411 protein-coding genes, 11 tRNA genes, 1 other RNA gene, 29 pseudogenes and 3 riboswitches (2 of these 455 cut by a window edge) are annotated in these 461,373 nt (G+C 65.0%); of the genes and pseudogenes, 168 read left to right on the forward strand and 284 right to left on the reverse strand.

The annotated features are described in order from the left end of the window. Together FCN77_RS14535 and FCN77_RS14540 are read left to right on the forward strand one after the other, a co-directional pair. Positions 1–571, forward strand: a pseudogene (locus tag FCN77_RS14535) (alpha/beta hydrolase) (it extends 439 nt beyond the left edge of the window). Beyond that, positions 568–1,653 (forward strand): alpha/beta hydrolase, encoded by a 1,086-nt coding sequence (locus FCN77_RS14540; RefSeq protein ID WP_137322848.1) that lies wholly within the window; start codon positions 568–570, stop codon positions 1,651–1,653. The pseudogene FCN77_RS14535 and the gene FCN77_RS14540 overlap by 4 nt, the downstream one beginning before the upstream one ends. On the opposite strand, the gene FCN77_RS14545 is transcribed toward FCN77_RS14540, so the two are convergent. The 3 genes from FCN77_RS14545 to leuA form a co-directional block, all read right to left on the reverse strand. Beyond that, positions 1,641–2,480 carry an isoprenyl transferase gene (locus FCN77_RS14545; protein ID WP_137322849.1) on the reverse strand — a complete coding sequence of 280 codons (840 nt, stop codon included), beginning with the start codon at positions 2,478–2,480 and terminating at the stop codon, positions 1,641–1,643. The genes FCN77_RS14540 and FCN77_RS14545 overlap by 13 nt on opposite strands. 2 nt (positions 2,481–2,482) lie before the next feature. Beyond that, positions 2,483–3,238 carry a DNA repair protein RecO gene (recO, locus tag FCN77_RS14550; RefSeq protein ID WP_137322850.1) on the reverse strand — a complete coding sequence of 252 codons (756 nt, stop codon included), beginning with the start codon at positions 3,236–3,238 and terminating at the stop codon, positions 2,483–2,485. 94 nt (positions 3,239–3,332) lie between these two features. Further along, positions 3,333–5,072, reverse strand: coding sequence for a 2-isopropylmalate synthase (gene leuA / locus FCN77_RS14555; RefSeq protein WP_137322851.1), 1,740 nt, complete (start codon positions 5,070–5,072; stop codon positions 3,333–3,335). 254 nt (positions 5,073–5,326) lie between these two features. Here leuA and FCN77_RS14560 point away from each other — a divergent pair, with 254 nt between their 5' ends. Then, positions 5,327–7,279, forward strand: coding sequence for a M13 family metallopeptidase (locus FCN77_RS14560; protein ID WP_137322852.1), 1,953 nt, complete (start codon positions 5,327–5,329; stop codon positions 7,277–7,279). A 121-nt stretch (positions 7,280–7,400) separates the two neighbouring features. Here FCN77_RS14560 and FCN77_RS14565 read toward each other — a convergent pair whose 3' ends face one another. The 5 genes from FCN77_RS14565 to FCN77_RS14585 form a co-directional block, all read right to left on the reverse strand. Next, positions 7,401–8,972 (reverse strand): LCP family protein, encoded by a 1,572-nt coding sequence (locus FCN77_RS14565; protein WP_254678565.1) that lies wholly within the window; start codon positions 8,970–8,972, stop codon positions 7,401–7,403. A gap of 109 nt (positions 8,973–9,081) precedes the next feature. Beyond that, a complete protein-coding gene (gene era / locus FCN77_RS14570) occupies positions 9,082–10,041 on the reverse strand; it encodes a GTPase Era (protein WP_137322854.1) in 960 nt (319 codons plus the stop codon). After that, positions 10,025–11,368, reverse strand: coding sequence for a hemolysin family protein (locus FCN77_RS14575; RefSeq protein ID WP_137322855.1), 1,344 nt, complete (start codon positions 11,366–11,368; stop codon positions 10,025–10,027). The genes era and FCN77_RS14575 overlap by 17 nt, the downstream gene beginning before the upstream one ends. Then, positions 11,365–11,838: an rRNA maturation RNase YbeY gene (gene ybeY / locus FCN77_RS14580; RefSeq protein WP_137322856.1), complete on the reverse strand. Its 474-nt coding sequence runs from the start codon at positions 11,836–11,838 to the stop codon at positions 11,365–11,367. Before ybeY ends, FCN77_RS14575 begins: the two co-directional genes overlap by 4 nt. After that, positions 11,835–12,923: a PhoH family protein gene (locus FCN77_RS14585; protein WP_137322857.1), complete on the reverse strand. Its 1,089-nt coding sequence runs from the start codon at positions 12,921–12,923 to the stop codon at positions 11,835–11,837. The genes ybeY and FCN77_RS14585 overlap by 4 nt, the downstream gene beginning before the upstream one ends. 435 nt (positions 12,924–13,358) lie before the next feature. On the opposite strand from FCN77_RS14585, the gene FCN77_RS14590 reads away from it, so the two are divergent. Both FCN77_RS14590 and FCN77_RS26965 read left to right on the forward strand, forming a co-directional pair. Continuing rightward, positions 13,359–14,261, forward strand: a complete 903-nt coding sequence (locus FCN77_RS14590) for a GerMN domain-containing protein (RefSeq protein ID WP_175417268.1) — start codon at positions 13,359–13,361, stop codon at positions 14,259–14,261. A 24-nt stretch (positions 14,262–14,285) separates the two neighbouring features. Continuing rightward, positions 14,286–14,450: pseudogene (locus FCN77_RS26965) on the forward strand (SAM-dependent methyltransferase); the annotation flags it as partial. A 49-nt stretch (positions 14,451–14,499) separates the two neighbouring features. Here the strand turns inward: FCN77_RS26965 and FCN77_RS14600 are convergent. The 3 genes from FCN77_RS14600 to hrcA form a co-directional block, all read right to left on the reverse strand. Beyond that, the gene (locus FCN77_RS14600; protein ID WP_137322859.1) at positions 14,500–15,324 is read right to left on the reverse strand and encodes a 16S rRNA (uracil(1498)-N(3))-methyltransferase; all 825 of its coding nucleotides are present in this window, start codon (positions 15,322–15,324) and stop codon (positions 14,500–14,502) included. A gap of 2 nt (positions 15,325–15,326) precedes the next feature. Next, on the reverse strand, positions 15,327–16,454 hold the full coding sequence (gene dnaJ, locus FCN77_RS14605; protein ID WP_137322860.1) for a molecular chaperone DnaJ: 1,128 nt from the start codon (positions 16,452–16,454) through the stop codon (positions 15,327–15,329). 108 nt (positions 16,455–16,562) lie between these two features. Further along, the gene (hrcA, locus tag FCN77_RS14610) at positions 16,563–17,576 is read right to left on the reverse strand and encodes a heat-inducible transcriptional repressor HrcA (protein WP_137322861.1); all 1,014 of its coding nucleotides are present in this window, start codon (positions 17,574–17,576) and stop codon (positions 16,563–16,565) included. A gap of 247 nt (positions 17,577–17,823) precedes the next feature. On the opposite strand from hrcA, the gene FCN77_RS14615 reads away from it, so the two are divergent. Continuing rightward, complete coding sequence (locus tag FCN77_RS14615) at positions 17,824–18,675, forward strand: DUF3097 domain-containing protein (protein WP_137322862.1); 852 nt, start codon at positions 17,824–17,826, stop codon at positions 18,673–18,675. 142 nt (positions 18,676–18,817) lie between these two features. Further along, entirely contained in the window at positions 18,818–19,237 is a 420-nt protein-coding gene (locus FCN77_RS14620) for a DUF4870 domain-containing protein (protein WP_137322863.1), read from the forward strand. A 50-nt stretch (positions 19,238–19,287) separates the two neighbouring features. Here FCN77_RS14620 and hemW read toward each other — a convergent pair whose 3' ends face one another. Then, on the reverse strand, positions 19,288–20,517 hold the full coding sequence (hemW, locus tag FCN77_RS14625) for a radical SAM family heme chaperone HemW (protein WP_137322864.1): 1,230 nt from the start codon (positions 20,515–20,517) through the stop codon (positions 19,288–19,290). Between the two features lie 36 nt (positions 20,518–20,553). Further along, positions 20,554–22,407 carry a translation elongation factor 4 gene (gene lepA, locus FCN77_RS14630; RefSeq protein WP_175417269.1) on the reverse strand — a complete coding sequence of 618 codons (1,854 nt, stop codon included), beginning with the start codon at positions 22,405–22,407 and terminating at the stop codon, positions 20,554–20,556. A 224-nt stretch (positions 22,408–22,631) separates the two neighbouring features. Here lepA and FCN77_RS14635 point away from each other — a divergent pair, with 224 nt between their 5' ends. Both FCN77_RS14635 and rpsT read left to right on the forward strand, forming a co-directional pair. Next, positions 22,632–23,201, forward strand: a complete 570-nt coding sequence (locus FCN77_RS14635; RefSeq protein ID WP_137322865.1) for a type II toxin-antitoxin system PemK/MazF family toxin — start codon at positions 22,632–22,634, stop codon at positions 23,199–23,201. Between the two features lie 206 nt (positions 23,202–23,407). Further along, positions 23,408–23,668 (forward strand): 30S ribosomal protein S20, encoded by a 261-nt coding sequence (rpsT, locus tag FCN77_RS14640; RefSeq protein WP_108598327.1) that lies wholly within the window; start codon positions 23,408–23,410, stop codon positions 23,666–23,668. 185 nt (positions 23,669–23,853) lie between these two features. Here rpsT and holA read toward each other — a convergent pair whose 3' ends face one another. The 5 genes from holA to FCN77_RS14665 all read right to left on the reverse strand — a co-directional run bounded on the left by holA (position 23,854) and on the right by FCN77_RS14665 (position 28,911). Next, positions 23,854–24,867: a DNA polymerase III subunit delta gene (gene holA / locus FCN77_RS14645; protein ID WP_137322866.1), complete on the reverse strand. Its 1,014-nt coding sequence runs from the start codon at positions 24,865–24,867 to the stop codon at positions 23,854–23,856. Further along, complete coding sequence (locus tag FCN77_RS14650; protein WP_368074340.1) at positions 24,801–25,847, reverse strand: ComEC/Rec2 family competence protein; 1,047 nt, start codon at positions 25,845–25,847, stop codon at positions 24,801–24,803. The genes holA and FCN77_RS14650 overlap by 67 nt, the downstream gene beginning before the upstream one ends. Positions 25,848–26,092: 245 nt before the next feature. Continuing rightward, positions 26,093–26,365, reverse strand: a complete 273-nt coding sequence (locus FCN77_RS14655) for a hypothetical protein (protein WP_137322867.1) — start codon at positions 26,363–26,365, stop codon at positions 26,093–26,095. 1,676 nt (positions 26,366–28,041) lie between these two features. Beyond that, positions 28,042–28,374, reverse strand: coding sequence for an ATP-binding cassette domain-containing protein (locus FCN77_RS26370; RefSeq protein WP_217496151.1), 333 nt, complete (start codon positions 28,372–28,374; stop codon positions 28,042–28,044). A 309-nt stretch (positions 28,375–28,683) separates the two neighbouring features. Then, positions 28,684–28,911 carry a hypothetical protein gene (locus FCN77_RS14665; RefSeq protein WP_254678566.1) on the reverse strand — a complete coding sequence of 76 codons (228 nt, stop codon included), beginning with the start codon at positions 28,909–28,911 and terminating at the stop codon, positions 28,684–28,686. 683 nt (positions 28,912–29,594) lie between these two features. On the opposite strand from FCN77_RS14665, the gene FCN77_RS27740 reads away from it, so the two are divergent. From FCN77_RS27740 to FCN77_RS26375, 4 genes and pseudogenes are all read left to right on the forward strand, one after another. After that, complete coding sequence (locus FCN77_RS27740; protein WP_368074341.1) at positions 29,595–30,026, forward strand: response regulator; 432 nt, start codon at positions 29,595–29,597, stop codon at positions 30,024–30,026. Then, positions 30,023–30,415 carry a LuxR C-terminal-related transcriptional regulator gene (locus tag FCN77_RS14680; RefSeq protein WP_254678567.1) on the forward strand — a complete coding sequence of 131 codons (393 nt, stop codon included), beginning with the start codon at positions 30,023–30,025 and terminating at the stop codon, positions 30,413–30,415. The genes FCN77_RS27740 and FCN77_RS14680 overlap by 4 nt, the downstream gene beginning before the upstream one ends. A 548-nt stretch (positions 30,416–30,963) precedes the next feature. Beyond that, complete coding sequence (locus FCN77_RS14685; protein ID WP_137322871.1) at positions 30,964–32,286, forward strand: nicotinate phosphoribosyltransferase; 1,323 nt, start codon at positions 30,964–30,966, stop codon at positions 32,284–32,286. 19 nt (positions 32,287–32,305) lie between these two features. After that, positions 32,306–32,455, forward strand: a pseudogene (locus FCN77_RS26375) (TetR/AcrR family transcriptional regulator); the annotation flags it as partial. 206 nt (positions 32,456–32,661) lie between these two features. Here FCN77_RS26375 and FCN77_RS14695 read toward each other — a convergent pair. Next, positions 32,662–33,342, reverse strand: coding sequence for a hypothetical protein (locus tag FCN77_RS14695; protein WP_137322872.1), 681 nt, complete (start codon positions 33,340–33,342; stop codon positions 32,662–32,664). Between the two features lie 230 nt (positions 33,343–33,572). Between FCN77_RS14695 and FCN77_RS14700 the strand changes: the two are divergent. Continuing rightward, a pseudogene (locus FCN77_RS14700) lies at positions 33,573–34,685 on the forward strand (IS1634 family transposase); the annotation flags it as partial. Between the two features lie 413 nt (positions 34,686–35,098). Here the strand turns inward: FCN77_RS14700 and FCN77_RS14705 are convergent. Then, the gene (locus FCN77_RS14705; protein ID WP_137322873.1) at positions 35,099–36,247 is read right to left on the reverse strand and encodes a hypothetical protein; all 1,149 of its coding nucleotides are present in this window, start codon (positions 36,245–36,247) and stop codon (positions 35,099–35,101) included. Between the two features lie 651 nt (positions 36,248–36,898). Then, positions 36,899–38,135 (reverse strand): annotated as a pseudogene (locus FCN77_RS14710) (IS110 family transposase). Positions 38,136–38,528: 393 nt separating this feature from the next. Here FCN77_RS14710 and FCN77_RS27405 point away from each other — a divergent pair. From FCN77_RS27405 to FCN77_RS14725, 3 genes and pseudogenes are all read left to right on the forward strand, one after another. Then, the gene (locus tag FCN77_RS27405; RefSeq protein WP_302645318.1) at positions 38,529–38,663 is read left to right on the forward strand and encodes a hypothetical protein; all 135 of its coding nucleotides are present in this window, start codon (positions 38,529–38,531) and stop codon (positions 38,661–38,663) included. A 206-nt stretch (positions 38,664–38,869) separates the two neighbouring features. Next, positions 38,870–39,144: pseudogene (locus FCN77_RS14720) on the forward strand (MFS transporter); the annotation flags it as partial. Positions 39,145–39,323: 179 nt separating this feature from the next. Beyond that, positions 39,324–40,145, forward strand: a complete 822-nt coding sequence (locus FCN77_RS14725) for a glycosyltransferase family A protein (RefSeq protein ID WP_254678568.1) — start codon at positions 39,324–39,326, stop codon at positions 40,143–40,145. A gap of 72 nt (positions 40,146–40,217) precedes the next feature. On the opposite strand, the gene FCN77_RS14730 is transcribed toward FCN77_RS14725, so the two are convergent. The 10 genes and pseudogenes from FCN77_RS14730 to FCN77_RS14765 form a co-directional block, all read right to left on the reverse strand. Next, positions 40,218–41,096: an alpha/beta fold hydrolase gene (locus tag FCN77_RS14730; RefSeq protein ID WP_137322876.1), complete on the reverse strand. Its 879-nt coding sequence runs from the start codon at positions 41,094–41,096 to the stop codon at positions 40,218–40,220. Positions 41,097–41,118: 22 nt separating this feature from the next. After that, entirely contained in the window at positions 41,119–42,192 is a 1,074-nt protein-coding gene (locus FCN77_RS14735; RefSeq protein ID WP_254678569.1) for an alpha/beta hydrolase, read from the reverse strand. A gap of 271 nt (positions 42,193–42,463) precedes the next feature. Continuing rightward, on the reverse strand, positions 42,464–42,802 hold the full coding sequence (locus FCN77_RS25995) for a hypothetical protein (RefSeq protein ID WP_175417088.1): 339 nt from the start codon (positions 42,800–42,802) through the stop codon (positions 42,464–42,466). 2 nt (positions 42,803–42,804) lie between these two features. After that, entirely contained in the window at positions 42,805–43,293 is a 489-nt protein-coding gene (locus FCN77_RS14740; RefSeq protein WP_254678570.1) for an erythromycin esterase family protein, read from the reverse strand. Continuing rightward, positions 43,290–44,627 carry a phosphoribosyltransferase gene (locus tag FCN77_RS14745; RefSeq protein WP_137322877.1) on the reverse strand — a complete coding sequence of 446 codons (1,338 nt, stop codon included), beginning with the start codon at positions 44,625–44,627 and terminating at the stop codon, positions 43,290–43,292. Before FCN77_RS14745 ends, FCN77_RS14740 begins: the two co-directional genes overlap by 4 nt. Further along, complete coding sequence (locus FCN77_RS14750) at positions 44,627–44,971, reverse strand: CU044_2847 family protein (RefSeq protein ID WP_137322878.1); 345 nt, start codon at positions 44,969–44,971, stop codon at positions 44,627–44,629. Before FCN77_RS14750 ends, FCN77_RS14745 begins: the two co-directional genes overlap by 1 nt. 625 nt (positions 44,972–45,596) lie before the next feature. Next, positions 45,597–45,814: pseudogene (locus tag FCN77_RS26970) on the reverse strand (IS3 family transposase); the annotation flags it as partial. A 16-nt stretch (positions 45,815–45,830) separates the two neighbouring features. After that, positions 45,831–46,922 (reverse strand): IS110 family transposase, encoded by a 1,092-nt coding sequence (locus FCN77_RS14755; protein WP_137322130.1) that lies wholly within the window; start codon positions 46,920–46,922, stop codon positions 45,831–45,833. 291 nt (positions 46,923–47,213) lie between these two features. Next, positions 47,214–48,427 (reverse strand): annotated as a pseudogene (locus FCN77_RS14760) (DDE-type integrase/transposase/recombinase); the annotation flags it as partial. Between the two features lie 323 nt (positions 48,428–48,750). Continuing rightward, positions 48,751–49,770, reverse strand: coding sequence for a glycosyltransferase family 4 protein (locus tag FCN77_RS14765; RefSeq protein WP_137322879.1), 1,020 nt, complete (start codon positions 49,768–49,770; stop codon positions 48,751–48,753). A gap of 360 nt (positions 49,771–50,130) precedes the next feature. Here FCN77_RS14765 and FCN77_RS14770 point away from each other — a divergent pair, with 360 nt between their 5' ends. Beyond that, positions 50,131–50,481 carry a hypothetical protein gene (locus FCN77_RS14770; protein WP_137322880.1) on the forward strand — a complete coding sequence of 117 codons (351 nt, stop codon included), beginning with the start codon at positions 50,131–50,133 and terminating at the stop codon, positions 50,479–50,481. Between the two features lie 952 nt (positions 50,482–51,433). Here FCN77_RS14770 and FCN77_RS27745 read toward each other — a convergent pair. Then, positions 51,434–51,583, reverse strand: a complete 150-nt coding sequence (locus FCN77_RS27745; RefSeq protein WP_137322881.1) for an ANTAR domain-containing protein — start codon at positions 51,581–51,583, stop codon at positions 51,434–51,436. Between the two features lie 87 nt (positions 51,584–51,670). Between FCN77_RS27745 and FCN77_RS14780 the strand changes: the two genes are divergently transcribed. Then, a protein-coding gene (locus tag FCN77_RS14780) for an IS3 family transposase (protein WP_137322882.1) occupies positions 51,671–52,854 on the forward strand; the annotation gives its coding sequence in 2 pieces (ribosomal slippage) (positions 51,671–51,932 and positions 51,932–52,854; 1,185 coding nt in all). 41 nt (positions 52,855–52,895) lie between these two features. On the opposite strand, the gene FCN77_RS14785 is transcribed toward FCN77_RS14780, so the two are convergent. Then, positions 52,896–53,732 carry a GAF domain-containing protein gene (locus FCN77_RS14785; protein WP_137322883.1) on the reverse strand — a complete coding sequence of 279 codons (837 nt, stop codon included), beginning with the start codon at positions 53,730–53,732 and terminating at the stop codon, positions 52,896–52,898. Positions 53,733–54,082: 350 nt separating this feature from the next. Between FCN77_RS14785 and FCN77_RS14790 the strand changes: the two genes are divergently transcribed. From FCN77_RS14790 to FCN77_RS14800, 3 genes are all read left to right on the forward strand, one after another. Next, entirely contained in the window at positions 54,083–54,556 is a 474-nt protein-coding gene (locus FCN77_RS14790; RefSeq protein WP_137322884.1) for an Hsp20/alpha crystallin family protein, read from the forward strand. 4 nt (positions 54,557–54,560) lie between these two features. Beyond that, positions 54,561–54,923, forward strand: a complete 363-nt coding sequence (locus tag FCN77_RS14795) for a hypothetical protein (RefSeq protein ID WP_137322885.1) — start codon at positions 54,561–54,563, stop codon at positions 54,921–54,923. Positions 54,924–55,182: 259 nt separating this feature from the next. Next, positions 55,183–56,280, forward strand: coding sequence for an IS701 family transposase (locus FCN77_RS14800; RefSeq protein WP_254678996.1), 1,098 nt, complete (start codon positions 55,183–55,185; stop codon positions 56,278–56,280). Positions 56,281–56,452: 172 nt separating this feature from the next. On the opposite strand, the pseudogene FCN77_RS14805 reads toward FCN77_RS14800, so the two are convergent. Continuing rightward, positions 56,453–57,350, reverse strand: a pseudogene (locus tag FCN77_RS14805) (IS5 family transposase). Between the two features lie 158 nt (positions 57,351–57,508). On the opposite strand from FCN77_RS14805, the gene FCN77_RS14810 reads away from it, so the two are divergent. From FCN77_RS14810 to FCN77_RS14835, 6 genes and pseudogenes are all read left to right on the forward strand, one after another. Beyond that, positions 57,509–58,456, forward strand: a complete 948-nt coding sequence (locus tag FCN77_RS14810) for a response regulator transcription factor (RefSeq protein WP_254678571.1) — start codon at positions 57,509–57,511, stop codon at positions 58,454–58,456. A gap of 109 nt (positions 58,457–58,565) precedes the next feature. Beyond that, positions 58,566–58,922, forward strand: a complete 357-nt coding sequence (locus FCN77_RS14815; RefSeq protein ID WP_137322886.1) for an SPW repeat protein — start codon at positions 58,566–58,568, stop codon at positions 58,920–58,922. Between the two features lie 404 nt (positions 58,923–59,326). Next, positions 59,327–60,073, forward strand: a complete 747-nt coding sequence (locus tag FCN77_RS14820) for a glucose 1-dehydrogenase (protein WP_137322887.1) — start codon at positions 59,327–59,329, stop codon at positions 60,071–60,073. Between the two features lie 64 nt (positions 60,074–60,137). Further along, complete coding sequence (locus FCN77_RS14825) at positions 60,138–60,593, forward strand: universal stress protein (RefSeq protein WP_137322888.1); 456 nt, start codon at positions 60,138–60,140, stop codon at positions 60,591–60,593. Positions 60,594–60,790: 197 nt separating this feature from the next. After that, a pseudogene (locus FCN77_RS26975) lies at positions 60,791–60,954 on the forward strand (LysR family transcriptional regulator); the annotation flags it as partial. Between the two features lie 281 nt (positions 60,955–61,235). Continuing rightward, positions 61,236–61,538, forward strand: coding sequence for a DUF4193 domain-containing protein (locus FCN77_RS14835; protein ID WP_137322889.1), 303 nt, complete (start codon positions 61,236–61,238; stop codon positions 61,536–61,538). 447 nt (positions 61,539–61,985) lie between these two features. Here FCN77_RS14835 and FCN77_RS14840 read toward each other — a convergent pair whose 3' ends face one another. The 13 genes and pseudogenes from FCN77_RS14840 to FCN77_RS14890 all read right to left on the reverse strand — a co-directional run bounded on the left by FCN77_RS14840 (position 61,986) and on the right by FCN77_RS14890 (position 76,811). Then, positions 61,986–62,858: a universal stress protein gene (locus FCN77_RS14840; protein WP_137322890.1), complete on the reverse strand. Its 873-nt coding sequence runs from the start codon at positions 62,856–62,858 to the stop codon at positions 61,986–61,988. Between the two features lie 623 nt (positions 62,859–63,481). Continuing rightward, positions 63,482–64,063 carry a hypothetical protein gene (locus tag FCN77_RS26380; protein WP_217496152.1) on the reverse strand — a complete coding sequence of 194 codons (582 nt, stop codon included), beginning with the start codon at positions 64,061–64,063 and terminating at the stop codon, positions 63,482–63,484. Then, positions 64,056–64,652, reverse strand: a complete 597-nt coding sequence (locus FCN77_RS26385; protein ID WP_217496153.1) for a hypothetical protein — start codon at positions 64,650–64,652, stop codon at positions 64,056–64,058. Before FCN77_RS26385 ends, FCN77_RS26380 begins: the two co-directional genes overlap by 8 nt. Before the next feature lie 382 nt (positions 64,653–65,034). Continuing rightward, positions 65,035–65,203, reverse strand: a pseudogene (locus FCN77_RS26980) (DNA polymerase III subunit delta); the annotation flags it as partial. Between the two features lie 328 nt (positions 65,204–65,531). After that, positions 65,532–66,266, reverse strand: a pseudogene (locus FCN77_RS26985) (ComEC/Rec2 family competence protein); the annotation flags it as partial. Then, on the reverse strand, positions 66,215–67,240 hold the full coding sequence (locus FCN77_RS26990) for a hypothetical protein (RefSeq protein WP_254678572.1): 1,026 nt from the start codon (positions 67,238–67,240) through the stop codon (positions 66,215–66,217). The pseudogene FCN77_RS26985 and the gene FCN77_RS26990, both read right to left, overlap by 52 nt. A gap of 1 nt (position 67,241) precedes the next feature. Beyond that, positions 67,242–68,195: a helix-hairpin-helix domain-containing protein gene (locus FCN77_RS14860; protein WP_137322891.1), complete on the reverse strand. Its 954-nt coding sequence runs from the start codon at positions 68,193–68,195 to the stop codon at positions 67,242–67,244. A gap of 89 nt (positions 68,196–68,284) precedes the next feature. Next, complete coding sequence (locus FCN77_RS14865) at positions 68,285–68,470, reverse strand: hypothetical protein (RefSeq protein ID WP_137322892.1); 186 nt, start codon at positions 68,468–68,470, stop codon at positions 68,285–68,287. 73 nt (positions 68,471–68,543) lie between these two features. Beyond that, positions 68,544–69,563 carry a DegV family protein gene (locus tag FCN77_RS14870; protein WP_137322893.1) on the reverse strand — a complete coding sequence of 340 codons (1,020 nt, stop codon included), beginning with the start codon at positions 69,561–69,563 and terminating at the stop codon, positions 68,544–68,546. A 68-nt stretch (positions 69,564–69,631) separates the two neighbouring features. Then, a complete protein-coding gene (leuS, locus tag FCN77_RS14875; RefSeq protein WP_137324782.1) occupies positions 69,632–72,163 on the reverse strand; it encodes a leucine--tRNA ligase in 2,532 nt (843 codons plus the stop codon). 337 nt (positions 72,164–72,500) lie between these two features. Further along, positions 72,501–74,015, reverse strand: a complete 1,515-nt coding sequence (glpK, locus tag FCN77_RS14880) for a glycerol kinase GlpK (protein WP_137322894.1) — start codon at positions 74,013–74,015, stop codon at positions 72,501–72,503. 61 nt (positions 74,016–74,076) lie between these two features. After that, positions 74,077–74,826: an MIP/aquaporin family protein gene (locus tag FCN77_RS14885; protein ID WP_137322895.1), complete on the reverse strand. Its 750-nt coding sequence runs from the start codon at positions 74,824–74,826 to the stop codon at positions 74,077–74,079. Between the two features lie 162 nt (positions 74,827–74,988). Beyond that, a pseudogene (locus FCN77_RS14890) lies at positions 74,989–76,811 on the reverse strand (glycerol-3-phosphate dehydrogenase/oxidase). A gap of 125 nt (positions 76,812–76,936) precedes the next feature. Between FCN77_RS14890 and FCN77_RS14895 the strand changes: the two are divergent. From FCN77_RS14895 to FCN77_RS14910, 4 genes and pseudogenes are all read left to right on the forward strand, one after another. After that, a complete protein-coding gene (locus FCN77_RS14895; protein WP_137322896.1) occupies positions 76,937–77,899 on the forward strand; it encodes a sugar-binding transcriptional regulator in 963 nt (320 codons plus the stop codon). Between the two features lie 101 nt (positions 77,900–78,000). After that, a pseudogene (locus tag FCN77_RS14900) lies at positions 78,001–78,875 on the forward strand (aldo/keto reductase). An 11-nt stretch (positions 78,876–78,886) separates the two neighbouring features. Continuing rightward, complete coding sequence (locus tag FCN77_RS14905) at positions 78,887–79,816, forward strand: alpha/beta fold hydrolase (protein WP_137322897.1); 930 nt, start codon at positions 78,887–78,889, stop codon at positions 79,814–79,816. Next, a complete protein-coding gene (locus FCN77_RS14910) occupies positions 79,813–80,889 on the forward strand; it encodes a glycosyltransferase family 1 protein (protein WP_137322898.1) in 1,077 nt (358 codons plus the stop codon). The genes FCN77_RS14905 and FCN77_RS14910 overlap by 4 nt, the downstream gene beginning before the upstream one ends. A 6-nt stretch (positions 80,890–80,895) precedes the next feature. Here FCN77_RS14910 and FCN77_RS14915 read toward each other — a convergent pair whose 3' ends face one another. The 13 genes and pseudogenes from FCN77_RS14915 to pyrR all read right to left on the reverse strand — a co-directional run bounded on the left by FCN77_RS14915 (position 80,896) and on the right by pyrR (position 96,132). Beyond that, positions 80,896–83,043, reverse strand: coding sequence for a primosomal protein N' (locus tag FCN77_RS14915; protein ID WP_175417271.1), 2,148 nt, complete (start codon positions 83,041–83,043; stop codon positions 80,896–80,898). Between the two features lie 187 nt (positions 83,044–83,230). Further along, complete coding sequence (gene metK / locus FCN77_RS14920; protein ID WP_137322899.1) at positions 83,231–84,466, reverse strand: methionine adenosyltransferase; 1,236 nt, start codon at positions 84,464–84,466, stop codon at positions 83,231–83,233. Positions 84,467–84,545: 79 nt separating this feature from the next. Next, entirely contained in the window at positions 84,546–85,781 is a 1,236-nt protein-coding gene (coaBC, locus tag FCN77_RS14925) for a bifunctional phosphopantothenoylcysteine decarboxylase/phosphopantothenate--cysteine ligase CoaBC (RefSeq protein ID WP_137322900.1), read from the reverse strand. 38 nt (positions 85,782–85,819) lie between these two features. Further along, the gene (gene rpoZ / locus FCN77_RS14930) at positions 85,820–86,080 is read right to left on the reverse strand and encodes a DNA-directed RNA polymerase subunit omega (RefSeq protein WP_011692102.1); all 261 of its coding nucleotides are present in this window, start codon (positions 86,078–86,080) and stop codon (positions 85,820–85,822) included. 39 nt (positions 86,081–86,119) lie between these two features. Next, the gene (gene gmk / locus FCN77_RS14935) at positions 86,120–86,692 is read right to left on the reverse strand and encodes a guanylate kinase (RefSeq protein WP_137322901.1); all 573 of its coding nucleotides are present in this window, start codon (positions 86,690–86,692) and stop codon (positions 86,120–86,122) included. Beyond that, positions 86,689–87,039 (reverse strand): integration host factor, actinobacterial type, encoded by a 351-nt coding sequence (gene mihF, locus FCN77_RS14940; RefSeq protein ID WP_175417441.1) that lies wholly within the window; start codon positions 87,037–87,039, stop codon positions 86,689–86,691. Before mihF ends, gmk begins: the two co-directional genes overlap by 4 nt. A gap of 112 nt (positions 87,040–87,151) precedes the next feature. Then, entirely contained in the window at positions 87,152–88,024 is an 873-nt protein-coding gene (gene pyrF, locus FCN77_RS14945) for an orotidine-5'-phosphate decarboxylase (protein WP_137322902.1), read from the reverse strand. Further along, positions 88,017–91,345 (reverse strand): annotated as a pseudogene (carB, locus tag FCN77_RS14950) (carbamoyl-phosphate synthase large subunit). Before carB ends, pyrF begins: the two are co-directional and overlap by 8 nt. Continuing rightward, positions 91,345–92,640 carry a glutamine-hydrolyzing carbamoyl-phosphate synthase small subunit gene (gene carA / locus FCN77_RS14955; protein ID WP_137322903.1) on the reverse strand — a complete coding sequence of 432 codons (1,296 nt, stop codon included), beginning with the start codon at positions 92,638–92,640 and terminating at the stop codon, positions 91,345–91,347. The pseudogene carB and the gene carA overlap by 1 nt, the downstream one beginning before the upstream one ends. Next, positions 92,621–93,142 (reverse strand): hypothetical protein, encoded by a 522-nt coding sequence (locus FCN77_RS14960; RefSeq protein WP_137322904.1) that lies wholly within the window; start codon positions 93,140–93,142, stop codon positions 92,621–92,623. The genes carA and FCN77_RS14960 overlap by 20 nt, the downstream gene beginning before the upstream one ends. Next, positions 93,142–94,464, reverse strand: a complete 1,323-nt coding sequence (locus tag FCN77_RS14965; protein WP_254679027.1) for a dihydroorotase — start codon at positions 94,462–94,464, stop codon at positions 93,142–93,144. Before FCN77_RS14965 ends, FCN77_RS14960 begins: the two co-directional genes overlap by 1 nt. Positions 94,465–94,522: 58 nt before the next feature. Beyond that, positions 94,523–95,551: an aspartate carbamoyltransferase catalytic subunit gene (locus FCN77_RS14970; protein WP_137322906.1), complete on the reverse strand. Its 1,029-nt coding sequence runs from the start codon at positions 95,549–95,551 to the stop codon at positions 94,523–94,525. Next, complete coding sequence (gene pyrR / locus FCN77_RS14975) at positions 95,548–96,132, reverse strand: bifunctional pyr operon transcriptional regulator/uracil phosphoribosyltransferase PyrR (protein WP_028269121.1); 585 nt, start codon at positions 96,130–96,132, stop codon at positions 95,548–95,550. Before pyrR ends, FCN77_RS14970 begins: the two co-directional genes overlap by 4 nt. Before the next feature lie 402 nt (positions 96,133–96,534). On the opposite strand from pyrR, the gene FCN77_RS14980 reads away from it, so the two are divergent. From FCN77_RS14980 to FCN77_RS14990, 3 genes are read left to right on the forward strand one after another with little or no spacing between them, the layout of a single operon-like run. Then, on the forward strand, positions 96,535–96,963 hold the full coding sequence (locus tag FCN77_RS14980; RefSeq protein WP_137322907.1) for a hypothetical protein: 429 nt from the start codon (positions 96,535–96,537) through the stop codon (positions 96,961–96,963). Continuing rightward, a complete protein-coding gene (locus FCN77_RS26000) occupies positions 96,924–98,276 on the forward strand; it encodes a PKD domain-containing protein (RefSeq protein ID WP_175417272.1) in 1,353 nt (450 codons plus the stop codon). The genes FCN77_RS14980 and FCN77_RS26000 overlap by 40 nt, the downstream gene beginning before the upstream one ends. Positions 98,277–98,296: 20 nt before the next feature. Then, a complete protein-coding gene (locus FCN77_RS14990) occupies positions 98,297–99,553 on the forward strand; it encodes a PrsW family intramembrane metalloprotease (protein WP_137322908.1) in 1,257 nt (418 codons plus the stop codon). 124 nt (positions 99,554–99,677) lie between these two features. Here FCN77_RS14990 and nusB read toward each other — a convergent pair whose 3' ends face one another. From nusB to FCN77_RS15065, 15 genes are all read right to left on the reverse strand, one after another. Further along, entirely contained in the window at positions 99,678–100,088 is a 411-nt protein-coding gene (gene nusB, locus FCN77_RS14995; RefSeq protein WP_137322909.1) for a transcription antitermination factor NusB, read from the reverse strand. Next, on the reverse strand, positions 100,088–100,651 hold the full coding sequence (efp, locus tag FCN77_RS15000) for an elongation factor P (protein WP_137322910.1): 564 nt from the start codon (positions 100,649–100,651) through the stop codon (positions 100,088–100,090). The genes nusB and efp overlap by 1 nt, the downstream gene beginning before the upstream one ends. A gap of 143 nt (positions 100,652–100,794) precedes the next feature. After that, positions 100,795–101,313: a tetratricopeptide repeat protein gene (locus FCN77_RS15005; protein ID WP_137324785.1), complete on the reverse strand. Its 519-nt coding sequence runs from the start codon at positions 101,311–101,313 to the stop codon at positions 100,795–100,797. An 11-nt stretch (positions 101,314–101,324) separates the two neighbouring features. Next, the gene (gene aroB, locus FCN77_RS15010; RefSeq protein ID WP_137322911.1) at positions 101,325–102,416 is read right to left on the reverse strand and encodes a 3-dehydroquinate synthase; all 1,092 of its coding nucleotides are present in this window, start codon (positions 102,414–102,416) and stop codon (positions 101,325–101,327) included. Continuing rightward, a complete protein-coding gene (locus FCN77_RS15015) occupies positions 102,413–102,952 on the reverse strand; it encodes a shikimate kinase (RefSeq protein ID WP_137324786.1) in 540 nt (179 codons plus the stop codon). Before FCN77_RS15015 ends, aroB begins: the two co-directional genes overlap by 4 nt. Before the next feature lie 56 nt (positions 102,953–103,008). Beyond that, positions 103,009–104,208, reverse strand: coding sequence for a chorismate synthase (gene aroC, locus FCN77_RS15020; RefSeq protein WP_137322912.1), 1,200 nt, complete (start codon positions 104,206–104,208; stop codon positions 103,009–103,011). A 26-nt stretch (positions 104,209–104,234) separates the two neighbouring features. Beyond that, the gene (locus tag FCN77_RS15025; RefSeq protein WP_137322913.1) at positions 104,235–105,095 is read right to left on the reverse strand and encodes a shikimate dehydrogenase; all 861 of its coding nucleotides are present in this window, start codon (positions 105,093–105,095) and stop codon (positions 104,235–104,237) included. After that, positions 105,092–106,609: an endolytic transglycosylase MltG gene (gene mltG, locus FCN77_RS15030; RefSeq protein WP_254678573.1), complete on the reverse strand. Its 1,518-nt coding sequence runs from the start codon at positions 106,607–106,609 to the stop codon at positions 105,092–105,094. Before mltG ends, FCN77_RS15025 begins: the two co-directional genes overlap by 4 nt. A 166-nt stretch (positions 106,610–106,775) precedes the next feature. Next, the gene (gene ruvX, locus FCN77_RS15035; protein ID WP_137322914.1) at positions 106,776–107,375 is read right to left on the reverse strand and encodes a Holliday junction resolvase RuvX; all 600 of its coding nucleotides are present in this window, start codon (positions 107,373–107,375) and stop codon (positions 106,776–106,778) included. Between the two features lie 7 nt (positions 107,376–107,382). Then, positions 107,383–110,061 (reverse strand): alanine--tRNA ligase, encoded by a 2,679-nt coding sequence (alaS, locus tag FCN77_RS15040; RefSeq protein ID WP_137322915.1) that lies wholly within the window; start codon positions 110,059–110,061, stop codon positions 107,383–107,385. 167 nt (positions 110,062–110,228) lie between these two features. After that, entirely contained in the window at positions 110,229–110,459 is a 231-nt protein-coding gene (locus FCN77_RS15045; protein WP_254678574.1) for a DUF6167 family protein, read from the reverse strand. Between the two features lie 19 nt (positions 110,460–110,478). Next, positions 110,479–110,853 carry a DUF948 domain-containing protein gene (locus FCN77_RS15050; protein ID WP_137322916.1) on the reverse strand — a complete coding sequence of 125 codons (375 nt, stop codon included), beginning with the start codon at positions 110,851–110,853 and terminating at the stop codon, positions 110,479–110,481. A gap of 144 nt (positions 110,854–110,997) precedes the next feature. Then, positions 110,998–111,624: a 30S ribosomal protein S4 gene (gene rpsD / locus FCN77_RS15055; protein ID WP_137322917.1), complete on the reverse strand. Its 627-nt coding sequence runs from the start codon at positions 111,622–111,624 to the stop codon at positions 110,998–111,000. Between the two features lie 255 nt (positions 111,625–111,879). Then, on the reverse strand, positions 111,880–112,278 hold the full coding sequence (locus FCN77_RS15060) for a cupin domain-containing protein (protein ID WP_137322918.1): 399 nt from the start codon (positions 112,276–112,278) through the stop codon (positions 111,880–111,882). A 225-nt stretch (positions 112,279–112,503) separates the two neighbouring features. Then, complete coding sequence (locus FCN77_RS15065) at positions 112,504–113,931, reverse strand: replication-associated recombination protein A (RefSeq protein ID WP_137322919.1); 1,428 nt, start codon at positions 113,929–113,931, stop codon at positions 112,504–112,506. A gap of 52 nt (positions 113,932–113,983) precedes the next feature. Between FCN77_RS15065 and FCN77_RS15070 the strand changes: the two genes are divergently transcribed. After that, a complete protein-coding gene (locus FCN77_RS15070) occupies positions 113,984–114,631 on the forward strand; it encodes an acVLRF1 family peptidyl-tRNA hydrolase (RefSeq protein WP_137322920.1) in 648 nt (215 codons plus the stop codon). A gap of 14 nt (positions 114,632–114,645) precedes the next feature. Here the strand turns inward: FCN77_RS15070 and FCN77_RS26390 are convergent, their stop codons facing one another. Further along, positions 114,646–114,798, reverse strand: coding sequence for a hypothetical protein (locus tag FCN77_RS26390; RefSeq protein WP_217496154.1), 153 nt, complete (start codon positions 114,796–114,798; stop codon positions 114,646–114,648). Between the two features lie 17 nt (positions 114,799–114,815). After that, positions 114,816–116,378, reverse strand: a complete 1,563-nt coding sequence (locus tag FCN77_RS15075; protein ID WP_217496155.1) for an FAD-dependent oxidoreductase — start codon at positions 116,376–116,378, stop codon at positions 114,816–114,818. A gap of 132 nt (positions 116,379–116,510) precedes the next feature. Between FCN77_RS15075 and FCN77_RS15080 the strand changes: the two genes are divergently transcribed. The 6 genes from FCN77_RS15080 (at position 116,511) to FCN77_RS15105 (ending at position 121,954) form a co-directional block, all read left to right on the forward strand. Continuing rightward, the gene (locus FCN77_RS15080) at positions 116,511–117,296 is read left to right on the forward strand and encodes an IclR family transcriptional regulator (protein WP_137322921.1); all 786 of its coding nucleotides are present in this window, start codon (positions 116,511–116,513) and stop codon (positions 117,294–117,296) included. Between the two features lie 119 nt (positions 117,297–117,415). After that, positions 117,416–118,177, forward strand: a complete 762-nt coding sequence (locus FCN77_RS15085) for an SDR family NAD(P)-dependent oxidoreductase (protein ID WP_137322922.1) — start codon at positions 117,416–117,418, stop codon at positions 118,175–118,177. A 102-nt stretch (positions 118,178–118,279) separates the two neighbouring features. Beyond that, the gene (locus FCN77_RS15090) at positions 118,280–119,968 is read left to right on the forward strand and encodes an FAD-dependent oxidoreductase (protein ID WP_137322923.1); all 1,689 of its coding nucleotides are present in this window, start codon (positions 118,280–118,282) and stop codon (positions 119,966–119,968) included. 1 nt (position 119,969) lies between these two features. Then, positions 119,970–120,299 carry a Dabb family protein gene (locus FCN77_RS15095; RefSeq protein WP_137324789.1) on the forward strand — a complete coding sequence of 110 codons (330 nt, stop codon included), beginning with the start codon at positions 119,970–119,972 and terminating at the stop codon, positions 120,297–120,299. A gap of 78 nt (positions 120,300–120,377) precedes the next feature. Then, positions 120,378–121,721 carry an MFS transporter gene (locus FCN77_RS15100; protein WP_254679028.1) on the forward strand — a complete coding sequence of 448 codons (1,344 nt, stop codon included), beginning with the start codon at positions 120,378–120,380 and terminating at the stop codon, positions 121,719–121,721. 29 nt (positions 121,722–121,750) lie between these two features. Beyond that, positions 121,751–121,954, forward strand: coding sequence for a hypothetical protein (locus FCN77_RS15105; protein WP_137322925.1), 204 nt, complete (start codon positions 121,751–121,753; stop codon positions 121,952–121,954). Here the strand turns inward: FCN77_RS15105 and FCN77_RS15110 are convergent. Both FCN77_RS15110 and aspS read right to left on the reverse strand, forming a co-directional pair. Continuing rightward, positions 121,951–122,724 (reverse strand): GNAT family N-acetyltransferase, encoded by a 774-nt coding sequence (locus FCN77_RS15110; RefSeq protein WP_137324790.1) that lies wholly within the window; start codon positions 122,722–122,724, stop codon positions 121,951–121,953. The two genes, FCN77_RS15105 and FCN77_RS15110, sit on opposite strands and share 4 nt — an antisense overlap. Before the next feature lie 114 nt (positions 122,725–122,838). Further along, the gene (gene aspS, locus FCN77_RS15115; RefSeq protein WP_137322926.1) at positions 122,839–124,644 is read right to left on the reverse strand and encodes an aspartate--tRNA ligase; all 1,806 of its coding nucleotides are present in this window, start codon (positions 124,642–124,644) and stop codon (positions 122,839–122,841) included. 99 nt (positions 124,645–124,743) lie between these two features. Here aspS and FCN77_RS15120 point away from each other — a divergent pair, with 99 nt between their 5' ends. Further along, positions 124,744–126,000, forward strand: coding sequence for an APC family permease (locus FCN77_RS15120; RefSeq protein ID WP_137322927.1), 1,257 nt, complete (start codon positions 124,744–124,746; stop codon positions 125,998–126,000). On the opposite strand, the pseudogene hisS reads toward FCN77_RS15120, so the two are convergent. Beyond that, positions 125,990–127,335, reverse strand: a pseudogene (gene hisS, locus FCN77_RS15125) (histidine--tRNA ligase). The gene FCN77_RS15120 and the pseudogene hisS overlap by 11 nt on opposite strands. Positions 127,336–127,588: 253 nt before the next feature. Here hisS and FCN77_RS15130 point away from each other — a divergent pair. The 3 genes from FCN77_RS15130 (at position 127,589) to FCN77_RS15140 (ending at position 130,868) form a co-directional block, all read left to right on the forward strand. Beyond that, on the forward strand, positions 127,589–128,389 hold the full coding sequence (locus FCN77_RS15130) for a peptidylprolyl isomerase (protein WP_137322928.1): 801 nt from the start codon (positions 127,589–127,591) through the stop codon (positions 128,387–128,389). A 61-nt stretch (positions 128,390–128,450) separates the two neighbouring features. Further along, positions 128,451–130,172, forward strand: coding sequence for a DUF349 domain-containing protein (locus FCN77_RS15135; RefSeq protein ID WP_137322929.1), 1,722 nt, complete (start codon positions 128,451–128,453; stop codon positions 130,170–130,172). A 93-nt stretch (positions 130,173–130,265) separates the two neighbouring features. Then, positions 130,266–130,868: a hypothetical protein gene (locus FCN77_RS15140; protein ID WP_137322930.1), complete on the forward strand. Its 603-nt coding sequence runs from the start codon at positions 130,266–130,268 to the stop codon at positions 130,866–130,868. A gap of 20 nt (positions 130,869–130,888) precedes the next feature. Here FCN77_RS15140 and FCN77_RS15145 read toward each other — a convergent pair whose 3' ends face one another. The 9 genes from FCN77_RS15145 to pdxT all read right to left on the reverse strand — a co-directional run bounded on the left by FCN77_RS15145 (position 130,889) and on the right by pdxT (position 140,797). Further along, the gene (locus tag FCN77_RS15145; RefSeq protein WP_137322931.1) at positions 130,889–133,282 is read right to left on the reverse strand and encodes a bifunctional (p)ppGpp synthetase/guanosine-3',5'-bis(diphosphate) 3'-pyrophosphohydrolase; all 2,394 of its coding nucleotides are present in this window, start codon (positions 133,280–133,282) and stop codon (positions 130,889–130,891) included. A 133-nt stretch (positions 133,283–133,415) separates the two neighbouring features. Continuing rightward, positions 133,416–134,438, reverse strand: a complete 1,023-nt coding sequence (secF, locus tag FCN77_RS15150; RefSeq protein WP_137322932.1) for a protein translocase subunit SecF — start codon at positions 134,436–134,438, stop codon at positions 133,416–133,418. After that, positions 134,439–136,196: a protein translocase subunit SecD gene (secD, locus tag FCN77_RS15155; protein WP_137322933.1), complete on the reverse strand. Its 1,758-nt coding sequence runs from the start codon at positions 136,194–136,196 to the stop codon at positions 134,439–134,441. A gap of 118 nt (positions 136,197–136,314) precedes the next feature. After that, a complete protein-coding gene (gene yajC, locus FCN77_RS15160; protein WP_137322934.1) occupies positions 136,315–136,725 on the reverse strand; it encodes a preprotein translocase subunit YajC in 411 nt (136 codons plus the stop codon). Positions 136,726–136,908: 183 nt separating this feature from the next. Beyond that, positions 136,909–137,997 carry a Holliday junction branch migration DNA helicase RuvB gene (gene ruvB, locus FCN77_RS15165; RefSeq protein WP_137322935.1) on the reverse strand — a complete coding sequence of 363 codons (1,089 nt, stop codon included), beginning with the start codon at positions 137,995–137,997 and terminating at the stop codon, positions 136,909–136,911. After that, a complete protein-coding gene (gene ruvA, locus FCN77_RS15170; RefSeq protein WP_137322936.1) occupies positions 137,990–138,634 on the reverse strand; it encodes a Holliday junction branch migration protein RuvA in 645 nt (214 codons plus the stop codon). The genes ruvB and ruvA overlap by 8 nt, the downstream gene beginning before the upstream one ends. Positions 138,635–138,714: 80 nt before the next feature. After that, entirely contained in the window at positions 138,715–139,293 is a 579-nt protein-coding gene (gene ruvC / locus FCN77_RS15175) for a crossover junction endodeoxyribonuclease RuvC (protein WP_137322937.1), read from the reverse strand. A 34-nt stretch (positions 139,294–139,327) separates the two neighbouring features. Continuing rightward, the gene (locus FCN77_RS15180) at positions 139,328–140,083 is read right to left on the reverse strand and encodes a YebC/PmpR family DNA-binding transcriptional regulator (RefSeq protein WP_137322938.1); all 756 of its coding nucleotides are present in this window, start codon (positions 140,081–140,083) and stop codon (positions 139,328–139,330) included. Positions 140,084–140,086: 3 nt separating this feature from the next. Continuing rightward, a complete protein-coding gene (pdxT, locus tag FCN77_RS15185; protein WP_137322939.1) occupies positions 140,087–140,797 on the reverse strand; it encodes a pyridoxal 5'-phosphate synthase glutaminase subunit PdxT in 711 nt (236 codons plus the stop codon). 91 nt (positions 140,798–140,888) lie between these two features. Between pdxT and FCN77_RS15190 the strand changes: the two genes are divergently transcribed. The 9 genes from FCN77_RS15190 to FCN77_RS15230 all read left to right on the forward strand — a co-directional run bounded on the left by FCN77_RS15190 (position 140,889) and on the right by FCN77_RS15230 (position 148,062). Continuing rightward, positions 140,889–142,178 carry a Mur ligase family protein gene (locus tag FCN77_RS15190; protein ID WP_137322940.1) on the forward strand — a complete coding sequence of 430 codons (1,290 nt, stop codon included), beginning with the start codon at positions 140,889–140,891 and terminating at the stop codon, positions 142,176–142,178. A gap of 104 nt (positions 142,179–142,282) precedes the next feature. Continuing rightward, positions 142,283–142,960, forward strand: coding sequence for a type 1 glutamine amidotransferase (locus tag FCN77_RS15195; protein WP_254679029.1), 678 nt, complete (start codon positions 142,283–142,285; stop codon positions 142,958–142,960). Positions 142,961–143,039: 79 nt separating this feature from the next. Next, the gene (locus FCN77_RS15200) at positions 143,040–143,546 is read left to right on the forward strand and encodes an NUDIX domain-containing protein (protein ID WP_137322941.1); all 507 of its coding nucleotides are present in this window, start codon (positions 143,040–143,042) and stop codon (positions 143,544–143,546) included. Between the two features lie 85 nt (positions 143,547–143,631). Continuing rightward, complete coding sequence (locus FCN77_RS15205; RefSeq protein ID WP_137322942.1) at positions 143,632–144,615, forward strand: S1C family serine protease; 984 nt, start codon at positions 143,632–143,634, stop codon at positions 144,613–144,615. A 720-nt stretch (positions 144,616–145,335) separates the two neighbouring features. After that, positions 145,336–145,620, forward strand: a complete 285-nt coding sequence (locus FCN77_RS15210) for a hypothetical protein (protein ID WP_137322943.1) — start codon at positions 145,336–145,338, stop codon at positions 145,618–145,620. Positions 145,621–145,748: 128 nt separating this feature from the next. After that, the gene (locus FCN77_RS15215; RefSeq protein WP_137322944.1) at positions 145,749–146,186 is read left to right on the forward strand and encodes a protein-tyrosine phosphatase family protein; all 438 of its coding nucleotides are present in this window, start codon (positions 145,749–145,751) and stop codon (positions 146,184–146,186) included. 281 nt (positions 146,187–146,467) lie between these two features. Next, positions 146,468–146,743: a nuclear transport factor 2 family protein gene (locus FCN77_RS15220; RefSeq protein WP_137322945.1), complete on the forward strand. Its 276-nt coding sequence runs from the start codon at positions 146,468–146,470 to the stop codon at positions 146,741–146,743. A 9-nt stretch (positions 146,744–146,752) separates the two neighbouring features. Then, positions 146,753–147,454, forward strand: a complete 702-nt coding sequence (locus tag FCN77_RS15225; protein WP_137322946.1) for an alpha/beta fold hydrolase — start codon at positions 146,753–146,755, stop codon at positions 147,452–147,454. A 56-nt stretch (positions 147,455–147,510) separates the two neighbouring features. After that, positions 147,511–148,062, forward strand: coding sequence for a GNAT family N-acetyltransferase (locus FCN77_RS15230; RefSeq protein ID WP_175417273.1), 552 nt, complete (start codon positions 147,511–147,513; stop codon positions 148,060–148,062). Here FCN77_RS15230 and FCN77_RS15235 read toward each other — a convergent pair. The 4 genes from FCN77_RS15235 to FCN77_RS15250 form a co-directional block, all read right to left on the reverse strand. Further along, the gene (locus FCN77_RS15235; protein ID WP_137322948.1) at positions 148,059–149,243 is read right to left on the reverse strand and encodes an ABC transporter permease; all 1,185 of its coding nucleotides are present in this window, start codon (positions 149,241–149,243) and stop codon (positions 148,059–148,061) included. The two genes, FCN77_RS15230 and FCN77_RS15235, sit on opposite strands and share 4 nt — an antisense overlap. Then, entirely contained in the window at positions 149,240–149,953 is a 714-nt protein-coding gene (locus tag FCN77_RS15240; RefSeq protein WP_217496317.1) for an ABC transporter ATP-binding protein, read from the reverse strand. The genes FCN77_RS15235 and FCN77_RS15240 overlap by 4 nt, the downstream gene beginning before the upstream one ends. After that, positions 149,950–151,122, reverse strand: a complete 1,173-nt coding sequence (locus FCN77_RS15245) for a hypothetical protein (protein ID WP_137322949.1) — start codon at positions 151,120–151,122, stop codon at positions 149,950–149,952. Before FCN77_RS15245 ends, FCN77_RS15240 begins: the two co-directional genes overlap by 4 nt. Positions 151,123–151,239: 117 nt before the next feature. Continuing rightward, positions 151,240–152,514 (reverse strand): CapA family protein, encoded by a 1,275-nt coding sequence (locus FCN77_RS15250; protein ID WP_137322950.1) that lies wholly within the window; start codon positions 152,512–152,514, stop codon positions 151,240–151,242. Between the two features lie 83 nt (positions 152,515–152,597). On the opposite strand from FCN77_RS15250, the gene FCN77_RS15255 reads away from it, so the two are divergent. Continuing rightward, the gene (locus FCN77_RS15255; RefSeq protein WP_137322951.1) at positions 152,598–154,610 is read left to right on the forward strand and encodes a M3 family metallopeptidase; all 2,013 of its coding nucleotides are present in this window, start codon (positions 152,598–152,600) and stop codon (positions 154,608–154,610) included. A gap of 168 nt (positions 154,611–154,778) precedes the next feature. Here the strand turns inward: FCN77_RS15255 and pdxS are convergent, their stop codons facing one another. The 6 genes from pdxS to FCN77_RS15285 all read right to left on the reverse strand — a co-directional run bounded on the left by pdxS (position 154,779) and on the right by FCN77_RS15285 (position 163,072). After that, on the reverse strand, positions 154,779–155,705 hold the full coding sequence (pdxS, locus tag FCN77_RS15260; RefSeq protein ID WP_137322952.1) for a pyridoxal 5'-phosphate synthase lyase subunit PdxS: 927 nt from the start codon (positions 155,703–155,705) through the stop codon (positions 154,779–154,781). Between the two features lie 166 nt (positions 155,706–155,871). After that, the gene (gene pgsA, locus FCN77_RS15265; protein ID WP_137322953.1) at positions 155,872–156,495 is read right to left on the reverse strand and encodes a phosphatidylinositol phosphate synthase; all 624 of its coding nucleotides are present in this window, start codon (positions 156,493–156,495) and stop codon (positions 155,872–155,874) included. After that, positions 156,488–157,078: an HIT domain-containing protein gene (locus FCN77_RS15270; RefSeq protein ID WP_137322954.1), complete on the reverse strand. Its 591-nt coding sequence runs from the start codon at positions 157,076–157,078 to the stop codon at positions 156,488–156,490. The genes pgsA and FCN77_RS15270 overlap by 8 nt, the downstream gene beginning before the upstream one ends. A 22-nt stretch (positions 157,079–157,100) precedes the next feature. Continuing rightward, positions 157,101–159,110 carry a threonine--tRNA ligase gene (gene thrS, locus FCN77_RS15275; RefSeq protein WP_137322955.1) on the reverse strand — a complete coding sequence of 670 codons (2,010 nt, stop codon included), beginning with the start codon at positions 159,108–159,110 and terminating at the stop codon, positions 157,101–157,103. Between the two features lie 132 nt (positions 159,111–159,242). Beyond that, entirely contained in the window at positions 159,243–162,743 is a 3,501-nt protein-coding gene (locus FCN77_RS15280) for a DNA polymerase III subunit alpha (RefSeq protein ID WP_137322956.1), read from the reverse strand. Further along, a complete protein-coding gene (locus FCN77_RS15285; RefSeq protein ID WP_137322957.1) occupies positions 162,740–163,072 on the reverse strand; it encodes a DUF6504 family protein in 333 nt (110 codons plus the stop codon). The genes FCN77_RS15280 and FCN77_RS15285 overlap by 4 nt, the downstream gene beginning before the upstream one ends. 166 nt (positions 163,073–163,238) lie before the next feature. On the opposite strand from FCN77_RS15285, the gene FCN77_RS15290 reads away from it, so the two are divergent. Continuing rightward, positions 163,239–163,625: a hypothetical protein gene (locus FCN77_RS15290; RefSeq protein ID WP_137322958.1), complete on the forward strand. Its 387-nt coding sequence runs from the start codon at positions 163,239–163,241 to the stop codon at positions 163,623–163,625. Between the two features lie 65 nt (positions 163,626–163,690). On the opposite strand, the gene FCN77_RS15295 is transcribed toward FCN77_RS15290, so the two are convergent. Next, positions 163,691–164,017 (reverse strand): chorismate mutase, encoded by a 327-nt coding sequence (locus tag FCN77_RS15295; protein ID WP_137322959.1) that lies wholly within the window; start codon positions 164,015–164,017, stop codon positions 163,691–163,693. 14 nt (positions 164,018–164,031) lie between these two features. Between FCN77_RS15295 and FCN77_RS15300 the strand changes: the two genes are divergently transcribed. After that, positions 164,032–164,454, forward strand: a complete 423-nt coding sequence (locus FCN77_RS15300; protein WP_137322960.1) for a VOC family protein — start codon at positions 164,032–164,034, stop codon at positions 164,452–164,454. A gap of 7 nt (positions 164,455–164,461) precedes the next feature. On the opposite strand, the gene FCN77_RS15305 is transcribed toward FCN77_RS15300, so the two are convergent. Further along, positions 164,462–165,190 carry an SOS response-associated peptidase gene (locus FCN77_RS15305; RefSeq protein ID WP_254679030.1) on the reverse strand — a complete coding sequence of 243 codons (729 nt, stop codon included), beginning with the start codon at positions 165,188–165,190 and terminating at the stop codon, positions 164,462–164,464. A 178-nt stretch (positions 165,191–165,368) separates the two neighbouring features. Between FCN77_RS15305 and FCN77_RS15310 the strand changes: the two genes are divergently transcribed. Beyond that, positions 165,369–165,626, forward strand: coding sequence for a mycoredoxin (locus tag FCN77_RS15310; RefSeq protein ID WP_254678575.1), 258 nt, complete (start codon positions 165,369–165,371; stop codon positions 165,624–165,626). A 73-nt stretch (positions 165,627–165,699) separates the two neighbouring features. On the opposite strand, the gene FCN77_RS15315 is transcribed toward FCN77_RS15310, so the two are convergent. Beyond that, complete coding sequence (locus tag FCN77_RS15315) at positions 165,700–166,473, reverse strand: lipoate--protein ligase family protein (RefSeq protein ID WP_254678576.1); 774 nt, start codon at positions 166,471–166,473, stop codon at positions 165,700–165,702. Between FCN77_RS15315 and FCN77_RS15320 the strand changes: the two genes are divergently transcribed. Further along, positions 166,466–166,855, forward strand: a complete 390-nt coding sequence (locus FCN77_RS15320) for a DUF2177 family protein (protein WP_137322962.1) — start codon at positions 166,466–166,468, stop codon at positions 166,853–166,855. The genes FCN77_RS15315 and FCN77_RS15320 overlap by 8 nt on opposite strands. Before the next feature lie 38 nt (positions 166,856–166,893). Here FCN77_RS15320 and FCN77_RS15325 read toward each other — a convergent pair whose 3' ends face one another. Then, positions 166,894–167,697, reverse strand: coding sequence for a thioesterase family protein (locus tag FCN77_RS15325; RefSeq protein WP_137322963.1), 804 nt, complete (start codon positions 167,695–167,697; stop codon positions 166,894–166,896). Positions 167,698–168,143: 446 nt separating this feature from the next. Between FCN77_RS15325 and FCN77_RS15335 the strand changes: the two genes are divergently transcribed. Both FCN77_RS15335 and FCN77_RS15340 read left to right on the forward strand, forming a co-directional pair. After that, positions 168,144–168,848 carry an endonuclease/exonuclease/phosphatase family protein gene (locus tag FCN77_RS15335; RefSeq protein WP_137322965.1) on the forward strand — a complete coding sequence of 235 codons (705 nt, stop codon included), beginning with the start codon at positions 168,144–168,146 and terminating at the stop codon, positions 168,846–168,848. 27 nt (positions 168,849–168,875) lie between these two features. Further along, entirely contained in the window at positions 168,876–170,567 is a 1,692-nt protein-coding gene (locus FCN77_RS15340) for a SulP family inorganic anion transporter (RefSeq protein WP_137322966.1), read from the forward strand. Between the two features lie 57 nt (positions 170,568–170,624). Here the strand turns inward: FCN77_RS15340 and FCN77_RS26995 are convergent, their stop codons facing one another. Genes FCN77_RS26995 through FCN77_RS15350 form a run of 3 tightly spaced genes read right to left on the reverse strand, consistent with a single transcriptional unit; the run spans position 170,625 to position 172,824 of the window. Further along, on the reverse strand, positions 170,625–171,530 hold the full coding sequence (locus FCN77_RS26995) for a DUF5671 domain-containing protein (RefSeq protein ID WP_254678577.1): 906 nt from the start codon (positions 171,528–171,530) through the stop codon (positions 170,625–170,627). Further along, the gene (locus tag FCN77_RS27000; RefSeq protein WP_254678578.1) at positions 171,506–172,345 is read right to left on the reverse strand and encodes a DUF5671 domain-containing protein; all 840 of its coding nucleotides are present in this window, start codon (positions 172,343–172,345) and stop codon (positions 171,506–171,508) included. The genes FCN77_RS26995 and FCN77_RS27000 overlap by 25 nt, the downstream gene beginning before the upstream one ends. Then, on the reverse strand, positions 172,342–172,824 hold the full coding sequence (locus tag FCN77_RS15350; protein WP_137322967.1) for a hypothetical protein: 483 nt from the start codon (positions 172,822–172,824) through the stop codon (positions 172,342–172,344). Before FCN77_RS15350 ends, FCN77_RS27000 begins: the two co-directional genes overlap by 4 nt. Positions 172,825–172,904: 80 nt before the next feature. Here FCN77_RS15350 and FCN77_RS15355 point away from each other — a divergent pair, with 80 nt between their 5' ends. Next, positions 172,905–174,368, forward strand: a complete 1,464-nt coding sequence (locus FCN77_RS15355; RefSeq protein WP_254678579.1) for a DUF5129 domain-containing protein — start codon at positions 172,905–172,907, stop codon at positions 174,366–174,368. 17 nt (positions 174,369–174,385) lie between these two features. On the opposite strand, the gene FCN77_RS15360 is transcribed toward FCN77_RS15355, so the two are convergent. Then, positions 174,386–174,580 carry a DUF1918 domain-containing protein gene (locus tag FCN77_RS15360; protein WP_137322968.1) on the reverse strand — a complete coding sequence of 65 codons (195 nt, stop codon included), beginning with the start codon at positions 174,578–174,580 and terminating at the stop codon, positions 174,386–174,388. A gap of 192 nt (positions 174,581–174,772) precedes the next feature. On the opposite strand from FCN77_RS15360, the gene FCN77_RS15365 reads away from it, so the two are divergent. Beyond that, positions 174,773–175,378, forward strand: a complete 606-nt coding sequence (locus FCN77_RS15365) for a hypothetical protein (RefSeq protein ID WP_137322969.1) — start codon at positions 174,773–174,775, stop codon at positions 175,376–175,378. Positions 175,379–175,398: 20 nt separating this feature from the next. On the opposite strand, the gene FCN77_RS15370 is transcribed toward FCN77_RS15365, so the two are convergent. Then, positions 175,399–176,073, reverse strand: coding sequence for a metal-dependent transcriptional regulator (locus FCN77_RS15370; RefSeq protein WP_137322970.1), 675 nt, complete (start codon positions 176,071–176,073; stop codon positions 175,399–175,401). Positions 176,074–176,305: 232 nt separating this feature from the next. Next, positions 176,306–177,088, reverse strand: a complete 783-nt coding sequence (locus FCN77_RS15375) for an NlpC/P60 family protein (protein WP_137322971.1) — start codon at positions 177,086–177,088, stop codon at positions 176,306–176,308. Positions 177,089–177,090: 2 nt separating this feature from the next. Beyond that, a riboswitch (cyclic di-AMP (ydaO/yuaA leader) is annotated at positions 177,091–177,289 on the reverse strand. A 266-nt stretch (positions 177,290–177,555) separates the two neighbouring features. On the opposite strand from FCN77_RS15375, the gene FCN77_RS27750 reads away from it, so the two are divergent. Then, positions 177,556–179,010 carry a polysaccharide deacetylase family protein gene (locus FCN77_RS27750; protein ID WP_217496156.1) on the forward strand — a complete coding sequence of 485 codons (1,455 nt, stop codon included), beginning with the start codon at positions 177,556–177,558 and terminating at the stop codon, positions 179,008–179,010. 25 nt (positions 179,011–179,035) lie between these two features. Continuing rightward, entirely contained in the window at positions 179,036–179,290 is a 255-nt protein-coding gene (locus FCN77_RS15385; RefSeq protein ID WP_137322973.1) for a hypothetical protein, read from the forward strand. On the opposite strand, the gene FCN77_RS15390 is transcribed toward FCN77_RS15385, so the two are convergent. Beyond that, positions 179,287–179,790 carry a DNA alkylation repair protein gene (locus tag FCN77_RS15390; RefSeq protein WP_137322974.1) on the reverse strand — a complete coding sequence of 168 codons (504 nt, stop codon included), beginning with the start codon at positions 179,788–179,790 and terminating at the stop codon, positions 179,287–179,289. The two genes, FCN77_RS15385 and FCN77_RS15390, sit on opposite strands and share 4 nt — an antisense overlap. Before the next feature lie 207 nt (positions 179,791–179,997). Here FCN77_RS15390 and FCN77_RS15395 point away from each other — a divergent pair, with 207 nt between their 5' ends. Beyond that, a complete protein-coding gene (locus FCN77_RS15395) occupies positions 179,998–180,921 on the forward strand; it encodes a ribonuclease Z (RefSeq protein WP_137322975.1) in 924 nt (307 codons plus the stop codon). Here the strand turns inward: FCN77_RS15395 and FCN77_RS15400 are convergent. From FCN77_RS15400 to FCN77_RS15420, 5 genes are all read right to left on the reverse strand, one after another. Further along, entirely contained in the window at positions 180,911–181,657 is a 747-nt protein-coding gene (locus tag FCN77_RS15400; protein ID WP_254679031.1) for a CPBP family intramembrane metalloprotease, read from the reverse strand. The genes FCN77_RS15395 and FCN77_RS15400 overlap by 11 nt on opposite strands. Before the next feature lie 74 nt (positions 181,658–181,731). Continuing rightward, positions 181,732–182,289 carry a dienelactone hydrolase family protein gene (locus tag FCN77_RS15405; RefSeq protein ID WP_137322977.1) on the reverse strand — a complete coding sequence of 186 codons (558 nt, stop codon included), beginning with the start codon at positions 182,287–182,289 and terminating at the stop codon, positions 181,732–181,734. A 71-nt stretch (positions 182,290–182,360) separates the two neighbouring features. Further along, positions 182,361–183,146 (reverse strand): amino acid ABC transporter ATP-binding protein, encoded by a 786-nt coding sequence (locus FCN77_RS15410; RefSeq protein ID WP_137322978.1) that lies wholly within the window; start codon positions 183,144–183,146, stop codon positions 182,361–182,363. Then, positions 183,133–183,798, reverse strand: coding sequence for an amino acid ABC transporter permease (locus FCN77_RS15415; protein ID WP_175417274.1), 666 nt, complete (start codon positions 183,796–183,798; stop codon positions 183,133–183,135). The genes FCN77_RS15410 and FCN77_RS15415 overlap by 14 nt, the downstream gene beginning before the upstream one ends. 36 nt (positions 183,799–183,834) lie before the next feature. Further along, positions 183,835–184,656: an amino acid ABC transporter substrate-binding protein gene (locus tag FCN77_RS15420; protein ID WP_137324797.1), complete on the reverse strand. Its 822-nt coding sequence runs from the start codon at positions 184,654–184,656 to the stop codon at positions 183,835–183,837. 180 nt (positions 184,657–184,836) lie between these two features. On the opposite strand from FCN77_RS15420, the gene FCN77_RS15425 reads away from it, so the two are divergent. The 6 genes from FCN77_RS15425 (at position 184,837) to FCN77_RS15450 (ending at position 189,998) form a co-directional block, all read left to right on the forward strand. Then, on the forward strand, positions 184,837–185,532 hold the full coding sequence (locus tag FCN77_RS15425; RefSeq protein WP_137322979.1) for a maleylpyruvate isomerase family mycothiol-dependent enzyme: 696 nt from the start codon (positions 184,837–184,839) through the stop codon (positions 185,530–185,532). A 221-nt stretch (positions 185,533–185,753) separates the two neighbouring features. Then, entirely contained in the window at positions 185,754–186,863 is a 1,110-nt protein-coding gene (locus FCN77_RS15430; RefSeq protein ID WP_254678580.1) for a cytochrome P450, read from the forward strand. 298 nt (positions 186,864–187,161) lie between these two features. Continuing rightward, entirely contained in the window at positions 187,162–187,668 is a 507-nt protein-coding gene (locus FCN77_RS15435) for a DUF2087 domain-containing protein (protein ID WP_254678581.1), read from the forward strand. Positions 187,669–188,294: 626 nt separating this feature from the next. Then, on the forward strand, positions 188,295–188,612 hold the full coding sequence (locus tag FCN77_RS15440; RefSeq protein WP_137322982.1) for a hypothetical protein: 318 nt from the start codon (positions 188,295–188,297) through the stop codon (positions 188,610–188,612). A gap of 388 nt (positions 188,613–189,000) precedes the next feature. Beyond that, positions 189,001–189,411, forward strand: coding sequence for a nuclear transport factor 2 family protein (locus FCN77_RS15445; RefSeq protein WP_254678582.1), 411 nt, complete (start codon positions 189,001–189,003; stop codon positions 189,409–189,411). A 26-nt stretch (positions 189,412–189,437) separates the two neighbouring features. Next, entirely contained in the window at positions 189,438–189,998 is a 561-nt protein-coding gene (locus FCN77_RS15450; protein WP_254679032.1) for a TetR/AcrR family transcriptional regulator, read from the forward strand. Positions 189,999–190,739: 741 nt separating this feature from the next. Here the strand turns inward: FCN77_RS15450 and FCN77_RS15460 are convergent. Continuing rightward, positions 190,740–191,366, reverse strand: a complete 627-nt coding sequence (locus FCN77_RS15460) for a TetR/AcrR family transcriptional regulator (RefSeq protein ID WP_137322985.1) — start codon at positions 191,364–191,366, stop codon at positions 190,740–190,742. A gap of 102 nt (positions 191,367–191,468) precedes the next feature. On the opposite strand from FCN77_RS15460, the gene FCN77_RS15465 reads away from it, so the two are divergent. The 4 genes from FCN77_RS15465 to FCN77_RS27015 all read left to right on the forward strand — a co-directional run bounded on the left by FCN77_RS15465 (position 191,469) and on the right by FCN77_RS27015 (position 193,614). Beyond that, positions 191,469–192,257 (forward strand): SDR family oxidoreductase, encoded by a 789-nt coding sequence (locus FCN77_RS15465; protein WP_137322986.1) that lies wholly within the window; start codon positions 191,469–191,471, stop codon positions 192,255–192,257. Positions 192,258–192,489: 232 nt separating this feature from the next. After that, on the forward strand, positions 192,490–192,819 hold the full coding sequence (locus tag FCN77_RS15470; protein ID WP_137322987.1) for an N-acetyltransferase: 330 nt from the start codon (positions 192,490–192,492) through the stop codon (positions 192,817–192,819). A 25-nt stretch (positions 192,820–192,844) separates the two neighbouring features. Next, a complete protein-coding gene (locus FCN77_RS15475) occupies positions 192,845–193,150 on the forward strand; it encodes a hypothetical protein (protein WP_137322988.1) in 306 nt (101 codons plus the stop codon). A gap of 287 nt (positions 193,151–193,437) precedes the next feature. Continuing rightward, complete coding sequence (locus tag FCN77_RS27015; protein ID WP_254678583.1) at positions 193,438–193,614, forward strand: hypothetical protein; 177 nt, start codon at positions 193,438–193,440, stop codon at positions 193,612–193,614. Positions 193,615–193,626: 12 nt separating this feature from the next. Here the strand turns inward: FCN77_RS27015 and FCN77_RS15485 are convergent, their stop codons facing one another. Further along, positions 193,627–194,241, reverse strand: coding sequence for a carbonic anhydrase (locus FCN77_RS15485; protein WP_137322989.1), 615 nt, complete (start codon positions 194,239–194,241; stop codon positions 193,627–193,629). A 354-nt stretch (positions 194,242–194,595) separates the two neighbouring features. On the opposite strand from FCN77_RS15485, the gene FCN77_RS27755 reads away from it, so the two are divergent. The 3 genes from FCN77_RS27755 to FCN77_RS26005 all read left to right on the forward strand — a co-directional run bounded on the left by FCN77_RS27755 (position 194,596) and on the right by FCN77_RS26005 (position 197,487). Further along, complete coding sequence (locus FCN77_RS27755; protein WP_137322990.1) at positions 194,596–195,558, forward strand: transposase; 963 nt, start codon at positions 194,596–194,598, stop codon at positions 195,556–195,558. Between the two features lie 78 nt (positions 195,559–195,636). Next, positions 195,637–197,202: an amino acid permease gene (locus FCN77_RS15495; RefSeq protein WP_137322991.1), complete on the forward strand. Its 1,566-nt coding sequence runs from the start codon at positions 195,637–195,639 to the stop codon at positions 197,200–197,202. Between the two features lie 12 nt (positions 197,203–197,214). After that, on the forward strand, positions 197,215–197,487 hold the full coding sequence (locus FCN77_RS26005; protein WP_175417276.1) for a hypothetical protein: 273 nt from the start codon (positions 197,215–197,217) through the stop codon (positions 197,485–197,487). A gap of 79 nt (positions 197,488–197,566) precedes the next feature. On the opposite strand, the gene FCN77_RS15500 is transcribed toward FCN77_RS26005, so the two are convergent. From FCN77_RS15500 to FCN77_RS15530, 7 genes are all read right to left on the reverse strand, one after another. Then, positions 197,567–198,982: an NAD(P)H-quinone dehydrogenase gene (locus FCN77_RS15500; protein WP_137322992.1), complete on the reverse strand. Its 1,416-nt coding sequence runs from the start codon at positions 198,980–198,982 to the stop codon at positions 197,567–197,569. 144 nt (positions 198,983–199,126) lie between these two features. Beyond that, on the reverse strand, positions 199,127–199,348 hold the full coding sequence (locus tag FCN77_RS26395) for a hypothetical protein (RefSeq protein WP_137324798.1): 222 nt from the start codon (positions 199,346–199,348) through the stop codon (positions 199,127–199,129). A 140-nt stretch (positions 199,349–199,488) separates the two neighbouring features. After that, entirely contained in the window at positions 199,489–200,376 is an 888-nt protein-coding gene (locus FCN77_RS15510) for a carbohydrate ABC transporter permease (protein ID WP_137320998.1), read from the reverse strand. Further along, positions 200,373–201,407, reverse strand: a complete 1,035-nt coding sequence (locus FCN77_RS15515) for a carbohydrate ABC transporter permease (RefSeq protein WP_137320997.1) — start codon at positions 201,405–201,407, stop codon at positions 200,373–200,375. The genes FCN77_RS15510 and FCN77_RS15515 overlap by 4 nt, the downstream gene beginning before the upstream one ends. Positions 201,408–201,414: 7 nt before the next feature. Further along, on the reverse strand, positions 201,415–202,704 hold the full coding sequence (locus FCN77_RS15520) for an ABC transporter substrate-binding protein (RefSeq protein WP_137322993.1): 1,290 nt from the start codon (positions 202,702–202,704) through the stop codon (positions 201,415–201,417). Positions 202,705–202,762: 58 nt separating this feature from the next. Then, positions 202,763–204,439: a glycoside hydrolase family 13 protein gene (locus tag FCN77_RS15525; protein WP_254678585.1), complete on the reverse strand. Its 1,677-nt coding sequence runs from the start codon at positions 204,437–204,439 to the stop codon at positions 202,763–202,765. 634 nt (positions 204,440–205,073) lie between these two features. After that, positions 205,074–206,081, reverse strand: coding sequence for a LacI family DNA-binding transcriptional regulator (locus FCN77_RS15530; protein WP_254679033.1), 1,008 nt, complete (start codon positions 206,079–206,081; stop codon positions 205,074–205,076). Between the two features lie 551 nt (positions 206,082–206,632). Between FCN77_RS15530 and FCN77_RS15535 the strand changes: the two genes are divergently transcribed. The 3 genes and pseudogenes from FCN77_RS15535 (at position 206,633) to FCN77_RS15545 (ending at position 209,529) form a co-directional block, all read left to right on the forward strand. Then, positions 206,633–206,836, forward strand: a complete 204-nt coding sequence (locus tag FCN77_RS15535; RefSeq protein ID WP_137322995.1) for a hypothetical protein — start codon at positions 206,633–206,635, stop codon at positions 206,834–206,836. Positions 206,837–207,145: 309 nt separating this feature from the next. Further along, entirely contained in the window at positions 207,146–207,520 is a 375-nt protein-coding gene (locus tag FCN77_RS26010) for a hypothetical protein (protein ID WP_175417277.1), read from the forward strand. A 128-nt stretch (positions 207,521–207,648) separates the two neighbouring features. After that, positions 207,649–209,529: pseudogene (locus FCN77_RS15545) on the forward strand (glycosyltransferase family 2 protein). A gap of 168 nt (positions 209,530–209,697) precedes the next feature. Here FCN77_RS15545 and FCN77_RS15550 read toward each other — a convergent pair. The 3 genes from FCN77_RS15550 to FCN77_RS27760 form a co-directional block, all read right to left on the reverse strand. Beyond that, entirely contained in the window at positions 209,698–210,384 is a 687-nt protein-coding gene (locus tag FCN77_RS15550; protein ID WP_254678586.1) for a M23 family metallopeptidase, read from the reverse strand. 209 nt (positions 210,385–210,593) lie between these two features. Beyond that, positions 210,594–211,160, reverse strand: coding sequence for a hypothetical protein (locus FCN77_RS15555; protein ID WP_137322996.1), 567 nt, complete (start codon positions 211,158–211,160; stop codon positions 210,594–210,596). 171 nt (positions 211,161–211,331) lie between these two features. After that, positions 211,332–211,466 (reverse strand): DUF898 family protein, encoded by a 135-nt coding sequence (locus tag FCN77_RS27760; protein ID WP_368074342.1) that lies wholly within the window; start codon positions 211,464–211,466, stop codon positions 211,332–211,334. Positions 211,467–211,820: 354 nt separating this feature from the next. On the opposite strand from FCN77_RS27760, the gene FCN77_RS15565 reads away from it, so the two are divergent. Further along, positions 211,821–212,273 (forward strand): hypothetical protein, encoded by a 453-nt coding sequence (locus FCN77_RS15565; RefSeq protein WP_254678587.1) that lies wholly within the window; start codon positions 211,821–211,823, stop codon positions 212,271–212,273. Positions 212,274–212,370: 97 nt separating this feature from the next. On the opposite strand, the gene FCN77_RS15570 is transcribed toward FCN77_RS15565, so the two are convergent. The 8 genes and pseudogenes from FCN77_RS15570 to FCN77_RS15610 form a co-directional block, all read right to left on the reverse strand. Further along, positions 212,371–212,643, reverse strand: coding sequence for a hypothetical protein (locus tag FCN77_RS15570; protein WP_137324801.1), 273 nt, complete (start codon positions 212,641–212,643; stop codon positions 212,371–212,373). 604 nt (positions 212,644–213,247) lie between these two features. Beyond that, positions 213,248–214,222, reverse strand: a complete 975-nt coding sequence (nrdF, locus tag FCN77_RS15575; protein ID WP_137322997.1) for a class 1b ribonucleoside-diphosphate reductase subunit beta — start codon at positions 214,220–214,222, stop codon at positions 213,248–213,250. Positions 214,223–214,802: 580 nt separating this feature from the next. Beyond that, positions 214,803–216,923 (reverse strand): class 1b ribonucleoside-diphosphate reductase subunit alpha, encoded by a 2,121-nt coding sequence (gene nrdE, locus FCN77_RS15585; protein ID WP_137324802.1) that lies wholly within the window; start codon positions 216,921–216,923, stop codon positions 214,803–214,805. A gap of 65 nt (positions 216,924–216,988) precedes the next feature. Then, on the reverse strand, positions 216,989–217,462 hold the full coding sequence (gene nrdI, locus FCN77_RS15590) for a class Ib ribonucleoside-diphosphate reductase assembly flavoprotein NrdI (protein WP_137322999.1): 474 nt from the start codon (positions 217,460–217,462) through the stop codon (positions 216,989–216,991). A 39-nt stretch (positions 217,463–217,501) separates the two neighbouring features. Then, complete coding sequence (gene nrdH, locus FCN77_RS15595) at positions 217,502–217,744, reverse strand: glutaredoxin-like protein NrdH (RefSeq protein ID WP_137323000.1); 243 nt, start codon at positions 217,742–217,744, stop codon at positions 217,502–217,504. A gap of 486 nt (positions 217,745–218,230) precedes the next feature. Continuing rightward, positions 218,231–219,621, reverse strand: a pseudogene (locus tag FCN77_RS15600) (class I SAM-dependent methyltransferase). 2 nt (positions 219,622–219,623) lie between these two features. Next, entirely contained in the window at positions 219,624–220,355 is a 732-nt protein-coding gene (locus FCN77_RS15605) for a DUF1365 domain-containing protein (RefSeq protein WP_137323001.1), read from the reverse strand. After that, positions 220,355–221,775 (reverse strand): annotated as a pseudogene (locus FCN77_RS15610) (NAD(P)/FAD-dependent oxidoreductase). The gene FCN77_RS15605 and the pseudogene FCN77_RS15610 overlap by 1 nt, the downstream one beginning before the upstream one ends. A 196-nt stretch (positions 221,776–221,971) precedes the next feature. On the opposite strand from FCN77_RS15610, the gene FCN77_RS15615 reads away from it, so the two are divergent. Further along, positions 221,972–222,892: a LysR family transcriptional regulator gene (locus FCN77_RS15615; protein ID WP_137323002.1), complete on the forward strand. Its 921-nt coding sequence runs from the start codon at positions 221,972–221,974 to the stop codon at positions 222,890–222,892. A gap of 83 nt (positions 222,893–222,975) precedes the next feature. Continuing rightward, entirely contained in the window at positions 222,976–223,482 is a 507-nt protein-coding gene (locus tag FCN77_RS15620; RefSeq protein ID WP_137323003.1) for a DUF2004 domain-containing protein, read from the forward strand. A gap of 141 nt (positions 223,483–223,623) precedes the next feature. On the opposite strand, the gene metE is transcribed toward FCN77_RS15620, so the two are convergent. The 9 genes from metE to FCN77_RS15665 form a co-directional block, all read right to left on the reverse strand. Further along, entirely contained in the window at positions 223,624–225,969 is a 2,346-nt protein-coding gene (gene metE, locus FCN77_RS15625; RefSeq protein WP_137323004.1) for a 5-methyltetrahydropteroyltriglutamate--homocysteine S-methyltransferase, read from the reverse strand. Positions 225,970–226,044: 75 nt separating this feature from the next. Further along, positions 226,045–227,016: a methylenetetrahydrofolate reductase gene (locus FCN77_RS15630; RefSeq protein ID WP_137323005.1), complete on the reverse strand. Its 972-nt coding sequence runs from the start codon at positions 227,014–227,016 to the stop codon at positions 226,045–226,047. Between the two features lie 386 nt (positions 227,017–227,402). After that, positions 227,403–228,296 carry a CPBP family glutamic-type intramembrane protease gene (locus FCN77_RS15635; protein ID WP_137323006.1) on the reverse strand — a complete coding sequence of 298 codons (894 nt, stop codon included), beginning with the start codon at positions 228,294–228,296 and terminating at the stop codon, positions 227,403–227,405. Positions 228,297–228,431: 135 nt separating this feature from the next. Then, positions 228,432–229,214 carry a hypothetical protein gene (locus tag FCN77_RS15640; protein ID WP_254678588.1) on the reverse strand — a complete coding sequence of 261 codons (783 nt, stop codon included), beginning with the start codon at positions 229,212–229,214 and terminating at the stop codon, positions 228,432–228,434. Further along, positions 229,211–230,254, reverse strand: a complete 1,044-nt coding sequence (locus tag FCN77_RS15645; RefSeq protein ID WP_137323007.1) for a vWA domain-containing protein — start codon at positions 230,252–230,254, stop codon at positions 229,211–229,213. Before FCN77_RS15645 ends, FCN77_RS15640 begins: the two co-directional genes overlap by 4 nt. Beyond that, positions 230,251–231,261: a VWA domain-containing protein gene (locus tag FCN77_RS15650; RefSeq protein WP_137323008.1), complete on the reverse strand. Its 1,011-nt coding sequence runs from the start codon at positions 231,259–231,261 to the stop codon at positions 230,251–230,253. Before FCN77_RS15650 ends, FCN77_RS15645 begins: the two co-directional genes overlap by 4 nt. Further along, entirely contained in the window at positions 231,252–231,719 is a 468-nt protein-coding gene (locus tag FCN77_RS15655) for a hypothetical protein (RefSeq protein WP_137323009.1), read from the reverse strand. The genes FCN77_RS15650 and FCN77_RS15655 overlap by 10 nt, the downstream gene beginning before the upstream one ends. Beyond that, complete coding sequence (locus FCN77_RS15660) at positions 231,709–232,611, reverse strand: DUF58 domain-containing protein (protein WP_137323010.1); 903 nt, start codon at positions 232,609–232,611, stop codon at positions 231,709–231,711. The genes FCN77_RS15655 and FCN77_RS15660 overlap by 11 nt, the downstream gene beginning before the upstream one ends. A 10-nt stretch (positions 232,612–232,621) precedes the next feature. Further along, positions 232,622–233,629, reverse strand: coding sequence for a MoxR family ATPase (locus FCN77_RS15665; protein ID WP_137323011.1), 1,008 nt, complete (start codon positions 233,627–233,629; stop codon positions 232,622–232,624). Between the two features lie 165 nt (positions 233,630–233,794). Here FCN77_RS15665 and FCN77_RS15670 point away from each other — a divergent pair, with 165 nt between their 5' ends. Then, positions 233,795–233,992, forward strand: a complete 198-nt coding sequence (locus FCN77_RS15670; RefSeq protein WP_104173096.1) for a hypothetical protein — start codon at positions 233,795–233,797, stop codon at positions 233,990–233,992. A gap of 9 nt (positions 233,993–234,001) precedes the next feature. On the opposite strand, the gene FCN77_RS15675 is transcribed toward FCN77_RS15670, so the two are convergent. The 20 genes and pseudogenes from FCN77_RS15675 to FCN77_RS15770 all read right to left on the reverse strand — a co-directional run bounded on the left by FCN77_RS15675 (position 234,002) and on the right by FCN77_RS15770 (position 255,073). Continuing rightward, positions 234,002–234,877: a carbohydrate ABC transporter permease gene (locus tag FCN77_RS15675; protein WP_137323012.1), complete on the reverse strand. Its 876-nt coding sequence runs from the start codon at positions 234,875–234,877 to the stop codon at positions 234,002–234,004. Further along, positions 234,874–235,755 (reverse strand): carbohydrate ABC transporter permease, encoded by an 882-nt coding sequence (locus tag FCN77_RS15680; protein ID WP_137323013.1) that lies wholly within the window; start codon positions 235,753–235,755, stop codon positions 234,874–234,876. The genes FCN77_RS15675 and FCN77_RS15680 overlap by 4 nt, the downstream gene beginning before the upstream one ends. Before the next feature lie 3 nt (positions 235,756–235,758). Then, positions 235,759–237,114 carry an extracellular solute-binding protein gene (locus FCN77_RS15685; protein WP_137323014.1) on the reverse strand — a complete coding sequence of 452 codons (1,356 nt, stop codon included), beginning with the start codon at positions 237,112–237,114 and terminating at the stop codon, positions 235,759–235,761. A 118-nt stretch (positions 237,115–237,232) separates the two neighbouring features. Then, positions 237,233–238,434: pseudogene (locus tag FCN77_RS15690) on the reverse strand (ROK family transcriptional regulator). A 205-nt stretch (positions 238,435–238,639) separates the two neighbouring features. Further along, positions 238,640–239,782 carry a class I SAM-dependent methyltransferase gene (locus FCN77_RS15695; protein ID WP_175417278.1) on the reverse strand — a complete coding sequence of 381 codons (1,143 nt, stop codon included), beginning with the start codon at positions 239,780–239,782 and terminating at the stop codon, positions 238,640–238,642. 80 nt (positions 239,783–239,862) lie between these two features. Further along, positions 239,863–241,008, reverse strand: coding sequence for an NAD(P)-binding domain-containing protein (locus FCN77_RS15700; RefSeq protein ID WP_254678589.1), 1,146 nt, complete (start codon positions 241,006–241,008; stop codon positions 239,863–239,865). Between the two features lie 38 nt (positions 241,009–241,046). Then, positions 241,047–241,397, reverse strand: coding sequence for a zinc ribbon domain-containing protein YjdM (locus FCN77_RS15705; RefSeq protein ID WP_137323016.1), 351 nt, complete (start codon positions 241,395–241,397; stop codon positions 241,047–241,049). A 112-nt stretch (positions 241,398–241,509) separates the two neighbouring features. Beyond that, positions 241,510–241,582: transfer RNA gene (locus FCN77_RS15710), tRNA-Ala, on the reverse strand. A gap of 186 nt (positions 241,583–241,768) precedes the next feature. Further along, positions 241,769–241,841 (reverse strand) — tRNA-Ala (locus tag FCN77_RS15715). 142 nt (positions 241,842–241,983) lie between these two features. Beyond that, positions 241,984–242,385 carry a ribosome silencing factor gene (rsfS, locus tag FCN77_RS15720; RefSeq protein ID WP_137323017.1) on the reverse strand — a complete coding sequence of 134 codons (402 nt, stop codon included), beginning with the start codon at positions 242,383–242,385 and terminating at the stop codon, positions 241,984–241,986. 102 nt (positions 242,386–242,487) lie between these two features. Further along, positions 242,488–243,828: a hypothetical protein gene (locus tag FCN77_RS15725; RefSeq protein WP_137323018.1), complete on the reverse strand. Its 1,341-nt coding sequence runs from the start codon at positions 243,826–243,828 to the stop codon at positions 242,488–242,490. Positions 243,829–243,835: 7 nt separating this feature from the next. Next, positions 243,836–244,453, reverse strand: coding sequence for a nicotinate-nucleotide adenylyltransferase (nadD, locus tag FCN77_RS15730; protein ID WP_137323019.1), 618 nt, complete (start codon positions 244,451–244,453; stop codon positions 243,836–243,838). A 55-nt stretch (positions 244,454–244,508) separates the two neighbouring features. After that, entirely contained in the window at positions 244,509–244,733 is a 225-nt protein-coding gene (locus FCN77_RS15735; RefSeq protein ID WP_137323020.1) for a hypothetical protein, read from the reverse strand. 80 nt (positions 244,734–244,813) lie between these two features. Then, positions 244,814–246,163: a glutamate-5-semialdehyde dehydrogenase gene (locus FCN77_RS15740; RefSeq protein WP_137323021.1), complete on the reverse strand. Its 1,350-nt coding sequence runs from the start codon at positions 246,161–246,163 to the stop codon at positions 244,814–244,816. Between the two features lie 26 nt (positions 246,164–246,189). Continuing rightward, entirely contained in the window at positions 246,190–247,362 is a 1,173-nt protein-coding gene (proB, locus tag FCN77_RS15745; protein WP_254678590.1) for a glutamate 5-kinase, read from the reverse strand. Beyond that, positions 247,352–248,941 (reverse strand): GTPase ObgE, encoded by a 1,590-nt coding sequence (gene obgE, locus FCN77_RS15750; RefSeq protein ID WP_137323023.1) that lies wholly within the window; start codon positions 248,939–248,941, stop codon positions 247,352–247,354. The genes proB and obgE overlap by 11 nt, the downstream gene beginning before the upstream one ends. 116 nt (positions 248,942–249,057) lie before the next feature. Continuing rightward, positions 249,058–249,321 (reverse strand): 50S ribosomal protein L27, encoded by a 264-nt coding sequence (rpmA, locus tag FCN77_RS15755; protein WP_009372867.1) that lies wholly within the window; start codon positions 249,319–249,321, stop codon positions 249,058–249,060. A gap of 61 nt (positions 249,322–249,382) precedes the next feature. Beyond that, complete coding sequence (gene rplU / locus FCN77_RS15760; protein ID WP_011692233.1) at positions 249,383–249,691, reverse strand: 50S ribosomal protein L21; 309 nt, start codon at positions 249,689–249,691, stop codon at positions 249,383–249,385. Positions 249,692–250,012: 321 nt separating this feature from the next. Continuing rightward, positions 250,013–251,617 carry a bifunctional hydroxymethylpyrimidine kinase/phosphomethylpyrimidine kinase gene (gene thiD, locus FCN77_RS15765; RefSeq protein WP_175417279.1) on the reverse strand — a complete coding sequence of 535 codons (1,605 nt, stop codon included), beginning with the start codon at positions 251,615–251,617 and terminating at the stop codon, positions 250,013–250,015. After that, positions 251,600–251,697, reverse strand: a riboswitch (TPP riboswitch). It overlaps the preceding gene by 18 nt. A gap of 104 nt (positions 251,698–251,801) precedes the next feature. Beyond that, positions 251,802–255,073 (reverse strand): annotated as a pseudogene (locus FCN77_RS15770) (Rne/Rng family ribonuclease). 470 nt (positions 255,074–255,543) lie between these two features. Between FCN77_RS15770 and FCN77_RS15775 the strand changes: the two are divergent. Then, positions 255,544–256,215: a vitamin K epoxide reductase family protein gene (locus FCN77_RS15775; RefSeq protein ID WP_137323024.1), complete on the forward strand. Its 672-nt coding sequence runs from the start codon at positions 255,544–255,546 to the stop codon at positions 256,213–256,215. Positions 256,216–256,299: 84 nt separating this feature from the next. Here the strand turns inward: FCN77_RS15775 and ndk are convergent, their stop codons facing one another. The 4 genes from ndk to ileS are packed head-to-tail and all read right to left on the reverse strand — an operon-like array spanning position 256,300 to position 261,940. Beyond that, complete coding sequence (ndk, locus tag FCN77_RS15780; RefSeq protein ID WP_137323025.1) at positions 256,300–256,719, reverse strand: nucleoside-diphosphate kinase; 420 nt, start codon at positions 256,717–256,719, stop codon at positions 256,300–256,302. A gap of 38 nt (positions 256,720–256,757) precedes the next feature. Beyond that, complete coding sequence (locus tag FCN77_RS15785) at positions 256,758–257,222, reverse strand: DUF4233 domain-containing protein (protein WP_137323026.1); 465 nt, start codon at positions 257,220–257,222, stop codon at positions 256,758–256,760. 2 nt (positions 257,223–257,224) lie between these two features. After that, positions 257,225–258,583: a folylpolyglutamate synthase/dihydrofolate synthase family protein gene (locus FCN77_RS15790; RefSeq protein ID WP_137323027.1), complete on the reverse strand. Its 1,359-nt coding sequence runs from the start codon at positions 258,581–258,583 to the stop codon at positions 257,225–257,227. 3 nt (positions 258,584–258,586) lie between these two features. Next, positions 258,587–261,940, reverse strand: coding sequence for an isoleucine--tRNA ligase (gene ileS, locus FCN77_RS15795; RefSeq protein ID WP_137323028.1), 3,354 nt, complete (start codon positions 261,938–261,940; stop codon positions 258,587–258,589). A 352-nt stretch (positions 261,941–262,292) separates the two neighbouring features. Here ileS and FCN77_RS15805 point away from each other — a divergent pair, with 352 nt between their 5' ends. Next, positions 262,293–263,306, forward strand: coding sequence for an endonuclease/exonuclease/phosphatase family protein (locus FCN77_RS15805; RefSeq protein ID WP_137323030.1), 1,014 nt, complete (start codon positions 262,293–262,295; stop codon positions 263,304–263,306). 8 nt (positions 263,307–263,314) lie between these two features. On the opposite strand, the gene FCN77_RS15810 is transcribed toward FCN77_RS15805, so the two are convergent. After that, the gene (locus FCN77_RS15810; RefSeq protein WP_137323031.1) at positions 263,315–264,076 is read right to left on the reverse strand and encodes an SDR family oxidoreductase; all 762 of its coding nucleotides are present in this window, start codon (positions 264,074–264,076) and stop codon (positions 263,315–263,317) included. Between the two features lie 9 nt (positions 264,077–264,085). Next, a complete protein-coding gene (locus tag FCN77_RS15815) occupies positions 264,086–264,181 on the reverse strand; it encodes a hypothetical protein (protein WP_254678591.1) in 96 nt (31 codons plus the stop codon). A 148-nt stretch (positions 264,182–264,329) separates the two neighbouring features. On the opposite strand from FCN77_RS15815, the gene valS reads away from it, so the two are divergent. Further along, positions 264,330–266,951: a valine--tRNA ligase gene (valS, locus tag FCN77_RS15820; protein ID WP_137323032.1), complete on the forward strand. Its 2,622-nt coding sequence runs from the start codon at positions 264,330–264,332 to the stop codon at positions 266,949–266,951. A 392-nt stretch (positions 266,952–267,343) separates the two neighbouring features. Here the strand turns inward: valS and FCN77_RS15825 are convergent, their stop codons facing one another. The 6 genes from FCN77_RS15825 to FCN77_RS15850 all read right to left on the reverse strand — a co-directional run bounded on the left by FCN77_RS15825 (position 267,344) and on the right by FCN77_RS15850 (position 272,640). Beyond that, positions 267,344–267,958 carry a DsbA family protein gene (locus FCN77_RS15825; RefSeq protein WP_137323033.1) on the reverse strand — a complete coding sequence of 205 codons (615 nt, stop codon included), beginning with the start codon at positions 267,956–267,958 and terminating at the stop codon, positions 267,344–267,346. Between the two features lie 68 nt (positions 267,959–268,026). Next, positions 268,027–269,316: an ATP-dependent Clp protease ATP-binding subunit ClpX gene (clpX, locus tag FCN77_RS15830; RefSeq protein ID WP_028268994.1), complete on the reverse strand. Its 1,290-nt coding sequence runs from the start codon at positions 269,314–269,316 to the stop codon at positions 268,027–268,029. Positions 269,317–269,512: 196 nt separating this feature from the next. Beyond that, on the reverse strand, positions 269,513–270,172 hold the full coding sequence (locus FCN77_RS15835) for an ATP-dependent Clp protease proteolytic subunit (RefSeq protein ID WP_028268993.1): 660 nt from the start codon (positions 270,170–270,172) through the stop codon (positions 269,513–269,515). Between the two features lie 41 nt (positions 270,173–270,213). Continuing rightward, entirely contained in the window at positions 270,214–270,825 is a 612-nt protein-coding gene (locus FCN77_RS15840) for an ATP-dependent Clp protease proteolytic subunit (RefSeq protein ID WP_137324807.1), read from the reverse strand. A gap of 282 nt (positions 270,826–271,107) precedes the next feature. Next, the gene (tig, locus tag FCN77_RS15845) at positions 271,108–272,499 is read right to left on the reverse strand and encodes a trigger factor (protein WP_137323034.1); all 1,392 of its coding nucleotides are present in this window, start codon (positions 272,497–272,499) and stop codon (positions 271,108–271,110) included. Positions 272,500–272,565: 66 nt separating this feature from the next. Continuing rightward, positions 272,566–272,640, reverse strand: a tRNA-Pro gene (locus FCN77_RS15850). 173 nt (positions 272,641–272,813) lie between these two features. On the opposite strand from FCN77_RS15850, the gene FCN77_RS15855 reads away from it, so the two are divergent. Continuing rightward, positions 272,814–272,887: transfer RNA gene (locus FCN77_RS15855), tRNA-Gly, on the forward strand. Between the two features lie 82 nt (positions 272,888–272,969). Here the strand turns inward: FCN77_RS15855 and FCN77_RS15860 are convergent. The 3 genes from FCN77_RS15860 to FCN77_RS15870 all read right to left on the reverse strand — a co-directional run bounded on the left by FCN77_RS15860 (position 272,970) and on the right by FCN77_RS15870 (position 275,532). Then, positions 272,970–273,899, reverse strand: coding sequence for an Fpg/Nei family DNA glycosylase (locus tag FCN77_RS15860; RefSeq protein ID WP_137323035.1), 930 nt, complete (start codon positions 273,897–273,899; stop codon positions 272,970–272,972). Then, a complete protein-coding gene (locus FCN77_RS15865) occupies positions 273,899–274,393 on the reverse strand; it encodes a ribose-5-phosphate isomerase (protein WP_137323036.1) in 495 nt (164 codons plus the stop codon). Before FCN77_RS15865 ends, FCN77_RS15860 begins: the two co-directional genes overlap by 1 nt. Positions 274,394–274,530: 137 nt before the next feature. Next, positions 274,531–275,532, reverse strand: coding sequence for a hypothetical protein (locus FCN77_RS15870; protein WP_137323037.1), 1,002 nt, complete (start codon positions 275,530–275,532; stop codon positions 274,531–274,533). A gap of 145 nt (positions 275,533–275,677) precedes the next feature. On the opposite strand from FCN77_RS15870, the gene pepN reads away from it, so the two are divergent. Both pepN and FCN77_RS15880 read left to right on the forward strand, forming a co-directional pair. Then, on the forward strand, positions 275,678–278,230 hold the full coding sequence (gene pepN / locus FCN77_RS15875; protein ID WP_137323038.1) for an aminopeptidase N: 2,553 nt from the start codon (positions 275,678–275,680) through the stop codon (positions 278,228–278,230). 91 nt (positions 278,231–278,321) lie between these two features. Next, on the forward strand, positions 278,322–278,801 hold the full coding sequence (locus FCN77_RS15880) for an OsmC family protein (RefSeq protein ID WP_137323039.1): 480 nt from the start codon (positions 278,322–278,324) through the stop codon (positions 278,799–278,801). Positions 278,802–278,824: 23 nt separating this feature from the next. Here the strand turns inward: FCN77_RS15880 and FCN77_RS15885 are convergent, their stop codons facing one another. After that, positions 278,825–279,826 (reverse strand): epimerase, encoded by a 1,002-nt coding sequence (locus FCN77_RS15885; protein ID WP_137323040.1) that lies wholly within the window; start codon positions 279,824–279,826, stop codon positions 278,825–278,827. Between the two features lie 108 nt (positions 279,827–279,934). On the opposite strand from FCN77_RS15885, the gene FCN77_RS15890 reads away from it, so the two are divergent. Next, positions 279,935–280,600 carry a mechanosensitive ion channel family protein gene (locus FCN77_RS15890; protein WP_137323041.1) on the forward strand — a complete coding sequence of 222 codons (666 nt, stop codon included), beginning with the start codon at positions 279,935–279,937 and terminating at the stop codon, positions 280,598–280,600. Positions 280,601–280,602: 2 nt separating this feature from the next. Further along, positions 280,603–281,064 (forward strand): globin, encoded by a 462-nt coding sequence (locus FCN77_RS15895; protein WP_137323042.1) that lies wholly within the window; start codon positions 280,603–280,605, stop codon positions 281,062–281,064. A 2-nt stretch (positions 281,065–281,066) separates the two neighbouring features. Here FCN77_RS15895 and FCN77_RS15900 read toward each other — a convergent pair whose 3' ends face one another. Further along, on the reverse strand, positions 281,067–281,732 hold the full coding sequence (locus tag FCN77_RS15900; RefSeq protein ID WP_137323043.1) for a hypothetical protein: 666 nt from the start codon (positions 281,730–281,732) through the stop codon (positions 281,067–281,069). Between the two features lie 63 nt (positions 281,733–281,795). On the opposite strand from FCN77_RS15900, the gene tesB reads away from it, so the two are divergent. Beyond that, the gene (tesB, locus tag FCN77_RS15905; RefSeq protein WP_137323044.1) at positions 281,796–282,776 is read left to right on the forward strand and encodes an acyl-CoA thioesterase II; all 981 of its coding nucleotides are present in this window, start codon (positions 281,796–281,798) and stop codon (positions 282,774–282,776) included. Between the two features lie 98 nt (positions 282,777–282,874). Here tesB and ettA read toward each other — a convergent pair whose 3' ends face one another. The 3 genes from ettA to FCN77_RS15920 all read right to left on the reverse strand — a co-directional run bounded on the left by ettA (position 282,875) and on the right by FCN77_RS15920 (position 285,823). Continuing rightward, positions 282,875–284,557, reverse strand: a complete 1,683-nt coding sequence (gene ettA, locus FCN77_RS15910; RefSeq protein WP_137323045.1) for an energy-dependent translational throttle protein EttA — start codon at positions 284,555–284,557, stop codon at positions 282,875–282,877. 38 nt (positions 284,558–284,595) lie between these two features. Beyond that, the gene (locus FCN77_RS15915; protein WP_254678592.1) at positions 284,596–285,177 is read right to left on the reverse strand and encodes a hypothetical protein; all 582 of its coding nucleotides are present in this window, start codon (positions 285,175–285,177) and stop codon (positions 284,596–284,598) included. A gap of 67 nt (positions 285,178–285,244) precedes the next feature. Next, a complete protein-coding gene (locus FCN77_RS15920; protein WP_137323046.1) occupies positions 285,245–285,823 on the reverse strand; it encodes a single-stranded DNA-binding protein in 579 nt (192 codons plus the stop codon). 220 nt (positions 285,824–286,043) lie between these two features. Between FCN77_RS15920 and FCN77_RS15925 the strand changes: the two genes are divergently transcribed. Together FCN77_RS15925 and FCN77_RS15930 are read left to right on the forward strand one after the other, a co-directional pair. Then, a tRNA-Arg gene (locus tag FCN77_RS15925) sits at positions 286,044–286,116 on the forward strand. A 231-nt stretch (positions 286,117–286,347) separates the two neighbouring features. Further along, positions 286,348–286,827 carry a lipopolysaccharide assembly LapA domain-containing protein gene (locus FCN77_RS15930; RefSeq protein ID WP_137323047.1) on the forward strand — a complete coding sequence of 160 codons (480 nt, stop codon included), beginning with the start codon at positions 286,348–286,350 and terminating at the stop codon, positions 286,825–286,827. 42 nt (positions 286,828–286,869) lie between these two features. Here the strand turns inward: FCN77_RS15930 and FCN77_RS26015 are convergent, their stop codons facing one another. The 5 genes from FCN77_RS26015 to FCN77_RS15950 form a co-directional block, all read right to left on the reverse strand. After that, positions 286,870–287,046 (reverse strand): hypothetical protein, encoded by a 177-nt coding sequence (locus FCN77_RS26015; protein WP_175417280.1) that lies wholly within the window; start codon positions 287,044–287,046, stop codon positions 286,870–286,872. 81 nt (positions 287,047–287,127) lie between these two features. Beyond that, complete coding sequence (locus FCN77_RS15935) at positions 287,128–287,559, reverse strand: SRPBCC domain-containing protein (RefSeq protein WP_137323048.1); 432 nt, start codon at positions 287,557–287,559, stop codon at positions 287,128–287,130. 144 nt (positions 287,560–287,703) lie between these two features. After that, positions 287,704–288,561: a sugar phosphate isomerase/epimerase gene (locus FCN77_RS15940; RefSeq protein WP_137323049.1), complete on the reverse strand. Its 858-nt coding sequence runs from the start codon at positions 288,559–288,561 to the stop codon at positions 287,704–287,706. After that, complete coding sequence (locus FCN77_RS15945; RefSeq protein ID WP_137323050.1) at positions 288,558–289,772, reverse strand: dihydrodipicolinate synthase family protein; 1,215 nt, start codon at positions 289,770–289,772, stop codon at positions 288,558–288,560. The genes FCN77_RS15940 and FCN77_RS15945 overlap by 4 nt, the downstream gene beginning before the upstream one ends. Further along, positions 289,772–290,941 (reverse strand): Gfo/Idh/MocA family protein, encoded by a 1,170-nt coding sequence (locus FCN77_RS15950; RefSeq protein ID WP_137323051.1) that lies wholly within the window; start codon positions 290,939–290,941, stop codon positions 289,772–289,774. Before FCN77_RS15950 ends, FCN77_RS15945 begins: the two co-directional genes overlap by 1 nt. Positions 290,942–291,100: 159 nt before the next feature. Here FCN77_RS15950 and FCN77_RS15955 point away from each other — a divergent pair, with 159 nt between their 5' ends. The 4 genes from FCN77_RS15955 to FCN77_RS27025 all read left to right on the forward strand — a co-directional run bounded on the left by FCN77_RS15955 (position 291,101) and on the right by FCN77_RS27025 (position 295,141). Then, entirely contained in the window at positions 291,101–292,198 is a 1,098-nt protein-coding gene (locus tag FCN77_RS15955) for a LacI family DNA-binding transcriptional regulator (protein WP_137323052.1), read from the forward strand. A gap of 32 nt (positions 292,199–292,230) precedes the next feature. Beyond that, positions 292,231–292,947, forward strand: a complete 717-nt coding sequence (locus tag FCN77_RS15960; RefSeq protein ID WP_137324809.1) for an alpha/beta hydrolase — start codon at positions 292,231–292,233, stop codon at positions 292,945–292,947. Positions 292,948–293,317: 370 nt separating this feature from the next. Then, a complete protein-coding gene (locus FCN77_RS15965) occupies positions 293,318–294,517 on the forward strand; it encodes an IS110 family transposase (RefSeq protein WP_254678593.1) in 1,200 nt (399 codons plus the stop codon). Between the two features lie 129 nt (positions 294,518–294,646). After that, positions 294,647–295,141 (forward strand): GNAT family N-acetyltransferase, encoded by a 495-nt coding sequence (locus tag FCN77_RS27025; protein WP_254678594.1) that lies wholly within the window; start codon positions 294,647–294,649, stop codon positions 295,139–295,141. Positions 295,142–295,176: 35 nt separating this feature from the next. On the opposite strand, the gene FCN77_RS15975 is transcribed toward FCN77_RS27025, so the two are convergent. Then, positions 295,177–296,415, reverse strand: coding sequence for an ROK family transcriptional regulator (locus FCN77_RS15975; protein WP_175417281.1), 1,239 nt, complete (start codon positions 296,413–296,415; stop codon positions 295,177–295,179). Between the two features lie 138 nt (positions 296,416–296,553). On the opposite strand from FCN77_RS15975, the gene xylA reads away from it, so the two are divergent. Together xylA and FCN77_RS15985 are read left to right on the forward strand one after the other, a co-directional pair. Next, positions 296,554–297,741 (forward strand): xylose isomerase, encoded by a 1,188-nt coding sequence (gene xylA, locus FCN77_RS15980; protein WP_137323054.1) that lies wholly within the window; start codon positions 296,554–296,556, stop codon positions 297,739–297,741. 85 nt (positions 297,742–297,826) lie between these two features. Beyond that, entirely contained in the window at positions 297,827–299,254 is a 1,428-nt protein-coding gene (locus FCN77_RS15985; protein WP_137323055.1) for a xylulokinase, read from the forward strand. Between the two features lie 6 nt (positions 299,255–299,260). Here the strand turns inward: FCN77_RS15985 and FCN77_RS15990 are convergent, their stop codons facing one another. Beyond that, entirely contained in the window at positions 299,261–300,166 is a 906-nt protein-coding gene (locus FCN77_RS15990) for an aldose 1-epimerase family protein (RefSeq protein ID WP_137323056.1), read from the reverse strand. 86 nt (positions 300,167–300,252) lie between these two features. After that, positions 300,253–301,020, reverse strand: a complete 768-nt coding sequence (gene map, locus FCN77_RS15995) for a type I methionyl aminopeptidase (protein ID WP_137323057.1) — start codon at positions 301,018–301,020, stop codon at positions 300,253–300,255. Between the two features lie 128 nt (positions 301,021–301,148). On the opposite strand from map, the gene FCN77_RS16000 reads away from it, so the two are divergent. Next, positions 301,149–301,838, forward strand: coding sequence for a DNA alkylation repair protein (locus tag FCN77_RS16000; protein ID WP_137323058.1), 690 nt, complete (start codon positions 301,149–301,151; stop codon positions 301,836–301,838). A gap of 27 nt (positions 301,839–301,865) precedes the next feature. On the opposite strand, the gene mptB is transcribed toward FCN77_RS16000, so the two are convergent. After that, positions 301,866–303,422, reverse strand: coding sequence for a polyprenol phosphomannose-dependent alpha 1,6 mannosyltransferase MptB (mptB, locus tag FCN77_RS16005; protein WP_175417282.1), 1,557 nt, complete (start codon positions 303,420–303,422; stop codon positions 301,866–301,868). Positions 303,423–303,622: 200 nt separating this feature from the next. Here mptB and orn point away from each other — a divergent pair, with 200 nt between their 5' ends. The 3 genes from orn to def all read left to right on the forward strand — a co-directional run bounded on the left by orn (position 303,623) and on the right by def (position 305,152). After that, positions 303,623–304,216 (forward strand): oligoribonuclease, encoded by a 594-nt coding sequence (gene orn / locus FCN77_RS16010; RefSeq protein ID WP_254679034.1) that lies wholly within the window; start codon positions 303,623–303,625, stop codon positions 304,214–304,216. 131 nt (positions 304,217–304,347) lie between these two features. Continuing rightward, a tRNA-His gene (locus FCN77_RS16015) sits at positions 304,348–304,420 on the forward strand. A 159-nt stretch (positions 304,421–304,579) separates the two neighbouring features. Beyond that, positions 304,580–305,152, forward strand: coding sequence for a peptide deformylase (gene def, locus FCN77_RS16020; protein ID WP_137323060.1), 573 nt, complete (start codon positions 304,580–304,582; stop codon positions 305,150–305,152). Between the two features lie 18 nt (positions 305,153–305,170). On the opposite strand, the gene FCN77_RS16025 is transcribed toward def, so the two are convergent. The 4 genes from FCN77_RS16025 to rnpB all read right to left on the reverse strand — a co-directional run bounded on the left by FCN77_RS16025 (position 305,171) and on the right by rnpB (position 308,476). Next, positions 305,171–305,968 carry an HNH endonuclease family protein gene (locus tag FCN77_RS16025; protein ID WP_137323061.1) on the reverse strand — a complete coding sequence of 266 codons (798 nt, stop codon included), beginning with the start codon at positions 305,966–305,968 and terminating at the stop codon, positions 305,171–305,173. Positions 305,969–306,060: 92 nt separating this feature from the next. Further along, positions 306,061–306,270, reverse strand: a complete 210-nt coding sequence (locus FCN77_RS16030; protein WP_137323062.1) for a hypothetical protein — start codon at positions 306,268–306,270, stop codon at positions 306,061–306,063. A 65-nt stretch (positions 306,271–306,335) separates the two neighbouring features. Continuing rightward, the gene (locus tag FCN77_RS16035) at positions 306,336–307,781 is read right to left on the reverse strand and encodes a glyceraldehyde-3-phosphate dehydrogenase (RefSeq protein WP_254679035.1); all 1,446 of its coding nucleotides are present in this window, start codon (positions 307,779–307,781) and stop codon (positions 306,336–306,338) included. A 303-nt stretch (positions 307,782–308,084) separates the two neighbouring features. Beyond that, positions 308,085–308,476, reverse strand: an RNA gene (rnpB, locus tag FCN77_RS16040) — RNase P RNA component class A. 121 nt (positions 308,477–308,597) lie between these two features. On the opposite strand from rnpB, the gene FCN77_RS16045 reads away from it, so the two are divergent. The 3 genes from FCN77_RS16045 (at position 308,598) to yaaA (ending at position 311,167) form a co-directional block, all read left to right on the forward strand. Beyond that, a complete protein-coding gene (locus FCN77_RS16045) occupies positions 308,598–309,413 on the forward strand; it encodes an SPFH domain-containing protein (protein WP_137323064.1) in 816 nt (271 codons plus the stop codon). A gap of 463 nt (positions 309,414–309,876) precedes the next feature. Next, complete coding sequence (locus tag FCN77_RS27030; RefSeq protein ID WP_254678595.1) at positions 309,877–310,347, forward strand: alpha/beta hydrolase-fold protein; 471 nt, start codon at positions 309,877–309,879, stop codon at positions 310,345–310,347. A gap of 58 nt (positions 310,348–310,405) precedes the next feature. Continuing rightward, positions 310,406–311,167 (forward strand): YaaA family protein, encoded by a 762-nt coding sequence (gene yaaA, locus FCN77_RS16055; RefSeq protein WP_137323065.1) that lies wholly within the window; start codon positions 310,406–310,408, stop codon positions 311,165–311,167. Here the strand turns inward: yaaA and FCN77_RS16060 are convergent. After that, entirely contained in the window at positions 311,164–311,901 is a 738-nt protein-coding gene (locus FCN77_RS16060) for a zinc ribbon domain-containing protein (RefSeq protein ID WP_137323066.1), read from the reverse strand. The two genes, yaaA and FCN77_RS16060, sit on opposite strands and share 4 nt — an antisense overlap. A gap of 61 nt (positions 311,902–311,962) precedes the next feature. Beyond that, positions 311,963–312,895, reverse strand: coding sequence for a Nif3-like dinuclear metal center hexameric protein (locus FCN77_RS16065; RefSeq protein WP_137323067.1), 933 nt, complete (start codon positions 312,893–312,895; stop codon positions 311,963–311,965). 99 nt (positions 312,896–312,994) lie between these two features. On the opposite strand from FCN77_RS16065, the gene msrA reads away from it, so the two are divergent. The 3 genes from msrA to epsC all read left to right on the forward strand — a co-directional run bounded on the left by msrA (position 312,995) and on the right by epsC (position 315,157). Next, positions 312,995–313,519, forward strand: coding sequence for a peptide-methionine (S)-S-oxide reductase MsrA (gene msrA, locus FCN77_RS16070; RefSeq protein ID WP_137323068.1), 525 nt, complete (start codon positions 312,995–312,997; stop codon positions 313,517–313,519). A 77-nt stretch (positions 313,520–313,596) separates the two neighbouring features. Then, complete coding sequence (gene cysK, locus FCN77_RS16075) at positions 313,597–314,532, forward strand: cysteine synthase A (RefSeq protein WP_137323069.1); 936 nt, start codon at positions 313,597–313,599, stop codon at positions 314,530–314,532. A 40-nt stretch (positions 314,533–314,572) separates the two neighbouring features. Next, entirely contained in the window at positions 314,573–315,157 is a 585-nt protein-coding gene (gene epsC / locus FCN77_RS16080) for a serine O-acetyltransferase EpsC (RefSeq protein ID WP_137323070.1), read from the forward strand. Here the strand turns inward: epsC and FCN77_RS16085 are convergent. Both FCN77_RS16085 and gndA read right to left on the reverse strand, forming a co-directional pair. After that, positions 315,154–315,987: an oxidoreductase gene (locus FCN77_RS16085; RefSeq protein ID WP_137323071.1), complete on the reverse strand. Its 834-nt coding sequence runs from the start codon at positions 315,985–315,987 to the stop codon at positions 315,154–315,156. The two genes, epsC and FCN77_RS16085, sit on opposite strands and share 4 nt — an antisense overlap. Before the next feature lie 135 nt (positions 315,988–316,122). Further along, entirely contained in the window at positions 316,123–317,559 is a 1,437-nt protein-coding gene (gene gndA / locus FCN77_RS16090; RefSeq protein WP_137323072.1) for an NADP-dependent phosphogluconate dehydrogenase, read from the reverse strand. A gap of 258 nt (positions 317,560–317,817) precedes the next feature. On the opposite strand from gndA, the gene FCN77_RS16095 reads away from it, so the two are divergent. Next, entirely contained in the window at positions 317,818–318,546 is a 729-nt protein-coding gene (locus FCN77_RS16095; RefSeq protein ID WP_137323073.1) for a FadR/GntR family transcriptional regulator, read from the forward strand. 59 nt (positions 318,547–318,605) lie between these two features. On the opposite strand, the gene FCN77_RS16100 is transcribed toward FCN77_RS16095, so the two are convergent. Genes FCN77_RS16100 through FCN77_RS16110 form a run of 3 tightly spaced genes read right to left on the reverse strand, consistent with a single transcriptional unit; the run spans position 318,606 to position 321,404 of the window. After that, on the reverse strand, positions 318,606–319,673 hold the full coding sequence (locus FCN77_RS16100) for an L-idonate 5-dehydrogenase (protein ID WP_137323074.1): 1,068 nt from the start codon (positions 319,671–319,673) through the stop codon (positions 318,606–318,608). After that, the gene (locus tag FCN77_RS16105) at positions 319,673–320,443 is read right to left on the reverse strand and encodes an SDR family oxidoreductase (protein WP_137323075.1); all 771 of its coding nucleotides are present in this window, start codon (positions 320,441–320,443) and stop codon (positions 319,673–319,675) included. Before FCN77_RS16105 ends, FCN77_RS16100 begins: the two co-directional genes overlap by 1 nt. Positions 320,444–320,456: 13 nt before the next feature. Further along, the gene (locus FCN77_RS16110) at positions 320,457–321,404 is read right to left on the reverse strand and encodes an NAD(P)-dependent oxidoreductase (RefSeq protein ID WP_137323076.1); all 948 of its coding nucleotides are present in this window, start codon (positions 321,402–321,404) and stop codon (positions 320,457–320,459) included. 70 nt (positions 321,405–321,474) lie between these two features. On the opposite strand from FCN77_RS16110, the gene FCN77_RS16115 reads away from it, so the two are divergent. Beyond that, entirely contained in the window at positions 321,475–322,539 is a 1,065-nt protein-coding gene (locus FCN77_RS16115) for a D-2-hydroxyacid dehydrogenase (RefSeq protein ID WP_137323077.1), read from the forward strand. Between the two features lie 102 nt (positions 322,540–322,641). On the opposite strand, the gene FCN77_RS16120 is transcribed toward FCN77_RS16115, so the two are convergent. Both FCN77_RS16120 and FCN77_RS16125 read right to left on the reverse strand, forming a co-directional pair. Continuing rightward, positions 322,642–323,265, reverse strand: coding sequence for an FMN-binding negative transcriptional regulator (locus FCN77_RS16120; protein ID WP_137323078.1), 624 nt, complete (start codon positions 323,263–323,265; stop codon positions 322,642–322,644). 28 nt (positions 323,266–323,293) lie between these two features. Further along, positions 323,294–324,256, reverse strand: coding sequence for a DMT family transporter (locus tag FCN77_RS16125; protein ID WP_137323079.1), 963 nt, complete (start codon positions 324,254–324,256; stop codon positions 323,294–323,296). Between FCN77_RS16125 and FCN77_RS16130 the strand changes: the two genes are divergently transcribed. Beyond that, the gene (locus FCN77_RS16130; protein ID WP_137323080.1) at positions 324,255–325,670 is read left to right on the forward strand and encodes a PLP-dependent aminotransferase family protein; all 1,416 of its coding nucleotides are present in this window, start codon (positions 324,255–324,257) and stop codon (positions 325,668–325,670) included. The two genes, FCN77_RS16125 and FCN77_RS16130, sit on opposite strands and share 2 nt — an antisense overlap. Positions 325,671–325,763: 93 nt before the next feature. Here the strand turns inward: FCN77_RS16130 and FCN77_RS16135 are convergent. The 7 genes and pseudogenes from FCN77_RS16135 to FCN77_RS16165 all read right to left on the reverse strand — a co-directional run bounded on the left by FCN77_RS16135 (position 325,764) and on the right by FCN77_RS16165 (position 330,814). Continuing rightward, positions 325,764–327,112 (reverse strand): annotated as a pseudogene (locus FCN77_RS16135) (MFS transporter). A gap of 179 nt (positions 327,113–327,291) precedes the next feature. Further along, positions 327,292–328,089, reverse strand: coding sequence for an IclR family transcriptional regulator (locus FCN77_RS16140; protein ID WP_137323081.1), 798 nt, complete (start codon positions 328,087–328,089; stop codon positions 327,292–327,294). 302 nt (positions 328,090–328,391) lie between these two features. Next, the gene (locus FCN77_RS16145; RefSeq protein WP_137323082.1) at positions 328,392–328,682 is read right to left on the reverse strand and encodes a hypothetical protein; all 291 of its coding nucleotides are present in this window, start codon (positions 328,680–328,682) and stop codon (positions 328,392–328,394) included. Between the two features lie 102 nt (positions 328,683–328,784). After that, a tRNA-Val gene (locus FCN77_RS16150) sits at positions 328,785–328,860 on the reverse strand. A 109-nt stretch (positions 328,861–328,969) separates the two neighbouring features. Next, entirely contained in the window at positions 328,970–329,890 is a 921-nt protein-coding gene (locus tag FCN77_RS16155) for an NAD-dependent protein deacetylase (protein ID WP_137323083.1), read from the reverse strand. 4 nt (positions 329,891–329,894) lie between these two features. Beyond that, complete coding sequence (locus FCN77_RS16160) at positions 329,895–330,398, reverse strand: peroxiredoxin (protein ID WP_137323084.1); 504 nt, start codon at positions 330,396–330,398, stop codon at positions 329,895–329,897. After that, the gene (locus FCN77_RS16165; RefSeq protein ID WP_137323085.1) at positions 330,395–330,814 is read right to left on the reverse strand and encodes a DUF3052 domain-containing protein; all 420 of its coding nucleotides are present in this window, start codon (positions 330,812–330,814) and stop codon (positions 330,395–330,397) included. The genes FCN77_RS16160 and FCN77_RS16165 overlap by 4 nt, the downstream gene beginning before the upstream one ends. 396 nt (positions 330,815–331,210) lie before the next feature. Between FCN77_RS16165 and aceE the strand changes: the two genes are divergently transcribed. From aceE to fabF, 6 genes are all read left to right on the forward strand, one after another. Continuing rightward, the gene (gene aceE / locus FCN77_RS16170; RefSeq protein ID WP_175417283.1) at positions 331,211–333,979 is read left to right on the forward strand and encodes a pyruvate dehydrogenase (acetyl-transferring), homodimeric type; all 2,769 of its coding nucleotides are present in this window, start codon (positions 331,211–331,213) and stop codon (positions 333,977–333,979) included. A gap of 168 nt (positions 333,980–334,147) precedes the next feature. Further along, positions 334,148–335,392, forward strand: coding sequence for a CdaR family transcriptional regulator (locus FCN77_RS16175; RefSeq protein WP_137323087.1), 1,245 nt, complete (start codon positions 334,148–334,150; stop codon positions 335,390–335,392). A gap of 87 nt (positions 335,393–335,479) precedes the next feature. Continuing rightward, positions 335,480–336,409, forward strand: coding sequence for an ACP S-malonyltransferase (locus tag FCN77_RS16180; RefSeq protein WP_137323088.1), 930 nt, complete (start codon positions 335,480–335,482; stop codon positions 336,407–336,409). Further along, positions 336,406–337,467, forward strand: a complete 1,062-nt coding sequence (locus FCN77_RS16185) for a beta-ketoacyl-ACP synthase III (protein ID WP_137323089.1) — start codon at positions 336,406–336,408, stop codon at positions 337,465–337,467. The genes FCN77_RS16180 and FCN77_RS16185 overlap by 4 nt, the downstream gene beginning before the upstream one ends. A gap of 120 nt (positions 337,468–337,587) precedes the next feature. After that, positions 337,588–337,833, forward strand: coding sequence for an acyl carrier protein (locus tag FCN77_RS16190; protein WP_137323090.1), 246 nt, complete (start codon positions 337,588–337,590; stop codon positions 337,831–337,833). A gap of 159 nt (positions 337,834–337,992) precedes the next feature. Continuing rightward, the gene (gene fabF / locus FCN77_RS16195) at positions 337,993–339,231 is read left to right on the forward strand and encodes a beta-ketoacyl-ACP synthase II (RefSeq protein WP_137323091.1); all 1,239 of its coding nucleotides are present in this window, start codon (positions 337,993–337,995) and stop codon (positions 339,229–339,231) included. A gap of 83 nt (positions 339,232–339,314) precedes the next feature. Here the strand turns inward: fabF and FCN77_RS16200 are convergent, their stop codons facing one another. The 4 genes and pseudogenes from FCN77_RS16200 to FCN77_RS16215 form a co-directional block, all read right to left on the reverse strand. After that, positions 339,315–339,818: a DUF3145 domain-containing protein gene (locus FCN77_RS16200; RefSeq protein WP_137323092.1), complete on the reverse strand. Its 504-nt coding sequence runs from the start codon at positions 339,816–339,818 to the stop codon at positions 339,315–339,317. A gap of 269 nt (positions 339,819–340,087) precedes the next feature. Then, a complete protein-coding gene (locus tag FCN77_RS16205; RefSeq protein WP_137323093.1) occupies positions 340,088–341,014 on the reverse strand; it encodes a tyrosine recombinase XerC in 927 nt (308 codons plus the stop codon). A 60-nt stretch (positions 341,015–341,074) separates the two neighbouring features. Beyond that, complete coding sequence (gene dprA / locus FCN77_RS16210; protein WP_137323094.1) at positions 341,075–342,259, reverse strand: DNA-processing protein DprA; 1,185 nt, start codon at positions 342,257–342,259, stop codon at positions 341,075–341,077. 10 nt (positions 342,260–342,269) lie between these two features. Further along, positions 342,270–343,706, reverse strand: a pseudogene (locus tag FCN77_RS16215) (YifB family Mg chelatase-like AAA ATPase); the annotation flags it as partial. A 26-nt stretch (positions 343,707–343,732) separates the two neighbouring features. Between FCN77_RS16215 and FCN77_RS16220 the strand changes: the two are divergent. The 18 genes from FCN77_RS16220 (at position 343,733) to FCN77_RS16300 (ending at position 360,896) form a co-directional block, all read left to right on the forward strand. Then, complete coding sequence (locus FCN77_RS16220; RefSeq protein WP_175417284.1) at positions 343,733–345,247, forward strand: recombinase family protein; 1,515 nt, start codon at positions 343,733–343,735, stop codon at positions 345,245–345,247. Positions 345,248–346,391: 1,144 nt separating this feature from the next. Beyond that, complete coding sequence (locus FCN77_RS26020; RefSeq protein ID WP_175417285.1) at positions 346,392–346,568, forward strand: hypothetical protein; 177 nt, start codon at positions 346,392–346,394, stop codon at positions 346,566–346,568. 236 nt (positions 346,569–346,804) lie between these two features. Beyond that, the gene (locus tag FCN77_RS16230) at positions 346,805–348,373 is read left to right on the forward strand and encodes a hypothetical protein (RefSeq protein ID WP_137323098.1); all 1,569 of its coding nucleotides are present in this window, start codon (positions 346,805–346,807) and stop codon (positions 348,371–348,373) included. A 278-nt stretch (positions 348,374–348,651) separates the two neighbouring features. After that, a complete protein-coding gene (locus FCN77_RS26025; protein ID WP_175417286.1) occupies positions 348,652–348,813 on the forward strand; it encodes a hypothetical protein in 162 nt (53 codons plus the stop codon). Between the two features lie 388 nt (positions 348,814–349,201). Continuing rightward, entirely contained in the window at positions 349,202–349,609 is a 408-nt protein-coding gene (locus FCN77_RS27765) for an HNH endonuclease (RefSeq protein WP_137323099.1), read from the forward strand. After that, positions 349,609–350,955: a phage terminase large subunit family protein gene (locus tag FCN77_RS16240; RefSeq protein WP_137323100.1), complete on the forward strand. Its 1,347-nt coding sequence runs from the start codon at positions 349,609–349,611 to the stop codon at positions 350,953–350,955. Before FCN77_RS27765 ends, FCN77_RS16240 begins: the two co-directional genes overlap by 1 nt. Before the next feature lie 221 nt (positions 350,956–351,176). Further along, positions 351,177–352,241, forward strand: coding sequence for a phage portal protein (locus tag FCN77_RS16245; RefSeq protein ID WP_137323101.1), 1,065 nt, complete (start codon positions 351,177–351,179; stop codon positions 352,239–352,241). Beyond that, positions 352,234–353,757 (forward strand): hypothetical protein, encoded by a 1,524-nt coding sequence (locus FCN77_RS16250; RefSeq protein WP_137323102.1) that lies wholly within the window; start codon positions 352,234–352,236, stop codon positions 353,755–353,757. Before FCN77_RS16245 ends, FCN77_RS16250 begins: the two co-directional genes overlap by 8 nt. A 54-nt stretch (positions 353,758–353,811) precedes the next feature. After that, entirely contained in the window at positions 353,812–354,138 is a 327-nt protein-coding gene (locus FCN77_RS16255) for a hypothetical protein (RefSeq protein ID WP_137323103.1), read from the forward strand. Next, positions 354,138–354,518, forward strand: a complete 381-nt coding sequence (locus FCN77_RS16260) for a hypothetical protein (protein WP_137323104.1) — start codon at positions 354,138–354,140, stop codon at positions 354,516–354,518. Before FCN77_RS16255 ends, FCN77_RS16260 begins: the two co-directional genes overlap by 1 nt. 19 nt (positions 354,519–354,537) lie before the next feature. Then, on the forward strand, positions 354,538–354,939 hold the full coding sequence (locus FCN77_RS16265) for a hypothetical protein (protein WP_137323105.1): 402 nt from the start codon (positions 354,538–354,540) through the stop codon (positions 354,937–354,939). 499 nt (positions 354,940–355,438) lie between these two features. Next, positions 355,439–356,980 carry a hypothetical protein gene (locus FCN77_RS16270; protein ID WP_137323106.1) on the forward strand — a complete coding sequence of 514 codons (1,542 nt, stop codon included), beginning with the start codon at positions 355,439–355,441 and terminating at the stop codon, positions 356,978–356,980. Positions 356,981–356,992: 12 nt separating this feature from the next. Beyond that, positions 356,993–357,745 carry a hypothetical protein gene (locus FCN77_RS16275; protein ID WP_137323107.1) on the forward strand — a complete coding sequence of 251 codons (753 nt, stop codon included), beginning with the start codon at positions 356,993–356,995 and terminating at the stop codon, positions 357,743–357,745. Next, positions 357,745–358,866 carry a hypothetical protein gene (locus tag FCN77_RS16280; RefSeq protein ID WP_137323108.1) on the forward strand — a complete coding sequence of 374 codons (1,122 nt, stop codon included), beginning with the start codon at positions 357,745–357,747 and terminating at the stop codon, positions 358,864–358,866. The genes FCN77_RS16275 and FCN77_RS16280 overlap by 1 nt, the downstream gene beginning before the upstream one ends. Positions 358,867–358,874: 8 nt before the next feature. Continuing rightward, positions 358,875–359,408 carry a hypothetical protein gene (locus tag FCN77_RS16285; RefSeq protein WP_137323109.1) on the forward strand — a complete coding sequence of 178 codons (534 nt, stop codon included), beginning with the start codon at positions 358,875–358,877 and terminating at the stop codon, positions 359,406–359,408. Continuing rightward, positions 359,408–359,668 (forward strand): hypothetical protein, encoded by a 261-nt coding sequence (locus FCN77_RS16290; protein ID WP_137323110.1) that lies wholly within the window; start codon positions 359,408–359,410, stop codon positions 359,666–359,668. The genes FCN77_RS16285 and FCN77_RS16290 overlap by 1 nt, the downstream gene beginning before the upstream one ends. Continuing rightward, positions 359,668–360,195 (forward strand): hypothetical protein, encoded by a 528-nt coding sequence (locus tag FCN77_RS16295; protein WP_137323111.1) that lies wholly within the window; start codon positions 359,668–359,670, stop codon positions 360,193–360,195. Before FCN77_RS16290 ends, FCN77_RS16295 begins: the two co-directional genes overlap by 1 nt. A gap of 53 nt (positions 360,196–360,248) precedes the next feature. Further along, positions 360,249–360,896 (forward strand): hypothetical protein, encoded by a 648-nt coding sequence (locus FCN77_RS16300; RefSeq protein WP_137323112.1) that lies wholly within the window; start codon positions 360,249–360,251, stop codon positions 360,894–360,896. Here FCN77_RS16300 and FCN77_RS26030 read toward each other — a convergent pair. From FCN77_RS26030 to FCN77_RS16365, 14 genes are all read right to left on the reverse strand, one after another. Further along, positions 360,886–361,023, reverse strand: coding sequence for a hypothetical protein (locus FCN77_RS26030; protein ID WP_175417089.1), 138 nt, complete (start codon positions 361,021–361,023; stop codon positions 360,886–360,888). The two genes, FCN77_RS16300 and FCN77_RS26030, sit on opposite strands and share 11 nt — an antisense overlap. After that, entirely contained in the window at positions 361,024–361,380 is a 357-nt protein-coding gene (locus tag FCN77_RS16305; RefSeq protein WP_137323113.1) for a YraN family protein, read from the reverse strand. 529 nt (positions 361,381–361,909) lie between these two features. Then, complete coding sequence (locus FCN77_RS16310) at positions 361,910–362,236, reverse strand: DUF2469 domain-containing protein (RefSeq protein WP_003806068.1); 327 nt, start codon at positions 362,234–362,236, stop codon at positions 361,910–361,912. A 73-nt stretch (positions 362,237–362,309) separates the two neighbouring features. Continuing rightward, positions 362,310–362,975: a ribonuclease HII gene (locus FCN77_RS16315; RefSeq protein WP_137323114.1), complete on the reverse strand. Its 666-nt coding sequence runs from the start codon at positions 362,973–362,975 to the stop codon at positions 362,310–362,312. Then, positions 362,975–363,838, reverse strand: a complete 864-nt coding sequence (gene lepB / locus FCN77_RS16320; protein WP_137323115.1) for a signal peptidase I — start codon at positions 363,836–363,838, stop codon at positions 362,975–362,977. Before lepB (FCN77_RS16320) ends, FCN77_RS16315 begins: the two co-directional genes overlap by 1 nt. Next, positions 363,839–364,516, reverse strand: a complete 678-nt coding sequence (gene lepB, locus FCN77_RS16325) for a signal peptidase I (RefSeq protein WP_137323116.1) — start codon at positions 364,514–364,516, stop codon at positions 363,839–363,841. An 83-nt stretch (positions 364,517–364,599) separates the two neighbouring features. Beyond that, positions 364,600–364,959 (reverse strand): 50S ribosomal protein L19, encoded by a 360-nt coding sequence (rplS, locus tag FCN77_RS16330; protein ID WP_137323117.1) that lies wholly within the window; start codon positions 364,957–364,959, stop codon positions 364,600–364,602. Between the two features lie 257 nt (positions 364,960–365,216). Next, positions 365,217–366,041, reverse strand: a complete 825-nt coding sequence (trmD, locus tag FCN77_RS16335; RefSeq protein WP_137323118.1) for a tRNA (guanosine(37)-N1)-methyltransferase TrmD — start codon at positions 366,039–366,041, stop codon at positions 365,217–365,219. Next, positions 366,042–366,635 carry a ribosome maturation factor RimM gene (gene rimM / locus FCN77_RS16340; RefSeq protein WP_137323119.1) on the reverse strand — a complete coding sequence of 198 codons (594 nt, stop codon included), beginning with the start codon at positions 366,633–366,635 and terminating at the stop codon, positions 366,042–366,044. 144 nt (positions 366,636–366,779) lie between these two features. Then, on the reverse strand, positions 366,780–367,022 hold the full coding sequence (locus FCN77_RS16345) for an RNA-binding protein (RefSeq protein WP_011692324.1): 243 nt from the start codon (positions 367,020–367,022) through the stop codon (positions 366,780–366,782). A gap of 1 nt (position 367,023) precedes the next feature. Further along, on the reverse strand, positions 367,024–367,446 hold the full coding sequence (gene rpsP / locus FCN77_RS16350) for a 30S ribosomal protein S16 (protein ID WP_137323120.1): 423 nt from the start codon (positions 367,444–367,446) through the stop codon (positions 367,024–367,026). A 183-nt stretch (positions 367,447–367,629) separates the two neighbouring features. Beyond that, positions 367,630–368,067, reverse strand: coding sequence for a hypothetical protein (locus tag FCN77_RS16355; RefSeq protein ID WP_175417287.1), 438 nt, complete (start codon positions 368,065–368,067; stop codon positions 367,630–367,632). A 101-nt stretch (positions 368,068–368,168) separates the two neighbouring features. Further along, the gene (locus FCN77_RS16360; RefSeq protein ID WP_137323121.1) at positions 368,169–369,044 is read right to left on the reverse strand and encodes a VOC family protein; all 876 of its coding nucleotides are present in this window, start codon (positions 369,042–369,044) and stop codon (positions 368,169–368,171) included. Positions 369,045–369,129: 85 nt separating this feature from the next. Next, positions 369,130–370,212: an amidohydrolase family protein gene (locus FCN77_RS16365; protein ID WP_137323122.1), complete on the reverse strand. Its 1,083-nt coding sequence runs from the start codon at positions 370,210–370,212 to the stop codon at positions 369,130–369,132. A gap of 104 nt (positions 370,213–370,316) precedes the next feature. Then, a riboswitch (TPP riboswitch) is annotated at positions 370,317–370,424 on the forward strand. Between the two features lie 15 nt (positions 370,425–370,439). Here FCN77_RS16365 and thiC point away from each other — a divergent pair. Further along, a pseudogene (gene thiC / locus FCN77_RS16370) lies at positions 370,440–372,250 on the forward strand (phosphomethylpyrimidine synthase ThiC). A 19-nt stretch (positions 372,251–372,269) separates the two neighbouring features. Here thiC and FCN77_RS16375 read toward each other — a convergent pair. Both FCN77_RS16375 and ffh read right to left on the reverse strand, forming a co-directional pair. Next, positions 372,270–373,004 (reverse strand): alpha/beta fold hydrolase, encoded by a 735-nt coding sequence (locus FCN77_RS16375; protein ID WP_137323123.1) that lies wholly within the window; start codon positions 373,002–373,004, stop codon positions 372,270–372,272. Between the two features lie 81 nt (positions 373,005–373,085). Next, positions 373,086–374,672, reverse strand: coding sequence for a signal recognition particle protein (gene ffh / locus FCN77_RS16380; RefSeq protein WP_137323124.1), 1,587 nt, complete (start codon positions 374,670–374,672; stop codon positions 373,086–373,088). 151 nt (positions 374,673–374,823) lie between these two features. On the opposite strand from ffh, the gene FCN77_RS16385 reads away from it, so the two are divergent. Next, entirely contained in the window at positions 374,824–376,212 is a 1,389-nt protein-coding gene (locus FCN77_RS16385) for a glucose-6-phosphate dehydrogenase (protein ID WP_137323125.1), read from the forward strand. Between the two features lie 102 nt (positions 376,213–376,314). On the opposite strand, the gene FCN77_RS16390 is transcribed toward FCN77_RS16385, so the two are convergent. Together FCN77_RS16390 and FCN77_RS16395 are read right to left on the reverse strand one after the other, a co-directional pair. Next, positions 376,315–376,653, reverse strand: coding sequence for a P-II family nitrogen regulator (locus tag FCN77_RS16390; RefSeq protein ID WP_137323126.1), 339 nt, complete (start codon positions 376,651–376,653; stop codon positions 376,315–376,317). Beyond that, positions 376,650–377,999 (reverse strand): ammonium transporter, encoded by a 1,350-nt coding sequence (locus tag FCN77_RS16395; RefSeq protein WP_137323127.1) that lies wholly within the window; start codon positions 377,997–377,999, stop codon positions 376,650–376,652. The genes FCN77_RS16390 and FCN77_RS16395 overlap by 4 nt, the downstream gene beginning before the upstream one ends. 344 nt (positions 378,000–378,343) lie before the next feature. On the opposite strand from FCN77_RS16395, the gene FCN77_RS16400 reads away from it, so the two are divergent. Continuing rightward, a complete protein-coding gene (locus FCN77_RS16400) occupies positions 378,344–379,489 on the forward strand; it encodes an MFS transporter (RefSeq protein WP_175417446.1) in 1,146 nt (381 codons plus the stop codon). 51 nt (positions 379,490–379,540) lie between these two features. On the opposite strand, the gene ftsY is transcribed toward FCN77_RS16400, so the two are convergent. From ftsY to coaD, 9 genes and pseudogenes are all read right to left on the reverse strand, one after another. After that, a complete protein-coding gene (ftsY, locus tag FCN77_RS16405; RefSeq protein ID WP_137323129.1) occupies positions 379,541–380,752 on the reverse strand; it encodes a signal recognition particle-docking protein FtsY in 1,212 nt (403 codons plus the stop codon). Positions 380,753–380,825: 73 nt separating this feature from the next. After that, positions 380,826–384,485 (reverse strand): chromosome segregation protein SMC, encoded by a 3,660-nt coding sequence (gene smc, locus FCN77_RS16410; RefSeq protein ID WP_175417288.1) that lies wholly within the window; start codon positions 384,483–384,485, stop codon positions 380,826–380,828. 98 nt (positions 384,486–384,583) lie between these two features. After that, on the reverse strand, positions 384,584–385,582 hold the full coding sequence (locus FCN77_RS16415) for a hypothetical protein (RefSeq protein ID WP_137323130.1): 999 nt from the start codon (positions 385,580–385,582) through the stop codon (positions 384,584–384,586). A 188-nt stretch (positions 385,583–385,770) separates the two neighbouring features. After that, positions 385,771–386,970: an MFS transporter gene (locus FCN77_RS16420; protein ID WP_137324814.1), complete on the reverse strand. Its 1,200-nt coding sequence runs from the start codon at positions 386,968–386,970 to the stop codon at positions 385,771–385,773. Positions 386,971–387,314: 344 nt separating this feature from the next. Continuing rightward, positions 387,315–388,310 carry a bifunctional DNA-formamidopyrimidine glycosylase/DNA-(apurinic or apyrimidinic site) lyase gene (gene mutM, locus FCN77_RS16425; protein ID WP_137323131.1) on the reverse strand — a complete coding sequence of 332 codons (996 nt, stop codon included), beginning with the start codon at positions 388,308–388,310 and terminating at the stop codon, positions 387,315–387,317. Positions 388,311–388,317: 7 nt separating this feature from the next. After that, positions 388,318–389,040, reverse strand: a complete 723-nt coding sequence (gene rnc, locus FCN77_RS16430) for a ribonuclease III (RefSeq protein ID WP_137323132.1) — start codon at positions 389,038–389,040, stop codon at positions 388,318–388,320. 18 nt (positions 389,041–389,058) lie between these two features. Further along, positions 389,059–389,262 (reverse strand): 50S ribosomal protein L32, encoded by a 204-nt coding sequence (gene rpmF, locus FCN77_RS16435; protein ID WP_009356569.1) that lies wholly within the window; start codon positions 389,260–389,262, stop codon positions 389,059–389,061. Between the two features lie 36 nt (positions 389,263–389,298). Then, complete coding sequence (locus tag FCN77_RS16440) at positions 389,299–389,823, reverse strand: DUF177 domain-containing protein (RefSeq protein WP_137323133.1); 525 nt, start codon at positions 389,821–389,823, stop codon at positions 389,299–389,301. Between the two features lie 175 nt (positions 389,824–389,998). Next, a pseudogene (gene coaD / locus FCN77_RS16445) lies at positions 389,999–390,498 on the reverse strand (pantetheine-phosphate adenylyltransferase). Positions 390,499–390,546: 48 nt separating this feature from the next. On the opposite strand from coaD, the gene FCN77_RS16450 reads away from it, so the two are divergent. Together FCN77_RS16450 and FCN77_RS16455 are read left to right on the forward strand one after the other, a co-directional pair. Beyond that, on the forward strand, positions 390,547–391,758 hold the full coding sequence (locus tag FCN77_RS16450) for an aminotransferase class I/II-fold pyridoxal phosphate-dependent enzyme (RefSeq protein WP_137323134.1): 1,212 nt from the start codon (positions 390,547–390,549) through the stop codon (positions 391,756–391,758). A 2-nt stretch (positions 391,759–391,760) separates the two neighbouring features. After that, positions 391,761–392,546 carry a spermidine synthase gene (locus FCN77_RS16455; RefSeq protein WP_175417290.1) on the forward strand — a complete coding sequence of 262 codons (786 nt, stop codon included), beginning with the start codon at positions 391,761–391,763 and terminating at the stop codon, positions 392,544–392,546. 64 nt (positions 392,547–392,610) lie between these two features. Here the strand turns inward: FCN77_RS16455 and rsmD are convergent, their stop codons facing one another. Genes rsmD through FCN77_RS16475 form a run of 4 tightly spaced genes read right to left on the reverse strand, consistent with a single transcriptional unit; the run spans position 392,611 to position 397,547 of the window. Continuing rightward, positions 392,611–393,186 carry a 16S rRNA (guanine(966)-N(2))-methyltransferase RsmD gene (rsmD, locus tag FCN77_RS16460; RefSeq protein ID WP_175417291.1) on the reverse strand — a complete coding sequence of 192 codons (576 nt, stop codon included), beginning with the start codon at positions 393,184–393,186 and terminating at the stop codon, positions 392,611–392,613. A gap of 39 nt (positions 393,187–393,225) precedes the next feature. Beyond that, positions 393,226–395,496, reverse strand: a complete 2,271-nt coding sequence (locus FCN77_RS16465; protein ID WP_137323136.1) for an ATP-dependent DNA helicase RecG — start codon at positions 395,494–395,496, stop codon at positions 393,226–393,228. Further along, positions 395,486–396,499, reverse strand: coding sequence for a DAK2 domain-containing protein (locus FCN77_RS16470; RefSeq protein ID WP_137324816.1), 1,014 nt, complete (start codon positions 396,497–396,499; stop codon positions 395,486–395,488). The genes FCN77_RS16465 and FCN77_RS16470 overlap by 11 nt, the downstream gene beginning before the upstream one ends. Before the next feature lie 22 nt (positions 396,500–396,521). Then, complete coding sequence (locus FCN77_RS16475; protein WP_137323137.1) at positions 396,522–397,547, reverse strand: thiamine-phosphate kinase; 1,026 nt, start codon at positions 397,545–397,547, stop codon at positions 396,522–396,524. Between the two features lie 126 nt (positions 397,548–397,673). Between FCN77_RS16475 and FCN77_RS16480 the strand changes: the two genes are divergently transcribed. Continuing rightward, positions 397,674–398,177, forward strand: coding sequence for a DUF3515 domain-containing protein (locus FCN77_RS16480; protein ID WP_137323138.1), 504 nt, complete (start codon positions 397,674–397,676; stop codon positions 398,175–398,177). A 32-nt stretch (positions 398,178–398,209) separates the two neighbouring features. Here FCN77_RS16480 and FCN77_RS16485 read toward each other — a convergent pair whose 3' ends face one another. From FCN77_RS16485 to leuC, 6 genes are all read right to left on the reverse strand, one after another. Then, positions 398,210–399,358 carry a D-alanine--D-alanine ligase family protein gene (locus FCN77_RS16485; RefSeq protein ID WP_175417292.1) on the reverse strand — a complete coding sequence of 383 codons (1,149 nt, stop codon included), beginning with the start codon at positions 399,356–399,358 and terminating at the stop codon, positions 398,210–398,212. Between the two features lie 2 nt (positions 399,359–399,360). Further along, a complete protein-coding gene (locus FCN77_RS16490) occupies positions 399,361–400,413 on the reverse strand; it encodes an NAD(P)H-dependent glycerol-3-phosphate dehydrogenase (RefSeq protein ID WP_137323139.1) in 1,053 nt (350 codons plus the stop codon). Continuing rightward, complete coding sequence (locus FCN77_RS16495; RefSeq protein ID WP_137323140.1) at positions 400,410–401,156, reverse strand: 1-acyl-sn-glycerol-3-phosphate acyltransferase; 747 nt, start codon at positions 401,154–401,156, stop codon at positions 400,410–400,412. The genes FCN77_RS16490 and FCN77_RS16495 overlap by 4 nt, the downstream gene beginning before the upstream one ends. Before the next feature lie 10 nt (positions 401,157–401,166). After that, positions 401,167–402,492 carry a UDP-N-acetylglucosamine 1-carboxyvinyltransferase gene (gene murA, locus FCN77_RS16500; protein WP_137323141.1) on the reverse strand — a complete coding sequence of 442 codons (1,326 nt, stop codon included), beginning with the start codon at positions 402,490–402,492 and terminating at the stop codon, positions 401,167–401,169. Between the two features lie 222 nt (positions 402,493–402,714). Then, on the reverse strand, positions 402,715–403,317 hold the full coding sequence (gene leuD / locus FCN77_RS16505) for a 3-isopropylmalate dehydratase small subunit (RefSeq protein ID WP_137323142.1): 603 nt from the start codon (positions 403,315–403,317) through the stop codon (positions 402,715–402,717). 68 nt (positions 403,318–403,385) lie between these two features. After that, a complete protein-coding gene (gene leuC / locus FCN77_RS16510; RefSeq protein WP_137323143.1) occupies positions 403,386–404,840 on the reverse strand; it encodes a 3-isopropylmalate dehydratase large subunit in 1,455 nt (484 codons plus the stop codon). A 112-nt stretch (positions 404,841–404,952) separates the two neighbouring features. On the opposite strand from leuC, the gene FCN77_RS16515 reads away from it, so the two are divergent. Next, on the forward strand, positions 404,953–405,672 hold the full coding sequence (locus tag FCN77_RS16515; protein WP_011692361.1) for an IclR family transcriptional regulator: 720 nt from the start codon (positions 404,953–404,955) through the stop codon (positions 405,670–405,672). A gap of 42 nt (positions 405,673–405,714) precedes the next feature. Continuing rightward, on the forward strand, positions 405,715–406,260 hold the full coding sequence (locus FCN77_RS16520; protein ID WP_137323144.1) for a DUF1697 domain-containing protein: 546 nt from the start codon (positions 405,715–405,717) through the stop codon (positions 406,258–406,260). Here FCN77_RS16520 and FCN77_RS16525 read toward each other — a convergent pair. The 4 genes from FCN77_RS16525 to FCN77_RS16540 all read right to left on the reverse strand — a co-directional run bounded on the left by FCN77_RS16525 (position 406,257) and on the right by FCN77_RS16540 (position 410,066). After that, on the reverse strand, positions 406,257–407,876 hold the full coding sequence (locus FCN77_RS16525) for a GTPase (RefSeq protein ID WP_137323145.1): 1,620 nt from the start codon (positions 407,874–407,876) through the stop codon (positions 406,257–406,259). The genes FCN77_RS16520 and FCN77_RS16525 overlap by 4 nt on opposite strands. Then, positions 407,873–409,654: a dynamin family protein gene (locus tag FCN77_RS16530; protein WP_137323146.1), complete on the reverse strand. Its 1,782-nt coding sequence runs from the start codon at positions 409,652–409,654 to the stop codon at positions 407,873–407,875. Before FCN77_RS16530 ends, FCN77_RS16525 begins: the two co-directional genes overlap by 4 nt. A gap of 137 nt (positions 409,655–409,791) precedes the next feature. After that, positions 409,792–409,867, reverse strand: a tRNA-Glu gene (locus FCN77_RS16535). Between the two features lie 127 nt (positions 409,868–409,994). Next, positions 409,995–410,066 (reverse strand) — tRNA-Gln (locus FCN77_RS16540). Positions 410,067–410,410: 344 nt separating this feature from the next. On the opposite strand from FCN77_RS16540, the gene FCN77_RS16545 reads away from it, so the two are divergent. Beyond that, positions 410,411–411,805, forward strand: coding sequence for a hypothetical protein (locus FCN77_RS16545; protein WP_137323147.1), 1,395 nt, complete (start codon positions 410,411–410,413; stop codon positions 411,803–411,805). Positions 411,806–411,868: 63 nt separating this feature from the next. On the opposite strand, the gene FCN77_RS16550 is transcribed toward FCN77_RS16545, so the two are convergent. From FCN77_RS16550 to FCN77_RS16630, 17 genes and pseudogenes are all read right to left on the reverse strand, one after another. After that, on the reverse strand, positions 411,869–412,606 hold the full coding sequence (locus FCN77_RS16550) for an HAD family hydrolase (protein ID WP_137323148.1): 738 nt from the start codon (positions 412,604–412,606) through the stop codon (positions 411,869–411,871). Continuing rightward, entirely contained in the window at positions 412,606–414,120 is a 1,515-nt protein-coding gene (gltX, locus tag FCN77_RS16555; protein ID WP_137323149.1) for a glutamate--tRNA ligase, read from the reverse strand. Before gltX ends, FCN77_RS16550 begins: the two co-directional genes overlap by 1 nt. 105 nt (positions 414,121–414,225) lie before the next feature. Then, positions 414,226–415,002 (reverse strand): fumarylacetoacetate hydrolase family protein, encoded by a 777-nt coding sequence (locus FCN77_RS16560; protein ID WP_137323150.1) that lies wholly within the window; start codon positions 415,000–415,002, stop codon positions 414,226–414,228. A gap of 122 nt (positions 415,003–415,124) precedes the next feature. Next, positions 415,125–415,907: an MBL fold metallo-hydrolase gene (locus FCN77_RS16565; RefSeq protein ID WP_137323151.1), complete on the reverse strand. Its 783-nt coding sequence runs from the start codon at positions 415,905–415,907 to the stop codon at positions 415,125–415,127. A gap of 217 nt (positions 415,908–416,124) precedes the next feature. Further along, positions 416,125–417,236 (reverse strand): annotated as a pseudogene (locus tag FCN77_RS16570) (branched-chain amino acid aminotransferase). Between the two features lie 101 nt (positions 417,237–417,337). Beyond that, positions 417,338–418,390 carry a 3-isopropylmalate dehydrogenase gene (locus FCN77_RS16575; RefSeq protein WP_137323152.1) on the reverse strand — a complete coding sequence of 351 codons (1,053 nt, stop codon included), beginning with the start codon at positions 418,388–418,390 and terminating at the stop codon, positions 417,338–417,340. Positions 418,391–418,468: 78 nt separating this feature from the next. After that, entirely contained in the window at positions 418,469–419,200 is a 732-nt protein-coding gene (locus tag FCN77_RS16580) for a class F sortase (RefSeq protein ID WP_137323153.1), read from the reverse strand. Between the two features lie 79 nt (positions 419,201–419,279). Further along, positions 419,280–419,999 carry a hypothetical protein gene (locus tag FCN77_RS26035; protein WP_175417293.1) on the reverse strand — a complete coding sequence of 240 codons (720 nt, stop codon included), beginning with the start codon at positions 419,997–419,999 and terminating at the stop codon, positions 419,280–419,282. Between the two features lie 418 nt (positions 420,000–420,417). After that, positions 420,418–421,977: a methionine--tRNA ligase gene (metG, locus tag FCN77_RS16590; RefSeq protein ID WP_137323154.1), complete on the reverse strand. Its 1,560-nt coding sequence runs from the start codon at positions 421,975–421,977 to the stop codon at positions 420,418–420,420. Between the two features lie 64 nt (positions 421,978–422,041). After that, complete coding sequence (locus FCN77_RS16595) at positions 422,042–422,797, reverse strand: ABC transporter ATP-binding protein (protein WP_137323155.1); 756 nt, start codon at positions 422,795–422,797, stop codon at positions 422,042–422,044. Then, positions 422,794–425,588: pseudogene (locus tag FCN77_RS16600) on the reverse strand (ABC transporter permease). Before FCN77_RS16600 ends, FCN77_RS16595 begins: the two are co-directional and overlap by 4 nt. 207 nt (positions 425,589–425,795) lie before the next feature. Then, a complete protein-coding gene (serA, locus tag FCN77_RS16605) occupies positions 425,796–427,385 on the reverse strand; it encodes a phosphoglycerate dehydrogenase (RefSeq protein ID WP_104175369.1) in 1,590 nt (529 codons plus the stop codon). Between the two features lie 134 nt (positions 427,386–427,519). Next, complete coding sequence (gene ilvC, locus FCN77_RS16610; RefSeq protein WP_137323156.1) at positions 427,520–428,545, reverse strand: ketol-acid reductoisomerase; 1,026 nt, start codon at positions 428,543–428,545, stop codon at positions 427,520–427,522. Between the two features lie 65 nt (positions 428,546–428,610). Continuing rightward, positions 428,611–429,123, reverse strand: a complete 513-nt coding sequence (gene ilvN / locus FCN77_RS16615; RefSeq protein ID WP_055796055.1) for an acetolactate synthase small subunit — start codon at positions 429,121–429,123, stop codon at positions 428,611–428,613. Between the two features lie 2 nt (positions 429,124–429,125). Continuing rightward, positions 429,126–431,026 (reverse strand): annotated as a pseudogene (locus FCN77_RS16620) (acetolactate synthase large subunit). A 406-nt stretch (positions 431,027–431,432) separates the two neighbouring features. After that, a complete protein-coding gene (gene ilvD / locus FCN77_RS16625; RefSeq protein WP_137323157.1) occupies positions 431,433–433,154 on the reverse strand; it encodes a dihydroxy-acid dehydratase in 1,722 nt (573 codons plus the stop codon). Between the two features lie 139 nt (positions 433,155–433,293). Next, positions 433,294–434,217 (reverse strand): LysR family transcriptional regulator, encoded by a 924-nt coding sequence (locus tag FCN77_RS16630; protein WP_137323158.1) that lies wholly within the window; start codon positions 434,215–434,217, stop codon positions 433,294–433,296. Between the two features lie 212 nt (positions 434,218–434,429). Here FCN77_RS16630 and FCN77_RS16635 point away from each other — a divergent pair, with 212 nt between their 5' ends. The 3 genes from FCN77_RS16635 to FCN77_RS16645 all read left to right on the forward strand — a co-directional run bounded on the left by FCN77_RS16635 (position 434,430) and on the right by FCN77_RS16645 (position 436,860). Beyond that, positions 434,430–435,506, forward strand: a complete 1,077-nt coding sequence (locus FCN77_RS16635) for a hypothetical protein (protein WP_254678597.1) — start codon at positions 434,430–434,432, stop codon at positions 435,504–435,506. Positions 435,507–435,542: 36 nt separating this feature from the next. Continuing rightward, on the forward strand, positions 435,543–436,718 hold the full coding sequence (locus FCN77_RS16640) for a sorbosone dehydrogenase family protein (protein WP_137323159.1): 1,176 nt from the start codon (positions 435,543–435,545) through the stop codon (positions 436,716–436,718). 67 nt (positions 436,719–436,785) lie between these two features. Then, a tRNA-Lys gene (locus tag FCN77_RS16645) sits at positions 436,786–436,860 on the forward strand. Between the two features lie 242 nt (positions 436,861–437,102). Here FCN77_RS16645 and FCN77_RS16650 read toward each other — a convergent pair. Beyond that, positions 437,103–437,594 (reverse strand): MarR family winged helix-turn-helix transcriptional regulator, encoded by a 492-nt coding sequence (locus FCN77_RS16650; protein ID WP_254678598.1) that lies wholly within the window; start codon positions 437,592–437,594, stop codon positions 437,103–437,105. A gap of 87 nt (positions 437,595–437,681) precedes the next feature. Here FCN77_RS16650 and bcp point away from each other — a divergent pair, with 87 nt between their 5' ends. From bcp to FCN77_RS16690, 8 genes are all read left to right on the forward strand, one after another. Further along, positions 437,682–438,152, forward strand: coding sequence for a thioredoxin-dependent thiol peroxidase (bcp, locus tag FCN77_RS16655; protein WP_137323160.1), 471 nt, complete (start codon positions 437,682–437,684; stop codon positions 438,150–438,152). Between the two features lie 135 nt (positions 438,153–438,287). Beyond that, a tRNA-Leu gene (locus FCN77_RS16660) sits at positions 438,288–438,369 on the forward strand. A 247-nt stretch (positions 438,370–438,616) separates the two neighbouring features. Next, positions 438,617–439,291, forward strand: coding sequence for a fasciclin domain-containing protein (locus FCN77_RS16665; protein ID WP_137323161.1), 675 nt, complete (start codon positions 438,617–438,619; stop codon positions 439,289–439,291). Positions 439,292–439,507: 216 nt separating this feature from the next. Beyond that, positions 439,508–441,181: an ABC transporter substrate-binding protein gene (locus tag FCN77_RS16670; protein ID WP_137323162.1), complete on the forward strand. Its 1,674-nt coding sequence runs from the start codon at positions 439,508–439,510 to the stop codon at positions 441,179–441,181. 78 nt (positions 441,182–441,259) lie between these two features. Then, entirely contained in the window at positions 441,260–442,765 is a 1,506-nt protein-coding gene (locus FCN77_RS16675; RefSeq protein ID WP_137323163.1) for a malate:quinone oxidoreductase, read from the forward strand. Between the two features lie 67 nt (positions 442,766–442,832). After that, complete coding sequence (locus FCN77_RS16680) at positions 442,833–446,051, forward strand: efflux RND transporter permease subunit (RefSeq protein WP_137323164.1); 3,219 nt, start codon at positions 442,833–442,835, stop codon at positions 446,049–446,051. Positions 446,052–446,242: 191 nt separating this feature from the next. Further along, complete coding sequence (locus FCN77_RS16685) at positions 446,243–447,367, forward strand: LLM class flavin-dependent oxidoreductase (protein WP_137323165.1); 1,125 nt, start codon at positions 446,243–446,245, stop codon at positions 447,365–447,367. Then, the gene (locus tag FCN77_RS16690; protein WP_137323166.1) at positions 447,367–447,828 is read left to right on the forward strand and encodes a MarR family winged helix-turn-helix transcriptional regulator; all 462 of its coding nucleotides are present in this window, start codon (positions 447,367–447,369) and stop codon (positions 447,826–447,828) included. Before FCN77_RS16685 ends, FCN77_RS16690 begins: the two co-directional genes overlap by 1 nt. A gap of 44 nt (positions 447,829–447,872) precedes the next feature. On the opposite strand, the gene FCN77_RS16695 is transcribed toward FCN77_RS16690, so the two are convergent. Both FCN77_RS16695 and FCN77_RS27770 read right to left on the reverse strand, forming a co-directional pair. After that, complete coding sequence (locus FCN77_RS16695; protein WP_137323167.1) at positions 447,873–448,679, reverse strand: transglutaminase family protein; 807 nt, start codon at positions 448,677–448,679, stop codon at positions 447,873–447,875. Between the two features lie 76 nt (positions 448,680–448,755). Beyond that, positions 448,756–449,049 carry a hypothetical protein gene (locus FCN77_RS27770; protein WP_368074282.1) on the reverse strand — a complete coding sequence of 98 codons (294 nt, stop codon included), beginning with the start codon at positions 449,047–449,049 and terminating at the stop codon, positions 448,756–448,758. Between the two features lie 255 nt (positions 449,050–449,304). On the opposite strand from FCN77_RS27770, the gene FCN77_RS27775 reads away from it, so the two are divergent. The 5 genes from FCN77_RS27775 to FCN77_RS16715 all read left to right on the forward strand — a co-directional run bounded on the left by FCN77_RS27775 (position 449,305) and on the right by FCN77_RS16715 (position 451,958). Beyond that, positions 449,305–449,604 (forward strand): hypothetical protein, encoded by a 300-nt coding sequence (locus FCN77_RS27775; protein WP_368074283.1) that lies wholly within the window; start codon positions 449,305–449,307, stop codon positions 449,602–449,604. Between the two features lie 182 nt (positions 449,605–449,786). Next, a complete protein-coding gene (locus tag FCN77_RS16705) occupies positions 449,787–450,449 on the forward strand; it encodes a DUF1684 domain-containing protein (RefSeq protein ID WP_137323168.1) in 663 nt (220 codons plus the stop codon). 99 nt (positions 450,450–450,548) lie between these two features. Further along, the gene (locus FCN77_RS27780; RefSeq protein ID WP_368074284.1) at positions 450,549–450,920 is read left to right on the forward strand and encodes a hypothetical protein; all 372 of its coding nucleotides are present in this window, start codon (positions 450,549–450,551) and stop codon (positions 450,918–450,920) included. Continuing rightward, entirely contained in the window at positions 450,878–451,378 is a 501-nt protein-coding gene (locus FCN77_RS27785) for a fumarylacetoacetate hydrolase family protein (protein ID WP_368074285.1), read from the forward strand. The genes FCN77_RS27780 and FCN77_RS27785 overlap by 43 nt, the downstream gene beginning before the upstream one ends. A gap of 31 nt (positions 451,379–451,409) precedes the next feature. Further along, positions 451,410–451,958 carry a GtrA family protein gene (locus FCN77_RS16715; RefSeq protein WP_137323169.1) on the forward strand — a complete coding sequence of 183 codons (549 nt, stop codon included), beginning with the start codon at positions 451,410–451,412 and terminating at the stop codon, positions 451,956–451,958. 32 nt (positions 451,959–451,990) lie between these two features. Here the strand turns inward: FCN77_RS16715 and FCN77_RS16720 are convergent, their stop codons facing one another. The 6 genes from FCN77_RS16720 to FCN77_RS16745 form a co-directional block, all read right to left on the reverse strand. After that, complete coding sequence (locus FCN77_RS16720) at positions 451,991–453,145, reverse strand: cysteine desulfurase family protein (protein WP_137323170.1); 1,155 nt, start codon at positions 453,143–453,145, stop codon at positions 451,991–451,993. Positions 453,146–453,151: 6 nt separating this feature from the next. Further along, a complete protein-coding gene (gene nadC / locus FCN77_RS16725) occupies positions 453,152–454,072 on the reverse strand; it encodes a carboxylating nicotinate-nucleotide diphosphorylase (RefSeq protein WP_137323171.1) in 921 nt (306 codons plus the stop codon). Further along, positions 454,069–455,787 (reverse strand): L-aspartate oxidase, encoded by a 1,719-nt coding sequence (locus FCN77_RS16730; protein ID WP_137324819.1) that lies wholly within the window; start codon positions 455,785–455,787, stop codon positions 454,069–454,071. The genes nadC and FCN77_RS16730 overlap by 4 nt, the downstream gene beginning before the upstream one ends. Before the next feature lie 92 nt (positions 455,788–455,879). Beyond that, positions 455,880–457,205 (reverse strand): quinolinate synthase NadA, encoded by a 1,326-nt coding sequence (gene nadA / locus FCN77_RS16735; RefSeq protein ID WP_137323172.1) that lies wholly within the window; start codon positions 457,203–457,205, stop codon positions 455,880–455,882. Continuing rightward, positions 457,202–457,912: an NUDIX domain-containing protein gene (locus FCN77_RS16740; protein ID WP_137323173.1), complete on the reverse strand. Its 711-nt coding sequence runs from the start codon at positions 457,910–457,912 to the stop codon at positions 457,202–457,204. Before FCN77_RS16740 ends, nadA begins: the two co-directional genes overlap by 4 nt. A 143-nt stretch (positions 457,913–458,055) precedes the next feature. Continuing rightward, positions 458,056–458,526: an Lrp/AsnC family transcriptional regulator gene (locus tag FCN77_RS16745; protein ID WP_137323174.1), complete on the reverse strand. Its 471-nt coding sequence runs from the start codon at positions 458,524–458,526 to the stop codon at positions 458,056–458,058. Between the two features lie 174 nt (positions 458,527–458,700). Here FCN77_RS16745 and FCN77_RS16750 point away from each other — a divergent pair. Both FCN77_RS16750 and FCN77_RS16755 read left to right on the forward strand, forming a co-directional pair. Continuing rightward, positions 458,701–460,085, forward strand: a pseudogene (locus tag FCN77_RS16750) (amino acid permease). Between the two features lie 338 nt (positions 460,086–460,423). Continuing rightward, positions 460,424–461,373, forward strand: the 5' portion of a protein-coding gene (locus FCN77_RS16755) for a thiamine pyrophosphate-dependent enzyme (protein WP_254679036.1). It continues 19 nt past the right edge of the window; only the first 950 of its 969 coding nucleotides appear in the window; its start codon is at positions 460,424–460,426; its stop codon lies off the right edge, out of view.

Consider the following 461,373-nt stretch of genomic DNA (forward strand, 5'->3'; position numbering starts at 1 on the left):
GTGGGTCAGCCGCCATCCGGGCGTCGCCGCCCAGCTGGTCCTTAACAGCCCGTGGCTCGAAATGCACGGCAGCTCCCTGGTCCGCCGTGCCGCCCGGACCATGGTGGGGCCACTGGCGCACTACCGGCCGGAGGCGGTGCTGCGGCTGCCGGAGCGCGGATTCTATTGGCGGAGCATCAGCAGCGAGGCTGAAGGTGAGTGGACCCTGGACAACAAGTACCGGCCGCCGATGGCATTTCCCGTGCGGGCCGGATGGCTCAGGGCTGTTCTGGCCGGGCATTCCCGGGTGGCCCGCGGGCTGCGGATCGACATCCCCATTCTGGTGCTCCTATCCGGGGCCAGTGAGACCGGGTTGTTCTGGACGGAAGCGATGCGCAGGACCGACGCCGTGCTGGATGTGAACACCATCGCCATCAGGGCCATGGCCCTGGGCCGGTCGGTGACCCTGGAACGGATCGACGGGGCGCTCCACGACGTCTTCCTGTCTCCGGCCCACGTCCGGGCGGACGCCTACGCCCGGCTGAACCGCTGGATCCGCGGGTACATCCTCGACGACGGCGGGCAGCAGTGAGCGCGCCGGCGCAGGACCCGCCAGCCTGGCAGGCGGACCTGCTGGGTGACGGTTTCGAGCACCTCGAGCTTCCCCTGGCCGATGACGACGAAGGCGGGGTATGTGCCACGCTGGTCCGGCATGTTCCCGCCGGTCCGCCAGGGCCGCCCGCCCTGCTTTCCGCCCTGCGGAAGAACGTCTTCAAGCCCTTGCCGTGGCCCGGATCCGAGGCCCGGACCCACCACGGAGCCGTTCGCCCGGGGGTGGTCCTGTACATTCACGGCTGGGCGGACTACTTCCTGCAGTCCGAACTTGCGAAGTACGTCGGCTCGCATGGACTTCGTTTCTATGCGCTGGACCTGCGCAAGTTCGGCCGTAGCCTGCGTACCTGGCAGACTCCCGGCTACGCCACGGACCTGGCGGTCTATGACGAAGACATCGCCGCCGCGCTGGCGGCAATCAAGGCCGATGTGGCCGCCCGCACCGGCCAGCCGGCGGAACCTGTAGTCCACATGCTGGCGCACTCACTGGGCGGGCTCATCGGTGCGCTCTGGGCAAACCGACACCCCGGCGCCTTGGGGACACTGATCCTGAATGCTCCCTGGCTGGAACTCCAGGGCAGCAGCCTGATCCGGAACATCGCCATGCACCTTGTGGAACCGTTGGCGCGCACGGATCCCAAGCGGCCCTTCCGTTTCCCGGAAATGCCGGCCTATTGGCAGAGCGTCAGCGACCAGGCCCACGGCGAGTGGTTCCTTGATCCGCAGTGGCGCCCGACGGCGTCGTTCCCCATCCGCGCGGGCTGGACCCGTGCGGTCCTTGCCGGACACTCGGCCGTCGAACGGCGGCTGGACATCGGCGCGCCGGTCCTGGTGATGCTCTCGGACCGCACCAGGATCCAGGCCGAGTGGTCCGAGGAACTGATGGGGATGGACGCCGTGATTGACGTCGAGCAGACCGCCCGCCGCGCCCTGGGCCTCGGCCGGCGCACGTCCGTCTACCGCTACCCGGGGGCCATCCACGACATCTTCCTCTCACGCCGTGAGGTGCGGCAGGAAGCGTACCGGGACCTGGTCGCCTGGCTGCATTCCTATCCGGGCTGACCGCTGCCGGTCGGTGCTGCTGCATCGACGGCGCCGCCGTACCGGCGGTCGCGCCGGGCGTAGATCTCGACGGCGTCCCACAGGGTCCTGCGGTCGACGTCGGGCCAGAGCGTGTCCATGAACACGAACTCCGCGTACGCGGACTGCCACAGCATGAAGTTGGAGAGCCGCTGCTCGCCGGAGCTCCGCAGGAAGAGGTCGACGTCAGGAAGGTCCGGTTCGTCCAGATACTTCTGGATGGTCCGTTCCGTGATGGCGCCGGGCTTGAGCCTGCCGGCCGCAACGTCCTCGGCAATTGCGGAGACGGCGTCGGCGATTTCGGCCCTCCCGCCGTAATTAACACACATGGTCAACGTGCAGGTGCTGTTACCCCGCGTGTAATCCTCGGCGTCCTCCAGCTCCCGGATTACCGACCCCCAGAGTCTGGGCCGCCGTCCGGACCAGCGGATGCGCACGCCCCATTCGTCCAGCTGGTTCCTCTGCCGGCGTAGCACATCCTTGTTAAAACCCATCAGGAAGCGCACCTCCTCCGGGGAGCGCCGCCAGTTCTCCGTGGAGAAGGCATACACCGTCACGTACTTAATGCCCAGTTCAATGGCTCCGGCGACGACGTCCAGGAGGGCGGGTTCACCGGCCTTGTGGCCCTCGATCCGCGGCAGCCCCCGTTGGTTTGCCCAGCGACCGTTGCCGTCCATCACGATCGCGACGTGCTGCGGTATGAATTCTTCGGGAATGGACGGCGGTACGGCCCCGGAAGTGTGCGGATACGGTGCCTGCACCGGCTCCGTCCGCTGCCGTACGGGATTCTTCTTCTTTCCAAGGGCCACAGTCAGCTACGCTCCACATGTTTGAGTGATTTCAGCACACGTTCAAGATGCCACTGGAGGTAGCTGGCAACCAAACCGGCCGCCTCCCGCCGGTTGACCGCCTGGGAGGCGTCCGCCGTCGTCCAGTCCCCTGTGAGCAGCGCACCGAGCAGGAAAACTGTTTCGGCTGCGGGTGCGGGCGATCCCGGCGGGCGGCAGTCGTGGCACACCATGCCGCCCAGCGGAGCCGAAAATGCCGTGTGCGGGCCGGGAGCACCACAGCGGGCGCAGATGGTGAAGCTCGGCGCCCATCCTCCGGTGGCCAGGGCACGCAGCAGGTACGAGTCGAGGATTAGCTCCGGGGTGTGCTCGCCCCGGCTCAGCGAGGCCAGTGCCCCCACCAGGAGGTTGTACTGCGCGGTTCCGGCCTCGCCATCCACATCAGTGAGTTTTTCGGCTGTTTCCGTCATGGCGGCCGCCACGGTGTAGCGGCCGTAGTCTGCCGCGATGCTGCCGCCGTAGGCGCCTTTGGCCACGGCCTGCGTGACGATGTCCAGGGTTCGTCCGGAAATCAGCTGCAGGTCCGCCACCATGAACGGTTCCAGCCGTGCCCCGAAGCGGCTGCTGGTGCGTCGGACGCCTTTGGCCACGGCACGGACCTGGCCGTGGTGCTTGGTGAGCAGCGTGATGATCCGGTCAGCCTCACCCAGCTTGTGGGTGCGCAGGACTACGGCGTCATCCCGGTAGGCGCGCGCTGAGTAGGAGGATTGTTGGGCCACAGTTAATCTTCGCACTGACCTTCGGGAAACCGCGGATGCAGCGCCCCCGGGGTGAGCCGGGGGCGCAACAGGTCAGCGCAACGGGTGATTGGTTTTAGGCCTGAGCGTCCCGGACCGCGCGGTTCACGGCCGAGATGACCGCCTTCAGCGAGGACGTGGTGGTGTTGGAATCAATGCCGACGCCCCACAGCACCCGCTCGCCCACAGCGCACTCAACGTATGCCGCCGCACGGGCATTGCCACCTTCAGAGAGCGCGTGCTCGCTGTAGTCCAGGACCCGCACGTCCACGCCATCCTCACCCAGGATCGCGAGCAGCGCCGCGATCGGGCCGTTACCGGTGCCGGTGCGGCGGACCTGGACGCCATCCACGGTGACCGTCGCATGCAAGGTCATGGCGCCGTCGTCGTCCGTTTCCGTGCTGAACGAGCCCAGCGAATAGCGGCCCCACTGGCCGTCCTCCTTGCTGGAGGGCAGGTACTCGTCCTGGAAGAGCTGCCAGAGCTGGGCGCCGCTGACCTCGCCGCCCACGGTGTCCGTCTGCTTCTGGATCACGCCGGAGAACTCGATCTGCGCACGGCGCGGCAGGTCCAGGCTGTGCTCGTTCTTCAGCAGGTAGGCCACGCCGCCCTTTCCGGACTGGGAGTTGACCCGGATGACGGCTTCGTAGCTGCGGCCCAGGTCCTTGGGGTCCACCGGCAGGTACGGAACCTGCCAGGTGTAGTCGGCGACGTCCTTGCCGGCGGCCGCGGCGTCCTTCTCGAGGGCTTCGAAGCCCTTCTTGATGGCGTCCTGGTGCGAGCCCGAGAAGGCGGTGAAAACGAGGTCACCGCCGTACGGCGAACGCTCCGCCACCGGCAGCTGGTTGCAGTATTCCACCGTGCGGCGGACTTCGTCGATGTCGGAGAAATCGATCATGGGGTCGATGCCCTGGACGAACATGTTCAGGCCCAGGGTGACCAGGTCCACGTTGCCGGTCCGCTCGCCGTTGCCGAACAGGCAGCCTTCGATCCGGTCGGCGCCGGCGAGGTAGCCCAGTTCGGCGGCCGCAACTCCGGTGCCGCGGTCATTGTGCGGGTGCAGGGAGAGGATGATGCCCTCGCGGGGGTGCAGGTTGCGGCTCATCCACTCAATGGAGTCGGCGTAGACATTCGGGGTGGCCATTTCTACTGTGGCCGGCAGGTTGATGATGACCTGGCTGTCCGCTGACGCCTCGAAGACATCGGCGACGGCGTTGCACACACGGACGGCGTATTCGAGTTCGGTGCCGGTGAACGATTCCGGCGAGTATTCGTAGGTGATGTGCGTGTCCGCCAGCGTTTCCTCGTACTTCTTGCACAGGCGTGCGCCCTGGAGAGCGATGTCCAGGATGCCGTCCTCGTCCTGGTTGAAGACGACACGGCGCTGCAGGACCGACGTGGAGTTATACAGGTGGACGATCGCCTGCTTCGCCCCGACCAGAGATTCGTAGGTCCGCTCGATCAGGTGCTCACGGGCCTGCGTCAGCACCTGGATGGTGACGTCGTCGGGAATGTGGTTGCCTTCGATCAGCTGCCGGACGAAGTCGAAGTCGGTCTGCGAGGCGGACGGGAAGCCGACCTCGATTTCCTTGTAGCCCATGCGGACCAGCAGGTCGAACATCTTCATCTTGCGGGCCGGGCTCATGGGATCGATCAGGGCCTGGTTGCCGTCCCTGAGGTCCACGGCGCACCAGCGCGGGGCCTTGGTGATTACTTTGTCCGGCCACGTCCGGTCCGGCAGTTCAACACTGATCTGGTCCTGGAACGGGACATAGCGGTGGACGGGCATTCCTGAGGGCTTCTGTGCGTTTCGCATTACTATCGGGGCCTTTTCTGTGATTCCTGTTTGAAAGGTGGCCGGGCAACACAAACTCCGCGACGAGGATCGGCCTTGCGCTAGATCGCGTCTGAGGCCTCGCCGCGGCAGCTAAGAAGAAGCAGTTCTGCGCGCACCATTTCACAGTAACACGGGTGCGTAAGATGAAGGAGCAACACCTCCAGCAACGTCCACTATGCAGACGCTGCCACCGGTGCCCGCGCCGGCGGCAGCCCTCACCTGAAGGAGCACTTGTGCCAATCTCCGGGATCGACCTGTCCAATATCGACCACAGCGTCCGGCCGCAGGATGACCTGTACCAGCACATCAACGGCGCATGGCTGAAGAGCACAACCATCCCGGACGACCGCGCGCTCGAAGGAACCTTTACGGCCTTGCGGGACGGTTCGGAACTGGCGGTCAGGGAAATCATCGAGGAAGCCGCCGGACGGGGCGAGGACGCCAGCGGCATCGAGCGGAAGGTCGGCGACCTCTACAGCAGCTTCCTGGATGAAGCCACCGTGGAAGCCAAGGCCATGGACCCGATCCGGGAGCGCCTCGATGCGGTCTTCGCAACAACGTCAGCGGCTGAAGTCATCGAATTGGCCGGCCGGCTGTTCCGCTCGGACGTGTCGGGCCTCTTCTACATCTATCCCGCCCCCGACGCGGGAAATCCGGACCGGATCCTGCTTTACACCGGCCAGGGCGGCCTGGGCCTGCCCGACGAGTCCTACTACCGCGAAGAGAAGTTCGCCCCGATGGTCGAGGCCTACGGCGAACACGTGCGGACCATGCTGAGCCTCGCCGGAACGGCGGACCCGGAGGGCGCCGCCCAGCGCGTGGTCGGGCTGGAGACGGCGCTGGCCGCCCACCACTGGGACAACGTCACGCTGCGCGACCCGCAGAAGACCTACAACCTGAAGACCGCTGCGGAAGCCGTTGAGCTGTTCCCCCTGATGGACACCTGGTTCGACGCTGCCGGAATCACGCCGGAAAAGCGCGAAGAACTGGTGGTCAGCACCCCTGATTTCTTTGCCGGGGCAGCCGGCCTGCTCGAATCCGAGCCGGTGGCTGCGTGGCAGGACTGGCTCGCCATGCGGGTGGTCAGCTCTGCGGCTCCCTACCTCTCCTCGGAATTCGTGGATGCCAACTTCGCCTTCTACGGCACCACCATCAGCGGCACGCCCCGGAACAAGGACCGCTGGAAGCGCGGGGTCGCCGTCGTCGAAGCCTCGCTGGGTGAGGCCGTCGGCCAGATCTACGTCTCCCGGCACTTTCCGGAAACCCACAAAGCCCGCATGCAGGCGCTCGTGGCCAACCTTATCGAGGCCTACCGGCAAAGCATCACCGGGCTCACCTGGATGGGAGAGGACACCAAACTCGAAGCCCTGAAGAAGCTTGAGGCGTTCCGTGCCAAGATCGGCTACCCCGATGAGTGGATCGACTACTCGGCAGTGCAGATCGACCCGACCGATCTCCTGGGAAACGTTGAGCGGGCCCACAACGCCGACGTCGACCGTCACCTGGACGAGGTGGGCAAGCCCGTGGACCGGAACAAGTGGCTCATGACGCCGCAGACCGTCAACGCCTACTACCACCCGCTCCTCAATGAAATCGTGTTCCCGGCAGCAATTCTCCAGGCGCCGTTCTTCACGGCGGACGCCGACGACGCCGTCAACTACGGCGGCATCGGCGCGGTGATCGGGCACGAGATCGGGCACGGCTTCGATGACCAGGGTTCACAGTTCGACGGCGGCGGCGCCCTCCGGAACTGGTGGACGGAGGATGACCGGACGGCTTTCGAGGCCCTGACCTCCAAGCTCGTGGCCCAGTTTGACGCGTTGTCGCCGCACGCTGCGCCGGGACACCATGTCAACGGCAAGCTCACGCTCGGTGAAAACATCGGCGACCTTGGCGGTCTCACCATCGCCTACAAGGCGTACCTGATCAGCCTCGACGGCGCGGAGCCGCCGGTGCTGGACGGCCTGACCGGGCAGCAGAGGTTCTTTGCGTCCTGGGCTGCGGGCTGGCGGCAGGTGATCCGCAACGAGGAGGCCATCCGGCGCCTGGCGACGGACCCGCACTCCCCCAACGAATTCCGCACCAATGCCATCGCCAAGAATTTGGATGCCTTCCATGAGGCGTTCGGCGTGGCCGAACAGGACGGAATGTGGATGCAGCCCGAGGAGCGCGTCAGCATCTGGTAACGCGTCAGCATCTGGTAACCGGATACCAGCGAAAATACTTGCGGGGCCGGCCACTGTTCGTGGCCGGCCACGCAGGTATTTGTTTCCGGACCAGCGCGTAACCGGATGTGTCCGGTGCCGGCTAGCGGGTAATGAGCTCGGGGTTCGCCTGCTGGCACACGGCGTCGCCCGCAGTCTGGTTCACGATATCGCTTGGCAGTGCCACGGCGCCCATCTTGGTGCCGGACGTGAAGTCCGTGCCCGCGTAGACCTGTACGCCGCTGACACCGGTCGCAGGAAGGACCTGCGTGGCCGGGATCTCAAGCAGAGCCGCCACGTCTGCCGCCACGTCCTCGAAGCCCGGGCCGTAATAGACCGCTGTCTTCTCGACCGGCTGCGCCGTGAGCGGCGCAGCCTGGGTGAATCCACCGGCGATCACGGCCTGGACGAGTTCCTGGGCCCGAGCCTGAACTCCCGATCCGTTGGCGACCGTGACCGGTTGCTGCGCCTTGTCATAACCGGGAACAGGCGTGGCCGGAGTGGTCGGCGACGGCGCCGCAGTGGTCTCGCTCGGTTGGGCCGTCGGGCTTGGGGTTGCCGTGGGGTCGGTGAGGTCAACGTCCTTGCGCAACGCAGCGAACAGCTGGGATGCCGCCGGCTCAGCCACGGCCAGCCTGTTGGGGTCGGTAGGCGCGGGCGTGGTGGGTACGGCAACAAACGCGACCTTGCTGATGTCGATGTTCTTGAGCCGGTTGCCGATGGTCAGCAGCGACGGCACCGAGGCCAGGCCGTCATCCACGGTGAGGTTCTGCGTGACGACGTCGGCGATCTTCAGCATCTTTTGCGGATCGCCCAGCGTGCCGTCGTCCTTGATCTTGCGGGTGAGGGATGACAGGAAGCCCTGTTGCGCCTTGATCCGGCCAAGGTCCCCGCCGTCGGCGAAGGCATGCCTGGTCCGGAGGAAGGCCAGGGCCTGTTCGCCCTGCACCTGGGAGGTACCGGCCGGAAGGCGCAGACGGGAATCGGGGTCGTAGACGGCGTCGCTGATGCAGACCTCGACCCCGCCGACGGCATTGGAGAGCTCTTTCACGGCATTGAAATCCGCCATCATGAAGTGATCAATTTCCAGGCCCGTCAGTTTGTTGACGGTATCTACGGCGCAGCCGATCCCGGCCTGCTTCATGGCCTCATTGATCATCACGCCGCTTCGTGCCGGGAACACCTGGTTGGTCTTGTGGTCCGTGCACTCCGGGATGTCCACCAGGAGGTCCCGCGGGAAACTGATGACGCTGACGCGCTTGTTGTCCGCCGAAATGTCCATCATCATCATGACGTCCGACTGGCCATATCCCGAGGACAGGTCGGCTTCCCCGTACTCCGAGTTCTTGCCGTCGCGGGTGTCCGAGCCGAGGATCAGGATCTGCATCCGGTCCTTGGAGTCATTTACGGGATCTTCGGTGCGGCTGCTGCCGGCACCAAGGGGAGCTTTGCTGATGTTCATCTGCAGGCGGATCACCCAGAAGGCAGCGAAGGCAAGGCCGCCCACCAGAAGGAGGGACACGACGACGGCGGTTGTCTTCAGCCAGGCCGGCTTGCCACGCATGGCACCCAAGTGCCGGGCGGGGCCCATCGCTTTGGTGTCCGAGTGCCGGGCGGCGGCGTCGGCAACTGGCGTACCAGCGCCTTGTCCGGGGTTGTCTCGGCGTCGCACCACGTGGTGATACCTTCCTCTATGAAACGGGGTTCGGTCCATTTTAGTGGCCGAGACTGGGAAAACGCCCGATGCGCCGGGCCCACCCTGTGGGCTGCAAAGGGGGGCCGGGCTAGAAGCCTAGCTTGACGAGCTGCTTCGGATCGCGTTGCCAGTCCTTGGCTACCTTGACGTGGAGGTCCAGGTAGATCCGTGTTCCGAGGAGCGCTTCAATGCCCTTGCGCGCGTTGGTACCGACTTCCCGAAGCCTTGCGCCGCCCTTGCCGATGATGATGGCCTTCTGGGACGGGCGTTCGACGTAGAGGTTCACGCGGACGTCGAGGAAGGGGCTGTCCTCGGGCCTGCCTTCGCGGGGAACAATCTCTTCAACCACGACGGCCAGGGAGTGCGGAAGTTCGTCCCGGACGCCCTCCAGGGCAGCTTCGCGGATGAGCTCGGCCACCATGACGGCTTCGGGCTCGTCCGTCAGGTGCCCGTCGGGATACAAGGGCTGCGACGGCGGCATGTGGCTGATGAGGACATCCGCCACTGTGCCCACCTGGAAACCGTCCGTGGCGGACACCGGCACAATATCCTTCCAGCCGTCCTCGCCGAGGACTTCGCGCCCGAGGGCAGCCACGGCAAGCAACTGCTCGGTCAGTGCCTGCCGGTCCACCGTATCGGCCTTGGTCACGATGGCGATGATGGGCTTCTTCCCGACCGCAGCCAGCTGGGCAGCTATGAAGCGGTCACCGGGGCCAATCTTTTCGTTGGCAGGCAGGCAGAAGCCGATGGCGTCCACCTCGGACAACGTGTCCGCCACAAGATCGTTCAGGCGTTTGCCGAGGAGCGTCCTGGGCCGGTGGAGGCCCGGGGTGTCGACCAGGATCAGCTGGGCATCGTCCCGGTGGACGATCCCGCGGATGGTGTGGCGGGTGGTCTGCGGCTTGGCCGAGGTGATGGCCACCTTCTTGCCCACCAGCGCGTTCGTAAGGGTGGACTTTCCGGCGTTGGGCCTGCCCACGAGGATCGAAAATCCGGCGCGGAAGCCGCCGAAGGCCTCGCCGCCGTCCGCTTTATTCTGCTTGCTCACGTGGAACTCCCTGTTGCGTTGTTTCGGCCTCGTCGAGTAGGTCTTCAAGGTCAGTTTCTTCTGGTCTGGCGCCCTTTGCAACGGGCGCCGCAATGATGTGGCTGACCCTGTTGCGGCGGCCTTCCAGCCGCTCGGCCCGCAGGGACACGCCGTGGACCTCCACCGTGCTGCCCACGATGGGAACCCTGCCGAGGGCTTTGGCCAGCAGGCCGCCCACGGTGTCGACTTCGTCGTCGTCGAGTTCCACATCGAAGAGCTCGCCGAGGTCATCGATGCTCATCCGCGCACTGACCCGGTAACTTCCGTCGCCGAGCGCAACGGCTTCCGCGCTTTCGGTGTCGTATTCATCGACGATTTCGCCGACGATTTCCTCAATGAGGTCTTCGAGCGTCACCAGGCCGGCCGTGCCGCCGTATTCGTCGATGACGATGGCCACATGCGTGGATTCCTTCTGCAGCTCACGGAGCAGGTCGCTGACCGGCTTGGACTCCGGAACGTAGCGGACTTCGCGTGCGAGTTCATCCACGATGGGCGGTTCCTCGTCGGGGCCGAGGCTGTGCAGCGCGGCTGCAACGTCCTTGAGGTACACGATGCCGAGGATCTGGTCAGTGTTCTCGCCGATGACAGGGATCCGGGAATAACCCGAACGGAGGAACAGCGACATGGCCCGGTGCAGGCTCGAGCCGGCGTCGATGCTGAGAATGTCCGTACGGGGCACCATCACGGCCCGGACCAGAGTGTCGCCGAAATCGAACACCGACTGGATCAGTTCGGCCTCGTTGTCCTCGATCATGTCCGATTCCGTGGCCCGGTCCACCAGTTCGCGGAATTCCTCTTCACTGAAGAAGGCGTCGTCGCCGCCGCGTGCGCCCGGAGCCACGGCACTTCCCAGCGCGACAAGCCAGCCGGGGATGGGGCCCAGCACCCAGCACAGGAAGCGGATGACCGGCGCCGTGAACCTGACGACGCCCGCGGCGTGTACACGGCCCAGCTGCCGCGGTGACACTCCGACGATGACGAAGCCCACCAGGGCCATGATGCCGGTGGCGGCGAGCCCGGCGAGCCAGACGCTGTCCAACAGGCTGTGCAGGAGCACCGCCACCGCCACTGCGGAAGCCATTTCGAACCAGATCCGCCAGAACCTCAGGGACCGCATGTGCGCGACCGGCTGGTCCAGGATCCGCTTCAGGGCCTGGCCGTTGCTTCGGAGGATGGCGTCCTCGGCGTCGTGACGAGGCAGGAAGTTGAACGCGGATTCGGCCGCGGTCAGGAGGGCAGCGAAGCTGAGGAAAACCAGCGCCATGCCGACCAGGATCAGTGGGGTCACAGAATCGTCTCTGACGGAGCTTCTTTGCCGGTGAAGCCCTCAAGCAGTTCGCGTTGGAGACCGAACATTTCGGCCTTTTCCTCCGGTTCGGCGTGGTCGTAGCCCAGGAGGTGCAGGATGCCATGGGTGGTGAGCAGGAGCATCTCATCCTGGGTGGAATGTCCGGCGGTCCGGGCCTGGGCTTCTGCCACCTGCGGGCAAATGGCGATGTCGCCCAGCATGCCCTGGGGCGTGGGCTTGTCCGGCGTGCCCGGAGTGAGTTCATCCATGGGGACAGACAGGACGTCGGTGGCCCCGGGCTCATCCATCAGTTCGATGTGCAGCTTCTCCATGGCGGGCTCGTCCACCAGCAGAACGGAGAGTTCCGCCTGGGGGTGGATGTAGAGCCGTTCGAAGATAAACCGGGCCAAGGCCACCAGTTGGGCTTCATCAACCTGGACGCCGGATTCGTTGTTTACTTCGATGCTCATGCGTGCTCTCCCCGTTTTTCTCTGGACACGGAGTGCTTGACCCGGTTCCTTTGTGCTTCGTCCCAGACCCCGTACGCATTGACGATGTCGCCGACCAGCCGGTGCCGGACCACGTCGGAGGCGTCCAGCACGCTGAAGTTGACGTCGTCGATTCCCTGCAGGATCTCCTCGACGATCCGCAGCCCAGACCTGGTGCCAAACGGCAGATCCACCTGTGTCACATCCCCGGTGACCACCATTTTTGAACCGAATCCAAGCCGGGTCAGGAACATCTTCATCTGCTCGGGCGTCGTGTTCTGGGCTTCGTCGAGAATGATGAAGGCGTCGTTCAGGGTGCGTCCGCGCATGTAGGCGAGCGGGGCCACCTCAATAGTGCCCGCTGCCATCAGCCGCGGGATGGATTCGGGGTCCATCATGTCGTGCAGGGCGTCGTAGAGCGGACGCAGGTAAGGATCGATCTTGTCGCTCAGGGTGCCCGGCAGGAACCCAAGCCTCTCACCGGCTTCAACGGCCGGCCGGGTCAGGATGATCCGGCTGACTTCCTTCTGCTGCAGGGCCTGGACAGCTTTGGCCATGGCGAGGAACGTCTTGCCGGTGCCGGCGGGGCCGATGCCGAAGATCACAGTGTTCGCGTCGATGGCGTCCACGTAGTTCTTCTGGTTCAGCGTCTTGGGCCGAATGGTTTTGCCTCGGCTGGAGAGAATGTTGTAGGTCAGCACCTCGACGGGATTTTGCAGCGACTGGCTGCGGAGCAGGGCCGCCAGCTGCTGCAGGACAGCAGGCGTAATGACCGTTCCCCTGTCCACCAGGCCGCGCACTTCATGCAGCAGGCGCATGATCCGGGGAACGTCCGCGGTGGGGCCGCTGATGGCAAGTTCGTTGCCGCGGACATGGAAATCCACGGCAGGGAACTGTTCCTCAATAAACCGGAGGGCTTCGTCGTGGCTGCCCAGGGACTGGACCATCTGTTCGGAGTTGTCGAAGATGACCACCTCCGTCCGGACACCTGGAAGACTATGAGGAAATTCACCTTTGGTGCGCTCGCCGGCGCTGAACCGGGGCCTTCCGTTTGTTGCTTCAGTCATGGTGCCGGCCTGCGGGCCTCTGGTCCCCTCCAGTTAGGAAATTTGTCGCTCCGCCTGGTCACTTCCCCGGCGCTGCTTCAGCGTCGGGCTCCGTGCCGGGCCGAGTCCTCTTATCTTACGCCAGTACACCGTAGCGGGGCCGCGGGGCCGGGCTTTCGGGGCCCGGCCTGCAACCGTTTCGTTGCATGTTCCCGTAATTAGGTATCAACTTCGTATCGGCCTCATATCGTTCCCGTTGCAGTTCGGCTGACCGTCGGCAAACGCCGCTGGCGGCCGCAAACCATGTGTAATGCTGGAATTCATGGCGGCATTGCGTCGCCGAAAACGACTTCAGCGACGACGTATACAGGACAGGGCGGAGGAACCCCGGGCACTATGGAGATGACGAAACCAGGACGACGCCGGACATCGGGAGGCGGGCGGACACGGTCCGCAATGCTCCTGTTTGTGCTGCCTGCCGCCATGGTGCTCTCCGCCTGCGTTGCCACGCCGCAGCCCGAATCGAACACCGCGGCCGGCACGCCGCAGGTCATGACCGGATCTGCCACCGCCGGCGTCCCGACCACCAGTGCCCCGCTGGAAACCACTCAAGCCTCCAACAAGGCCCCGGTGTACTGGATCGGCCGCAGCAACGAAAACGTATTCCTCTACCGCGAATTCCGGGACGTCCCCGAACAGGAAAACCCCGTCACGCGGGCTCTGCGCTCAATGATGTCGGAAAAGCCCCTGGACCCCGATTTCTTCACGCCGTGGCAGAACCCCAAGAAACTCACCACCTCCATATCCGGCAAGAACGTCATCACAGTGGATGTCTCGCCGGACGCCTTCAACAGCAACCTTGACGACGACATGGCCAAGCGTGCCATCCAGCAGCTGGTCTACACGGCGACTGCCGCCGGCGCCAGCTCAGGGCTGGTGGACTCCGGACAGCAGATCGAGGTGGTGATCCTGGTCGACGGACATACTGACTACGTGGCCTTCAATCACGTCAAGCTGGGCACTCCCACTGCCCGCGCCATGGGCATGGTTGCCCCCGTCTGGATCATCGATCCGCAGGAGGGTGTGAGCGTTCCGGACGGCAGTGTCAAAATCAGCGGACGGAGCACCCTTCCCGGAGGCAAACTCCGCTGGAAGATCCTGCGGGTTGCCGGCAGCAGTGACAAGACCGCCTATTTGAGCGGCGAGCTGACGGCGTCGACGGAGGCCACCCAGTCCGGGCTCTTCTCGTTGAACGTCAACCTGGCGCCGGGGAACTACGAGGTCCGCATTTCCCAGATCGACCCGGGACAGCCCGCCCGGGAAATGAATGTGGACACCCGGGGCTTCACCGTCAAGTGAGCAGGCGGCGGTTTAACGAACGGTCACCGATGCATCTGGCCCAGTGAGCTCGATCTCATGGCACGGCTAGCCGGGTTCGAGCTGGAATCCAGGTGGGCGGGCTGGGACCGCAGCGAATTCACTGCGGAATCTCGCAGCCACGTGTCGGTGTACCGGCTCACTGCACAGGTGCCGCCTCACATGCCGTAACACAATACGGACGACCGCGCAGGAACGGGCTGACAGCTAAGAGAGGGGGCTACCAGCGGCCGAGGATGTCGCTCGCGAGCACCGTGGCAGCGGGTCCCGCCGTGGATGACCTCAGCACGTGGTGGCCCAGCAGTGCGGTCACCGCGCCGGCGCTGCAGAGCTTGGTGACCTCCCGCGGGCTGATGCCGCCTTCCGGGCCCACGATGAGCAGGATTTCTCTCGGCTCGGAACTGTCGTTCCCCCCGTCGCCGTGACGCCCGCCGCCGGGAGCCCCGCCGTCGGAATTTTCGCCGTCGCCGTCGCGCCAGGCCTCCAGCACGTTGCGGAGCGGCCGGACCGCATCCTCATGGAGGATGACCGCCAGGTCCGCCGCGGACACGGCGGCCTGCAGTCCGGCACCGTCTACGGCGGCGCGGACCTCCGGGATCCAGGCCCGGCGCGCCTGCTTGGCGGCTGCGGTCACCACGGACTGCCATTTGGCGTGCGCCTTGGCCGCCCGTTCGGCTTTCCAGCGGACGATGGAGCGTTCGGACTGCCACGGGATGATCGCATCGATCCCGAGCTCAGTGGCGGTTTCTGCAGCGAGTTCATCGCGGTCGCCTTTGGCCAGCGCCTGGACCAGGACCAGCCGCAGTGCAGGGCGTTCTTCCGTCTCGAGTGCCGTGCACTCCACGGTCAGCTCCCCCGGGCCAACGGCCGCGACGGTACCGGTGAGCCGTTTGCCTGCACCGTCCGCTATGTCAACGGCTTCCCCGACCGTGAGCCGCTTGACGGTGACGGCGTGCCTGGCCTCGGGTCCATGCAGCACGAAGTGCGTGCCGGGGCCCTGCTGGTCCAGTGCTCCGGGGCTTGCGAAAAAGACGGGGTTGCTCACCGCTACAGGTTACCGAGCCGGTCCCGCAGCTTGGCGAAGACACCGCCGCTGGCGGCGAGTTTCCCCTCGGTGTACTGCTCACCGCGGAGTTTGGCGAGCTGCCGCAGCAGGTCCTCCTGTGCTGAATCCAGCTTGGCGGGGGTCTCCACCTGCAGGTGGACTTTCAGGTCGCCACGGCCGTAGCCGCGGAGATGCGTGACGCCGAGTCCGCGCAGGGTGATGACCTCACCCGACTGGGTGCCGGCCTTGACGTCGATTTCCTGCTTGCCGTCGAACGTCTCGAGGCTGAGTTCCGTGCCCAAGGCAGCGGCAGTCATGGGGATGCTGAGGGTCGCGTGGAGATCGTCGCCGTCACGCAGGTAGGTGGAGTCACTATTGACCCGGATCTCGACATAGAGGTCACCTGAGGGACCACCGGCCGGTCCGGCTTCGCCCTGGCCGCCGAGCTGGATGCGGGTTCCGGTGGCGACGCCGGCGGGAACCTTGACCGTCAGCGTCCGTCGGCTGCGGATCCGGCCCTGCCCGTTGCACTCGTTGCAGGGGTCCTTGATGACGGTGCCAAAGCCCTCGCAGGAGCCGCACGGTGCTGCCGTCATGACCTGGCCGAGGATGGAGCGGACCGCCCGCTGGACCTGGCCGCTGCCGCCGCAGATGTCGCAGCGTTCGGGGTGCGTGCCGGCGCGGCAGCAGGATCCCTCGCAGGTGGGGCAGGTAACGGCCGTGTCCACTTCAAGCTTTTTGTTGACGCCGAAAACTGCGTCGCGAAGGTCGATCCGGACGCTGATGAGGGCGTCCTGGCCGCGGCGTACCCGTGAGGCGGGCCCGGAGGAACCGCCGGCGCCGAAGAAGGTGTCGAAGATGTCCTGGAATGCGAAGCCCTGGCCCGCGTATCCCGCTCCGCCGAAACCGTTATCGGTGCCGTTTTCGTTGCCTGTGGTGTCGTACACGCGGCGCTTTTGGGGATCGGACAGCACTTCGTAGGCGTGCGTGACAGCCTTGAAGCGGTCCGAAGCGTCCTCACCGGGATTGACGTCCGGGTGCAAAGTGCGCGCAAGCTTTCGGTAGGCCTTCTTGATCTCTTCGCCCGTCGCTTCGGGTGAGACTCCAAGAACGTCGTAGTGGCTGCTCAAAGTTCGTATCTCTTCCTGGTTGTACTGCCTGTGATGCTTCTGCCATGTCCCGGAAGCCGGGACCCGGAGGCCGGGACCCGGAGGCCTGGTTGGCTGATACCGGACCGGTCACGGTCCGAGGATCCTGGAAAGGTAGCGTGCCACGGCACGGACCGCGGCCATCGTGGTGGGATAGTCCATCCGGGTGGGGCCGAGGACGCCAACCTTGGCGCTTGAACCGGGACCGTAGCCTGTGGCCACCACCGATGCCTCGGCGAGGCCGTCGTACGGATTCTCGCGGCCGATGCTGACGGTCACGCCGCGGGGATCCTGCGCCATCTCGCTGAGGAGCCGGAGCATGACCACCTGTTCCTCGAGTGCTTCGAGAACCGGACCGATGCTCAGCGGGAAATCAACGTTGGATCGTGCGAGGTTGGCCGTTCCGGCCATGACCATCCGTTCCTCGCGCGTGCTGCTGGCAAGCGAGTCCAGGCCCCGCGCCAGCGCCTGCGCGGCATGGCGGCGCGCCGGTTCGGAGCCGGCGACGACGGCGGGAAGCGCCTGCGGGAGAACGCTGAGCGGGGTGCCCGCCAGGCTCCTAAGGAAACGCGTGCGAAGGTCCGAGAGGGCATCGTCGCCGATGTCCTGGCCAACGTCGATAACGCGCTGCTCAACCTTTCCGGTGTCCGCGATCAGCACGATCAGGACCTGGCGCGGCGCCAGCAGCACGAACTCGATGTGCCGCACCAAGGCCCGGCTCAGGTGCGGATACTGCACCACGGCCACCTGGTTGGTCAGCTGCGAGAGCAGCCGCACAGTCCGTTCCAGGACATCGTCAAGGTCGTCGGACCCTTCCAACAGGGTCTGGATGGCGCGCCGCTCAGCCTGCGACAGCGGCTTGACGGCGGAAATCTGGTCCACGAAGAGCCGGTAGCCCTTGTCCGTGGGGATCCGGCCGGCACTGGTATGAGGCGCGGTGATCAGCCCCTCGTCTTCCAGGGCGGCCATGTCATTGCGGATCGTGGCGCTGGAAACGCCAAGGTGATGCCGTTCCACCAGCGCCTTGGAGCCAACAGGTTCGCGGGAATGGACGTAGTCCTCCACAATGGCGCGCAACACTTCCAGCTTGCGTGGTTCGCTCATTCTCCACCTCCGATCGGCTCTTCCCTGGCGGGGGCCGGGCATTGCACCAAGGGCAAATGCCGGTTCCCGTTAGCACTCGTCATGTCTAAGTGCTAACCAGTCTAATATGAGTCACCGCGTTGTTAGCATTGGTACCGCTCCGGGCGAAACTCCGGGCGCGGGACTGGACGTGAACATTCGCGAAGGCACGGCCGCCCTGATTCGCTTCTCCTGTTTATTTTTTCTAGCGCAAGGCTGTGTCTATCCGATGTCGTACCAGAACTGGGGCCCACAGGACATCTCGGCCCCCCGGAAAACGGAGCTACCCGAGGTGCCGGTGGAACGCGGCATGGTCCTGGAGGACGTGCAGTCCGGGTGGGTCGGCGCGGTCACCAGGGTGGAAAAGTCCGGCGGCATGCACATCGTGGCGCTCGAGGACCGGCGGGGGAAGTCACGCACCTTCAAGCTCGGCTACGGATTCCTGCTGGAGGGCCTGCCCATCCGGCTGATGCCGCCCGCCCCCCGCGCCCAGGCAGCGCCGGCAGGATCCAACAGGACTGCTTCGGGTTCCGTGCGCGTTGCAGGGCAACGCGCCCAAGTGGCCAAGGCCAGCCGGATCTGGGTGGAAGGCAAGCACGACGCCGAACTCGTGGAAAAGGTCTGGGGCGACGACCTCCGGGTGGAAGGCATCGTCGTCGAACCCCTGCATGGCATTGACGACCTCACGGCCGCCGTTGCCGCATTCGGGCCGGGACCCGGCCGTCGGCTGGGCGTCCTTGTGGACCACCTGGTGCAAAATTCGAAGGAATCCCGGATCGCCGACGCTGTTATGGCCTCGCCCGGCGCCGCGGGCAACGTCCTGATTGTGGGCCACCCCTATGTTGATGTGTGGCAGGCGATCCGCCCGGGCGTGCTGGGCATTGGGGCGTGGCCGGTGATTCCCCGCGGCGTGGACTGGAAGACAGGGATCCTCACGGCCTTCGGCTGGCCCCACGAAACGAAGGAGGACATTGGCCTGGGCTGGCAGAAGCTGCTGGGCGCTGTGCGGAGTTATGCGGACCTGGAACCGTCCCTGCTGGGCCGGGTGGAAGAGGTCATCGACTTCCTCACCGTGCCGTAGGGGAGGTACACAGCGCCGTGGGGGGCTGTTGAACTCTCCGAATGAGCCGCCGACCCAGTATTCTTGATACGGCGGTTGTTGCTCTTGGGCAGCGTCCGCTTTTCCGGCACCACCGCACTACTGCAATCCGAAGGACGACACCGTGGCAGAAGACGCACGTGAACAAAGGGACAATCAGGCCGGCCATGGCCAGCCCCAGTATCATGGTGTCCCCGCCAATGCACTGCCGCTGACGGCCAACGAAGACCGGCAATGGGCAACCCTTGCGCACTTTGGCGGCATCCTCGGGTGCGTGCCGTCCCTGCTGATCTACCTGATTTTCAAGGACCGCGGACCGTTTACGGCGCAGGAGTCCAAGGAAGCGCTGAATTTCACCCTGCCGCCCACCATCGCGGCCGTCCTCTGCAACATCCTGGTAATGCTCCCTGTTGTGGGCAACATCTTCGCCGTGCTGGCCACCCTGATCTGGATTGCAGTGACGTGTTTCTCCGTCGCCGCCGGAATCCACGTCAACCGCGGCCAGCCGCACCGCTACGACTTCAACCTGCGCTGGATCAAGTAACCGGCCGAACCGGTACCGGATAAGCCCAGCCAGGCTGAGCCCGCGCCGGCTCAGTCGGGAAGGAGCCTTCGGACCACGGCGTCGGCCAGCAGCCTGCCTTTGAGCGTGAGCACGAGCCGTCCCTTGAACGCCATGGCGGGATCCACCAGGCCATCGGCGATGAGCCCCGCGACGGCGTGCCGTCCTGACGCTCCGAGCCCGGCAACTTCGAGTCCTGTGCTGAGCCTGGCTTCGAGCATGACCCGCTCAACGTTCCGGGTTTCTGCGTCGAGCGTTTCCCGCCCGGCCGCCGGCGACGCCCCGTTTGCGAGCCTGCCCGCATAGGCGGTGGGGTGCTTGACGTTCCACCAGCGGACACCGCCCACGTGCGAATGCGCGCCGGGGCCGATCCCCCACCAGTCGTCCCCGCGCCAGTAAGCAAGGTTGTGCCGGCAGGCCTGTTCCGGGGTGCGCGACCAGTTGCTGACCTCGTACCAGTGGAGGCCGGCTTCGGAGATCATCTGGTCGGCGAGCTCATATTTGGCGGCGTGGTCGTCGTCGTCGATCCCGGGAACTTCACCCCGGCGGATCTGCGCCGCAAGCTTGGTGCCGTCCTCCACGATCAGCGCGTAGGCGCTGATGTGGTCCGGTCCGTAGGACAGGGCCGTCTCGAGCGAGTACCGCCAATCCTCAAGGGACTCCCCCGGCGTTCCGTAAATAAGGTCCAGGCTGACGGCGAGTCCGGCTTCCCGTGCCCACCGAACTACCTGCGGCACGCGGCTGGGCGTGTGGGTGCGGTCAAGCACCTTCAGCACATGCGGAACCGCCGACTGCATCCCGAAGGACACACGTGTGAAGCCGGCATCCGCCAGCAACTGCAGCGATTCCGGGGTGACGGAATCCGGGTTGGCTTCGGTGGTGACTTCCGCGCCGGGAATCAGCCCCCATTCGCCCACAGCCGCTGTGAGGATGCGCGCCAGGTCTTCTGCAGGGAGCAGCGTAGGCGTGCCGCCGCCGAAAAAGACTGTGCCCAGCCGGCGGTCCGGCAGCCCGCTGGCCTGCAGTGCCTTGGCGGCGAACTCCACCTCGGCGATGGCCGTCGAGGCGTAGGCGTCCTGGGACGCCCCGCCGCCGAGTTCGGTCGCCGTGTAGGTGTTGAAGTCGCAGTAGCCGCAGCGCACGGCGCAGAAGGGGATGTGGACGTACAGCCCGAATCCGCGCTGGTGGGCGCCGTCGGCAGCCTGCGTTGGAAGCAGGCCGTCCGACGGCGCGGGGTCACCGAGGGGCAAAGCGCTAGGCATTGCGGCGGCCTCCGGAGGTTCGGGCCACGTTCATCACTACTTCTTCGCCTTGTCCTTGGACTCGTCCGTGGTGAGCGCTGCGATGAAGGCTTCCTGCGGCACTTCGACGCGGCCCACCATCTTCATGCGCTTCTTGCCTTCCTTCTGCTTTTCCAGGAGTTTGCGCTTGCGGGTGATGTCACCGCCGTAGCACTTGGCAAGGACGTCCTTGCGGATCGCGCGAATGCTTTCGCGGGCGATGATCCGGGAACCGATGGCCGCCTGGATGGGCACCTCGAACTGCTGCCGGGGAATGAGTTCGCGCAGCTTGCCCGTCATCATCACACCGTAGGCATAGGCCTTGTCGCGGTGGGTGATGGCACTGAAGGCGTCCACCTGTTCACCCTGGAGCATAATGTCAACCTTCACCAGGTCGGCAACCTGATCGCCGTCGGCTTTCCAATCGAGCGAGCCGTACCCGCGGGTCTTGGACTTCAGGATGTCGAAGAAGTCGAAGACGATTTCGGCCAGCGGGAGGCGGTACCGGATTTCCACCCGGTCCTCGGACAGGTAGTCCATGCCGCCCATAACGCCACGGCGGCTCTGGCACAGCTCCATGATGGCTCCGACAAAATCATTCGGCGCCAGGATGGTGGCGGACACCATCGGTTCCCGGACCTCGGCGACCTTGCCCGTGGGGTACTCACTGGGGTTGGTGACATGGACAACCTTCTTGTCCTCCAGCGTCACCTCGTACTCCACGTTAGGGGCTGTGGAGATCAGGTCCAGGTTGTACTCGCGCTCGAGCCGTTCACGGGTGATTTCCAGGTGCAGCAGCCCCAGGAAGCCCACGCGGAAGCCGAAGCCAAGTGCGGCTGAGGTTTCCGGCTCGTAGATGAGGGCGGCGTCGTTGAGCATCAGCTTCTCCAACGCATCGCGGAGCACCGGATAGTCGGTGCCGTCCAGCGGGTAGAGGCCGGAGAACACCATCGGCTTGGCATCCGCATAACCGGGAAGGGACTCGGTGGCAGGCTTGGCCAGATTGGTGACGGTGTCGCCCACCTTGGACAGGCGGACGTCCTTCACACCGGTGATGAGGTAGCCCACTTCGCCGACGCCCAGGCCCTTGGAGGGGGTGGGCTCCGGGGAGCTCACGCCGATCTCGAGGAGTTCGTGGGTGGCGCGGGTGGACATCATCTGGATGCGTTCGCGCGGGTGCAGCATGCCGTCAACCACGCGGACGTAGGTGACCACGCCGCGGTAGGTGTCGTAGACGGAGTCGAAGATCATAGCGCGGGCCGGGGCGTTCGGGTCACCGACGGGGGCCGGCAGGTCTCGGACGATCTTGTCGAGCAGGACCTCGACGCCCATGCCGGTCTTGCCGGAGACACGGAGCACGTCGTCGGGGTCGCCGCCGATCAGGCTGGCGAGTTCCGCCGCGTACTTTTCGGGCTGGGCTGCCGGGAGGTCGATCTTGTTGAGGACCGGAATGATGGTGAGGTTGTTTTCCATCGCCAGGTACAGGTTGGCGAGGGTCTGGGCCTCGATGCCCTGGGCCGCGTCGACGAGCAGTACTGCACCTTCACAGGCGGCCAGCGAACGGGAGACCTCATAGGTGAAGTCGACGTGGCCGGGGGTGTCGATCATGTTCAGCGCGTAGCTGGTGCCGTCAACTTCCCAGGGCATGCGGACAGCCTGGGACTTGATGGTGATGCCGCGCTCACGTTCGATATCCATGCGGTCCAGATACTGGGCCTTCATGTCGCGGGACTGAACGACGCCGGTGTACTGCAGCATGCGGTCGGCCAGAGTGGATTTACCGTGGTCAATGTGCGCAATGATGCAGAAGTTCCGGATGATGGCCGGATCTGTTGCGGCGGGCACCGGGGCGGTGCGGGCCATGGGAGACACGCAGGGTCCTTACTGTTGGCATTTCCGCGGCTTTGATCAGGATGGCCGAAGCCATCGCGGGACCTGCCGCACGTGGACTTATAGTGTCCCACGTCCGGCACCCAGTCGGTGCATTGTTTGCGCGTCTCCGGTTCCGTGTAAGCGGTTGGCGGCGCCCACGGCGGCCGGGCGGTTGCGCCTCCCCTGCAACAGTTGTGATTCCCGTTCGGCAGTATCGTTGCAGGATGGCACTGAACCTGCGCTCCCTTGGCAACGCTGTCCGAACCGTCATCCGCTTCCTGGATGGGAACCGCACCGGCCGGCCCCCTGCCGGGTCCGGCCAGGTCAGGCCCGCCCCACACCGGCCCGGTCCGGCGGGCACCCTCCCCGCACGTGAAGTCAGAGGCCCCAGCGGAAAATACCCGGGCGACTTCAAAGGCGCCGCGACCATCAAGTACGCCCCCGCCCCCAACGGCGAGCCGGAACCGGGCGAGGTGGTGTGGACGTGGGTTCCGTACGAAGAGGACCACTCGCAGGGCAAGGACCGTCCCGTGCTGCTGATCGGAAGCAGCGGGCGTTACCTGCTGGGACTCATGCTCACCAGTAAGGACCACGACCAGGACAGCCGCAATGACGAGAACTACGTGGACATCGGCACGGGCAGCTGGGACGGGCAGCGCCGTCCCAGCGAAGCGAAACTGGACCGCATCCTGCAGATCAGCCCGCGTGACATCCGGAGGGAAGGAGCCATCCTCGACCGCAAGCGCTTTGAGAGTGTGGCCGCAGCACTCCGTGAACGGCATGATTGGAGCTGAGCCCTTCCGGCGCCGGATCTACCCGCCGTGCCGGGGATCAGGAGGATCGGCAGCATTGCATTGGGTCTGCTATTATTGACAGCTGTGTGTCCGTGCAGGTCGACGGCCACTGATGGTTGGCCGCCATAGGTATCCCCACGCCGCTCAGTCAATGGCCAACCTGAAAGCCCTCTAGACCATTTCCGCATTAAAAAGAGAGTTCACACGTGGCTAATATCAAGTCCCAGAAGAAGCGCATCCTCACCAACGAGAAGGCACGCCTGCGTAACAACGCAGTCAAGTCTGAGCTGAAGACGGCCATCCGCGCCGTCAACACCGCCGTTGAGTCCACCGACAAGGATGCCGCTACTGCTGCGCTGGTTGCTGCTGGCCGAAAGCTGGATAAGGCTGTCAGCAAGGGCGTTCTTCACAAGAACAACGCCGCAAACCGCAAGTCGGCGATCTCCAAGAAGGTCAACGCACTCTAAGGTTTTCCGGTTCAACTGAACTGATGATCGTGGCCGGCACCCTGTGGGGTGCCGGCCACATCCATTTAACACAGTTCGGGTCCATGCACTTCGCGTTCACGCATTCCGGGCTTGAGCCGCCGCGGACGGAACCCGGCCCCATTCGCGGTTCACGCTGCGCCGCACCGGCGGCGCAGCGCAGCAAGCTACCGGCGCACCGATGTCGCGATGACGGTGACGGCGTGTTCCACGGCGTACACCGGGTCCCGGGAGAGACCCTTCACCTGGGCATCGGCCTCGGCGGTGACCTGGATGGAGCGGACGAGGCCGTCGGGGGTCCAGCGCCGTACGTCCCGCTGCGCCTGTTCCACGAGCCATGGCTGCATGCCCAGCTGCCTGGCGATCTGGGCGGAGGATCCCTGCGCCCCGGCCACCTTGGCGACCGTGCGGAGTTTGGCTGCCAGTGCAGCCACCAGCGGAACCGGGTCCGCACCTGTGGCGAGGGCGTGCCGGAGGGTCGAAAGCGCCAAAGGTCCGTTGCCGGCCATGGCCGCATCGGCAACCTTGAAGGCCGTTGCCTCCACCCGGCCGCCGTAATAGCGGTCCACCATGCCCGTATCCACGGCGGTGGCGGCGTCCGCAATAAGCTGGCTGCAAGCGGCAGCGAGCTCCGACAGGTTGGCCCCCACCGCGTTGACCAGGGCGTGGACGGCCTCGGGCTCGATCCGCCGGGATGCCGCCTTAAACTCGGACACTACGAACGCCGTCTTATCCGCGTCCTTTTTCAGAGGCTGGCAATCGACCACCGGCCAGCCGGCAGTCTTGATGGCATCCAGGAGCTTCTTACCCCGGACTCCGCCCCCGTGGCGGACCACCAGCACGGCGTCGGGTTCAGGACCCGCAAGGTATTTGAGTGCATCAGCGAGGAACGCGTCATTCATCGTTTCCGCAGCCTCGACTTCGATCAGTTTGGACTCGCCAAAGAGGGAGGGGCTGACATTCATGGCCAGGGACCCGGCCTCGTAGCTCCCGGCGTTGAGCCTGGTGATTTCCACATCGGGCTCGGCTGCGCGGACCTGGGACCTGATCCGGTCCATGGCGCGGATGCCGAGGTACTCCTCGGGCCCGCCAATCAGGACCACCAGCGCCGGCGTCACATCCCTCCAGGTGGCGGTGGCCGACGTCGCAGGCCTTGATCGTGCTTTCTGCGCAGCAGCCACTCTTGGTTCCTCCCGGAGTTTGGATTAGTACCTCTAAGACTCCCACGGCGGCGGCCTGCGTCAAAGCCCGGAGACCGCCGCGGGAGACCTCTGCAGCGGTCCGCCATGCCACTCCGTCGGGATGACGCGCGAACCTGCACCCGGCGAGAGCGCGACAGCCAAGTGTCCAGGAATTCGACGGTCTTTCCATGCAGTCCAATGGCCAGGCGCCAGGTGGCGTGCGGACGGAGCCCAAGCCGCAGCACCAGCACGGTGCAGGCGGACAGCAGCACCATGGTGGCGGCACCAAGGGGCCCTTCCGGCCACTCAAGAGCCGCACCGGGAAGCGCCGCGAAGAACCTGGCAACGGCGGCGACGGCACCAGCGCAACTTCCGGCCACCGCCATGGGCACCGCTGCCGCCCATGGCGCGAGCGGCACCAACGGCACGGCCGCGGTGCCGAGGATGGTGACGGGCGCCACGAGGGGCGCTGCCACTATGTTTGCTACCAGCGCATAGGACGAAAACTGGGGCTGCAACAGCACGATCACGGGGCCGCAAAACAGCTGCGCGGAGAGCGGAACCGCAAGGCCCCCTGCCAACCAGCGCGGAACACCGGCCGGCAACCATTCCATGATCCACGGACCGGCCACCACAATGCCGAGCGTGGCCAGGACGGACAGCAGGAAGCTGAAACTGATCCCGAGGCCCGGGTCGGCCAGCAGGAGTCCGATCACCGCCAGGCAAAGGAAACTGAGCCCGCGGCCGGTCCTGCCGCCGGACAGGGATGCCAGCCCGATCGCACCCATGAGCGCCGCCCGGAGGACGCTGGCATCCGGGCCTACCATCAGGACAAACAATGCCAGCCCGGCCAGCGCGGCCGCGGCGGCCGGCGCCCGCGGAAAGCGGAGACTGCGTGCGGCCAGCAGCAGCGCGCCCAGGATCAGGCTGCAGTTCGCTCCAGTGAATGTTGAAACAGGAGGTGGGTCTCCTTGGAGCAGCGTTTTAGCTGGTCAACCGCGTCTTCGTGCTATCCCACGATGGAACTGGCGTGACGATCAAGCCCATCGTCCGGTAGTGAGCGGACGGTGATCAGGTCCTTGCGGGAGTCCATCTGATAGGAGATCGACTGACGAACGTTGAAAGGGGAGATGGGTGGCATAAGGCCCAAGGCACGGCCGCCAAGTGCTCTCGTGCCTAGGCAACCCGGCGACCAGCTGCGTAACCGCATCGCATGGGTTACTGATCACGCGTGCGTCTCGTTGATCCTCCGAGTAAGGTTCTCGAAGTTGCTCAGCGTGGACTGCGATAGCTTCTCGACTTTAGCGGGGCTGCGGAGAAGGATCTCCGCAGGACGCCAGTGATCGAACTTGCCGTCCAACGCCTCCAACCTCACGATCAGCCGATCGGGATGCTTAGGCGGCTCACTCGCCTTGCGCGAGGTGCCAAAGGCCTCGTTGTAAAGTCCCAGGTAGTCGCCGATGGTGAAGAGGACCTTCTGCCCGAGGAGGGCCACCATAGACCATAGGCGTTGAAAGGCGATGCGGTTGAATTTAGGTTCAATGTGTAGTTCCTGATCCCACTGTGAGACCTTTTGCGATAGCCGCCAAGAACACGTGCTCTTGGCGGCTATGTGCTTTTTTGCGACCGGTTGCCTGGTCAGAAGGACGCCGCCAGCATTTGCGGACTAAGGAATGACCGGCCAATGTTCGAGTGGTTCGCCGGGCGCGACACTGTCGAGCGCCAGGAAGCCCAGCCATTTCTTGGGCTACAGGAGAATGCCGCACACAAAAAGGAACAACCCCCAAGGCGCCATGATAAATGCGAAGTAGGGATTTACCATGCGCGTCCTTCCGCTGGGGGCCGTGGAGGCCCCAGCGCCCAGCTCGGCGGACCCTTTTCCACAGCAGTGTCTCCGGAACCGGTGAAGCTGGAAGATCTTGACTACTATCCGGACGGCTCCCGGGTGTTGGGCCGCTACGTGCAGTGGCAGGGACGCCTGTACGACGTGGATTCCCGTGGGAACGACGTGATGAGCCGTTACCGGGACGCCGGAGAGGTACAGCCGGGTTGGGGCGCCAACCGTGGGGCGTACGATCCCCGGTCGGAAAGGTCGACGTTCCGGCGCGTCATTCCCCGGACCGGGGCCGGAGCGTTACGGGGCTGCTGCCCTGGACCCAGATCAGCGACATCTGGCAGGAAATCAAAGAATCGCCTCTGCCCTGGTAGATGCCCCGGGAAACGATGCCGGCCGCGCCCTGCCAAACAATCTCGCAAGGGAACCGAATTCCGGCCGTCCGAGCCTTCTCTTAGGGAGATCGCGAAGGTACCTGCATGTTCTGCGGTTAGCGACCCGTGGGGTCCGCCAAGCAGAATCCTCCTGCATTCATGTGACTCACCGACACCGTTCGGGAAAGCCCGCGGCCGCGGGGAGATTCGGCTCTTGCGCCACCGAAAAACTAGGCGTATCACTGTTAATACGTTCTTCGAAAGAAGGACGGGAACGAACAACAGGGGAACCCTTGAACGCACGGTGGATCTGATCCTCCGTGGTCTGCCGGTGACGAGGCAGGAAGCGCCAGGATTCCCGCAAGTTCGGGAGATGATGTTCGTCATAACGGAATCAAGACAGTCGAAGCCCCTTCAGCATTGCTGGTGGGGCTTCCCCTTTACTGCCACGCCACGCACTTTCCATAGCCCCGTAATCCGGCATCCGCGACTTCAGGTCAATGACCTGGAGTCGAAGCGCGTTGTTTGCCTTCAGCGACCCCTACCTTCTCACCGGGCTCAGTGCGTCCGCTGCGGTGAGCCGCGAATCCGAGGGGTGCGACCGGGCCGCCATTGTCCAACGATCATGATCGCGAATGGCTGCAGGAAAGAGCCGATGGGGTTATTCGCCGGGACGGGTCGGCCCTCCTTCGGAGAGGGCTCTTTCGCCCCGCACGGCTGGCCCGGGAGGGGCGGCGGAGGCCTTTTGCTCCCGAAACCCCACGGCTTGATCAAGCTTCTCGGCGCCTGACCCTGGACCCGGCCCCGTGTCGTCAGGACATCGTGGCCACCGCGAAGAGCCCGGACACCCAATCACGTAGAGAATCAGGACGACCAACGAGTCGGTTCCCATGCCCAGGCGCTTCTTTTTCGGCCGGAAGAGGAGGCCCAGCACGTAGGTAAGGGTCAGCAGGATCGCCACGGCGGTCAGGTAGATGCCGGTGGCCCGGGCTTGGGCAGGACTGGTTTGCCGGTGATGAGGACTGCGACCAGGAACAGGGCGGGCAGGAAAGCGTTGCCCCGAAGATGTCGCTGAAGGCCAGCTTGCAATTCCCCTGCTTCACGGATGCCAAGCCGGTGGAGTCCGATGGTCGGTTCGTTGAGAACGAGCAGTTGCGGCGCGTTGACCAGGGCCTGGGCAAGTTCCAAGCGACGGATCATGCCGCCGGAGAACGTGCTGGCGGTCTCGTCGGCCTGGTCGGCCAGGCCAACGGCTTCGAGTGCTGATTGGACGACCTGGCGGCGTTGGCGGCGGGGCACATCGAACGGCCTAGCCGAAGATGGTCACGTTTCCATGGCTGTCAGTGCGCTGTCGGCGGAGAGTTGCTGTGGCACGTACCCGATGAGGCGGCGAGCCTCAAGCTTGTGCCGGGCCACCTCAATGCCCATCACCTCGATCGAGCCGATGTGAGTGGGCCGGCCCGGGCACGGCCAATCCCCCGCAGGAGTCAGCATGTCGCGTTTTGTGGTGCTTGCCGCTGTAGCGGTCTAGTCCGCCCTTGCGGGGTGGACATCTGCGTCGGAGGGGCGTGAGACCCGCTGTCCCCGGCCGTTGAGAAATGGACGGACTTAGCGGGCGGAGGATGTGCTTTGCGGCGGAACGGCGAGGCCGGAAGCTTCCGCCTTGGCGGGCTTGTGCGGGTTTCCTGCTTCCTTGGCGCAGTGGATGCAGCAGTACACGCCCGATTCACTGTCGACCGGATGCCCCATGATCCGGCAGCCGCAGTTTTCACACGCCGGCGCCATCATATGTATGGCGCATTCGAAGCTGTCGAAAGTTCCAGTCTGGTTGCCCATGGAGACGGTGAACGTCTTTCCGTCGGGGCTACCGCAAACATCGCATGCTCCCATTATCCGTCTCCTCTTTCGCGCATGGTCTAGACCCAGTTAATCGCTTGTATGAGTTTCTTGAATAGGGGCGAAGGTCCTTGCAGTACACCAGGCCCCAGCCCGCCGAGGGTCCAATGTGCTTGGGGCAGCATCTCGCATCCCTCCCCAACGCAGCCAAAATGTCTTCCCTGCCCGCTGGTAATCCTTGGCGTATGTCTGTTCTGCAGCGGCGGGCAGCTGTGCGGCTTCCCATACCTCGACGCCGCTGGACGTGGCCGTCGTCGATCTTTGCGGCGGCATAGGGTGATCGCTCAGTGTGGTTCCCTCAGTGCGCAGCAGCACTGCCGGGTCCGAACGCCAGAGCAGTGGGGCGGGAGGCCGTGGGGTCAAGTGTGAGGACACGCCCGGTCGTGGGCCGCGTGAGCGCGGGTCTAGCGGGAGAGGCTGGTGGCCTTGGGCGGGGTTCATCCCGCATCGGTGTAGGGCCCGCTTCAGCGATTCGCTAACAGCGCCTTCGAGTCAAAGGCGACAGATCGGAACAGCAATGATGACTGACCCGAAACCCGGTGCGTCCGAGGGGGCTCAAGGCGGGGGGGGTCTACGTGCTGGACGATCAAGAGGTTGTGCGGCGTGGTCTGCACCATCTGATTGTGTCGGCCGGATTGGTCGTGGCCGGGGAGTCCGGGTCAGCGCGGGAGGCGTCCCGGCGGATTCCTGCTCTACGGCCGGTGATGGCGGTTCTTGATGATGATCTTCCGGACGGTTCCGGTGTGGATGTGTGCCGGGCCGTCGCCGCGGCGGACCCTCCCATTCGCTGTATTCTGATGACCGGCGACGACGACGAGTCCGTGCTGATTGAATCTGTCCTGGCCGGTGCGTGGGGTTGCTTGTCCAAGCTGGATGACAGCGGCGAGCAGCTCAGCTTAGTCCGCCGGGTACTGGCCGGACAGACCGCTTACAGCAGTCGGTTCCTTCCAGGGCTTTTGGGCCAGGTGTCGGGGGAGCTGACCGTCCGGAGGAGACGCTCCTGCGTCTGTCGAACCGGGAAGCCTCCGTCGCCCTCGGTCTGGCCAGAGGTTTGAGCCACCGCCAGATCAGCCGGGAGATGTTTCTTGCGGAAAAGACCGTGAAGAATATGGTCGCGTCGATGCTGATGAAGCTCGGCATGGCGCGCGGGACGGAGGTCGCTGAGCTGGTCATCGGTGCGCTGAATCGTCCCGAGGTCTCCGTCGGTGCCGGTTACCGGTCCGGTCGATCCCCGGACCTGGTCGCTGAAGTCACCGTTGCCCTGGCGGACTGCACCAGCCAGGACCGCACCGGGCCGCAGACAGCGGCCCAGCGTGCCGGCGCTGCGGCCCGGCTCGCCGCTGCCCTTGACGCGACCCGGACGGAGCCGATGGGGCATGGCTCGATGCTGAACCGGCGCCGCGGATCGAGGCCTGGATCCGGAGGGTTCCTGCCTACCCGGTGAGCGGGAGTCCTGCGCCCGGGCATGGAAAGCCCCAATGTTCTTTGGCGGGAAACATCGGGGTGCCGTATTGAAACCATATTTTCGGCCGTTTTGCAGGTCAAATCGTGGTGGCCGGATGCGGGGCTCCGGTGCGGCCCGCTTAGTTTTGGGGGCGGGCCGTACCGGTTGTCGGTTCCCCCGCACCTGTCCGCGGAGTTCGTGGTCCGGGGGAGGGTTCCACGCCTACGGGCCTCGGACCCCGAGTGCGCGGCTGCAGCGCCTCTGCAACGTGGGGGGGTCTTAGGTCCCTTACCGTGGGGGTGTGGCGGGGTAATTCTGGAAAGACCACGGCGGTGCGTCTCGATGATGAGGCGGTTGAAGCCGGGGCAGGTGGCCCGGGCGCGGCGTTGGAGCGGCCCGGGCCGCCGAATCATTCCCAAGCCATCGCGAAGATTCATGCCGGCGGTTACGGCGGGCGCCTGCGGCCCCGACGGCTGCAGCGTCTGAGTTCGTCCAAACGCTGGCCCGGGCGGCCTCCTTTTCCGGACCGCCCCGCCCTAGAGTGAATCATGGACACTTCGGCCGGACCGGACGGATCCCGGACCTCACTGTTTACTGATCACTATGAGCTGACCATGTTCCAGGCGGCGCTCCACTCCGGGGCCGCACACCGCCGGTCCGTCTTCCAGGCCTTTGCCCGCGGGCTCCCGGCCGGGCGCCGGTACGGGATCGTGGCCGGCACCGGCCGACTCCTTGAAGGCATCGTGGACTTCCGCTTTAACCAGGACGACCTCGATTTCCTGGCCGGCACCGGGGTGGTTAATCAGGACACGCTGGAACACCTGTCCGCCTTCCGGTTCTCCGGTGACATCTGGGGCTACCCGGAGGGCGAGGCCTACTTTCCGCACTCCCCCGTCTTGATCGTGGAATCGACCTTCGCCGAGGCCTGCGTCCTGGAGACCTACGTCCTGTCGGTGCTGAACCACGACAGCGCCATCGCCTCGGCCGCGTCCCGAATGACCAGTGCCGCCGGCGGCAGGCCCTGCATTGAGATGGGTTCCCGCCACACGCATGAGGAAGCGGCCGCGGCGGCGGCCCGCGCGGCCGTGATCGCGGGCTTTTCCGGCACGTCCAACCTGGCCGCCGGCCGGCGCTACGGCCTCCAGACCGTCGGCACCGCGGCCCACTCCTTCACTCTGGTCCACGACTCCGAGCGCGAGGCCTTCGCGGCGCAACTTGCCTCGCTGGGGGCAAGCACCACACTGCTCGTGGACACGTACGACGTCGAAGCGGCTGTCCGCACCGCCGTCGACCTCGCCGGAGACAAGCTCGGGGCCATCCGGCTGGACTCTGGAGACCTCGTGGCGCAGGCACGCTGGGTCCGCGAACTTCTGGACAGCCTTGGCAATGTGCACACCAGGATCGTGGTGACCTCGGACCTGGACGAGTTCTCCGTCGCCGCGCTCCGGGCAGCGCCGGCCGATTCCTACGGGATCGGCACATCGCTGGTGACGGGTTCCGGGGCGCCCACCGCCGGCATGGTCTACAAGCTGGTGAGCCGGGCCGGCGACTCCGGCGGGCTCGTTGCCGTCGCGAAGACTTCGAAGGACAAGATCAACGTGGGCGGCCGCAAGTTCGCGGTGCGCCGCCTGGATGACCGCGGCACGGCCACCCATGAGGTCCTCGGCGTGGAGCATCCCCCAGCGGACGGCAAGAACGGCCGACCGCTCCTGCAGCAGTTCATGATGGACGGCGAACTCCTGCCCGGCTGGACCGGGCCGGACGCGGTGAGGCGGGCGCGGGAGCGGCACACGGCCTCCATGGCGGAGCTGCCCCGGGTCGTGGACCGGCTGCAGCCCGGCGAACCGGCTATCCCGACCATCTACGAGTGAAGCGTTCGACGTACCGCCCGGGATGGCGGAACACTATTTCCCGGAGGCTGATATCAGTGAGCTCGCCCAGCTCATCCACGGCACACTTTCCTCAAGCGCCGCCAGGGGCGCCGGGGCCAGCTTCGACGACGCCGGCCGGCCGTTGCGTCTCGCGGCCTGGCCTGGGTGACACTGGCAGGTGTCCTGACACTGATCCAGTTCTTGTGACCCCGTCGCAACGAGAATGTGGTACCGAACGAAGAGAATAGGCTACGGCCTACGACCGCTGAGCAGAGGGTATTCCGTGACGGAACGTGGTGGAGTTTCGCTTCAACGTGAAGACGAATTCCGGTCCAGCGCCAGCTCCGAGAACCCTGGCTGTGCTCTCGACACGATCTAGCGGGATCGATCCTTCGGGGTTCGAAGCTCCAAGGGGACCTTGTCATCGACCATGCCTGGGTTAGGCGACGGCAAGCGCCGTTCGTCTATGTCGACTGCGTGGCGGTGCCATCCTGACCCCGCTTGGAACCTCGCCACCCAGACTCGGATGCCCCACTCAGGGCGGCGCACTGCCCTGCCCCGGAACCATACCGAACTGAGTCCTTCGGGGAGAACCAGGTCGCCAACGGGCTCGGCCCGACCTTTGTCGAACTCGTCCGAGAGCCGGTAGAAGTAGGACTCGACCCGGTGGCTCCGACCAAAGAGGAAGAGGTGTCGCTCATCCGCCGGTTCAGCTCGGAGCTTCGCGATGTTTTCCAGCGCCCAGTCTTCCGCCAGTAATTCTGTGCAGACCTGAACGAGCTCGTTCAATCGCAGTGGAATCGAGCCGCTTTCTGACTGTGGTTCGCCATCTCTCTTGGCTTGTGCCCACTTCTTCAAAAGCTCTTTGTCCGGAGGCGAAGTGATCTCGACGATGCCGCGACGTCCCTTCGCGCCCGCACTGACCCAAGCGCCATCAGGTTTCTGGTTGCCCGCGCCTGCGTCCGCGAGGTGGATGTCGACCCCGAGGACGTTCTCCATGATGAGGAACGCGATCTCTTCCTCACGGCTGGCCTTGGCCCCGGCTGCATTGCTCATTCTTGAACTATAGCGAGGCTCAAACGCGGAACTCCTGGCATGCACGCTCAAGCAGCAGTGTAGACGTTGAGGGACTTGCCTGCCGGACGTCAGTGTGCAGTGACTGCGTCGCCATGCCGCCAGCCTGTCCCGCCCTCCGCCACTTAACTGAATGACCGAGATGCGCCCGACATGGCCCGGCCAGCTACGCGACGATGAAACGCACCCTCGGCCGGGCCGCGATGGGCAAGTACCGCGATCGGATTGCGACGTGGTGCTTCGAGCACGCCAGCACCAGCGGGGACGTCTCCCTGGTACTCTACGACGTCACGACCCTGTACTTCGAGGCCGAGAAGGAAGACGAGCTACGAAAGGTCGGCTATTCCAAGGAACGCCGCGTGGACCTGCAGATCGTCGTCGGTTTGCTCGTTGACCGCGGAGGGTTCCCGTTGGAAATCGGCTGCTTCGAAGGTAACACGGCCGAGACCGCCACCATCATCCCGATCATCAAGCAGTTCCAGGCCCGGCACGGGCTGGCCGACATGGTCGTCGTGGCCGACGCCGGCATGCTCTCAGCGGGGAACCTGCGCGAGCTGGACGAGGCGAACCTGGGGTTCATCGTCGGATCCCGGATGACCAAGGCCCCGGCCGATCTTGCCTCGCACTTCCGGTGGCACGGCGACGCGTTCAGCGACGGACAGTTGATCGACACCATCACCCCCAGGATCGGGCACCGGAACGAGAACAACCCCGACCTGCGTGCCGAACCCGTCTGGGATCCCGCCACGCACTCGGGCTCATGGCGGGCGGTGTGGGCTTACTCCCGTCAGAGAGCAGTCCGCGACGCCATGACCCTCACGGCCCAGGAGAACCGGGCCCGTGAAGTCATCGAGGGATAGAAGGCGGCCCGGACTCCACGCTTCGTCAAGACCACCGGAGGGAAACGCAGCCTCGATGAGGCGTCACTGACACGTGCCCGGCAACTGGCCGGTCTCAAGGGCTACGTGTCAAATATCCCGGCGACGGTAATGCCCGCAACGGAAGTCATCGGCTCCTACCACGAGCTGTGGCACGTCGAGCAGTCCTTTCGGATGAGCAAGACGGACCTGCGGGCCAGGCCCATGTTCCACCGAACCCGCGACGCGATCGAGGCACACCTGACGATCGTGTTCACTGCGCTTGCCATCTCCAGGACTGTCCAGAACAGGACAGGGCTTGCGGTGGCCAACGTCGTCAAACAGCTCCGGCCCCTGCGCTCGGCGACCATCGCCATCAACGGCACCACCCAGACATTCGCCCCCGACATCGCCACGGAGCAGCAAGCCATCCTCGACGCCATCCACAGCCCAAAACTCACGCACTAAGCGAATGAGCCAAGTCAGATCCTTCCCGCAACAGGTGAAATACAGACGATTGGCATCGCCATTTCACCGCGGAAGGAAGGGGCTCTCCCCGTAACGACACGAGGGAGGACAAGGGGAATCCCAGCACGCCAAGCCACACACCGTGGCCTACTGCTGTCCAAAAATGCTTGCCGCCGCTGGTCAAAACCACTGCCGCGAAGGTCAACCAGTTTTGCCGTCTCCGGTCAGTTTAAAGTTGCCGCTTACACCAAACCGCATCCAAATTGGCCTGAGCGGAAGAGGCGGGTGGATCAATGTTCCACACATCTGACAGCCGTCTGCACAAAGTGCAGACGGCTGTCAGATGTCCCGGCACGAGTCAGTAATGTGAAGCCGTTTGGAAGACGCTCCGTCTGAGGGTGTGCGGTTTTCGGTTAGTAACGCAGGAGGGCTACCGCCTCGGTTTCCGTGGGGAGTTCGTCCGATAGCATGACGTGGACGTCCCCTCCGTTTTGCAGTGTGTTCATTACAGCGATGCCTAAAAGATCCTCTCCCGAGGATTCATATTCGGGCCCTGTCACAAGACTGTCGGCCTCGCTGTCGTAACGTCCCCAGACCGGCTCGCCGTCGTGAACGAGTAGGGTGCTGACTCGCCCTTGGTGTGACGCTCGTACAATGTCAGCGATGTGGCTTGTCGCTTTGGGCTCGCCCCGGCCCAAAAGTTCAGCTGCGGTTTTTAGTGCCTCAACGCGTCCGCTATCCAGCCGATCTTTCACCTTTGAGTACGCCAGGCTGTGCAGCTCTGAGGTATCAAGTGCGTTCGCGTTAATCTCCACGACTCCTGCCAGGAGCTGGCCAAGGTCACGCGATTGCTGGAAATGCCCACCAATTTCAGCGTCCGCAACGAGTACCAGGGGTTGAGGGCTCGCGGAAAGGATGTTTTCGGTAGCCTTTGCCACTCCCGCCACGTATTCCTGGAGGCGTGCTTTCCTGAAATCGGGTGGGCTGTCCCCGTAAACCTGTGCGTTTGGTATGTTCGCTGTTCCTACATTGGGACGCGCGGGAGGGCTGGCCTGCACCGGGTTTTCATAGTCGTTTTCCACTGACTCCCTGAGGGGAAGACCTGCAGTCTTTTCCTCGACCAATCCATAGCGGGAAGCACTGAAGAGGGTAGCTCTATCAGCCGTGACTGTCAGGACGGAGAAATGGCCGTCTGCCGCCAGTAGGGGCAGCAAAGGTCTGACGTGAAATTTTCTTCCTACAACAACGAGGTCCTCGAAACTAAGCGGAACCCTATATTCACGTGTTTGATTTTCATCAATGAAAAGGACCAGTCCAGTGCTCTGGTGCTGCCAAAAATCATGGTCTTCCAGCAGGGCATTGGCCGGCGCCAGGATAACATCGGCGTCTGCTTCGGACAGGCCGTCTGCAGTGAGTTGTGACCTGGCGTCGGCCAGGAGGTTCTTCAGGCGGATGGGATCCTGCCGTACGTCTTTTCCTGTGGGATGGGTTGGCATGAAAATTGATACGGCAGTGGATGATTCGTTGGTTATCAGTCGGGTCAGATCGGTTTGAGCGAACAACTTGGGGTCCTTTCACAGAGCGTGTTTGATACCACTTCATCGGCCGGTTTGATGGGTTGAGCATTAGTTGTCTGCATTTTCATCGACCAAGGTGCACGTCCATCCGTGTGATCTGGTCTGCGAATCGAGAGAGTTTGCTACTGACAGTGGATTCGATCTCACTAGTCAATCGCTGCCCTCGACGCTGCTGTTTATGCTGCCCTCAATTGCACGGGCGTTCTCCTTTCTTGGCCTTTGATAACAGGAGGGACCAGCGGCGAGTACTGGGAGAGGCGATTCGCCGGGACTTGTCTGCGGACCTTCGCTGATATTTAGTGATCATTCGATCCTAGGACGGACGGGAGAGGGTAGCCAGCGGTTATCCATCCTTCCTCGCGGGCACAGCCATGAAGCCGCATCAAGCATCGAGATCACCGAGGGTGGCGACCCGGACTGACCCCATACGGCCTTGCCCTTGAGCGGGGTCTGTGACCGCTACATCAAGTTGCAAGTGGCGCTGCCGACGTGGGGACCGTGATGTAAGTGGTGCCGACGCGGAGCATGGCCCCGAGAACGTTGAGGCGGCCTGACTTGGCTCACGGGTCATGGCCTCGCGGCAGGCCGGGGCTCTGACGCGAAGATTCCCTTCCTCGTCAGGGGACCCGCGTTTTGTTACCCCGTCCGATCGAGGGTGACCTGGTAGCCCATGGCCTCGAGTTGGTGGAGTGCGCGGTTCTTGGCGCGTTCGGGGTGGAGACGGGTGAAGAAGTCTGCACCGGGGTCCTCGTAAAGGGTTCCGTAGCGGCCCATGTGCCAGATCGCGATGAGCATGGTGTGTTGGATCGCAACGTTGGCTTTCATGGGGCCTCGCCGCGACGCAATTCGGCGGTAGCGGGCGCCGAGGTAGGTGGCGGGGTTCTGTGCGCACGCCACCGCGGCAGCGCCGAGCGCTCCTTGGAGATAGGGGGTTTCCGGGCCGGGTCTTGGTCGACTTGACTCGTCCGGCGGACTCGTTGTGACCCGGCGTGGTCCCGGCCCACGAAGCGAGGTTCCCGGCGGTGGCGAACCTGGTCATGTCTGCGCCGGTCTCGGCGACGACGACGTCGGCGACGAGGGGGCCGATGCCGGGGATGGTGGCGATCAGGTCCCGGAATCCCTGAAAGGGTGCGATCACCACCTCGATCCGGGCGGTGATGTCCTCGACCGCCCTCGTGTGCCGGTCGATCAGGTCCAGATGTACCCGCGCCAGGAAACCGTGGTGTTCGGTGAACCGGCCGCTCAGCGCCTCGGTCAACGCCGGGATCTTCGAGCGCAGCCGCCGCTTGGCGAGGTCGGCCAATGCGGCGGGGTCGTCTTGGCCCGCGATCATCGCCTCGAGCATCGCCCGTCCGGAGACGCCAGTAATGTCGGAGGCGACCGAGGACAGTTTGATGCTGGCGTCCTCGAGCAGCTTCTCGAGCCGTTGGATCTCCCGGCCACGTTCCCGGGTGATCGCGGTCCGGGCCCGGGTCAGATCGCGCAACTGGCGGATCGGCTCCGGGGGCACGAACGACCCACGCACCAGGCCGTGTGCGCCAAGCTGGGCCAGCCACGTCGCGTCGGCGACATCGCTCTTGCGGCCAGGCAAGTTCTTGACGTGCCTGGCGTTGACCAGTATGACCTCGAACCCGGCGTCCTCAAGGAGGTAGTAGAACGGCTTCCAGTAGTCCCCGGTGGCCTCCATCACCGCACAGGTGACCTGCTCGGCGATTAGATGCTCACGCAGGGCCAGGACCTGGTTCGTGGTCGAGCCCCACGTCGTGACCGTCTCAACAGTCTTGCGACGACCAACACCGGCGACCCGGACGCAGACCTTGGCGTCCCTCTTGGACACGTCCAGACCAGCACACCGGCCATGCACCACTTCCATCACTGCCACCCGCTTCCCGTCGACGGATCATTCGGTGTCCGTCGCGGGGAGGGCAGGGAGATTCAGAAGTCTGACGCTCGGGCTCGAAGGCACCAATCCACGGTTCCCGTGGAAGCCCTCCACCCCCATGCTGACCTACAGGCTCCCAGGCACTACAGAGGATTCGGGGTCGACCGCAACGAACACGACCAGTCTCACACCGCGGGTCACCGCGTGACCACAGCAGAACGCGACGCCCCCGAATCTTCGCTCACCATGGTGAGCCGGAGGCGCCGCATTGCTGACCTGCGGTGATGTCGGCGGAATGGTGCTTTTTCACGCACTAATGGGTTTTGTTCTGTCACCGGTGTGGCGTTCATCAGGAGGGTTCGGACGGCTTCGGGAGCGACGGAAGTGCAGATCGCCGAGTATGTGCGTGGTCGCCAGCGGATCGTGGAGCACGTCGGCTCGGCGCATACGGAGGCTGGAATGCTCACCGAGAATCTGGCCGAGATGACTATTGAGGGAAGAGAAGATCGTGCTGTCTGAAACAGTCTCCGGCCTCGGCGAGGACTATCCGGAGCTTGTGGTGCACACGGCCTGGAAACCGAGAAGGAGGCGGTAATCAGGGCTTCCTCCAAATATCCCGGTACGTTTCAAGCTTGTCGGTCGCCAAGCACAAACTCACGCGTCCCACCGGCGCCCAGAATGACCTGCTCCGAAGCGACCCGTATGCAGATGCCCGGCGCATCTCCGGCATGGTGAACAACCTCTACGACGGCCCGGTCTGGGGACTGTTCCCCGCCCTCTTCGCCGCCGGCGGACTCAGCATCGAACGCATCGGCATCCTCGCCGCTGTCTACCCTGCCGTCTGGGGCGCCGGGCAACTGAACACCGGTCCCTCTCGGACCGGATCGGCCGCAAACCACTGATGGCCGGAGGCATGCTCGTCCAGGCGGCAGGCCTGGCCTTGGTCGCCGTTGGAGCGGACTTCGGAACCTGGCTTGCCGACGTCGTCCTGCTCGGCGCCTGACCCTGACCTGAATCCCAGGGTCTCCCCGGTCTCGTTCATCCAGCGGGTTTGAGCGCAAGTCTGCCCGTCAGAATATGCTCCGCCCCTTGCAGCGTTCTTCCGCTTCGCCGCTGCGGGTAGGCTCACGATACGGAACGTTGTCGAGTTCCTGATCGGACGGATCAGAGGAGGACGAAGTGGCTGCCTGGACGCTAAGGATTTCCAATCTGGCTGGCCTCCGGCTGTCGGTTCGCCGAGCCCGAAGCACCGTCTCCGTCGTGATCCCCAGCCGCAATGACGCAGCAATGCTGAAGACGTGCCTCTCGCTGCTGTCCCAACAGAGCAGGCCCGCCGACGAGATCATTGTGGTGGACAACTCAAGCAGCGATGACACGGCGGACATCTGCCGCGCGGCCGGCGTGCGGCGCATTCCCGTGGATCTGCAAGGCATCCCGGCAACAGCCGCTGCCGGCTTCGACGCAGCTGCCGGGGAAATTATCGCCCGGCTGGATACTGACTCCAGGCCGCCGGAGGACTGGATCGAGCGGGTCGAAACTATCCTCCTGGCCGCGGGGCCAATGTCCGTCGTCACGGGACCCGGCGATTTTTACGGAGGAAGCCGTTTGGTCCGCTGGGCCGGCCGGCATGTTTTCCTGGGAGGCTACTTTACATTCATCGGATTCCTGATGGGTCATCCGCCGGTTTTCGGTTCCAACTTCGCGCTTCGCCGAGCAGTCTGGCAGGGTGTCCGCGGGTCCGTCATTCGGGACAACGCCGATGTCCATGACGACTTTGATATTTCGTACCATCTCCGCCCGGAGATGACGGTCATCTATGACCGCACGCTGCGTGTTGGGGTTTCGGCCCGACCGTTCACGAACTGGTCATCCCTGCGGCGGCGCCTGGACATGTCCCTTGCGACTTTTCGGGTCGAGTTCCGGGAAGAACCGCCGCTCCGGCGCCGCTTGGACCGCTTACGGTGGCGGCGCGGGCACGCAAGGGCGGCGGACGACGGATAGGGCCGGCGCCGCTCAGCTGGCCTTCGCGTACAGAGCCAGCAGGTCGCGGCTGAATTGGTGCGGCGACGTCTTTCACGGACTGTGCCCGCCGCGGTAGACGGTGATCCGGGCCCCGATTGACTGTGCGAACAGCCGGTGCAGGCGCAAAGGCCACAAATCATGTTCGCCCACCGCAACGAACTTCGGGAGAGTTGCATCGGCCAGAAGTTCCCGGAGGTCGGGGGCGTTCTTCATCAGCGCGTAGATGTCGCGGACTGAAGCCCGGCGGGTAAAGCGGAAGCGGTAATTGACGAACCGCTGCCGGCCCGGGGGCACCCGGACAAAGCCCCTGCGGATGCCCCAGATCAGCAGGGCTGCCCCAATCCGGCCATTCACCCAGCCGCTGGCACGGCCGATCCGGCTGACGCTGCGGAAGCTTTGCCCGGGCTCCGGCGGGCAGCTCAAGAGGGTGAGTGTCTTGAACAGGTCCGGCCTCATCGAAAAGGCGAGTTGGGCAACAATCGCGGCGAAGGAGTAGGCCACTATGTGTGCAGGTTTGCCGCCTGCCTCCAAGACCGCAAGGAAATCCTCCACGAAGAGTTCGTAGTCGTAATGCCGCCTTGGCGGCACCAGGTTCTCCGGCCCCGCTGCCGCGGATTGGTACTGGCCGGCCAAGTCATAGCTCAGCACAAAATAGCCCGCAGCGGCCAGGACCGGCATCATGAGCGAAAAATCCTCTTTCGAGCCAGTGGCGCCGGGAACCAACACGATCCAGGGATCGTCGGGGTTGCCCATCGCCAAAGCTGCAAGATGGCCGCTGGGTACGGGGATGCTCATGATCACCGCGCCAGCCGGCAGCATGGACCAGTCGACGTCCCCCAACCCGGCATCCAGCAGGGCAGCGGCGTCACCACGTGCGAATCCGGACTCCTCAGGGCTAGTGCCGTACGGTTCCTGATCCTGAGCTGCCATGGACCAAAGATAACCCGGTCAGCTATGTGTGGTGAGGGATCTGGGTGGTGGGGCGCTGGGAGACACTCCTGACGAAGGCGTGCAGGCGCCGGTACACTTCCTGGGATTCCGGGTAGCGATAGTCCTGTTGCCAGGTGTGCTCGGTGTTGGCATTTGCCCACAGGTAGATCAGGGCGTCCACCGGCACGGCGTGTTCCTGAAGCCGGTCAATGAAGTTTACGTTCGCCTTGTAGAAGAAGTCGCGTTCCGAGGTAGTGAGGAAGACCGGTGGGAATTGGGCGTTCAGCCACTCAATCGGAGACACAAAACCGGCCTCAGCCTTGAGTCCTTCCAGTGCCTTGCGGGTGAAGATGCGGCCTCGAATCCGGCCCCCTGCCGTGCCGGCTGATGGCAGCAACATGCGGACGAAGTTCAGGCTCAGGACAAAGCCGCTCTCGAAGAACACGGAGAAATCCACCACGCTGCAATGCTGGACCAGTCCCTTCAGGTGCCTCCCGTCCACGGCGGGCTGCAGGGAATAGTGGCTGGCAAGCTCAGGCCGGAAGGTCGCAGCCGTGAGCAGTGCCGCGATCTGCCCGCCGGCGGAGTCGCCCCCCAAAACCACGCATTCCGGATCCCCGCCATAGTCCTGGATGTTGGCACTGACCCATGCCAACGCGGCGTTTGCGTCCTGAAGCACATGTCCCATGTGGAAACGGGGTGGCTGGCGGTAGTTGACGTTTACCACCACCATCCCGCCAACCGCCTGGTTTGCGCAGTATTTGGTCAGGGCCGCTTTGTCTCCGGACGTCCAGCCTCCCCCATGGAAATAGACGAAGACGGGGAGGGATTTTCCTTCCCCGGCCCGCCCGTCACGGCGGTCCAGGGCGGGGGTGAGTACGTCCAGCTGGTGCGCGGGGTGACTGTCTCCGACGTAGTTGATGTCATGGACGTAATCCACTTCTGTAAGGGGTTCCCGGTTGAACCTCGCCCGCTCACTGGCGCCAACAATGCGCATCAGGAGGCGCCACGTCCACACCGGTACGCGGCGCACGAATCCTCGCACCTTCCGTGCCAGCGAGAAGGCACTCCCGGCATGGTGGACCACCGTGGTCATCCGTTAATGGTACCGGGAAGGGCATGGCTGCCGGCCACTATTCGCGTATGGCATCAAAGGATCCGGGCCAGTGCAGGCACACGGCTGATCAGGAGCCAGGCCAGTACGAACGAACCCGCCACTCCCCCGGCGGCAACAATCAATGCCTTACCCTCGGCCGCCACTTCAACGGGACGCAGCACAACCGCGATGCCGATTAAGACGGGTCCTTGGACCAGAAACGCAGCGTACGAACTACGGCGAAGCGCTGGCCCCCAGCGGGGGAACCCCTTTAATCGATGTTGGGCCGTGCCGAGAATCCAAGCTGACCCAAAGATTGAAAGAATGCGGCGAATGCGAAGGCCGGCCAGTTCCAGCCGCCCAACATGTCTTGGAGTACGGCTCCCCTGTAGGCCAGGAACAGGAGACCTGCGGCCGAAATGACGGCCAGCAGCGCAAGGTCGCGGCAGCCTCGGCGGAGCCTATCCGGGATTTGGGTCAGCCAACCCCTGCCTGATGCAGCAATACCCAATCCGAAGAGTGCCAGGCAGGCCGGCCACTCCCAGGGATTGAGGTCAGTCACTGTCTCCGTGCCGAACGGGTAGGCCAGCCGCACCAGGAAGGATGCCACTGCTACGCCTGCTGCGAGCAGCAGCAGTTGGCCAAGTCCAGGTCCGCAGCTCCGTGACGCCTCGCGAGGCGGGGCGCGCTCCGTCGTCGTAACTGTGACACCGCCGCATAGGCTAGCGAAAAGATCAGCAGCACACCCACACATCCATGTCGGCCACCGCTCGAAGCGGGCGAGCAGCTGGTAGGCGTCAAGGTCCGGGTCTCCTTGCCCCTGACCCAACGGTTGATGCGCCAGCAGTCGGGCCAATCGCCCTCGACCCCAATCCAGGTGAAGCCGTGCGCTTCGATGAGCCGGCGGCTGATCACTGCCCGCCATCGGTAGTACTCGCTGGTGCCGTGGGACGCTTCACCCAGGCACACGTAACGGGCCGCGGCGGCGAGGGGGATCAGGGCATCCAGGTCCTCGGCCCCGGCCAGCCGATGTGCCAGGACGCGGATCTGAGCGAGCTCCGCCGCCAGGCCCGCGGTTGTGTACCCGGTGCTGCGGTTCACGGCTGCACCTCGGGGGCAGGTTCCTCGTTCAGGTCAGGCAAAAGGTATTGGATGAACCATTCAGCGGCCAGGGCGGCCGCCTGGGTGAGCGTTCCGGGTTCTTCGAAGAGGTGTGTGGCTCCGGAGATGATCTCCAGCCGGGTCGGTGCCCGCATCAGGGCCATGGCCTGGCGGTTGAGTGCAAGGACTTGGGGGTCGGCGCTGCCGACGATCAGCAGAGTCGGGGCACGCACGGCGGCCAGCCGCGGGCCGGCCAGGTCCGGGCGCCCGCCCCGTGAAACAATGGCGCCTATCCGTGCGCCGGGTTCGGCCGCGGCCCACAGCGCGGCACCGGCACCGGTGCTGGCCCCGAAATAGCCGACAAGACCGGATGAGGTGTCGTCCCTGGTGCCCAGCCACCGGGTTGCCGCCATGAGCCGGCGGGCGAGCAGGGCGATGTCGAACACGTTCTCCCGGTTGACTTCCTCAGCGGGGGTCAGCAGATCCAGCAGCAAGGTGCCCAGCCCGGCGCGCTGAAGGACCGAGGCGACGAACCTGTTGCGGGGGCTGTGACGGCCGCTGCCGCTGCCGTGGGCGAACACCACGATCCCGTCGCACCGTGCGGGCAGGTGCAGGTTGCCCCGGAGCCCTATGGCACCGGAGGGTATTTCCACCTCTTCTTCGACGCCGGGCCCTTCCGCTGCCAGGACTCGGTGCAGCCGCCGGGCTGCGGCGTCGAGCAGCTGCACGACCTCCTCATCCGCTACGGGGGAGAAGTCGCTGTAGTGGAAGCCGACGGCCTGGAAATTCCGGGCGGAAACCAGGCAGAACACGTCATCCGGCTCCGTCAGCGAGGCCAGCACCCCGGTCGGGGCCACAGGCACGGCCAGAATCACTCTCGCCGCACCCAGTTGCCGTGCAACCCGGCAGGCGACGCGGGCAGTGGATCCGGTCGCGATACCGTCATCGACGATTATTACTGTGCGGCCCTTCAAATCCGCGCGCACCCGCCCTTGGCGGTACCGCGCAACCCGGGACTCCAGAAGGTCCCGCTCACGCCGCTCGACCGCCTGCAGGTCGGCTTCGGTAACACCTGACAGGGAGATGACACGTGCGTCAAGCACCCGGGCGTTTCCTTCCCCGATAGCACCCATCGCCACCTCCGGCTGGAACGGCAAACCCAGCTTGCGAACCACAATCACATCCAGCGGCGCATCGAGCACCTTCGCAACCTCGAACGCGACCGGAACGCCGCCGCGGGGCAACCCCAGAACCACCACGTCATGCCCCCGCAGCTGAGCCAGCCTTTGCCCCAGCCTCCGACCTGCATCAACTCTGTCCCGGAATTCATACATCAGGCTGTCTGTTCTTCCTGCTCCATCGGGGAAACCGCCGCCGCGGACCATGACATCCGCAGGATAAAGTGGCCCTCTGCACTGTTTCTGGCGATGACCGCCCCTGCGTCCCCGGCCAGTTTCACCCCGAATTCAATTTCCAGCCGCTCGGGAGCGAGTTCCCTCATAGCCTCCGCCACTGCAACGGCGGCTGGACGGACACTGGCCAGCGCATCCTCCAGACGCCGGCCCACATCCAAAATCCCCTGTTCGTTCCGGGCAGGATGGTCCACGCCATAGCTGTTCTCATCCACTTCAACCAGTACAGTCCCGGATCCGACTTCATATCGCAGTACGTCAGTCATGCCAAGTACCTCGTCCGTTCGGCCTGATTATTGCTGCTGCTCCATACACGCCTTCAAACATGACAATTTCTCCCAACTCTGGGCAGGGAAAGCCCCGAAGAGAGGGTCGGGGTCCCTCCAGTAGATACCTGCCAGGAAGCAGGCAACAGGGACTAAGGTCCCGCTCCGGCACCAACCCGCGGCCGCCGCCATAGACTCTCCGGGAGCCGCCCGGCCCGGGGACTTTCGTCCCTGCCGCAGACCGGCCACCGGGGTGCATTCTGGAAGAGAAAGCTTCGCGGATACGCGGACCGCCTACTGGGAGTCGCGATGCTCGCCCTGGGCCTCCTTCTGGGGCGAGAAACCGACAGCGCGGGCCGCTCGAAGGTCCGCTGAGAGTAACAATTCCCAAACACAGGGCCGAAGCCTGTTTGGGCACCATCATCGTGAACAGTACTGCCGCTCCCGCACGGGCGCGGCAGTAAGACAAACCGGTTCGGGCCCCCACCACGGTCCCTGCTGACAGAATGGCAGTGCATCAGTCACATGCCGACTTCCAGCCGACGATTTCCAGCTGTCAGTTACTGAAGTCGTCTGCACCGATGTCCGAACCGGAATTTTTCAAGCTGAACGGTACCAACGGGAGTTAGGCGGCTGACTGTTCGGTGATTTCCTTGGGTTGGTTGATCCACGCGGGTCCTGGGAGCGCGAGGATTTTGGGGTCGGTGGTTGTGGTGAAGCGTTCGGGGTGTTTCGCACGGGCTGCAGCGAGCGTTACTGATCGTTCTTTGGCCACACCGGCGGCGTGACCGTAGTGGACATTGGCGGGGTGTGGAAGCCAATTCCGGAGTGCTGGTGGTGATGGACTCTTCTATGTCTGTCAAGCGGCCGCTTCGGGTACCTGTTTCACCAGTGCGGCAGCGTTCAGGGCCCGGAACACGCGCCGTGCCAGATAACGCTTGACACAGCGCCGGATCTCCTTGATGGTCTTGCCTTCGGCACGGCGTTTCTTTACGTAGTCGCAGGTCTCAACGTCATGGGTCATTCTGGTAACCGCAGCGATGTGGAGGGCGCTGTTGAGCCTTCTGTCGCCTCCTCGGTTCAGCCGGTGCCGCACCGTATTCCCTGACGACGCGGGGATGGGATTCACGCCGGCCAGGCAGGCGAAGGATGCTTCGCTGCGGACCCGTCCCTCGTGCGACCATGCCACCAAACATTTGGCCGCGGTCACCGCTTGGAAGCCCGTCTCCTCGAGCAGCGGTGCGGCCTCGCTGACCGTGACCAGCTCGTCCAACTGCTTCTCGTTGGTTTTGAGCTGCTCGTCCAGGCCCAGGATGTGCTTGGCCAGGCGGACCGCCTCGGTGCGGGCGATGCCCAAGGCCAGTTCTTCCTCACGCTCTCGCCACCGGGAGATCTCCTCGATCTGGGCCGGGGTGAGCTTCCTGCGGGCATCAATGCCGAGGTCGTTGCCGCGCACGAGGGCATTGAGTGCGTTAATCGTCCGGGTGCGGTCCTTGGTCATGGACTCGCGGGCGGTGACCAGGATCCGCAAGCCCTGGCGTATCCCGTCATTCAGGCGGGGGCGGCGGAGTTTCTCAACCGGCAGCGGCAGCACGGCCATGGCCATTCGGTGGGCGTCCAAGGCATCTGACTTACCCACGCCGCGGTTCTTCTTGGCATCCATGCGCGGCGCCTCGGCGACGGGGAATCCGTAGGTGGCTACGGTGCCGGAGAGGATCGCCCCGTACGAGGCGGCTCCCTCGACGACCCAGAGGGTATCGGCGTCGGCATTGGTGCGGCGGGCTACCCATTTGATGGCCCGGTTGATGCCGGCCGCGGTTGTGGGGAATGACTGCGTGTCCATTAGTGCGCCGTTGGCGGCGTCGAGGATGGCGTAGACGTGTTTGCGGGCGTGCGTGTCGACGCCCACGACAAATGGATGGGCATGCGCGACGATAGATGTGGCGGTCATTCGTGCCTTCCTCTTCACGGATATGGTCATGGCCGTCGCCGGCCGGCACCAGTCCGGGTAAGGGTCACAACGGAACAGCACTGTGATGGGTCACGCCCCGCAAGGGGTGGACATTCTTCTGATCAAGCTACCGTGGTGGGCCGGACGGGTGCCGGCCGACCACCGCCGTGGACGGACAAGTCCACAAAAAGACACTTTCGGGTCAGTTGTACCAAGAGTCACGTCCACGGGGCGGATCGGCCGGTCCCTATCCTGCCAGCCAGTCCCGGACCAGCTAAAACAAGTCTCACAGTTGTACCAGTCCACGAAACCGCCGATAAATGCTCCGGCGTCGTGGACTGAGGCGAAGCGTTCGGGGAATTCCGGACCGTATTTCAGGGTCTTGAAGATCGCCTCGCTGTACGGATTGTCATTGGACACCCGGGGTCTGGAGTGGGACCGGGTGACCTCCAGATCCGAGAGCAGCGCGGCGACCGTTTTGGACGTCATGGACGTTCCCCGGTCCGCGTGCACGACCTGGGGGATGCCATGGATCCCGAAGATTCCCTTCATCATTTCCACCGCCAGCGCCCCGGATTCGGTGGCGTGGACGTGCGCGCCGACGATGAACCTGGAGTGGATATCGACCATCATGTAGCAGTCGAAATACTTGCCTTTGACCGGGCCCGCGAGCTTGGTGATATCCCACGTGAACACCTGTCCCGGGGCCGTAGCAACCAGTTCTGGAACCGTCCGGGGCGGGTGTTTGGCCAGCCGGCGGCGTTCCTTGACCTGCTTGTTCTCCTCCAGCACCCGGTAAAAAGTCGACAGGGACCCCAGATAGATTCCCTGGTCCAACAGCTTCGTATAGACCTGCATCGGTGCCAGGTCCACGAACTCCGGTGAGTTCAGCGCCGAGAGTATCCCGGCACGCTCGGCGGCGCTGAGTTTGTTCTGCGGCACCATCGACATCTGGTCCCGCAGCGGTGCCGGTTTCCGGTTCGCGGTCGTCCTGGAAACACCGGTCAAGGATGCTGCCCGGCGTGTGGGGATCTTCAGTTCCAGCATCGACCGGTACGTGGCCATCAGCGTTTCTTGGACCGGGGCCCGTCCGGCATATCCTCTGAGGCGCTCTCTAAGAACGCCTGTAGTTTTCCCATCAGTTCCAGGGCTGCCTCGGTCTTCTGCAACCGGCTCTCACTCACCTCTAACTGGCGGCGCAAACGCGCGTTCTCAGCCTGGTCCGCCGAGAGCTTCCCGATCGATTCCCCGGCCTTCTTCCCGGCCAGGACGCCGGCGTCACGCAACCGCCGCCACTCGGTCATCTGCGAGGAATACAGGCCTTCCCGGCGGAGGAAGGCACCGCCCTCGCTGTTCTCGCAAGCGCTCTCGTACGAGGCCAAGAACTCGAGCTTCTGGACCGGCGTGAACGAACGGCGCGGCCGCGGTCCGCCGGCCCGGGGTCCGGAACTACTACTACTCACAGCACTATCTTCGCGTACTGCACTCAAAACGGGACTGGACATGATTACTGGATTCCTGGGTCTCGCCCCACGCGATTAAACGGACTTGCTATGAGCCGTTGGTACCGTTCCAGCCTGACACGTAGGGAACCCGTCTGCACTGGCTTTGGCCATCAAGACAACGAGCTGACGGCTTCTGCACCCTCCCAGCTGGTGCAGGCGACTTCTGTAACTGACAGAACCGGATCCGCGAGGGAGTGTCCCACCAAGGGCGTCCCGGTTCCTTGTGAGACAGGAAAGATTGCTCGGTCAGATGAGAACACGCCGAAGCCTTCGCCCCGGTGCCGTCAGGGCAAGTGTCTGAACTGCCTCCGTGTGTTTCTGGCTTAGCCGTGGTGGTTGAGAATTTCCCCATAAAGGTCCAGATGGTCGGCAACCATTCTTCGTGCGTTGAATCGTTCCTCGACCGTTGCCCTGCAGGCTGCGCGGTCGAGGTTAGCGGCCCGTGGCAGGAGCCCGGCGAGCTCCTGGACGGGTGCCAGGTATCCGGTGATGCCGTTGTCCACGATCTCCGGTGCCGCCCCCGACGCGGTACCGATGACGGGTGTTCCGGTCGCGAGGGCCTCGATCATGACCAGGCCGAAGGGTTCGGGCCATTGCAGCGGGCTAAGGAGAGCAACTGCGTTGCCCAGCAGCTCGAACTTTTCGGAGTCACCGATCTCACCCACCAACTCATCGTCAGAGCCAAGGACAGGCTTTACGACTTCGTGGAAGTATTCGAGCTCCGCAGGCTCCCGCATTTTGGCCGCTATCCGTAGAGGGATGCCGGCTGAGTGGGCTATCAGAACCGCTTCCATCACGCCTTTGTCAGGGCACATCCGTCCAAGAAAGCAGGCGTAGCCGCCCCGGCCTGTCCCGACCGGCACCGAGGAGAGGTCCATGCCGTGGTGGATCACCCTGGCAACGTGAAGATCCGCAACGTGCCGGATCTGATCATTCGAAATTGCGATGATGCTCGTATTGGTGCTCATTGCCCGGTAAATTTCAGCCACTTCCGGAACGAGCCTGCCGTGGATGGTGGCGACTGTAGGGATGGGGCCCGGACGGTGGGCGCACAGGGGCCCGATGAGTGTGTGATCGTGGATTACGTCCATCTGGCCCATGGCCCCGTAGGCCCTGATGCTGTGGCTTAATTCGGTGGGGATCGAGCCGCGCCGGGTTGAATCTGATTCCCACATTCCTGCCGCAAGAGGTACCGGGCAGCTGCTGTTGGAGGGTGCGGCGAGGAGAACGTCGTGCCCGGCCGCGGCAAAACCACGCGCGAGGGTGTCAACGACCCGCTCTATACCCCCGTAATTGGGCGGGGGGACAGGATATCCGGGGCCAACGATCAGTCCTATACGCATCGAGCCTCCTGAGCAGCTGAACCAGCAGATGGATGATGGACAGACATTTCTTGTTCCTTGGAAAGTGGTCACCGCTGTTGATATGGAATGGAAAACGGCTACCTGCGGACTGGGTCAGTCCCTGTTCCGGGCTTATGATTTCAAGCTTCACCGCCTCAATCTCTGGCGTTCAGAGGCTTTGGTCCTTTGCCCTGATCGATCCCGGGGACGGATTTGCCTGGGCCATGGCCGGATCAGGGTGAGGTCGTGATCTCGGGCTTGCGAATGGCCCATCGTTTGGCGATTTCAGCAGGCCAGCATGGCAGGCTCCAAAACACGGTCGCTCATGCCTGAGATACCCCCTGGCGATTCAGCCCACGCTTGAAGACCGTCCCTCAACCCGATACGGGCGGCCCCGGCTCCGGTGTTGACCTGAGATCGCTCTGGTCCCTGATCGACCCAGCGACGCAGCAGTGGTTCATGGACCACACCGGCACGGCGATCGTTCCCCGCACGATCACTGCCGCCCTGTGCCGGGCCTCGGACCAACCGCTGCCCCAGGACTCCCACGGCCAATTCCGGCTCACCGGGGACGACATGCTGTTCATCCGGAACCGGGCCCATAGTGCCTTTGCCGCGCACGGCACCGAACGGTTCTTCGAAGCAGTCCAGCCCAAGGACCCCAGCCAGGGTCACCCGCCCCAGAGCACAGACGTCCCGTACCGGACCTGACCGCCGTCGGGTTACCGGCGGTGCTGTGGATAAGGGGCTTGCCTTGGGGTAAGAGGGGAAGCCCCATCAGCAATGCTGAAGGGGCTTCGACTGTTTTGATTCAGTTATGACGAACATCATCTCCCGAACTTGCGGGAATCCCGGCGTTTCCTGCCTCGTCATCGACAGGCCACCCTGGATCAGATCCACGGTGTGTTCCAGGTTTCCCCTGTTGTTCGTTCCCGTCCTTCTTTCGAAGAACGTATAACCAGTAATACCCCTAGTTTGCCGGTGCCGCAAGAGCCAAATTTCCCAGTGGATGCGGGCGTTCCGGAGTGGGCAGCGTTGCATCACGCGACCGCCGGGATTCCTCTTTGAGGGCCGCACAGCGGTCGTTAAACGCAGAACCTGCAGGTACCTTCGCGATCTCGCTAAGAGAAGGCTCGGACATTCTCATGTCCTGAACAACCCGGCGTCACTTGATGGTTACCTGCAGGCGCCTTAAGTCTACGCCCGGACCTGACCCTCCGCATGGGGCAGTCCCATCCCAAGAGAACTATTCGTGAGTCTCGTCGGGTACTGGCCAGAATCACACGCCTGAGGCAGGGCCGAATTAGTTCGGCGTGACCCGTGAATTTTTGCTCCCCTCTGCCGGCTTTCAACGCCCGCTGCAGAATGCCCGTAAGCCTGTCCGCTGCCGGACACTGGCGGCTATGGCCGAGTGGATCCGCTTACCCGAATCCTGACGCGTTTCGAACCCTGCTCCGCTGCCCATTGCCAGGATCTATAGGGAAGCCACAGGTTACCGTCACTGGTTTGCCAGCCCTTTGCGTTCACGGCATCCCTTGGCGGTCCATCGGTCCGAGGCGTGCAAACCAGCGCGTATTGCAACGTCTATCCGTGCGGCGGCGCAGGACTTACGGGGAGATGCCGGATTGGGCGTCTGGGCGGTGTTTCCCGTGTTGATGGGGGTCTACGGGTCGAAGTGCACGGGGATGTTGTTCTCTCCGGAGACCGAAGAGATTAGGGATGCTGCAACGTCATGGAGTTTCATTTGTCGGGCGCTGGCGGCACGTTGGAGGATCGCGAAGGCGGCATCGTGGCTGCACCGGTTCTGGGCCATCACCACGCCGAGTGCCAGTGAGCTGCCACAGAGATCTCGGACAGTGGGCCCTCTTAAAATGGGGGTCTACCGAAAGTAGAGATCAGCATGACCGCATCACGCAAGCGATTTACCCAGGAGTTCAAGGACGAGTTGTGCCGCGAGGTGATCAACACGTCCAGGCCGATCAAGGACGTGGCCACCGCGTACGGTGTCGGCCCCGAAACGCTCCGCAACTGGCTGGTCAAGTACCGGGCGGCCAACGGCGGCACGGAGGTGGATCTGACGGTGTCGGAACGGGCCCGGCTGAAGGAGCTCGAGCGCGAAAATCAGGAGCTGCGGGCGGAGACTGCGTTCCTGAAAAAAGCCAGCGCTTACTTCGCGCGGGAGCAGCGGTAGTGAGCAAGTACGAATTCATCGATTCCCAAAAAGCTCAGCCCGCCAATCTCAATTCGGTCGTGAAAATGTGCCGCTGGTTGGCCGTCTCGACGTCCGGTTTCTATCACTGGGCCACACGCCCGCAATCGGCCACGGCGGCCCGCCGCCGGGCCCTGACGGCGCGGGTCCGGCACTTCTTCGAGGAGTCCGAGGGCACCTACGGCTACCGGCGCATCCATGCCGACCCTGCCGCGGAACAGACCGAGTGTTCTCCGGAGTTGGTGCGGCAGATCATGCGCTGCCAGGGCCTGGTGGCCTGTCAGCCACGGCCGTTCCGCATCACCACCGAGGCTGATGCTGAGGCTGCCGCGGGCATGCCCGACCTCGTCAAGCGGGACTTCACCGCGGACCGTCCCGGGGTGAAGTTCGTCGGCGACATCACCTACATCCACACCTGGCAAGGATTCGTCTACCTCGCCACCGTCATCGACTGCTATTCAAAGAAAGTCGTCGGCTGGTCCATCGCCGATCACATGCGCACCGGGCTCGTCGCCGATGCGCTCAAGAACGCCGCCGCCACAACCCGGATCGAGCCTGACGCGATCTGGCACTCCGACCGGGGCAGCGTCTACACCTCGACCGAGTTCAGGGCCCTGGTGGCCAGCCTCGGTATGCGCTCCTCGATGGGACGCACCGGCGTGTGCTGGGACAACAGCATGGCCGAATCGTTCTTCTCAGCCCTGAAAAACGAGCGTGTGTACCGGACCGTTTATGCAACTAAATCACAAGCCCGGAGCGACGTCATCCGGTACATCGAGGGGTTTTACAACAGCCGGCGCCGTCACTCCGCGCTCGGTTACCGGCGGCCTAACGAAGTCCACTATGGTTATCAACAGCCAGCCTTGGCAGCGTAGAAGAATCCACTAATTCCGCTGTCCGAAATCCCCGCAGCAGCTCACAGGTCGATGGTGGTTCTGTGGGCGAGGGCCGCGGTCAGGTTCTGGCTGGCGTCACTGAGCTGGGCGATGCGCAGTGCCAGCCGGAGGGCCCGTGATGCCTGTTCGGCAAACATTTGCGCGGTGCTGATGTCTTCATGGGAGAACGCGTTCGGGCGGTTGGCGCACAGGTTCAGGACGGCCCGGGATTCGCCTTCCGCGGGCAGCGGGACGCCCAGAATGGACCGGACGCCGTGTCCGGCGGCAGACTGCACGAACCGGGGCCAGCGGTGCTCATCGTCCAGATCAGGGGTCAGCACGGTCGTCTGTTCGGTCAAGGCTGTCAGGCACGGGCCATCGCCGAGCGTGTTTTGCAGTTCATCCATGGACCGGGCCGCGGGTTCGCTGCTGGCCAGGGTCGTGGGCTTCTTCCGGCGCGTGACGGTGATTCCGCAGGACACGCCGGTTCCGGCACGGGAGAGAGTCGTGGCGGCGAGGGTGGCCAGCCCGTCCAGAAATGCCCCCACGTCGTTGTTGTCCAGGAGAAGGTCTTGAAGTCTGGCATCCATGTTTAGCGGCGACTCAGGGATGGCCGCGGCGATCATGTGGGCGTTCCAAATCCGGAGCTTGTTCCGGCGGTAAGGCCTCCGCGGGCCAGCCGCACGCTCTTTGGACGGGATGCAGTGGTCCTGGATCAGGCCGGTGCCGGCGCATTCACGCACATCGGTGATGGCCATTGCCGCTGCGCGTTTATCCGGATAGCCCTGCGAGAGAGCCAACAGGGTCCCGTCCGGTGAGAGGAGCCGGAACCGGACGTTGGAGTGGAGATCGGTGAACAGTTCGAATATTCCGGCCATGGGAGTTCCCTTCCGGGCATGCCGTATCCGGGATTAGCGTGCGGAGATCTATTGCCGGCATGAGGGATGGTGGGGGCGCGAGGTTCCGCGTATGGATGGTGGTGTGCGGCGCAGGTGTTTTGCCCGTCGGTCTGAGAGAGGCTTCCACCCCCAGAATGCGCCTCGCGGCTGACCGGGCAACAGGGACGAAAGGCCCTCCGAAACCGGTGGCTCCCTCCGAGCGTCCCTCTTACGTCGCGTCCGCGACGAAGGGTCTTTGGTCCCTGTTACTAGCTTCCCGACGGGTATGTACTAAAAGAACACCGGCCCCTTTTTTCGGGCCATTCCCTGCCCATAGTTTGGAGAAAGCCATGTCTGATTTGCTCAAATGGTCCCCGCGCGCGGCTTCCCGATGGGCCTCACCGTTCGACAGGCTGTTGAGGTCCCCTCTGGAGCTGATGGACACCCTGGACCGCATGTTTGAATCCACCACGGCAGTTGCCCCCATCCGCGTCGAAGAGTTCGTCGACGGCAAGACCCTGGTAGTGCGGGCCGAGATGCCGGGGGTTGATCCCGACAAAGACGTCGAGATCACTCTCGCCGACGGCTACCTGCGCATCCATGCCGAACGCCAGGAAAAGGAAGAGCACAAGGACAAGGACCGCTTCCGGTCCGAGTTCCGCTACGGATCTTTCAGCCGCAGCATCCCCTTGCCCGAAGGCGTGAAGGAAGAGGACATCAAGGCCTCCTACATCGACGGCGTCCTGGAAGTCCGCACACCCCTGCCGGAAGAGGCCGCCGCCCAGACCGAGGCCCCGAAGAAGCTCCCGATCAGCCGCGGCTAGCGTGATGTCCCTGGAACAGGGCACGGGTTCCGCCGCCGATGACAGCGGCGGCGGGGCGGGTCTTGATATCCGGGCCCTCTGGAGCCGGCTGGAACCGGCAACACGGCAATGGCTCATGGACCACACCGGCACACCCATCGTGCCCCGGACGATCACCGAAGCACTCTGCCGGGCCGCGGACCGCCCTCTCCTTCAGGACCCACACGGCCAGGTCCGGCTCACCGAGGATGACCTGCTGTTCATCCGGAACCGCGCTCACAGTGCCTTCGCCGCCCACGGTACCGAACGGTTTTACGAAACCGTGCAGCCCGAGAATCCCCGGCGCCGCCGTGCCGGTCCCCGCGCCACCCCGCCGCCCCGGACCTGACGTCCGGAAACCCGTGCCCCCGGCATTGGGGGCCGGGGGCACGGCCCCCAACGTGCCCGGCCCGCCCCGGCCTCGGTCCCGGTGGATCCTGTCTTGACTGGTGCAGACCGGCACCATCGACCTAGTACTACAGTCGCGCTTAATTTGGGTTGCATCGGCGTTTTAACCGGACTTTCCGCTCGTGGCCTGTTAATCGTTGGTGGTGAGTGATGATATTTGTGTGGCGGACGTAGAAGAGTGGGCCGAAGGTCTGGAGGAAATCGGCGATCTTATTGGGCCGCGGTTTGTCCGGTCCGAACCACGGCGGAATGCTGTGGGGTATGTGCGCGGGCTGCTTTCGGATGAGGAACGCAAAAACTCCTGGACCCTGTCTGAACGCGCCGGGCACGGCACCCCGGATGGCATGCAGCGCCTGCTCTCGACCACTGACTGGGACCCGGATGCTGTGCGTGATGACCTGTTCACCTACGTCAACCGCCATCTGGGTAATCCCGACGGGATCCTGATCATCGACGAGACCGGATTCCTCAAGAAGGGCGCCGCCTCAGCCGGGGTCGCACGCCAGTATTCGGGCACCGCGGGCCGGGTGGAGAACTGCCAGATCGGGGTATTCCTGACGTACTCCGCCCCGGCCGGGCGCACCCTGCTGGACCGGGAACTCTACCTGCCCAAAGCCTGGGCCGATGACCGGGAAAGATGCACCCGGGCCGGGATCCCCAAAACCAGGGAATTCGCCACGAAACCGGTACTGGCCGCGGACATGATCGACCGCGCCCTGGATGCCGGGATCCCGGCCCGCTGGGCCACCGGGGACGCGGTCTACGGCCAGCATTCGGGGCTGCGCCGCCGCCTGGAAGCCAGAGGATTGCACTACGTGCTGGCCGTTCCCATGAACCAAAACGTCATCGCCCCCACCGCCTGGCCGGGCGAGCAATGGCGCGCGGATAAACTCATCGCTTCCCTGCGCGCCAACGCCTGGCGGACCCGCACGGCCGGGGCTGGAACCAAGGGCGACCGCCGCTACTCCTGGGCACGGACCCGCATCAACGGACCTACCGAAACCGGAGAACACTGGCTACTGGCCCGCCGCTCCCTGAAGGACCCCACCGACCTGGCCTACTACATATGCCACGGCCCGAACCGGGTCTCGCTGGCCGAGCTGGTCCGGATCGCCGGCGCCCGCTGGGCGATCGAAGAAACCTTCCAAACCTCCAAGGGAGAAACGGGGCTGGACCACTACCAGGTCCGCCAATACACCGGCTGGTACCGGCACATCACCCTCTCCATGTTCGCCCAGGCCTTCCTGACCGTGATCCGCTCCAAAAAAGGGGCGCTGCCGCCGCAGACGAGGAACTGATCCGGCTCTCACTGCCCGAAATCAGGCGTCTGCTCGTCAGGCTCGTCTGGCACCGCACCACCAGCCCGAAACACGTCCTGGAACACTCAACCTGGCGACGGAAACACCAACACCGCGCCCGATGCTGTCATTACAAGACCCGCGGACACACCCCTTAAACGCGACTGTAGTACTAGGGCATGTCTCCTAATTCCTTGAGCCAGATGGTGATGGCGCGGAGGACGACTCCGCCGCGGTAGGTCAGGGCGAGCTTGTCGTAGCGGGTGGCGAGGCCGCGCCATTGCTTGAAGATGTTGAAGGACCGTTCGACGACGTTTCGCCGCTTGTAGGCTTCCTTGTCCAGGCCCACTGGTCGGCCGCCCTTGCTGCCGCGGCGTTTGCGGTTCGCTTCCTGATCGGAGCGTTCCGGGATCACCGCCTGGATGCCGCGCCGGCGCAGAAGTTCCCTGTTGGCCTTTGAAGAGTAAGCCTTATCCGCCAGGGCCCGGTCAGGGCGGGAACGGGCTCTGCCCGGACCCAGCCGCGGAACGCTGAGGGAGTCCAGCAGGTGCGGGAACATCGGGGAGTCCCCGCCCTGCCCGGGACCGAGCAACATGACCAGCGGGCGCATCTTGCCGTCGCAGAGGTGATGGATTTTCGTTGTCAGCCCGCCGCGGGACCTCCCGATCCCGTGGTCAGGCGGTTCCTCTAACAGATTCATGTAATTCGACAGGTCCCCCTGTGTGGCGGGTGAGGTTCGTGGCGTGCTGGTGGGCCCGGTTGACCGTGGAGTCCACGGAGACCTCCCAGTCGATCATCCCGGCCGCGTCGGCCTCCGCCAGGATCCGGGAGTGGATCTTGTCCCAGGTTCCGTCGCCACTGAAGCGGCGGTGGCGTTTCCAGACTGTCTGCCACGGGCCGAAGGTCTCCGGCAGGTCGCGCCAAGGAATCCCCGCCCGGAAACGGTAGATAATGCCTTCGACGATCAGACGGTGGTCCTGGAACGGCCGGCCACGGCTCCCGTCGGAACTGGGCATCAACGGTTCAATCCGCTCCCATTGGGCATCGGTCAGGACGGCAGTACGCGACATGATTCCAGCATGCCAAAGCCGACAAGAACCAATTGGGAGACACGCCCTAGGCCCCTTCCCTGTCAGAAGACCAAAGAAGAGAAAGCCTCAGATGACTGGACTGGAAGCGCGTTCCAACTTTCCGCCGCCCGGGCAGGGCGTATACCTGCTGGACGGCCATGAACTCGTGCGTCGGGGCTTCCGCAGTCTCCTGGAACCGGAGGGTATCCCCGTGCAGGGCGAAAGCTCATCCGCGCGAAGCGGTCCGGAGAATTCCTGCCCTCCGCCCCCAACTTGCCATCCTCGATGAGAACCTCCCGGACGGCACCGGCACTGCCGTATGCCGGGCCCTCCGGACCGCCGACCCGTCCATCCGGTGCCTCATCCTCTCGGACACACCGCAGGAGAGCACCCTGATCGACGCAATCCTCTCCGATGCATGGGGATGCCTGTCCAAGCAGGACGACATTACCGAACAGCTGCGCTTGATCCGGCGGGTGCTGAACGGTTGCACGGCCTTCAGCGAGAAGTTCCAGGCCCTCCTCAACCAGGGCACGCTTTCCCTGCCGGAACCACCGCCGAGTACCGAATTGTCCATTCTGACCGATCAGGAAATGAACGTTGTCATCGGCCTCGGCAGAGGCCTGACGAACCGCCAAATAGCCCAGAGCCTGGGCCTGAAGGAAAAAACAATAAAAAACCTTGTCTCCAGCGCACTTGGCAAGCTCGGATTGGCCCGCAGGACCCAGGCCGCGGTCCTCGTCACCACCGTCACGACCCCGGAGCAACGGGCAACGGGCAACGGGCAACGGGCAACGACGGCACCCTACGGGCACAACCGGACACCGGAAGCGCTCTCCAGGGTCACCTCGACACTGCTCGACTGCACCAAAGAAAGCACCACACCGGTTGATGACGCCGCCCGGGCCAAGGCCGCCAGCGCCCTGGCCTCCGCTCTCACCAGAACCCGGACCACCCGGAAGCCCCACCTGCAACCAGCAGGAAGCACTCGGGGCACGGCCGCCACAGTGGGCAGCCTCCCTATCACCAGCGAGGGGCAGTATCCGCTGATTTCTCCTGGCCAGCCGTACCACGGGACAGCCAGCCGGAGGGTCTTTGTCCCCTAGAGGTGCCTGACAGCAGAGCGTTGACTGGGAGTGCGGGAGAGGCCACCGGCCCGCCGGACAGCCCCCATCCCGCTCCTTCCGGAACAACTGATTATGGAGAGTGGTACTCGTGAAAAAGTGGAATCGATGGCAGGACTGGGTAACCGTCGCTGCCGGAATCTTCGCCGCCGTCTCCGTCCTGTGGACGGAGCAGGAAGGCATGTCCACGACACTAATGGTCATCTTCGGCGCACTCCTGGTCGCCAGCGGACTCGTAAACCTAGCCATGCCCGGCACACCGGTCATGGAATGGGTGCAGGCAGCCCTCGCCGCCGGGCTCATCCTCTCCCCATGGATAGGGTCCTACGCCGCTACTGCCGGAGCCGCCTGGATCTCCTGGATCGCCGGGGCAGTGGCGCTCATCGTCACCGCAGCCGCCATCAAGCCCAGCACCGAAGGCCATCACCGCATCCGCATCTCGCACTAACCGAACGCCTCCGTGGCAGGAAACAGATCCGCCCGGCCGCCAAGGCACCGGGACAGAGGCCTAAGAAATCCCGCTCCCCCCAGACAAACATTCTGACATCCACAGGGGCTCTGTGATTTCGAGGTGGACATCGGTTAGCCCAGGCACGCTGCGCCGCTGCTCTGGCAAATACCTCCCGTCGTTGCCAAAGCAGCCGAGCGAGAGGGTACAACAGCTGCCGTACTACCTGTCGCGGCCAACGAAGGCCTCCACACCGGGTGAGCTCCTCCGGCCCGTACACCACCAGACCAAATGCCGCTTCCCGCCCCCGGACGGCTCGCCCGCAGGTCACGAAGCACCCTCTGTCTTGAGAACTGTTCCAACCAGCTCGCCAGTATCAGCCGACATCACCGAAGGAGCATCACATGGAACGAGTCATCGACAAAGTAGCGCTGGTCAGCGGGGGTGCACGCGGAATTGGAGCCGCGGTCGCATCGCGGCTGCATGGCGAAGGGGCGAAGGTCGTCATAGGCGACATCCTGGACGAAGAGGGAAAGGAAACAGTGGAGCGCATCGGCTCTGGCGCGCTCTACGTTCATCTCGACGTGACCAGCCCGCAGGACTGGGAGAGTGCGGTGAGCGCCGCAGTCGAGACGTTCGGAGGCCTGAACATCCTGGTGAACGATGCCGGCATTGTGAACTTCGCCTCAATCGAGGATTACACCCTGGAGCAATGGAATACCGTCATTGCCGTGAACCTGACCGGCACCTTCAACGGGATCAAGGCTGCAATCCCAGCCCTGAAGCGGTCAAAAGGCGGGTCGATAATCAATATTTCGTCGATTGCGGGCATCCGCGGCTATGAGCAGATCCCCGGATACACGGCCTCGAAGTTCGGCGTGCGTGGACTCACCAAGAGCGCTGCGCTGGACCTGGGACACAATGGCATCAGAGTCAACTCCGTCCATCCCGGAGTCATCTCCACCCCGATGACGGCCGACACACCGATGAACATGAGCCACGTGGCACTCGGCCGCATAGGCCATCCCGGAGAAGTCGCGGACCTCGTCCTATACCTGTCTTCCAACGAATCTTCGTTCGTCACCGGAGCCGAGTTCGTCATCGATGGTGGTGACACCGCGGGGACGGTAACCCCGCACGAGGAGACGTAGCGGGCGTTCACCGGCGACGTGTGAGGCCAAGGATGCTCAGTGAGGCCAGTGAAAGGAAAGACAAATGACCAGCACCGCTTCGTTCTTGATTGTGGTTGGTTTTGACGGTTCCAAACATTCCCAGACCGCACTGAAATGGGCCGTGGACGAGGCCCGCCAGCGCGACGGCCAGCTCCGCCTGATCACGGCCTGGAACAAGCCGCCGATGGCGTGGTATCCGGCCGTGCTGGAAACGGCGGCAGGTGAAATCGCCGCCGAAGAGTCTCTGGAGCAAGTCGCACGGACGCTCCAGGCTGAGGCTCTGAAGTCCGCTGCAGATGGAGGCGTGGCTGCCACAGGGCAGCTCGTTAACGGTGATTCACCTGCTTCGGCAATACTCGACGCTGCCAAGGACGCGGATCTTATCGTCGTCGGCTCCAGGGGTCATGGGGGATTTCCGGGGTTGCACCTGGGCTCCGTCTCCGCCCAGGTCGTCAACCACGCACAATGTCCTGTCCTGGTGGTCCGCTCCAAGGCATGATTTCCCTGGAGCTTCACTTTACTGGGCCCAATAGCCATGACCCTTCCAGCCGCCACGACAGGCCGCCACCAGCCACGAGGGATGCTTCGTGTCGCAGGGTTTGAAGAACCTGGAAATGCTGGTCGCGTGGAACGTCAAGGAAGGCTTCAATGTCCGCCTCTTGCACTGTCGCGTCCCCAATAAAGTGGCTCACTGTTGTGGCACTTCAGCACCCCGACGTGAAAGTGCTCAGTCTGGGTTCTGCTGCACCCAGCGGCGGGTACTTCTGGCACAGCGAGAGGACACGGTCTACGCTCCGGCAGAGGTTGCCTTCCACTCCACCCCGCTGGAAATCGCCCGCGAACGGGACGGCGACTACCTCCAGACCACACAACCAGGAGGGAATGCAGCGGCGCGCTGCCTTGCCACGGCAAAGCCGGATTTGGTCTGGCTGTCCTGGTAGAAGGGACTGTGGTACGTCCGGTCCCGATCGCTCCTTCTGAACAATGTGCTGGGCGATCTAGGAGGCTCCCGGTTCAAAGGAAGTGGAACGTGCCGGGCACTGCACGCAAGTGTCTGCCCGAACCTCCTGGCTGGGGAATTAGGTCGGCACGGCGTACGTTGCATGTCGGACAACCTCTATAAGGAAAGGGATGCATCTTAGTGGCAACTGATTACGACGAGCTCCGCAGCGAAGTCAAGGAATCGCAGAACGACTCCCTCGAGGCCCTCAAGTCAGCCAGCGCACCTGATGCCAACAGCGTGGTGCGTGAGCTGGACGCAGCGGATGACATGGACAATGTCGGGATCCCCGGCGGAGAGTTTGTTGCCGAGGAATTGGTCGTCCAGGTCGTTCCCCAACGTAACGACGAGTTCACCTGCTACTCCTGCTTCCTGGTCCGCCACCGCTCCCAAATGGCGCGGGAGAAAGACGGTCACGCCTACTGCATCGAGTGCGAGGGCTGAATTCAAGGACCGCAAAGCGGCAACTCCGTGGGAGAAGCTGGTGGGGACCGGTTCCGCCCCGGCAGGAGCCTCACACGTCACGTCGCCGGTGAGCGGGAGGGCGCAACGCTTCGGGGTGGGTGCGTACCAAGGGCGTGAGTCCGGCAGCTTCCATCGCTTTGGTGGCGGATAGAGGTACCGGGCGATGGTTGCCGCCCGCGAACTTTGCATGGTCCTGCGGTTCAGTGCACCCGGCAAGAGAGAGCGCCCGCCGGTCGGAAGGGCTTTGTACTCTATTGCGCGCAGCCGCGGCGGATGGTGTTCCTCAATGGTGCTCCTTCGGGTCCGGCTTTTCCGGGGAGCCAGGGATACGGCTTTCCCGACCGGTGGGCACATGCTGACAGCCTGCGCGGGGACGTGCCCAGGAAGTCCGCATGCTTGGGTGACCCTCACCGCCCTATGGAGGCGTCAGTCCTCGTCGTGCTTGATGTCGCGCAGCCGGGTGACGATGGTGGGGCAGGGGGCGTGCAGCAGGACGGCGTGGGCCGTGGAGCCCAGTACCAGCCGGGAAAATGCTCCGCGTCCGCGGCTGCCAATCACCAGCAGCCGGGCCTCCCGTGCGGCGTCGACCAGGGCCTGGGCAGGTTCGGTATCGGTTTCGAGCCGCTGATGGATCACCAGATCCGGGTACCTGTCCCGTAGACCCGCCACCGATTCGGCGAGGACCACCCTGTCCTCCTCGACGATGGTCTCGGCCAGCCCGCTGCCCGGCAGTTCGTTCTCGACCCACCTGGCCGGGCCATGGACGGCCAGGACCGCCGTCAGCTCGTCGCCTGCACTGTCAGCTTCGGCGGCGGCGAAGGACACGGCCTGCAGTGACTCCTCGGATCCGTCCACCCCGACCAGCACCCCGTGGCGGCCCGTGTCCGGCGTTGGCGGGACGACGGCGACCGGGCTGTCCGAGGCGGAGACAACCTGCAAGGCGCGGTCGGTCAGCGGCCCGCCGTCCAGCCAGTGCCGGTCATGCGCACCGACCACCACCATGGAGGCTTCCTTGGATGCTTCCCTGAGGGCCGCCCCCGCGCTGCCGTGCCGCAGCTGGATCTCCACTTCAACGCCGGGGGCCTGGGCACGGGCGCTGGCCTGCACCTTCTGCAGCAGTTTCATCCCCGCATCCCGGACGAGGTCCTGGTACTGGAAGTCCGGGGACACCCAGCGGTCATCCACGGCATAAACGGCGATGACCGGCAGCTTGGACCGTGACGCGCGCCGGAGCGCCCACGCCAGGGCGGTCTCGCTTCGGGCAGACCCGTTGATACCGACGACGATTGGCTTGTTCATTCCGGATCCCGATCTTCTCCACCGTGTGTGCGGTGCCTTCCGTGTGCACAACCATGCAGCAGCGTTACCCACAGTCGGCTGACGCTTCAGTGTGCGCCGGCAGTAAAGCCGCCGTCAGGGCCTTAAGCCCCTCATTCCCGGGTGGTGGTCGCCGGTACCCGGCTGCCCCTTGAAAACCGGGGGGTCAGTCTCAAACCCGGACCCAAGAGACGCCGTTAATCTCTCTTGCCTGCCTCCCAAGGAAACAGCGGCTCGCCGGACTAGCCGCTGCACGGGCCCGCGGCCGGAACGGCGGCCGCCGGCTAGTACTGGTACCTGGCAAATACTCGCAACGCCATCGTTCACGACACAGAATCGCCCGTCATGGAGCACGACGCTGCCGGATCACCGTTCCAGGGAAACCTCTTTCGTGTCGCCGAGCGGGTAACGCGCGAACTCATCAAGATCCGCCTCGCTCAGCTAGGCTTTCCGGAAGCCGCTCTCAGCCCGTCGAGCCGACATCATCTGCGCGTCGCACAGAGCCTCGGCAATCGAATAAGAACGATCCCGCCTCTGCAGCCGTAGAGGTACAGGGCGATAGGGATGGGTTAGCCCTCCATGCTGAGACACCCGGATAGCCGTTATCAGCGCTCAACGGCAGGCTGAGCCTCACGGCCAAATGCCAGAGCCTCATCTCGCAAGCCGTTCATGACTTCAATGTTGTGCAGCATGAGGCCAGGGTTGTAGTTGAAGGTCACCTGCAGCCTGTTCAAACGCTCGAGTACCTCCTCATCGCTCAGATGGTCCAGCCACGCCGCAATCTGCTGGCAACTCGGAGAGCCGTCGATCTGGCTGATTATGTCGACCAGGTCGGGCCGTGCAGATGCTGCAGTCAGGCGCTGGGTGTAGCGCTCCCCCGCCGTCGTCGTCGATCCTGCACAAATCGCTCGACGCTCGTCCTCATGCCCGACGGAAATCTCGTAGCGCGTCGGAAAGGCAGGCTCCGACGGCTCCGAATCCGTGATGAGGCGCGGCACCGCCTGCGTGCGGACCCAGTAGGCGATCTCATCGAGCTCCTGTATCAGCACCGGCCACCGGTTCGTGCCTGGCCGGTTGATCCCAACTGTCGGGAACAGGGTGACAGGGACCTTGGTGCCGAGCGGGGTCTCCGCGATGATGTCGCCAACGCGCAGCGGCTCCTCGGGCCGGGGAGCAAGCTCACGCACTGAGCGAGGTATCTGGTCGTCCTGGTACATGGCAGCCAGGCGCACCGCCGTGATCGCCGGCGTCCTGTGCTTCGCGTGATTCGTGTGAAGCACGAGCCGGGCCAAAGGGGTGTGCTTGAGGCTCGTTCCGACGGTGGAATGGCTGCAGTCGGTCGATCCGCCGCACGAGCTTACTGCCGGCCCGCAGTGACGGCGGACGGTTGCGGAGTTGCTTCTTCTTCCACTCCTCGAACTTCTCGTAAGTGTCTGACGCTGGCATCTCGACGAGCCTGGCGGCCTTCTCGTCGAGTGGCGCGCCGTCCAAGAACTCGACCTCGGCAAAGAGCGTGTGCTCGAGTGCGGCCCGGAGCGCCACTAACGCGTCTGCCACGAGGAGCGGTACCTTGCGCGGGATCGGAGCCACGCGTTCGATCACGGTCCGGCTGAACGCCCCCGCCGGAACCTGGCGAAGGCCAATCACTTCGTCGGGCTGCGTCTGGTAATTGAAGAGCAGCTCACCGACCTGCCCAATCAGCTCATCCGCGTGCGACAGTGTCGCGGCGATGCCGAGATGGCGCTCAGGGAGCCAAGCATACGTCCGATCGGTCATGAAGAAACTCTAGGGGCGAAACCCGGACAGACTACGTAACTCGCCGCGGGGTGCTCGGGCCGAGGGATCATCTGTGTCACCTCGACCCCTACACCCCGCTGACCACGTCGCGGTACCCACATCCTGGCTCCCCACCGGATCGATGATGAGCCGAAAAACATCCCGCCACGAGCAAAGAAGAAGCATCCTGGAGCACGGTGCTCCAGGACGCTTTCTGTTTCGATTAACTATTGTCGCGATTCGCCGATCAGCACGTGGAAAGACTCTCAGCGCCAAACCACATCGACTCGTTCGTGGTTGATGCCTCTCTATCCCTTCGCGTCCAATGCAACGCGATTGACGCTCGGCGTCATCCGACACGAATGACGCGACGCTTATCCGGCAATTCCATCAGGTTGGCGCCGACGGCATTCACCAGGGACTGCACCGCGTCGGGTTCGATGCGCCGTGAAACCGCCTTGAATTTCGGCCGCGACGAAAGCGGTCTTCTCGGCGTCCTTTTGCAGTGGCTGGCAGTCGACGACCGGCCAGCCCCCCGCCTTGACAGCGTCGGCCGGGGTCACATCCCGCCAGGTGGCCGCATTGGTGGCCGACGTCCTGGATCGTTGCGCGGCTGGGCAGCGGCCACTGTTGGTTCCTCCCGGGATTTGGATTACAGACGCTAAGCCTGCCACGGCGCAACGGCTGCACCAAGCCGCGGACTGTCCTGCGGGGAGGGCCGGGCCGCATGGACTTTCCTTCCAGGATCCGGTCAAGCACACAGGCCGTCTTGAAGTGGGCCGCCAGCACGAGACGGATGGTTCCGGCAGGATGGGCCGCCGCCCAGACTGCCAGAGCGGTCAGGACGGAGAACAGCACCATGGTGAGCAGTCCGAACGGGCCTTCCGGCCAGGGCGGGGCCGCGCCCGGCAGGCCCGCCATGAACCTGGCCACTCCGGCCACCCCGGCCGCGAACAGGCCCGCCACGCCGATCAGCGCGGTGGCCAGCCACGGCAGGAGCGGCACCAACGGCACGGCCGCCGTCCCCAGGATGGTGACCGGTGCCACCAGCGGGGCCACGAGCATGTTGGCCAGCAACGAGTAAGTGGCGAACTGAGGCTGCAGCACCACGATTACCGGTCCGCACAGCAGCTGGGCGGACAGGGGCACGGCGATACCCGCGGCCGCCCAGCGCGGGACGGCCGGGGGAATCCAGTCCATGATGCGCCGTCCCAGCACGATGATCCCCAGCGTGGCCAAGACAGAGAGCAGGAATCCGAAACTGGTGCCCAGCGCAGAATCGCTCAGCAGCAGGGCGATGACAGCCAGGCACAGGAAGCTCAGCCCCCTGCCGGCTCGTCCGCCGGCCAGTGACGCCAGCGCGATGGCGCCCATCAGCGAAGCCCTCAGGACACTGGCGTCCGGACCCACCATCAGCACGAACATCCCAAGCCCGGCCAACGCGCAAGCGGCGGCTGGCAGCCTGGCCAGGCGCAGGCTGCGGGCAGCCAGCAGCAAGGCACCGAGGATGAGGCTGCAGTTGGCCCCGCTCACAGCTGTCAGGTGGGTCATCCCGACAGTTTTCATGGCACTTTCCAGCTGATCGTCGAGAAAACTGGTATCTCCTGTGACCATTCCCGGGAGCAGGCCGCGGGCATCGCCGTCGATCCATCCGGCAGCCGCGGCAAAGCCGCTGCGCAGCGCCACCGGGCCTTCCTGCCAAGCCGAGGGGCTATGGTTGTTGCCGGTCCCGTTGAGGCGGAGAGGATTCCCGCCTGCGTCTGGCCATCTTCGGCCGGCCTGAGCTTCCCGGTGGTCCGGATCCGCTCGCCGGGAACTACCTGCTCCCAGTCCCCACCACCCATGATCAGCAGCCCGGCATCCGCCCGGATCAGGCTGCCGTTGGCGATGATCACTGACGCGGTGACCGGGACGGCCCACCGGTCCGATCCGGAGCGGCCGGGAACCTTGAGCTGGCGCGGCACCCCTGCAACCTCCGCCTCGACCACGACCGCCGAACGGGCGCCCACAGCACCGGCCACTGCCCCGTCATGTTTTTGCGATGCTGCCACGGCGGAATGGGATGCTGAGGCAGCGGCCAGGATCACGGCGATGCTCAGCGTGGTCAGGAAACTGCGGGGTGCTGGCGGGGTCCCAGCCGTCAGCGGCCCGCGGCCCGGCGGCCCGCAGCGAACGGACCGGCGACGGCGTAGCGCAAACAGCAGCCCGCCCGCGCTGAGGAGCAGGCCGGCAGCCACTGCGATCAGCGCCCCAACCGGCAGCCGGACGCCTGCCACGGCAGCCGCCCAGACGAGGAGGGCCGGAGGCACCAGCCGAAGGTCGGTTCTCCGCCGTGGCCCCTCCGCAGCTTCCGAAGCCGATTTGCCTGCGGCCGCCGGGTCGGCCCGGTCAGGAAGCAGGCGGTCCACCAGAAACGCCCGAAGGCCTGCGGCTGATTTCGGCACGAAGCCCCGGACGCCACCGGAAGGGATCTTCGGGCTACCGGGCCCACCCCGCGCCGTGCCCGGCGGCGCGCCGGACGGCGACGGCTGCACGCCCGGCCGGACAGCGGAGTCCACGAAGCGTTGCCAGGGGCTGGGGCCGGCCATCTCAGGACACGCTCACCAGGGGAAGCAGAGTTTCCAGCATCTTGGGCCCCACGCCGTCCACGGCATCGAGTTCCTCCACGGTGCTGAACCGCCCGTGCTCCTTGCGCCAGTCAATGATGCGCTGGGCGAGAACCGGCCCCACCCTGGGCAATGCTCCGAGTTCCTCTGCCGTGGCGGAGTTCAGGTCGATCTTGGCGCCGCCGTCCGCCGAGCCGCCGGAACCCGTACCGCCCGCTGCCGGACCGTCAGACGGAACACCGGCCGCCTCATCGACTGCTTCGCCAATCTCCGGAACGTGGATCTTCTGCCCGTCGGCCAGGACAGCGGCGAGATTCAGCCGGTTCAGGTCAGCCGCCGCCGTACTGCCGCCGGCCGCCGCGATGGCCTCATGCACGCGGCTTCCCTGCGGCAGTTCCACCACGCCCGCCGCGTTGACCGCGCCGGCGACGTGCACCACGATCTTCGCACCGGGCGTACCGCCCGCAGCCGGTACGCCGCTGGGTGGCTCACCGGAGCCTCCCTGCGGAGCGGCAGCGCCATCGTCCGGCTGCGCGCTGCCCTCCGGGCTGCGGACGTCGCTCAGGGGCGTTACCTGGGGACTGCTGGCGGCAACGTCCCACCAGAACCAGCCCCCAAGGAAGAGACCCAGGACCCCCAGCAAAACGGCCACCCGCACCCCCGTGCGCCACCTGAACCGCGCGGGAGCGGACTCACCGCCGGTTGACGGTGAGGTGACTCCGTCGCTATCTCCCGTGGCGCCCCCGTCGTACGTGAAACTCTGTCCTCCCGGATCTCCAGCGCCGTGCTCCAGAATGCCGCCACCGGCGGCAACAGACTCTCCCGGTGCCGCCTGCGGGCCGCCGCCGCCGCTGTCCGGTCCAAGAGTGGCCGCCAGACGCCGCCTGGCACGGCTGGCCGCGGCAGGGACTCCCGCTTCCGCGTTCCGGGGTGACATACCCCCACGCTAGGAGAAGGGGCCGCCGGCAGACAGCCGAAACTGCCGTATGTGGAAAGCGCGCAGTTGGCCGCCGGAAGGATGAAGACCTACTTCTGGTAGGTGATGTACGCCTCGTACTGGACCCGCCAGGCCGCCGGGGCCTTCGGATCCGGAACTGTCGTGGTGAGGAACTGCACGCTCGTCACCTGGCCCTTGAGATACTTCAACCAGTTGGTCACTTCCTCCGACACGTCCTTGTCGAACTGCGCAACGTGGTGGACCTGCATTGACATGGGAGCCTCCTTGGTCGGTGGGGAGACTGTACTACCGGCGCGGCCGCGGAACCAGAGGCAACGGCCGTGAGGGTCAGTGGCCGTCGCGCGCGGGGCCCGGCTGCGGCGTGCTGCTTTCGCCAACGATCACGGCAAGGACGCCCAAACCCGCGTGGGCGGCAAGTACGGCTGGAAGGGAACTGATCTGCGCCGGTGGTGCCTCGGGAAGCGCGGCTGCCAGCCGGGCAGCGAGCTCGCTTGCCCCGCCGGGGTTGCCGAAATGGTGGACCGCAAGCCGTGCCTGCCCCGCCGGCCGAGCCGCGGCGTCCGCGACCACAATTTCCTCAAGGCGCGCCACGGCCCTCGCCGCTGACCGGACCTTCTCCAGCGGAACGATCTTCCCGTCAACCACGGCAAGGATCGGTTTGATGGCGAACATGGTGCCCCACATGGACGCGGCCGCCCCGATCCTGCCGCCGCGGCGCAGCTGCTCCAGGCTGGGAACGTAGAAGTACACCCTGGTGCGGTCCATCCGTTCTTCCGCGAACTGGCGCACTTCCGCCGCCGGGCGCCCGTCAGCGGCCGCTACGACGGCACTCTGCACACCCATGCCCAGCGCCATGCCCACGGTTTTCGAATCGATGACTTCCACCGGGATTCCCACCCGTGTTGCCGCGAGCCGGGCGGAGTCCGCAGTGCCTGAGAGAGCACCGGAGATATGAACGGAAACCACCGCTTCGAAGCCGTGGCGCAGCGCTGCCAGATACGCGTGCTCGAACTGGCCGGGCGATGGCCGTGACGTCTTGACGGGCCTTCCGGTGGCCAGCGCCACGGCGATGATGTCGGTGATGTCGTCTTCGCCTTCGCCGTAGATCTCCTCCCCCACCATCACAGGCATGGGAACGACGGTCAGCCTCCCGCCGGCGGCGAAGTCCTTCACCCACTCCGCGGGCAGGGCGGCGGCCGAGTCGGTAACCACTGCGGTGCGTACGACGACGGCGGGCAGCCCGGCGTCTGCCGTCGCCCCCGGTGCAACTCCCGTTCGGGAGGACTGGCGCAGGCGGACCAGCCGCTCCCTCAACCACGGCCAACCGGCCGGTTCCCGGTCATTCACGGCGTCCCCCTGCTGTCCGGCCAAACATCATGGCCGGCCGCCGGCATGACCGGCGGCCGGTGCCCCTGCTAAGCCGGGACGATGTTGACCAGTTTAGGGGCACGCACGATGACCGTGCGGATCCCGCGCCCGTCGAGGGCCCGCTGGACGTTCTCCGATGCGAGGGCCAGCTCGCGCAGCTCGTCCTCGCCGATCTCCGGAGAGACTTCGAGGCGATCGCGGACCTTGCCCTGCACCTGGACAACGGCGGTCACCGTGTCCTGAACCAGGAGCGCTTCGTCGTGCGCGGGCCAGCCGGCGTTCGCCACGGAAACCGGGTGCCCCAGCGTGTTCCACATGTCCTCGGCGGTGTACGGAGCGAAGAGGCTGAGGATCACGGCGACGGCTTCCGCGGCTTCGCGGACCGCAGGATCTGCGGCCCCGGCGCCGGAGTCTGCATCTATAGTTTTGCGGGTTGCGTTGACCAGCTCCATCAGCTTGGCCACCACCACGTTGAACTTGTTGTTGTCCAGCAGCGTCGCGGCGTCGGCGATGGTGCGGTGCGTGACCGAGCGCAGGGCGCGGTCGCCCGCTGCGGTGTCCGCCCCGGGTGCGCTGGTGACGTCCTGCGCCAGCCGCCAGGCGCGGGCCAGGAACTTCGCGGAGCCCGACGGCGAAACATCCGCCCAGTCGACGTCGTCCTCCGGCGGGGAGGCGAAGATCATGGTCAGGCGCACGGCGTCGACGCCGTATTTGTCCAGCTGCTCGCCGAGGTCAACACCGTTGCCCAGGGACTTGCTCATGGCCTTGCCCCCGTTGAGGACCTGGCCCTGGTTGAGCAGGGCGCTGAACGGCTCGTCGGCGTCGATCATGCCGAGGTCGTGGATCACCTTGGTGAAGAACCGTGCGTAAAGCAGGTGCAGGATGGCGTGTTCCACGCCGCCCACGTACTGCCCAACGGGCATCCATTCGTTGATCTTGGCCGGGTCGAAGGGCCCTTCGGTGAACTGCGGCGAGACAAACCGCAGGAAGTACCAGGACGAGTCAACGAACGTGTCCATGGTGTCGGTGTCGCGTTTGGCAGCTCCGTGGCAGTTGGGGCACTCAACGTTGACCCAGGCTTCGGCGGCGGCCAGCGGAGACGTGCCCTTCGGGGACAGGTCCTCGCCGCGCAGGTCGGCCGGCAGCGTGACAGGCAGCTGCTCGTCCGGCACGGGAACCTCACCGCAGGCAGGGCAGTGGATGATCGGGATGGGCGTGCCCCAGAACCGCTGGCGGCTGAGCAGCCAGTCGCGCAGCCGGAAGTTGACGAACTTTTCGCCGGTGCCCTGTCTCTCCAGCATGGCGATGGCGGCCGGGATGGCCTCGGTCTTCGGCAGGCCGTCCAGGACGCCGGAGTTGATCAGCGTTCCCTCCCCGGCCGTGGCCTTGCCGGTAACCGCGGGATCGTCCTCGCCGGTGTCCAGCACCGCGCGGACGGGCAGCTCGAAGGTCTTGGCGAAGTCGAGGTCGCGCTGGTCGTGCGCCGGGACGGCCATGATGGCGCCCGTGCCGTAGTCGGCCAGTACATAGTCCGCGGCCCAGACGGGCAGCTTCTCGCCGTTCAGCGGGTTGATGGCGTAGCGGCCGGTGAAGACGCCGGTCTTTTCGCGCTCCGTGGACTGGCGTTCGATTTCGGACAGCGCCTTGACCTGTTCGCGGTAGGCGTCCAGGGCAGCGGCGTGCTCTTCGGTCACCAGTTCGACGGCCAGCGGGGCGTCGGCTGCAACGACGAAGAAAGTGGCACCGTAGAGGGTGTCCGGTCGCGTGGTGAAGACGGTGACATCCTTGGCCGGCTTATCGCCGTCGGCCTCGATAACGAAGTTGACGTGGGCGCCTTCGGACCGGCCGATCCAGTTCTTCTGCATGGCCAGGACACGCTCGGGCCAGTGGCCGCGCAGCTCATCCATGTCGTCCAGGAGGCGGTCGGCGTACTCGGTGATCTTGAAGTACCACTGGTTCAGGGACTTCTTGGTCACGACGGTGCCGCAGCGCTCACAGGCCCCGTTAACCACCTGTTCGTTGGCCAGCACCGTCTGGTCCTTGGGGCACCAGTTGACCGGGGAATCCTTCCGGTAGGCCAGGCCCTTCTGGTAGAAGCGCTTGAACAGCCACTGGGTCCAGCGGTAGTACTCCGGGTCCGAGGTGTGCAGCCGCCGTGACCAGTCGGCCGAGATGGCGTAGCGCTTAAAGGAGGCGGCCTGCGTGTCGATGTTCGCGTAGGTCCACTCACTGGGGTGGGCGTTGCGCTTGATCGCTGCGTTCTCCGCAGGGAGCCCGAACGAGTCCCAGCCAATCGGGTGCAGTACGTCGTAGCCCTTTTGGCGCAGATACCGCGCGACGACGTCGCCCATGGCAAACGCTTCCGCGTGGCCCATGTGCAGGTCACCTGAAGGGTAAGGGAACATGTCGAGGACATAGCGGCGCTCGCGCGAGCCGTCGTCAACGGGGGTGAACACCTTGAGGTCTTCCCACACCTGCGGCCATTTGGCCTCCATCGCGGCGAAGCTGTAGGCGCCCTCCTCGGGGCCTTCCGTCGCGACTGCTGCTGTTCCGGTCTCTGTCTCCGGCTGAACGCTCACTGCTGCCCTCTTCTGTTCTGTCATGACGCCTGTACCGTCACAACGGCCTGATCCCCTGCCTGCGGCCGGGAGATAACCCAGACACACAAAAGCCCCTCGACATGGAGGGGCGGCCGCTCGGAAATCCGTATTGGTCGGACTACCGGGCGGCTAGCTAAGCAGAAGGATCGCACGCATAGAACTACTTTAGCGCACCCGCAACAACACCTAAACGTAAGTCGCCACGAGCGGGGTGAAGCAAGGACACAACAGAGAGGGAGGCCGCACCCCGCCACGGTGTGGTGGGCACCGCGAAGCGGGCAGGGCGGGTGCGGCCTCCCTCGTCAGAGGTTGCGCTCTACTTCACGTCCTCGTCGACCCAGTCCATGGACTTCGTAACGGCCTTCTTCCAAAGCCGCATCTGGCGGTCCCGCTCGGGCGCCTCCATCTGCGGCTCCCAGCGCTTGTCCTCGGACCAGTTGGCCGAGCACTCCCCCAGGTCCTTCCAGAAGCCGACAGCCAGGCCGGCGGCGTAGGCAGCACCGAGGGCGGTGGTCTCCACAACCTTCGGCCGGATCACCGGTACGCCCAGGATGTCCGCCTGGAACTGCATCAGCGCGTCATTGGCGACCATGCCGCCGTCGACCTTCAGTTCTGTCAGCGGAACACCGGAGTCAGCGTTGACGGCGTCGAGCACTTCGCGGGTCTGGAACGCGGTGGCTTCCAGCGCCGCCCGGGCGATGTGGTTTTTGTTCACGAAGCGGGTCAGGCCAACGATTGCGCCGCGGGCGTCGGACCGCCAGTACGGTGCGAACAGTCCTGAGAACGCCGGCACGATGTACACGCCGCCGTTGTCCTGGACCGCGGCGGCGAGCGTCTCCACTTCAGGGGCGCTGCTGATCAGGCCAAGGTTGTCCCGGAGCCACTGGATAAGGGATCCGGTGACGGCGATGGAGCCTTCCAGCGCGTAGTGCGGAGCGGCGTCTCCCAGCTTGTAGCCCACAGTGGTCAGGAGCCCGTTCTTGGAGTGGACGATTTCCTCACCCGTGTTGAAGATCAGGAAGCAGCCCGTGCCGTAGGTGTTCTTGGCCTCGCCGGCCTCAAACGCCGCCTGGCCGAAGGTGGCCGCCTGCTGGTCGCCGAGGATTCCGGAAACCGGCACTTCCCGCAGCAGCTGGGAGGTGTGGACGTTGCCGTAGACCTCGGAGGAGGACTTGATGGCGGGCATCATGGAGGCCGGAACACCGAAGGCGTCCAGGATCTCCTGGTCCCAGGACAGGGATTCCAGGTCCATGAACATGGTGCGGGACGCGTTGGTGACGTCAGTGACATGCACGCCGCCGTCCACTCCGCCGGTGAGGTTCCACAGCACCCAGCAGTCGGTGTTGCCGAAGAGCAAATCGCCGGCTTCGGCCTTGGCGCGGGCGCCTTCCACGTTGTCCAGGATCCACTTGATCTTGGTGCCGGAGAAGTAGGTGGCCAGGGGCAGCCCCACCTTCTGCTTGAACCGCTCGGGGCCGCCGTCCTTGGCCAGTTCATCCACGATGTCCTGGGTGCGGGTGTCCTGCCAGACGATCGCGTTGTAGACGGCCTTGCCCGTTGTCTTGTCCCATACGACGGCTGTTTCACGCTGGTTGGTGATGCCGACGGCGGCAATGTCGTGACGGGTCAGGTTCGCCTTGGACAAGGCCGAGGCGATGACCTCGCGTGTGTTGTTCCAGATTTGGGCGGGGTCGTGCTCCACCCAGCCGGCCTGCGGGAAGATCTGCTCGTGCTCCATCTGACCGGAGGAGACGATGCTGCCGCTGTGGTCGAAGACGATGGCGCGCGTGCTGGTGGTGCCCTGATCGATGGCGATTACGTACTGGTTCATGTTGACGTCCTTGTCTGTTTTCTGAAGGGTTTGGTCAGGATGTTGGTCCGCAGTGCGGGGGTCAGGAGGCGGCTGTGACGATGATCGGGACCACGGCTGCTGCCACGCCGGCCAGGGTTCCGCCGATGAGCGGGCCCACAACCGGAATCCAGGAGTAGCTCCAGTCGCTGGAGCCCTTGCCGTGGATGGGGAGCAACGCGTGGGCGATGCGGGGGCCGAGGTCACGGGCCGGGTTGATGGCGTAGCCGGTGGGTCCGCCGAGCGATACGCCAATGCCGACAACCAGCAGGGCCACAGCCAGCGGGCCGAGGCCGGAGGGTGTGCCGCCAAGCGTCAGGATGACGAAGACCAGCACGAACGTGCCGATAATCTCGGTGATCAGGTTCCACGGCGCGGAGCGGATGGCAGGGCCGGTGGAGAACACGGCCAGCTTGCTGGCGGGCAACGGCTCAGCGTCGAAGTGTTGCTTGTGGGCCAGCCACATGACCACCGCGCCCAGGAACGCACCCAGGAGCTCGCCACCGAAGTACGTGAACGTTGACGCGAGATCGACCTTGACGCCGGGAGCATACTCCGCTTTGCCGTTGACCAGCAGGCCAAGGGTGACGGCGGGATTCAGGTGGGCGCCGGACCTTGCGGCGACGTAAACACCGGAGAAGACTGCGATGCCCCACCCCCAGGTGACCATCAGGAATCCGCCGTTATTTCCCTTGGTGCCCTTGAGCGCGACGTTCGCCACCACGCCGCAACCCAACAAGGTCAGCATCCCGGTTCCGAATACTTCGGAAAGAAAAACAATTCCAAGAGACATCTTTGACTCCTCTATTTTCTGTTGTCAGCCCTTCGCGAGTTTGAAGGGCCGTTGGGCCGGCATCCTTGGTGCGATGCCGGCCGGCTGCTGCGCCGGCTGCTCCTCCAGGGGGAACCGCGCAGCCCTTGCGCCCGGGCATTCCTGCCGGGGCACGCAAGCCTGCTAGGCGACCAGGCTGTGGACCTGAACGCGGTGGAAGCGTTCCAGCACCTCCTGGGCGTAGTGGATTTCGGCTGCCCTGGTTTCGGCGTCCCAGCCCAGCGGGCCGGCAAGCACGTCCGCCACTTCGTTGAGGAGTTCGCCGGTCACCAGACCGCGGAAGGCCAGTGATGTCCTGCGGATCAGCACGTCAACCAGGTGCCCGATCTGCTCCGTCTGTGCCATGAATTCGAGTTCGCGGACGCTTAGTTCACGGGTGGAGTGCAGGAGCCGGTCCGGACCGGCATTGAGGAAGTCCAGGACCTCTTCGGCGCGGGTTCCGTACCGCGTCAGCAGTCCGGAGATCCTGTCGGCGTCGCGGCCCGCGGACATGTGGGCCTTGATCCACTGCTGGACACCGGCCTGCGTGTCCGGGAAGCCGGCGCCGCCGCCGATGGCGAGTTTCGCCGTCGAAACTTTGCGTTCCAGGCCCAGTTCCCGGAGCACATCGTTCGTGAGGTGTTCGGCCAGCGCCCGGAATGTGGTCCATTTGCCTCCCACAAGGCTCAGGACGACGGCGCCGCTGCCGCCGGCTGCCTCTTCGTGGCCGCGGGCCGCTTCCTGCCCGCTGGCTGCGGACGCGCGACGTTCGATCCGGTAGTCCCTGCTGACGAACCCCGGCTGCGTGGCGTCATGCCTGGGGAGGGGCCGGACTCCGGAGAATGTGTAGACGATCTGGTCCCGGCTGACGGCGACGTCAGGGAAGACATGGCCGATAAGGTCGAAGAAGTAATCGATCTCGGCGTCGGTGCAGACGGCGTCCTCGGCCATGTCCGCGTCGACGTCCGTGGTGCCTACCAGGACGCGGTCCCCCATGGGGTATATGAGGACGATCCGGCCGTCGGTGTGCTCAAAGAAGATTTCCCGGCCGTTGCAGGCTTCGAGGAGTTCAGGGTGGTCCAGCACAATGTGCGAACCCTTGGTGCCGCCCATGAACGTGGACGCGGCCCCCATGGCCCCGTTGGTCAGGTCCACCCACGCTCCGGTGGTGTTGACGATGACGTCCGCCGTGAAGTCAAACACCTCCCCGGTGAGTTCATCGCGCAGCTGGACCGTGCTTCCGCCGGTGGTGGCCATTCCGGCAGCGCCGCCCATGGCCACGAGCGACAGGTAGTTGCTGGCCCGCGCATCGCTGTTGCCGCTGACACCGGCCTTTTCGCCGTCCTGCAGAACGTCGAGCGTGAGCCGCTCCGGATTGTGCACCGAGGCATCGAAGTAGGTGGCCGCGTATTTGATGCCCGGGTGCAGCCGCGGCAGTTCTGCCAGGGCACGCTTCCGGCCGCGGAACTGATGGCGCGGCACCGCGCCGCCGTCACGCGAGAAGAAGTCGTACATGCTCAGGCCGAGCGTGATCAGGAACGCTCCGCGCTCCTTGGGCTTGCCCTGCTGCTTATGCGTCAGGAACCGCAGCGGCGCCGAGAGCACTCCGGAGAACGTGCTGAAGATCGGGATGGTGGTCTGGAGCGGCTTGACGTAATGGGGGCGATCCGCAGGAGCCGGTTGCGTTCGACAACGGACTCCTGGACCAGCCGGAATTCACCATTTTCGAGGTACCGGATTCCGCCGTGGATCATGTGCGACGATGCACCGCTGGCGCCCTGGCAGTAGTCACCGCGTTCCACGAGGGCAACGTCCACTCCCTGAAGGGCCAGATCGCGGAAAGTACCTACGCCGTTGATCCCGCCGCCGATGATCAGGACCTGGGCCCGGGGCCGTTGCCGCAAGCTTTGCACCGATGCGCGCTGACGTGTGGAGGCCGGCTGGCCGGATGAATCCTTGGTGCCCAAAACTGCTCCTTTGGGGTTGGGTACAGTGCGGCGCGCCTCGCAGCGCGGCGCCGTTCAACACTATTGTTTGGAGTAATGGAAAATGGAGTCAAGCACTATGCACAAACGTGCAGAACGGATCGGCAATGCCTCGCTCACGCCACTCAGAAGCCCTCAGGGCTGCACAACTGTATTACCTCCAGGACCTCACAATGGACGCAATAGCCAGGGAGCTCAGGACCTCCAGATCCACGGTTTCCCGGCTACTTTCGGCGGCCCGTGAGACGGGGCTGGTGCAGATCCAGATCCGCAATCCACTGGACACAGGGCCCGAACTCGAGCACATGATCCGAGCCCAATATCGCGTGGATGTCCACGTGGTTCCGGTGGTCGACACGCTCAATGAGGCCGAAACCCTTGACAGGGTGGCCATGCAGGCTGCGCGGACAATCGGCCCGCTCGTCGACTCGAATGCCATCATTGGAGTGGCCTGGGGATCCACCCTGAGCGCCGTCAGCAGGCACCTCACGCGCAAGATCACCCATGACAGTGTGATCGTCCAGCTCAACGGCGCGGGCAACATGCAGACCACGGGCATTACCTATGCGAGCGACATCATGCGGAGGTTCGGAAGCGCCTACGGCGCCCGCGTTGAGCAGTTCCCGGTTCCGGCGTTCTTTGATCACGCGGCCACCAAGACCGCCATGTGGAATGAACGCAGCGTCCAACGCATCCTGGAACTCCAGTCACGCTTGAGCATCGCCATTTTTGGCGTGGGCTCCGTGGACGCCGACTATCCGAGCCACGTCTATGCCGGCGGCTACCTCGACGAAAACGACCTGAACATTTTGGCCTCCTCGGACGTGGTGGGTGACGTTGCCACCGTATTCTTCCGCGGTGACGGGTCCTCAGACGGCATCACGCTCAACGAAAGGTCCACCGGTCCCGCACTGGCACAGTTGCGGCAGGTCCGCCGCCGCATCTGCGTCGTCTCGGGGGCCTCAAAGATCAAAGGACTGCGCGGCGCGCTCGCCGCCGGGCTGGCCACGGACCTGATCCTCGATGAAGCCATGGCGCGGCGGCTGGTCAGCTCCGACGGGATGTCCTGAACGCTCCCCGAACCGGACCAGCTGTCCCGTGCCGGGCGGGCGACCCGCCCCGACGGCCTGTCCCCCGGAGTGGACCGGCCCGAGTCGGTAGAGTCAGTGCTATGAAAACCTCGCCCCGGCTAAGCCTTAACAACGGTGTGCTGATCGACCAGCTGGGCTTCGGGCTCTACAAGGTCCCCCCGGCTGACGCAGCCGGCCTGGTAACCATGGCCCTCGAAGCCGGCTACCGACACTTCGACACCGCGTCCATGTACGGAAACGAAACCGGCGTGGGAAAGGCCGTCGGCGCGCTGTCCGGTTTCTCGGGGGCGGCCCGGCCGGCGGCTCCGGCGAATCAGCCCCGTCACTTTCCCGCGAGGACCTCTTCGTCACGACGAAGGTGTGGAACGACGACCACGGCTACGACGCCACAATGCGGGCCTTCGACACGTCCATGTCCAACCTGGGCATGGAATACGTGGACCTCTACCTCATCCACTGGCCCTGCGCCCGGCGCGGGCTCTTCGCTGACAGCTACCGGGCCATGGAAACCCTGTACCGCGAGGGCAGGATCCGGGCGATCGGCGTGTCCAATTTCCAGCCGGCCCATCTGGAGCGCCTGCTGGAAAAGGCCGAAGTGGTCCCCGCCGTGAACCAGATCGAGCTCCACCCCTGGCTCCAGCAGGACGAATTACGCCAGCTGCACGACCGCCATGGCATCCGCACCGAAGCGTGGAGCCCGCTGGGCCGCGGCCAGGTGCTGGAGGATCCGGTGGTCCTGGAGCTCGCCGCCGCGCACCGCCGGACTGCGGCCCAGATCATCCTCAGATGGCACCTGCAGCTGGGCAACGTGGTGATACCGAAGGCGAGTTCCTATGCGAGGATCCGGGAGAACCTGGATGTCTTCGGCTTCACCCTCAGCGCCCCGGACATGGCCGCCCTGGCTGGGCTGGAGCGCGGCCACCGCACGGGATCCCACCCGGACAACGTCAACTAGGATTCGAAACCATGGAACAAGTGGCCACCGGGCCGGCACAGGCTCCGCCCCTCTTCAGCGGGCAGCTCGACGAAAGGACCAGGTCCGACAGCGTGGACCTGCACGGCAGCAACGTGGACTACTGGGTGTACGAGCCGGTCCGCGAAACCCCTGAAACGCGGACCATCCTGGTGATCCACGGCTTCCGCGGCGACCACCACGGCCTGCTCCGGGTTGCTGACCAGCTCCCCGAAATGCGCCTCATCATGCCTGACCTCCCCGGCTTCGGCAGCTCCGGGGCGTTCACTGACGGTGAGCACAGCGTCCGGCGCTACGGGCAGTTCATCAGCGAGTTCATGGCCGCCCTGGGCCTCGGCACGGACACGGTGCTGCTGGGACACTCCTTCGGGTCCATCATCGCCAGCCATTTCGCGGCAGCCAACCCGGGTGCTGTGTTTCCGCTCATCCTCATCAACCCCATCGCGGCGCCGGCGCTTGAAGGGCCCAAGGGCCTGATGACCAAGCTGGCGGTGCTGTACTACGAGGCGGCCGCCAGGCTGCCCCGCGCCGTCGGACTCAACCTGCTCCGCAGCCGGCTCATCGTCAGGGTCATGAGCGTGGCAATGGCAAAGACCCGGGACCGGAAGCTCCTGCGTTTCATCCACGGGCAGCACAACGCCTACTTCTCAGCTTTCGCCAACCGGGACAGCCTGCTTGAATCCTTCAAGGCGTCTGTAGGCAGCAACGTTTCCGAGGTTGCGCCGGACCTGGCGCTCCCGGTCCTGCTGATTGCCGGGGAGCAGGACGAAATCGCCATGCTGCCCGACCAGCACAAGCTCCTGGCCCTGCTGCCTGACGGCACGCTCCGGGTCATTCCCGGCGTGGGGCACCTGATTCACTACGAGACGCCCGAACCCGCTGCCGGCTTCATCCGACGCTTCCTGAAGGACCATCCTGCGTGAAAATTATCATCGACGCCCGTTTCACCCGGCTGGACCACCACGACGGCATCAGCCGGTACGGCGCGAGCCTGATCGCAGCGACGGCCAAAATCGCGGACGTCTCGATGCTCGTTAGCGACCTCCGGCAGCTGGCCCTGCTCCCGGACGTGCCCTACACGCTGATCAACAGCCCACTGTCCGCCGCCGAGCTTTTTGTGGCCGCCAAGGTCAACAAGCTGGGGGCCGACGTCGTGGTGTGCCCCATGCAGACCATGGGGACGTTCGGCCGGAAGTACGCCCTGGTGCTGACTCTTCACGACCTTATCTACTATGAGCACCCTGCCCCGCCGGGCTTCCTGCCGGCACCGGTCCGGCTGCTGTGGCGCCTCTACCACAAGGCATTCTGGCCGCAGCGGCTGCTCCTGAACAGGGCGGACGTGGTGGCAACCATCAGCCACACCACCGAGGCCCTGATCGCCAAGTACAGCCTCACCAAGCGTCCCGTCCGGATTGTGGGCAACGCACCGCAGCACGGTCACACCCCCCGGGACCCGGAAGCGGGAGCGGACAGGACCCTCCTGTACATGGGCTCGTTCATGCCCTACAAGAACGTGGAAACCATGGTCCGGGGAATGGCGGAACTGCCGGACATGACGCTGCATCTGCTGAGCCGCATCACGCCGCAGCGACGGGCCGAGCTGGAAGCCCTCGCGCCGGAGGGCTCGAACATCGTGTTCCACAACGGTGTGACGGACGGGGAGTATGAGGCACTGCTGGCCCGCACCACCGCCCTGATCAGCCTTTCACGGGCGGAGGGCTACGGCCTGCCGCTGGTGGAGGCCATGTCCCACGGAACCCCCGTCATTGCGAGCGACATCCCCATTTTCCGGGAAGTGGGGCACACCGCCGTCAGCTACGTCCATCCGGACTCCCCGGCAGAGTTTGCCGACGCCGTCCGGCGGCTGGAGGACCCCGAGCTGTGGAAGGCCCAGTCACGCCGATCCGTGGAACGTGCGGCGGAATTCAGCTGGGACCACTCCGCCCGCCAGCTGCTGCAGCTTGCCGAGGAAGCCGCCCGGATCAACAGCCGATAGTGCCCCCTACAGCACATCCACGCCGTCGAGCCTGAGCTGGACAGGATCATCGGCGCGCCGGGCCGCCGCTGCAGCCTTGACCGCCCGCATAACGCGGGTGGCCTCGGCGGCCTGGGCGTAGGGAATGAACAGCAGCGTCCGGACGTCTTCGCCGGCGTCGCGCCTGTTTGGGCGTGCGTCCGACAACAGCAGCGGCGCCGGACCCGCGGTGCGAAGGACGATGCCCTGGCGTTCCAGCTGCTGTTCAATGCCCTGCGTGAAATGCCCCACCGCGGTCCTGCCGCCGGTAACTGAAGCGATCCGGACGGCCGGGGGCAGGTGGAGTTCCTGCCGCAGCGCCAGCTCACGCTGCGCGTATCCGCCGGCGTCCCAGCGAAGCAGCGCGCCGACGCCCACCGTGTCATCGGCAGTGATGACAACGAGCCCGCCTTCGCGGGCAGGCTTCACCAGCGCAGCGGCGTTGAACCAGCGCCGTACGGCGTCCTCACCGGCCCGGAGGTTTTCGCGCCGCAGCAAGGAGTCGCCATCCAGGAGCAGCGCCGCCGCGTAGCCGCCATCGGCAACAGGCTCCGCCCCGACGGTGGCCACCACCAGGGACCTGGTGTTCGGAACGGTAGCTTTGACGTGGTCCCCGGACGAGGTGATGACAGGCTTGCCGGGAAAGGCCCGGCCCAGTTCCTCGGCGGTGCGGAGCACGCCGGTGGCGGAACGGCGCAGCCGGGGGCTGGAACAGTGGCTGCACTGCCAGGCCGGGGCGGCAGCAGAACACCAGCGGCATTGGGGCACGGCTGAACTGCCGGCGGCGCCGGCAACAGCAAGCGGCCCGCTGCAGGCCGCGCAGCGTGCCGGTTCCCGGCAGGAATCGCAGACCATGGACGGCGCGTAGCCGGAGCGGGCCACCTGGACCAGGACCGGGCCGCGCTCCAGGCCTTCCTTGGCCGCACGCCAGGCCGCTCCCGGCAGCCTGGCGACCCGTGCCAGGGGGTCGCGTTCCTGTTCGAAGCTATCCGCCGTGTTCAGGACCCGCGGTACGGTCCGGCGGATCTCCGAACGGTCGGCCTCCACGGGCCTGGCCCAGCCGGCATCCACCAGCCGCTGCAGTTCGGTGCTGCGTGTGTGCGCCGCGAGCAGGCACGCCGCTCCTTCCTGTTCCGCCCGTAGGAGGAGGACCTCGCGGGTGTGGGCGTACGGCGACCGCTGCTCGATGTGCAGGTCGTCGCCGTCGTCCCAGCACACCACCAGGCCGAGGTTACGCACGGGAGCGTATGCCGCCGAGCGTGTACCGACGGCAACGCCGGCGCTCCCCGCCAGAACCCTCAGGTAGCTTCGGTAGCGGGGGGTCTGGCCGTCGTCGGCGGTGAGCCGTGCAATGTCCTCCCTGGGCAGCAGTTCGGCCAGGGCGTCTTCGAGGCGGGCCAGGTCGCGGTAGTCGGGAACCACCACCACCGCACCGCGGCCTGAGGCACGGACGGCGGCCACGGCTTCGGCGATGAGCGCCGGCCAGCCGGCGGGGCCGTAGCCCTGCATTGCGCTCAGGACAGCGCGCGGGCACTCCCCGGCCGCGAGGTGCTGCAGGTACGCCGCACCGTTGACGTAGCGCGACCAGGGCCCTGCCGAGGGGGGAACGCGGGCCGCGAACGGCTCGGGGACCTCGGCTGCCGGGCCCTCCCCTGCGGTGAGCGCCCCTTCCGCGGCCAGCTCCTTCTCGAGTTTGGCCACCCTCGGCGGGACGGCCACGCGCAGCACATCACTGACCGTACCGGCGTAACGGGCCGCCACCCTGCGGGCGAGTTCGGCCATCCCCGGCGTGAGGACCTGCACAGGCGAGACGACTTTATGGAGCGGCACCAGGGTATGGCCGGCATCAGATTCAGCCACCCGGTCCAGGATAAAGCCGTTGAGTTCCTGGCCGTTGAACTTGACCTTCACCCGGACGCCCGGCTGCGCGGTGCCGTCCAATCCTTCCGGCACGCTGTAGTCGAAAGGCCGGTCCAGATGCGGCAGTGAAGACTCAATAAGCACCCGCGCGACGGGCAACGTTGGGGCCAGTGGAGGCCCGGCGGCAGAAATCGGCCGGGAAGACGGAAAGCCCTGGAGCAGTGACAGCTGGAACGGCTCTTCTGCGGCGGATCCGTCCATGGGGAAGGAAGCCATGCGGACCAACCTCCGTTCAGCAGCCTGCCCGTGAACCGCGGGCAATCGGTCTAGGCGCCATCAGCCGAAAAAACCTGTAGCAGGGTCACCCGGGAGAGTGCCCTGCTACAGCCAAACACATGGCAGCGACATTTTTTCCCGATGTCGCTGAACCACCGTCGGGCGGGACTGTGCGTCCGCCGTTGCCTCAGGCGTTGAAGAAGGCCTTAAGGTCGTCCACGCGGTCCAGCCGTTCCCAGGTGAAGTCGGGATCGTCACGGCCAAAGTGTCCGTGCGCGGCTGTCTTGGCGTAGATGGGACGCTTGAGGTCCAGCGCGTCGATGATCGCACGGGGCCGCAGATCGAAGATTTCCGCAATCGCCTCGCTGATCCGCGCCGGATCCACGGTTTCCGTGCCGAACGTCTCCACGTAGGTGCCGACCGGCCTGGCCTGGCCGATGGCGTAGGCGATCTGGATCTCGGCCCGCTTGGCGAGGCCGGCGGCCACGACATTCTTGGCCACCCACCGCATGGCGTACGCCGCGGAACGGTCCACCTTCGACGGGTCCTTGCCGGAGAACGCTCCGCCGCCGTGGCGCGCCATGCCGCCGTAGGTGTCAACGATGATCTTGCGTCCGGTCAGGCCGGCGTCGCCCACCGGACCGCCGATCACGAAGGCGCCAGCCGGGTTGAGGATGTTGTGAGTGCGGGAAATATCCAGGTTGGCGGCCGCCAGCACCGGATCGATCACGTGGGTGGCGAGGTCGGCGCGCAGCTGCTCGAGGCTGGCGCCTTCCGCGTGCTGGCTGGAGATCACGATGGTTTCGACGGATACGGGGCGGTCGCCGTCGTAGCCGATCGTGGCCTGGGTCTTGCCGTCCGGGCGGAGGTAGGAAAGTTCGCCGTTCTTGCGCACTTCGGTGAGCCGCTCCGAGAGGCGGTGCGCGATCCAGATGGGCACCGGCATGTACGACGGCGTCTCGTCGCTGGCGTAGCCAAACATGAGGCCCTGGTCGCCCGCGCCCTGGAGGTCGTAGTCGTCTTCCTGGCGCCCTTCGCGGGCCTCCAGCGAGTTGAACACGCCGCCGGCGATGTCGTTGGACTGCTGGCCGATGGACACCGACACGCCACAGCGGGCGCCGTCGAAGCCGTTGGCTGAGGAGTCGTAGCCGATTCCGAGGATGGTCTCACGCACGATCTGCGGAATTTCCACGTAGGCGTCAGTGGTGACTTCGCCCGCAACGTGCACCAAGCCGGTGGTGGCCAGCGTCTCGACGGCCACCCGCGACTCGGGGTCCTTCGCCAGCAGGGCATCCAGGATCGCATCGCTGATCTGGTCGCAGATCTTGTCCGGATGGCCTTCGGTCACGGACTCCGACGTGAACAGGCGAAGGGATGGCGGGGTGGCGCCATGGGATGCGGGAATGTGCAGCGGTAAAGTCACTCAACTACCTTACTGGTTGGGGTTCGGTCAGGCCTCAGCGTGTGTCCCCCTGCTAAGGAGGCCTTGCACACGCCGGCCGTTAGGCTCGCGGGAAAACACGGCTCAATTCGGAGCCGACGCGGTCGATGACGGCGGCCGCAACATCGTCCTTCGAGCCGGATGCTGCCTGTGGTTCGGAGCCGAAGCGGGAAAGGATGACCACGGAGTTGTGGTCCTGGCCAAACACCAGGCCTTCGCCCACGTGGTTGACCACCAGCAGGTCGCAGCCCTTGCGCCGCAGTTTGGCATCAGCGTAGGCCAGCACATCCCCATGGGCGTCTCCGGTTTCAGCCGCAAATCCCACGATCAGCTGCCCGGGCCTGTTCGCTGCACGGACCTCCACGAGTTCCTGCAGGATGTCCGGGTTGCGCAGCAGGCTGATCACCGGATCGGCGGCGTCGTCCCGCTTCTTGATTTTGGTGTCTGAAACGTCGGCAGGCCTGAAGTCCGCAACAGCGGCCGCCATGATCACGACGTCGGAATCAGCTGCGGCGCGCAGCGCGGCTTCGCGCAGCTGCAGCGCTGTTTCCACGGTGACCACCTCGACGCCGGCGGGCACCGGAACTTCCATGTGCGCTGCGATCAGCCGGACGGTGGCGCCAGCGTCCCGGGCGGCCACGGCCAGGGCTACGCCCTGCTTGCCGGACGACCTGTTGCCAAGGAACCGGACGGGGTCCAGGGGCTCACGCGTTCCACCGGCACTGATGGTCACTGTGCGGCCGGCCAGCGGAAGTTGCGACGGAAGTCGGCTGCCCTGGGTCAGGGCCATGGCAGCTTCGAAGATGGCCTCCGGCTCGGGCAGCCGTCCGGGACCGGAATCGGATCCGGTAAGCCTGCCGCTGGCGGGCTCAAGGACGGTCACTCCGCGGCCGCGGAGCGTCTCCACATTGGCCTGGGTGGCCGGGTGCTGCCACATTTCGGTGTGCATGGCCGGTGCCATCAGCACCGGACCGCTGGCCATCAGCAGGGTGTTGGTCAGCAGATCGTCGGCGTGGCCGCCGGCAGCACGGGCCAGGAGGTCGGCCGTGGCCGGAGCCACCACGATGAGCTCGGCCTCGTGGCCCAGGCGCACGTGGTTGACCGACGGGACGTCGTCAAAGACGCTGTTGCTGACAGGATTGCCTGAGAGGGCTTCCCAAGTTGCAACTCCTACGAAGCGGTTGGCTGCCTCCGTGGGGATGACCGTGACGTTGTGTCCGGCTTCAGTAAAAAGCCGGAGGAGCGATGCCACCTTGTAGGCGGCAATCCCTCCCCCGACTCCGAGGACTATGCGCACGTGACCTCCGTCAACAGGCAGTCTGTACTCTGCGGGAATTACTCTGCAGGTTCGATCGGCGTGGAAACGAGCTTGCCTTCGTTGATCTCGCGCAGGGCGATGGACAGCGACTTCTCGTTCAGCTTGGTGTCGACCAGCGGGCCGACATACTCGAACAGGCCCTCGTGCAGCTGGGCGTAGTATGCGTTGATCTGACGTGCACGCTTGGCACCGAAGATCACCAGGCCGTACTTGGAATCGGCTGCCTTCAGCAGCTCGTCGATCGGCGGGTTGATGATGCCTTCAAGGTTCGTGGACACGAATTCTCCAAATTCTAACGGGCCGATCCGACCCGGCGGCTAGTGCGGGTGCGGGGTCAGCCCCATGAGTGAAACAAGCTCGTCCGCTGCGCGTCGAACGTCATCATTGATGACGGTGTGATCGAACTCCGGCTCAGCGGCAAGTTCTAGTTTAGCGGTTTCCAGTCTCTGCTGCTGTTCCTCGGCCGTTTCCGTGCCGCGGCCCACAAGGCGGCGGACCATTTCCTCCCAGCTGGGAGGGGCGAGGAACACGAACTGCGCCTCGGGAACGGCCTGCTTGACCTGGCGCGCACCCTGAAGGTCGATCTCCAGCAGCACCGAGCGGCCGTCAGCAATGGCCGCATCCACGGTGCTGCGGAGGGTTCCATAGCGGTTGCGGCCATGGACCACGGCCCATTCCAGCAGTTCCCCGCCGGCCACAAGCTCGTCGAATTCCTCAGCAGACTTAAAGAAGTAGTGAACCCCGTCCCGCTCCCCCGGCCGCGGCGGACGGGTGGTGGCTGAAACGGAAAGCCAGACTTCGGGGTAGTTGTCCCGGATGTAGGTGGACACGGTGCCTTTACCAACAGCCGTCGGGCCGGCGAGGACTGTCAGTCCCGGTTTCTTGCTCACATATTCCTTTGGACGGTATTCGGATGGATCTGTTTCTCGTTCATAAAATCTACCAGCGCCCGGCGCTGGTGGACGCCGAGGCCCCGCAGCCGACGGGACAGCGCGATACCCAACTCATCCATGATGGCGGCGGCCCGGACGCGGCCGATTCCAGGCAGCGCCTCAAGCATCTCCGACACTTTCATGCGCGCGATGGCGGAATCGCCGTCGCCGGAGCTGAGGAGGTCCGCCACGGAGAGGGTGCCGGATTTCAGCTGATCCTTGGCTGTGGCCCGGGCCGCCCGTGCCGCCGCCGCCTTCGCCAGGGCTTCCGCCCGTTCCTGTTCCGTCAAGGGCCGCAGGCTCACTTGAGTCACCACCCCCCGAATCGTCAGTCAGGTCCAAGGCAACGGCCGTTGGAGTCCTCCTGAACCTACCCTTTGCCCGGCGCAGAAATCAATGGAGGCAGAAATCCATGGATCAGCTGGTCAGGAGCGGTTCCAGCGTGCGCCGAGCAGCCTCCCGGAGCCCGTCCGCGGTGGGACCTGCTGCAAGGATGTCCCTGCTGGAGGTGCCGAGGACCTGGGAGTACGCGGAGCCGAACGTTTCCCGGAGATCGGCGGCCGTGGCTCCCTGGGCACCGAGCCCGGGAGCCAGGATGACGCCCCGCACCGCTGCCAGGTCGAGTTGCAGGTCCTGTAAGGCACGGCCCACGGTGGCGCCCACTACCAGGCCGACTGACCCGAGTCCCCCTGTGTACCGGCGGTTCTCCCCGGCGGCCGCCTCGGTGATCCTGCGAGCCACGGAATCCGCGCCGCCCACGTGCTGGACGGAGGCGCCTTCCGGATTGGACGTCAGCGCCAGCACGAAGACACCGCGGCCGTATTCTGCCGCCAGGTCCAGGGCCGGCCGCAGCGACTCGAAGCCAAGATACGGGCTCAGCGTCACCGAATCCGCGGCCAGCGAAGAGCCGTCCCGCAGCCACGCATCCGCGTAGGCGGCCATGGTGGAACCGATGTCGCCGCGCTTGGCATCGGCGATCGTCAGGACACCTGCTTCCGCGGCGGCTGACAGCGTCCGTTCGAGCACGGCCATTCCCGCCGATCCGTGCCGTTCGTACAATGCGACCTGCGGCTTGACGGCGGCAGCGAGCGAACCCACCGCCTCCACGACGGTGAGCGAGAAGCGCTCCAGGCCGGCGTCGTCGTCGTTCAGTCCCCAGGCCTTCAACAGCGCCGGGTGCGGATCGATGCCGACGCACAGTGGTCCGCGTTCAGCCATGGCCCGGCCCAGCCGGGAGCCGAAGGACTCCCGGCCGGCCGTGGTCGCCGATGCAGGCACTGACTCAGGCATTCTGCGCTGCAGCGTTCTGTGAGGCCCGATTCTGCGAGGCCACCAGCGCAGCCGAGTGCTCCTGCAGGCTTGTCACCGACCATTCGTACGTACGCAGCGCTTCGATGGCCTGGACCGCGGCGTTGAACTCGGCCACTGTGGTGATGCAGGGAATGCCGATCGACGTTGCCGCGGCGCGCAGTTCATAGCCGTCGATGCGGGCCTCGCCCCGGAGGGCGTGTTGAAGACCATATCGATCTCGCCGGCGATGATGAGGTCCGCAATGGTCCCTTCGCCTTCGGCGCTGCTGCCCTCGGCGACCTTCCGGACCGGAGTGGCCTGGATGCCGTTGCGGCGCAGGACGTCGGCGGTGCCGCCGGTGGAGACGATCTCGAAGCCAAGGTCGGAGAGGCGCTTTACGCCCATGATCACCGAGCGCTTGTCCCTGTTGGCCACGGAGACGAAGATCTTCCCTTCGGTGGGCAGCGCGTTGTTGGCGGCCGCCTGGCTCTTGGCGAAGGCCGTGTCGAAGTGCTTGTCGATGCCCATGACCTCGCCGGTGGAGCGCATTTCCGGGCCGAGGAGGGAGTCCACAACCTTGCCCTCCGGGGTCCGGAAGCGGCTGAACGGGAGCACGGCCTCCTTGACGGAGACGGGTGCGTCGAACGGCAGGGTGGATCCGTCACCGGTTTCCGGCAGCATCTTGTAGGCGCTGCGGAGCTGGTTGATGGTGACGCCGGTGCCGATCAGGGCAGCCGCCTTGGCCATCTGGACGCCGGTGGCCTTGGAGACGAAGGGCACGGTGCGGGAAGCACGCGGGTTGGCTTCGAGCACGTACAGGACGTCGGACGCCAGGGCGAACTGGATGTTGATGAGGCCGCGGACGCCCACGCCTTCGGCGATGGCCAGGGTGGCGGTCCGTACACGTTCAATCACGTTGTTGCCGAGCGTGATGGGAGGCAGGACGCAGGCGGAGTCGCCGGAGTGGATGCCGGCTTCTTCGATGTGCTCCATGATGCCGCCGAGGTACATCTCGGTTCCGTCGTAGAGGGCGTCGACGTCGATCTCGACGGCGTCCTCCAGGAACCGGTCGATCAGCACCGGGTGCTCGGTGGTGATTTCGGTGGCGTTGGCGATGTAGCGGGAGAGGTTGGCTTCGTCGTAGACGATCTCCATGCCGCGGCCGCCCAGCACGTAGGACGGGCGGACCAGGACCGGGTAGCCGATTTCGTCGGCAATCTTCTTCGCGTCCTCGAAGGACACGGCCGTGCCGTTCTTGGGCGAGATCAGCCCGGCCTCGTCCAGCACGCGGGAGAAGGCGCCGCGGTGCTCGGCGAGATCGATCGCTTCCGGTGACGTGCCGAGGATCGGGACCCCGGCATCGGCGAGCTGCTGCGCGAGCTTGAGCGGCGTCTGGCCGCCGAGCTGCACGAACACGCCCATGACGCCGCCGGTGCGCTCTTCCGCGGCAATGACTTCGAGGACGTCCTCAAGGGTCAGCGGCTCGAAGTACAGGCGCGTGGAGACGTCGTAGTCGGTGGAGACGGTTTCCGGGTTGCAGTTGACCATCACGGTCTCGTAGCCGGCCTTGCGGAGGGCCATCGAAGCGTGGACGCAGGAGTAGTCGAACTCAATGCCCTGGCCGATGCGGTTGGGGCCGGAGCCCAGGATGATGATGGAGGGCTTCGCGTGCAGCGCCACCTCGTCCTCTTCGTCGTAGGACGAGTAGTGGTACGGGGTGTAGGCGGCGAATTCCGCGGCGCACGTGTCCACGGTCTTGTAGACCGGACGGATGCCCAGGGCCTGGCGGACACCGCGGACCACGGCTTCCTGGTTGTTGGTGAGAACGCCGATCTGCTCGTCGGAGAAGCCGTGGCGCTTGGCGCGCTGCAGCATTTCCTGGGTCAGGGCGGTGGACTTGCGGATCTCCTGCGAGATCTCGTTCAGCAGCTGGAGCTGGTCCAGGTACCACGGGTCGATCTTGGTGGCCTCGAAGAGCTGCTCCACCGTGGCGCCGCCAAGCAGCGCGCGCTGCACCTGGTGCAGGCGCTCGGTGGTGGGCCGCTTGGACTTTTCAATCAGCTCGGCGACTTCCCATTCGGGAACGTGGCTGAAGTCCAGCTGCGAACCCTTCTGTTCGAGGGAGCGCAGCGCCTTCTGCAGGGCCTCGGTGAAGTTGCGGCCAATGGCCATGGCCTCGCCCACCGACTTCATGGTGGTGGTCAGGGTGGGGTCCGCCGCCGGGAACTTCTCGAAGGCAAAGCGCGGAACCTTGACCACGACGTAGTCCAGGGTCGGCTCGAAGGACGCCGGGGTCTTCTGGGTGATGTCGTTGGGGATCTCGTCCAGGGTGTAGCCCAGGGACAGCTTGGTGGCGATCTTTGCGATGGCGAAGCCGGTGGCCTTGGAGGCCAGCGCTGAGGACCGGGAGACGCGGGGGTTCATTTCGATTACGACGACCCGGCCGGTGTCCGGTTCGACGGCGAACTGGATGTTGCAGCCGCCGGTGTCCACGCCCACTTCGCGGATGACCGCAATGGAGATGTCGCGCAAACGCTGGTATTCGCGGTCCGTCAGGGTCAGGGCGGGTGCCACGGTGATGGAGTCGCCGGTGTGGACGCCCACGGGGTCGAAGTTCTCGATGGAACAGACAACCACCACGTTGTCGTTCTTGTCCCGCATCATCTCAAGCTCGTATTCCTTCCAGCCGAGGATGCTCTCTTCGAGCAGGACCTCACTGGTGGGGCTGTACTGCAGGCCCTGGCCCACGATGCGGCGGAGGTCGTCCTCCGTGTAGGCCAGGCCGGAGCCGAGCCCGCCCATGGTGAAGGACGGGCGGACAACCATGGGGTAGCCCAGGTCTTCGGCGGCCTTGATGGCTTCATCCATGCTGTGGATAATGTGGCTGCGGGCGGACTCCGCGCCGCAGCGTTCCACGACGCCCTTGAACTTCTCGCGGTCCTCGCCGAGTTCGATCGCTGCGATGTTCGCGCCGATCAGCTCCACGTTGTACTTTTCCAGCACGCCGTTCTTGTCCAGTGCGATGGCAGTGTTGAGGGCCGTCTGGCCGCCCAAGGTAGGCAGGATCGCGTCGGGGCGTTCCTTGGCGATGATCTTCTCCACCACCTCGGGGGTGATCGGCTCGATGTAGGTGGCATCGGCGAACTCGGGGTCCGTCATGATGGTGGCCGGGTTGGAGTTGACCAGGATAACGCGCAGGCCTTCCTCCTTGAGGACGCGGAGAGCCTGGGTGCCGGAGTAGTCGAACTCGGCGGCCTGGCCGATCACGATGGGGCCGGAACCGATGACCAGGACGCTCTTAAGGTCAGTTCTCTTGGGCATTACTTCTTGTCCTCAGTCTTGGAGTCGGTGGAAGTCTTGGCGTCGGCCGCAGCCGCGGGGGCAGCAGCCGCGGCAGCTGCCTTCGTGTCCGCCATCAGCTCGATGAAGCGGTCAAAGAGGTAGGCGGCGTCGTGCGGGCCGGCGGCCGCTTCGGGGTGGTACTGCACCGAGAACGCCGGGATGTCCAGGCAGGAGAGCCCTTCGACGACGTCGTCGTTGAGGCTGACATGGCTGACTTCGACGCGCCCGTAGCGCTCCTCGGGAGCCCGGGTGGCGCCGTCGAGCGGGGCGTCCACGGCAAAGCCGTGGTTCTGCGAGGTGATTTCCACCTTGCCGGTGCGGCGGTCCATCACGGGCTGGTTGATGCCGCGGTGGCCGTAGCGGAGTTTGTAGGTGCCAAAGCCCAGGGCGCGGCCCAGGATCTGGTTGCCGAAGCAGATGCCGAAGTACGGGAGCTTCTCGTCCAGCACCGAACGGAGCAGCTTGACCTGGTTGTCGGCCGTGGCGGGGTCGCCGGGGCCGTTGGACATGAAGAATCCGTCCGGGTTGACGGCCTTGACGTCCGCCAGGGTTGCCGTGGCGGGCAGGACGTGCACGCGGACGCCGCGTTCGGCGAAGCGGATGGGGGTCATCCGCTTGATGCCGAGGTCGATGGCGGCGATGCTGAACCGCGGTTCGCCGTCCCAGCCCCAGTCCTTGGGCTCCACGACGTAGGCCTCGTCAACGCTGACCTCCTCGGCGAGGCGGGCGCCTTCCATCGGGGCGCTGGCCAGCACCGTGTCCACCAGTTCCTTGTCCGTGGCGCCGGCTGCCTCGCCGGAGAAGATCCCGGCGCGCATGGTCTTGTGTTCGCGCAGGTGGCGGGTGATCGCACGGGTGTCAACCCCCTGGATGCCGACGATGCCATGCTCGACCAGTTCGTCGTCCAGGGAACGCTCGGCCCGCCAGTTGGAGGGGCGGCGCGCCGCGTCGCGGACGATGTAGCCGGCCACCCAGATGCGGCGGGATTCGGCGTCGTCGCCGTTGACCCCGGTGTTGCCGATGTGCGGCGCCGTCTGCACCACCAGCTGGCGGGCGTACGAGGGGTCGGTGATGGTTTCCTGGTAGCCGGTCATGCCGGTGGCGAAAACCGCCTCGCCCAGGGCCGTGCCGGTGGCGCCGTAGCTGCTGCCGCGGAAGATGCGGCCGTCCTCGAGCACCAGCACCGCGGGCGCGGCAGTTCCTTTGTCAGGTGCAGTATCTGCGTTTGCTGTTACTTCGGTTTCTGTCACGTTGTTACTTTCCACTATCGGCATCTGCCTGAGGGGCTGCGGAGATCAATTCTTGAAAGGCTTCGAGGATGGCCGGCTTGTCGTCGGCGCGGCGGGTCCGGAATCCGGTATCCAGTTCATGGCTGCCCAGCGTCCAGCTGACCACCAGGAGTCCATCCTTTTCGACGAACTTCCCGGCCATGCCGCTATCCTGCCGGACTCCGGTGAGCTTATCCGCCGGAATGAACAGCGGTCCGGCTCCGGAACGCTCGAACAGCACGCCTTCCGGGTGGACGGTGAGTTCCGCGTTCGTACGGATGCCCAGGCCCTGGACGGCGATGCGGTCCAGCCAGTCGCCGGCCGTTGTGGTGGCAACGTACTGTCCGTCGGCGGCCGCCAGCGGCAGGCTCAGTTCCGCCGGAACCGGGGGCAGTTGTTCGACGTCGGACTGTCGCCGCAGCCGGTTACGCCACCCGATGCCAATCAGGACCAGCACAAGGGCGATGAGCGGCAGCGTGATAAGCAGCGTCACGATCTTAGTGTCCATCAGTACCCGCCGGCGGGGGCGGAAGCAGGCGCTGTTTTTTCCTGGTCGGGGCCGTGGCGGTACGGAGTGTTGAGCTCGCCGTTCAGGACGGTGGGATGGCCCCTGAAGAACGTCGCCACAACCTTGCCCGGGAGTTCCCTGCCGGCGAACGGAGAGTTACGGCCCATGGTTGCCATCTTAGAAGGGTCCACGGTCCAGCGTGCAGCCGGGTCCACCAGTGTGACGTTGGCGGGTTCGCCCACTTCCAGCGGACGTCCCTGGTCCGCGACCCGGCCGATCACGGCGGGAGCGGCGGACGTCACCCGGGCGAAGTCCGCCCAGCCCATCAGGCCGGTTTCGATCATGGTCTCCTGCACCACGGACAGGGCCGTTTCCAGCCCGGTCATGCCCATGGCCGCTTGAGCCCATTCGCATTCCTTGTGTTCGCTGGGGTGCGGGGCGTGGTCCGTGCCGACGACGTCGATGGTGCCGTCGGCCAGGGCGGCGCGCAGGGCCTGGACATCGGAGTCCGTGCGCAGCGGCGGGTTGACCTTGTAGACGGGGTCGTAGCTGCGGACCAGCTCGTCGGTGAGCAGCAGGTGGTGGGGGGTCACTTCGGCGGTGACGTTGATTCCACGCGCCTTGGCCCAGCGGATGATCTCCACCGAGCCTGCCGTGGAAACGTGGCACACGTGCAGCCTGGAACCGACGTGCTGGGCCAGCAGGACGTCCCGGGCGATGATGCTTTCCTCGGCCACGGCGGGCCAGCCCGTCAGGCCGAGCACGGCCGAGACGTCGCCTTCGTTCATCTGGGCGCCGGCGGTCAGCCGGGGTTCCTGCGCGTGCTGGGCCACCACGCCGTCGAACGCCTTGACGTATTCGAGGGCCCGGCGCATGATCACGGGGTCGTGCACGCAGATGCCGTCGTCGGAAAAGACCCGGACTTTGGCGCGGGAGTCGGCCATCGCGCCGAGTTCGGCCAGCTGCTCCCCCGCAAGGCCCACCGTCACCGCACCGACGGGGCGGACGTCCACCCAGCCGGCGGAGCGGCCCAGGGTGTGCACCTGCTCCACGACGCCGGCGGTGTCCGCGACGGGATTGCTGTTGGCCATGGCGTGCACTGCCGTGTAGCCGCCCAGAGCGGCGGCGCGGGTGCCGGTTTCCACGGTTTCGGCGTCTTCGCGGCCGGGTTCGCGCAGATGCGTGTGGATGTCCACCATGCCCGGCAGGGCTACGAGGCCGGCTGCCTCGATGACGGTGGCGCCGTCGGCTGAAAGGTCCGAGCCCCGTGCGGCGATGATGCCGTCGCGGATCAGGAGGTCTTCAGCTGCGCCGCCGAGAATGGCTGCGCCCCGGACGAGGTAGGCCCGCTGTTGGCTGCATCCTGTTGATCGTGTGCCATCAGTGGCTCTCCTTGGTGGAATAGTCGGCCGTGGAATAGGCGGCGCTGGGGGTGGCTGCTGGTTCGCGGGTGGCCCCGGAGAGCAGCAGGTACAGGGCGGCCATGCGGATGGACACGCCGTTGCGCACCTGCGCCAGCACGGTGGAACGGGGTGAATCCGCGGCTGCGGAGGAAATTTCCAGGCCCCGGTTCATGGGCCCGGGGTGCATGATGATGGTGTCCTTCAGGCCCAGCGTGTCCAGGGCGCGGAGGCGGTTGTCGTCGAAGCCCCAGCGGCGGGAGTATTCCCGCGTCGTGGGGAAGAAGGAAGCATTCATCCGTTCGCCCTGGACGCGAAGCATCATCACGGCGTCCACGCCCTTCGCCAGGGTCTCGTCCATGTTGTAGCTGACGCTGCAGGGCCACTGTCCGACGCCGATGGGCAGCAGGGTGGGCGGCGCCACCAGGGTGACCTCCGCCCCGAGCGTGCGCAGCAGCCAGACGTTCGAACGGGCCACACGGGAGTGCAGCACGTCGCCGGCGATGGCGACGCGCATGCCCTTGAGGTCCGCCCCGGCGGACGGTATCCCCTTGAGCCGGCTCCAGTGCCGGCGCATGGTGAAAGCATCCAGCAGGGCCTGGGTGGGGTGTTCATGCGTGCCGTCGCCGGCGTTGATGACGGCGGCGTCGATCCAGTCCGTGGCGGCCAGCCGGTGCGGCGCCCCGGAGGCCCAGTGGCGGATGACGACGGCGTCCGCCCCCATGGCGGCCAGCGTTTGGGCCGTGTCCTTCAGGGACTCGCCCTTGGACACGGAAGACCCCTTGGCTGCGAAGTTGATGACGTCCGCCGAGAGCCGCTTCGCCGCGGCCTCGAAGGAAATGCGCGTGCGGGTGGAGTCCTCGAAGAACAGGTTCACCACGGTGCGGCCGCGAAGGGCGGGCAGCTTCTTGACTTCGCGGTCCCCCACCGCAGCCATTTCCTCGGCGGTGTCGAGGATGCGGATGGCGTTGCCCAGGCTGAGGTCCTCGGTGGAGAGCAGGTGCTTCATGCGCCAGCCTCGATGACCACTTCGTTAACCGGAGTGCCGTCAACGGAGTCGGTTTCTTCGAGCCGGACCCGGACCTTCTCGGACGAGGAGGTGGGGAGGTTCTTGCCGACGTGGTCGGCGCGGATGGGAAGCTCGCGGTGTCCGCGGTCGATCATGACTGCGAGCCGGACGATGCGCGGACGGCCAAGGTCCACGATGGCATCGAGGGCTGCGCGGATGGTCCGACCGGAATAGAGGACGTCGTCGATCAGGACCACCACCTTGTTGTCGATGCCGGTGCGCGGCAGTTGGGTGGGATACGGGGGCCGCGTGGGCTGGTGGGACAGATCGTCCCGGAACATGGTGACGTCCAGCTGGCCTACGATGGCGGCGGCGTCAACAGTGGGATCGGCGGCGGCGATTTTCTTTGCCAGGCGAACGGCCAGCGGGTAGCCGCGGCGCGGAATGCCCAGCAGCACCAGATCCTGGGAACCCTTGTTGGCCTCGAGGATCTCATGGGCGATACGAGTGAGAGCACGGTCAATGTCCGCAGAGTTGAGCACAACCCTGGCCGGAACCGGTGCTTCTGTGACTGAAGTCAACGCTCGTCTCCCCTTTCCCCGCCTCACGGGACGGAATTAAAAAAGGAACATTTGCTCTTCAAAATTACCACACGGCCCCTCCCGGGCCGGCCGCCAGCCTGTCGCCGCGCAGGCGTTTAACATCACACCCGCAGGAGAGTGAGGCCTGCCCGCAATACCCAAACGTCTGCGGAACTCCGAGTGTTCACAACATCCCGTGGGGTGTGGTGAGCCGTGCATTCGGGTGGCCGACACTCGGGCGACCCCATAATTCGCGCCTGTATGCTCGCCGAACTATCCGTCGGCACAGAAAGGCATGCGGCAAGGACGCTACTAGTGACGGGTAGGGGCGCCGGGTTGACCGCGCCCGGAAAGACCCGCAAACCGTTCATCAGCGCATCAGCTCATTGGGGAGTCCAAATTATGAGTAGGAAAATCCTTGCTGCCATTTTGGCGGCTTTTTTGGCCGTTGCCGGCATTGTTGCCGCTCCCGCCGCGTACTCGGCGCCGAACCCTTCCGTGAAAGTCCTCGATACCGCCAACACCATCACCGACCCGGCCTGGTTTGTCCAGGCCTACAACGCCGGGTTCCGCCTCTACATCATGCATTCCACCGCATGGGGCACCTGCGATCCCTGGTACCGGACACAGACCCAACTCAAGATGGCACTCAACGCGGGGCTCATGATCGCCGTCTACACCCGTGACCCTCGCTGTTGGCAGGGCGGCATCTCGCGGCCGGGCCGTTCCAGAACCAACTCCAGTTTTTCGCGCTGGACGTCGAGACCGGAGGCGTCCCGGTCACGAGGGCTATGGTGGACGGCGTCAAGAGCATGGGCGTCAGGCCGGTGATCTACAGCGGTTCGGGGATGTGGCCCCAGATCATGAACAACAGCACGGCCTTTGCAGACGTCCCGCTGTGGGACACAAATGCAGGATCCCTTAATTACTCGACGTGGACGGCTGACTACCTCATGCCCACGCCCGTTCCTTACGGAGGATGGAACACGTCCGCAAACATGCGCATTGGTGTCCAGCAGAAATTCAATCAGACCCTGAACGGCATCGTGGTGGACCTGAACTCCTTCGACGCCACCTTCCTTGCCGCGCAGCCCCCGGCGAACCACGCCCCCTCAGCCGCCTTCACATCGTCGGCTGCAGGCTTAACGGCGTCCTTCGACGGCTCAGGCTCCGCGGATCCGGACGGCTCAATCGCCTCGTACAGCTGGGACTTCGGCGACGGGTCCGCCGCAGGCACCGGTTTGAAACCCTCACACACCTATTCCACCGGCGGTACCTACCAGGTGAAGCTGACCGTGACCGATAACCTCGGCGCAACCGGTTCCGCCACAAACCCGGTAACGGTCACTGCCCCGGCCGCCACGGTGCCCGCGGCCCCGACCGGGGTGACTGCCGTGGCCGGAGACGCCTCGGCCACGGTGAGCTGGTCGGCCCCTGATAACGGGGGGTCGGTCATTACTTCCTACACAGTCACGCCCTACGCGGGGTCAACGGCGCAGACGCCTGTGCAGGTTACCGGCAACCCGCCAGCGACGCGCACCACCGTCACGGGACTGGTGAACGGCACCCCGTACACTTTCACAGTCTCAGCCACCAACGCCGTCGGAACCTCGGCGCCGTCTGCGCCCGCCGGCCCGGTGACGCCGACTGCGCCGCAGTCCGTTGTCCTGAACGGAGGCTTCGAATCAGGTCTGGCATCGTGGATGGCAGCCGGAATATCCCCGCCGAAACCCGCGGGCACGGCACACAGCGGCACAGGCTCCGCGCTTCTTGGTGTCACCAGCGGCAGCGAGCCGTTGGGCGACAGCACGCTGTCCCAGTCCATAACCGTGCCTCCCACCGGCACGTCCACGCTGTCGTTCTGGTACCAGCCGCATACGACGGACGCCATATGCGGCGCCAAGAATAGGAAGAACTGCAAGTGGGATTGGATGGAGGGGCAGGTGCGCAGCTCCACCGGCAGCACGCTCACGTCGCTATTCAAGCTGAACAGCAATTCGGGAACCTGGACCCGCATCACAGCCGACCTTTCAGCCTTCAGAGGCCAGACCGCCACGCTGTGGTTCAATGTGCACCTCGACGGTGCGGTTCCCGCCGACAACACCTGGATGTACCTTGACGACGTGAGCGTCATCAACGGCTAAAGGGACATAGGCTCGGTCACATGACATCGAACGCGCCATGGCCGCAGCACGGTCCCCCAGGCGGCAACGGCCAGCGGCCCCTTCTGCCCCAGCAGACCAATCCCACCTGGATGGGCCAGGTCCGGCCGGGTCATTACCTGGCAGCACCGGCCAACGAGGCACCCGCCGTCAACACCGTGATTCCCCCAGGTGCGGCGGGCGGCCGCACCGCTGGCGGCGTAATCGGGCTGCTGGTCGGTGGCGTTTTTCTGGCGTTCGCCGGCCTCTTCCTGGTGCTCCCCTACCTTGTGGGCAACACGGGAGTCACCGGGTTCGTCGTCGGTTTCATCGCGTCGCTTGTGCCGCTGGGCGCCGTGCTCCTGGCTGTCTATGTCATCGACCGCTGGGAGCCCGAGCCCAAACGCCTGCTGCTGTTTGCCTTCCTGTGGGGCGCCGTCGTCTCCATTTCGGTCACGCTGATCCTCCAGCCGTTCTTTGCGCTGGCCGCAGCGCCTCCGGTGGGCATGGACTACCGGACGTTCGCCGTCACCGTCCAGGCGCCCGTGGTGGAGGAATTCGCCAAGTCCCTTGGCCTGCTGCTGCTCCTGGTGCTGGCCCGGAAGCACTTCGACGGCCCCGTGGACGGTGTGGTGTTCGCCTTCACCATTGCCGGCGGCTTCGCCTTCACGGAGAACATCCTGTACTTCGGGCGGGCCATCGCCGAGTCCGGCACACCGGGCGCCGACCTGGCGGTGGTGTTCTTCCTGAGGGGCGTCATGTCCCCGTTCGCCCACGCCATCTTCACCGGGACCACGGGGCTCATCCTAGGGTTTGCAGCCCGACGCTGGCACACCGGAATGTCCGTGGCGGCATTCTTCGTGGGCCTTGTTCCGGCGATGTTCCTGCACAGCATGTGGAACAGCATGGGCCAGGACTTCCTGGTGCAGTACATCCTGGTCCAGCTCCCCATCTTCGTGCTCGCGGTCGTCGCCATTGTGCTGCTGCGCGTCGCAGAAAACCGGCTGACCCGGCAACGGCTGAAGGAGTATGCCGCAGCGGGCTGGTTCACGCCGCCTGAAGTGAAGATGCTGGCGACCGTCAGCGGCCGCCGTGCGGCCGTCCGCTGGGCAAGGCAGTTTGGCCGGGGTCCGCAAATGAAGTCGTTCCTGAGTGCGGCCACAGAACTCGCCTTCATCCGGCAACGGATCCTGAGCGGCCGCGACGTCCCTGCCCACCAGCTGGACGAACACCGCCAGCTGGCGGAAATCGTGGCCCGGCGGGATGCGGTCCTGCGCTAAGCCGGCCGCCGGCGTCGTCACTGCTTTGGCGCTTTTTCACTGCGCTGGCGCTTTAAAGCACCAAAGGGCCGGTGCCCGCCGCGAGGCGGGCACCGGCCCTTTCCGTGATTTACACCGGCTGCGGCTAAGCCAGCAGCGAGGGCTTGAGCTGCTGGAGCCGGCCCAGCAGGCCGTTGATGAACGACGGCGACTCGTCCGTGGACAGCGTCTTGGCCAGGGCGACGGCCTCGCTTACTGCCACGCCGTCGGGGACGTCATCGTTGTAGAGCAGCTCCCAGGTGCCGATGCGCAGGATGGTGCGGTCCACCGAAGGCATGCGTTCGAGCGTCCAGCCCTGCGAATAGGTTTCCAGGAATTCGTCGATGGCGGCCTGGTGGGACACCACGCCTTCGACGATCTCGAGCGTGTAGGGATTGACGATCTGGTCGGTTTTTTCACGACGGGACCGCAGCACATCAAAGGCCGAGAGGGAGCGTTGCTCCGCCTCGAAGAGAACATCCAGGGCCCGGTTACGGGCCTTACCGCGGGCGCTCACTAGTCGTTGACCCGGCCGAGGTAGCTGCCGTCACGGGTGTCGACCTTGACCTTGGTGTTGTTCTCGACAAACAGCGGCACCTGGATCTCGTAGCCGGTTTCAAGCGTTGCAGGCTTGGTGCCTGCCGAGGAGCGGTCGCCCTGCAGGCCCGGCTCGGTGTAGGTGATTTCCAGCACGACGCTCGGCGGCAGTTCGATGTACAGCGGGGTGCCTTCGTGGATGGCAATGTTGACCTGCTGGTTTTCCAGCATGAAGTTGGTGGCGTCGCCAACGGTGGCGCCGGAGACGGTGATCTGGTCGTAGTCCTGGGTGTCCATGAACACGTAGTCCGCACCGTCCTGGTACAGGTACTGGTAGTCGCGGCGGTCAACCGTGGCGGTCTCGATCTTGAGGCCGGCGTTGAAGGTCTTGTCGACTACCTTGCCGGACATGACGTTGCGCATCTTGGTGCGGACGAAGGCGCCGCCCTTCCCCGGCTTGACGTGCTGGAACTCGATGATGTTCCAGAGCTGGCCCTCAAGCTTCAGCACGGTTCCGTTCTTGATGTCGTTTGTGGTTGCCACTGATATCCTCTGGTTTCTATCTGACTGCTTCTAGCTGCCAGCCGGTTATGTCAGGCGGGCACGCCCAAAGGCCGCCAGCGAGTATTTGTCAAAAATCCAAGATCCATTCTACCGGTAATGCCGGCAGGCTGCCGCGACGGCCCCTAGGACGCCATTTCCAGGACGTTCCGCGCCCGCTGCAGGGCGACAGTGGAGGAATAGATCAGAGCGGCATCGGCAGCCCCTGCCACGCGCAGGTCCAGGGCTTTGGCAAACTCCTCGACGGCCGCCGAAGTGTTTCCACTGGCATAGTAGGCCCGGCCCAGGTGCTGGTGCGCCAGCGCCTCCAGCTCGGTTCCCTGGACTTCGCCCAGGAGTTGGCGGAAGAGGTCCACCGCCCGGTCAAAGCGCTTGGCAACGCGCAGGACCTCGGCTTCGAAGGCACGCAGCCGGAAGGATTCGGGGTCGTTGTAGCGTGCCTCGGCGAGCAGCTCCGCAGCATCTGCCGCGTGGCCTTCCACCAGGAGGACCATGATGCGGTCAGCAGGATCGGTCGACGACTGGAGCGCGGTGCTGCACGCTTCCTCGTTCACGATCCCCGGCATCAGGGTGTCGGGGTTGATCTTGATGCCCGGGAAACCCGCGTCCGGCCACTCGCTCGTGCCGCCCATGGCATCCCTCATGATTTCGCTTATCAAGAGGCGATCTCCTGGTAGGCCGCGAACAGCAGCGAAGTGTCCGGGACGTCCAGGATTCCCGGACGGGCCACGCCGTCGAGGACCACAAAACGGAGCAGGTCCCCGCGGGACTTCTTGTCCCGGCGCATACCGTCCAGAAGGCCCTGCCAGCGGTCCTTCCGGTACGTGACCGGCAGTCCAAGGGTTTCCAGGATGCTGCGGTGGCGGTCCGCGTCGGCATCGCTGAGACGCCCTACGCTGCGGGCCAGTTCGGCCGCGAACATCATCCCCACCGACACGGCGGCGCCGTGCCGCCAGGAGTAGCGTTCCACGAGCTCGATAGCGTGGCCCAGCGTGTGCCCGTAGTTGAGGATCTCGCGCCGGCCGGTTTCCTTGAGGTCCTCGGACACCACCTCGGCCTTGACCGCGATGGCACGTTCAATCAGCTCGCGCAGGGCCGCGGACTGCGGGTCGGTGACGGCGGCGGGATCCTTTTCCACGAGGTCGAGGATGGCGGGATCGGCAATGAACCCGCACTTGATCACCTCGGCCATTCCGGAGATCAGTTCGTTTCTGGGGAGGGTGCTGAGCGTATCCAGGTCCGCCAGGACGGCGGCCGGCGGGTGGAAGGCACCCACCAGGTTCTTGCCTTCAGCGGTGTTGATGCCGGTTTTGCCGCCCACGGAGGCGTCCACCATGCCGAGCAGGCTCGTGGGCATGTGGATGACCTTGACGCCGCGGAGCCACGTGGCGGCAACGAAGCCGGCGAGGTCGGTGACGGCGCCGCCGCCGACGGCCACCACGGCGTCGGACCGCGTGAAGTCGTTCTGTCCCAGGACCTGCCAGCAAAACGCGGCCACCTGGATGTGCTTGCCTTCTTCGGCGTCCGGGATTTCAGCAGTCAGGGCGGTGAATCCGGCCGAAGCCAACTCGTCGCGGACGGTGTCACCGGTGAGCCGCAGGGCCCGGGGGTGGATCACCAGGACGCGCTTGACGCGCTCCCCCAGCAGCGCAGGAAGGCGTTCCAGCAGGCCGCGGCCCACAACGACGTCGTAATTGTCCGCGGGCGACTTGCCGGTGACCTTGATGACGGTTGATTCGCTACTCACTTTTCAACTTCCTTTGTTGCGGCCACTGGCTCCGCCGCTAGGGTGTGTACCGCCGCGTATTCACGCAGCGCATCTTCCAGCCGATGCCCGAGGTCCGTGACGGTTCCGTTGCGCACATCGAAAACGAGGTCGGCGAGCCGTTCATAGACCGGCTGCCGGGTTGCAAACAGTGCCCGCCAGCGGGCCATGGCGTCGCCAGCCAGGAGCGGGCGCCCCGAATTTCTGGCGATGCGTTCGGACACAGTCTCTGCGTCGCACTCCAGGTAGACCACGGTGCAGCGTCCCAACAGCTGCTGGGTGCCGGAGTCCAGGACAGCACCGCCGCCCAGGGAAATGACCGTGGTGGCGTGCTGGGCCTCTTCGATCACCCGGGCCACGGTCCGGGCCTCAATCTCCCGAAACGCGCTCTCGCCGCGGGCGGCAAAGATGTCGGCGATGGTGCCGTGGTTTTCCACAATCACGACGTCGGTATCGACGAACGCGGCGCCCAGCTGCTGCGCGAGCTGGTAACCTATCGCCGATTTGCCCACAGCCATGGGTCCGATGAGCGCAATGGGCCGCAAGGGCGTTGCGCCGTTCCTGCTGGCTGGCACTACTGGCCGATCGAGTCCAGGGACGCCGGAATGTTGTCCAGATAGCCCTTGATGTTGCGTGCCGTCTCCGCCACGGAGTCGCCGCCGAACTTCTCTGCGACCGCTTCTGCGAGAACCAGCGCCACCATGGCCTCCGCCACGACGCCCGCGGCCGGAACGGCGCAGACATCCGAGCGCTGGTGGTGGGCCTTGGCCGGCTCGCCGGTGCTGACGTCGATGGTCTTCAGGGCCCGGGGCACGGTGGCAATGGGCTTCATGGCCGCACGGACGCGCAGGACGTCGCCGATGCTCATGCCGCCCTCGATGCCGCCGGCACGGTTGCTGGTGCGGATGATCCGTCCGTCCGAGTCCTTGACGATTTCGTCGTGGGCAGCGGAGCCGCGGCGGGCAGCCGTCAGGAAGCCGTCACCGACCTCGACACCCTTGATGGCCTGGATGCCCATCAGGGCAGCGGCAAGGCGGGAGTCGAGGCGGCGGTCCCAGTGGACGTAGCTTCCGAGTCCGGGCGGCAGCCCGTATGCCAGGACCTCCACAACACCGCCGAGGGTTTCGCCTTCCTTGTGGGCGGCGTCCACCTCGGCCACCATGGCGTCCGAGGTTTCGCGGTCAAAGCAGCGGAGCGGATCGGCGTCGAGGGCAATCACGTTGGCCGGGACCGGCAGCGGCCGTCCCTCCGGGACCGCCACGCTGGCGATCGACACGGTGTGGCTCACCAGCTCAATGCCAAGCTGCTTGAGGAACTGCGACGCCACGGTCCCCAGGGCAACGCGGGTGGCGGTTTCGCGGGCGCTGGCCCGTTCCAGCACCGGACGGGCCTCGTCAAAGCCGTATTTCTGCATGCCGGTGAAGTCGGCATGGCCGGGGCGCGGTCGAGTCAGGGGTGCGTTGCGGGCCTGGTCAGCGAGGATGTCCGGGTCCACCGGATCCGTGGCCATGATCTGCTCCCACTTGGGCCATTCGGTGTTGCCCACCTGGATGGCCACCGGGCCGCCCTGGGTGATGCCGTGGCGGACGCCGCCGAGGACAGTCACAACGTCCTGTTCGAACTTCATCCGGGCACCGCGGCCGTAACCGAGGCGCCGACGGGCAAGGGCATCGGCGATCTGGCTGCTGGTGAGTTCAACACCGGCAGGCACGCCTTCAATTATTCCGACCAGTGCCGGACCATGGGATTCACCGGCAGTCAACCAACGCAACATACAATCCATCCTGCCACGTAGGGCGGTTAGAACACTCGTCGAGGAGCCCCGACTGCGTCACACATCACATCTATGACATCGGCCGTGACGTCGCCGCCAAGGCCGCTGAAAAACCGGACTTGCTCCACTGCCTGGTACAGCAGCATTTCCAGGCCGGGCACCACGGCGCCTCCTCCGCCCTGCCAGACGGAGGCAACCCGGCTGGGCCAGGGCTCGTAGGCTACGTCCAGCAAAACCCCGGGAGTCGCGGCATGAAGGCCGGCAAGCTCGTCCGCGAGGCCATCGGCCCCGCGGGGCGGGAGGGTGGAAATTACGACGTCGGCGGCCGCCATTGCGGTGGCTGCGCCTGACAGCGGGAGGACTCTGATCGGGAGGCCAACGCCCTCGGCAGCCGCCCGCGCTTCGGCGGCCCGTCCGGTATCGCGGACGTAGACGTCCGCCGACGGTGCGCCCAGGTCCTTGAGGGCCGCGATCGCGGCAGCGGCGGTTCCGCCACCGCCGAGGATCACCGCGGACGGCGCGGATACGACGCCGGCATGCTGCACTGCGTTAACGATGCCCGCGACGTCGGTGTTGTAGCCGATCCGGCGCGTCGACGTCCCGTTGGATTCGAACACCACCGTATTGACCACTCCCAGAATCCCGGCCACACCGCGGACCTCGTCCACTTCGGCAACCATCGCGGTCTTGAGCGGCATGGTGACGGAGAGCCCACGCCAGCCGGGCTCGGCACGGACGGCCTCCATGAACGCCGGCAGCTCGGGAACAGTCACATCGATGGCGGAATAACCGATCTCCACGCCCAACCGGGCGTAAGCAGCCCGGTGGAGCGCCGGAGACTTTGAATGGCTGATCGGATGCCCAAGAACAGCAGCCTTGAACGTCACGTGCATCGTCCCGCGTTGGCGGCGCACCAGGCGCTGTACTGCTCCACGTAGACGTTGTGCTCTGCCAGGGTCTTGGAGAACTTGGTCTCCTTGGTGTCCAGGTTAATGGTCACCCAGTACATGTAGTCGTTGGCCTTGGGCTTCGCGGCGGCGTCGATCGCATTCTTACCGGGCGATCCGATGGGTCCCACCGGGAGCCCGGGGTTGGCATAGGTGTTGTACGGGTTGGACTTGTCCGCCTTTTGATCCTCATCAATGTGGAAGCTCTTGATTCCCAGCCCGTAGGTCACCGTGGCATCGGACTGGATCAGTCCGGCGGTCTCGGTGTTGTTCGGCTTCAGCCGGTTGTAGATGGCACCGGCAACATCGCCGTACTCGGCCTGGCCGCCTTCGGCCTGGACAATGCTGGCAACCGTGACAACGTCGTACTGCTTGGCCGGATCCGTGACGCCCTGTGCCTTCAGTTCGTCCACAGTGGCGTTGACCAGGTTCTGGAGGATCTCCTTCGCCGGAGTCCCGACGGGGAACCTGTGCTCGCCCGGAGCCAGATAGCCTTCAAGGTTCTTGGCCTTCGCAGGGAGCCCGAACTGCGCCGGGGAGTCGCTGAGCGTCTTGAGTTCAGCGATCGGGACGCCGGATCCCTGGGATATGGACTGCAGCGAGTCGCCGATCCGCAGCCCCGCACTCAGGGCAAAATACATGACCTTGCCCTGTTCCTTCCCGAGCAGGATGTTCACGGCGTCGGAGTTCTTCATTTCCTGGCGGAACTGGAAGTCTCCCGGCGCAATGGTGCCGCCGGAAGCGGTGAGCTCGTGCAGGAAGGTGTCCGGGTTGGCAATGACTTTCTGGTCCGCGAGCTTGGTGGCCACAGACCGGGTGCCTTCACCGGGCACCACCGAGATGTTCACTTGTCCGGTGCCTGGTCCGGGATAGTCGGCAACGGTATCCCCGCCCAGCAGCGGCTTCAGGAACTGCGCACCCACCACCAGCGCGGTGACGAACACAGCCAGCGTCAGCAGGAGCGCCAGCCAACGCCGGCGGCGGCGCACCTTCTTTGACTTGGCCGGGACCACCGCCACGGATGAGCTGTTAGCCATCAGCGGATGCCCGGGATCGTCAAAGTGCTGCTCGGGATGCTCACCAGGTGCGTAGACGTCGGCGTCATCGTAGACATGGTGGGCCTCGTCCTCATGGTGTTCCGCGAAATCGTGGTGCCCCGCGAATTCGTGGTGCACGGCTTCCCCGTGCAGCTCAGCATGCGGATCGTAGGCGTGGGAATCGACGAGCGCCGGCTCGTCGTGGTGCACGGGTTCTTCGTGGTGTACGGGTTCTTCATGCTGTACGGGTTCTTCGGGCTGTACGGGTTCTTCGCGCTGTACGGGTTCCTCGTGGTGCAGCGGCACTTCCTGCTGCTGGACGGTGGGTGGTTCGGCAGGCATGCTGGGGGCGGCCTCGTACGCCGCTGGCGGAACGCGCGGCGTAGCGGGCGCAACTTCGGGCTCAGCCGCGGGCATGCTGGGGGAACCTGCGGCGAGTGGCCGGTTTCGAATGCCTGCGGTGGGACGACGTCATGTCCTTCGGTGGCCAGGAACTTTTCCCTGGCACGAATTTCCTTGCGCGTCAGCTGTCGTCCGGAGTCACTGAATGCGTCACCTGAGGACTCGCCGCTGTTGACCGGGCTCACTGTAGCCTTCCATCGTCTGAAGATTGCACGTTGGTTCCGGAGACTGCCTGCCCAGCGTCTGGCGCGGCGGCGTCCACGGAAAGCCGCGGCTGGGAAACCGCGAACACGCGGCGTCCTACATCCGTTCCCCTGGCTTTTTGCATGTCGATTGCGTGCTGCAGTATTCCTGCGGCGGCAACCTGATCCACTACCTTACGGTGATTCCGGCTGCTCATGCCAGCTTCGTGAAGGTTGCGGTGGGCTGTCACGGTGCTCAGCCGCTCGTCGATCAGTTGCACCGGAATGGCCGAGCCGCGGCCCGCAAGGGCATCCGCAAGCAGTTGTGCGTAGTCCGTGGCCATGCGCGCTGAGGCGTGCTCTTCGCCCTTAAGGGTCCTCGGCAGGCCGACAAAGATCTGGACAGCGTCCAGTTCGTCGGCGAGGGCGGCCAGCACACGGACATCCGTGTTCTTCTTGGCGTTGCGCTCAAGGGTTTTCAACGGCGTGGCCAGGATGCCGTCGCGGTCACAGACCGCGACGCCGACGCGCACGGTGCCCACGTCCACCCCCAGTTTGACTCCCTGGGGGTAGACGTCGGATGCAGCAGTTTGATTCACGGTTCGGTTATCGCCTTGCGATGGCGTCCACGACGGCGGTCAGCGCTGCCGGCACCTTCGTTGCGTCGGTGCCGCCGCCTTGGGCTACGTCGTCCTTGCCGCCTCCACCGCCGCCGAGGATCCCGGCCGCCAGGCGGACAAGGGCACCGGCTTTGACGCCCGCTTGGCGGGCCGCCTCGTTGGTGGCCACCAGGATTACCGGCCGGTCATTGCTGACACCGGCAACCGCAACGGCGGATGCCTCGGAGCCGAGCCGGTTCCGCAGGTCAAGGGCGAGTCCGCGGAGGTCGTCAGCGCCGCTGACCTGCCCGGCGTCGTGCGCAATAACCTTGACGCCGGCGGCATCCTTCGCGGTGCCGACCAGCTGCGCCGCAGCAGCAGTCAGCTGCTCCTTGCGGAGCCTCTCGAGTTCCTTCTCGACCGTCTTGAGCTTGGTGAGCGTCGTTGCGATCCGGTCTGCGAGCAGGCCGGACGGCACCTTCAGCATTTCGGTGAGCTCCGTTACCAGTGCACGCTCGGCAGCCAGGTGCCGGAACGCCTCCATGCCCACGAAGGCTTCCACACGGCGGTTTCCCGAACCAACGGACTGGTCGCCAAGCAGGGACAGGCTGCCGATCAGCGAGGTGTTGGCCACGTGCGTGCCGCCACAAAGCTCCCGGGACCACGCGCCGTCGATCTCCACGACGCGGACCTCGTTGCCGTAGTTCTCCCCGAACAGTGCCATGGCGCCAAGCGCCTTGGCTTCGGCGAGGGCCATGACCTTGGTGTCCACCTGGAAGTTGTTCCGGATGGCGAGGTTCGAAACTTCCTCGATCTCCGAGCGCGTTGCGGCGCTGAGGCCTTCACCCCAGGCGAAGTCGAAGCGCAGGTAGCCCGCCTTGTTGTACGAGCCGCGCTGCAGGGCCTCCGGCCCCAGGATCTGGTGCAGGGCGGCATGGACAATGTGCGTGCCCGTGTGGGCCTGCTCTGCGGAGTGGCGCCGCTCGCGGTCCACGGCTGCCTGTACGAGCGAGTCAGCACCGATTTCACCTTCGCGGACAATCGCCTTGTGCACGCTGAGGCCCTTGACGGGCCGCTGGACGTCCAGGACCTCGACGACGAAGCCGTCGCCCGTGATAAGGCCCGTGTCGGCCGCCTGGCCGCCGGCTTCGGCGTAGAACGGGGTTTCGGCGAGGACCAGCTCAATTTCCTCGCCGGTGGAGGCCTGGGAGACCCTGCGGCCGCCGGACAGGATGCCCCGGACCTTGGACTCGCCGGCCAGCTCCGTGTAGCCGGTGAAGACGGTCTCGCCGTCGGCCAGCAGTTCCTGGAAGGCGCTCAGGTCCGCGTGCGAACCCTTCTTGCCCTTGGCATCGGCCTGCGCGCGCTGGCGCTGTTCCAGCATGAGTTTCCGGAATTCGGGCTCGTCAACCTTGAGGCCGGCTTCCTCCGCCATTTCCAGCGTCAAGTCGATCGGGAAGCCATAGGTGTCGTGCAGCGCGAAGGCGTCGGCGCCGGACAGCGGCTGGCCGGCGGCTTTGGAATCCTTGACGGCGTCCTCAAGCCGGGCGGTGCCGGAGGCGATGGTCCGCAGGAACGCCTTCTCTTCGGCGTAGGCGATGCGGCTGATGCGGTCAAAGTCGGTCTCCACCACCGGGTAGACACCCTTCATCGCGTCACGGGATGCCGGCAGCAGGTCCGGCAGGCAGGCCTTTTCGACGCCGAGCAGGCGCATGGAGCGCACCGCGCGGCGGATCAGGCGGCGCAGCACGTAGCCGCGGCCTTCGTTGGAGGGGGTCACGCCGTCGGCGATCAGCATCAGCGCCGATCGGATGTGGTCGGCCACGACGCGCATCCGGACGTCGTCGGTGTGGTGCGGATCGTCGGCGGACTCCGCCGAGGTGTACTCGCGGCCGGACAGAGCCGCGGCCTTGTCGATCACGGGGCGGACCTGGTCGGTCTCGTACATGTTCTCGACGTCCTGCAGGATCATCGCGAGGCGCTCCATGCCGAGGCCGGTATCGATGTTCTTCTTCGGCAGTTCGCCGGTGATGTCGAAGTCCACCTTGGAGCGGACGTTGTCGATCTGGTACTGCATGAACACCAGGTTCCAGATTTCGACGTAGCGGTTCTCGTCGGCGATGGGGCCACCCTCGACGCCGTATGACGGGCCGCGGTCGTAGTAGATCTCGGAACAGGGGCCGGCCGGGCCGGGCTGGCCGGTGGACCAGTAGTTGTCCGCCTTGCCCATGCGCTGGATCCGATCGGCGGGCATGCCGGTGTTCTTGAGCCAGAGCTGCTCGGCCTCGTCGTCCTCTTCATAGACGGTGACCCAGAGCTTTTCGGGCGGCAGCCCGTAGCCGCCGTCGTCAACCCCGCTGGTGAGCAGTTCCCAGGCGAACTTGATGGCGTCTTCCTTGAAGTAGTCGCCGAAGGAGAAGTTGCCGCACATCTGGAAGAAGGTGCCGTGGCGGGCTGTCTTGCCCACTTCCTCGATGTCACCGGTGCGGATGCACTTCTGCACGCTGGTGGCCCGGTTGTAGGGGGCCTCTTCGCGGGCCGTCAGGTACGGAATGAACGGGACCATGCCGGCCACCGTGAACAGCAGGGAGGGGTCGCTGGAGACCAGGGATGCGGACGGCACCGCCGTGTGCCCCTTGCTGACAAAAAAGTCGATCCAGCGCTTGGTGATCTCCTGCGACTTCATAACCTGGTTACTTACCCTTCTTGGTTTACTGCGTGTAGTACGGGTGCGTGTAATTCACGCACTTCAACGCGTGGCCGCCCCGGCGTCTACGGGAAGTGCCTCTTTAATTCTCCCCCACGCCGGATGGTGCAAATTCCATCCGGGCACCGGGGTGTGGGTCGCGCCGGTCAGCGACGTGCGACATCCTGGCTGTCAATGCCCAGGGCTGCCCGCAGCTCGGTTTCGCGTTCCTGCATGCCGTCCCGCACGGCGTCCGCGAAGTCGTAGATCCCGTCCGCGAGGCGCCCCACGGCACGGTTCAGGCCTTCGGGACCCAGGGTCGACTGGGCCTCGGTGATTTTGCGGAAGGCGATAACGCCGATGGCAACGCCGATTCCCATCCAGAGAATTCTTTTCATGGTGTCTTCTCCGTGTGGCTTAGCGGCTGCGACGGCCGGTGACGGGTTTCTTGCGTGCTGACAGGGCCGTGCGCACACCGTAGCTGAAAGCCGCCACCTTGATGAGCGGCGATCCCACGGTTGCGGCCACGAGGGATGACAGCGCCGAGATGTTGGCTGAGGCGTCGGAAACGTTTGACGAGATGCCGTCAACCTTCTTCAGCTGCTGGTTGGTGGTGGAGACCGTGGCCGTGACTTCGTCCATCAGGGGCGTGGCGCCGTCGCTTATGGAGCGGATGGACGTCCGGACTTCGTCGAAAACCCGTCCAAGTTTCAGGATCGGCACGGCCAGAAGCAGCACAAGGAGTGCAAACACCCCTGCCGCGATCAGGCCGGCAATATCGCCACCAGACATAGACGTTCATCTCCTTGTGATTCCGTGGACTGCTGCGGTTCCGCAGCAGCATCATGGCCGCTACTGCGGAACTCCCCCAAGTACCTTACATACAAAGAAGCCCGCGGCGCTTGCCACGGGCTTCCTTGTAGACGCTGCTTTTATTTAGCGTGCGTAGAATTCGACGACGAGCTGCTCTTCGCAGGTCACGGGGACCTCGGAGCGCTTCGGGCGACGAACCAGGCGTGCCTGCAGGGCGTCGAGCTTGACGTCCAGGTAGGCCGGAACGATCGGCAGGACGTCGCGGTGTGCGCCGGCTGCTGCAACCTGGAACGGAGGCATGGTCTCGCTGCGGCTGTGAACGTGGACCAGCTGGCCCTCGCCGACGCGGAAGGACGGGCGGTCAACGCGGATGCCGTCAACCAGGATGTGGCGGTGCACAACCAGCTGGCGGGCCTGGGCGATGGTGCGGGCGAAGCCTGCACGCAGCACGAGGGCGTCGAGACGCATTTCGAGCAGTTCGATCAGGTTTTCACCGGTCAGGCCCTTGGTGCGGCGTGCTTCTTCGAAGGCACGGGTCATCTGGGCTTCGCGGATGCCGTACTGGGCGCGCAGACGCTGCTTTTCGCGCAGACGTACGGCGTAGTCGGAGTCCTGCTTCTTGCGGGCACGGCCATGCTCACCGGGGCCGTACGGGCGGCGCTCCATGTACTTGGCGGCCTTGGGGGTCAGAGCAATGCCGAGTGCACGCGAAAGGCGTGCGGTACGGCGAGCACGAGTGTTGTTAGCCACTTGTGTCCTTCCAATATCTGCGGTGTGTCAGTGTTACTGGCCTCCACGATGGAGAGCATCGGCCAACCGCTGCCTTTTGCTACTGGGCACAGGGCAAACCCATCACAACAGCATGCAATGCTGAAATTTGGTGGATTGTGCGTCCGTGCCTTGCCAGACAACGAACTATCCTACCACGACGCGGCCTGCGTCTCCGAGCGGCCGCAGCCAGAACCCTGCGTATTCGGATCCGTGCGCAGTCAGATCTTTCTTCAGTCAGGTCCTCGCGTGCATGCCCCGGCCGGACCGCCGCCCGAAGGACGCGGCCCCCAGGAACTCCACTGCCACGAACGGCTCGGTTCCCACTACCCACTCATCGTGGCCCGGGGGAAGCGTGTAGGTGTCGTTGGCACGGATAGTGGACCGCACGCCGTCGGCGGTTTCCACTTCCAAGACGCCGGAAACACAGAATCCGAGATGGTTGTGCAGGCAGAAGTCCGTCTTCTCGAAGGGCTTGCTGCTCTCGGACCACCGCCAGCCCGGGTTGAGGATAAGACGTGCCACCGAGTAGTCGTTGACAGTGACAAGATCGAACTCGGCCTTGTCCGGGCAATGCTTCTTGTCGGGGACGTCAAAGGACTTGACAGCCACTGCTGTGACGAAATTTACGGACATGAGACACGACCTGGGAACTGGGAAAGGGCGCATGAGGGTGATGCCAGGCTTATGAAGTGACGGCCGCCGACCTGAGGCCTAAGTATACGAACGACCGACATTTGTGCTGATGTCCCCTCATGGCACGCGCACGTTCAACAGATCTGTGCTGACGTAATTCCACGTTAGCCCTCCCCGGCCGGAAGTCAACGGGCAATGGTCCCCAGTCCGTTCCGGCGGCCCCGGTCAGCCGCCCCGGATGATCTTCCGGAGCCGCTCCAGCCGGGTGGAAATCTCGCGTTCTGCGCCGTTGGCGGTGGGCTCGTAGTAGTCCCGGTCCACGAGGTCATCCGGAGGGTATTGCTGGGTTGCAACGGCATGCGGGGCGTCGTGCGCGTACTTGTAGCCCTGTCCGTGGCCCAGTTGTTTGGAACCCGGGTAGTGCGCGTCCCGCAGGTGGGCCGGGATTCCGTTGCCCAGGCCGGCACGGACGTCGGCAGTGGCTTTGTTGATGCCCATGTACGCGGCGTTGGACTTGGGGGCCGTTGCCAGATGGACCACTGCCTCAGCCAGTACGATCCGCCCTTCGGGCATGCCGATCAGCTGCACGGCCTGGGCTGCGGCGACGGCAGTCTGCAGCGCCGTGGGGTCGGCCATGCCAACATCCTCCGCGGCCGAGATCACGATGCGCCGGGCGATGAACCGGGGGTCTTCCCCGGCTTCCAGCATGCGGGCCAGGTAATGCAGCGCGGCATCGACGTCGGAGCCGCGGATGGATTTGATGAAAGCGCTGGCAACGTCATAGTGCTGGTCCCCGGCGCGGTCGTACCTGACCGCTGCAACATCCAGGGCCCGTTCGGTGTGCCGCAGTTCCACCGAGACAGGGCCCTCGTCGGCGTCGTCGGCATCGCCGAAAGCCACACCCGCCGCTGCCTCCAGCGCCGTCAGCGCGCGGCGTGCATCGCCGCCGGAAAGCCTGACCAGATGGGCCAGGGCTTCCTCACTGAGTTCCACCTGCCCGTTCAGTCCGCGGGCATCCGACACGGCCCGCAGGATCAGGCCCTCCACGTCCGCGTCCGTCAGGGGGCGAAGCGTCAGCAGGAGCGACCGCGACAGCAGCGGGGAGACTACAGAGAAGGACGGATTCTCCGTGGTTGCGGCCACGAGGACCACCCAGCGGTTTTCGACGCCGGGCAGAAGGGCATCCTGCTGGGCCTTGTTGAACCGGTGGATCTCGTCGAGGAAAAGGACCGTGGCGGTCTTGTAGAGGTCCCGTGCCGTGAGGGCTTCGTCCATGACTCGCCGCACGTCCTTGACGCCGGCGGTGATCGCGGAGAGTTCCACGAATTTCCGGCCCGGACCCTTTGCAATGACGTGGGCCAAGGTGGTCTTGCCGGTTCCCGGAGGTCCCCACAGGATCAGTGACGTCGGCCCGGCCGGTCCGGCGGAGTCAGCGCCCGCACCGGCGGCCAGCTGCCGCAGCGGGGATCCCTGCCCCAGCAGGTGCTGCTGGCCGACGACGTCGTCCAGGGTCCGGGGCCTCATCCGGACAGCCAGGGGGCTGCGGGGCTGCGTCCGGCCGGCAGCCGGCCCGGAAACCGCCGATCCGGACGGCGCCGCTGTCCCGCCGCCGTCGTCGTCGTTATCCGGCCCTTGGCCAAAGAGATCATCCACATAGATAGGCTACTTCTAGTTCATGACGGCACTGACAACGGAGACCCCAGCGATGCCCACCCCAGAGTCCCGAGTCGCGTTCGTCCCCGGGGGGCGGCTGCCAGGCTGGGTGGAGCGCTTCGCCGCAAGCCACGGCACCCTCGCAGAGGAAGAGCTCGACGGCGGCCTGCAGCTGTCCGCGGATGACGGCGCCGTGGCGCTGCTGCAGCCGCCGTGGCCGGCGGACGGCCGGCCCGGGACAGGGACCAATGCGGTAGCACGGCTGGCGTCGCTGGCTGCGCAGTCCCGGACGCTGGGGCTGGTCCTTGTCCGTCGCGGCGGCTACTCCGTGGCGGTGGTCCGTGACGGTGCCGCGTTGGCATCGAAGACAGGCACCCGCCACGTCCAGTCCAGGACCGCGGCCGGCGGCTGGTCCCAGCAGCGCTTCGCCCGGAGGCGCGCCAACCAGGCGGATGCCCTGGTGGAGGCGGTGGCCGGGCACGCTGGCCGGATCTTCGCCGGGCACCGGATCGAGTACCTGGCACCGGGAGGTGACCGCACCCTGGCCGAGCAGGTCCTCGCCGAACCTGTCCTGAAACGCTACGCGGGACTGACCCGGCTGCCGTTCCTGGACGTTCCCGATCCGCGCGCCACGGTGCTGAAGCGGGCGGCCGCGGACCTGTGTTCCGTGCGCATCCTGGTGACCGACCCGCCGGTTTAGCCCTGACTGTGGCGCTACTCCTCCGGCACGAGGGCGACGGCGGCGGCGCGGTCCACACCCCGGCCAGCCGCGAGCCTGGCGATGTCGCGGCCCGCACGGTAGCCGAACACGAGGGCCGGCCCGATGTGCGAGCCGTAGCCCGGGTAGCCGCCTCCGAATACGCTCACGGCAGCCGCGCCAACGGCTAGCAGGCCAGGGATGGCCGTCCCCCGGCGGTCACGACTTCGGAGCGTTCGTTGACGCCGACTCCGGCGAAGGTGCCCAGGTCGCCCATCTGGATCTTCGCGGCGTAATACGGGCCCTTGCCGACCGGGGCGAGGTTCGGATTCGGCTTGTGCTCGAGGTCGCCCCGGAAGTGGTTGTACAGGGTGGAGCCGCGGCCAAACGCCGGATCCTCACCACGCTCCGCTGCCGGGTTGAACTCAGCCACGGTCGCCGTGAGGCCCGCGGGGTCGATGCCGAGCTTTCCGGCCAGTTCCGCCAGGGTGTCCGCTTTGACCAGGTACCCGGTCCTGTAGAAATAGCCGCGGGGCATCGGCCAGGGCTTGGCGTAGCCGATGCCGTATTTGTGCATCGTCTTCGCGTCGCCGATCACATACCCGAACGTCTTGTCCTCATCCCTGTTGTGGCCGATCATCGCGCCGCCGAAGTCGTGGTAGCTCAACGCCTCGTTTCCGAAGCGCTTGCCGTGACGGTCGACGGCGACCAGGCCGGGCAGGCCGATCGCCCGCAAATGCGGAAAGAGCCGCTGCTGGCCGTTGAGGTACTTGAACACGGTCACCGGCGCCCAGGAACCCACGCTGAACACGGAATCGTCGATGTGCCCGCCGGCACTCATCGCCAAGGTGGCGGCGTCCCCGCCGTGGCCCACGGTCGGCGTGAAGTGGTCGTCGCCGTCGGCGTCGTGCGGGAAATACTGCCGCCGCAGTTCCTTATTGCCGGAAAAGCCGCCGGCGGCGAGGATGACGCCAAGGCGTGCCGTCACTGTGGCGGCGTGCTCGCCGCCTATCACGGCGCCGGTGATGGTTCCGTCGTCGTCGCGGGTTAGCGAAAGGGCCGGCGAAGAATTCCACAGGCGCACGCCCAAGTCATCGGCGCTCTTGACCATGCGCGTCATCAGGGCGTTGCCGTTGGAGCGCAGGACGGGCCGCTTGTAACGGGCGGCGTCCGCCCACGTTCGCAGGAGTTTCCTCGCCACATAGACGAACGAGCTGATCGACTGGTTCACGTGGAAGAACTCGTTGATGTCGGGTCCCACCTGGGGCATGTAGCCGAAGACCGTGTAGGAGCTCATGTACGGCTGCATCAGGAGCCGCTTGTCCCCGAGGACCCGTGCGTCAACATCCTGCGGCAGGATGGCACGGCCGGACAGCTTCGCTCCCGGCAGGTCCATCTGGTAGTCCGGGGATTTTTCCGGGTACGTGAACCTGACGTCGGTTTCGTTCTCGAAAAAGGAGATTGCCTCAGGCACGGTGTCCAGGAAGTCCCTGACACCTGCTTCGTTGAACGTCTCCGGCGCCAGGTGTTTCAGGTACGTCTCGGCTTCCTCCCGGGTATCGCCCTGCGCCACGCCCTGCTTGTTGCCGGGGACCCACGCCCAGCCGGCGGAAATGGCGGTGGTCCCGCCGAAGTACTGTTCCTTCTCCGCAACAATCACGGTCAGTCCCTCCGAAGCGGCTTTCAGCGCTGCGGCCATCCCGGCCACGCCCGAGCCGATGACGAGGACATCACAGACAGTCGTGTTCATAATTCTTGCTCCGTTCAGTCGGCTGTCCGCATCCTCGCGGCAGCCGGGTGGAAGGCTAAACCCCCAGTAGACCCGGCGTCACCGATGCCCGGGAGGAGGATTACCATTGAGCGGGAATCCTGAGGAGGAAGCGTGGCCAATTCCGCATCCGGCGAGTCGATCATCGGCCGCTTCGTGAAGATCGTGAGCGCGTTTGACGACCGCCACACGTCTATGACCGTCGCAGAACTTGGGCGCCGGAGCGGGCTGCCGGTGACCACGACCTACCGGCTGGTCAACGATCTGCTGCTCGAACGGCTCCTCGAACGCGAACCCGGCGGTGAAATCCACATCGGCACGCGGATGTGGGAATTGGTTTCCCGCGGATCCAAGATGCTGGGGCTGCGGGAGGCTGCCCTTCCGTTCATGGAGGACGTCCAGGCCGTGGTGCAGCACTCCACCACCCTGGGCATCCTGGATTCGGACGAGGTCCTCTACATCGAGCGGCTGGGCTCCGACAAGACCATCGTGGACATCACCAAGATCGCCGGCAGGCTGCCCGTTCACGCAACGTCCTCGGGCCTGGTCCTGCTGGCCCACTCCCCCGCCGCCTACCAGGACAGCTTCCTGGCCCGGCCCCTGACGAAGTTCACCGAAACCACCCTGACCGATCCCGCCGTACTTCGGCGCCACCTGGCGGAGATCAGGCAGCGGGGCTTCGCTGCCATGCCGGGCGTGATCGTGCCGGAATCGAGCGGCATCGCCGTCCCCGTCTTCGGGCCCGACAACACCGTCCGCGCCGCGCTGAGCGTGGTGGTGCCAAGGAACGAGGAGAACGCGCCGGCCCGGGTGCCCGTGCTGATGGCAGCTGCACGGGGCATTTCGAGGGCCCTGGGCTGGCGGAGCGAACTGAAGGGCACTCTTAGGCAGAGTCACTGAACAGAGCCACTGAATTTCGGTTTTGCCGTTCATCGGCAATCGTGTGGTTCCTGTCGCAACTCCCCTGCCACTCTGGCTAGGACGCAGCGAAGAGGCTGCAGGAGCACGAGGAGCACCACATGAATCCCACCCTGAACCGAGTGGCCGGAAAGACCGCCGTCGTCACCGGCGGCCGCGGCGACTTGGGCAGCGCCACCGCTGCCCTACTGGCTGAACACGGCGCAGTTGTTGCCAGCCTGGACGTTGCCGCCGCCCCGGCCGCCGCGGCCCACGCCAACATTCGCGAGTACGACGTCGACGTCACCAGCGAGGCCAGCGTCGCCGACACCATCCGCCGGGTCCGCGACGAACTGGGCACGCCGGACATCCTGGTCAACGCCGCCGGAATCATCGGCCCCGCCGGTGCTTCCCACAACGCCTCCGTCACGGACTTCGACACGATCTTCAACGTCAACGTCAAGGGCGTCTGGCTGATGACCAAGCACGTGGTTCCCGGCATGATCGAAAAGGGCGCCGGGAGCATCGTCAACTTCTCCTCCATCCACGGCATCACAGGCGGCAGGAATGTGCCGCTCTACCACGCCACCAAGGGCGCCGTCCGGTTGCTGAGCAAGTCGGACGCGGCAGCCTACGGAAGCTACGGCATCCGGGTGAACTCCATCCACCCCGGGTCCATGAATACCCGGATGAGCCGACGCTCCGCCGAGCAGTCCGACATCGGCGCCGAGGCGTACTACAAGCAGCTCGTCGGTTCCAACCCCCTTTCGCGGCAGGGCGAGCCGGATGAAATCGCTTACGGCGTGCTGTACCTGGCCTCCGACGAATCGCGCTTCACCACGGGCTCCGAACTCGTGATCGACGGCGGCTACACCGCCGTCTGACCCGGCCCGCCGTCTCCGGCGGCCGCAGCCGCTGCGGACGCCGCGCCAGAGATACTCCGCAAAAATTCGGCGCAAACACTCTTCCCCCCGAAAGGCACCACCATGAAATTCGTTTACGGAAGCGCTTCGGAAAGCTACGACGTCGTCGTCGTCGGTTCCGGCGCGGGCGCCCTCACCGCGGCGGCCACCGCCGCCCGGGCCGGCAAGTCCGTCGTCGTCCTCGAAAAGAGCGAACTGCTGGGCGGCACGTCCGCCGTCTCCGGCGGCATGCTCTGGGTGGCGGACAACCACCACGCCCGTAAGGCCGGCATTACCGATTCCAAGGAAGCGGCAGCAGAGTACGTGCGTGCCGTGGCCCGGGGACGCGGCCGCGAGGAACTGCTTGACGCCGCATTGAATTACGGCGACCGGATGCTCCGCTTCGTGGAAGAGGAATGCGGCGTCCGCTTCATCTTCCTCGACAACTTCCCCGACTACCGTCAGGACCTCCCCGGCGCCCTGGAGGGCGGCCGCACGGTGGAGCCCGAGCTGTTCAACAGCAAGGAAGCACTGGGCGGGCTCAGGAAACACGTGCGCAGCGACGGCCGGGCACCCTTCACCATGCAGGAATACGAAAACTGGGGCGCCTTCACCAAGTTCCCGTGGGAGGAACTGGCCGGCCGCCAGGACGACGGGCTCGTGGCCAAGGGGCAGGCCCTTGTGTCCATGCTGCTGGCCAGCCTGGTCCGTGACGGTGCCGCGCTGGTCACCGGAGCACGGGGGCACCGGCTGCTCACCGACAGCGGCCGGGTGACCGGCGTCGAACTGGAGTCCGGCGAAACCTTCCGGGCAAATGCCGGCGTGGTGCTGGCCACCGGCGGCTTCGAATGGGACAAGGCACTGGCCGACTCCATGCTCGCTTCACGGCTGTACACCATGTGCTCGCCGCCCTCGAACACAGGCGACGGGCTCCGGATGTCGCAGCGCATCGGCGGCCAGACCCGCGGCACCCGCGAGGCCTGGTGGGCGCCGATGTCCGTCACCGGAGACACCCGCGACGGGCAGCCGGTGGGCACGCTGCTCCGCTTCGAACGCCAGGGCCCTGGATCGATCATGGTGAACCGCCACGGCCGACGGTTCGCCAACGAGTCGCAGAACTACAACGACCTCGCGCGGAGCCTGCAGTCCTGGGACTCCGCCGGGAACCGCACCCTTAACACGCCGGCCCACGTGATTGTGGACCACGGCTATCTGGAGCGCTATGGCATCCTGGCGCACCGCGCCGGCCAGCCCACTCCGGCTTACCTGGCCGAGGGAGCCACCCTCGGGGTACTGGCCGCAAAGATCGGCGTTCCGGCCGAAAACCTGGAAGAAACTGTTGCGCGCTTCAATGAGTACGCGGTCAAGGGCGAGGATCCCGACTTCGGCCGTGGCGAGAGCGCCTACGACAAGTACTGGGGCGACGACAGCAGCCCGTGGCCGAACCCTTCGCTCGGCCCGCTCCGGTCCGGACCGTTCTACGCCCTGGAGGTAGTCAACGGCGCCTTCGGCACCAACGGCGGCGTGGCAACCGACGGGCTGGCCCGGGTGCTCGACGTCGACAACCGGCCCATTCCTGGCCTGTTCGCCGCCGGCAACACCACGGAAAACGCCTATGCCGCGGGATACCCCGGCGCCGGGGCCACCCTTGGGCCGATCATGACTATGGGCTACCTCGCCGGACGCACCCTCGCCGGCCTGTCACCGGAGTACAGCTCTGCGGAACAGGCTGCCGAACAGGCTGGGCAAACCGTGGATCTGGTGGGTGCCTGAGATGATCCGCCACACAGTGCTCTTCAAGTTCAAGCCGGGCTTCCCGCCCGCCGACAAGCAGGCCTGGATCAACGGCCTCAACAACATGAGCGGCAAGATCCCCGGCATGCTCAGCCTCAGCCACGGCGCGGACGTCCTCAACTCGGACCGCTCCTTCGACTACGCCATTGTGGCCGACTTCGAAACGGTCGAGGACATCGCGGTTTACAACACGCACCCGCTCCACGAGCCGCTGAAGGCGTACTCGTTCCCCAACAGCCAGCAGATCCTGTCGGTGGACTTCCACCTCGGGGACACCTCTGCGGCCACCACTAAGACAACGAAGTCTTAAGGAGATTTCCATGCAGTCTGCATCCCCAACCCAGCCCGCAACCCAGCCGGCCCCCGGAAAACGCCGGCCAAGGCCGCCCTGGCATCCTTTCTCGGCAGCACGCTGGAGTACTACGACTTCTTCATCTACGGAACCGCAGCAGCGCTCGTGTTCCCGCACCTGTTCTTCCCCTCCGCGGACCCCGCCATCGGGCTGATCGGAGCGTTCGCCACGTTCGGCGTCGCCTACGTGGCACGGCCGATCGGCGGCATGGTCATGGGCCATTTTGGCGACAAACTGGGACGGAAGAAGATCCTGCTGCTGACCCTTGGCATCATGGGCCTGGCATCACTGGGCATCGGGTTCCTGCCCACCTATGAGCAGCTCGGCGTCTGGGCGCCCGTTCTCCTCGTGGCCGGCCGGCTGGCACAGGGCTTCTCCGCCGGTGCGGAATCTGCCGGCGCCTCCACCCTTACGCTGGAGCATTCGCCCGAAGGCAAACGTGGCTTCTTCACCAGCTTCGTGATGACGGGCTATGCCTCCGGAATGGTGCTGGCCACCCTCGCGTTCATTCCGGTCACGGCGCTGCCACCGGAAGCGATGATGAGCTGGGGCTGGCGGATCCCGTTCTGGCTGTCCATCGTGGTCCTGGCCATCGCCTACTGGGTCCGGACGCACCTGGACGAGACGCCGGTCTTCGAGGAGGCCCAGGAGAGCCGCCAGGTCGCTCCGATGCCCATCAAGGAAGTGCTCCGTTTCCAGGCCCCTGACGTGCTGCGCGTCGTGGGCATGTCGATCATGTCCGTGATGCAGACCATTTTCACGGTCTTCGGACTGGCGTATGCCACCTCCACCGCAGGTTTCGACCGGGCTTCCATCCTGACCGTCAACGCCGTCGCCATCGGCCTGTCCATGTTCGCCATGCCGCTGGCGGCAAAACTTTCGGACCGGATCGGCCGCCGGCCGCTGCTGCTCACGGCCGCCCTCGGATGCTCAGCCACCATCTTCCTTTACTTCCTTGCGCTGTCCACCGGCAACATCGTCCTGGTGTTCCTGGCCGCATTCCTGAACATGACCGTGCTCTACTCGGGCTTCAACGGCATCTGGCCCGCATTCTTCGCCGAGCAGTTCGCCGCTCCGGTCCGGTACACGGGCATGGCCCTGGGCAACCAGCTTGGACTGGTCCTCGCCGGTTTCGCGCCGATGATCGCCGGCATGCTGCTGACCCCCGGCACCAGCGGCTGGGTTCCCGTGGCCGTCTTCGGCACGGTGTGCATGCTCATCGCAGCCGTCTCGGTCTTCTCCGCCCGTGAGACGTTCAGGACGCCGATCGGGGAACTGGGGGCTCCTTACCTGACCGGTACCGCACGCCGCCGGGACCTGGCCACAGAACAAAAGCTGCAACCGCAGGCCGCGCAGAAGCCAGGCGTGCAGATCCCATGAGTCCGACCCATTGCTCGAGAAGAACCAGCATGCGGCGAAGTACCAGCCGGCGCAACAAGTACCCCAGCCACTGGCCGGTCCACGTCACCGGGCTGGCAGAAGCCTGGCAGCCGCTGCCCCAGCCCGTTACAGCAATAGCCGGACAGGCACTTGCACCCGCACACCCTGCCGGCGATGGCGAACTCACCGCCTCGCCCTGGATCGGCCTGCACTACGCGTCGGAAGGCACCTAGCAGCCGGTCAGGTGCCGCTTCGGCCGTTCCTGCCGATAGTAGTAGCGGCCGGCTTCGCGGAACCCGGCCCGGGCATACAGGTCCCGGGCACCGGAATTGGCCGCTGTCACCAGGAGCCAGTAGCCGTACAGGCCTTGTGCCGTCCCCGCCGCCAGCAGCGACCGCAGCACCTTGTTTGCGTAGCCGCGGCGCCGGGCATCAGGCCGGGTGGCCATGCCGTACACGCCGCCCAAGCCGCCTGACGCGCCGGAAGGAAGAGCAAGGCGTCCGACGGCGGCGGGCACGCCGTCGTCGTCCCTCACCAGTGCGTACAGCGACCGGCAGCCTTCGAGGATCCCGCGGGCAGTGGTGAGGGATTCCTCGTCACCGCGGCCGTCCACACTCCACCAAAGCCGCAGCCACTCGTCCGTCGGCTGTGCCGAGAGTTCGACGCCGGCGTCAGGCGCCGGCGCATCCCCGCCGGCACTTTGCACGAGGATCAGGGTCTCGGACTGGCGGGTGAAGCCTTCCTCATCGAGGACAGCGTTCAGCGCGGCACTCCGTGCATCGTCGAAGACCTGGAAGATCACGGGGAGCCGGCGGTTGCGGTACCAGGCCCGGGCATCCCGGAGCAGGGCCAGCCGCTGGGCCGGGGATTCATCCGGTTCCGAGCGCGGCCAGATCGAGTTGGCACGCTGGGTGACGCCGTCCGCGGCGCGAAGGACCCACCCGCCGGATTCCTCCCGGTCGGGAGCGGGCCAGGCGGCATCCATCGCAGCTTCAAGTTCCATTGCGGCTTCAACGTCTGGCAGGTCGGTGTTGGCCACTTTGCTCCATCCTTGGTCAACAGCAAGAGGCTCCCCGGTTGCCCGGGAAGCCTCTTGCTTTTGGTTAAGCCTGTTGGCTCAGTCGTCCTTCTTAGTGTTTTCTGCCGTTGGCGTTGCCGGCTTCTTGGCCTCAGGCTTGAAGTCCACGCCCGCCTCCTTGCGCTGCTGCGCGGTGATCGGCGCCGGAGCCGCGGTCAGCGGGTCGTAGCCGCCGCCGGACTTCGGGAACGCGATGACGTCGCGGATGGACTCCACGCCGGCCAGCAGTGCCACAACGCGGTCCCAGCCGAAGGCGATGCCGCCGTGCGGCGGGGCGCCGAACTTGAAGCCCTCCAGGAGGAAGCCGAACTTCGTCTCGGCGTCTGCCTTGTCCAGGCCCATGAGTTCGAAGACGCGTTCCTGCACGTCGCGCTCGTGGATACGGATGGAGCCGCCGCCGATTTCGTTGCCGTTGCAGACGATGTCGTAGGCGTAGGACAGGGCCGATTCCGGGTCCTGGTCGAACGAGTCCATGAACTCGGGCTTGGGCGAGGTGAAGGCGTGGTGGACGGCCGTCCATTTGCCGGCACCAACGGCCACGTCACCGGAGGCGACTGCGGCGGCGGCTGGCTCGAACATGGGGGCGTCCACAACCCAGCAGAACGCCCAGTCGGCGGGGTTGATGAGGCCGGTGCGGTGCCCGATTTCAACACGGGCGGCACCGAGGAGCGCACGGGCCGGAGCCTTCTCGCCAGCGGCGAAGAAGATGCAGTCGCCGGGCTTGGCGCCGACGGCGTCGGCGAGCCCTGCACGCTCAGTGTCAATGAGGTTCTTGGCCACGGGACCGGCCAGCTCGCCGTCTTCCTTGTACAGGACGTACGCCAGTCCCTTGTGGCCGCGCTGCTTGGCGAACTCCTGCCAGGCGTCCAGGGTGCGGCGCGGCTGGGAGGCGCCGCCGGGCATCACCACGGCGCCAACGTACGGGGCCTTGAAGACGCCGAAGTTGGTGTCCTTGAAGAAGTCAGTCAGCTCTGTCAGCTCTACGCCGAAGCGCAGGTCCGGCTTGTCCGAGCCGTATCGCGCCATCGCGTCCGCATAGGTGATGCGCTGGATAGGCGTCGGGATTTCGACGTCGATCAGCTGCCACAGGGCTTTGACGATGCTTTCGCCGAGCGAAATGATGTCATCCTGCTCCACGAAGCTCGCTTCGATATCCAGCTGGGTGAATTCCGGCTGGCGGTCTGCGCGGAAGTCCTCATCGCGGTAGCAGCGGGCGATCTGGTAGTACTTTTCGAACCCACCCACCTGCAGCAGCTGCTTGAAAAGCTGCGGGGACTGCGGCAGCGCGTACCAGGAACCCGGCGCGAGGCGGGCGGGGACCACGAAGTCGCGGGCGCCTTCGGGCGTCGAACGCGTCAGGGTGGGGGTTTCGATTTCCACGAAACCATCCTTGTGGAGCAGTTCGCGTGCGATGCGGTTGGCTTCTGAGCGCAGGCGCAGGTTGCGGGCGGGGCCCGGTCGGCGGAGGTCCAGGTAACGGTGCTTGAGCCGCGCTTCCTCACCCACTTCAACGTGCTCGTCGATCTGGAACGGCAACGGGTCGGAGGTGTTGAGGATGGTCACCTTCTCGGCAATGACCTCGATCTGGCCGGTGGCCAGCGCAGGGTTTTCGTTGCCTTCCGGGCGCTGGGAAACGGTACCGATGATCTGCAGCACGTACTCGTTGCGGAGCCCGTGGAAGACCTCTTCTTCGCGGACTACCACCTGGGCGACGCCGGACGCATCGCGAAGGTCAACGAATGCCACACCACCGTGATCACGACGCCGGCCCACCCAGCCGGCCAGGGTTACGGTTTGTCCAATGTGCTCGGAGCGAAGGGATCCGAGGTCATGTGTGCGCAGCACAGCGTACCTTTCAGAAGGAAGACAGAGATGATGTTGAATGGGACCGTTACGGGAACAGCCCCGTTCGAGTTTACCCGTTGGAGAGGCTTCCCTTCCGCCATGCAGACCCATCAGCGGCTTCAGCGCCGGCTCGGCGTGTTTGACGCCACCGCCATCGGGCTCGGATCCATGCTCGGTGCCGGAGTGTTCGTCGTCTTCTCCCCCGCCACGGCCCTGGCGGGTCCGCTGATGGTTGTCTCAGTGGTTATCGCCGGCGCCATTGCCTACTGCAACGCCGTGGCATCCGCGCAGCTGGCTGCCAAGTACCCCGCCAGCGGAGGCACGTACATCTATGGCCGGAAACAGCTCGGCGAATGGCCGGGATTCATCGCCGGCTGGGGCTTCGTCACCGGCAAAACGGCATCGTGCGCGGCCATGGCACTGACCTTCGGCCATTATCTGGCACCGGCCTACGCCACGCCCTTCGCAGTCGCTGCGGTTGCACTGCTCACCGCCGTCAACCTGATGGGCATCACCCGCACCGCCTTCCTGACGAGGATCCTGCTGGGGCTGGTCCTGGCCACACTGGTGTTTGTGACCGTGGCGGGCATCGCGGGGCCGCATCCGGAACCGGCCGGTCCCGGGGAATCCGTTGGCAGCGCCTGGGGCATCCTCCCCGCGGCCGGGCTGATGTTCTTCGCCTTCGCCGGGTACGCCCGGATCGCCACCCTGGGCGAAGAAGTCAAGGATCCGGCCCGTAATATTCCGCGGGCCATCCTTGCAGCGCTGGCGGCTGCCTTCGTGATCTACCTGGGACTGGCCGTGCTGCTGCTCTGGCACCTGTCCCCGCAGCGATTGGCCGAATCCCTGTCACCGTTACTGGACGCCGTGACCTCGTCCGGCCTGAGCGCCGGCGTCCCGCTGGTGCAGGCCGGCGCGGCCGCGGCCTGCCTGGGCGCCCTGCTGGCACTCATCACCGGGGTGGGCCGCACCGCGATGGCGATGGCGAGGGAACGGGACCTGCCGGCACCCCTGGCCCGGGTGGCTGGCCGGCACACTGTCCCGTTCATCGCGGAGCTCTCAGTGGCCGCTGTAGTGATCGCGCTGCTCCTGACGGCGGACGTGCTGACCGTGGTGGGCTTCTCGAGCTTCGGCGTGCTGATCTACTATGCCGTCACGAACGCCGCCGCATTCACCCTGGCCCAGCGGCCAGGCAGCGCGCCCAGGTGGCTGAATGCAGCCGGCTTCGTTGGCTGCCTGCTTCTGGCCGGCACCCTGCCGATCGCTTCCGTGGCGGGGATGGCCGCCGTGCTGGCAGCCGGAGTGGCCGGCCGGTTCCTTGTGCTGCGGCTACGGAAGCTGCCGCCTAGGACTTGAGGACGCGGACGTGAAGGTCCTCGTCCGACGGCGCCCAGGTGGCCGGATCGGCGTCGGCCTGTTCGCCTGAGCGGATGTCCTTGACCTGGTGCTTGCCGTCGTCGTCCGTAAACCAGACGAAAGGGATCCCGCGGCGGTCGGCGAACTTGATCTGCTTACCGAACTTCTCGGCTTTGGCGGCCACCTCCGTGGAAATCCCCCGGCCGCGCAGCTGGGCGGCAACGTCCTGCGCCGCCCCCAGCTTGCGTCGTTGTTCAAGGCGACGAGCACTGCCGTGGGCACCGAACGGGTGGCCTGGGCCAGGTCCTGGCTCAGGATCCTGGAGACGAGGCGCGTCACGCCGATGGACAGGCCAACACCGGGGAACTTGCGGTTGCCCTTGCTCGCCAGGGCGTCGTAGCGCCCGCCGGAGCAGATGGAACCGAGCTGTTCATGCCCCACCAGGACGGTTTCCACCACGGTTCCGGTGTAGTAGTCCAGGCCGCGGGCGATACTGAGGTCCGCCACGACTTTGCCGGGCGCACGCAGCACGGCTGCAGCAATGACCTGCTCCAGCTCGTTCAGGCCCTCCTCGAGCAGCTCGTCCTTGACGCCCAGGGCACGGACCTTGTCCACGAAGGACGTGTCCTCTGTGCGGATGCCCGCGAGGCTGAGCGCGGCCTGCGCCTGCTCCTCGGTGGCCCCGAGTTCGGTCTTCAGCAGTTCGGCCACCTTTGCTGCGCCGATTTTCTCGAGCTTGTCGATGCTCCGCAGCACGCCGGCCGTGTCCGTTAGGCCAATGCCGCGGTAGAAGCCTTCGGCCAGCTTGCGGTTGTTGATGCGCAGCCGGAAGTCGGGAATCGGCAGGGCGCTCAGGGCCTCGGCGATTACCAGCGCGATTTCTACGTCGTAGCGGAACGCCAGTTCGCCGTCGCCCACAATGTCGATATCCGCCTGGGTGAACTCACGCGCGCGACCTTCCTGCGGACGCTCGCCGCGCCAGACTTTCTGGATCTGGTAGCGGCGGAACGGAAACGCGAGGTAGCCGGCGTTCTCGACGACGTACCGCGCGAACGGGACCGTGAGGTCGAAGTGCAGGGCCAGGGAGTGGTGGTCGCCCTTGGCGGCTTTGGATTCTTCGCCTTCGTCGTCCTGCAGGCGGCTGAGTCCGTACACCTCTTTGTCGATATCGCCCTTACGGAGGAGCTGGCCGACCGTTTCCACAGCGCGGGTCTCGATTGAGGAGAAGCCGTGCAGCTCGAAGACGCGCCGCAGGGTGTCCAGCACATGCAGCTCCACCAGCCGCTCCTCGGGAAGCCACTCGGGGAATCCGGACAGGGAGGCGGTGCGTGCCATGGTGGATTTTCTCCTCAGGTAACAGACGGCTGGAATCCGCTGCCCAAAAATCCGATTCCGCCATGCGATCAAAAAGCGGCCGTAAAGGCGGGAGTCCAGCCAGTCATGCATAAACTATGTGCGGCAGTCAGTTTATGCTTTCGGCGGCTGCAACTCTAATGGAGCGGCCGGAGCATCACCTGCCGCTTTGCTGCCGGACACCGGACGTCGCCTTTGGCCCGTCCGATGGACGGCCCGACAACCAGGAGGACTTTTGGCGGCCAGTTCACGGAGCGCCCGCGAGGCAAAGCGGCGCATCCTGCAGATGGAAGCGAAACGCGAGTTGCGGCGGCACCAGGAAAAACGCCGCAAGCGCGACAACCTCATCGCTGCCGGTGCCGGTACCGCAGCGCTACTGCTCGCCGTCGTTCTTCAACTGACCGTCTTCTCCAGCAACCCCACGGAGGAAGAGTACGCCGCGGCGCAGGCAGGGCTGACCAGCCCGTCGGCGTCGCCGAGCACTCCGGCCACCAACGCCGCCAACATCCCCAAGCCCGAAACCGCGGCGGGCAAGGTTTTCACCGGTGAGCTGAAACTGAACAGCGCCCCGCTGGGCGTTGAGCTGGACGGGACCAAAGCCCCGCAGGCGGCCGCCGTCTTCAAGTCCCTGGCCGACGAGAACTATTACAACGGAATCAGCTGCCATCGGCTGACCACCGGCGAGACCTTCGGAGTCCTGCAATGCGGCTCCAAGACCGGTGATGGCCAGGGCGATCCCTCCTACACCTGGGGGCCGCTGGAAAACACGCCGGCGGACAACAAGTATCCTGCCGGAACCATTGCAGTGGCACGCACAAGCGGCAACGCCTACGGCAACGGCACCCAGTTCTTCATCGTCTACAAGGACACCGTCATTCCGGCGGATGAAGCCGGCGGCTACACCATTGTGGGCAAGGTGACGTCCGGCCTGGACGTAGTAACCAAGATCGCAGCCGGCGGTATTAAGACGGGCGGAAGTGCAACAGACGGCGCACCTGCGGAACCAGTCACGATAGACTCGTTCTCTCTGAAGTAACCAGCCCCGGCCTACACGCTGCGGGTGCAGGTATTTCCCTCCAAGCGAAAGACTTTTAGCGGTGACAGACAGTCAGAAATCCGACGAAACAGTAGCAACAGCTGCCGAAGAAGCCGAGACCGGGGCTCAGGTGGTTGAGGACGTCCAGGCGGCCGGCAACGACGCAGCCTCCGAGACGGCCTCCGACGCACAGCCAGAGACCCCGGAGGTTTCCGAACCGGAAACCTCCGGGGCTGAGGCTGAGCCCGCCGAGGCACCCGGCGCCCAAGAGGCACCGGCTCCTGAAGAGGAGCAGGCGGCTGATGCTGCCGGCGAGGCACCGGCTGCTGAGGAAGCACCTGCCCCTGAGGCGGCTGCTGACGACGCGCCGTCCGCTGAAGCCGAGGCTGAAGAGGCGCCGTCCGCTGGCGCCGCGCCGGCTCCCCGTCCTGCACCGCGGCCGGCCCCCTCACCGGCTGCCTTTGCTGCGCGGCCCAAGGCGGCTTCGTCCCCGGCGGCTCCTGTTCCCGCTCCGGTCTCGTCGGCGGCATCGCTGGCGGAAGCTGCACGCTGGGGCCGTGTCGAAGGGGACGGACACGTCTTCCTGACCATCGACGGCGCCGAACATCCCGTGGGCCAGTACCCGGATGTCAGCGACGACGAGGCGCTGGGCTACTTTGCCCGCAAGTTCGACGACGTCGTGGCCCAGATTGTCCTCCTGGAACAGCGGGTCAGCTCCAAGGCCCCCACCACGGACATGCAGAAGACTGTGACGCACCTGCGCGATCAGCTTGCCGAACGGAACATGGTGGGCGATCTGCGCTCGGCTGAAGCGCGGCTCGACACGCTGTCCTCGCAGATCACCGAGCTCGAGAAGGCCGAAAAGGCTGAACACGACGCCGTACGCGCCGCCGAGCTGGCAGCCCGCGAAGCCATTGTCGCGGAGGCGGAAGAAATTTCCGGCCACGATCCGGCGCAAATCCAGTGGAAAACCTCCAGCGCCCGCATGAACGAGCTCTTCGAAAGCTGGAAGGCAGCGCAGAAGAACGGCGTGCGCCTTGGCCGCGGCAACGAGGATGCGCTCTGGAAGCGGTTCCGGGCTGCACGCACGGTCTTTGACCGCCACCGCCGGGCCTACTTCTCGCAGCTGGACAGCAACAATTCTGCGGCCAAGGCCGCGAAGGAAAAGCTGATCGCCGAGGCCGAGGCGCTGTCCTCCTCCACCGACTGGGGTTTCGCCGCCGGCGAGTACCGCAGGCTCATGGACGAGTGGAAGGCTTCACCGCGCGCCAGCCGCAAGGATGATGACGCTCTCTGGGCCCGCTTCCGCGCCGCGCAGGACGTCTTCTTCACGTCGCGACAGGCAGCCAACGATGAGATCGACCAGGAATACGGTGCAAACCTGACCGTGAAGGAAGCCCTTCTGGTCGAGGCCAACGCCCTGCTCCCCATCAAGGACCTGGCCGCCGCCAAGAAGGCCCTCCAGTCCATCCGCGACCGCTGGGAGGAAGCCGGCAAGGTTCCCCGCGCGGACATGGGCCGGATCGAAGCCGGGCTGCGGAAGGTGGAGGACGCCGTCCGCCACGCCGAGGACGAGAACTGGAAGCGCTCCAACCCGGAGACCAAGGCCAGGACCAACAGCGCGCTGTCGCAGCTGGAAGCGGCGATTTCCGGGCTCAAGGACGATCTCGCCAAGGCGGAGAAGGCCGGAGACCAGCGCAAGATCAAGGCCGCCCAGGAAGCCCTCGAGGCCCGCCAGGCTTGGCTGGACCAGATCTCACGCTCAGCCAGCGAACTCTCCTAGGAGCCAACGCAGCAACGCAGGCCCCGTCCCGGTTATCCACATAACCGGGACGGGGCCTGTACGCGTTAACGGGCAGCAGGAAAAGATGGCTGAATGGCTACCCCGTCCCGAGTCACCGCAGATACCATCTCCGATGAGCTCTATTCACCCGGCGCCGTGTTCTCGTGGCCGGAGCTGCAAGCCATGGCCGCGGACGGTGTCCTGAGCCAGCTTTACCAGCGCGGGTACATGCTGCCCGGAACCGCCACTACACCCCGTTTGCGGGCCCGCGCGGCCTCGTTGGCGGTTCCGCCGGGCATCCGCCAGCGCGTGGTTGCGGGCCGGATGACGGCGGCGTGGATATACGGGTGCGCCCGGGAACCGGACCGGCTGGCGCTCCTGGTGGACGCAACGCGGCGGGTGTCCAGCCTGCGGTCCACCCGGGGCTGCACCCTGCACGAGGTCAGGCTCGGACGGTTCGACGTCGTCAGCCTTGGCGGGCTGATGGTTTCCAGCCCCCTGCGGACGGCACTGGACATTGCCCTGCACGTCGACGCGGACCGGGCCGTGCCAACGTTGCGGAACATGCTGGCAAGCCCCGAGCTGGACGTCCGGCTGCGGCTTCTCACCCTCGCCGTTGAAGCCACGCCCAGGGTGCCGCACAAGAAAGCCGCCCTCGAAATACTTTCGGCCCTGCAGCCCCAGCATGGCCAATAGCCTGGCTAGCCGCTCGGCAGCTAGCCGCGCCGCCGGTTGCCGGTGGTCCGGTAGACGTCGAACACGCCGTCGATGCGCCGCACCGCACTGAGCACGTGGCTCAGATACTTGGGATCGCCCATCTCGAAGGCGAACTTCGAAATGGCCACGCGGTCCGTCGAAGTGTGCACACTGGCGGCAAGGATGTTGACGTGGTTTTCGGAAAGGATCCGGGTGACGTCCGACAGCAGTGACTTCCGGTCCAGTGCCTCCACCTGGATTTCCACGAGGAAGACGCTGGACTGTGTTGGCGCCCAGTCCACTTCCACAATGCGGTCCGGCTGGTCCTTCAGGTCCGAAACGTTCGTGCAGTCCGTGCGGTGCACCGACACGCCCGAGCCGCGCGTGACAAACCCCAGGATGGGATCCGGCGGCACGGGTGTGCAGCAGCGGGCAAGCTTGACCCACACGTCACCCACCCCGCGGACGATCACCCCCGAATCGGAGTACTTCGTCTTGCTGACCTGGGTGGGGATGCTGATTTCCGTCAGGTCATCCTCCGGGCCCTCATTGCCGCCGAGGGTCTCCACGAGCCGTTCCATGACCGACTGTGCCGAGGTGTGGCCGTCACCCACTCCGGCGTAGAGCCCGGAAATGTCAACGTATTTGAAATGCTCGGCGACTTCGGCCAGGGCATCGTGGGTCATGAGCCGCTGCAGGGGAAGGTTCTGCTTCCGCATGGCCTTCGTCAGGAGTTCCTTGCCACGGTCGATCGCCTCTTCGCGGCGTTCCTTGCTGAACCACTGCCTGATCTTGTTACGGGCACGTGCGCTCTTAACAAAATGCTGCCAGTCCTGGCTGGGGCCTGCGCCCTCCGCTTTGGAGGTGAAGATTTCCACCCAGTCGCCGTGGTTGAGCTCGCTGTTGAGCGGCACCAGCTTGCCGTTGACGCGCGCGCCGATTGTCCGGTGGCCGACTTCCGTGTGGACGGCATAGGCGAAATCCACCGGCGTCGACCCGGCCGGCAAAGCCATGACCTCGCCCTTGGGCGTGAACACGAACACTTCGCGGGCGTTGATTTCGAACCGAAGGGAGTCCAGGAATTCGCCGGGGTCTGACGTTTCCTGCTGCCAGTCAACGAGGGACCGCAGCCAGCCCATGTCACCGTCACGGGGGCTTCCGGGACCTGCAGCCGTCCGGTTCGGCTGGTCCTTGTATTTCCAGTGCGCGGCAACGCCGTACTCGGCGCGGCGGTGCATCTCGTGCGTGCGGATCTGGATTTCAACAGGCTTCCCGCCCGGCCCGATCACGGTGGTGTGCAGGGACTGATACATGTTGAACTTCGGCATCGCGATGTAGTCCTTGAACCGCCCCGGCAGCGGATTCCAGCGCGAATGCAGTGTGCCCAGGGCTGCGTAGCAGTCCCGGACGGAATCCACCAGGACCCGCACGCCCATGAGGTCATTGATGTCGTCAAAGTCCTTGTCGCGGACGATCATCTTCTGGTAAATCGAGTAATAATGCTTGGGCCGGCCGGTGATGGTTGCCTTGATCTTGGCCGTCCGCAGATCGTCGGTGATCTGGTTCCGGATGACGCTGAGGCTCTTCTCACGCTCGGGGGTCCGGTCCCCCACCATGCGGACGATTTCTTCGTACACCTTGGGGTAGAGCGCCGCGAAGGACAGGTCCTCCAGCTCCCATTTGATGGTGTTCATCCCGAGCCGGTGCGCCAGCGGGGCGAAGATTTCCAGGGTTTCCCGGGCTTTGCGGGCCGAGGACTCGGCCGAGACGAAGCGCCAGGTGCGGGCGTTGTGCAGCCTGTCCGCCAGCTTGATCATCAGCACGCGGATGTCCTTGGCCATGGCGACGACCATCTTGCGGACCGTTTCCGACTGTGCGGCTTCGCCGAAACTCACCTTGTCCAGCTTGGTGACGCCGTCAACAAGCATGGCCACCTCAGGGCCAAAGTCCCTCTTCAGGTCGGCCAGGGTGTAGGGCGTATCTTCCACCGTGTCGTGCAGGAGCGCGGCGGCGAGGGTGGTTCCGCTCAGGCCCAGTTCGGCCAGGATCGTCGCGACAGCGACCGGGTGTGTGATGTAAGGATCGCCGCTCTTGCGTTTCTGTCCCCGGTGGCTCTGCTCGGCAACGACGAAGGCCCGCTGGATGAGGTCGAAGTCCTCTTTGGGGTTGTTGGCCCGCACAGTGCGCAGCAGGGGCTCAAGAATAGGCGAATAGGTGGCCGTTCCCCGGCCGGTCAGCCTGGCGAGCCTGGACCTGGTGCGTTCGCGGCGTCCGGGGAAGGTGGGGCGGAGCCCTGAACTGTCAACCGGCACACCGGCGTCCGGGCGCCCGGACGCTACCAAGCCGGCCTGCGGACCCTGGCCCGGACCTTCACCACCGTCGGCCGTTGGCGCCGACGTCGAACGTTCTTCCAATGAAGCACCCCTCACGACCCGTTAATTATCCCAGTCTATTCCCGCGGCAGGAGACTTCTGTAACCGGACCGGATATGCGAAGGGCCGGGCCCCGTCACGAATGACGGAGCCCGGCCCTTCAGGGCTGGACAGCTCAGGCTGTTGCGGTCTCCGGTGCAGCCGCAGCCTTCGCGGCCTCACTGCGGCGGCGCTCCACCCGTTCCGCCTGCTTGACGAGCAGGGGTTCGCCCTGCCGCAGCCAGGCGTACAGCGGGGCGGCGATGAAGATCGTCGCAGCGGTGCCGATCAGGATGCCGACGAACAGGGCCAGTGAAAGGTCGCGCAGGGTGCCTGCACCCAGGAGCCCGGCCCCGATGAACAGGATGGCGCCCACCGGAAGGATGGCCACCATCATGGTGTTGATGGACCGGACCAGGGTCTGGTTGACAGCCAGGTTGACCTCTTCCCCAAAAGTGCGGCGGGTGGACGAGTTGACGTCGGCCGTGTTTTCGCGGATTTTGTCGAAGACCACCACGGTGTCGTACAGCGAGTAGCTGAGCACCGTCAGGAAGCCGATGATGGCCGACGGCGTGACTTCGAAGTCGCTCAAGGCGTAGACGCCGGCCGTGACGAACATGGTCACCAGCATGCCGACAAGCGCCGACAGCGACATCTTCCAGGTCCGGAAGTAGAGCGCCATCAGGACCGCGGCGATGCCAACAAAGATCACCAGGCCCAGCAGCGCCTGCTTGGTCACATCAGCGCCCCAGGTGGGCCCGACGAACGTGGAGGTCACCTCGTTGTCCGTAACGCCGTAAGCGGTGGTCAGGCCTTCCTTGATCCGGAGCGTTTCATCATCCGTGAGCTTGTCGGTCTGGATCCTCATGGTGGTGCCGGCCACGTTGGCTACACGGGGGACGCTGCTGCCGGCCACCACATCCTGCACGGCCTTCTCGCCGAGCGTCGAATCGGTGGTCTTCACGTTCGAGACGGTGAACTCGGATCCGCCGCGGAACTCGATGCCAAGGTTGAACCCGCCCTTGGCCACCGGCAGGAGAATGGACAGTGCCACGGCCACGGCGGCGATCAGGAACCAGATCTTCTTGGAATCGACAAAGTTGTACGAGCGCTTGCCCGTGTAAAGCTCGTTACCGAAAGTGGCAAAACTGCTGGACATTTACTTGTCCTCCTTGGATACGCTCTTGGAGGAACCGGCTAGCTGCTCCTGCTTTTCCGCCAGGCGGCGTTCTGCAATGGTCATCCGGCGCTCGGCTTCAGCTGCGGCACCGGTGTTCTTGGCGCGAACCACGGCCGGCTTGTCTTCCGGCGTGCGGAGCCTGCCGGCCCCGCGGTACAGCGGCATGGCACCGAGGCGCTTCGGGTCGAGGCCGGAGAACTTGTGGCCCTCGCCGAAGAACTTGGTGCGGGCCAGGAGCTGCAGGGTCGGGTGCGTGAACATGAACACGACGATGAGGTCGGCGATGGCGGTCAGGCCCAGGGTGAACGCGAAGCCGCGTACGTTGCCTACAGCGACGAAGTAGAGGACCAGGGCGGCCAGGAGGTTCACTGCCTTTGAAGCCAGGACGGTGCGCTTGGCGCGCTTCCAGCCGTTTTCCACGGCAGAGACAAGCCCCTTGCCTTCGCGCAGTTCATCACGGATGCGTTCAAAGTAGACGATGAAGGAGTCTGCAGTCTGTCCGATGGCCACGATGAGGCCGGCCACACCGGCGAGGGACAGCCGGTAGTTTTCGGTCCAGCCCAGAATGGCAATCGCCAGGTAGGTCAGTGCACCGGCGACCACGAGGGAGAAAATGGTGACAAATCCCAGCGCCCGGTATTGGAAGAGCGAGTAGACCACAACCAGCAGCAGGCCAATCACGCCGGCGAGCAGACCCATCCGGAGCTGCTCCCCACCCAGGGTTGCCGAAATCTGCTGTTCGCTTTGGATGTCGAAGCTGATGGGGAGGGCGCCGAACCGCAGCTGATCAGACAGCGCTTTGGCGGACTGTTCAGTGAATCCGCCCGTGATCTGGGGACGGCCGTCGGTGATCACCGCGAGGGACCGCGGGGCGGAGATGACCTGGTCATCGAGGACGATGGCGAACTGCGCTTTGGGATCGGAGCCCGATTCGCCGCCGGCGGCCACGAAGAACTGGTACAGCCGCTCGGTGACTTCCTTGAACTTGGCGGTGCCTGCCTCATCGAACTGGATGTTGACGGCCCATTCGTTGGTGACGGCGCCCTGCGCACCCTGCTGCAGCTGGAACGAAGAGGACTTGATGTTGGAGCCCTTTACCTCCACCGGACCCAGGATGTACTTGATGGCCGGGGACGTTGCGGTTGCCGGCTCACAGGTGACCAGCGGCTTGGCGGGGTCCGAGCGCTCCTGCTTGTCCTGCGAGGGCTTGTCGCAGTCCAGGGTTTCGAACTTCTTATAGATGTCGGCAGTGACCCAGTTGATGTCGCTGCTGTTGGCCGGGGCCGCCGTTGGCTTGGGCAGCTTGTCGTCCGGTGTCAGGGACTCGGTGGGCACAGCAGCGCCCGCGCCCGCCTGAAGTACCGGCCGGAAGTTCATGTCTGCCGAGGCCTGGATCAGGGCCCGGGTTTCCTTGGAGGGTGTGCCCGGAAGGCTTACCACCACGTTGCGGCCGGACTGCGTGCTGATTTCAGCTTCCGCAACACCCGAGCCGTCCACGCGCTGGCGAATGATCGCAACGGCCTGGTTAAGCTGATCCTCGTTGATGTCCGAACCGCCCTCGACCTTGGGCGCCAGGATCATCTGGGTTCCGCCTTCGAGGTCAAGCGCAAGCTTGGGTGCCCAGCTGGCATGGCCGGACATCGTGCCGCCCGCGAGCACGGCGGTCATGACGGCGACGATAACGCCGAGCCAGACCAGCACCCTGAGTGCTGAGTTTTTGGGGCCAGTACGTGCCATTGTCGATCTTTCTATTGTTTACGGAGGAGCCGCCGGGGTGAGCTCCTGGGCTCACTCACCGGCGGCAGCCCGCGGCCGTCGTTTGTTCTACGTAGCGGGACTAGGCGAAACCGCCAGACTAGCTGTCTTTCTTGCCCTCGTCGTTGAGACGCTTCAGCGATTCTTCCGGCGTTTCGGTGACAGTCTCGGGGCGGTTGACGGCCTCGGCGCGGTCAGTTTCCGCAACGGTCAGGGACGAGGCATCGTCCGGAACAACCGTGGGCTCCTCGGCAACAGCGGCCGGCTCAACGATCTTTGTGACGGCCTGGCGGTGCACGGTAGCGAGGTTGCCGGGAGAGAGCTCCAGCACCACTTTGTTCTCTTCGTCATCCATGGAGACAATCCGGCCAAAAAGACCGAAGCTGGTCATGACCTCAACCCCAGGCGCGAACTGGGACTGCAGCGTTGCTTGCTGGTCCTTGGTCTTCTTGTTGCGGCGGAACATCATGAAGACAAAGATTCCGAGCATGGCGAACAAGACGATGTTCATTGGATCCACGGGGAAGTTTCCGATCTGTACTGGCGTATTGGTGTACGGCGCCGTCCGCTTTGAACCGGGTGGCCGGGCGGCGAACCGCCTGCCAGCCAACGGAGGCCGAAGCCGCCCACAGAAACAAAGACCCGAACGCGCCGAGCGTCTTACCAGTCTAAAGGGAAAGTCAGCCGGACGCTGCTATTGGCTGTTCGGCAGCCAATCCACAGCCGGTTCCGGGCGGATGTCGTCCTCTTCAAACAGCGCAAGCGTTTCCTGGCCAAAAACGCCGTCGGGAACCGCATAACCCAAGTGGGTCCAGGCCGGTGCCATGGCGATCCGGCCGCGGGGGGTCCGCCCCAGCAGCCCTTCGCGGACCAGGTAGGGCTCGGCCACCGTCTCCACGGTTTCGGGTTCTTCGCCCACCGCGATGGCCAGGGTGGAGAGGCCCACGGGGCCGCCGCCGAATTTGGTGATCAGGGCTTCAAGAACTGAGCGGTCCAGCCGGTCCAGGCCCCTCTTGTCCACCTCGTACATGTCCAGTGCCGCCGAGGCTGCCCGGGCATCGATCTGCTCGATGCCGTGGACCAGCGCCCAGTCCCGCACCCGGCGCAGCAGGCGGTTGGCGATTCGCGGAGTGCCCCTGGACCGGCCGGCAATTTCACTGAAGCCTGCCGAGTTGACCTTAAGGTCCAGGAGGCCGGCCGAACGCCTGAGCACCAGCTCCAGTTCCTCCACGGAATAGAACTCCAGATGGCCGGTGAAGCCGAACCTGTCCCGGAGCGGCCCCGGAAGGAGCCCGGCGCGGGTGGTGGCACCCACTAGGGTGAACGGCGGCAACTCGAGCGGAATGGCCGTGGCCCCGGCGCCCTTTCCCACCACGATGTCCACCCGGAAGTCCTCCATGGCCATGTAGAGCATTTCCTCTGCGGGCCGGGACATGCGGTGGATCTCGTCCAGGAACAGGACCTCACCTTCGGACAGGGAGGACAGGATGGCTGCGAGGTCCCCGGCGTGCTGGATGGCCGGGCCGCTGCTGATCCGCAGCGGGGCGTTCATCTCGGCCGCGATGATCATGGACAGGGTGGTTTTACCCAGCCCGGGCGGACCGGAGAGCAGCACGTGGTCCGCGCTGCGTCCGCGCATCCGGGACGCCTCGAGCACAAGCGACAGCTGCTTGCGGACGCGGTGCTGGCCCACGAAGTCGTGAAGGTTTTTCGGCCGGAGCGCAGCCTCGATGACCCGCTCCTCCGGCTCCTCTCCCCCGCCTACGAGGGTGGTTTCAGCCACGGCTGCCTACCCGGTTGCCCGCGCGTGCGCCGTCCTGCCCGAGCCAGCGGAGCGTGGCCCGCAGGATTTCGGCCACGTGGCCGGCGTCTGCCAGGTCGGGGGAATCGGCAAGTGCCTTGTCGATGCTGGAGGTGGCGTCCTTTTCGGACCAGCCCAGGCTGGTCATGGCGGCGACCACCTGCGGCTTCCACGGGGCCGGAGCGGATGCTGCGGGCGCCGCCGATGAGCCGGTACCGTGCGGCACGAGTTTCCCTGCGAGTTCCAGGACGATCCTGCCGGCGACCTTGGGGCCGATGCCCGGGACCTTGGTGAAGGCCTTGCCATCGCCCGTGTGCGCCGCAACGCGGATTGCTTCCGGATCGTGGACGGCGAGTACGGCCAGCGCCAGGCGGGGCCCCACACCGCTCACGCTGAGCAGGATGTCAAAGACCTCGCGCTCGTCGTCGCTGGAGAACCCGAACAGCGTCAGCGAATCCTCACGCACTATCAGGGAAGTAAAAAGCTTGCCCTCTTCGCCGAGGCGCAGCCCGCTGAGGGTCTGGGGGGTGGCGTTCACGCTCATGCCGGCACCGTTGAGGTCGATCACGGCGGAGGACAACCCAACGTGCGCTACGGTTCCGCGGAGAAAACTGATCAAGGCCGGGCTCCTGAAATACCGCCGGAACAAACCGGCTATCCGAACATATCTACGAATACCCTAGCAAGGAGCCCGGACATTCACCGTGCACGGCGCGCCTTGGCCTCCGCTTCAGCCCAGGCCCGCTGGGCCGGGGTCAGTGACGAGCTGCCCGGTCCGGTGGTGGCGATCGCGGCTCCGCTGCCCGCCCGCCATGCATGAGTGATGGCCAGCGCCAGGGCATCGGCGGCATCCGCGGGCCGCGGCGGTGCGTCCAGCCGGAGGATCTTGGTGACGAGTTTGGTGACGGCGTCCTTGTTGGAGGTACCGCTGCCGGTGACGGCGGCCTTGACTTCCGACGGCGTGTGCAGCGCCACCGGTATTCCCCGCCGGGCGGCGGCGACAATCACCACGCCGGACGCCTGGGCAACGCCCATCACCGTGCTGACGTTGAGCTGGGAGAAGACCCGTTCGACGGCGAGCACATCAGGTTCGTAACGGTCCAGCCAGTCATCGATGGACGTGGCAATCAGGAGCAGCCGCTGGTCCAGGCTCTCGTCCGGGGACGTGCCCACCACACCGACGGCCACCATGGTGGCCCGCCGGTTCTTCTCGACGTCCACGACGCCGATGCCGCAACGGGTGAGGCCCGGGTCGACTCCCAATACGCGGAGAGTCAAGGCCGGGCCTCAGGTTCACAGCAGGGCTGCGGGATCACTCGGCTTCCAGTGCGGCCTGCACTTCGTCGCTGAGGTCGGCGTTGCTGTAGACGTTCTGGACGTCGTCGAGTTCTTCCAGGGCGTCCACGAGCTTCATGAACTTCTTGGCGGCGTCGAGGTCCAGCGGCACCTCCATGGAGGGGACGAACTCGGCCTCGTCGGTGTCGTATTCAATCCCGGCTTCCTTGAGGGCATCGCGGATGGCCTGCAGGTCGGTCGGCTCGGAGTGGATTTCAAAGGTGTCGCCGTTGTCCTTGACTTCCTCGGCGCCGGCGTCGAGCACCGCCATCAGGACGTCGTCCTCACTGAGGCCGTTCTTGGGGAGCGTGACAACGCCCTTGCGGGAGAAGAGGTAGCTGACGGAACCCGGATCGGCGATGGTGCCGCCGTTGCGGGAAATGGCGAGCCGGACCTCGGACGCCGCACGGTTCTTGTTGTCCGTAAGGCATTCGATCAGCAGCGCCGAACCCTGCGGGCCGCGGCACTCGTACATGATCTCCGTGTAGTCCACGACTTCACCGGTGAGGCCTGCGCCGCGCTTGATGGCGCGGTCGATGTTGTCCGCGGGGACCGAGGTCTTCTTCGCCTTGGTAACGGCGAGTTCCAGGCTGGGGTTGCCGGCCAGGTCCGGACCGCCCATCCGGGCAGCAACTTCGATGTTCTTGATCAGCTTGGCGAACGACTTGGCGCGGCGGCTATCGAGGATGGCCTTCTTGTGCTTGGTCGTCGCCCATTTGGAGTGGCCTGACATGCTTTACGCTTCTCCTCTGATCATTCGAATAAACAGTTCATGCACGCGCTTCTCCCCCGTCACTTCCGGGTGGAAGGAGGTGGCCAGCAGCTGGCCTGAACGCACTGCAACAATTCTAGCCGTCCCCTGCAGGGCAGCGGCATGCGATGCATGCGCCGGGTCCGCGGGTTCCACCTGCGCCAGGACCTCCACGCCGGGTCCGACGCGTTCCACCCAGGGGCCGCGGATGAAGACCGCATGCACCGGGGCAACGCCGGAACCGGTGTCACTGAAGCCCAGTCCTTTGAACTCGAGGTCGGTTTCAAAGGATTCCCGCTGCCGGCCAAACGCATTGCGGCGGACGGTGATGTCCAGTCCGCCGAACGTCTGCTGCGGATTGCCGGCCAGGTCCGTGGCGGGGTCCGCGATCTCGTCGGCGAGCAGGATCATGCCGGCGCAGGAGCCGTATACGGGCAGTCCTTCGGCGATGAGCTTCCGCAAGGGGTCGGCGAGTTCGAAAGCCCGTGCGAGCTTGTCGATCGTGGTGGATTCGCCGCCCGGAATGATCAGTCCGTCGATGCCGTCCAGTTCGGACGGCCGCCGGATTCCGATGGCCGTGGCGCCTGTCGCTTCCGCCGCACGCAGGTGCTCGCGGAAGTCGCCCTGAAGCGCCAGCACACCGATTCGCAGGCCTGCACCCGCGCGGGAATAGTCCGTGGAAGGGGGTTTGGTCATCCAAACAGCATAGTGCTCCCCGTGGCGGCCTGAGTGCCGCAAAGGCACTGCCGGCCCGGTTCCATGCCGCGGCTGGGATATATTACAGAGCATGCTTTACTTCAGCGTTCCGCTCGGCAAGCTCGTCCGCCGGGTCTCCCGGCTCCGGGGCGGAGGCTCGGCCCTCCCCGGCCTCGTGGTCGAGAAAATCGACCCCGGATTCATGGAGCGGACATTGTCCACGCTCCCCCTGGGGGTCGCGGTGGTCAGCGGGACCAACGGCAAGACCACCACCACCAAAATGGTGGTGGAACTGCTGGAGAGCCAGGGCCTGAAGGTCTTCACGAACCGCACCGGCAGCAACTTCACCCGCGGCGTCGCTGCCGCCCTGCTGGGTGACGTGGACTGGCGGGGGCGGCTGGACGCGGACATCGCGGTGCTGGAACTGGATGAGGCCCACGCCGTGCACTTCGTCAACAGGGTTCCGCCGCGCTACAGCCTGCTGCTCAATGTCCTCCGCGACCAGCTGGACCGCTTCGGCGAGATCGACAAGACCGCGCAACTCCTGCAGCACATCGCCTCGAAAACCACCGGGACTGTGGTCCTGAACCGGGAGGATCCGCGCGTCGCCCGCATTGCCGACACGCTGGACGGCCCCGAGGTCCGGTACTTCGGCCTGGACGATTCCCTGCTGAGCACCTTCCCGAACGACGACGACCTGCGTGCCGGTCCCGGCAGCCCGGTGCCGGCTTTGCCCGCAAAGCCGCACGCCGACGTCGTGCTTCGGCGCGTCGGGACAGAGGACGCCGATTTTGAGTACGACGGCGCCACGGTCACCACCGGGATGAAGCTCCGCGGCGTCTACAACATCTTCAACGCCGCCGCTGCGCTCGTCCTGGCGCGCTGTGTTGCCGGCAACGGGACCACAGCTACGGATCATGGCGGCCTGCTCAAGGCCCTCTCCCAGGTTGCACCCGCCTTCGGCCGCGGCGAAAGCGTGGTGGTGGACGGACTGCCGCTGGACCTGGTGCTGGTCAAGAACCCGAGCGGCTTCAGGCTGGGCCTGAAGTCATTCTCCGCCGCCGGCTACGCCACCATGGTCGCCATCAATGACAACTACGCCGACGGCCGGGACATGTCCTGGCTTTGGGATGTCGAGTTCGATTCGCTGCGTGAGGGCGGAGTGGACCAGGTAACCGGTTCACGGGCCTACGATATGGCCCTCCGCCTGCAGTATGACGACGTGGCCGTCGGCGCCGTCAACCCGGAGATCGCACCGGCACTGGCCACTTTCATCAAGGGGGCCAAGGACAAACCCAAGCGCGTCTTCTGCACGTACACGGCCATGCTCGCCATCCGCCGCGAGCTGTCCAAAATCACCACTGTGGAGGTGGTCTCATGACCCCCCTATCCGAAAACGGCGAGTCCGCTGCAGGCCTTTCGGAAACCGGCAACCCGGACAGCAGCAAGGGCACCATTCGGGTCCTGCAGCTGTATCCGCGCGACATGAACATCTACGGGGACTGGGGCAACGCCCTGGTGCTCCAGCAGCGCCTCCGCTGGCACGGCTACACGCCCGAGCTGCTGGAATACAACGTGGGCGACGAATTCCCGGCCGACGTTGACCTGATTGTGGGCGGCGGCGGCCAGGACAGCGGACAGCTTGTGATCCAGGATGACCTTCTCTCCCGTGAATCGACGCTGAAGGAACTGGCCGAGGACGGCACGCCCATGCTACTGATCTGCGGGCTGTACCAGCTGTTTGGCCGGTTCTTCAAAACCCGGACGGGTGCGGTCATCCCGGGCATCGGCGTCCTGGACGTGGAGACGCACGGAACCGATGAACGCCTGATCGGCAATGTCACGGTGTCCTCAACGGAGTTCGGCGACATCCTGGGCTACGAAAACCACAGCGGCCAGACCACCCTCGGCCCCGGCGTGAAGCCGCTTGGCACAACGCCCAAGGGCACCGGCAACAACAGCAGCGACGGCAAGGAAGGGGCGCGCTACCGCAACATCGTGGCGAGCTACCTTCACGGATCCCTGTTGCCGAAGAACCCGGCCATTGCCGACTTCCTGATCCGCACCGCCGTCGAACGCAAATACGGCAGCTTCACTCCCGGCGCCCCGGACGACCACTTCGCGGTGCTGGCGCGGGAGCACGCTGCACGGCGGCCGCGCTAGTTCAGTCAAGCCCTTGGCAAGGCGGACAGGGTGTGACGGTTTGCGACAGGCAGCAAGTAGGCCGTGGCAAACTATTCCCATGGACACCGCAGCCGCCAGTCTCCCGGAACACCTCCGCCGCCCCTTGGGTCCACGCGATCCGGGGGATGCCTGGGTGGAAGGCGAGCTAGGCAGGTTCTGGGGCCGCTTCGGCTCTGCGGGCCTCCTGGTCCAAGACCTCGCCAAGGGTATCCTGCTACAGCACCGGGCCACTTGGAGTGACCAAGGCGGAACCTGGGGCCTTCCCGGCGGAGCCCTCCACGAAGGCGAGGACGCCATCACGGGAGCTTTACGGGAAGCACACGAGGAAGCCGCCGTACCGCCGGAGAACGTCGATGTGCTTTTTACGTGCGTATTCGACGTCGGTTACTGGAGCTACACCACGGTGGCAGTACGCGTCACGGACGCCTTTGAACCGGTCATTAACGATCCGGAAAGCATCGAACTTCGCTGGGTCCCCGTTGACACCGTGGACAACCACGAACTTCATCCCGGGTTCGCCACGGCATGGCCTGGACTTCGCCGCCAGTTGCTGCAGTACCGCTGATTTCTCTGACGGCGTAGGACTCACAGGAGTACGTTCGCGGGCCCGGCCGTTGACATAGGTAAGCACCATGTCAGGGAGGCGCACCATGGATACAGTCAGCACCGAAGTCGGTGGAATGAACTCTGCCGAGGACCCGCTGGATTCCTATTCGGCGACGGTCATCCGGGTTGCGGAAACGGTCACCCCGCGGGTGGCCTCGATCGAAATGACCGGGAACGGGCGCAACGGCAGGTTCCGCGTGGGCGCCGGATCCGCAGTCCTGTTTACCTCTGACGGCTACCTGCTGACCAACGCCCATGTGGTGGGCAGCGCGGGAAAGGGGCAGGCGGTGTTTGCCGACGGAACCCGTGCGGCCGTGGAAGTGGTCGGTGCCGATCCCCTGTCGGACCTTGCCATCGTCCATGGCAAGGCTCCCACCGTACCGCCCGCTGAATTGGGCGACGCCGAACTCCTCAAGGTGGGACAGCTCGTGATTGCGGTCGGCAATCCGCTGGGGCTCTCAGGCTCCGTAACGGCGGGCGTTGTCAGCGGCCTGGGACGTTCCATTCCGGTGTGGTCCGGACGCAACCGCCGGGTGATCGAGGACGTCATCCAGACCGACGCCGCCCTCAACGCCGGCAGCTCCGGAGGGGCCCTGGCCGACGCACGGGGCCGGATCGTAGGCATTAATACCGCGGTGGCAGGCGCCGGGCTGGGCTTGGCGGTTCCCATCAACGCCACCTCACGGCGGATCATCGCTTCTCTACTCGCGGACGGACGCGTCCGGCGCGCCTACCTGGGGCTCGTGAACACGCCGATTCAGCTGCCCGTCAGTTCCGTGGTCCGCACCGGGCACCGCGACGGTCTTCTCGTCGTCGAGGTTCTCTCGGGATCACCGGCCGAACGGGCCGGACTACGCGCCGGAGACGTGCTGCTGAGTGTGGGGCGAAAGTCCGTTTCGAACGCGGAGAGCCTGCAGAAACTGCTTTTCTCGGAGGCCATCGGGGCGCCGCTGGACATTTCCGCCTTGCGTGACGGCACGGAACTCCATCTAGTCGCCGTCCCCGAGGAAATGACCGAGAAGCAGTAGGTATGGCGTCCATCAACCGGGTGGCCACATCGCTTCCGGACGACGCACTTGACCGTGCCTCGTTCGTCGAGCCAGTGCGAATCCTGTCGATCACGCCGTAACAATAGGGGTCCGCCGCGAACCAGATCCGCGTGGAATGCGCGCTCCGGGCCCAAATACACACAAACCCCCGCGAGGCATGCCCACGACGCGTCCCGGGAGCATGATAGCGCGTTTCCCCAAGTAATAAACCCCCATTCCTGTTCTGAATTGCCGCCCGCCGCTATGGTTGTTGGTGAACACACCTCCGCACATCGGAGTAGCGGACGGGTGTTGTTCCACCGCTACAGTCCCGTTCGAGGCTCACCTTCCCCGAACCCGGACTGTGGATATTGGGGTAGGCACGGGGGTGCCCACATATCTGAACACCGTTCCCGAAACGCAGCATTGGCGTTGCACCAGTCGCGCAGGGTACGGGGTTTCCAGTCACAGGCGGGCTCTACGGTTCCGCAGGACTCTGCGCTTCCGGTCCTGGAACAGGACCGAGACCTTTGGTGCAGCAATTGCGCCCGCATGACCGTGCAATTTTGGGGACCATCAACCGCAGGCAAATGAGGGACAGGACTGTACGGCGGGACCGGCGTCGGACCGGCGGCTGACAGCAATTTCTACGTTCTGCCGCCGCCTGCGGCCTACACCTGGGAATGAACAAAAAGATGGGACGATCTCATGAAGAGGTCAATGGGTTTGCTCGCGTCCACACTGCTTGCCGCAGGACTCGGCATCGGAGGGACGGCCATGGCTGCCGGTCCGGCTGCAGCGGACACCGGGCTCAGGACCGTCACAATTTCGGCCGCGAGCTACACGGACCACGGCGACGACGGGAATCGCGGCGGCCATGACTGGAAGAATCACAAGAATTGGTGCGAAAACCACGGCTACTGGACGAAGGTACGCCACGGGCACCACTACGACTGGAAGTGGGTTAGCTACTGCGACGATGACCATAGGGGCGGACGCAGGTAGCCCCCAACCACAGGCCGTTGCCTGAACGACCGGCCCTGGCGTCAAGGAGGGGCATCGCTTTCGAGCGATGCCCCTCCTTTGTGCGCTTTCGCCTTCCTCTGCCGGCGATCCAGTGGCAGGGTGAGATCATGAACATGTGGGAACCAGGGACTGCCGGCGTCCTTCAGCTCCCCTCCGGCCGCCTCATCCGGGGCCGCGGACTGCGCCGGCCGCTCCCGGACGGTCCCGCTCCGGAATTCGCCGTCTATCTTCTCGGCACCAGTCCGCCCCCGGTCGCGTGGGAGCACCGCTGGCTGCGCTGGCCGGACTTCTGGTTGCCAGCCAACCAAGGCGACGCCCTGAACACCCTGCAGGAGGCCTGGCGCCGGTCCGGTTCCGAGCGCGTTGAAATCGCGTGCTGGGGCGGGCACGGCAGGACCGGTACGGCACTTGCCATTATCGCCGTCATGGACGGTGTCCCGCCGGGCCAGGCGGTGTCTTTCGTCCGGGAGCATTACGGCCGCCGGGCGGTGGAGACGCCGTGGCAGCGCTGGTACGTCAGGCACATTGCCGGCCGGATTTCCTGATGCCCCCGCCCGTGGACACGCTGGCCCGGCCTTACCCCGGAATGACCGTCCGCACATTGACCGTTCCGTTGTAGCATTCCCCTGACGACGCAGCCCGGCATGCTGGAAGGGAATTTTTCGATGATCACAGACCACAACCCGGTGCGCGGGGCGATGGATGCCTACGCCGACGCCGTTTGCGCGAAGGACCTGGAGGCGTTTGCCGCCCTTTACGCAGAAGGCGTGCACGTGTTCGATTCCTGGGGCAATGGCAGTACGACGGCATCGATGCCTGGCGCGGGATGGCCGCCGGGTGGTTCAGTTCCCTGGGCGAAGAACGCGTTGAAGTCCGTTTCGACGCCGTCAGTACCACTGTCGGTGCCGAGGTGGCATTCGGAAGTGCCGCCGTCAGCTTCTCAGGAATTTCGGCTGACGGAACCCGCCTGCGTTCCATGACGAACCGCCTCACGATAGGGCTGGAGAAAACAGCCGGAGTTTGGAAGATCACCCACGAGCACTCGTCCCTGCCGATCGACATGGCGACGGGAAAGGGCATCTTCACGCCCGGTCCGGCGTAGGGTTCCACCATGGACATCATCCTTGTTCCCGGATTCTGGCTGGACGCCTCATCGTGGTCGGAAGTTACCCCGCCGCTTGACGCGGCCGGACATCGAACAATTCCGATCACGCTGCCCGGGCTCGAGTCACAGGACGCTCCGCGCGCGGGCATTGGGCTGCGGGACCATATCAATGCCGTCGTGGCCGCCGTCGACAGCATCGACCAGCCGGTGGTACTCGTTGGCCACTCCGGCGGCGGCGCCATCATTCACGGCGTGGTTGACGCGAGGCCTGACCGCGTTGCGCGTGCCATCTACGTGGACAGCGGACCCCTTGGCGAGGGCGGCGTGATCAACGACGAACTTCCGGCGGACGGAGATGATGTGCCGCTGCCGGCCTGGGACGCCTTTGAGGAGGCCGACCTCGTGGGCCTGAACGACGGGCTGCGCGCCATGTTCAGGGAACGCGCCATCCCCGAGCCGAAGGGCGTGGCATACGACCCCCAGCACCTCCACGACGAACGCCGGTACAACGTCCCGGTCACGGTGATTGCCTGCGAGTTCCCCTCCGCTGTGCTGCAGGAGTGGATTGACGCCGGGCATCCTTACGTGGCGGAGCTCGCACGGATCCACGACGTGGAATACGTTGACCTGCCGACAGGACACTGGCCGCAGTTCACCAGACCGGCCGAGCTCGGCTCCGCGATCCTTGCCGCCCTCGACCGTGGCTAGCGTCCGCCCCCTGTAGCCTCCGACCGCCGGGCGGAAACCTTGGGAAGGACATGTGCATGACCGGAGAGTGGACCATACGTCCGGCATCAGCGCGCGATGCAGCCGACGTGGCGCTGTCGCAGTTCCTGGCGTGGCAACGCGCCTACAAGGAAATACTGCCACCGGAATTCCTGGCCGCGATGGATCCCGGACGGATGACTGAGTCATGGCGGAAAGCCCTGGCGGACCCCGTTCCGGGCGTCCGGCATCTGGTGGTCTGCGTGGCCGGCAAGGCCGTGGGCTGGTCCGGATACGGCCCCGCCCGCGACACAGCTGCCTCCGGCACGGGTGAACTGCAGGCGATCAACCTTCACCCGTCCTACTGGTCCAGGGGCCTGGGGTCGGTCCTGTTCCGCGCGTCGGAAGCGGGCCTCGCGGAGCTGGGATACGAACGCGCCTACCTGTGGGTGGCGGACGGCAACGAGCGCGCCGCGCGGTTCTATCGCCGGCAGGGCTGGTCCGCGGATGGAGTCTCCAAGGAGGACGGGCGTCTTGCGCCCGCGCTCCTGGAGCACCGCTTTTCCAGGGTGCTCAACGTACCTCCGGCACCAGCCAGGGACGCCAGCTAGAATCGGATGGCGTCAATCACTTTGACGCGGACGGCCACCAGCGCGGGTATTGCGCCGGCCAGTGCGCCCACGAGCACTGCCGAGCCAAGGCCCAGCATGGCGGCTTCAACCGGAAAGGCCGGATACTCGGTGAGGCCCGGCGCTATCTTCGACTCAATCCACGGATGCTTGACGACGGCGACGGCAAGCATGACGCCCACCGCGCCGGCCACTGCTGTGGCAACCACGGATTCCATCATGACGCCGAGGAAGATCCTGCGGGACGTTGCCCCGAAACTTCGCCGGATGCCGATCTCGCGAACCCGGTACCGCACGGTCACCATGGAGATGTTGAGCATTCCGACGGCCCCGAGCAGCAGGACCAGCCCGGCGATGCCGGCGACGGCCAGCTGAACGGTTGCGAACGGATCACCGTTGCTCGCATAGTCCATCCTCTGCGCCTGGGCATGCAGGCCCGGGAACTGCCGTTCAAGGTCGGAGGTGATCGCGGCCTCCAGGGCCTTGGCCTGGTCGTCCTGGACCCAGAGCTTGAACTGCCCGGCACCCGGGCCGGGAACACCCGCCCGCTCCGCGGCGCCCGTCAGCATAAAGGCCGACGGCGGCATCTCCGGGTACTGGTCCGGAACCACACCGATCATCACCGCCGTGGTTTCCTGGGTGCCAACCAGTTTCACCTTGGGGTGGCTGACAAGGTTCGGCCGGCCGGCGGCATTGTAAAAGGCCTCCGAAACGACCACCGCAGGGGCAAGGCGCTGTTCGTCGTCGGCCGCGAACCAGTTGCCCTGGCTGACCTCCACCCGGTGGATCACGCCGTAGCCGGGATCCACAACCTGCATCTGCACTTGCTGCACGCCGTACGGAAACTGAAATTGCTGCTGTGTCTGGCTCACATGGGTGTAATGGGTGATTCCATACCGCTCGATGATGCCCTGGTAGGCGGCTTCCAGTTTTCGCGGATCCGGCGGGGTGGGGCCATAAACTCCCAGGCCTAAGGTGGCCGAGCGGCCGCCGTTCCGTTCGGAGCTTACTTTGAACCCTTCACGTGCCAGATCGCCCACCCCCACTACGGAGGTCAGGACCGCAACAGAGAGAGCCACACCCAGCAATGCCAGGAGAATCCGCGTCTTGTTGATCCGCAGTTCCTGCCAGGCTTCCACCAGGGCGGACACGACGCCGGTCATGCGGGGACTCCTGACGGGATCTGTGCAGGAGACAGGACGCCGGATTCCAGCCGGTAGCAGGCGCGCGCCAGGGACGCGACGTTCACATCGTGCGTGATCGTGACGAGGGCGGCCCCGGATTCCGTGGCCACGGTGTCGAGCAGACCCATGACAGCCTGGCCGGTGCCCACATCCAGCGCGCCGGTGGGTTCGTCCGCGAGGATCAGCCGCGGCCGGCGGACCAGCGCCCGGGCGATTGCCACCCGTTGCTGTTCACCTCCGGACAGCATGTTGGGCATGGTCTGGGCACGGCGGGCAAGACCCACCCGGTCCAGCATGTCCATGGCGAGTTCCCGCCGTCGCCAGAAGTCGCTTCCCCGCGCATAGAGCAGCGGCGTGATCACGTTGTCCAGGGCGCTGCGCCCCGGCAACAGGTTGAACTGTTGGAACACGAAGCCCACCGCGGATCCGCGCAGCCTGGCTCGCGCGTTGCTGCCCAGCCGCTCCACCGGGGTTCCCTGAAAGCGGAGTTCGCCGCTCGTGGGCAGGTCCAGGAGTCCAAGGAGATTGAGCAGGGTGGATTTTCCGCACCCTGACCTTCCGATGACCGCGGTGTGATCTCCGCTGCGGACGGTGAGGTCAACGCCCTGCAGAATCTGCAGGTCCTGGTCGTCGGGCAGCCTGACGGTCCTGGTGACGCCCCTCAGGGATACCAGTTCTTCCACGGTCAGCCTCCGGCCGGGTAGGACCCGGGTCCGGCGAACTGCGGACCGGGCTGCATTTGTGCGGGAGCGCCCGGAATGAATTCAAGGACGGCTTCACCTTCCGCCAGGCCGGACACGATCTCCACTACGGAGCCGTCGTTGAGGCCCAGTTGCACCTTTCGCTGCTGCGGTTCCCCGGGAGGTCCTCCGGCAGGGGCTTCTGCGGGTTCACCGCCGGCAGCGCCCGGGGCCGCGGCGGGTCCGGGCGTGGCGCCCGCCGGCGCCAGCCAGACCGAACCCTCCGTAACGCTGCCCTCCACGGAAGTCAGCGGCACGGTGATGACGTCGGTGGCCTGACCGGCTGTCACGGTCATTGTCGCGCCAAGGCCGGCGAAGACCTGCACCCCGGCCGGGACGGCGCAGCTGATGGTCCCGGTGGGCGAACCGCCCTGCTCGGCAGCGCCGCCGCCAGGGATGGCTGTGGCGAAGGGAACCGACATGCCGGCCCCTCCGGACAATCCGCCGTTGCCACCGCCGACGCTTCCGGAACCATCGCTGGCCGTGCTCTTGAGCACCACGGAAGGACACTCGAACGGAGCAGGGCCTCCCACCACCGAGATCCTGGCCGATGCGGGTTTGGACAACAGCCTGTACTGCTGGGCGGCATCAACGGACCCGCTGATGGTGAACGTTCCGGGATTGACTGTTCCGGTCACTTCGCCCACGCCCACCTGCTGATCCATCAGCACCGTAAGGGTTTCCAGTTCACCGGAGACAGGGGCAAGGACGTCCGTATAGGTGTAGCTCGGACCGGACCGCACGGGCTGGGTGACCGGTCCGCCGGGCTGGCCCGCCGCCGTCGTTGGTTGACCGGCATCCGCCGCCGGCTCGGCCGGCACTTCGGCGCGGACCTGGTAAAGATTGTCCCCCGCAGCCACTTTCGCGCCGGGAGACAGGAAAATATGTGTCACCTTGCCGGCAGCCGTGCTGCGGACGCCCGCCGGGGCGTCACTCTGGATGGTTGCCGCCACCTGAACGGTGTTGGTGACCGTGGCCCGCATGGCCTGCACCACCGGAGTGGTTACTTGAGCCGCCGGCCCCGCCACTGATGGCCCGGACTTCATTCCGTCGACGAAAGCGATCTTGACCAATGCCACGGCGATGACGGCAAATACTGCCAACCACGCGACCGGCATGATGACACGCCTGAATATCCTCATCTCTGCCCCATTCGGTAACTCCCCACAGAACCTCTGCGAGAGATGCCCTCACAGCCTATAGCTTCGGTTCAGGGATTCGTGGCATCTTGGGCCTTAGCGCTCGTCGGCAAGGATCAGCTCCCGCGCGCCGGCTGCGGCCGCGCCCATTGACTCCACCACGGTCCTGGTGCGCAACCGCGTGGCCGCATCGGCATCCGCACCGGCGCACGGCCCCTGCGGCGCGTCGGCAGCAACGGAACACCACCGGTACGGCCCGCGGACGATCACGGATGGGACCCAGGCGAGGTCCGATGCCGCCCATTTTCCGGAGGCATCCTGGCTGAACTGTGCCCGGACCAGCATGCCCTCGTTGTTCACCACGTACCAGGGGGAAAGTTCCGTGACGCCGTTGCCCAGCCCGTAGGCAATCCACGTCCCTTTGTAGTTCTCGATGGGCAGCACCGAGTGGGTGTGGTGGCCGTAGACCATGGTGAACTCGCCGCTGTCCACCAGGGCGTGGGCAGTTTCCCGCTGCTGGGTGTTGGGAGCGCTGGCATATTCGTCCCCGGCGTGCATTACGCCGAGCACGATGTCCGCTCCGAGTGCCCTGGCTTTCCTTGCCTTGGCAATCATCGCGGCAGCGTCCAGCATGTCCACCTGCCAGTCGTACTCGGGGTATTGCCCGTTCAGGCCGTAGGCGGCCTCGATCACGGCTACTTTGGCGGCCCCGGTCTGCAGCACCAGGATGCCCTGCGACTCCGCTTCAGTGCGGTAGGAGCCGGTGTGCTTCAGGCCGGCTGCGTCGAGGGCGTCGAGCGTGCGGACCAGTCCGGCTGTTCCGCGGTCGATGGTGTGGTTGCTGGCGGTGGTGCAGGCCTGGTACCCGACGGCTTTCGCTGCGGTGACGATCTGCGGCGGCACGTTGAAGGACGGGTAGGCCGAGAACGGGCCCTCGGGACCCGCTACCGGCGTCTCTTGGTGGCAGATGGCGAGGTCGCTCTTCTCAATGTAGGCCCGCTGGCCTTCCAGCAGCGGGCCGAAATCCAGCCCCGGCTTACCCGCCGCTTCGGCGTCCGCCCTGGCCTGGTCCCAGAGCTGGGCATGCACCAGCATGTCCCCCGTCACCAGAACCGAAGTGCACCGGACGGCGGGGCACGCGGGCCCCTTGCCGGGTGTCGGTTCCGGCGTGGGAGCCGGCACCGCTGTGGCAGTGGCCGACGGCGGAGCGGAGGCCGCCGTCGTACGCCCCGTTCCGGTGACCCGCCCGCCGGCGCCCTGTTCCGCGATCACACCGCACGACGAAACAGCGAGCAGGACCGCTGCTGCGGCGAACGCCGTGGCACGCCCTTTGCCAGGTGATTTTCGGTAGCGTCTGCGCAACTCCCCCATGACCGTCAATCCTACGGCGGACGATCCCTGAATCCCGCCAAATCACCATTGAGAACCACCCGGTTACATGAAAGTGTTGCTTCATGACCAACCCCCTTCTGACTCCCAGCCCTTTGCCGTTTGGACTGCCCCCGTTTGCGGACATCGACGAGTCGCACTACGCCGAAGCGGTCCGCGCCGGCCTCGACGCGCACCTTGCCGAAATCCGGGCCATTGTGGACAACCCGGAACCGGCCGGCTTCGAAAACACCGCGCTGGCGATGGAGCGCGCCGGGCAGCTGCTGCAGCGCGCCGCGGCGTCGTTTTTCACGCTGGTGTCCGCTGACGCCTCGGATGGGATCCGGGCCCTGGAAACCGAACTGTCGCCTGAGTTCTCAGCCCATCAGGACGCCATCTACATGAACCGGCGGCTGTTCGACCGGTTCGCAGCCATCGACACGGCCGGGCTCGACGAGGAATCCGGCAGGCTGGTGCAGGAGTACCTCAAGGAATTCCGCCAGTCCGGCATCCAGCTGGATGATGACGGGCAGGAACGGCTCAGGGCGGTCAACGCCGAGCTGTCCCGGCTCGGAACGGATTTCGGCCAGCGCGTCAAGGAAGCCATGAAGACGTCCGCCCTGCTGGTGGACGACGCCGCTGAGCTGTCCGGACTGCCTGCCGACGACGTCGCCAGCTCCGCCGAGGCAGCCCGCGCCGCCGGCCACGACGGCAAGTTCCTGCTCACGCTCATTCAGCCGAGTAACCAGCCGGCCATGGCGGCACTGGAAGACAGGGACGTCCGGCGCCGCCTCTACCAGGCATCAATCAGCCGGGGCAGCAGCGGCGGAAGCCTGGACGTCCGGGACCTGGTGAAGTCCATGGTTGGGCTTCGGGCAGAGAAGGCCCGGCTCCTGGGCTTTGCCAACTACGCCGAGCTCACCGTTGACCGTCAGACGGCGCCCGATTTCGAAGCCGTGCAGAGCATGATGAACCGGCTGGCTCCGGCCGCGGTCCGGAACGCGGACGCCGAGGCGGCCGCCCTTGCCGAGATGGCCGGCCATCCCCTTGAGGCCTGGGACTGGGCCTTCTACTCCGCGAAGGTGCGGCGGGAGCGGTACAGCGTTGATGAGCAGGCCCTGCGCCCCTATTTCGAACTGGACCGGGTTCTTCGCGACGGCGTCTTCTTCGCCGCCACAGCCCTTTACGGTGTCACCTTCCACGAGCGGCCCGACCTCAACGGCTACCACCCGGACGTGCGGGTCTGGGAGGTCCGCAATAAGAACGGCTCCGGGCTGGGCCTGTTCCTGGGCGACTATTACGCCCGCGAATCCAAACGCGGCGGCGCCTGGATGAACTCGCTGGTGGACCAGTCCGCGCTCCTCGGCACGCAGCCGGTTGTGATCAACAACCTGAACATTTCCAAGCCGCCGGCGGGCGAGCCGACACTGTTGACGCTGGACGAGCTCCGGACCGCGTTCCACGAATTCGGTCACGCCCTCCACGGGCTGTTTTCCAATGTGACTTTTCCGCGGTTCTCCGGTACGGCCGTCCCGCGCGACTTCGTGGAATACCCGTCCCAGGTCAACGAAATGTGGATCATGTGGCCGGAGGTGCTGGCCAACTATGCCCGACACCACCTGACGGGCGAGCCGCTGCCGCAGGACGTCGTGGACAAGCTCAACGAATCCCAGCTCTGGGGCGAAGGCTTCGGTACCACGGAGTACCTCGGGGCCGCGCTCCTGGACCTTGCCTGGCATGTCCTGGACGGATCAGGCGTGCCGGAGGACGTGCTGGAGTTCGAGGCCAAGGCCCTGGCAGCGGCCGGCGTGGCGCACAGCCTCATCCCGCCGCGGTACCGGACCGGCTATTTCCAGCACATCTTCGCGGGCGACGGCTACGCCGCCGGCTACTACTCCTACATCTGGAGCGAGGTGCTGGACGCGGACACTGTCGAGTGGTTCAAGGAAAACGGCGGCCTCAGCCGGGCCAACGGTGACTTCTTCCGGGCCGAACTGCTCTCGCGCGGCAACAGCCGGGAGCCGCTGGATTCCTTCCGGGCCTTTCGAGGCCGTGACGCGCAGTTGGAGCCGCTGCTGAAACGCCGCGGCCTGGAATAGACCAGGCCCCTGCCCTCCCAACTAACTCGCATTTAACGTCGTGAAAACGGACTTTCGCGACTTTCGTGACTTTCGCGACGTCAAATGCCAGCCAGTTGGGGTTAACGTACGACGCCGGCCGGTCACCTTGCGAGGTGACCGACCGGCGTCGTACTGCTTTTGGAGCTGTTACCAGCCGCGCTCGGCGAGGCGGTGCGGCTGCGGGATTTCGTCGACGTTGATGCCCACCATGGCTTCGCCCAGGCCGCGGGAGGCCTTGGCGATCACGTCGGGGTCATCGAAGAAGGTGGTGGCCTTCACGACCGCGGCGGCACGCTGGGCCGGGTTGCCGGACTTGAAGATGCCCGAGCCGACGAACACGCCGTCAGCGCCAAGCTGCATCATCATCGCAGCGTCGGCCGGGGTGGCGATGCCGCCCGCAGTGAAAAGGACCACGGGGAGCTTGCCGGCGGCAGCAACTTCCTTGACCAGTTCGTACGGGGCCTGCAGTTCCTTGGCCGCGACGTACAGCTCGTCCTCAGGGAGGGCGGCAAGCTTGGCAATCTCGGAACGGATCTGGCGCATGTGGCCGGTGGCGTTGGAGACGTCCCCGGTCCCGGCCTCGCCCTTGGACCGGATCATGGCCGCGCCCTCGTTGATGCGGCGCAGCGCCTCACCAAGGTTGGTGGCGCCACAGACGAAGGGAACCTTGAAGTTCCACTTGTCGATGTGGTTGACGTAGTCGGCCGGGGTCAGGACCTCGGACTCGTCAATGTAGTCCACGCCGAGGGACTGCAGGACCTGGGCTTCGACGAAGTGGCCGATCCGGGCCTTGGCCATGACCGGCACGGACACGGCAGCGATGATCGCATCGATCATGTCCGGATCGGACATGCGCGACACGCCGCCCTGGGCCCGGATATCGGCCGGAACGCGTTCCAGCGCCATCACGGCCACGGCACCGGCGTCTTCGGCGATGCGGGCCTGTTCGACGTTGACGACGTCCATGATGACGCCGCCCTTGAGCATCTCTGCCATGCCGCGCTTGACGCGGTTGCTGCCCGTGACGCTGTTGGCGGACGAGCCGGCTTCGCTGCTTACATCAGGTGTAGACACAAAAACCCCTATGGGTAGCTAGATGTTACGTAGATCCGGTCTTTCGGTCCCGGCGCAGGCGGCGGCACAGACGGGAAAAGCCACGCCGCGCGCACACCGGATTACCGGATCCAATGACCAGGTACAGCTAATACTAGTCCCACGCTGCGACGCTGCTGAATTCGGGTTACCCCGCCAGTCCCGTCTCTTCGAGCGACTGCCGGTGCACGGTGGCAATCCGCTGAACCACCGTGATAAGGCTGGCGGCCGCAAGCAGGATGAGTGTCACCAGCAGCACCACGCTGGGCAGGCCGATCCCGGTGAATCCCGTGACCACCAGCACGGACACCAGGCGTTCCGCGCGCTCGGCGATGCCCACGTTGGCGTGGAAGCCAAGTGCCTCGGCCTTGGCCCGCGCATAGGAAACCACCATGCCGAGCACCAGGCATACGACGGCGGCGACGGCGATCGACCGGTCCGCACCTCCGGTGAAGTACCAGACGGCGAGGCCGGCAAACAAGGCGCCGTCGGCTACCCTGTCCAGCGTTGAATCCAGGAAGTTGCCCCAGCGGCCGCCGCGCTCCTGCATTCGCGCCATGATGCCGTCCAGGACGTCAGAAAAGATGAAGGCGGTAATGAAGAGGGTGCCCCACCACAGCTGGCCCAGCGGGTAGAAGACGAGCGCGCCCACCACGACGCCGGCCGTGCCCACGATTGTGATGGCGTCCGGTGAGACACCGATTTTCAGAAGCCAGCGCGCAAGAGGCGAGAACAGCGCGGTGAAAAACCCCCGGGCGTGCCGGTTAAGCACGTTCGTCCTCGGGCCAGGCCTCGGCGACCTGCTGGCGGACCTCGCCCAGCGTCTGCGTGATGGCTTTCGTCTGGGCGATGATGGGGAAGAAATTCCCGTCCCCGCCCCAGCGCGGGACAACGTGCTGGTGCAGATGGCCGGCAATCCCTGCCCCGCCCACCACGCCCTGGTTCATCCCGAGGTTGAAGCCTCCGGGATTGGACACCTTGCGCAGGACGCGCATGGCTGTCTGCGTCAGAGCGGCGAAATCAGCCGTTTCCTCCACGGTCAGGTCCGTGTAGTCCGGCACGTGACGGTAGGGGCAGATCAGCAGATGGCCCGGATTGTAGGGAAACAGGTTCAGCACCACATACGCGGTGCTCCCGCGGTGCACAATCAGGGAGTCCTCGTCGCTGCGCGCGGGCGCCACGCAGAAAGGGCAGTCGTCCTGGTTCTTGAACTGGTGCTGGCCGCCCTTGATGTAGGCCATGCGGTGCGGGGTCCACAGGCGCTGGAAAGCGTCCGGAACGCCGGCCAGACCGAAATCATCGGTCACGTCGCCGTCGCCCGGATAGTCTCCGCTGGCGCCTGTGGTCTCCTGCACGTCGTTTGCCCTTCCGTTTCCGCTAGCTGGTCCGGTTGCGGACGGCTTCGACAATCCTCTGGACGGCCTCGGCCACCGGCACGCCGTTGTCCTGGCTGCCGTCGCGGAAACGGAACGACACCGCTCCGGCCTCGGCGTCCTCGCCGCCGGCGATCAGGACGAACGGGATCTTGTCCTTGCTGGCGGTGCGGATCTTCTTCGGGAAGCGGTCAGAACTGATGTCCACTTCGGCCCGGATGCCGGCGGCTTTGAGCTGGCCGACGACGTCGTACATGTAGTCGTTGAACGCTTCGGCCACCGGGATGCCCACCACCTGCACGGGTGCCAGCCACGCCGGGAAGGCGCCGGCGTAGTGCTCGGTCAGTACACCCATGAACCGTTCCACGGAACCGAACAGGGCGCGGTGGATCATCACCGGACGCTGGCGGGTGCCGTCGGCGGCCTGGAACTCTAGTTCGAAGCGCTCGGGCAGGTTGAAGTCCAGCTGGATCGTGGACATCTGCCAGGTGCGGCCGAGTGCGTCCTTTGCCTGGACGGAGATCTTGGGGCCGTAGAACGCGGCTCCGCCCGGATCCGGGATGAGCGCCAGCCCGGAGGCTTCGGCCACCTCGGCGAGGGTGCGGGTGGCTTCTTCCCAGGTGGCGTCGTCGCCCACGAACTTGTCTTCGTTCTTGGTGGAGAGTTCCAGGTAGAAATCGTCCAGGCCATAGTCCTTCAGCAGGCCCAGCACGAAGTTCAGCGTGGTGGTGAGCTCGTCCTTCATTTGCTCGCGGGTGCAGTAGATGTGTGCGTCGTCCTGTGTCATGCCGCGGACGCGGGTCAGGCCGTGCACCACGCCGGACTTTTCGTACCGGTAGACCGAACCGAATTCAAAGAGCCGCAGGGGCAGTTCGCGGTAGGAGCGGCCACGCGAGCGGAAGATCAGGTTGTGCATGGGGCAGTTCATCGGCTTCAGGTAATAGTCCTGGCCGGGCTTGCGCACGGTGCCGTCCTCGTTCAGTTCCGCGTCGATGTGCATCGCCGGGAACATGCCCTCCTTGTACCAGTCCAGGTGGCCCGAGAGCTCGTAGAGGTGCCCCTTGGTGATGTGCGGGGTGTAGACGAACTCATAGCCGGCGTCCACGTGGCGCTGGCGGGAGTAGTCCTCCATGGCCTTGCGGATGATGCCGCCCTTGGGGTGGAACACCGGCAGGCCGGAGCCCAGCTCGTCCGGGAAGGAGAACAGGTCCAGCTCGGCGCCCAGCTTGCGGTGGTCGCGGCGTTCGGCCTCGGCAATGCGCTCCTGGTAGGCCTTGAGGGCATCCTTGGTGGGCCAGGCTGTGCCGTAGATGCGCTGCAGCTGCTGGTTGTTCTGGTTGCCCAGCCAGTAGGCGGCCGAGGACCTGGTCAGGGCGAAGGCGTTGGAGATCAGCTTGGTGTTGGGCAGGTGCGGGCCGCGGCACAGGTCGCACCAGACGCTGTCCCCGCTCTTCCGGTCAACGTTGTCGTAAATGGTGATGTCCCCGGCGCCGACCTCGACATTGACGCCTTCTCCGGCGTCGGCGGCGTTGTTCTTCTTGCCCAGCAGTTCGATCTTGTAGGGCTCGTTCTTCATGGCTTCGCGGGCCTCATCCTCGGACACCACGCGGCGGACGAACTTCTGGTTCTGGTTGATGATCTTGAGCATCATCTTTTCCAGGGTCTTCAGGTCTTCGGGGGTAAACGGCTCCTCGACGTCGAAGTCGAAGTAGAAGCCGTCGGTGATGTAGGGGCCGATGCCGAGCTTGGCGTCGGGGCGCAGCTGCTGCACGGCCTGGGCCATGACGTGGGCAGTGGAGTGGCGCAGGACGTTGAGGCCGTCCGGGGAATCGATGGTGACGCCTTCGATGTCCGCGCCCTCGGGGAGCGGCTGGTCGAGGTCTTTCAGTTCGCCGTTTACACGGGCCACAACGACGTCGCGGCGCTCAAAAAAGAGTTCCGCGCCGGTTGTCCCGGTAGTCACCTTGGTCTCTTCGCCGTCGACGATGAGGGTGATCTTCTGGGCATCTGACACGGGTGTCTCCTATTCAAAGTTAAGGCTTCGTAGCTTGTGGCGTACGGGGACCACAGCCAGCCTCGTCCATGCTATCTGTTGGGAGATAGGGCCACCAAAGCGGCACGGCGGGCGAACCGGTCCGGGTGCCCGTCAACCGCCGAGACCGGTGATGGCCAGGCTGCGGCTGATTCCATCCAGCGGGCCCTGCATCCGCAGGTCCTGCTCCACCTGGTCCGGAGCTTGCTTTTCCGGGAACGGCAGCGTCTCCGGGCGGCTGAGGTCCCACGCCATGGTGGCGCTGATGCTGATTCCGCGGGGTCCGGTCCGGCGGGTGTTGCCCCGGATGAGGAGCAGCCGGGTGCCGAACAGCAGCGGGCCGGCCAGCTCCTGGGCTTCATGGAAGAACACCGAGTCCACGCAGCCGGTGCCGTCGTCGATGCTGATGAACACCACCCGGCGGCCACCGCGCATGGGCGGGGTCTGGGTGGCGATCCGGACACCGGCCACCAGCACTTCGCTGCCGTTCCTGAGCCCTAGCAGCTTGTCCGCCGTGGTGACGCCCAGCCGGTCCAGCAGGGGCCGGTGGCTGGACATCAGGTGCTCACTGACATCCACGGCCATCAGGTCGAGTTCAGCCCGCACATTTTCCACCATGGTGGGGGCAGGGAGCTCCGCCTTCAGGTTCCGGAGTTCAACATCACCCAGCGGCAGGGACAGCTGGCCCTCGATGACGTCAATCCCTTTCCGGGACGGACGGCCCTGGAGGGTCTGCAGATGCTGGACGAGGTCGGCCCGGTTGGCGGCTCCCCCGGATTCACGGTGCATGGCGTCGAAGGCTCCCAGCTGGGCAAGCCGCTTGATGCTGGGTTTGCTCACCCGGGACCGGGCACGAAGATCGGCCAGGGAGTCATAAGGCTGCCCTGCCACAATCCTTTTGAGTTCAGCGCCGGAGAGCCCGTAGATGCCGTTCAGGCTGAGCCGGATGCCCAGCTTCCCTAAGTCAGGCCCGGACCCCACCCGCTCAACGCGGTACTCCGCCTGGCTCCTGTTGATGTCCAGGGGCAGGATGGGGATCCCCAGCCTGCGGGCTTCCGCCACGAGGAGCCGTTTCGGGTACATGCCCGGATCGTGTTCCCACAACCCGGCCAGGAAGGCTTCTGGGTGGTGGGTCTTCAGCCAGGCCGACTGATAGGTGGGCACGGCAAACGCCGCTCCGTGGGCCTTGCAGAACCCGAAGCTGCCAAAAGCCTTCAGCGTTCCCCAGACCTTGTCCACCACTTCGGGGGTGTAACCACGTGCCCGGGCCTCCTTGCGGAAGAATTCCTCCACTTTGGGTTCCTGCAGTTCATTCCCCAGGGCGCGCCGGAATTCATCCGCCCGGGCCAGTCCGCACTTGGTCATGACATCGAAGGTCTTCAGGATCTGTTCGTGGAAGACCGTCACGCCATGGGTTTCCTCCAGGACGGGCTTGAGGTCCGGGTGCGGGTAAACCTCAGGCGCAAAGCCATGCCGGTGCTCGAGGAAAGGCCGGACCATGTCCGACTTCATCGGCCCGGGCCGGAACAGCGAAATGTCGATGATGAGGTCGTTGAATTCCCTCGGCGCCATTTTGCCGATCAGTTCCCGCTGCCCCGGTGATTCGATCTGGAAACACCCCAGGGTGTGGGTGCTGCGGATCAGCTCATAGGTTGGTTCGTCGTCCAGCGGCACGGCGTTGAGGTCGATGTGCCCGTCCGGGGCAATGTAGTCCGGTCCTGTGCCGTCCGGCCCCACCGGATGGGCGCCGGCAGCCACCACCTCGGCCTTAGAGGGGTGCAGTCGGATGACCTCACGGACGGCAAAGGCCATGGCGCTTTGCATCCGGACACCCAGGACATCCAGCTTGAGCATCCCCATCGGATCCATGTCGTGCTTATCAAACTGGCTCATGGGCAGGCCCAGTCCGCTGGGCTGGACCGGTGTGCGGTCCAGCAGGGTGGCGTCGCCCAGGATCACCCCGCAGGGGTGCATGGAGATGTGCCTCGGCAGGCGGTCGAGCCTCTCGGTCAGGTCAACAAGCAGGTCCAGCTGCTGGTTCCCTGTGAAGTCGCGCTGTTCCACCCTGCCGGCGAATTCCTTCAGCTCGGGCTTCTCCACGAGTGCTTCGCGGAACTTCCTGGCGGAAAAGCGCCACAGCTGTTTGGCGATCTCGCCGATGTCGCCGTCGTCCATGCCGAGCGCCAGCCCGGCGTCCCGGACGGCACCGCGGGCGCGGTAGCCGTTCTGCATGCTCATCAGGGTGACCCGCTCGGCCCCGAAGCGGTCAAAGATGCGCCGGTAGACGTTGTGCCGCTCGGCGCTTTCGACGTCGATGTCGATGTCCGGCAGGGTGGACCTGTCGCGGGAGAGGAACCGCTCGAAAATCAGATCGTGTTGGAGCGGGTTCACCTGGCTGACATCAATGAGGTAGTTGACCAGGCTGGAGGCGCCGGAGCCCCGCGCCGCCGCCCTGACCCCCATGTCCAGGATCATTCTGGAAACCTCTGCGACGGTGAGGAAGTAGGAGGCGAAGCCAAGGTTGGCGATGATCCGCAGTTCGTGGTCCAGCCGAGCCCGCATTTGCGCTTCAGCCTGACCCGAAATCCCGGGGAACCGCCGTCCGATTCCGGCCTCGCAGCGCTGGGTCAGCTCAACGAGGGGGTCGCCGTCGATGCCGATCACTGCTGTCTCCGGGACAACGGGCTGCTTCCAGCCCATGTCCGCGACGGGATCAATCCGGCACCGGTCCGCGAGCGCCTCGGTTTGGCCCAGCAGCCTCTTGAGGTCAGTGGCGCCATAACCGGCGGCATGGATGATCTCCCTGCCGAGCTCGAGCATTTGGGCGGACGATTTCAGCCAGCCCCGGCCGTTGGGCTGAAGCAACGGCTCGGCGGTCAGTTCGGGCAGGGATTTCAGGGTGCGGGCTGAATCCAGCACGTCTGCCGTGGCGGCGCCGTCCTCCGCGCAATAGCGCACGGCGTTGGTCAGCACGGCGGGGACTCCGTGCTCGGCCGCCAGCTTGAGCATACGAACGGCATGGGCGGTGCTCAACGGCTCGCCGGGCGCGCTGAGGTGTGAGACAACCTCTGCGGCAACGGTTCCTGTGGGCAAGGCGTCCAGCCATTGTTTGAACAGCGTCCGGGGACGAAGGTACCGGCGGCCGCCCATTGCCCTGCCGACATCCGAATCCGGCCCGATCAGTACGGTCAGCACAGGTTCCAGGGTTTCCGGATGCAACGTACGGGACGCCAGCTCGGCCCGGGTCACGGCAACCGGCACTACTCCCCCGGCCTTGCCGGTGGTGCGGGCATGGGCATCTGAAATCAGCCGGCAAAGGGCGCGGTACCCGGCACCGCTGTTGTGTCCGTGGGCGAGCACGACGACGCGGCCCGCGAGCTGGGTGCGGAGGTCGCCGTCGTCGTCGAAGACCGCAAGGTCCACCCCGACGACGGGATCAAGTCCCGCCGCCATGCAGGCCTTCAGGTGCTTGACCGTGCCGTATAGGCCGTCGCGGTCCGTGCAGGCGAGCGCCGTGGCGCCGTCTGCTGCCGCGGCCTGGGCGAGCTCGTCCGGCCAGGACACACCATAGTGGGCGCTGAAGGCAGTGGAGACATGAAGGTGGGTGAAGCTCATGCTGATCTTGGCCGGAGTGCATCGTGAATCTTCAGCAGCCTCCAGCGTCCGCTGCCAATGTTCTTCGTCAGGTCGAGGGTGAGGCTTTCCTGCTCGTGCGGGACTCCCTTGGCATCGGAGAGCCGGACCTGGACGCGCCAGATCTCGTGGTCCACCAGTCCCGGGCCTGTTCCCAGGGGTGCGCGGGTTTCCTCAGCCCACCACTGGCGGCGTTCAAACCAGCGCACCGGCTCAGCGCAGACGATGTACCGCCTTCCGGCCCAGGTGAGTTCCAGCGGCTGGCCGGCAGGCGTGCACACGACGTCCACCCCCTCGCTGAACATGCCCATCGGCGCCTCCCTGAACAGCCCTCCCCGCCCCGTTGGCACGGGGACAGGGTGAAGCCTGAAATGACTGATTCGAATATATATTCGAACAAATCAAGTCTACGCCGGAGCGGTGACAAAACCTAGATCAGGGGTGGACGGACGCGGGCGCAGGGAGCAGGATGGAGCCATGAGCTCCCATGACGCACTCCTGAAGCACGTAAGCATCGCCGCCAAGGACGCCACCTTGGTGGCGACTTTTGATATAGACGGCAATATCCCCGGATCGGGCGCCTACGTGGTGGGCCTTGTGGCGGCCACACCGGATCATTCCCATCAACGAAGAATGGGAATCGAGTTCATGAACGGCGAAGCCGTCTCCTTCTACTGCTTCAGCCATGACGGCACCGAGGAGAACTTTGCCCTCGGCGGGGTGGAGCATTCGGGCAGCACCATTACCGGCAACTTTCCCATGAGCACCGTCCTGGGGCTGGAGAAGGGTCACCTCATGACCGCTTTCAGCGAAGCCGACGGCAGGGATTTCCAGGCCAACGTGCCGGTGAATGAATCCCTCTAGCCAGCGCCCATGCGCTACCCCCGGAGCGCACCTAAACGGTGCCGCTTCGGGGCGCCCGGCAGGCGCTAGCTGCTGGCGTTGTGCACTTTCATCTCCAGCTCGGTGAAGGCCGTGATCATGGCGCGGTAGGTCTTCTCGACGATGTCGGGGTCGATGTCCTTCTTCTGCGCGGCAGCGCGGACATGTTCGATGACTTTCTCCACCCGGCCGGGGGCGCGGACTTCGGCGTCATCGCCCTTCAGGGTGCCGGAAATCCGGATCAGGCGCTCACGGCGCGCGATGAGGGTGACAATCTGCTCATCAACCTCATCGACGGCCACGCGGACAGCGGCGAGCTGCTCCCTGTCGGCCTGGGCGTCTTTGTCGTGTCCGTGATTTGTGGGCATGTGCATGACAGTATCTAAACATGCAGCCTCGAGTCGACTTCATTTCACTTGGCGTCCGTAGTGTTGACGCCTCCCGCGCCTTCTATGTCAACGGCCTTGGCTGGCCGGTCCACCGCGAAGTCCCCGGCGAAGTGGTGTTCATCCAGGCAAACCACGGCCTCATTCTGTCCCTCTGGGACGCAGGCCAGATGCAGGCCGAGGCATCGGTGGACAGTCCCGCCGGCATTCCCTGCATCACACTGAGCCACAACGTGGCCAGCGCGGCCGACGTCGACCGGGTCATGGCCGAGGCCGAGGCCGCCGGGGCAAGGGTGGCGGCGCCGGCGAAGACCCAGCCGTGGGGCGGCTACACCGGCTACTTCGCTGATCCGGACGGCTTCCGCTGGGAAATCGCGTTCAATCCCACGTGGACGGTCGACGCCGGCGGCAAAGTCACGGTCTGACGCCCGTCTAGAACAGGCTTCCCACCGGCTGGATGAGTTCCGCTGAGTCGTTCTTGACGTTTCCGACGGCGGTGCCGACGGCATCAATGGTCCAGCCCTCCGCTACGTCGTGGGCGCCCGCCCGCACCAGGTCCACCAGGCCGGCGGCGTCGTCCGCCTGCGGGTCCAGCCACGCCTGCATTGTCCTGCGGTCCATCGGCAGCGGAACCCTGTCGTGCAGGGCCGTGAGCTCGGCGAGCATCCCGCCGGCATAGCCTTCCGGCGGAGAGTCCGTGGTCATGATGGAGGTGGACAGCATCCAGCGCTGCGGGTCACCCTCCGGCTTGGACGGGTCCTTCCACCATTCATACAGGCCGGCGAACACCAGCGGCCGGCCGTCCCTGGGATGGACGTAGTACGGCTGCTTGCTGCGGCCCTCACCCTTCCATTCGTAATAGCCGTCCGCCGGGACCGCGCAGCGCCTGGACCTGGTGGCCTTGCGGAACGCAGGCTTCTCCAGCACACTCTCGCTGCGTGCATTGATCATCTTCGAACCGATGGACGGGTCCTTGGCCCAGGAGGGCACCAGTCCCCAGCGCGCCACATGCAGCTGCCGGACGGGGCTCCCGTCCACCAGTCGTTCCAGCAGGATGGGCACATCCGCGGTCGGGGCCACATTCCATGACGGGGGAACCACCAGCTCCTCCTCCAGTTCGGCATCAAACTCGGCCAGCAGGTCCCCGACGGCCCTGGCCATCACGTAGCGTCCACACATGGGACCAGCATGCCACCGCCCGCACGCGGTGTCACCCGGCGTCACGGCGGGCGTCACGGCCGCCCTCCGCGCCGGGGGAATACCGGCCGCCGGGTTACGGTTGAGGGTAAAGACATCTGCTTTGATAACGACGAGCAATAACGAGTTTGAGGAGAACTCCGTGGATTTCACTCCCGAATCCGGCACCATCACCATGTTTTCGACCACCTGGTGCGGTTACTGCAACCGGCTGAAGAAGCAGCTGGACGCCCAGGGCATCGGTTACACCGAGATCAACATCGAAGAAGTCGACGGCACCGCCGATCTCGTGGAGCAGCTCAACGGAGGCAACCGCACGGTCCCCACCGTCCTGTTCCCGGACGGCACCGCTGCCACCAACCCCTCCGCCGCGGAGGTCAAGAGCCGTCTCGCGGCCTAATACAGGTTCCGATGCGGAAGGCCGGGCACCCCAAGGTGCCCGGCCTTCCGCATGCCAGCCTGAAACGGGACGCCTACTCCCGCAGGCTGGCGAAGTCCGCATAGGCCAGCTGCGCGTAGCCGGCGTAGGTGTTGATGACCGCCGCTTCAACCGCGGCAACGTCCACTCCCGGCACGAGGTCGTCGACGGCCCCTGCTGTTGCCGGGTCCCACTCCAGCCCGAGGGCGGCGTAACTGGCTTCGAGCACGCTACGGATCGGGGCGGAATTCTCCACCACAATCACGGAGCTGAAGAGCCAGCCGCCTGACACCACCCGCTGTGCCGTGCCGATCAGCTTGACCTTGTGCTGCGGATCCGCCGGGTCCTGGCCATGCACGCTGAACTCCCCCGGGCAGTACTCGCCCGGTATCTCTCCGACAGCGGCGTGCACGCCTGCGCTGCGGAGGGCGCCGGCCAGCATTTCGCCGAAAAAGGCGAAGCGTCCCTTGGCCCCGGCGATGGCATCCGCATGCGGTTCCACGTGGTCCACGATGAGCGTTCCCTCGTGGTAGGCCGCGGCCCGCCCGCCGGCCTTTCGCACGAGCGGCTCGAAGCCCAGGTCGCGGCAGGCCCGGGTTGCCGCCTCAAAGCCGGGAAGGTTCGCGTCGCGCTGGCCGAATGCCACGGTCGGAGCCGGACGGTAGAGCCGGAGCGTGGGGCCGATCATGCCGGTCCGGGCCAGGCCCAGCAGCTCAATGCCAAAGTCCAGGTCGCCCTTTGCGCCGAGGGACTCCCCCTGCCGGACGACGGTCAGCGTGGCCGGTCCGCCTGCGGCATGCTGCATCTTGCTAAGCTCCCTTATGGTCATTCTGCAATTCCTGGTGGTAGCCGCCGCGTTCGCGGTCATCGACGCCGTCTGGCTCAAGACAATGAACCCCTTTTACCGCGGCCAGATCGGTGAACTGCTGGCCGCGCGGCCCAATCTAGGGTACGCGGTGGCGTTCTACGTCATCTACATTGCCGGGATCGTGTTCTTTGCGCTGCGCCCGGCGCTCGACGGCGGCAGCTGGCTCAGCGCGCTGGGCTATGGGGCCGCGCTGGGCGCGTTCGCCTACGCCACCTACGACCTCACCAACGCGGCAACACTGAAGACGTGGCCGCCGCAGCTGATTGTCGTGGACATTCTCTGGGGCGCAGCACTGACGGCGCTGGCAACACTGACCGGCTGGCTCGTGTTCCACAGCAACTGAGCCCTCGGAAACCAATGTCCGGGGAATCCTGGCGGAAACTAGGTCCTGCGCAGGGTCAGGATCTGCTCGGCACGGCCGAAGGGTCCGCTGAGGTCGTGGAGCACAGTTGACGTGAGACCGATGCCGTCGGCGCCGAAGGACACAGCGTTGTCCAGGCCCAGCCACTCGCCGGCGGGTTTCCGGTACATGTGGATCTGCAGGTCCAGGTTGGGGAAGGCGTAGCTGCCCTTGCCGGGAGGCACGCGCGCCGCTATCCCGTTGGCCGTGTCCACCAGCCCCATGAGCCGCGCCATGTCGCCGCTGTCCGCCGCGTCCGTGAGCGGGTGCCGTGTGCGCAGCCAGACTGTGCCGGAGCCCGGACGGTGGCCGTCCGCCACGCGCATCTCCAGGGAACGGATGTAGCCACCCGGCCAGACGCTGGCGCCGTCGTACGGTGAACACCCGGCCGGACCCGGAATGGCGGCGTCTTCGACGGCGGCGACGGCGGAGGTGTCGGACGTGATCATCCGCCAGGCGGTGGCACGGATGGCAACGCGGCCTTCCGCCACGAGTTCCGCCTGAAGGAGTTCGATGGTCCGTCCGGGCCGGAGCGTGGTGGTGACCACCTCGAATTCGCCGCCCGGAATCAGCCCCAGGATCTCGTAGCTCAGGCGTGCCATCCGGACGTCGTCCCGCGGTTCGTGCCGCTCCAGGCAGTCGGCCATCAGCCCCGACGCGGGTGCCATGTGCTGTTCGTGCTCGTTCCATGCACCCTGGGCGTGGATCGTGGAACGGAACTTTCCGCCGCCCAGCGACTCGTAGTAGTAGTCGCCTTCGGCAAGTTCCGGAAGTGCAAAAGTCAACGTCGACCCTTTCCTGGCTGGTGATGATTCCAGAACACACTATCGCTTGCCGGCGGGCCATTGTGCGGGTAACCGGCTCCGCGAGCGCCCGGCGTCCTCACAGCTTCCTCATAAACGCCCCTTATGGAACGTCACTGCCAACGACGACGGCGGTACCGCACAGGTCGCGGCGGGCCTGGGCGACGGAACACCGGACGGCGCAACGAAACAGGGCACCGTCACGGCCGGCGAATACACCGCAGCGCGCGGTCCCGGCGGCCGCTAAGGGCAGGGACGGCGGGGACACGGCCGGGCCTGTCCCCGCCGTGTCCCCGCCGTCTTCCCTGTGCCGTCTGTGCTGTCTTCCGGCCGTGTTCCTGTGCCGCGTTCCTGTGATCGTCACCCCATTTTCGGACTAGACTCAGGAACTGGTTCTCCTTACTACGCTCCGAAGAGGTATTCCCCTGATACGAGTCATCAGCTACAACCTTCGCAAGCACGCGGCACGCGGCGAACTGCTCGACCTGGCACGCGACTTCGGGATCGATGCCTTGTGCCTGCAGGAATGCGACACCACGGATTTGCCGGACACGCTGGGGCCTCTCCACCTTGCCGATTCCACCAAGGGCAACCGCCTGGGACTCGCCATCTACTACCGGATGGACCGCTTCACCGCCTTCGAAACCAACACCTTCGCTTTGAAGAAGTCCCTGCACGACCGCGTGCTGGCCCCGGCGCACGAGCGGCTGATCGGCACCCGGGTGGTGGACAACGAAACGGACCACGAGCTGGTGATCGCCTCGTTCCACGCAGCCCCGCTGACAGCCTCCAATTCGCTGCGCCGCAAGCAGATCAAGGCCGCACACGCGGAACTCCTCGGCATGGGCAGCGGCCTGATGACCCTGATGGTGGGCGACTTCAACTACCCGTTCTTCACCAAGAACCTCACGGAACACATGAAGAATTCCGGGTATGAACTCTCCCTCAGCGACCGGCGCACCTACACCAGGTACAAGGTCTTCAAGGGGCACTTCGACTTCGCCACGTCGCTGGGCCTGGACATCGAGAACGTGGAGACGCTGCCGCGCGGCGCATCGGACCACCTTCCCATCCTGGTGTCCGCCGAGTATGGCCAGGACTCGGGCCCGATCCAGGGGACGCCTCCCTCCTGACGCCGACCACCAGCCCGGGAGGCCGCCTTGCGACGCAATTGGATCCTGAAAGCCATTCCGGGGGTCCATCTGGCCCGGAGCTACCAGCGTGCCTGGCTTAAGTCCGACCTGGTGGCCGGCGCGGCCCTGAGCGCCGCACTGATTCCCGCCGGCATGGCATACGCCGAAGCGGCCGGCCTGCCAGCCGTCAACGGGCTCTACGCCTCCGTGGTTCCCATGCTGTTTTATGCGGTCTTCGGGCCCTCGCGCGTCCTCATCGTGGGGCCGGATTCGTCTCTTGCTCCCATGATCGCGGCCGCCGTGCTTCCCCTGGCCGGCCGTGACCCCGCCCACGCGGTGGCGCTCGCCGGAGTCCTGGCCATGCTGATCGGCGTGTTCCTCCTCGCGGGCCGGCTCTTCCGGCTGGGTTTTGTCACCGGTCTGCTGTCCAAGCCGATCAGGGTGGGCTACCTCAACGGCATCGCCCTGGCTGTCACCGTCAGCCAGTTGCCCCGGCTGCTCGGAATCACGGTAGCGGGAGACTCGCTGACCGCAAGGGTCACGGAAACGGCGGAGGCCGTGCTCCGGGGAGCCGCCAATCCGGTGGCGCTGCTCTTCGGCGTTGCCACTGTGGTTGTGATCGTTGCCAGCCGGTTCCTCCCGTGGAAGGTGCCCGGCGTGCTGCTGGCAGTAGGGGCATCCATTGCCGTTGCGGCTGCCTTGGACCTCGGCGATGCCATGCCCATGGTGGGGGCCCTCCCGCCGGGCCTGCCGGCCCCAGCCCTGGGCGGCGTCACCGTCGACGACGTTGTGGGCCTGATCGGGCCCGCGGCGGGCATCGCGCTCATCGCCTTCGCCGATACTTCCGCACTGTCCAAGAGCCTCGCCGGACGCCGCGGGGTCCACACGGGCGGCAACCAGGAAATGGGGGCCTTGGGGATCGCCAACGTGGCAAGCGGCATGCTGGGCGGGTTCCCGGTCTGTGGCAGTTCGTCCCGTACGCCGATCGCGCTTGACGCCGGGGCGCGTACCCCGTTCAGCGGCATGGTTGCCGCCGCCTTTGTGGTCGTCTTTATGATCGCGGCCCCGCAGGTGACGGCGTACCTGCCCACCGCCACCCTGGCCGCCGTCGTCGTCGTTGCGGCTTCGTCCCTGGTCGATGTCAAAACGCTCCTGCGGCTGCTGCGGATGAGCCGGATGGAAACGGCGCTCCTGGTGGCAACGTTCCTCGGCGTTGCATTCGTGGGCGTACTGCAGGGCATTGTCATCGCCACCGCACTGTCCCTGGTCGCATTCATCCGGCGGGCATGGGATCCGTACCGCACCGAATTGGCCAGCCTGGAGGACGTCCCGGGCTACCACGACCTCAGCAGGCACCCGGAAGGCCGGCGCGTCCCCGGGCTGGTGATTGCGCGCTTTGACGCGCCGCTGTTCTTTGCCAACGGCGAGGTCTTTGCGGAGCACATCCGCAACCTTGTGGCCAACGCCCCCGGCCCGGTGAAGCGGGTCATCGTCGCGTCAGAGGCCATTACCGACCTGGACACCACGGCGCTGGATGATCTGGTGGAGCTCGACGACGAACTCGCGGCCCAGGGGATCAGCCTCGTGTTCGCGGAGTTGAAAGGTCCCGTCAAGGACCGGCTGCTCAGGTTTGGCGTCGGCAGCCGCTTCGGCCCGGACCACTTCTATCCCACGGTGACCAATGCCGTGCGGAGCTACAAACGGACCTTTGACCTGTGACCTGGGGGCTGTGGCGCCGACCCATGGGACGGGTCGCGTAGGACGGTTCGTGCCAGGTCACGCTCCGGCCAGCGGAATCACCTCGAGCCGGGTCCCGGGTCCCCAGACCACCAGGACGCGGTCCGCGGTAATACCCTCCAGTGCCCGGGAAAGCCGTTCCGCAAACTCTCCGGGCGCCCCCTCCTCCGCGATATCCGCCGGCTGGCCGGCGGGCCGCGCTGCACTGCCAGGGGAGTCGGCGTCGGCCCTTATCCAAACAGTCACGGGCCAGACGGTGACGGCTGCCCCGGTGACCTCCGCCGCAACCCGCGCCAGCAGCTGCGGATCGCCTGCGGCGACGACGATGACCTGACCGATGGTTCGCTGGCGGACCGGGCCAAGGGCCGCCGCGCGGGCGCGGTCGTGGCGCCAGACGGCGAAATGGTAGCCCGCGGCAAGTCCCGTGGCCACCAGCAGGCCGAGCGCGGCGCGGATCCGGTCCACCAGGCTGCCGCCCGTGAGGCCGTCGAGCAGGAATTCGAAGACACGGTACCCGATCACCAGGAGCGTGATGACGGCGACCACCGCGCTCAGGCCGAACACCGCGATGAGGAACACCCGCCGGCCGCGGCGTCCGAGCTCGGTGGGTTCCGGGGGAATCCCGGGTTTCCAGGTGAACCACCACAGCGGGCCGCCCACGGCCAGGGAACTGATGCCGCCCAGCAGCAGCGTGCGGGTTCCGCCGCCGGCCAGCGGTGTGGCGGCGATGCCCAGCACAGAGTTGACCACGACGCCGATGCCCGTGGCCGAGGCGGCAAGGGCCACACCGGTGGTCACGAGCTTCGCGGCCTGCCGTGTGGTTTCCGGCCGGTGCAGCGCGACTGTCCGGTGGTAGGTCCAGACCAGCGAACCCACGGCTCCTGCGGCCAGCGCCGTGCCCAGGGAGTCGACGAGTTCGCTCACCGGGTCCGTGCGGTCGAACACCAGGCGAAGGAGTATGAACAGGACGGTGCCGGTGCCCCGAGGGCCAGGAGAGCGGCGCCAAGGATGCCAAACAGCACCAGTGCAACGGCGGCAAGGCCTGTCTGCAGGCGGCTTCCGCCGTCGCGGAACCAGTGCCACCACCAGATGGCGCCGCCTCCGGCCGCCCAGGCCAGGGCCTGCAGCGCGAAGCGCCACCACGGGTCCCCCACGGACGCCGACGCAGTAAGTCCCCGGATTGCGGTGTCCAGCAGGTTCGCGAGCGCCGTCACGGTACCGCCTACTCCGAGAACGAGTCCGTACACAGCACCCACCACAACGGGAAGGTCCACGAGCTGGACCGGGCGTTTCCGCGGGTGCCGCCACATCCAGCGGTGCCACCCCCAGACCGCCGACCAGACCAGCCCGTTGGCCACTGGCTGTTGCCATCCCTGCGGCGCGCCGCCGATCAGGGATGCCAGTGTGCCCAGCAGTGCGGAAGAGGAGACAACCAGGGACACCGAATACATCCCGGCCAGGTACAGCCCCCAGCCGACCGACGACCGTTCAGCGGTCTCGTCGAGCCGCCGCCAAACGAACCACCACAGCGCGGCTGCCATCGGGCCGCCGATCAGGGCGAATGCGAGCGACCGCGCCAGTCCCGCCACATCTCCTGCAACAAGCACAGTGCCTGTGGTCAACAGCCGTCCCAGCAGTCCGCTGACCCCGATCGCCGCCACAATGACCAGTGCGAACAGCAGGATGTACACGATGAGGCGGCGGACAGCGGGCTGGGCGGACCCCGTAGCCGGCGCCGGCGCCGTCCGCGCGGCGCTCACGGCCGCACCGTACGGTTAGGGCAGACCCTCAGCTGCCAGGGAGCGGAATCAACCAGCCACTTGCCGTCCGTTTTGACGAGGTCGAACACGTCTTCCGTTTCGTACTCCGAGTTGCCGAAGGGTCCGCCGCCGTTCGACACCACAATCAGAACCCGCACATCCGCGGATGAGGACCGCTCCGTGGTGGATATCAGGGTGATCCGCAGTTTGTCACTGGCGGGCCGCTCGAAATCAACGCATTGGGTCCGGGCGGCCTGCGACAGGTACGCGGTGGCGGCGGATTCATCGCCGTCGATGACGGCGGCTGCATAGCGCTGAACCACTCCCTGCGGCGTGGCCTCGTCAAGCAGTGGCGGTTGCCCCCGGGAGAAGACCACGGCCAGGGCAGCCACGACAAGGACGGCGATAATAGCCAAAATGATGATGAGGATCCTGTCCGGTTTGCCCGCCGCTGCGCCCATGTGGTCAGTATGGCGCACTCCCTACCGGCTAGCTACGGTACTTTCGGCCCTGTCCCCCGGGGCTTGCCATCAGCGCGTCTGAAGACAATCGTTGCCTCATGGGAAAAGGAATCATGCGCAGGGCCCTGGCCGCCGCGTCGCTAGTCCTCATCGGCCTCCTCAGTGGTCCGGCTGCTGCCCGGGCGGAGCGTCCGGTGGAAGTCGTTGTGGAAGACGGCGCCGGAGTGCTGGACCGCAGCAAGCTGATCCCGGCGGTGGAAGCCATCGAATTCTACGAGCCCACCAAGGTTGCCGTTTTCACGTATCGCGGCACGCCGGGGGACAACCTCAACGAGGAGGTCCTTCGCTTTGCCCGGGCTGAACACCCTGAGTGGATCAGCGGCGACGGCCAGAAATGGGCGGACGGGCTCTTCATCTTCGCCCTGGACCCGGACGGCCGGCACGTTGGGACGTACATGGGCGAGGACAGGAAGGTGTCCCCGGCGCAGCGCGAGGACATCCAAAACGCCTCGAAGGACCTGCTGCGCGACGCCCAGTGGACGGACGGCACAATTGCCGGAATCCGGCGCGGAGCAGAATTGATCAACCAGCCCTGGTACCGGTCGACGGCATTCCTCTCCACGGTCTGGACGGCCGGTACGGCTGCCGTCGCGGGCGCCGCCGCGTGGCTGATCGTACGCTGGAGGACCCGGGTGGCCAGCCGCAAGGCGCTCGCCCGCGCGGACGCCAGCTACGCCAACGTCAGCATGGATCTGCAGGTCACCGAGCTCAACGCCGGCACCATTCCGGAGTCCTCGCGGTACGGCAGTACCGTGCTGGAGAAGCACCGCACCTTCCTGGCCAAGTACAACGCGGCCACTGACCTGTCCAACCGGGCGCACGCACTGGCTCCCCGGGCCATGAGCCGCCGGCCAAACCTCAAGCTCATACGAAGCTTCGCCGACGCTTCCGCGGAGCTCGACGCGCTGGACGACGTCATTGCGGACACCAACGCCCTCCTGAACCGGGGAGCCGCGTGGGCATCCGCGTGGGACCGGCAGCTGGCGCCCTTCCGCAGTGACCTGGCCGCCTTGGAACAGATGCTCGGCCGGCGCCACGCGGAAGGCGATTCCGCGACGGCCGCGGCGCTTCGGTCCTTCCGAGACCACAGCCAGCGGGAGCTTGAGCGGTGGTCGGCTGAACTCGCCGACGGTTCAATCACTCCCGAAACAGCCCTGGACCGGCTGCGGGACGCCCGGACGCACCTATCCGAACTGCTAAAGAATCACGCGGATACGGTCATCGGGGGCTTCGCCAAGAACGAGCGGGAAGCCAATCTGATGCGCAACGAAATGGAGGACGCACAGGCCGGAACCAAGGCCAAGTACGGCCGCGCCTACGAGCCCAGCATCCTTGGCACGGTTTATCCGTCCTACTACTTCTTCTCGGTTCCCACCTTCAACGCCGGCTTCAACACGGGTATGGGCAGCGTCAGCAGCGCCCGCGGCGGAGACGGCAGCACAACGGGATACGGAAGCAGCGGCGGCAGCTTCTCCGGGTCCGGGAGTTCGTCTGGCTTTTAGATGTTCCAGGGACCGGATCAGTGCGGCGGCTGGATTCTGTCAACGATGAAATCCCCGCCGGGAATGACGGTGGTTTCATGGCCGTCGTCGAAACGCACCACATACGGCGGCGCTCCGTCGGCCCCGTGGACCTCAATGATCTGTCCGTGCCGGTCCGACGATTCGACCGTCTTGCCCCGGATCGTGATCCGGTCACCCTGGGCTGCCTTCATGGCAATCACCTCCAAGAACCAGAGTACGAGTCTCAGGGCGGCGATAACAGGGCCGTTGCGAAGGAACAATTGGTGCCGGCCGGGAGCGTTGTTTTCGCGGCGGCACTCGCATCTGGCGCTTGGGGGCCGCTTGGCAGCAGTATTGGGATATTACTGATCTTGACCTTGGCACGGGACCGAGGGGGCACCGCTATGGCGGACGAAAAACCAGCGAACTGGTGGGCTACGCTGCCCGGCTTGCTGACCGCCGCCGCCGCGGTGATCACCGCGGTGACCGGGCTGCTGCTTGGCCTGGGGCAACTCGGGGTGTTCGACGGCGGGCGGCCCGCCGCCACGGCGAGCGGACAGCCCTCGCCAAACAGCACCGCCCCGCCAAGCGGCACCTCCCAACCAAGTGGCCCGGCGCCAGCAAGCGGCCCCGCCTCGGGACCAGGCGGCGCTTCGGGGTGGACCGTAAGCCTCCCGGCGGAACGGAAATACCGGTCCGCAGACGTGGAATACGAAATCCTCGCCGCCTCGGTCCGTCCCGATGTGGCCGGAAAGGTGGCACTGACTTTCTCGGTCCGGTGCACCAACCACGGCCGGTACGACCTCAACTTCTGGGATTCGACGTTCAGGCTGAATGCCGGCGGCATCAGTCTTTCCCCCGAGTCCGGCCTGAACGAACTGGTCGGCGGCGATTCAAGCAAGTCAGGCGACGTCAGGTTTGCCGTTCCGGCGGACACCCGGGATTCGGTCCTCCGGATCAAATTCGCGCAGGGCGAAAGCACCGTCCAGATCTCGATCTCGCCACCCTGACATTCGGTGCTGGCCTTGGGCTAGACCGCCACCACCCAGATGGCATCCGAGGCGGATGGCCCCAGGTCGACGTCGCGGGCCGGTCCGAGCAGCCGTACGGTGGTCACGTCCGCATAGGGCCGGTGCACCCTGACCGTGAGCCTTGTATCGGGCACGAGGCCCAGTTCAGTGAAGTAGCGCAGCATCTGCGGATCCGCATCGGAAATACGGGTGATGGCCAAAGTGCCCCCGGCAGCAACCGCGGAGAGCTGCGTGCCTTCGGGCAGGTGCGGCCTGCCGTCAGGCGAAGGGATCGGGTCACCGTGGGGATCCCGCGTGGGGTGCCCCAACTTTTGGTCCAGGCGCTCCATCAGCTTGTCTGAAACAGCGTGTTCCAGAATCTCAGCCTCATCGTGGACCTCATCCCAGCCATAGCCCAGACCTTCCACCAGAAACGTTTCCAGGAGCCTGTGCCGGCGGACCATGGCCACGGCATGCTCACGGCCCGCCTCAGTCAGCTCGATGCTCCCGTACGGGGCGTGCGTTACCAGTCCCTGCCGCGCCAGCTTCTTGATTCCGTCCGAAACGGTGGACGGCCGGACTCCCAGCCGCTCGGCCATCACCCCGACGGTCATAGGGGTGGCGGACCACTCCGTGGCCGACCAGATCAGCTTCAGGTAGTCCTGGGCAGCGGAGGACAAATCGGAGACCGGCATGACATCCACGGTAGCAAGCCCAAGCCGCATGTTAGGCCTAACGAACAATGAGGTTGGATTGGTGAATAGACAGGGATCGGCAGGCCGACAAAACTTTCGGAGGCGCCGGCCGGTGAAACGCGAAAGGCCGGTGACCGGCCGCCCCCAAGGCAGCTGATCACCGGCCTTCAGCCGCGGGTTCCCGCCCGTCGGTCAGGACGGGGCCAGGACACTAAGTTTCCCGCGCGGACGCCTACGCTCCGGCGCGGACGAAGGTGACGCCGCCTGTGGCCGTCAGCCAGGACAGGGGGTGCGTCACCGTGGCGTTGGAGCCGTTCATGCCGCCGCTGATGACCTGGCCGTCACCGATGTAGATCCCCACATGGCCGGACTGCACCACCAGGTCGCCCGGCTGAGGTTCGCCGACGACCTTGCCGTAGTTCAAGAACTGCGACGGCCCCAGATCGCCCACCGGAATTCCTGCTGCGCCCAGGGCCTTTTCCACCATGGCGGTGCAGTCCTGCGTGATGCCCAGCTGCGCATACGCCGCCGAGACCATGGCGGCATTGACGCCGCCGGCAGCGGGAGCCGGCGCGGGGGCGGGCACAGCCCCCTGCACCTGGACGGAGACTGCCGGAGCAGCTGGCGCGGGTGCAGCCGCCTGCACGGAGACTGCCGGGTTGGCGGGCGCGGTTGCTTGTGCCGGTGCGGACTCCTCGACGGGTGCCGGAGTGGAGGTGACTTCCGGCCGCTCGAAGCTGATCCGGACGTGGGAATCCGCACTGAGCGGCGCACCCACCTGGGCCTTGGCATCAAGTGCTGAAGCCGGAGCCGAATCGCGTTCCGCGGGGGCTTCGGCGGCCTGCGCAGCCATCCCGCTGGAAAGGACAAGACCCGACGCCGCGGCAATCACCGCAGCCTGGCGGCCCACCCTGCGCCGGCCTGACCCGGGGGTGGCTCCCCGACCGAAAGTGGATCCTGGGCGCCCCGCCGGGGCTGACAACTGATGGTTGGCGGGCGATTTGCGTGAAGACATAAAGAACCTCTCCCGATGCCTGCGAGGTTAGCTGTCGGATTCGGATGGGAGGCACCCGGCCGCAGCGGCTCCCGCGTGCGCGGAAATCGTGCGGCTTCACCCCGTGGACCCGCGCGAAGCACGGATCAAAGTGGTTTCCCCGTCCCTGCCGGCTGGTTGTGATCGGATCCCGGTCGGCGGCAGGGTTAGGCAGTCCTCCCGGAAGCGCCCGTATCGGAGATAACAGGCACCGTTCCACCGTACGTGCGCGACTACGCGATGTCACATTCAGGTAACGCCAGCGGACGGGCGCAGGCCGAAATGCAGGTAGTGAGGCGTTTGGTACTTGGATTCTCCGCCTGTCAAATGGAGTGTTTTGCATTGGCACCGCGGGGCGTAGTCTACGTGCATGTTCTTGCGGGGGGACTTACACGCTTGGAGGAATCATGCGCTGGTCCACCCACCCTGCCCGCAGCCAAGGACGGCATTTGGCGGACCCCCCGGAGCCTGCACCTGACCGCAAACACGGCCGGCGCTGGGCTGCCGTGGTGGGCGTGCTTCTGCTCGCGGCCAGCGCCATTGCTGTCGCCGCCGTCCCATCGAAAGCTGCCGGGCCCACGATCGTGAGCCTCACCTTCGACGACGGCATCGGCAGCCAGTTCGCCGCCGCGCAGGTGCTGAAAGCCCGCGGACTGGTGGGGACTTTTTTCATCACAACCTCCTTCATAGACGCGTCGGGGTTCCTTACCCAGGCGAATCTGAAGACGCTGGCCGCAGACGGCAACGAGATCGGCGGTCACACCGTCACTCATCCGGACCTGACTACGCTCACCGCCGCCGCCGCGCGCGCCGAGGTCTGTAACGGCAAGACGACGCTGGAAGGCTGGGGCTACCAGGTCAGCAACTTTGCGTACCCGTTCGCTGCAGAGAATGCGACTGCCCAGTCTGCCGTCCGGGACTGCGGCTTCGCCAGTGCCCGTGGACTGGGCGACCTGCGCTCGCCGGCCAGCTGCGCCGCATGCCCCGTTGCGGAGTCGCTGCCGCCGGCAAATCCGATGGTCACCAAGGCTCCGGACCAGGTGGACAGCACGTGGACACTGGCGGATCTTCAGGCCCGTGTGACGGATGCAGAGACCACCGGCGGATGGGTGCAGCTGACTTTCCATGAAATCAATGTGGGCACGGATCCGACACTGTCCATCACCCCCGTTCTCTTCGACTCGTTCGTCACCTGGCTGGCCGCACGGACCGCAAACGGGACGACGTCGGTCCGGACAGTGGCGCAGGCATTGGGCCAGTCCCCGGCTCCCTCACCGTCGCCGTCACCCTCACCGTCGCCGTCACCCTCTCCGTCGCCGTCGAGCCCGTTTGGCGATGTTCCCGCCAACGCACAGTTCTTCACGGAGATCAGCTGGCTTTCGGCACAGGGCATTTCCACCGGATGGCTTGAGGCGAACGGTACGCGCACCTACCGTCCGGTCCTGGCCGTCAACCGTGATGCCATGGCGGCCTTTATGTACCGGCTCGCCGGGAGCCCCGCGTTCACAGCGCCGGCCGTCTCCCCGTTCCGCGATGTGACGCCGCAGACGCAGTTCTACAAGGAAATCACCTGGCTGGCCGCCCAGGGCATTTCCACCGGCTGGGACGAAGGGAACGGCGTCAGATCGTACCGGCCCCTGCAGCCCGTGAACAGGGACGCAATGGCAGCGTTCATGTACCGCTATGCCGGAAGCCCCGCTTACACCGCCCCGGGGTCATCACCCTTCACGGATGTGGCACCACAAACCCAGTTCTACAAGGAGATCAACTGGCTCGCGTCAACAAACATCTCCACCGGCTGGGTCGAAAGCAACGGCACCACGACGTTCCGCCCGGTCCAGCCCGTCAACAGGGACGCCATGGCGGCCTTCATGTACCGCTACAACACCTCCTTTCCGCGGTAACAACACCCTGGAGCGGAACCCCTAGATGAAGAACTACTGCGTGGCCATTTGCCAGCTGAGCGATCAGCCGCAGGAGGATTTCGACGTCAATACGGAACTATTGATCCTTGAGGGCAGGGAGCTCCATGTTGCAACGTGGGATGCCGAGCCGCGGGACGGGGGCTTCGACGATTTGGTCCTCAATGACCGCGTCAGTGCCCTCGGGTTCATGGTGGTCACCGACTGGGCGTTCCTGGAAGGCAAGGCGTACGCGGTGGTGGAACGGCGGGCCGGCGGCTAGCGCCGCTGGTGCCGCGGGCCGTCCGGCCGCGAAAGCCAGGCAGCGCGCCGCAGCGACGCGTTGGGGTCGTGCGCCCAGCGGTCCAGGACAGCTTCCGCCCGTAACCGGGGCTGCCCTTCGAGGGCGGCGATCAGCGGGGCAACGACGTCGACGGCAAGCGGGTGCACCAGCTCAGCCAGCCCCGACTCCCGCACAAAGCCCTCGATCCGGGTCAGGTCGGAGTTGCTGAGCAGGGCAACGCGGGACTGCAGCAGCACCACCGCAGCCAGGCGGCGCTCAAAGACGGGCACGGCCCAGAGCTCAGTGCTGAGGGCAGTGATGTCATCATGGGCGAGGTCCCGGTGACGGCGCAGCATGTCCCGGACGGTCCCGCGCACCGCCCCCACAGAAGCGCCGTAGTACTCGAGCCCGGTGCCCAGCCGCGCCTGGGCCTCTTCCGCCCGCAGCCACGATCCCTCGCGCTGCAGCGAGGCATCCACGAAGTCACAGGCATCGGTCACCCGACTATTCTGTCCCAACGGGGCAAGGTCGACCTGCAGGTGCGTTGCCGGCGAGCGCAGGTGCGGGCGCCCTAACCGGATAGCGAGAAGCCGCCGCGGACAAACCGGCCCCTGAAGGAATCCGCACGGTGACGTGTATCCAGGGACATGAGATCCTGCCCGGAGGAACAACCTGCGACCACGGCCATCCCGCGGGATGATTGGGGCATGCGTGAATTGGTTGTCCTCGGTACCGCCTCACAGGTGCCGACGAGGAAGCGGAACCACAACGGCTACCTGCTACTTTGGGACGGTGAAGGCCTGCTCTTCGATCCCGGCGAGGGCACGCAGCGGCAGATGATCCACGCCCGCGCCGCCGCCAGCCGGATCACGCGGATCTGCCTGACGCATGTCCACGGCGACCACTGCTTCGGTCTTCCCGGCGTGCTGTCGCGCATGGCGCTGGATGGGGTGCCGCATCCGGTGCACCTGCACTTTCCGGCTTCCGGCGGGGAGGTGGTCCGGGCTCTCGTCTCCGTCGCCTCCCCCGGCCTTGACCTGCGGCTTCACCCGCACGGCTCTGCCGGGCTGATCGCACCGGGCCTGGCGGTAAGGCCCCTTCGGCACCGGATCGAGACCTACGGCTACCGGCTTGTCGAGCCGGACGGCCGCACCCTCCTGTCTGACCGGCTCGCGGCCGCCGGGATCACGGGGCCGGACATTGCGCGGCTGCAGCAGGAGGGAAGGCTGGGAAGTGTCCGTTTGGATGATGTAAGCGTTCCGCGGCGCGGGCAGAGTTTCGCCTTCGTCATGGATACGGCGCCATGCACCGGCGCCGAGGCGCTCGCCGACGGCGTGGACGTCCTCGTGGCGGAGTCAACGTTCAGCAATGACGACGCCGGCCTGGCCGCCCGGTACCTTCACCTCACCGCCGGGCAAGCGGGCACCCTGGCGTCCGCCGCCGGAGCCGGAACGCTTGTTCTCACGCATTTCTCCTCACGCTACAGCGACGTCGCTGTGCTCGCCGGTCAGGCACGGGACCGTGCCGGGTCGGCGGCCGTGGTGGCAGCGGAGGACCTGGACAGGATTGCCCTGCCGAAGCGGAACCGGGATGGGGCCTTACCTGGTGCCGTTTCGGCCCTCAGTAGATGAAGATGTCGAACCAGTCCCGGTTGTGGGCGTGGAGAAGCACCAGGAACAGCACGAAGTCGAAGAGCAGGTGGACGGACACGATGTAGGAAAGGGATTTCGTCCGCGTGAAGATGATTGCCTGGACGAGGGCGAAGGGAAAGATGAACGCGGGCGCCCAGGCGTGGAAGCCCAGTTCCCAGAGGAACGAGGTGAATAGGACTGCCTGCAGCACGCTGGCCTGGGCAACGGGCAGATGCCGGCGCAGGAGTATGAAAATGGTGCAGATGAAAAACAGCTCGTCCCAGATCCCCAGTACGTTGGTGCCCAGGAAGAGGCGGAAGATTCCTTCCGGGTCCGAAACCGCGGGCCAGTTCCGGTAAACGGCGGTATTGACCATGTACCCAGGGAGCAGCGCGTAACCCATGATGACCACCGCCACCAGATACCACTTCTCAGTCCGCGTCCACCGGTGTCCGGTCAGCACCGGAAACCTGACCGCGTGGTCCTTGAAGACAAATCGCGAAACCGAGTAGGGAATCCCCACGGCCAGGACCATGGCCGACCCCATCACGAACATGTGCTCTGTGCTGATGTCGGTGGAGATCGGAACTAGGCTGATCGCAACAAGCCCGGCCGCGATGAGGCCCAGGTCGCGCAGGAGCGCCTGGTCGATAAGCCCCGCCGCCCCCAGCGCCACCACCAGCAGGCCATAGCCAGCGATGGCCTGCTCGAGGACAAACAGGACAAAGCCCGACATCGACACAGCCGCCGCAGGAAGGAGCTTCAGCGACGTCCCGTTGCGGACGCCGGTTCGGGCCCAGGGGCTCACACTCACACGTACTTCCCGAACCACGAAAGCGTGTCGTTCCAGGCGGCAGTCGCTTGCGCCTCGTTGTACCGGTCGCCCGTGTCGTTGTGGAATGCATGGTCGACGCCGGGGTACACGGTGAGCTCGTGGCGGACCCCGGTGGCGGTCAGGGCGTCCCGGAGGGCCGGCAGGGCGCCGGTGATCCGGTTGTCCAGTTCGGCGTAGATGCCAAGGACCGCGGCCTTGATGCCCGGAACCTTCTCCAGGTCCGGCGCGGGTCCGTAGAATGCCGAGGTTGCCTTCAGCCCGGCCAGTGCCAGGGCTGCATAGCCGGCTTTGGCGAAGCGGCGGGCGACGTCCTTGATATGCGGCGTGAGCCCGCGGTTCTCGTGGCAGACCAGCACGGCTGGTCCGGCTTCGCCACCCTCCGGCCGGGCGAGGTACGCAGCCGCCGCTGCAGTCATGCTGCCTGTAATGAAGGCCACCCGGCGGGTGAACGTGTGCTGGCTCATGGTTCCGGCACGGTAATCGTCGAAGAATTCCTCGATCAGGTACTTTTCGTACTTGCCAAGCTGGATCATGGGGACCTCCTGCGCTTGCCGAATATCCTCCTCCGAGGTCCACCATCGGGCAAGGGCCGTGTGGCCATGCCTCAGAAAGGGTTCAACAGCCTGTCCACAAACTGCCGGGTGCGGTCCTCGCGCGGGTCACGCAACACGGTGTCGGGGTGGCCGCGTTCGACCACGACCCCGCCGTCCATGAAGATGACTTCGTCGGCTACCTGCCGGGCAAACGCCAGCTCATGGGTCACCACCACCATGGTCCAGCCTTCATCGGCCAGCTCCTTGATGACCGTCAGGACGTCGCCCACCAGTTCGGGGTCCAAGGCCGACGTCGGTTCGTCAAAAAGCAGAAGCTGCGGACGCAGGGCCAGTGCACGCACGATGCCCACGCGCTGCTGCTGCCCGCCGGAGAGCTCGAACGGGTAGCTCTTCTCCTTGGCGGACAGCCCGACGCGGGCCAGCAGCTCTCTGGCCTCGGCGATGGCTTCGGCCTTGGGGCGTTTCTGCACCTGGACCGGGCCTTCGATGATGTTCTCCAGGACGGTTTTGTGCGGGAAGAGGTTGTAGTGCTGGAAAACCATGGCACTGCGGTCCCTCAGGGCTGACAGCTGCTTCTTGGACACCGGTGCGGAAAAGTCGACGGCGAGCTGACCGACAAAGTCCACAATGCCGGCGTCGGGCACTTCCAGTCCGTTGAGGCACCGCAGGACCGTCGTTTTGCCGGACCCCGACGGCCCGATCAGGGCCACCACTTCGCCCCGGCGGACGTTAATGTCCACGGACTTCAGCACTTCATGGCTGCCGAAGGCCTTCCGCAGTTCGCTGACGGCCAGCAGCGCGGAGTCGTCCGGGAGCACAGCTTCAGTGGGCGACATAGCGGTCCAATCTCTTCTCAAGGACGGACTGGCCGCCGGCGAGGACCATGCAGATGATCCAGTAGATGACGGCCGCCTCAAGATACAGCAGCATGAATTCCTGGCTGAAGGCCGCCACCTGCTGGGCCTGGCGGAAGAGCTCTGTGACCAGGATCAGGGAGGCCAGCGACGTGTCCTTGACCAGGCTGATGAAGGTGTTCGAGAGGGGCGGGACCGAGACCCGGGCAGCCTGCGGCAGGATGATCCTTACCAGTGACTGGCGGCGGGACATGCCGATGGTGTGTCCGGCTTCCCACTGTCCCTTGGGAACGGACAGGATGGCCGCCCGGATGACTTCCGCGGCGTAGCCGCCGACATTGAGCGAGAAGGCAATGATGGCGCTGGGCCAGGGGCTGATGGTGATCCCGACCGAGGGAAGCCCGTAGAAGATGACGAACAGCTGGACCAGGAGCGGTGTGCCACGGATGACGGAAATGTACATCCGCGCAATGGCAGCGAAGACGGGATTCCGGCTCAGCCGCATCAGGGCAACCAACAGGGCCAGCAACAGGCCCAGGCCGAACGACGCCAGTGCCAGCGGGATCGTGCCGGTAATGGCGCCCATCACGATCGGCCCCAGTGAGCTCCCAACGAGTTCCCAGTTGATGGTCATGCTCGGCCGCTGCGTTCTCCCAAGGCGTCCACTCCGCTACTTCGTGACGTCGGCGTCGAAGTATTTCTGCGAAATCTTGGTCAGGGTGCCGTCGGCCTGCAGCTCGCTGAGGGCCTTGTTCACTGCCTCGGCCAGGCTCGATGATCCTTTACGGAAGGCGAAGGCACTCAACGACTTGTCCGTGGTCTCGGCGGCGATCTTGATTCCGCTGTCCTTCTCGGTCTTTTGGTAGTCAAGGTAGGTCAGTTTGTCGTTGATCGTTGCGTCAACGCGCCCCTGCTTGAGCAGCGTTACCGCCTGCGCCCAGCCTTCCACCGCTTCCACATTGGCGCCGCTTTGCTGAGCCAGCTTGTACCAGTTGCTGGTCAGCGATTGCGCGGTGGTCTTGCCCTTGAGGCTGTCGAAGGAGCTGACACTGCTGTCGTCAGCCTTGGTGACAATGACGCCGGTGCTCACCGTGTACGGCTCCGAGAATTCGTACTTGGCCTTGCGTTCGTCGGTGATTGAGACCTGGTTGGCGACGACGTCGAACCTCTTGGCTTCAAGTCCGGCGAAGATGGCGTCGAACTGCGTTTCCTGGAAGGCCGGTTTGACGCCGAGCTTGCCGGCGACGGCGGTGACGATCTCGACGTCGTAGCCGGTCAGTTCGCCGCTGCCGTCGGCGTGGAACGAGAAGGGCTTGTAAGTGCCTTCCGTGCCGATCTTGAGTTGGCCTGCGCTCTTGACGTCACTGAGTGATGTGTCCGCGCCGCCGGCCGGTGCCGAACCCGACGGCGCCGGGGACCCGGACCCGCAGCCGGCCAGGGCGAGTGCTGCAGCTGCAATGACACCGATAGCGGAAAGACGTGCGCGCTTCATCATGAACCTTCGTCCTGTAGCCGGAAGGGTCCAGCCGGCTGCACTGCATGCCGGCAGGCCACTACCGACGATAGCAAGATCTCCCTCCGGCGAGAACAAACACACTTCCGTGTCCGGAGCGACCTGCAGCTTGTCGCGGCTGTGCGTCACATTGCCGATCCGGCGCGTTAGGCTCGTGCCATGTTGCCCGATCGCTACCTTGCCGAGCTGGCCAGCGCCCTCGAAGGCCTCACGGCGCTCGCCCGCCAGCACGACGACGTGCTGTCCCGTTCCATACCGGCCTGCCCCGGCTGGACACTGGACCAGCTGTTCGGGCATCTCGGTTCGATAGAACGCTGGGCGGCCGCGGTGGTTCGTGGCGGCAACTACGTCGACGAACCGGCCCCTCCGGCCACGGGTGCAGCAGCCTGGTTCCTCGATGGCTCGGCGGCCTTCCTCAAGACGATGACGGCCCTCGACCCGCAGGCACCGTGCTGGAACTTCGGACCGCCGCCGCGCACGGCCGGTTTCTGGCTGCGTCGCCAGGCGCACGAACACGCAATCCACCTCATCGACGCCCGCCAGGCATCCGGTCTGGCGGCGCCGGACTTTGGAGCGGACTTCATGCTGGACGGCGTTGACGAGGTTCTGGCAATGTTCACCCCGCGCCAGCTGCGGCTGGAGCGGATGCAGCAGCCGCAGCAGGCGGTGTCTTTCCACGTGCCCGGGGCAGGCAACTGGATAGTGGGGCCGGGACCCGCTGCGGCATCTATCACGGCGCCGTTGCCCGACATGTACCTCGGCCTGTGGGGCCGGTCCGGCCTCGAAGGCGCGGCGATCATCGAGGGTGACGCTGCCCTTGCCCTGCGCGTGCTCCGGGGTCCGCTCACTCCGTGAGCCGGACCTTCACGCCCGGCGTAGCCCGCGGGCTCTTGCGCCACTTCCCTGCTGACGTGCCGGACGTTCTTGGATAAGCTCAGGGTCTGACGTGCCCCCGGCCCACCCGCCCCGACGCTTCGGCCGGGGTCGAAAGAACGCCGGGCTGAGCAGAGAGGCCAGCCATGGACTTTGGATCGGATAGCAAGCAAACGCTTGACCCTTTTCCCCACTACCGGAGGATGAGGGACACCGCCCCTGTCTTCCATGACGAGCAATCCGGGAGCTGGCACGTCTTCAGGTACGACGACGTGCAACGTGTGCTTTCCGAACATGCTGCGTTTTCCTCAAGGATGGGCGGCGACGATCCCTCGGAGGCAGGCCAACTGTTCGCCGCGAGTTTGATCACCACTGATCCGCCCCGGCACCGGCAGTTGCGCTCCCTGGTGACCCAGGCGTTCACGCCGAAGGCAGTGGATGCGCTTGCTCCACGCATCTCACATCTCACGGAACAGTTGCTGGACGGGATCGCTTCCACCGGAACAGCAGACCTTATCGCGGGGTTGGCGTACCCTCTGCCCGTGATCGTGATAGCAGAGCTCATGGGCATACCTCCCGATGACCGTGACCGCTTCAAGCAGTGGTCCGATGTCATCGTCAGCCAAACGCGTACCGGACCGGAGAATGCCGACCATCACGACACTAACGTGGAGATGGCCGGATACTTCCTGGACCTGATAGAACGGCGTCGGAGCCGGCCCGGCAATGACTTGATCAGCAACCTGCTCTCCGCCGAGATTGACGGGCAGAAGCTGAGCGTGGCCGAACTGCTGGGCTTCTGCAGCCTGCTGCTCGTAGCCGGGAATGAAACGACTACCAACCTCATAGGCAATGCTGTTCTAAGTTTCGCCGAAGGGCCCGGAACAATTGAACGACTGCTGGCCGAGCCGTCGCTGCTGCCGCTGGCGATAGAAGAAGTGCTGCGTTATCGTTCCCCGGTCCAGTCCATGTACCGGGTGACGGCTGCCGACACCCTGTTGGGCGGCCTTCAGGTTCCGGCCGGCGCCCCGCTGGTGGCCTGGATCGGCTCGGCAAACCGTGATGAGCGGCACTTCGAGCGGGCTGATCAGTTCGATATCGACCGCGGGCCCAGCCGGCATCTCGCCTTCGGCCAGGGCATTCACTTCTGTCTCGGCGCCCCTCTCGCCAGACTTGAGGCCAGGATCGCGCTGCAGGCCGTTCTGTCCCGCCTGCCCGGACTGACACTCACCCCAGGGTCGCGGCTTGAGCGGATGGACAGCACCATCGTCTACGGAGTCAAGGCGCTCCCTGTCAGCTGGCAGGCAGGCTGAGCCGGACGACAGAGCATGACTCACGCCGGATATCAGCGGAATAGTCGCCCCTGCCCGATTACCAGTCTGGTGTTACGACGACGGTACTGACCGTATGGGGCACATGTCGGTCTTGCGTGGTGATGAGGCGGACCAAGGGTCCGGCGTCGCAAGGTTGCAGGCGGTACTTGCAACATTGCTGCAGTTTCGGTCACACCCCTGCGGGACTACGATTTTGCCTGTTGACCAAGCACACGGTGACCAGCACAGGCGCAGGCACACGAAGAGTGAGGAAGACGCTGTGGCTGGAAGGACGAGGATGAGCGGACCGCACTGGCGGCGAGTCGTGGCGGCGCTCGCCAACAACGACGCGCGGACCGCTTACGCGCAAATAGTGCTCGGCACCAAGCTTCCCGACGTGGTTGCTGATCTGAATGACCAACGGCGAAACCGGGCCATCGCAGCCCTGCTTGAGTCTGGGCTCATCGAACGGAATGCTGCCAACGGACTGGATGCGTCCGAGGCGATCTTCCGCGACCTTCTCACGCAACAACCCCGGAGACAAGCGCAGACCGGATTGGCCCGCTTCATGCGTCTCGGCAGGATCGAGAGATACCCGGCCAACATGGCGGAACGGCGGGAGCTCCTCGCCTGGCTTGTGAGCGAAGCCATTAAGCCGGGCGAAGACCTTACCGAAAAACAGGTTAACGAAAAACTCCTCAGCTACACCGATGATGTCGTTGTGCTGCGCCGCTACTTGATTGACTTCGGACTGCTGGAACGGACCCCCTCGGGCTCCTCCTACTCCCGGCCGGAAGAAAGATAGGACGGCGGCTTTTCGCTGGAGGCACGGAGCGTTGACGCTGCACGAACCAATGAAGCGCCGAACTCGCGTTGAACTGGCAAGGCCGCCCGTCATCTGGCCCAGCGGCAACCCCGGCTGGCGCGTCGGCGGCGATGCCGGCTGGCGCGTCGGCGGCGATGCCGGCTGGCGCGTCGGCGGCGATGCCGGCTGCCGCGTCGGCGGCGATGCCGGCTGCCGTAGTACTTCCGCGATAGCGCCTCGGCAGGGGGCGCACCTGGCCCAGTGCGACGGCACCAATACCGGACGACAGCGGGGCCTCCCGCCGTCGTCCGTGCTGTTGCCCCGCACCAGGGGATCAGAACAAACCATGCCCAGCTGGACGGCGGTGCCACGAAGATCAGGGCGAGACCCCCAAATGAGCGGTGCCTTGTATGTGCCGGCGCGCTGGTCCTCAGGCCCGAGGGCATGGTCCGTGCCAGGGAGGAGTTGACGCAGAACGCCCCGAAGTCAGGCGTCTTCCCAAGCTCCGGCGACTTCGCCCCTTCCTTTTTCCGGGACAGGGACGGCGCGCCGTCATCAGCCCGGAAGGGCAGTGGGCCAGCGCATGGAGCATCCCGCACACGCTGACGCTCGACGGCGATGCTCTGGTGGCCACCCCGCACGTAGACCTCGCGACGTACTCCCGACCGGGCTACCGGGAGCAGGTCAGCGCGGCAGTTTTCGAGACACTGCCCGACGACGGGGACGGCATCCGGGTCACGGCGGCCGGGAGCGCGGACTTCGCCGACGCGTTCCTGCCGGCCGACGAGGGCTCCGAGCTGCGGGCCATCATTGACGGCGGGGTCTTGGAACTCTCCGGCCACCAGGGCATCATGGCGGTCCCACTGCCCATCGTGAATGCACCCGTGACGCTGACGGTGGCCAACGCCGCCTCCACGCACCTGCTCAACTGGGTTCGAGGCTGATAGTGAATAGCGTGGGAACTACACGCCAGCACAGGACCAGCCACAGCGGAGACGACGGAAGCCACCGATCCACGTCCAGGACCTGATCCCGCACTCCGCTTGTCAGCGCTCGTCAATTTTTCCACCACAGGATCCCGCAATCGAATTGTTCGAGTGTAGTCCCGCTACAGACATTCAGGGAGAGATCAAAAACGACCCATGAGGCAAGAACGGCCACCGAGTCAGGAGGAATAACAACGGGTCAGCAGGGGTTGCGTTCGCGACCTTTGTACCGTACGGTAAAACATGTACCGATCGGTACAAATCGAGACTATTGTAAGGATGAAGCCATGGACACCAGGCCCCCAGTCCCCCGTTTACACTCGAATCCGCCATCGAAAAGGTGCGCTTGGCAGAAAATGGCTGGAACACCCGCGACCCTCGGAAAGTGGCCATGGCCTATACCGAGGACAGTTGGTGGCGAAATCGATCCACGTTCGTCCAGGGGCGCGAGCAGATCATCCAGCTGCTGACCGACAAGTGGACTCGTGAACAGGAATATCGCCTGGTCAAGGAACTCTGGGCCTACGAGGGCGACAGGATCGCGGTCCGTTTCGTGTATGAATGGCAAGACCAGGACGGGCAATGGATCCGTTCCCACGGTAATGAGAACTGGCAGTTCGACGAGTGCGGGCTGATGCGGTGGCGGCATGCGAGCATTAACGACGTCGTCATCAGTGAGTCTGAGCGGAAGTTTCACTGGGACCTGGGCGGTCCCCGTCCGGAGGGCCATCCGGGCCTGAGTGAACTCGGCCTTTGAGTAGAAAGGGGCTCCTCGTGCCCAGAATGATCTCCACGCGGGCAGACGTCGTACCGCTTCTGGCCGATGTGTTCCGCTCTTCCGGTTTCGCTGGAGCGAGCCTTTCGGAAATCTCCCAGGCGACAGGGCTGGGCAAGGGGAGCCTCTACAACTTCTTCCCCGGTGGTAAGGAGGAGATGGCAGAAGCGGTTCTCTTGGATGTCAGAGGATGGTTTCAGGCAAGAATATTTGCTCCTCTGAAGTCGGCCGCGCCGCTGGACGAGCGACTGTCTCTGATGTTCACGAACGTCATCGGTTACTTTGAGTCAGGACATCGAATTTGCCTCGTTGGTGCTTTCTCCTTGGGGGCCGAGAGGGACAAATTCGAAAAGCAGATCAGGGGCTACTTTGTTGACTGGACCGAGGCGCTGCGGCAGGCCCTGGAAGAGGGCGGGCATTCAGACCATCCTCAAGAACTGGCAGAGGAAGTCGTCTCCGGCATCCAGGGCGCCCTGGTCCTCTGCAGGGCACTAAACGATCCAAGCCGATTTGCGGCGATCCTTCAGCGCCTGGAGGACCGACTGTTGAAGGAGTGCGGCCTGCGGTAGCGCAAACCGCAGCCCCGGCACGAAGAAGCCCATGCTGGGCCGCAGTCTCTCGGCGAGGATCTGGGCCACGGTGGACTTCCCTGCGGCCATGATGCCTGTGATAACGATGACCATCAGAGCGCACCCTCGAGGATTGAGGTGGCGTCTCTGCCGAGGGGGATGCCGACCATCGCGAGGTGGCTCATGAGCTAAGACGTCACGCCTCGTCGCGCTGCATGGTCAAGGGATTGTCTAGGCCGCCAATGCTCGCAGACCATCTTCAAGAGAGTCGGGAAAGGCCCACCGGGCAGCATCTCCAGACTTAGTTCGTCCAGCGCCTCCGAATACCGGACTCCACCACGTGTACGACCTGATCTGGATCCGGGCGAAGTGAAACTGCCCTCCAGGATCGGGAACCAGCGCGATCAGGACGGCAGAGCTAGCCTCAGCGGCAACTGACCCCACGCAGGCATAACCAAACCGACTCCAGCGGCTGCTACGCAACCGGGATGCCGGCTCCGAGGAGCGAGCCCTGCAACGGATGCATGAATTCCGCGAAGTCGATACCGTGTCGGTTCTTGGGGACCCCCGAATCGCTTTCCATCGAATAGGCCCGAGCTGGCCCATGACCCCGCCGGAGATTCAAGTCAGAGGATGGACGAACTCATCCACAAGAGCGTTGGCTGTTCCGGCATCGCCGTCGATCAATCCAATTGAGTGTGACCGCCATTCCCTGTGCCAGCCCCTTCTCGGTGGCCTCACTCAAGCGCCGACTCCCGGGGCTCCTTGGGCGGTGGGCACGCCTGCGACCATTCCTGCCCACAGCAGATCGGTTGTCGCAAGGGTCAAATCGTCCACGGATGCTCCATCGAGGAGGTTGCCGGCCGCTAGCATTGCGGCCCCGTGGAGGCTCACGAAGCATACGAGCGCGAGCCTCTCGACGTCGCCTGAGGCCAACTCCCCGGCGTCCTGGGCTTCGGCGATGAGCGCCCTGGCGATCCGGATGCCGTCTTCGCCGATGTTGCGCAGTTCACCGCTGGCATCAGGATGGTGCTTGGTGGAGTGCATCACGGCCAACAGGACCGGGTGGGAGACCGCGAAGTCCACGTAGGCCCTCGCGATCCGGACAAAACGTGAACGGTGGTCTCCGGCAGCTTCCGACGCTCCCATTATTCCGGCGTTCATTCCACGGAAGCCGTCAAGGGCCAGGGCATCAAGAAGCGCCTGTTTGTCCCGGAAGTGCTTGCCGGGCGCCGCGTGGCTCACGCCAAGGTCACGCGCGAGTTGCCGCAGGGAAAGTCCCTCGACTCCTGCTTCCTCGATGATTTCCGTTGCACGGGCGAGCAACGCCTCTCGGAGCTTGCCGTGATGGTAAGGCTGATCGGTCATGCGACCAGTATAACCAGTATGTAGCCATTGACAACAATGATGTCACTGCCTACTATGTTGTCATCGGCTACATAAGCGGCCTCGATACAGATCGGATTCGACATGACCATGACCTACACCGGAACGACGGCACTCATCACCGGAGCGAGCTCCGGGCTCGGCTCCGAGTTCGCCGCACGATTTGCAGCCCGCGGGGCCAACCTCGTACTGGTCGCACGGCGGACCGACAGGCTTGAGGACCTCGCCCGGAAGCTGCACGACGCCCACGGCATTTCAATAACTACACTCTCGAAGGACCTGAGCCGTCCCGGAGCCGGAACGGAAGTCCGCGACGAGCTCACCGGCCGCGGCATCCGCATCGACACCCTGATCAACAACGCGGGCTTCGGCACGCGCGGCCCATTGGTCGAGGAAGACCCCGCGGTCATCGCCTCGGAGATCTCCCTCAACGTGGCTTCCCTCGTCGACACCACACGGGCATTCCTCCCGGACATGCTCTCCACAGGAAAGGGCGCACTCATCAACGTGGCCAGCACCGCCGCATTTCAGCCCGTGCCTGGCATGGCGGTTTACGGAGCAACCAAGGCCTTTGTCCTAAGCTTCACGGAAGCGGTGGCACACGAGACGAAGGAATCTGGCCTTCGCGTGCTCGCGCTCTGCCCAGGAGCCACCCGCACCGAGTTCTTCGACGTCCTCGGGAGCCAGGCCGCAGCGGTCGGCCGGCTGCAGAGCGCCAGCCAAGTCATCGACACTGCCCTGCGCGCTCTCGATCGCCGCACTACACCCGTAAGCGTCGTCTCCGGCTGGGGAAACCGAATGCTTGCCGGAATGGCCCAGCGCCTCCCCCGGCACATCTCCCTCGCAATCGCCGGCCGAGCAGTACAGGAGTAGTGTCGGGGTCGCATTTCGCGGCGCCGTATCGCGTTCACCGTCACACGTCCTTGCAGAGCCGGTCCTATTGGACGTGTTCATCCCTGGGACTCTGGGACGGAGGCTATCTGGTAGCGAATCGGATGGTTCCAAGGGGGAAAGGTTGAACTACGAATCCACGCGGGTAGCCCCAAATCAACCGCGCCTTGACGTAGTTTCAGCCGCTATCGTCTGCACGCTGGCAGCTCTGCCCATGATTCTGGCGCTTTTTCTTGCCGTGTCCACGATCGTCTCGGCGCTTACTGGGACCGGGGCAACGTGGAACCAGGCCGCGCAAGTCATGGCCACCATCGCGGCCGAGGTCGCCGGCTTCTCCGACGTCGGAGACGATGGCTGCATCGACACGATGTTTGTCGCTCCCAAGTTCGGTCGACGCGGTGTCGCCGGCGCCCTCTTGGCACATCTCCACGACATCGCCGTAAGGGCCGGCGCAACTCAGCTGCGGGCTTCCCGACGCAGCACCGGATCACGGCCAGCGTCCAGCCCTACCGGGATGACGGTTGACGGCCTATCGTGGTTCTGACATAGCACGAGGGAAAGGAACCAAGATGTTCACCCTGCAGATAAGCTATCCGGTCCGGGACTACGGGGCATGGAAAAAAGTCTTCGACAGCGATCCCGCGGGCCGCGCCGCCTCGGGTGCCCGGTCTATCCGGGTGTTCCGGGATACAGACGACCAGAACAGCGTGGCCGTGCTCCTTGACTTCGACACCAAGGAAGCTGCGACCGTCTTTCTGGAGCGGCTGCGCAGCCAGGTGTGGGATAAACCGGATGTGGTAGGGCAACTGATGTCGGCGTCGCCGACAGCCAGGATTCTGGAGCAGGTGGCCCGCGAGGGTCAGGCCGCGGGCTGACCGCAAGCCTGGTCTTCGAAGGAAACCAGACATTCCGGAAAGTTGATGACAATCTCGAGGCCGACGAATGGGTACTCGCTGTCGCCAAGGGAAGGTCCGAAGAACAAACCTTCGTGAGTTCCAACCCGATGATGAACAAGTTCCACCGCACGGATGACTGATCCGCCGACCCCCCACCAGCATCGAGTTCTCTTGTGGACACCAGGGGCGACATCGACGACCCTTAGGGCGGTTTTCTTTCACGCCCAGGGCCGTCCGGGAAATTTGAGTGGCTGCCAGAAGATCCCGTGGCCGGCCCGGACGCCGGCATCGGCTGGGACGTGCCCACCGTGCGGGTGAACAAGCTCTGCCTCTCCGGCCTGACCGCCGTCATCGACGCGGCCCGGATGATCCGCGCCGGCGAGCTGTGTGGATCGGACGCCGCCCGGCAGCATGTGCCCGGGCGGAGGGTGCCGCGTGTTTGACGCGAAGGGCAGCTAGAGGACGCCAGATGTGGAGACGAGCTGCGCCCGGCCCTCTTCGAGCCGGTACGCGAGGCCGACCACCGCGGCGGAGTAATTGTCCACTGCGTCGAAAATCACCCGTGAACTGTCCAGCAGCCGGTGCGCGGTCTGCTTGACGTGTTCGACGACCATGTCGTTGACGTCCGTCTTGTCCTCACGCAGCGACCTCAGCACGGACGGTGTGATCCGTTCAACCAGGTCGCGGATGTGCCCCTGGGGCACCTCCCCGGTTTCCACCGCATCTCTCGCGGCCGTGACGGCGCCGCAATTGTCATGTCCCAGGACGACGATCAGCGGGACGTGGAGCACCGAGACCGCGTACTCGAGCGAGCCCAGAACGGCGTCGTCGATCACGTGCCCGGCTGTGCGCACCACGAAGACGTCGCCGAGGCCGACGTCGAAGATGATCTCCGCGGCGAGACGGGAGTCCGCGCAGCCAAAGATGACTGCGAACGGATTTTGGGTGTTCACCAGCTCGCTTCGCCGGGAGGCGTTCTGGTTCGGGTGCAGCGAATCTCCCGAGACGAAACGCTCATTGCCGTCAAGCAGGCGCTGCCATGCCTCGTACGTGCTGATTCTGCTGCTCACCCTACTTACTGTAAGGGGGCGTACCGACGCACAAAGGGAGGTGTCGCCTAAGTGGCCGCGTCGGCTGCAACAACTGCTCCAAGCCACGATCGGGTGGGGCCGCACCGGGAAAGAACCTGCTTAGGTCCACCTGACCGGGCCGAGGTGAGATCACATCTGCGTTTAGTTGCGAAGGGCCGCCTGTCCCCGTCTCAGTGGTCCTGAAACAGGTGGACGGTGACACTGTTAATCGGGGCACGGGTCAGTGTGACTCCCAGATTGACCGACGTCCGGTTGGACTGACTTGAGTATGATTTGTCCGGCCCAGGCCCCGCTTCAAGCGTGGCGGTCAGGCGGGTATGACTTCATGGGAGCTTGACGACAGTCCCATCACCGTCTGGTCTGCCCATCTTAGGAGGCCTTCTCATCATTGCAAACGAGACAGCCGGTGTCATCGTCGGAGTCGACACCCACGCTGATACCCATCACGCTGCGGTCATCAGCGAACACGGCCAGCACTTGCGCGATCAAAAAGTTCCCGACCACTTCGAATGGCTACCTCGACATCATCGCCTTCATCGCTGCCGACAGAGTCATCGCCGTTGGAGTGGAAGGAACCGGAACCTACGGGGCCGAGCTCACAGGGTTCTCCTCTCACACGGACTCGCCGTAGTCGAAGTCAACCGCCCGAACAGGCAACACCGAGGACTATGCGGGAAGTCGGATCCGATCGACGCTTACGAGGCCGCTAACTCGGCATTGGCTGGGAGGAAAACCTCAACCCCAAAGCGACGTGACGGCTATGTCGCGGCATTACGGGCGATCCGAGCCGCCAGGACCAGTGCGATCAAGCCCGTACCATCGTCCAGGTTCAGCTCACGAGCCTGCTCGTCAGTGCATCCGAGGAGATCGAAGCAGCCGACACTGAACTCGCTCAGATCACCGCGGAGAACGCGCCTGCGATCACCCAGATCCGCGGAGTCGGCACCGCCGTTGCCAGCCAGCTCCTGGCCGGCGACAGGAAAGCCAACGCAGCCCTGCACCACATTGCCCTTACACGAATGGCAAATGATCCACGCACACGCTCTTACGTGGCAAAACCGTGGGTCTCAGGTGGTCCTGGATCAGCCCGTCGCTGTGGAATCAGGTTGGCGTACTCAGATGGCCAGCCGGGCGTCGTCAAGTTTGACTGTATTGCTGGAGGAAATGTTCCAAACAGCCTTTAGTGATGCGTCCCTTTTGTCCATAACATGCGCCAAGTCCGAGGTGATCATGCGGCTGGGCAAGGGTCGGCAACAATGCGCTATTTGTAACTTAACCGCCTTGAAATATTTGTGAAACCCACAGCCCATAACGTGGAGTCCGCGTCGGGGAAAACGGAACTCTGGCATTACTAAATCAATCAAAGGGACCACAATGTCCAATGTAATAACTCGGCCGGATCACGATCCAGCCGAGGAATTTGAAAACGAACGGGAACGCACGGGCGACCTGGCACTTGCTACCCAGGACTTCTCCAACGAAGACGCCGGCTATCACAAGACCCTCAAACCGCGGCAGATCCAGATGATCGCGATCGGGGGCGCCATCGGCACCGGCCTGTTCATGGGAGCCGGCGGCCGTCTTCATGGCTCGGGACCTGCACTGATACTGGTCTACGCGGTGTGCGGCTTTTTCGCTTTCCTAATCCTCCGTGCGCTCGGTGAACTGGTCCTTCACCGGCCGTCCTCGGGATCCTTCATTTCATACGCCCGGGAGTTCTATGGCGAAAAGATGGCCTTCGCCGCAGGCTGGCTCTATTTCCTCAACTGGGCCATGACCTCGGTGGTGGATGTCACCGCCGTCGCACTCTACGTTAAGTTCTGGGCACCCTACTGGGCACCGCTGCAGTCGGTGCCGCAATGGGCAATCGCGCTCGTGGCGCTGGTGGTGGTTCTGGCGCTGAACCTTGTGTCCGTCAAACTCTTCGGCGAAATGGAATTCTGGTTCGCGCTAATAAAGGTCTCGGCACTGGTGCTGTTCCTCATCATCGGGGTCTGTTTCCTGGTCTTCGGTGGCCACACGGACATCGGACCGACGGGTTTCAACGTCATGGCGGACAACGGCGGGATGTTCCCCATGGGCGCCGTTGCGCCCCTGTTGGCGGTTAGCGGCGTCGTGTTCGCCTATGCCGCCATTGAACTGGTGGGTACGGCCGCGGGCGAGACGGAAAAGCCCAAGGAAGTCATGCCCAAGGCCGTGAACACAGTGGTCTTCCGCATCGGCATTTTCTATGTAGGTTCTGTACTGCTGCTTTCCCTGCTGCTGCCCTTCACCGCCTACAAGGCCGGAGAATCGCCCTTTGTCACGTTCTTCACTCACATAGGTTCACCGGATGCCGGAGCAACTTCCGCCTCCATCATGAACTTCGTGGTCCTCACCGCGGCACTCTCAAGCCTCAACGCTGGCCTGTACTCCACCGGCCGTATCCTGCGTTCCATGGCCGTCAACGGTTCCGCCCCCGGATTCACCGCCAAGATGAGCAGTCATGGCGTGCCATATGGCGGCATCCTTCTCACGGCGGTCATCACGCTGCTCGGGGTCGGGCTGAACGCCGCATTCCCCTCGGAGGCCTTCGAGATCGTGCTGGAGATATCAGCCCTGGGCATCATCGGAGGATGGGCCACCATCATCCTCTGCCAAATGAAACTGCAGAAATGGGCAAACGAAGGGAAACTTGAACGCCCGGCGTTCAGGCTCATCGGCGCACCTTTCACGTCCTACCTGACCCTCGCGTTCCTGCTTTTTGTCTTGGTAACCATGGGCTTCTCGGACACGGGACGCTGGGTCCTCTCCTCCCTGGTGGTACTAGTTCCCGCCCTGGTGGGCGGCTGGTTTGCAGCGCGCAAGAGTATCTATCGCGCCGCAAAGGAGCGTGCCGGCTACACCGGCGCATTCCCGGTGGTGGCCGAACGCCCCGCCATCGACGCCACCAGGCAGTAGCCCCCGCGGAAAATGCAGGGGCCCGACGGCGATCCTGAACTGCTCGCCGTCGGGCTCCTGACGCTGGCCCTGCGGCCGGTGCGCAGGCGCTGCACCGAGCAGCTCTGTGGGCAGGTTCAGGTTGCTCATCTTCCCGTGATGAATCGTGGCACCTTTCCAGCGTTGCACGTGCAGATCGGCGACAAGCTGTTTCCGGAGCTGATGCCAGCGTTGCGGCTCGGCATAGCTAACATTCTGTCTGAGCGTCGCATTCATTCAGTCCCTGTCACTGCGAGAGCACGTTGATTTTCCATATGTCCGGCCGGTCGGGGTGCTCTGGGGCTGGAACGCCCGGTTACCGGAGCACCACGAGCGAGGGACGTGGTTACATGTGCACGTGCAGGCGCCGCGCGGCCTCGGCGATGGATCCGGTAAGGGACGGGTACACCGTGAAGGTGCTGGCGACGTCATCGACATGCAGTTTCTGCGCGACCGCGATGGCGATCGGAAAGATCAGCTCGGAGGCGTTCGGTCCCACGACGACTCCGCCGATCACGGTGCCTGATCCCTTGCGTGCGATGATCTTGACGAAGCCGTCCTTGTGGTTGCGCATTTTCGCGCGGGCGTTGCTGCTCAGGGGGAGCTTGACAACATCGCCCTGGTATTTGTCTGATACCACGTCTTCCTCGGACACGCCCACGGTGGCGATCTCGGGAGAGGTGAAGATGTTGGAGGCCACATGGTGCAGTTTCAGCGGAGTGACGCCGTCTCCCATGAAGTGGGCGATCGCTATGCGGCCCTGCATGGCGGCCACGGACGCCAGGGCGAAAACTCCGGTGCAGTCGCCCGCCGCGTAGATGTTTGACGCGGTCGTCCGGGAGACACCGTCCACCTTGATGTGTCCGCTTTCAGTGAGCTCCACGCCGGCTGCCTCCAGCCCGATGCCATCGGTGTTCGGGATGGACCCGACGCACACCAGGCAGTGGCTGCCGGTTACTTTGACGCCGTCGCCCAGCACCACGGCCACACCGTCCCCGGTGCACTCCACGGCTTCGGCTCGGGACCGGGCGAGGACCTTGACTCCGCGGCGTTCAAAGACGCCTTCCAGCACCTCTGCGGCGTCAAGGTCCGACCTTGGCAGGACACGGTCTCCGCTGGAAATCAGGGTCACTCTGGAGCCCAGCCCGTTGTAGGCGGACGCGAACTCGGCACCGGTCACGCCGGAGCCGACCACAATGAGTTCCTCGGGCAACTCCTCGAGGTTGTATAGCTGGGCCCAGTTCAGGATGCGCTCACCGTCGGGACGGGCGGTGGGCAGTTCGCGGGGGTGGGCCCCGACTGCGAGGAGGATCGCGTCGGCTTCCACAATCTCGATGCCGTCTGCTCCGAGGACCTCGATTGTGTGGTTGTCCACCAGCGTGCCGGAGCCTATGAGAACGCGGACACCCAGATTTTCGAGGCCCTTTTGAATGTCGGCCGACTGCTGACGGGCCAGTGCCAGGAGGCGGTCGTTGATGTGCTTGAGGTCCGCTCGCATGGTCGGAGTGCAATCTCCCCCCTCGACGTCGAACTTAACCCCCAACTCTTCGGCCTCTCCGACACGGGTCATCAGGTCCGCCGTCGCGATGAGCGTCTTGGAGGGAACGACGTCCGTGAGCACGGCGGATCCGCCCAGGCCGGCGCGTTCGATAACGGTCACCGCCGCGCCGAGGGAAGCGGCGACCATAGCGGCTTCATAACCACCTGGTCCCCCACCGAGAATTGCGATACGGGGTGAACTCAGGACCGGATGTGTAGTCATAAAAACTTCTATTCTCGTGGAAGCGGTGCGAACTCTAAGGGTTCACAGTCCGCAGTTATGGCCGCTTGCGGATCGGTAAGTTCCAGCCCGTGACTCAAACGATGGGCACTCGGACGAGCAACGCAGGGCGCGCGCCCCCAGGACCTACCAAGCGTGGCTCTCCTGGGTCAGCCCGAAAGGGACACTGTCGCTGAGCGCCACAGTGAATTCACTGGCACCGTGCCTGGTAACAACAATCCCCCGTCGCCATTCGCCTATTGCTCTTTCACGGACAGCAGACACGGCGGCGTTTAGTTGGTTCTCCAGGCTGTCACGATCAGTGACAATGACAGTTATTGACAGGTCGTGCTCGGTGAGGGTTTCCATATTCATGTCTTTCTGGGTTTCGTGCGTATACGCGGGCATTTGTCTCAGAGGGAACGGGAACGGAACGCCAGCACCCGCAGAGGATGTCGACGATTTGCCGATGCGCTCGGCCTTCCTGTCCGCTAGCCGCGGGCGACGCCTCACTTGACGGCGCCGGCGGTGAGGCCGGCAACAATCTTGCGCTGGAAGACCAGGACCAGGATCACCAGGGGAATGGTGACAATGGTTCCGGCGGCCATGATGGCCGTGTACGGAATCTGGTTCGGTTGCGCCCCGGCGAAGCTCGCGATGGCCACCGTGACCGGCTGGGTCGCGTCGCTGGAGAGCTGGCTGGCAATCAGGAACTCATTCCAGGAGGAGATGAACGCCAGGATGGCCGTGGTGAAGATGGCCGGCGCCGCCAAAGGCATGATCACCTTCCGGAACGCCTGACCCTGGGTGCAGCCGTCCACCCGTGCCGATTCCTCCAGCTCCCACGGCATTTCGCGGAAGAAGGACGTCATCGTGTATACGGTCAGCGGCAGCACGAACGAGATGTTCGGGATGATCAGCGCCTGGTACGTGCCGATCCAGCCGATGTTGGTGAACAGCTGGAACAGCGGCGTGATGAGTGCGACGCCCGGGAACATGGACGCACCCAGGATGAAGCCCAGCACGAGGTACTTGAACCGGAAATTCAGCCGTGCCAGGGCGTAGGCGGCGAACACACCGATCAGCAGCGAAACCACAGTGACGACACCGCCGATGAACACGCTGTTGAGCAAGGCCTGGCCGAAGTGGTTGCCGAAGGACGTATCGAACGCGGTGTTGAAGTTATCCAGGGTGACGTGGGTCGGCAGTAGGGACGTGTCGTAGGTGAAGCCGACCTCCCGGAATGCCGTGACCACCATCCAGTAGGCCGGGGCCAGGCACCAGATCAGGACCACGGCGGCGCTGATGTAGGTGCGGCCCTGCGTCCATTTCTCCTTGTTCTGGGAGGCCTTCCTGCCCTTGTCCTGCTGTGCCCGGAGTTCGGTCGCGGCGGTCATTTCTTCCCCTTACCGGTGGCTCCGCTTTGTTCCACGACATTCGCCCCGAGGAAGCGGACAAAGATGAACGCGACGAGGAAGATGATGATGAATGTGATGGTGGACAATGCTGCCGCCGCGTTGAATCCTTGCCTGATCTGGTTGATGACCAGGATGGAGAGCGTGGTGGTGTTGTTGGCACCGCCGGTGAGGATGTACGGGAGGTCGAACATCCGCAGGGCATCCAGGGTGCGGAAGAGGACAGCCACCATCAGCGCCGGCTTGACCAGCGGCAGGGTGATCATCCGGAACCGCTGCCAGGTGGTGGCACCGTCAACCTTGGCAGCCTCATAGACCTCGGCCGGGATCATCTGCAGTCCGGCGAGGATGAGCAGCGCCATGAACGGCGTGGTCTTCCAGACGTCGGCGATGATGACAGCCCATTTGGCCGGCCACTCGCTGCCTGTCCACAGGATGGTGGTGTTGAACAGCTTGTTGGCGATGCCTTCAAAAGCGAAGATGAACAGCCACAGCTTGGCGGTCACGGCGGTGGGAATGGCCCACGGAACCAGGACTGCGGCACGGACCAGGCTGCGGCCCCGGAAGGTCCTGGCCATAATGAGGGCCATCCAGAAACCGAGCACGGTCTCCAAGGTCACGGTTACCACGGTGAAGAAGAACGTGGTGGCCGTCGCGGACCAGAACTGGCCGCCGAGGGTCCCGGGCGGACATGCCACCGTTCCGCCTCCGGGTGCCGCGCATTGCTGGGCAAGCCAGTTGACATAGTTCTGGATGCCGGCCGGGCCGCCGGCCGTGAACAGCCCGGTGACCGGATCCAGCCCGGCGTCCTTCTGGAAGGACATAACGATGGCGCTGATAATCGGGTAAACGATCACGATCGCCAGGGCGAAGATGGTCGGGGCCAGCAGCCAGGAAGCCCATTTGCCCTGGCTCAGGATCTTGTTGTCCTCACCGACGCCCTTGGGGGCGTGGTGGACGGGGGTACCGCCCGACGCCGGCTTTACCGGCGTCGGGCCCAATTCGGTTGCCATGGCAGCGTTACCCCGCCGCGCCGGCGGATTCGATGGACTTCTGCATATCAGACAGTGCGGTTTCCACGGTCTTCTCTCCCTTGATGGCGGAGTACGCATTTTCCTGGATGGCCTTGGTGACCGCCGGGTAGAACGGCGAGACCGGACGCGGCACGGCATTCTCGATCGACGTCTTCAGCACCGGCAGGTAAGGCAGCTTGGCCACAAGTTCCTTGTCTTCATACAGCGCGCCCAGGACCGGCGCAAGGGAGCCCTGGGTTGCGTAGAACTTCTCAGTCTCTTCCGAGGTCATGAACTTCAGGAAGTCCAGGGCGGTGGCCTTGTTCTTTGAATAGACACTCACGGCGAGGTTGTGGCCGCCAAGGGTGGAAGCACCCGGTCCGTCCTTGCCCGGAAGGGCAGTCATGCCCAGCACATCCTTCACCTTGGAAGACCCCTCAGTGGTGGCCAGGTTGTAGACGTACGGCCAGTTGCGCAGGAAGAGGAGCTTGCCGTCCTGGAAAGCCTGCCGGCTCTCTTCTTCCTTGTAGGTGATGGCTTCCTTCGGGATGTTCCCGTCAGCATACGCCTTCGCGAGGTTTTCCAGCCCTGCCTTGGCATCGGCGGTGTTCAGGCTGGGCTTGCCGTCCTTGTCCAGCACGGAACCGCCCGAGGAGTTGATGGCCTCGGAAGCGTTAACCGTCAGGCCTTCGTACTTGCTGAACTGGCCCGCATAGCAGCCAATGTTGTTTGCCTTGGCGATGGAGCACATGCCCATCATCTCCTCCCACGTCGTCGGCGCGGTGGGAACCAGATCCTTGCGGTAGTAGAGGATGCCGCCGTCCGAGGTCTGCGGGGCCGCGTACAGGGTTCCCTTGTAGGTTCCGCTGTCGACCGTCGGCTTGAGCATGGCGGAGGTGTCCAACGCCATCTTGTCCTTGAGCGGCTGGAGCCAGCCCTTGGCCGCGAACTCGGCCGTCCAGACAACGTCAACATCAACGACGTCGTAGTCAGCGCCCTTCGCCTGGAAGTGCTGGACCAGGTCATCGTGCTGCTGGTCAGCCTGGTCGGTCTGTTCCTTGAACGTGACCTTCTCGTTCGGGTGGGCCGCATTCCACTTTTCGATCAGGGGACGGACAACGTTGCTGTTGTCCTTGCCCTGGACGTACGTGATGGGGCCGCGGCCGTCGAGGCCCTGTTCGGCGTCGCCGCCGCCTCCGCCACCTGCGGTGCCGCTGGTTGCGGCTCCTCCGCAGCCGGACAGGGCTAGTGCGCCGGCCATCATCAGTGCTGCCGTGGCGGTCAGCTTTGCTTTCATTGTTGCTCCTTCTTAAGAGCACCCGGCACGTCGCCGGATGTTGGGCAGAACTAAGGGGTCAGATGATCCAGGCGGTGGTGCTTGCCGGGAGCTTGCTGCCGGTCAGCGGGCCGCTGCTGAGGAGAATGATGCCTTCCGGCAGCTCGACGGGCCCGGTGCCGAAGTTGGTCACCGACTGCCAGCCGTTGGGGCGTACGAAATGCAGGACAGAGTCGCCGGCAGACACCCACGTCAGCCGCTCTTCGGTCCGCAAGAGCCGGCGGTATCGCAACGCCTCGCGGTACATTTCAAGGGTGGAGCCCATGACCTTGTCCTGGGCGTCCACGGCGTAGTTGGCGAACCATTTCGGCTGCGGCAGGTGCGCGCCATCCTCGCCGAAGCCGAAGGAAGGGCCCTCCGCCGTCCAGGGCAGCGGAACACGGCAGCCGTCGCGGCCGATGGCCACGCCCGGGTTCCGGAAGAATGCCGGGTCCTGGCGTTCGCCGGCGGCGATGTCGCCGACTTCCTGCAGCCCGAGCTCCTCACCCTGGTACAGATAGGCGGAACCGGGCAGCGCGAACATCAGCAGGGACGCGGCACGGGCGCGGCCCAGGCCAAGCTCGGTGTCGACGCCGGAGGCCGGGCCCCCGGCGAGCAGCCAGTCCCGGCATCGGCGTTCGCCGCTCTGGGGCAGGCCGTAGCGGGTTGGGTGGCGGACCACGTCGTGGTTGGAGAGCACCCAGGTCGAGGACGCGCCCGAGGAAGCGGCCTCGGCAAGGTTCTTGACGATGATGGCGTGGAACTGTTCAGCGTCGAAGTCCGCCTGGAGGAGGTCGAAGTTGAAAGCCTGGCCCAGCCCGTCAGGCGTGGCATAGCGGGAGCGGCGGTCCGCGTGCACCCAGGTCTCCGCGACGGCGGCGCGCGGCGGGGTGTACTCGTTGAGGACACTGCGCCAGTGGGCGTAGATGGAGTGGACCTCGTCACGGTCCCAGAACGGGTGGGACCCGTCCGGGAGGCCATCAACTCCGGTGCCCTCCTGGGGGAGCTCGGCCTTGGACGGCAGTGGCTCGGATAAATCCTTAACCAGGGCATGGGCGACGTCGACGCGGAAACCGTCCACGCCACGGTCGGACCAGAAGCGCAGGGTCCTGAGGAAGTCCCCGCGCACCTCCGCGTTGTCCCAGTTGAAGTCCGGTTGCTCCTTCGCGAAGATGTGCAGGTACCACTGCCCGGGCGTGCCGTCCGTTTCGGTGATGCGTTCCCAGGCCGGGCCTCCGAACTTGGAATCCCAGTCCGACGGCGGCAGCTCGCCGTTCTCCCCCAGCCCGTCACGGAAGATGTACCGCTGCCGCGCGGCCGAGCCCTTCGGCGCGGCCAGTGCTTCCTGAAACCATTCGTGCCGGTCCGAGGAGTGGTTGGGGACAATATCCACCACGATCCTGATGCCTGCGGTCTGCAGCGCGGCAGCCAACTCATCGAAGTCGGCCAGGGTACCTAGCCGCGGGTCCACGTTGCGGTAGTTGTCGACGTCGTAGCCGCCGTCCGCCAGGGCGGACGGGTAAAAAGGGCTCACCCAGACGGCGTCGATCCCCAGCGCCTTCAGATACGGGACCTTGGCGGTGATGCCCCTGACGTCGCCCAAGCCGTCGCCGTTGGAGTCGGAGAAACTGCGCGGGTAGATCTGGTACACGGACGCCTGGCGCCACCAGCTGGCATCAGTGTCGACGGAATAGCTCACGTCTTCGGGGCTGTTCAAGTCTTGCTTCCTATCTGCCGTGCGAAACGGCGTCATCCCTGAGCGGAACGACGTGGCGGCGTCGAAGTGGCAGCGTCGACGCGAGTAGTCGACGCGGATAGTCGACGCGGATAGTCGACGCGGATAGTCGACGCGCTTCAACGAGATTAGAGCATTCGGCAGGAGTGTGTCAATGCTCACATCAGGGATGACTCACGCTGCTGCCCGCGCAATGGGAACACATGCTGCGGACTTGGATGTGTGGGCCAAAGGGTGGAGCCTGCGACGGCAGAGGGCCTTTCGAAGGGAGAGCCTGCTCGCGGGCGTCAGCTGGATTCGGCGGCAGCACCTGTGCGTCAATGCAGATGGCGGCGGTGCGGCATTTCTCGCCTTCAGATTGTTTGCCATCCCAGCAGGCTTTGGGCGGCAGGACGCGACCCACACGGATCGAAGAGGGCTTTTTTGAGTTGCCCGTTCCGGATCGGCCGGAATGCCCTTCGGACGGATGCCCCGAAAGGCTAGCGACCGATGCGATACCGGCTTGGTCGAGATGCCGGCAGTCTTGATGCGAGCACGCGAGGAGAGCCTCAAGCGCACCCTCTACCCAGCGCTTTGCTTTGCTGGGTCACACCCCGCACCGAGGATCCACTACAGGTCAGGCGGGCGCGACGGCGGTGCTGCCCCGCTCAATCAAATCGGGCCTAATGAGCGTCTGGAACGTCGCAGGATCCTCGCCACGAAGCCGGCGGATCAGATATCTGACGGCCAGCCTGGCAATGTCGCTGTGATTCGGTGAGACGCTGGTCAGGCTCGGGTGGCTCGCCTGTGCCGTGCGGTCGCTGATGGTGAGACCCACAACAGACAGCTCGCCAGGGATGCGGAGACCTTGTTCTCTGGCGGCTGCCATTAGTCCCAGGGTAGCGGGCTCGTTGATTGAGAGCAGAGCAGTCAGCCCTGGCGCAGCTTTCCGGATCTCGTCCAAGACCTTCCAACCGGCATCAAAAGTCAGGGATGCGGTGAACACGTGGGACCGGATACCCAGCGCCTCGGCGGACGCAATGACCGCGTCCCTCGTCCTCACAAACGGCCCGTGCCCTGCGTCAAGGTCCGACTGCGACCGGGCGAGAAATCCTATGTCCGTGTGCCCCAGCCCGGCAACATACTCGACCGCCATTGCCCCCATAGCTTCGAAATCGGTATCGACGTACGCCTGCGCCTGATGCCCCCCGGTGCGGCCGATGGTAGTGAACGGAATTCCCGCGTCCAACAGGAAAGACACCCGCTCATCGACGGTCCGCACTTCCATGAGCACCACACCCTCAACGATGCCCTGGCTGACCATCTTCCGCACGGCGTCGATTTCATCCGCCCCATAGGGCCACAGCAGCAGATGGTAGCCGTCCTCGCGGGCCTGTTCGGAGGCTGCACGGATGTACTCAAACTCGGTCAGGTTGAAGCCCACGTCCCCGATGGGGAAGATCAGCGCTATTATTCCCGTGCGTTTCCCCGCCAGGCCCTGGGCAAGGGCATTGGGCGTGTAGTCAAGGTCCTTCATGGCCCGCAGGACCTGCTGTCGCGTCTCCTCCGAGATCGGCCGGGTTCCACTCAGCACGTATGACACGGTGCTCCTTGAAACGCCGGCAACACGCGCGACGTCGGCCATGGTAGCCAAATGATCCTCCTCAGAACCGATGTCGATTGTAGGGGCCGCCAGGGAGTACGCAGCGGCGACCCACCACCATCGACGCGCTTAATCAGCATACTGCGTTCTGATTTGCTCTTCTGCCTTGTCACACGCAGTGTTGCCTGCCGCGCTTGGACTCCCCCTCCCGTGCTACCACTTACCCGTACCTAGCTGGTGGGAGGATGACGTTCCTTCCAGCAATTGAAATGATTAATACGGCTGGCAGCCCGCTCCCGGGCGACGAAGTCCAGGTTCGGTTCGACGCTGACGGCCGGCCCTGGGCTGTGCGCCATGACGGAATGATCTGGCCCCTTGACCCGGACACGGAATCATCCCACTGGTTCAGCATGGGGACTGGTCCAACGGCGAGATCTCCGCGGCAGTAGGGTCCAGCGGCGTCGTGAGCGTGGAAAACTGGCGCGTCCAGGTACGTCTTATCTACTCTCAGGTTGGGTTCGCAGCCATGTGTGTTCTGAACAAGGGTCGTCTCGAGACACACGGATTATCTACCCCTGACGAGGTACGTTCGTTTGCCGCAGTCCCTGAATCCGTTTCCCCCGACCAACCACCCGAACGTCCCGATTTCACGGCAATGGATCGCGTTCAGGGTCATCCACAAGGCTGGAGGCCTGTCCTGGGCAGTGGTGGACACCTCCACTTACGAGCTGCATTCTGAGGCCTGCGCCTACCTTCACTACCATCTTGGTTCGGCCCGCCATATCCTGCCCGGCTGACCCATACAGCTCCTCAGCACACGGTTTGCCAAGGGTGGTGCGGGTTTTCCCCCGGGAAGCACAGGGTTTCCCAAGGACTTCCGGCTCTATCTGCGGGCCGATGCCGTTTGCAACCATTGTCTGGGGATCCTTTTCCAAGCCGCTGGTACAGGACTTGGGAGGGAAAATTGGGGGCGCCTCGGTGGCTTTCGTTGAATCCGAATCTTTTCGCTGAGCACGAATCGCTGCGCACCCCCTAACCATGGCCACCGCGGCCAACATTTTCTCCCTAACACCGGGGCTTGGTTTCGCTGATGCTAGGGAGTGTTTGTGCATAAGAACCGTTTTGTTCGACTTGTGGTGTCCGGCATTCTGCTGTCACTAGCCGCTTTGTTTGGCATCGCCGCGCCTTCGGAGGCCGCAGGGCGCGCCGGAATCACACTGAGCGCCGCTGTAGGCCCGGCCGGAGCATCCGTCACAGTGACCGGCGCCGGCTTCGCCCGTCAATCCTCCGGAACGCTGACGGACGGATCAACCAGCGTCCCATTCACGACCAAGGGCAACGGATCCTTCACCGCGGCCGTGACCATCCCGCCAACCACATTTGTCTGGTTCCACCACAACAAGGAAGTCGACTGGCGCATCAACAGCTCCACCGCCTCGACGAACGCCCTTGCCGCAGCCCTTGCAACCAGAAACTCGTAATGCCCGCCGTCGCGACGCACCTGCTGCATACAACACGCAGCGGGTGCGTCGCGGCAAACCGGGACTGAGGCTTGAAAGGCCCCTCCTTGAACCACCAACTCGTTGTCCGGATCCTCACCACACTGACGATGATCCTGGGCGTGAACTACATGGTGTGGCGGTGGCTATTTTCCGTGAACTGGTCCGCAGCCTGGATCAGCGTGCCGCTGGTCATGGTCGAAACCTACAGCCTGATCGATGCCTTCCTCTTCGGAGTCACCATGTGGCGGTTGCGTGTACGCGAGGTCCCTCCGGCCCCGGCCGAGGGCCTCACGGTGGATGTCTTCATCACCACCTACAACGAGCCCGTCGGCCTCGTCATGACAACAGCCCTCGCCGCCCGCCGCATCAGCTACCCTCACAAGACTTGGATCCTCGACGACGGTGCCCGCGCAGCCATTAAGTGGGCGGCTGAAGAAGCCGGCATCGGCTACATCATCCGTTCCCCCGACTGGGAAAACCTGCCCCGACACGCGAAGGCCGGCAACCTCAACAACGCGCTGGCCGTAACGCAGGGCGAGTTCCTGCTCATCCTGGACGCGGACCAGATCCCGGAACCGGGAATCGTGGACAGCATGCTGGGCCACTTCAACAACGAAAAAGTCGCCCTGGTCCAGACCCCGCAGTGATTCTCCAACGTCACGGACGATGACATCCTCGGAAGCCAGGCACCGCTGTTCTACGGCCCCATCCAGCAAGGTAAGGACGGCTGGAACGCCGCGTTCTTCTGCGGCTCCAATGCCATGATCCGGCGCGAGGCCCTCATGCAGATCGGGATCACCGGCTACGTCGAAGGCGTACGGACCACCGTCCGGGAGACGCTGAAGGCCGCCGACAAGGTCATCACCAAGGCACGCGCCGAATACGGCGCTATCGGACCGCACGTGGCCCGGGCGCTGGACGACGTCGGTCTGGCGGTGCGCAGCGCACGCAGGGAACTGCACGAAAACAAGCCAGTCGCGAACGTCACCTATGACTTCCAGCGAAAGGTCGATGCGGCAGCCCGGAGCATCGTCACTGTCGACGTCGCATCAATTCAGGCCGACCTGGACGAGATCGGCCGCCTCTCCGTAGACTGCCGGACAGGCGGGTATATCGACGACGACGCCATCGACCGCCTGGCCCGGCGCGACTGGTCACCCCTAGGCGCCATCCGCTCGGTTCGTAAAATGGTCCAGGAACTGGACGTGGACCGATCCGACGAAGCACTCCCGGTCATGCCGATGGTCACAAACTCCGTGACCGAGGACATGGCCACCTGCATGCGGCTGCACACCCAGGGATGGGAGAGCGTCTACCACCACGAAATCCTGGCCAAAGGCCTGGCACCGGAGGACCTTCGGACCATGCTCACCCAGCGGCTGCGTTGGGCCCAGGGCACCATGCAGGTGTTCCTGCGCGAAAACCCCCTCTTCCAGCGAGGACTCACCGTGGGGCAACGCCTGATGTACTTCTCCACGATGTGGAACTACCTCTCCGGATTTGCCGCGGTCGTCTACATCGCGGCTCCCATCATTTTCCTGTGCTTCGGAGTACTGCCAGTGGACGCGTTCGGAATCGACTTCTTCGTCAGACTGATCCCGTTCCTGATCATGAACCAGGTCCTGTTCTTCGTCGCAGCCCGGGGCAGGAGGACCTGGCGCGGGCAGCAATACAGTGTTGCGCTCTTTCCGATCTGGATCAAAGCCTGCACGACGGCGGCGGGCAACGTCATCTTCGGCCGTGACCTGGGGTTCGCGGTCACCTCGAAAACCCGCCAGGGCGGGGGTCCGCCCTGGTCACTGATCCGTCCGCAGCTCGTGGCCATCGCAGCCCTGATCGTGGCAGCCATCACCGGGCTCGTCCGGATGTTCACGGGAGTGGGCGCTCCCGCCGGAACCCTGGTGAACATTGCGTGGGTCCTATTCGATCTGCTGATCCTCAGCGTGATCATCCGAGCAGCCCTCTACAAGGGATTCAACACAGGCTAGTGCCGACGGCCCACTAACCGCACGCCCGTTAAAGCGAGAGGTGGCGCCAAGTTACTTCAGCATGCTGACCTGATTGCTTTGACTAACTGCGCGAGCCAGAACCGGGGCGGCGTGCAGCCAGACATGTTCCAGCGGTTGCCAGACCGGCACAATCACGAACGCAGCAGTTCAGGCATTGACGATCTCGGACTCGCCCGGTACCCAGACAGTCCCGCCACGGTCACGGAAGGCGAGGGGGACGCCGCGAGCCCTGTTCCAGTCGATCGAATCTGAGACTTGGACGTGCACGTGCGGTTCGGTGCTGTTACCAGAGTTACCGCATTGGGCGACGGAGTCGCCCGCCTGCACTGGCTGCCCCGGGCGCACTTGGACGGTGCCCTGGCGCAAATGTGCCAGGAGCACGAAGGGACCGTTGTGACCCGCAGCGATCACGACGTGGTTCCCTGCGATGGCAGCAACTCCTGCGCGGATTCGTTCTGCTTGGCCCAGCATGTATGGCACGAGTGTCAACTGCGACCGGCGTCCCTCATGATCCGGTTCGCCGTCATGGACGGCAACCACCGTCCCTGACAATGGCGCCAGGATCGGCTGCCCGAAGCCGATGAACATTTCGGCGGGTTCTGGAGCCACGAGGCTGCGCCAGGTGCGGGGTGCAGACCTGCCGCTATTATCGACTGCGACGAAGTCGATCGCGTGCGACGTGCCGAAAACGTACGTGCCATGACTTGGCACTCGGCGGGCTGGGCTGTTTTCCACCCGCCAGCTGCCACGGAAGGGAAAGTCGAGCACCACCGCATCCGCCGGGGGGCCGTGAGAATCCTTGAAGGAACCCTCGGTCATGGCGAGTCCGACCATGGTGAAGCTGGTCCTGCCGGGAGGATCGCTGTTCTACGAGTCTGCATCACGTGGTCCTCGTTTCGATGGGGGCCCGTCCTGGAGGCCTCGCAGGACCCGGCTCGGCTTCCACAAACTCTCCTCCCCCAAACGCATCTGAATCAATGCCTAGCAAGACCGCCCGGCCCTGCCATCGCCGAGACCCGGCCACGGCTGACCGCCCCTGGATGTTAGTTCAGCTCATCTGCGCGAAAGATCTCGCGGCCTGACACATGACGCCAGATCACGTGGTCGAGCATTCTCGGCTGAGTTGGGTCGTTTTCGGCTACTTGCCCGATCAGCTCGGCGGTCTGCATGGGCGTGATGTCCTGGCCTCCGAAACCTGCGTGCTCTTCCACGAAGCGGGTGACCATTCGGTCAGGCTTCACAGACTGGAAGCCGCAAAGAATAAGAAAGTAATTGAAGGTGACGCCAGACGATTGGCTCGGCAAACATAACCAGGTTTTCTTCAAGTCAGCCAATGATTTTTCTGTGGCGTAGGCGGCATGGACTTCGCCTCGGGTCGTGATGTGGAGCTTATTGTGCAGGGCTTCAGCTGCTCGCCATCTGACCTCAGCTTTCAGCGGAGCGTAGGGCTGCGTGTGGGCTGGCTTGTGATTGTTCACCAAATCCGCCCACCCAGCACTCCCACCAGTTTCTCTGAAAGTAGCCAGCAATTCTTTGGTGCCATCCCGGTCAGCGTCAGCGCCCTGACCAAGCCGGTAGGCCCGGTACTCGTTCACGACAATGACCGGCATTTGTCTGTAAGGGTGGCCGCCTCGGAACTGAATTCGTGGGTCATATCCGGACTCTAACAGCAGTAATCCATATGGCTCCCGAACGGGCCCAACGTTGGACCCTGTTCTTCAAGTCAACTCCGGCAACCAGCAAAATGCCCTGCACCGCAGCGGGGTACAGGGCACTTCTGCTTAGGCGTAGACGGTCTTTTCGACCTTCCATTGCATCAGCCGCGGGTAGACCCAGAAGGTGTAGATGCCCAGCGTGATGATGCTCAGGAGCAGCCATTTGATCCACAGCCCAAAAATGCCCCACCCGGTGCCAATGAACTGAAGCTGTCATGCTGCCGCCCGAGCCGGTCCTGCACGGGTTTACGGCAACAGCATCTGATTTGTTCCGAGTATCCGCCCAAGTTAAAAGTGAGAATCAAATACTGGCCACTACTCGCGATGCCCTCCTCCCCCAGCTCATGTCCGGCAATTTGCGCGTCACGGATGCCGAAATGGTACTGGAGAACGCAGGCGTATGAATCAGAACGGCGGAGAGATTCAGCCCGGGGCGCGGAAGCACGTCGGCGGTGCGTCGTGTCCGAGCACACCGGCGGCTAGCTCCATGCCTCAGTGGTAGCCGGCCGCGAGTTTCCCGGTGCGCGCGGGTTCTCTCCCCGCAACCTCCGGTACATGAAGTCATTCGCCGAAGCGTGGCCCAATCCGGCAATGTTGCAACGCATTGCAACATTGCCGCGGGGCCACCAGATCGCCCTGCTCGAGAAGCTCAACGACGCGGACACCCGCCTCTGGTACGCGGCAGCCGCCGTCGAAATCAGCTGGTCGCGGGCGGTTTTCAGATCCAGTCCGCGGCGACTCAGTGCTAGCCAGATTCCCGGAGTTTCGACTGGCTCAACGTCATGCATGGAGAAGAAGAAGGAAGATGTAGATGGACAGGCAACTTGGTCCCGAGGACCATCGCTTCGCCACGTACTTCTGCGGCAGCAGACGTTCGCTCGCGCCAGGCCATGGACAATCCGGATGATCCCATGTGCACTCGTCGCGGTTCCATGCGACTCTGCCGGCTCTTCACGGTGGCCCGGCCGGAGCCGCGGTGTTTCTGGGCGTGCCAGGACAGCCACCTGAACGACCCGCGGGGCTAGCCAAACCCACCGCCCACCGGCGGCAGATTGCAGGTATGAGCGGCTGCACGCTTCAAAAGCCGCCAGCCTACGTCCCCGGGTCAGGTGCTGGGCTCGGGCTCGACCAGCATCAGGATCGTGTCCGGGCGTACGCCGTCGAATTTCATGGCGTCGGCCGCTGCCTCGGACTCCATCATTCGCTGGAACGTGTCCATGTCCGGGACTTCGACGATCAGGCCGACGCGGTTGGTTTTCCCCGGGTCGACAAAGGTTCGAACAGTCATACCCATAGGTCCGAAGAGTTCCTGGCGTCGCGGCGAGCTGAGCCAGTGGTCAACGTCGTCGACCTCATGGAAGACCAATAGAGTTGCCATCATTGCCTCTGCTTTCGAAAGCGGTATCAGGAGCCGGATTGGAAGGCAATCGCATGAGGAACTCCTAATCCAAGGAGAAGCTACCACGGCCGGCTTATCTTCGATAGGCAGCGAGAAAAAGCCGCCAGAATCGCTCCCGGCGGCTTTCGTATGTTCTGCCGGCGGCCTCCCCCGCGGCGAGTGTCAGCGTGACCCCATGGAGCCTCACGGCAAAGTGTCAGGAATGCCGCAACAGATCCCGATTTGCCGCGAGTATCGGTACTCAACTGACGTCAGGCAGGGATCCGCTCTAACCGGACAGTCAAGAAAGGTCCCATCAGAACCGATACTCCCGTGATCGTCTCACCGCCTCCCGCGCTGTAGACACGGACTCAAGCACCGCCTCTCGATACGCTCCGAAAAGGCAGCGACGGCACGGGTATGGCAATAGATTTGATCCAAGTGCTCCCGAGCCAGCGAACCTGGATGGAACAAGCTCGAACCAGCAAATGGCCTCTGGCCTGAGAACAGGTCTACCTGGAAGACTTCCAACCACCCTAGGCATTTCTTCCAAATCGGAGCCAGTTCTTCCAACTAGACCGACGTCTCACAGCGGCGGCGGCGCCTAGAAGTCCCAGTCATCATCCTCAGTGTTGACGGCCTTGCCAATGACATAAGAAGAACCCGAACCCGAGAAGAAGTCGTGGTTCTCGTCAGCGTTCGGCGAGAGTGCCGAGAGGATGGCCGGGTTCACGTCGGTGACAGAGGCCGGGAACATGGCCTCGTAACCCAGGTTCATCAGCGCCTTGTTGGCGTTGTAGTGCAGGAACTTCTTGACGTCCTCGGCCAGGCCGACGGAGTCGTAGAGGTCGTGCGTGTACTGGACTTCGTTTTCGTACAGTTCGAAGAGCAGCTCGAAGGTGTAGTCCTTGATTTCCTGCCGGCGCTCCTCGGAGACCTTCTCGAGGCCCTTCTGGAACTTGTAGCCGATGTAGTAACCGTGGACAGCCTCATCGCGGATGATCAGGCGGATCAGGTCTGCCGTGTTCGTCAGCTTGGCCCGTGAGGACCAGTACATCGGGAGGTAGAAGCCCGAGTAGAACAGGAAGCTCTCCAGCAGCGTGGAGGCCACCTTGCGCTTCAGGGGGTCGTCGCCCTGGTAGTAGTCCATGACGATCTGGGCCTTCTTCTGAAGGTTCGCGTTCTCTGTGGACCAGCGGAACGCCTCGTCAATCTCCTTGGTGGAGGCCAGCGTGGAGAAGATCGAAGAGTAGCTCTTGGCGTGCACGGACTCCATGAAAGCGATGTTCGTGTACACGGCTTCTTCGTGCGGGGTGATTGCATCCGGGATCAACGACACCGCGCCGACGGTGCCCTGGATGGTGTCCAGCAGGGTCAGGCCGGTGAACACGCGCATGGTGAGCTGCTGCTCGTCAGGAGTCAGCGTTGCCCAGGACTGGACGTCGTTGGACAGCGGGATCTTCTCCGGCAGCCAGAAGTTGTTGACGAGGCGGTTCCAGACATCCACGTCCTTGTCGTCCTGAATACGGTTCCAGTTGATGGCTTCAACATGGCTCAGTAACTTGAGCTTCTCGGTCAATTTGCGTCCTCCGCCTGATTGCTGTTCGACGGGGAGAACCCGCCGTGCCTGTTTCAATTCTAGATGCCTGGGTGGGTGCCTAGGACGTCTGGGCACCCACCCAGCCACTGTGGAGTTCCTAGATCCACTGCCTAATAGTCTGTGCAGGCCTCCGCTTGGCCGCGGTGTCCGTCACGAATTGACCCGTGTCCGCGGAGCGGTTCACGAGTCGGGAATTCGACGTTCCAGAACCAACGAACTCCACGGTCGTGGTGCTGGGACGCCGCTGCGCGGTCGTCATGGGAACGAATTCCCCGGTCTTTGCGTCACGTGCAATCTTCTGAGGCACTTGGGCCCCTCTCTGCCGAATGTTCGGCGGTTGATTTCATAGCTTGCCTCTTGGCAGCTACGGAATCTCGCTGGGCCACGTTGGACTTTCGTCCTCGCCCCCTGATACATTCGACACTCCAGACTTCAATTTGGAACGTCTCGTACGCGAGATTCTTGAGGGGCCGTGTTAGAGCACGGCCCCTCAAGCTTTTAAGCTTGACCTACCACGATCAGCGACTGCCGCCCTCGTAGATCAACCTATTTCGGTTGATCACAACATGCATGAGACGCAGTTGTCCACCTCGGTCCCTTCCAGCGCGAGCTGGCGGAGACGGATGTAGTAGATGGTCTTGATACCCTTCTTCCAGGCATAGATCTGGGCCTTGTTGATATCGCGCGTGGTGGCGGTGTCCTTGAAGAACAGCGTCAGCGACAGGCCCTGGTCCACGTGCTGCGTGGCAGCGGCGTAGGTGTCGATGACCTTCTCGTAGCCGATTTCGTACGCGTCCTGGTAGTACTCCAGGTTGTCGTTCGTCAGGTACGGCGCCGGGTAGTACACACGGCCCAGCTTGCCTTCCTTGCGGATCTCGATCTTGGACGCCACCGGGTGGATCGAGGAGGTGGAGTTGTTGATGTAGGAAATCGAGCCGGTCGGCGGAACAGCCTGCAGGTTCTGGTTGTAGATGCCATGCTCCATGACGGAAGCCTTCAGCTCGCGCCAGTCATCCTGGGTGGGGATGTGGATGTTCCTGAACAGCTCCGCAACCTTCTCGGTCTGCGGCACCCACTCCTGCTCCGTGTACTTGTCGAAGAACTCGCCCGAGGCGTACTTGGACTTCTCAAAGCCGCCGAAGGTCTGGCCGGTCTGGATGGACAGCCTGTTCGAGGCGCGGATCGCGTGGTACACCACCGAGTAGAAGTAGATGTTGGTGAAGTCCAGTCCCTCTTCAGAGCCGTAGTGGACCCGCTCGCGTGCCAGGTACCCGTGCAGGTTCATCTGGCCCAGGCCGATGGCGTGGCTCTGGTCGTTGCCGCGGGCGATCGACGGTACCGAGGTGATGTTGGACATGTCCGACACGGCAGAGAGCGAGCGGATGGCCGTCTCGATGGTCAGGCCGAAGTCCGGCGAGTCCATGGTCTTCGCGATGTTCAGCGAACCCAGGTTGCAGGAGATGTCCTTGCCGGTCTGGTCGTAGGACAGGTCATCGTGGTACGTGGTGGGCTGGGAGACCTGGAGGATCTCGGAGCACAGGTTGGACATGATGATCTTGCCGTCGATCGGGTTTTCCCGGTTCACGGTGTCCTCGAACATGATGTACGGGTAACCGGATTCGAACTGGATCTCGGCGAGCGTCTGGAAGAACTCGCGGGCCTTGATCTTGGTCTTCTTGATCCGGGAATCGTCCACCATCTCGTAGTACTTCTCGGTGACCGAAACGTCGGAGAACGGCATGCCGTAGACGCGTTCGACGTCGTAGGGGGAGAACAGGTACATGTCCTCGTCGCGCTTGGCCAGTTCGAAGGTGATGTCCGGGATCACGACGCCGAGCGAGAGGGTCTTGATGCGGATCTTCTCGTCCGCGTTTTCCCGCTTGGTGTCCAGGAACCGGTAGATGTCCGGGTGGTGGGCGTGCAGGTACACGGCTCCGGCACCCTGGCGGGCACCGAGCTGGTTGGCGTAGGAGAAGCTGTCCTCGAGGAGCTTCATCACGGGGATGACGCCGGAGGACTGGTTCTCGATCTGCTTGATCGGGGCACCGACTTCGCGGATGTTGGTCAGCGCGAACGCCACGCCGCCGCCGCGCTTGGACAGCTGCAGGGCGGAGTTGATGGAGCGGCCGATCGACTCCATGTTGTCTTCGATGCGGAGCAGGAAACAGGAAACCAGCTCGCCGCGCTGGCGCTTACCGGCGTTGAGGAACGTGGGCGTGGCCGGCTGGAAGCGGCCCTCGATGATCTCGTCCACCATCTGCAGGGCAAGCTGCTCGTCGCCGCGGGCGAGGTGCAGGGCCACCATGCAGACGCGGTCCTCGTAGCGTTCCAGGAAGCGATTGCCGTCGAACGTCTTCAGCGTGTAGGACGTGTAGAACTTGAAGGCGCCGAGGAAGGTCTCGAAGCGGAACTTCTTCTTGTACGCGCGCTTGTAGAGCTCGCGGATGAAGTTCATCGTGTACTGGTCGAGGGTCTCGCGCTCGTAGTACTGGTTCTTCACCAGGTAGTCGAGCTTCTCTTCCAGGTCGTGGAAGAACACGGTGTTGTTGTTGACGTGCTGCAGGAAGTACTGGTGCGCGGCCTCGCGGTCCGCCTCGAACTGGATCTCGCCGTTCGGCCCGTACAGGTTCAGCATGGCGTTCAGCTCGTGGTAGCCCAGGCCCTTGTACGCGGCGGGCAGCGCAGGCTTTTCCGCTGTCTTCTCGACGGCGGCGCCCGGGCGGGAACCCTGACCCTCAGGCATGGTTACTTCTGTGTCTGCGACAGTAGTGTCCAAAACTTGTCCAATCCTTGATTTACCAGGTGGACGTCGTCAGGCGTCCCCATGAGTTCGAAGCGGTAGAGGTGCGGTATCTGGCATTTGAAAGCGATGATGTCGCCTGCCATGCAGAAGTTGTCCCCAAAATTTGTGTTTCCTGCGCCGATCACCCCGCGGATCAGGTTCCTGTTCTGCGGGTTGTTGAGGAACCGGATCACCTGTTTCGGCACCGAGCCCTCGCCGCCGGTCCCGCCGTAGGTGGGCACCACCAAGACGAAGGGCTCGGTGGCGACGAGGTCAGGTTCACGCTGATGCAGGGGAATCCGGGCCGCATCCCGGCCGAGCTTCTCAACGAAGCGCCGGGTGTTCTCGGATGCCGAGGAAAAATAGATGAGTTGGCTTTGGGTCGTGTTGACGGCCTGAGCCCCCTCGGGAGCATCGGCCAATGCCAGTGCTGCCACGGGAGTCACCTCGCCTGTGTTGTTGGTGGGAAGATTGCCCTACGCCACGGAGGAAGCGGCCAGTGCCAGTTCCTCGATCTTGTCCGGACGGAAACCGGACCAGTGGTCCTGGTCCGTAACCACAACGGGAGCCTGCATGTAGCCCAGGGCCTTCAGGCGCTCGAGTGCATCCGCATCCTGCGAGATGTCGACGCTCTGGTAGGTGATGCCCTTCTTGTCCAGCGCACGGTAGGTCGCGTTGCACTGAACACAGGCCGGCTTTGTGTAAACCGTTACGGTCATGGTCCCTGTCCCCTTTGTTGAAGTCATTGCTCTTCGTTTCCGCGAGCCCTGCCCGAACTGGAATCCATGTCCGAATACGGTCTCGCCGGCTGGCTGCCCAGGCAGCCTATATGCATGTTGATGTCTGACGCAGATGCCCCGGTCAATCTGTATGTCGATACTACATGTAGTGCAAGCGCCTCGGACGAACCCCAAGATGATGTATTACAAGTATGTCATTTAATGCACTGTTAATCCACAGGCCATGGGTTGCAAAATGTCCGTATTTCAGCTGTTTTCGAGGACGAAATCCACACCCTGTGGAGTAGTTAGCCACATTTAATCCCCTGCGTGTCGCGTTGTGGACGGCGTGTCGCGCAGCGGCCGCAGGCGTGTCAAAGGGCACACAGAAGGGGCCCTGAAACCTGCTTCAGGGCCCCTGATGTGATGAACGGAACCGCGCTTCCGTTCTAGCTGCGGGGTTTGCGGTTGGTTCCGGGTTTCCGGTCAGCTGCGGGAGGGGTCCCCCGGCTTCCGGCCGTCCAGCACAATCTGCTGCACGTCAAGGTAGCCGGTTTCGAAGCCCGCCCTGCAGTAGCACAGGTAGAACAGCCACATCCGCTGGAAGACCGCGTCGAAGCCCATGGCCCCACCTCCTCGGTCCGGGACATGAACCGTTCCTCCCAGAGGCGCAGCGTCTGCGCATAGTGGTCGCCCATGGCCAGGCGTTCTCGGACGCGGAGCCCGGTCTGCTTCTCGGTGATCTCCTCGATGGCCCGGACGGACGGGATGACGCCGCCGGGGAAGATGTACTTGTGCACCCAGGTGTAGCTGGCCCTGGTGGCGATCAGCCGGTCGTGGGCGATGGTGATGGCCTGGATGGCCACCTTGCCGCCGGGGGCAAGGACCCGCTCGATCGTCTGGAAGTACGTGGCCCAGTACTGGTAGCCGACGGCCTCGATCATTTCGACCGACACGACGGCGTCGTACTCACCTTCCACCGCCCGGTAGTCCTTGAGCTCGATGGTGACGGAGTCCGCGTAGCCGGCCTCCGCCACGCGCTGGCGGGCCAGTTCCTGCTGCTCGCTCGACAGCGTGACGGAGTAGACGGTGGCGCCGCGGGCGGCGGCACGCAGCGCGAGCTCGCCCCAGCCGGTGCCGATTTCCAGTACGCGTGTCCCCTGCCCGACGCCGGCCCTGTCCAGCAGGCGGTCGATCTTCGCCTGCTGTGCGGCGGCGAAGCCGTCCCAGGCAACGGTCCGCAGCGCCTCGCCAGTCTCCGGGAAGAGGGCGCTGGAGTACGTCATGGTGCTGTCCAGGAACGAGGCAAAGAGCTCATTGGAGAGGTCGTAATGCCGTGAGATGTTCGAACGGGTGTTCTGCTCGGTGTTGCGTTCCCGGCGCGGCTGGCGCGGCAGGTAGAGGGCGCGCAGTTTCTGCAGCGGCCCAGGCACGAGGGTCCCGACGCGGGCGGCGAAGACTTCCATGACGGCCGTGAGGTCATCGGCGTCCCAGTCTCCGGCCATGTAGGACTCGCCCAGGCCGATCAGTCCGCCGTCGCCGAGCCGGGCCGCGAAGGGCTCCGGACGGCTAATCGTCATGACCGGGTAGGCCTGGCCAGGCACGGCTGCCCTGCCGAGGACTGTGCCGTCGGGGTAGCGGACTTCGAGGGGAAGCCTCCGGACGGCTGCCTTAAAGATGGCATCAGCTGCCCTGCCGGCCACACGTTCCTTGATGCCCGAGGGCACCGTGGCGATGCTCGGCCAGATGGTGGCGTCAATCACCGCAGGCGGCCGCGGAACGCTGTAGGGAATTCTGCTGTCGGTGGCGGAGCCGGTTCGGGCCTTGGTGGCATTGTTGGCAGGCTGGCCTGCAGCGGATCCGGTCGCTTCGGTCATTGTCACTGAACTGCCTCCTGTGAGGGATGATGTGGTCTTTTGATGACGGGCAGCCGACGTGCCCAAAGCTTGATCCCCTGCCAGCGGATCTGTGCGGAGACACGCAGCGGCGCCAACGGAACCGCGAGCGCCGCGGCGAGGATGTTCCGCACGGTGGCCTCACGGCGTTCACCGTCCACGGTGGCGATGAACGGCTTGTGCCCTTCTCGCTCCAACACGATGGAAACGGCGAGCCGCTCCGCCGGTTCCGGGAGTTTCATCCGGTACTGGCCTTCGACGTCGTTGAACGGCGATACGTAGAACGCCTTGGGGACGCTGGCCCGGCCGGCGTCGTCCGTTTCGAGCAGATAGCAGTGCCGCTCCCCGTAGGTGTTGTGCACCTCGGCCACGACGCAGCGCGGCTCCCCCGCGGCGTCGTGGCACCAGAACAGGCTCAGCGGATTGAACACGTGCCCGAACACCCGGGCGCTGGCCAGCATGGTGATCCGGCCGCCGTCGGGCTCGATCCCCCGGGTCCGCAGGAACCGTTCGACGTTGCTGCGCAGCGAGCCTTCCGGGTCGCCGAGGTGGTCCGAGACGCGGAACTCCGCGAGCGGCCGGAGCGGCCAGGGCACCGCGGGGAGCCGATCGACGTCGACGTACCAGCTGTAGCTCCGGTAGGTGAACGCATTGTGCAGCGGCGTGCGGCGCACATGGGCGATGGAGGTCCGGTAGATGGCTGCCTGGGTACTCATCAGGCCCCCTCCGCGGCGACGCTCTGCAGGCCGGGACGGGACAGTGCGGGATTAGGGGACAGTGCGGGGTTAGAGGACAGTGCGGGATTGGAAGGGACAGTCTGCTGTTCCCAGTCACGTCCGAGCCGGGCCGCCGCCCGGACCCCCGAGAGGGCGCCGTCCTCGTGGAATCCCCAGCCGTGGTATGCACCGGCGAAGGCAAGGCGACCGTCCCCCAGCGCCAGGATCTGCTGCTGGGCCCGCAGCGATTCGGGTGTGTACTGCGGATGTTCGTAGACCATCGTGTCCAGGACCGTCCCGTCGGAGATGAGTGCGGACTCCCCCAGGCTCACGATGTAGCGGCCGCCGTCGGCCGGTGCGAGCCGTTGCAGGCGCGTCATGTCGTAGCTGACCAGGACTTTGTCCGGCCGCGCGTCGCAGGACGGCAGCCGGTAGTTCCAGGACGCCTTGGCATTGCCGCTGGACGGCAGGACGGCTTCGTCGCGGTGGAAGACCGTGTGGTTGACCGAGTAAGGCATGTTGCCCAGCGCGTTCGTCTCCTCGGACGACGCATCCGCCAGCATGCGGAGGGCCTGCCCGGGGTGCGTTGCGATCACCACGGCGTCGAAATTCTCGCTGCCCAGCGGGGTGGCCAGTTCGATCCCGTCGGCATGGCGGCGCACCGCGGTGACCGGGCTGGCGAGGCGGACGTCCGGCAGGGTGGCGGCGAGCTTGTCCACGTAGGTGCGGGAGCCGCCGGTCACCGTGCGCCACTGCGGCGAGCCGGTCACGCCCAGAAGGCCGTGGTGGGCCAGGAAGGTGAAGAGGTAGCGTGCCGGGTACGCCAGCGCGGTGGCGGGATCGCAGGACCACACGGCGCTGACCACGGGGGTCATGAAGTGCGAAACGAAGTAGCGGCTGAACTTCTCCCGGGCCAGGAAGTCCGCCAGCGTCGTGCCGTCCTGCCCGGCATCCGCGGCGGCTGCTAGCTGTTCGCCGGCAAGCAACGCGCGGGCGCGGCGGTGGAACCGCGTCACCTCCAGCAGCATCAGCAGGTACCGTCCGCGCAGCAGGGTGGAGGCCCGGGGAATGATGCCGCGCCCTTTGGCGCGGGCGCCGGCGTATTCAAGGCCGCAGCCGTCGCAGCGGACAGACATGCTCATCTCCGAGGCCTGGGTCTCCACCCCAGCTCCCTGAAGAGCCGCAGCAGCGTGGGGTACGTCCGGTTGTTGTGGACGATGAAGCCCGTGTCCACCCCCAGGACGGTACCGTCAGCCTGCTCCACGTCATGCGTGTGGGCGTGGCCGCCCAGCCGGTGGTCGGCTTCGAAAAGCGTCACGTTGTCCCGCTGGTTCAGGACATAGGCCGAGGTCAGTCCCGCCACCCCGCTGCCTATGACGGCCACCCGCCGGCCGTCCGGAATCGTTGCTGCTTGCGACACTATCTGCTCCTCTTGACTTCGCCTGATTCGTCTTATGGGCAATTCGTCACCGATGGGCGGCCGGATGAGTATTAATTTCAGCCAGTCGCTTTGACGCGTTTCTCCGGCATCAGCAAAGCCCCGGGCCGGCGACGTTCCGGGGCCACGGGGCTATATGCCACAATGAAGCGGGATTTCCGAAGGCGAAGGGCAACCATTGATCAACCCAGTTCATTTGCGGACCCTCGTCGAAGTCACCCGGCTGGGATCGTTCGCGGCGGCAGCCAACCGGCTGGGGTACACGGCTTCCGCGGTGTCGCAGCAGATGTCCGCCCTGGAGCGGGACACGGGCGTTGATCTCTTCCAGCGTTCGGCCCGCAGCATCCATCCCACCGAGGCCGCCCTGGTGATGACGCGGCACGCCGCCAAGGTCCTGACCGATATCGAGGCCCTCATGGCCGCCGCGTCCAGGACCCACGACGCCACCAGCCAGGAGCTCAGGCTGGGCATCTTCCCCAGCCTCGCCACGTACGTCCTGCCGCTGATCCTGCGTAACCCGGCATGGAAAAAACTCGGCATCGATCTCCGGGTTTCCGTGGCCGAGCCCGCGCAGACCATCCAGGGGCTGCGCACCGGGGGCGAACTGGATGTTGCCCTGGTCTATCAGGTGGGCCAGTCCGGCCTGGCCTGGCCGCACACGCTGAACCGCCAGTGGATAGGCGACGACAACTTCCGCGTAGTGCTCCCCGCGGCCTGGGGTTTCCGCACGGACGCCAAGGTGGCCGCGGACCACCTGTCCGACATGCCGTGGATCGTCCACCACCCGGGCACCAGCGATGCCACCGTGATTGAACGGCTGTTTGCCAGCTGTAACCTCCACCCGCGGGTGGTGGCCTACAGTGACGACTTCCATGCGAGCCTCGAAATGGCCGCCTCCGGCCTGGGCGCGGCGCTGGTTCCGGAACTGGCGCTGAGGCACCGGCCCTCGGGAGTGGTGGTCCTGGACGTTCCGGAGATCAGGCTGGCCCGGAACGTGTTCGCCCTGCTCATCAACGACAAGCAGACGGCGCGCGTGCAGCTCTTCGTCGAGCTCCTGGCCGACACCCTGAACAGCCTGGGCACTGCCGGCAAGGGCTGAACGGGTCCCGGGCCCGGGGCACCGTCGCAGACAAAAAATCCCCGATGCTGGAATGGACTGCCTCAGAGGTCTATGTTGAAGATATGAACAAGGTAGCGAGCCGGCACTTTGGTGAGATCGAGCTCAATCACGGCAGGGACCACAACATCGCCGCAAGGCATGAACTGGGCGGCCATCCGGTTGAACTGGACCTGAACATCAATGCGCATGACCACTTCGACGAGGCCGCCATGCACAAGGTGGACTACCGGCTGCGGTACCTGCCCGAGCTCGTGGACCAGGTGCGGGACATGATCGCCGAAGAACTGGAGCAGGAAGGCACCAGCCCCCAGGAATACCGGCACTTCCACTGCAATGCCATCAAGGAAGAGCATCTCAAGAAGGTTTTCGGCGTCGAGGACAGAAACCAGCTGACGAACGCCGTGTTCCTCAAAGCCCTGAAACTTGGCCACGTGGGAATCTACCCCGGCCAGCCGGAACGCTACTTTGTCCTGGACTTCACCCTGGGCGAGCACTTCACCGACGAAGTGCTTGTGGCGTCCGCCGACGAGGACGGTGTGGTGGACGATGAAATCGTCTGGGAGTCCTAAATCGACTGCTCCACTACGGCCCTTTTGAACCCTCAAAACGGCGGTTGCTCAGCAACCGATAGTTAAAGTCCGACGGCGGCCGGTCACCTGAGGTGACCGGCCGCCGTCGTACGTTTTGCGGTGGTGCTTACTTGGCAGCTGCTACTTGGCTGCTTCGAGCAGTTCGGCGCGGACCGTCCTGGTGGCTGCGACGAGGTTGCGCAGGGACTCTTCGGTCTCGGCGTAGCCGCGGGTCTTCAGGCCGCAGTCCGGGTTGACCCAGAGCTGGCGGGACGGAACGTGCTTCACGGCGGTGCTGAGCAACTCGGTGACTTCCTGCTCACCCGGAACGCGCGGCGAGTGGATGTCGTAAACGCCCGGACCCACGCCGCGGCCGAAGCCGTGGGACTCGAGGTCGTGGACAACCTCCATGCGTGAACGTGCGGCCTCGATGGAGGTCACGTCCGCGTCCAGTCCGTCGATGGCGTCGATGATGGCGCCGAACTCCGAGTAGCACAGGTGGGTGTGGATCTGGGTGGCATCGGCAGCACCGGCGGTGGCCAGGCGGAACGAGTTCACGGACCAGTCCAGGTAGGCGGCCTGGTCGGCCTTGCGCAGGGGCAGGAGTTCGCGCAGGGCGGGCTCGTCCACCTGGATGACCTTGATGCCGGCAGCTTCGAGGTCGGCGATTTCGTCGCGCAGCGCCAGGCCCACCTGGTTGGCGGTCTCGCCCAGCGGCTGGTCGTCGCGGACGAAGGACCAGGCCAGGATGGTGACCGGACCGGTGAGCATGCCCTTCATGGGCTTGCTGGTCAGCGACTGGGCGTACTCTGCCCAGGCCACCGTGATGGGGGCGCTACGGGTGACGTCGCCCCACAGGATGGACGGGCGGGTGCAGCGTGAACCGTAGGACTGGACCCAGCCGTGGACCGTGACGTCGAAGCCTTCCAGGTTCTCGGCGAAGTACTGGACCATGTCGTTGCGCTCGGGCTCGCCGTGCACCAGGACGTCGTAGCCGAGCTCTTCCTGCAGGTCGACGACGCGCTTTATCTCGTCCTTCATAAGCTGCTCGTACTGCTCGTTGGTGAGGTCGCCCTTGTTGTTGCGGGCACGGGCCGAACGGATTTCGGACGTCTGCGGGAAGGAGCCGATGGTGGTGGTGGGCAGCGGCGGCAGGTGCAGGGCCTCTTCCTGGGCGGCTTCGCGGACCGAGTACTCGGAGCGGTTGAAGTCGGCGGGGGTCAGGGCGGCGGTGCGTGCCCGGACGTCGGCGCGCTGGACGCCCTCGGCGGCGGCGCGGGAAGCGATGATGCGGGTGGCCTCATCGATGGCCGGCTGCACGGCGGCTGCGTCGGTCAGCAGGCCGGCAAGGGTTACAACCTCAACGGCCTTCTGGTCGGCGAATGCCAGCCAGCTGCGGAGCTGCTCGGACAGCTGTGCCTCTTCCGCGACGTCGTGCGGGACGTGCTGGGTGGAGGTGGAGGTGCTGATGGCCAGCTTGGCCACCGACTTCTTCAGTTCGGCGATCTTGTCCGCAGAGGCGGCAAGATCGTTGCGCCAGATGTTGTGGCCGTCAACGACGCCGGCAACCAGGGTCTTGCTTCCCAGTGCGGCAAGTGCTGCAGCGGAGGGGACGGCGCCCTTGAAGACGTCGATGTGCAGGGCGTCGATGTTGGTGGCGGCGAGGGTGCCGAGCTGGCCGTTGAGGGCGCCATACGGGGTGGAGACGAACAGCTGCGGGCGCTTGGCGGCACCTGAGAGGACCTCGTAGGAGCGGGCAACGGCGGCCTGGGTCTCCTCGGCGGAGGTGTCCTGGTCAACCACGAGGGCGGGCTCGTCAAGCTGGACCCAGCTGGCGCCGGCAGCGGCCAGCTTCTCCAGCAGCGCGGTGTAGACCGGGAGGACGTCCTCGAGGCGGGACAGCGGGCTGAAGCCGGCCGGGGCGTCGTCGGAAGCCTTGCTCAGGAGCAGGAAGGTGACCGGGCCCACGATGTACGGGCGGGTCTCCACGCCGTTGGCCAGCGCATATTCGAACTCTTCAACGATGCGGTTGGAGGTCAGCGCGAAGTTGGTCTCCGGGCCGATTTCCGGCACGAGGTAGTGGTAGTTGGTGTCGAACCACTTGGTCATTTCCAGCGGCTGCTCTTCCTTGTTGCCGCGGGCCAGGGTGAAGTAGCCGTCGATGTCCAGCTGTCCCTCAGCGTTGAGGAGGTTGCCGAAACGGGCCGGTACGGCGCCGAGGTGGGCGGCGGCGTCGAGCACCTGGTCGTAGAAGGAGAAGGTGCCCGGAACGGCGGCGGCTTCGGTCAGGCCCAGGCCCTGCAGGCGCTTGGCGGTGCCCAGCTGGATTTCCTTGGCGGCGGCGTCCAGCGCGGCGGCGTCGATCTTCCCGGCCCAGTAGGCTTCGACGGCCTTCTTGAGTTCGCGGCGGCGGCCGATGCGCGGGTAGCCCAGGATCGAGGCGGACGGGAACGGAGTGGCCACGGCCGGGGTGTTCTGCTCAGTCATGTGAAATTCCTTGGATGTCTTGGTGAAAATCGGGGGTGTTTGGTGCTGTGTTTGGTGCCGGAGTGGACGGAGCCCTCAGCTCGCCATTTCCTGGTGCCGGCGGGCAATGGCGTTGAGCCTGCTCGCCGGGCGGGCGGGGCGGGGCAGGGCGAGCTTGTCCAGGACCTCCAGCGCGCAGGCATGTTCGTTGAAGGTGTACAGGTGGATGCCCGGCGCTCCGGCGTCCAGGGCGGCATTGGCAAGATCCACCGTGGCGCGGACGCCGATCAGGCGGCGTTCGGAGTCGGTATCCGCGGCAGCCAGCCGTGCCATCAGGTCCGGAGCGGGCTCGACGCCGGTCAGCTCGCCCAGGCGGGTCAGCCGGCGCACGCTGGTCAGTGGCATCACGCCCGGGATGATGGGGATGGTGACCCCTGCCCGCCGTGCCCTTGTGATGAGGTCGGCGTACTGCTCCGTGTGGAAGAACACCTGGGTGATGGCAAAGTCGGCACCGGAGCGCTGCTTGGCCAGCAGCACCTCGACGTCGTGCGCCTCAGTGGGTGATTCCGGGTGCCGGGTGGGATACGCGGCCACGCCGACCGCCACCTTGCCCGCACACAGCAGGGCTGAACGGCGCTGCTCCACGCGGCGGATCAGTTCGATCAGGTCCTGGGCGTAACGCAGGGAACCGGCGACCGGCGCCGCGCCATCCTTGGGCTGGTCGCCGCGAAGCGCCAGGATCCCGCGCACCCCGACGTCGAGCAGTTCGCCGATGATTTCGGACAGCTCCTGGGGCGTGTTGCCCACGCAAGTCAGGTGGGCCAGCGGGCGGAGCGTCGTCTCCAGCAGGAGCCGGTTGATGAGTTCAACGGCCGTGTCCCGGTTGGAGCCGCTGGCGCCGTAGGTCACGGATACGTAGTCCGGATCCGTGGATTCCAGTTCGCCAATGGTGGTCCAGAGCGACTCCGCGGCAGCCGGTGAACGGGGCGGGAAAAGCTCATAGGAGAGCGCCACCGGAGCGGCGTCGGAAAGGTTCGGGTGTGTGTCAATCAGGCTAGGTGGTGACATTTGCGTCCTTGGCTTTGAGCCATTGGCGGCAGCTGCGCCTCAGTCCATGGGACCTCGGAAACGCTGTGCCGTCAATGAGTTTGAGTTTGGGGAACACGGAGTGAACTTCGGCAGGGCGCAGCCGCGACTGTTACGCCTGACAGGAAGTTGTCCGTGAGCAAATGTCAGGCCCACATGGGGGCACCCACACCCTCCTGGCGGAGGATCGCTGACACGTTACCTCGGTAACTTGTATAAGACTCTAGGGCCCGCACACGGGAGGGTTCAAGCTGGCCGCCGAATTAAGACGCAGCTTTACGCTCTGTTGCGTCACCGCACAGAACATTGTTCGCCCAAGGACCGCAAATTGACCAGCGCCAGAGTCCGCCGGCCTGCTGTCTGCGGCTTCAGGCCTGGCGGCGGGCCGCTTTCCGCAGCCGCCTGCGCCCCAACCACACCGCAGCGACCATAAGACCCAGGACATCAGCGAATCCCAGGATCGCCTCCCATGGCAGCTCGATGTCCCCGATGTTGAGGTTGTTGAAGAACGAACCCAGCGGAGTGAGCAACGGCCACAGGACCAGGATGTTCCGCACCAGCGCAATCGCCACGGCGTACACAACGCCAAGCCCGAACAAAAAAACCATTCCTTCCCCGCTCATCCCGTAGCCAACGTGGTACGCCGCGTACAGGGCGGCCGCCAGTGCTATGCCGGGGATCCGGCCCAGGCTGGCGCTGAGGCGCGTTTGGACGAAACCACGGAAAAATACCGTCTCGAATGCGCCGACGGTCAAGGACATTACGAGCAGGGGAACCCAGTCCACGGGGGCGGGCAAGGCATAGCCCCAGAGCGTGATGGCGAACTGGATTGCGGCCAGAACAAAGCCTAGGACGACAGCCTCTTGCCAGTTCCCCAGCCACAGACCCAAATCGGACAATGGCCGCCCACGCCGTACCGTGTAGAACACCGGCCCGGCGACCCCCAGGACAAGTCCGGCGCCGAAGCATAGGAAGAGGCCCAGGACGTTGGCAGCGGTGAAGACGGTGAACGCCACGCGGAAGAGCACGACGACGGCGAGGTACAGTGCCGCGACCACGGCCAGATCCAGCTTGTCGACCGTTTGCCGTGCGCTGCCCCGCAGCCTACGTCCGCGGCCTGTGAGGACGGCGAGCACAAGTGCCGATGCCGGGATCACCAAACCGAATACGGTCAGGTCCAGGACCGCCAGTGACAGCATTGCCGCAACGAGCCACAGGGCCCACATCCATTTAGGCCCGTTATCAGTTCCTGCAATTTTCATGAGGACCCGCCGCTCTATTGCTCCGCTTTCCCCCGTTATCAGCGTGGTCCGCGCCAGTGCTTGGCGCTAGGGGATTTGGTCGCAATCTCCCTGCATCACCGCCCGGATTGCCTGCGGCAGGTTAGGACTCCCAGGTCACCAGGGCTTGTCCGTACCGTACCCGGCATCGGCGTTCCCCAGGTATTCGTCCCGTTGCCTGCCGTCGTTCCGCTCCCGCTGCGCGGACTTGGCGGACTCGTCGAGCTTGTCCAGCTGGCTCTGCTGCGGTTCGGGGTCGGGCTGCGGCTGCTCATCGGCGCCGCCGTCGGGTTTCACATCAGTGCCGGCAAGCTGGTCCGCTTTGGCCTTCAGCCGATCTTCCGCCTCCCGGAGGCGGTCGCCCTCGCCGTCGGCACCGTTCGCGCTGCCTTCATTGCTTCCGGCGGTGAAGCACTCGGGCGGGGCGGCCTTCACCGCCGCCAGGCCCTCACCGTAGAGCCGGGCAGCGTCAGTCCCGGAATCCGGCGACTCGGCGCTCTTGTCCGCCAACTTCTCAATGCTGAGGACCAGATTGACCCGGATTTTGCACTCATCACCCGGCGGCGCGTCAGCGAGGGCCGTTTCGAAGAGTGTCCGGGCACCGGCGTAGTCCCCGGCCAGGGTCAGCGCGTCCCCTGCGGCAAACGGCGCCTTGTGCCGTTCCACCACATTCGCAATTCCCATCCCGGCGGCGGCCGACGAGACGCCGGCCTGGTCGCCCCCGGTGAACGCCTCCGCAGCCTGGCTGCCGAAGGATGCGGCGGCCAGGAGTTTGACCGCGAGCGCCACGGCGAGGAGCCCCGGCACTGCCGAAACGAGCAGCATCCGGCGGCGGCGCACCTTCCTTCGGGCTGCCGCCACCGGTTCCCGGGTCATGCGTTGGTTCATGAGCCGGGTCATGCGCTCGCTTCCTTTTTCGCCGGCTTGAGCTGCCTCAGCTGTCGAAGCACCCTGAGGCTCTCCCACAGCGCAAGAACAAACGCAGCCAGTGCCGGGGCCCAGTAGAGCTCCACCCGGCCCTCCAGTGACTCCGACGTGTCCTTGAGCGCCCCTGGTTTCGCGGCCTGCATCATCGGGGCCACCGCGTCCGCTGCTGTGCGGTGGACATACGGAACTCCGAGCTGTGCCGCGATCTCCCGCAGCTTGTCTTCGTCGATTCGGGACACGGCGTCCCCGGTGCTTCCGCCGCTGCGGTCCTGGATGTAGCTGGCGCCTCCGTCAGCCGAATAGCTGGCTTTCTCCTTCATCCGTCCGCCTTCCGCCGTCCCGTAGCCGAGCACCGCGCCACCGTTCACCAGTGATTCGTCCACGCGGATGGGTTCCGGCTGCTTGCCGCTGGTCTGCTCGCCGTCGCCAAGGTAGTAGACAATCCGTGGCCGCTCAGGGTGGCTGTCCCGGGCTGCCTTCAGCCGTTCGTTGAGCACCGTCCGGGCTACCGTCACACTGCTGCCCGTCGAGTACACGGTGACCTGCGGTTCCAGCACGGCCGTCAAGGTGTCCAGGGCAGAGGCATCAGTGGTGAGCGGCATGCGAACCACGGCCTGGGAGTCGAAGGTGACCAGGGAGAACCTGGCCCCGGCGAGTTCCGCGGCGATGGCCATGATGTCCTTCCGGACGCCATCTAGCCTGGTGCCGCCGTTTCCGTAGTCCTCCGCTGCGATGCTGCTGGTGGTGTCCACCACGAAGAACACGTTCAGATCGGCGGCAGCCGCCCGGACGCTGCCGCCGGACACTCCCGGCCGGACCGCGGCCAGCAGCAGGAGCCCCACGAGCGCGGCCGGAAGCAGCCAGGCCCGGCGCGTGGCGCCGGCCTTGGATGCAGCACCGCGGGATGCAGCAGCGCGGGATGCAGGCCGGACGGCAGTCCACCCCAGCAGTGCAAGGCTGGCGAGGATTACCGGCCCGATGATCCACCACGGCCAGATGGGTTGGAAGGTCATGGCCTCAGCCTCCGGGATGCAACGGCCAGCACCAGGCCGGACACCAGCGCGATTGCCAGCGGGATCTCGGCACGGTCCGCCACCACGGCCTGCGGGGCGGCCCGGAATGCCGTGGCTTCCGTCGACTGGACCTTCCGGATGATGTCGGGGACTGCATCCGGACTGTCCAGGCCGTAATACGCGCCGCCCGTCCCTTCAGCCGCCGCGCGCAATTGCGCCCCCGGCTGTCCCGCGTCCGTTCCGTAGTCGTAGTCGCCCGGGTTAAGGGCATAGACGCGGACTCCCTTCTTCCTGGCCAGCGTCCCCGCCTCCTCCAGGGTGAAGATGGGGTCGCCCGAGACGTAATTATCGGTGGCGAGGATGACGGAGCGGGACCGCTGTTCCGTCCCGGTGCCCGCCCCGGCTCCTGCATCTGGTGCCGGGAAGCCCTCCACGCATGAGGCCAGTCCGTCGCCGATCAGCGAGGAGCCTGCGCCGTTCCACGTGCCGTCCAGGAAGCCGGCGCTGCCGGGTGCCCCGTCAAACGCGTCCTTGGCCGCCTGCAGTTGTTCCTGGACGTACTCGTAGTCGTCGGTCAGGGGAAAAACCTGCACCGCGCTGCTGTCGAAAACGGTCAGGCCCAGCCGCTCGCCGTCGAAACCCTTTGCCAGCTTGGCGAAAACCTCTACGACGGCCGCGTCGGCGCTGCCCATGGACCCGGACGCGTCGAGGCACAGGATGATGTCGCGGTTCCGCTGCTCCGGGCTGACGGTGCTGCGTTCCGCCGGCCGGGCCGCCGCCACCACAGCCGCCGCCATGAGCACCCCGCCGGCAGCGGCCGTGATGGTGAGCCACCGGCGGTGCCGGCGTACGGCCGCCTGGTATTCCGGCAATTCGGTGAGACGATCACCGTGGGCAACCGGCCGCCGTCGGGCGTTGTCCCCGCCGTCCCGTTTCCGGACCAGCCAGTATGTTCCGGCGGCCAGCAACAGTGCCACCGGAATGATCCACCAGAAAATCAGCTCCATGACCGGACCACCTCACGGGCCGTTTCCGCGGCGGCCGCAACGGACTCCGGCGGTTCACGGCTGAACTCCGCCGGATACAGGCTGCCGATGGCCGCCGCAGCCCGCGGAATGCCCTGCCCGTGCAGCTCCGCCAGCGTCATCCGGGGAGCGTCAATGCCTGAGGTGTCGCGGACAAAGCTCCGGATCAGAAGGCTGAGCTCCTGGTGGGAGGCGCGCGCGGACAACCGTCCGGCGTCGGCGTCCGCCGCAACGGCGTCAATCCGCAGCAGGTATTCCAGCCTGAGGCTGTGCGGGTCCGGCGCCGGCCCTGGGGCGGCGTCGTGGGAAGCCGCCCGATGCCTGGTGCTCAGGAAAACGAAGGCCAGCCACGCCGCCACGAGTGCCAGCAGGCCCAGGCCTGTCCACAGGAACCACCCGCTGTACTCCAGCGGGCCATAGAAACCCGAATCATTTTCCACGGCGGTGCCGTTCCATGAGGGTGAACACCGCGGGCACCACATCATGGCTGCTGCCGGCATGGACATGGGCTATCCCCAGCCGGCGCAGCGCGGCCTCGCGGCCACCGTCCCGTTGTTCCTGCGCCGCGGCGTAGGCACGGATGACCGCCTCGGACGCTGCCAGCCTGCCGGGAAGGAACCTGGTGTCCGCGACATCGTAACGGTCCTCGGGCCCGGAGTTAGCTGAGCCGGGCACGCCCGGGCCGGCCAGCTGTGCGTCCCGCACCGTCAGCCAGAGGATCTCGTGCTGGGCGCGGAGCCGGCGCAGCAGCCGCTCCATCCCGGCGTCCGGCACCACCTCGTCTGCAACGACGAAGAGCAGCATGCGCTGCCCGTAGTTGCGCGCCACGTAGGAAAGCTGTTCGACGATGCTGCTGCGCGGGGAGGTCAATGCCGTGCCGTCGTTGACATCGCGAAGGAGCCGTTCCAGGTGTGCCTCGCCGGCCTTCGCCGGCCAGGACCGGGACGCCGTCCCGTCGCCGCACACCATTCCCACCACGTCGCCGTGCCGCTGGGCCAGGTACCCCACAACGCCGAGGGCCATCACGGCGACGTCCTTTTTCTCCTCGCCGCCCAGGGATGAGGCGGCCATGTTGCGCCCGGTGTCGGTGATGAGCAGGACGGTCTGCCGGCGCACGGCCACATAGCGCTTGATCAGCGGTGACCCGTGCCGGGCGGACGCCTTCCAGTCGATGTCGCGGACTTCGTCGCCGGGGATGTAGGCCCGCAGATCCTCAAAGTCCAGGCTGCGGCCCTTGAAGACGGACCCGTATTCGCCGTCGAGCATTCCGCGTGCCTTGCGGTGCGCGAAGATGGACATTTTCGACTTCACGCGCGTCAGGAGGCGGGGCATGGATGCGCGCTCAGGGGGTCTGGACGGATGCCACGATGGCGTCGATGACTGTCTCGACGGGGACCTCCTCCGCCACCGCCTCGAAGCCAAGGATGATCCTGTGCCGGAGCACGCGGTGTGCCAGCGCCTTCACGTCCTCGGGGATCACATGGTCCCGGCCGTTCAGGAGGGCCACGGCGCGGGCGGCCTGGCTGAAGGCGATGCTGGCGCGCGGGCTGGCACCAAATTCAATGAAGCCCGCCAGGCGGGCGTCGATGTACTGGGCGGCGTTCCGGGTCACGAAAACCAGTCCCACGATGTACCTGACAATCGCCGGGTCGATATAGACGCGCTTGACCAGCTCCTGTACCTCGACGACCGCATCCAGCGACGCGGCGGCGGCCGGCCGCTGTTCGTCGGTGAAGACACCGGAATCGATCCTTCGGATGATCTCAGCCTCCTCGGCCGGCGTGGGGTAGTCCAGCACGTCCTTGAGCATAAAGCGGTCCATCTGCGCCTCGGGCAGCAGGTAGGTGCCCTCCTGCTCAATGGGGTTCTGCGTCGCCAGGACGAGGAACGGAGCGGGCAGGCGGTGCACTACTCCCCCGATGGACGTCTGGCGCTCCTGCATTGCCTCAAGCATGGCGCTTTGGGTCTTCGCGCTGGAGCGGTTGATCTCGTCCAGGAGCACGATGTTGGCGTGGACCGGGCCCAGCTGGGTGACGAAGGTGCCCTTCGCGGCGTCGTAGATCTGCGTGCCAACGATGTCGCTGGGCAGCAGGTCCGGCGTGCACTGGATCCTGCGGAATTCCGCGCTGACGGCGTCCGCCACGGTCTGTGCAGCGGTGGTCTTGGCCAGGCCGGGCACACTTTCGAGCAGGATGTGGCCCCCTGTCATGAGGCCTACCAGCAGCGATTCCCGAAGCCTGGCCTGCCCCACCACCTTTGCGTCGAAACTGCGCGAAATGCTGGCCATGACCTGCTGCGCCCGGGCCAGTTCCGCCGCTTCGATCCGTCCGGCAGCCGTAGTCTGAAGCACTGGAAGTCCCCCTGGTTTTGCTGGTCATGACCGGCCGCTGCTGCTCCCGGACTCGTGGCGGCCGCATGGCGTCCGCCACGGGCCATACTATCCAAGCCGCGGGCGGGCCCGTTCCGCAATGGGTAGCCCTCCCCATGCGGGGCACTGCAGGTCTATCCTGATGGCATGATTCAGCTTCCAGCCAGTTACCAGGAGTACCTCGCCGGCAAGAGCGAGAGTTTCATCAACACTGTCCGACCCATTCTCATGCAATCCGCAGCGGAAAAGTCGCACGGCGTCCGGGTCCTCAACCTCCCCCACGGCCACCAGGCGCATCTTGACGACACCGTCCCGTACGGGACGGTCATCGAAGACATCGACTGAAGGCTGGCGTCAGCCCTTCATCGCGCCGGACAGCGCAAAGGATCCCGCGGCACCCCGCGCCACGAGCACGTAGAGGACCAGGACGGGGACCGAATAGAGGATGGAGAACGCGGCCAGCTGTCCGTAGGCGATGGCGCCGTGCTGTCCGAAAAAGCTGAAGATGGAGACGGACGCCGGCTGCTTTGACGGGGACAGCAGCAGGACAAAAGGCACGAAGAAGTTGCCCCAGGTCTGGATGAAAACAAAGATGAACACCACGCCGAGGCCTTGGCGCATCAGGGGCAGCACCACCATGCGCAGCGCCGTGAGGCCGGAGGCCCCGTCCACCCATGCGGCTTCCTCGAGCGAGACGGGGACGGTGTCCATGAAGTTCTTGGTCATCCAGATGGCCATGGGCAGCGCGGTCGCCGCCATGAACAGAACCGTGGCTGGCATGGAATCCAGCAGCCGCAGCTGCACGAACAGTCCGTAGACCGGCACCATGATCGCCGTGATCGGCAGGCAGGTGCCGCACAGGATCGAGTACAAAAAGGGCCTGTTGAACCTGGACTGGAAGCGGGACAGCGGGTACGCCGCCAGGACGGCCGCCACCAGGGTGACGGTGGCGGTCCCGCCGGAGAGCAGCAGGCTGTTCCAGAGCGGCCGGATGAGCAGGTCCGGGGTGAGGACGGCGGAAAAATTTCCAAGGGAGGGGTTGCCGGGAACCTCCGTCTGGTACCCGGCTTTCGGGTCCAGCGACGCCAGCACCAGCCACAGCAGCGGCAGCACGAAGCAGGCACCGATCAGCAACAGCGCAACATCGGCCGGGACCTTGGCCGAGCCTCGCGCCGGCGAGGCCACACCTCCGGGGGCTGTCCGCCGGGCGGCCCGTTCCGCCGTCGTCATCGCTTGTCCCCCTTGAGCAGCCGGACATAGGCAACGCCGAACACCAGGCCCAGGAAGATGAGCACGGAGGCGATGGCGGTGCCGTAGCCGATGTCGCCGAACTTGAAGGCCTCCTGGTAGGCAAGGACAGGCAGCGTGGTGCTCGCGTTGGACGGTCCGCCGGCCGTCATGACCCAGATGAGGGTAAAGACGCCCAGGGTCTGCAGGGTCACGAGCATCAGGTTGGTGGCGATGCTTGACCTGATCAGCGGCAGCGTAATGAAGACCAGGCGCTGCCACCCCGCTGCGCCGTCCATCAGGGCGGCCTCGGAGACGTCCTGCGGCAAGTCGTTGAGGGCCGCGCGGTACACCAGCATGGAGAAGGCCGTGCCGCGCCAGATATTGGCCAGCACCACGGCCACCATGGGGAAGGCATACAGCCAGTCAGCGCCGGTCAGGCCCGCGGTCCCGAGTAGCTGGTTCAGGGTCCCGTCCTTGCTGAAGTAGGCGTAGGCGGCGAAGGCAGCGACAATCTCAGGCAGCACCCAGGCCGCCACCACGGCGGTTCCCACCACGGCCGACACGGACTTCCGCGCCCGGGTCATCAGGCCCGCTATAAGGAGTCCCAGCAGGTTCTGGCCCACAACCGCGGAAGCCGCGACGAAGACTATTGTCAGCACCACCGAGGCAGGGAACACGGAGTCGCTGAGCAGCCGCGTGTAGTTCTCCAGTCCCGTCCAGGCCGGGTTCCGGGCGTTGCGGCCGGTCAGGGCGGCGTTGGTGAAGGACGCATGGAAGGACCAAAGGACGGGCGCCGCCAGGAAGAGCAGGATCAGGAGAACTGCCGGCACAACCGGCAGCAGGCGGGCCTGCCGCCGGACGGATCTTCGAACAACCATGCGCTATTTCTGGAGGACCTTGGCGTCACCCACCTGGTCCCTGACTGTCTTGTCGTACTGTGCGGCGGCTTCCTCGGGCGAAAGGGCACCGGTGATCACGGCTTCGGTGGCAACCTGCGCCGCTGCGGAGACCCGTGGGTAGTCCGCCGTGGCCGGCCGGTAGTGGGTGACGGAAACGAGCTCCGACACGTCCTTGACGAACGGGTTGCCCGCCAGATAGTCCGGCTCCGCGGCGACGTCCGTCCGGACCGCAATCTGTGAACTGGCCACGGTGAACGCCAGCGAGTTCTTCTTGCTCAGTGCCTGCGTAAGGAACTTGAACGCCAAGTCCGGATTCCTGGAGTCCGCTCCGACGGCGAGCGTCCAGCCGCCGGACATGCTGACGCCGCCGGGCTCCTGGCCGTGCTGCGTGGGGAACCGGGCAACACCCATGTCTTCCGTGTAACCCGCCCATTCGTAGCTGCCGCCCTTCTGCCAGAACGACGGCGTGTAGGAACCTTCCACCGTCGCCCCCATCTTTCCCTTCGGGAGCCACTCGCCGAACACCTTCTTCCACACATTGGCATCAAGTGCCTCGGCGGGGGTGACGGCAAGCTTTTCGTCGTAAAGGGTCTTCAGGAAGGCCAGCGAGTCCGTGAACCCCGCGGAACCGACCACCCATTTCTTCTCCTGCTGGTCATACAGTTCACTGTCTGTGCCGTACAGCAGTTCGTAGAAACTCTGCATCACGGTGCCTTCACCGGTGGCCTTGCCGGCATACATGTTGAACGGGACCAGGGACGGGTCCGCAGCCTTCATCTTCCGGGCGGCGTCCAGGATGTCCTCCCAGGTCCTGGGCTGCCAGGGCACGGAAATCCCGGCCTTTTGCAGGACCTTCTTGTTGTACCAGATGGCCCGGGTGTCGGTTCCCACGGGGACGGCGTAGATTCCGCCGTCATCACCGGTGCCGGCAGCTTTGGCGGCCTCGTTGTAGGACTTCCAGTCGTCCCATTTCCCGAGGTAGCCGTCCAGCTTCAGGAGGTAGCCGGCGTCGACGTCGGACCTCACCTTGAAGGTGTCCTCGTAGAAGACGTCGGGTGCTGTCTCGGCGGACCGGAGGGCCAGTGCAAGCTTGGTGCCGTAGTCGTCGTCGTTGGCCTCGATGGGCTGCAGTTCCACGGTGGTGCCCTGGTTGGCGGCCTCGAACTCCTTCTTGGCGTCCTTGAACAGGGTGTCGAGGGCGGCAAAGGAGTCGGTCTTTTGGTAGACGATCTTGAGGGTTTTTTTCTCGGCGGCGGGCTGTTCCGCCGAACACGCTGCCGTGGCCAGCAGCGCTGCCGCGGACAGCAGGGAGATCAGTATTTTGGCAGGGCGGTGCATGACGCTCCATTCTTCGAGCGGCTGCAGCCCCCAATGTCCTCCAGCTGGCCCCAGCCTTTAGCCGATATGCAATTTCAGGATATTGCTACCCGCTGACACCGCAGAGGGCAGCCGGGCCTCAACCTTCCAGCAGCAGCCGCTGTGCGCGGGGTGCCAGCGTATGCTCGAGCACCAGGCAGGCCGCGCCGACGGCACCTACGTCCTCTCCCACTCCGGTGCCAACAACCTCGATGCCGTGGATCTGGCGGGCCGCGCTGTTCTCCGCCAGCAGTTGTGGAACGCGGTCCAGGTATCTCCGCGAGAGGAGCGTCCAGAAGGGCCCGCCGAACACAACTCTCTCAACGTCGAGCGTATTGGTGACTACTGCCACGGCACGGGCCACCAGGACCGCGGACTGGTCAATGATTTCCGCCGCCCTGCTGTTGCCGGCATCAGCTTCCTCGCAGAGTTTCGCGAAACTCTCCTGGACAGCCGGCGCGCCGGACGGATGCCGCGCAACGTCCAGGATGCCGGCTGCTTCGGCCTGCGCCACCAGGACCTGGGGAATGCAGGACGACTTGACGCATCCCCTCAGCCCGCAGTCACAGGGCGGACCGTCCGGGTCAACGATGATGTGCCCGATTTCTCCGGCATTTCCCGAGGTGCCACGGACCACTTCATCGTTCAGGACGATTCCGCAGCCGATGCCGGTGCCCATGTACATAAAAACGAAGCTGCCTGAGCCGCTGGGGCCGCCGGCCCAGGTTTCCGCGACGGCGGCACTGGTGACGTCCTTGTCCACAAGCGTCGAGAGGCCGGTGGCCGCGGCCAGGGCATCACGCAGTGGAACACGGTCCCAGCCGAGCAGCAGCGGCGGGTCCACCACCGTCCCCTCATCGAGGTCGATGGGTCCGGGAGCGGCCACGCCAAGTCCCGCGATCTTGTCCGGATCCACGCCGGAGGCGGCCACGAGGTCCTTGATCTCGGCGGCGATCGTCGAGATCACGCCGTCGGGATCCCCACCGCCTGGCGTATTGATCCTGGAGTGCCGGACGACAGCCCCCACGAGGTCCAGCACCACAAAGGTGGTGACGGCGGGGTCGAGGTGGACTCCCACGGCATACATCCCCGCGGGATTCAGCCGGAGGATGGTGCGGGGCTTGCCCGGCCCGCTTCCTTCCTTGCCAGCTTCAACGATGAGGTTCTGGTCCAGGAGCCGGCGCGAGATGTTCGAGATCGTCTGCGGGGAAAGTCCCACGATCTGGGCCAGTTCAACGCGGCTGAGTCCCCCGTGGAGCGCCGGATGGCGTCCAGAATCACCGTGAGATTGAAGTCTCCCATTCGGGGTAAATTTGTTCCGCGCCTCGGCGAGGGCGTGCGGATCTCAGTCACGGATTCCCCTAAACTTCTTCGGTTATGCACTACTGATGCTTGAATCGTACGTTACCCGCGGGCGCGGCGGTACGCTCACACGCGGACTTCATGGCGGGGCGGTTTAGCTGCCTTTGAGGTCCTGACACGTGCCGGTCTCGCCGCGGCTGCGGCGCTAGCGACGCGTACCGGGCACCGTGCTCACCACGACCGTGAACTTGGCGTTCCTGCCCGCGACGCGTGTGGGCCCCACGGAACGTTCCAGGGTGGGGAGGTAGTGCAAATGGCTGTTGTACACGGTCCAGAGTTGGCCGCCGGGGGCGAGAACCCTTGCCGCGGCCCGGATCATCTTGAGTCCCGCTCCGGCATGGACACTGGCACCCAGGTGAAACGGTGGATTCAGCAGGATGAGGTCGGCACTGTTGTCCGGCAGGGAGCCCATGGCGTCATCCTGGAGCACAGTGATCTGCGCCGCCAGTCCGTTGGCTTCTGCCGTGGCACGTGCGGAGTCCGCAGCGGCCGCCGATTGGTCTGTCGCTGTGACCTTGGTACCCGGATGGGCCCTGGCGTACATGGCCGCCAGGATGCCGGTGCCGCACCCCAGGTCAACGGCGTGACCGGCCTGCGGCATGTCCGCCAGGAAGGTGAGCAGGAACCTCGTGCCGATGTCCAGCCTGGTTCCGGCAAATACTGCTCCCCGCGCACAGACCGTGAGTTCCAGTTCGCTGTTGCGCTCCGCCACCGGAAACGGTGGCGGCCCTTCGGCGGGACGGCGGTCGCGGGCTATCAGGACCCTGGATTTCTGCCGGGCAAGCTGCGCCTGGACATCGCCGAAGTGGCGTCCCAGGACAGTGTTCATTCCCAGGCTCATGTGCTTGATGCGGCCGCCGGCCAGCAGGACAGCGTGCGGCGCGGCGAAGCGGGCCACGGCATCGGCAGTTTCTTCGAGTTCGGTAAGTGTTTTGGGCAGCTGCATCAGCACGACGTCGGCGCCGCTCAACAATGCGTCGCCGAGGGGCAGCTGCTCAAACCCTTCGAGGATGCCGAGCGCCGCGGCGTTGTTCCGGAGAGCCTGCTCCCCCGTGATCAGGTCCTGGTGGACCCTGATGTTCCTGATTCCCAGTTCGGCCAGGGCCGCCAGCGCGAGGGCCCCGTAGCGGTCACCGATCACGGCTACCCTGCTGTCCGGTGTCAGGAATTCTGCAGCGGTTTCGAGCAGGAGCTTGTCGGTGGCATCCCAGGCCTGCAGGTTGGGCGCTTCAACATCCGGGAGTCGGCGAAGCCTGGTGAGGAGTGAATCCAGGTTGTTTTCCGCCACGTGCAAGTTGCCGCCTTCTTTGTCTGCCGTCCTTCCGCAGCCCGGGACTCATCAACCGGGCGGAAAGCTACCTAGCAAACCTACCGTGAAACGCTGTGGTCCGCGGGCGGCAATTCGGTGGCGGGGCTGCGCGTGGCGAGCATCCTGAGGATTCCGGCCACCGCCGCCCGGCCGGCACGGTTGGCACCGATGGTGGACGACGACGGACCGTAGCCCACCAGGTGCACGCGAGCCTCGCCCGCCACCATGGTGCCGTCCATGGCGATTCCGCCTCCCGGGCCGCGCAGGTGCAGCGGCGCAAGGTGTTCCAGCTCTGCCCGGAATCCGGTGGCCCAGAGTATGACGTCGGCCGCCAGGAAGCTTCCGTCGGCCATCCGGACTCCCCCGGGTTCGATCGCAGCAAACATCGGGTGCCGCTCCAGTGCGCCGCGGACGGCGGCAGCCTGCAGTGCGGGTGTCCGGATCAGTCCGGTGACGGACACCACGCTTTGCGGCGGAAGTCCCTGCCGTACCCGCTCTTCAACGAGGGCGACGGCGTCGTGCCCCGCCTTCCGGTCAAAGTCCGCGTCCCGCCACACCGGCTCGCGCCGGGTGAACCAGGTGGTTGACGTCAACTGGGATATTTCATCCAGCAGGCCCACTGCCGAAATGCCGCCGCCCACCACGATCACGTGCTGCCCGCGGAACTCTTCGGCCGCAACGTAGTCGGCCACGTGCAACTGCCTGCCCCGGAAGGTCGCCTGGCCCGGGTAAATGGGCCAGAACGGCCGGGTCCACGTTCCGGTGGCGTTTATGACGGCCTGTGCCGACCAGGCTCCGGCCGAGGTCCGGACCAGCAGCCGGCCGGCCGGGTCGTCGTCCTCGCGCGATACCGTACGCACTTTGACGGGCCGCATAATGTTGAGCCCGAGCCCGTCCTCGTAGTCGCCGAAATAGCGGGACAGAAACGCTGAACTTGGTTCGGCGGGGTCGACATCAGGCTGGGGGATGCCTGGCAGGTCGCTGATTCCGTTCACCGTGGCCATCCGGAGGCTCTGCCACCGGTGGCGCCACGCGCCGCCTGGTCCGTCCTCGGCGTCGAACACCACGTACGACCGGGGCCGTTCGTGGGAAGCGCCGCCGCCGGCGGTTCCGCCCGCCGGGATGAAGCCCCGCCGCTGCAGGTGATAGCCAGCGGACAGGCCGGCCTGGCCGGCGCCGATCACCACTACGTCCGCGGACTGCACTCTCGCCGCCTGCGCCTCGGCGATTTTAGGGCCTCCGCCTAGACTTTCTTGACCACACTGGATTTGAGCTGCATGGGGCCGACGCCGTCCACTTTGCAGTCGATGTCGTGATCTCCCACACCGTCCATCAGCCGGATGCCGCGGACCTTGGTCCCCACCTTGATGACGGTGGAGCTGCCCTTGATCTTGAGGTCTTTGACAACTGTTACGGTGTCGCCGTCGGCGAGGACATTTCCCACAGCGTCCTTGATGACTCTGTCCGCAGCGGGTGAAGACTCGGCGGTTTCGGCTGACCATTCGTGCCCGCACTCGGGGCACACCAGCAGCGCGCCCATCTCATAGGTAAATTCGCTGGAGCATTCAGGGCAGGGAGGAAGGGAGTCGTTCACGGTCCAATATTAGCCCAGCGGCCCCTTGACCATGGTCGGAGTGGCCGGACTCCCGGGCATCGCAGCGTTAAACGCCGGAAGCCGCCCGGGGGGCGGCTTCCGATTGTCTGGGTGGAGCTGAGGGGACTCGAACCCCTGACCCCCTGCATGCCATGCAGGTGCGCTACCAGCTGCGCCACAGCCCCAAACTCGTGTTCCTGCCGGACCGTTCTCCGTAAGCAACTTGACTATCTTAAACCACAATCGTGTAAGACGCCAATCGGGCGCCGAACGGCGGATGCCGCCGCCCGGCGCCGGGTTCTGCAATAAAGCCTCCGGGCCATGCAACAAAAAAGTCCGCCGGAATCTTAAGATTCCGGCGGACCATTCGGTGGAGCTGAGGGGACTCGAACCCCTGACCCCCTGCATGCCATGCAGGTGCGCTACCAGCTGCGCCACAGCCCCGAATTTTCATTGCTCCGGCACCTTCAGCATTCACTGTAGGGCCCGGCTCTTTGTCCGGATCTCTCCGAAGCAACTCAAATATCTTAGAACAGCCGTTCCGAAAATTCCAAATCGGGCATATTCGCCGACGGGAGGGCTCAGATTACTCCATGTCTGAGGAGACGGCAGCTTTGGCCGACGCGTCATCGCCGAGCTGGAGATCGACCACAGGGCAGTCCTTCCAGAGGCGCTCGAGGGCGTAGAAGACACGGTCTTCCTCGTGCTGGACGTGGATGACGACATCCGAATAGTCCAGGAGGACCCAGCGTCCGCCGGAGCGGCCCTCTCGGCGGACGGGCCGCAGGTCCTGCTTGCCCAATTCCTCTTCGATGCCGTCGACGATGGCGTTTACCTGACGCTCGCTGGGGGCCGAGGCGATCAGGAAGACGTCGGCCAGGGCCAACCTCTCACTGACATCCAAGGCAACAATGTCCTGGGCGATCTTGTCCGCGGCAGCTCGCGCTGCGACGCGGGCTGTGGCGATGGATGTTTCGGTTGCAGTCACGGGACTCCTTGTAGTGGTGTAAATCTATGTATGTTCGACGCTTCGATGACGGCCGTCGAGGTGATGGGGCGGGCAGCAGCGTCTGAAGCTGCCGGTAGCGAATCAGCGCGCCAGGCCGCTGATGATCATGGTGACACCGGCAATCAGGGCGACTATTCCCAGGGCAAGGACACCCAGCTGCAGCAGGCGAATACGGTGCGCCCGGCCCAGTCCTGCGGTAACTGCGTCAAGCGGTTCAAGGCCGTAGGCAGAGTTAGCTGCCACCCGCGGCCTATCCACAAAAATTTCGCCGGCGTCAGCGTCCAAGGGCTCGCCGGATGCGGATGCGGCAACCGGTGCCGCCGCCGGGTCCGAAGCAGCCTGCGCAGCTGCCTCCGCTCGGGCCAGCACACCGGCCCTGCCTGTCACGGGCCCAGTACTGCGCAGCCTCGGCGGCCCGGGCTTGCGTATTCCGGTGGTGCGTGGCGGCTGCAGCCTGGGGCCGGGGTTGGTGACTACCGGAACGTAGGTGGTTGCCGGCTTTTTCATCACCGGACGGTCAATTCCCGGAACCTTCTCGAACTCCAGGGGCGTGACCATGGCCAGGTTACTGACGGCGGAAGGCTCGGTCTTGGGATGCGCCGGCTGGCTGGCCTGTTCGGCCAGCTTCTGCTTGGCCATGGCACGCTTGTTCAGCACCGTGGCACGCTCAGCCAGCGCGATCTGCTCCGCCAGGATCGCCGGATCCACCGCTTCGGGATCGTTCGCCGCGATGTGCTCCATCTTGGCGATCTGGTTCCGGGCCTGCTCGGCAATCAGCGAACGTGCCGCCAAGGCCTGTTCGACGGTCATGCCCGGCGGGAGCTGGCTGTCTGTTCCAGCCTGGGACGCCGCGGGCCGTGGAGTGTCCCCCTGCGGGGTTCCAACCTGCGGAGAGTCTGCCTGCGGGGAAGCTTGTCCCGGCCGGGCCTGGACAGTCCGCTGGGCGGAGGTGCGGGCGGGCGGGACGATTGGGTTCGCGGCCGTGGCGGGCGCAGCTTCGGCCTGGAGCTGCTGAAGCCGCAGCTGCCGGCGGGTGGGCGGACCGCCGCCGGACAGCCGCTCTTCCTTCTGGGCAAGTTCCTTGATGGTGCGAAGTGCGGCGCGGTCCCTCGCGCGGCTTTGCGAAGAGCGTTCGGATCCCGCAGGCGGCCGCACGGAATCAACGGGTCCCGGGGCAACCCGCCGGATCCGGCCGGTTCCCGAGGCAGCGGGACCGGGGGCCGGAGCGGCACCGGCGTCGCCGGATCCGGTCTGCTTCGGGGCGGCAGTCTCGCGGGCAGGCGTCACCGGCGGAGTCGACTTCGAGGCAGGGGGAACCGGGCGCGGAGCCGGGGGCGCCGCGTCCTGTCGTGATTCCGCGCGCTCATCTCTGGCCTGTCGCAATTCGCGACGGCTGCGGAGGGGAGGCTGTTCCTGACTCATCTAAAACTCACTCAGTACTGGCTGGTTCGTGTAACTCGGTAAGTGCGGCGTTTGTTTCCGGTTCGGTTTGCCCGGCGTACAGGCCGTATTTTGCAATGTATTGGACCACCCCGTCCGGAACGAGGTACCACACCGGGTTGCCGGCCGCCACGCGTGCCCGGCAGTCAGTGGACGAAATCGCCATGGCAGGCACTTCCAGCAGGCTGACGTCCTTCCTGCCCATCCCGTCCAGGACGTGGCCCGGCCGGGTCACGCCGACGAAGTGCGCCAGCGACCACAGTTCGTCAATGTTCTTCCAGGAAAGAATCTGGGCCATGGCGTCTGCACCGGTGATGAAGAACAGGTCCGCATCGGGCCGTTGCGTGCGGAGGTCCCGGAGGGTGTCGATGGTGTACGTCGGCCCCGGCCGGTCAACATCCACCCTGCTCACTGTGAACCGGGGATTCGACGCCGTCGCAATGACAGTCATGAGGTACCGGTGCTCCGGCTCACTGACCTGCTTGTGCGTTTTTTGCCAGGGCTGGCCAGTGGGGACAAACACCACTTCGTCCAGGCCGAACTTCGCCGCAACTTCGCTGGCAGCCACAAGGTGGCCATGATGAATGGGATCGAATGTGCCACCCATCACACCCAAACGCAGGCGGCGTGTGGCGCCGCGCTGCTTCAGGACGGCAGTGATGTTAGTGGCCTTGGCTGTTGTCGTGCTTGTTCGGGTGCTGGCGGTGCGGATCCGAATGCTCTTCGACGGGCTCGTGGCGGTTGCCCAGGTTGGTGTAGGACAGCGTCACGAACATCAGGACGAGCAGGATGGTAAAGATCGACACACCGAAGACCCAGGGCGCAGCCCACAACGGAGCCAGTTCTTCATGTTCGGCGGCGGACGCGCCGATCTGCTGGAGCAGCATTTTCTCCCCTAAAGAGTTCACACAATTACGACGGCGGGCGTTCCCGCCGTTCCGGACTTCTGTTCCATGTTACAGCGTTGCTAGCTGCGAATCTGGCCTTCGCCCTGGACTATCCACTTGGTGGTAGTCAGTTCGGTCAGTCCCATCGGCCCGCGCGCATGCAGCTTCTGGGTGGAAATACCCACTTCGGCGCCCAGTCCCAGTTCCCCGCCGTCAGTGAACCTGGTGGAAGCGTTGACAATGACCGCCGCGGAGTCGATCTCCGAGATGAACCGCTCGGCGTTGGCGAGGTTGTTGGTGATAATCGCTTCGGTGTGGCCGGTGGACCACGTGCGGATGTGCTTCACCGCCTGGTCGAGGTTGTCCACCATGGCAACAGCGAGGTCCAGGTCCATGTATTCGGTGGCCCAGTCCTCATCCGTGGCGGGAACGGTTTCCACGGAGCCGGCCAGGGCGGACCGGATCCTCTCGTCGACGTGCAGGGTGACGCCGGCCTTGCGGAGCGCCGCAGCGACGGCGGGCAGGACCGTGGATCCGGAATGCACCAGCAGGGTCTCCACTGTGTTGCAGACACTGGGCCGCTGGGTCTTGGCGTTGAGGAGGATCTCGACGGCCATTTGTTCGCCGGCGGACTCGTCGATGTAGATATGGACGTTGCCTTCGCCGGTTTCGATGACCGGAACGGAGGAATTGCTGACCACGGTCTGGATCAGGTCCCTGCCGCCGCGCGGAATGAGGACGTCCACGCGGCCGCGGGCCCGCATCAGGACGTTGGCTCCTTCACGGCCGAACTGGTCGACGGTCTGGACGGCGTCCGCAGGCAGGCCTACCGATTCGAGCGCATCCCGGAGGACCCGGATGAGGGCCTCGTTGGTGGCTGCGGCAGCCGAGCCGCCGCGCAGGATCACGGCGTTGCCGCTCTTCAGTGCCAGGCCGGCGATGTCCACCGTCACATTGGGACGGGCTTCGTAGATCGCGGCCACGACGCCCATGGGAACGTTGACCTGGCGCAGGCGCAGGCCGTTGGGCAGCGTCTGGCCGCGGACCACGTTGCCCACGGGGTCCGGCAGGCCAGCCAGGTTTTCGAGTGCGGCCGCCAGGGCGTCGATCCGGGCGTCGTTGAGCGTCAGTCGGTCAAGCAGTGCGGCGGAGGTTCCGTTGGCGCGTCCGGCCTCCACGTCCTTGGCGTTGGCCGCAAGGATCCGGGCCTTGCTCTCCAGCAGGGCGGTGCCGATGGCACGGAGTCCCCTGTCCTTCCAGGCGCGGTTGGCCCGCGCCATGCTGCGGGCTGCGTGCCGGGACCGGTCAGCGATTGCGTGTACTGCAGCTTCGACTTCAGCCGGAGTCAGCCGGGCATGGTCCGGCGTGGGAGATACCTCGGTGGAGTCGTTGGATTTCTCAGCGGCTTGGTGAATCAGTGCCTCAGTCATCATTCCAGTCTAGGCGAGACCGGCCGCTAGACCAGAACCAAGTCATCAACGTGAACAACCTCACGGTCGAAGCCGCGGCCCAGGGACTCCCCCAGTTCCTGAGTGGAGCGACCCAGCATTTGCGGCAGTTCGTCGGAGGAATAGTTGACCAGGCCGCGCGCTATGACCGTGCCGTCGGGCGAAATCATTTCCACGGCGTCGCCGGATTCAAACGTACCTTCAACGGCCGTGATGCCGGCCGGGAGCAGAGACGTGTGGTGGTCCTGGACTGCCGTCACGGCGCCAGCGTCGAGGAGCAGTCTGCCCTGGACGTGGGCAAGGTGCGCGAGCCACATCATGCGTACGGACTTGCGGCCGCTGTTGACGGAGAACCAGGTGCCCACGTCCTCGCCGTTAAGGGCTGCCGCGGCATTGGCGGTGGAAGTGACCAGAGCAGGGATTCCCGAATCGGCGGCCATCGTGGCGGCCTCGACCTTGGTCTGCATGCCGCCGGTTCCGACGCCGGCTTTGCCGGGCTTGCCGATGTTGACGCCTTCGAGGTCCTGCGGGCCGTCCACCTGCGGGATCCGTTTGGCTCCCTTCGACGGCGGACCGTCATAGAGGGAGTCAACGTCAGAGAGCAGCACGAGGGCATCGGCGCGGACCAGGTGCGCCACGAGGGCAGACAGCCGGTCGTTGTCACCAAAGCGGATCTTGTGAGTGGCCACGGTGTCGTTCTCGTTGACCACCGGCACGACGCCCAGGTTCAGGAGCCGGTTCAGCGCCCGGAAGGCGTTCATGTGGTGACTGCGCCGCATCAGGTCATCTGCGGTCAGCAGCACCTGGCTCACGGTCACGCCGTGCGCGGCGAAGGCATGCGTGTAGCGGGCCATGAGGAGTCCCTGGCCAACGCTCGCGGCCGCCTGCTGGGTGGCAAGGTCACGTGGGCGTTTTACGAGGCCCAGCGGTGCCAGGCCCGCCGAGATGGCGCCGGAAGAAACAAGGATGATCTCCGTACCTGCGTTGGACTTCGCGGCCAGCGCATCCGAAAGCTCGATCAGCGCTTCTTCGGAGATTCCACCCTTGATGCTGGTGAGCGACGACGATCCGACCTTGACGACGATTCGGCGGGCCCTCGCGAGCACGCTGCGGTCGTCGGACCTGGGTTCCTCGATGACAATTGCGGAATTATCGGTCACGTGTGGGGATTCACTCCTCATTCTCGGTAGTCAGTCCGCTCTCCTGGAGCGGGCGGGCGGCACGGCGGCCGCTAACTGATTCGGTCCAGATGCCGGCTTTGCGTTCGGCTTCGAGCTCGGCCCGGGCTGCGGCCTTGGCGTCACGGCGCTCCTGCTGCTCGTCGCGCTTCTGCCCGCGGGTGGGCCGGTCGCCGATGTCGGCAAAGCGCACGTCGGTGCCGCGCGGCGAAGCAAGCAGCTCGGCGCCCGCCATCATGGTGGGCTCCCAGTCGAAGACGACACCGTCGTCTTCACCGATCACCACGGTGTCGCCGGGCTTTGCGCCCTGCTTGAACAGCTCGTTCTCCACGCCCAGTTTGGCCAGCCGGTCTGCGAGGTAACCAATGGCTTCCTCGTTGGTGAAGTCGGTCTGCTTGACCCAGCGCACGGGCTTGTCACCCAGTACGCGGAACAGCGGCTCGAGGTTTTTCTCTTCGCGGCGGATCTTGAAGCCTGATTCGTTGACAGCGCGCGGTCGCAGCACGGGTGCGTGCACCTTTGGCGGCGTGGCGGCCACCGTGTCCCGGGCGGCCTTGACGATCTCGGCCATGGCGAAGCCCAACTGGCGGAGCCCTTCGTGGCTTGTCGCGGAAATCTCAAACACACGGTAGCCGCGGGATTCCAGCTCGGGCCGGACGAATTCGGCCATGTCCTTGCCGTCAGGCAGGTCGACTTTGTTCAGGGCGACCAGCCGGGGCCGGTGGTTGAGCGGGACAACCTCGCCGTCGGAGCCGGCGTAGCTCATGTCGACCGCGTATTTTTCGAGTTCGGCTTCGATGATTGCGAGGTCGGAGAGCGGATCCCGCTCTGATTCCAACGTGCCGCAGTCCAAAACGTGGACCAAAGCTGCGCAGCGTTCGACGTGCCGCAGGAAGTGGTGGCCCAGGCCCTTGCCTTCGCTGGCCCCTTCAATGAGTCCGGGGACGTCGGCAATGGTGAAGCGGACGTCGCCGGCCTGCACCACGCCCAGGTTGGGGATCAGGGTGGTGAAGGGGTAATCGGCGATTTTGGGCCGGGCAGCGGACATGGCTGCGATGAGGCTGGACTTGCCGGCGGACGGGAAACCCACCAGGGCGATGTCCGCAATGGACTTCAGTTCCAGGACGATGTCGCTGGATTCGCCTTCGATACCGAGCAGGGCGAAACCCGGGGCCCGTCGCTTCTGCGAGGAGAGCGCGGCATTGCCCAGTCCGCCCGGACCGCCGGCGGCCGCGACAAACTCGGTGCCTTCGCCGACGAGGTCGGCCAGGACCTGGCCGTCCTTGGTCTTCACCACGGTGCCTTCGGGAACGGGAAGGATCAGCGTTTCGCCGTTCTTCCCTCCGCGCCAGTCGCCCATGCCGGAGCCGCCGTTGGTGGCGTGGCGGTGCGGTGCGTGGTGGTAGTCCAGCAGCGTGGTGGTCTGGGGGTCAACGCGCAGGATGACGTCGCCGCCATCGCCGCCGTTGCCGCCGTCGGGACCGCCCAGGGGCTTAAACTTTTCGCGGTGGACGGAGACACAACCGTGGCCGCCGGTACCGCCGGATACGTGCAGTACTACCCGGTCTACAAAGCTCGCCACGTGAATCTCCTCTGTGCTTAACCTGAACGTCTTGGACGCCCAAATTGATTGTAATGCGGTTAAAAGAACAGTGGAGCGGGCCATCATGGCCCGCTCCACCGGTTCAGATCCTGTTGTTACTCTGCAGCTGCAGCAGCCACGATGTTCACGACTCGACGTCCGCGGCGGGTGCCGAATTCGACAGCGCCGGGGGTCAGGGCGAACAGGGTGTCGTCGCCGCCGCGGCCTACGCCTGCACCCGGGTGGAAGTGGGTGCCGCGCTGGCGGACGATGATCTCGCCTGCGGAAACTACCTGGCCGCCGAAGCGCTTGACGCCGAGGTACTGGGCGTTGGAGTCACGACCGTTGCGAGTGGAGCTCGCGCCTTTTTTATGTGCCATTTGAAATGCCTGCCTTAAAAATTCTGGGGAATCTGCTGAAAACCTGAAAAGTAACGGAAGGTTACTTGATACCGGTGATCTTGACCTTGGTCAGTTCCTGACGGTGACCCTGGCGCTTCTTGTACCCGGTCTTGTTCTTGAACTTCTGGATGACGATCTTCGGACCACGAAGGTCCTGAAGGATCTCAGCCGTAACCGTTACCTTGGCCAGGTCCGCAGCAGCAGACGTGACTTTGTCACCGTCTACCAGGAGCAGTGCGGGCAACTCAATGGTGCTGCCGGCTCCACCGGGGACGCGGTTCAGGGTAACGAAGTCTCCAACGGAAACCTTCTCTTGGCGGCCGCCTGCGCGGACAATCGCGTACACCACTGGGGAACTCACTTCTCTCGACGTTTATTACTAGATTTGCGTGCGGAACCTGGGTCCAATTGTTTGGCCTGGCTCACGCTGTGCCTCAACGCCGGTGGATTCCCCGGGGGAACCCATGGATTATCCCAGGAACATTTCCGTTTGAATTCCAAACAGTCTGTTCCGAGGTCATAACCCAAGTGTTGGCGTAAGCACCGAAGATCTAGAATACGCTAATTTTGCCTTCGGCCGCAAATGAGGCTGGCTCCGGTGGTAGTACGTGATGGGCGCCACTCGGTGTATACAGAGTGCAGCCGCAACGACTTCCGGAACCGCGCCCCACTATCGTAGCGGCTCCCGGGCGCTTTCCGTGCCAGCGTGCAAACGCGGCGCGTCGAAGAAATCCACTTCGTAGCGGCACGACTGTTTGAAAGCCAGGATCATGCCCTGCCGTTCAGCTGCGGACGCGGCCCGCGCGGCGTCGTCGGTGATCCTCACTGCCTGCCGGGTAGCGGCAGCGAAGTCCTCGTCAGCGTAGGTGCGCAGCCAGTCTGCGTAGGGATGGCCGGACGGGGATCCCGCCGCCAGGAACTGCCCGTGCAGCGCGGCGCCCACTTCGGCGTACAGCCAGAAGCACGGCAGCACCGCAGCGACCAGCACCCCGTAGCTGCCGGATGCGGACGACGCGAGCAGGTGGTCCACATAGGACTTGGTCACCGGGCCCAGCCTGGCACCGACGCTGCGGGTGCTGAGCCAGTTCCGGTGGAGTTCCGACTCAACTTCCAGGCACTGCTGGGCCGACCGGGCCCAGAACAGCTGTTCGGCCTCGGTGGGGGCAAGCGCGGAAGCACGGGACAGCACGCGGGAATAGCCGTTCAGGTAGAGGGCGTCCTGGGCAAGGTAGTACGCGAAGTGCTGCTCGCTGAGGGAGCCGTCGGCCAGGGCGCGGATGAAGTCGAGCCCGTAGATTTCGTCCAGGTCCGGCCCGGCATCCTGCCGGAGTGCGGCGGCGAACTCGCCTTCCCCCGGCACGTCATGGTCACCGGGCGTCAGGTGGTGGAAGTGGTGGACCGGACCGTTGCCTGTTCCGACCGCGAGCACGCCTGACTCCCGCAGTGCCCCCTGCAGCCACGGCTTGACCTCACGCAGGGAGGCCTCCCAGTCCCCCAGCCTGGCCTGCGCCGTGGCCATGGCCGATGACAGTGAACATCCGGTGCCGTGGCTGTTCGCGGTCCTGACCCGTTCCCCGGGGACCACCACAACGTCCTGGGCCAACAGCCCCCCGGTGTTGACGAGCGCGTCCGGGCACTCCCCGCCGTCGAGATGGCCGCCCTTGACCAGAACCGTGGTGCCGGCCTGCGCGGCGAGCCGCTTGCCCTGGGCAAGTGCCGCCTCCCAGTCCCCGGCGAGGGGCTCGTTGAGCAGCATGGCCAGTTCTGCCAGGTTGGGCGTGACGAGGTCCGCCAGGGGCAGGAGCTCGCGCAGTTCCGCCTCGGCTGCCTCCTGCAGCAGCCTGTCGCCGCTGGTGGCGACCATCACCGGATCAAGGACCACGACGGCGGGACGCGCCTTCGCCAGCCAGCTGCGGACCGCGGCAATCACCGATGAGTCGCCCAGCATTCCGATCTTGACGGCGTCGATGCTGATGTCATCGCTGATGGCCTCAAGCTGGGCCGTCAGGAAGTCCGCCGGGGGAACGTGGACGGCCCGGACGCCGTGGGTGTTCTGCGCCGTCAGGGCGGTGATGGCAGCCATCCCGTATCCGCCGTTGGCGGCAATGCTCTTGAGGTCGGCCTGGATGCCCGCCCCTCCGGACGGATCGGACCCGGCGATGGCAAGCACTCTCGGAACAGGGCGCAGAACGGGGCCCGTAGCGGCTTCAAAGGCGCCTTCAAAGGCAGCTTCGGCGGCCGGAATGGGGAGGAATGATGCAGACAAAGGAGACATCCCTTCGCCGGTGCTAACCGGACAGGTTCAACGGGTGTGGATCTCAGCCGGCCCTTTGCGCGGCACCCCGTGTCAGTCCCCCAGCCTAGCCGTTTTCCTTAAACGAAACCGCGGGCACGGCCCGAAAGCGGCGTATGACTACGCCTGCCCCGGAACGCACCCGCGGTGTCAGCCAGCTGTCTGATCAGAGCTCGGAAGCCGGCACTCCGACACCCAGGATGATCGGCTCATTGGCCGGCGCCTTGGCGGGCGCCTCCTTCTTTGCCGGCTCGGGAGCCTTGGCTTCGTGGCTGTGCCCCGAAGCGGCTACCGGAGCAGTCTCGTGGTGTTCCACTGAGGTCTCGTTGGCTGCGCCCTGGGCACGGCTGGCGCTCCGGTTCCGGCGCGGACGACGGGCCCGTCCCTGCACGGCCGTGTGGTCCGTGTAGTCCGCTTCAGCAGACTGCGCCGGGGCCCGTGTAGCCGAGACCTGGGCCTGAGCCGGGGCCGCCGGCTGCTCGGCGGGAGCGGTTGGACGCTCTTCGGCCACAGTCGGCTCGCCAAGGTGCGCAAACGCCTCGGCAAGGCGGTCCAGGGTCAGGGCGACACCGCTGGCCGGTGCTTCCCCTGCGTGCTCTACGAACGGCAGCGCAACCTTCTCGCCGCCGAAGGTGAGGACGGCGGTGGGCCTCCCGGCCGCAGCGGCCTCGGTTTCCGACACCTTGGCCGGCCGCGCCTGGTCGGGAGCGGCGTGGGCCGCGGCCTGGGCCGGAGCGGACGGCGCAGGCGATGCCTGGGCAGCCAGCGCCTGGCCGGCTGCGGCGTGCGCGGCCGTTGCGGCGGGAGCGGCGTGGCCGGCTTCGGCGTCGTGCAGGTGGGCAGCGTGCGCTGCGGCGGCGATGTTGGCCAGCGCCGCGCGCGTTGCTTCAGCCTTGGCGTGGCGCTCTGCATCGGTGGGCTCGTGGTGCACCGGTGCCGGCGGCATGGCAGCAGCTTCGGCGACCGGCTGGCCGCCCTTGCCGCGGCGGCGGCTCTTGCGCTCCGTCCGCGGCGCCGGCTGGTTCTCCGTCCGCGGTACGTGATGCTCGGCGGCCACTACGTTGGCGCGGCGGTGCTCCACGGGCTCGTCGTGGGTGACGATGCCACGGCCGGCGCACGCCTCGCACTGCTCGCCGAAGACCTCCAGGAGCCCGGTGCCCATCCGCTTGCGGGTCATCTGCACAAGTCCCAGCGAGGTCACTTCAGCCACCTGGTGCTTGGTGCGGTCGCGGCCCAGGCACTCCACCATGCGGCGCAGGACCAGGTCGCGGTTCGACTCCAGGACCATGTCGATGAAGTCGATGACAATGATGCCGCCGATGTCACGCAGGCGCAGCTGCCGGACGACTTCCTCAGCCGCTTCCAGGTTGTTCTTCGTGACGGTTTCCTCGAGGTTTCCGCCGCTGCCGGTGAACTTACCGGTGTTAACGTCCACCACGGTCATGGCCTCGGTGCGGTCAATCACGAGGGAGCCGCCGGAAGGCAGGAAGACCTTGCGGTCCAGTGCCTTGTGGATCTGCTCGTCGATGCGCCAGGCCGAGAAGATGTCTGTGTCCTTGGTCCACTTTTCGAGCCGGCCCACCAGGTCCGGGGCCACGTAGGTGACATAGGCCTCGATGGTGTCCCAGGCCTCCTCGCCGGAGACGATCAGCTTGGAGAAGTCCTCGTTGAAGACGTCGCGGACCACCTTGATAGTGAGGTCGGGTTCGCCGTAGAGGAGTTCCGGAGCCAGGATCTTGGTGGAGGTGGCCTGGCCTTCGATGCCCTCCCACTGGGCGCGCAGGCGGTTGATGTCGTGCGTCAGCTCTTCCTCGGACGCGCCTTCGGCCGCGGTGCGGACGATCACGCCGGCGTCTTCCGGCAGGCGGTCCTTGAGGATCCGCTTGAGGCGGTTGCGTTCGACGTCGGGCAGCTTGCGGGAGATGCCGGTCATGGAGCCGCCGGGCACGTACACGAGATAGCGGCCGGGGAGCGAAATCTGGCTGGTCAGGCGGGCGCCCTTGTGGCCCACCGGATCCTTGGTGACCTGGACCAGCACGGAGTCGCCGGACTTCAGCGCGTTCTCGATCCGGCGCTGCTTGCCCTCGAGGTTGACCACGTCCCAGTTGACTTCACCGGCGTACAGCACGGCGTTCCGGCCGCGTCCGATGTCCACGAAGGCGGCTTCCATGGACGGCAGCACGTTCTGGACCTTGCCCAGGTAGACGTTGCCGATCAGGGAATCCTGCTGCGTCTTCGACACAAAGTGCTCGGCCAGGACGCCGTCTTCGAGGACGCCGATCTGGATTCTGTCATCGCGCTGGCGCACGATCATCTGGCGGTCCACGGATTCGCGGCGGGCCAGGAATTCGGCCTCGGTGATGACGGTGCGGCGGCGGCCGGTGTCGCGGGATTCGCGGCGGCGCTGCTTCTTGGCCTCCAGCCGGGTGGAGCCCTTGACGGACGTGACACGGTTGTTGACCGGCGCCTCGCTGATGGCGCGCGGCGCACGGACGCGGGTCACCGTGTTGGGCGGGTCGTCGCCTTCCCCGCCGGTCAGTTCCAGGTCCTGGTCGCCACGGCGGCGACGACGACGGCGGCGCGACGTCACGCCGTCGTCCGCGGTCCGGACGGTTTCCTCGTCCGCGTCCTCGTCACCGGCGGTGCCTTCGTCGGATTCGGTCTCGCCGGCGGCTTCCCGGTCGGTCACGCGGCTGCGCCCACGGCGTCCGCGGCTGCGCCGGCGCCGGCGGCCGCCGGCGTCAACATCGCCGTCGTCGTCCGATTCTTCCTCTTCAGTTTCCTCGGCGGCGGCGGGGGTGGCCGCAGGGCGGACCACGGCGCTCAGGTCGGGCGCCTGGAAAATCATGGAAGTGACAGCGCCGGGCTCAAGGAAGAGCGCACCCACCGGGCTCGCAGCTTCAGCAGCGGGTTCCTGCGCTTCGGCAGCTGCTTCTTCGTCGGTCACAGCAGATTCAGCGGCGGCGGTAGCGTCCGCAGAGGGGCAGGCTCGGCGATCGGAGCAGGCTCCGGGGACGGCGCGGGCTCGGCGTCGGCCGCTTTTGCGGGGGCCTTGGCGCGCGACGCACGGCGTCGGATCGGCTTTTCAACAACTGCGGCCGCAACCGGAGCCTCATCTGCGTGCACCGCATCGGGAGCCGCATCGGCGGGGGCGCCAGCAGCCGGAGCGGCGGCGTCTTCGGCGAATACTAGCAAGGGCTCGGCGGACTCAACATTCTTCCGGGACCGGCTGCGGCGCGCCGGGGGCTTTTCCTCAGGGGCCGCATCTGCCGCCGGTGCCTCCGCCGGCACCGCCGCTGCGTCACCCGTTTCAACAGACTCGGCCTTGGGTGCGGCCTTGCGCCTGGTCCGGGTGGCCCTCTTCGGCGCGGCGGTGGCGGCCGCCTCTTCGGTGGCTGCTGATTCTTCGTTAACGGCTAGAACCTGGTCATTATCCATATGTGGCGACACTCCTGCCCCTGACGCACCGCCACATCCGGCACCCATTGGGGCAAATATTGTCAAAACCCGCAGGCATTGACAGAAGTCAATTGAATACCCTCAGGTTCGCACCGGCAGTGGGGTGCGGCAGCCCTGGAGGGCCGGTGGTGTTGTTCTGAAACCCGTTGTTCCTCAAAGCCACAACCAGGTGCCGTCCAATGGCATTGCGGGAAAGCCGGGACCGATCATGGATCCGGAGCATGCCCTGCTCATCATTGGCGGTCTTACAAACAAGCCACCGGACCGGAATCCGAATGTGGATCGTATTCCAGCCAGCTTCATTCTCTCATACGCACAGTCAAACGCGGTGGACGCAGGGCCCGCAAGCGCAAGGTCAGGGTGCGGCTGGCGGCAGTCTGTGCGGCCCGTCCAGCCTCCGGCGTTACAATCAGGGCGAGGAGCCCTCGAGAAAAAGGACGCGACATCCCATGCCCAGCATCTCTAATTCCACGCAGGACAATACGGTGGACGGTGACCTCCGCGAGCGTGCAGCGGCCCAGGGAGGCCTGCCGCCCATGACCAGGGACAAACCCTTCGGCTGGCTGCTGGTTATCACGGGCATCATCGGCTGGCTCGCTTCGGGCGCACTCGTCCTGGAAAAACTCGCCGTCCTTAAGGATCCGAACCATGTAACGGCCTGCGACATCAATCCGTGGGTTTCCTGCGGCGCGGTCATGCAGACCTGGCAGAGTTCGGTCTTTGGTTTCCCCAACATGTTTATCGGCATCGTGGCGTTCGCCGTCGTCATCACCACCGGAATGGGCATTCTGTCCGGGGCGAAGTTTGGCCGCTGGTACTGGCTGGGCCTTCAGGCCGGGGTGACGCTGGGCTTCGCCTTCGTGGTGTGGCTGTGGTCGCAGGCCCTGTACGCCATCCACATCCTCTGCCCGTTCTGCATGGTTGTCTGGGCCGCCATGATCCCCCTCTTTGTGTGGGTCACGGTCCGGAACGTCACTCACGGAGTGGTCAAAGTTCCCGCCGGCCCCGCGAAGATCCTGGGCGACTCCGGCTGGATCGTCACGGCGCTGCTGTACGTGGCCGTCGTCGCCACGATCTTCTTCGCCTTCATCCAGGTGTTCGCCGGAACGTCAGGTTACTAAGCCAAAGAAAGAGCGCGAACTGGCAGCTAACGCCCTCAAAATCACGTTTTGAGGTCATCTGCTGCCAGTTCGCGCTGGTGGCTGCTAGTCCTGGAACCAGATCTTGATCTCGCGCTCGGCCGACTCAACAGAGTCCGACCCGTGCACCAGGTTCTGCTGGACTTTCAGGCCCCAGTCGCGGCCGAAGTCACCGCGGATGGTGCCGGGTGCCGCCGTTGTCGGGTCCGTGGTGCCAGCGAGCGAACGGAAACCTTCGATGACGCGGTGGCCCTCGAAGATCGCGGCGACAACGGGTCCGCTCAGCATGAACTCCACGAGCGGCTCGTAGAACGGCTTGCCCACGTGCTCCTCGTAGTGCTGCTCCAGCAGTTCGCGGCTGGCGTCCACCTTCTTGAGCTCGGCCAGGGTGTAGCCCTTGGCTTCGACCCGGCCAAGGATGGCACCGGTCAGGTTGCGGGTCACGCCGTCGGGCTTGATCAGGACGAGGGTGCGCTCAATGCTCACAGCTGCTCCAATGTTTTGGGGTGGGTTTCCGGGTAAGTCTACGGGGTTTGGGGGCGTGGTTCAGGCTCCCCGCCGTCGGGGTTGGCGGCCTCCCACTCGGCTTGTTCGCGGTCGCGCTGGGCGGCCTCGCGGTCAATCCGGATACCGGTACGGATGCCGTACCACCAGGCAACCGCGAAGAGAATCCCCACCACGAACATCATGGGCTCAATGAACCCGGTGAAAATCAGGACCAGCTGCAGGATCCAGCCCAGTGCCACACCCCAGGGCTTGGACAGCACGGCACAGGTCAAGACGAGCACCAGGCCCAGGACGATGCCCACCGAGAGAATCACTGCCGGAGGGAACTCGTCGCGGCGGAGTCCGAAAACCGCCAGGGTGGCGAAGAAGGCCACGAAACCTTCAAGCACCAGGACCGTGGAGGCGAACATGACCTTAGTGGAGCGCCGCTTCTTGGGCATCCCCGGACGCCACTCCCGCTGCGCTTTTGTGAGTCGGGCCATTGTCAGGCATCCGCCTTTCCGAGCAGGATCCGGGCTTCCGCCACCAGCGTGATGGAGCCTGTCACCAGGACACCGCCGGCAAGATCCTCATTGGCTTCGGCGTGCTCGACGGCCCACTCCAGGGCGTCGTCCAGCTTTTCGGCAACGTGGATGTTTTCTTCGCCGAAGCCCAGTTCCAGGGCGAGTTCCGCGAGGTCCTCGGCCGGTACTGCCCGGGGCGAGTTGGACTGGGTGAAGCAGTATTCCGCGGCGAGACCGCCCAAGGACTCCTTGAGCTGACGGAGGATCTCCTCGGCGTCCTTCTCCTTCAGGACCCCTACAACCACCACAAGTTTGGTGAAGCTGAAGGCTTCGTGGATTGCCTCGGCCGAAACGCGAATGCCCTCCGGGTTGTGGGCGGCATCCACGATGATCGTCGGCGCAGTGCGGAGGACCTCCAGGCGGCCCGGCGACGTGACCGAAGCAAACGCCTCCTGCAGGACTTCGGCGTCGAGCGCCTTCTCCGCGCCGAAGAACGCCTCGAGGGCGGCAATGGCGACGGCGGCATTCTCCGCCTGGTGCGCTCCGTGCAGCGGAACGAGCAGTTCCTCGTAGCGTCCGGCCAGGCCCTGGATGGTCACCATCTGGCCGCCCACGGCAACGGTCCGGGACTCGACGCCGAATTCCACGCCTTCAAACCGGTACGGTACCTGGACTTCGCGGGCCTTCTCAAGCAGCACCTGCGCAGCGCCGACGGGCTGTGCGGCGCTGACCAGGAAGCCTCCCGGCTTGATGATGCCGGCCTTTTCCTGCGCGATGTCTTCAGTCGTGTCGCCGAGAAGGTCCGTGTGGTCCAGCGAAATGGGTGTCACCACGGCCACCTGCCCGTCACCGACGTTCGTGGCGTCCGTGATACCGCCCAGGCCCACCTCCATGACGGCCACGTTGACCGGCTGGTCGGCGAAGACAGCGAACGCCAAGATGGTCAGGCACTCGAAGTAGGTCAGCCGGGGCTGGCCCTCGGCCTCAAGCTCGCCGTCCACAATCTGCAGGTACGGCCGGATCTCGTCCCAGATCCGGACGAAGGTCTCGTCCGACACCGGCGCGCCGTCAATGCTGATCCGCTCGGTGACCTTGGACAGGTGCGGGCTCGTGTAGCGTCCGGTGCTGAGTCCGTGGGCACGCAGGCCGGCCTCGATCATCCGCGCCGTGGACGTCTTGCCGTTGGTGCCGGTGACGTGGATGATCGGGAACGCCTTGTTGGGCTCCCCCAAGACGTCCATGGCCCGGAACAGAGGCGCGAGCCGGGGTTCCATTTTGTTCTCCGGCGCGCGCCCCAGCAGTTCGGCGTAGACGCTCTCCACGGAAAATTCGTCGGTCATTGCTTAGGCCCCTACTTTTTCAACGGTGATCTGCGGTTCTGCGGAGTCTCCCGCAACGGTTTCAAGGTCCACCGTCAGGGTTTCGGTCCTGATGAGTCCTGCATTGGCCTCCAGCGCCTCGATGACGTTCGGCGCGGCGGCCACGGTGGTGCGGATCCGGTCGCTGACATTGAGTCCGGCGTCCTTGCGGGCCTGCTGGATGGCGCGGACCATGTCCCGGGCAAGGCCCTCGGCTTCCAGTTCCGGGGTTACCTCGGTGTTGAGGACCACGAACCCGCCGCCCGGCAGCACAGCAGCAGCGCGGGAACCGGCTCCCTCCGCGGCTTCCGCCACGACCGTTTCCAGCGTGTATTCCGGAGGTTCGAGTTCGAGGCCGCCGGCGGTGACCACTCCGGCGTCGCTGACCGACCAGTCGCCGGACTTGGAGCCCTTGATGGCCTGCTGGACGTTCTTGCCTAGGCGCGGACCGGCTGCCCGGGCGTTGACCACCAGCTTCTGTTCGATGCCGAACTCCTCCGGGGAGGCGCTCTCGGCGTCCAGCAGGCGGACGGAACGCAGGTTAAGTTCATCGGCGACGACGGCGGCAAAGCCTCCCAGCGCATCCGCGCCGGGTGCCACAACGGTGAGCTCCTGCAGCGGCAGGCGGACGCGGAGGTTCGCAGCCTTGCGCAGCGAGGATCCGGTGGAGCAGATCTGCTGCACGCGGTCCATCGCCTCGACGAGGCCGGCGTTGGCCGGGAAGAGCCCGGCATCCGGCCAGTCGGCCAGGTGCACCGAGCGGCCACCGGTGAGGCCGCGCCAGATCTCCTCGGACACCAGCGGGAGCAGGGACGCGGCCACGCGGGAGACCGTCTCCAGCGCGGTGTAGAGCGCGTCAAAGGCATCGACGCTTTCGTCGAAGAAGCGCTGGCGGCTGCGGCGCACATACCAGTTGGTGAGCATGTCCAGGTAGCTGCGAAGTTCGTCGCAGGCGCCGGAGATGTCGTAACTGTCCAGCTGCGCGGTCATGTTGCGGACCAGGTCGCCGGTGTTGGCCATGAGGTACTGGTCCATGGTGTCGGAGTAGCCGTCGTAGCGCAGGTTTGCGTCGTAACCCTTTCCGCCATCGGCGGCGTTCGTGTACAGCGTGAAGAAGCTGTACACGTTCCACAGCGGCAGGATGACCTGGCGGACGCCGTCGCGGATTCCCTGCTCGGTGACCACAAGGTTGCCGCCGCGCAGGATGGGGCTGGACATCAGGAACCAGCGCATCGCGTCGGAACCGTCGCGGTCCAGGACCTCGGAGACGTCCGGGTAGTTGCGCAGGCTCTTGGACATCTTCTGCCCGTCGGAACCAAGCACGATGCCGTGGCTGATGACGTTGCGGAAGGCCGGCCGGTCGAACAGCGCCGTGGACAGGATGTGCAGCATGTAGAACCAGCCGCGGGTCTGCCCGATGTATTCGACGATGAAGTCGGCCGGGTTGTGGGTGTCAAACCATTCCTCGTTCTGGAACGGGTAGTGCACCTGGCCGTACGGCATGGAGCCGGAGTCGAACCAGACGTCCAGCACATCCTCGACGCGGCGCATCACGGACTGGCCCTCTTCGGGGGTGCGGGGGTCATCCGGGTTCGGGCGCGTCAGTTCGTCGATGAACGGCCGGTGCAGGTCAACCTGCCCGGCCTTGTTCAGCGGGAGCCGTCCGAAGTCGGCTTCGATCTCGGCGAGCGAGCCGTAGACGTCGGTGCGCGGGTATTCGGGGTCGCTGGACTGCCACACCGGGATGGGGCTGCCCCAGTAGCGGTTGCGGCTGATGGACCAGTCGCGGGCGTTGGCCAGCCACTTGCCGAACTGGCCGTCCTTGACGTTCCCGGGGATCCAGTTGATCTCCTGGTTCAGTTCGGACATGCGGTCCTTGAACTTGGTGACCTCCACGTACCAGGAGGACACGGCACGGTAGATCAGCGGGTTGCGGCAGCGCCAGCAGTGCGGGTAGCTGTGCTCGTAGCTGGCCTGGCGGACCAGGCGGCCCTGGGCACGCAGCACCTGGGTGATGGGCTTGTTGGCCTCGAACACCTGCAGGCCGACGATGTCGTGCAGTTCGCCGTGCGAGAACAGCGGCAGGAACTTCGCACCTTCGTCCACTGACAGGACCACGGGGATGCCGGCCTCTTCACAGACCTTCTGGTCGTCCTCACCGTAGGCGGGGGCCTGGTGGACGATGCCGGTGCCGTCGGTGGTGGTGACGTAGTCTGCCACGAGGAAGCGCCAGGCGTTTTCAGTGCCGAATTTTTCGGTGTCGGCGAAGTCGTTCCAGAGCGGCTGGTACTGCAGCCCGGCCAGTTCGGCGCCGGTGTAGGTGGCGGTCACCGCGGCCTCGGCGGCCTCGACGCCGGCGGTGCCGTCGCCGTAGCCAAGATCCTTGGCGTAGGTGCCCAGCAGGTCGGCGGCGAGCAGGAAACTGCCCGAGACGGGCGCTTCCGCTGACGCCGCCTTGATGCCGTTGGGACCGGCCGGCAGGACGGCGTAGGTGATGGAAGGCCCGACGGCGAGCGCCAGGTTGGTGGGCAGCGTCCACGGCGTGGTGGTCCAGGCGAGCGCCTGCACGCCGGCAAGCTTCCTCGACAGCTCCGACTCCCCTGCCGTGATGGGGAAGGTGACGGTGACGGTCTGGTCCTGGCGGTTCTTGTAGACGTCGTCATCCATGCGCAGTTCGTGGTTGGACAGCGGCGTCTCGTCCTTCCAGCAGTACGGCAGGACGCGGTAGCCGTTGTAGGTCAGGCCCTTTTCGTGGAGCTGCTTGAAGGCCCAGAGCACGGACTCCATGTACTCAACGTTGAGCGTCTTGTAGTCGTTGTCGAAGTCCACCCAGCGGGCCTGGCGGGTGACGTAGCTCTTCCACTCGTCGGCGTACTTCATCACGGACGCGCGGCAGGCGTCGTTGAATTTGTCGATACCCATGGCTTCGATCTGGGTCTTGTCCGTCATGCCCAGCTGCTTCATGGCTTCCAGCTCGGCGGGGAGGCCGTGGGTGTCCCAGCCGAAGCGGCGCTCCACGCGGCGGCCGCGCTGCGTCTGGTAGCGGCCCACCAGGTCCTTGGCGTAGCCGGTCAGCAGGTGGCCGTAGTGCGGCAGGCCGTTGGCGAAGGGAGGGCCGTCGTAGAAGACGAACTCGTTGCTGCCGCGTTCTCCGCCAGGAAGGTCAGAGTCCCGCTGGTCGATGCTCGCCTGGAAGGTGCCGTCCTGGTCCCAGTACTTGAGGATGCGCTCTTCGACCTCCGGGAACTTCACGGACGCCGACACACCGGAGGTGTTGGAAGGAGAGCTGGTGGAACCGGAGCCTGACAGTGCGGCTGAGGCCTTGGGGTAATAGGTCATCTCGACATCCTGGGTTGAGCTAGTGAACAAGTGGATCATTCAGGATGCGAGGACGGCCCCTACGCTGTCTTTCAACAGCACCGGCACCGCGGTACCACCTCACTTACCGTCGCCGGACCCGTCAAAGGAGAGCACCGGCGTCGGCCGCTCATTGCTGCTGTGACGGGCTTACCCGTCCGGTTCTACTGGTGCGGGTTCCTGCGCCGCAGGGCCCGAAGGTTCTTCCGGAAGCTCACCGGTGATGGCCGGGTCAAAGCTGATACCCGATTCTACCCGGAATTACCCCGATTTACCGTATCGGCGGGGTGATTCCGGGCATACCCAGGCATTTGGAATGCATAGACTCGGGCGTATGACCATCCCCGCCCCGGTCCGGCCACAACGCCGCCGGTCCGCCGCCTGGCCGGTGCTCACCGTCCTGGCATCCTCGCCGGTGGCGGTCCTGTCCGCGTTCCGCGCGCTCCCGGCGGAATGGCCTACGGCCGTGGTCCAACTGCTGTCCTTCACTCCGTGGCTCGTGATCCCGGCCGGCGCCTCAGTGCTGTTCGCCCTTCTTGGCCGGCGCCGGTGGCTGCTCTGGTTGACGGGCGCCTTGGCGGCGGTCCAGCTCTTTTGGCTGTTCCCGCTGGACCACGGCCGGAGCGTTCCTGACGCCGGAGCGCCCACGGTGGAACTGACGGCAATGACCATCAATTCGGAATTCGGCCAGGCGGACGCGGCGGAAATTGTCCGGCTGGTGCGGGAGGAGGGCGTCGGGCTGCTGACAATCCAGGAACATTCGCAGGCGCTCGGAGACAGGCTGGCGGCCGAAGGACTGTCCACGCTGCTTCCCAACAGGATCAGCAACCCAACGGACGACGGCGCCGGCAGCGCCACCTACTCGGCGCACCGGTTGGACGCGGTTGGCGTCCTGCCCGGTACGCCGTTCCAGATGCCCATCGTCAGGCTCACCATGGATGGCCCGGCTGGCCGGGCCGTCCTTGAGGTGGCCAACGTCCACGCGCTTCCGCCGGTGGACGTGCGTGTTGACCAGTGGCGCAGCGACCTCGCCGCCCTGGGTGCCCTGGCCGCGAGTCCCGGGAACCGGTTGCTGATCGGCGATTTCAACGCCACCTACGACCATGCTGAGTTCCGGGCAGTGCTCGACGGCGGCGAGGACGCGCGGAAGATGGTTGATGTGGGGACGGCCGCCGGTATGCGGCTCGTCCCCACCTGGCCGATGGAGGGTCCCCGGCTGCCCGGCATCACCATCGACCACCTTGTGACCAGCCCGGGCATCGCGGTTTCCGGGTATGAGGTCCATCGCGTTTCCGGAACCGACCACGCAGCAGTCGTTGCGACGCTACGCGTCCCCGCAGCGGGCTAGCGTCGCCCTCAGGCCTGCTTACGGATGAGCTTGTAGTTGGCGGCCTGCGCCACCGGCCGGATCACGATCTGGTCCAGGTTCACGTGGTGGGGCGCGGTGACGGCGTAGCGGACCACATCGGCCACGTCGGCAGCCGTAAGCGGCTTTTCGACGCCCTGGTAGACCTTGCCGGCAGCCTCCTCGTCACCCAGCCTGTTGAGGGCAAACTCCTCGGTGTGCACCAGGCCCGGAGCAACTTCGATGACCCGCAGGTTGTGTTCAACCTCTTCGAGCCGCAAGGCGTCGTTCATGGCGTGCTGGGCGAACTTGGCTGCGTTGTAGCCGCCGCCGCCCTCATAGGACGACAATCCGGCCGTCGACGTCAGGTTCAGGACTGTACCCTCTCCACCGGCCCGCAGCATGGGAAGGAAAGCACGCGTCAGTTTCATGGTGCCCAGGACGTTCACCTCGAACATCCACTTCCAGTCGTCCGTCTTGGCGTCCGCGATCCTGTCCGCGCCCCGGGCGCCGCCCGCAACGTTGATGAGGGTGTCAATGCCGCCTGCCTGCGTCACTTCGGCCAGGAGCCGCTCCACGTCAGCGTCGTCGGTGATGTCCGCAGGGACGGCCGTGGCTCCGGTTTCCGCTGCCAGTGCGGCGAGCCGGTCCGCGCGGCGGGCGACGGCAAAGACCGTCCACCCCTCGGCCCTCAGCGCGCGGACCGTGGCCTCGCCAATGCCTGTGCTGGCTCCCGTAACCACTGCTGCCTTCGTGTGCTTTACCTCAGTCATGGCACCACCCTAGCGTCGGAGGAACTCCAGGAGCACACAGGCGTGGTTGACCTCCGGATCCCTGGCGCCATAAAGCAACGTGATGCGCGGGTGCTTCTCCGCCAATTCCTGCAGGGTTGCTGCCGCCGAACGCGGAAACCGTCGTCGTCGGCCGGTTCATCGTAGATGCGTTTGGTCACCAAGCGACGGGCTGCGTTGTCCATACCGGGATGCTACTGCAGGGCGCGGCCGGGGATCATGAAACAATTGCTCCATGGCTGAAGACAAACAGGGTACAGACACGCCCACCACTGCCCCTATCAACGTTCCGGACAAGCCCGCCCTTGAGGGGTTGGAAGCTGCCCTGACGCAGCGCTGGCTTGACGAAGGGACCTACAAATTCAACCGGGAGACCACCAGGGAGCAGGTCTACTCGATCGACACTCCCCCGCCCACGGCGTCGGGCTCCCTGCACGTGGGGCACATGTTCTCCTACACCCAGACCGACGTCCTGGCGCGTTACCAGCGCATGACCGGCAAAAACGTCTTCTACCCGATGGGCTGGGACGACAACGGCCTGCCCACCGAACGCCGCGTCCAGAACTACTACGGCGTCCGCTGCGATCCGGCAATTTCCTACGACGCCGGCTACCGCCCGCCGGCCGAGCCGGCCAAGAACCAGCGGGACTTCGATGTCATCTCGCGCCGGAACTTCATCGAGCTCTGCGAGGAGCTCGCCGTCGAGGACGAAAAGGTCTTCGAGAACCTCTTCCAGACCCTTGGCCTGTCCGTGGACTGGGACCTCACCTACCGCACCATCGACGACAAGTCGCGCGCCATCTCCCAGCGCGCCTTCCTGGCCAACCTGGCCGCCGGAGACGCCTACATGGCCGAAGCCCCCACCCTGTGGGACGTCTCCTTCCGCACTGCCGTGGCGCAGGCTGAACTCGAGGACCGCGAAGTCGCGGGCGCCTACTACCGCTACCCCTTCTTTACCGAGGACGGCGAAAAGATCTACGTCGAGACCACCCGGCCTGAGCTGCTGGCGGCCTGCGCCGCCCTCGTAGCGAACCCCGATGACGAACGGTACCAGCCGCTGTTCGGCAAGAAGGTGACCTCTCCCCTGTTCGGCGTTGAAGTGGAGGTCAAGGCGCACCACCTCGCCAAGGCGGACAAGGGCTCCGGCATCGCCATGGTCTGCACCTTCGGCGACCTCACCGACGTCACCTGGTGGCGCGAACTCCAGCTGCCCACCCGCGCCATCGTTGGCCGCGACGGCCGCATCATCGGCGAGACCCCGGAATGGATCACCACCGACGAAGGCCGTGCCGCCTTCGAGGCAATCGCCGGCAAGACGGTCTTCAGCGCCAAGGAAGCAGTTGTGGAACAGCTGACCGCCGTTGAGCTCCTCGACGGCGAGCCCAAGAAAATGATGCACCCGGTCAACTTCTTCGAGAAGGGCGACAAGCCCCTTGAGGTCGTCACTTCCCGCCAGTGGTACATCCGCAACGGCGGCCGCGACGAGGACCGCCGCGAACGCCTGATCGGCCGCGGACACGCGATTGAATTCCACCCGGCATTCATGCGCTCTCGCTACGAGAACTGGATCTCCGGACTGAACGGCGACTGGCTGGTGTCCCGCCAGCGCTTCTTCGGCGTGCCCGTACCGGTCTGGTATCCTCTCGACGCAGACGGCAACCCCGACTACGACGCCCCGATCCTGCCCTCGGACCAGCAGCTCCCGGTGGACCCGGCCGCCGACGCGGCTCCAGGCTATGAAGAAACCCAGCGCGACACTCCGGGCGGATTCACCGGTGACGCCGATGTGCTCGACACCTGGGCCACGTCCTCCCTGACGCCGCAGATCGTGGGCGGCTGGAGCACCGACGAGGCACTTTTTGCCAAGGTCTACCCGTTTGACGTGCGACCGCAGGCCCACGACATCATCCGGACGTGGCTGTTTTCCACCGCTGTGCGTGCCGACGCGCTGCAGGACACCGCGCCGTGGAAGCACGCGGCCATCTCCGGCTGGATCCTGGATCCGGACCGCAAGAAGATGTCCAAGTCCAAGGGCAACGTGATCGTTCCGACCGACGTCCTCAACGAGTACGGCTCGGACGCTGTCCGCTACTGGGCGGCTTCGGCCAAGCTTGGCGCCGACACGGCTTACGAGATTGCCCAGATGAAGATCGGCCGCCGCCTGGCCATCAAGCTGCTCAACGCCTCGAAGTTCGTCCTGAACCTCGGCGCCACGGAGAACTCGGTGGTTTCCACGGACCTGTCCGTGCTCACCAACCCGCTGGACCGGGCCGTGCTGGCGCAGCTCTCGGACGTCGTGGCACAGGCCACCAAGGCGTTCGAGAACTACGACTACGCCCGGGCCCTGCAGATCAGCGAGAGCTTCTTCTGGCAGTTCACCGACGACTACGTGGAGCTCATCAAGGACCGCGCCTACGGTGCGGCCGGGGAGGCCGAGCAGGCCTCGGTGCTCGCGGCTCTGGCCACCACCCTGGATACGCTGCTGCGGCTGTTCGCCCCCTTCCTGCCCTTCGCCACGGAAGAAGTCTGGGGCTGGTGGCGCAGCGGATCAGTGCACCGCGCCGAGTGGCCGGCGGCCCTGGAAGTGTCCGACGGCGACACCACCATGCTCGCCACCGTCGGAGTCGCGCTGAGCGGCATCCGCAAGGCCAAATCCGAGGCGAAGGTCAAGCAGCGCACTGAGGTGGTGTCCGCCACCATCACCGCCACGGAGTCTCTCAGCACTCAGCTGAAGGCCGGCCTTGCAGACCTGAAGGCGGCCTCCAATGCCCGCGAACTGACCCTCGTGGCAGGCGAAGGCGAACTCACCGTCAGCGATGTCGTGCTGGCCCAGCCGGAGGAAGCGCCAAGCGCCTAGCCCCCGGCCTGTCTGGGCAAACAAGAAGCCCCATCAGCGACCGAGCTGGTGGGGCTTCTGTTTTTGGGCAATTTGTTTTTGGGCAAAGGGGAAGCCCCATCAGCGTTTAGCCGTTGGTGGGGCTTCGACTTTTCGATTGTCTCGTGACGTCTGTGACAACCTGGCGGAATCCTCGGAATTTCAGGTCTTCCTACCTCGTCACTGGTAGCCAGCTTCTGACTTTGCCGAAGGCTGCGTCAGATGCGTGTCACTGAATCTTTGGTTTCCGTGTCCCTCTTCTTTCGAAGTGGGTAAGAACCATTGTTGTCCCACCCAAGGGGAACCGCAATAGCCCCGGAAGAACTACATGGCAGTAATTCTCGCTGCCCGCGGGAGGCCTCCAGCGGACGCCCTTAGTTGAACTCGGGCCTCTCGGTACGGCTGCGCTTGATTTCGAAGAAGTGCGGATACGCGGCCAGGGTCACCGCGGCGTCCCACAGGCGGCCGGCTTCCTCTCGCCTGGGAATGCGCGTCAGCACCGGGCCGAAGAAGGCGGTGCCGTTGAAGGCCACTACCGGCGTTCCGACATCCTGCCCCACGAGGGAGATGCCCTCCTCATGGCTGGCGCGGAGCTGCACGTCGAAGGCATCCGAGGACGCCTCGGCTGCGAGCCCGGCAGGCAGCCCGCACTCTGCCAGGGCCTTGCTGATCACGATGCCGAAGTCCTTCTCGCCAGCGTCGTGGATCAGGCTGCCCATGGCGTCATACAGCGGCTTGATAACCCGGTCACCGTGCTGCTCGCGGGCAGCAATGATGACGCGGACGGGGCCCCAGGCCTTGTCCATCAATTCGCGGTACCCCGGGTCAAGGTCGCGGCCCTCGTTCAGGACGGCGAGGCTCATCACGTGCCATTCAGTTTCAATGTCGCGGACTTCCTCGACTTCACCGACCCAGCGGGACGTGATCCAGGCGAAGGGGCACAGGGGGTCGAACCAGAAGTCGGCTTTGCTCGCAGCGGTTTCAGGCACAGGAAGTCTCCTCGGAAAAGAATCAGGCAACGGCGCGCACCAGGCGCACATCTACCAAGAGCGAAGAACTAAGCGGATTTATTCCGCCGCTTGGCCACGACGTCGTGCGCGATCATGGTGGGCTGCGCCTTCTTCGCCACCACATCGGCGGTGATAACTACGCTGGCGATGTCGTCACGGCTGGGAAGATCGAACATTACCGGAAGGAGCACTTCCTCCATGATGGCGCGGAGCCCGCGGGCGCCTGTGCCCCGCTCGAGTGCCTGGTCCGCTATCATGTCCAGCGCCGCGTCGTCGAAGAGCAGCTCAACGCCATCCAGCTGGAACATCTTCTGGTACTGCTTCACAAGGGCGTTCTTCGGCGTGGACAGAATCTGGATCAAAGCGGGCCGGTCCAGGTTGGAGACCGTGGTGATGACGGGAAGCCGGCCGATGAATTCCGGGATCAGCCCGAACTTCAGCAGGTCCTCCGGCATAACCTCGCCGTAGGAGTCGGAGTTGTTCTTGACTTCATTGAGCGGGGCACCGAAGCCGATGCCCTTGCGTCCGGACCGGGAGCCGATGATGTCCTCGAGGCCCGCGAAGGCTCCGGCGACGATGAACAGCACGTTGGTGGTGTCGATCTGGATGAACTCCTGGTGCGGGTGCTTGCGGCCGCCCTGCGGGGGAACCGAGGCCACCGTGCCTTCCAGGATCTTCAGGAGCGCCTGCTGGACGCCCTCACCGGAGACATCCCGGGTAATGGACGGGTTTTCGCTCTTCCGCGAGATCTTGTCGATCTCGTCGATGTAGATGATGCCCTGTTCGGCCTTTTTGACGTCATAGTCAGCGGCCTGGATGAGCTTCAGGAGAATATTCTCGACGTCCTCGCCCACGTACCCGGCCTCGGTCAGTGCCGTGGCATCCGCGACGGCGAACGGGACGTTGAGCCGCCGTGCCAGCGTCTGGGCGAGGTAGGTCTTGCCGCAGCCGGTGGGGCCGATCAGGAGGATGTTGGACTTGGCGATCTCGACGTCGTCGTGATGGACGCCTTCGGCGAGGCTGCCGCTCTTGGGGGCGTGGCCGGCCTGGATGCGCTTGTAGTGGTTGTACACGGCGACGGCGAGGGAGCGCTTGGCGGGCTCCTGGCCGATGACGTATTCCTGCAGGAAGTCGAAGATCTCGCGCGGCTTGGGCAGTTCGAAGCTGCCGAGGTCCGCTACTTCCGCGAGCTCCTCTTCAATGATCTCGTTGCAGAGCTCAATGCACTCGTCGCAGATGTAGACGCCGGGCCCGGCAATGAGCTTACGCACCTGCTTTTGGCTCTTTCCGCAGAAAGAGCACTTCAGCAGATCCGTGCTCTCGCCAATCCGAGCCATATGTGAACCCCTTAGTATCTTGCTGCTACCGCAGCACTGCACCGGTTGCTGGAATCACGGTGGGTCCGGAAGGTCCGGCCGTGACATGTTCCACTCTAGGTCACATTCGGCCTGAGGGGTGGAACCTTACGCGTTGAAAACGAAAGCCGGTGCGGTCCATTTTCCATGAACCGCACCGGCTCCGCGTGTCGTGCTGCTACCTGCTGATCGCCTGCGGCTTGATCTTGCGGGAATCAAGGACCTGGTCGATGAGGCCGTAGGACTGCGCCTCGGCGGCCGTGAGGATCTTGTCACGCTCGATGTCGTTGTTGACCTGCTCCGAGGTGCGGCCCGAGTGCTTGGCCAGCGTGTCTTCGAGCCAGGAGCGCATGCGCATGACCTCCGCAGCCTGGATCTCAAGGTCCGAAGCCTGGCCGCCCTGGCCACCCGACAGGGCGGGCTGGTGGATCAGCACGCGGGCGTTGGGCAGTGCCAGCCGCTTGCCCGGCGTACCGGCTGCGAGCAGGACGGCCGCGGCACTTGCAGCCTGGCCCAGGCACACCGTCTGGATCTCGGGGCGGATGTACTGCATGGTGTCGTAGATGGCCGTCATGGCGGTGAAGGAACCGCCCGGGGAGTTGATGTAGAGCGTGATGTCACGGTCCGGGTCAGTGGACTCTAGCACCAGCAACTGGGCCATGACGTCGTCAGCGGAGGCATCGTCCACCTGGACGCCGAGGAAGATGATGCGGTCCTCGAACAGCTTGGTGTACGGGTCCTGGCGCTTGAAGCCGTAGGGGGTGCGCTCCTCGAACTGCGGCAGCACGTAGCGGCTGGTGGGCAGGTTCCCGGCAGACGATCCGAAATTGTAGTTCATGTTCACTTCTCCTGGAATCATCATTTCTGTCTTCGTGCCGGTTAGTTTTCCGAGCCGCTGGCGTTTTGCGTTCCGCCGCCACCGGCTACGGATCCCGCATGCGCGGCGATCTTGTCGAAGAAGCCGTACTCAAGGGCTTCCGGAGCCGTGAACCACTTGTCACGGTCGTTGTCCTTGAGGATCGTATCGACCGTCTGGCCGGTCTGGTCGGCAGTGAGTTCCGCCATGACCTTCTTCATGTGCAGGATGAGCTCGGCCTGGATCTTGATGTCCGAGGCCGTGCCGCCGATGCCGCCTGACGGCTGGTGCATCAGGATACGGGCGTTCGGGGTGGCGTAGCGCTTGCCCTTGGTGCCGGAGGAGAGCAGGAACTGCCCCATCGAAGCCGCAAGACCGGTGGCGACCGTTACGACGTCGTTCGGAATGAACTGCATGGTGTCGTAGATGGCCATACCAGCGGTTACGGAGCCGCCGGGCGAGTTGATGTAAAGGTAGATGTCCTTCTCGGGGTTCTCCGCTGACAGCAGCAGCAACTGCGAGCAGATCGCGTTGGCGTTCTCATCGCGAACCTCGGAGCCAAGCCAGATGATGCGCTCTTTCAGCAGGCGGTTGTAGATGTAGTTGTCCTGGGCTGCCGGATCGACAGTTGCCATCCGGGGTGCCCCTGCTTGCTGTGACATATGTACTTACCTCTCGCTGGCGACGGTGACGTCACGGTACGACGTCACTGAAAATCACTACTTGGACACTAACCGGTTTTGCGGCCGTTTTGTTCTCGCGGATCGCGCTGTTCGCTGACGGCGCACGATTGCCGCAACCGCCCACCGCACAGCACGACACAGCCGCCGTTCCGGGGGTTAACGCCTAACGCAGTTCCGGGGTTTAAACGGGGAAGCCCCCGGATCAGGGATCCGGGGGCTTCCGTGCAATACGTGTTAGAACTTCACTGCTGCCGGGTCGTCGCTCGGCGTGGCTTCCTCGGCGGATGCTTCGCTTTCAACGGCCGGAGCTTCTTCGGCAACGGGAGCGTCTTCGCCGCCGGGGCGCACGAAGTCGCTCAGGTCAACCTTGTTGCCTGCCGAATCGGTCACCTCGGCCTGGCCCAGCACAACAGCCAGGGCCTTGCGGCGGCGGACCTCGGAAACCATCATGGGAACCTGGCCGGACTGATCGATGATCTGGGCGAACTGGTTCGGGTCCATGCCGTACTGGCTGGCCGTGGTCACGATGTAGTCGATCAGCTCGTTCTGGCTGACGCCGACTTCTTCCTTGTCCGCGATGGCGTCAAGGATGATCTCGTTCTGGAAGGCACGCTCGGTGTTGGCCTTGACCTCGGCGCGGTGCTCCTCGGTGTCGTGATCGCCTTCACCGTGGGAGTTCTCAGCCTTGAAGTGCTGCTCGAGCTGCTCTTCGACGACGGAGGCCGGAACGGGAACCTCAACCAGCTCAACGAGCTTGTCCAGGACCTTGTCGCGGGCCTCGACGCCCTGCTCGACAACCTTGGATTCGGCCGCCTGCTTGGCGAGGTCCTCACGCAGTTCAGCCAGCGTGTCGAACTCGGATGCCAGCTGGGCGAAGTCGTCGTCGGCCGCGGGAAGCTCGCGCTCCTTGACGGTCTTGACAACTACCTTGACCTGGGCCGCTTCGCCGGCGTGGTCGCCGCCCACCAGGGTGGTTTCGAAGATGGCGTCCTCGTCAGCACTGAGGCCGGTGACGGCCTCGTCGAGGCCTTCAAGCATGGTGCCGGCGCCAACCTGGTAGGACAGGCCGGAGGCGGAGTCAACTTCGGCGCCGTCAATCGTGGCGGTGATGTCGATCGTCAGGAAGTCGCCGTCGGCTGCCGGGCCGTCCACGGACTTCAGCGTGCCGAAACGGCCGCGGAGTTCGTCGAGCGCCTTGTCGACATCGGCTTCGGAAGACTCGGCCGCAGCAACCTCAACCTTGATGCCTGCGTAGTCCGGCAACTCGATCTCGGGACGGATGTCAACCTCAGCGTGGAACTTCAGTTCACCGTCGGTGGCCGTGGGATCCGGCACCTCGGTGATTTCAACCTCGGGACGGCTCAGCGGGCGGATGCCAGTTTCCTGGACAGCCTCCTGGTACCAGCCGTTGAGGCCTTCGTTGATGGCGGTCTCCAGCACGTAGCCACGGCCAACGCGCTGGTCGATCAGCTTTGCGGGGACCTTGCCCTTGCGGAAGCCAGGGACCTGGATCTGCGAAGCAACAGTCTTGTATGCCTCTTCGATGCTGGGTTTCAATTCCTCAAAGGGGACCTCAACATTGAGCTTGACCCGCGTGGGGGTGAGGTTCTCGACAGCGCTCTTCACAGTCTAAGTACTCCTGGTTTTGTGGGATGGGGTTCTGCAAACGCAATGATCTGACAAGCTGCAGAGTCGGGGTGACAGGATTTGAACCTGCGACTTCCTGCTCCCAAAGCAGGCGCTCTAGCCAAGCTGAGCTACACCCCGTAAGTGCACAGAACAGTCTACGGTCATAACGGCCGGATATGCACATTTGACACTGGGGCCCTGAATTAGGTTTAGTTATATCCGGCTCGAGCAGCCGACCGGAAGAAGTGCACCAACCGTCCCCTTGCGATCAACAGCATATGATCAATACAAGCGGCCTGATGCATGTTCACGGGGACGTAGCTTAGTGGTAAAGCCTCAGTCTTCCAAACTGATGATGCGGGTTCGATTCCCGTCGTCCCCTCCAAGGACAGTGTCCCTCCAAGGCAGTCCCAAGGACACAAGCAGGACAACAGGAAAGCCCCTCTCCGGAGGGGCTTTCCTGTTGTTCAGGATCCCTGCTGGCAGGTGGGGCACCAATACAGCTTGCGGGCACCGAGGTCGGACAGCGCAACCAACGTTCCGCAGTCGCGGCAGTCGAGGCCGTGCCGCCGGTACACAGAGTGGGATTCTTCCGGTGCGGGCAGGCCGGCGTCCGGTTCAGTCCAATAACGCGGAGGCGTGGTGATGATCCGGCCGTCGCGGACGCCGTCGGACATCATTGAGACGGTGTCCTCCCACAGTTCACCAGCCGCTGCCGAATCCAACGCGCGGCCGGGCAGCCAGGGATCGAGTCCCTGGCGGAAGAGCAGTTCGGCGCGATACACGTTCCCGACGCCGGCAATCACCTTCTGGTCCATCAGCAGTGCTGCGAGTGGCGTCCGCCGTGCCCGCAGGCCCGTGACAAAGCCTTCCTTGTCTCCAGGCAGGTTCCGCAACGGGTCCGGACCCAGGCGGGCCAGGACGGCGCCGGCCTCCGCCCCGGTGATGGCGTGGCACGTGGTGGCGCCCCTGAGGTCCGCCCAGCCGTGGGCCCCGGCAAGCCGGACACGGACGGCACCGACCGGCGCAGGAGGCCCCGCGTACGCGGGAGCGCCGCCGTCGGAGTCAAAAGCGGCGGCGTCTGCCACGCCGTCGTCGAACACCTCCCGCTCCCCCACCTTGCGGGGCGCCCCGATGCTGGAGGCGCCGCGGAACGTGGCATCACCGCCGAAGTCCCAGGCACCGTAGAGGCCCAGGTGCACGTGGAGGACCAGTCCGTTGTCGAAGTGCAGGAACAGGTGCTTCCCGTGGGCCGCCGTCTCCACCAGCGTCCGGGTGTCGAGCAGCGCCGCACCGTCGGTGAACCGCCCCTGCGGGCTGGAAACGGCCAAGTGCTGGCCGGAAAAGACGTCCGCGAACTGGCGTGCCAGCCGGTGGACCGAATGCCCCTCCGGCACTAGGCGATGACCTCGCCGGTGGTCTCGTAGGCCGCGATCTTGCCGATGCGGCGGACGTGGCGCTCATCGTTGCTGAAGGGTTCCTGGAGGAACGCCTCAATGATTTCCGTGGCTTCCTCCACGCTGTGCTGTCGGCCGCCGACTGCCACGACGTTCGCGTCATTGTGATCGCGGGCGAGGGTGGCGGTGGACAGGTTCCAGGCGAGGGCCGCGCGGACGCCTTTGACCTTGTTGGCGGCGATCTGCTCGCCGTTCCCCGAACCGCCCAGCACGATGCCCAGGGCGTGGACGCCGGCAGCCTGGTCCGCCACCACGGCGAGCGCTGCATTGATGCAGAAGGACGGGTAGTCATCCAGGGCGTCGTAGACCTTGGGGCCGTGGTCCACTACGTCGTAGCCCTTGGCGGTGAGGTGGTTTACCAGGTGGGCGCTGAGTTCCATGCCGGCATGGTCGGTGGCGATGTGGACGCGCGGGAAGTCGGGGTTTGTGGTCACGGCAGTATCCGTTCAGTCATAAGCTCCGGAAAGCTTCCGGGCTGCTTCGGGGGTCGGATCCAAGCGTACTAGGACGCAGGCATTGGCTGCTTGCCGTGAACACCCTGCGGACGCGCACCGCGAATCAACACGGCAACTCAGGGCAGCGGCGGACGCTTTTCGCCGCGGGCGCGGGCGGCCACCCGGGACAGCACCGCGGCGACTCTTGCCGCCGAGTCGGCGCTGCCGCCGCTGACCGCCACCTTCCTGCCGTCCGCCCGGTTGACGACGACGGCGGGGCCGCTGCTGACGAGCATCGCTGTGGTTCCGCCGTGGTTACGGTAGCCCCAGCCGCCATAGTCCGCGGCCCGGACCTCCGCCGGTGATGCTGAGGAAATTGCCGACGCCGGAACTTCCATCACCCGGACGATTCCGGCCACGAAGACGCGCAGCCCGCTGCGGTCCACGATGATGCGGGCGAAGAGGAAGGCGGCGGCCAGGACGGCCAGTGCGACCAGCAGGACTCCCAGCCAGGGGACAACGATGGAGATCAGGGCGGCCGGGAACAGCGAGGCGATCCCCAGCATCACGAAGACCGAGCTCCGCGCGTGCACCCACAGCCGCACCGAATCCATGGCAATTTCGGGGTCAAGTTCGCGGTCCAGCGCCTCCTCAAGGGCGCGGTCGTCGTCCACGGACCAGCGTTCGTCGGCCTTGAAGACAAAGCCCAAAATGACGCCGAGAGCAAGGGCGGCTCCACTCCCCAGGGCGAGGACGGACATGTCGACACGGGCCTCATGGACGTCGGCGATCCCCGCCTGGCCCACCAGCACGGCGGCCAGGGCGGTGGTGACAAAGAGAGTGACGGTCAGCCCGGCGCCCATCATGATGCGCCGCATCACGGCGGGCCGGGTCAGCGGAACGGCCTGCCCCAGGGTCAGCCAGCCCACCAGGACGATGATCAGGCCGCCTGCCGCCACGAACGCGGAGAACGGGGCATAGCCCGACGGACCGGATGCCGACCAGCTCACGGCAAGCGGGTCCGGCACATCCGGCCGCAGCAAAAATGCACAAACAACGAAGGCGGCAGCCAGGAGCACGGGAAATCCCACTGCGAAGCGGAGTGCCTTGGCGTCCACCGAATCCCTGATCTTTCCCATACTCCAACGCTACTCCGCGCCGAGGCCCAGTGATCCACCTAACTTGCCAACGCACAATGAAGTGAAAGAATAATTTCACAGTGCCGGCAGCGACTGTTGCCGGCCGGCAACCGCAACCCTTTCTGGAGGCCCCACCTTGCCAGGTATGAACCTGACGCGCGCCGAAGCACGCGAGCGCGCCGATCTCATCTCCGTTGAGTCCTACGACGTCAGCCTGGACCTGACCAAGGGCGACAAAGTGTTCGGATCCATTACCGCTGTTAAGTTCAGCGCACGGCCCGGGTCCTCCACCTTTATCGATGCGGTGACGCATACTGTCCACAGCATCATGCTGAACGGCCGTGAGCTCGATCCCGCCGAAGTGTCCGACGGCGTCCGCATCCAGCTCCCGGGCCTGGCCGAGGAGAATAACCTCCTGGTTGTGGCCGAGGCGCCGTACATGAACACAGGCGAGGGCCTGCACCGCTTCGTTGACCCGGTGGACAACGAGGTCTACCTGTACACCCAGTTCGAGGTTCCGGATTCCCGCCGGATGTTCGCCGTGTTCGAGCAGCCCGACCTGAAGGCGAGCTTCACGTTCACCGTCACGGCGCCGTCGCACTGGGATGTGGTGTCCAATTCACCCACGCCGCTTCCCATCGAAACCATCCCCGGCGAGGACGGCGGCGCCCGCTCCGTGTGGGAGTTTTCCCCCACCCCCCGGCTTTCCTCCTACGTCACTGCGCTGATTGCCGGCCCGTACCAGTCGGTGCGCAGCGAGGTGAAGGGTGCCGACGGGCGGGTCGTTCCGCTGGGCGTGTTCGCCCGCAAGTCGCTCATGCAGTACCTCGATGCCGACAACATCTTTGAACTCACCCGGCAGGGCTTCGAGTTCTTCGAAGCGCAGTTCGGCTGCCCCTACCCGTTTGAAAAGTACGACCAGCTCTTCGTCCCGGAGTTCAATGCGGGCGCCATGGAAAATGCCGGCGCCGTGACCATCCTGGAGGGCTACGTGTTCCGCGGCAAGGTCACGGGGGCGCAGATCGAACGGCGTGCCATCACCGTGCTGCACGAACTTGCGCACATGTGGTTCGGAGACCTTGTCACGATGCGCTGGTGGAACGACCTCTGGCTCAACGAATCGTTCGCCGAATACATGTCGCACCTGGCCGCGGTGGAGAACACCGAGTTTGACCACGCCTGGACCACGTTCGCCTCGGTGGAGAAGTCCTGGGCCTACCGCCAGGACCAGCTCCCCACCACGCACCCCATTTTTGCGGAGATCAACGACCTCCAGGACGTGGAGGTGAACTTCGACGGCATCACCTACGCCAAGGGCGCCTCCGTGCTGCGCCAGCTGGTTGCCTGGGTGGGCCCGGAGCAGTTCATGTCCGGGGTCCGCGAATACTTCAGCAAGCACGCCTGGAAGAACACCGAGCTCAGCGACCTCATGGTGGAGCTGGAGACGGCCAGCGGCCGTGACCTGGACCAGTGGGGGCGGCTCTGGCTGGAAACGGCCGGCGTGAACACACTGACGCCGGAGGTATCGGTGGATTCCGCCGGAGCCATCACGTCCTTCACCATCGTGCAGTCCGCGGTGGCCGAGCAGCCCACCATCCGGCCGCACCGCCTGGCTGTCGGCTTCTACAACGTGGCCGACGGGCAGCTTGTCCGGGTGCACCGCGAAGAGCTCGACGTCGACGGCGAGCGCACCGGGGTGCCCGCGCTGGCCGGCCTGCAGCAGCCGGACCTGATCCTGCTCAATGACGGCGACCTCGCATATGCAAAGGTCCGCCTCGACCCGAAGTCGCTGGCCACGGCCACCGCCCACCTGAAGGACTTCCGCGAAAGCCTCCCGCGGACGCTCGTCTGGGGTTCTGCGTGGGACGCGGCGCGCGACGGCGAAACACCGGCACGCGGCTACGTCGAACTGATCCTGGCCAACATTGCCTCCGAGTCCGACTCTTCCGTGATCCTGGTTCAGCTCCGCCAACTCGCGACGACGCTCACGTATTACGTTGCCGAAGAGTACCGGGAGAAGACCTCTGTGGCTGCCGCGGACCAGCTGTGGGACATGGCCGCCGCTGTCCCCGCGGGATCCGATGCACAGCTCCAGTTTGTGAAGTCGTATGCTCTGCTGGCCCGCAGCGACAGCCAGCTGGACACGGTCTCGGCCCTGCTGGACGGATCGGCCGGGCTTGACGGGCTCACCGTCGACCAGGACCTGCGCTGGGAACTGCTCGCCTGCCTCGTCGCCGGCGGCCGGTTCGGCCAGGACAGGATCGACGCCGAGCTGGAGCGGGACAACACCGCCAATGGCCAGAACGCGGCCGCGCTGGCCAAGGCGGCCATCCCAACGCCGGCGGCCAAGGCCGAGGCATGGGAGTCCATCGTGGTCAAGGGTGATCTGTCCAACGCCCTGCAGGCCTCTGCCGTGGCCGGCTTCACCCGCGTGCTGGACCCCGCACTGCTGGAACCTTACACGGAGAAGTATTTCGACGCCGTTCCCGGCATCGTCGCCAACCGCACCCATGCGCTCGCCCAGCAGATCGTCGTCGGGCTTTACCCGTCCCTGCAGACCACCCAGGCGACAGTGGACCGGACGGATCAGTTCCTGGCTTCCCTGCCCGAGGAGAGTGCGGCCCTGCGGCGCATGATGCTCGAAAACCGTGACGGCGTGGCCCGTGCCCTGCGGGCCCGGGAGGCCGACGTCGGATAGCCGCCGGGCACCACCCAAAACGGGCCGGGACCCTGCGGCTGCCAGACTGGCGGCTCCGGGTCCCGGCGTTTGCCGTCACTAGAATTGCGGCATGACCCTTGATGAGCACCGCTATGCCGTTACCGTCCGCTGGACCGGGAACCGCGGAGACGGAACCTCGACATACCGGGGCTACGCCCGGGACCACGACGTCGAAATTGCCGGACTCCCGGTCCTGAAAGGCTCCGCGGATCCCACCTTCCACGGAGACAGGACCCGCTACAACCCCGAGCAGCTGCTGCTCACCGCGCTGTCGCAGTGCCACATGCTTTCCTTCCTGCACGTGGCTGTCAAACACGGCGTTGTGGTGACGGGCTACGAGGACAGGGCCGAGGGGCTGATGCGGACCAACCGCGACGGCAGCGGCCAGTTTGAATCCGTGACGCTCCGTCCGGAAGTGACGGTGGCCGCTCGGGTAGACGGCGCGCTCATGGAAGAACTGCACGAAGAGGCCAACAAAATCTGCTTCATAGCCCGCAGTGTCAACTTCCCCGTGCTGCACGCCCCGACCACGCTGGTGGCGGAAAACTAAGCATCGGCGAGGGTGCCGGCGCTCTATTCCTGGGACGCCGCGGCCCGAAACGCGTCAACCAGCCGTCGCTCGGTCGCGGCGCCGAGCCCCGCTTTCCGGTCCCTGCCCAGGCCGCGGCTCCGCTCGTCGTCGAGGGTGTCCCGCAGTGTCTCCTGCCACGGCCTCAGGGTGAGGCCCGCGGCGAGGGCAGCCGCGTTGGAGCGTGCCGCGAATCCTTCATGGTCCGGCGGGAGCCACAGAGGCAGCGAGTCCGAGCCTGCCCAGTAGGCGACACCCTGTGCCACGAGCCAGTCCTCCGGGACCGCAAGAGTCCGGCCGGCATAACCGGCCAGGCGGGCCGCTTCACCGACGTAGGTGCCGAACGGGACGACGCTTCCGACGGCGTTCAGGGCACCGGTGACCCGCTGCCCGGCGGCTTTCAGGATCCAGGCCGCAAGGTCGCGGACGTCGATGACCTGGGTGGCGCTGCCACCAACGTCGGGCACAAGCGCCTGGGAATCGTCGCGGGAAAAGCGCGCCGGCCAGTAGCCGTAGCGGTCCGAACCGTCACCCGGGCCGCCGATCAGGCCGGCCCGGCACAAGTGTGCCTTCGGGCCGGCGAGGGTTATGGCGTGCTGTTCGATGGCCGACTTCGCCTCGCCGTAATTCTCCGCTGCCAGAGCTGTGCCCGGAGCCAATGGCGGGAGCAACGGGGCATCCTCACCCGCGCCCGGGATCCCGTGGCCGGCATACACGGAACAACTCGACACCACGGTCCAGTGCGCTGCCGTGGGTGCCAGGACCTCCAGCGCGTGCCTTGCCTGCTCCGGGTCGCGTGTCACGTCAATGACGGCGTCCCATTCCCCGGCAGCTTCGGCGTAAGCCTGTTTCCCCTGGGCGCGGTCGGCCTGCAGCCACGCGGCTCCGGCGGGCGGAGCAGCCGCCGACCCCCGGGCGAGGCACGTCACGTCGTGCCCGGCAGCAACGGCCTGCCGGGCAATTTCGGCAGAGAGGAAGGCCGTACCGCCGAGGATCAGGATGCGCATGTGGCCACGCTACGGCGCTAGTGTTGAAGGTGAACAGAGTGTTATGCGCCCGGCGAACGCCGGGCATCTCCGGCGGAAGCCGGCAAGCAGTAAGGAGCATCCCTGCCGATGTACAGCATGTTGTCGATCACCCCGCCCGTTGCCCCGGACGTGTCCGCAATCAACGCTGCCGGAATCGTGATCAGCATCGGGGTTGGCGTGGTGGTGTGGCTCATCGCCACGTTCGTGATCGCCGGAATCACCAAGAGCGTTGCCGCGGGAACCACGTTCTTCAAGAAGCCGCATTTCCGCTGGGTAGCCCCGGCCCTTCGTGCCCTGGACCATGAGCGGCGGGTGCAGCGGGCGAAGACCATCGGCTCGCTGCTGAACAGCGTGGCGGGTGTCCTGATCGTCGTCATCACCATCATGTACGTCCTCAAGAACCTGGATGTGGATATCGCACCGCTGCTCACCAGCGTGGGAATCCTGGGTGTGGCCATCGGTTTCGGCGCCCAGCAGCTCATCCGCGACTTCCTGGCTGGCATCTTCATCACCATCGAGGACCAGTACGGAATCGGCGACGTCATCGAAACCAGTGAAGTCGTGGGGATGGTGGAGTCCATTGGGCTTCGCATTACACGCGTCCGGTCCGAGGACGGCGCCATCTGGTACCTGCGCAACGGCGAGATCCTGCGGGTGGGCAACCGTTCCCAGGGCAACTATGTGGGCCCGGTGGACGCCTCCGCGGATGTGCCCGACCCCGATTCAGCACCACAGCAAAAGGCCGGAGAGTAAGAATGAGCACACCAACACCCGAACCGGGCCAGCCCAAGATGCTGATGCAGAACGATCCGTTCACCCAGCCCGGCTACACCGACAACTTCTACGACGCCGTGGGCGGGCATGAGACGTTCGTGAAGCTCATCGACGTCTTCTATGACGGTGTGGCCACGGACCCGCTGCTGCGTCCGATGTATCCGGAAGAAGACCTGGGGCCGGCAAAACGGCGGTTCCTGATGTTCCTCGAACAGTATTGGGGCGGCCCCACCACCTACGGCGAGGAGCGCGGCCATCCCCGGCTGCGCATGCGGCACATGCCGTTCCGGGTTACACCCGAGGCCAAGGGCCGCTGGCTCCACCACATGCGGACGGCGGTCGACGCGCTGGAGTTGCCGCCGCTCTATGAGGGCACGCTGTGGGACTACATGGAACGCGCCGCGCTGTCCATGGTGAACAGCCCTTCCACCCGGGAGGGATAGCCCTACTGGCCGAGGCCGGCGCCTGTGCGGACCAGGACGTGGCCGCGGCTGTTGCTGAGCCGGAACCAGCGTCCGGCCCGGTAGAGCTTCTGTTCATCCCCGCCGAGGAAACCCAGGGTCAGGGCGGCAAACGCCGCCCCGGCCGGGAGGCCGCCTGCACCCCCGAGTTCACGCCCCCATACTGTGGCCCTGGCGTTGTTGACGATCAGGGCGCCCGGCCTGTCCGGAACAATGGCGGCCACTTCGGCAATGCCGGCCTCCGCCGCGGCCCTCAGCCCGGCGTCGGGAAGGGCGCCCACAAGTTCCCAACCGGACCTGGGAGCACCTACGCCGGCCCACGACTCGGTGACGGTCATGGGCGGAATCGGAAGTTCGACGTCGTTCTCCCCCGCCCGGGCGAGCCGGTCCAGGACCGCGGAGAGCGGAACGGTCACGTCGGCAGCGGCGGGCTCTGCGAGTGCCATGGTCCGCAGGCCAAGGATGGTGGGCGTGGACTCGCCGAGCAGCCTTGGCCTGAGCACACACACATAGGCGGCAAGCACGGAGCCCGAGGCCTGAAGTCGGATGGCGCCGTCGTCAATTGCCTTGGCACGTGTGGCGTAGGTTCGGAGATCGGCCAGATCACGCGGATCGGCAAACCGGAAAGACTGGGTTAGGACATCAGACACACTAAGGACTCTACCGGCTGAGCCGCGGTTGAGGAGCGCCGGGGTGACGTCTAGAGTCAAACCATGACTGAAGCGGAAGCCCGATTGCAGGCCTTGCCCACGGAGGACCCCACCTCCTCGCTCATTGAACTACTGGATCTCGGCGAGCTTGAGGGTGCCCGGACCGATGAGGACATTTTCATGGGACCGTCCCAGAGGCAACCGCGGGAGCGCGTCTTTGGCGGCCAGGTCCTGGCTCAGTCCCTGATCGCCGCAAACCGGACCGTTGATGCCGCCCGCAGCGTTCATTCAATGCACGGGTATTTCCTTCGCCCGGGCGACGCGAACAAGCCCATTACGTTCGGTGTACAGCGGCTGCGAGATGGCCGCTCATTTTCCGCCCGTCGCGTCCACGCCTACCAGGATGGAGCGCCAATACTGTCCATGATCGCTTCCTTCCAGGAGGAGGATGAGGGAATCGACCACCAGTCCCCCATGCCTGACGGCATACCGGACCCCGAGTCCCTGCCCAGCACGGCAGACCTGCTGGGCAAGTTCGACCACCCGGTGGCCAGGCACTGGTCGTACGAGCGGCCCTTCGACATCCGTCATGTGGACCCGGCGCTGTACGTTTCGGCAAAGGGCGAGCGGGAAGCCCGCAACGCGGTCTGGATGAAGACCTTCGGCCCCATGCCGGACGACCCCAACACGCACCGCGCAGCCCTCGCCTACGCCAGCGACTACACGCTGCTGGAATCCATCCTGCGCAAACACGGCCTCAGCTGGATTACGCCCGGCATGAGCGTGGCAAGCCTCGACCACGCCATGTGGTGGCACCGGCCGGTGCGCGTTGATGAGTGGCTGCTGTATGTCCAGGAATCGCCCAGCGCCCAGGGCGCCCGCGGACTGGCCACCGGCAAGATCTTCAGCCGGGACGGCCAGCACGTTGCGTCGGTGGCCCAGGAAGGCATGGTGCGGGTGCCGACCGACCTGAAGAACAAGGTGGTTGGCGCGTTACAGACCAAGGTCCTCCAGCACCAGATGCGCAAGGCCGAACGGGACTAGCCGCGTTCCGGCCCGGACGGTCGCGGCTGCTTGCCAACGGCAGCCGCCGGGCATGCAAAAGGCCGGTTCCCCTCGGGGAACCGGCCTTTGCTGTGGGACTAGTCGCGGGTCAGGCGGCGGTGCGTGACCCGGTGCGGCTTAGCCGCATCGGGGCCGAGGCGCTCCACCTTGTTCTCCTCGTAGGACTCGAAGTTTCCTTCAAACCAGTACCACTTGGACGGGTTTTCCTCGTCGCCTTCGTAGGCCAGGATGTGGGTGGCCACCCGGTCCAGGAACCAGCGGTCGTGCGAGACGACCACGGCGCAGCCGGGGAATTCCAGCAGCGCGTTCTCAAGGCTGCTGAGGGTCTCGACGTCGAGGTCGTTGGTGGGCTCGTCAAGCAGCAGCAGGTTGCCGCCCTGCTTGAGGGTCAGCGCCAGGTTCAGGCGGTTGCGCTCACCGCCGGAGAGGACGCCGGCTTTCTTCTGCTGGTCCGGGCCCTTGAAGCCGAAGGCGGCGACGTAGGCGCGGGACGGCATCTCAACGTGGCCCACCTGGATGAAGTCCAGGCCGTCGGAGACGACCTCCCAGAGGGTCTTGTTGGGATCGATCCCGCCGCGGCTCTGGTCTGCGTAGGAGATCTTGACCGAGTCGCCGATCTTCAAGTTGCCGCCGTCGAGCGGTTCCAGCCCGACGATGGTCTTGAACAGCGTGGTCTTGCCGACGCCGTTGGGGCCGATGACGCCCACGATGCCGTTGCGCGGCAGCGTGAAGGACAGTCCGTCGATGAGCGTCCGGTCCTCGAAGCCCTTCTGCAGGTTCTTGGCTTCGAGCACCAGGCCACCGAGGCGGGGGCCCGGCGGAATCTGGATCTCTTCGAAGTCGAGCTTCCGGGTCCGGTCCGCTTCTGCGGCCATTTCCTCGTAGCGGGCAAGGCGGGCCTTGGACTTGGTCTGGCGGCCCTTGGCGTTGGAGCGGACCCACTCGAGTTCTTCGGTGAGGCGCTTCGCTTGCTTGGCGTCCTTTTTGCCCTGGACTTCAAGGCGGGCGCGCTTCTTCTCCAGGTACGTGGAGTAGTTGCCTTCGTACGGGTAGAGGTGGCCGCGGTCTACTTCGGCGATCCATTCGGCCACGTGATCCAGGAAGTACCGGTCGTGGGTGACGGCCAGGACGGCGCCGGCGTAGCTGGAGAGGTGCTGTTCCAGCCAGAGGACGCTTTCGGCGTCGAGGTGGTTAGTGGGCTCGTCAAGCAGGAGGAGGTCCGGCTTCTGCAGCAGGAGCTTGCAGAGCGCCACGCGGCGGCGCTCACCACCGGAGAGGAGCGTGACGTCGGCATCGGCCGGCGGGCAGCGGAGTGCATCCATGGCCTGCTCGAGCTGGGAGTCGAGGTCCCACGCGTCGGCAGCGTCGATGGCTTCCTGAAGCTGGCCCATCTCCTCCAGAAGGGTGTCGTAGTCCGCGTCCGGGCTGGCCATTTCCTCGGAGATCTCATTGAAACGCTGGATCTTCCCGTAGATCTCGCCAACGCCTTCCTGGACGTTGCCCAGGACCGTTTTCTCCTCGTTCAGCGGCGGCTCCTGCAGCAGGATGCCCACCGTGTAGCCGGGGCTGAGCCGTGCCTCACCGTTGGAGGGAGTGTCCAGGCCAGCCATGATCTTGAGGATGGTGGATTTACCGGCACCGTTGGGGCCAACAACACCAATCTTGGCCCCCGGGAAGAAGGACATGCTTACGTCGTCGAGAATTAGTTTTTCGCCAACGGCCTTGCGGGCCTTGGTCATTGTGTAGATAAATTCCGCCATGGTTCCAAATCTAGTGGGTCGGCGGGGTTAACTCACATTCAGCCGCCGGCAAAGCACTTTCCCGTCGCAAGAACAGGAAGTACGGTCACCACAACACTTCCGTCGCGGATCTGGCCGATCACACAGTCCTTGCCCTGCAGCGCAGCCGCCTCAATAGCGTCCACTTCCAGGCCGGTCGGCGTGCGGCTGGCCGATACCTGCAATGAACCGGCAGGTATCCCGGCACCGGTCAGTGCTGCCGTCAGCTGGTCCTGCCCTGGCTTGGGATTGGCCTTGGCGACGCCCTGAAGCGCATTGCCCACAGTTTCCTTCAGCCGGACGGTCGCGGCATCGAGCTGCAGTTCACCGGCAGCCGAAGGTGTGGAACCGGCCGTGGCTGATGATGATGGCGCTGGAGCCTTCGATTCAGGCCCGGCGGCCGCAGGCTGCGACGACGGGGCCGAAGATCCGGAACCCGTTCCGGTGCATCCGGAGAGGCCGGCTAGGAGCACAGATGCTGCGAGGAGCCGGGCGCACACGCCGCGTACGCCGGGCCGGTTGCCGGAGCCCCCGGTTCCGGGCTGCCGGGTTCCGGGCTGCCGGGTTCCGGACTGTTGCTGGGGTGTCTGGGCTCGGATCACTCTGCCATTCTGCCATGCGGCACCGCGGGGGAACGGTGCCGCACTCTTGGGCAGCAGCGGGACAGGTTCAGGCGGCGGCTCCGGTAAGTTCGCCGGTCTCCGAGTCGAGCTGCAGGACGTCACCGCTTTCATCGTCAATGAAGATTCCTTCGGCGGCAGGGTCCGAATCGTCGTCGTCCTCCCCGCGGTCCCCGGCGTCTTCAGGATCTTCCGTGGCCCGCACGTGACCCTCCCCGGCGCCGGTCGGAGGGCTTTGCTGATCCTGCCCCGTCCCCGGCTGGGCGGAGTTCCCGGCCGTGCGGATGAAATTGGCGGAGCCCCACATGAGGTCATGGCCCACCGACTCGGCGTCGATCTCGGCGACGTGGTAGATCCGGCCGTCCTTCTCCCAGCTCCGCATCTTGAGCCGGCCCACGATAATGACGCGCTGGCCCTTCTTGATGCTGCATCCGATGTTGCCGGCCAGCTGTCGGTAGCCCTGGACGGTGAACCAGTTGGTATTGCCATCGACCCAGGTGCTCGAGGCGCGGTCATACCGCCGGTCTGTGGAGCCGAGCCGAAACGATGCAGTTGCGACTCCGCCGGGCGTGGTGGAACTCCTGATCTCCGAGGCGACGAAGCCCCGGACAGTGATGCTGTCAGTCATCTTGGTGTCCTGTCTCGAATGATGGTGCCCTAGCGGGCATCTTCAGCTTCACGCCGTGGAGGCGCCGGAGCGAGAGGCAGCCTTCCCTATGTGCAAAACTCCGCGCTTTGCCCGGATGTTGGGGACGAGTCAAAACGCCGCCGACGGGCTGACTGGCCGCAGGCGCGTGGCACGGTAAACTCTTCTAGGCGCCGCCGGTATTGTCCGGACCGGCCCACGTGCCCCAGTAGCTCAGGGGATAGAGCAGCGGCCTTCTAATCCGCCGGTCGGGGGTTCGATTCCCTCCTGGGGCACAAAAGCGAAGCGGCTCCCGCCTGCGGCCAATGCAGAGGGAGCCGCTTCTGTCTTTTCACGCGGCTTCCTCCGGAGGAAAGTGTTAACTGACGCACCGGAATGGAACAGCACACTTCTCCATGGCTTTTACACTAAGCATGCTTATGATTTCAGTGTGGCGCCGACTCATTTGAAGTGGCGTCGGCGCCACATCCGCCGCGCGGCGGATCACCTCGACGAGGACGGACCGAATGACTCAGCCATCGCACGACTACGATCCGAACGAAACAGACCCTGCATCAACGCCGGATCACCCCGCCGCGACGGAGGGGGTCCCGACGCCAACCGGACAGGCAGGCTCCGGAGCATTGTCCGGACGTGCCCGCCCGGGCACGGATGCCCCCGCGAATCAGGATCGTCCGAGCCCGCCCGGCGCCACCCCTGCGACGCCTGCACCGGAGGAACGGCACGTGACACGCGCCGGCATGGTCTGGGCCGCCGTCGCCACCGCATTGGCGGTGATGGTTCTGCTCATCGCCTTCATCCTGCAGAACCAGGACTATGTTCAGGTCAGATTCTTCGGGCTTGAAGGGGCTGTCTCACTGGGCATCGCACTGTTCATCGCTGCAGTGGGCGGCGGCATACTGGTGGCCGTCGCGGGGGCGGCAAGAATTATTCAGCTACGCGCAGCGGCCCATCGGAGGAGGGTCCTGGCGCAACGCGTCCGCTAGGGACACACCAAGAACCACGGCCAGCGGAGGAGACCGGCCGCATCACCCGCGGTCGGCGCCGCCCGGGTGGCCTTCGGGGGTGTCATCCATCCGGGCGATACCGGGCTCTTTCGTCGTGGCCAGATCGCCGGCAACAGTCTCCCGCCCGGACTCCTCCGCTGGCTGTGTGGTGCCGTCGTCGCCCCGCGCGGTCCCGTTTTCGTCTGGAATCTCAGTCATGTGCCCAAGCTAAACCCGCGCCGCGGGCTTGTCGAGGGGCGGCAGGTCCGGTGGCAGGAGCAGCAAAACGGAACGTTGCCGTCAGCGCTCCAACAGTTCCTTCAGGTTCCCCAGCACCATTTCCCACAGCTTGGCAGACTCCTCGGCCTCGGAATCGCTCTTGTTGTTTCCCTGCGTGATGGTGATTTCGGTGCCGTTCGGCTGTTCAATCAGCCGGTACTCGACGGTGTGGTAGTTCTCCGGCGCATCCGGAAGCCCCGTCAGCGGACTGTAGTGGGTGATGCGCAGCAGTTCTTCGCGCCGGTTTTCCAGGACGATCCCCTTGTCCTCATAGCTTCTGCCTTGCCACTCCCCCGCGAATGTCACGGGGTCACCTTCCCGCCAGGTGGTGGTCACATTCGTTCCGAGGAAATATTGCCTGACGATGCTGGGGTCGGTCAGCGCCTTCCATACCCGGCTGCGTGGGGCTTCCACGAGGACTGACGCTTCGGCGTCCTTGATCTGAGCATTCATCTGCGTGCCTCCTTCGCCTGAGGATAGCCGGGATGTCCGGCCGTGTTAAGGGCGTGCCGTCGGAGCGACGTGGGCCGTCAGCCGGCGCCCGCGGTCCGGGTCAGGAAACGCCCCGCCGGGTAGCCCGCGGAGCAAAGGAGACTGTCAGGCGTATGGCAGGACGAGCCCTGCGTAGCGTTCCTTCATGGCCGCCAGGACGCTGTCGCCGTCGGCGTCCCAGATTTCCTGATTGAAAATTTCCACTTCGATGTCGCCGGTGTAGCCGGCGTCCCGGACCCAGCTGCCGATGGTCGCGAAGTCGATGACGCCGTCGCCCATCATGCCCCGGGACAGCAGGGCGTCGGCGGCGATGGGCAGGTTGAAGTCGCAGACCTGGTAGGAGGCGATGCGGTTCTCCCGGCCGGCCCGGTCAATCTGCGCCTTCAGCTCCGGGTCCCACCACACGTGGAAGGTGTCGACGGCGACGCCGACGGCCTTCGCGTCGTACGGGGCGGCCAGGTCCAGGGCCTGGCCAAGGGTGGAGATGAGGGCGCGGTCGGCGGCGTACATCGGGTGCAGCGGTTCCAGGACCAGGCGCACCCCGTTTTCGACGGCGAACGGGACCAGGTCCGCGAGGCGGTCAGTAACGCGCCGGCGGGCGGCCACCACGTCCTTCTCCCCAGAGGCGAGGCCGCCGACCACCACGAACAGTTCCCGCGTGTCGAGTGCCACCGCCTCGCGGATGGCGGCGCGGTTGTCGGCAAGGGCGGCCGCCTGGCCGTCGGCGTCGGCAGCGGTCAGGAAGCCGCCGCGACACAGCGAGGACACCCGCAGGCCGGCGTCCCTGATGAGCTTGGCTGCCTTGTCGATCCCGGCTTCGTGCACCCGGTCCCGCCAGGGGCCGATCGCGGGGATGCCGGCACGGGCGCAGCCGTCAACGGCCTCGGCCAAGGTCCACTTCTTGGTGGTGGCACTGTTGAGGGAAAGTCGTGAAAAAGGGGACGGTCCTGAATCCAATGTCATACTCCCACTCCGTTGATGCGCAGGTAGTCCGACATCCGGAACGCGGCCAGTGCCGGGTCCTTCAGCAGCCCGGCCTGGTCTGCCAGTTCGAAGGTCTTCGCCAGGTGCACCACCGAACGGCCCGAGTGCAGTCCGCCCACCATCTGGAAGCCCGGCTGCTTGCCGTTGAGCCAGGACATGAACGCGATGCCGGTCTTGTAATAGAACGTGGGGGCACTGAAGATGTGCTTGCCCAGTTCCCGGGTGGAGTCCAGGATGGCGCGGCCCCTCACAGCGTCGCCGGCGTCGTAGCTCTGCAACGCCGCCGAGGCTGCCGGGTAGATGGCGGCGAAGATGCCCAGCAGGGCGTCCGAATGGTGCGTGCCGTCGCCGTCGATCAGTTCCGGGTAGTTGAAGTCGTCGCCGGTGTAAAGCCGGACGCCCTTGGGGAGGTTGGCGCGGAGTGCGACTTCATGCGAGGCGTCCAGGAGCGAGACCTTGACCCCGTCCACTTTGTCCGCGTGCTCGCGGATGAGGGAGAGGAACGTCCCGGTGGCCTGGGCGACGTCGTCCGAACCCCAGTAGCCGGCCAGCGCGGGATCGAACATGGTGCCGAGCCAGTGCAGGATGACGGGCTGGTCAACTTCCTGCAGGAGCGTCGAGTACACGTGCAGGTAATCGTCTGCTCCGCTGGCCACCTTGGCCAGCGCCCGGGAAGCCATCAGGATCACCTTAGGTCCGGCTTCGGACACGACGGCGATCTGCTCGCGGTAGGCGACAATGACGGCCTGGATCCCGGCAGCGCCGGACGGCAGGGACGCGAGGTCCAGCTGGTCGGTTCCGGCGCCGCACGAGACGAGGTCCCGGACGGACTTGCCGGCGGTGGCGGCACCGCCGACGGAGACCACTGAAGCCGCTTCGACGCCGGTGCGCTTGATCAGCTGCCGGGTGGCTGCCCAGTCCAGGCCCATGCCGCGCTGCGCGGTGTCCATGGCGTCAGCAACGCCCAGGCCGTAGGACCAAAGCTCGTGCCGGTAGGCCATCGTGGCGTCCCAGTCGAGCCGCGCGGGGGCACCCGGAGTGTTGTCCGCGGTGACCTCCGGGACGACATGGGCTGCGGCGTACGCGTGCCGCGAGGTGATGGGAGCGGTGGGCCTGGACCAGGCGGGGGCGGACTGGAGCCGGTATTCGCGGGTTCCGCCGTCGTGGGTGGGAAGGATCAGCGATGTCATTAGAGCGAGATCTCCGGGATGTCGATGGTGCGGCGCTGGTCGTTGGACTGCAGGCCGAGCTCGGCGAGCTGCACGCCGCGGGCAGCGGAAAGCAGTCCGAAGCGGTGTTCGCGGCGGGCGACGACGTCGCGCAGGAATTCTTCCCACTGCAGCTTGAAGCCGTTGTCCAGTTCGGCGTTGGCGGGGACTTCCTGCCACTGGCTGCGGAAGGATTCGGTGACGGGCAGGTCCGGGTTCCAGACCGGCTTGGGGGTGTGGGCGCGCTGCTGGGCAACACACTTGTTCAAACCGGCAACAGCGGAACCGTGCGTGCCGTCGATCTGGAACTCGACCAGCTCGTCGCGGTAGACCCGGACGGCCCACGAAGAATTGATCTGGCCGACCACCGGGTCGCCACCCGGGGTTTCCAGCTCGAAAATGCCGTAGGAGGCGTCATCGGCCGTGGCCTTGTATTCCTTGCCGACCTCGTCCCAGCGGGCCGGGATGTGCGTGGCGGTCTTGGCGTTGACGCTCTTGACCTTGCCGATGATGCCTTCCAGGACATAGTTCCAGTGGCAGAACATGTCCGTGGTCATGCCGCCGCCGTCTTCCTTGCGGTAGTTCCAGGACGGACGCTGCGCAGCCTGGACGTCGCCTTCGAAGACCCAGTAGCCGAATTCGCCGCGGATGGACAGGATCCGGCCGAAGAAGCCTTCGTCCACAAGGCGGCGCAGCTTGACCAGGCCGGGCAGGTACAGCTTGTCGTGGACAACGCCCGCCGTGACGCCGGCTTCCCTGCCGATGCGGGCAAGCTCGATGGCCTCTTCGAGGGTTTCCGCGGTGGGCTTCTCGGTGAAGATGTGCTTGCCGGCGCGCATGGCCTTCTTCAGGGTGGCGGCGCGGAGGCTGGTCATGGAGGCGTCAAAGACGATGTCCACCGTGGGGTCGTTAATGACCGCGTCCAGGTCGGTGGACCACTCGGAGACTTTGTGGAGCTCCGCGAGCTCGCGGATCTTGGCCTCGTTGCGGCCCACCAGGATCGGTTCGACCTGCACCCGCGTGCCGTCCTCGAGGGTGAACCCGCCCGCGTCGCGGATAGGGAGGATGGAGCGCAGCAGATGCTGGCGGTAGCCCATCCGGCCGGTGATGCCGTTCATGGCGATACGGATCGTCTTTGTTTCGAAGCCCATGTGTCCTCCACAGTTCGTAAGTTCAGGCGTTGTCGGGAAAGCGCGTTCCCACTGCATTTATGATGCATCTTTCGCCGCCCCATGGCAAGCGCTTTCCCGAAAGTGGGCTGTACTGCCATAATGTGCACTACGCGCATGTTGGCTGAACAGGAGACATTGGTGGCTGCTAGTACCCTCACCGAGGTGGCACGCCTGGCGGGAGTTTCCCCCGCCACCGCATCCCGAGTACTCAACGGTTCTGCCCGCAAACCCGGGCCGGGAGTGTCCGAGCGCGTGCGGCAGGCAGCCGAGACCCTGGGCTATATCCCGAATGCCCAGGCCCAGGCCCTGGCGAAATCCAGCTCCGGGCTCGTTGGCCTGATCGTGCACGACATCGCGGATCCGTACTTCTCCGCCATCGCCCGCGGCGTCCAGGACGTGGCACGTGAGCAGCACAAGGTGGTGCTGCTGGCCACCACGGGAGGAACCCCCGCCGATGAAAAGGAAGCTGTTGCGGCGTTTGCGGCCAGGCGGGCCGACGCCATAGTCATTGCAGGTTCCCGCTCCAGCCGGCCGGAGGACCAGCAGGGCAATGCCGAACTTGCCGCCGAACTGGACCGCTACTGCCGCAACGGCGGCCACGTGGGGGTCGTGGGGCAGGCAATTGTCGGGGCCGGCGCACTGGACGGCTACCACCTGGTGGAAGTGCCGAACGAGCAACTTGCTGCGGAACTCGCCGGAAGGCTTGTGGCCAGCCATTCGGGTGACTTCGTCATCGTCGGCGGCCCTGAAGGGCTGATCACGTCCGACGACCGGATCCGCGGCTTCCAGTCCGGCCTTGCCGCCGCCGGACGCCCCGCAGCCGAAGTCCTCCGTGCGTCCTTCAACCGCGCCGGCGGCTACGAAGCGGGACTCGAACTGGCTCAGCGGATCCAGGACGCACGGGAATCCGGTGAGGCCCGAGAGGGCGACAAGCCGAACCTGTGCATCTTTGCCGCGAACGACGTCATGGCCATCGGCGCCGCCGCAGCGCTGCGCTCCCAGGGGTTCAGGATTCCGCGCGATGCCCTGATCGCCGGATTCGACGACATCGAGACCCTGCGGGACTTCCGGCCGGGCCTGTCAACGGTCCGCCTTCCGCTGGAGGAAATTGGCAGGTTGGCCACTTTGAGCACGGTGGGCCCGGCAGGTCCGGGCGAAGGTGACTTCGACCATGACACCGGTCCTGCAGTCACCGGACAGGTGACGCTCCGGCGGAGCACCGAGTGGACTCCCTAGGCTCCCACCCTGCGCCGCCGGAGGGCCTCAGCATGGTCCCGGCCCGCAGCGGCCCTGCCGCACCGTCAGCCGCGGTACTGGTCCTTCCCGGCGGGGGCTACGAACGCCATGCCGACCACGAGGCCGAGCCGGTGGCGGAGTGGCTTGCGTCGCTGGGCATCCACGCCTTTGTGCTGCGGTACCGGGTTGCGCCGCACCGACACCCGGCGCCTTTGTGGGACGCGAAGGCCGCCCTCGCCTGGATCCGGAGCGGCCGCCACGGACTCACCGTGGACGGTTCCCGCGTGGGCGTGCTGGGCTTCTCCGCTGGAGGGCACCTGGCAGCCACGCTGGCAGCCGGCGTCCCCACCGGCGACGACGCACTTGACGTGAACGGTTCCCGGCCGGACCTGTCCATCCTGTGCTACCCCGTGGTGTCCTTCGAATCGGCCGTGCACCAGGGCAGCATCAACAACCTGTTGGGCGCCACGCAGTCGCCCGAACTCCTGGCAGGGCTCTCTGCCGAGCGGACCGTCACGGGCCAGACTCCCCCGGCCTTCATCTGGCACACTTCCGACGACAGCGCGGTGGATGCAGGACACAGCCTCCGGTATGCGCTGGCGCTGCGCGCCGCCCGCATTCCTGCCGAGCTCCACGTCTTTCCGCATGGCCGGCACGGGCTGGGCCTGGCCGCCGGCGTCGCCGGCGTGGAGCGGTGGACAGAGCTGTGCGCCACCTGGCTGGCCGGGCACGGCTGGACCTCCGGGTAAGGCCGGCGGCCGAGGCCAATGCAGCGGGATGGCGTTCAGCAGCGCGGGTGACCGGACTAGCCTGTTTCCATGACCCTCCAGCGACCTGGCAGACGCGCGCCGGTGAGCCCCCCGTTACCTTCTTAGTAGCCCTTATCGAGTAAGAATTGGGGTTGTTGGCCTGTCGGTCCCGGCATGATTAATTCCCCCAGTCATCAATGATCCGGGGGGTGTTGTCACCGGGATTCGATAGGCGCCAGGGGATCGCTAATGGGGACCGGACCAGCGCAAGGAAGCACCGCGTAGGTCAGCCGTAACGTGGATGCCGGGCCTTGCCGCCGCGGGACATGCCAACACAGATTTGACGGACACAAATTCTGGGAGGTCTGCGTTGATCAATGACCATAAACTCGTCGACATCTTCATCGGTGTTGACGTCGGCAAGAGCAATCACCACGCGGTCGCCATCGATCGCCAGGGCAAGAAGATCCTCGACCGGGCACTGCCCCAGGACGAGGCCAAATTACGCTCCATCATCAAGGCCGTAGCGGGCAAGGGACGCGTGCTGTTGGTCGTTGACCAGCCCTCCACCATTGGTGCCCTGCCGGTCGCCGTGGCACAGGCAGAGGGCATTATGGTCGGCTACCTGCCCGGTCTGGCCATGCGGCGCATCGCTGACTTGCACCCCGGCGAGGCCAAAACGGACGCCCGGGACGCGGCGATAATTGCCGAGGCTGCCCGGTCCCTGCCGCACACGCTTCGCTCCATCGTCGTCGCCGACGAGCAGGCCGCGGAGCTGTCGATGTTGTGTGGTTTTGATGATGACCTGGCCAAGCAGGCCACGGCCACCTCAAACCGGATCCGCGGGTTGCTCGCGCAGGTCCATCCGGCTCTGGAACGGGTCATTGGCATGCATTTGGACCACCCGGCCATGGCCGAGCTGCTGGTCAAGTACCCCACGCCCTCCACTCTGCGCAAGGCCGGGCAGAACAGGGTCGCCACGCTCCTGTCCCGCCACGCTCCGCGGGCCGGGAAGGCCTGGGCTGCCGAGGTATTCACCGCCTTGGGAGAGCAGACCGTCGTGGTCGCCGGCACCAACGCCGCAGGCATCGTCCTGCCGCAGCTGGCAGCGATGCTCAAGCAGTTGCGAACGTCCCGGGACGAGATCCTCACCCAGGTCGAAGCGCTTGTGGAGGCCCACCCTCTTCACACCGTCCTGACCTCCATTCCGGCGGTCGGGGTCAGGACGGAAGCGCGAATCATCACCGAAGTTGCGGGCAAGGAATTCAAGACCGCCGGCCATCTTGCCTCGTACGCCGGACTGGCCCCGGTGACGTGGCGGTCGGGCACCTCGATCCGCGGCGACCATCCTTCCAAAAAAGGCAACAAAAGCCTCAAACGGGCATTCTTCCTCTCCGCTTTCGCCGCGCTCAAAGACCCACTCTCAAGGGCCTACTACGACCGCAAACGTGCCGAAGGCAAGCGCCACAACCAGGCCCTCATCGCCCTCGCACGGCGCCGCTGCGACGTCCTCTTCGCAATGCTCCGCGACGGCACCCTATACGAAGCACCCGGGACTCAAAGCGCCTGAACGGCCTGGCCTGTCAGCTGGCGGCGACACACCGCTGGCCATGCATCTCTGCCCACAAACAGGTCACACCACTTGCAAAGAAAACCGGGGCCCAACGCTTGACAAAAAACATAGGGACACCCCCCAGCCGTGACCGCAGCACCCGTGACCACTGCGCCGGTGACTACAGCGCCGGCCGGTTGGCCCGATGTCGAACGCCTGTTTGGTGTGCGCGGCGAGCCCTCGCGGTGCTGGTGCAGGTTCTTCGCCCTCACCGGAGCGGAGTGGAATGGATCCACTCCGCGGAACCGCAAGGCCCAGCTGATGGAAAAGTTCGACGGCGGCGCTCCCGCACCCGGGATCCTCGCCTTCAGGGACGGCGAACCTGTGGGCTGCTTCGTTGTCGCCCCTGGCCACCGCCGCAGCGGCGTGGCCGCCGCGCTGCTCCGCGCGGCCGTCGGCCACGCCTTTGGTCACGGCGCAGCCGTCGTGGAGGCCTACCCCGTGGACCCGGCACTGCGGCCAAAGGCCGGTCCGGCTGACCTCTACCAGGGAACCCTCAAGCTGTTCCTGGGCGCGGGCTTCAGCGTGGTCAGCGACGCCGTGCCGGGCAGGGCGGTGGTCCGGCTCGCCGCCCATTCCTGAACACTAACCGTCCTGACGCCGGCCGGGCCGGAATCCTAGCTGGCCGGCGTCAGACTGAACGGCGCAGCGAGGACAGCGCGGAGGGAGCTTCCGGCGGCACCCAGGAGGGCAGCTGACTGCCCGAGTTCCGAGATTTCCACACGGGCATCGCCAACAATGCCGGGCGCATATTCCGCGAGGCTGCGCTGCAGGGCGGGCCTGAGCCAGGGCCCCATCGGCGTGAAGTGGCCGCCGAGCACCACGGCGGACAGGTTCATCAGGCGTGCCGTCGAGGCGGCCGCAATGCCCAGGTAGCGTCCCGCCCGGGCAACGGCTGAGATGGCGGCCGCATCTCCGGAGGCGAGTAGCTCGCCGAGCCGCGCGAGCCGCACGGATGCGGTGCCCGGTGGGATGCCGGCTTCGGAAAAGATGGCCTCCTGCCCGGCGAACGTCTCCAGGCAGCCGTGGCCACCACACGAGCAGGCCGGCCCGGATGGTTCCACCACCATGTGCCCCACCTCGCCGGCCTGCCCCTGCGGGCCGGCGAACAGTTCGGAGCCGATCACCAGACCGCCACCGACGCCCACCTCACCGGAGACAAACAGGTAGTCGCGGAAGTCCAGTCCGTGCCCATACCAGAGCTCGGCCAGGGCTGCACAGTTGGCTTCGTTGTGCAGGACGGTTCCAAACGGCGCGGCCGGAAGCAGCCGGTCAAGCTGCAGTTCCACCCCGCGCCAGTGCAGGTTGGGGGCACTGGCAACAGTCCCGGACGAGGAGTCCACGAGCCCGGGAACGGCAAGGCCGCCACCAAGTATCAAGATTCCCGCCGCGGATGCTTCCGCGGCGACGTCGCCGACGATCCCGGCCAGCAGGGCCATGACTGATTCGGGCGTTTGGCCGCGGTTGCCGCTTTCCAGTGTCCGGTGGATGCGCAGCGTCCCGCCAAGGTCCAGGAGCCCGGCCGAAATGTAGTCCACATTGATTTCCATGCCCACCACACCGCGGCGGGTATTCAACTCCAGGCCCACTCCGGGTCGGCCCCGTTCACCCTCCCTTGTGGCGCCGGATTCTGCTACCAAGCCGGCGTCCACGAGTTCCGCCACGAGGCTTGATACCGACGCCTTGGTCAGGCCGGTCCGGGACGCCAGGTCGGCACGCGTGGGACGGAAGTTCGGATCCGTGCGCGCCTGAACCATGGCGGCGAGTACGCGCACGAGGTTTCCGCGACGCACATCCTCTACGCGGCCGGGCGCAGGACGTCCCGTCACGCTGTCGGCATTTCTTCCCAAAGACATTTCAGCCGCCTTAATCATTGACCTAAGTCAATCATGATGCATATAGTTCAGATTGAAAACTAAATCGTGGCCAGCCACTGTGGTCAGCACTCTGAACACCCACCTCTGAAACCCCTACCTCTGAACCAAGGACGCTTCATGACTCTTCAGCCCACCCCCGCAGACAAGTTCACCTTTGGCCTTTGGACCGTCGGCTGGACCGGCGCCGACCCGTTCGGCGTCGCCACCCGCCCCGCCCTGGACCCCGTGGAGGCCGTCCACAAGCTCGGCGAACTCGGCGCCTACGGCATCACCTTCCACGACAACGACCTGATCCCGTTCGACGCCACGGCCTCCGAACGCGAGCTGATCCTGAAGAACTTCAGGGCAGCCCTGGCCGAGACCGGCCTGAAGACCCCCATGGTAACCACCAACCTGTTCAGCCACCCGGTCTTCAAGGACGGCGGCTTCACCTCCAACGACCGCACCGTCCGCCGCTTCGCACTCAGCAAGGTCCTGCAGAACATCGACCTCGCAGCCGAACTGGGCGCCGAAACCTTCGTCATGTGGGGCGGACGCGAAGGCAGCGAATACGACGGCTCCAAGGACCTCTCGGCCGCCCTCGACCGTATGAAGGAGGGTGTGGACACGGCCGCGGCGTACATCAAGGACAAGGGCTACGGCCTGCGGATCGCCCTGGAGCCCAAGCCCAACGAGCCCCGCGGCGACATCTTCCTGCCCACCGTGGGACACGGCCTCGCCTTCATCGCCCAGCTCGAACACGGCGACATCGTCGGCCTCAACCCGGAGACCGGACACGAACAAATGGCCGGACTGAACTTCACCCACGGCATCGCCCAGGCACTGTGGGCCGGTAAGCTCTTCCACATCGACCTCAACGGCCAGCGCGGCATCAAGTACGACCAGGACCTGGTCTTCGGCCACGGCGACCTCACCAGCGCTTTCTTCACAGTTGACCTGCTCGAAAACGGGTTCCCCAACGGCGGCCCCAAGTACGACGGCCCTCGGCACTTCGACTACAAGCCCTCGCGCACCGACGGCTACGACGGCGTGTGGGAATCCGCGAAGTCCAACATGTCCATGTACCTGCTCCTGAAGGAACGCGCCCTCGCGTTCCGCGCCGACCCTGACGTGCAGGACGCCCTGAAGACCTCCGGCGTGTTCGAACTCGGCGAGCCCACGCTCGCCGCCGGGGAGACCACCGCGGAGCTGCTGGCTGACGCGTCCGCCTTCGCGGAGTTCGACGCCGATGGGGCCGCCCAGCGCTCGTTCGCTTTCGTCCGGCTCAACCAGCTCGCCATCGAACACCTGCTCGGCGCCCGCTAGGCCCGCTCTTCCCAACCAACAAATACCCATGGCCGCCGGATCCGGATTGCCGGGTCCGGCGGCAATCTTGCAGAAAGAAACCGCCATGCCGTTGGTAGCAGGAATCGACAGTTCCACGCAGTCATGCAAAGTAGTGATCCGTGACGCCGGCACCGGCGCGCTGGTCCGCCAGGGGCGTGCGGTCCACCCCGACGGCACCGAAATTCACCCGGACCACTGGTGGGCGGCTTTGCAGGATGCCATCGCCCAGGCCGGCGGGCTCGACGACGTCGCTGCCGTTTCCGTCGGCGGCCAACAGCACGGCATGGTGTGCCTGGACTCCTCCGGCACCGTGGTCCGCCCGGCCCTGCTGTGGAACGACACCCGCTCCGCCGGCGACGCGGAACAGCTCATCGCAGATGCGGGCGACGGCGACGCCCGGGCCGGCGCCGCCTTCTGGGCGGGCGCGACCGGCACGGTCCCGGTAGCCTCCCTGACCATCACCAAACTTCGCTGGCTGGCACGGGAGGAACCGGACAATGCCCGCCGCGTCGCGGCCGTCTGCCTCCCGCACGACTGGCTGAGCTGGCGCCTGGCCGGCCACGGCCCTGGGACCGGGCCGTCATCGTTGCAGCTGCTCCGGACGGACCGGTCCGACGCGTCCGGCACAGGCTACTTCTCCACGGCGTCCGGGACCTACCTCCCCGAGATCCTCGAGAAGGTTCTGGGCCACGTGCCGGTACTTCCCGCCGTCGCCGGTTCACTCGAGGCCGCGGGCAAAACGCCCGCCGGCGCGCTCATCGGCCCCGGCGCCGGTGACAACGCGGCGGCGGCCCTCGGCGTGGATGCCCGGCCCGGCGACGTCGTGGTGTCGCTGGGGACATCCGGGACGGTCTTTGCGGTCTCCGAGACTCCGGCCGCCGATGCCACGGGGCTCGTCGCCGGATTCGCAGACGCCACCGGCAACTTCCTCCCGCTGGCCTGCACGCTGAACGCCACCCGGATCTTCGATTCCACCGCCGCCCTGCTCGGTGTCACACTGGCCGGGCTCACTGAACTGGCCCTTGATGCCCCGGCCGGGTCCGGCGGGCTCACGCTCGTGCCGTACTTCGAAGGTGAACGCTCCCCCAACCTGCCGCACGCCACGGGTTCCCTCCACGGGGCCACCCTGGCCAGCTACACGCGCACCAACCTCGCCCGGGCCGCCATCGAAGGGGTGGTCTGCTCCCTCGCGGACGGCCTGGCCGCCCTGCAGGCGCAGGGCGTCGTTGCCGGCCGGATCATCCTGGTGGGAGGAGGGGCGCAGTCCGCTGCGGTGCAGCAGATCGCCGCCTCCGTTTTCGGCCTCCCCGTGGTGGTGCCGGAGCCAGGGGAATACGTGGCCGACGGCGCCGCCCGCCAAGCGGCGGCCGTCCTTGCCGGGGCATGGCCGGAGTGGGAGACGACCAGCACCGGTGTCACGGCGCCCGCCGGCGGGGCGCCGGACGTCCTCGCACAGTACCGGCGGTATGCCGGCACCTATCTCAAAGGCTGAGCGCCCTTAACGGCTGAGCGCCCGGATGGTCCAGCTGGCCTCGTGGGACTCCCCCGGAGCCAGCCGGATCACGTCGGTGCCGCTGTTGAAGGCATCAGGCGGGCACGTCATAGGTTCCACGGCGAGGCCAAGCCGCGACGGCCCTACGGGCTTGTCAGCAGTATGGATCTGGAGCCACGGCCACTGTGAATCCCACTCCAGCTCGACGCCCGTGCCGGACGGGTCATAGGCGCGAACGGCCGCGAGGCCGTCCTCGTTGGTAATCAGCCCCGTAAAGGCGTGGTCGATCTCCACATTGCCGAGGACCTTCTCCGTCCGGAAGTCAAAGGCGTGGCCCTCGACGCCGGCCATGCCTTCCGGCAGGAGCCGCTCGGCAGAGACCTCCATGAATTCGCTGGCAGGAATCTGCACCGCCCAGTCATCCAGCGGGGCGGGTCCGGCGACAAGGTACGGATGGGGGCAGACGCCGTAGGGCGCCGCGTCCGGGCCAATGTTCTCGGCGCGCACAGTGCTGCGCAGCCCGTCGGCCCGGAGCTCGTATTCAATGGAAACGTCAAGACGCCCCGGATAACCCTCGCCTGGCTCAATGCGTGCTCCAAGGCGGACGGACGAGGCGGTCTGCTCCAGAAGTTCCCACAAGGCCCCGAACACCAGTCCGTGCAGGGCAGTCCCGCGCTCGTCCTCGTTGACCACGGCCTGGAAGTCCGCGCCGCCGAAGCTGTATCGGCCGTCGGCCAGCCGGTTTGGCCACGGAGCACAGATTACGCCGCGGTAGTCCGGGATCCCGCCGTCGGCGCCGAAGCCGATTACCAGTTCCCGGCCTTCGTAGCGAAGTTCGCGGAGCGCTCCTCCCCGGGCCGTGGCGGTGGCGGTGTAGGGTCCGAAACTGATCTGGTGCTCGGTGGCGGTCATGTGGTGTCCATTACTGCTGGGCGAGGTTGTTAGCGCTCACTATTCTAATCCATGACCAACAGTTACGGGAATGGAATTGCGGTCCGTCAGGGCAGTGTGAGGATCACTGGCCCGTCCGCCGTGACGGCGACTGTGTGTTCGCTGTGGGCAGCGCGCCGGCCGTTGGCGGACCGCAACGTCCATTCGTCGTCGTCGTGGTAGTAATCGTCCTTGCCCCCGAGAATCAGCATGGGTTCAATGGCTATCACCAAGCCCTCCGTCAGCTTGATGCCGCGGCCGGGACGGCCGTCGTTCGGCACAGGGGGCTCGGCATGCATCGTCCGGCCGATCCCGTGTCCGCCGTGGTCCGCCAGGAGGCCGTAGCCGGCCCGGCGGGCAGCGCCTCCGATCGCGTAGGCCAGGTCCCCCATCTTGTTGCCGGTCCGGGCCATTTCGATTCCACGCGCCAGCGCCGCATCCGTGGCAGCAATCAGTTCCAGGTCCACCGGATCCGCCGTGCCCACCACAAAGCTGATGGCGGCGTCCCCGCACCAGCCTTCCAGAAAGGCGCCGCAGTCAACGCTGAGCAGATCCCCGTCCTGGAGGCGGTAGCCGTTGGGGATGCCGTGGACCACGGCGTCGTTGACGCTGGTGCAGATGACGCCGGGAAACGGCACCGAAGCCCACCTCGGCCGGTAGTCCAGGAAGGCAGGCGTGGCCCCCGCGGCCGAAATCGATTCGGCGGCCAGCTCGTCAAGTTCCTTGAGGGAAACCCCCACCGCCGCTGCGTCCTTCACCGCCGCGAGGGTGTTGGCCACCACCCGGCCGGCCTCGCGCATCTGCGCAATCTCGCCTGGGCTCTTGATCATGGACATGCTGGTACCTCCGGGTTGCTGGCGCAGCCGCGCAGGACCAGTGCTTTCCCCGGCGGACAGCCGTTCTGCCCTCCATCCTAGGACGCGGATACCGGGTCCGCACTGACCCCCGTGGCTATGGTTGCTGCATGGGAAACAGTGATCTGATTGCGGCCATCCGGGCCAGGCTCACCGCCTCTGCTGACCCGGTGCGCGCCGCTGGCGCGCAGGCCTACCTGAAATCGGCCATGCCGCAGCTGGGCGTGCGCGTGCCCGAGGTGCGCAGGATCGTCAAAGCCGAGGTTGCAGCAGCGCCATTCGCATCGGGCGATGAGCTGAGGTCGGCCGTGCTGGAGCTCTTCCGGGCAGCCACTTACCGGGAAGAGCGATACGCAGCCATTGACCTGACGGCATCGAAGCTGGTCAGGACCGATTTGGCGATGTTGCCTGTGTACGAGGAAATCATCCGCACCGGAGCGTGGTGGGACCTGGTGGACGGCGTGGAAGATCGGTTGGGCCGGCTCCTGCAGACGCACCGGGACGTCCTTACACCAGTGCTGCTGCGGTGGAGCACAGACCAGGATTTCTGGATCCGGCGGGCGTCCATCACCGTCCAGCTCTCCGCGAGGAAGGACACTGACGTTGCCCTGCTGAGCCAGGTCATCGAGGCAAACTTGGCGGACCGGGAATTCTTCATCCGCAAGGCCATCGGCTGGGCTTTGCGCGAGTACGGAAAGACCGATCCGGCCTGGGTCAGGCAGTTCGTGGCGGCGCGCGAGGCCGCCCTCAGCCCGCTGTCGCGCCGCGAGGCCCTCAGGAACCTGCCCGCAGAGGACTAAGGCGCCGGGAACGCGGCAGCAGCCCGGTCAGATGACCGGGCGGGTGGTCACCGGCTCGTCCGGCTTGCTGAACAGCTGCTTCGTTTTGGGATCCAGGAAGATCAGGTACAACGCGAACAACAGAGCGATGATCGCGGCGGCGTTGCGGGCAAGGGCCAGGGGAAGGCCCAGGTCCTCCGTCTGCAGGTACGGGAAGACTTCCAGCTGGTCCGAGATGGCGTAGACCATAAAGAACGACACGATGAAATACAGCGCCTTCACCTGCCAGTCGTCGCGGATGCCGGTGACGGCAAACAGCGGGATAAGCCACACCACGTACCAGGACTGGATCATGGGCGCGAGCAGGACTACTGCAGCGAACGCCAGGGTGAGCCGGCGCATCAGGCGGTCGTGGTCACCGCGGAAGATCTGCCATGCGATGATACCGATGGAGAGCAGCTTGCCGGCGTCGTAGACCCATTTGGCCAGTCCCCAGCCGTCGAGTCCGAAGGCGTTGGAGATGGACGCCACCACCAGTCCAAGCAGGCCCACCGGCGCGTACCAGATCCAGATACTGCCCGGCGCGGACAGTCCGTTGACCCAGCCGAAGCCGAAGCCGTTCACCAGGCTCATGGCGTACAGCAGTGCCAGGCTGATCCCGGCCGTGAGCCCCCAGAAAAGAAACTTCCGCGGCCAGCCGGCGTTCTTGCCGGCCCAGAGGAGTCCAATGAAGGGCAGGAACACGATGGTGATCGGTTTGACGGAGATCGAAAGCGTCACCAGCACGAGTCCGAGCACGACGCGCCTGGTGGCGCAGTAGTAAAGCCCCGCCAGTGCCAGCCCGATCATCAGTGCGTCGTTATGTACGCTTGCGATGAAGTTTGTCAGGAACAGCGGGTTGGCTGCGGTCAGCCACAGCGCCCGGTGGGGGTTGACGCCGTGCAGTTCGGCCAGTTTCGGCACGTAGACGATGCACAGGACAATGCCAACGAGCGCCGCCAGGCGGAACAGCATGATGCTCGCTTCCGGCTGCACGTTCGTGGCCCACACCACCAGCTGTTCAATCCACAGGAAAAGCTGGCCGTACGGAACGGGCGCTTCGGTCCACATCTTGTCCGCGCCGAGCTGGAAATAGTTGGACAGCGCCGAAATCCCGTTTTCGTACGGGTTGAAGCCTTCGACCATGAGGCGGCCCTGCCCGATATACGCGTAGACGTCCCGGCTGAACAGCGGCACGGAGAACATCATGGGCAGCCCCCACAATGCGACAGCCTGCAGCGTGGCCTTGCGGGCCCCGGCGCCCCAGACCCGGACACGCTGCCCGAGGCGGAGCCAGGCGCGGACCAGGAGCATGCCGCCGACGGCCAGCAGCACAATGGACAGGGCCACGCCCACGGCTTCGGTGCGCATCCAAATGAACAGCGGCACGCGGCGCAGTTCCGAGACGGGAGCCAGCCAGCCGACGCCCAGCGAACCGATTGCCATGAACATTGAACCGGCGAATCCCGAGAGGAGCGGCGAGAGTGCGTTGTCCACTTCGGCCGCAGCCGGCTCCGGTGACGTACCGGCAGCCACATTTCCCGCCGCAGATACAGGCACCGTCATCTCAGGGTCGTCCAATCCGTTGTGGGGCATATTTTCACCCGGCGGTGGCCGGGCAGGCCAGCGGAAGCGGGGCCGCAGCAGCGAAAAAAGGGCACCGCCACGTACTCGAAATCCTAGCATCGGACAGCTCGACAGCCGCGAAACGGTAGGCTGGGCCGGTGCCTATAACTAACGAACGTATTGTCTGGATCGACTGTGAGATGACCGGCCTGGACCCCAAGAACGACGCCCTCATTGAGGTTGCCGCCCTGGTGACGGACTCTGAACTCAACATTCTCGGCGACGGCGTCGACGTCGTCATCCGCCCCGATGATGCCGCACTGGCCCAGATGAACGACTTCGTCCGTGACATGCATACCCGCTCCGGCCTGCTCGAAGAACTCCCGCACGGCAAAACCATGGCCGAAGCGGAAGCCGTCATCATGGACTACATCGCGAAGTGGGTTCCGGATCCGCGCAAGGCGCCGCTGGGCGGCAATTCCGTGGGTACGGACCGCGTATTCCTCGCCCGGGATATGCCCGCAGTGGTGGAGCACCTGCATTACCGGGTCATTGACGTGAGCACCATCAAGGAACTGTCACGGCGATGGTTTGCCCGCGCCTACTTCCAGGCTCCGGCCAAGCACGGCGGGCACCGCGCCCTCGGGGACATCAAGGATTCCATCGACGAGCTGCGGTATTACCGTGAAGCCATCTTTGTCCCCGCGCCGGGCCCGGACAGCGCCACCGCCCAGCGGATTTCAAAGTCCGTCATGGCCTCCACCGGCACTCCGGTCGAGGCCACGGAAAAGTAATCTGCGCCACGTTTGAGGGAAATTTTCGCAAAACAGGCAAAAGTGGCAAAAACAACTCCGTGGAGCAGGTAAGCTATATGACGTTGCCTTTCAAGACAGCCGGTTAGCCGGACGGTCGGGTAAGGCACATGGTGGGCGTAGCTCAGTTGGCAGAGCGCCTGGTTGTGGTCCAGGAGGTCGCGGGTTCAACCCCCGTCGCTCACCCTCAGAAAGGGCAGGATTTTCCGCCCTTGCATAAAGGCCGCACCGGTTATCCGGTGCGGCCTTTACTTGTTTCACGGGAACGTACCTGGCGTTGCAGCCGACTGCAGGCCGCACGGCTCCCGGACCTGACCCCGCACTGCATCAAAGGAACAACCTGACATGACCGTTCTGCCGATCACCATCTGGGGCGAGCCGGTTCTCCACCGCCGGGCCGCCGAAGTGGAAGTCTTCGACGACGAACTCCGTAGGCTCATCGCTGACATGTTCGAGACGAACGAGGCCGCCAACGGCGTGGGACTCGCCGCTCCCCAGGTGGGCGTGGGCAAGCGCATCTTCGTGTACAAATACGCCAACGACGACGACGCGCCCCCCATCGGGGTCCTGGTGAATCCTGTCCTTACGCTTTCCAAGGTTTCCGGCGCGGTTCCGGACCCGGATGAGGAAGTGGAGGGGTGCCTGTCGTTTCCCGGCGGCCAGTATCCCCTCAAGCGAGCGGAGTGGGCACGGATCCAGGGGTTCGACGGCGACGGCAACCCGGTGGAATTCGAGGCAACGGACTGGTTCGCCCGGATCATCCAGCACGAGTTCGACCACTTGGACGGCAAACTCTACGTGAACCGGCTGATGGACCGCTACGCGCGCAAAGCCATGAAACAGGCCAAGAAGAGCGGCTGGGGAGTCCCCGGGCTGACTTGGATGCCGGGGGTTGACCCCGACCCGTTCGGCCACTGAGCACCTCCAGGGCCCCAGCTATCGTGGATGGATGGTCTGCTGGTCCGGGCATGTTGCCAGAACGCGTTTCATGGCATCCTTTTCGGCCTGCGTCACCCATAGTTTGTAGGCTGCCTTGACCGAGATCTGGCGGGCGACGTAGTGGCACCTGAACGCCTTGTTCTTCGGCAGCCAGCTGGCGGCGTCTGAGGCGCTCTTCTCCTGGTTGGCCGGACCGTCGGCGGCTACCAGGTTCAGGGGATCGTTGGCGAGGCTTTGGCGCTGTTGTGGCGTCAGCTGCTGCGCACCCTTCTGCCAGGCATCCCCCAGTGCCACCACATGGTCGATCTGGACGGCTTTACTGCTCTCCGCTCCCCTGGTGAACCTCACCACCGCGCCGGTGTAGGGTTCATGGAGTTCACCGCCAGCCACACGGCAGCGGGATCCCTCGGTGAACCGCGCACCCGTCAGGTCGCGCCGAAGAATGTCGTTGCGGGTGTCGCAGCCGTTGCGGTCCACATCCATCCACGCCTGGCCAAACGCCGTGCGTTCGTAGTTGTCGTTGGCCGCCCGTCCCTTTACGGCGAGGGTTTCCAGTGCGGCCGCGGCGCTGCCTTCCGGCACGGGCTGGACCGGGGGGACCGCTTTCATCCACGCGGGGTCAAACACAGGCGCGTCGCTGGGGCCGGTAACCGGCGGTTCGGCTGCGGCGAACTGGCCGGCTGTGAAAAACCAGGAAGCGGCGGAAGCCAGCCCAACTGCCAGCACAGCCAGGAGTACCCAGGCCTGCCGGGATCGGCGCCGGGCGCGCCGGTACGCCGTCCAGCTGATGGTCATGGCCGCTGTGTCCGGGGACGATTCTTATGCACCCGAAGAGCCTAGGCCAGGGCACTGACAACCCGGCTGATATCCACAGTGTGGAGGAGAGCTTACTGCTCCTTGATCACACGCTGAAGGTCTTCGGCAGCGAGATCCAGCAGGTCCCCGAGTTGCCTGACCCTGGATTCCGGAATCTCTCCCGCGGCATACGCAACGCGCGCGTGTTCGAGGAGTCGGGTGGCTTCCTTATGATTCTGCCGCGCTACGTCGAGGGCGTGTTCCAGCGTGGTTTCATGTTCGAGAGTCGATTCCTGTTCCATGACACCATTCTGTGTCGGTTTCCCGGCGGATGCCAGAGCACTCGCCGGGAAACCTTCAAAGGAGGCTAGACCGCAGCGATTGCTTCCAGCACCGCAGCCGGTTCCTTGACGGGGAACGACGGCGGGTTGACACCGGCCATTTCCTCCATCACGCGGACCACCTGGCAGCTGTAGCCGAACTCGTTGTCGTACCAGACGTAGAGGACGAGGTTCTTATCGTTGGAGATGGTGGCCAGGCCGTCAACTATGCCTGCACGGCGTGAGCCGACGAAGTCCGTGGAGACCACTTCCGGCGAGTCGATGTAGTCGATCTGCTTGCGCAGATCCGAGTGCAGGGACATCTGCCGCAGGTAGTCGTTGACCTCGTCCTTGGTGGTGCCGCGCTCCAGGCTCAGGTTCAGGATGGCCAGGGACACATCCGGGGTGGGGACGCGGATGGAGCTGCCGGTGAGCTTGCCGAGAAGTTCGGGCAGGGCCTTGGCCACGGCCTTGGCGGCACCGGTTTCGGTGATGACCATGTTCAGCGCCGCAGAACGTCCGCGGCGGTCGCCCTTGTGGAAGTTGTCGATCAGGTTCTGGTCGTTGGTAAAGGAGTGGACCGTCTCCACATGGCCGTGGACCACACCGAACTTGTCGTTGATGGCCTTCAGGACCGGAGTGATGGCGTTGGTGGTGCAGGACGCAGCCGTAACAATCTTGTCCGAATCCAGGATGGTGCCGTGGTTGATGCCGTGGACGATGTTCTTCAGCTCACCCTTGCCCGGTGCCGTGAGGAGGACGCGGGACACACCCTTGCTCAGGAGGTGCTGGGACAGGCCTTCTGCATCGCGCCAGCGACCGGTGTTGTCCACCACCAGTGCATCCTTGATGCCGTATGCCGTGTAATCCACCGTGGACGGGTTGTCCGAGTAGATGACCTGGACCTGGACACCGTTGGCCGTGATGGTGTTGTTGTCCGTGTCCACCTTGATGGTGCCCTCAAAGGAGCCGTGCACGGAGTCCCGGCGCAGCAGGCTGGCCCGCTTGGCGAGGTCGTTGTCCGAACCGCGGCGGACAACGATGGCACGGAGACGGAGACCGTGACCCCCACCGGCCTTTTCGATGAGGAGCCGGGCAAGTAGGCGTCCGATACGGCCGAAGCCGTAGAGCACGACGTCGGTGCTGGTGCGGTCATCGCCGCCCCGCTTCCCGACAATATCGGCCAGCTCGGCGCGCACGAACTCCTCCAGGCTGGCACCGTTGGCCTCGGTCTTGAACTTCTGGTTCAGGCGCGCGATGTCGATCGCCGCGGCGCCAAGATCGAGCCCGGCCAGGGTATCGAGCAGCGGAGCCGTCTCTTCCAGGAGCAGCTCGTCCTTGCTCATCCTGCGCGCGAAACGGTGCGCCTTCAGGATGTTCATGGTGGACTTGTTGATCAGGCTGCGGCCATGGATGCTGGTCACCACATTGTTTTCGCGGTACAGCCGGCCGATCACCGGGATCATGGCCTCGGCAAGCGCCTCACGGCCCATCCACGTATCAAGACAAGAATCTGACGTCTGGCTCACAGAACTACCTTCCTTGGGTCAACCACATACGCCCTCGTATACGGATGTCGGCCACCGGGGGTATTCCGGGGCACAGGCATCGGCGGGGATTCGGTCCACCCCGGACACCTTGGAGAAGCGCAAAGAAAAGCCGCCGGCTGCGAACGCAGACCCGACGGCAGAACTTCTACGTTCGCTATCCATTCTAGGGCGGCGGGACCTGCCGCACCGCCGCGAAGAGCGTGAAGTCACTCACACGCGGTTATCTGGAGGGGGCCGAAGCGGTGGTGGATGGGTTGACCGATACGCCGGGTTCTGTGTTCCCGCGCCGTTGCCGACGCGGGAATAGCGGCCATCCATCTACGAACGCCGTTGCCGACGCCCTCCAGCGGCCTACCCGGACACTCGGGCGAGCAGCCCTCGAACGTGCCCTGTCTGGCCTTGCTCCGGGTGGGGTTTACCAAGCCTTCCCGGTCACCCGGGAAGCTGGTGGTCTCTTACACCACCGTTTCACCCTTACCTGTTCCCGGTCCGTGGAAACACGGACCGCGGCAGGCGGTCTGTTCTCTGTGGCACTGGCCTGCGGGTTACCCCGAGTGGGCGTTACCCACCACCCTGCTCTGCGGAGCCCGGACGTTCCTCGAGCCACTTGCGTGACGCGCGGCCGCCTGGTCAACCCATCCGCGTTTCATTCTACGTGCTGCAAAAGGCCCCGGGTTTCGCAGCCAATTCCCAGCGCCTAATAAGGGAGCGGTGAGAGAATTAATCAAGATCAATCCAGGCAAGAAGGAGGGGATCCTGATGGACCCCACCAGTACGTACATCGCCATCGCCGTCGCAGTGCTGCTGCTCATCTTGCTCAAAATGTCCATCCGGATCGTCCGGCAGTACGAGCAGGGCGTGCTCTTCCGGCTGGGGAGGGTCATTGGCGTCAGGATGCCCGGACTGCGGTTCATCATTCCGGTTATTGACCGCCTCCCGCTGGTCAGCCTGCGGATCGTGACCATGCCCATCCAGTCGCAGGGCATCATCACCCAGGACAACGTGAGTGTCGACATCTCGGCCGTGGCCTACTACCGCGTGGTGGACGCCGTGAAATCCGTCGTGGCGATTGAGAATGTCGCAGCGGCAATAGACCAGATCGCCCAGACCACCCTGAGGAAGGTGGTGGGCCGCCACAGCCTGGACCAGACACTGTCCGAAACCGAGCGCATCAATACCGACATCCGGGAAATCCTGGATCAGCTGACCCTCGCCTGGGGCGTCGAGGTGGTGCTGGTGGAGCTGAAGGACATCCAACTTCCCGACAGCATGAAGCGCGCTATGGCCCGTCAGGCCGAGGCCGAGCGGGAGAAGCGGGCGAAGATCATCGCTGCAGAAGGCGAAGCCATCGCGGCAACTGCCCTTGGCGCCGCTTCGGACACCATGATGGCCCACCCGCTTGCCCTGCAGTTGAGGAACCTGCAGTCCCTCGTCGAAATCGGTGTGGACAAGAACACAACGGTCGTCTTCCCCGCGCCGCTGATGAGCACCATCGGCGAGCTCTCCGCCTTCCTCGCCCGCGAGAACCAGGCTGCCTCGGCTCCTACGGGGAAATCCCCGGTTAAGGCGGCCTGATTAAGGCGGCTTGATACAGGAGGCCTGAGCGGTGTGCCGGTGTCCGGAGCCTCCACGTCTATGATCGGCGTATGGAATTTCCGACGCCCGGACGACGGCGGCTGCTGGGGCTCGGTGCCGGCGCTGCGGCAGCCGCTGCACTCGCGGCGTGCGCGGACGGGACGCCATCCAGCCCCGTACTGCCGGTAGACATGCGAACCGGCAGCTTCACATCCCGGTTCCGGGCCGACGTACCCACGGGCTGGTCGCTGGCAGTGCCCCGATCGCCCAGCTCCCCCGGCGGCGAACCGTCCCCCGGCGGCGGCTCCTCCGGCAGGCTGCCCGTTGCCCTGTTCCTGCATGGAACCGGAGCGGACCACCGGATGGTCTTCGACGAACTGCATGCGGATGCTGTCCTGGCGAGGCACGTGACCGGCGGCGGCACTCCGTTCGCGATCGCCGCCGTGGACGGCGGCGAAAGCTGGTGGCACCCCGCGCGTCGGGCACGGACACGCAGTCAATGCTGCTTGAGGAATTCCTTCCCCTTCTTGCCGGCGAAGGCCTCGACACCGGCCGGACAGCCGTCTTCGGGCTGTCCATGGGCGGTTTCGGCGCCCTGCTCCTTGCCTCCCAGCACCGCGTCCCGAGCCTCCGGGCCGTGGCCGCGATGAGCCCGGCGGTCTGGAGCCTGTACGACGCCGGGCGGGACGACAACTTTGACAGCGCCGAAGACTTCGCGGCCAACGACATCTTCGCCCTGCGGCCCGAGCTTGAGCTGCTGCCGAAGAGGATCGACTGCGGCACGTCCGACAACCTGCTCTACAGCGTGAAGGACTATGTGAGTGACTTGCCAGGCGGCCACCAGGGAGGGTTCAAGGACGGTGGCCACGACAGCGGTTACTGGCGTTCCATCCTCCCGGATGTCCTCACCTTCATTGGCCGCAACCTGGCCTGACGCCGCTGGCGCCTTCGCGGCAGCGTCCGCATTCTGCGTGCGCCGGTAAGATCGTACGGTGCTGATTCTGCTGCCGCCGTCCGAAGGCAAGACCCCCGCTCCACACGGTGCCGCCGTCGACTGGTCCTCGCTGAGCTTCCCCGGACTGAACACGTACCGGGCCAAAGTGCTTGAAGCGTTGGGCCATGTCAGCGCCCACCAGGACGCCCTCGCGCTGCTCGGCGTCGGCGCCTCGCTGACTGCCGACGTCGAACGCAACACCCGGCTGCACACGGAACCGGCAGCGCCGGCGCATCAAGTCTACTCCGGGGTGCTGTACGACGCACTGGGCTATCAGTCGCTGACGGCGGCGCAGCGCCGGAAGGCGGATGAATCGGTGCTGGTCATTTCCGCCCTCTGGGGCGCCATCCGCTTTGCCGACCAGGTGCCCGCCTACCGGCTGTCGATGGGAACGTCACTGCCCGACGTCGGCCGCCTTGCCTCGTTCTGGAAGCCGCAGATCTCCGACGCGCTGGCGGCCGAAACCGAAGGGGAGCTGCTGGTGGACTGCCGCTCCAGCACCTACGCCGCGGCCTGGGCTCCCCCGCCTGCGCAGACCGTTGCCGTCAATGTCTTCACGGAGGTGAACGGCGTGCGCAAGGTGGTCAGCCACTTCGCCAAGCACACCCGCGGCGAACTCGCACGCCACCTGCTGACGCGCCGCAGCACCGCTCCCCGCACTCCCGTCCAGCTGCTCAAAGCGGCCCGGGAGAAGTGGGATGCCGAGCTGATCGAAGGCACCGCGCGCAAGGCGCACGCCCTCAACGTCATCCTGCCTTAGGCCCACTCTGCCGAGCGGACCAGGATGCAGCCGGAGTCCGGGCAAAAGACGATGTCGTCCTCGGCAGCTGCCTTGATTTCGGCGAGATCGCCGGGGCTGAGCTGCATCCCCGAGCCTTCGGACTTTCCGTGGAACAGCCGGGCTGCGCCGACTCCGCGCTTGGCCAGCGTCTTTTCGTAGACGGCCAGCAGGCCGGCGTCGAGGCCCGCCGCGAATTCCGAGCGCTGGCCGCCAACCTCTGCCGCCTCGGTGGCAATCTCAGCCAGGGCCGCGTCCAGCTCGGCGCGGATCACGCCGAAGGATCCCTGGACGTCGTTCACGATCTTCTGCTGGGCTGCCTGGCGTTCACGGAGGCCCTCGAGGCGCTCCATGACTTCAAGTTCAACGTCTTCAAGGGCAGAGCGCCGCTTGTTGAGCGAGGCAATGTCACTTTGCAGGGCAACCAGGTCCTTGGACAGGCCGGTGCCGCTGTTCAGCCGGGCTTCGTCCCGTTCGATCCGGGTAACCACCTGCTCAACGTCCGCCTCGGAGCGCTTGAGCTCGGCTTCGGCGTCGTGGACAGCCATTTTCGCGGCCCCGAGTTCGCCGTTCGCCACAGCCAGGGCGGCCTCAAGGTCACTGATCCGGGGATCGCTTTCGACGGTCCGGCGACGGTTGGACAGCGATTTCAGCCTGGCGTCGAGTCCCTGCAGTTCGAGCAATTTCAACTGTTCCGCCGGTGCTGCCTTGGCCACTATTACCTCCGCTTGTTACAAACCGGCCGCAACCGGGCACCGGACCGGCGCAGTTTAGACTCTAGTCCCCGCCCGGAGTCAGAATGAAGTCCCACGGATCGCTGTTCGTGGTGCTGACGCGGATGTCAACGCCGTGCCCCTGGTCACTGAGGACATTTCCGAGCGCGTCGGCAGCCGGGGGCAGCCACAGCCATTCGCTGGCAAAGTGCGAAACATCGATCAGGTAGGGCCGGTCATTCACGGCGTTCTCGCGTGCCTCGGATGCCGGGTGGTGCCGCAGATCAGCGGTGACGAAGATATCGGCATTGCTCGACCGGACCTCATTAAACAGGGAGTCTCCCGCCCCGCCGCAGACGGCAACGCGGCGCACCAGGCCGTCCTTGTCCCCGGAAACCCGGACCCCGCCCGCCACGGATGGCAGGATACCGAAGACACGCGCCGCGAAGTCCCCCAGCGTCATCACGTCCTCAAGGTCGCCTACCCGGCCGATCCCCTCTTCAGGCAAGCCGTCCCGGGCTGGCGTCAGGGGCACCACGTCATGGAGGCCAAGTGCATCGGCCAGGACATCCGAGACGCCGCCGACGGCGGAGTCGCCGTTCGTGTGCACGGTCAGCAGGCCTGTCCCGGATTCGATCAGGCGGTGGACTGCTTTGCCTTTGGCTGTCGTGGCTGCCACCGAGGTGACCCCCTTGAGCAGCAGCGGGTGGTGCGTGATCAGGAGGTCGGCCCCCCACTCAATGGCTTCCTCAATGACGTCCAGGGTGGGATCCACGGCGAACATGATCCTGCGGACTTCGGCTGAAGGGTGACCTGCCACGAGGCCCACTTCGTCCCACTCCTCGGCGAGGGACTCCGGCCAGAGCTCTTCCACCGCCAGCAGGACCTCTCCGAGCGTGGGGACATCGGACGATTCGGCAGCCTCGGTCGGCTCAGCACCGGCGGGATCAGCAGTGTTACGCGCGTCTTCTGCAACGTCGGTGTTCACAGGTTCCATACCCTCATTTTTACCCTATCCATTGGCTTCGCCCGCACGTGTAACAGTCTCGTAAGGTGATAGGGGAATCATCCGCGCACTTCAATCATTGAAGAGGACATGAAAACTTTTGTGCTTGGCGGAGGCTGTTTCTGGTGCCTTGACGCCGTCTACCAAGAAACCAGGGGCGTCACGGCGGTGGTCTCCGGCTACACCGGCGGCCACGACCCCTACCCGGACTACTACTCGGTCTGCTCCGGCACGACGGGCCACGCCGAGGTGGTGGCCGTGAGCTTCGACGAGGACGTGATCCCGGCCGACATCATCCTGGACATGTTCTTTGCCCTCCACGACCCCACCACCCTCAACCGCCAGGGTTACGACGTCGGCACCCAGTACCGCTCGTCCATGTTCTATGAGACCACAGAGGAAAAGATCCTTTTCGAAGAGGCAATCGAACGGAACCAGGAACTGTGGTCCCATCCGATCGTCACGGAGGTCAGCAGGCTGCCCAGGTTCCATGTGGCCGAGGAATTCCACCAGGACTACTACGCCAAGCATCCGGAGCAGGGCTACTGCCAGGTGATCATCAACCCGAAACTGGCCAAGGCCCGGAAATATTACTCTGCATGGCTTAATGCTTAGCAGCGGCCCCGCCGCCCTCGTTAGGCTGACCTCAGTATTCGCTGTTCAGAGAACTCTTCAGAGATAGGCACAAATACATGGCACGGATCTACGACGACGTCACCCAGCTGGTCGGCGGCACTCCGCTGGTCAGGCTCAACCGCTTGACCGAGGGCCTGGACGCCCAGGTGGCTGTCAAGCTGGAGTTCTACAACCCGGCCAACAGCGTCAAGGACCGTATCGGTGTCGCCATTGTCGACGCGGCGGAGAAGTCCGGCGCCCTCAAGCCCGGCGGAACCATCGTCGAAGGAACCTCCGGCAACACGGGCATCGCCCTCGCCATGGTGGGTGCCGCCCGCGGCTACAAGGTCATCCTGACCATGCCGGAGACCATGTCAACGGAACGCCGTGTAATGCTCCGTGCCTTCGGCGCAGAGATCGTGCTCACCCCGGGCTCCGAGGGTATGCGCGGCGCCGTGGAGAAGGCCCAGGAGATTGTGGCCAACACGGAGAACTCCATCTGGGCCCAGCAGTTCGCGAACGAAGCCAACCCGGAGATCCACCGCACCACCACAGCCGAGGAAATCTGGACCGACACCGACGGCAAGGTGGACATCTTTGTGTCCGGCATCGGCACCGGCGGAACTATCACCGGCGTCGGCCAGGTCCTGAAGGAACGCAAGCCGGACGTCCAGATCGTCGCCATCGAGCCGAAGGACTCCGCCATCCTGAACGGCGGCGCCCCCGGCCCGCACAAGATCCAGGGCATCGGCGCCAACTTTATTCCCGAGATCCTGGACACCAACGTGTACGACGAAGTCCTGGATGCCACCCTCGAGGACTCCGTCCGCGTGGCCCGTGACCTTGGTACCAAGGAAGGCATCCTGGGCGGCATTTCCTCCGGCGCGATCGTCTGGGGAGCCCTCGAACTGGCCAAGCGCCCGGAGAACGCCGGCAAGCTCATCGTTGCCGTCGTCTGCGATTTCGGTGAGCGTTACATCTCCACCGTGCTCTATGACGACATCCGGGGCTAAGTCTTAGCCCGCCAATCCCCGTTCCTGTAGAAAGGTCTTTGTGAGCTTCTTCGCAAGACTTAAGGAAGACCTCGATGCCGCCCGGTCACACGACCCGGCGGCTCGAGGTTCTTTCGAGAACTTTTTCGCCTATTCGGGCCTGCACGCCATTTGGGCGCACCGCCTCACGCATAAGCTTTGGCAGAACCCGTCGCTTCGGTTCCCGGCCCGGCTCATATCACAGCTTGCGCGTTTCCTTACCGGGATCGAGATCCATCCTGGCGCCACGATCGGCAAGCGCTTCTTCATTGATCACGGCATGGGAGTGGTCATCGGCGAGACGGCGGAAATCGGCGAGGACGTCATGATTTATCACGGCGTAACGCTCGGTGGACGGTCCCTGGCCAAGGTCAAGCGGCACCCCACCATCGGGGACCGGGTGACTATCGGCGCCGGGGCCAAGATCCTGGGCCCCATCACCATCGGACGGGACAGCGCCGTGGGCGCCAATGCCGTAGTGGTCAAGGACGCACCGCCGGAATCCATCATCACCGGCGTTCCGGCCACGTGGCGCCACCGCGACGCCCAGCGGGAATCCAAACCTGCAGTGGATCCGGCCGAATACTACATCGAGTACCGGATCTAGCGGCCGAGCCGCTGGTAGATGGCCCAGAAGACCACGTCGAACACACGGTCCGGCAGGAGCCTCCGCAGTGTCACGATGGCGCGGGCGCCCTTGCCCACCGGATAACGGGTCTTGGGCCGCGCCGCTGTAGCAGCGTGGACAATGGCCTCGGCGATGACTTCCGGATGCGTTGACATGCTTGATCCTTCGGTTGATGCCAGCGCCGCGGCCACGACTTTGGCTTGATCCCGGTACGGTCCGTGGCCTGACGTTGCCAGCAGGCTCTCGCCCGAGATGCCGCCCCACTCGGTCTGCGTGCCGGCCGGTTCGATGATCGACACGTTGATGCCGTGGGGCTTGAGCTCGAGGCGCAGCGAATCACTGAGCCCTTCCACGGCGAACTTCGTGGCGTGGTACCAGGCACCCAGCGGCTCATACATCTTGCCGCCGATGGAGGACACGTTGATGATCCTGCCCCGGGCGGCCGCACGCATGGCGGGCAGAACCAACTGGGTCATGCGCGCCAGGCCAAACACGTTGACGTCGAACTGCCGGCGGCCTTCGGCCAGATCCACTTCCTCCAGGGAACCGTAGGACCCGTAGCCGGCGTTGTTCACCAGGACGTCTATTCGGCCGTGGGCTTCAAGGATGGTGCCCACGGCCGCCTCCATAGATGCCTCGTCCGTGACATCCAGGCCCAGCACCTCCACGCCGAATGCTTTCAGCGGCTCCATCTTGTCCACCCGCCGAGCCCCGGCGTACACAGCGAATCCGTGTTCGCTGAGCTTTTTGGCGGCTTCGAAGCCGATGCCGGTGGATGCACCGGTGACAAGCGCGACTGGCTGGGACATGTGCTGCACTCCTTGGCATGGGCAAGCATTCGGAACCGGCCACGACGTTACGACAACGGCCGGCGCCTCCAGAGTAGCGGGGAGGCGCCGGCGCTTAATGTCACCGGTGGTGTGAGTGCCGGTGTGGCGTTGAAGCTAGTGGGTGTCCACTGCCTCGATTTCGGACTTGTCCTCGCCCCACAGGGTGTGGAACGTACCCTCTGCGTCAACACGGCCGTAGGTGTGCGCACCGAAGAGGTCGCGCTGGCCCTGGATCACAGCGGCCGGCAGGCGCTTGCGGCGCAGGCCGTCGTAGTAAGCCAGCGAGGAGGAGAACACCGGTACGGGGATGCCCAGCTGCACGGCCGTGGCAACTACACGGCGCCATGCCGGCAGGACCTCGGCGATGGCCTTGGTGAAGGCCGGAGCGAACAGCAGGTTGGCCGGCTTATCCTCCGCGGCGTACGCCTTGGTGATTTCCTTCAGCAGTTCCGCACGGATGATGCAGCCGCCGCGCCACAGCGAGGCGATCTCGTCCAGCTTCAGGTCCCAGCCGTATTCCTTGGCTGCGGAGGTCAGCATGTCCAGGCCCTGGGCGTAGGAAACCAGCTTGGAGGCGTACAGCGCCTGGCGAACGTCTTCGACGAAGGTTTCCGGAACCTCGACGGCGATTTCCTCGCCGGCGAGCAGTTCCTGGGCCAGCTTGCGCTGTTCGGCCTGGGACGAAAGCGCACGGGCGAAGACCGATTCGGCGATGCCCGACGTCGGGGATCCCAGCTCGAGGGCGGAGATGACCGTCCAGCGGCCGGTGCCCTTCTGGCCGGCCGCGTCCACGACGACGTCGACGAACGGCTTGCCCGTGCGGGTGTCGACGTGGCCGAGGACCTCGGCGGAGATTTCGATCAGGAAGGAGGCGAGCTCGCCCTTGTTCCACTCGGCGAAAATCTTGGACTGCTCGGCCGGTTCTATGCCCGCGCCGGAGCGCAGCAGGTCGAAGGCTTCGCCGATGACCTGCATATCGGCGTACTCGATGCCGTTGTGGACCATCTTGACGAAGTGGCCGGCGCCGTCGGTGCCGATCCAGGCGCAGCAGGGCTGGCCGTCAACGTGGGCGGCGATCTTTTCCAGCAGCGGTCCGAGGGCGTCATAGGACTCCTTGGATCCGCCGGGCATGATGGACGGGCCGTTCAGGGCGCCTTCCTCACCGCCGGAGACACCGATGCCCACGAAGTGCAGGTCCTTCTTGGCGAGGGCGGCTTCGCGGCGGCGGGTGTCCTCGTAGTGCGAGTTGCCGGCGTCGATGATGATGTCGCCTGCTTCCAGCAGGGGTTCAAGCTGCTCGATCACGGAGTCAACCGGCTTGCCGGCCTTGACCATGATGAGTACGCGGCGGGGCTTCTCCAGGGAATCCACAAGCTCCTGGAGGGTTTCGGTACGCACGAAGTCGCCGTCGTGTCCGTGCTTTTCCAGCAGCGCGTCAGTCTTCTCAACAGACCTGTTGTGCAGGGCAACGGTGAAGCCGTTACGGGCCAGGTTGCGGGCGAGGTTGGCCCCCATCACCGCAAGGCCGGTGACACCGATGTGTGCTGACATCAAAACTCCAATTCATTTCTGTGCAACGTGTGCATTCTGTTCCGCACTTCCTGCGGAACACGCTTTAGAACCAGTGGCTGTCAATAAACCATATGTATTTCCGCGGACAACGGGAAAGTTGCGCCCACGTTTTGGAAGGCGGCGCGTCATAAAACAGTCTATGATGCCGCCAGCGTTCCTCCCGGCCCGGCGGTTAGGGCCCCGGTCACGGATGGTGCATGCACAGGACGGCGGGCCGGCCCGATTATGCTTACGACTATGTCAACCAGCCTCCATCATCGCGCCATCGAACACCTGGGAACCCGTATCGTGGGCGGCGCCCTGCCTACGGGCCACGTGATGCTGGCTGAGCAGCTCGAAGACGAACTGAAGGTCTCCCGCTCCGTGGTCCGCGAAGCTGTCCGCGTCCTGCAGTCCCTCGGCCTGGTAGAAACCATCAAGCGCGTGGGAATCCGGGTGCTCCCGGCCAGCCGCTGGAATCCCTTCGATCCCCTCGTCATCCGCTGGCGCCTGGCCGGCGACGGTCGCGGCGCGCAACTGAGGTCCCTCGCGGAGCTGCGCTCCGCCGTCGAACCTGTCGCCGCCGAACTGGCGGCCGCAAACGCCCCCCAGGACCTCCGGAAGGAACTCCTCGACGTTTCGCTGGCCATGCGCGATGCCGGCCAGGCTGGCAACGTGGCGGAGTTCCTGGAGCTGGACATCCACTTTCACTCCCTGCTCCTCACCGGGTCCGGCAACGAAATGTTCGCGAACCTCGTGGGCCAGGTGGCTGAAACCCTGACCGGCCGGACGGTCCACGGCCTCATGCCGGACCACCCCCGTGAAACCGCACTGCAGTGGCATGTGGATGTTGCCGAGGCCATTGCCGCCGGTGACACTGAGGGTGCCCGGGAAGCCTCCAGCCGGATCATGCGCGAGACAATCACCGAGATGGAGGCCAGCTGGCGGGACCAGCCCAGGGTCTTCATCCCGCTGCAGCCGGGCTGACGGACGAACCGACCGCCCGCGCCCGGTCCCGGCTGGTCGCCGGGCCAGGCGCAGGCCGCCTACTCCTCCGCGGTCGGCCTGAAGTCCAGCAGGACCTTTCCGGATTCCGCTGAATTCCTGGCCATTTCAAAGGCCTCGAGACCGCGTTCCAGCGGGAAGTCGTGCGTGACCACGGGGTCCACGAACAGTGTGCCGTCCGCGAGAGCCGCGATGACCTCGTCGATTTCACTGTTGAAGCGGAAGGAACCAAGGAGTTCCAGCTCGCGGGTGATGGCCAGGGAGATCAGGACGGGCTGGGGTCCGGAGGGCAGCAGGCCCACCATCACCACTTTGCCGCCGCGGACGGTTCCTTTGATCGCGGAAGCAAGGCCGTGGTGCCTGCCGGAGGATTCGATGACCACGTCCGCCTCCACCGCGGCTATGGCCTCGGCGTCGTCGGCTTTCAGGACCTCGTGGGCGCCGACGGCCCGGGCGATCTCCAGCGGTTTCGGGTGCATGTCCACGGCAACAATCCGTTCGGCACCCGCGCGCTTGAGGACCGCCACCGCCAGGGCGCCGATGGGACCGCTGCCGATCACCAGCGCCGTCTTGCCCTTGACGTCTCCGGCGCGGGCCACGGCATGCCAGGCAACGGCGGCCGGTTCCGCCAGGGCGGCGGTCCGCAGTCTGAGGCTTTCGGGCAGCGGCCGGAGCATCCGGGCAGGCAGGACGGCGTAGCGGCTGAAGGCGCCGTCGGTGTGCGGGAAGCGGGCGGCGCTCCCCAGATAAGTGCAGCCCGGCGACAGGTTGGGCCGGTCTTCGGGATACCGGGCGGCGCCGGGACCCGGCGTGGCGGGGTGGACGGCGACGGGGGTGCCGGCTGCGGGGCCGGTACCGTCGGCGGCGGCCTGCGCCACGACGCCGACGATCTCATGGCCCAGGACCATGGGCGCCTTCAGGATCGATTCCCCGGCCGCGCCGTGCAGCCAGTAGTGCAGGTCCGAACCGCAGATCCCGCCGTACACGACCTCAACGACGGCCTGGTCCGCCGCGGGTGCCGCCAGCGGGACGTCTTCGATGCGCAGGTCGCCGGCGGCGTGCGCGACGACGGCCGGGCCGGACGCGGGAAGGGCTGAAACTGCCGACATCAGACCACCACCGTCATTCCGCCGTCGATGAAAATGGTCTGGCCGTTGACGAAATTGGAACCATCGGATGCGAGCCACACCGCCGGGCCGGCCAGGTCCTGCACTGTCCCCCACCGGTGCGCCGGCGTGCGGCCGAGGATCCAGGAGTTGAACTGCTCATCGTCCACCAGGTTCTGGGTCATTTCGGTGTGGATGTAGCCCGGTGCAATGCCGTTGATCTGCAGGCCCGAGGCTGCCCATTCCGCGGTCATGGCCCGGGTCAGGTTCCGGAGCCCGCCCTTGGCCGCAACGTACGGGGCGATGGTGGGGCGAGCGAGGTCGGTCTGCACCGAGCAGATGTTGATGATCTTGCCGTGTCCGCGCGGAATCATGTGCCGGGCCGCTTCCCGGCCTACGAGGAACGCGCTGGTGAGATCGGTTTTGATCACCCGTTCCCAGTCGCTGACTTCCAGCTCCAGCATGGGCACGCGGTGCTGGATGCCCGCGTTGTTCACCAGGATTTCCAGCGGTCCCACGTTTTCCTCCACCCAGGCGACGCCGCGGGCGGCCCCGGTGTCCTTTGTGACGTCGAAGGCGCAGCTGTGCACCCGCCCCGGCGGGTAGTCGGCCGCCATGGCTGCCTCGGCGGCCTTGAGCCGCTCGGGGTTGATGCCGTTGAGCACCACCGTGGCACCGGCATCAGCCAGCGCCCGCGCCAGGGCATTGCCGATCCCCCGGCTGGAACCCGTGACCAGGGCGATGCGCCCGGTCAGGTCAAAAAGTGCACTCATGGTTTGTTGTTCCTCAATTGGTCTTGACTGCGTTGTGATCACTGAGATTCGAGATGGTTTGCCGGACGGCGGCGAGATCGAGGTCCCCCAGCCCCTGGCGCCTCAATTCGGCGTAGAGTTCGGCGCCGGCAGCCGCCATGGGTACGGCGGCGCCCACCGCGGCGGCACTTTCCAGCACGAAGGAAAGGTCCTTGTGCATGAACTTCGCCGGGCCGGTGGGCTCGTAGTGCTTCGCGGCGAGACGGGGCCCGACGACGTCCAGAACCGTGCTTCCCGCCAGTCCGCCGGAAAGCACCTCATACAAGGCTTGGACATCCATGCCGGAGCGTTCGGCGAGCTCAGCGGCCTCGGCAAGCGCCGCCGTCGTGGTTCCCACGATGAGCTGGTTACAGGCTTTCGCCAGCGATCCGGACCCCAGGCGCCCCAGCCGCCGGACTGTGCTGCCCATGGCACTGAAGAGGGGAAGGAGCCGTTTGAAGTCTCCTTCCTCCGCGCCCGCCATGATGGCCAGGGTTCCGTCCTCGGCACCTTTGGTGCCGCCGCTGACGGGTGCATCGACGACGACGGCGTTGCCGCCGCTGGCGGAAGCCACCCTCGCCCCGAAGTTCTTCACGGCTGCCGGGGAGACGCTGCTCATGACCACGACGGCGGTGCCCGGTTCAGGTGCCTGTACGGACCAGGCACCCAGCAGCCCGGCCGCCGCATCCTCGATGTAGGAGAGATCAGGGAGCATAAAAATAATGACCGGTTCGTCGCGCAGCGATGCGACGTCTGCGGCGCGGACGCCGCCGCGGGCCGCAAAGTCATCCAGCGCAGCGGCTGACCTGTTCCACCCGGTGACGGCCCATCCGGCCTTCAGCAGGTTGGCAGCCATGTGGGCGCCCATCAGGCCCAGGCCGACGAAACCGGCTCTCTTTTCGCCCGAACCTTCACTCAAATCGTGGTCTGTCTGCTCGATCATCGGCAGCGGCACCTCACTTCATTGTGGTTAATGGAGGGAAATCTGTTCAATATCCTAGCCTCCATTCAGTATGATGAACACTATGACGACTAAAACCACCGTCGCAATCGCCGTCCCGCTCGAAGCTGAGCTGGTTGGGCGCATCCGCGCCGTAGATCCCGCCGTGACCGTCCTCTATGAGCCCGACCTCCTCCCGCCCGAACGGTTCCCGGCGGACCACTCCGGCGATCCGGACTTCAAGCGGACCCCCGAACAGGAGGAGCGGTACTGGGACATGCTGAACAAGGCCGACATCCTGTACGGATTCCCCAATGAGAATCCTGCCGGGCTGGCCCGCATTGCAGCAAGCAACCCCCGGCTCCAGTGGATCCACGCAATGGCCGCAGGCGCGGGCGGAGCCGTGAAGGCATCCGGCCTGGACCAGGAAACCCTGCAGAAATTCAAGGTCACCACCTCCGCCGGAGTTCACGCCCTGCCGCTGGCGGAGTTCGCAGCACTGGGTATCCTCAACGGCTTCAAGCGCAGCGCCGAGCTGGCCGTGGACCAGGCAGCCAAGGTCTGGCCTGAACTGCGCACGCCGACGCGCCTTGTGAACGGCTCCACCCTGGTGGTGACGGGCCTCGGCGAGATCGGGCTGGAAACCGCCCGCATCGCCCGGGCGCTCGGCATGAAAGTCAGCGGAACGAAGCGGACCGTGGAGCCGATCGAGGGCATCGAGGAGGTTGCCGGCAACGACGGCCTGGCCGGGCTGCTCGCTTCGGCAGACGCCGTCGTCAACACCCTGCCCGGCACGCCGTATACGGAAAAGCTGTTCAGCAGCGAAGTGTTCGCTGCCATGAAGCCGGGCACGGTGTTCGTCAACGTGGGCCGCGGCACCGTGGTGGACGAGGACGCACTGCTGGAGGCGCTCGACAGCGGCCAGGTTGGCTACGCCTGCCTCGACGTCTTCGCCGTCGAGCCGCTGCCGCAGGACAGCCCGCTGTGGAACCACCCCCAGGTCATGGTGTCCCCGCACACCTCGGCCCTGAGCGCGGCGGAGAACCGGCTGATCGCCGAACGCTTCAGCAGCAACCTGCGCACGTTCCTCGACGGCGGGGAGCTCCCCCACCTCGTGGACACCGTGCACTTCTACTAGACCGGGCCAATCCCGGGGTCCACCGGATCCCGCGGCACGCGCGCAGAACAGGGCGGCTCCTCCAATAACGGAGGGGCCGCCCTTGTTGTGGACTGCCGGGATCTATTGCCGCCGCGCCCGGACGACATCGGCGGCGCTCTCTGCCTGGCCCCGCGTAGCAAGTCCTGCCACCACACCGTCGATGTCGGCATCGGGCCGGTTCTGGCTGAGCTTGGCCTTGGCCTCGATCCGGGTGATCACCAGTTCGAGGCCTACGATGGCGCGCAGCTGGCCGGAGATGTAGCGCTCCGGTGCATCGTCCACGCTCCATGGGTGATCGAAGCCTGCCTCGTTGACGTCGGTCAGCCGCCTGACCTGGCCGGCGAGCCAGGCCGGGTCGTCGTGGATCACCAGGTTCCCGTACACGTGGGCCGTGGAGTAGTTCCAGGTGGGCACAACGCGCCCGTGCTCGGCCTTCGAGGCGTACCAGGACGCCGAGATGTAGGCGTCGGCGCCCTGAATGATCATGAGTGATTCTCCAATCGGAGCTTCGGACCACTGCGGGTTGTTCCGGGCAACGTGGGCGTGCAGGGCACCGTGCCCGCCCACCGAGGGATCGAAGACGAACGGCAGCAGCGTGGCGAGAAGGCCCTGCGAGGTCTGGGTGATCAGATTGGCCGAGCCCGGGCGGGCTAGGAGGTCATGGATGGCGTCCGCTCCGGCTGCGAAGTGGGCTGGGATGTACATGGGATCTTCCTTCCTTTCCTTTCGATGTTCAGGGATTCCGGCCCGGCAGCGCCGGCCCAGAGGATGACGGCGCCGGCCTGAGCCGGACCCGCACGGCTGCGCCGGCGCAAAGGATGACGGCGAGGCCGCCCAAGATGGTCATCCAGGTCAGGGCCTCGCCGAGGAGGAGCCCGGCCCAGCAGATACTCAGCACCGGCTGGATGAGCTGGATCTGGCTGACCTTGGACATGGGGCCGACGGCCAGGCCCCGGTACCAGGCGAAGAAGCCCAGGAACATGCTCACCACGCCCAGGTACGCGAACGCCGCCCACTGGACCGGAGTGGCCGCCGGCGGCTGCTGGGTTGCGGAGAGCACCGTCAGGACCACCATCAGCGGCGACGCCAGCACCAACGCCCAGGACACGGTCTGCCAGGCGCCGAGCTCGCGGGCCAGCAGGCCGCCCTCCGCGTAGCCGATGGCTGCGGCCACTACTGCGCCAAGGAGCAGCAGGTCCGCCGAGTGCAGCTGTCCGGATCCACCGGACTGCATGGAGGCGAAGGCGATGGCCGCCAGCGCGCCCACGCCGGTGATAAGCCAGAATGCCACGGGTGGACGCTCGCGCGCCCGAAGAACAGCGGCCATTGCCGTCGCTGCCGGAAGCAGGGCGATGACGACGGCGCCGTGGCTGGCTGGCGTGGTGGTCAGCGCGAAGGAACTTAGCAAGGGAAACCCGATGACGACGCCGCCCGCAACCACCGCGAGCCGGGCCCACTGCACACCGGAGGGGAAGCGCTGACGTGTGAGCGTAAGGGCAAAGGCCGCCAGGACCGCGGCCACCACTGCCCTGCCGGACCCGATAAACAACGGGGAGAGCCCCGCGACGGCCACCTTGGTGAAGGGAACCGTGAACGAGAAGGCCGCTACTCCGAGGAGGCCCCACCACAGTCCGGAACGCTCACGGGACAGTACCACTGGGCGAATTAGCGTAGTAGCGCTACTATTGTCTCTCATGAACAACGATAGCAGCTCTCGAATTGCAGCGCGACTGCGGGAGTGGATCACCAAAGCGGCACCAGGATCCCGGCTGCCGTCTACGCGGTCGCTCGTGGCCGACTACCAGGCCAGTCCGGTGACCGTGCAAAAAGCGCTGCAGGCACTGACTGCGCAGGGCCTGATCGAAAGCCGGCCCGGAGTCGGGACTTTCGTGCGGGCCGTCCGGACGGCGCGTCCCTCAGACTACGGCTGGCAGACAGCGGCGCTGCGGTCACCGCTGGCGCAGCTTCCGTCATCCTCCACCACCATGCGCGATGTGGCGAACGACGCCATCGCCTTCCACTCCGGCTACCCGGACCGCGAACTCCTGCCTGAAAGGCTGGTGCGTGCCGCCCTTACCCGGGCCGCCCGGGGCAATGCAGCGTTATCCCGTCCCCCGGCAGCGGGCCTGCCGGAACTGCAGTCGTGGTTCGCCCACGAACTCGGCGCCTCGACGCCGGCCGGAACCACACCGCCGAACCCGAGCGACGTCGTCGTACTGCCCGGGAGCCAAAGCGGTCTCAGCTCCATCTTCAGCGCCCTCGCCGGCCGCGGACAGCCATTGTTGATGGAGTCACCAACCTACTGGGGCGCCATCCTGGCGGCGGCGCAGGCAGGCGTCCGCGTTGTCCCGGTGCCCAGCGGACCGGACGGTCCGGACCCGGCGGAACTGGCCCGGGCTTTTGACGAAACCGGCGCGCGCCTGTTTTACGCCCAGCCGAACTACGCGAATCCCACCGGTGCGCAGTGGGCCGCCGGACGGGGTGAACAGGTCCTGGATGTGGTGCGCGGAAAAGGCGCATTCCTGGTGGAGGACGACTGGGCGCACGACTTCGGCATCACCACCAGCCCAGTTCCGGTCGCCTCCCGCGACGACTCCGGCCACGTTGTCTACCTCCGCTCCCTGACCAAGAGCGTGTCCCCGGCCATCCGCATCGCCGCCGTGATCGCGCGCGGCCCGGCACGTGAGCGCATCCTCGCGGACCGGGCAGCCGAGTCAATGTATGTCAGTGGCCTGCTCCAGGCCGCAGCGCTCGACGTCGTGACGCAGCCCGGGTGGCAGACGCACCTGCGCAGCCTCCGGCACCAGTTGCAGTCGCGCCGCGACCTGCTGGTCACCAGCATGCGCGAGCACGCCCCGCAGGCGCACATCGAGCAGGTCCCCAAGGGAGGGCTGAACCTCTGGGCCCGCCTGCCCGACGGCACGGACCTTGAACGGCTGGCCAGCGACTGCGAAAGCGCCGGCGTGATCATCGCCGCCGGGCGGGAGTGGTTCCCGGCCGAGCCTGCCGGCGCCTTCATCCGCCTCAACTACTCCGGGTCCAACCCCGGAGCCTTTCCGGAAGGTGCGCGGATCATCGGCCAGGCGCTGGAGCGCATCACTTCCTCCTAGAGGTCAGGAAAGCACGCAAAAGCCGTGGCTCCGTCCGAACGGACGGAGCCACGGCCTCGATTTGGGGTGCAGTTCCGGTGCTGCGGGTGGGTGCTAGCTGGCGTCCTCGGTGAGGACGAGGTCGCGGCCATTGGTCTCCGGCGTAAAGAACGTCGTGGCGAAGGAGATCAGCGCGAGCACCAGCGAATAGATGGCGGGCACCAGCCAGGAGTGATTCGTGGCAGCCAGCAGGGCCACACCGATCATCGGCGCAAATCCGCCGGCAAGAACGGCTGAGAGTTCCCGGCTCAGGGCCACGCCGGTGAAACGGTGCTGCGAACCGAACAGCTCCGGGAGAAGTGCGCACTGCGGCCCGAGCATGGATTGGACGCCCAGGGCGATGCCAACCACCATGACAGCCCACACCAGGGTGACGTTGCCCAACGTGATCAGGTAGAAGGCCGGAAGGGCGATGATCGCCTGGAAGAGGGCCCCGTACCGGTACACCGGAACACGCCCAAACCGGTCAGACAGGGCCCCGAAGACCACCACCATGACGGCGGCGCAGGCAGCTGCGATCAGGAGCCCGGTGGAACCGATGAATTTGTCGCCGGGGAACACGCCGGCCGGCATGCTGATGAAGGAGACCAGGAGCGCCGAGTAGATGGACGAGTTTCCGTTTTCGCCCATGCGCAGGCCGATGCCGACGAGCACGTTCTTCTTGGAATGCTTCCAGATCTGGCCAACGGGGTTCTTGACCACGGCCTTGTGCTTTTCCAGCTCCTGGAAGACCGGTGTTTCTTTCAGCCTGAGCCGGATAAACACCGCGACGGCAATCAGGATGAAGCTTGCCAGGAACGGCACACGCCACAGCCATCCCTGGAGAACTGATTTGTCGGCGAGTGCCATCAGCGCGAAAGTGCCGGCACCAAGCAGGGTTCCCAGCTGGATTCCCACAAACGGCAGCGCGGCAAAGAACCCACGACGGCGGCGCGGAGCCACTTCGGAAATGAGCGTCGTTGCGCCTGCCTGCTCTGCGCCGGCCCCAAGCCCCTGGACTATGCGGAACACAACCAGGAGCACTGCACCCAGCATTCCGGCCTGCTCAAACGTTGGCAGCAGGCCGATGGCGAAGCTAGCCATACCCATCATGCCGATCGTGAGCAGGAGGACCATTTTCCGGCCGAAGCGGTCGCCGATGTAGCCGAAGACGACTCCGCCAAAGGGCGGGCCGCAAAGCCGACGCCGAACGTGGCGAGAGACGCGATGACGGCGCCGGTTTCCCCCAGCGGGGAGAAGAACAGCGGCCCGAAGATGAGGGCCGAGGCCAGCCCGTAGATGTAGAAATCGTAGTACTCCAGAGCGGAGCCTACGGAGCTGGCAAGAAGTGCCCTCCGCAGTTGTTCCGGTTCGACGACAGTGCCGTCCACATCGGCAATCGGTGATTTAGTACGAGTTGTCACTAGCACTCCCTTGAGAACACTCCAGACCCCCGTTGGTCTGGTGGGATAGCGCAACACCGGTGGTGTCGATCACTATATTGAACAGAGTACAGCACCCTGAACAGATAGCCAATGATGAAATCCGTTTTATTTTCCCGGGGGTTTAGCGCTTGCCTTATGCGCCCCTCCAGGGGGCTGTGCTAGCCCATGGGATTGCCCAGGGACCGGGCCAGCTCCTTGAGTTCCTTCACCATCATGGCGCCCTGCTCGTCGGAGTAGGTGGCCTTCAGTGCCGTGACGGAAAGCCCCAGGCTGGGGCCATGGGCTCCCCTGGTGGGCACGGAGACGGCCAGGCAGACCACGCCCGTGGTTGACTCTTCGTCCTCGAAGGCAAATCCCCGCTCGCGGATCACAGGCAGCTGCTCCTTAAACTCGGCTCCCGTTCGCAGCGACTTCGGAGTCAGCACGGGAAGCTCCGCGTCATCCGGGAACATCTCCTCGATGTCATGGTCGTGAAGCCGGGCAATGAGCGCCTTCCCGACAGCACACAGTGACACCGGCATCTTGTCGCCGATATTGGAGGTCAGGCGGACCGCCGGGTGGCCCTCGTACCGGGCCAGATAGATGACATTCGTACCGTCGAGCATGGCGATGCGAACGGTTTCGCCGGAGAGAGTGGGGGCCTGTTCACAGAAGCGGTAGAACTCCTGGACCTCGTCCAGCCGGCTGAGGTACGCCGCGCCGAGCTCCACGAGCTTGCGGCCGAGCGTAAAGTCCGCCCCCTGGCGGTTGATCAGCCGGGCCTCCTCGAGAGCGAGGAGCAGGTTGGAGGTAGATGACTTGGGAATCCCCAGCTCCCTGGCGAGGTCGCTGAGAGTGAGGCGTCCCGTCGCGGAGGCAGCCAAAGCCTCCAGCACGGCGGCGGCACGCGTCACGGCCGGCGCCGGAGACGCACTCCCCAGTCCATCAGAGGTGCGGGGAGCTCGGGAATCGGCCATGATTCTCCTTAAAGGGTCAGGCGCGTCCGTTACGGCGCCATTCGAGAACGTGTTCAATCAGCTGAACAGTAACCATCATAATGTGTGGACATCCATTTTGTTCCCCCTGCGCCTTATGGCCCGGGCGTGCGAAACCCGCCGTACGGGACGTCAACCATGAAAGGCGCGACCTTCACAGCCCAAGCTGTTTCACATTTCGAAAAATTCACTGTATATTCAACTTCAAGCCTTCCACCGCGGCATCCCCCAATAGCCGCGGTGGAAGGCTTTTCCAATTCCCCGGCGGTTCCGGGGGCCGGGCGTCAGGCAGCGTCGGCTACGGACTCCCGCAGCCGCCAGCCGCCGCCGAGCCCGTCGCGGACCAGTTCCATGGTGGTTAGCGCTGAATTCGCATTCCTCCCGAGCCGCACCTGGACCTGCCAGACCTCGATATCCACCCTGCCCAGGCCCTTGGGCATCCTGCGTTCGGCCTCCCACCAGCTGATGCGCTCAAACCAGCGGACCGGCTCCGCGCCGATGGTCCATTCGCGGCCACCGCGGGTGACCGCAAGTGGACGGCCATCCGGTGCCATCCTCATCATGACGTGTTCCATGCCGCAACACTATGGACAGGGTCCGACAATTTTGCCCCTGGCCGCAAACACTAAAAAACCCCGCCCTTGCTGACCTTTCGGACTGCAATGACGGGGTTTCGCTGGTGGGTCCTACCGGGATCGAACCGATGACATCCACGGTGTAAACGTGGCGCTCTACCAGCTGAGCTAAAGACCCAAACCGTGACTTCAGCGCCTCAGCGCTTCAACCAACGAACAGCAACTGTACCGGATAAATCCCGCAAAACGCCAATCGGGGCCGACGCCAGGCTGCCGTGAGGCGCACATCACAGATCCGGCAGCTCGGCGGCAAGCCAGGCAAGTGATTCGCTGACACCGGCCTCCAGCTTGATCGTGGCCAGGTCATCACCCCGCGTGGCCCCCCGGTTGATGATCACTACCGGCTTCTCCTGCTTGGCCGCATGCCGGACGAAGCGAAGTCCACTCATGACAGTCAGTGAGGATCCGGCAACAACCAGTGCGCCCGCCTCATCAACCATGGCGTAGGAACGCTCGACCCGGTCCCTGGGAACATTTTCGCCGAAGTAGACAAAGTCGGGCTTGAGGGTGCCGCCGCAGGCCGGGCAGTGCGCGACGACGAAATCACGGATGAGATCCGCATCCTCAACGGTGGCGTCGGCGTCGGGCGCCATTTCCACGAGGCCGCCCGCAAGTGCCCGTTCCAGGAATCCGGGGTTGAGTTCTTCCAGGACGCCTGCCAGCAGGGTCCTGCTGTAACGCCGCGCGCAGTCAAGGCAGGCAACCCGGTCAAACCGCCCGTGCAGGTCCACCACATTGACGCTGCCGGCATCCTCGTGGAGACGGTCGACGTTTTGGGTGATGAGGCCGGTCAGGAGTCCGCGGTGCTCCAACCGGGCGGCCGCAGCGTGCCCGCCATTGGGGTCGGCGCGCCGAAGGTGGGACCAGCCAATATGGTTTCGTGCCCAGTACCTCTGCCGGTTGTCCGGGTGGCCGAGGAACTCCTGATAGGTCATGGGTGCCCTGGGCGCAGCACCAGGTCCGCGGTAGTCCGGGATACCCGAGTCAGTACTTAGTCCGGCTCCGGTGAGGAGGGCGAAGCGGATGCCGGCCAGGGTGTCGCGGATGCCCCGGAGTACACCGAGTTCGTCCGCGGATGGAGGGGCGGCGCCTACCGGCGGCAGGCTGGCGAACCCAGTCATGCCCACGCCAGGACGCCGCTCCCGCATCGCGTCAGCTCCCGGCGAGCCCCGCCAGGGCGGTGCGGTATCCGGCCAGGTCCCGGGCCTGCCCCCGCGGATTCACCACGACGTAACGGATGATGCCGTCCGCATCGATGATGAAGGTTCCACGCTGCGCCATGCCACTGTCCGGATCGAAGACCCCGTAGAGGGAGGCTGCCCCGCCGTGCGGCCAGAAGTCGGCCAGCAGGTCGAAGCCGTAGCCCTCTTTTTCAGCGTAGGCACGCAGGGTGAATTTGCTGTCCACGGAAACCGCGAGAACGGTCGCATTCGAGTCTGCGAATAGCGACAAATTGTCGCGGACCTCACACAATTCGCCTGTGCAGATTCCCGAGAAGGCAAACGGATAGAAGATTACGACGACGTTGCGTCCGCGAAGGTCCGACAACCGGACAGGTTCGCCGAACTGATTGACGAGTTCAAAGTCGGGTGCGGTGTCGCCTATTTCCGGAAGAACGCCGACCGCCGTGGCAGCCTGTACCGGCGGAGGCGTCACTTGTTCTTCCTGGTGACCAGGCGCGTGGCGCTCCAGTCCTTGGACACACCCGGTGACGTAGTGAGGTGGAGCCCCGCTGTGGGTGCGGCTTCCTGGATCTCTGCCGGGGACACGTAACCGGTCCGCCCCGACTTCGGCGTCAGCACCCAGACCACGCCGTTCTCACTCAGGGTGGTCAGTGAATCCATGAGCGTGTCCACCAGGTCCCCGTCGCCGTCGCGCCACCAGAATATGACGGCGTCGACTACGTCGTGGTCGTCTTCATCAAGGAGTTCCGAGCCCGTGAGGTCTTCAATATCGTCACGTAAGTCGAAGTCGACGTCGTCGTCGTAACCGAACTCCTGAATCAGATCCCCGTTCTTGAAACCCAATTTTTCCGCCACATTTACCGAAGTGGCGGCGTCGGCCTCGCTCACGTGTTCCTCCAATGCTTAGTCATTTTCACAAATCTAGTGATTTCCATTACTACAAGCCAACACCCTTTGTGCCTGCTCTTCAAGCTGTTGCCCCCGCGATCCCACTTATTCTGCGTCACACCGGGTCCTGACGTACCTCCGACAAGGCGGCCTTCCGTCACACAACCAGTATGACGTCAAATACGACGGGGGCGTCAGGCAGCGGCTACGCATCGGATAGCTCTCACAGCTAGAGTGGCTGATGACGACTATGCCGGCGGGGCGATCGCCCTGGTTTTATGCGGTCATAGACGTGATAGGACCCTGCCCGGCGCACATGACCGGGCTGTTGTAACCGATACGTCGCACACGTCGCGTTCATGCCAGGCAGTTACCCTGCCGGACCTGAGGGCGCCGATGAATGCGCGCAAAGAGAGGTTGGACGTGGCTGCAGGAGAAGATACCTCCCATATCCTCAGCGGGTTGACTAACCAGCTGCCTGATCGTGATCCGGAAGAGACCGCCGAATGGATTGAGTCCCTGGATACGCTGATCAGGGAACAGGGCACCGAGCGTGCCCAGTACATCATGCGCAGTCTCCTGCAGCGTGCCGGCGCCCAGAGCGTCGGGGTTCCGATGGTCACCACCACGGACTATGTGAACACCATCCCCGCGGACCAGGAAGCGGAGTTCCCCGGCAACGAGGAATACGAACGCCGGTACCGGGCGTACATGCGCTGGAACGCCGCGGTGATGGTGCACCGGTCCCAGCGGCCGAACATCGGGGTGGGCGGGCACATCTCCACCTATGCCGGGGCCGCGACCCTGTACGAGGTCGGGTTCAACCACTTCTTCCGCGGCAAGGACCACCCCGGCGGCGGGGACCAGGTCTTCTTCCAGGGCCACGCCTCCCCGGGCATGTACGCGAGGGCGTTCATGGAAGGACGCCTGACCGAGGAGGACCTGGACGGGTTCCGGCAGGAGAAGTCCAAGGCCGGGCACGCCCTGTCCTCCTACCCGCACCCGCGGCTGATGCCGAACTTCTGGGAATTCCCCACCGTGTCCATGGGCATCGGTCCGATGAACGCGATCTACCAGGCCCAGTCCAACCGGTACCTGCACAACCGCGGCCTGAAAGACACCTCGGACCAGCAGGTCTGGGCGTTCCTGGGCGACGGGGAAATGGACGAGCCCGAGTCCCGCGGCCTGCTCCAGCTCGCCGCGAACGAGAACCTGGACAACCTGAACTTCGTGATCAACTGCAACCTCCAGCGCCTGGACGGGCCGGTGCGCGGCAACGGCAAGATCATGCAGGAACTCGAGGCGTTCTTCCGCGGCGCGGGCTGGAACGTGATCAAGGTCGTCTGGGGCCGGGAATGGGATGACCTGCTCGGCCGCGACTCCGACGGGTCGCTGGTGAAGATCATGAACGAAACCCTGGACGGGGACTACCAGACCTACAAGGCCGAGTCCGGCGGGTTCGTCCGCGAACACTTCTTCGGGAAAACCCCGCAGACCAAGGAAATGGTCGCGGACCTGTCCGATGACCAGATCTGGAACCTCAAGCGCGGCGGCCACGACTACCGCAAGGTCTACGCCGCGTACAAGGCAGCAACCGAATTCAAGGGCAAGCCCACCGTGATCCTGGCCAAAACGGTCAAGGGCTACGGACTCGGACCGCACTTCGAAGGCCGCAACGCCACCCACCAGATGAAGAAACTCACCCTGGATGACCTCAAGTCGTTCCGTGACCACCTGCGCATCCCCATCACGGATGAGCAGCTTGAGGGCGATCCGTACCAGCCGCCGTACTTCCACCCGGGAACCGACGCACCGGAAATCGCGTACATGCTGGAGCGCCGTGCCGCCCTGGGCGGGTCCGTCCCCGAACGCCGCAGCAAGCACGCCGCCATCGCGCTCCCGGACGCCAAGTCCTACGAGGTGGCCAAGCGCGGTTCAGGCAAGCAGCAGGCTGCCACCACCATGGCCTTCGTCCGTCTGCTCAAGGACCTCATGCGGGACAAGGAGTTCGGAAAGCACATCGCGCCGATCATCCCCGATGAGGCCCGCACGTTCGGCATGGACGCGTTCTTCCCCACGGCGAAGATCTACAACCCCAAGGGACAGAACTACCTGTCCGTGGACCGGGACCTGGTCCTGGCCTACAAGGAGTCCGCCCAGGGCCAGCTGATCCACCCCGGCATCAACGAAGCCGGCGCCGTGGCAGCGTTCACCGCCGCCGGAACCGCCTATGCCACCCACGGCGTCCCGCTGATCCCGGTGTACGTGTTCTATTCCATGTTCGGCTTCCAGCGCACCGGGGACGCCTTCTGGGCCGCCGCGGACCAGATGACCCGTGGCTTCATCATCGGCGCCACCGCCGGCCGGACCACCCTGACCGGCGAAGGACTCCAGCACGCCGACGGCCACTCCCCCATCCTCGCCGCCACCAACCCGGCAGTGGTCACCTACGACCCCGCCTACGGCTACGAAATGGGCCACATCATGCGCGACGGCATCGAGCGCATGTACGGACCAGAGTCAACCGACCGGAACCTGATGTACTACATCACCGTCTACAACGAACCCATCACCCAGCCGGCCGAGCCGGAGGACCTGGACGTTGAAGGCGTGCTCAAGGGCATCTACCTGCTGGCACCGGCCAAGATCGACGGCCCCCGCACGCAGATCCTGGCCTCGGGCGTTTCCGTTCCGTGGGCGCTGGAAGCCCAGCGGATCCTGGCCGAGGACTGGGGCGTCTCCGCGGACGTCTGGTCCGTCACGTCCTGGACCGAACTGCGCCGCGACGCCATGGCTGCCGAGGAGGAAGCGTTCCTGAACCCCGGCAAGCCGGCACGGGTACCGTTCGTCACGGCCCAGCTGGAAGGGGCCACCGGCCCTATCGTGGCGGTCACGGACTACATGAAGGCCGTCCCGGACCAGATCCGCCAGTTCCTGCCGAACGAGTTCGCTTCGCTCGGCGCAGACGGCTTCGGCTTCTCCGACACCCGCGCCGCGGCACGCCGCTTCTTCAAGAACGACATCCACTCCATCGTGGTCCGTTCCCTCGAGATGCTGGCCCGACGCAGCGAAGTTGACGCCCAGGCTCCGGCCCAGGCAATCGAGAAGTACCGCCTGCACAACGTGAACGCAGGCTCCACCGGAAACGCAGGCGGCGAATCCTGACCCGCATGCGGTGAATCACGACGACGGCGGCCCTCACCAAAGGTGGGGGCCGCCGTCGTCGTTGTGTTCCCGGGTTCCGCGGACTTCGGGCATTTGTGACGCAGCGCAAAGCGAGTTGTAGCCTTTGCACAAATGGAGGTTGGCCGGCGGGCACCGTATGCTCGATGCATGGCCGAGCCAACCCCCACTCCCGTAAAGCGCAAGCCCGCGTCGCGCACCCTGACGCCGGAAAAAGCCCAGACGTTGAAGAAACTCCGGGCCAGCGTGGGACAGCTGTCCACCACCACCATGCGCCAGCTGGAAAAGTCGCTGCCCTGGTACAGCCGGCTGAGTTCCGATGAGCGCTCCGCCCTCGGCATGGTGGCCCAGAACGGAATCGCCGCCTTCGTCACCTGGTACGAGCGGCCCAGCTCGCCGTCGTGGATCCTCACCGACGTCTTTGGCACCGCCCCCACTGAGCTGACCCGCTCCATCAGCCTCCAGAAAGCGCTCCAGCTCATCAGGATCGTTGTGGAGGTAGTGGAGGACCAGGTTCCGGTGATCGCTCCGGAAGCGGACCAACCGGCGCTCCGCGAGGCGGTGCTCCGGTATTCGCGGGAAGTGGCCTTTGCCGCCGCGGATGTCTACGCCCGGGCGGCCGAATCGAGAGGGTCCTGGGACACCAGGCTGGAAGCCCTGATTGTCGACGCGATCCTGCGCGGCGAAAACACGGACGCACTGCGGTCCCGGATCGCCGCCCTCGGGTGGAAAGCGCAGGAGCGCTTCACCGTGATGGTGGGCAATTCGCCGTCGGAACCCAGTGCCAGCTATGTCAGCGAACTTCGCCGCACGGCCGGACGGTTCGCCGAGGACGCGCTGGTGGGCATCCAGGGCGACCGCCTCATCCTGATCCTCGGCGGCGTCCAGGACCGGGAGAGCGCCTACCTGAAACTCAGCGAACTCTTCGCGCCGGGTCCCGTCGTTTACGGCCCGGAGGCGGGCTCCCTGCTGGAAGCCAGCAGCTCGGCGCAGTCGGCCTTCGCGGGTCTCACGGCGGCGCGCGCATGGCCGTCCGCACCGCGCCCTGTGGCCGCCGACGACCTGCTGCCGGAGCGCGTCATCTCCGGGGATGACGCCGCCCGGAGGGCCCTCATCAAGAACATTTACCGGCCGCTCCTCGCCGCGTCCAACGGGCTGGTTGAAACCCTGGGAACGTATCTTGAACTGGGCCATTCGCTGGAGGCTACGGCCCGCGAACTCTTCGTCCACGCCAACACGGTCCGTTACCGGCTGAAGCGCGTTTGTGACGTCACCGGCTGGGATCCGCTCCTTCCCCGGGAGGCGTTCGTGCTGCAGGCGGCGCTCGTGGTAGGGCGCCTTTCAGTGCCGCCGAAGGCACCGACAGAACGCCAACCGTCCCGGAACGGCAACTGAACCGTTGTAGACTTCCTACAAACTGACCCAGTGAGCTTGGTGCATGAATACACCGAGAATCACGCGGTAATTTGGAAAGCTGGATACGTGCTTGCAATCGTCTGCCCTGGACAGGGCTCCCAGACCCCTGGTTTTCTGGCCCCTTGGCTGGAACTGCCTTCCGTCGCCGGCCATTTGGCCTCTCTCAGTGAAATAGCAGGCATCGACCTCACCGCACACGGCACCACGTCGGATGAGGAAACCATCAAGGACACGGCGGTGGCGCAGCCGCTCATCGTTGCGGCCGGGCTCGTCGCCGCAAAGTCGCTGTTCGACGTCGAACTCAACACCCTTCCCGTGCTGCTCGCCGGACACTCCGTCGGAGAGATCACGGCGTCAGCGCTGGCCGGTGTCCTCACAGAGGCCGAGGCCATGACCTTCGTACGCGAGCGTGCCAACAGCATGGCCGCCGCCGCGGCCGTCACGCCCACCGGCATGAGTGCTGTTGTGGGTGGAGACCCCGCCGAGGTGCTGGCTGCCATTGAGGCCTCCGGCGCCACGCCGGCCAACGTCAACGGCGCGGGCCAGACGGTTGCCGCCGGAACCTTCGAGCAGCTCAAGGCCCTCGCGGAGAATCCGCCGGCCAAGGCCCGGGTGATCCCGCTGAAGGTGGCCGGAGCCTTCCACACCGGGCACATGTCCCCCGCAGTCACCGCCCTGGAAGCGCTGAAGCCCTCGCTCCAGCCCACGAAGCCCCAGGTACCGCTGCTCTCGAATTTTGACGGTCAGGAAGTGACCGACGGCGGAGCCGCCGTCGACAGCCTCATCGCCCAGGTCTCGCGGCCGGTCCGCTGGGACCTGTGCATGGAAACGATGGTTCAGCGTGGCGTCACGGGCGTCATCGAACTTGCCCCGGCCGGCACCCTGGCCGGACTCGCCAAGCGCGGCATGCCCGGGGTCAAGACGGTCGCCGTCAAAACTCCGGATGACCTCAGCGCCGCCCTTGCACTATTCGCAGAACTGGAGGGACAGGCATGAGCGCACCCGCACTCAAGCAGTCGCCGCTGCGGGAACACACCCGCATCCTTGGACTGGGCGCCTACCGCCCCGACGTGATCGTCACCAACGAGGACGTCTGCCAGTGGATCGATTCCTCGGACGAATGGATCCGGCAGCGCACCGGTATCATCACCCGCCACCGCGCACCGGCGGACGTCAGCGTCATCGATATGGCCGAAGGCGCAGCCCGCGAAGCCCTGGCCAAGGCCGGCATCGAGGCCTCCCAGCTCGGCGCCGTGATCGTTTCGACGGTCACCCACCCGTACGCGACCCCGTCCGCTGCCGCCTGCCTGGCCGACCGGCTCGGAGCCACACCCGCTCCGGCGTTCGACATCTCAGCTGCCTGTGCCGGCTACTGCTACGGCATCGCTCAGGGTGACGCCCTGGTGCGCTCCGGTGCGGCCAAGTACGTTCTGGTAGTAGGTGCCGAAAAGCTCTCCGACGTGATCGACAACACCGAACGGACCATCTCCTTCCTGCTCGGGGACGGCGCGGGCGCCGTCGTTATCGGCCCCTCCGACACGCCGGGCATCGGCCCTTCGATCTGGGGTTCGGACGGCAGCAAGTGGGATGCCATCGGCATGACCCACTCCATGCTGGACATCCGCGAACTCGCTCTGACCGGCAAGCGCGGCGCTGCTGTCAGCGACGAGGAAGCAGCCGTGACCGACGCATCCCTGTGGCCAACCCTCCGCCAGGACGGCCAGACCGTCTTCCGCTGGGCGGTCTGGGAAATGGCAAAGGTGGCCCAGCAGGCCCTCGACGCCGCCGGGATCACTGCGGAGGACCTGGCGGCCTTCATCCCCCACCAGGCCAACATGCGCATCATCGACGAGATGGTCAAAAAGCTCAAACTTCCGGAAACCGTCAAGGTCGCCCGGGACATTGCGGAAGCCGGCAACACCTCGGCAGCCTCCATCCCGCTCGCTACGCACCGCCTCCTACAGGAGAATCCGGAGCTGAGCGGCGGACTCGCCCTCCAGATCGGATTTGGTGCCGGTCTGGTGTTCGGCGCCCAGGTGATTGTGCTTCCGTAGCACCCCTTACCCACAACTGAATACGTTCTGCACAGCACGGATTCGCGAACCAAGCCGTATTCTCGGCTTGAATCATTTCCGGCAGGCAACTGCCGGCAACAACAAGAAAAGGAGCCATCAATGGCTAGCAACGAAGAGATCCTGGCCGGCCTGGCTGAAATCGTCAACGAAGAAACCGGTCTCGCCACCGAAGCCGTCGAGCTGGACAAGTCCTTCACCGAGGACCTGGACATCGACTCCATCTCCATGATGACCATCGTGGTCAACGCTGAGGAAAAGTTCGGCGTCCGCATCCCGGACGAAGAGGTCAAGAACCTCAAGACCGTCGGCGACGCCGTCAGCTTCATCGCAAGCGCACAGGCCTGATCCTGGCACCTGCCGGTAACGGCCAAAACCGGTAGCCGGTCCGGGGCGCTGATCCAGCGCCCCGGACCGTGCACCACTGAATGACCTCAAGTTTCCCCACGCAGCCCCCGGCCAGTCAGTTCCCCGGACACGGCATGCGCACCGATAGAGAGTGATCCCATGGCACGCAAAGTAGTCATTACCGGTCTGGGTGCCACCACACCCATTGGCGGCGATGTCCCCACAATGTGGAAGAACGCGCTGAAGGGCGTCTCCGGCGCGCACACGCTTGAAGACGACTGGGTGGCCAAGTACGAACTCCCCGTCCACTTCGCGGCCCGCGCCTCCACCCCCGCACTCGATGTCCTAAGCCGCGTCGAAGCCAAGCGGATGGACCCGTCCACGCAGTTCGGCGTCGTTGCCGCACGCGAAGCATGGGCTGACTCCGGCATCACCGAAGTCGACCACGACCGCCTGGCCGTAGCCTTCGCCACCGGCATCGGCGGCGTCTGGACGCTGCTGGATGCCTGGGACACACTGCGTGAGAAAGGCCCGCGCCGGGTCCTCCCGATGACCGTGCCCATGCTGATGCCCAATGGTGTGGCAGCAGCGGTGAGCCTGGACCTTGGCGCCCGCGCAGGCGCACACACCCCGGTCTCCGCCTGTGCGTCCGGCACCGAAGCGCTTCACCTCGGGCTGGACCTGATCCGTTCCGGCAAGGCCGACGTGGTGGTCTGCGGCGGCGCCGAAGCGGCGATCCACCCCATGCCGATTGCCGCGTTCGCCTCCATGCAGGCACTGTCACGCCGCAATGACGATCCCGAACGCGCATCACGCCCGTACGACACTGACCGCGACGGTTTCGTCATGGGTGAAGGCGCCGGCGCACTGGTGATCGAAGCCGAGGAACACGCCCTTGCCCGTGGGGCCCGGATTTACGGCGAACTCGCCGGTACCTCGGTGACAGCCGATGCGTACCACATCACCGCCCCGGACCCCGCAGGCCTTGGCGCAACCCGCGCACTGAAGGCGGCGATGTTCGACGGCCGCATCCAGGCCGAGGACGTGGTTCACGTTAACGCCCATGCGACCTCCACCCCTGTCGGTGACAAGCCCGAGTACACGGCCCTGCGTGCCGCTCTTGGCGCCCACGTGGACAACGTTGCGGTCTCCGCGACGAAGTCCCAGATGGGCCACCTGCTGGGCGCTTCCGGTGCTGTCGAGGCCGTGCTGACCGTCTTGGCGGTCTACGAGCGCAAGGCCCCGGTCACCATCAACCTGGAGAACCAGGACCCGGAGATCCCGCTCGACGTCGTCACCAAGACCGCCCGCGACCTGCCCTCGGGCAGCATCGTGGCATTGAGCAACTCTTTTGGCTTCGGCGGCCACAACGCCGTGATCGCGGTCCGCAGCATCTAGCGTCCGCGGTTGCAACAGCATGAGGCCCCTGCCGGACGGCAGGGGCCTCATGCGTTATGGAGGGTAGTGCTGTGCTGCCCCGGTTAGCCCACCTGGTGCAGCCAGCGCACAGGGGCGCCCTCAGCGGCGTGCCTGAACGGTTCCAGCTCTTCGTCCCAGGCCTCGCCCAGAGCCAGCGAGAGCTCATGATAGACGGCAGACGGGTCGCCCGCGCCGGACTCATAGGCATAGCGGATGCGGTCTTCGGAGACCATGATGTTCCCGTGCACGTCCGTGACGGCGTGGAAGATTCCCAGCTCCGGGGTGTGCGACCACCGGCCACCGTCAACTCCCTGGCTGGGCTCTTCGGTGACCTCATAGCGCAGGTGCGCCCAGCCCCGGAGGGCAGACGCCAACTGGGCGCCGGTACCCGGGATGCCGGTCCAGGAAAGTTCCGAGCGGAACATTCCGGGCGCAGCAGGCTGGGGAGTCCACTCCAAATCCGTTCGCTTGTCCACAACCGACCCGATGGCCCACTCAACGTGCGGGCAAAGGGCGGTCGGGGCCGAGTGAACGAACAATACACCGCGGGTCATTGCAACAGACATTCCATCCTCCATAGCTGTAGGTACGTCTTCCCCAACGACCTCTGCCTGGATGTGTGTCTGCCGCGCATGGTCCGCATGTTGCCGGTGGTCCCTGCTTGGCTATGAAATTTTGTGCCCGGCGACGCCTGAAACCGCTTGAGGGCGAGCTTCAACTCAGACTTGAAAGTTGCCGGGCATGACTCTTATTGTGCCGCACCCCGCCTAATTACGCCAGTGCAATTCGGCGTGCCGTGGGCCACCAATAAATCCGGTATGGGTCCGGACACCGCTCAAGCCCGCGGATGGGCCTGCTGGTAGCTGCGGCGCAGCCGGTCCACGGAAACGTGGGTGTAGATCTGTGTTGTTGCCAGGCTGCTGTGGCCGAGAATCTCCTGGACGGCCCGCAGATCCGCCCCGCCATCGAGCAAATGCGTTGCTGCGGAGTGCCGGAGGGCGTGCGGGCCGGTGGCGGAGGTATCCCCCAGCGCGTCCAGCAGGTCATTTACTACGGCCCTGACTTGCCGCTGGTCAACGCGTCGGCCCCGGACTCCCAGAAATAGCGCCGGGCCGCTCGTTTCGGTGGCCAGCACCGGCCGGCCCCGGCGGAGCCAGTCGTCGACGGCGACTGCGGCGGGCACCCCGTAGGGAACCGTCCGCTCTTTGTTGCCCTTGCCGAGGACCCTGAGCGTCCGCCGGTCGGGATCGAGATCGTCCACGTCCAGGCCCGCCAGTTCGCCGACCCGGAGTCCAGTGGCGTAGAGGAGCTCCACCATGGCACGGTCCCGGATGGCAAGCGGGCCGCCGTCGTCCGCGGCCTCTTCCAGTCCGCCAAGGACGCGAAGGACCTGTTGCTGGTTCAGGACGCCGGGCAGCGTCTTTTCGAGCTTCGGCGCCTTCAGCCGCAGGGCAGGATCGGCCTCAAGCAGCTCTTCCCGCACTGCCCAGGCGGTGAAGGAACGTGCCGTGGCCGCGCGTCGGGCCAACGTGGCGCGGGACATGCCCGATTCGCTCTGCGCACCGAGCCACCGCCGCAGCGTGGAGAGCTCCAGCTCGCCGAGACCGGAGGCACCGTCGGAGGCTGCCGCCGCCAGGAGACTGTGGACGTCCGAAAGGTAGGCACGTACGGTGTGGGGCGACCTGGCCCGTTCGCCTTCCAGGTACCGGGCGAAGCCTTGGGCGGCGCTGGCCAGTGCGGCCGGAAGATCAGGTGTATCCACGCTCTAACTGTCCCATCATTCGGCCCGCGATCAAGGAACCACGCAGTCCTTATGCAGTCCTCACGCTTTCCGCGCTCTCTTCCAGCCGCCGCGTTCGGATTCGGCGAGGCCGAGCAATCCAAGCCTCCCCAGCCCCGCCCTCACGGAATCTGCGCTTAGTCCCGCGACGGATGTCAGCTTTTCGACCGAGCTGGTGGACCGCAGTGGCAGGGCGTCGAGCAGGATGAGGTCCTCAAGCGTGAGGCCGTCATGAGCAGCGGGCTGGCCCGGCACCAGGTCCACCAGCGACTCGCCGCTGGGCGACGCAAGCTCCGCGATTTCACCGGCGTCCGTAACGCAGACGGCTCCTCCCTCACGGATGAGCCGGTGGCAGCCGGCTGAATTGGCGCTGTGTACCGACCCGGGGACGGCTCCCACCGCCCTGCCGAGGGTTTCCGCATGGTGCGCCGTGTTCAAGGCGCCGGATCGCCAGCGGGCCTCCACCACTACCGTGACTGAGGCCAGGGCGGCAATGAGGCGGTTCCGTTGCAGGAACCGGTAACGCGTGGGAGCGGAGCCGGGCGGCACTTCGGCCAGGACGGCGCCTTGGTTGGCGACTGCCCTAAGCAGGTCCTCATTGCCGGACGGATAAAAGCGGTCCACGCCACCGGCCATAACGGCGATGGTGGGCACGATGTCACCGGCCCCGGCCAGGGCAGCCCGGTGGGCGTGGGCATCAATCCCGTAGGCCCCGCCCGAAACTATGGTGAATCCCCGCTGGGCCAGCGAGTAGGCCAGGTCGCCGGTGACGGAGGCACCGTAGCTGGTGCTGTCCCGGGATCCGACCAGCGCAACGGACTTCGCGGCAGGCGGCAGCTCGTGTTCGAGGCCGCGCCACCAGAGGCAGATCGGTTCGTGGAGTCCCAGGTCGGCCAGCTGTCCCGGCCAGAGCCCGTCGGAGGGGATGATCATGCGGCCGCCGAGCCGGTGCATCGTGGCGAGGTCCCTCTCGGGTGCAAGGTCCGGAATGCGCGGAGCCCAGCGTTTCAGAGCAGCGGTCATCCCGGGCCAGATTCCGGAGCCGCCGTTGTCCGCCAGCAGGGCGGTGATATCGCGTTCAAGCTCCGGCCCGAATGCAAGCTGGCCGGTGGCGATTCGGAGCGCATCCGTTGCGCCGACCACCCTTACCAGGGCAAGGCCCGCTGCGTCCTGGGGCTCCAGCAGCCGGGACAGTGCGGCCCTCGCTAGCCTCTCATTGTCAGACATGGTGTTCCTTTCAGGCTGTGGCAGATGCAGCTTGGCGAAGGCCCAGCGCCTGCCCAATGTCGTTATCGTCAGGGGCGTCATGGCATGCCAGGTCTGCGAGCGTCCACGCCAAACGAAGTACGCGGTCGTAGCCGCGCGCTGTCAGCACCCCGCGTTCCAGGGAAAGGTCAAGGATCCGTGTGACGGGCGGGGCCAGCCGGAGTGTGCCGCGGAGAATCCGGCCGGGCACTTGGGCGTTGGTTTCCAGTCCCAGCGGCCCCAGCCTGTCCAGCTGGCGGGCCCGGGCAGCACCCACCCGGCCGGCCACAGTGGCGGTGTCTTCCTCGACTCCGGACTGGCCGAAGTCCGCAAGGGACACGCGCTCTACCTGCAACTGGATGTCCACCCGGTCCAGCAGTGGCCCGGACATCCGCGCCAGGTACCTGCGCCTCATCATGGGGGTGCACGTGCAGTCCAGCCCCTTCCCCGAGGCCTTTCCACAGGGACACGGATTGGCGGCCAGCACGAGTTGGAACCGCGCCGGATAGGCCGCCGTTCCGGCGGACCGGTGGATGACCAGCTCACCGCTCTCCAAAGGCTGCCGTAGTGCATCGAGGACACGGCGCTCATATTCCGGTGCCTCGTCAAGGAAGAGCACACCGCGGTGGGCACGGGACGCGGCGCCCGGCCGCGGCAGCCCTGAACCGCCGCCGATAATGGCAGCCGATGTGGCGGTGTGATGGGGATTTTCGAACGGCGGCCGGCGCAGGAGCCGCACGGAGGCCGAGCGCAAGGCACACAGCGAGTGGATTGCAGTGACTTCCATCGCCTCGTTGTCGGCCAGGTCCGGAAGCAGGCCCGGAAGCCGTTCGGCCAGCATTGTCTTTCCTGCCCCGGGAGGGCCGGATAACAGCAGATGGTGGGCGCCTGCGGCAGCAACTTCCAATGCTTTGCGGGCATCGCCCTGGCCCGCAACATCGCACATGTCCGGTGCCGGCCCGGCCGCTGCCGGACCATCCTCGAAAGAGTTGTCGTCGTCCGGCTCAAAATCGAGTGCGAGCTCCTGCGGATCGGCGCCGAAGTCATAGGCCAGCCGGGCGAGTGTCCTGTACCCGCGGACCGTGGCACCGGGAACGAGCCCGGCTTCAGCGGCGTTTGCCTGCGCCACCACCACGTCGGTGTAGCCGGCCCGGACCGCCGCCATTACGGCCGGAAGGATGCCGCGGACGGGCCTGAGCCGGCCGTCCAGCCCCAGCTCGGCAATAAAGACGCTCCGCTCCGTGGACCTGATGTCGTTTGCCGCGCGCAGGACCGCCATGCTGATGGCCAGGTCGAACCCCGAACCGCGCTTTGGCAGGGATGCCGGGATGAGGTTGGCGGTGATCTTGCGCCGGCTCAGCGGAATGCCGGAGTTCTGGGCTGCCGAGCGGATCCGTTCCTTCGCCTCGTTCAGTGAGGCGTCCGGCAGGTCCCTCTTTATGTAGCATGAAGTGCATGAAGGTCATCATCTACACAAGGCAGTCGAAACACCGCGACGAATCGGTTACGCATGAGCTACAGGAGAACGCCTGCCAGTCCTTCGCCAAGAGCAGAGGATGGGAGGTTGTTCAAGTCCTAAATGAGAGAGGCATCTCAGGCAAGACCATCGCCAAGCGCACGGAGTTTCAGACGGCACTCAAGATGATCAAGGACAAGGAAGCCGAAGGCCTCCTAGTCTGGCGCTGGTCCCGATTTGCCCGCAACACCTTGGATGGTCTGATCACCCTCAAGAGCATTGAGGAGGAGGCCAAGGGACAAGTCCATTGCGCTTTGGAGCAGATCGACCGCAGCGCTATGGGCAAGTTCTCGCTGACAATGATGTTGGGCATGGCCGAACTTGAATCCAACGTCAAAGGCGAACAGTGGAACGAAGCTCTGATGCTCAGGCTCTCCAAGGGCCTGCCGCCGTCAGGCAAGGTTCAGTTTGGGTATGACAAGGTAGCCGGTCAGTACATCAAGAATCCGGAAGAGGCCGCAATCCTCAAGGAAGCCTACGAACGCTACACATCCGGTGAAGGCGTCCGGAGTATCTGTGAGGACTTCAGCGCACGCAGCCTTCCGGCTCCCGGTCCTCGTGGCTGGTACTCCGGAGGCATGTTCGATCTGCTGGATAAGGTCTTCTACTCCGGAAAGATCTCATGGGTACCTAAGAAGGGTGAGGAACCGATCATCGTTGACGGCGCACATGAGGCGATCCTGTCAGCCGGGGAATGGTCCGCTTACCGGAAGTCACGTAAGGACCGGAAGATGAACGTCAGACCGAAGAATCCGCGCTGGATGCTCTCAGGCTTGGTGGTGTGCGGACTGTGCGGAAGCAAGATGCTCAGCCACTCCGACAGCCGGGGCAGGCGTCAACTCATGTGCGCCAAGTACAACGCGGAAGGCAAGGGAGCTTGTAAAGGTGTCTTCCGCCGTCAGTCCATCGTGACTACCCGCGTTTGGTTCTGGCTTGGTGCCCACTTGGATGAATGGGCATCCGCTATGCCGAGTAATGAGGAAGCCCGGAAGGCCGCTGAGAAAGCTCTTGCTGACTCTCAAGCCGCTGTAGAGACCGCACACGCCGACTACTCCCGCTATGCGGACTGGGCTTATGAGCATGGCATCCTTGCCGCTGTCAGCGCTTCCAAGCTGGCCGAGAAAGCGGAGACGATCAAGGACGCTGAGTCAGCGGTGGAGAGTGCACAGGCTCATCTTGCTTCCTTGGTGCCGGTAGCGGACGTGCATGAGCGCATCCTTGAAGGCTCAAAGCTGATGGGCTTCTCAGATGAGCGCCCGAAGATGTGGCAACGTCCAGACGGCGAATGGGAGGATGCACCCGAGGAGGTTAGCGAACAGGCAACCGCACGGTTGAGGGAAGCTCTCAGCCTCATCATTGACACTGTGGTTGTCCTGCCTTCCACCGCCAAGAGTCCGCGTGACCCCGACCGGAACCACGCGGAAGAGGTCAAGATCATCCCGCGTAAGCTGTAGGCGGCGGATGTATCACCGCTGAGGAACCCCGTTGGCACTGCTGGCGGGGTTTTCCTATGGACCTCAAGGCCCCTCGTGTGTGCCCAGCGACGCGCCAGCGGCACTACGGCGACACGCCGCGTGTGCTACGACACGCAGGGAACTAGATGTGGCTAAGTACTCCACAGGGTGTGGATTACGAACCCAAAAAAGGCTAGAATCTGCGGTTTCTTCACCCCCGCACCTGTGGATTAACGGTGCACCAAATGACATACTTGTAATACATCATCTTGGGGTTCGTTCGAGGCGCTTGCACTACATGTAGTGTTAACGGAGTGCCTGAAGTTGGGCATGAAAAAGCCTCAGGGTAATCCGCCTTGAGGTTCAAGGGCTTACCGACTGAGGCTGTTTTCATTCCCATGCGACCGGGATGAAAAGAGCCTACATCCTCAAGACTGGATCAAGACAAATCGTCGGCGTGTCTTACGGAGAGAGTCGGGAGCCAAACCTAGTCACTAGGAGTGGCCGTGAGCGACAAGCTCAAACCGGGGCAAGATGCCCCATTGTCAGGACAGTACGAGATCGTTGGCCCTCGCGGCGGACGGACAGGCGAAGAACGTACCGCGATACGCGGCAACACTCTCCCGCCGACGCCGAAACCGGGACAGTCGTACATCCCGGTTGACGCAACCCGGAACGGCGCAGGACGGCGGAAGCCGTGAGCCGGGAACGGCTTAAGCCGTCAGACGATGCAAGCGACGGCGAACAGAGCTTCTTCTGGGGATCACCCGAGCATCCTCACCCGTTCACCGCCACCTTCCACGAGGCTTCAGGTACGTGGAAGCGCGATAACTAGATAGATGGGAAGCCCCGCTGGCCGTTTGGCTGGCGGGGTTTCTTTGGTTCTCGTGGAACTCCGTTGGACGTAGTTGGTACAGCCCTCCGTTACCAAATCGTTGTAAAAGCCCCTACTGAAGTGGATCAAACCACAAGATGTAGGGGCTTCGGCATGTCCGGACCACAAGATGAGGCTCCGAAAAATACTTACTGAATTAGCTTGACAACTGGGTATAGAGAGGACTACTATTTGCGCCTGCAAATCTGTGATATACTGTATTACTACACAACAACGGATTAAGCAAGCCCTACACGAAAGAATTTTGAAATGGCACCAACGAACTACGAACGAACCGAACTGGTCAAGGCCCGAACAACTCTGGCCCACGCACGCAACCGCGTTGTCCGATTCCAGAACAAGGCAATCGAAGCAGCCCGCGAAGTGGGAACGCTTGAGCAGAGGATTCACGAACTCGAAGCACAGGAAGCAGCGTCCGAGAACTAGAAAGGCTCCCCCGGTAGGAGCAAACCGGGAGAGCCTTCCAACAAACAAATGAACTAACCAGAGCGAAAAATCCACACGAAGAGACGTTCTGATCCAACTGAATAAATATCCAGCCGACCCTTTAATTATACCACCTTCTGGTACATGGGTTGACCGGAAAAGTCAAATCAACTCAAAACAAAAATGACGAAAAGAGGCTCACATGAGCGAAACAACAACCCTTAGGAACAACCCACATGACACGTCCACTATCCACACTTTCTGACCAGTACAAACTAGGCCCCACCGAATGGGCCAAGGCGTTTCACACCTCAATGGTCATCACTGAACACGAGGTTGAACTATCCCCCGGCAAGGCGCGTGAAGCCTTCCCCGCTACTGAAGACGACGTAGCAAACAAGATCGTTGACCGCCTCAAAGGCGCACTGACCTACATCCCCGGTAACAAAAGCTGGTACCTCTGGAACGGCATCATCCATGAGCCGCTTACCGTGGAGAGCCTGCCCAAGCTGGTAGTCATTGCAGCCAAAGACGCCATGAAGGCCTCTTCCGAGCGCATCAGCTACTTCTACCGTCAGCTTCCCAAGAACGAGAAGACCGAAGACTCAGACGGAGACAACAAAGCCTTCCTCAGAGAGCGCAACGAGATCATCAAGCGACTCTCCACCAACGCCGGTATCAACTCCGTGGTTGAACTGGTCCGCGCCAAGGTGACTGTCTCCAATGCACACTTCGATGATGACCGTCAGTGGTTCGTACTCCGCAACGGAGTCATCGACAAGCGAGACCTCAGCATCAACAAGAGCATCAAGCTCTTCCCGCACGATGCCAAGCGTCCCGTCTACCGCTACTTTGATGCTGACTACATCCCCGGTGCCGGTGCTCCGGTGTTGCGCAAGTTCCTCTCAGAGTCAGTGGCCGACGCTGGACAGGTCAGGTTCCTTGGTAAGGCAACGGCATGGGCGCTCATCGGCTCCCCTAAGAAGACCAAGACGATTGTCAGCCTTCAGGGAGCCACCAACTCAGGCAAGAGCACCTACAACGACCTCTTCCACTCGCTGGCCGGTAGCTACTACGCAGAGCCGAACCGTGACGCTATCCAGATCACGCACAGGGACGCACTGAAGTACAGGGACGCCATGAAAGAAGCCCGCTACCTAGGCTTCTCCGAAGTGACTAAGAAGCTCGATGTTCCGTTCATCCTTCAGTTCACAGGCGGCGACACCTGCCAGTCCGAACAGAAGTTCATTGCCGAAAAATACTGGAAGCCTCAGGGCATCATGTTCGTGGCATCCAACGAAGGCCTACAGGTTGACTCCATGAATCCGGCAACGTTCGCACGTGTGGCACCTATCCACTTCCCGCACACATTCGAAGTGAACAGCCTGACCGGACACGAGGCAGATGAAGACCTCTCGGAGAAGCTGCTGGATGAACGTTCCGGCATCGTCAACTGGCTACTTGAGCACTACGTCTACATGCTGGCCGAAGGCATGGACAAGACGGACACGATGGAAGCACTCAAGCGTAAGACTCGTGATGAGGAATCCAACGCGCTCGAATTCGTGATGGAGATGAGGGACGCGGGAACGTTGGTCTTTGATCCCGAACTTCCGACATCCAAGAGCATCACACTTGCTGACCTTCATCAGGCTTACGTGTCGTGGTGCACGTCCCACGCAGTCAACCGCAGCGAACTTTTGAACCAAGCTTCGTTCAGAAAGCACATTCAAGGTTCCTATGAGGTCAAGAACTCCGGTGGCTACAAGGTCACAGCGGTTCAATTCGCCAAGGTAGCGGCTTAGTCCGTTCAAATGAACACCTAGCGTTCAAAGATGGGTTCAGCCTACTTCCTTGCAAACACAGGGAAGTAGGCACCATCTACCCCTCTTTGAACACTATGAACGTACTTTTCTAAAAAAGTAGTAGATATATAGGAAATAGCTAAAAGGCCTATATGCCTATAGAAAAGGGGTTTTGCGATTTTGAAGGTTCAAAGCGTTCAAAGCCCCTAGCACCATCAAGACGCAACGATATTGCCGCATGACGCTACCTCAAACACCTATCGCTGAGGAGCGAAGCAATGGAACCGCACGAATACACCGAGACCTTCAACCGTCTAAGCAAGACCCTTGGATCGACAATCGCACGACAGATCACGGATGAACTGGACGACGAACGCACAGCAGCTAAAGCGGAAGAAGACCGCATCCGAGCAATCATCCGACAGGAGCTAGGACTGTGATCACGGCCCTACTGCTGGTGGTGTGCTGGATGCTGGTAAGGCACCACGTGAGCCGCATGAAAGACATTGCGGAAGACTTGAGAACCGTTATCAACAATGTAATTGACTGATATAATAGATGGTAGGACACTTCCATTAATCGGAGGTGATTATGGAATTCCTATTCATCATTCCGCCTGTCATGTGGATACCACTGCTCATAGCCCTAGTGGCTATTGAATTGATCCTCAGACACTATGAGCGGAAACCGTAGCGGGAATGCTTGACAGGCTGGAATAGACAGCCACCGCACAATAGGTGCACACGGAACAGGCAACCGGAGAAAGAGCCACTGATCTAACGATCCTGCCGCAATGACGAATCGAAACCCCGAAAGGGTCACATCGTCATGGCATCATCCAATTGGTCAGGCCGTAAGGTCACCGGCGCTAGAGCCACGCTCGCGCACCAACTACCACTCCCTTGCTACCGGTGCGGGATCACCATCCCCTCTGCTGCTGAGTGCAAGGCACAGGGCATCTCGTGGGATGTGGACCACATCCAAGCACAGGCACACGACGGCAGTCACAACCTCAGCAACCTAACCGTCAGTCACTCAGCCTGTAACCGCAGGCATGGAGGGAAGCTAGGCAACGCACGCAAGGCACAAGCCAAAGCAGTCCGTGCTGTTGAGTCCGAACGCACTCACAAATTCTGGAACGTCGCCGCGCTCAAAAGTTTTTTTGACGCAGGCTTGAGAACCCTGGTTCCCGCTCCTTCCTTTTTTGTCTCCGCGCTTCCACATGGTGGAAACTAATGAGCGCCGCAGCGCTAAGAGGCGCAGAAATGCTTGGCTGGACACTTCACCCGCACCAGATCGAACTAGCGAAGCTGCTGGATGAACGCCATGAGACTACCGCTGTCTGCTGGCCGCGCCGCGCTGGTAAGACCACGATTCTTTGGGCGTGGATCTTGGGCATGTGTGACCTCAATGAAGACTTTGAAGTTGTGGTTACGGCACAGTCCGGACAGAAGTCCAGAGAGCGCTACCTGTCAGCGGCTCGCCGTCTGGATCGCCACTACCCGGAAGACAAAGGCGGACCAAGGATTTTCCGTGGTGCCGGGGATCTTTCCATGTACTTCCCCAACGGTTCCCGCCTTCACTCCATCTCACCGGACCCTGACAACTTCCGTGGAGACGCGGCCTCAGTAATCCTGATTGACGAATTTCAAGCCATTGATCCGGAGAAGTCCGAGGACATCCGTCAGGGTGCAGCCCCTCTGCTCGATACCGTGGAAGACGGAATGTTCCTCTTGTGCGGAACTCCCGGAAGACAGAGGGCCGGATGGTATTACAACGCGCTTGAGGCCGGCCGTCAGGGTCTCGCCGGTCACGCAATCTCCGAGTACGCAGCACCGGAACACGCGGACATCGAAGATGAACAGGTCTGGCTAGACACTCATCCCGGCATCGGAACTCTTACCACCATCGAAAAGATGAGAGCGCGCAGAGCCTCTCTAACGGGTCCGCAATGGTCAATGGAGTACATGGGCCAGTGGCCTCCCGATATGGTCACACGCGCCCTTCCAGCCCCTCTGTGGGAGGCAACAGCGGTGGACCCTCAGGCCGTTCCGGAGGGCAATTGGACCCTTGCTTTTGACTGTGCAATTGACGGCATATCCGCCAGCCTTACAGCCTCTTGGATTGACGCTGACGGAAATGCATTCATGCAGGTGATGGACCACCGAGCCGGAACCAACTGGATAGCCAAGGAAATCCAGAAGGCTGTAGCAGCAAATCCGAAACTGGAAATTGCCTACGATCCAATTGGCTTCAACGTCCAAGTTGTACAGGCCTACGGACGCTTGCCGCGTGCCAACACTTCCCGCCTGAAAGCGCTCACGCTCAAGGAAGTTGGGGCCGGTGCCGCTTTCATTTCTCAGGCACTTGCAGACGGCACGCTACGCCACGCAACTAGTGCGTCTTTGGACCTTTCAGCAGAAGCAGTTGTGTGGCGCTGGAATGGTGAGACAAGACTCTTCGGACGCAAGGCAAGCAATTCGGATATCTCCGCATTGTGTGCCGGTTCCGCAGCATTGTTTGTGGCCTCCGGTAAGCGTCTCAAGAGCGAGTACAAACCGCGTGGAGTCATGCGCCTATAGCACACCTCCCTGTTTTTGTACATACTGAGTATGGTATAATAGAAGAGTGATGGAAACAGAAAGAGGGCTTTCTTTCTGTTCCGGTGGCGGTTGGTTTACCTTAGATTTTCCAACCGCCACCGATCTTCTTTAACACCGGCCTTAATTGCCAAAGTGAAATCAAATCAAGCAGTACCTGAAGTGCATCCACTTCAGCTTTTGATTGTCACTTTGGAGTTCAATTGGGTCTTTTCAGCAAGGCGAAGCAGATCGCGGAATACAATCCCGCTACAGGCTTCCCGCAGTCCACACAGGTAACGGGCCTCTTCTCCCCGTCCACGCTGGCCCTTGCCCTCTTCCCTGACACAGACACTTCCGCCTTCCCCGTCGATGCAGCTACGGCGCTCACGGTTCCCGCTGTCAATCGCGGAATCCAAATCTATTCTTCCCTTGGTTCGAGACTGAACCTGCTGGCTACCAACACCATCACCGGAGAAGCGGTTGAGCTTCCTTGGCTGACCCACACTGACGGCGCTATCACACCGGCTAAGCGCCAAGCTGGGATTCTTCAGGATCTAATTTTTTACAACGAAGCCCTTCTGTCCGTAGCTCGCGACGATGCCGGATATGTCGCTGACTTCCGCCACGTACCGCATTCGTACTGGACCAAAGACGGTCAGGGAAACATCGTTGTTCAGGGCAAAAAAGTGTCTGCTTCGGACTACGTATTTGTGCCCTCGCTCATGCCGCTTGGCTTCCTCGAAGTTGCTCGCGATTCAATCCGTCAGTACCGCAACATCACGCAGACGATTAACAACCGCACAGCCATTCCGGAGCCTGTTGTTCTCATCAAGGAAACTCAGGTAATCGAAGCGTCGCAAGCAGAAATTGACGACATGCTTCTACAACTTGACGACTCCCTTACTCAGGGACGCGGCGGAAAAGTCTATGTTCCATATGGCCTTGATGTTTCCGGATTTGGTGCCACGGATTCTGCAAACGCTCTGATGATCGAAGGCAGGGAGTCCTTGCGTAAGGATTTGGCCAACCATCTTGGAATTACTGTCGGTCTTCTCGACGGAACCAATGGCGATTCAAACACTTACAACAATGCCGTTGATGAGCGTAACGAATTGCTTGAACTTTCCCTAAAGACATGGACAGAGCCGCTGGCCGACTCCCTATCACAGGACAGTTGCACGCCTCCCGGAATCAAAATCTCCGTTGACTATTCCTCATTCAACTCTCATGTCTCCGCAAAGGGGAACACCGTAACTCCACTTCCTGAAGGAATCCCTAATGTCTGAATTTAAAGTCTCCGGTGAACTGCTCACCGCATCCGTAGATGACCGCACGCTGAGCTTCAAGCTCCTGCCTTACGGCTCCACAGGCTCCACCAACCTAGGCAAGATCACCGCTTCCAAAGGTGCAATCACCGTCCCGGAGAACGTGACCGGCCTACCGGTGAACCTTGAGCACGACTACCGCCAGCCGGTGGGCAAGTTCGCCTTGATCGAAGAGACCGATGAAGGTCTCTTTGCCACTGTCTCCATTGCCCGTACCACTGCTGGCAACGACGCACTAGAGCTAGCCGCTTCCGGTCTCCGTACGGGCATCTCCGTGGAGATTGATTCCCCGGTGATCCGCTCAGGTGCACTCACAGCCGGAATCCTTTCCGGTGCCGGTCTCGTGGTCCGTCCCGCCTTCGCTGACGCACAGCTTGTGGCGTCCGACTTCGGAGACCTCCCAGAAACTCCCTCAGAGCCGGAACCGGTGGAAGAGGAAAACAACGCTGAGGCAGAAGCCGAAGCATCAACTAACCCTGAAAAGGAAACTGATATGACTGAAAACGCAACGGTTCCGACCGAACTACAGGCATCCAACAACGGTGCTGTAGAGCCTCAGAACCTCCGCTCCGCATCCGCTCTTATCGCACAGGTCTACGGCACACGCGATGTCAAGCTTGCTGCCGCTCTTGAGGCATCCGGCATCGTCGGTGAAGAGACCCTTCACGCTGCGCTGTCCACCATCACCAACACTGCACTTAAGGACACCGTTGAGCACCCGGCCACTTGGCTTGGCGAGCTTTGGAGCGGTAAGGAATACCAGCGCAAGTACGTCCCGCTGGTCATGTCAGGCAACCTGACAAGCTGGAAGGTTGAAGGCTTCAAGTGGAACGCACGTCCGACTGTTGGAGACTACGCGGGAGACCTTGCGGATATCCCGTCCACAAGCGTCACTTCCACTTACTACTCTCAGGAAGCATCCCGCCTTGCCGGTGGAGTCAAGATTGACCGCAAGTTTGTTGACTTCGGAAATTCCGACACCATTGCATCCATCCTCCGTGGTGCTGCTACCGACTACGCGCTCAAGTCTGACGCCAAGGTCATCAACTTCATCAAGGCAAACAGCACTCCGGTAACTGCTGGAACAGTCCCCAGCGGTGTCTCCGCTGCTGCTGCCAAGATCGTTGACGGCGCTCTCGCCATGATCGACTTCGCTCAGCCGTCCTTCGCAATCCTTGGAAGTGCTGCTTACCGCGATCTGCTCCTGACCAAGGAACACGATTCCCTCAAGTACCTTCAGTCCTCCCTAGGCCTTGAAGGTGGCGCACTCGCTGGCTTCACAATCATCCCTTCCGCCGATGTCGCCGCAAACGATGTCTACGTTGGCGCTCGTGAAGCAATCACTTTCTTTGAGCTTGGCGGCTCCCCTATCCGCGTTGAGGCAATCGACGTGAGCAAGGGCGGAATGGACGAAGCACTCTTCGGCTACTACGCGCTGATCCTTAACGACATCCGAGGAATCCGCAAGGTCTCCTAATTTTTTTAATTCGCTTACTGCGAATGACACTCACTCTCAAGAAAGGACAGGCGCATGTATTGGAACTACGCCAATGAGGAATTCATCCAGAGCATCTGGCCGGAAGCCGCAGACATCGATTCAGTGTTGCTGGATCAACTGCTATCGACAGCCAATAGCTTGTGCGTCAGTTATGCGCCTGTCCTTCCTGAAGGTGCCTCAATCCCCGGCAACTACCGCATGGCTGAGGTCATCACTGCCCGTGACATCTGGTCAAAGATGAGCGGCGGCAATCGTGAAGAGTTCGGTCCTGACGGGCTGGCTATCCCGGTTGCTCCGCTCATCTACCTAGCGCGTGACCTTCTCCGTCCGAAGACTTCCCCGCTAGGCAGGCTCCGCTAATGGCTGAGGCTATCCGTCAGATGGTGGCGGACAAGATCAAGGCCGACAACGCGGGATTCATCGTCAAGGCGTTCCCTGTGTCGCTTCCGGAAGCCCTCACAAAGGTCTACGTGAGCGTCTACAGGGAGACCCTGACGAATGCCCCTCAGCTAGCCGCCGTTACCGAGTCTCTGAAGATCGTTGTCATTGGTCCGAAGATCGGAACCGACGTTGCCGAGAACGAACTAGAGGACGCGCTTGATGCAGTCCTGAGAAGCGTGCAAGCCCTGAATTACATCCAGTGGAGCACCGCAGAACGCGCAACCTTCTCGGACAAATACCAAGGCTACGAAATCAACCTCACGGCTAACACCGAAAACCCTTACAAAGCTTCCGCTTAATTCCTGAAAGGAATAACAAATGGCTCACTCAATCATGAACATCAAGACCGCAGACGTGACTCTTGATGCAATCTCCTACGCTGACGCGATTACTTCCGTCAAACTCACCGCCGCATCCGAAGACACGACTTGGGTTCCGGTATCTGGCGTCACTCAGACTCAGACAGGCATTCTCAAGTGGACGGCTGAACTTGAGTTTGGACAGGATCTGACCGCGAACAGCACCCTTCAGGCCAAGTTGCTTGCCCTTCACGGTCAGGTCAAGACCCTTGTTGTCAAGCCGACCGGAACCGCAACACAGTCCATCACTGTCAGCGTCACTGTAAAGGCACCGGCTGAGTTCGGTGGAGCAGTTGGTGTGGCTACCTCCAACGCTTCACTCCCCGTCAACGGACAGCCGACGTTCGTATACGGCGTCTAATGATCACCGCAGATCAGTCCCGCCTTCGTGCGGCGAACAAAGCTTTCCGCAGGATGCCGAATGAGATCAGGAATGACCTCAGGAAGTATCAGCGTGCGGAGGCGGGACCGATCTGGAAATCCGAAGTTGCCTCAGGTCTAGGCGCAACGCCTATCTCTTCACGCATCTTCAAGACCGGCAACACCGTGAAGGCCGGAGCGGTCATCACACTCAAGGCCGGTGGCTCCAACAAGAAACTCTCAGGCGGTGCTACCCCGGCTGAACTGGTCCGCGCTGCCGAATTCGGGTCAGGCCGCAGAAACTCATATACGCGCTATTCACGCGTATCCCCCAACGGCAAGCGCCACACCGTAACCCGCAGATCCTCACGCCAGCTACCTAGCCGTAGACGCGGCGGATACGTCGTGTACCCGGCTGCTGGAAGGGCCACCAAGCGCATTGTTTCGCTCTCAGTACAAACCATAACCAAACGTATTTATGACTCCGTAGGAGGTTAACCATGGCTTCTGGAAGGCCCATTGAAATTCCGATCACCGTCGATGCTGACGGCGCGGAAAAAGGAGTATCCAAAGTAGCGGATGCCTTTGACGAAGTTCAGGACAGTCTCAAGGATTTGAGCAAGGCCGGTGACAAGGCCAGCAAGAACCTTGAATCGGATATGTCCGATGCCGCTAAGAAGATCGACCGCGACATTGTCGGTGCTCTAAAGGATGTTGAGGACACCGCCAAGACCACCGGCAAAACCGTTGGCCGTGACGTCAAGGCCGGAACCGCCAAGGCCGGGGAAGGCTTCTCCGAACTCAAGGACGAATCCAAGTCCACAGCCAAGGAAGCCGCTGCTAGCTTCGGTTCCATTGAAGATGCCGCTAGCGCTTTGCAGGAAGTAGCTGCTAACGCTTTTGCTGGCTTCGGTCCAGCCGGTATGGCAATGGGCGCACTCGCTGCTGTGGGTATCGGTCTTGCCATGACCGCGCTGACGGATACGGCTGAGAAGACCAACGAAGCAAAAGAAAACATGCTCGGTCTCGCTGCCGAAATCCGTGACGCAGGAGGCGTCATGGACAAGGTTGACTTTGTGTCCCGCATGCAGGACTGGGGACTGGCTGTTCAGGACACCAAGGAATGGTTCGAACTCTGGCAGTCCGACGCCAAGTCCGGCTTCGACGTAGTCAAGGAAGAATCCCGCAAGGCCGGTACTCAGTGGGAATCCGCCTTCAAGGGTGCTCACGGAACGATGGATGATTCCATCAACTTCCTCAAGGACACTGACGCTGAATTCAAGAATCTCAACAGGGAGATTGACGATGCTGGCCGCACCTATGACGAGTTTGGCGGCTCACAGTCCAACGCCAGCATCGAGACCACCAAGCAGACGGAAGCACTCAAGAATCAGCGTGAAGCTGCTCAGAAGAACGCCGACGCCGTACGTGATGCCAACCGCGCAGCATGGGATGCAATCAACGTAGGCAAGTCAGAGAACGGCGTTCTACAGGAACAGCTTGATCTGAAGAACCACCTTGCCGATGCCAACAAGGACGCCGTTACTTCAGAGCTTGATCTTGCTGATGCTCAGGAAGATCTAGCTACAAAGCTGGCTGACTCCAACGCCAAAGTTTCGGACAACACCAAGGAATCCCGCGATAACCAAAGGGCAGTTCTCGACACTGCCGAATCCATCAACACTTATGCACAGTCTCAGATCGATGCAGGGGCAAGCACCGATGAAGTCAACGCCAAGGTTGCCGCTCAAAGGGATCAACTCATTGATCAGGCAACCAAGTTCTTCGGCTCACGCGATGCTGCCGCAGCCTTCATCGACACCATCCTGAAGACCCCGAAAAAGGTTGACGTTGACGTGAACCTCAACGGCATCCCCGACGCGGAAGAAAAGCTTCGCAATTTCATCAACGTTGGCCGTCACATATCCGTAGACGTAAAGACCGGCGATACAAGCGCCGTTGATAACTACGTGTCCGGAATGACCGGCGGAAAAGTCTTCGTTGACTTCGCACCGAGAGGAGGCAGGGCGCTTGCCCCGTAAGCGCTTCACGCCATGACAACTATTACCGCAACCCCCGACACCGCTACCGCATCCGTCCAACTGTCCATTACCTACAACAGCGCTGTCAGCCGCGTTCTCCGCAACGATGCCAACGGCATTGCTGAGGTTCGCACCCTTCAGGGTCAGCTTCCTACCGGCTCTTCCGGAACCCTGATCCTCTCTGACTACGAAGCCGCAGCAGGGCTAGGCACGTACTCGGTGATTGACGCCGGTTCCGGAGCTTCCACCACAGCAACACTCGTGCTGGATAAGCCGTGGCTGATGGTCCCGGTTATGCCGAACTACGCGCTACAGGCCGAGTCCATCACTGCGTACGGATCTGACCGCCAGTCCCATTCCACCGTGCACACCGTCATAGGCCGCGCTGATCCTCTGGTGAGCTTCGGACCACTGGGAACCCGCACCGGCTCGATGCAGATCTTCTGTGGCTCCCTACAGACCGCCAGAGACCTTGAAACGGTCTTCACACGCGGCGAAGTGGTCATGCTCAAACAGAACGTGACCGGCATGGATATGTATTTTCACGGCTCCGCAACAGGCGTCAGCCCGTTCTCCGCTCAGGGTGAAGAGGCTACGCGTTGGGCGCTGGCCGTTGACTACGTCGAAATCAAACGTCCAGTTGGTCCGCTGGCCGGTGCCCTTGGTTGGGACTTCAACGCGCTTGCTGGCGGATACGCGTCCTTCGATGAGGTAGCGGCCAAGTTCGCCACGTTCGATGACCTGACGATTCAGCAGGAGATCTAATGGCACTTACAGATCCTTTCCTGTCTGACGTTGATTTGCGTATCCGCCAGAGTGTGGAGCACGTATATTCGGCCACCGCGTACCCTGTGTCCGGTCCTCCTATCGCACTGGATGTGGAAGACCTGTCCATCACTTTCGATGAGTCATGGTCTCCGTTCATTCAGGCGGACATCACGGCGAAGGTTCCGGAGGATCAGGCAACCCTTGATGCTCTGGACCCTCGCAAAAACTGCCGCGTCAAGATCAGTGCCGGATACGTCTATGACGGGAAGACTCAGGACGTCCACCAAATCGCGGATCTTCACCTACGCACGCGTGAAGTGCTCCGTCCTGCCAATGAGCTACGCCTTACCGCTTCCTCTGATGAGGCCCGCGCACAGGACGCCAAGCGCCGCTCAACTGACGCCGTACCGCCTAAGACCGGCATCAACGAAATCGTCACCTACGCGGCTACGAAGGCTGTCTATCCGGATGTTCCGGAAATCGTCTCGGACTTTCCTCCCGGCTACGGAGTGAACAGCTTTACCGAACTGGCCCTCGATGTGAGTAACACCTTCGATTCCCTGATGACGGACGCGGCTGGCCGTGCCGGTGTCTGGGTTTATGCCGGTGAAGACCGACGCTGGCACATCACCACACGTGCAGCCGAGGCCGGTGTCTCCGCACACAAGCTCTACACCGGTCCTGATGGAACGATCTTCGATGCCGATACAGCCCTTCAGCGTGAAGACTTCTTCAACTCCGTCATCCTGACCTACACGTGGAAGGACGGGGCAGGAGTCGATCAGACCATCTACGGCGAGGCGTACGTGCCGAGTACCGGAACTTACGGCGTGGATGCCATCGGCTGGAACACGTACGTAGAGGACCGCCAAGGCCCGATCACTCAGGCACAGGCAACCGCAGCCGCTCAAACGGTCCTGAAATACAAGATCACCCGTGGCCGTGGAATCCGCATCCAGTCTCTTGCCGCTTACTGGTGCAGGCCCGGAATGACGGCCACCATCCAGCTACCGACAGGTGATCTGGAACGCCAGATCATCCGTGCCGTCACCTTCCATCCGCCTTCCGGCTCGATGTCCATTACTACCCGTCAACCCGAAACAGTCTCAATCTCATAGGAGAAGAAATGCCTACAACTACTAAATGGGCCGTCTACTTTCCAGCCGGTTCCGCAGTCCCCAACATTCCGGTACAGGAGCAGACTCAGGCCGAGTCCGTAGAAGCTGCCTTCAACAAGGTTGGTGCACCGCCGTCCGTCATCTTCCGCAAGAACATGCAGGCCGCAAACGGTACCTCGAACGCATGGTCTGACATCGTGTGGGAAATCGAAGACCACAAGACATCGGACATGACGCACGCTGCCTCTTCGGCATCAATCACGGTGCCAACCAACGGCATCTATGACATCAAGGCGAAGCTTGGTGTGAACGTTGCCGCGCTGACTACCGGCGTCATGATCCAAGTCAACGGAACAGACCTGACGCACACCATCAGTTCCGCTACTTCCGGTGCCGGTGCCTACGACAAGGTGGACACCAACCATGACCTCAAGCTCAATGCCGGTGACGTTGTGAAGATCCGTGGCCGTGTGAACTCCACAGGTGCGCTCTTCGACACTGCTACCTGCTCCATGAGCATCGTCCGAAAGGTGATCCTCTAATGAGCTACAGCACCCTTTACCAGCTAGCCAAGGATGAGGGCTTCCTTCACCGTGTGACCGCGTGCGCCGCTACTCAGGGCATCACGCAGGCTGACCGTTGGGCCGAAGACAACCGCTGGTCCATGGCCGCACAGCCCGGATTCGAAGCGCAGTACGACTACGCCGTGAACACATCCGTTCCTGACCCCGGAAAGAATGTCGGTGTCATCAACGATGAGCAGATCCTGTCCGCCGTCCAAGCAGTCCTAAGAGGCAATTAATGACCGCACTAACTTACGGCACAGTAACCGGAACTTTCGGTGACACTTCCGCTGCTGTAGACAATCCCATTATTGGAACCGTGACCTTCACGCCGGATGCTGCTTGGCTGCTCTCTGACGGCCTTGTCACGCTTCCGACACCGGTTACCGCGTCATTGGTCAACGGTGCATTCTCAGTGGGGCTGGTAGCCACTGACGATGCTCTGCTGAATCCCACTGACTGGACTTACACAGTCACCTTCAACCTGAAGATGGGCCAGTCTCCGTGGAACAAGCGACCAATCAACATCAAGGTTCCTGCCGGTCTGACCACGGATCTTGCGACCGTGACGCCGGTAGCTGCTTCTGAGGGCAACGCGATTCTCAAAGGCGATACCGGCGACGCTGGCCCTCAGGGAATACAGGGAATTCCGGGCGTTGTGGACGGTGCCCTGTACGAGACAAAGACACACGCGGCCTCAACCTTCGCGACACCCGCGACGGCGGCACGCAAGGCAACCGCTATGGCTATCGTCTTCGGAAGCTAGACGCGGTTCCAAACAATTCCTGACTCCGGGCCTTCGCTGTGTACGTTTGTGGCATGGACGCTGAAACCCTGAAAATGATTGTTACTGCCGGTGCTGGTATTAGTGGCGCTCTCCTCGGTTCGGGACTAACCGGATTTATTAACATGAAGAACGCCAAGGCATCAAGGGACGCGGACAAGGAGATGTGGGAACTCCGAAGGGAGCACGAAATAAACGAGGCCCGCCGTAACGAAAAGCGGGAGCTATACCTGACCTTCAACGAAGCCAAACAGGAGCTTACGGACCTCATCATCGATGCTCATTTTTCTAATCCACAGCATGCATTGGACGAACCCCGGTGTATGGAAATACGAGGCAAAATGTCGACAGCCACGTTCGCGGTCAGCATGCTGCCCGAAACTTCGGTAGTGACGTCCGCCCTAATCGACGTCATGAATTCGCAGGGTGACCTGATGTGTCTGGTGGATGAGGCCATCAGCGAACGCCGAGGTATCGACGAAGAGAAGTTCCAAGCTGCCTCGAACGACTTTTGGGCCAAGTCGGCGACTGCGCTGGTACTCATGAACACGAGTCTTTCGGGGCAACTCAACTCCATTGAGAAGTATTTCAATGGACCGGGCGAGCTTGCCCGTGTTGCTGAGGCGCTGAAAAACCCCGGCCAGATCGATCTGAAGACCCTGAAAAACGACGCTACATCTTGAGGGGTCTGCTGTCCGGCAGCCCCAGGATCACGAAGGCCGGGAGGGTCTGGCCGATGTCCGCTTCGACTTCCACGATGTAGCCGTTGAGCCCTACGAGGGCCACCGAATATGTCCTGCCGAGGGCCACCTACCCCACCCCTTTGAGATGCTCCAGGCGAGGGTGCCCGGCGCCGTCGTCGAGAACGGCAACCACGTCAACGCGGCGGAACGGCATCCGGAGTTCGTGGTCCCGGCACCAGGCGGACGCGAGCCGGTGCAGGCGGGCGAGTTTGGCAACCCCGACGGCTTCAAACGGGTGGCCGTAAGCGAGGGATTTCCGCGTCTTCACCTCTGCGATCACCAGCGCATCGCCGTCCAGGGCGACGATATCGATTTCGCCCTCGGAACAGCGCCAGTTGCGGTCGACGATCCGCATGCCCTGTGATTCCAGGAATCCGGCCGCAAGTTCTTCCCCGCGCCGGCCAAGCAAGTCTTTAGCTCTCATTCTTACCTCCGCAACCAGCCTGCGGGAGCGGCGGAGGCACGCCTATGGCCCCGTGGCCCTATGTGGGAAACCACGGGCAGACGGGGCTTGTGGAGGGGAGGTGACAGGCCGCCGCGGCAGCGGCTAAGGGTCGCCCGGAAAGGGCGTCAGACAGGGATCTCCGGCTGAACGCCGCTAGGCTGAGCCGCTATGCACGGGTTCCGCATCTCATGCAATGGGCGGACTGATGCGGCCGCTCATCATAGAAGCCGGCATGGCTGCTCCAGATATGCCCAAGGAACCAGCAGAGTATTTTCATAGTGAGATCTTCTCTGATTTCAGCCGGGTAGGCGGCGCCGGTACGAGCCCCGAAGGAGCTCGCCTCAAGCACCTTCGGGATTTGTCTGCACGACGCGAGGCCCCTCCGCAACGCGGAACGCCGTCGGAACAGAACAACGAATCAATCCCATACATTAGTCTGGCGCTAAGGGCCGCGGGGATGCCATACTCGCCGCGAAAAACAGGTAGTTCGGACCGAAGATTACGGCGTTCAGTTGCCCAGGTCGACGTCCTTGGGCAGGGCAAGCTCCTCGTTGCGTGGCAACTCTTCGACGTTGACATCCTTGAACGTGATAACCCGGACGCTCTTGACGAACCGCGCTGAGCGGTAGACATCCCACACCCACGCGTCCTGCAGGGTCAGGTCGAAGTACACTTCGCCGTCGGCACTGCGCGCCTGAAGGTCAACATGGTTGGCCAGATAGAAACGCCGTTCGGTCTCGACTACGTAACTGAACAGCCCGACGACGTCACGGTATTCGCGGTAGAGCTGCAGCTCCATGTCGGTTTCATAGTTCTCAAGATCCTCGGCACTCATGCTTCCATCTTGCACTATTCACGGCACCGCGTGGGCCACACACTCCGCCACGCGCGGCGGGACAACGGCAAGGTCAGAGAATCTGCCAGCTCACCCGGTGGTAGGGCGTGGGTCCGGACACCCTGAGTGCCTCCTTGTGAGACGCCGTGCCGTACCCCTTGTTTTCGTTCCAGCCGAAGGCCGGGTACTCCTCGTGCAGCGAACGCATCAGCCGGTCCCGCTCCACTTTTGCCAGGATGCTGGCTGCAGCAACGCTCAGGCACTGCATATCCGCTTTGACGAGCATGTGAACCGGCGCATCGCAGCCGGGGCCCGTCGGGCTGTCGTCGAACAGCGACGGCTGCACCTCGGGCGACAGCCAGTTGTGGCTGCCGTCGAGCAGCACAACGTCCGGGGTGACGCCGGCAGCCAGGATCTGAAGCCAGGCCCGGGTCCCTGCCGTGCGCAACGCCGCGATGATGCCCATCGCGTCGATCTCGCTGGCCGAGGCGTGCCCAACCGCCGATGCGACACTCCAGCTGCGCACCAGGGGCTCCAGCCGCTCACGGTCGGACTCCTTGAGGAGTTTGCTGTCCCGGACGTCGTCCAGGAGTACAGGCCGGTTGAGGTCGACGACGGCGATGCCGACAGTCACCGGGCCCGCGAGGGCACCGCGACCGACTTCGTCGATGCCGGCCAGCAGCCTGGCGCCGGAACCCAGGAAGCGGTGCTCATAGTCGAGGGTTGGTGCGATTGACATTATTTTCCAGTCGGTGGGGGAACGTCCCGGAACACGTCCGGATAGTTGCCCAGCCCGGTGATCCTGTTGATGGGCCAGGCAATGACGGCTGCCTTGCCCTCGATGTCGGGCATGTCGATGAAGCCGCCGTTGATTTCCTGGTGGGCGCGGGAGTCTGCGGAGTGGTTCCGGTTGTCTCCCATGACCCAGATCTTGCCGGCCGGCACGACGACGTCGAAGTTGCGGATGTCCGGCACCTCGGCGGGGTTGATGTATTTCTCGTCCACAGCGTCGCCGTTGATGGTGAGTTTGCCGCCGACGTCGCAGCACACCACGTGGTCACCGGGGAGGCCGATCACGCGCTTGACCAGGTGCTGCTCCGAGTTGTCCGGCAGCAGTCCAACGAAAGTGAGCCCGTCCTGGACCCAGGTGAAGGGGCCGTCAGCTTTCTCCGGCGTGGGCACCAGCCATCCCTTCGTGTCCTTGAAGACCACAACGTCCCCGCGCTCGAGGGCAAAGGGTTCGGGCACGAGCAGGTTGACGAAGATCCGGTCGTTCACGTCAAGCGTGTTGACCATGGATTCCGAGGGGATGTAGAAGGCCCGGAACAGGAATGTCTTAATGAGGAAGGACAGCACGACGGCGATGACCACAACCGTTGCCACTTCCTTGAGCCAGAGGTAGAGCGGGCTGCGGGCCTTGCCTTCCTTGGCCGACTTTGAATGCGAGCCTTTTGAACCCGAAGTCCTGGAATCCGCCCGGGTTGCATGCGCCTGCGGTTCAGCCGGCGCCGGGCCAGCGGCCGCGGTGCGGTCCCCGTTAGTGGTGGTTCCGGTGTGGTCGCCGTTGAGCGGATCAGGAGTCCGGGGTTCGGTCTCGGGCATCTACTGTCCGTCCTTCGTTGTTGTGCTGATTTCTGCGGGCCGGGGCACGGCCGCAAATCTGTCGAGTGGCCAGATGATCTGGACCGGACGGCCGATCACCCGGTCCAGCGGGACCATGCCTCCGCCCGGTGCGCCCAAGAGGCTCCTGGAGTCGGCGGACATGGACCTGTGGTCTCCAAGCAACCATAACCGTCCGGACGGTACGATCACGCTGAACTTCTGCTTGCTCGCCGCGTCGCCGCCATAAAGGTATGGTTCCTCAAGCGCCTGACCGTTCACTGTGAGCCGCTGCTGGTCATCGCAGCAGACCACGTGGTCGCCGGGCATCCCGATGACCCGCTTTATGTAGGTTGTATCACTGCCCGTGATGCCGAGCCAGTGTCCCACCGCGCCGACGGCATCCTGAAGGGCCCCATTGCCGCTATTTAGCGGGGCGAAAGTTCCGCGGCCATCGAAGACCACCACGTCGCCGCGCCTGATCGGCCCGGCTTGGAAATCAGCGCGGGAAACGAGGATCCGGTCACCCGAACCGAACAGCGGCTCCATGGATGCCGACGGTATGTAGTAGACGTCCAGCCACACGGAACGGACGATGCCGCTGATCAGGATTGCCATCGCCAGGGCCAGGAACGCAAAACGCCAGCCCAGTTTCCTGGGCTGGCGTTCTGACTGGTCCATGATCCGTATCCTGTGGCGCTGTTGCGGAAGGCTCCGGCGCGGGCCGGATCCGGGTTCTGGACCCGCCGTGGAAGTCCGGAGACTTACTTGGCGGTGCTGAAGTCGCGCTTTTCCTTGATCTTCGCAGCCTTACCACGCAGTGCACGCATGTAGTAGAGCTTGGCGCGGCGGACGTCACCCTTGGTGACGACCTCGATCTTGTCGATGATCGGGGAGTGCACCGGGAAGGTACGCTCCACGCCGACACCGAAGGAAACCTTGCGGACGGTGAAGGTTTCGCGGATGCCGTCACCCTGGCGGCCCAGGACGAAGCCCTGGAATACCTGGACACGGGAGTTCTTGCCTTCGATGATGTTCACGTGAACCTTGAGGGTGTCACCCGCACGGAACTGGGGAACATCGGTGCGCAGCGAGGCTGCATCTACGGAATCGAGGATATGCATTGATCCACTCCTGGTGAACGCCACAGGTCATCCACTTTGGGTCACGGCGGCCAAGCCCGGAACGTGCCCGGAAATCACCGCCGAAAGTTTTCTGATCCGGCTCCATCACTGATTGACGGGCCGGGGTGCCGGGCTGTTGGCGACGCTCCCCCTGTGGCAGGTGCGTACCCAGCAGGCACAAGGACTAATTTTGCCACATCCGGGAGATTCCGGCTAATCCGCAACCTTCCCCCAATCCGCACACGGCACGGCCGGCCTCAGCCTTCCGCAGGGGCGCCGTCCCCGCGCGCGTCCGGGCGGCGCCGCAGGCGGCCGTCAACGACGTCGTAACCCAGGTCCCCGAGCGCCGTGCGGTCCGCGCGCGGCAGCTTGCCGGCGTCGAATACCTCGAGCAGGTCCGGCCGCCGTTCGGCGGTGCGGCGGTACTGTTCGTGACGCCTCCACTGCGCAATTTTGCCGTGGTTGCCGCTCAGCAGCACGGGAGGGACTTCGCGGTCCCGCCAAGTGGACGGCTTGGTGTACACCGGGTATTCCAGCAGGCCGTCAGAGTGCGATTCCTCAACGAGGGACTCAGGGTTGCCCACAACGCCCGGAAGGAGCCGTACGATGGCTTCGGTCATGGCCAGGACCGCCACTTCGCCGCCGTTGAGGACGTAGTCCCCCAGGCTCATGGGCCGGACCGTGAAGTGCTCGACCGCCCACTCAATGACGCGCTCGTCGATGCCCTCGTACCGGCCGCAGGCGAAGACGAGCTGCTCTTCCTCCGCGAGCTCGTGGGCCAGCGCCTGGGTGAACCGCTCCCCTGCCGGGGACGGGACGATCAGCACCGGCTTCCGGACGGGGGCAGCACCGCCGGCCGCTGCAACCGAAGCCAGCGCCTGGGCCCAGGGTTCAGCCTTCATCACCATGCCGGCGCCGCCGCCATACGGCGTGTCGTCCACGGTCCGGTGCTTGTCCGTTGTGAACGCCCGGAGGTCGTGGACATTCAGGTCCAGGAGGCCGTCCTGGCGGGCCTTACCGATCAGGGAAAGTTCCAGGGGCGCAAGGTACTCCGGGAAGATGCTGACGACGTCGATCCTCATTTACGCGTTGTCTCCGGCCCTGGCGTCGCCGGACCCAGCCGCGCCGTCCGCGGCGTCCGCGGCTTCCGGCGACCCGCCGGCGTCGTCCGCGTTGATGTCAAACAGCCCGGGCGGCGGCGTGACCAGGATGTACTTTTCGCCGATGTTGACCTCGGGCACGATCTCCTCAACAAAGGGGATCAGGATCTCTTTGCCGTCGGGGGCCTCCACCACGATGAGGTCCTGTACCGGAAGGGTGTGCAGGCCCGAGACCTTGCCGACAACGGCGTCGGCAACGCGCACCTCGAGGCCGACGAGCTCGTGCTCGTACCAGCCCTCGTCGTCATCCTCGTCGAGCTCTTCAGTTTCGATGAACAGCCTGGCCCCGCGCAGGCCTTCGGCCTGGTTCCGGGTCTCGATCCCCTCAAAACCCAGCAGCAGGATGTCCTTGTTCCAGCGGGCGCTGTCCACGGTAAGGGTCCCCACCGACGCGGGCTCAACACGGAACTCCGTGCCCGGGATGAAGCGGTCCTCCGGCGCGTCGGTCAGGACCTGGACGGTCACTTCGCCGCGGATGCCGTGCGGTTTGCCGATTCGTGCCACCTGAAGCTGCATCTGTTCCTCTGTTTCGGGATTCGTTCTGTGCTGGTCTGCTGCGCGGGTGCTGCTGCCGCGCCCGCCTTGGTGCTGAAAACAGTCCGGCCCCTCCACCGTAATCTGGTGAAGGGGCCGGACTTGAGACAAATATTGCGGAGGCGTTTACCGGCGGCGGTCGGTGTCGACGACGTCGACCCGGACCTGTTCGCCACCGGCCAGCGCCGCCACGACAGTGCGCAATGCGCGTGCCGTGCGGCCCTGGCGTCCGATCACCCGTCCAAGGTCGTCCTGGTGAACGCGCACTTCGAGGGTGTCCCCGCGGCGGTTGTTCTTGGCGCTGACCTTGACGTCCTCAGGACTGTCAACGATCCCCCGGACAAGGTGTTCGAGCGCTTCTGCCAGCAATTTACTCAGCCTCGGCGGTCTCTGCTTCAGCGTCGGCGGGGGCCTCGGCTGCGTCGTCCTTCTTGGCCTTCTTGGTGATGGCTTCCGGGATGATCACGGAACCCTTTTCCGGGGTGACAAAGGCGTCCTTCGGAGCTTTTGTCTTCAGGGTGCCTTCCTGGCCCGGGAGGCCCTTGAACTTCTGCCAGTCACCGGTGATCTTGAGGATCGCGGCAACCTGCTCGGACGGCTGTGCGCCGACGCCGAGCCAGTACTGGGCACGGTCCGTGTCGACCTCGATGTACGAGGGCTCTTCGGTGGGGTGGTACTTGCCGATCTCTTCGATGGCACGGCCATCACGCTTGGAGCGTGCGTCCATGACGACGATGCGGTAGTACGGTGCGCGCATTTTACCAAAGCGCTTAAGGCGAATCTTTACGGCCACTTTTGTGGTCACTCCTGTTTCTGAAACGGGGTCGAACCCGCCGTTCTGCACCCGTGGGGCGGGCCATACTGGGGGGTTCTTAAGGACAGGATCCAGACGCGGAGAGAGGGGCCACGCAGATCAAGTACCTGTTCATTGTGCCAGATCGGCGCCGGGATTTCGACTTGACACACCCCGGCCGGGTCAAGACGACCAGACGTAGAGCCCCGTACGGGTGTTGGGATCCACGCTGCTCGCCAGCCGAGCAAGCCGCTGAACATAGCCGAGGGCCTGCACGGACCCGAAAGGCATGTCTTCCTCGGCCGCCCATCGCGAAGCCACATCCTCCAGGACATTGCCTTCACCCTCGGTTTCGTAGCTGAGCAGTTCGGCCAGCGCACGCACCATGGCCGCCGGCACGCCCAGCAGGGAATCGCTGGCAACGTCCACCATGGCAAGTTCATAGTCCGCGCCTGAGGCGTGCACGGCCGCTCCGGCCAGATCGCCCAGCTGCTCAATTTCAAAATCAGTGATGTCCGGAATCCGGAGCGCCTCAGGGGCTGCGGGTCCCCCGCCGTCGAGTGCCCCCGCGCGCTTGAGTGCTTCATCGTGGGTGGAAACAAAGATTTCGGTGAATCCCATGGAAATCATCCTCATTCCGTCGGCGGTGTGGTGGTCCTGACGGGCAGCCACGCGACTCCCGGGGCCTTCCGGATTCAGCCTAACCCAGAAGGACGCGCTGGTCAGCGCACCGCAACGCGGATCCGGTTGCGCCACGGATCATCGAAACGCAGCTCGGCTCCGGTGTGGTGCGACCGGATGCCGGCAACCTTAAGGCGGTCGGCGAGAGCCCCGATATCGTCCCCCTCCGGCACCTCGATCAGGACTTCTCCCAGGCCAAGGGTGTCCTTCCGGGGCCCGGCACCCCTGCTGTTCCAGACATTCATGGCCATGTGGTGGTGGTACCCGCCGACCGAGACGAACAGTGCCTGCCCATGCCAACCGGCGGTCTTCTCGAATCCAAGGGTGCCGACGTAGAAGTCCTGGGCCGACTGGACGTCGCCCACCTGAAGGTGGACGTGCCCGACGCCGGCCCGGGACTCGCGCTGGCCGCTCACCGCTTCCTCGGTCAGGTATTCCTGCAGGAACCGCTGCGGGGGCAGGGCAAGGCTATCCATGACCACCCTGTCGCCCTCCCAGGACCAGTCTTCGCGGGGGCGGTCCCAGTAGAGCTCGATGCCGTTGCCCTCGGGGTCATTGAAGTAGAAGGCCTCGCTGACGAGATGGTCTGCACTTCCCGTGAAGGACCGGGGTTCATACCGGGCTGCGGAGGCCACTGTGGCAGCAAGCGAAGCCCTGTCAGCGAAGAGCAGGGCGGTGTGGAAGAGACCGGCTTCACCCCTCCCCGGCAGGTTCAGGCCAGGTGCCGGCGCCAGGTGGACCAGCGGCTTCCGGCGCCGGCCAAGGTACACGCCGCCGTCCTGCTCAGCCACGGCCTCAAGCCCCAGCGCCCGCTGGTAATAGTCCGTCATCAGCTTCATGTCCCCCACCTTGAGCATCACAGTGCCCATGGTGAGGTCGGCGGGCAGCAGGTCCTTGCTGCTGGATTCTGCGGTCATGGCAACTCCCGAATTCCGGAACTCCGTCACCGGTTTTCGGCGACGATATACATAAAGCTAAATTACTTGAAGCTTCAATTTATTCCTAACGGACTTGCCGGCCCCTCAGCACGATGTGTCTGAGCCCTCGCAGGGTTGCCGGATCCGTCCTGGGGTCCTGCTCACACAGCACGACGTCGGCGCTGGCACCTTCTGCAATGCCGTCCGCCCCCAGCCAGTCCCGCGCCGCCCATGTCGCCGCGTCCAGCGCCGCGGTTGCCGGCAGGCCCGCTGCGTTGAGCGCATGGACCTCGTCAACGATGCGGCCGTGGCTGATAACGCTGCCCGCATCGGTCCCGGCGAAGATCTGCACCCCCGCCTCGAACGCTTCCAGGATCCGCTCATTCCGCCGCTCCCACAGCGCCCGCATGTGCGCTGCGTACCGCGGGAACTTCCCCTGCGCCCGGTCTGCGATCTCCGGGAACGTCGCGATGTTGATCAGCGTGGGAACGATGGGGACCCGCTGTTCCACAAAGCGGGGCAGGTGCCGCGGCAGTAGGCCCGTTCCGTGCTCGATGCAGTCGATGCCGGCGTCCAGCATGTCATCCAACGTGTCCTCGGCGAAGCAGTGAGCGGTGACCCTGGCGCCTTCGTCGTGGGCGGCGCGTATGGCGTCCCGCACCACGGCGGCCGGAAACGACGGGGCGAGGTCACCGGAGTCGCGGTCGATCCAGTCCCCCACCAGTTTGACCCAGCCGTCACCGGCGAGCGCCTGCTTGCGCACAGCTTCCACCAGTCCGTCCGGATCGACTTCAACTGCCAGGCCCCGCAGGTATCGGCGCGACCTGGCGATGTGCCGGCCGGCCCGGATAATCCGCGGGGCGTCCGGGCTGCGCTGCAGCCAGCGGGTGTCGCTGGCCGCGCCGGCGTCCCTGACCAGGAGGGTGCCGGCGTCGCGGTCCGTCATTGCCTGGGCGTGGGCCGTGTGGTCGTCCACTGCACCTCCGGGGCCCAGGCCAATGTGGCAATGCGCGTCCACCAGGCCCGGAAGCACCCACCCGTCCAGCACCGCGTCCGGCGGTGCCGGCGGCCGGTTGAACGTCAGTCGTCCGTCGACGGACCAGAGCCCGTGCCGTTCCCGGTCGGGACCGATGAGCACGGTCCCGGTGAATTCGATGATGCCAGCCATGCCTCAAGCCTAATCCGGCCGGCCCCGCAACCGGCCGGCCGATGCCTGCCGCTGTCACACCCGGCACAGCAGGGCATAGCCCCGCGGCCGTGTGGTAGCTTCGTTTACGACCACACGGGTGCCCTTGCAGGGGCTGAGATCGGGCTGATGCAGCCTGCGACCGTTGAACCTGTCCGGGTAATGCCGGCGAAGGAAGTGAGTATTCCGTGAATACGCAAGAAACACAGCTGTTCCCTGCCCAAAATGAGACTGCCGCCGGAAGTTCGGGCACGATTGAAACGCAGTCCCTGAAGTCCCACTCGTTGGCGTTCATCGCGGACGAGGACACCGGGATCCGGGTGCCGGTCACCGAGATTGCCTTGGAGAACTCCCCGGACGGCTCAGCCAACGGCCCATTCCAGGTCTACCGGACCGCCGGGCCCGGCAGCGACCCCGTGGTGGGGCTGGAGCCGTTCCGGATGCGGTGGATCGAATCGAGGGGTGACACCGAGCCCTACAGCGGCCGGGAACGGAACCTGCTCGACGACGGCAAGTCGGCCGTGCGCCGCGGTGCCGCCTCCGCGGAGTGGAAGGGTGCGCAGCCGGTGCCCCGCCGCGCCGTCGACGGGAAGACTGTCACCCAGATGCACTACGCCCGCCAGGGTGTGGTGACGCCCGAGATGCAGTTCGTAGCCCTCCGCGAAAACTGCGACGTGGAACTGGTCCGCAGCGAAGTGGCTGCCGGCAGGGCAATCATCCCCAACAACATCAACCACCCGGAATCCGAACCGATGATCATCGGCAAGGCCTTCCTCGTGAAGATCAATGCCAACATCGGCAACTCGGCCGTTACGAGCTCCATCGCAGAAGAGGTCGACAAGCTGCAGTGGGCCACGCAGTGGGGCGCCGACACGGTGATGGACCTGTCCACCGGCGACGACATCCACACCACCCGGGAATGGCTCATCCGCAACTCCCCGGTCCCGATCGGCACGGTACCGATCTACCAGGCCCTGGAGAAAGTCAACGGCGAGGCCAACGCCCTCACCTGGGAGATCTTCCGCGACACCGTGATCGAGCAGTGCGAACAGGGCGTGGACTACATGACCATCCACGCCGGGGTGCTGCTCCGATATGTTCCGCTCACAGTCAAGCGGGTCACCGGGATCGTGTCCCGGGGCGGCGCCATCATGGCCGGCTGGTGTCTCGCGCATCACCAGGAAAACTTCCTGTACACGCACTTCGACGAGCTGTGTGAAATATTCGCCAAGTACGACGTCGCGTTCTCCCTAGGGGACGGACTGCGCCCCGGGGCCACGGCCGATGCCAACGACGCCGCCCAGTTCGCCGAGCTGGACACCCTGGCCGAACTGACCCAGCGCGCCTGGGAGTTCGACGTCCAGGTGATGGTCGAAGGTCCGGGCCACGTACCGTTCCACCTGGTACGCGAAAACGTGGAACGCCAGCAGGAACTCTGCAAGGGAGCCCCCTTCTACACGCTCGGCCCGCTGGTCACGGACGTCGCACCGGGATACGACCACATCACGTCCGCCATCGGCGCTACGGAAATCGCCCGCTACGGCACAGCCATGCTCTGCTACGTGACACCCAAGGAACACCTCGGGCTGCCGAACAAGGACGACGTGAAGACCGGTGTGATCACCTACAAGATCGCCGCCCACGCGGCCGACCTCGCCAAGGGCACCCCGGCGCGCATGAGCGCGACGACGCCCTGTCCAAAGCCCGGTTCGAATTCCGCTGGCGCGACCAGTTTGCACTGTCACTGGACCCGGTCACGGCGGAGGCCTTCCATGACGAGACCCTCCCCGCCGAGCCGGCGAAGACGGCCCACTTCTGTTCGATGTGCGGTCCGAAGTTCTGCTCCATGCGCATCAGCCAGGACATCCGGGACGAATACGGCTCCGCTGAAGCCCAGGCCGCACTCGCGAAAATGGCTGACGGCATGCGGGAGAAGAGCAACGAATTCCTCGCCGCGGGCGGCAAGGTGTACCTGCCGGAGCTGCAGCTTCCGAACGCGAAACAGACCGCCTCGAAATAGCCTGAGGAGATGGGATCCGCTACGACGCGTGTGAGTGCTGACGCCGGCTGACGTCAGCGATGAACGACCGGATAAACCGGTCGCCCTCCACCGAGTCCTGGGGCCGGTGTCCGCCCGCGGCAACGCGGTGCAGGGCACCGGTCTCCCGGAGGTAGCCGGCGATTTCCTCGTACAGCGGTTCCCACCCGCCGGTGAGCACCAGCGTGGGAACTCCCGGAACTATCTGCAGCGGCGCTTCCCATGGGGGTGCCTGCAGCCGGAGCCGGCGCGCGGCGCTTCGGGCCTCCGGCGTGGCCGGCTCCTGGCTGTGAACCGAAAAGGCCCGCCGGACAAACTCGCGCTGGAAATCGTCGTCACCGAGCTGGTGCCGGACCTCGAAAAGGGGCTGCATCAGGGCGCGGTGCGCAGCGGTGGCCGGCAGTTCGGCGGTCAGGGACAGGCAGGCGGGCTCCACCAGCGCCAGGGAATGCACGAGGTCGGGGCGTTCCACGGCCGCCATCATAGCGGCGATGGCCCCTTGGGAGTGCGCGACGACGTGCCCGCCGGCCGCTCCCCTGCCTTCGTCCGCCAGGGCCCCCAACACAATGTCGGCGTCGGCCTGAAAGTCCGATTCAAGGGGCTCGGCCGAAGCATCGAAGCCGTGACGGCGCAGGAACAGGGCGTCGTAGTCCAGGGCCATGCCGTGCTGCTTGGGCCACGCCGCGGACCCAAAGGCCCCCGAACCGTGGACGAACACTACGCGCTGCTTAAACATGCCCCAACCCTATGGCAAACGCCGGACAATACAGCCCGACGACATCACAGTTGCCCGTGCCGGAAACTCCGCCGCCAGGAACTACTTGCTCCCGCCGAGGAACTTGTCGAAGCCCTTGGGCAGATTGAGCTGTGACGGATCAAAATCAGCTCCCTGCTGGCCAAACGAGGCTCCTGTAGGCAGCGCGTTGCCGGCGTTCGCCCGCCTGGCCTCGGCTTCGCGGAGTTCCTGCGCAGCTTTGGCCGGGTTACCGGACCTGGCCTTCTTCTTGGGGGCGTTCTTGGCACCCTTGCGGGGCCCGCCACCGCCCATGCCGGGCATCCCCGGCATCCCGGGCATACCTCCGCCGGCCGCCATCTTCTTCATCATCTTCTGCGCCTGGGCAAAACGCTCCAGCAGGCCATTGACGTCGGAAACGTGCATGCCCGAACCTTTGGCAATGCGGGCCCGGCGGGAGCCGTTAATGATCTTGGGGGCAACGCGCTCGTGCGGTGTCATGGAGCGGACAATCGCTTCCACACGGTCGATTTCACGTTCGTCGAACTGTTCCAGCTGCTGGCGGATGTTTTGCGCACCCGGCATCATCATGAGCATCTTCTTCATCGAGCCCATGTTGCGGATCTGCTGCATCTGGGCCAGAAAATCGTCCAGGGTGAAGTCTTCCTGGTCGGCGAACTTCTTCGCCATCCGGGCTGCTTCGTCTTTATCCCAGGACTTTTCAGCCTGTTCGATCAGGGTGAGGACGTCACCCATGTCAAGGATGCGGGACGCCATGCGGTCCGGGTGGAACAGCTCAAAGTCATCAACGCCTTCACCGGTCGAGGCGAACATGACGGGCTTGCCGGTGATAGACGCGACCGAAAGTGCAGCACCGCCGCGCGCATCGCCGTCGAGCTTTGAGAGCACAATGCCTGTGAAGTTGACGCCCTCGTCGAAGGCAAGCGCCGTGTTGACGGCGTCCTGGCCGATCATGGAATCGACGACGAACAGCACTTCGTTGGGAACGATGGCACGGCGGATCTGCCGGGCCTGCTCCATCATCTCGGCGTCCACGCCGAGCCGTCCGGCGGTGTCCACGATGACGACGTCGTGCAGTTTCTGGCGCGCCTCATCGACGCCGGCACGGGCAACAGCGACGGGGTCGCCGGCCGGGTGGTCCAGTTCGGTGGAGGTGGCGCCCGGGTGCGGAGCAAAGACCGGCACGCCGGCGCGCTGGCCAACAACCTGAAGCTGCGTCACGGCATTGGGCCGCTGGAGGTCGCAGGCTACCAGCATGGGGCTGTGGCCCTGGGACTTCAGCCACTTGGAGAGCTTGCCGGCAAGGGTGGTCTTGCCGGCACCTTGGAGGCCCGCGAGCATGATGATGGTGGGACCGGTCTTGGCCAGGCGGATGCGCCTGGTCTCGCCACCGAGGATTTCAACGAGTTCCTCATTGACGATCTTCACGATCTGCTGGCTCGGGTTCAGTGCCCCGGAAACTTCGGCGCCGAGGGCACGTTCGCGCACCCGTCCCGTGAATTCGCGCACCACGGACACGGCAACGTCGGCGTCCAGCAGTGCTCGCCGGATTTCGCGGACGGTGGCGTCAACATCCGCCTCGGTGAGGCGGCCTTTGCCACGGAGGTTCTTGAAGGTTGCTGTCAACCGGTCAGAGAGTGAATTGAACACGCGCCGTGCACTTCTTTCAGTGGATCTACAGCTGGCGGCCGGTGCGGCACGCCAGTGTCGTGACTGTTGTTGGTCTGAACCAACTGCCTCGACAACGGGACTCGACTATCTAGGGTACCAAGACAGGCCTTCAAGATGGCATGCTGGCAGGGTGACGAGCCAAACAACTGTAAAAACCCTGCTGATCCTCGGCGCTTCGGGCGACCTCACGGGACGGCTGCTGCTGCCGGGTCTCGCACGGCTGGCGGCCAGGGGGCGCGCCGAGGGGCTGACGCTCGTGGGCGCAGGCTCGGATCCCTGGACCCCGGACCAATGGGTGGAACGCGTCGAAACAGCCTTTGCCGATGCGAACTCCCAGGCAGACGCCGCCGGCAAACGCGAGCTGAAGCGGATCGCCGGAGCGACCGCCTATCACCAGCTTGACGTCACCGCGGGCGGGGAGCTTGCCTCGCTGCTGTCCGGCCTTGAGGCGCCGGTGGCCGTGTACTTTGCCCTTCCTCCCCATGTCAGCCAGAAGGCGTGCGAGGTGCTGGCCCCGGAGGAGGTTCCCGCAGGCACCCGGCTGGTGATGGAAAAGCCGTTCGGGTCCAGCGAGGATTCCGCCCGCCACCTCAACGTAACCCTGGCGGCGCTGGTCCCGGAGGACCACATCCACCGCGTGGACCACTTCCTGGGCAAGGCCACGGTACTCAACATCCTGGGCCTGCGCTTCGCGAACACATTTCTGGAACCTGCCTGGAACCGGGACTACATCGAAAAGGTGGAGGTCATCTTTGATGAGGACCTCGCACTGGAGGGGCGCGCACGCTACTACGACGCCGCCGGTGCGCTCCGGGACATGATCCAAAGCCACCTGCTGCAGATCATGGCGCTGATGGCGATTGAGCCGCCGGCCTCCGTTGACGAGCGTGACCTCCGGGACGCTGTGGCCACCCTCCTGCGCGCCAGCAGCATCAAGGCGCCGTACCGGTCCAGCACGCGGCGTGCCCGGTACGTGGCCGGGTCCATCGACGGGCGGCAGGTCCCGGACTACGCCAAAGAAGCCGGCGTGGACGCGTCCAGGAACACGGAGACCCTGGCCGAGGTGCAGGTGGACATCGACAACTGGCGATGGCAGGGCGTCCCGTTCATCCTCCGTTCCGGCAAAGCCATCGGGGCGAAGCGCAAGGAAGCCGTGGTCACCTTCAAGCCGGTCCCGCATCTGCCCAAAGGGTTCACGGGCGTCGATTCGCCCAATCAGCTCCGGATCGGCTTCGGTCCGGACACCCTGCAGTTCGATGTCGACGTGAACGGGCCGGGCAACATTCTCAGCCTCGACCGGACCACGCTCAATGCCGAACTCAGCGCCTCCGAGCTGCTCCCCTACGGTGAAGTCCTCGAGGGTGTCCTCACCGGCGACCCCCTGCTTTCCGTGCGGGCGGACACTGCCGAGGACTGCTGGCGGATCATTGAGCCGGTGCTCAAAGCATGGGCACGCGGCAGTGTTCCGCTGGAGGAATACTCCGCCGGAACGGCGGGCCCCGAAGGCTGGCCCGCCTAGGAATTGCACGCAATGAAAGCGGGCCCGGCACCTTTGAGGTACCGGGCCCGCTTTTTGCGTTTGCCTTGGGCTAAATCTGCCGTCGGCTGGATCTGCCGTCGGCTAGATCGCGGCCGAGCCGCGTTCACCCGTGCGTACCCTTACAGCTTCAAAGACGTCCACCGTCCAGACCTTGCCGTCGCCTGCGCGTCCGGTGTTGGAGCTGGCGATGATGACATCCAGGATGTCGTCCGCCTGTTCGTCCGTGGCCAGCACCTCTACGCGGATCTTGGGAAGAAGGTCCACGTTGTACTCAGCCCCGCGGTACACCTCGGTGTAGCCGCGCTGCCTGCCGTATCCGCTGGCGGCGCTGACCGTAAGGCCCTGCACTCCATAGGATTCGAGCCCCTCCCGGATGGATTCGAGCTTCTCCGGCCGGACGATTGCTGTGATCAGTTTCATGCCCCCACGCTTTCCTTGCCGGTTGCTGCGTCAGTCTTCTTGCTGTCTTCGGATACCGGAACGGACTCCTGCTTGCCGGTGATCAGTTCATGCAGCGGCTGGAAGCTCCCGCCGTGGCCGCCGACTCCGAATTCGTAGGCGGTTTCTGCGTGCAGGCTCAGGTCCACGCCCACAACTTCCTGCTCCTGGGAAACCCGGAAGCCCATGGTCTTGTGGATCGGGAAGGCGATGATGGCGGTCATGACCGCGGTGAAGATGATGGACATGAGGGCCGCCAGAGCCTGGGCAACGAGCTGGCTGGTTCCTCCGCCGTAGAAGAGACCTGCCTGGCCCTGGGTCGGGGTTGCGAGGAAGCCGATGGCTACGGTGCCGACGACGCCGGAGACCAGGTGGACGCCGACGACGTCGAGGGAGTCATCGTAGCCGAGCTTGAATTTGAGCCCGACTGCGAGAGCGGAAGCAACACCTGCGACTACACCGAGGGCGATGGCACCGATCGGGGAGACATTGGCACAGGCCGGGGTGATGGCCACCAGGCCTGCCACGACACCGGACGCTGCACCGAGTGACGTCGGGTGACCATCGCGGAAGCGCTCCACGGCCAGCCAACCGAGCATTGCGGCCGCCGGGGCAGCGAGGGTGTTGATCCAGATCAGACCGGCCTGCTCAACAGTGGCAGCGGCACCGGCGTTGAAGCCGAACCAGCCGAACCAGAGGATTGCGGCGCCCAGCATTACGAACGGGATGTTGTGCGGGCGGTGGTTCGGGTCCTTGCCGAAGCCCTTGCGATTGCCAATGATCAGCACCAGGATCAGGCCAGCCACGCCGGCGTTGATGTGAACCACGGTGCCGCCGGCGAAGTCGATCACCGGAGCGAACGTCTGGCCGAACCAGCCGTCCTTGGAGAAGAGCCCGCCGCCCCAGACCATGAAGGCCATCGGCGCGTAAACGAGTGTGGCCCAGATGGGGGTGAAGATAACCCAAGCCGAGAACTTTGCGCGGTCGGCGACCGCCCCGGAGATCAGGGCTACGGTGATGATGGCGAAGGTGGCGGCATAGCCTACCTTGAGCAGATCCGCGGGGTCGGTGAAGTTGTGCAGCCCGAAGTGGCTGAACGGGTTTGCGAAGATCTGGAAGAAATTGTCTTCGTTGCTCGTAGCCATGGAGGCGCCCCACAGGACCCACATGATGCCCACGGTTCCAATGGCGACGAAGCTCATCATCATCATGTTCAGAGCCGATTTGGCGCGAGTCATGCCGCCGTAGAAGAATGCCAGGCCCGGGGTCATGAACAACACGAGTGCTGAAGCGACCAGGAGCCAAACGAGACCTGCGGTGAGTTCCATGGTCTACGTCCTCTCTTGCTTTATTGTGCGGACTTGTCCGCCTGTCCCAACGCCGTTTGCGTTCTCATTAGAGTTTCGTCGGGCTGTGTTTCGCCGGCGAGGGAATTAGATGTCCGGGTTGTTACAACAATCTCCCGGAAGTAAATGGTGCATCTCGTCCTTGTTACGGTTATGTTTCAGCAGTCCCAAACCGCACTCCCACAGCACCCCGCAAGGACACCCGCACCATGACCGATCGTTTCCGCCCTGGCAAGGCCGTGCCTCACAAGGATGGCGGCCAAACCGGCCGCCAGGACGGGGCAGCACAGCCCGGCGACACCCGGCTCCCCCGCGACATTAAGGTGATGCTTGCCGCCGCGTTCCTGATTGCGCTCGGTTTCGGCCTCGTGGCGCCCGTATTGCCCCAATTCGCGACCACTTTCGACGTCGGGGCCACAGCTGCCGCGGTGATCGTCAGTATTTTTGCGTTCATGCGGTTATTGTTCGCTCCGGCCGGCGGCGCATTGATCGTAAGGCTGGGCGAACGCCCGGTCTATGTGGCAGGACTGCTGATCGTGGCCGCGTCGACAGCGGCGTGTGCGTTCGCGCAGAACTATTGGCAGCTGCTGGTTTTCCGCGGCCTCGGCGGTGCCGGTTCGGTGATGTTCACAGTGGCGTCGATGGCCCTGGTGGTGCGGCTTGCGCCGCCGGAGAGCCGCGGCCGGGTATCCGGCGCGTATGCTTCGGCCTTCCTGATCGGCAATGTCTGCGGCCCCATCGTCGGCGGCCTCCTTGCCGGTTTCGGCCTCCGCATTCCGTTCCTGGCGTATGCGGCTGCGCTGGTGCTGGCCGCCCTCGTGGTGCAGACCCAGCTCAGCCACGTGCCCGGCGGGTCTCGGAAGGACGGCACCCTGGCGCCGGCCATGAGCCTGCGCGAGGCCTTGCAAGACAGCGCCTACCGGGCCGGACTGTTCTCCAGCTTCGCCAACGGCTGGGCAACCTTCGGGGTCCGTATGGCCACCGTTCCGCTCTTCGCCGTGGCAGCACTTGGCGCCGGCCCTGCTGCGGCCGGCTGGGCGCTGGCTGTCTTTGCCGGCGGCAACGCCACCGCGCTCACGGTCTCGGGGAAACTCGCCGACACTCTGGGCCGCAAGCCCCTGATGATTGCCGGACTGGTCCTCACCGGAACGGCAACCGCCGGCATCGGCCTCACGCACGACATGCCCTGGTTCCTGGCCGCTTCCGCTGCCGCGGGAATAGGCTCCGGGCTGTTGGGCCCGGCCCAGCAGGCTGCCATCGCCGATGTGATCGGCAACGGCCGCTCAGGCGGGCGTGTCCTGGCGGTCTTCCAGATGGTGTCCGACGCCGGTGCCATCATCGGCCCGGTTCTCGCAGGACTCCTCGCCGACCGGCTTGGATACGGGTGGGCGTTCGGCGTTACCGGAGCCGTGCTGATCGTGGCGGCGGCAGGGTGGCTGCCGGCGCGCGAGACGTTCCAGCGGTCCGCCTAGTTCAGCGGTGCATCCAGTTCAGCAGCGTCCACCTAGGTCAGCACTCTCCACCTAGTTCAGCAGCGCGTCCACGAAGCTCTCGACTTCGAACGGCGCCAGGTCGTCTGCGCCCTCGCCGAGCCCGATCAGCTTCACAGGCACACCGAGCGACTTCTGGATGGCGACCACGATGCCGCCCTTGGCTGTGCCGTCAAGTTTCGTGAGGACGATGCCGGTGATGTTGACGACTTCGGAGAACACACGGGCCTGGTTCAGGCCGTTTTGTCCCGTGGTGGCGTCCAGCACCAGCAGGACTTCGTCCACCTCGGCGAGCTTTTCGATGACACGCTTGACCTTGCCGAGTTCGTCCATCAGGCCCACTTTGTTCTGGAGCCGGCCGGCCGTATCGATCATCACCACGTCGACCTCCTGGTCGATGCCTGCCTTGACCGCTTCATAGGCCACCGAGGCGGGATCGGCGCCGTCGACGTCGGACTTAACGGTGGGCACGCCCACCCGCTGGCCCCACGTGGCGAGCTGTTCGGCCGCGGCCGCGCGGAAGGTGTCAGCGGCGCCCAGGAGGACGTCCTTGTCCTCAGCCACGAGTACACGTGCGAGCTTGCCCACGGTAGTGGTCTTGCCCACGCCGTTCACACCCACCACCATCATGACCGAGGGCTTGTCCGCGTGGCGTTCCGTGCGGAGGCTGCGGTCCATGGTGGGGTCCACGAGCTTGATCAGTTCTTCGCGCAGCAGGGCCTTGACATGCTCCGGTGTGCGGGTTCCCAGCACCTTGACGCGCTCCCGGAGGGCATCGACCAGCTGCATGGTCGGTTCGGTGCCGAGATCGGCCAGCAGGAGTGTTTCTTCGACCTCGTCCCAGACGTCCTCGTCAATTTTGTCGCTGGACAGGAGGGCCAGCAGACCCTTGCCAAGGATGTTGTTGGACCGGACCAGGCGTTCGCGCAGCCGGGTCAGCCGTCCTGCAACCGGAAGCGGCGTCTCCACCGCAATGGTTTCAAGCCCCGCCGCGTCATCCGGAACTTCGGCTGTTCCCAGCCCTTCAAGGTCGACGGCGGGCGCCTTGCGTTCAGGCGTCACCGCCGGGAGGTCCTCCACCAGCGTTCCGCCAGCGCCGTGCTGGGGTTCGACCGGATCGTTGGCGTCGCGTGTTCCCGGGTAGTTGGTGATGTTCCGGCGGGTCTTCATGAGGACCGGGATCAGTCCGCCAATGACCACCAGGGCAGCGAGGATGGCAAGAATAATGGGGAGGATGTCATTCACTCCCCTAGCTTCTCACAATCGCACCGGACGCTGCGGGAGCCTCAGCCGGACGTCCGCAGGGGCCGGGGCCGGGCTAGACTTCGGCTCCGAGGCGTTGGCTGATGACCGTTGAGACGCCGTCGCCCCGCATGGTTACGCCGTACAGTGCGTCGGCGACCTCCATGGTGCGCTTCTGGTGCGTGATGACGATCAGCTGGCTGGATTCGCGGAGCTCCTCGAAGATGGTGATGAGCCGGCCCAGGTTGGTGTCGTCCAGTGCGGCCTCGACCTCGTCCATTACGTAGAAAGGCGACGGCCGCGCTTTGAAGATGGCAACCAGCAGGGCCACCGCGGTCAGCGAACGCTCACCCCCGGACAGCAGGGAGAGGCGCTTGATCTTCTTGCCGGCCGGCCGTGCCTCCACCTCGATTCCCGTGGTCAGCATGTCTGAAGGGTCGGTCAGGACCAGCCTGCCTTCGCCACCCGGGAAGAGCCGGGAGAATACGCGGACGAACTGCGCCGAGGTGTCCGCGAAGGCCTCGGCGAAGACCTTCTGGACGCGGTCGTCCACTTCTTTGATGATGTCCAGCAAGTCCTTGCGGCTGGACTTGAGGTCCTCGAGCTGGGTGTTGAGGAATTGGTGGCGCTCCTCGAGGGCGGCAAATTCCTCAAGTGCCAACGGATTCACCCGCCCGAGGGAAGAGAGGTCCCGCTCGGCCTTCCGGAGCCGTTTCTCCTGCTCTTCGCGGACGAACGGTTTGCCCTCCGGAACCGGTTTTCCATCCTCGTCCACCGGAGTCCGGAGCGCCGCCCACTTGTCCCCTGACTCCCCAGCTGGCATGGGCACCGGCTGGTCGGGTCCGTAGTCCGCTACGAGCTGGTCCGGTGACAGGCCGAGCTCCTCGACCGAGCGGAGTTCGAGAGCCTCGATCCGGAGCCGCTGCTGGGTCCGGGCAAGCTCGTCGCGGTGGACCGAGTCCGTCAGTTCCGCCAGCTCGCGGCCGAGCGCGTCATTTTGGGACCGGACCTCGACCAGCTCGCGGTCCCTGCGCTCCCGTTCTTCCTCCGCAAGATCACGCTCCCGGACAGCCAGGTCCACGGAGACATCCATAAACCCGATAATCTGCTCCACTGCCGCAGCGACGGCTGCCGCCCTCGCCGCCTGAATCCTGCGGCGGCGGGCGCGCTCTGCCGCTTCTTCGCGGGCCCGGCGCTCTGCCACGGCGGCGCGTTCCAGGGACAGGGCCCGGTTGCGGGTAGCGGTGAGCTGCTCCTCGGTGCTCCGCAGTGACAGCCTGGCCTCCATCTCCGCCGATCGCGCCGCTGACGCCGCCAACGCCAGCTCGTCGCGGAGTTCAGGGGACGGTTCCTCATCCGCCGGCGCCTGCTGGGCTGCGTCAAGGCGCGCGGCAACAGCCTGCAGCGACTCCTGCTCGGCAACGATGTTCGCCTCCGCCTTGGCCAGCGATGCCGCAAGCCTTTCGCTCTCCCCCACGGCGCTCCGCAGCACCGAGTTCAAATGACCCAGCCGCTCGGCCACTGCTGCCAGCCGGGCATCCGATTCATGGAGCCGGTCCAGGGCAGCATCTGCACGTTCCTGCGCGGCTGTCCGGCGGGCCTGGGCCGAGGCCAATGCGAACCTGTTCCGTTCAAGGTCCGCGCTCACCCTGGCGAGCCGTGCCTCGGCGTCGTCAACGGCGGCCTGCACTTCCAGCAGCGACGGTGCGTTCGCCGAACCGCCGCGGACAGTCAGGGCCGTGAACACGTCGCCTGCCCGTGTCACAGCTGTCAGCTCCGGCCGTGCCGCTACGAGCCCTGAAGCTGACTGGATATCCTCCACCACCGCAGTTCCCTCCAGCAGCCACTGCAAGAGAGTGTTCAGCGGCAGTGCGGCTGCGCCGTCATCTCCATCCGGAGTGGGCGGCAACCCTGGGATGGCCGGTCCTGAGGCGGCGACGAGGTCCGCCGCCCAGTGTGCTCCGCCGGGAAGGGCGGCCCTGGCCGGCACGGAGGACGCCGGCTCCTCAACGCCACGCTCCACGAAGCTGGCCAGCAGCAGCGAGGCGTGACCGGCGTCGTCGTCCTTGAGCAGCTGCAGCACCTCTGCTGCGGTGCCGGTGTCCCGGACGACGACGGCGTCCGAGGAGTTGCCAAGGGCAGCGGCAATTGCCGCTTCATATCCGGCCTCGACGGCGAGCATTGACGCCAAAGGGCCCACGATCCCTGGCAAGCCGGAATCCGCGACGCGGCCCGAACCGTCCTTGCGGTTCAGCCCCAGCTGCAGGGCATCCCGCCGGGCCACCAGGGCGTCGCGTTCCCGTTCGCCGTCACGCTCGGCGGATTTCAGCGCATCGATCTCTGCCAGGACGGCGTCCAAGACCGCGCTGGCGTCTTCGTAGTCGGCGTCCAGCGATTCCTCGCCGCCCTCCACGCCGGCCACTTGGGATTCCAGTGCCGTGAACTCGCTTTGGGCCCGGCGGCGGCGCTCGTCGCCGGCAGCCTGGGACTCCCGGAGGCGGCCAAGCTCGGCCTGCGCGGACTCAACCCGGGACCTGGCTGCCCCCACCTGTCCGGCCAGTTTCGCCAGGCCTTCGCGGCGGTCCGCAGCTGCACGCAGGACTGCCGCCAGCCTCTTGTCCTCAGCGTTTGCCGCGCTTTCGGCTTCCAGCTTTGCGGCCGTGGCCCCTTCCAGGGCGGAGCGTTTTTCCAGGATTCCGAGTTCGAGCGACGTCTGTTCCGCACGGACCCGGGCGGCATTCTTTTCCAGCTGCTCGGGGTCCCTGCCGGACTCGGGGACGTCGTCGGCGGCACCCAGGAGTCTGCGGCGTTCCTCGGCAAGCGAACCGAGCGACCGCAGCCGCTCCCGCCCTGCCGAGAGCTGGTACCACGTGTCCCGGGCAGCGTTGAGCCTGGGCGTCGCCTCGGCGGCAAGCTGCTCCAAAACCGCCTGCCGCTGGCGGCCCGCTTCGAGGCCCTGCTCCACCACCACCCTGCGCGCCTTCAACGCGGATTCGTCCGCGACATCCTGGGCAAGAGCGGACTGCAGTTGGACGAGGTCGGCGGCAAGGAGCCGCGCCCGTGCGTCCCGGACTTCGAACTGGACGCTTTGGGCCCGGCGCGCCACTTCGGCCTGTTTGCCGAGCGGCGTGAGCTGGCGCCGGATTTCGGTGGTGAGGTCGCTGAGCCGCTGCAGGTTCGCCTGCATTGCCTCCAGTTTCCGGACTGTCTTTTCCTTACGCCTACGGTGTTTGAGGATCCCAGCGGCCTCCTCGATGAAGCCGCGCCGGTCCTCGGGCGTGGCGTGCAGGACTTTATCCAACTGCCCTTGGCCCACAATGACGTGCATCTCCCGGCCCAGACCGGAATCGGACAGCAGTTCCTGGATATCGAGGAGCCGGCAGCCGGCACCGTTGATGGCGTACTCGGATCCCCCGGTGCGGAAAAGCGTCCGCGAAATGGTCACTTCGCTGTATTCGATCGGCAGGGCGCCGTCAGTGTTGTCGATGGTCAGCGAGACGTGCGCACGTCCAAGCGGCGGACGTCCGGAGGTGCCCGCGAAAATGACGTCTTCCATCTTGCCGCCGCGCAGGGTCTTGGCACCTTGTTCGCCCATGACCCAGGAGAGGGCGTCCACGACATTGGACTTGCCGGAGCCGTTCGGTCCGACCACTGCTGTGACGCCCGGTTCAAAATCGAACGTCGTGGCTGACGCGAACGACTTGAATCCGCGGACGGTCAGGCTTTTGAGGTGCAAGGCGGTTCGGATCTCCTGTGTGGCTGATGCGGCTGGTTACTGCCCTAAATCTACTGGGTGGCACCGACAAAGACCGGATTTGGGCACTTTCGGGCTCCCTACCGGACCACCGCCGGGGACCAGGCATGCTCAATGAAGAGGGTGGGCCGGGCGCTGGGATCAGTCTTGATGGACCAGATGTCGCTGTCCTGTTCGGAGCCGTCACGGGGAAGACCGTAAAGAAGAGTGGAGCTGTCCAGCCACTCAATCTGGTCATCGATGTTCTGTTGCTCGGAAAGCACCATTTCCTTGCCGCTGGCGAGGTCACGGACAGCGATGCTGCGGTGGCCAGAGAGAGTGCCGGTGTCGCTTTTCTTGTAGGCAATCCGGGTGCCGTCGGGGGACACGGACGGGCACTCAATACCGTTGCCGATCACGGTCAGGGTCCGGTCGGCGATGCTTCCCTGGACCAACCAGATGTGCCCTTGGGAAGACGCCGTGGCGTAGAAGACGTCAGGTTTTCCGGGAGCGAATGTGACCCCCCAGATGTTCCTGTCTGAGGCCTTGATCCGGGTGCCGTCCAGCATCAGGGCAAAGTCCTCCAGGTTTGCGATGGCCTGCCCGTTCCGTTCCCGGATGACCGTTTCGGTGGAGAAACCGGCTGCAGCGTAGGAGTGGCCCGCTACAAAGACGGTGCTTGCCAATAGCGAGCCGTCGGCATTGGTCCGTGCCCTGCTGGGAATGCCCGGAAGAGGCCAGCTGGCCGTTTCCTTCCAGTTGCTGTTGTAGACGGCGGCCTGGAAGGTGGTGGCCAGCCCCTGCTTTGTCTGCAGGCAGACCGTCAGTTCGTGCGTCCCGTAGACGCGGTCGCAGCTCGTTGTGCTCAGTGCCCGCTGGCCGCCGGGGTCCGCCAGCGGCACGGTTGCAGCCGTGCCGAAGCCCTGCCCCGGTGCGGTGTTGCGGAAGACGATGAACGGGGCCACGGGCAATGCCTCGGATGCGGTGGCATTGACGGGGGACGGCGCTTCCTGGCTTGCCCGGGCGTCCCGGAATGCCAGTACGGCATACAGGCCTGCGGCCGCGACGGCGATCACTGTGACGAGGATCAGCACGAGCATGCCCCGCCTGCTGACCGTGATCCTGGGCCCTGCGGATTCGGATGCGGCCGGCTGCGATCCGGCCGATTGCTTTGCGGCTGCTTTCTTTGTGCCGGGCTTGTTCCCTCCAGGCTGCTTGGCGTTTGATTGATGTCCGGACTTCTTCCGCCCGGACGGCTTTTCCCTCGATTGGGGCGCGCGTGTGGACGTCATTCGCCGGCCACTTGTTTCTGGGAAGTACGCATCAGCACGGCAGTCGCAACCAGCGCTGCAGCCAGCGCGACGGCGACCGTCACCATGGCGGGTGCGGCCCCAACGGCGAACCAGAGGACACCGAAGCCGGCCGACGATGCCATCCGGCACAGCGCCACGACGGTCTGGGCGGCCCCGATGCCGGTTGCCACCTTGTCTTGGCTAACCAGTCGGCTCGCCAGCGCTGCCAGCACGCCGTCGGTGGCGGCGTAGAACAGGCCCAGGAGCATCAGGCAGGCGATAGTGATCCCGAGTCCTCCGAACGGAGCCGCCGCCAGCAGGTAGCAGGCCAACAGCGCAACGTGTCCGCAGAGGAACACCCTGACCCGGCCCCAGCGGTCTGCCAGCCGCCCCAAGGGAACCGCAAGGATGAGGTAGATGACATTGGTACCGACATACAGCAGCGGGAACCATTGCACAGCGAAGGAATCCCGGTCCTGGAGGACGAGGTAAATGAAGCCGTCACCCACCGTCAGGAGGGCCAGTAACCCCGCCGTGATGAGCAGCCTGGTGAGTCCGGGTTCCTTCAGCTGGCTCCACTTGAAGGCCGGGCCTACGCGCTCCGGCCGCGGCATTGCCTGCGGGGTCCTCCGGTCCGGCACCACCAGGACCAACGCGGCAACGCCGACCACGGCGAAGGCGAGCGAGACCACAAAGACGGTTCCGTACCCGTTGGGAATGAGGAGCAGGATCAGGAACGCCAGGAGCGGACCGGTTGCGGCGCCGATGTTGTCAAGCATCCGGTGCACGCCGAAGGATCTGCCAAGGTGCTCCGGCTGGGCTTCGGCCGCGATTAGGGCGTCCCGCGGCGCGGTGCGGATGCCCTTGCCGATACGGTCCCCCGCGACAATCCCGGTGATCGACCAGAAGCCGCCGACGAACAGGAAGCCGATCCGTGCCAGCATTGACAGGCCGTACCCGGCCACGGCAACCCGCTTCGGATGTCCGGTACGATCTGACGCCCAGCCGGCGGCAATGCGCACAACGGCACTTGCGCCTTGGTTGATCCCGTCGATGAATCCGAAGGCGATGGTCGACAGCCCAAGAAATCCGGTTACGTAGAGCGGAAGAATGGCTGACACCGACTCCGACGAAATGTCGGTTGCCATGCTGACGATGCCAAGCCAGAGGATGACGGGCGATAGCCGGAAGGCCACACCCGGGCCGGACCGGAATTCCGGCCCTGCTTCGCCGGAGTCCTTCTTGCCGCCAGTGCGGTCAGCCATGGAAATATACACGGGCGGCCTACTCTCTCGTATCCGAAGTCGCGTTGTTCCTCACGATTGCCCTCCTCCGCAGGCCGTCAGGAATGACGCGGTCGGCTGCAAGTGGGGAAGGGCGCAGAGCGGGGTACACGGAATTATGCAAAGAGAGGCGGCGGCATTGAACGCCGACCCGACAAACGATCCCAAAGCCCCCCAGCTCCCAGCTCCCATAGGGCACAGTCTGACACCTGTCACGAAGAGATCGGTAGAGTGGCGCTACCTGCTTTTTGGGGCTCCTACCACCGGCCGTTACGGGGACGGGGCTGGCACACCGGGCAGGTGTAGGACGAGCGGTTCATGAACTGTTCGCGTTTCATGAGGCTGATGGTCCCTGCGGCCGCGCAGCGCCTGCACTCCTGGTTTTCCCTGCCGTAGGCATTGAGCGAGCGGTCGAAGTAGCCTGAAGCGCCGTTGACGTTGACGTACAGCGAGTCGAAACTGGTGCCGCCGGCGGCGAGGGCGTCCAGCATTACTTCGCGGGCGGCGTCGAGCACGCGGTGGGCTTCAGCCCGGCGCAGCGTATCCGTAGGCCGGGCATAGTGCAGGCGTGCACGCCACAATGCCTCGTCGGCGTAGATGTTGCCGATGCCAGACACGAGTCCCTGGTCCAGCAGAGCGCGCTTAAGACCGGTCTTCCGTAACCGCAGACGGCGGTAGAAGGAATCAAAAGAGAAATGGGGGTCCAGCGGGTCCCGGGCAATATGGGATGCTTCTTCTGCAATGAGCGGCGAGGGGACCTCCCCGAGGCCTCCTGGTCCACCGTCTTCGGTGGGGACCAGCGAGGTCACAAACAGTCCGCCGAAAATACGCTGGTCCACGAATCGCAGCTGCTCCGGCATACCTTCCACCGGACTGAGCCGAAGGCGGACCTTCAGGTGTTTCTCGTCCGGCACAGTGGAATCCTGCATCAGCAGCTGGCCGCTCATGCCGAGGTGCGCCATCAGAGCCACTGAGGGTTGGAGAGGAACGGATGCCTGGACTGGTCCCGTCGCTGTTGGTCCCCCGGTTACGCTGCCCGCGGCCGCTTCTTCCAGCGGGAGCCACAGGAATTTGCCGCGGCGCACCACGTCCCCCACCCTGGCGCCCTCCAGGTTGCCGGCGAAGTCCTCCGCGCCGAGCGCATGCCGGCGGATGGAACGTTCGTCCAGGACTTCAACAGCGGTGATTGTCCTGCCGCGGACCCAACTCACGAGTCCGCGGCGGACAACTTCAACCTCAGGCAGTTCGGGCACAGCAGACCTAGAGGCCGGCTTCGGTTTCCGCCGGTGCGTCTGCCGTGCCGGCGGCGGACAGCTTCCGCCAGGCATCGGCTGCGGCTTCCTGCTCGGCTTCCTTCTTGGAACGTCCGGCACCCTGGCCGTAGTCCGTGCCGCCGATCCGGAGCACCGCTTCGAAGGTCCGGGCGTGGTCCGGGCCAGAGCCCTCCACTGCGTAGTAGATGCTGCCCAGCTGACGGCTTGCCGCCAGCTCCTGGATGCTGGTCTTCCAGTCAGTTCCGGCGCCGAGGGCGGCAGCGTCCCGGAGCAGGGGGCCGATCAGCCGCATGACAAGCTGACGGGCAGTCTCAATGTCGTTGGAGACGTAGGTGGCACCGATGAGGGCCTCCATGGTGTCCGCCAGGATCGAGGACTTGTTCTTGCCGTCGGTGAGCTTCTCGCCCTGACCGAGGTAGATATACTCTCCGATGCCAAGGCTGCGCCCGATTCCGGCAAGGGCCCTGGTGCTCACCACGGCTGAGCGCCGCTTGGCAAGGTCACCTTCAGGCAACGCAGGGTTGTCACGGTACAGCGCATCCGTCACGGAAAAACCCAGGATGGAGTCGCCTAGGAACTCAAGGCGCTCGTTAGTGGGTATGCCGCCATTTTCGTAGGCATACGAACGATGTGTGAGAGCAAGACGAAGCGTCCCGGCGTCAATAGAGACACCGAGACGCTTCAAAAGCTCTTCAGTTGAAGACGTCATTTTCAGCCAGTGGGCCGATTAGACGTCTGCGACCTTGCGGCCCTTGTACTCAAGGAACAGCGCAGTGCCAGCCGAGTCGGTAACGACCTTTGCCTGGTGCGGCAGGCTGTAGGTAACCTGGCCGTTCTCGACAGTCTTCACCAGGTGGGGGGCAGTTGCCTTCCACTGGGAGCGGCGGGCGCGGGTATTCGAGCGAGACATTTTCCGCTTCGGGACAGCCACGGCTAACTCATTTCTCTCTAGAAAAACACTTACAAATCAATTTTGCCGGTCAGGCTTAGCCAAGTCAGCTAGGGCAGCCCAGCGAGGATCTACGACCTCGTGGTGATGCCCCGGCTCGTCTTCCAGGCGTACTCCGCATTCGGAACAAAGGCCCTGGCAGTCTTCCCGGCACACCGGCTGGAACGGCAGCATGGTTACAACCGCGTCCCGCAACACCGGCTCAAGATCGATTAAATCGTGCTCGATTCGATATTGCTCTTCTTCGTCTTCTTCAGCGGAGAACTGGGCGCCCTCGTAGAAGAAAAGTTCTTGCACATTGACCTCAAGGTCATACGCAAGGGGATCCAGGCATCGGCCGCACTCGCCAGTAACTTCGACGTTTACGGTTCCTGATACCAGAATTCCTTCGTGTACGGCCTCAAGCCGCAGGTCCAGCTCGACATCCGAGCCTTCCTGCACGCCAATGAGCGCCACACCAAGCTCGCTTGGTGCAGGTACATGTTCCGTCAGCGTCCGCATACTCCCCGGACTGCGTCCGAGGTCCTTGACGTCGAACGCCAAGGGCGAACTAGCATCTCGTTTAATGAGAACTCCTGTTGAACATATGACCGACGTACTATCTTAGCCTTATCTGCCGGGCGGACTCAAACCGGCTGGCAGCCACAAGGTTCAGCACCGCGGACAGACATGGAATGGGTCACATTAACCGGCAAAGGCCGTTGTGTACCGATCAAGCCTACCCTCTGCCGGGCTGATCCCCGGACGACTCGCCCGCCAGGAGCCGTTTCAGCACCGACCGGGGCACGTAGTCGGACACGCTTCCGCCCAGGGTGAAGACTTCCTTGATGAGGGTTGACGACAAGTGGAGGTAGTGGCCCTCGGTGGGGAGGAACACCGTTTCCACGCCGCTCAGCTGGCGGTTCATCGTTGCCATGGGAAGCTCGTAATCAAAATCGGACGACGACCGCAGGCCCTTCACGATGGCCGACACGCCCCGCTGCCTGCAGTACTCGGCGAGCAGGCCCTCCCCACGGGTTCAACCACGATGCCGCGGAGCGAAGCGAGGGTTTCGCGTGCCATGTCAATCCGTTCCTCCAGCGAGAAACGGTACTTCTTGGCGTAGTTGGTGGACACGGCCACGATGACTTCGTCAAAGAGGCCTGCGGCACGCGCAATGACTTCAAGGTGTCCATTGTGAATGGGGTCAAAGGAGCCAGGGCAAACAGCGCGTCTCATGCTCCGAACCTACCGTATCCGCGCCGCAGGCCGGGATAACATGGCTGAATGTCCCAGCTCCCTCCCCAGTTCCCGTGGCAGCGCGCCGCAACCGGCGCCAACTTGCTCTCCCCCGACGGTTCGCTGGGCGTTACGATCTTCGAGGAGATGACCACCCTGGCGCTCAGCACGGGCGCCATCAACCTCGGCCAGGGCTTCCCGGACGAGGACGGCCCCGTAGAGATCAAGGAGGCCGCCCAGGCGGCCATCGCCGCCGGAGCCAACCAATACGCGCCCGGCAAGGGCATCCTGCCCCTGCGGGAGGCGATCGCAGTCCACCAGGAGCGGTTCTACGGGCTGGCACCCGATCCCCGGACCGAGATCATCGTCACCACCGGCGCCACAGAGGCCATCGCCGCCTCGCTGCTCGCGCTGGTCGGTCCGGGCGATGAAGTCCTCACCTTCGAGCCGTTCTACGACTCCTACGGCGCGATCATCGGGCTGGCCGGGGCCACTCACGTGACGGCACCGCTGCTCGCTCCGGACTTCATGCCGGATATGACGGCATTTGAAGCGGCCATCAGCAGCCGCACCAAAGCGGTGCTCATCAACAACCCACACAACCCCACCGGAGCGGTGTTTCCCCGCGCAGTGCTTCAGCGCGTCGTCGACCTTGCCGCCAGGCACGACGCCGTGATCATCACCGATGAGGTCTATGAGCACCTGACGTTCGGCGAACCGCACATTCCCGTCGCCACCCTGCCCGGCGCCGCCGGCCGGACCGTCACCATTTCCTCCGCAGGCAAGACGTTCTCCTTCACGGGCTGGAAGATCGGCTGGCTGAGCGGACCCGAACACCTCGTCGCCGCCATCCGGACGGTAAAGCAGTTCCTGAGCTACAGCTCCGGCACGCCGTTCCAGTCGGCCATCGCCGTGGGGCTGGCCCTTCCCGACGAGTTCTACACGGGCATATCCGAAACGCTCAAACGCAAGCGCGACATCCTTAGCGACGGGCTACGCGCAGCCGGCCTGGACGTCTTTACGCCGCAGGGAACCTACTTCGTGAATGTGGACACGGCTCCGCTGGGGATCTCTGATTCGGTCGACCTGGCGAGGAGGCTTCCGGAACTGGTGGGCGTTGCCGCCATCCCCGTCCCGGTCTTCTGCCATGCCGAGGGCGCGGAACGGACCCGCAGCCTGCTGCGCTTTGCCTTCTGCAAGAAGACCGAAGTCCTTGAAGAGGCGGCCGCCAGGCTCGCGACGCTCCGCGACAGGCTCTGAAAATGGCAGAACGGCCGGGAGCAGCGTCCCGCTTTCTCCGGACCACGGGCCAGCACGCGGCCATCGAGCCGGATGCCTTTACTGAGGGGGCCTACGTGCTCAGCATCGGCGGCGCAGAGCAGTCCCACGTGAACCTCGCGGAGCCGGGCGAAATATTCTACGAGTACCTCCGCCGGATCGGGCACGTCGTGGACTTGGCAGCCCCTGCGGGCGAGCCCATCAGCGCCCTGCATCTTGGCGCCGGTGCCCTGACGCTGGCACGCTACATCCAGGCCACCCGCCCGGGATCCGTGCAGTACGCGGTGGAGCTGGAGCGCGAACTGCTGGACTTTGTGCTCCAGCAGCTTCCGATGCCGGCCGGGACCGAACTGCATACCGTGATCGGCGACGCCCGGGACGCGCTGTCGGAGCTACCCGGGGATCTCCGTTTCGACGTCGTAATCCTGGATATCTTCTCCGGGCCGGAGGCGCCGGAACACATCGCCTGTGCCGCCTTCTACACCGAAGCCGCGGCCAGGCTGACGCCGCGCGGAGTTTTGGTCGTCAATGTCGGGGACGAACCCGGACTGACGCTGGTACGGAGCCAGGTGGCCGCCTTGAGGCAGGCCATGGACGGGGTGGCCGCGTTTGCCGAGTCCGGGATGTTCGCAGGCCGCTATCCAGGCAACATCATCCTGACCGGTACGCAGGGAGCATGGCCCGCCGGCTGGACGGATGCCCTGACGGCACGCGGGCCCCACCCGGCCACGGTACTCGCGGGAGTGGACCTCGACGCGCTCTCGGATTAGACGGGCAAGCACCCCGGCGGTGCGAGTGTGATCCTGCGGTGGTGTGAACCTGCGGTGCCGGCGGTCAGGCGCCGCCCACGGGTTCGGCAAACCACAGCTTGGTCTCGCCGTATTTCTTCTCGGCGAACCGTTCCAGCGACGCCGGCCACGACGGCTCCGGGCTGCGGGAGGAGCGCTCCACCACCACCACGGCACCCTCCGCCAGGTAGGGCGACAGCTCTTCCAGCACCGCACCCATGGCGGCCTCGTCCAGTGGATACGGCGGATCCAGGAACACGAGGTCCCACAGCGTGCCTTGCACTGTCCGCTCCAGGAATGACTCCACCCGGGAACGGTGCACGGACACGGCCTTGCGGCCGATGGTCCCGTTGACAAGATCCGCGTTGCGCTGGCACACCTCGCTGGCCTTGCCGTCGAACTCCACCAGGTCGACCGTTTCCGCCCCGCGGCTGGCGCTCTCCACCCCCAATGAACCGGAACCGGCATAGAGGTCGAGAACGCGGACACCCGCCACCACGTTGAAGGCATCAAGCCTCGAGAAGAGGGCTTCCTTGACGCGGTCGGTGGTGGGACGGGTCATGGTGCCGGGCACACTGACCAACGGAACTCCGCCCGCGGCTCCGGCAATGATGCGGCTCACGCCGGGTCCGTCCCGGTGCGTCCAGCCACGTTCCATGTCCTAGCCACGCTCAAGGAATGCCTCCTTTTCAGGGTTCAAGTACTCTTCGATTGCCTCCGCGAGGGCGGCATGGTCCGTCAGGCCAGGGTCCTGCGCAACGATCCCCTGCGCGTCCTGGCGTGCCGTGGCAATGACGTCCTCGTGCTCCAGCACGCGCAGCAGTTTGAGCGTAGACCGTCCACCGGACTGCGACGCCCCCAGGATGTCACCCTCCCGCCGCAGCTTCAGGTCCTCCTGCGACAACTCAAAACCGTCGGTGGTGGCCGCCACTGCATCCAACCGGCGGCGGCTGGGGTGGCCGGGTTCCAGCGTAGTGACCAGGAGGCAGGTCCCGGGCAGGCCGCCTCGGCCCACCCGTCCGCGGAGCTGGTGAAGCTGGGAGATACCGAACCTGTCCGCATCCAGAATCACCATCAGCGTGGCGTTATGCACGTCAACGCCCACTTCGATCACGGTGGTGGAGACCAGCAGCTTGGTCTCATTCGCGGTGAAGGAGGCCATGGTGCCTGACTTCAGGACGGGATCCTGCCTGCCGTGCAGGGGCGCCAGGGTGACGCCGGCCAGGGCCGGCTCGTCCTTAAGGTGCTCGACGACGGCCGTAACGGATGCCAGTTCACGTGCCGGGCCGTCCCCCTCAAGTTCGGCAGAGGACGGTTCCGCTTCCCCCGGACTGAAGTCGCCGTCGTCGTCCTCGCCGATCTTGGGACAAACCACATAAACCTGGTGGCCGGCGTCGATCTCCTCCCGCGAACGGGACCAGATGCGGCCGGCCCAGCCGGGATTTTCGGCCAGTCCCACGACGTGGGTGGAAATGGGGGCGCGGCCAGCGGGCAGCTCGTCCAGCACCGACGTTTCGAGATCGCCGAAGACCGTCATGGCCACCGTGCGCGGTATCGGGGTGGCGGTCATGACCAGCAGGTGCGGCGGTTTGCTGGCTTTTGCCCGCAGGGCGTCGCGCTGCTCCACTCCGAAACGGTGCTGTTCATCCACCACGATGAGTCCGAGGTCGTAGAAGGAGACGTTGTCGCTGAGCAGGGCATGCGTCCCGATGACGATTCCGGCAGTGCCGGAGGCCGCGTCCAGCATGGCCTGCTTACGGGCGGCCGTCGGCATGGACCCGGTCAGCAGTGTGACCTGCACGGAGTCCGGGCCCAATCCGCCCAGGAGTCCGTCGCGAGACAGCGGACCGAGCGTCCGGCGGATGGATTCAAAATGCTGGGCCGCCAGGACCTCGGTGGGCGCCAGCAGGGCGGCCTGTCCCCCGGCATCCACCACCTGGAGCATTGCGCGCAGGGCAACGATGGTCTTGCCCGAACCCACCTCGCCCTGGAGGAGCCGGTTCATGGGGCTGTCCTGCGACAGTTCCTCCCCTAGCGTCTTCCCGACGGCGGACTGGCCGGCCGTGAGCGTAAACGGCAGCTGGCGGTCGAACGCTGTCAGGATTCCGTCTGTAACCGGCCGGCGCGCCGTGGCCTCCTCGGCGGCCAGCTGCGCCCGGCGCCGTGCAAGGGCGGCCTGCAGCACGAGGGCCTCCTGGTAGCGGAAGCGGTCCCTGGCGCGCTGCCAGTCCGCCGGCACCTGCGGCGTGTGGATCAGCCGGTAGGCCTCGGCTGCCGGCAGGAATTTCTCCCGGGCCGAGATCTCCGGCGGAAGCGGATCAGCCAGGGCATCCAGGTCCACGGTCTCCAGAAGAGTGGAAATCACCTTCTGGATGGACCAGCTGGTGAGCTTGGCCGTTGCCGGGTAGACCGGAATGGGCATGGCGGCGAGCTTTTCCGGATCCATGCCCGGAGTGTCCGGGTCCTCATCGAGCAGCAGGAAGTCAGGGTTGGTGAGGCTCAGGCTGCCGCCGTACCGGGTGACTTTGCCTGAGAACATGGCCCGCCGGCCCGGGAGCAGTTCCGCTTTGGCACGGTAGCCGTTGAAAAAGCTCACCTTCAGCGTGCCGGGCACTCCCGTCCCCGGCGGCCGGGCGGCGTTCCCGGTGTTGCTGTGGTTCGTCGCGGAGTCGTCAGTAATCACGACGTCGGTGAGCGTGCCGCGGCGCGCCCGCATGGCGCGGGTGCTGTTGGACAGGACCCGGGCGATCAGGGTGACTTCCTCGTCCAGCGGGACGTCACTGATGGGCGTCAGTTCGCCGCGGTTCAGGTAGCGACGCGGAAAGTAGTTCAGCAGTCCGCCGACGGTGCCGATGCCCAGGTGCTTCTCAATGACGGCCGCGGACCGTTTGCCGATGCGCCGTTCCAGGCCCAGTTCCAGCTCAGCGTTCATATCCGTTGGGGTCCCGTGGCAGGGCGAGCTGGCTGACCGAAATTTCCGTGGGCTCCCCGAGGGAGCCGATCAGGGCGACCGCAGGTTCGGGGGCGGGAACATGGACATGCACGCGCCAGCGGTACTTTCCGTCCGGGTCCGCCGCACTGCCCACCTGGCTCATGATGACCGAATCGCCCATTTCATCCAGCCGCTGCCGCAGGGTGGCCGCGTCAAGCGGCGACAGGCTGATGGTGCACATGACTTCCACGCCGTCGTCGTCGGGCATATCTGTGTGGATGTGCGGATCCTGGACGTCGTAGCCGTGCAGGCCATCGAGCAACTCGCTTTGCAGTTCTTCACCCAGCACGGCTGAGCGGAGGCAGTCCAGGATAAGGAGCATCCCCACACCGCCGGCATCAACAACGTGGGCCGCGTGCAGGGCGTCAAGCTGGTCCTCGGTGCGGATGACAGCCTCAAGGGCGGCCGCCACCGCCGCATCCAGGGCAAGGCCGAGGGCATGGTTGCTGTCATCGCCGCTCTGGTCCGCGTCCACGGCTGCGGCCGCCCTGGCCGCAGCCTCCATAACTGAGAGCATGGTGCCCGGAACGGGATCGCTCAAAGCCGACCAGGCACGGATCTGGGCACGGTTCAACGCAGCCGCCAGCAACGGGGAGCTCAGGCGGGTGTGCCCTGCCAACGGCTCCGCGGCGGCACACAGGAACACCGCGAACAACGTTCCCGAGTTGCCGCGCGCCTGTTCCATGGCCGCCTGGCCGGCACGTGCCAGCACTGCCCCGACGTCCGGCTGCGGTGTCCCGGCGTGGTGCTGCGCTTCGGGATGGTGCGGAGTTTCGGGCTGGTGCTGCGTTGGGGGGTGAGCCAGTGCCTGCGCAGCGGCGCGGACTGTCAGGTACAGGTTGGTACCGGTATCGCCGTCGGCCACCGGGAAGATGTTGATGGCGTTGAGGCGGTCGCTGTGGTTTCCCAGCGCTGTTTCGGCTTTGCCCAACCACCGCTTCATCGCTTGCGCGTTGGCGGCAATCTTAGTCTGCAAAGTGATCCCATCCCACAGTGTCCGCGGGCCGGCCCGCTATCTTGACGCCAGTGCTTTCCGTTGGTGCAAGGGCCTCTACTGAGCCTATCGCAGCGAAACCCGGAGGCAGCTGTACGTCCGGGGGGAATGTGGCGAGAAGTCCATGATCCTCCCCGCCGCCGAGCACCCAGGCCATGGGGTCCCCGTCCACTGCGTCTGCGGCGGCGGCCAAAGGCTCCGTGAGTTGCTTAAGCGCAGCGGGATCCAGGTTCAGCACCACGTGGCTGGCGGCGGCAAGGCGGCCGCCGTCGCGGATCAGTCCATCGGAGATGTCCATCATGGCCGAAGCGCCGGCGTCGAGCGCGGATGGCCCGGCCGCCAGGGGTGGAACTGGCCTGCATTGGAGGTCCATAATGGCACGCTGTTCCGGGGTCAGGAGGCCGACGCCCTGGCCGGATTCGAGCAGGGCAAGGCCGGCCGCCGCATAACCAACTGTTCCGGCCAGCGCCACGGTGTGGCCGGGGCGGGCGCCCGAGCGCAGCACGGGCTGCCTTCCGTCCAGGGTCCCCAGGACGGCCACGGTTACCGCGAGTTCACGTCCGCGGCCCAGGTCCCCGCCGGCCACGGAACATCCGGAGGCGCCAAGATCGCGAATGGCATGGGACAGCCCGTCCGCAAGATCCTCCACCCAGGAAACCGGCGTGTCCGGCGGCAGGGTGAGACTGACCACCATGGACGTGGACCGCGCGCCCATGGCGTTGATGTCGCTGAGGTTCTGGGCCGCAGCCTTCCAGCCGACGTCGAAGCCCGTTGTCCGGTACCCGTTGTTCCATTCCAGCCGGAAGTCCTGGTCCTGGACCTGGGTGTCGATACTGACCACCGTCCGGCCGTCCGGTGCCGCCACGATGGCGGCGTCATCCCCCGGTCCCAGCAGCAGCGCCGTGCCGTCCTGGGGGCCGTTATTCAGGCGCGGGAAGATCCTGGCAAGGAGCTCGGATTCGGAGAGTCCGGCGACGGTGAGGTGAGATTCAGGCACAGCACTACGCTACCGGCAGGGAACGACATCCGTACGCAGAGACCTCGCGAAGCCCGTCCCTGGGAGAAGGCACCTGCAGGGAAATCACCGTCCGGCCGGACGCTCCGGCCGGGATAGGCTTAAACGATGCACCTGCTCCGCACCCCGGTTTCCATCCATTCGCTTCGCCTGCCGGCAACGGCAGCAGCCGTGGTGCTCGCCCTCAGTGCCTGCGCCCCGGTGGTGGACGTCGCACCGGCGAAGGATGCGGCGAACCCGGCGTGCGCGCCCATGATGGTTGCCCTTCCGGACACCATGGGTGATGCCGGGCTGCGGAAGACCAATAGCCAGGCCACCGCCGCCTGGGGCGATCCGTCAAAGGTGATCCTGCGCTGCGGGGTCAACGTTCCCGGCCCCACCACCGACCGCTGTGTCAGCGTCAACGGCATCGACTGGGTCATCAAGGAAGGCGACCCCGTCTGGACGCTGACCACCTTCGGCCGTGAACCGGCCACGGAAATCCTCATGGACCCGGACCAGATCAGTTCCGCGACCGTACTCGCTGAACTCTCCGCCGCTGCCGGCAAGATCAAGGCCACCAGGAACTGCGTGGGCCAGGAAGAGCTGCAGAACCTGCCCACCGGTCAGTAGCGGGAGCATCAGTAGCGGAGCGGCAATAACAGCTAGCGCAGCCCGGTCTTGCGGTTCAGCGCGAGGTAGATCAGCTCGTCGATGAGTTCGGCGTAGCCCAGGCCGGAGGCGGCCCACATCTGCGGATACATGCTCTTCGGCGTGAAACCGGGCATGGTGTTGATCTCGTTGATGATCAGGTCGCCGTCGGGCGTGTAGAAGAAGTCAACCCGGCTAAGCCCTTCAGCGCCCACGGCGTCGAACGCGGCTGCGGCCAGCTCGCGGACCCGGGCGATGGCTTCCTCCGGGAGGTCGGCGGGGCAGCTCAGCGACGCGGCGTCGTCTTCAACGTACTTGGCGTTAAAGTCGTAGAACTCATGTTCCCCCGGCGCCACGGCGATCTCGCCCGGCATGGACGTCCGGGGGGCATCAGTGCCCCGGCCTTCCAGGACGGCGCACTCGATTTCACGGCCCACGATTCCGGCCTCGATCACGAGTTTGAGGTCGTGTTCGCGGGCGGCTTCGATGGCGGCGTCCAGGCCGTCCAGCGAGTCCACCTTGGAAATTCCCATGGAGGATCCAGCCCGGGCCGGCTTGACGAACACGGGGTATCCCAGCAGGTCAACGCGTTTGCGGACGGATTCGGGGTCCGTGCTCCACTGCCGGTCCGTCACGGCGATGTAGGGACCCACGTGCAGTCCGGCGGCCTCGAAAACCACCTTCATGTAGTGCTTGTCCATGCCGACGGCCGACGCGAGGACACCCGCGCCGACGTAGCGGGTGTCCGAGAGTTCGAGTAGCCCCTGGATGGTGCCGTCCTCGCCGAACGGTCCATGGAGCAGCGGGAAGACAACGTCCACGGAGCCGAGTTCCTGCGGGACTTCGTTCGGGGAGGCGACGATTAGCTGGTGTTCGCCGCCGATTTCGGCGAGCGTGACTGTCTGGGCCGACGGCGCAACCTCGGGAAGTGCAGAAGCGGACAAGGACCACTGCCGGGTGTCCCCCGAGGCAAGGACCCATTGGCCGGTCTTCGCGATCCCGATGGCGATGACATCGTATTTGTCGTTGTCGATGGCACCCAGCACACCGGCGGCAGTCACGCAGCTGACCGCGTGTTCACTGGAGCGGCCGCCAAACAATACGGCAACGCGGGGTTTGGCGTGACCGTGCCCGGGGTTCTTGTTCACAATTCCTTCAGACACAGTCAGTAATCGCCTTCGGATTTCAGGTCCCGGGACAGCAGCAGCGGTCCCAGTTCGTCAACGGACAGTTTTCCGGCCAGGACGGCCACCACCGCTGCGGTGATGGGCATCTCGACGCCGAGCTTCCCGGCAAGTTCGTGCACGGCCTGCCCGGATTTGATGCCTTCGGCCGTCTGGGTCATTTCCGCAGCCACCTGTTCAAGGGTCAGTCCCTGCCCCAGCAGGCGTCCGGCGGTGTGGTTTCGCGACAGCGGCGAGGAGCATGTGGCAACCAGGTCTCCAAGGCCTGCCAGGCCCGCCATGGTCTGGGCTTCCCCTCCAAGTGCGAGAGCAAGCCTGGACGTCTCGGCAAGCCCTCGCGTGATGACTGAGGCCTTGGTGTTGTCACCCATCCGTTTGCCTTCGCAGATGCCAACAGCAAGGGCAATAACATTCTTGACGATCCCGCCGATTTCCACACCGACGACGTCGGTGGTCGTGTACGGGCGGAAGTACGGCGCCGTGCAGCTGCGGGCGATCCAGGTGGCCACGTCAGCGTCCGAACAGGCGACCACAGAGGCGGTGGGTTCCTCGCGGGCAATTTCCATGGCCAGGTTCGGTCCGGACACCACCGCAACACGACCGGCTTTGATTCCCAGTTCCTCACAGATGACCTCGCTCATGCGGGCATCCGAGCTGAGCTCCAGTCCCTTCATGAGGGAGACAACCAGGGCATCGGGTGCGATCAGGTGCCGCCACTCGCGAAGCTGCAGCCGCAGTGACTGGGCGGGCACGGCCAGAACCACCAGGTCGGCGCCGGACAGCACATCGGCGACCTCGGTGGACGCGGTGATGCTGGGCGGGAGGGCGATGTCGTTGAGGTACTGCCGGTTCCGGTGCTCGGTGTTGATCTGCTCAACTACTTCGCGCCGGCGTCCCCAGAGGCGGATACTTCGCTCAACGCCTGACGCCGTGGCGGCGTCCGCAAGTATTTTGGCAAAGGTGGTGCCCCACGAGCCGGCCCCCAGGACGGCGACCGACAAGGCCGAACCCGCCTCGGTCTGCTCCGGCGTCACCTGCCGCCCCGTTCAATGTCGCGTCCGTGCTTGGTCTGGTTATGGGCGGCGGGATCCCACCGCTGCGCGGGCGGCTGCTCCGACCGCAAGGTTGCCAGCAGCGCCGTGATGGCATCCATGATGACGGCCGTGGCCGCCGTCAGGGTGGCCTTGTCCAGCGGACGGCCCGCGAAGGCGCTGAGGTCCACAGGATCGCCCACGAGGAGGCGCGAGGTCCGGCGCGGGAACAGATGGAACCGCTTTGCATACCGGGGAAAGACGTGGTGGGCTCCCCAGTGCGCCATGGGAACCACAGGGATGCCGCTTTCGAGTGCCATCCTCGCGGCCCCGGTGTGGCCCTTCATCGGCCACAGGTCCGGGTCCCGAGTCAGGGTGCCTTCGGGGTAGATGACGATGGCGCCACCTTCGTCCACCACTTCCTTGGCGAGCTGCAGGGAGTGGTTGGCACCCGCCGTCGAGCGTTCCACTGGGATCTGCTTCGTGGACCGCAGCACGGCGCCGAGCACCGGGACCTTGAAAAGGCCGCCCTTGGCGAGGAAATGCGGCATCCTCTTCTGGTTGTAAAGCATGTGCCCCACCACCAGCGGATCGATTTCGGTGCAGTGGTTCGGGGCGGCAATGAAACCCCCGGCCGGCAGTTTCTCCAGCCCTTCCCACTTCTTGTTCATGAGCAGGTTCATCGTGGGCCTGACGATTCCGGCCACGATGACAAAGGTGATGCGGCTCTTGGCCGTTTCCTTCACTGGGACCCCGCTACTTGGCTGACGTAATGTCGAAATCGGCGCCCAGGCCCGCGAGCTTCTCGGTGAAGCGCTCATAGCCGCGGTTGATGATGTCGATGCCGGTCACCCGCGACGTTCCCGTGGCGGCAAGTGCGGCGATGAGGTGGCTGAAGCCGCCCCGGAGGTCCGGCACGTCGATGTCGGTGCCCTTGAGCTGCGTTGGGCCCGAGATCACGGCGGAGTGGTGGAAGTTGCGCTGGCCGAAGCGGCAGGGCACGCTGCCGAGGCATTCGCGGTGCACCTGGATGTTGGCGCCCATGCGTATCAGCGCGTCGGTGAAGCCGAAGCGGTTTTCGTAGACCGTCTCGTGGACGATGGAGACGCCCTCGGCCTGGGTCAGTGCCACAACCAGCGGCTGCTGCCAGTCGGTCATGAAGCCCGGATGCACATCTGTCTCCAGGACGAGCGGGTTGAGTTTGCCGCCGCGGTGGTAGAACCGGATGCCGTCCTCGCCGATGTCCATCCCGCCGCCCACCTTGCGGTAGGTGTTCAGGAACGTCATCATGTCCCGCTGGGAAGCACCTTCCACGAAGATGTCTCCGCGCGTCACGAGTGCGGCCGAAGCCCAGGAGGCGGACTCGTTGCGGTCCGAGAGCGCCCGGTGGTTGTAGCCGCCGAGGTCTTTTACGCCTTCAATCCGGATGGTGCGGTCCGTCTGGACGCTGATGATGGCGCCCATCTTCTGCAGCACGGCGATGAGGTCGATGATTTCCGGTTCCGTGGCCGCGCCGGAGAGTTCCGTGATGCCTTCGGCGCGGGTGGCGCTCAGGAGCACCTGTTCCGTGGCGCCGACGGACGGGTACGGCAGCGAAATCTTCGCCCCTTGGAGGCCCTTGGGCGCGGAAATGTGGATGCCGCCAGGGCGTTTCTCGACGACGGCCCCGAACTGGCGCAGGACGTTCAGGTGGTAGTCGATGGGCCGGTCGCCGATCTTGCAGCCGCCCAGATCCGGGATGAAGGCCTCACCGATGGCGTGGATCAGCGGACCACACAGCAGGATGGGGATTCGGGAGTCACCGGCATGGGCGTCAATGGCGGTGCTGGACGCGGTCTTGGCGCCCTTCGGATCCAGGGTGAGGTCCCCGGTGACGGGGTCCTTTTCGACGGTGACGCCGTGGAGCTGGAGCAGGCTGGTGACAACCTCGACGTCCTTAATTTCAGGGACGTTGCGCAACACGGACGGCTCGTTGCCCAGAAGGGCCGCGACCATCGCTTTGGGGACAAGATTCTTGGCCCCGCGAACGGTGACGCGGCCAGTTAGCGGGACGCCTCCGCGGATTGTCAGAACACTACTCATATACCGGTTTCCTCACGACTACTCGCCCCCAAATCCTTACAAAGGCTCCAGCTAAGCATAGGAGCTTGCGTTACCGATCTGAAATACGGCACGCTGCCGCAGGAGCCGGGCGCGGGCGCGGCAGGGACCAGGATCAGACGCGGGAGCGGCCGGCACAGGCCTGGGGAAGCGGACCGGGACAGGCCCGCGGCGTGGCGGGCCTGCCCGGAAATGACGTCCCGTTCAGGACAGCCGCGCGGGCAGCGTCTTGGGTTTGAACGCGGGCCTGGTGGCTTCGTAGGCCGTGATGTCCTCTTCGTGCTGGAGCGTCAGCCCGATGTCGTCCAGGCCCTCCAGGAGGCGCCAGCGCGTGTAGTCGTCGATCTCGAACGGCGCCACGACGTTGCCGCACATCACGGTCTTCGAAACGAGGTCCACCGTCACTTCGGTGCCGGGCGCGTTTTCGAGCACCTTCCAGATGAGTTCAATGTCGTCCTGGGCGAGTTCAGCTGCCAGGAGGCCCTGTTTTCCGGAGTTGCCGCGGAAAATATCGGCGAACCGGGAGGACAGGACGGTCTTGAAGCCGTAGTCCTTCAGTGCCCACACTGCGTGCTCACGCGATGAACCGGTGCCGAAGTCGGGTCCCGCAACAAGCACTGATCCGGCGTTGAAGGGCACCTGGTTGAGGATGAAGGACGGGTCCTTGCGCCAGGCGGCGAAGAGGGCATCCTCGAAGCCCGTGCGGGTGATGCGCTTGAGGTAGACGGCGGGGATGATCTGGTCGGTGTCCACGTTGCTCTGGCGCAGCGGTACGCCGATCCCGGTGTGGGTGCTGAACTTTTCCATGGCGGATCCTTCGGTGCTTGGTAGGTCTAGGCGGCGTCGCCGGAACGGTGTGAACTAGTCGGCGTTATCTAAGCGGCGCTGACGCGGACGCCGGCGGACTCCGGGGCGGGGTCCAGGTCCGACGGCGAACTGAGCGTGCCGCGCACGGCAGTGGCTGCTGCCACGACCGGGGAGACGAGATGCGTGCGGCCGCCCTTGCCCTGGCGTCCCTCGAAGTTGCGGTTGGATGTGGACGCACAGCGTTCACCCACCTCCAGCTGGTCCGGGTTCATGCCCAGGCACATGGAGCAGCCGGCGAAGCGCCATTCCGCACCGAAGTCCTTGAAGACCTTGTCCAGCCCTTCTGCCTCCGCCTCGAGGCGGACGCGTGCCGAACCCGGCACCACGAGCATCCGGATGTTCGGGTCCTTGGTGCGGCCGCGGATAACATCCGCGGCGGCGCGCAGGTCTTCCATCCTGGAGTTCGTGCAGGAGCCAAGGAAGACGGTGTCCACCCGGATCTCCTTCATCGGGGTGCCCGCCTCGAGCCCCATGTACTGCAGGGCGCGTTCGGCCGCGGCCTTGGCGTTTTCATCGCCGAAGTCCTCCGGAGAAGGGACCTTCGAGGAAAGGGAGACGCCCTGACCGGGGTTGGTGCCCCACGTAACAAACGGTTCCAGGGTGTCGGCGTCGAGGTCCACCTCGACGTCGAACCTTGCGTCGTCATCGGAACGGAGCGTGTCCCAGTATTCGACGGCGGCGTCCCACTCCGCGCCCTGCGGCGCGTGCGGGCGTCCGTACATGTAGTCGTACGTGGTCTGGTCCGGGGCCACCAGGCCCGCGCGCGCGCCTGCCTCGATGGACATGTTGCAGATGGTCATCCGGGCTTCCATGGACAGCGCGCGGATGGCTGAGCCGCGGTATTCCAGGACATAGCCCTGGCCGCCGCCGGTGCCGATCTTGGCAATGACGGCGAGGATGATGTCCTTCGCCGACACGCCGGGGCGCAGCGTTCCCTCGACGTTGATCGCCATGGTCTTGAACGGCTTGAGGGACAGCGTCTGGGTGGCCATGACGTGCTCCACCTCGGACGTGCCGATGCCCATGGCGAGTGCGCCGAACGCTCCGTGCGTGGACGTGTGCGAGTCGCCGCAGACCACGGTCATGCCGGGTTGCGTGAGTCCGAGCTGGGGGCCCACCACGTGGACGATGCCCTGCTCGGCATCGCCGAGGGAGTGCAGGCGGACACCGAATTCCGCGCAGTTGTTGCGGAGTGTCTGGATCTGGGTCCGGCTGGTGAGATCGGCGATAGGCTTGTCGATGTCCAGCGTGGGGGTGTTGTGGTCTTCGGTGGCGATGGTGAGGTCCGGGCGGCGCAGTTTGCGGCCGGCCAGGCGGAGCCCCTCGAAGGCCTGCGGGGACGTGACTTCATGCACCAGGTGGAGGTCGATGTAGAGAAGGTCCGGCTGGGCGTTGGCACCTTCGCCGTCGCCTTTGCGCACCACGTGCGCGTCCCAGACTTTCTCGGCCAATGTCTTTGCCATGGCCATCTCCCTTCACTGCAGTTGGCTGTTTACATCCACTGAACCAGCACGCCCGCGTAATGCGCCAGCGAGTTGACTTGCATCTCAGATAATGAGACGGCAATATCATTACATGGACAATTCTAGTGGAGTCGGTGTCATCGATAAAGCGGCCCATGTGCTTGACGCACTCGAGGCCGGCCCAACCACCCTGGCGCAGCTTGTTGCTGCCACGGGACTGGCAAGGCCCACCGTGCACCGGCTGGCACTGGCGCTGGTCCATCACCGGCTGGTCAGCCGAGACATCCAGGGCCGTTTTGTGCTCGGCAGCCGCCTGGTGGAGCTCGCCTCCGCGGCCGGCGAGGACCGCCTGATCGCCTCCGCCGGTCCGGTCCTGATGCAGTTGCGCGACGCCACCGGCGAGAGCGCGCAGATCTTCCGCCGGCAGGGTGACTGGCGCGTGTGCGTCGCCTCGGCCGAACGCCCCATCGGGCTCCGCGACACCATTCCGGTCGGCACGCAGCTGTCCATGAAGGCCGGCTCGGCTGCCCAGGTGCTGCTGGCGTGGGAGGACCACGACCGGCTCCTGGAAGGACTCCAGGCCGCGCGCTTCACGCCCACGGTTCTGGCCGGAGTACGACGGCGGGGCTGGGGCCAGAGCCTCGGCGAACGCGAGCCCGGGGTGGCCTCCGTCTCGGCCCCCGTCCGGGGTCCGTCCGGACGGGTGATTGCCGCCGTGTCGATTTCCGGCCCCATCGAGCGCCTCACGCGCCAGCCCGGCCGGCTGCACGCCGAAGTCGTCTGCAATGCCGCCCGCGTCCTCACTGAGGCGCTGCGCAAGAACAACGACTGAGCGTGCCCCGGATGTGACGCCGGCACGAAGTACGCTAGCGGCATGAAGAGCTATGCGGTGTTCCTTCGCGGCATCAACGTGGGCGGCATCAACATCAAAATGGCCGACCTCAAAAGCGCCCTGGCGTCGTGCGGCTTCACGGAAGTGAAGACGCTCCTGGCGAGCGGCAACGTGGCGTTGGCCAGCGAGCTCGGGGCCCCGGCAGTCAAGCAGGAAATTGAGGGCTGCCTGCGCAAGGAATTTGGCTATGACGCCTGGGTGGTGGTGCTGGGCGCCGACAAGGTTGCGGGGATCGTCGAGGCGTGCCCTTACCCGGCGGACGACAAATCCACGCACACGTACATCACGCTCGCTTCGGACACAGCCATGCTGGACGAACTGTTTGAGGCGGGCACCCGGCTGGACGGCACGCAGCAGCACCGCTTGGGGCCCGAGGCAATGGCTTGGCTGGCCCCGGCCGGCGGCACCCTGGACAGTCCGTTCAGCAAGCTGTCATCAAAACCGCGTTTTAAGTCCGGTACCACCACGCGCAACCTCCGCACCATGATCAAGGTGCGCGACGCCACGGCGGCGCTTCAGAACGGCTAATTGCGCACGGCGGACTTCAGGGCAGCGTTGAAGGACTTGAGCCTGCTTACTTCGGCTTCCACCGGCTCCACCACCAGCCGGTCCGCGACGGCGGCCACGGCCGCATTGAGCTTCTTCCGCCCGGCCGCCGCCCGGAGCCGGGCCGCCGCTCCGGCGATGAACTTCGCCGCGACGGCCAGGACAATCCCGAGCAACACTCCCCCGGCAATCATCAGCGTGGGCACGGGCCAGCCTTCCACCCGGGGTACCTCGGGAACCGGCAACAGCAGGTAGCCAAGTCCTGCCAGGACTCCCAGCCAGGCGAGGCCAGCCAAGGCTGCCAGGAGCGCCAGCCACTGGACAACGTTGAACAGTCCCCACCACCACGATTTGCGCCCGGCCAGCAGCTCGGTGCCGGCGATGGCCTGGTCCAGCGCATCAGGGAGCCGCTCCCGGCCCTCGCGTGCCGCACTGCGGATGGCCGCACGCCACGTACCCGGCGCCCCCGCGCTGGCCGCATCCGCGAACTCCCGCACGGCCGCATCAGTCCGGGCCCGTTCCGGCGCCGCGGCCGGAGGCAGTGAAGTCCTGTTGACCTCGGCACTGGCACCCTCGCGGCGCAGGTTAAGCCGCCGCAGCGGATCAGGACGGAACCGGACCAGCCAGCGGGTCAGCGGCCAGCCCGTGCGCCTGATGGATTCCTGCCGGTAGGACCGTGCCACGGCGTCGACCACGAGCGGGACGTTGGCGGCAGCCGCGAGCTCCCCGGCCAGGCGCGACCGCGTGCCGGCACGGACTCCGGCGGCCTCCCCCGTTCCGGATGCCGCCCCGAGCTGCGCGGATGCCCTGGACACATCCGCGGCCAGGCGCTGGGACAGTGCCTGCCGCTCGGCAACCACCCGGCGGATTGCCGCGCGGACCTTGTCCACTCCCGTTCCCACCACAGCCGACGCGGCCAGGACGTGAACCTGACCCAGGCCGTCCCGGGCAAGAATGCCTTTGAGTGACTCCAGCACTGGGGCGACGTCCGGCGGCGGCAGGCGATCGATCTGGTTGAGGACCACCAACGTGACGGCACCGTGCGACGCCAGCGGAGCCAGGAAATCGTTGTGCACGGCGGCGTCCGCGTATTTCTGCGGGTCAAGCACCCAGACGAGAACGTCCACCAGGCCCACCATCTGCTGCACAATTTCCCGGTTGGCGGCCTTCGTGGAGTCGAAGTCCGGCAGGTCAAGCAGGATCAGCCCAGTGCTTTCGTCGGCGAATCCGGGTACGGCAGCGGCAAGGTGCCGCTTGCTGACACCAAGCCAGTCCAGCAGCGGTTCGCTGCCCTCTGCTCCCCACACGCTCGCCAAAGGTTCCGACGTCGTTGGCCGGCGGGCTGCCGCCGTCGCAATTTCCGCGCCGTTGACCGCGTTGAACAGCGATGACTTTCCGCTTCCGGTTGCGCCAAAGAAGCCCACCACGGTGTGGTCCGATGACAGCGAGCGGCGGGAGCTGGCACGCTCCAGAACGTCAAGCACTTCATCCAGGACATCATCGGGCAGTACGCCGCCGGCTAGCTCGCGGGCGTCGTTGAGAGCCTCCAGCCGGGAGCCAAGGCGGGAGGCTTCCCGGGTACCGCTGTGCCGGCTCACGCTGACGCCGCCAGCTTCTCAAGAGCCGCCGCGTGCCCGGCCAGGACATCGGTCGACACGCCTACGGTGAAGTCCAACCGGTCCAGGAAGCGCTGCTGTTCGGCCTGCAGCAGCATGTGGCAGCGCGTGTTCAGGTCGTCCCGCGCTGTCTTCGCGAGGCGCCGTACGGCATCCTCGCCGAAAACAGCCTCCAGGAGCCGCTGCCCGACGACGGCGGTGCCGCCGGCCACTCCCAGCTCCAGGCCGGTTAGTCCGGCGGTCATGGAGAAGACGACGATCATGAGAGCGGCCCCCAGCCCGTTGATCCCGAAGGAGAGCCACCGGGCCTGCGTTCGCTTGCCTTGCCCTTCAGTACGGATGAGCTCCATGAGCCCTCCCTGCCACGCCCGGATCTCGGCCGCCACCTTGTCCGGGAAGCCGGCGCTGGTGCCGGAAAGGTCGTCGGTGCCCAATAGTTGCCTGCCCGCAGGGTCCGACCGCCAGCGCTGGTCGGTGTCCTCGGCCGCCTTGGCGGCTTCGTCCATGATGACGGCCTGCAGCCCGGTTTCGATGGCAGTTTCAACCCTGACAGCCGGAGCCGGCTCGCCGCGGAAGAACGCACCGAAACGGTCCCTCATGCGCCCGATGTTCTGCTCGAGGACGCGGAAGAATTCACCCGTGCCCACGAAGTCCTGCCAGCGGGCCAGGACTTCGCCGCGCAGGAGGGCACCGTCCCGGGTAGCTTCCAGGATCCTGGCCGCGGCGTCCCGGTGTGCTGTCCGGGCGTCCCTTGCTAGTAGTTCAGCCGCCTGCTGCTGCTCCCGCGACGCCTGGGCGACGGCCGTGACGCGCATGCCAAGGGCGCGCACCGCGCCGTTCAGTGTCCGGCGCGCAACCTCTGCCCGTCCGGCCGCGTCGGCGGCGAGTTCCCGCAGCCACCGTCCCAAGGGCTCCACGGCCTGGGCCGGCAGCATCCCAAGGCCGTCCAGGCCGAGCTCCGGGACAACGAACAGCTGCGCCCCGCCGAGCCCCTCGCGCTCCAGCATTGCCCGGAGGTCTGCGCTCACCTCCGCTTCGGCGGCGGGCGGGACGCGGTCCAGCACCACGGCCACCATGATGTCCCGGGAAGCGGCGTCGAGCAGCAGCCTCCAGGGCACGGCATCGGCGTAGCGGTTGGCGGTTGTGACAAAAACCCAGAGGTCGGCCGCCGCGAGCAGCTGGCCGGCGAGCTTCCGGTTCTCGTCTGAGATGGAATCGACGTCGGGAGCGTCCAGCAAGGCGATTCCTTCCGGCACCGCAGGGTCCCCCACGAGGACCAGGGACGATATCGCCGTCATGTCCGGTGCGGCGCCGGCGCGGTTGGCGGGAACCTGGCGGTCCACCACGGTGGCGCGGACGCGGTTCAGGCTCGGCAGAACCCGCTGGTCCTCGAACCAGCCGGCGTCCAGCGGGTGGTGCAGCAGGATGGGCTGCCTGGTGGTCGGCCGGATGGCGCCGGCCCTCGTGACGGGGTGGCCCACCAGGGCATTGACCAGCGTGGATTTTCCGGCGCCCGTGGATCCTCCCACAACCGCCAGCAGCGGAGCATCAAGGCTCCGGAAACGCGGGAGGATGTAGTCGTCGAGTTGGGCCAGTGAGTTCCGGACGCCGAGACGGGCGGCTTCAGCGCCTGGCAGCGCGAGCGGCAGAATCGCAGCAGCAAGGTCCAGGCGTACGTCTTCCAGCAGCGCCACGGCGGCGGCTAGCCGCGCCTTCTGCGCGGGATCAGGCGGGGGCGCACTCTCAGGTTGGGACGTCACAGCATCATCATGCCAGTTCAGCCTCGCTCCGGTGCATGAATTCGACGCAGTGGTGCGGCACGGAATGCGGGAGTGCGGGAGTGCGGAATGCGCGGGAAAACAAAACGGTCCCGGGCAATTGCCCGGGACCGTTTGATTGGTGACCCCAGCGGGATTCGAACCCGCGTTACCGCCGTGAGAGGGCAGCGTACTAGGCCGCTATACGATGGGGCCGTGTACTTCCGGATGACATTTCTGCCATCAGGCTCAGTGATTCTTTCACACACCGAACCGCAGTTTCAAATCGGCAAAGCCGGCTTGAAACCCCTGATCAGTTGCCCGCAAAGGCCCCTTTTCAGAGCTGGGATACCAGGACTCGAACCTAGAATGACGGTACCAGAAACCGTAGTGTTGCCAATTACACCATATCCCAATGGCACTTTCGGGCCGGACGTTCAGGTCTAAACCTTCGCTCCGAGCGCCTCAGCACGAGTAATTACTTTACCCGAGAGTTTTGGCTGGCACAAATCGAGGCGGCGCACACCCGCAGCATCAACGGCGGAGGGCGGCCGGGGCGGACCTCAGTGCACGCAGGCCGATAAAACCCTTGCAATTCCGGGGCAAATAAGTTTACGCTCGGTAAGTTACCAGACAGTAACAAGTCAACCCGCCCCAGCCGACGGGCGGCTTCACGCTCACTTTCAGGTGTTAGCTGCATCACTGTCGGGGTGTCCGGAAGTCAACCGCTTCCGGTGAGATCGTCGATAGGAATCCTCCGTGTCACAGAGTCGTGCCGCTGCTCCCCCGAAGACCCGCACCCGGGCTCAGCAGATTGCCATAGCCGTCCTGGCCCTGCTCCTGATTGCGCTGCTGGGTTTCTACACTGTGGTTACCGGGCGCATCACTGACGGATCCGCGCGGCTGAAGGACGGAGCCGGCCAGGCCTCCGCCGGGGCCGACCAGATCAAAGACGGTGCCGGGAAACTGTCCACCGGTGCCACGCTGGCCGACACCGGGGCAGGAAAGCTCGCCGCGGGAGCGCAGAAAATCCATGCCGGCATCAGCGACAAACTGGCGCCCGGTGCGGAGCAGCTCCAGGCAGGCGCCGGCAAACTCGCCACCGGAGCAGTCAAGATCGAGGCGGACGTCAACAACAAACTGGCCCCGGGCGTCTACAAGGTCGATGACGGTGCCCAGAAGCTCGCTGCCGGAGCGGTGCAGCTTTCCGCCGCCTTGACCCCCACCGCCGCAGGCAACGCGGAGAACAACCTGGCTGACGGCGCCACCCAGCTCGACCAGGGAGCCGCCCGGCTGGAAGCCGGTGCCGGCGAACTCGCTGCGGGGACGGATCAGCTCAAGGGATACCGCGGAGCCAACGGCGATCCCGGACAGGGAACGGGAACCGCGGCCCTGGCTCAGGCGCTGGATCTGTTGCAGGCGGCCGCCGATGACCCGTTCCAGGGCCTGGTGCCGCTGTCCGTCGTCAAGGACAAGATTGCGAAGATTGCCGCCGGTGCCCACAAGCTCGACTCCGGAGCCACCCAGCTCCAGTCCGGCGCGGGCCGCTTGCAGGACGGCACGTCACAGCTTCACGCCGGGACGGGCAAACTGACCGCCGGCTTCACCACGCTCAGCAGCAAACTCAACAGCCAGGACCCGGCGAGCCCCGGTGTTGTCCTGGGCACCCGGCTTCTCGCCGAGGGAACGGCCAAGATCCGGGTGGGCATGGACGGCGTGCCGGGCAGTCCGGACCACCCGGGCCTGCTCAAGGCCACAGCAAGCATGACAGAGGGCTCCGCCCGTCTGGCGTCCGGAACCGAGACCCTGAATGCAGGCATCAAGGGCGATCCCGCGGACCCGGCGAGCCCCGGTCTGCTCAGCGGTTCTGAAGCCCTTGCCAAGGGGGCCTCGGATCTCTCGGCAGGCAACAACAAGCTGGCCGCCGGTTCAACGCAGCTGGCTACCGGGGCAGGCAAGCTCGCCGACGGGAACGCAAAGGTGGCCGCGGGAACCGAGACGCTGCACTCCAGCGCGGCAGCCGTCTCACCGTCGGATATGGTCGGCCCGCCCGACGCCGGAACGGCCATGGGGCTGGTGGGTGCGCTTGGCGTCGGTTCAGTGGGTGCGTTCATGGTGCTGCGCAACAAGCGTCCGGACCCGGAAACCGACTGACGAGGTGTCTGCCGGCCCGGCCCTCGGCAGGGCCAAGCCGGCAGCAGACCGGGCAGTGACGCGCTACCCCAGCAGCTGCGCCAGGGACCCCACCTGGTGGCCCCCGAATGCCGATTCCGTTTCACGGGTACGGTTCAGCCAGACCCCCAGTAAACCCGCGGCCGTGGACCCCTCTGCGTCAAGGAGGCGGTTGTCCCCCACATAGAGCGTCTCCCGGGCGCTGCTGCCCAGGAGACGGACCCCTTCAAGGTAGATGGCGGGGTCCGGCTTGGGCACCCCCACGGTGTCCGTTCCCACCAGCACCCGGATGCGCTGCAGTCCGGCCGTGTCCAGCTTCGCGCGCTGGTAGTCGTGGACATTGTTGCTCACGGCACCATAGGGAATCCCGGCAGCGTCAAGGGCGTCCAGGAGCGGCGCTACGTCCTCGAACGCCCGGACGTAGCCGTGCTGCAGGGCGGCGTAGGACGTCACCCAGGCGTGGGACTCCTCGCCTTCTTCGAGCTCCACGCCGAAGTGGCCCAGGGCAGCCCGCCCGCGAAGCAGCCGCTGCTCGTTGAAGGTCAGCTCACCGGCGAGGTAACGGTCATAGAAATGCGTAGTCTCGTGCGTGAAGATCCGCCCGAACTTCTCCCACCCGACCTGGTCCAGGCCGGGCAGGAGGTGTTCGCTGACATCACGCAGCGCGGTGGTCATGGCGAATTCAAGGTCCACCAGCGTGTCGTCAATATCGAACAGGACACCCCGGATGACGCCAAAGGACGTGTGCAGGACACCGCCGCCGTCACCGCGCATGGCAGTCATTAGGCGCGGAAAGCGTGCAGGCGGGCCAGTGATGATTCCTTGCCCAGGATGACCATGGACTCAAAGAGCGGCGGGGAAATCCGCCGCCCGGAGATGGCCGTCCGGACAGGACCGAAAGCCAGCCGGGGCTTGATACCCAGATCCTCGACGAGGGCCTGCTTCAGCGCCGCCTGGATGTTCTCGGCGTTCCAGTCGGTGACGGCGTCGAGGGCGGTGATCGCGGCGTCCAGGACCTCGGTGAGGTTTTCCGGCAGCCCCTTGCGGGCATCATCCGCGATGTCGATTGCGTCATCGTTCTTGAACAGGAAGGAAATCATCTCGGGCGCTTCGCCCAGCAGTGCAATGCGCTCCTGGATAAGCGGTGCTGCCTCGGCAAGGATCTCCTCCTCGCGCGCCGTCAGGGTATCCCCCACCAGGTCTGCGGCGCGGAGGTACGGGACCAGGCGGCCCCTGAAGTCCTCCGCTGCCAACATCCGGATGTGGGTGCCGTTGATCGCTTCGGCCTTCTTGATGTCGAAGCGCGCCGGGTTGGCCAGGACGTCGTGGACGTCGAAGTTTTCGATGAGCTGTTCCACCGTGAAGATGTCCTCATCGGCGGACAGGCTCCAGCCCAGCAGGGAGAGGTAGTTCAGCAGGCCTTCGGGGATGAAACCGCGGTCCCGCAGCAGGAACAGGTTGGACTGCGGATCGCGCTTGGACAGCTTCTTGTTGCCCTCGCCCATGACGTAGGGAAGATGGCCGAACACCGGCATGTAGCTGGCGACGCCGATCTCCATCAGGGCCCGGATCAGCACCACCTGGCGGGGCGTGGAGGAGAGCAGGTCCTCACCGCGCAGAACGTGGGTGATCCCCATCAGGGCATCATCAACGGGGTTCACCAGGGTGTACAGCGGGGAGCCGTCGGCACGGACGATCACGTAGTCCGGGATGCTGCCGGCCTTGAAGGTAATGTCGCCGCGGACCAAGTCGGTGAACGTGACGTCCTCGTCCGGCATCCGGACGCGGAGCACGGGTTCACGTCCCTCGGCCTTGAACGCGGCAATCTGCTCGGCGCCGAGGTTGCGGTCGAAGTTGTCGTAGCCAAGCTTGGGGTCGCGGCCGGCCGCGCGGTGCCGGGCCTCCACTTCGTCCGGGGAGGAGTAGCACTCGTAGGCGTAGCCGGCGTCCAGGAGCTTGGCCACCACGTCCTTGTACAGGTCAAGGCGCTGCGACTGGCGGTACGGCTCGTGCGGGCCGCCCGTTTCGACGCCCTCTTCCCACGAGATGCCCAGCCACTTCAGGGCCTCGAGCAGCTGTTCGTAGCTCTCCTCGGAGTCACGTGCCGCGTCGGTGTCCTCGATGCGGAAGACGAATGTTCCCTGTGTGTGGCGGGCATAGGCCCAGTTGAACAGCGCAGTCCGGATCAGGCCCACGTGCGGGGTGCCGGTGGGCGACGGGCAGAACCGCACCCGGACCGGGGTTTCGGCGGTAACGGCAGGACTGGAGACGACGTTGGACACAGAAGGAGTAGTCATAGTGACTTCAACTTTACCGCCTGCACGGCGCGGAACTTCGCGGGGAAAAGCAACAGGCGCCGCGCGGGTCCGCGCAGCGCCTGCCGAAAGTACCGGGAGATGCCCTCAGCGGCGGACCACCGGATTGGAGAGGCGCCCGATCCCCTCGATCTCTACTTCGAAGCGGTCCCCGGCGGTGACCAGGCCAACGCCGGCGGGGGTTCCGGTCATGATGACGTCGCCGGGAAGCAGCGTGAAGGCGCGCGACACGACGGAAACCAGTTCGCGGACACCGCGGATCATCTGGCTGGTGCTGCCGTCCTGGCGCAGGTCACCGTTGAGCCGGCCCTGGATCTGCAGGTCATCGGTGTCGAGCTCGGTCTCGATCCACGGGCCCAGCGGTGCCGACGTGTCGAATCCCTTGGCGCGCGCCCACTGCAGGTCGGTCTTTTGGACATCACGGGCCGTGAGGTCGTTGCCGCAGGTGTAGCCGAAGATGACGTCGTCAACACGGTCCTCGGGAACGTCCTTGCAGATCCGTCCAATGACCACGCACAGCTCGGCCTCGAAGGAAACCTCGTCGGAGAATTCCGGCAGGACGATGGGATCGTTGGGCCCGATGACCGAGGTGTTGGGCTTCAGGAACAGCAGGGGCTGCTGGGGCACTTCGTTGCCAAGCTCCCGGGCGTGCTCAACGAAGTTGCGTCCCACGCCCACTACTTTGCTGCGCGGAATGATGGGGGCCAGCAGCCGCACGTCCTCAAGCTTGTACCTAAGGGTGGTTCGTTCCACGCCGTTGAAGAAGGGGTCGCCCTTGATGACAGTGACTTCCTCACTGCCGGGCTGGCCTTCAACTACGCCGTAGAGGGGATCGGAATCAGCTACAAAACGGGCGATACGCATGGTTCCTAGCGTACAGTCTCCGGCCCGACGTCCTGCTGCCGTTCGAGCCGCCGCCGTGACGGCGGGACACCGAGACGCCGGGACACCGGAGTGCAGTGACATCGCGACGCCGCTGCCAGGGCTTACGCCCGGAGGTACTCCAGCTGCGCGGCCACGGAGTTCTCTGCCGCACGCCGGACGGCGGGATCGACATCCGAATAGACGGCATCGGTAATTTCCGCGACGCCCGCGCCGGGTCCCAAGTCAGCGAGGGCTGCGCGGATCTGCGCGAGCCGTTCGAGCCGGTGGTTCCGGTAGGCGCGGACAACGGCATCAAGTGCGGGAAGCACCGGCCCGTGCCCGGGCAACACGGTGGCCGGCCCCAGCCGCTCCAGTCTGTCGAGGGTCGCCAGGTAGTCACCCAGCCTGCCGTCGGGAAAATCCAGCACCGTGGTGCCGCGGCCCAGGACGGTATCCCCGGTCAGTACCGCTCCGTGCGCGCCGTCGTGGGGCAGATGGAAACAGAGCGAGTCCGACGTGTGGCCGGGAGTGGCCATGACGTGCAGCTCGACTCCGGCGGCCCGGATGGTTTCACCGTGGGCAAGCGGCGTCCCGCCGTGGCAGTGCCACTCATCGGCAGCGCGGACGGGTGCGCCGGTGAGTTCGTGGAGGCGTGCGGCGCCTGCGGTGTGGTCCGCGTGGCGGTGGGTGATCAGGATGAGTTCCACTTCGACGGTCCCGGCCAGTTCCCGCAGGTGCTGTTCGTCCAGCGGCCCCGGGTCCACCACCACGGCGGTACCGGACCCCGGGCTGCCCAGCAGGTATGAATTGGTCCCGTCCAGGCTCATGGGTCCCGGATTGGGGGCCAGGCGGAATCGCGCCAGGTCGCTGGCCGTAAGAATCGATGGGCCTGATTCGGGAGTCACTGTCCCATCTTCGCACTTCTGAACTTCGCACCTCTGCTCGTCGAACTTCTGCGAAGGGAGGTCTCGGAGAGTTAGGGGCCGCGGTGCGCTCCCTATTAAGGTGCGCTCCCTATTAATAGGGAGCAAAGCACCAGTCGGGGCATGTTCAGGAAAGTACGACGCCGGGTGGTCCGCAAGCGTTGCGGGCCACCCGGCGTCGTGCGTCAGTCAGGACAGCTTAGGCGAGGCGCGTCAGCCAGCCGTGGGTATCCTCAACGATGCCGGTCTGGATGCCGAGGAGCTGCTCGCGGATGGCCATGGTGGTCCCCCTGCCTTCGCGTCCTCGGAGCCGATGAACTCCGTGGCATCCTTGAGGACACCGATGGGCGTGATGACGGCCGCCGTGCCGCAGGCGAACACCTCGGTGATTTCGCCCGACGCGACGCCGTCGCGCCATTCGTCCAGGGTGATCTTGCGTTCGGTGACAGCGCGGCCCATGTCCTTGGCCACCTGCATGACGGACATCCGGGTGACGCCTTCCAGGATGGTTCCGGTCAGCGCGGGCGTGACCAGCGAGCCGTCCTTCATAACGAAGAACACATTCATGCCGCCGAGTTCCTCAACAGCGTTGTCGTTGAACTGGTCGAGGAAGAGGACCTGCTTGCAGCCGTGGGCTTCGGCCTCCTGCTGGGCAATGAGGGACGCCGCATAGTTGCCGCCGCACTTGGCCGCGCCGGTGCCGCCGCGTCCTGCCCGGGCATACTCCCGCGAGATCCAGATGGACACGGGCTTCAGTTCACCGCCGAAGTAGTTGCCTGCGGGCGAGGCGATCACGCGGAAGGAGACCTCCCTGGCTGCCCGGACTCCCAGGAATGCCTCGGTGGCGATCATGAACGGACGGAGGTAGAGTGCCTCGCCGTCACCGGACGGCACCCATTCCCTGTCCGCCTGGACGAGCTCGCGGATCGCGCCGAGGAAGTACTCTTCGGGGAGTTCCGGGAGCGCCAGCCGGCGGGCCGACTTGTTCAGGCGCGCGGCGTTGGCCTCGGGACGGAAGGTCCAGACCGATCCGTCCGCATGGCGGTATGCCTTGAGCCCCTCGAAGATCTCCTGGCCGTAGTGCAGCACCGCTGCCGAAGGGTCGAGCGAAATGGGACCGTATGCCTCGACGCGCGCGTCATGCCAGCCGCCTTTGCCGTCCCCGTCGACGCTGTAGTCGACGATCGCGGTGTGGTCGGTGAAATAGTTGCCGAAACCTGGGTTCGCCAGGATGGCTGCACGCTCTTCAGCAGACTTCGGGGTTGCCGAGGGTTGCTGGGTGAATTCGACGCCATGGGCAGTCTGAGTCATGGTTCCTCCACGGTCGGCTGCCTGGTGTGTGAACGTGGTTCAGCGTCGGACCACGGCAGCATTTTGGTGATTCGAAACAAGCTTACGCCTGATGCGGGCCCCTACAGGGCGGCGGCGATGGCGTCGCCCACAGCGCTTGTGCTGCGTTCCTCGGCGTTGCGGCTTTCGACGTCGGCAATCACCGCAGCTTCGATCTTCTTCGCAGCGTCGGTGTAGCCGAGGTGGTCCAGGAGCATCGCGGCCGAGAGGATGGCCGCAGTGGGGTCTGCTTTCTGCTGGCCGGCGATGTCGGGAGCGGAGCCGTGCACCGGTTCGAACATCGACGGCGCGGTGCGCTCCATGTTGATGTTGCCCGATGCTGCCAGGCCGATGCCTCCGGTGACCGCCGCGGCGAGGTCGGTGATGATGTCGCCAAAGAGGTTGTCCGTAACGATCACGTCGAAGCGCGAAGGGTCGGTGACCATAAAGATCGTCGCTGCGTCGATGTGCAGGTAGTCGTGCGTGACGTCGGGGAATTCCTGGGCCACGGCTTCAACGGTGCGCTTCCACAGGTGGCCTGCGTAGACCAGCACGTTGTGCTTGTGCACCAGGGTGACGTGCTTGCGGGGACGCTCGCTGGCCCGGCGGAACGCATCGCGGACCACCCGTTCCACGCCGTGGGCGGTGTTCAGCGAAACCTCGGTGGCAACCTCATGCTTGGTGCCGGCGCGGAGAGTGCCGCCGTTGCCTACATAGGGCCCTTCGGTGCCTTCGCGGACCACAATGAAATCAATCTTGCCGGGGTTGGCCAGCGGACTGCCCACGCTGCCGAAGAGGCGCGACGGGCGCAGGTTGACGAAATGGTCCAGGCTAAAGCGGAGCTTCAGGAGCATCTCCCGCTCGATGATGCCGGACGGGATCCGGGTGTCACCGGGAGCCGCGCCGACCGCGCCGAACAGGATGGCGTCACGGGTGCGGAGATCACTGAGCACTTCCTCCGGAAGGGTCTCGCCGGTCTCCAGCCAGTGCTGGGCTCCCAGCTTGTAGTGGGTCTGGTCCAGGGTGACGCCTTCAGCGGCCACAACCTTCTCCAGGACCTTCAAGGCTTCGGCGATGACCTCGGGGCCGATGCCGTCGCCGGGAATGACAGCAAGATTAATCGTGGATGCGCTCATGGTTTCAGGGTAGCCAAGCCATCCACATAATGGTCAAGTTGTCTCAATATCCGAACACTCCGGGGCCGGTCCGGGACCTCAGCGCGCCGGCACCGGTGAGGCCACCACGGCCACGTTCTTTCCCCACGGATCCTCGGTGTAGCAGCTGATGAGAACCAGCCGGTTGGGTGCAACCGCCCAGATGGGGCTGTCCTTCAAGGTGGCTTTCGTGTATGTGGTGACCGAATCCACCCTGTACGTCATGGTGCCGGTTGCGGTGGTGACTGTAATTTCATCCCCGGCCGCGGCGGCTGAACTCAAGTGGTTGAAAGGCGCATCGAGCCCGATCCAGCTGTGCCCGATGACGTAGGTCGTATTTGTGGAGCCGGCTCCCGGCGTCCCGAACGGCGTCAGCCAGTAGGCGTCCATTGTTTCCGGCGGCTCGATGCTGTGGCTGTCGGCATCGGCGGAATCGGGCGCCAGGGGGTTCACCACCACGTCCATACCGGCGGCCGGGTACGTAACCCGTTGCGGCGGCGACGCGGCCGGATAGGAAACGGCGGGCGGCGCTGTGGACGAAACTCCTGTGGGCGTAGCTGTGGGAACCAGGGCTGAGGGCCAGACCTCCTGGACGGATCCGGAGAGAACAGTTCCCGTTGAATCGCCAGAGGCGATCGGGCTATGGCCTCCGGTTCCGGAGACTCCGTAGACCAGCCAGGCCGTCAACAACCCCACAGCGCAGAGCGCTAATACCAGTAGGTCCCGGAAGCTGAGAAGCAGGCCACGGATAGCGGGAAAACTGATGCGGCGGGCCCTGCGGTGACTGACCATTGAGGCTCCTCAAATGCCGAACCGGGCTAAATGGGAGGGCGGGTGCCGTGGTTTCACGGCACCCGCCCGTTGGATTGAGCTAGCCGTTCGCGCCGCGGGACCGCAGGCTGCCCTTGACCAACACCCATGCACCTACTGCGCTGAAGAGGACAGTCAATGCAGCCAGCCATGCAGGAACACCGGGGCCGGAGCTGCCAACGGCAGTCTGGACGTTGTATCCAACATTGCTCGCTGCCGGGACACCGGTGGCAGCGGCCCCCTGGGGAGCCGCGGATACGGGAGCGACCGTGGCTGCCAGCGGCGCAGCCGCTGGAGGTGCTACCGCAGGAGGGGCTGCCGCAGGCGGGGCAGCAGCCGGCGGAACAACCGCAGGCGGGACAACCGAGTCAACCGGGACGACAGCTGGCGGCACGACCGCCGGCGGCTCCACCGGGCCGGGATCAACCGGACCAGGATCAACCGGGCCGGGATCCACGGGGCCGGGATCCACCGGACCGGGATCAACCGGGACAACAGGGCCAGCCACAACGCAGCCGTTGGCCAGCAAAGCAATGTTCTCCGGCGTCAGGTTCTGCCCGTCGGGCATATCGTCCCCGGAGTTTGCCGGCACAATGTCGCCGGTATCCCCCACATGTGCCGACAAAGCGTTCAGGCTGATCGTCTCAAAAAGATAGGGGTTGGATGCAGAGCCGGTGGCGTGGCAAATACTGATCTTTCCCGGGGGCGCGGCGTTCGCCGCAACTGTGGCGCCCATGAGTCCCAGGCCCACCACCCCCAGAGTGGCGATAGTGCGTTTCATTTTCGGTCCCTCCATAGCAAATCCGATTCGAACTGACCAGACTGCGCGGAGTAACCGTCTTGAGAACAGGAACTGCAAAACCTGTGTGAGACCTCAATGAGGGAAATGAATGGTGACAGTTACTCCCCAGAATTCGTCATCAGTTCGCTTGCCTTTTCAGGCTAGGTTTGCGGCACAGGTTAAACCCGAGTAACGGGTACGCGATTACCCGACCGGGCGCGGCTACCTACTACCTGCTTCATGAATATATTCACTCGCATGCATAGACAGGACTACGTGGAAGCAGCCCGTGTGTGGAGCCCAAAACGTCTATGGAAACCGTCGTCCTGAAGGCAAAATAACGCTCCCCCACCTGTTGAGACAGGGGAGGGAGCGTTGGGTAATTGCTGAAGGCGCTGCAGGAGCGTCTGGCGCTCAACTAGGCTTCGGCAGGTTCCTCGTACTTCGGGAAGATCGGGGCCGGGGCGGGGAGTTCGGTGCCGGGAACCAGCGGGGTGGCAATCGCCGCGAACCGGCGGGCATCCCCTTCGGGCTGGCCGAGCGTCTCCAGAAGAGCGGAGGACGCCGTCGGCATCACCGGCTGGACCAGGATGGCCACGATCCGCAGCACCTCCAGGGTCACGTACAGCACAGTGTTCATCCGCTCGACGTCGGTCTTCCGCAGGACCCACGGCGCCTGATCGGCGAAGTAAGCATTGGTGTCGCCAAGAACGCCCCAGATCGCCTCCAGCGCGCGGCTGAATTCCTGCTTCTCGAACGCAGCCCGGGCGGCGTCCAGCAGACCGTTGGCCTGGGCCAGCAGCGCGGTGTCCTGGGCAGAGAACTCGCCCGGCACGGGCACCCGGCCTTCGCAGTTCTTGGCCACCATGGACAGCGACCGCTGCGCCAGGTTCCCGAAGTTGTTCGCGAGGTCGGCGTTCATCCGGCCGACGATCGCTTCGTGGTTGTAGTTGCCGTCGGCGCCGAAGGGCACTTCGCGGAGCAGGAAGAACCGGACCTGGTCCAGACCGTACTGTGCCACGAAGTCGGCCGGCGCCACCACGTTGCCCAGGGACTTGGACATCTTGACGCCGTTGTTCTGCAGGAAGCCGTGGATCATGACCCGCTTGGGGAGCTCCAGTCCGGCGCTCATCAGGAACGCGGGCCAGTAGATGGCATGGAACCGGGAGATGTCCTTGCCGATCACGTGGACGTCCGCCGGCCAGTACTTCGCAAAGGACTCCGACTCGACGTCGGGGTACCCTACCCCGGTGAGGTAGTTCGTCAGCGCGTCCACCCAGACGTACATAACGTGCTTGTCGTTGCCGGGGACCGGGACACCCCAGTCGAAGCTGGTCCGGCTGATGGACAGATCCTCCAGGCCGCCCCGGACAAAGCTCACCACCTCGTTGAAGCGGTACTGCGGGGCACCGAACTCGGGATGCTCCTCGTACAGCGCCAGCAGCTTGTCCTGGTAGGCGGAAAGCCGGAAGAAGTAGCTTTCCTCGGCCGTCCAGGTCACCTCGGTGTCCGTTTCGCGCGAGTAGCGCACGCCGTCGTCCTTGACTACGGTCTCGTCCTCCACGTAGTACGCTTCGTCACGGACCGAGTACCAGCCTTCGTATTTGGACAGGTAGATGTCCCCGTTGGCTTCCATCTTCTTCCAGATAGCCTGGGACGCGGCGTAGTGGTCCTCGTCCGTGGTCCGGATGAAACGGTCGTAGGAGATGCCCAGGTCAGCATGGGCGGCTTTGTAGATCTCGGCATTCCGGTCCACCAGCTCCTTGGGCGTTATGCCTTCCTTCTCCGCCGCCTGCGCGATCTTCATGCCGTGCTCGTCCGTGCCGGTCAGGAAGAAGACGTCATAGCCGTCCAGTCGCTTGAACCGGGCCATTGCGTCGGTGGCGATGTACTCATAGGCATGGCCGATGTGTGGCACACCATTGGGGTACGTGATGGCAGTGGTGATGTAGAACGGGGTCTGGGCTGAAGACGACACTCTGGGAAGTTACCTTTTTCGAAAGCGGTGGCGGGACCGGCAGCGGGGAACGCTACCCCTAAATCTAGATCAGTTCGGTCAGCGTATCGCTCAGCCGGACAAGTTCGTGGTCATGTGAAGCCACCAGCACAGCAATTCCGTCGGACGTGGTGTCCTTGAGGATGCTGATGATGCGGTTGGCCGAGGTGCGGTCCAGGCTCGCCGTGGGTTCATCCACCACCAGCACTCGGGTTCCGAGGATCAGGGCGCGGGCGATAGCTACGCGCTGACGCTCACCGCCGGACAGCTGCGCGGGCCGGTGCCGCATGCGCCGCCCCAGGCCAACGAGGTCCAGAAGGTCCTTGGCCATGTCCCGGCGCTGGTCCACTTCGCCGTCCGGTACGGCCGGCAGCAGCACGTTCTCGAGGGCGCTCATGCCGTCAATCAGGGCCCCGCCCTGGTCAACGTAGCCGATCAGGGCACGGCGGCGGTCGGCGATTTCGTCGTCGCCCATGCTCTCCAGCGACTGGCCTTCCCAGAAGACCCGGCCCGACGTCGGGAGCGTGAGTCCCGCCCCGACGGTCAGGATGCTGGTCTTGCCGGAACCGCTTCGGCCGGCCACGCAGTGCATTTCCCCTGCGTGAAGGGTCAGGTCGAAGCCTTCGACGACATTGACTGCGTCGGCGCCGCCCTTCTGGCCGCCGTAACGGATGGTGATGTTGCTCAGTTCCAGGGGGGTCCCGTGGTCCGCGGCCTTCAGGATGGTGTTGGCACGGGTCTGGAGCGAGCCGTCCCCGGCGTCATCCTGGGGAATCCCGTCGAGATTCAGGTCGTTGTTCATTGGACCACTTTCGTTGCAATTGGAATCCAGCAAAGTACAGCCACGAGTCCGGCCAGGGCGGCCCAGAGTGCGGCATAGGGTGCGAGCAGGAGGCCGATGCCGAGGGCGCCGACCACGCCGAGCGGCAGTGCCACTGTGCCCACAAGGGCGTTTTCGAACAGCCGGACCTGGCCCAGCATGTCCGGGTTCCAGCCCATCGCTTCGAGGGTGCCGAGGTACTGGCGTTTGGCCTGCAGCTCAAAGCGGCCCGTGACGAGGGTCAGCACCAGCCCCACGGCCACGCCGGATAGGGCCAGCACAATGCTTGGCAACGCCACGCTGGCCGCCGCGAGTCCGCTTAGGGCGCTGGCGCCGGCAGCCCGGGGAATGTCGATGAGCAGGGCTATCAGCCCGCCCACTGCCGCCCCGAACACGCCCACCGCCACCGCGAGGGAGATGGTGTTGAACTTGTTGGTGCTCAGCTGCCGGTTGGCGAAGGTCAGCGGGGAGTCGACGGCGATCAGCCGCTCGTCGTGCTGCGGTTCCTGGTCCACTTCATCGCGGTGCCTCAGCTGCCGCGCGGCAAAGTAGGCGGCGGCGAGGTAGAGCACCAGTACCGAGGCGGAGACGGTGACCGTGGCGAGGTTCCAGCTGACCAGGCTCAGGATGGTGCCGGCAATCGCCAGCAGGGCCGCTCCGACACCGAATTCGGCGAGCACCCAGCTGCGGATCCTCTTCTGGGTCCAGCCCATGGCACGCAGCGTTCCGGCTTCGAGGCGGCGCTGGCGGATGTAGCTGACGGTGGACGCGCCTGTGAGCAGGGCCGCACCGCAGAGGGTGAGGAACAGCAGTGTCAGGTTGGTTCCGGTCAGCGAGCCTGACACGGCGTCGGCCGCGTTCTGGCGGACCCAGGACTGGGTGACAGTGCCCAGCGCGGACTCCTTGCCGGCGTCGTCCTTGGAGTAGCCGGGGACGAAGATGTTGGCGTCTTCACGCGCGGAGCCGGCAACCACAGTGGCCTCAAGGCCCATGTCGCGGATCTCGTTGGCGAGCTGTTCAACTTCCGGCTGCGACTGCTTCCAGCTGCCCGGCGCCTTGGCCCGGACACGGACCGCATCGATGACCGATGCGTTCTTTTCGAAGCCCCGCGCGGCGGCCAGGCCGTAGTAGTCCGTGATGGCGCCGGCGGACTGGCTGACCAGGCCCGTGGCGCTCAGCGACGGCTTCAGTTCGGTGTTCTCCACCTTCTTGCCGTCGGCGTCTTCAGTCAGGGTCAGCGGTGTGGGGTCGTAGCCGCCGAGGGGCAGCCGGTTGATGTCCCCGGCGGCTTCCTTGACCTTCTCGGGATCAAAAGTTCCGTAGACCATGGCCAGCGGTGCAGCGACCTTGGTGCCCGTCTCCAGGCTTTCGCGGTAGGAGCGCTCGTCCACGGGCGCGCGCTGGGTCTGGTCGACGGGCGCACCGCCGGCCCCCTTCTCCGGGAGCCGGTTGACGGTCACCCACTCCCCCGGCGTTGCGGTCTTGTCAACGGCGCCGTTTCCGGCGGTCGAGCCGTCGGTGTACTTGGGGGCGGAAGCGAAGTCGGTGCTCCAGGTTGCCGGGTTGTACAGGCCCTGGCTGAAGTTCCCGGTGTTGCCCAGGAGCTTGGAGTAGTCCTGCGAGCCCGGCCAGGAGAGTGCGAACGGGGACTTGGAGACGAACGGCAGGTAGTCCTTGTCCAAGGAGCGGGTCACGGTGCCGACGTCTTTGACCACGTTGCCGGAATCGTCGATTTCCTCGATCTTGACCGAGTACTTGAGATCCAGCGAGGTGCCGGAGCGGACAATCAGCGGGATGGCCTGGGAGTCGGCGGTGAGCTGGCCGTCGCGCTTGGCCTGCTGGTACTGGGTCATCAGCGGCGCCCAGTACTTGAGCTTTACGCCGAGGAAGTCGGGCCCCTGTTGCAACTCCTCCATGCTGATGCCGGTGGTGAAGAGGCTCTCGAAGTGCCGGCCGATTGCTCCGGCATTGCGGGCATCAGCCGGCGGCGCCTTTTCGAGCGGTGCCAGGAAGTCACCGGCAGTGCCCAGCAGGGCACGCTCGGAGATGGGGTCGACGGCGACGACGGACTCCGTCACCTGGGGCGCCAGCGGGAGGGACACTGACAGGTTGAACAGGTTATGTTCCGAACCCCCGGCCGGAGCCGGGAACTTGATCCCTGTTTCGCCTTCAGCGCCCGCAATGCGGATGCTCTTCCCACCGGGGGTCTGATCCTCGACGAGCCGGCCCTTGCCGAGGGATCCCTCTGCCATGGATTTGAACAGCGTCTGTTCGGATTTGCCGTCGGAGCTGACGGCGCTGGCCGTCATCCGGTATTTCTTGGCCTGGTCGGTGAGGACTGATTCCGCAGCCGGCCACTTGCTGGGGTCGGTCCCGCCGGGTTGCCCCGCCGTTGCCGTGCCCACCAGGCCGGCGTTGAAGCCCAGGTAGTCCATGGCGTCAAGCCGCGGGGACTCAAGGTTCTGGGATACCCGGGACACCAGACTGATCGGGGCTGCCACGGAGGTGCCCGAGAGCTTCCTGATGCCGTCCAGCTGATCGAAGCTGATGCCACCCTGGCCGTTGGCGATTTCCGGCTGCATCAGCGCGCCGCCGGAACCTGCCTTGGCCTGGACCAGGATGTCGTACAGGCCTCGGGAATTCTCGTCGACTGTTCGGTTGAGCGCCGCCTGCGACTGGCCTGGATGAGGACGGACAGGCACATGGCGACGATCAAAATGGCCGCGGTCAGCAAAAGCACTCGGCTTCTGATGAACCTCTGGACGGCGTTCATTGGGCTCCCTGAAAGCTGGATTGCGTGTGTGCACACCTCAGTCACACCTCAATGGCGTGAAGGCGTCCCCTGCCGGGCGTGCAAAAGATAATGGCCGGTCTGCCAGCCGGATCCGAAAATCGGACCCAGCCATTGTACGCAGACCGGCCAATCATACGTGGCAGAAGTTAACCTCTGTCACGGGAAGTTCACCGAATAGGCGGGAGGTCAGTCTTCGAGATCGACTTCGCGCACCATCTCCGCACCGATGCCTGCCTTGATTGCGTCAAGGACCTGCTGCGGAACCGAGCTGTCGATGGTCAGGAGCGCCAGGACCTGGCCGCCTTCAGCCTGGCGTGCAACCTGCATGCCGGCGATGTTGATGTTGTTCATGCCCAGGATGTGCCCGATGGTGCCGATCACGCCGGGGCGGTCAGCATAGGCCACCACCACGAGGTGCTCGCTGATGGGGATTTCCACCTCGTAGCCGTTGACGCCAACGAGCTTCTGGATCTGCTTGGGTCCGGTCAGGGTTCCGGCTACGGAGATCTGGCTGCCGTCGCTCAGCGCGCCGCGCAGGGTCAGGACGTTGCGGTAGGACTCGGTGTCCGGCGTGGTGATGAGGCGGACGTTGATGCCCCGCTGCTCGGCGATGACCGGCGCGTTGACGTAGGAGACCTGTTCGGTCACGACGTCGGCGAAGATGCCCTTGAGCGCGGCCAGTTCCAGGACCTTGACATCAAGGGAGGAAATCTCGCCGGCAACCTCGACGTCGAACTGCGTCAGGGACGCGTGCGTCAGGGCGGTGAAGATCCGGCCCAGCTTCTCAATCAGCGGGATGCCCGGGCGGACGTCCGGAGCAATGACGCCGCCGGCAACGTTTACCGCGTCAGGGACGAGTTCCCCGGCCAGGGCCAGGCGGACGGACTTGGCAACGGAGACGCCGGCCTTTTCCTGCGCTTCGTCGGTGGATGCGCCCAGGTGCGGGGTGACCACCACGTTGTCCATGTCAAAGAACGGCAGGTCGGTGCTGGGTTCCTTGACGAAGACGTCGACGCCGGCTCCGGCGATCTCGCCGTCCTTCAAGGCCGCGTGGAGCGCTTCCTCGTCCACCAGGCCGCCGCGGGCGACGTTGATGACGTAGGCGGTCTTCTTCATCTTCTTGAACGCCTCGGCGCCGAGCATGCCGACAGTCTCAGGCGTCTTGGGCATGTGGATGGTGATGAAGTCGGACTGCGCCAGCAGTTCGTCAAGGGTCACCAGCTGTACGCCCAGCTGGGCTGCGCGGGCAGACGTGATGTAGGGGTCGTAGGCCAGGATCTTGGTGTCGAAACCCTTGAGCCGGGCAGCCACGAGGGCACCGATGCGGCCCAGGCCGATGATGCCGATCTTCTTTTCGTAGAGTTCGATTCCGGTGTACTTGGAGCGCTTCCACTCGCCGTCCTTGAGCGCGGCACTGGCCTGCGGGATGTGGCGGGCGAGGCTCAGGATGTGGCCCACGGTAAGTTCGGCGGCGGAAACGATGTTCGACGTCGGTGCATTGACCACCATGACACCGGCCTGGGTTGCGGCCTTGATGTCCACGTTGTCCAGGCCTACGCCGGCGCGGGCGATGACTTTAAGGTTCTTGGCGGCGGCGATGGCCTCGGCGTCCACCTGCGTGGCGGAGCGGACCAGGATGGCGTCAACATCCGCGATGGCTGCGAGCAGCTGGGAACGGTCGGCGCCGTCGGTCTGGCGGATTTCAAAGTCCGGGCCGAGGGCCTCGACTGTGGCGGGTGAAAGTTCTTCGGCGAGCAGTACTACGGGTTTTGACACGGCTGATCCTCTGCGTTGCAGTCCGGGGGATAAATCAAGTCTAGGCTGACGGAAAGGCCGGGCTCACATTGTTAAGTGTGAACCCGGCCTCACTGTTGCGCTGGTGCGCTCTGCCTGGCGGCTGAATGCCGGGCTTAGCGGGCTGCCGAGCCCTCTACGTAGTCCGCGTCCTGCTGCTGCCAGGAGAACAGGGAGCGCAGCTCGCGGCCGACACCCTCGATGGGGTGCTGCTCGGCCTTGGCACGGAGCTCCTTGAACTCGACGCCGCCGTTGTCCTGGTCATCAATGAAGCGCTTGGCGAAGGCACCGTTCTGGATGTCGGCGAGGACAGCCTTCATGTTTTCCTTCACCTCGGGGGTGATGACGCGCGGGCCGGAGACGTAGTCGCCGTACTCTGCGGTGTCGGAAACGCTCCAACGCTGCTTGGCGATGCCGCCTTCCCACATGAGGTCAACGATGAGCTTGAGCTCGTGAAGCACCTCGAAGTAGGCGATCTGCGGCTGATAGCCGGCTTCGGTCAGGGTCTCGAAGCCGTACTGGACCAGCTGGGACACGCCGCCGCACAGGACGGCCTGCTCACCGAACAGGTCGGTTTCGGTCTCTTCGGTGAAGGTGGTCTTGATGACACCGGCGCGGGTGCCGCCAATGGCCTTGGCGTAGGACTTGGCCAGGTCCCAAGCGGAACCGGTGGCGTCCTGCTCCACGGCGATGATGTCCGGGATGCCGCGGCCGGCTTCGAATTCGCGGCGGACCGTGTGGCCGGGAGCCTTCGGGGCGATCAGGATGACGTCAACGCCCTCCGGTGCCTCGATGTAGCCAAAGCGGATGTTGAAGCCGTGTGCGAAGGCCAGGGCCTTGCCTGCGGTCAGCTTGTCCTTGATGGAGTCGTTGTAGATCGAGCGCTGGTGCTGGTCCGGTGCCAGGATCATGATGACGTCGGCCCATTCGGCGGCGTCGGCAACGTTCTTGACCGTGAAGCCTGCTTCCTCGGCCTTGGCGATCGACTTCGAGCCTTCCTTGAGGGCGATGACAACCTCAACGCCGGAGTCGCGCAGGTTCAGCGCGTGGGCGTGGCCCTGGGAGCCATAGCCCACAATCGCAACCTTGCGACCCTGGATGATGGACAGGTCTGCGTCGTCGTCATAGAACATTTCAGTCACTTGCGTAACTCCTCTTGAGTGGATTTCTTCTTTGATATTGTCTGTGGTGCTGGGGTACTGGGCGCTTACGCGGAGCGTAATGCCCTGTCACTCATGGAGCGGGATCCCCGTCCAACGGCCAAGGTGCCGGACTGCACGATTTCGCGGATACCGAAGGGCTCGAGCACTGACAGCAGCGCGGTGAGCTTCTCGGGGTGGCCGGTTGCTTCAATGACCACCGAGTCGGTGGAGACGTCGACCACTGAAGCGCGGAACAGGTCTGCAGCCTGGGTCACCTGCAGGCGTGTTGCGGCATCCGCACGTACCTTGACCAGGATGTGGTCACGCTGTACGGAAGATTCTGAGGTGAGTTCAACAATCTTGATCACATTGACCAGCTTGTTCAACTGCTTGGTGACCTGTTCGATCAGGTCACCGTCGGCGTCGACGACGACGGTCATCCGGGACATGCCCGGGACTTCCGTCGGGCCGACTGCCAAGGAATTGATGTTGAAGGCCCGGCGCGCGAAGAGGCTCGCGACGCGGGTCAGCACACCGGGTTTGTCTTCGACCAGAACGGACAGCGTGTGACGGCTCATGATCAGTCCTCCTCTTCCCATTCCGGGGTCATGTTGCGGGCGACCTGGATCTGGTCGTTGCTCACTCCGGCGGGCACCATCGGCCACACCATGGAGTCGGGGCTCACCACGAAGTCGATGACGACGGGGCGGTCGTTGATCTCCAGTGCCTTCTTAATGGTGGCGTCGATGTCTTCATCGCGCTCACACCGGAAGGAAGCACAGCCGTAGGCCTCACCCAGTTTCACGAAGTCCGGAATCCGGACTGTTTCGTGGCCCGTGTTCAGGTCGGTGTTCGAGTAGCGGCCCTCGTAGAAGAGCGTCTGCCACTGGCGCACCATTCCCAGCGACGAGTTGTTGATGATGGCAACCTTGATGGGGATCTTGTTGATGGCGCAGGTGGCCAGTTCCTGGTTGGTCATCTGGAAGCAGCCGTCACCGTCGATGGCCCAGACCACACGGTCCGGTTCGCCCACCTTCGCGCCCATGGCCGCGGGAACCGCGTATCCCATGGTGCCGGCGCCGCCGGAGTTCAGCCAGGCGTGCGGGCGTTCGTACTTGATGAACTGCGCGGCCCACATCTGGTGCTGGCCAACGCCGGCCACATAAATGCCTTCGGGGCCGGTGAGGGCACCGATGCGCTCGATGACGCGCTGCGGCGCGCTCAGTCCGTCCTCAGGTTCGGTCCAGCCAAGCGGGTAAGTTTCCTTCAGGTTGTTCAGGAAAGCCCACCAGCTCTCCAGGTCAGGCTTGCCGGCAATCTCGAACTGCGACTTCACTGCCTCGGTCAGTTCCGGGATGATCTCCTTGACGGAGCCCACGATCGGAACGTCCGCCGTGCGGTTCTTGGAAATCTCGGCCGGATCGATGTCGGCGTGGATCACCTTGGCGTTGGGTGCGAACGACTTCAGGATGCCGGTGACGCGGTCGTCAAAGCGTGCTCCCAGCGTGATGAGGAGATCCGACTGCTGCAGCGCTGTCACGGCTGAAACCGTGCCGTGCATGCCCGGCATGCCGACGTGTTGCGGGTGGGAGTCCGGGAAGACGCCCCGGGCCATCAGGGTGGTGACCACGGGGGCACCGGTAATTTCGGCGAGTTCACGCAGTTCTGCGGAAGCATGCGCCTTGACCACGCCGCCGCCGACGTACAGGACGGGCTTACTGGCCGCGGCAATCAGCTTCGCTGCTTCGCGGACCTGCTTGTTATGGCCGCGGACCACCGGGCGGTAACCCGGAAGGTCGATCTTGGGCGGCCAGGAGAAGGTCATCTGGCCCTGCTGCGCATCCTTGGCAATATCCACGAGCACGGGACCGGGACGGCCCGTGGAGGCAAGGTGGAATGCCTCTGCCATGACGTGCGGGATGTCGTTGGGGTCGGTCACCAGGAACGAGTGCTTGGTGATCGGCATGGTGATGCCGACTATGTCCGCCTCCTGGAAGGCGTCCGTTCCAATGACCCCGCTGGAAACCTGGCCGGTGATGGCCACCAGCGGCACGGAGTCCATGTGCGCATCCATGATTGCGGTAACGAGGTTGGTGGCTCCGGGGCCCGAGGTGGCGATGCAAACGCCCACCCGCCCGGTAACCATGGCGTAGCCTTGCGCGGCGTGGCCGGCTCCCTGTTCGTGACGGACCAGCACGTGATTCATGCGGGAGGCCATCAAGGGTCATAGGTGGGCAGGATCGCGCCACCGGGCAAACCAAAAATATCGTCCACGCCGAGTTCTTCGAGCGAGCGGACAATTGCTTGCGAACCGGTCATCACCGTCGGGGGTACGACGTTGTTCGGTCCAAGGACAGGAGAGACAGCAGCAGCGTGGTCGACACCGGCAACAGCCGTGCGGTCGGCGCGTTCCGGAGCCTTGGGGGCTCCAGCGGACTTTGAGGCCATCAGCGAGGGGCTGATCGGCGATCCTTTGCTCATCGGACTCTTCCTTTGTGGATCTTCATTAGCGGGTGGTACTCATGGCGGATTCAATTACTGCAAGAAATACTGCAAGAAATAAAAAAACCCCTCAGCCAGCTGGCTCTTCGAGGGGTTGCGCGTGACGGTTCGTTACCAGTCGGGCTATTGAGCCACGCGCTTGGTAAGGACGACGAGGATGCCGACGGTAACGAATGCGATCATGCGTTCAGTTTTCCCTCTATGTGAGACACGTGTCAACGACGACGGCGCGCGTCTCACCATATGGACTCCATCGTCCACGGGTTGATCCTACCCCAAGCCTCCGGCGCCAGCGCCGTCCGCCCGGGGCCCCTCGGATCAGCCCTTATTAAGCCCTGCCGCCTCCAGCGGCGATGTCACCGCCGGAGGCCAGCATGACAGCCAGCTATCCGCAGTATGCGCCGGTGGAGGCGCTGTGCACCAGCTTGGCGTACTTGGCGAGGACGCCCTTGGTGAACTTGGCCGGCAGCGGCTCCCAACCGATCTTGCGGGACTCGAGCTCGGCGTCGTCCACCAGGAGGTCGAACGTGCGGGCAGCGATGTCCACGCGGATCATGTCGCCGTCCTTGACGAAGGCGATGGGGCCGCCGTCGACAGCTTCCGGTGCCACGTGGCCGATGCACAGGCCGGTGGTGCCGCCGGAGAAGCGGCCGTCCGTGAGAAGCAGGACATCCTTGCCCAGACCGGCACCCTTGATGGCTCCGGTGATGGCAAGCATCTCGCGCATGCCGGGGCCGCCCTTCGGGCCTTCGTAACGGATGACGACGACGTCCCCGGCCTTGATCAGGCCCTTGTCCAGTGCGTCCAGGGCGCCCTGCTCGCGTTCGAACACGCGGGCCGTGCCTTCGAAAACGTCGGCGTCGAAGCCGGCGCTCTTAACGACGGCGCCTTCAGGTGCCATGGAACCGTGCAGGATGGTGATGCCGCCGGTCTTGTGGATCGGGTTGTCCAGCGCACGCAGGATCTTGCCGTCAAGGTCCGGCGGGTTGATGGACGCAAGGTTTTCCGCCAGGGTCTTGCCGGTGACGGTGAGGCAGTCGCCGTGCAGCAGCCCGGCGTCGAGCAGTGCCTTCATGATCACCGGAACGCCGCCGATCTTGTCGACGTCGGTCATGACGTAGCGGCCGAACGGCTTCAGGTCGCCAAGGTGCGGGATCTTGTCGCCGATGCGGTTGAAGTCATCCAGGGTCAGCTCAACCTCGGCCTCGCGGGCAATGGCGAGCAGGTGCAGGACGGCGTTGGTGGAGCCGCCGAATGCCATGGTGACGGCGATGGCGTTCTCGAACGCCTTCTTGGTCATGATGTCGCGGGCGGTGATGCCGAGGCGGAGCAGGTTAACCACTGCTTCACCGGACTTGCGGGCGAACTCATCACGACGGCGGTCTGCCGAGGGCGGGGCGGCCGAGCCCGGCAGGGACATGCCCAGCGCTTCGCCGATGCAGGCCATGGTGTTGGCCGTGTACATGCCGCCGCAGGCACCTTCACCCGGGCAGATGGCCTTTTCGATGCGTTCAAGGTCCCCGAGGCTCATCTTGCCGGCGGCACAGGCGCCCACGGCCTCGAAGGCGTCAATAAGGGTGACTTCTTTTTCGGAGCCGTCCTCCAGCTTGACCCAGCCGGGCATGATGGAGCCGGCGTAGAGGAAGACGCTCGCGAGGTCCAGGCGCGCCGCTGCCATCAGCATGCCGGGTAGGGACTTGTCGCAACCGGCCAGCAACACGGAGCCGTCAATGCGCTCCGCCTGCATCACGGTCTCGACGGAGTCGGCAATGACTTCCCGGGAGACCAGGGAGAAGTGCATGCCTTCGTGGCCCATCGAGATTCCGTCGGAAACGGAGATCGTGCCGAACTGCATGGGGAAGCCGCCGCCTGCGTGCACGCCTTCTTTGGCGCCCTGGGCCAGCCGGTTCAGGGAAAGGTTGCAGGGAGTGATCTCGTTCCAGGAACTCGCCACGCCAATCTGGGGCTTGGCAAAATCGTCGTCGCCCATGCCGACCGCACGGAACATGCCACGCGCGGGCGCAGCGTGGATTCCATCGGTTACGACCCGGCTGCGGGGCTTGATGTCCGGCTTGTTTTCTGTCGCGGTTTGGGTGTCCTCACTCATGGGTCAAAGTCTATGGCTCAGACAGGGCCCCAACGACCCGGAAGGGCGCGTTAAGCCGAAAACCGGGAATATTTCGATCAAATAGTGGACTCTCGTCTCGAATACTGAGACAGGACGTTCCGGGCCGGCTATTCACGTGTCACACGTCACGGACCCCGGCGGCGTCGATGGAGGCGGCCTCGGCCTCCAGCATGGACAAAACCTGCCGGATGGTTGTGCGGGCGGCCACGTCCGGGCGGGCGAGGGCCACGATGCTGCGGCGGGCAGTGACCCCCGTCAGCGGCCGCAGGACGAATCCCCTCTCCTGGTTCTTCGAGGCCGTGTAACGCGGCAACAGGCTGAGGCCATGGCCGGCGCTGACCAGGGCCTCAAGCACCCGCAGGTCCGGGAACAACTGGGCACGCATTGCCGCGGAGCCGGCCTTGGCCTCGATCTGGCGCAGCACGGTATCGAACGGAAAGCCTTCCGGCACACCCATCCACGGGAATCCCACAACATCCCTGGCCGTCAGCGAGGGCTTCGCTGCCAGGACGTGCCCGGCGGGCAACGCCACATCCAGGGGCTCATTCAGGAGCGGAACCACCACAAGCCCCTGCCTCGCGAAGACCTCGGGACCATCGACGCTGTGGGCAAGCACCACGTCGTAGTCGGCTGCGAGGGCGGCGAAGCCCGCAACCCCCGGGTCCTCAAAACGCGCCTCGAACGTGAGCCCGTCGATCGCCTTGACGCGGTGCAGGAGGCCGGGAAGGAACATTTCGGCGGCACTCGGGAAGAAGGCCGCCGTGACGTGGGTCTGCCAGCCCCGCCGGTAGGTGTCGATGGTGGCTTCGGCCCGTGCCATGGCCGTGGAAACCTCAGCCGCCGCCGAAGCCATGGCACGTCCGGCCTCGGTAAGGCGCACTCCCCTGCCGGATTTTTCAACCAGGATCACGCCGAGCTCATCCTGGAGGGTCTTGAGCTGCTGCGAGACGGCCGACGGCGTCACGTCCATCGCTTCGGCAGTGGCACCCACGGTGCCCCGGTCCGAAAGTTCACGGAGAATCCGGAGCCGTTTCAAATCCATGAAGCGAGGCTACAGGATGGTGGCGACTCCCCCATGTAAGCCTTTACAGCCCTAATCGCACCGACGTAACGTCAAGCAACGGCAACCTTGCCTTGTGGACAGAAGGGCTCCGCTATGGACTGGATTATCTGGGTCATTGTCATCGTAGTGATCGTGGGGTCGTCTGGTGGCTCCTGAACCGCAACAGTTCAGGGAATACCACCGGAACGTCCATGTCCTCCGATTCAGGAGTGTCCGCTCCACGGACAGAACAGACCGGCGCCGGCCGACCCGCTGGCACCCTTGCCGGCGGCAGTGCAGCCGCGTCAGCCGAAGCAGCGGCCACCACAGGAATGGCAGGCGCTTCCGGCTTCGCTTCGCCGTCGGGACCCACGCTGCCCACCACGAGGGATGACGCCACGGCCGTGGCCCGGGAGGCGCCGGCAGCATCCGCTGCGGCAACTTCGACGCCGGCACCAGCGGCCGCGGCCGCACCGGCCCCGGCGGGTTCGGCTCCCGCTGCCGCAAGCGGCGGAGACGTGGACGACTGGGACGAAGACACAACAGCAGCCACCGGCACCCCAGCGGCAAATACCGGAACGCCCGCGGCAGAGCCGGGCCAGGCGGGCACGGACAGCTCAGGCAGCACGGAACGCGGCGGTGCAGCCGCGGGCGGCAAGGCCGAGTGGGAAGCGCAGTGGTCTGAAGCGGCCAGCACTCCGCATGCTGCGGGAGCGCCCGCCGGGGAATCGCCAGCAACCGCCACGCAGGCACCGGCGGCAGCAACGCCGCCGACACCGATACCGGTGTCAGCCGGGACCCAAATGTCCGGGGCGCAGGCTCCCATCCATCATCCTGAATACACCGAGCCGCACGCCCCCACCCTTCCCGGCGCCGAGTCGGCCGCCGCCGAGGATGTCCCGGTCACCGGCACCAGGGCCGAAGCGGAGGCGCCTTCCGCCACCGGCGAGGGGACAGCCCCCGGGGTTCACCCCGCGCCGCCCTCCGCGGGTGACGCCGAAACAATGCAGGCGGCAGCATCATCAGCGGCCACGGAAGCGGCAGCCAGCCATATGGCTGAACCTGCCGGGCACCTCGCTGCGGACAAGCCTTATGGTGAGGGATCCGCCGCGCCGGGACCGGACGGCAGCGGCCCCGAGGGCTACACGGTCAAAGGCAACGCCCAGTCGATGATCTACCACGACGACACGAGCCCGGACTACGGGGAAACCGTTGCGGAAGTCTGGTTCGAGTCGGCAGCCCATGCCGAAGCCGCGGGGTTCCGGGCTCCCCGGCGGAGCAGGCATTAGGCCCGGACTGCAGCGGAAAGACATCCGGAGGTCCAGATGAACCCGGCGAAGGCGGGGCGCAAATTCAGGTTAGCGCCCCGCCTTTTGCCTGCCGCGGCGGCGGCGGTTGCATTGCTCCTGCTGACGGCCTGCACCGGTGGCGGCGGCGCGCCGCCCACGGGCAACGCCGGCCCGGTCACGGGCAGCAACAGGGCCGTAGAGGCACCGCGGGTGCTGCAGACCATCGGCGGCCTTCAGCTGCCCTGGTCCACCGTGTTCCTGCCGGACGGCACAGCAATCATCTCGGAACGGGACAGTGCGGAACTCAAATCGGTACAGGACGGGTCAATCGCCGTACTCGGCATCATCCCCGGCGTCGTGCCAGGCGGGGAGGGCGGCCTACTGGGGCTCGCCGTGTCCCCTGACTACGGTTCCGACGGATTGCTCTACGCCTATTTCACGTCCCAGGCCGACAACAGGATTGCCCGCTTCACGTTGACGCGACCCGAACCGGGCGGGTCCTTGAAGTTGGGTTCACCGGAAACCATCTTCTCCGGCATTCCGAAGGCTTCCACGCATAACGGGGGCCGTATCCGTTTTGGCCCTGACGGGAACCTCTACGTGGGAACAGGAGATTCGCAGCGGCGCGATCAGCCGCAGGACCGCAACGCCCTGGGTGGCAAGATCCTGAGGATCACCAGGGACGGCAGGCCGGCGCCGGGGAACCCGTTTGGTGACAATCCCGTCTACAGCCTTGGCCACCGGAACGTGCAGGGGCTCGACTGGGACGCCGAGGGCAGATTATGGGCCAGCGAATTCGGCCCCACCGTGGATGATGAGCTGAACCTGATCCAGCCGGGCGGAAATTACGGTTGGCCGGAAGTCACCGGGGCACCGGGCAGGGCGGGCTTCATCGACGCCAAGGTGGTGTGGCCCTCCACGGCGGAGTCGTCACCGAGCGGGCTGGAGATTGTGGGCTCAACGGCCTATCTCGGGGCGCTCCGGGGCCAGCGGCTATGGGCCGTTCCGCTCGATGGTGAAAACGCAGGCAATCCTGTGAGCCATTTCACAGGCAAGTTCGGGCGCATTCGGGACGTTTCCCTCGCCCCGGACGGCACATTATGGATGCTGACGAACGACCAAAACCCTGATTCCGCACTGATTTTGGCCCTGCCAGGCGAGGTGGGGGCTGAGCCCAGGCGCCGATTTCACACTGCACCAAAACTCGTGTAGAGTTTCATGTCGTTGCGGAGATGAACGAGGGAAGCAAAAGACCTCGGGAAGAACCAAAACAACAGCTGCACCTCTAGCTCAACTGGCAGAGCAATTGACTCTTAATCAATGGGTTCCGGGTTCGAGTCCCGGGGGTGCACCACTAAGGGAAAGCCCCTGATCAGCGGAAACGCTGATCAGGGGCTTTTCTCTTTGGCAGAACTTACGCCAAGCAACGCACTGCCTGTGCGCGGCTGTGACACCGCCAAGAGTTCAGAAAAAGCCGTGATTCTGCATTTTTCTGGGAATGGCCATCCTGGAAGCCCAAGTCAGCCTATTGAATCCGCCTTGAGGGATTGAGCCACTCGAGCTACGGCTGCAGGGGCCCGCTGGGCCAGGAACCTCTCAGGTGGCAGTGTTCGCGTTCACAGTGAGGCCTGACTCGGCACTGGCGACGATCGCCTTGGACTCCGGCGTTGAAAAGCGGCTGGCCAGGACTGAGACGACAGCCTGTAGCTCCTGCCGAAGCACGTCGGGATCGATCGAAGCGGCCGCCAGCACGGTACGTTCCATGTCAGCCGCGGCGGCCACGGCATCAACACCGCGTCCGGTCAGCGACACCACGTGGCTTCGGCGGTCGGAGGTGCTGCGCTCCCGCGTGATGTGTCCGTGGGCTTCAAGCCGGCTTAGGGTTTTCCCCATGGTCTGGGCCTGGACGCGCACCAACTGCGCAAGCTGTGCCTGGGTCATGGGCCCGTTGTGCGCAAGGACCTCCATGGCGATGACCCCCGCGTGGGTGAGCCCGATGGCTCCCAGCTTCTCATTCCAGGAATGTTCAACGAGGCGTGCCGCCGTGGACAAAAGGCGTCCCGTGGGCCAGCGATCCATATCAGGCATAACACTTAGTATAGTCAGCGCCGGATTCGTCCCCTGCTCCCCCGCTAACTAAGCTGGGATGTCCAGAACATTCCAAAGGAGAAAATCTTGGCTGAACGACTCACTCCCGGCACTCCGGCTCCAGACTTTACGCTCAAGGATTCCGCGGGGAACGATGTCAGCCTCCAGGATTTCCGCGGCCGCAACACCATCGTCTACTTCTACCCGGCCGCTTCCACGCCCGGGTGCACCAAGCAGGCGTGCGATTTCCGCGACACCCTCACATCCCTGCAGCGCGAAGGCTACGACGTCATCGGCGTGTCGCCTGATCCCGTAAGCAAACTGGCCAAATTTGCCCAGGAGGAAGGGCTGACGTTCCCCCTTCTTTCCGACGCGGACCACGCTGTGGCGGAGGCGTACGCCGCTTGGGGGGAAAAGAAGAACTACGGCCGGACCTACGAAGGCCTGATCCGTTCCACGGTGGTGGTTGATCCGGACGGCAAAGTGGCTGTGGCGCAATACAACGTTCGCGCCACCGGCCACGTCGCCAAACTGCGCCGGGACCTGGGGCTGGACTGACCTTCCGGCCCTGACAGGTTGCCAAGGCACCGCGCGGAAGGCACGTCCCGGAAGGTACACTGGAGGCTGGCATCCGCCGTCGAACGTTTTGTCCTTTTCGAATGGACGTCGTAAGACAGTCCACGACGGCGCCGCGCGCGAGTGGTGAAATTGGCAGACACGCAGGATTTAGGTTCCTGTGCCTTCGGGCGTGGGGGTTCAAGTCCCCCCTTGCGCACAGCAGCGAAACGCCGGAATCCCGGGCCTCACGGCCCGGGATTCCGGCGTTTAAGGGTTCCCGCACCCACCCGGACGCGACCCCAAAAAACAATTCTCCCGGTTCACCCATCCTTGCCTGCCCACCTCCCGAATACCCATTGAGACACCAACCAAGGGTCGGTGCCCACAGTCGGAATAGGGCCAATGCAGTGATCGAAAAAGTCGTTCGCCGCAGGCAATGATCGGCACTAACAAGGAGAATCGAAATGCAGTCATTCAAGCGCACAACTTTCACCGTTGCAGGTGTTGCAGCTGCAGCACTGCTCAGCCTGACCGCTTGCGGAGGCTCCGCCACCACGGCGAACAGTTCTTCCGCACCGGCTTCGACGCCTTCCGCCTCCAGCATGGCTCCCTCCCCTTCGGCCACCTCCCCGGCCGCAATGGACCCCGCCGCGAACCTGGTGGGCCCCGGCTGTGCAGGCTACGCCGAGAAGGTTCCCAGCGGGGCCGGCTCGGTAGCAGGCATGGCATTGGACCCGGTCGCAGTTGCGGCTTCGAACAACCCGCTCCTGACGACGCTCACGGCCGCCGTTTCCGGCAAGCTCAACCCGAAGGTTGATCTCGTCGACACCCTCAACGGCAGCGAATTCACCGTTTTCGCACCGGTTGACGACGCGTTCGCCAAGATCGACCCGGCCACCATCGAAACCCTCAAGACTGACGACGCCCTCCTGAGCAAGATCCTGACTTACCATGTTGTTCCCGGCCAGGTCACCCCGGACAAGATTGTGGGCACCCACAAGACCGTCCAGGGCGGCTCCGTGACCGTCACCGGTACCAAGGACGCCCTCAAGGTCGACGGCGCCAACGTCATCTGTGGCGGCGTCAAGACCGCCAACGCCACGGTATACCTGGTGGACTCCGTTCTGATGCCCAAGTAGGCAACCCCTAGCGCTCCTGCTCCGTCCTTACTCCCTGGACCGACCACGGAGAAACCAAGGCCCGCACCGACCGGAAGAACCCAAGCCGGTGCGGGCCTTGGTTTTGCCGCCTGATTCCGTCCGACGGCTCTCCCGGCCAGCGTCCAGAATCGGTCAATTAGACTGGGACCGGTTCCGCTGCCCGCGGAACTCCAGCCGTCCAGAGGTGATAATCGAGTGCCCAGCAGTAGATCGCGCAGCATCGCAGTCAGTATCGGTTCAGGGGTCCTTTCACTGCTGCTTGCCGCGTGCACGGGGGTGCCCGGTCCCGCGCCGGCGTCGTCCTCGGCTCCAGCCAGCTCAACCGACGCCGCCCCGACGGCAACGTTTACCTTCGGCACGGCTGCCCAGCCGCTGGGCCTTGATCCGGCGCTGGCTTCGGACGTGGAGTCCTACCGGATTACGCGCCAGGTCCTCGAAGGACTCGTGGGAGTTGACCAGACCACGGGCGCACCCACTCCGCTGCTGGCCACCGAATGGGCCGAGTCCGACGAGGGCCGCGCCTACACATTCAAGCTCCGGGAAGGCGTCACCTTCCAGGACGGCACCCCGTTCGATGCATCATCCGTCTGCGCCAATTTCAACCGCTGGTTCAACTTCCCGGAAAGCCTGCGGAAGCAGGCACCCGGCACTTCCTTCAAGGGAGTCTTCAAGGCCCACGCGGACCAGGCCTCGCTGTCCATCTACAAAGGCTGCAAGGCGGTCACGGCCTCGAACGTACGCATCGACCTCACCCAGCCCTTCACCGGTTTCCTGCAGGCGCTGACACTGCCCGCATTCGCGATGTCGTCCCCGCAGGCCATGGCGACGCAGAAGGCCGATGACCTTAGCCAGACCCGCGACGGCCAGCCGCTGTCCGCCTATGCCCTGCACCCCGTGGGCACCGGGCCGTACACATTCGCATCGTGGGACGACTCCAGCGTGAAACTGGTCAGCAACAAGGACTACTGGGGCGACAAAGGCCAGATCGGCACCATCAACTTCGTCACCTACGACCACCCGCAGTCCCGGCTCCAGGCCCTGCTCGACGGAAAGATCGACGGTTACGACGCCGTCACGGTGGGTAATTTCGATCAGCTCGTCAAGCGCGGAAAACAGATCATCCAGCGCGACCCGTTCTCCGTGATGTACCTCGGCATGAACCAGGATGTACCCATCCTCCAGAACATCAAGGTCCGCCAGGCCATTGAACTCGCGGTGGACAAGGAAACGCTGATCCGCAGGTTCTTCATCGACAACACCGCCCAGGCAACGCAGTTCGTCCCGCCCAAGTTGAGCGGGTTCAACAACAACGCACCTTCCCTGGGGCACGATCCGGCCAAGGCCAAGGCACTGCTCGAAGAAGCCGGATACAAGGGCGAGGAACTCAAGTTCTACTATCCCCTGAACGTAACCCGGCCCTACCTCCCCACACCCGAGAAGGTCTACGCAGAGCTCAGCAAGGAGCTGACTGCTGTGGGGCTGAACGTCAAGCCCGTGCCGGTGGACTGGGCCGACGGCTACCTGCAGAAGGTCACCTCCCCGGGCGACCACGCCCTGCACCTGCTGGGATGGAACGGTTCCTACGCGGATCCGGACAACTTCGTTGGCCCCTTGTTCGGCGAAAAGAACGGCGAGTTCGGTTACCAGGATCCGCAGGTCTTCTCCAAGATCGCGCGTGCCCGCGGCTTGCCGGAGGGAGATGAACGGACCAAGCAGTACCAGACCATCAATGCCCAGATTGCGGAGTCCGTCCCGGCCGTCCCGATTGCCTACCCCATTTCCGCGCTGGCTCTGTCCGACCGGGTGCTCAAGTACCCCGCTTCGCCGGTATTAAACGAGGTTTTCACAAAGGTGGAACTAAAACCTTGACGGCGGGGCCCAATTTCAGTTAGAGGGGTGCTCGGGATATTCTGTGACAGCCAGAGCCGCTGCTATCGGAGACTCATTGTGACTTTCATTTCCAAGACCCAACATGCCGACGTCGTCCTGATTGGCGGCGGCATCATGAGCGCCACGCTGGGTGCGTTCATCAAGCAGCTTGAGCCGAACTGGACCATCTCGCTGTTTGAACGGCTCGACGACGCCGGCCTGGAAAGCTCGGGCCCGTGGAACAACGCAGGCACCGGACACGCTGCCCTGTGTGAGCTTAACTACTCCCCCGCAGCCAAAGACGGCTCGGTTGACCCCTCCAAGGCGCTGCACATCAACGAGCAGTTCCAGCTGTCCCGCCAGTTCTGGTCCCACCTGGTCAGCAACTCCCTCATCGCCTCCCCCAAGGGCTTCATCAACACGGTCCCGCATATGAGCTTCGTGATCGGGGACGCCAACGCGGAGTTCCTCAAGACCCGGTATGAGGCACTGAAGCCGAACGCCCTCTTCCGCTCCATGGAGTACTCCGAAGACCACGCCCGGATTGCCAAGTGGGCGCCGCTGATCGTCAAGGGCCGCGACCCCAAGCAGAAGATTGCGGCCACCCGCGCCGCCGAGGGAACCGACGTCGACTTCGGCGCACTGACCCGCGAGCTGACCACTTACCTGGGCAACAACGGCGTCGAGATCAACTACGGCCACGACGTCAACGGTATCCGCCGCGCCCCCGGCGGCGGATGGGACCTCACGCTGAAGCACAAGAGTTCGGGCGAGCACGGCAACATCCGCGCCAAGTTCGTGTTTGTCGGCGCCGGCGGCGGTGCCCTGCACCTCCTGCAGGCGTCCGGGATCCCGGAGAGCAAGGGCTACGGCGGCTTCCCGGTCTCCGGCCAGTTCTTCCGCTGCACCGACGAAAAGCTCGCCAGCCAGCACAGCGCCAAGGTCTACGGACAGGCCTCCGTCGGAGCGCCGCCCATGTCCGTTCCGCACCTCGACACCCGCTACGTCAACGGCAAGCGCTCCCTGCTGTTCGGCCCGTACGCCGGGTTCTCCACCAACTTCCTGAAGAATGGCTCCTACCTGGACCTGCCGCTGTCGATCCGCCCCAGCAACATCATCCCGATGCTGGCGGTGGCCAAGGACAACATGGACCTCACCGCCTACCTGGTCAAGGAAGTCGCCAAGCGCCACAGCGACAAGGTGGAGGCCCTGCGCGAGTACTACCCCGAAGCAAAAGACGGTGATTGGGAACTCATCACCGCCGGCCAGCGTGTTCAGATCATCAAGAAGGATCCGAAGAAGGGCGGTGTCCTGCAGTTCGGCACCGAAGTGATCGCCGCGCGTGACGGTTCCATCGGTGCCCTGCTCGGTGCTTCCCCCGGAGCATCCACAGCCGTGCCGATCATGATTGAGCTCCTGCAGAAGTCCTTCCCGAAGGACTTCAAGGGCTGGCAGTCCAAGCTCAAGGAAATGATGCCCGGATACGGCATCAAGCTCAACGACAACCCGGAACTGGCCGCGCAGCTGGAGGCAGAAACTGCCAGGACCCTCCAGCTGGAAGCGGTGAACGCACCTTCCAGCTGACGCCCTACGGGTTACGGCAGGTTTCACCCCCAACCACAAGACCGTTTACCCACCAGGAGACAATGAGATGCACCGGCTGGCAAGACTTTCGCTGGCAAACAGGGCCCTGATCGCGCTGATCACCGTTTTCGCATCGGTGTTCGGCGTGATCACCATGTCCTCGCTGAAGCAGGAGCTCATTCCGTCCATCGAGTTCCCGCAGATCACGGTCATCTCGGCCATGCCGGGCGCTTCCCCCGAAGTTGTGGACAAGCAGGTGAGCGGGCCCCTCGAGACCGCACTGAACGGTGTCGAGGGACTCGAGTCGACGTCGTCCACGTCCCGCAGCGGCGTTTCGCAGATCACCATGGTGTTCACGTACGGGTCCAACATGGACCGGGCGCGGAACCAGATCGACCGTGCCATCTCCAACGCCAAGCGGTCGCTGCCGGATGATGTCCAGCCGCAGGCAATTGCGGGCAGTATCAGCGACTTCCCCATCGTGTTCCTGGCGGTCTCCTCGGACAAGCCGCTCAGCGAGCTGAACGCCGACCTCCAGCGGCTCAGCGTGCCCCGCCTGCAGAAGCTCGACGGCGTCAGGGGCGCCGACGTGACCGGCGGCGCCACCCAGCACATCCAAATCCTTCCCCGGGCCGAGGCCATGGCGGCCAAGGGTGCCACCGTCCAGTCCATCAGCAACGCACTGAAGAACAACGGCGCGCTGGTTCCTGCCGGCACCGTCGAGGAACAGGGCAAGACCCTCTCACTGCAGGTCGGCAGTCCGGTGGACTCGCTGGACGCCGTCAAGGCCCTCCCGCTCACCGGAGCGAAGGACGCCGCCACTATCGGCAGCGTGGCCGACGTCAGCATCAAGGACGACGTCCGCACCTCCATTACACGGACCAACGGCAAGGAGACCCTTGCCCTGTCCGTGACCAAGAAGCCGGAAGGCGACACCGTAGCGATCTCGCACGCGGTGAAGGATTCCATCGGCCAGCTCGAGGCCGAACTCGGGTCCAACGCCAAATTCACCCCGGTGTTCGACCAGGCACCCTTCATCGAGAAGTCGATCAGGGACCTCACCACGGAAGGCCTGCTGGGCCTTGGCTTCGCCGTTGCCGTGATCCTGCTGTTCCTGATGTCCGTCCGGTCCACCCTGGTAACGGCCGTGTCCATCCCGCTGTCCCTGCTGATCACGTTCATCGGGCTCTCAGCCATGGGATACTCCCTGAACATCCTGACGCTCGGGGCCCTTACCATCGCGATCGGCCGGGTGGTGGATGACTCAATCGTCGTGATCGAGAACATCAAGCGCCACCTCAGCTACGGCGAAACCAAACTCGCGGCCATTCTGACCTCCATCCGCGAGGTGGCGGGCGCCATCACCGCGTCCACCCTGACCACTGTTGCCGTGTTCCTGCCCATCGCCTTCGTCGGGGAACTTGCCGGCGAACTGTTCCGGCCCTTTGCCCTGACCGTCACCATTGCGCTGGTGTCCTCGCTGTTGGTCTCGCTGACGATCGTTCCCGTGCTGGCGTACTGGTTCCTCAAGACACCGGCCGGCAGCGCAGGCACGGCAGTGTCCGCCGTCGCCGCCCGGGAAGCAGCGGCCAAAGCACATGAGGCCGAGCAGCGGAGCCGGCTCCAGCGCGGCTACCTGCCCATCCTGAACAAGACCCAGAAGCACCCGGTGGTAACCCTCGTTGCGGCCGTCCTGGTTCTCGGCGGGACCGCGGCGATGACGCCGCTGCTCGCCACCGACCTGCTGGGCCGGTCCGGCGAGAACAGCATGACGGTCCGCCAGGTCCTCCCCGCCGGAACCAGCCTGACGGACACCAGCGCCGCTGCCGCGAAGGTCGAAGACGTGCTGCGCAACATCGACGGCATCAAGGACGTGCAGGTCACCTCCGGCAACGCCCAGACCGGCTTCACCGCCCTGACCTCCAGCGGCGCGTCCAACTCCTCGTTCACCGTGGTGACCGACGAGAAGGCCAACCAGGCCCGGCTGCAGGACACCGTTCGCACCGAACTGGCCCGGATCAGCGACGCCGGCAAGATCTCGGTGGGCTCCCAGCAGGGCGGATTCGGCACCACCTCCACGGTGGACATCACCATCAAGGCCGCGAACTCCGCCGACCTCAGGGCTGCGAGCGATGCCCTGGTGGCGGCCATGGACGGCGTTCCCGGAAGCAGCGAGGTTGCCACCAACCTTGCCGCCACCCAGCCGGTGGTGCAGGTCAAGGTGGAGCGTGCCAAGGCCGTGGCGGCCGGACTCAACGAGGAGCAGGTGGCGGGCGTCCTGGCGTCCACCATCAGCCCGCTGCCTGCCGGCACCGTGCGGATCGACACCAATGATTTCCCGGTCCGGATCGGCGAGGGAACCCGGTTCACCAGCATCAGCGCCGTACGGAGCATCCCGCTGCCGGCCGCCGGCGGCGCCGTACCGCTGGGCAGCATCGCTTCCGTGGAGCAGGTGGACGCTCCCGTCTCCATTACCGCCAGCAACGGCCAGCGCACCGCGCGGGTCTCCGTGACGCCGTCGGGGGCCAAACTGGGCGCGGTGAGCACCGAGGTGCAGAACCGGCTGAAGGCAGTGGAACTGCCGTCCGGCGTCACGGCGACGATCGGCGGCGCCACCACCCAGCAGACGGAGTCATTCCAGCAGCTGGGCCTGGCCCTGCTTGCAGCCATCGCCATTGTGTACGTGATCATGGTGGCTGCCTTCAAGTCGCTTGTTCAGCCGCTGATCCTCCTGGTGTCCATCCCGTTTGCCGCCACGGGCGCGGTGGCCCTGCTCCTGGTAACCGGTGTGCCGCTGGGCCTGCCGTCGCTCATCGGCATGCTGATGTTGGTTGGCATTGTGGTGACCAACGCAATCGTCCTGATAGACCTGATCAACCAATACCGGCAACCGCGCGACGGCCAGCCCGGGATGACCGTGGCGGAGGCCATTACGCACGGTGCCAGGCAGCGCCTGCGCCCGATCCTGATGACCGCCCTGGCCACCGTCTTCGCACTGACGCCCATGGCGCTGGGACTCACCGGCGGCGGCGGCTTCATCTCCCAGCCGCTGGCCATCGTGGTGATCGGCGGCCTGATCTCCTCAACCGCGCTGACGCTGGTCCTGGTACCGGTGCTGTACCGGCTGGTGGAGGGGCGCCGGGAGAGGAAGGCCACGCTCCGCGCGATGCATGAACGCCCCGACTTCGGGCCGGCAGACGACGTCGACGCGGAGTTCGTCGACTGGACAACGGGCATGGTTCCCAAGGTCTCCGGCCGCAGGGCAGCAGCCGGCGACCCCGAGTAGCCCCTTCCGTTCGCCGCCTTGCCTCGTGAATCGGAATTCCCACGCCACCCCGGTGGCGTGGGAATTCTGTTTTAACCCCGGGAATATCCTGGCGTGCCTGACGTTACATCGAACGATAGATGCAAATGCATGTAAATCGGCTACACTGGGACAAAGACCCGGAGCAGTCCGGAACTGAAGGAAGGCACATCATGCAGATCGGCGTATTCAGCGTCAGTGACATCACCACTGATCCCACCACTGGCCGCACTCCCACTGAACACGAGCGCATCAAGGCGTCCGTGGCGATTGCCAAGAAGGTCGAAGAGATCGGCATGGACGTCTATGCCATCGGCGAGCACCACAACCGCCCCTTCTTCTCCTCCTCCCCCACCACCACGCTGGCCTACATCGCGGCTCAGACGGAGCGGATCATCCTGTCCACCGCGACAACGCTGATCACCACCAACGACCCCGTAAAGATCGCCGAAGACTTTGCCATGCTGCAGCACCTCTCCGACGGCCGGGTGGACCTGGTGATGGGACGCGGCAACACGGCGCCGGTCTACCCTTGGTTCGGCAAGAACATCCAGGACGGCATTGAGCTCGCCATCGAAAACTACAGCCTGCTCCGCCGGTTGTGGGACGAGGACACCGTGAACTGGTCCGGCAAGCACCGCACGCCGCTGCAGAACTTCACCTCCACCCCGCGCCCGCTCGACGGCGTGGCCCCCTTCGTGTGGCACGGCTCCATCCGCACGCCGCAGATTGCAGAGGTCGCCGCCTACTACGGCGACGGGTTCTTTGCCAACAACATCTTCTGGCCCAAGGAGCACTACCAGCAGCTGATCGGCCTCTACCGCGAGCGGTATGAGCACTACGGCCATGGCAAGGCAGACCAGGCGATTGTGGGCCTGGGCGGACAGTTCTTCATGCGGAAGAACTCCCAGGATGCGGTGAAGGAGTTCCGCCCCTACTTCGACAACGCACCCGTCTACGGCCACGGGCCGTCGCTCGAGGACTTCACGTCGCAGACGCCGCTGACCGTTGGCAGCCCGCAGGAAGTCATCGAAAAGACGCTCACCTTCCGCGAGTACTTCGGCGACTACCAGCGCCAGCTCTTCCTGATTGACCACGCCGGGCTGCCGCTCAAGACCGTGCTCGAACAGCTGGACCTGTTCGGCGAGGAGGTCCTGCCGGTCCTCCGCAAGGAGTACGCGGCCCTGACCCCGGCCCACGTGCCGGAGCCGCCCACGCATGCCGGCCGGGTGGCGGCCCGGCTGGCTGCCCAAGTGCCGGAAGACGCACTGGGCAGCTCGACGGCACAGGATTCCTGATGAACGCCCAGCCAGCCGAGTCGCCGGTCCGCCTGGCCGCCGAAACCTGGGAATCGCTGTTCCGCGCCCAAGTGGCGGTGATGCGCCGGCTTCAGTCCGGCCCGGCCTTCAAGGCGCTGGCCGTCAACGAGTATGACGTCCTGTTCACCCTCTCACGCTGCCCGTCCGGCTGGCTGCGCCTGAATGAGCTCAACGACAACGTGCTGCTCAGCCAGTCCAGCCTCAGCAGGCTCGTGGAACGGCTGGAGAGGCGGGGGCTCCTGGAGCGGATGCCGGCGCCCCAGGACGGCCGCGGGGTGCTGCTGAAGCTGACGGACGCCGGCCGGGACCTGCAGAAGCAGATCGGGCGCGAACACGTGCGCGACATCTCCGCGCTGCTGACTCCGGCATTGACGGCAGGCGAGCAGCGCGAACTGCTGCGGCTCACCGAAAAGCTGCGCGGGGCCGTGTCCGGACGCTGACCGCTTGCCCGTCCCGGCGCCGTGCGTCGCCGGACGGGCATGCCTTAGGCGAGGGCGACGAGCTTCGCGGGGTCTTCCAGGGGCAGGTCCCCGTTGACCACTGCGGTGACGCGAAGTTCCCGCAGGGACAGGCTTCCGCCCACCGTGGACAGGAATGCCGTGTCCGAGGAGTCCCGGCCGGCGGTAATCCGGATCATGCTCTCCCTTGGGGCGAGCCCGGTGGGGTCAATGACATGCCAGGCATTGTTGATGTAGGCCTCGGCCACGGCATGGAAATCCATCGGGCTGAGCCCGGGGGCATAGACGGCAACGAGCCTGGCCGGCACGTCCTTGGAGCGCAGCAGCGCGATTGCCAGGTGCGCGAAGTCCCGGCACACGCCGCGGCGGTGGAGGAGCGTCTCCACTGCCCCGTCGGTCCCGCGGGACGATCCGCTGACGTACCGGAGCTCACTGAAGACCCAGTCACGGACGGCGTGCAGGAGTTCCTCCCCCTGGAGGCCGCCGAATTCGGCATAGGCCGTGGGGAGCAGCCGGTCGGATTCGGCATAGCGGCTGGGTCGGACGTAGCGGATGAGCTCCATCCGGTTGGGCTCTTCCGGCTGTGCCAGTCCGGCAACGGTGGCGGTGTAGTCCACGGTCACTTCGGTGGGTTCAGCGAACTCCATATAGTGGAAGCGCCCGCCGTGGTGGTCCGAAAGTTCCGTCACTGGAACCTGTTCCGCCCCTGACGTCACCGAGAGCGACTCTTCGAGCGACGAATAGCCCGGGTTCCGGGCGACGGAAACCGCCAAGGCGACTTTGGTTTCAGCTACGGTCTTGAAGACGAGCCGGGCGGCCACGGTGCGTTCCATGTATCTCCGGGGTGTGAGGTAGCGGCAGAACAGTCCCCCAGTGCCGGCCGGTTGGGTTTACGGGAGGACGGCGGGACTAACTTTTGATCTTCAGCGACATTAGCATCCGCTGGACATTGGCGAATTCGGAACCCTCGTTCACGTACTTGGCCGCCTGGTCCAGGGTGTCAAAGGGCTTGGCCGGGGCCACTTTCTCATCCGTAGCGAACGCCTTGAGTGTCGTCAGGTCGCCGAAGGAGACATCACCCTTGCCCTCCGGACGGCGGACAATGTTCTGCAGCGCGCAGGCCTTGCCGTCCGCTCCGCCCACCACGTTGGTGATCCCGTAGGAGCCGAAGAACCTGTACCCGTGCAGCACACGGAACACCACGTGCGGAGTGATGAGACCGTCCCCTCACGGTGGGGCAGTTCTAGTGGGACGCTGCTGACAACAACGTACGGCTTCCGGGCATCTTCCGCGCACGCAGCCGCGGCCGCAGCCGGGGAAGGCAGCCCCGTTTGCAGCGTGGCCAGATATCCGCCCTTGGCGTCCTTGACTTCGATCTTGAGGGCGCCGGGAAGGGTGCCCTGGTCCGGCGTGACGGACTGCGCTATCCAGTCCTGGGGCAGATCGAAGCTCACGTTCTTGCCGGAATCGGAAAAGACTTTCCAGGCTGATGCCGTTGCTCCGGCGGACGGGGATTCCGCGCCCGTTCCCGGGGTTTCCGTCCCGGTGGCTGTGGCACTGGGAGTCGCCCCGGCGGTGGCGGACGCCGACGATCCCGCCGCGTCCGTCGGGCTGCCCGATGAACTGCTGCCGGCCGTCCATGCGGGTGCACCCTTGCCGTCGCCGCTGCAGCCTGACATCGCTGCAGCAACAACAATCAGCGCGGTGCCAAACCGGATCCTGCGGGCCACTGCCTTCCGTACCATGAGGCAAGCGTAGCCGCGCTGCCGCCGCAGCCGCGGTGTTCCGGACGGAGTGTTGGCGCCAGCCTGTTTCTTCCGTATCTCCCGTCCGCATCCCGCCGGTTCCGCCGGCCGCCCGGGCCATGTCCGGCTGCCTGGACGTGGCGGCGCTCTTCGCCTGCGGGCTTTCCCGTCCCTAAAGAGGGATACGCTGGGGACATGTCGGAACAGCACTTTGACGCGGACCAGGACAGCCTGGCGAACATTTCGGCCCTTGATATTGCCGACTGGCGGCTGCGGACGTTCGCCATGTACCACACCGTCCGCAGGATTGCCGTGGACAGTCCTGCCGAGGCCCACTCGTATTGGCGGCAGGAACGGGACCGGATGTTCGGCACGCACCCGGCGTCGGCCCTCACGACCGCGGACAAGGCCGCCTTCAGCGGGCTTCGCACGGCCGACTACGATCCCATTTACCGGTTCCAGGTGCCGCTCACGAAAGAGGGTGCGGGCCGCGAATTGAACGTTGAGACCGCGACCGACGGCCTGGTCAGGTTCGTCCGCCTCGGCACCTTCGACCTGCCCGAGATGGGCCAGTTGGCCGTCTGGAAGCTTCACGGCTACGGCGGCGGCATCTTCGTGCCGTTCCGGGACGCAACCGCCGGCCAGCCCGGCGGCAGTTACGGTGCCGGACGCTACCTGCTGGACACCATCAAGGGCGCCTTCCACGGCGTACTGGGGTCCGGGCCCGACGCCGAGTTCATCCTGGACTTCAACTTCGCCTACAACCCGTCCTGCGCCTACAACGAGGCGTGGGCCTGCCCGCTTGCGGGCCCGTCCAACCGCCTGGCTGTGGAGATCCCCGTCGGCGAACTGTACTGACACCCGGCCGCGGCCGCCCGTCTTTGATGCCCCGCGGCGCCCTGAACAGGCCCGCCGACACATTCCGCCACCAGGCTGCGCAGGACGTAGGATGTCGTAATGACCGCCACTCCCGCCCGCCGCATCGCCCGCGTCCGTCCGAATATTCCGGCCACTGAGCTGGAACAGTTCTTCGTGGCCAACGACGCCGCGGACTTCGGCAGCGACGCCGGCAGGCTGTGGACTGTGGTCGACAGTCCGTTCCCGGGGTCCCTCGCGAACACCGGCAGTGCACCTCGAACGGGCTGGCAGCCCGGTTCCGTTGCTGGCGAGGATTCCTTCACCTTCCTCGCACCCAGCGTTCCGGCCAACGTACTGGGCATGGCGCACAACACCGGTCCGGAGGGCGGGCGCTGCCTCCGCAGGCCTTCCACAAGGCGGCCACCAGCGTGGTGGGTCCGGGCGAGGCCATCGAACTGGCACCGGGAGTAGGCCACGTGGACCCGGAAGCCGAACTGACCGTCGTCGTCGGTCGAAGGTCACGCGGGCTGACGCTGGAGAATGCGCGGGCCGCCGTCCTCGGATTCACCGTCGGCAACGATGTGACGGCACGGGAGCTGCAGAAGACTGATGAGCTGTGGATCAGCGCCAAGAGCCAGGACACTTTCACGCCGGCCGGGCCATGGATCGTCACCGGCCTGGACAGCGGCGATCTTGCTATCGGCGTCATTCACAACGGCACAGCGCTCCGGGCCGCCAGCTCGGCGGACCTAGGCTGGGGCGTGGATGAGATTCTGGTGTATCTGACGTCGTTCATGACGCTCCACCCCGGCGACCTGGTCCTCACGGGCTTCCCGGCCGAGACCTCGCGGCTGCAGCCCGGGGACACCGTCACGTGCAGTGTGGAGGGGATCGGGCACCTGACGAACCCGGTGCGGGCCTCAGCCTGACGGGAATAGCCACTGCCATATGGCAGGCTTGATGGATGGAGTCACCTGCTGCGACCGCGGCCCCGCAGTCGCAACAGGCCGGTTCCCCCGCCCCAAAGCCCTTAATCCGGATGCCCCCGCTCGCGGAACCGGTGTCCGGCGCCAGCCGGCCACAAAGCACTACCCGGGAATCCTCCGTTTCCCGGCGGTCCGGCAGCTCCTCCGGTTCACCGGTGTGGGCATTGTGTGCACGGTGACCTCGCTTGCCCTGTACGCCCTGTTCAGGCCCTGGCTGGGCCCCCAGCTGGCCAACGCCGCGGCGCTGATTATTACCTCGGTGATGAACACCGCCCTGAACCGGCGCCTCACCTTCAAGATCGTCGGACGCGGGGAGATCGCCAGGGACCATCTCAGCGGACTGGTGGTCATCGTGATCGCCCTGTTCCTCACGGGCGGCAGCCTCGGTGTGCTGCACTGGATCAATCCCGACGCCACCATGTCGGACGAACTGTGGACCACGACGCTGTCCGGTTTCCTGGCCACGGCCGTACGTTTTGCCCTGCTGAGGCACTGGATTTTCCGCCGCGCACGGCACCGCTAATGCTGTGCACGGCACCGCTCATGGAGCAGGCGTTAGCCGGTGCCGAGCGCCAGCACGCTGCCTACGGCATTCCGAACGGCTACGGCCGCTTCACCCAGTTCACCGGGCGTCACTGTTGAATCAAAGCTAAAGCGGACTGCAGTGTGCGCAACCCCCGGGGTGATGCCCATGGCCAGCAGCACCGGGGACGCCTCGTCCGATCCCGCGGCGCAGGCCGACCCGCTGGAGCAGACAACGCCTTGCCGCTCGAGCTCCAGCAGCACAGACTCGCCGCTGGTCCCGGGGAAGCAGAACGAAGCCACCGACGGCAGCCGCTCCACCGGGTGTCCCGTCAGTTGGGCGCCCGGAACGCCGGCGAGGACCGCCGCTATGAAATCGTCCCGGATCGCGGCAACGTGCCCGGTCTGGCCCTGACCGGGACGGACAAGCCCCAGTGCGGTGGCCAGTGCCACGGCACCGGCAACATTTTCGGTTCCGGAACGGCGGCCGCGTTCCTGCCTGCCGCCGTGGAGCAACGGTTCCACCCTGGTGCGGCTCCGCACGAAGAGGGCTCCGTTGCCTTTCGGCGCCCCCAGTTTGTGCCCGGAGATGCTCATGGCGTCCACGCCCAGCAATTTTGTGTCAAGCGGCAGCCAGCCCGCGGCCTGGACGGCGTCTGTGTGGAACGGGATGCCGTGTTCGCGGGCAAGGGCGGCAAGCTGCCGGATGGGCTGGACCGTTCCCACTTCGTTGTTGGCGTACATGATGCTGACCAGCGCCGTTTCCGGCCGGAGTACGGCCGCCAGAGCCTCGGGGGTGACCTGTCCGAAACCGTCCACCGGGACGACGTCAACGGCAAAACCGTGGAAGCGTTCGAGGTACCGGGCGGATTCTTCGACCGCAGGATGTTCGACGGCGCTGATCACCACGCGGTTGCGGGCCGGGTCCGCGGCCTGCCGGGCCAGCGCGATGCCCTTGACGGCGAGGTTGTCCGCCTCCGTGCCGCCGGAGGTGAACGTGATCTCCGCCGGGCGGCAGTTGAGTGCGCTGGCGGTGGCCGTGCGGGCCCCTGCGAGCGCGGTGGCCGCAGATTCACCCAGCGAGTGGTGGCTGGACGGGTTCCCGAAATCGCCCGTGAGATAGGGCCACATCGCTTCCAGCACTTCGCGGCGGACTGGCGTGGTGGCCGCAGCGTCCAGGTAAATCATGGCCGCTCAGCCCACCGTCAGTTCAATGTCCAGGCCCAGGTCGAGGGCGATGACACTGTGAGTGAGCCCGCCGATGGAGATCACGTCCACGCCTGTGGCCGCGATCCCGGCCACTGTTCCGAGGTTGACGTTGCCGCTGGCTTCCACGCGGGCCCGTCCGTCAACCAGGGCCACGCCGGCAGCCAGTTCCTCGAGCGTGAAGTTGTCCAGCATGATCGTGTCCACGCCCGCGGCCAGGACCGGTTCCACCTGCTCCATGCTGTCCACTTCCACCTCAAAGTGGGTGGTGTGGCCAAGCTGGGCCTTGGCGGCGCGGAGGACTTCGGTGAGCTTCGCCGGATCACCGCCGGTGATGACCGCAAGGTGGTTGTCCTTGGCCAGCACGGCGTCGGAAAGGCTGAACCGGTGGTTGGCGCCCCCGCCGCAGCGGACGGCGTAGCGCTCCAGCACGCGCAGGCCCGGCGTCGTCTTTCGGGTGTCGGTGATCCTTGCCTTGGTGCCTTGGACGAGGTCCACGAACTCGGCCGTCTTCGTGGCGATGGCGCTCATCCGCTGGACGAGGTTCAGGGCCACCCGCTCTGCCAGCAGTACGGCCCGGGCGTTGCCCGTGACCCTCGCCAGCGGCGTGCCCGCGCCGAACCGTTCGCCGTCGGCCACCAGGAGTTCGACGACGGCGTCCGGGTCCGTGAGCCTCATGGCGGCGGCGAAGACGGCTCCCCCGCTCAGGACGCCCGGGACGCGGGCGTTCAGTACCGCCGTCGCCCGCGCACCCGCGGGGATAAGGACCTGGGAGGTGATGTCACCGTACGGGGCATCCTCGGCGAGCGCAGCGCGCAGCACACTCAGCACCGCTGCTTCGGGGAGGCTGCCGGCAAACCCGGCGGCGGTCTTGGCGGGGGCCTCGGTTGCGAGGGCAGTGTTGGTCACGAGGAAATCCTTTGCATGGAATGGGTCAGGGCCGTGGCGTCGTCGGTATCCGCCCGGTAGTGGGCGCCCACGGATACCGTCCGTTCCCGGGCGGCCTCCACGAGCAGCCGTGCGGCCAGCAGCAGGTTGCGGTCTTCATACGAATGCGGGTCGGCCACTTCGGGGCTGCCGATGGATTCCGACCAACCGGCCAGCTGCGCGGCTGCAGCGTCGAGTTCCGGCCCCGTGCGCAGCACACCGGCGGCACTGGTCATCAGCCGCCCCAGAGCGTCGCGCGAGAACACCCCGGGGTCGGACTCAGACTTCACAACACCCTCGGGAGCGCTGGCCCGATACATTCTTCGAGCGGCGCCCAAGGCTGTTGGCCCACGGTCGTTCGAGGGTGTTCCGGAAGCGTGCGTCAAGGGGAGGCCGCCCGCGGCCGAGACAGCACGCGGAGGAACGGTGCCGGACGACGCCCCAGCCGACACCCGGCCCGATTCAGCACCAAGGAAAGACTCAACGGCACGCCGCCCGAACACCAATCCTTCGAGCAGCGAATTGCTGGCCAGCCGGTTGGCGCCCTGGGCTCCCGTGCAGGCCACCTCCCCGGCCGCGTAGAGGCCGGGAACGGAAGTGCGTCCGCCCAGGTCGGTGGACACTCCGCCCATCCAGTAGTGGGCGGCCGGCGAAACCGGCAGCGGCTCGGCCGTCCAGTCGTAGCCTGCGGCCCTCGTGGCGGCGCTGATGGTGGGAAAACGCCGTGCCAGGAAGCCGGGGCCCCTGGCGGCCTCGATTCCCCGGGCATCGAGGAACACGGGGCTGTCTGCTGGCGCGCCGGTCCGGGCCAGGTGGAGTGCAATGCTGCGGGAGACAACGTCGCGGGGGGCAAGCTCCGCGTCGGGGTGGTAGTCCGGCATAAAACGGTAGCCGCCCGCATCCAGCAGAATGGCGCCTTCGCCGCGGACCGCCTCGGAGACCAGGAGCGGCGGCGGCCCGCCGGCCGTCTCCTGCGTTGCCATGGTGGTGGGGTGGAACTGGAAGAATTCAAGGTGGTTCACCGCAGCGCCGGCACGCCATGCAAGTGCCAGTCCGTCCGCCGTGGCCACCGGGGGGTTGCTCGTACGGGCGAAGATCCGGCCGGCCCCGCCCGTGGCCAGCAGCACGCCGTCGGCGGACAGGCATTTCCGTTCGCCGTTCTGCAGGTATTCCAGGCCGGTGACCCGGCCCTCCGCCGTCGTCAGCTCCGTGACGAACGCGCCCGTTTCCAGCCGCAGCCGGCCGGACACGGCCCGCTCCAGGACTGCCGCGATCAGCCCGCGCGCAATGAAGGCGCCGGTGGCGTCCCCGCCTGCGTGCAGGATGCGCGGAGCCGAGTGCGCCGCTTCGAGGCCCAGTGCGGTGCCGCCGTGTGCGGCTGCATCAAACACGACGCCGTATCGCCGCAGGCCGGCAATGTCCTGCGCGGCCTCCATGCAGAGGACCCGCACTGCCTCGGCATTGTTGAGTCCGGCACCGGCCGCCAGGGTGTCGGCAATGTGGGCTTCCACCGAGTCACCGGGCGCTGCCTCGCCGGGTTCCAGCACGGCAGACACGCCGCCCTGCGCGTAAAAGGTGTTGCTTTGCTCCAGCGGCCCCTTGCTGAGGAGAACCACTTCCGCGGCAGTGCCCTCGCCCGCGTCCGCGGCCAGCAGGGCTGCGTACAGTCCGGCGATTCCGCTGCCCACCACCACCAGGCGCCGGCGGCGTTGGTTTCCGCCCGCCGGAGCCGCCCCGCCGTCGACCGCATGCGGCCCGGTCGCGATGGCTCTGGTCACGGTGGGCCTGGTCACGGCCGCGCCGCCAGCATCCGTTCGAGGGCCACCTTTGCCGGGGCTGCGACGTCGTCGTCCACGGTGATGCGGTTGAGGACCTCGCCGTTGACCAGCGCTTCGAGCACCCAGGCGAGGTAGCCCGGGTGGATCCGGTACATGGTGGAGCACGGGCAGATCACCGGGTCCAGGCAGAAGATGGTGTGCTGCGGATATTCCGCGGCGAGCCGGTTGACCATGTTGATCTCGGTGCCGATGGCAAACGTGGTTGGTTCCGCGGCCGCGGCGATGGCCTTCCTGATGAAGTCAGTGGAGCCGGCGGAATCCGCGGCGTCCACAACTTCCATGGGGCACTCGGGGTGCACGATCACATTGACGCCCGGGAAGTCGGCGCGGGCCTTCTCGATCTGCGCCACATTGAAGCGCTTGTGGACCGAGCAGAAGCCGTGCCACAGGATCACCCGGGAATCGAGCAGGGTCTGCTCGTCGTTGCCGCCGAGGTCCTTGCGTGGGTTCCACATGGGCATCTGCTCCATGGGTACGCCCATGGCCTTGGCCGTGTTGCGGCCGAGGTGCTGGTCGGGGAAGAACAGGACCCGCTGGCCGCGCTGGAAGGCCCATTCGAGCACCGTGGCGGCGTTGGATGACGTGCAGACGATGCCGCCGTGCTCGCCACAGAATCCCTTGAGTGCGGCGGAGGAATTCATGTAGGTGACGGGGATGACCGGAACCCGGCCGTCGGCGTCGGGCTCGGTGCCGTAGAGCTCCTCCAGCTGCTCCCAGCATTCGGTCACCGAATCGATGTCCGCCATGTCCGCCATCGAGCAGCCCGCGGCGAGGTTCGGCAGGATGACCGCCTGGTCCGGCTTGGAGAGGATGTCCGCGGTTTCCGCCATGAAGTGCACGCCGCAAAAGATGATGGCTTCGGCGTCCGGTTTGGTCAAAGCGGCATTGGCCAGCTGGAAGGAGTCGCCCACGAAGTCGGCGTATTCAATGACCTCGTCCCGCTGGTAGAAGTGGCCCAGGATGACTGCCTTGTCCCCGAGGACAGCCTTGGCTGCCCGGATACGGGCGTCCAGTTCGGCGTCGCTGGCCGTTTTGTATTCCTCCGGGAGCTGGCCCTGGCGCGGGGTGGCGGCCGGCGCAACGTCCGCACTCGAGGCGCCCGGGCCGTACGCGGGCACACCGGCGAGGGCCTCCGCCAGGTCGTAGTCCCAGGGCCCTCGGGCCAGTGCCGGGCTGCAGGTGGCGGCGGCAGTTGCATTACCAGTGGTAAGGCCCATGGCCCCCTGTCCGGCCTGTTCGCGAGTGATCAACTGGATTGCTGTGTTGACGCTGCTCATGGTGTGCTCCTGTTATCTGGGTCAAGGCCGGGGCGGCCGGTAAAACGGTAGAGGCGGGGAGGGCGGTGTTTCCCGCCCTGGAGGTATTCGCCGGTTTCTTCTATTTCCGGCGTGGATTTCAGCTGGCGCCGGAAATTGGCGGGATCCAGTTCGCGGTCCAGCACTGCCTCGTAGACCTCCCGGACCTGGGCCAGGGTGAAGTACTCCCCCAGGAGGTGGTAGGCCACGGAGCCGTAGGCAAGCTTGTTGCGCAGGCGCCAGAGGGCATAGTCCACGATGGCGTTGTGGTCGAACGCCAGGTCTCCGAGGCGGTCCGCCCGTGACCACTTGACGTTTTCGGACTCGTCGGCGAGCGCCGCTTCCGTGGGCTGGACCAGCGCCCAGTACACGATGGACACCACGCGCTGCGTGGGCGACCGGTGGAGGCCGCCAAAAGCGTAGAGCTGCTCCAGGTAGTTCGGGGCCAGCCCGGTGGTTTCGCGCAAGTTCCGCGAGGCCGCGTCCTGCAGGGATTCGGCGTGGGTCAGCGGACCGCCGGGAAGTGCCCACAGGCCCTTGAACGGCTCACGGATCCGTCGCACCAGCGGGATCCACAGAGTGGGGCGCCCGGACTTCGCGCTGGGGCGGAGGGCGAAAATCACCGTCGAAATAGCCAGCGAGGGCGGCGCGGACTGGCGCTCGGCAACGTTGGCTGAGGTGGTGTACACGGCGGTGCACCCCGCTTTCTCCGTCCGCGGGGTGCACCCAGGGCGTTGTCCGGCACCCTGTTAGCGGGCGCTGTGGCTAGTTATAGTCAAACTGACTAGAACTAATGGTACGACTGCCCGGCCCGTAGGCAAAATGCTTTAGGTCACATTGCGGCGGCGGCCTCGAGCAGCGGGAGCGTACGGCCCTGGAAGTGCGTGTTCAGCACGATCACGGATGAGGACCTCAACACGGTTTTCGTGGCGATCATGGCATCCAGGACCCTCTGCAGGTCCGGGTTGGACCGGGCCGCTATCCGGGCCATCAGGTCGGAGCTGCCGGATACGGTGTGGATCTCTATCAGTTCGGGAATCCGGGACAGCGCTTCGACGACGGCGTCGTGGCCCAGGTCCTGGTTGATGGTGAGCGAACAGAACGCCACCACGGGGTAGCCGAAGTGCGCGGGGTCCGGCTGGGGAACCCAGGAGCCGATCACTCCGTTTGCCGACATCCGGTCCAGCCGCGACTGGACTGTGGCCCGGGCAATCCTGAGCACGCGCGAGGCTTCGAGCACCGACGCCCTGGGTGAATCCGTGAAGAATCTGACAATTTTTGCGTCTATGGCGTCAACACTCATCGCATTTCCTTTCTGACTGCCACCGCAGGGCACAAATCGCCGAATAATACGGCGATGGGTCTGCAAACTGCCACCATGCTCTCATGCGCGGCGTGCGAAGCGGTCCGTCCGGGACGGTAAATTCAAGAAGTCCCAAAAGGACCACACCCACCGACCACAAGAAGGTTCGCAAGCATGACGATGAAGTCCACCGCCGAGCGCCCATCCACAACGCTCGGCCACAGCATGAAACCCCGGCAGCTCACCATGATGGGGCTGGGAAGCGCCATCGGAGCGGGACTGTTCCTCGGCTCGGGGGCGGGAATCCAGGCCGCAGGGCCCGCCGTACTGATCTCCTACCTCGTAGCCGGCACGCTGATCATCCTGGTGATGTGGGCGCTGGGCGAGATGGCGGCGGCAAACCCGAACAGCGGCGCCTTTTCCGTCTACGCCGAAAAGGCGATGGGGCGAACGGCGGGCGCCACAGTGGGCTGGCTGTGGTGGCTGCAGCTGGTAGTTGTCATTGCAGCCGAGGCCCTCGGCGCGGCCGGCCTGCTCTTCACGGTATGGCCGGTGGTTCCCGTCTGGGCGCTGTCCCTGGTGTTCATGGCCGTGTTTACGGCCATCAACCTGGCCGGCGTGAACAACTTCGGCGAATTCGAGTTCTGGTTCGCCATCCTCAAGGTCGCGGCGATCCTGCTGTTCCTGGGCATCGGCACGGCCCTGCTCCTCGGATTGCTGCCGGAAGCAGCCAGCCCCGGCCTCGGAAACATCACCGGCAACTTCGCGCCGGCAGGCCTCGGCGGCATCGCCACGGCGCTGTTCGTGGTGATCTTCGCGTTCGGAGGCACCGAGATCGTGAGCATCGCGGCCGCCGAAACAGAGAACCCCGGCACAGCGTGGGACTGGCGGTCCGCACGGTGCTGTGGCGGATCCTGGTGTTCTACATCGGCTCGGTCTTCGTCATTGCCGCAGTACTGCCCGCCACCTCCGAAGCGCTCGCCTCGCCGTTCGCCGGCGTCCTCGACGCCGCACGGATCCCGGGCGCCGGAACGGCCATCACCCTGGTGGCTGTCATCGCACTGCTGTCCGCCCTCAACGCGAACCTCTACGGCGCCTCCCGGATGATCCACTCCCTGGCTGAACGCGGCGAAGCCCCGCGCTTCCTTTCGAAGCTTAACAAGGCCAGAGTGCCGGTGATCGCCGTGGGCGTGTCCGTGGCCTTCGGCTTCGTTGCCGCCGTACTGGAACTCCTCTTCCCCGAACAGATCCTGCCGGCACTCTTCCAACTGGTGGGCTCCACCTGCCTGATGGTCTGGGGGTCCGCCCTCGTCTCCCAGCTGGTCCTGCGCCGCCGCGCGGACCGCGACGGCACCGAACTTCCGCTCCGGATGAAGGGCTTCCCGGGCCTGACCATCTTCGGACTGGTTCTGCTGGGACTGATCTTCGCCGTCGGGTTCAGCAATGCTGAAAGCAGCCGGCAGCTGGTGAGCACCTTCATCCTGATTGCCGCGATTGCCGCGGCGTGCCGGATCGGCGCCAAGGCCACCGCACCGCGCCAGGGAAGCCTGACCCGGTAGCCGCTTCCCAACCAAGTCGCAGCAGGTGTCGTTTTGAGGGCTCAGAACGACACCTGCTGCTACTCAGTTGGGAAGGCTGTGCGGACCAATCCGGTTCTGCTAGTCAAATTGCTATGCAATACGGCTGCATTCATGGCAGCTTTTCGCAATCTGGTCAGTAAACCCTGAGCTGATTGCCCAGCCTCCGGCGGGTGACTATGGTCACAGCTATGGATACCCCGATTTCCCCGGCCGCCGGCAACGACGCCGTCCCGCCGTCGGAACCACACTCCGAACTGCTGTCCGGCCCGCCGGCCGGGCCGCTGAACGCCAACGAGCTCCGCGCACTGTATTCGCTGATGGTGGCCGTCCGGCACCTGGACACCTCGGCTGTCGCCTGGCAGCGCCAGGGCCTCATCCCGGGCTATGCCCCAGAACTCGGCCAGGAAGCCGCCCAGGTGGGAAGCGGCTACGCCGTGGACACCACCCGTGACTTCGTCTTCCCCACCTATCGCGAAATGGGCGTCGCCCGGGCCATGGGCGTGGACATGGTGGCCTACATGTCCACCCACAAGGCCACGTGGCACGGCGGCCTGTACGATCCGCTGGAGTCCCGGCTTGCCCCGATCCAGGCCGTCGTCGGCGGTTCAGTGCTCCACGCCGTGGGCTGGGCCCACGGCCAGACTCTGGCCGGCACCGCAGACGGAGAGCTCGGCGTGGCCATGACCTATTTCGGCGACGGCGCGTCCTCCCAGGGCGACGTCCACGAAGCCATGAACTTTGCTGCAGTCATGAAGGCACCCGTGGTCTTCTTCGTCCAGAACAACGGCTGGGCCATCTCGGTCCCCACCGAACGCCAGGTGGCGGGCGGCTCCGTGGCCGCCCGGGCCGCCGGCTACGGCATCCCCGCGCTGCGGATTGACGGCAACGACGTCGTCGCCGTCGTCGAAGCGACCCGGAGCGCCTTCGCACACTGCCGGGCAGGCAACGGGCCTGTCCTGATCGAGGCCATGACCTACCGCCGCGGCCCGCACTCCACCTCGGATGATCCGGGCCGGTACCGTTCCCTCAACGAAGAGCGCGACGGCGCCGGGGAGGACCCGCTGGAACGGTTCCGGAAACGACTGCTCGCCGACGGCGTCGCCGACGAAGCCTTCATTGCCGAAGCCCTGGCAGCCGCCAAGGCCGAAGAGGAACACATCCGGGCGGGCATCCAGGCGCTTGGATCCCGGCCCGGCACCGAAATGTTCGACCTGGTCTTCCAGGAAACCACGCCTGCACTGCAGGCCCAGGCAGCCAGCTGGCGCGA

It is taken from the genome of Arthrobacter sp. 24S4-2, from assembly GCF_005280255.1.
GTDB lineage: Bacteria > Actinomycetota > Actinomycetes > Actinomycetales > Micrococcaceae > Arthrobacter.

Bases quoted from the DNA above. Each gene is read 5' to 3' on its own strand.
- rplS (WP_137323117.1), bottom strand. From the start codon at position 364,959: ATGCATATCCTCGATTCCGTAGATGCAGCCTCGCTGCGCACCGATGTT.
- FCN77_RS15075 (WP_217496155.1), bottom strand. From the start codon at position 116,378: ATGAACACGACTGTCTGTGATGTCCTCGTCATCGGCTCGGGCGTGGCC.
- leuA (WP_137322851.1), bottom strand. From the start codon at position 5,072: ATGCGAAACGCACAGAAGCCCTCAGGAATGCCCGTCCACCGCTATGTC.
- FCN77_RS15985 (WP_137323055.1), top strand. From the start codon at position 297,827: ATGCCGTTGGTAGCAGGAATCGACAGTTCCACGCAGTCATGCAAAGTA.
- FCN77_RS15605 (WP_137323001.1), bottom strand. From the start codon at position 220,355: ATGAGTACCCAGGCAGCCATCTACCGGACCTCCATCGCCCATGTGCGC.
- FCN77_RS16220 (WP_175417284.1), top strand. From the start codon at position 343,733: ATGAAGGTCATCATCTACACAAGGCAGTCGAAACACCGCGACGAATCG.
- FCN77_RS16635 (WP_254678597.1), top strand. From the start codon at position 434,430: ATGTCCTCCGATTCAGGAGTGTCCGCTCCACGGACAGAACAGACCGGC.
- FCN77_RS15235 (WP_137322948.1), bottom strand. From the start codon at position 149,243: ATGACCGGCGTCGTGTCCGCCCTGGTGGAAGCCTGGCAGGAACTGCGG.
- mltG (WP_254678573.1), bottom strand. From the start codon at position 106,609: ATGCCCGCGGCTGAGCCCGAAGTTGCGCCCGCTACGCCGCGCGTTCCG.
- FCN77_RS16270 (WP_137323106.1), top strand. From the start codon at position 355,439: ATGGCTTCTGGAAGGCCCATTGAAATTCCGATCACCGTCGATGCTGAC.
- FCN77_RS15670 (WP_104173096.1), top strand. From the start codon at position 233,795: ATGATTCAGCTTCCAGCCAGTTACCAGGAGTACCTCGCCGGCAAGAGC.
- FCN77_RS15180 (WP_137322938.1), bottom strand. From the start codon at position 140,083: ATGTCAGGCCACTCCAAATGGGCGACGACCAAGCACAAGAAGGCCATC.
- metE (WP_137323004.1), bottom strand. From the start codon at position 225,969: ATGACTGAGCAGAACACCCCGGCCGTGGCCACTCCGTTCCCGTCCGCC.
- carA (WP_137322903.1), bottom strand. From the start codon at position 92,640: ATGCCGATAGTGGAAAGTAACAACGTGACAGAAACCGAAGTAACAGCA.
- FCN77_RS16115 (WP_137323077.1), top strand. From the start codon at position 321,475: ATGATGAACACTATGACGACTAAAACCACCGTCGCAATCGCCGTCCCG.
- FCN77_RS16630 (WP_137323158.1), bottom strand. From the start codon at position 434,217: ATGGATTTGAAACGGCTCCGGATTCTCCGTGAACTTTCGGACCGGGGC.
- FCN77_RS15140 (WP_137322930.1), top strand. From the start codon at position 130,266: ATGGCTACCCCGTCCCGAGTCACCGCAGATACCATCTCCGATGAGCTC.
- FCN77_RS15470 (WP_137322987.1), top strand. From the start codon at position 192,490: ATGATTCTGGCGCTTTTTCTTGCCGTGTCCACGATCGTCTCGGCGCTT.
- msrA (WP_137323068.1), top strand. From the start codon at position 312,995: ATGAAAACTTTTGTGCTTGGCGGAGGCTGTTTCTGGTGCCTTGACGCC.
- FCN77_RS16240 (WP_137323100.1), top strand. From the start codon at position 349,609: ATGAGCGCCGCAGCGCTAAGAGGCGCAGAAATGCTTGGCTGGACACTT.
- FCN77_RS15810 (WP_137323031.1), bottom strand. From the start codon at position 264,076: ATGACTGAGGTAAAGCACACGAAGGCAGCAGTGGTTACGGGAGCCAGC.
- FCN77_RS16515 (WP_011692361.1), top strand. From the start codon at position 404,953: ATGGACAATTCTAGTGGAGTCGGTGTCATCGATAAAGCGGCCCATGTG.
- FCN77_RS15120 (WP_137322927.1), top strand. From the start codon at position 124,744: ATGCAGACCCATCAGCGGCTTCAGCGCCGGCTCGGCGTGTTTGACGCC.
- FCN77_RS16465 (WP_137323136.1), bottom strand. From the start codon at position 395,496: ATGAACGCTGAGCTGGAACTGGGCCTGGAACGGCGCATCGGCAAACGG.
- FCN77_RS16520 (WP_137323144.1), top strand. From the start codon at position 405,715: ATGAAGAGCTATGCGGTGTTCCTTCGCGGCATCAACGTGGGCGGCATC.
- FCN77_RS16580 (WP_137323153.1), bottom strand. From the start codon at position 419,200: ATGGTCAGTCACCGCAGGGCCCGCCGCATCAGTTTTCCCGCTATCCGT.
- FCN77_RS15940 (WP_137323049.1), bottom strand. From the start codon at position 288,561: ATGACATTGGATTCAGGACCGTCCCCTTTTTCACGACTTTCCCTCAAC.
- secD (WP_137322933.1), bottom strand. From the start codon at position 136,196: ATGGCACGTACTGGCCCCAAAAACTCAGCACTCAGGGTGCTGGTCTGG.
- FCN77_RS15050 (WP_137322916.1), bottom strand. From the start codon at position 110,853: ATGTCTGGTGGCGATATTGCCGGCCTGATCGCGGCAGGGGTGTTTGCA.
- FCN77_RS14750 (WP_137322878.1), bottom strand. From the start codon at position 44,971: ATGACTGACGTACTGCGATATGAAGTCGGATCCGGGACTGTACTGGTT.
- FCN77_RS15775 (WP_137323024.1), top strand. From the start codon at position 255,544: ATGCCCAGCATCTCTAATTCCACGCAGGACAATACGGTGGACGGTGAC.
- FCN77_RS15280 (WP_137322956.1), bottom strand. From the start codon at position 162,743: ATGAGCTTCACCCACCTTCATGTCTCCACTGCCTTCAGCGCCCACTAT.
- FCN77_RS16155 (WP_137323083.1), bottom strand. From the start codon at position 329,890: ATGCGGGAGCGGCGTCCTGGCGTGGGCATGACTGGGTTCGCCAGCCTG.
- FCN77_RS15805 (WP_137323030.1), top strand. From the start codon at position 262,293: ATGACCATCCCCGCCCCGGTCCGGCCACAACGCCGCCGGTCCGCCGCC.
- FCN77_RS15225 (WP_137322946.1), top strand. From the start codon at position 146,753: ATGGACATCATCCTTGTTCCCGGATTCTGGCTGGACGCCTCATCGTGG.
- FCN77_RS16685 (WP_137323165.1), top strand. From the start codon at position 446,243: ATGCAGATCGGCGTATTCAGCGTCAGTGACATCACCACTGATCCCACC.
- FCN77_RS16400 (WP_175417446.1), top strand. From the start codon at position 378,344: ATGCTTGCCGCCGCGTTCCTGATTGCGCTCGGTTTCGGCCTCGTGGCG.
- FCN77_RS14655 (WP_137322867.1), bottom strand. From the start codon at position 26,365: ATGGTGGCCCTCCTCGGGCAGAAGGTCCTCTTCACCATCGGCGACTAC.
- FCN77_RS15365 (WP_137322969.1), top strand. From the start codon at position 174,773: ATGGCGGACGAAAAACCAGCGAACTGGTGGGCTACGCTGCCCGGCTTG.
- FCN77_RS16045 (WP_137323064.1), top strand. From the start codon at position 308,598: ATGGACCCCACCAGTACGTACATCGCCATCGCCGTCGCAGTGCTGCTG.
- FCN77_RS15550 (WP_254678586.1), bottom strand. From the start codon at position 210,384: ATGGTCGGACTCGCCATGACCGAGGGTTCCTTCAAGGATTCTCACGGC.
- FCN77_RS16190 (WP_137323090.1), top strand. From the start codon at position 337,588: ATGGCTAGCAACGAAGAGATCCTGGCCGGCCTGGCTGAAATCGTCAAC.
- FCN77_RS14790 (WP_137322884.1), top strand. From the start codon at position 54,083: ATGTCTGATTTGCTCAAATGGTCCCCGCGCGCGGCTTCCCGATGGGCC.
- FCN77_RS16130 (WP_137323080.1), top strand. From the start codon at position 324,255: ATGAACAACGATAGCAGCTCTCGAATTGCAGCGCGACTGCGGGAGTGG.
- FCN77_RS15790 (WP_137323027.1), bottom strand. From the start codon at position 258,583: ATGACCGACGAATTTTCCGTGGAGAGCGTCTACGCCGAACTGCTGGGG.
- map (WP_137323057.1), bottom strand. From the start codon at position 301,020: ATGTCCATGATCAAGAGCCCAGGCGAGATTGCGCAGATGCGCGAGGCC.
- FCN77_RS15945 (WP_137323050.1), bottom strand. From the start codon at position 289,772: ATGACATCGCTGATCCTTCCCACCCACGACGGCGGAACCCGCGAATAC.
- FCN77_RS16355 (WP_175417287.1), bottom strand. From the start codon at position 368,067: ATGGGATTCACCGAAATCTTTGTTTCCACCCACGATGAAGCACTCAAG.
- FCN77_RS16415 (WP_137323130.1), bottom strand. From the start codon at position 385,582: ATGCTCGTGCTGATCCTCGTCACAGTGATCGCCGTCGCGGCCGCAGGC.
- nadA (WP_137323172.1), bottom strand. From the start codon at position 457,205: ATGAGCAGCGTCAACACAGCAATCCAGTTGATCACTCGCGAACAGGCC.
- FCN77_RS26015 (WP_175417280.1), bottom strand. From the start codon at position 287,046: ATGACTGAGATTCCAGACGAAAACGGGACCGCGCGGGGCGACGACGGC.
- FCN77_RS15460 (WP_137322985.1), bottom strand. From the start codon at position 191,366: ATGACCGATCAGCCTTACCATCACGGCAAGCTCCGAGAGGCGTTGCTC.
- FCN77_RS16695 (WP_137323167.1), bottom strand. From the start codon at position 448,679: ATGGAACGCACCGTGGCCGCCCGGCTCGTCTTCAAGACCGTAGCTGAA.
- FCN77_RS16100 (WP_137323074.1), bottom strand. From the start codon at position 319,673: ATGTCGGCAGTTTCAGCCCTTCCCGCGTCCGGCCCGGCCGTCGTCGCG.
- FCN77_RS16035 (WP_254679035.1), bottom strand. From the start codon at position 307,781: ATGGGCCGTGAGGCGCTTGCCGAGGCCATGATCCCGGTGATCGGCCGG.
- FCN77_RS15375 (WP_137322971.1), bottom strand. From the start codon at position 177,088: ATGTCTTCACGCAAATCGCCCGCCAACCATCAGTTGTCAGCCCCGGCG.
- FCN77_RS15060 (WP_137322918.1), bottom strand. From the start codon at position 112,278: ATGTCCGTAAATTTCGTCACAGCAGTGGCTGTCAAGTCCTTTGACGTC.
- FCN77_RS16185 (WP_137323089.1), top strand. From the start codon at position 336,406: ATGAGCGCACCCGCACTCAAGCAGTCGCCGCTGCGGGAACACACCCGC.
- FCN77_RS27765 (WP_137323099.1), top strand. From the start codon at position 349,202: ATGGCATCATCCAATTGGTCAGGCCGTAAGGTCACCGGCGCTAGAGCC.
- FCN77_RS16560 (WP_137323150.1), bottom strand. From the start codon at position 415,002: ATGCGTATCGCCCGTTTTGTAGCTGATTCCGATCCCCTCTACGGCGTA.
- FCN77_RS16640 (WP_137323159.1), top strand. From the start codon at position 435,543: ATGAACCCGGCGAAGGCGGGGCGCAAATTCAGGTTAGCGCCCCGCCTT.
- FCN77_RS15660 (WP_137323010.1), bottom strand. From the start codon at position 232,611: ATGCCCCGCCTCCTGACGCGCGTGAAGTCGAAAATGTCCATCTTCGCG.
- FCN77_RS16145 (WP_137323082.1), bottom strand. From the start codon at position 328,682: ATGGAACACGTCATGATGAGGATGGCACCGGATGGCCGTCCACTTGCG.
- FCN77_RS16110 (WP_137323076.1), bottom strand. From the start codon at position 321,404: ATGATCGAGCAGACAGACCACGATTTGAGTGAAGGTTCGGGCGAAAAG.
- FCN77_RS15565 (WP_254678587.1), top strand. From the start codon at position 211,821: ATGAAGTCATTCGCCGAAGCGTGGCCCAATCCGGCAATGTTGCAACGC.
- FCN77_RS16105 (WP_137323075.1), bottom strand. From the start codon at position 320,443: ATGAGTGCACTTTTTGACCTGACCGGGCGCATCGCCCTGGTCACGGGT.
- FCN77_RS16290 (WP_137323110.1), top strand. From the start codon at position 359,408: ATGAGCTACAGCACCCTTTACCAGCTAGCCAAGGATGAGGGCTTCCTT.
- FCN77_RS14990 (WP_137322908.1), top strand. From the start codon at position 98,297: ATGACATCGAACGCGCCATGGCCGCAGCACGGTCCCCCAGGCGGCAAC.
- secF (WP_137322932.1), bottom strand. From the start codon at position 134,438: ATGTCCAGCAGTTTTGCCACTTTCGGTAACGAGCTTTACACGGGCAAG.
- def (WP_137323060.1), top strand. From the start codon at position 304,580: ATGACCGTTCTGCCGATCACCATCTGGGGCGAGCCGGTTCTCCACCGC.
- FCN77_RS14895 (WP_137322896.1), top strand. From the start codon at position 76,937: ATGCCTCGCTCACGCCACTCAGAAGCCCTCAGGGCTGCACAACTGTAT.
- FCN77_RS15285 (WP_137322957.1), bottom strand. From the start codon at position 163,072: ATGGGCATGTTCAGCGAGGGGGTGGACGTCGTGTGCACGCCTGCCGGC.
- FCN77_RS16030 (WP_137323062.1), bottom strand. From the start codon at position 306,270: ATGGAACAGGAATCGACTCTCGAACATGAAACCACGCTGGAACACGCC.
- FCN77_RS15215 (WP_137322944.1), top strand. From the start codon at position 145,749: ATGAACATGTGGGAACCAGGGACTGCCGGCGTCCTTCAGCTCCCCTCC.
- ybeY (WP_137322856.1), bottom strand. From the start codon at position 11,838: ATGAGCATCGAAGTAAACAACGAATCCGGCGTCCAGGTTGATGAAGCC.
- FCN77_RS14735 (WP_254678569.1), bottom strand. From the start codon at position 42,192: ATGACCACGGTGGTCCACCATGCCGGGAGTGCCTTCTCGCTGGCACGG.
- FCN77_RS14755 (WP_137322130.1), bottom strand. From the start codon at position 46,922: ATGACCGCCACATCTATCGTCGCGCATGCCCATCCATTTGTCGTGGGC.
- FCN77_RS15465 (WP_137322986.1), top strand. From the start codon at position 191,469: ATGACCATGACCTACACCGGAACGACGGCACTCATCACCGGAGCGAGC.
- FCN77_RS16095 (WP_137323073.1), top strand. From the start codon at position 317,818: ATGTCAACCAGCCTCCATCATCGCGCCATCGAACACCTGGGAACCCGT.
- nrdH (WP_137323000.1), bottom strand. From the start codon at position 217,744: ATGACCGTAACGGTTTACACAAAGCCGGCCTGTGTTCAGTGCAACGCG.
- ilvN (WP_055796055.1), bottom strand. From the start codon at position 429,123: ATGAGCCGTCACACGCTGTCCGTTCTGGTCGAAGACAAACCCGGTGTG.
- FCN77_RS14970 (WP_137322906.1), bottom strand. From the start codon at position 95,551: ATGAAGCACCTGCTCTCCACCGAGGACCTCAGCCTGGGCAACGCCATC.
- mptB (WP_175417282.1), bottom strand. From the start codon at position 303,422: ATGACGGTGCCTGTATCTGCGGCGGGAAATGTGGCTGCCGGTACGTCA.
- FCN77_RS26385 (WP_217496153.1), bottom strand. From the start codon at position 64,652: ATGACCGATCGGACGTATGCTTGGCTCCCTGAGCGCCATCTCGGCATC.
- FCN77_RS15990 (WP_137323056.1), bottom strand. From the start codon at position 300,166: ATGACCGCCACCGAGCACCAGATCAGTTTCGGACCCTACACCGCCACC.
- FCN77_RS16310 (WP_003806068.1), bottom strand. From the start codon at position 362,236: ATGAGTGCCGAGGATCTTGAGAACTATGAAACCGACATGGAGCTGCAG.
- FCN77_RS14785 (WP_137322883.1), bottom strand. From the start codon at position 53,732: ATGGCCGGAATATTCGAACTGTTCACCGATCTCCACTCCAACGTCCGG.
- FCN77_RS15355 (WP_254678579.1), top strand. From the start codon at position 172,905: ATGGGAAAAGGAATCATGCGCAGGGCCCTGGCCGCCGCGTCGCTAGTC.
- FCN77_RS15205 (WP_137322942.1), top strand. From the start codon at position 143,632: ATGGATACAGTCAGCACCGAAGTCGGTGGAATGAACTCTGCCGAGGAC.
- FCN77_RS15435 (WP_254678581.1), top strand. From the start codon at position 187,162: ATGAGCGGACCGCACTGGCGGCGAGTCGTGGCGGCGCTCGCCAACAAC.
- FCN77_RS15430 (WP_254678580.1), top strand. From the start codon at position 185,754: ATGAGGGACACCGCCCCTGTCTTCCATGACGAGCAATCCGGGAGCTGG.
- FCN77_RS15015 (WP_137324786.1), bottom strand. From the start codon at position 102,952: ATGGCTGTGGGCAAATCGGCGATAGGTTACCAGCTCGCGCAGCAGCTG.
- FCN77_RS14810 (WP_254678571.1), top strand. From the start codon at position 57,509: ATGAACTCGTGCGTCGGGGCTTCCGCAGTCTCCTGGAACCGGAGGGTA.
- FCN77_RS16065 (WP_137323067.1), bottom strand. From the start codon at position 312,895: ATGGAACCTGTGAACACCGACGTTGCAGAAGACGCGCGTAACACTGCT.
- aroC (WP_137322912.1), bottom strand. From the start codon at position 104,208: ATGTTGCGTTGGTTGACTGCCGGTGAATCCCATGGTCCGGCACTGGTC.
- FCN77_RS15315 (WP_254678576.1), bottom strand. From the start codon at position 166,473: ATGACCATAAGGGAGCTTAGCAAGATGCAGCATGCCGCAGGCGGACCG.
- trmD (WP_137323118.1), bottom strand. From the start codon at position 366,041: ATGAGGATCGACGTCGTCAGCATCTTCCCGGAGTACCTTGCGCCCCTG.
- FCN77_RS15515 (WP_137320997.1), bottom strand. From the start codon at position 201,407: ATGGCAACCGAATTGGGCCCGACGCCGGTAAAGCCGGCGTCGGGCGGT.
- FCN77_RS26005 (WP_175417276.1), top strand. From the start codon at position 197,215: ATGCAGGGGCCCGACGGCGATCCTGAACTGCTCGCCGTCGGGCTCCTG.
- FCN77_RS15555 (WP_137322996.1), bottom strand. From the start codon at position 211,160: ATGCCGGTCATTGTCGTGAACGAGTACCGGGCCTACCGGCTTGGTCAG.
- FCN77_RS27780 (WP_368074284.1), top strand. From the start codon at position 450,549: ATGACCGCCACTCCCGCCCGCCGCATCGCCCGCGTCCGTCCGAATATT.
- FCN77_RS15675 (WP_137323012.1), bottom strand. From the start codon at position 234,877: ATGACGACGGCGGAACGGGCCGCCCGGCGGACAGCCCCCGGAGGTGTG.
- FCN77_RS15200 (WP_137322941.1), top strand. From the start codon at position 143,040: ATGGACACCGCAGCCGCCAGTCTCCCGGAACACCTCCGCCGCCCCTTG.
- FCN77_RS16255 (WP_137323103.1), top strand. From the start codon at position 353,812: ATGTATTGGAACTACGCCAATGAGGAATTCATCCAGAGCATCTGGCCG.
- FCN77_RS26020 (WP_175417285.1), top strand. From the start codon at position 346,392: ATGGCACCAACGAACTACGAACGAACCGAACTGGTCAAGGCCCGAACA.
- FCN77_RS15110 (WP_137324790.1), bottom strand. From the start codon at position 122,724: ATGGAACTTGAAGCTGCGATGGATGCCGCCTGGCCCGCTCCCGACCGG.
- FCN77_RS14585 (WP_137322857.1), bottom strand. From the start codon at position 12,923: ATGACTGAAGCAACAAACGGAAGGCCCCGGTTCAGCGCCGGCGAGCGC.
- FCN77_RS15685 (WP_137323014.1), bottom strand. From the start codon at position 237,114: ATGCACCGCCCTGCCAAAATACTGATCTCCCTGCTGTCCGCGGCAGCG.
- FCN77_RS15920 (WP_137323046.1), bottom strand. From the start codon at position 285,823: ATGACTGACAGCATCACTGTCCGGGGCTTCGTCGCCTCGGAGATCAGG.
- FCN77_RS14730 (WP_137322876.1), bottom strand. From the start codon at position 41,096: ATGGCAGCTCAGGATCAGGAACCGTACGGCACTAGCCCTGAGGAGTCC.
- FCN77_RS14960 (WP_137322904.1), bottom strand. From the start codon at position 93,142: ATGGACACTAAGATCGTGACGCTGCTTATCACGCTGCCGCTCATCGCC.
- FCN77_RS15680 (WP_137323013.1), bottom strand. From the start codon at position 235,755: ATGGTTGTTCGAAGATCCGTCCGGCGGCAGGCCCGCCTGCTGCCGGTT.
- FCN77_RS16390 (WP_137323126.1), bottom strand. From the start codon at position 376,653: ATGAAACTGATCACAGCAATCGTCCGGCCGGAGAAGCTCGAATCCATC.
- lepB (WP_137323115.1), bottom strand. From the start codon at position 363,838: ATGCCCGAGACCGAACCCCGGACTCCTGATCCGCTCAACGGCGACCAC.
- FCN77_RS16365 (WP_137323122.1), bottom strand. From the start codon at position 370,212: ATGGCTGGCATCATCGAATTCACCGGGACCGTGCTCATCGGTCCCGAC.
- FCN77_RS15210 (WP_137322943.1), top strand. From the start codon at position 145,336: ATGGGTTTGCTCGCGTCCACACTGCTTGCCGCAGGACTCGGCATCGGA.
- FCN77_RS16295 (WP_137323111.1), top strand. From the start codon at position 359,668: ATGACCGCACTAACTTACGGCACAGTAACCGGAACTTTCGGTGACACT.
- hrcA (WP_137322861.1), bottom strand. From the start codon at position 17,576: ATGAGCGAACCACGCAAGCTGGAAGTGTTGCGCGCCATTGTGGAGGAC.
- FCN77_RS16550 (WP_137323148.1), bottom strand. From the start codon at position 412,606: ATGACTGCCATGCGCGGTGACGGCGGCGGTGTCCTGCACACGTCCTTT.
- FCN77_RS15085 (WP_137322922.1), top strand. From the start codon at position 117,416: ATGAATCCCACCCTGAACCGAGTGGCCGGAAAGACCGCCGTCGTCACC.
- FCN77_RS15620 (WP_137323003.1), top strand. From the start codon at position 222,976: ATGAACAAGGTAGCGAGCCGGCACTTTGGTGAGATCGAGCTCAATCAC.
- FCN77_RS15930 (WP_137323047.1), top strand. From the start codon at position 286,348: ATGACTCAGCCATCGCACGACTACGATCCGAACGAAACAGACCCTGCA.
- FCN77_RS16595 (WP_137323155.1), bottom strand. From the start codon at position 422,797: ATGAACAACGACCTGAATCTCGACGGGATTCCCCAGGATGACGCCGGG.
- yajC (WP_137322934.1), bottom strand. From the start codon at position 136,725: ATGAACATCGTCTTGTTCGCCATGCTCGGAATCTTTGTCTTCATGATG.
- FCN77_RS16025 (WP_137323061.1), bottom strand. From the start codon at position 305,968: ATGACCATCAGCTGGACGGCGTACCGGCGCGCCCGGCGCCGATCCCGG.
- FCN77_RS16085 (WP_137323071.1), bottom strand. From the start codon at position 315,987: ATGTCCCAGCCAGTCGCGCTTGTCACCGGTGCATCCACCGGCATCGGC.
- xylA (WP_137323054.1), top strand. From the start codon at position 296,554: ATGACTCTTCAGCCCACCCCCGCAGACAAGTTCACCTTTGGCCTTTGG.
- FCN77_RS16230 (WP_137323098.1), top strand. From the start codon at position 346,805: ATGACACGTCCACTATCCACACTTTCTGACCAGTACAAACTAGGCCCC.
- FCN77_RS26035 (WP_175417293.1), bottom strand. From the start codon at position 419,999: ATGAAACGCACTATCGCCACTCTGGGGGTGGTGGGCCTGGGACTCATG.
- FCN77_RS15395 (WP_137322975.1), top strand. From the start codon at position 179,998: ATGCGTGAATTGGTTGTCCTCGGTACCGCCTCACAGGTGCCGACGAGG.
- FCN77_RS26990 (WP_254678572.1), bottom strand. From the start codon at position 67,240: ATGGCCGGCCCCAGCCCCTGGCAACGCTTCGTGGACTCCGCTGTCCGG.
- FCN77_RS15885 (WP_137323040.1), bottom strand. From the start codon at position 279,826: ATGCGCATCCTGATCCTCGGCGGTACGGCCTTCCTCTCTGCCGAAATT.
- ileS (WP_137323028.1), bottom strand. From the start codon at position 261,940: ATGACCTATTACCCCAAGGCCTCAGCCGCACTGTCAGGCTCCGGTTCC.
- clpX (WP_028268994.1), bottom strand. From the start codon at position 269,316: ATGGCTCGGATTGGCGAGAGCACGGATCTGCTGAAGTGCTCTTTCTGC.
- FCN77_RS15495 (WP_137322991.1), top strand. From the start codon at position 195,637: ATGTCCAATGTAATAACTCGGCCGGATCACGATCCAGCCGAGGAATTT.
- FCN77_RS26025 (WP_175417286.1), top strand. From the start codon at position 348,652: ATGGAACCGCACGAATACACCGAGACCTTCAACCGTCTAAGCAAGACC.
- FCN77_RS16275 (WP_137323107.1), top strand. From the start codon at position 356,993: ATGACAACTATTACCGCAACCCCCGACACCGCTACCGCATCCGTCCAA.
- FCN77_RS16300 (WP_137323112.1), top strand. From the start codon at position 360,249: ATGGACGCTGAAACCCTGAAAATGATTGTTACTGCCGGTGCTGGTATT.
- FCN77_RS15890 (WP_137323041.1), top strand. From the start codon at position 279,935: ATGTACAGCATGTTGTCGATCACCCCGCCCGTTGCCCCGGACGTGTCC.
- FCN77_RS14590 (WP_175417268.1), top strand. From the start codon at position 13,359: ATGCTCCTGTTTGTGCTGCCTGCCGCCATGGTGCTCTCCGCCTGCGTT.
- FCN77_RS15095 (WP_137324789.1), top strand. From the start codon at position 119,970: ATGATCCGCCACACAGTGCTCTTCAAGTTCAAGCCGGGCTTCCCGCCC.
- valS (WP_137323032.1), top strand. From the start codon at position 264,330: ATGGCTGAAGACAAACAGGGTACAGACACGCCCACCACTGCCCCTATC.
- FCN77_RS16395 (WP_137323127.1), bottom strand. From the start codon at position 377,999: ATGGAACTCACCGCAGGTCTCGTTTGGCTCCTGGTCGCTTCAGCACTC.
- FCN77_RS14635 (WP_137322865.1), top strand. From the start codon at position 22,632: ATGGCACTGAACCTGCGCTCCCTTGGCAACGCTGTCCGAACCGTCATC.
- FCN77_RS15645 (WP_137323007.1), bottom strand. From the start codon at position 230,254: ATGACCTTCCAACCCATCTGGCCGTGGTGGATCATCGGGCCGGTAATC.
- FCN77_RS15400 (WP_254679031.1), bottom strand. From the start codon at position 181,657: ATGTCGGGCTTTGTCCTGTTTGTCCTCGAGCAGGCCATCGCTGGCTAT.
- FCN77_RS16480 (WP_137323138.1), top strand. From the start codon at position 397,674: ATGCACCTGCTCCGCACCCCGGTTTCCATCCATTCGCTTCGCCTGCCG.
- FCN77_RS15960 (WP_137324809.1), top strand. From the start codon at position 292,231: ATGGTCCCGGCCCGCAGCGGCCCTGCCGCACCGTCAGCCGCGGTACTG.
- FCN77_RS14825 (WP_137322888.1), top strand. From the start codon at position 60,138: ATGACCAGCACCGCTTCGTTCTTGATTGTGGTTGGTTTTGACGGTTCC.
- FCN77_RS15290 (WP_137322958.1), top strand. From the start codon at position 163,239: ATGAGCTCCCATGACGCACTCCTGAAGCACGTAAGCATCGCCGCCAAG.
- FCN77_RS14615 (WP_137322862.1), top strand. From the start codon at position 17,824: ATGTCGTACCAGAACTGGGGCCCACAGGACATCTCGGCCCCCCGGAAA.
- FCN77_RS15785 (WP_137323026.1), bottom strand. From the start codon at position 257,222: ATGGCCCGACTCACAAAAGCGCAGCGGGAGTGGCGTCCGGGGATGCCC.
- FCN77_RS15245 (WP_137322949.1), bottom strand. From the start codon at position 151,122: ATGCCGGTCGCGTGGTTGGCAGTATTTGCCGTCATCGCCGTGGCATTG.
- FCN77_RS15005 (WP_137324785.1), bottom strand. From the start codon at position 101,313: ATGAGGGATGCCATGGGCGGCACGAGCGAGTGGCCGGACGCGGGTTTC.
- FCN77_RS15520 (WP_137322993.1), bottom strand. From the start codon at position 202,704: ATGAAAGCAAAGCTGACCGCCACGGCAGCACTGATGATGGCCGGCGCA.
- leuD (WP_137323142.1), bottom strand. From the start codon at position 403,317: ATGGAAAAGTTCAGCACCCACACCGGGATCGGCGTACCGCTGCGCCAG.
- ilvD (WP_137323157.1), bottom strand. From the start codon at position 433,154: ATGAGTGAGGACACCCAAACCGCGACAGAAAACAAGCCGGACATCAAG.
- FCN77_RS15510 (WP_137320998.1), bottom strand. From the start codon at position 200,376: ATGACCGCCGCGACCGAACTCCGGGCACAGCAGGACAAGGGCAGGAAG.
- FCN77_RS15975 (WP_175417281.1), bottom strand. From the start codon at position 296,415: ATGTCTTTGGGAAGAAATGCCGACAGCGTGACGGGACGTCCTGCGCCC.
- FCN77_RS15740 (WP_137323021.1), bottom strand. From the start codon at position 246,163: ATGACTGAGGCACTGATTCACCAAGCCGCTGAGAAATCCAACGACTCC.
- FCN77_RS14915 (WP_175417271.1), bottom strand. From the start codon at position 83,043: ATGGCTTCCTTCCCCATGGACGGATCCGCCGCAGAAGAGCCGTTCCAG.
- FCN77_RS15220 (WP_137322945.1), top strand. From the start codon at position 146,468: ATGGCCGCCGGGTGGTTCAGTTCCCTGGGCGAAGAACGCGTTGAAGTC.
- FCN77_RS27745 (WP_137322881.1), bottom strand. From the start codon at position 51,583: ATGGCCCAGAACCGGTGCAGCCACGATGCCGCCTTCGCGATCCTCCAA.
- FCN77_RS16265 (WP_137323105.1), top strand. From the start codon at position 354,538: ATGGCTCACTCAATCATGAACATCAAGACCGCAGACGTGACTCTTGAT.
- FCN77_RS16175 (WP_137323087.1), top strand. From the start codon at position 334,148: ATGGCCGAGCCAACCCCCACTCCCGTAAAGCGCAAGCCCGCGTCGCGC.
- FCN77_RS16715 (WP_137323169.1), top strand. From the start codon at position 451,410: ATGGATGGAGTCACCTGCTGCGACCGCGGCCCCGCAGTCGCAACAGGC.
- FCN77_RS15360 (WP_137322968.1), bottom strand. From the start codon at position 174,580: ATGAAGGCAGCCCAGGGTGACCGGATCACGATCCGGGGCAAGACGGTC.
- FCN77_RS14745 (WP_137322877.1), bottom strand. From the start codon at position 44,627: ATGTATGAATTCCGGGACAGAGTTGATGCAGGTCGGAGGCTGGGGCAA.
- FCN77_RS16665 (WP_137323161.1), top strand. From the start codon at position 438,617: ATGCAGTCATTCAAGCGCACAACTTTCACCGTTGCAGGTGTTGCAGCT.
- FCN77_RS15190 (WP_137322940.1), top strand. From the start codon at position 140,889: ATGCTTTACTTCAGCGTTCCGCTCGGCAAGCTCGTCCGCCGGGTCTCC.
- FCN77_RS16360 (WP_137323121.1), bottom strand. From the start codon at position 369,044: ATGACCGCAGAATCCAGCAGCAAGGACCTGCTGCCCGCCGACCTCACC.
- FCN77_RS15195 (WP_254679029.1), top strand. From the start codon at position 142,283: ATGAACATCTACGGGGACTGGGGCAACGCCCTGGTGCTCCAGCAGCGC.
- FCN77_RS14980 (WP_137322907.1), top strand. From the start codon at position 96,535: ATGAGTAGGAAAATCCTTGCTGCCATTTTGGCGGCTTTTTTGGCCGTT.
- FCN77_RS15090 (WP_137322923.1), top strand. From the start codon at position 118,280: ATGAAATTCGTTTACGGAAGCGCTTCGGAAAGCTACGACGTCGTCGTC.
- aceE (WP_175417283.1), top strand. From the start codon at position 331,211: ATGAATGCGCGCAAAGAGAGGTTGGACGTGGCTGCAGGAGAAGATACC.
- FCN77_RS14840 (WP_137322890.1), bottom strand. From the start codon at position 62,858: ATGAACAAGCCAATCGTCGTCGGTATCAACGGGTCTGCCCGAAGCGAG.
- orn (WP_254679034.1), top strand. From the start codon at position 303,623: ATGACCGGCCTGGACCCCAAGAACGACGCCCTCATTGAGGTTGCCGCC.
- FCN77_RS16000 (WP_137323058.1), top strand. From the start codon at position 301,149: ATGGGAAACAGTGATCTGATTGCGGCCATCCGGGCCAGGCTCACCGCC.
- FCN77_RS14765 (WP_137322879.1), bottom strand. From the start codon at position 49,770: ATGCGTATAGGACTGATCGTTGGCCCCGGATATCCTGTCCCCCCGCCC.
- FCN77_RS15415 (WP_175417274.1), bottom strand. From the start codon at position 183,798: ATGACCATCAACTGGGAACTCGTTGGGAGCTCACTGGGGCCGATCGTG.
- FCN77_RS26395 (WP_137324798.1), bottom strand. From the start codon at position 199,348: ATGGAAACCCTCACCGAGCACGACCTGTCAATAACTGTCATTGTCACT.
- FCN77_RS16720 (WP_137323170.1), bottom strand. From the start codon at position 453,145: ATGATTTACCTGGACGCTGCGGCCACCACGCCAGTCCGCCGCGAAGTG.
- pyrF (WP_137322902.1), bottom strand. From the start codon at position 88,024: ATGCCTGAGTCAGTGCCTGCATCGGCGACCACGGCCGGCCGGGAGTCC.
- proB (WP_254678590.1), bottom strand. From the start codon at position 247,362: ATGAGGAGTGAATCCCCACACGTGACCGATAATTCCGCAATTGTCATC.
- FCN77_RS15305 (WP_254679030.1), bottom strand. From the start codon at position 165,190: ATGGCCAGGGCCGTCGGGGACCTGCTGGCCGAGTTTGATGCCGAACTG.
- FCN77_RS15895 (WP_137323042.1), top strand. From the start codon at position 280,603: ATGAGCACACCAACACCCGAACCGGGCCAGCCCAAGATGCTGATGCAG.
- FCN77_RS16705 (WP_137323168.1), top strand. From the start codon at position 449,787: ATGTCGGAACAGCACTTTGACGCGGACCAGGACAGCCTGGCGAACATT.
- FCN77_RS14795 (WP_137322885.1), top strand. From the start codon at position 54,561: ATGTCCCTGGAACAGGGCACGGGTTCCGCCGCCGATGACAGCGGCGGC.
- FCN77_RS15835 (WP_028268993.1), bottom strand. From the start codon at position 270,172: ATGAACTACAATTTCGGATCGTCTGCCGGGAACCTGCCCACCAGCCGC.
- FCN77_RS15840 (WP_137324807.1), bottom strand. From the start codon at position 270,825: ATGGCAACTGTCGATCCGGCAGCCCAGGACAACTACATCTACAACCGC.
- fabF (WP_137323091.1), top strand. From the start codon at position 337,993: ATGGCACGCAAAGTAGTCATTACCGGTCTGGGTGCCACCACACCCATT.
- FCN77_RS15570 (WP_137324801.1), bottom strand. From the start codon at position 212,643: ATGGCAACTCTATTGGTCTTCCATGAGGTCGACGACGTTGACCACTGG.
- FCN77_RS15230 (WP_175417273.1), top strand. From the start codon at position 147,511: ATGACCGGAGAGTGGACCATACGTCCGGCATCAGCGCGCGATGCAGCC.
- FCN77_RS15295 (WP_137322959.1), bottom strand. From the start codon at position 164,017: ATGCACATGCCCACAAATCACGGACACGACAAAGACGCCCAGGCCGAC.
- FCN77_RS16125 (WP_137323079.1), bottom strand. From the start codon at position 324,256: ATGAGAGACAATAGTAGCGCTACTACGCTAATTCGCCCAGTGGTACTG.
- FCN77_RS14665 (WP_254678566.1), bottom strand. From the start codon at position 28,911: ATGGGCAACCAGACTGGAACTTTCGACAGCTTCGAATGCGCCATACAT.
- FCN77_RS15935 (WP_137323048.1), bottom strand. From the start codon at position 287,559: ATGAATGCTCAGATCAAGGACGCCGAAGCGTCAGTCCTCGTGGAAGCC.
- FCN77_RS15410 (WP_137322978.1), bottom strand. From the start codon at position 183,146: ATGTCGCCCACTGAAGCTGTGCTCCCGGACGACTCCGCGCTGCTGGCC.
- FCN77_RS16305 (WP_137323113.1), bottom strand. From the start codon at position 361,380: ATGAGAGCTAAAGACTTGCTTGGCCGGCGCGGGGAAGAACTTGCGGCC.
- FCN77_RS16680 (WP_137323164.1), top strand. From the start codon at position 442,833: ATGCACCGGCTGGCAAGACTTTCGCTGGCAAACAGGGCCCTGATCGCG.
- FCN77_RS15635 (WP_137323006.1), bottom strand. From the start codon at position 228,296: ATGAAAATTGCAGGAACTGATAACGGGCCTAAATGGATGTGGGCCCTG.
- glpK (WP_137322894.1), bottom strand. From the start codon at position 74,015: ATGAACCAGTACGTAATCGCCATCGATCAGGGCACCACCAGCACGCGC.
- FCN77_RS15300 (WP_137322960.1), top strand. From the start codon at position 164,032: ATGCAGCCTCGAGTCGACTTCATTTCACTTGGCGTCCGTAGTGTTGAC.
- FCN77_RS16690 (WP_137323166.1), top strand. From the start codon at position 447,367: ATGAACGCCCAGCCAGCCGAGTCGCCGGTCCGCCTGGCCGCCGAAACC.
- FCN77_RS15950 (WP_137323051.1), bottom strand. From the start codon at position 290,941: ATGGGCTTCGAAACAAAGACGATCCGTATCGCCATGAACGGCATCACC.
- FCN77_RS15475 (WP_137322988.1), top strand. From the start codon at position 192,845: ATGTTCACCCTGCAGATAAGCTATCCGGTCCGGGACTACGGGGCATGG.
- rnc (WP_137323132.1), bottom strand. From the start codon at position 389,040: ATGACGTCTTCAACTGAAGAGCTTTTGAAGCGTCTCGGTGTCTCTATT.
- FCN77_RS15725 (WP_137323018.1), bottom strand. From the start codon at position 243,828: ATGAGTCAGGAACAGCCTCCCCTCCGCAGCCGTCGCGAATTGCGACAG.
- FCN77_RS15640 (WP_254678588.1), bottom strand. From the start codon at position 229,214: ATGACCCGGCTCATGAACCAACGCATGACCCGGGAACCGGTGGCGGCA.
- FCN77_RS15450 (WP_254679032.1), top strand. From the start codon at position 189,438: ATGATCTCCACGCGGGCAGACGTCGTACCGCTTCTGGCCGATGTGTTC.
- FCN77_RS14695 (WP_137322872.1), bottom strand. From the start codon at position 33,342: ATGAGCAATGCAGCCGGGGCCAAGGCCAGCCGTGAGGAAGAGATCGCG.
- FCN77_RS16260 (WP_137323104.1), top strand. From the start codon at position 354,138: ATGGCTGAGGCTATCCGTCAGATGGTGGCGGACAAGATCAAGGCCGAC.
- FCN77_RS16575 (WP_137323152.1), bottom strand. From the start codon at position 418,390: ATGAGCGCATCCACGATTAATCTTGCTGTCATTCCCGGCGACGGCATC.
- FCN77_RS16250 (WP_137323102.1), top strand. From the start codon at position 352,234: ATGTCTGAATTTAAAGTCTCCGGTGAACTGCTCACCGCATCCGTAGAT.
- FCN77_RS16450 (WP_137323134.1), top strand. From the start codon at position 390,547: ATGTCCCAGCTCCCTCCCCAGTTCCCGTGGCAGCGCGCCGCAACCGGC.
- pepN (WP_137323038.1), top strand. From the start codon at position 275,678: ATGAACCTGACGCGCGCCGAAGCACGCGAGCGCGCCGATCTCATCTCC.
- FCN77_RS15320 (WP_137322962.1), top strand. From the start codon at position 166,466: ATGGTCATTCTGCAATTCCTGGTGGTAGCCGCCGCGTTCGCGGTCATC.
- FCN77_RS15105 (WP_137322925.1), top strand. From the start codon at position 121,751: ATGCGGCGAAGTACCAGCCGGCGCAACAAGTACCCCAGCCACTGGCCG.
- FCN77_RS15500 (WP_137322992.1), bottom strand. From the start codon at position 198,982: ATGACTACACATCCGGTCCTGAGTTCACCCCGTATCGCAATTCTCGGT.
- alaS (WP_137322915.1), bottom strand. From the start codon at position 110,061: ATGAAGTCGCAGGAGATCACCAAGCGCTGGATCGACTTTTTTGTCAGC.
- FCN77_RS15735 (WP_137323020.1), bottom strand. From the start codon at position 244,733: ATGCTGCTCCAGCAGATCGGCGCGTCCGCCGCCGAACATGAAGAACTG.
- FCN77_RS16285 (WP_137323109.1), top strand. From the start codon at position 358,875: ATGCCTACAACTACTAAATGGGCCGTCTACTTTCCAGCCGGTTCCGCA.
- cysK (WP_137323069.1), top strand. From the start codon at position 313,597: ATGGCACGGATCTACGACGACGTCACCCAGCTGGTCGGCGGCACTCCG.
- FCN77_RS16140 (WP_137323081.1), bottom strand. From the start codon at position 328,089: ATGGCCGATTCCCGAGCTCCCCGCACCTCTGATGGACTGGGGAGTGCG.
- FCN77_RS14865 (WP_137322892.1), bottom strand. From the start codon at position 68,470: ATGTCAATGCAGGTCCACCACGTTGCGCAGTTCGACAAGGACGTGTCG.
- FCN77_RS16120 (WP_137323078.1), bottom strand. From the start codon at position 323,265: ATGTACATCCCAGCCCACTTCGCAGCCGGAGCGGACGCCATCCATGAC.
- murA (WP_137323141.1), bottom strand. From the start codon at position 402,492: ATGAGTAGTGTTCTGACAATCCGCGGAGGCGTCCCGCTAACTGGCCGC.
- hemW (WP_137322864.1), bottom strand. From the start codon at position 20,517: ATGCCTAGCGCTTTGCCCCTCGGTGACCCCGCGCCGTCGGACGGCCTG.
- FCN77_RS15255 (WP_137322951.1), top strand. From the start codon at position 152,598: ATGACCAACCCCCTTCTGACTCCCAGCCCTTTGCCGTTTGGACTGCCC.
- FCN77_RS15405 (WP_137322977.1), bottom strand. From the start codon at position 182,289: ATGATCCAGCTTGGCAAGTACGAAAAGTACCTGATCGAGGAATTCTTC.
- rpmA (WP_009372867.1), bottom strand. From the start codon at position 249,321: ATGGCACATAAAAAAGGCGCGAGCTCCACTCGCAACGGTCGTGACTCC.
- nadD (WP_137323019.1), bottom strand. From the start codon at position 244,453: ATGGGTGGCACATTCGATCCCATTCATCATGGCCACCTTGTGGCTGCC.
- lepB (WP_137323116.1), bottom strand. From the start codon at position 364,516: ATGGACCAGTCAGAACGCCAGCCCAGGAAACTGGGCTGGCGTTTTGCG.
- FCN77_RS15420 (WP_137324797.1), bottom strand. From the start codon at position 184,656: ATGAAGCGCGCACGTCTTTCCGCTATCGGTGTCATTGCAGCTGCAGCA.
- FCN77_RS16315 (WP_137323114.1), bottom strand. From the start codon at position 362,975: ATGTCAATCGCACCAACCCTCGACTATGAGCACCGCTTCCTGGGTTCC.
- FCN77_RS15870 (WP_137323037.1), bottom strand. From the start codon at position 275,532: ATGGGAAAGATCAGGGATTCGGTGGACGCCAAGGCACTCCGCTTCGCA.
- FCN77_RS15880 (WP_137323039.1), top strand. From the start codon at position 278,322: ATGACCCTTGATGAGCACCGCTATGCCGTTACCGTCCGCTGGACCGGG.
- FCN77_RS15045 (WP_254678574.1), bottom strand. From the start codon at position 110,459: ATGAAAAGAATTCTCTGGATGGGAATCGGCGTTGCCATCGGCGTTATC.
- dprA (WP_137323094.1), bottom strand. From the start codon at position 342,259: ATGTCTGACAATGAGAGGCTAGCGAGGGCCGCACTGTCCCGGCTGCTG.
- FCN77_RS15370 (WP_137322970.1), bottom strand. From the start codon at position 176,073: ATGCCGGTCTCCGATTTGTCCTCCGCTGCCCAGGACTACCTGAAGCTG.
- FCN77_RS15425 (WP_137322979.1), top strand. From the start codon at position 184,837: ATGTTGCCCGATCGCTACCTTGCCGAGCTGGCCAGCGCCCTCGAAGGC.
- FCN77_RS14860 (WP_137322891.1), bottom strand. From the start codon at position 68,195: ATGTCACCCCGGAACGCGGAAGCGGGAGTCCCTGCCGCGGCCAGCCGT.
- FCN77_RS14885 (WP_137322895.1), bottom strand. From the start codon at position 74,826: ATGTCTCTTGGAATTGTTTTTCTTTCCGAAGTATTCGGAACCGGGATG.
- ettA (WP_137323045.1), bottom strand. From the start codon at position 284,557: ATGGCGGAATTTATCTACACAATGACCAAGGCCCGCAAGGCCGTTGGC.
- leuC (WP_137323143.1), bottom strand. From the start codon at position 404,840: ATGGCAAAGACATTGGCCGAGAAAGTCTGGGACGCGCACGTGGTGCGC.
- FCN77_RS15530 (WP_254679033.1), bottom strand. From the start codon at position 206,081: ATGGCCGACGTCGCGCGTGTTGCCGGCGTTTCAAGGAGCACCGTGTCA.
- FCN77_RS16375 (WP_137323123.1), bottom strand. From the start codon at position 373,004: ATGTTTAAGCAGCGCGTAGTGTTCGTCCACGGTTCGGGGGCCTTTGGG.
- FCN77_RS16470 (WP_137324816.1), bottom strand. From the start codon at position 396,499: ATGAAGCGGTGGTTGGGCAAAGCCGAAACAGCGCTGGGAAACCACAGC.
- FCN77_RS15250 (WP_137322950.1), bottom strand. From the start codon at position 152,514: ATGGGGGAGTTGCGCAGACGCTACCGAAAATCACCTGGCAAAGGGCGT.
- rimM (WP_137323119.1), bottom strand. From the start codon at position 366,635: ATGCAGCTTCAGGTGGCACGAATCGGCAAACCGCACGGCATCCGCGGC.
- gltX (WP_137323149.1), bottom strand. From the start codon at position 414,120: ATGACTACTCCTTCTGTGTCCAACGTCGTCTCCAGTCCTGCCGTTACC.
- FCN77_RS16745 (WP_137323174.1), bottom strand. From the start codon at position 458,526: ATGAGTGTTGACGCCATAGACGCAAAAATTGTCAGATTCTTCACGGAT.
- gndA (WP_137323072.1), bottom strand. From the start codon at position 317,559: ATGTCAGCACACATCGGTGTCACCGGCCTTGCGGTGATGGGGGCCAAC.
- pdxT (WP_137322939.1), bottom strand. From the start codon at position 140,797: ATGACCAAACCCCCTTCCACGGACTATTCCCGCGCGGGTGCAGGCCTG.
- FCN77_RS14820 (WP_137322887.1), top strand. From the start codon at position 59,327: ATGGAACGAGTCATCGACAAAGTAGCGCTGGTCAGCGGGGGTGCACGC.
- FCN77_RS16280 (WP_137323108.1), top strand. From the start codon at position 357,745: ATGGCACTTACAGATCCTTTCCTGTCTGACGTTGATTTGCGTATCCGC.
- FCN77_RS16200 (WP_137323092.1), bottom strand. From the start codon at position 339,818: ATGTCTGTTGCAATGACCCGCGGTGTATTGTTCGTTCACTCGGCCCCG.
- FCN77_RS16650 (WP_254678598.1), bottom strand. From the start codon at position 437,594: ATGCCTGATATGGATCGCTGGCCCACGGGACGCCTTTTGTCCACGGCG.
- FCN77_RS14685 (WP_137322871.1), top strand. From the start codon at position 30,964: ATGGACACTTCGGCCGGACCGGACGGATCCCGGACCTCACTGTTTACT.
- FCN77_RS15070 (WP_137322920.1), top strand. From the start codon at position 113,984: ATGCCCACCCCAGAGTCCCGAGTCGCGTTCGTCCCCGGGGGGCGGCTG.
- FCN77_RS15650 (WP_137323008.1), bottom strand. From the start codon at position 231,261: ATGGAGCTGATTTTCTGGTGGATCATTCCGGTGGCACTGTTGCTGGCC.
- FCN77_RS26000 (WP_175417272.1), top strand. From the start codon at position 96,924: ATGGTGGACGGCGTCAAGAGCATGGGCGTCAGGCCGGTGATCTACAGC.
- FCN77_RS15630 (WP_137323005.1), bottom strand. From the start codon at position 227,016: ATGTCACCACCTAGCCTGATTGACACACACCCGAACCTTTCCGACGCC.
- thiD (WP_175417279.1), bottom strand. From the start codon at position 251,617: ATGTCTCCTTTGTCTGCATCATTCCTCCCCATTCCGGCCGCCGAAGCT.
- FCN77_RS16455 (WP_175417290.1), top strand. From the start codon at position 391,761: ATGGCAGAACGGCCGGGAGCAGCGTCCCGCTTTCTCCGGACCACGGGC.
- tesB (WP_137323044.1), top strand. From the start codon at position 281,796: ATGACTGAAGCGGAAGCCCGATTGCAGGCCTTGCCCACGGAGGACCCC.
- FCN77_RS14905 (WP_137322897.1), top strand. From the start codon at position 78,887: ATGGAACAAGTGGCCACCGGGCCGGCACAGGCTCCGCCCCTCTTCAGC.
- FCN77_RS15385 (WP_137322973.1), top strand. From the start codon at position 179,036: ATGAAGAACTACTGCGTGGCCATTTGCCAGCTGAGCGATCAGCCGCAG.